This is a genomic window from Spirosoma taeanense (assembly GCF_013127955.1).
In the GTDB taxonomy this organism is placed as follows: domain Bacteria; phylum Bacteroidota; class Bacteroidia; order Cytophagales; family Spirosomataceae; genus Spirosoma; species Spirosoma taeanense.
On sequence record NZ_CP053435.1, the window covers coordinates 4894143 to 5355515 of the forward strand.

General features: G+C 51.1%; 385 protein-coding genes, 7 tRNA genes and 1 pseudogene (2 of these 393 running past the window's edge). 184 read left to right on the forward strand and 209 right to left on the reverse strand.

The window, feature by feature from the left end; translation table 11 throughout:
- The 3 genes from HNV11_RS20310 to HNV11_RS20320 all read right to left on the reverse strand — a co-directional run.
- Positions 1-707, reverse strand: partial view of a polysaccharide deacetylase family protein gene (locus HNV11_RS20310; protein WP_171741405.1) — the 5' portion only. Its footprint begins 103 nt before the window's first position; 707 of the gene's 810 nt are visible here — the first part of the coding sequence; its start codon is at positions 705-707; the stop codon falls past the left edge of the window.
- A gap of 42 nt (positions 708-749) precedes the next feature.
- Positions 750-3134, reverse strand: a complete 2385-nt coding sequence (locus tag HNV11_RS20315; RefSeq protein WP_171741406.1) for an alpha-L-rhamnosidase-related protein — start codon at positions 3132-3134, stop codon at positions 750-752.
- A gap of 89 nt (positions 3135-3223) precedes the next feature.
- Entirely contained in the window at positions 3224-4228 is a 1005-nt protein-coding gene (locus HNV11_RS20320; protein WP_171741407.1) for a YpdA family putative bacillithiol disulfide reductase, read from the reverse strand.
- A 180-nt stretch (positions 4229-4408) separates the two neighbouring features.
- On the opposite strand from HNV11_RS20320, the gene priA reads away from it, so the two are divergent.
- Positions 4409-6937 (forward strand): replication restart helicase PriA, encoded by a 2529-nt coding sequence (gene priA, locus HNV11_RS20325; RefSeq protein ID WP_171741408.1) that lies wholly within the window; start codon positions 4409-4411, stop codon positions 6935-6937.
- 4 nt (positions 6938-6941) lie between these two features.
- On the opposite strand, the gene HNV11_RS20330 is transcribed toward priA, so the two are convergent.
- Positions 6942-8249, reverse strand: a complete 1308-nt coding sequence (locus tag HNV11_RS20330) for a Gfo/Idh/MocA family protein (protein WP_171741409.1) — start codon at positions 8247-8249, stop codon at positions 6942-6944.
- Between the two features lie 105 nt (positions 8250-8354).
- Positions 8355-9554 carry a dipeptidase gene (locus HNV11_RS20335; protein WP_171741410.1) on the reverse strand — a complete coding sequence of 400 codons (1200 nt, stop codon included), beginning with the start codon at positions 9552-9554 and terminating at the stop codon, positions 8355-8357.
- Between the two features lie 197 nt (positions 9555-9751).
- On the opposite strand from HNV11_RS20335, the gene ubiE reads away from it, so the two are divergent.
- From ubiE to HNV11_RS20355, 4 genes are all read left to right on the forward strand, one after another.
- Complete coding sequence (gene ubiE, locus HNV11_RS20340) at positions 9752-10480, forward strand: bifunctional demethylmenaquinone methyltransferase/2-methoxy-6-polyprenyl-1,4-benzoquinol methylase UbiE (RefSeq protein WP_171741411.1); 729 nt, start codon at positions 9752-9754, stop codon at positions 10478-10480.
- Entirely contained in the window at positions 10423-11157 is a 735-nt protein-coding gene (gene porT, locus HNV11_RS20345; RefSeq protein ID WP_171741412.1) for a type IX secretion/gliding motility protein PorT/SprT, read from the forward strand. The genes ubiE and porT overlap by 58 nt, the downstream gene beginning before the upstream one ends.
- A 117-nt stretch (positions 11158-11274) precedes the next feature.
- Positions 11275-11352 (forward strand) — tRNA-Val (locus tag HNV11_RS20350).
- Positions 11353-11476: 124 nt separating this feature from the next.
- Positions 11477-12181: a Dph6-related ATP pyrophosphatase gene (locus HNV11_RS20355; protein WP_240163600.1), complete on the forward strand. Its 705-nt coding sequence runs from the start codon at positions 11477-11479 to the stop codon at positions 12179-12181.
- Between the two features lie 127 nt (positions 12182-12308).
- On the opposite strand, the gene HNV11_RS20360 is transcribed toward HNV11_RS20355, so the two are convergent.
- On the reverse strand, positions 12309-12803 hold the full coding sequence (locus HNV11_RS20360) for a hypothetical protein (RefSeq protein ID WP_171741413.1): 495 nt from the start codon (positions 12801-12803) through the stop codon (positions 12309-12311).
- 863 nt (positions 12804-13666) lie between these two features.
- Between HNV11_RS20360 and HNV11_RS20365 the strand changes: the two genes are divergently transcribed.
- Positions 13667-13972: a hypothetical protein gene (locus HNV11_RS20365; RefSeq protein ID WP_171741414.1), complete on the forward strand. Its 306-nt coding sequence runs from the start codon at positions 13667-13669 to the stop codon at positions 13970-13972.
- A gap of 426 nt (positions 13973-14398) precedes the next feature.
- Here the strand turns inward: HNV11_RS20365 and HNV11_RS20370 are convergent, their stop codons facing one another.
- From HNV11_RS20370 to HNV11_RS20410, 9 genes are all read right to left on the reverse strand, one after another.
- The gene (locus HNV11_RS20370; RefSeq protein WP_171741415.1) at positions 14399-15202 is read right to left on the reverse strand and encodes a glucosamine-6-phosphate deaminase; all 804 of its coding nucleotides are present in this window, start codon (positions 15200-15202) and stop codon (positions 14399-14401) included.
- A gap of 11 nt (positions 15203-15213) precedes the next feature.
- A complete protein-coding gene (gene nagA / locus HNV11_RS20375; protein WP_171741416.1) occupies positions 15214-16392 on the reverse strand; it encodes an N-acetylglucosamine-6-phosphate deacetylase in 1179 nt (392 codons plus the stop codon).
- Positions 16380-17696 carry a sugar MFS transporter gene (locus tag HNV11_RS20380; protein ID WP_171741417.1) on the reverse strand — a complete coding sequence of 439 codons (1317 nt, stop codon included), beginning with the start codon at positions 17694-17696 and terminating at the stop codon, positions 16380-16382. The genes nagA and HNV11_RS20380 overlap by 13 nt, the downstream gene beginning before the upstream one ends.
- 34 nt (positions 17697-17730) lie before the next feature.
- Positions 17731-19098, reverse strand: coding sequence for a Gfo/Idh/MocA family protein (locus tag HNV11_RS20385; protein WP_171741418.1), 1368 nt, complete (start codon positions 19096-19098; stop codon positions 17731-17733).
- Between the two features lie 58 nt (positions 19099-19156).
- Positions 19157-20473 carry an NHL repeat-containing protein gene (locus tag HNV11_RS20390; RefSeq protein ID WP_171741419.1) on the reverse strand — a complete coding sequence of 439 codons (1317 nt, stop codon included), beginning with the start codon at positions 20471-20473 and terminating at the stop codon, positions 19157-19159.
- Positions 20474-20510: 37 nt separating this feature from the next.
- Positions 20511-21890: a neutral/alkaline non-lysosomal ceramidase N-terminal domain-containing protein gene (locus HNV11_RS20395; protein WP_171741420.1), complete on the reverse strand. Its 1380-nt coding sequence runs from the start codon at positions 21888-21890 to the stop codon at positions 20511-20513.
- Positions 21887-23305 carry a DegT/DnrJ/EryC1/StrS family aminotransferase gene (locus HNV11_RS20400; RefSeq protein WP_171741421.1) on the reverse strand — a complete coding sequence of 473 codons (1419 nt, stop codon included), beginning with the start codon at positions 23303-23305 and terminating at the stop codon, positions 21887-21889. The genes HNV11_RS20395 and HNV11_RS20400 overlap by 4 nt, the downstream gene beginning before the upstream one ends.
- Positions 23306-23319: 14 nt before the next feature.
- Entirely contained in the window at positions 23320-24330 is a 1011-nt protein-coding gene (locus HNV11_RS20405; protein WP_171741422.1) for a Gfo/Idh/MocA family protein, read from the reverse strand.
- 139 nt (positions 24331-24469) lie between these two features.
- A complete protein-coding gene (locus tag HNV11_RS20410; RefSeq protein ID WP_171741423.1) occupies positions 24470-24817 on the reverse strand; it encodes a DoxX family protein in 348 nt (115 codons plus the stop codon).
- A 124-nt stretch (positions 24818-24941) separates the two neighbouring features.
- Here HNV11_RS20410 and HNV11_RS20415 point away from each other — a divergent pair, with 124 nt between their 5' ends.
- Complete coding sequence (locus tag HNV11_RS20415) at positions 24942-25244, forward strand: hypothetical protein (RefSeq protein WP_171741424.1); 303 nt, start codon at positions 24942-24944, stop codon at positions 25242-25244.
- Between the two features lie 68 nt (positions 25245-25312).
- Here the strand turns inward: HNV11_RS20415 and HNV11_RS20420 are convergent, their stop codons facing one another.
- Positions 25313-26485: a glutathionylspermidine synthase family protein gene (locus tag HNV11_RS20420; RefSeq protein WP_171741425.1), complete on the reverse strand. Its 1173-nt coding sequence runs from the start codon at positions 26483-26485 to the stop codon at positions 25313-25315.
- A gap of 108 nt (positions 26486-26593) precedes the next feature.
- Between HNV11_RS20420 and HNV11_RS20425 the strand changes: the two genes are divergently transcribed.
- A complete protein-coding gene (locus tag HNV11_RS20425; protein ID WP_171741426.1) occupies positions 26594-27589 on the forward strand; it encodes a nucleoside hydrolase in 996 nt (331 codons plus the stop codon).
- Here the strand turns inward: HNV11_RS20425 and HNV11_RS20430 are convergent, their stop codons facing one another.
- The 7 genes from HNV11_RS20430 to HNV11_RS20460 all read right to left on the reverse strand — a co-directional run bounded on the left by HNV11_RS20430 (position 27590) and on the right by HNV11_RS20460 (position 35069).
- Positions 27590-29248, reverse strand: coding sequence for a glycerol-3-phosphate dehydrogenase/oxidase (locus HNV11_RS20430; protein WP_171741427.1), 1659 nt, complete (start codon positions 29246-29248; stop codon positions 27590-27592).
- A gap of 123 nt (positions 29249-29371) precedes the next feature.
- On the reverse strand, positions 29372-29989 hold the full coding sequence (locus tag HNV11_RS20435) for a hypothetical protein (RefSeq protein WP_171741428.1): 618 nt from the start codon (positions 29987-29989) through the stop codon (positions 29372-29374).
- Between the two features lie 97 nt (positions 29990-30086).
- Entirely contained in the window at positions 30087-30845 is a 759-nt protein-coding gene (locus HNV11_RS20440) for a hypothetical protein (protein ID WP_171741429.1), read from the reverse strand.
- Positions 30846-30927: 82 nt separating this feature from the next.
- The gene (gene treF / locus HNV11_RS20445) at positions 30928-32469 is read right to left on the reverse strand and encodes an alpha,alpha-trehalase TreF (RefSeq protein ID WP_171741430.1); all 1542 of its coding nucleotides are present in this window, start codon (positions 32467-32469) and stop codon (positions 30928-30930) included.
- 68 nt (positions 32470-32537) lie between these two features.
- Positions 32538-32747 (reverse strand): hypothetical protein, encoded by a 210-nt coding sequence (locus HNV11_RS20450; RefSeq protein ID WP_171741431.1) that lies wholly within the window; start codon positions 32745-32747, stop codon positions 32538-32540.
- Positions 32748-32819: 72 nt separating this feature from the next.
- Positions 32820-33677 carry a twin-arginine translocase subunit TatC gene (gene tatC / locus HNV11_RS20455; RefSeq protein WP_171741432.1) on the reverse strand — a complete coding sequence of 286 codons (858 nt, stop codon included), beginning with the start codon at positions 33675-33677 and terminating at the stop codon, positions 32820-32822.
- 102 nt (positions 33678-33779) lie between these two features.
- A complete protein-coding gene (locus HNV11_RS20460) occupies positions 33780-35069 on the reverse strand; it encodes a serine hydroxymethyltransferase (protein WP_171741433.1) in 1290 nt (429 codons plus the stop codon).
- A 232-nt stretch (positions 35070-35301) separates the two neighbouring features.
- Here HNV11_RS20460 and HNV11_RS20465 point away from each other — a divergent pair, with 232 nt between their 5' ends.
- Complete coding sequence (locus HNV11_RS20465) at positions 35302-37410, forward strand: protein-disulfide reductase DsbD family protein (protein ID WP_171741434.1); 2109 nt, start codon at positions 35302-35304, stop codon at positions 37408-37410.
- Positions 37411-37487: 77 nt separating this feature from the next.
- Here the strand turns inward: HNV11_RS20465 and HNV11_RS20470 are convergent, their stop codons facing one another.
- Both HNV11_RS20470 and HNV11_RS20475 read right to left on the reverse strand, forming a co-directional pair.
- On the reverse strand, positions 37488-38519 hold the full coding sequence (locus HNV11_RS20470) for a fatty acid desaturase (RefSeq protein WP_171741435.1): 1032 nt from the start codon (positions 38517-38519) through the stop codon (positions 37488-37490).
- A gap of 287 nt (positions 38520-38806) precedes the next feature.
- On the reverse strand, positions 38807-39496 hold the full coding sequence (locus HNV11_RS20475) for a porin family protein (protein ID WP_171741436.1): 690 nt from the start codon (positions 39494-39496) through the stop codon (positions 38807-38809).
- Positions 39497-39631: 135 nt separating this feature from the next.
- On the opposite strand from HNV11_RS20475, the gene HNV11_RS20480 reads away from it, so the two are divergent.
- Both HNV11_RS20480 and HNV11_RS20485 read left to right on the forward strand, forming a co-directional pair.
- Positions 39632-40420, forward strand: a complete 789-nt coding sequence (locus HNV11_RS20480; protein WP_171741437.1) for a DUF3050 domain-containing protein — start codon at positions 39632-39634, stop codon at positions 40418-40420.
- Between the two features lie 146 nt (positions 40421-40566).
- Entirely contained in the window at positions 40567-41370 is an 804-nt protein-coding gene (locus HNV11_RS20485) for a lysophospholipid acyltransferase family protein (RefSeq protein WP_171741438.1), read from the forward strand.
- Positions 41371-41431: 61 nt separating this feature from the next.
- On the opposite strand, the gene HNV11_RS20490 is transcribed toward HNV11_RS20485, so the two are convergent.
- The 4 genes from HNV11_RS20490 to HNV11_RS20505 all read right to left on the reverse strand — a co-directional run bounded on the left by HNV11_RS20490 (position 41432) and on the right by HNV11_RS20505 (position 45121).
- On the reverse strand, positions 41432-42853 hold the full coding sequence (locus HNV11_RS20490) for an inorganic phosphate transporter (RefSeq protein WP_171741439.1): 1422 nt from the start codon (positions 42851-42853) through the stop codon (positions 41432-41434).
- Between the two features lie 128 nt (positions 42854-42981).
- On the reverse strand, positions 42982-44064 hold the full coding sequence (gene rlmN / locus HNV11_RS20495) for a 23S rRNA (adenine(2503)-C(2))-methyltransferase RlmN (protein ID WP_171741440.1): 1083 nt from the start codon (positions 44062-44064) through the stop codon (positions 42982-42984).
- Positions 44065-44066: 2 nt separating this feature from the next.
- Positions 44067-44573, reverse strand: coding sequence for a CvpA family protein (locus HNV11_RS20500; RefSeq protein ID WP_171742261.1), 507 nt, complete (start codon positions 44571-44573; stop codon positions 44067-44069).
- Between the two features lie 98 nt (positions 44574-44671).
- Complete coding sequence (locus HNV11_RS20505; protein ID WP_171741441.1) at positions 44672-45121, reverse strand: GatB/YqeY domain-containing protein; 450 nt, start codon at positions 45119-45121, stop codon at positions 44672-44674.
- A gap of 119 nt (positions 45122-45240) precedes the next feature.
- On the opposite strand from HNV11_RS20505, the gene HNV11_RS20510 reads away from it, so the two are divergent.
- Positions 45241-45957 (forward strand): pyridoxine 5'-phosphate synthase, encoded by a 717-nt coding sequence (locus tag HNV11_RS20510; protein ID WP_171741442.1) that lies wholly within the window; start codon positions 45241-45243, stop codon positions 45955-45957.
- Positions 45958-46052: 95 nt separating this feature from the next.
- The gene (gene mnmH, locus HNV11_RS20515) at positions 46053-47108 is read left to right on the forward strand and encodes a tRNA 2-selenouridine(34) synthase MnmH (protein WP_171741443.1); all 1056 of its coding nucleotides are present in this window, start codon (positions 46053-46055) and stop codon (positions 47106-47108) included.
- On the opposite strand, the gene HNV11_RS20520 is transcribed toward mnmH, so the two are convergent.
- Positions 47109-47699 carry a hypothetical protein gene (locus tag HNV11_RS20520; RefSeq protein WP_240163602.1) on the reverse strand — a complete coding sequence of 197 codons (591 nt, stop codon included), beginning with the start codon at positions 47697-47699 and terminating at the stop codon, positions 47109-47111. It abuts the gene before it with no gap.
- 182 nt (positions 47700-47881) lie between these two features.
- Here HNV11_RS20520 and prfA point away from each other — a divergent pair, with 182 nt between their 5' ends.
- The gene (gene prfA / locus HNV11_RS20525; RefSeq protein WP_171741444.1) at positions 47882-48955 is read left to right on the forward strand and encodes a peptide chain release factor 1; all 1074 of its coding nucleotides are present in this window, start codon (positions 47882-47884) and stop codon (positions 48953-48955) included.
- A gap of 282 nt (positions 48956-49237) precedes the next feature.
- Here the strand turns inward: prfA and HNV11_RS20530 are convergent, their stop codons facing one another.
- Both HNV11_RS20530 and HNV11_RS20535 read right to left on the reverse strand, forming a co-directional pair.
- On the reverse strand, positions 49238-50344 hold the full coding sequence (locus tag HNV11_RS20530) for a DNA adenine methylase (RefSeq protein ID WP_317168022.1): 1107 nt from the start codon (positions 50342-50344) through the stop codon (positions 49238-49240).
- Positions 50341-51663 carry a hypothetical protein gene (locus HNV11_RS20535; protein WP_171741446.1) on the reverse strand — a complete coding sequence of 441 codons (1323 nt, stop codon included), beginning with the start codon at positions 51661-51663 and terminating at the stop codon, positions 50341-50343. The genes HNV11_RS20530 and HNV11_RS20535 overlap by 4 nt, the downstream gene beginning before the upstream one ends.
- A gap of 159 nt (positions 51664-51822) precedes the next feature.
- On the opposite strand from HNV11_RS20535, the gene HNV11_RS20540 reads away from it, so the two are divergent.
- The 3 genes from HNV11_RS20540 to HNV11_RS20545 all read left to right on the forward strand — a co-directional run bounded on the left by HNV11_RS20540 (position 51823) and on the right by HNV11_RS20545 (position 53482).
- On the forward strand, positions 51823-52587 hold the full coding sequence (locus tag HNV11_RS20540) for an IS5 family transposase (protein WP_171738357.1): 765 nt from the start codon (positions 51823-51825) through the stop codon (positions 52585-52587).
- Positions 52588-52764: 177 nt separating this feature from the next.
- Complete coding sequence (locus tag HNV11_RS24250) at positions 52765-53031, forward strand: IS1-like element transposase (RefSeq protein ID WP_394353889.1); 267 nt, start codon at positions 52765-52767, stop codon at positions 53029-53031.
- Entirely contained in the window at positions 52976-53482 is a 507-nt protein-coding gene (locus HNV11_RS20545; protein WP_171737925.1) for an IS1 family transposase, read from the forward strand. The genes HNV11_RS24250 and HNV11_RS20545 overlap by 56 nt, the downstream gene beginning before the upstream one ends.
- Here the strand turns inward: HNV11_RS20545 and HNV11_RS20550 are convergent.
- From HNV11_RS20550 to HNV11_RS20560, 3 genes and pseudogenes are all read right to left on the reverse strand, one after another.
- On the reverse strand, positions 53479-54834 hold the full coding sequence (locus tag HNV11_RS20550; protein ID WP_171741447.1) for a DGQHR domain-containing protein: 1356 nt from the start codon (positions 54832-54834) through the stop codon (positions 53479-53481). The genes HNV11_RS20545 and HNV11_RS20550 overlap by 4 nt on opposite strands.
- Before the next feature lie 582 nt (positions 54835-55416).
- A pseudogene (locus HNV11_RS20555) lies at positions 55417-57075 on the reverse strand (UxaA family hydrolase).
- Positions 57072-58610 (reverse strand): tagaturonate reductase, encoded by a 1539-nt coding sequence (locus tag HNV11_RS20560; protein ID WP_171741448.1) that lies wholly within the window; start codon positions 58608-58610, stop codon positions 57072-57074. Before HNV11_RS20560 ends, HNV11_RS20555 begins: the two are co-directional and overlap by 4 nt.
- A 162-nt stretch (positions 58611-58772) precedes the next feature.
- Here HNV11_RS20560 and HNV11_RS20565 point away from each other — a divergent pair, with 162 nt between their 5' ends.
- The 9 genes from HNV11_RS20565 (at position 58773) to HNV11_RS20605 (ending at position 72432) form a co-directional block, all read left to right on the forward strand.
- Positions 58773-59795: a LacI family DNA-binding transcriptional regulator gene (locus tag HNV11_RS20565; protein WP_171741449.1), complete on the forward strand. Its 1023-nt coding sequence runs from the start codon at positions 58773-58775 to the stop codon at positions 59793-59795.
- A 372-nt stretch (positions 59796-60167) separates the two neighbouring features.
- On the forward strand, positions 60168-60746 hold the full coding sequence (locus tag HNV11_RS20570; RefSeq protein ID WP_171741450.1) for an RNA polymerase sigma-70 factor: 579 nt from the start codon (positions 60168-60170) through the stop codon (positions 60744-60746).
- Between the two features lie 168 nt (positions 60747-60914).
- Complete coding sequence (locus HNV11_RS20575) at positions 60915-61952, forward strand: FecR family protein (protein ID WP_171741451.1); 1038 nt, start codon at positions 60915-60917, stop codon at positions 61950-61952.
- A gap of 203 nt (positions 61953-62155) precedes the next feature.
- Positions 62156-65473 (forward strand): TonB-dependent receptor, encoded by a 3318-nt coding sequence (locus tag HNV11_RS20580; RefSeq protein ID WP_240163604.1) that lies wholly within the window; start codon positions 62156-62158, stop codon positions 65471-65473.
- A 20-nt stretch (positions 65474-65493) separates the two neighbouring features.
- Positions 65494-67140, forward strand: a complete 1647-nt coding sequence (locus tag HNV11_RS20585) for a RagB/SusD family nutrient uptake outer membrane protein (RefSeq protein WP_171741452.1) — start codon at positions 65494-65496, stop codon at positions 67138-67140.
- 79 nt (positions 67141-67219) lie between these two features.
- A complete protein-coding gene (locus tag HNV11_RS20590; RefSeq protein WP_171741453.1) occupies positions 67220-68875 on the forward strand; it encodes a glycoside hydrolase family 28 protein in 1656 nt (551 codons plus the stop codon).
- Positions 68876-68890: 15 nt separating this feature from the next.
- Positions 68891-69649, forward strand: coding sequence for a rhamnogalacturonan acetylesterase (locus HNV11_RS20595; protein ID WP_171741454.1), 759 nt, complete (start codon positions 68891-68893; stop codon positions 69647-69649).
- Between the two features lie 64 nt (positions 69650-69713).
- On the forward strand, positions 69714-70715 hold the full coding sequence (locus tag HNV11_RS20600) for a pectinesterase family protein (protein WP_171741455.1): 1002 nt from the start codon (positions 69714-69716) through the stop codon (positions 70713-70715).
- Between the two features lie 10 nt (positions 70716-70725).
- On the forward strand, positions 70726-72432 hold the full coding sequence (locus HNV11_RS20605) for a glycoside hydrolase family 43 protein (RefSeq protein WP_171741456.1): 1707 nt from the start codon (positions 70726-70728) through the stop codon (positions 72430-72432).
- Positions 72433-72478: 46 nt separating this feature from the next.
- On the opposite strand, the gene HNV11_RS20610 is transcribed toward HNV11_RS20605, so the two are convergent.
- Positions 72479-73477, reverse strand: a complete 999-nt coding sequence (locus HNV11_RS20610) for an alpha/beta hydrolase (RefSeq protein ID WP_171741457.1) — start codon at positions 73475-73477, stop codon at positions 72479-72481.
- Positions 73478-73916: 439 nt separating this feature from the next.
- On the opposite strand from HNV11_RS20610, the gene HNV11_RS20615 reads away from it, so the two are divergent.
- A complete protein-coding gene (locus tag HNV11_RS20615) occupies positions 73917-79328 on the forward strand; it encodes an Ig-like domain-containing protein (RefSeq protein WP_171741458.1) in 5412 nt (1803 codons plus the stop codon).
- A gap of 69 nt (positions 79329-79397) precedes the next feature.
- Here the strand turns inward: HNV11_RS20615 and HNV11_RS20620 are convergent, their stop codons facing one another.
- Genes HNV11_RS20620 through HNV11_RS20640 form a run of 5 tightly spaced genes read right to left on the reverse strand, consistent with a single transcriptional unit; the run spans position 79398 to position 83866 of the window.
- Complete coding sequence (locus HNV11_RS20620; RefSeq protein ID WP_171741459.1) at positions 79398-80300, reverse strand: protein kinase family protein; 903 nt, start codon at positions 80298-80300, stop codon at positions 79398-79400.
- Positions 80301-80314: 14 nt separating this feature from the next.
- Positions 80315-81130: a PP2C family serine/threonine-protein phosphatase gene (locus tag HNV11_RS20625; protein WP_171741460.1), complete on the reverse strand. Its 816-nt coding sequence runs from the start codon at positions 81128-81130 to the stop codon at positions 80315-80317.
- Positions 81127-82119, reverse strand: a complete 993-nt coding sequence (locus tag HNV11_RS20630) for a vWA domain-containing protein (protein WP_171741461.1) — start codon at positions 82117-82119, stop codon at positions 81127-81129. Before HNV11_RS20630 ends, HNV11_RS20625 begins: the two co-directional genes overlap by 4 nt.
- Positions 82120-82134: 15 nt before the next feature.
- Positions 82135-82884 carry a J domain-containing protein gene (locus HNV11_RS20635; RefSeq protein WP_171741462.1) on the reverse strand — a complete coding sequence of 250 codons (750 nt, stop codon included), beginning with the start codon at positions 82882-82884 and terminating at the stop codon, positions 82135-82137.
- A 58-nt stretch (positions 82885-82942) separates the two neighbouring features.
- Positions 82943-83866, reverse strand: coding sequence for a hypothetical protein (locus HNV11_RS20640; protein WP_171741463.1), 924 nt, complete (start codon positions 83864-83866; stop codon positions 82943-82945).
- A 635-nt stretch (positions 83867-84501) separates the two neighbouring features.
- Between HNV11_RS20640 and HNV11_RS20645 the strand changes: the two genes are divergently transcribed.
- Positions 84502-85887 carry a hypothetical protein gene (locus HNV11_RS20645; protein WP_171741464.1) on the forward strand — a complete coding sequence of 462 codons (1386 nt, stop codon included), beginning with the start codon at positions 84502-84504 and terminating at the stop codon, positions 85885-85887.
- 220 nt (positions 85888-86107) lie between these two features.
- Here HNV11_RS20645 and HNV11_RS20650 read toward each other — a convergent pair whose 3' ends face one another.
- The 13 genes from HNV11_RS20650 to HNV11_RS20710 all read right to left on the reverse strand — a co-directional run bounded on the left by HNV11_RS20650 (position 86108) and on the right by HNV11_RS20710 (position 98952).
- Positions 86108-87505, reverse strand: a complete 1398-nt coding sequence (locus HNV11_RS20650) for an ATP-binding protein (protein WP_171741465.1) — start codon at positions 87503-87505, stop codon at positions 86108-86110.
- 7 nt (positions 87506-87512) lie between these two features.
- Positions 87513-87677: a hypothetical protein gene (locus HNV11_RS20655; protein ID WP_171741466.1), complete on the reverse strand. Its 165-nt coding sequence runs from the start codon at positions 87675-87677 to the stop codon at positions 87513-87515.
- Positions 87674-88165 carry a hypothetical protein gene (locus HNV11_RS20660; protein WP_171741467.1) on the reverse strand — a complete coding sequence of 164 codons (492 nt, stop codon included), beginning with the start codon at positions 88163-88165 and terminating at the stop codon, positions 87674-87676. The genes HNV11_RS20655 and HNV11_RS20660 overlap by 4 nt, the downstream gene beginning before the upstream one ends.
- Positions 88128-89024 (reverse strand): OmpA family protein, encoded by an 897-nt coding sequence (locus HNV11_RS20665; protein WP_171741468.1) that lies wholly within the window; start codon positions 89022-89024, stop codon positions 88128-88130. The genes HNV11_RS20660 and HNV11_RS20665 overlap by 38 nt, the downstream gene beginning before the upstream one ends.
- A gap of 9 nt (positions 89025-89033) precedes the next feature.
- Positions 89034-89453 (reverse strand): type VI secretion system tube protein TssD, encoded by a 420-nt coding sequence (gene tssD / locus HNV11_RS20670; RefSeq protein ID WP_171741469.1) that lies wholly within the window; start codon positions 89451-89453, stop codon positions 89034-89036.
- A 27-nt stretch (positions 89454-89480) separates the two neighbouring features.
- Positions 89481-89879 carry a type VI secretion system tube protein TssD gene (gene tssD, locus HNV11_RS20675; RefSeq protein WP_171741470.1) on the reverse strand — a complete coding sequence of 133 codons (399 nt, stop codon included), beginning with the start codon at positions 89877-89879 and terminating at the stop codon, positions 89481-89483.
- 127 nt (positions 89880-90006) lie between these two features.
- Positions 90007-91380, reverse strand: coding sequence for a DUF5458 family protein (locus HNV11_RS20680; protein WP_171741471.1), 1374 nt, complete (start codon positions 91378-91380; stop codon positions 90007-90009).
- Between the two features lie 47 nt (positions 91381-91427).
- On the reverse strand, positions 91428-91886 hold the full coding sequence (locus tag HNV11_RS20685) for a hypothetical protein (RefSeq protein ID WP_171741472.1): 459 nt from the start codon (positions 91884-91886) through the stop codon (positions 91428-91430).
- Between the two features lie 173 nt (positions 91887-92059).
- Positions 92060-94540, reverse strand: coding sequence for an ATP-dependent Clp protease ATP-binding subunit (locus HNV11_RS20690; RefSeq protein ID WP_171741473.1), 2481 nt, complete (start codon positions 94538-94540; stop codon positions 92060-92062).
- A gap of 20 nt (positions 94541-94560) precedes the next feature.
- On the reverse strand, positions 94561-97035 hold the full coding sequence (gene tssR / locus HNV11_RS20695; RefSeq protein WP_171741474.1) for a type VI secretion system protein TssR: 2475 nt from the start codon (positions 97033-97035) through the stop codon (positions 94561-94563).
- Positions 97032-97916 (reverse strand): PKD domain-containing protein, encoded by an 885-nt coding sequence (locus tag HNV11_RS20700; protein WP_171741475.1) that lies wholly within the window; start codon positions 97914-97916, stop codon positions 97032-97034. The genes tssR and HNV11_RS20700 overlap by 4 nt, the downstream gene beginning before the upstream one ends.
- Before the next feature lie 5 nt (positions 97917-97921).
- The gene (tssO, locus tag HNV11_RS20705) at positions 97922-98440 is read right to left on the reverse strand and encodes a type VI secretion system TssO (RefSeq protein WP_171741476.1); all 519 of its coding nucleotides are present in this window, start codon (positions 98438-98440) and stop codon (positions 97922-97924) included.
- A gap of 26 nt (positions 98441-98466) precedes the next feature.
- Positions 98467-98952: a type VI secretion system TssO gene (locus HNV11_RS20710; protein WP_171741477.1), complete on the reverse strand. Its 486-nt coding sequence runs from the start codon at positions 98950-98952 to the stop codon at positions 98467-98469.
- A gap of 68 nt (positions 98953-99020) precedes the next feature.
- Between HNV11_RS20710 and HNV11_RS20715 the strand changes: the two genes are divergently transcribed.
- A complete protein-coding gene (locus tag HNV11_RS20715; RefSeq protein WP_171741478.1) occupies positions 99021-99953 on the forward strand; it encodes a type VI secretion system baseplate subunit TssG in 933 nt (310 codons plus the stop codon).
- A gap of 4 nt (positions 99954-99957) precedes the next feature.
- Here the strand turns inward: HNV11_RS20715 and HNV11_RS20720 are convergent, their stop codons facing one another.
- From HNV11_RS20720 to HNV11_RS20730, 3 genes are read right to left on the reverse strand one after another with little or no spacing between them, the layout of a single operon-like run.
- A complete protein-coding gene (locus HNV11_RS20720; RefSeq protein WP_171741479.1) occupies positions 99958-101592 on the reverse strand; it encodes a hypothetical protein in 1635 nt (544 codons plus the stop codon).
- Positions 101593-101602: 10 nt separating this feature from the next.
- Positions 101603-103495: a type VI secretion system baseplate subunit TssF gene (locus tag HNV11_RS20725; protein WP_171741480.1), complete on the reverse strand. Its 1893-nt coding sequence runs from the start codon at positions 103493-103495 to the stop codon at positions 101603-101605.
- Between the two features lie 36 nt (positions 103496-103531).
- Positions 103532-103966, reverse strand: a complete 435-nt coding sequence (locus HNV11_RS20730; RefSeq protein WP_171741481.1) for a GPW/gp25 family protein — start codon at positions 103964-103966, stop codon at positions 103532-103534.
- Between the two features lie 178 nt (positions 103967-104144).
- Here HNV11_RS20730 and HNV11_RS20735 point away from each other — a divergent pair, with 178 nt between their 5' ends.
- From HNV11_RS20735 to HNV11_RS20745, 3 genes are all read left to right on the forward strand, one after another.
- On the forward strand, positions 104145-105875 hold the full coding sequence (locus tag HNV11_RS20735) for a type VI secretion system Vgr family protein (protein WP_171741482.1): 1731 nt from the start codon (positions 104145-104147) through the stop codon (positions 105873-105875).
- Positions 105876-105971: 96 nt separating this feature from the next.
- Positions 105972-107258 carry a tetratricopeptide repeat protein gene (locus tag HNV11_RS20740; protein WP_171741483.1) on the forward strand — a complete coding sequence of 429 codons (1287 nt, stop codon included), beginning with the start codon at positions 105972-105974 and terminating at the stop codon, positions 107256-107258.
- 152 nt (positions 107259-107410) lie between these two features.
- The gene (locus HNV11_RS20745) at positions 107411-110230 is read left to right on the forward strand and encodes a DUF6531 domain-containing protein (protein WP_171741484.1); all 2820 of its coding nucleotides are present in this window, start codon (positions 107411-107413) and stop codon (positions 110228-110230) included.
- On the opposite strand, the gene HNV11_RS20750 is transcribed toward HNV11_RS20745, so the two are convergent.
- From HNV11_RS20750 to HNV11_RS20765, 4 genes are all read right to left on the reverse strand, one after another.
- Positions 110124-111278 (reverse strand): hypothetical protein, encoded by a 1155-nt coding sequence (locus HNV11_RS20750; RefSeq protein WP_171741485.1) that lies wholly within the window; start codon positions 111276-111278, stop codon positions 110124-110126. The two genes, HNV11_RS20745 and HNV11_RS20750, sit on opposite strands and share 107 nt — an antisense overlap.
- Positions 111279-111283: 5 nt before the next feature.
- The gene (locus HNV11_RS20755; protein ID WP_171741486.1) at positions 111284-112162 is read right to left on the reverse strand and encodes a TssN family type VI secretion system protein; all 879 of its coding nucleotides are present in this window, start codon (positions 112160-112162) and stop codon (positions 111284-111286) included.
- 52 nt (positions 112163-112214) lie between these two features.
- Entirely contained in the window at positions 112215-112508 is a 294-nt protein-coding gene (locus HNV11_RS20760) for a PAAR domain-containing protein (protein ID WP_171741487.1), read from the reverse strand.
- Positions 112509-112578: 70 nt separating this feature from the next.
- Positions 112579-112977: a LytR/AlgR family response regulator transcription factor gene (locus HNV11_RS20765; RefSeq protein WP_171741488.1), complete on the reverse strand. Its 399-nt coding sequence runs from the start codon at positions 112975-112977 to the stop codon at positions 112579-112581.
- A gap of 544 nt (positions 112978-113521) precedes the next feature.
- On the opposite strand from HNV11_RS20765, the gene HNV11_RS20770 reads away from it, so the two are divergent.
- Positions 113522-114286 (forward strand): IS5 family transposase, encoded by a 765-nt coding sequence (locus HNV11_RS20770; RefSeq protein ID WP_171738357.1) that lies wholly within the window; start codon positions 113522-113524, stop codon positions 114284-114286.
- Between the two features lie 547 nt (positions 114287-114833).
- On the opposite strand, the gene HNV11_RS20775 is transcribed toward HNV11_RS20770, so the two are convergent.
- The 4 genes from HNV11_RS20775 to HNV11_RS20790 all read right to left on the reverse strand — a co-directional run bounded on the left by HNV11_RS20775 (position 114834) and on the right by HNV11_RS20790 (position 119752).
- Positions 114834-116033 carry an MFS transporter gene (locus HNV11_RS20775; RefSeq protein WP_240163607.1) on the reverse strand — a complete coding sequence of 400 codons (1200 nt, stop codon included), beginning with the start codon at positions 116031-116033 and terminating at the stop codon, positions 114834-114836.
- A gap of 164 nt (positions 116034-116197) precedes the next feature.
- The gene (locus tag HNV11_RS20780) at positions 116198-116956 is read right to left on the reverse strand and encodes a succinate dehydrogenase/fumarate reductase iron-sulfur subunit (protein ID WP_171741489.1); all 759 of its coding nucleotides are present in this window, start codon (positions 116954-116956) and stop codon (positions 116198-116200) included.
- A 76-nt stretch (positions 116957-117032) separates the two neighbouring features.
- A complete protein-coding gene (locus HNV11_RS20785) occupies positions 117033-118970 on the reverse strand; it encodes a fumarate reductase/succinate dehydrogenase flavoprotein subunit (RefSeq protein WP_171741490.1) in 1938 nt (645 codons plus the stop codon).
- A gap of 86 nt (positions 118971-119056) precedes the next feature.
- Entirely contained in the window at positions 119057-119752 is a 696-nt protein-coding gene (locus tag HNV11_RS20790) for a succinate dehydrogenase cytochrome b subunit (protein ID WP_171741491.1), read from the reverse strand.
- Between the two features lie 417 nt (positions 119753-120169).
- On the opposite strand from HNV11_RS20790, the gene fabD reads away from it, so the two are divergent.
- The 3 genes from fabD (at position 120170) to HNV11_RS20805 (ending at position 122271) form a co-directional block, all read left to right on the forward strand.
- On the forward strand, positions 120170-121045 hold the full coding sequence (fabD, locus tag HNV11_RS20795; RefSeq protein WP_171741492.1) for an ACP S-malonyltransferase: 876 nt from the start codon (positions 120170-120172) through the stop codon (positions 121043-121045).
- A gap of 107 nt (positions 121046-121152) precedes the next feature.
- Positions 121153-121223 (forward strand) — tRNA-Gln (locus tag HNV11_RS20800).
- Positions 121224-121578: 355 nt separating this feature from the next.
- Positions 121579-122271 carry a TetR/AcrR family transcriptional regulator gene (locus tag HNV11_RS20805; RefSeq protein ID WP_171742265.1) on the forward strand — a complete coding sequence of 231 codons (693 nt, stop codon included), beginning with the start codon at positions 121579-121581 and terminating at the stop codon, positions 122269-122271.
- Between the two features lie 122 nt (positions 122272-122393).
- On the opposite strand, the gene HNV11_RS20810 is transcribed toward HNV11_RS20805, so the two are convergent.
- The 6 genes from HNV11_RS20810 to HNV11_RS20835 form a co-directional block, all read right to left on the reverse strand.
- Entirely contained in the window at positions 122394-123125 is a 732-nt protein-coding gene (locus HNV11_RS20810) for a hypothetical protein (RefSeq protein ID WP_240163609.1), read from the reverse strand.
- 171 nt (positions 123126-123296) lie between these two features.
- The gene (locus tag HNV11_RS20815) at positions 123297-124652 is read right to left on the reverse strand and encodes a vanadium-dependent haloperoxidase (RefSeq protein ID WP_171741493.1); all 1356 of its coding nucleotides are present in this window, start codon (positions 124650-124652) and stop codon (positions 123297-123299) included.
- A 114-nt stretch (positions 124653-124766) separates the two neighbouring features.
- The gene (locus HNV11_RS20820) at positions 124767-128120 is read right to left on the reverse strand and encodes a VCBS repeat-containing protein (protein ID WP_171741494.1); all 3354 of its coding nucleotides are present in this window, start codon (positions 128118-128120) and stop codon (positions 124767-124769) included.
- A gap of 38 nt (positions 128121-128158) precedes the next feature.
- Positions 128159-131644 (reverse strand): VCBS repeat-containing protein, encoded by a 3486-nt coding sequence (locus HNV11_RS20825; protein WP_171741495.1) that lies wholly within the window; start codon positions 131642-131644, stop codon positions 128159-128161.
- Between the two features lie 197 nt (positions 131645-131841).
- Complete coding sequence (locus HNV11_RS20830; RefSeq protein WP_171741496.1) at positions 131842-133320, reverse strand: RagB/SusD family nutrient uptake outer membrane protein; 1479 nt, start codon at positions 133318-133320, stop codon at positions 131842-131844.
- Between the two features lie 124 nt (positions 133321-133444).
- The gene (locus HNV11_RS20835; protein ID WP_171741497.1) at positions 133445-136576 is read right to left on the reverse strand and encodes a SusC/RagA family TonB-linked outer membrane protein; all 3132 of its coding nucleotides are present in this window, start codon (positions 136574-136576) and stop codon (positions 133445-133447) included.
- Between the two features lie 504 nt (positions 136577-137080).
- On the opposite strand from HNV11_RS20835, the gene HNV11_RS20840 reads away from it, so the two are divergent.
- The gene (locus HNV11_RS20840) at positions 137081-140026 is read left to right on the forward strand and encodes an FAD-binding and (Fe-S)-binding domain-containing protein (protein ID WP_171741498.1); all 2946 of its coding nucleotides are present in this window, start codon (positions 137081-137083) and stop codon (positions 140024-140026) included.
- A 20-nt stretch (positions 140027-140046) separates the two neighbouring features.
- Here HNV11_RS20840 and HNV11_RS20845 read toward each other — a convergent pair whose 3' ends face one another.
- The 4 genes from HNV11_RS20845 to HNV11_RS20860 form a co-directional block, all read right to left on the reverse strand.
- Positions 140047-141213, reverse strand: coding sequence for an efflux RND transporter periplasmic adaptor subunit (locus tag HNV11_RS20845; RefSeq protein WP_171741499.1), 1167 nt, complete (start codon positions 141211-141213; stop codon positions 140047-140049).
- A 15-nt stretch (positions 141214-141228) separates the two neighbouring features.
- Positions 141229-145623: a CusA/CzcA family heavy metal efflux RND transporter gene (locus HNV11_RS20850; RefSeq protein ID WP_171741500.1), complete on the reverse strand. Its 4395-nt coding sequence runs from the start codon at positions 145621-145623 to the stop codon at positions 141229-141231.
- Between the two features lie 144 nt (positions 145624-145767).
- Positions 145768-146127 carry a hypothetical protein gene (locus HNV11_RS20855; protein WP_171741501.1) on the reverse strand — a complete coding sequence of 120 codons (360 nt, stop codon included), beginning with the start codon at positions 146125-146127 and terminating at the stop codon, positions 145768-145770.
- A 135-nt stretch (positions 146128-146262) separates the two neighbouring features.
- On the reverse strand, positions 146263-147672 hold the full coding sequence (locus tag HNV11_RS20860; protein ID WP_171741502.1) for an APC family permease: 1410 nt from the start codon (positions 147670-147672) through the stop codon (positions 146263-146265).
- Positions 147673-147876: 204 nt separating this feature from the next.
- Here HNV11_RS20860 and HNV11_RS20865 point away from each other — a divergent pair, with 204 nt between their 5' ends.
- A complete protein-coding gene (locus HNV11_RS20865) occupies positions 147877-148782 on the forward strand; it encodes a hypothetical protein (RefSeq protein WP_171741503.1) in 906 nt (301 codons plus the stop codon).
- A gap of 47 nt (positions 148783-148829) precedes the next feature.
- Here HNV11_RS20865 and HNV11_RS20870 read toward each other — a convergent pair whose 3' ends face one another.
- Together HNV11_RS20870 and HNV11_RS20875 are read right to left on the reverse strand one after the other, a co-directional pair.
- A complete protein-coding gene (locus HNV11_RS20870) occupies positions 148830-150491 on the reverse strand; it encodes a gliding motility-associated C-terminal domain-containing protein (protein WP_171741504.1) in 1662 nt (553 codons plus the stop codon).
- Positions 150492-150687: 196 nt separating this feature from the next.
- Positions 150688-153699 (reverse strand): TonB-dependent receptor, encoded by a 3012-nt coding sequence (locus HNV11_RS20875; protein WP_171741505.1) that lies wholly within the window; start codon positions 153697-153699, stop codon positions 150688-150690.
- 322 nt (positions 153700-154021) lie between these two features.
- Between HNV11_RS20875 and HNV11_RS20880 the strand changes: the two genes are divergently transcribed.
- Entirely contained in the window at positions 154022-155380 is a 1359-nt protein-coding gene (locus HNV11_RS20880; protein ID WP_171741506.1) for a Gfo/Idh/MocA family oxidoreductase, read from the forward strand.
- Positions 155381-155418: 38 nt separating this feature from the next.
- On the opposite strand, the gene HNV11_RS20885 is transcribed toward HNV11_RS20880, so the two are convergent.
- Positions 155419-156324 carry an FAD:protein FMN transferase gene (locus tag HNV11_RS20885; protein ID WP_171741507.1) on the reverse strand — a complete coding sequence of 302 codons (906 nt, stop codon included), beginning with the start codon at positions 156322-156324 and terminating at the stop codon, positions 155419-155421.
- A gap of 180 nt (positions 156325-156504) precedes the next feature.
- On the opposite strand from HNV11_RS20885, the gene HNV11_RS20890 reads away from it, so the two are divergent.
- Complete coding sequence (locus HNV11_RS20890; RefSeq protein ID WP_171741508.1) at positions 156505-156708, forward strand: hypothetical protein; 204 nt, start codon at positions 156505-156507, stop codon at positions 156706-156708.
- A 3-nt stretch (positions 156709-156711) separates the two neighbouring features.
- Here HNV11_RS20890 and aroC read toward each other — a convergent pair whose 3' ends face one another.
- Together aroC and HNV11_RS20900 are read right to left on the reverse strand one after the other, a co-directional pair.
- The gene (gene aroC / locus HNV11_RS20895) at positions 156712-157791 is read right to left on the reverse strand and encodes a chorismate synthase (RefSeq protein WP_171741509.1); all 1080 of its coding nucleotides are present in this window, start codon (positions 157789-157791) and stop codon (positions 156712-156714) included.
- Between the two features lie 70 nt (positions 157792-157861).
- Positions 157862-159223, reverse strand: a complete 1362-nt coding sequence (locus HNV11_RS20900) for a BatD family protein (protein WP_240163611.1) — start codon at positions 159221-159223, stop codon at positions 157862-157864.
- A gap of 194 nt (positions 159224-159417) precedes the next feature.
- Between HNV11_RS20900 and HNV11_RS20905 the strand changes: the two genes are divergently transcribed.
- Positions 159418-159621 (forward strand): hypothetical protein, encoded by a 204-nt coding sequence (locus HNV11_RS20905; protein ID WP_171741511.1) that lies wholly within the window; start codon positions 159418-159420, stop codon positions 159619-159621.
- Positions 159622-159715: 94 nt separating this feature from the next.
- On the opposite strand, the gene HNV11_RS20910 is transcribed toward HNV11_RS20905, so the two are convergent.
- Complete coding sequence (locus HNV11_RS20910; RefSeq protein ID WP_171741512.1) at positions 159716-161110, reverse strand: MBL fold metallo-hydrolase RNA specificity domain-containing protein; 1395 nt, start codon at positions 161108-161110, stop codon at positions 159716-159718.
- Between the two features lie 145 nt (positions 161111-161255).
- On the opposite strand from HNV11_RS20910, the gene pbpC reads away from it, so the two are divergent.
- From pbpC to HNV11_RS20950, 8 genes are all read left to right on the forward strand, one after another.
- Positions 161256-163595: a penicillin-binding protein 1C gene (gene pbpC, locus HNV11_RS20915; RefSeq protein WP_171742267.1), complete on the forward strand. Its 2340-nt coding sequence runs from the start codon at positions 161256-161258 to the stop codon at positions 163593-163595.
- A 67-nt stretch (positions 163596-163662) separates the two neighbouring features.
- The gene (locus tag HNV11_RS20920; protein WP_171741513.1) at positions 163663-164103 is read left to right on the forward strand and encodes a nuclear transport factor 2 family protein; all 441 of its coding nucleotides are present in this window, start codon (positions 163663-163665) and stop codon (positions 164101-164103) included.
- Between the two features lie 106 nt (positions 164104-164209).
- Complete coding sequence (locus tag HNV11_RS20925; protein ID WP_171741514.1) at positions 164210-169747, forward strand: alpha-2-macroglobulin family protein; 5538 nt, start codon at positions 164210-164212, stop codon at positions 169745-169747.
- A gap of 129 nt (positions 169748-169876) precedes the next feature.
- A complete protein-coding gene (locus HNV11_RS20930; RefSeq protein WP_171741515.1) occupies positions 169877-171082 on the forward strand; it encodes a hypothetical protein in 1206 nt (401 codons plus the stop codon).
- 97 nt (positions 171083-171179) lie between these two features.
- Positions 171180-171692: a gamma carbonic anhydrase family protein gene (locus tag HNV11_RS20935; protein WP_171741516.1), complete on the forward strand. Its 513-nt coding sequence runs from the start codon at positions 171180-171182 to the stop codon at positions 171690-171692.
- Positions 171689-172306: a HupE/UreJ family protein gene (locus tag HNV11_RS20940; protein ID WP_171741517.1), complete on the forward strand. Its 618-nt coding sequence runs from the start codon at positions 171689-171691 to the stop codon at positions 172304-172306. Before HNV11_RS20935 ends, HNV11_RS20940 begins: the two co-directional genes overlap by 4 nt.
- Positions 172307-172362: 56 nt before the next feature.
- Positions 172363-174774: a M1 family metallopeptidase gene (locus HNV11_RS20945; RefSeq protein WP_171741518.1), complete on the forward strand. Its 2412-nt coding sequence runs from the start codon at positions 172363-172365 to the stop codon at positions 174772-174774.
- 80 nt (positions 174775-174854) lie between these two features.
- Positions 174855-174928 (forward strand) — tRNA-Pro (locus tag HNV11_RS20950).
- A 124-nt stretch (positions 174929-175052) separates the two neighbouring features.
- Here HNV11_RS20950 and HNV11_RS20955 read toward each other — a convergent pair.
- Positions 175053-175301 carry a hypothetical protein gene (locus HNV11_RS20955; RefSeq protein ID WP_171741519.1) on the reverse strand — a complete coding sequence of 83 codons (249 nt, stop codon included), beginning with the start codon at positions 175299-175301 and terminating at the stop codon, positions 175053-175055.
- 603 nt (positions 175302-175904) lie between these two features.
- On the opposite strand from HNV11_RS20955, the gene HNV11_RS20960 reads away from it, so the two are divergent.
- The 21 genes from HNV11_RS20960 to HNV11_RS21060 all read left to right on the forward strand — a co-directional run bounded on the left by HNV11_RS20960 (position 175905) and on the right by HNV11_RS21060 (position 199048).
- Complete coding sequence (locus HNV11_RS20960) at positions 175905-176741, forward strand: MotA/TolQ/ExbB proton channel family protein (protein ID WP_171741520.1); 837 nt, start codon at positions 175905-175907, stop codon at positions 176739-176741.
- Positions 176742-176813: 72 nt separating this feature from the next.
- Positions 176814-177440, forward strand: a complete 627-nt coding sequence (locus HNV11_RS20965) for an ExbD/TolR family protein (RefSeq protein ID WP_171741521.1) — start codon at positions 176814-176816, stop codon at positions 177438-177440.
- A 79-nt stretch (positions 177441-177519) separates the two neighbouring features.
- On the forward strand, positions 177520-178056 hold the full coding sequence (locus tag HNV11_RS20970) for an ExbD/TolR family protein (protein ID WP_171741522.1): 537 nt from the start codon (positions 177520-177522) through the stop codon (positions 178054-178056).
- A 4-nt stretch (positions 178057-178060) separates the two neighbouring features.
- Positions 178061-178885: an energy transducer TonB gene (locus HNV11_RS20975; protein ID WP_171741523.1), complete on the forward strand. Its 825-nt coding sequence runs from the start codon at positions 178061-178063 to the stop codon at positions 178883-178885.
- 219 nt (positions 178886-179104) lie between these two features.
- The gene (locus HNV11_RS20980; protein ID WP_171741524.1) at positions 179105-180037 is read left to right on the forward strand and encodes a PstS family phosphate ABC transporter substrate-binding protein; all 933 of its coding nucleotides are present in this window, start codon (positions 179105-179107) and stop codon (positions 180035-180037) included.
- 85 nt (positions 180038-180122) lie between these two features.
- Positions 180123-181910 carry a tetratricopeptide repeat protein gene (locus HNV11_RS20985; protein ID WP_171741525.1) on the forward strand — a complete coding sequence of 596 codons (1788 nt, stop codon included), beginning with the start codon at positions 180123-180125 and terminating at the stop codon, positions 181908-181910.
- 174 nt (positions 181911-182084) lie between these two features.
- Positions 182085-182672 carry an adenylate kinase gene (locus tag HNV11_RS20990; RefSeq protein ID WP_171741526.1) on the forward strand — a complete coding sequence of 196 codons (588 nt, stop codon included), beginning with the start codon at positions 182085-182087 and terminating at the stop codon, positions 182670-182672.
- 48 nt (positions 182673-182720) lie between these two features.
- Complete coding sequence (obgE, locus tag HNV11_RS20995) at positions 182721-183728, forward strand: GTPase ObgE (RefSeq protein WP_171741527.1); 1008 nt, start codon at positions 182721-182723, stop codon at positions 183726-183728.
- Positions 183729-183789: 61 nt separating this feature from the next.
- On the forward strand, positions 183790-186771 hold the full coding sequence (locus HNV11_RS21000; RefSeq protein WP_171741528.1) for a T9SS type A sorting domain-containing protein: 2982 nt from the start codon (positions 183790-183792) through the stop codon (positions 186769-186771).
- Positions 186772-186942: 171 nt separating this feature from the next.
- On the forward strand, positions 186943-189105 hold the full coding sequence (locus HNV11_RS21005) for a T9SS type A sorting domain-containing protein (RefSeq protein WP_171741529.1): 2163 nt from the start codon (positions 186943-186945) through the stop codon (positions 189103-189105).
- Positions 189106-189316: 211 nt separating this feature from the next.
- Positions 189317-189688, forward strand: a complete 372-nt coding sequence (locus HNV11_RS21010) for an NADH-quinone oxidoreductase subunit A (RefSeq protein ID WP_171741530.1) — start codon at positions 189317-189319, stop codon at positions 189686-189688.
- Between the two features lie 65 nt (positions 189689-189753).
- On the forward strand, positions 189754-190299 hold the full coding sequence (locus HNV11_RS21015) for an NADH-quinone oxidoreductase subunit B (RefSeq protein ID WP_171741531.1): 546 nt from the start codon (positions 189754-189756) through the stop codon (positions 190297-190299).
- Between the two features lie 72 nt (positions 190300-190371).
- Complete coding sequence (locus HNV11_RS21020; RefSeq protein WP_171741532.1) at positions 190372-190872, forward strand: NADH-quinone oxidoreductase subunit C; 501 nt, start codon at positions 190372-190374, stop codon at positions 190870-190872.
- An 82-nt stretch (positions 190873-190954) separates the two neighbouring features.
- Positions 190955-192193 (forward strand): NADH dehydrogenase (quinone) subunit D, encoded by a 1239-nt coding sequence (gene nuoD, locus HNV11_RS21025; protein ID WP_171741533.1) that lies wholly within the window; start codon positions 190955-190957, stop codon positions 192191-192193.
- Between the two features lie 15 nt (positions 192194-192208).
- Positions 192209-192709, forward strand: a complete 501-nt coding sequence (gene nuoE / locus HNV11_RS21030) for an NADH-quinone oxidoreductase subunit NuoE (protein WP_171741534.1) — start codon at positions 192209-192211, stop codon at positions 192707-192709.
- Positions 192710-192715: 6 nt separating this feature from the next.
- Positions 192716-194056, forward strand: coding sequence for an NADH-quinone oxidoreductase subunit NuoF (gene nuoF / locus HNV11_RS21035; RefSeq protein WP_171741535.1), 1341 nt, complete (start codon positions 192716-192718; stop codon positions 194054-194056).
- Positions 194057-194122: 66 nt separating this feature from the next.
- Positions 194123-195208, forward strand: a complete 1086-nt coding sequence (locus HNV11_RS21040; RefSeq protein ID WP_171741536.1) for a 2Fe-2S iron-sulfur cluster-binding protein — start codon at positions 194123-194125, stop codon at positions 195206-195208.
- 90 nt (positions 195209-195298) lie between these two features.
- A complete protein-coding gene (gene nuoH / locus HNV11_RS21045) occupies positions 195299-196459 on the forward strand; it encodes an NADH-quinone oxidoreductase subunit NuoH (RefSeq protein ID WP_171741537.1) in 1161 nt (386 codons plus the stop codon).
- Positions 196460-196508: 49 nt separating this feature from the next.
- Positions 196509-197075, forward strand: a complete 567-nt coding sequence (locus tag HNV11_RS21050) for a NuoI/complex I 23 kDa subunit family protein (protein WP_171741538.1) — start codon at positions 196509-196511, stop codon at positions 197073-197075.
- A gap of 38 nt (positions 197076-197113) precedes the next feature.
- A complete protein-coding gene (locus tag HNV11_RS21055; protein ID WP_171741539.1) occupies positions 197114-197668 on the forward strand; it encodes an NADH-quinone oxidoreductase subunit J family protein in 555 nt (184 codons plus the stop codon).
- A gap of 201 nt (positions 197669-197869) precedes the next feature.
- A complete protein-coding gene (locus tag HNV11_RS21060) occupies positions 197870-199048 on the forward strand; it encodes an acetyl-CoA C-acyltransferase (RefSeq protein ID WP_171741540.1) in 1179 nt (392 codons plus the stop codon).
- Between the two features lie 79 nt (positions 199049-199127).
- Here the strand turns inward: HNV11_RS21060 and HNV11_RS21065 are convergent, their stop codons facing one another.
- Positions 199128-201077, reverse strand: coding sequence for a LysM peptidoglycan-binding domain-containing protein (locus HNV11_RS21065; protein ID WP_240163613.1), 1950 nt, complete (start codon positions 201075-201077; stop codon positions 199128-199130).
- A 277-nt stretch (positions 201078-201354) separates the two neighbouring features.
- Here HNV11_RS21065 and HNV11_RS21070 point away from each other — a divergent pair, with 277 nt between their 5' ends.
- Entirely contained in the window at positions 201355-203169 is a 1815-nt protein-coding gene (locus tag HNV11_RS21070) for an acyl-CoA dehydrogenase family protein (RefSeq protein WP_171741541.1), read from the forward strand.
- Between the two features lie 56 nt (positions 203170-203225).
- On the opposite strand, the gene HNV11_RS21075 is transcribed toward HNV11_RS21070, so the two are convergent.
- Positions 203226-203498: an acylphosphatase gene (locus HNV11_RS21075; protein ID WP_171741542.1), complete on the reverse strand. Its 273-nt coding sequence runs from the start codon at positions 203496-203498 to the stop codon at positions 203226-203228.
- A 115-nt stretch (positions 203499-203613) separates the two neighbouring features.
- Here HNV11_RS21075 and HNV11_RS21080 point away from each other — a divergent pair, with 115 nt between their 5' ends.
- The 10 genes from HNV11_RS21080 to HNV11_RS21125 all read left to right on the forward strand — a co-directional run bounded on the left by HNV11_RS21080 (position 203614) and on the right by HNV11_RS21125 (position 212488).
- Positions 203614-204099, forward strand: coding sequence for a GyrI-like domain-containing protein (locus tag HNV11_RS21080; RefSeq protein ID WP_171741543.1), 486 nt, complete (start codon positions 203614-203616; stop codon positions 204097-204099).
- Positions 204100-204211: 112 nt separating this feature from the next.
- The gene (locus HNV11_RS21085) at positions 204212-205336 is read left to right on the forward strand and encodes a Gfo/Idh/MocA family protein (RefSeq protein WP_171741544.1); all 1125 of its coding nucleotides are present in this window, start codon (positions 204212-204214) and stop codon (positions 205334-205336) included.
- A gap of 158 nt (positions 205337-205494) precedes the next feature.
- Positions 205495-206235, forward strand: a complete 741-nt coding sequence (locus HNV11_RS21090; RefSeq protein ID WP_240163615.1) for a hypothetical protein — start codon at positions 205495-205497, stop codon at positions 206233-206235.
- On the forward strand, positions 206232-207500 hold the full coding sequence (locus HNV11_RS21095; protein ID WP_171741545.1) for a glycerophosphodiester phosphodiesterase: 1269 nt from the start codon (positions 206232-206234) through the stop codon (positions 207498-207500). Before HNV11_RS21090 ends, HNV11_RS21095 begins: the two co-directional genes overlap by 4 nt.
- Positions 207501-207504: 4 nt before the next feature.
- Positions 207505-208155, forward strand: a complete 651-nt coding sequence (locus HNV11_RS21100) for a hypothetical protein (protein ID WP_171741546.1) — start codon at positions 207505-207507, stop codon at positions 208153-208155.
- Positions 208156-208173: 18 nt separating this feature from the next.
- The gene (locus tag HNV11_RS21105) at positions 208174-209058 is read left to right on the forward strand and encodes a metallophosphoesterase family protein (RefSeq protein ID WP_171741547.1); all 885 of its coding nucleotides are present in this window, start codon (positions 208174-208176) and stop codon (positions 209056-209058) included.
- 332 nt (positions 209059-209390) lie between these two features.
- Positions 209391-209747: a winged helix-turn-helix transcriptional regulator gene (locus HNV11_RS21110; RefSeq protein ID WP_171741548.1), complete on the forward strand. Its 357-nt coding sequence runs from the start codon at positions 209391-209393 to the stop codon at positions 209745-209747.
- Positions 209748-209754: 7 nt separating this feature from the next.
- Positions 209755-210849 carry a fatty acid desaturase family protein gene (locus tag HNV11_RS21115; protein WP_171741549.1) on the forward strand — a complete coding sequence of 365 codons (1095 nt, stop codon included), beginning with the start codon at positions 209755-209757 and terminating at the stop codon, positions 210847-210849.
- Between the two features lie 27 nt (positions 210850-210876).
- The gene (locus HNV11_RS21120) at positions 210877-211779 is read left to right on the forward strand and encodes an SAM-dependent methyltransferase (protein WP_171741550.1); all 903 of its coding nucleotides are present in this window, start codon (positions 210877-210879) and stop codon (positions 211777-211779) included.
- 229 nt (positions 211780-212008) lie between these two features.
- A complete protein-coding gene (locus HNV11_RS21125; protein WP_171741552.1) occupies positions 212009-212488 on the forward strand; it encodes a hypothetical protein in 480 nt (159 codons plus the stop codon).
- Between the two features lie 20 nt (positions 212489-212508).
- Here HNV11_RS21125 and HNV11_RS21130 read toward each other — a convergent pair whose 3' ends face one another.
- Together HNV11_RS21130 and HNV11_RS21135 are read right to left on the reverse strand one after the other, a co-directional pair.
- Entirely contained in the window at positions 212509-213291 is a 783-nt protein-coding gene (locus tag HNV11_RS21130) for a hypothetical protein (RefSeq protein WP_240163617.1), read from the reverse strand.
- A gap of 17 nt (positions 213292-213308) precedes the next feature.
- Positions 213309-214262, reverse strand: coding sequence for a hypothetical protein (locus tag HNV11_RS21135; protein WP_171741553.1), 954 nt, complete (start codon positions 214260-214262; stop codon positions 213309-213311).
- 107 nt (positions 214263-214369) lie between these two features.
- Between HNV11_RS21135 and HNV11_RS21140 the strand changes: the two genes are divergently transcribed.
- The gene (locus HNV11_RS21140; protein ID WP_171741555.1) at positions 214370-215989 is read left to right on the forward strand and encodes an amidohydrolase family protein; all 1620 of its coding nucleotides are present in this window, start codon (positions 214370-214372) and stop codon (positions 215987-215989) included.
- Between the two features lie 100 nt (positions 215990-216089).
- Here the strand turns inward: HNV11_RS21140 and HNV11_RS21145 are convergent, their stop codons facing one another.
- Both HNV11_RS21145 and HNV11_RS21150 read right to left on the reverse strand, forming a co-directional pair.
- Positions 216090-217055 carry a nitrilase family protein gene (locus tag HNV11_RS21145; RefSeq protein ID WP_171741556.1) on the reverse strand — a complete coding sequence of 322 codons (966 nt, stop codon included), beginning with the start codon at positions 217053-217055 and terminating at the stop codon, positions 216090-216092.
- 56 nt (positions 217056-217111) lie between these two features.
- A complete protein-coding gene (locus tag HNV11_RS21150) occupies positions 217112-218707 on the reverse strand; it encodes a M28 family peptidase (RefSeq protein WP_171741557.1) in 1596 nt (531 codons plus the stop codon).
- 278 nt (positions 218708-218985) lie between these two features.
- Here HNV11_RS21150 and HNV11_RS21155 point away from each other — a divergent pair, with 278 nt between their 5' ends.
- A complete protein-coding gene (locus HNV11_RS21155; RefSeq protein WP_171741558.1) occupies positions 218986-219606 on the forward strand; it encodes a class I SAM-dependent methyltransferase in 621 nt (206 codons plus the stop codon).
- Here the strand turns inward: HNV11_RS21155 and HNV11_RS21160 are convergent.
- The 4 genes from HNV11_RS21160 to HNV11_RS21175 are packed head-to-tail and all read right to left on the reverse strand — an operon-like array spanning position 219603 to position 223685.
- Positions 219603-220496, reverse strand: a complete 894-nt coding sequence (locus HNV11_RS21160) for a glycosyltransferase family 2 protein (protein ID WP_171741559.1) — start codon at positions 220494-220496, stop codon at positions 219603-219605. The genes HNV11_RS21155 and HNV11_RS21160 overlap by 4 nt on opposite strands.
- Positions 220497-220508: 12 nt before the next feature.
- Entirely contained in the window at positions 220509-220844 is a 336-nt protein-coding gene (locus HNV11_RS21165; protein WP_171741560.1) for a DUF2304 domain-containing protein, read from the reverse strand.
- Positions 220845-220863: 19 nt separating this feature from the next.
- Positions 220864-221580, reverse strand: a complete 717-nt coding sequence (locus HNV11_RS21170) for a glycosyltransferase family 2 protein (protein WP_171741561.1) — start codon at positions 221578-221580, stop codon at positions 220864-220866.
- On the reverse strand, positions 221580-223685 hold the full coding sequence (locus HNV11_RS21175; protein ID WP_449451400.1) for a DUF7657 domain-containing protein: 2106 nt from the start codon (positions 223683-223685) through the stop codon (positions 221580-221582). The genes HNV11_RS21170 and HNV11_RS21175 overlap by 1 nt, the downstream gene beginning before the upstream one ends.
- Before the next feature lie 186 nt (positions 223686-223871).
- On the opposite strand from HNV11_RS21175, the gene gcvP reads away from it, so the two are divergent.
- Positions 223872-226760 (forward strand): aminomethyl-transferring glycine dehydrogenase, encoded by a 2889-nt coding sequence (gene gcvP / locus HNV11_RS21180; RefSeq protein ID WP_171741563.1) that lies wholly within the window; start codon positions 223872-223874, stop codon positions 226758-226760.
- A 78-nt stretch (positions 226761-226838) separates the two neighbouring features.
- Here gcvP and atpC read toward each other — a convergent pair whose 3' ends face one another.
- A complete protein-coding gene (atpC, locus tag HNV11_RS21185; RefSeq protein ID WP_171741565.1) occupies positions 226839-227084 on the reverse strand; it encodes an ATP synthase F1 subunit epsilon in 246 nt (81 codons plus the stop codon).
- Between the two features lie 194 nt (positions 227085-227278).
- Entirely contained in the window at positions 227279-228802 is a 1524-nt protein-coding gene (atpD, locus tag HNV11_RS21190) for a F0F1 ATP synthase subunit beta (protein WP_171741566.1), read from the reverse strand.
- A gap of 505 nt (positions 228803-229307) precedes the next feature.
- Between atpD and HNV11_RS21195 the strand changes: the two genes are divergently transcribed.
- The 4 genes from HNV11_RS21195 (at position 229308) to HNV11_RS21210 (ending at position 235038) form a co-directional block, all read left to right on the forward strand.
- Positions 229308-230582, forward strand: coding sequence for a M20/M25/M40 family metallo-hydrolase (locus HNV11_RS21195; protein WP_171741568.1), 1275 nt, complete (start codon positions 229308-229310; stop codon positions 230580-230582).
- 131 nt (positions 230583-230713) lie between these two features.
- Complete coding sequence (locus HNV11_RS21200; RefSeq protein WP_171741569.1) at positions 230714-233740, forward strand: tetratricopeptide repeat protein; 3027 nt, start codon at positions 230714-230716, stop codon at positions 233738-233740.
- Between the two features lie 33 nt (positions 233741-233773).
- On the forward strand, positions 233774-234295 hold the full coding sequence (locus tag HNV11_RS21205; RefSeq protein ID WP_171741571.1) for a hypothetical protein: 522 nt from the start codon (positions 233774-233776) through the stop codon (positions 234293-234295).
- Positions 234296-234306: 11 nt separating this feature from the next.
- Entirely contained in the window at positions 234307-235038 is a 732-nt protein-coding gene (locus tag HNV11_RS21210; RefSeq protein WP_171741572.1) for an ABC transporter ATP-binding protein, read from the forward strand.
- 19 nt (positions 235039-235057) lie between these two features.
- Here the strand turns inward: HNV11_RS21210 and HNV11_RS21215 are convergent, their stop codons facing one another.
- Complete coding sequence (locus tag HNV11_RS21215) at positions 235058-235510, reverse strand: group I intron-associated PD-(D/E)XK endonuclease (protein ID WP_171741574.1); 453 nt, start codon at positions 235508-235510, stop codon at positions 235058-235060.
- 582 nt (positions 235511-236092) lie between these two features.
- On the opposite strand from HNV11_RS21215, the gene era reads away from it, so the two are divergent.
- The 4 genes from era to HNV11_RS21235 all read left to right on the forward strand — a co-directional run bounded on the left by era (position 236093) and on the right by HNV11_RS21235 (position 239941).
- Complete coding sequence (gene era, locus HNV11_RS21220) at positions 236093-237013, forward strand: GTPase Era (RefSeq protein WP_171741576.1); 921 nt, start codon at positions 236093-236095, stop codon at positions 237011-237013.
- A gap of 89 nt (positions 237014-237102) precedes the next feature.
- Entirely contained in the window at positions 237103-238410 is a 1308-nt protein-coding gene (gene der / locus HNV11_RS21225; RefSeq protein ID WP_171741578.1) for a ribosome biogenesis GTPase Der, read from the forward strand.
- An 80-nt stretch (positions 238411-238490) separates the two neighbouring features.
- Positions 238491-239423: a DMT family transporter gene (locus tag HNV11_RS21230; RefSeq protein ID WP_171741579.1), complete on the forward strand. Its 933-nt coding sequence runs from the start codon at positions 238491-238493 to the stop codon at positions 239421-239423.
- 209 nt (positions 239424-239632) lie between these two features.
- Complete coding sequence (locus HNV11_RS21235; RefSeq protein WP_171741581.1) at positions 239633-239941, forward strand: ArsR/SmtB family transcription factor; 309 nt, start codon at positions 239633-239635, stop codon at positions 239939-239941.
- 90 nt (positions 239942-240031) lie between these two features.
- On the opposite strand, the gene ruvB is transcribed toward HNV11_RS21235, so the two are convergent.
- Positions 240032-241060: a Holliday junction branch migration DNA helicase RuvB gene (ruvB, locus tag HNV11_RS21240; RefSeq protein ID WP_171741582.1), complete on the reverse strand. Its 1029-nt coding sequence runs from the start codon at positions 241058-241060 to the stop codon at positions 240032-240034.
- Positions 241061-241160: 100 nt separating this feature from the next.
- Positions 241161-244841, reverse strand: coding sequence for a PKD domain-containing protein (locus HNV11_RS21245; protein WP_171741583.1), 3681 nt, complete (start codon positions 244839-244841; stop codon positions 241161-241163).
- A 231-nt stretch (positions 244842-245072) separates the two neighbouring features.
- Here HNV11_RS21245 and HNV11_RS21250 point away from each other — a divergent pair, with 231 nt between their 5' ends.
- Positions 245073-246104 (forward strand): PorP/SprF family type IX secretion system membrane protein, encoded by a 1032-nt coding sequence (locus HNV11_RS21250; protein ID WP_171741584.1) that lies wholly within the window; start codon positions 245073-245075, stop codon positions 246102-246104.
- Between the two features lie 41 nt (positions 246105-246145).
- Here the strand turns inward: HNV11_RS21250 and HNV11_RS21255 are convergent, their stop codons facing one another.
- The 6 genes from HNV11_RS21255 to lpdA form a co-directional block, all read right to left on the reverse strand.
- Positions 246146-247387: an aspartate kinase gene (locus tag HNV11_RS21255; RefSeq protein ID WP_171742271.1), complete on the reverse strand. Its 1242-nt coding sequence runs from the start codon at positions 247385-247387 to the stop codon at positions 246146-246148.
- Between the two features lie 73 nt (positions 247388-247460).
- Entirely contained in the window at positions 247461-249395 is a 1935-nt protein-coding gene (dxs, locus tag HNV11_RS21260; protein WP_171741585.1) for a 1-deoxy-D-xylulose-5-phosphate synthase, read from the reverse strand.
- 268 nt (positions 249396-249663) lie between these two features.
- Positions 249664-250587, reverse strand: a complete 924-nt coding sequence (locus tag HNV11_RS21265) for a rhomboid family intramembrane serine protease (RefSeq protein WP_171741586.1) — start codon at positions 250585-250587, stop codon at positions 249664-249666.
- A gap of 2 nt (positions 250588-250589) precedes the next feature.
- Complete coding sequence (locus tag HNV11_RS21270; RefSeq protein WP_171741587.1) at positions 250590-251369, reverse strand: rhomboid family intramembrane serine protease; 780 nt, start codon at positions 251367-251369, stop codon at positions 250590-250592.
- 37 nt (positions 251370-251406) lie between these two features.
- The gene (gene mutL / locus HNV11_RS21275; protein ID WP_171741588.1) at positions 251407-253389 is read right to left on the reverse strand and encodes a DNA mismatch repair endonuclease MutL; all 1983 of its coding nucleotides are present in this window, start codon (positions 253387-253389) and stop codon (positions 251407-251409) included.
- 156 nt (positions 253390-253545) lie between these two features.
- Positions 253546-254946: a dihydrolipoyl dehydrogenase gene (gene lpdA / locus HNV11_RS21280; RefSeq protein WP_171741589.1), complete on the reverse strand. Its 1401-nt coding sequence runs from the start codon at positions 254944-254946 to the stop codon at positions 253546-253548.
- A gap of 324 nt (positions 254947-255270) precedes the next feature.
- On the opposite strand from lpdA, the gene prfB reads away from it, so the two are divergent.
- Both prfB and HNV11_RS21290 read left to right on the forward strand, forming a co-directional pair.
- Positions 255271-256351 (forward strand): peptide chain release factor 2 gene (gene prfB, locus HNV11_RS21285; RefSeq protein WP_171741590.1). Its coding sequence is split into 2 segments (ribosomal slippage): positions 255271-255330 and positions 255332-256351, totalling 1080 coding nucleotides; the frame shifts between segments, so codons are not numbered across the junction.
- Between the two features lie 90 nt (positions 256352-256441).
- Entirely contained in the window at positions 256442-257146 is a 705-nt protein-coding gene (locus HNV11_RS21290) for an SGNH/GDSL hydrolase family protein (RefSeq protein ID WP_240163620.1), read from the forward strand.
- A gap of 5 nt (positions 257147-257151) precedes the next feature.
- On the opposite strand, the gene HNV11_RS21295 is transcribed toward HNV11_RS21290, so the two are convergent.
- From HNV11_RS21295 to lipB, 10 genes are all read right to left on the reverse strand, one after another.
- Positions 257152-257850 (reverse strand): DUF2306 domain-containing protein, encoded by a 699-nt coding sequence (locus tag HNV11_RS21295; protein WP_171741591.1) that lies wholly within the window; start codon positions 257848-257850, stop codon positions 257152-257154.
- A gap of 152 nt (positions 257851-258002) precedes the next feature.
- Entirely contained in the window at positions 258003-258896 is an 894-nt protein-coding gene (locus HNV11_RS21300) for a LytTR family DNA-binding domain-containing protein (RefSeq protein WP_171741592.1), read from the reverse strand.
- Positions 258897-258925: 29 nt separating this feature from the next.
- The gene (locus HNV11_RS21305; RefSeq protein WP_171741593.1) at positions 258926-259549 is read right to left on the reverse strand and encodes a rhomboid family intramembrane serine protease; all 624 of its coding nucleotides are present in this window, start codon (positions 259547-259549) and stop codon (positions 258926-258928) included.
- Positions 259550-259624: 75 nt separating this feature from the next.
- On the reverse strand, positions 259625-260596 hold the full coding sequence (locus HNV11_RS21310; RefSeq protein ID WP_171741594.1) for a polyprenyl synthetase family protein: 972 nt from the start codon (positions 260594-260596) through the stop codon (positions 259625-259627).
- 60 nt (positions 260597-260656) lie between these two features.
- A complete protein-coding gene (locus HNV11_RS21315) occupies positions 260657-261484 on the reverse strand; it encodes a hypothetical protein (protein ID WP_240163622.1) in 828 nt (275 codons plus the stop codon).
- 138 nt (positions 261485-261622) lie between these two features.
- Positions 261623-262057, reverse strand: coding sequence for a nucleoside deaminase (locus HNV11_RS21320; protein WP_171741595.1), 435 nt, complete (start codon positions 262055-262057; stop codon positions 261623-261625).
- A gap of 70 nt (positions 262058-262127) precedes the next feature.
- Entirely contained in the window at positions 262128-264599 is a 2472-nt protein-coding gene (rnr, locus tag HNV11_RS21325) for a ribonuclease R (RefSeq protein ID WP_171741596.1), read from the reverse strand.
- A 179-nt stretch (positions 264600-264778) separates the two neighbouring features.
- A complete protein-coding gene (locus HNV11_RS24045) occupies positions 264779-265045 on the reverse strand; it encodes a 3'-5' exonuclease family protein (RefSeq protein WP_240163624.1) in 267 nt (88 codons plus the stop codon).
- Between the two features lie 15 nt (positions 265046-265060).
- Positions 265061-265465, reverse strand: coding sequence for a hypothetical protein (locus HNV11_RS21335; RefSeq protein ID WP_171741597.1), 405 nt, complete (start codon positions 265463-265465; stop codon positions 265061-265063).
- Between the two features lie 32 nt (positions 265466-265497).
- The gene (gene lipB, locus HNV11_RS21340) at positions 265498-266238 is read right to left on the reverse strand and encodes a lipoyl(octanoyl) transferase LipB (protein WP_171741598.1); all 741 of its coding nucleotides are present in this window, start codon (positions 266236-266238) and stop codon (positions 265498-265500) included.
- Between the two features lie 89 nt (positions 266239-266327).
- Here lipB and HNV11_RS21345 point away from each other — a divergent pair, with 89 nt between their 5' ends.
- The 3 genes from HNV11_RS21345 (at position 266328) to HNV11_RS21355 (ending at position 269981) form a co-directional block, all read left to right on the forward strand.
- Positions 266328-266681, forward strand: a complete 354-nt coding sequence (locus tag HNV11_RS21345) for a YraN family protein (RefSeq protein WP_171741599.1) — start codon at positions 266328-266330, stop codon at positions 266679-266681.
- A 161-nt stretch (positions 266682-266842) separates the two neighbouring features.
- Positions 266843-268318: a S41 family peptidase gene (locus HNV11_RS21350; protein ID WP_171741600.1), complete on the forward strand. Its 1476-nt coding sequence runs from the start codon at positions 266843-266845 to the stop codon at positions 268316-268318.
- A 193-nt stretch (positions 268319-268511) separates the two neighbouring features.
- The gene (locus tag HNV11_RS21355) at positions 268512-269981 is read left to right on the forward strand and encodes a BCNT domain-containing protein (RefSeq protein ID WP_171741601.1); all 1470 of its coding nucleotides are present in this window, start codon (positions 268512-268514) and stop codon (positions 269979-269981) included.
- 68 nt (positions 269982-270049) lie between these two features.
- Here the strand turns inward: HNV11_RS21355 and HNV11_RS21360 are convergent, their stop codons facing one another.
- Positions 270050-270628 carry an HdeD family acid-resistance protein gene (locus HNV11_RS21360; protein WP_171741602.1) on the reverse strand — a complete coding sequence of 193 codons (579 nt, stop codon included), beginning with the start codon at positions 270626-270628 and terminating at the stop codon, positions 270050-270052.
- Between the two features lie 413 nt (positions 270629-271041).
- Here HNV11_RS21360 and HNV11_RS21365 point away from each other — a divergent pair, with 413 nt between their 5' ends.
- The 3 genes from HNV11_RS21365 to HNV11_RS21375 all read left to right on the forward strand — a co-directional run bounded on the left by HNV11_RS21365 (position 271042) and on the right by HNV11_RS21375 (position 274813).
- Positions 271042-271671: a hypothetical protein gene (locus tag HNV11_RS21365; RefSeq protein ID WP_171741603.1), complete on the forward strand. Its 630-nt coding sequence runs from the start codon at positions 271042-271044 to the stop codon at positions 271669-271671.
- Position 271672: 1 nt separating this feature from the next.
- Positions 271673-274186 carry a right-handed parallel beta-helix repeat-containing protein gene (locus HNV11_RS21370; protein WP_171741604.1) on the forward strand — a complete coding sequence of 838 codons (2514 nt, stop codon included), beginning with the start codon at positions 271673-271675 and terminating at the stop codon, positions 274184-274186.
- A 225-nt stretch (positions 274187-274411) separates the two neighbouring features.
- Entirely contained in the window at positions 274412-274813 is a 402-nt protein-coding gene (locus tag HNV11_RS21375) for a LytR/AlgR family response regulator transcription factor (RefSeq protein ID WP_171741605.1), read from the forward strand.
- A gap of 192 nt (positions 274814-275005) precedes the next feature.
- Here HNV11_RS21375 and HNV11_RS21380 read toward each other — a convergent pair whose 3' ends face one another.
- On the reverse strand, positions 275006-275239 hold the full coding sequence (locus HNV11_RS21380; protein WP_171741606.1) for a hypothetical protein: 234 nt from the start codon (positions 275237-275239) through the stop codon (positions 275006-275008).
- A gap of 236 nt (positions 275240-275475) precedes the next feature.
- Entirely contained in the window at positions 275476-275721 is a 246-nt protein-coding gene (locus tag HNV11_RS21385) for a hypothetical protein (RefSeq protein ID WP_171741607.1), read from the reverse strand.
- A gap of 190 nt (positions 275722-275911) precedes the next feature.
- Between HNV11_RS21385 and HNV11_RS21390 the strand changes: the two genes are divergently transcribed.
- Positions 275912-276217: a hypothetical protein gene (locus HNV11_RS21390; protein WP_171737708.1), complete on the forward strand. Its 306-nt coding sequence runs from the start codon at positions 275912-275914 to the stop codon at positions 276215-276217.
- A gap of 70 nt (positions 276218-276287) precedes the next feature.
- Positions 276288-276854: an N-acetylmuramidase family protein gene (locus tag HNV11_RS21395; RefSeq protein WP_171741608.1), complete on the forward strand. Its 567-nt coding sequence runs from the start codon at positions 276288-276290 to the stop codon at positions 276852-276854.
- Positions 276855-277178: 324 nt separating this feature from the next.
- On the opposite strand, the gene HNV11_RS21400 is transcribed toward HNV11_RS21395, so the two are convergent.
- Complete coding sequence (locus HNV11_RS21400) at positions 277179-279278, reverse strand: outer membrane protein assembly factor BamB family protein (RefSeq protein ID WP_171741609.1); 2100 nt, start codon at positions 279276-279278, stop codon at positions 277179-277181.
- A gap of 174 nt (positions 279279-279452) precedes the next feature.
- Here HNV11_RS21400 and HNV11_RS24255 point away from each other — a divergent pair, with 174 nt between their 5' ends.
- Positions 279453-279524, forward strand: a complete 72-nt coding sequence (locus HNV11_RS24255; RefSeq protein ID WP_394353891.1) for a DMT family transporter — start codon at positions 279453-279455, stop codon at positions 279522-279524.
- A gap of 452 nt (positions 279525-279976) precedes the next feature.
- Here the strand turns inward: HNV11_RS24255 and HNV11_RS21410 are convergent, their stop codons facing one another.
- Positions 279977-280393, reverse strand: coding sequence for a hypothetical protein (locus HNV11_RS21410; protein ID WP_171741610.1), 417 nt, complete (start codon positions 280391-280393; stop codon positions 279977-279979).
- 642 nt (positions 280394-281035) lie between these two features.
- On the opposite strand from HNV11_RS21410, the gene HNV11_RS21415 reads away from it, so the two are divergent.
- The 4 genes from HNV11_RS21415 (at position 281036) to HNV11_RS21425 (ending at position 282305) form a co-directional block, all read left to right on the forward strand.
- Positions 281036-281224, forward strand: a complete 189-nt coding sequence (locus HNV11_RS21415; protein WP_171741611.1) for a hypothetical protein — start codon at positions 281036-281038, stop codon at positions 281222-281224.
- 112 nt (positions 281225-281336) lie between these two features.
- Complete coding sequence (locus HNV11_RS21420; protein WP_171741612.1) at positions 281337-281561, forward strand: hypothetical protein; 225 nt, start codon at positions 281337-281339, stop codon at positions 281559-281561.
- 26 nt (positions 281562-281587) lie between these two features.
- Positions 281588-281854 (forward strand): IS1-like element transposase, encoded by a 267-nt coding sequence (locus tag HNV11_RS24260; protein ID WP_394353889.1) that lies wholly within the window; start codon positions 281588-281590, stop codon positions 281852-281854.
- On the forward strand, positions 281799-282305 hold the full coding sequence (locus tag HNV11_RS21425) for an IS1 family transposase (RefSeq protein WP_171737925.1): 507 nt from the start codon (positions 281799-281801) through the stop codon (positions 282303-282305). Before HNV11_RS24260 ends, HNV11_RS21425 begins: the two co-directional genes overlap by 56 nt.
- Before the next feature lie 91 nt (positions 282306-282396).
- Here the strand turns inward: HNV11_RS21425 and HNV11_RS21430 are convergent, their stop codons facing one another.
- The 4 genes from HNV11_RS21430 to HNV11_RS21445 all read right to left on the reverse strand — a co-directional run bounded on the left by HNV11_RS21430 (position 282397) and on the right by HNV11_RS21445 (position 284150).
- Positions 282397-282717 (reverse strand): hypothetical protein, encoded by a 321-nt coding sequence (locus HNV11_RS21430; protein ID WP_171741613.1) that lies wholly within the window; start codon positions 282715-282717, stop codon positions 282397-282399.
- A gap of 246 nt (positions 282718-282963) precedes the next feature.
- Positions 282964-283476 (reverse strand): hypothetical protein, encoded by a 513-nt coding sequence (locus tag HNV11_RS21435; RefSeq protein ID WP_171741614.1) that lies wholly within the window; start codon positions 283474-283476, stop codon positions 282964-282966.
- The gene (locus HNV11_RS21440) at positions 283476-283679 is read right to left on the reverse strand and encodes a hypothetical protein (protein WP_171741615.1); all 204 of its coding nucleotides are present in this window, start codon (positions 283677-283679) and stop codon (positions 283476-283478) included. The genes HNV11_RS21435 and HNV11_RS21440 overlap by 1 nt, the downstream gene beginning before the upstream one ends.
- A gap of 395 nt (positions 283680-284074) precedes the next feature.
- Positions 284075-284150 (reverse strand) — tRNA-Gly (locus tag HNV11_RS21445).
- A gap of 133 nt (positions 284151-284283) precedes the next feature.
- On the opposite strand from HNV11_RS21445, the gene HNV11_RS21450 reads away from it, so the two are divergent.
- The gene (locus tag HNV11_RS21450; RefSeq protein ID WP_171741616.1) at positions 284284-286341 is read left to right on the forward strand and encodes an OPT family oligopeptide transporter; all 2058 of its coding nucleotides are present in this window, start codon (positions 284284-284286) and stop codon (positions 286339-286341) included.
- Positions 286342-286454: 113 nt separating this feature from the next.
- On the opposite strand, the gene HNV11_RS21455 is transcribed toward HNV11_RS21450, so the two are convergent.
- Positions 286455-288761: a PAS domain-containing sensor histidine kinase gene (locus HNV11_RS21455; protein ID WP_171741617.1), complete on the reverse strand. Its 2307-nt coding sequence runs from the start codon at positions 288759-288761 to the stop codon at positions 286455-286457.
- 268 nt (positions 288762-289029) lie between these two features.
- On the opposite strand from HNV11_RS21455, the gene HNV11_RS21460 reads away from it, so the two are divergent.
- Positions 289030-289221 (forward strand): hypothetical protein, encoded by a 192-nt coding sequence (locus tag HNV11_RS21460; RefSeq protein WP_240163626.1) that lies wholly within the window; start codon positions 289030-289032, stop codon positions 289219-289221.
- A gap of 13 nt (positions 289222-289234) precedes the next feature.
- Here the strand turns inward: HNV11_RS21460 and HNV11_RS21465 are convergent, their stop codons facing one another.
- The 5 genes from HNV11_RS21465 to HNV11_RS21485 form a co-directional block, all read right to left on the reverse strand.
- Positions 289235-289963, reverse strand: a complete 729-nt coding sequence (locus tag HNV11_RS21465) for a DUF72 domain-containing protein (RefSeq protein WP_171741619.1) — start codon at positions 289961-289963, stop codon at positions 289235-289237.
- A gap of 63 nt (positions 289964-290026) precedes the next feature.
- The gene (locus tag HNV11_RS21470; protein WP_171741620.1) at positions 290027-290491 is read right to left on the reverse strand and encodes a hypothetical protein; all 465 of its coding nucleotides are present in this window, start codon (positions 290489-290491) and stop codon (positions 290027-290029) included.
- 38 nt (positions 290492-290529) lie between these two features.
- Complete coding sequence (locus tag HNV11_RS21475; protein ID WP_171741621.1) at positions 290530-290832, reverse strand: chaperone modulator CbpM; 303 nt, start codon at positions 290830-290832, stop codon at positions 290530-290532.
- Between the two features lie 12 nt (positions 290833-290844).
- Positions 290845-291750, reverse strand: a complete 906-nt coding sequence (locus HNV11_RS21480; protein ID WP_171741622.1) for a DnaJ C-terminal domain-containing protein — start codon at positions 291748-291750, stop codon at positions 290845-290847.
- Positions 291751-291874: 124 nt separating this feature from the next.
- Entirely contained in the window at positions 291875-292159 is a 285-nt protein-coding gene (locus tag HNV11_RS21485) for a hypothetical protein (RefSeq protein WP_240163627.1), read from the reverse strand.
- A gap of 86 nt (positions 292160-292245) precedes the next feature.
- Between HNV11_RS21485 and HNV11_RS21490 the strand changes: the two genes are divergently transcribed.
- The gene (locus tag HNV11_RS21490; protein ID WP_317168028.1) at positions 292246-292878 is read left to right on the forward strand and encodes a DinB family protein; all 633 of its coding nucleotides are present in this window, start codon (positions 292246-292248) and stop codon (positions 292876-292878) included.
- Positions 292879-292983: 105 nt separating this feature from the next.
- Positions 292984-293499 (forward strand): DUF6265 family protein, encoded by a 516-nt coding sequence (locus tag HNV11_RS21495; protein ID WP_171741623.1) that lies wholly within the window; start codon positions 292984-292986, stop codon positions 293497-293499.
- A 42-nt stretch (positions 293500-293541) separates the two neighbouring features.
- Here HNV11_RS21495 and HNV11_RS21500 read toward each other — a convergent pair whose 3' ends face one another.
- Complete coding sequence (locus tag HNV11_RS21500) at positions 293542-294660, reverse strand: DmpA family aminopeptidase (protein WP_171741624.1); 1119 nt, start codon at positions 294658-294660, stop codon at positions 293542-293544.
- 176 nt (positions 294661-294836) lie between these two features.
- Here HNV11_RS21500 and HNV11_RS21505 point away from each other — a divergent pair, with 176 nt between their 5' ends.
- The 3 genes from HNV11_RS21505 (at position 294837) to HNV11_RS24050 (ending at position 297005) form a co-directional block, all read left to right on the forward strand.
- The gene (locus tag HNV11_RS21505) at positions 294837-295949 is read left to right on the forward strand and encodes an AI-2E family transporter (protein ID WP_171741625.1); all 1113 of its coding nucleotides are present in this window, start codon (positions 294837-294839) and stop codon (positions 295947-295949) included.
- A gap of 19 nt (positions 295950-295968) precedes the next feature.
- Positions 295969-296451 (forward strand): VOC family protein, encoded by a 483-nt coding sequence (locus tag HNV11_RS21510; protein ID WP_171741626.1) that lies wholly within the window; start codon positions 295969-295971, stop codon positions 296449-296451.
- Between the two features lie 149 nt (positions 296452-296600).
- Positions 296601-297005: a hypothetical protein gene (locus tag HNV11_RS24050; protein ID WP_240163629.1), complete on the forward strand. Its 405-nt coding sequence runs from the start codon at positions 296601-296603 to the stop codon at positions 297003-297005.
- On the opposite strand, the gene HNV11_RS21520 is transcribed toward HNV11_RS24050, so the two are convergent.
- The 3 genes from HNV11_RS21520 to HNV11_RS21530 form a co-directional block, all read right to left on the reverse strand.
- Complete coding sequence (locus tag HNV11_RS21520; protein WP_171741627.1) at positions 296965-297561, reverse strand: 3-keto-disaccharide hydrolase; 597 nt, start codon at positions 297559-297561, stop codon at positions 296965-296967. The two genes, HNV11_RS24050 and HNV11_RS21520, sit on opposite strands and share 41 nt — an antisense overlap.
- Positions 297562-297631: 70 nt before the next feature.
- On the reverse strand, positions 297632-299602 hold the full coding sequence (locus tag HNV11_RS21525) for a glycoside hydrolase family 97 protein (RefSeq protein ID WP_171741628.1): 1971 nt from the start codon (positions 299600-299602) through the stop codon (positions 297632-297634).
- A 24-nt stretch (positions 299603-299626) separates the two neighbouring features.
- Positions 299627-300733 carry a lactonase family protein gene (locus HNV11_RS21530; RefSeq protein ID WP_240163632.1) on the reverse strand — a complete coding sequence of 369 codons (1107 nt, stop codon included), beginning with the start codon at positions 300731-300733 and terminating at the stop codon, positions 299627-299629.
- A 388-nt stretch (positions 300734-301121) separates the two neighbouring features.
- Between HNV11_RS21530 and HNV11_RS21535 the strand changes: the two genes are divergently transcribed.
- Complete coding sequence (locus HNV11_RS21535; protein ID WP_171741630.1) at positions 301122-302006, forward strand: OmpA/MotB family protein; 885 nt, start codon at positions 301122-301124, stop codon at positions 302004-302006.
- A 63-nt stretch (positions 302007-302069) separates the two neighbouring features.
- Here HNV11_RS21535 and HNV11_RS21540 read toward each other — a convergent pair whose 3' ends face one another.
- The 5 genes from HNV11_RS21540 to HNV11_RS21560 form a co-directional block, all read right to left on the reverse strand.
- Positions 302070-302939, reverse strand: coding sequence for an aldose 1-epimerase family protein (locus HNV11_RS21540; RefSeq protein ID WP_171741631.1), 870 nt, complete (start codon positions 302937-302939; stop codon positions 302070-302072).
- A gap of 83 nt (positions 302940-303022) precedes the next feature.
- Positions 303023-303490, reverse strand: a complete 468-nt coding sequence (gene rpsG, locus HNV11_RS21545; protein WP_171741632.1) for a 30S ribosomal protein S7 — start codon at positions 303488-303490, stop codon at positions 303023-303025.
- 60 nt (positions 303491-303550) lie between these two features.
- Positions 303551-303973: a 30S ribosomal protein S12 gene (gene rpsL / locus HNV11_RS21550; RefSeq protein WP_171741633.1), complete on the reverse strand. Its 423-nt coding sequence runs from the start codon at positions 303971-303973 to the stop codon at positions 303551-303553.
- Between the two features lie 127 nt (positions 303974-304100).
- Positions 304101-304421: a DUF3467 domain-containing protein gene (locus tag HNV11_RS21555; protein ID WP_171741634.1), complete on the reverse strand. Its 321-nt coding sequence runs from the start codon at positions 304419-304421 to the stop codon at positions 304101-304103.
- A gap of 68 nt (positions 304422-304489) precedes the next feature.
- Positions 304490-304870, reverse strand: coding sequence for a DUF3887 domain-containing protein (locus tag HNV11_RS21560; RefSeq protein ID WP_171741635.1), 381 nt, complete (start codon positions 304868-304870; stop codon positions 304490-304492).
- 244 nt (positions 304871-305114) lie between these two features.
- Here HNV11_RS21560 and HNV11_RS21565 point away from each other — a divergent pair, with 244 nt between their 5' ends.
- On the forward strand, positions 305115-305888 hold the full coding sequence (locus HNV11_RS21565) for a hypothetical protein (RefSeq protein WP_171741636.1): 774 nt from the start codon (positions 305115-305117) through the stop codon (positions 305886-305888).
- A 51-nt stretch (positions 305889-305939) separates the two neighbouring features.
- Here HNV11_RS21565 and HNV11_RS21570 read toward each other — a convergent pair whose 3' ends face one another.
- Both HNV11_RS21570 and HNV11_RS21575 read right to left on the reverse strand, forming a co-directional pair.
- Complete coding sequence (locus HNV11_RS21570; protein ID WP_171741637.1) at positions 305940-307550, reverse strand: OmpA family protein; 1611 nt, start codon at positions 307548-307550, stop codon at positions 305940-305942.
- A 132-nt stretch (positions 307551-307682) separates the two neighbouring features.
- Positions 307683-309977: an ATP-dependent helicase gene (locus tag HNV11_RS21575; protein WP_171741638.1), complete on the reverse strand. Its 2295-nt coding sequence runs from the start codon at positions 309975-309977 to the stop codon at positions 307683-307685.
- A gap of 234 nt (positions 309978-310211) precedes the next feature.
- Between HNV11_RS21575 and HNV11_RS21580 the strand changes: the two genes are divergently transcribed.
- The 3 genes from HNV11_RS21580 to HNV11_RS21590 are packed head-to-tail and all read left to right on the forward strand — an operon-like array spanning position 310212 to position 312429.
- Positions 310212-310775, forward strand: a complete 564-nt coding sequence (locus HNV11_RS21580) for an RNA polymerase sigma factor (protein ID WP_171742276.1) — start codon at positions 310212-310214, stop codon at positions 310773-310775.
- Positions 310776-310787: 12 nt separating this feature from the next.
- Entirely contained in the window at positions 310788-311393 is a 606-nt protein-coding gene (locus HNV11_RS21585; protein WP_171741639.1) for a hypothetical protein, read from the forward strand.
- Positions 311377-312429 (forward strand): DUF4097 family beta strand repeat-containing protein, encoded by a 1053-nt coding sequence (locus tag HNV11_RS21590; protein WP_171741640.1) that lies wholly within the window; start codon positions 311377-311379, stop codon positions 312427-312429. Before HNV11_RS21585 ends, HNV11_RS21590 begins: the two co-directional genes overlap by 17 nt.
- A gap of 65 nt (positions 312430-312494) precedes the next feature.
- Here the strand turns inward: HNV11_RS21590 and HNV11_RS21595 are convergent, their stop codons facing one another.
- Together HNV11_RS21595 and tpiA are read right to left on the reverse strand one after the other, a co-directional pair.
- Positions 312495-313013 carry a cupin domain-containing protein gene (locus HNV11_RS21595; RefSeq protein WP_171741641.1) on the reverse strand — a complete coding sequence of 173 codons (519 nt, stop codon included), beginning with the start codon at positions 313011-313013 and terminating at the stop codon, positions 312495-312497.
- A 71-nt stretch (positions 313014-313084) separates the two neighbouring features.
- Positions 313085-313849, reverse strand: coding sequence for a triose-phosphate isomerase (gene tpiA, locus HNV11_RS21600; protein ID WP_171741642.1), 765 nt, complete (start codon positions 313847-313849; stop codon positions 313085-313087).
- A 226-nt stretch (positions 313850-314075) separates the two neighbouring features.
- On the opposite strand from tpiA, the gene HNV11_RS21605 reads away from it, so the two are divergent.
- On the forward strand, positions 314076-315338 hold the full coding sequence (locus HNV11_RS21605; protein ID WP_171741643.1) for an aspartyl protease family protein: 1263 nt from the start codon (positions 314076-314078) through the stop codon (positions 315336-315338).
- 18 nt (positions 315339-315356) lie between these two features.
- Here HNV11_RS21605 and HNV11_RS21610 read toward each other — a convergent pair whose 3' ends face one another.
- Both HNV11_RS21610 and HNV11_RS21615 read right to left on the reverse strand, forming a co-directional pair.
- A complete protein-coding gene (locus HNV11_RS21610; protein WP_171741644.1) occupies positions 315357-316391 on the reverse strand; it encodes a sensor histidine kinase in 1035 nt (344 codons plus the stop codon).
- Between the two features lie 97 nt (positions 316392-316488).
- Positions 316489-317196: a response regulator transcription factor gene (locus HNV11_RS21615; RefSeq protein WP_171741645.1), complete on the reverse strand. Its 708-nt coding sequence runs from the start codon at positions 317194-317196 to the stop codon at positions 316489-316491.
- Positions 317197-317493: 297 nt separating this feature from the next.
- Between HNV11_RS21615 and HNV11_RS21620 the strand changes: the two genes are divergently transcribed.
- A complete protein-coding gene (locus HNV11_RS21620) occupies positions 317494-318642 on the forward strand; it encodes an AI-2E family transporter (protein ID WP_171741646.1) in 1149 nt (382 codons plus the stop codon).
- Positions 318643-318665: 23 nt separating this feature from the next.
- On the opposite strand, the gene HNV11_RS21625 is transcribed toward HNV11_RS21620, so the two are convergent.
- The 6 genes from HNV11_RS21625 to HNV11_RS21650 form a co-directional block, all read right to left on the reverse strand.
- Positions 318666-319295, reverse strand: a complete 630-nt coding sequence (locus HNV11_RS21625) for an LON peptidase substrate-binding domain-containing protein (RefSeq protein ID WP_171741647.1) — start codon at positions 319293-319295, stop codon at positions 318666-318668.
- A 22-nt stretch (positions 319296-319317) separates the two neighbouring features.
- Entirely contained in the window at positions 319318-320103 is a 786-nt protein-coding gene (locus HNV11_RS21630; RefSeq protein ID WP_171741648.1) for a cysteine hydrolase family protein, read from the reverse strand.
- A gap of 4 nt (positions 320104-320107) precedes the next feature.
- Positions 320108-321175 carry a phosphotransferase family protein gene (locus HNV11_RS21635; protein ID WP_171741649.1) on the reverse strand — a complete coding sequence of 356 codons (1068 nt, stop codon included), beginning with the start codon at positions 321173-321175 and terminating at the stop codon, positions 320108-320110.
- A 46-nt stretch (positions 321176-321221) separates the two neighbouring features.
- Complete coding sequence (locus HNV11_RS21640; RefSeq protein WP_171741650.1) at positions 321222-322466, reverse strand: acyl-CoA dehydrogenase family protein; 1245 nt, start codon at positions 322464-322466, stop codon at positions 321222-321224.
- Positions 322467-322531: 65 nt separating this feature from the next.
- Positions 322532-322762: a hypothetical protein gene (locus HNV11_RS21645; protein ID WP_171741651.1), complete on the reverse strand. Its 231-nt coding sequence runs from the start codon at positions 322760-322762 to the stop codon at positions 322532-322534.
- Between the two features lie 46 nt (positions 322763-322808).
- Positions 322809-323702 (reverse strand): DMT family transporter, encoded by an 894-nt coding sequence (locus HNV11_RS21650; RefSeq protein ID WP_171741652.1) that lies wholly within the window; start codon positions 323700-323702, stop codon positions 322809-322811.
- Between the two features lie 191 nt (positions 323703-323893).
- On the opposite strand from HNV11_RS21650, the gene HNV11_RS21655 reads away from it, so the two are divergent.
- The 10 genes from HNV11_RS21655 to HNV11_RS21700 all read left to right on the forward strand — a co-directional run bounded on the left by HNV11_RS21655 (position 323894) and on the right by HNV11_RS21700 (position 333754).
- Complete coding sequence (locus HNV11_RS21655) at positions 323894-324436, forward strand: YceD family protein (protein WP_171742277.1); 543 nt, start codon at positions 323894-323896, stop codon at positions 324434-324436.
- A 68-nt stretch (positions 324437-324504) separates the two neighbouring features.
- Entirely contained in the window at positions 324505-324699 is a 195-nt protein-coding gene (gene rpmF / locus HNV11_RS21660) for a 50S ribosomal protein L32 (RefSeq protein WP_077923042.1), read from the forward strand.
- 146 nt (positions 324700-324845) lie between these two features.
- Positions 324846-325787 carry a phosphate acyltransferase PlsX gene (gene plsX, locus HNV11_RS21665; protein ID WP_171741653.1) on the forward strand — a complete coding sequence of 314 codons (942 nt, stop codon included), beginning with the start codon at positions 324846-324848 and terminating at the stop codon, positions 325785-325787.
- A 56-nt stretch (positions 325788-325843) separates the two neighbouring features.
- Positions 325844-326827: a beta-ketoacyl-ACP synthase III gene (locus HNV11_RS21670; RefSeq protein WP_171741654.1), complete on the forward strand. Its 984-nt coding sequence runs from the start codon at positions 325844-325846 to the stop codon at positions 326825-326827.
- Positions 326828-326948: 121 nt separating this feature from the next.
- Complete coding sequence (gene efp / locus HNV11_RS21675; RefSeq protein WP_171741655.1) at positions 326949-327512, forward strand: elongation factor P; 564 nt, start codon at positions 326949-326951, stop codon at positions 327510-327512.
- An 85-nt stretch (positions 327513-327597) separates the two neighbouring features.
- Entirely contained in the window at positions 327598-328083 is a 486-nt protein-coding gene (accB, locus tag HNV11_RS21680; protein ID WP_171741656.1) for an acetyl-CoA carboxylase biotin carboxyl carrier protein, read from the forward strand.
- Positions 328084-328173: 90 nt separating this feature from the next.
- A complete protein-coding gene (gene accC, locus HNV11_RS21685; protein WP_171741657.1) occupies positions 328174-329517 on the forward strand; it encodes an acetyl-CoA carboxylase biotin carboxylase subunit in 1344 nt (447 codons plus the stop codon).
- Between the two features lie 129 nt (positions 329518-329646).
- The gene (locus HNV11_RS21690) at positions 329647-331284 is read left to right on the forward strand and encodes a sodium/sugar symporter (RefSeq protein ID WP_171741658.1); all 1638 of its coding nucleotides are present in this window, start codon (positions 329647-329649) and stop codon (positions 331282-331284) included.
- Positions 331285-331379: 95 nt separating this feature from the next.
- Positions 331380-332246 carry an inositol oxygenase family protein gene (locus HNV11_RS21695; protein WP_171741659.1) on the forward strand — a complete coding sequence of 289 codons (867 nt, stop codon included), beginning with the start codon at positions 331380-331382 and terminating at the stop codon, positions 332244-332246.
- A 107-nt stretch (positions 332247-332353) separates the two neighbouring features.
- Complete coding sequence (locus tag HNV11_RS21700; protein WP_171741660.1) at positions 332354-333754, forward strand: sodium:solute symporter family protein; 1401 nt, start codon at positions 332354-332356, stop codon at positions 333752-333754.
- On the opposite strand, the gene HNV11_RS21705 is transcribed toward HNV11_RS21700, so the two are convergent.
- The 5 genes from HNV11_RS21705 to cobA all read right to left on the reverse strand — a co-directional run bounded on the left by HNV11_RS21705 (position 333705) and on the right by cobA (position 338488).
- Positions 333705-334157, reverse strand: a complete 453-nt coding sequence (locus HNV11_RS21705) for an NUDIX domain-containing protein (protein WP_171741661.1) — start codon at positions 334155-334157, stop codon at positions 333705-333707. The two genes, HNV11_RS21700 and HNV11_RS21705, sit on opposite strands and share 50 nt — an antisense overlap.
- An 80-nt stretch (positions 334158-334237) precedes the next feature.
- Positions 334238-334744: a Dps family protein gene (locus HNV11_RS21710; protein ID WP_171741662.1), complete on the reverse strand. Its 507-nt coding sequence runs from the start codon at positions 334742-334744 to the stop codon at positions 334238-334240.
- A gap of 72 nt (positions 334745-334816) precedes the next feature.
- Positions 334817-336013, reverse strand: coding sequence for an L-2-hydroxyglutarate oxidase (gene lhgO, locus HNV11_RS21715; RefSeq protein WP_171741663.1), 1197 nt, complete (start codon positions 336011-336013; stop codon positions 334817-334819).
- Positions 336014-336357: 344 nt separating this feature from the next.
- Entirely contained in the window at positions 336358-337629 is a 1272-nt protein-coding gene (locus HNV11_RS21720) for an anthranilate phosphoribosyltransferase (protein WP_171741664.1), read from the reverse strand.
- Positions 337630-337672: 43 nt separating this feature from the next.
- Complete coding sequence (gene cobA, locus HNV11_RS21725; protein WP_171741665.1) at positions 337673-338488, reverse strand: uroporphyrinogen-III C-methyltransferase; 816 nt, start codon at positions 338486-338488, stop codon at positions 337673-337675.
- A gap of 205 nt (positions 338489-338693) precedes the next feature.
- Here cobA and nirB point away from each other — a divergent pair, with 205 nt between their 5' ends.
- From nirB to HNV11_RS21765, 8 genes are all read left to right on the forward strand, one after another.
- Positions 338694-341243: a nitrite reductase large subunit NirB gene (gene nirB, locus HNV11_RS21730; RefSeq protein ID WP_171741666.1), complete on the forward strand. Its 2550-nt coding sequence runs from the start codon at positions 338694-338696 to the stop codon at positions 341241-341243.
- Positions 341244-341321: 78 nt separating this feature from the next.
- The gene (gene nirD, locus HNV11_RS21735) at positions 341322-341675 is read left to right on the forward strand and encodes a nitrite reductase small subunit NirD (RefSeq protein ID WP_171741667.1); all 354 of its coding nucleotides are present in this window, start codon (positions 341322-341324) and stop codon (positions 341673-341675) included.
- 41 nt (positions 341676-341716) lie between these two features.
- Positions 341717-343222 carry an ATP-binding protein gene (locus tag HNV11_RS21740; RefSeq protein WP_171741668.1) on the forward strand — a complete coding sequence of 502 codons (1506 nt, stop codon included), beginning with the start codon at positions 341717-341719 and terminating at the stop codon, positions 343220-343222.
- A gap of 588 nt (positions 343223-343810) precedes the next feature.
- Positions 343811-345184, forward strand: a complete 1374-nt coding sequence (locus tag HNV11_RS21745; protein ID WP_171741669.1) for an alginate export family protein — start codon at positions 343811-343813, stop codon at positions 345182-345184.
- Positions 345185-345219: 35 nt separating this feature from the next.
- The gene (locus tag HNV11_RS21750; protein WP_171741670.1) at positions 345220-346512 is read left to right on the forward strand and encodes an MFS transporter; all 1293 of its coding nucleotides are present in this window, start codon (positions 345220-345222) and stop codon (positions 346510-346512) included.
- A gap of 86 nt (positions 346513-346598) precedes the next feature.
- Complete coding sequence (locus HNV11_RS21755; protein WP_171741671.1) at positions 346599-350102, forward strand: nitrate reductase; 3504 nt, start codon at positions 346599-346601, stop codon at positions 350100-350102.
- Positions 350102-351532: a rubredoxin gene (locus HNV11_RS21760; RefSeq protein WP_171741672.1), complete on the forward strand. Its 1431-nt coding sequence runs from the start codon at positions 350102-350104 to the stop codon at positions 351530-351532. The genes HNV11_RS21755 and HNV11_RS21760 overlap by 1 nt, the downstream gene beginning before the upstream one ends.
- Before the next feature lie 117 nt (positions 351533-351649).
- A complete protein-coding gene (locus tag HNV11_RS21765) occupies positions 351650-355300 on the forward strand; it encodes a DEAD/DEAH box helicase (RefSeq protein WP_171741673.1) in 3651 nt (1216 codons plus the stop codon).
- A 2-nt stretch (positions 355301-355302) separates the two neighbouring features.
- Here the strand turns inward: HNV11_RS21765 and HNV11_RS21770 are convergent, their stop codons facing one another.
- Both HNV11_RS21770 and ybeY read right to left on the reverse strand, forming a co-directional pair.
- Positions 355303-356244: a CPBP family intramembrane glutamic endopeptidase gene (locus HNV11_RS21770; protein WP_171741674.1), complete on the reverse strand. Its 942-nt coding sequence runs from the start codon at positions 356242-356244 to the stop codon at positions 355303-355305.
- A 30-nt stretch (positions 356245-356274) separates the two neighbouring features.
- Complete coding sequence (gene ybeY / locus HNV11_RS21775) at positions 356275-356688, reverse strand: rRNA maturation RNase YbeY (protein ID WP_171741675.1); 414 nt, start codon at positions 356686-356688, stop codon at positions 356275-356277.
- Positions 356689-356718: 30 nt separating this feature from the next.
- On the opposite strand from ybeY, the gene HNV11_RS21780 reads away from it, so the two are divergent.
- The 4 genes from HNV11_RS21780 (at position 356719) to bioA (ending at position 360999) form a co-directional block, all read left to right on the forward strand.
- Positions 356719-357747 (forward strand): quinone oxidoreductase family protein, encoded by a 1029-nt coding sequence (locus tag HNV11_RS21780; protein WP_171741676.1) that lies wholly within the window; start codon positions 356719-356721, stop codon positions 357745-357747.
- Between the two features lie 183 nt (positions 357748-357930).
- Positions 357931-359106: an aminotransferase class I/II-fold pyridoxal phosphate-dependent enzyme gene (locus HNV11_RS21785; RefSeq protein ID WP_171741677.1), complete on the forward strand. Its 1176-nt coding sequence runs from the start codon at positions 357931-357933 to the stop codon at positions 359104-359106.
- A gap of 11 nt (positions 359107-359117) precedes the next feature.
- On the forward strand, positions 359118-359750 hold the full coding sequence (gene bioD / locus HNV11_RS21790; protein WP_171741678.1) for a dethiobiotin synthase: 633 nt from the start codon (positions 359118-359120) through the stop codon (positions 359748-359750).
- Positions 359692-360999 (forward strand): adenosylmethionine--8-amino-7-oxononanoate transaminase, encoded by a 1308-nt coding sequence (gene bioA, locus HNV11_RS21795; RefSeq protein ID WP_171741679.1) that lies wholly within the window; start codon positions 359692-359694, stop codon positions 360997-360999. Before bioD ends, bioA begins: the two co-directional genes overlap by 59 nt.
- Here the strand turns inward: bioA and HNV11_RS21800 are convergent.
- Positions 360996-361664 carry an AlbA family DNA-binding domain-containing protein gene (locus tag HNV11_RS21800; RefSeq protein WP_171741680.1) on the reverse strand — a complete coding sequence of 223 codons (669 nt, stop codon included), beginning with the start codon at positions 361662-361664 and terminating at the stop codon, positions 360996-360998. The two genes, bioA and HNV11_RS21800, sit on opposite strands and share 4 nt — an antisense overlap.
- Before the next feature lie 173 nt (positions 361665-361837).
- On the opposite strand from HNV11_RS21800, the gene HNV11_RS21805 reads away from it, so the two are divergent.
- On the forward strand, positions 361838-362320 hold the full coding sequence (locus tag HNV11_RS21805; protein WP_171741681.1) for a sterol desaturase family protein: 483 nt from the start codon (positions 361838-361840) through the stop codon (positions 362318-362320).
- A 113-nt stretch (positions 362321-362433) separates the two neighbouring features.
- Here HNV11_RS21805 and HNV11_RS21810 read toward each other — a convergent pair whose 3' ends face one another.
- On the reverse strand, positions 362434-362655 hold the full coding sequence (locus tag HNV11_RS21810) for a DUF2795 domain-containing protein (protein WP_009284883.1): 222 nt from the start codon (positions 362653-362655) through the stop codon (positions 362434-362436).
- 250 nt (positions 362656-362905) lie between these two features.
- Here HNV11_RS21810 and HNV11_RS21815 point away from each other — a divergent pair, with 250 nt between their 5' ends.
- Complete coding sequence (locus HNV11_RS21815) at positions 362906-363661, forward strand: copper homeostasis protein CutC (RefSeq protein ID WP_171741682.1); 756 nt, start codon at positions 362906-362908, stop codon at positions 363659-363661.
- On the opposite strand, the gene HNV11_RS21820 is transcribed toward HNV11_RS21815, so the two are convergent.
- Together HNV11_RS21820 and purU are read right to left on the reverse strand one after the other, a co-directional pair.
- Positions 363641-365305 carry a sodium:solute symporter family transporter gene (locus tag HNV11_RS21820; RefSeq protein WP_171741683.1) on the reverse strand — a complete coding sequence of 555 codons (1665 nt, stop codon included), beginning with the start codon at positions 365303-365305 and terminating at the stop codon, positions 363641-363643. The two genes, HNV11_RS21815 and HNV11_RS21820, sit on opposite strands and share 21 nt — an antisense overlap.
- Before the next feature lie 114 nt (positions 365306-365419).
- Entirely contained in the window at positions 365420-366259 is an 840-nt protein-coding gene (gene purU / locus HNV11_RS21825) for a formyltetrahydrofolate deformylase (RefSeq protein WP_171741684.1), read from the reverse strand.
- Between the two features lie 79 nt (positions 366260-366338).
- Between purU and HNV11_RS21830 the strand changes: the two genes are divergently transcribed.
- From HNV11_RS21830 to mog, 3 genes are all read left to right on the forward strand, one after another.
- Complete coding sequence (locus tag HNV11_RS21830; RefSeq protein ID WP_171741685.1) at positions 366339-367304, forward strand: isoaspartyl peptidase/L-asparaginase family protein; 966 nt, start codon at positions 366339-366341, stop codon at positions 367302-367304.
- A gap of 97 nt (positions 367305-367401) precedes the next feature.
- On the forward strand, positions 367402-369222 hold the full coding sequence (locus HNV11_RS21835) for a glycosyltransferase (protein ID WP_171741686.1): 1821 nt from the start codon (positions 367402-367404) through the stop codon (positions 369220-369222).
- A 64-nt stretch (positions 369223-369286) separates the two neighbouring features.
- Complete coding sequence (gene mog, locus HNV11_RS21840; protein WP_171741687.1) at positions 369287-369811, forward strand: molybdopterin adenylyltransferase; 525 nt, start codon at positions 369287-369289, stop codon at positions 369809-369811.
- Here the strand turns inward: mog and HNV11_RS21845 are convergent.
- Complete coding sequence (locus HNV11_RS21845) at positions 369808-371004, reverse strand: anhydro-N-acetylmuramic acid kinase (RefSeq protein ID WP_171741688.1); 1197 nt, start codon at positions 371002-371004, stop codon at positions 369808-369810. The two genes, mog and HNV11_RS21845, sit on opposite strands and share 4 nt — an antisense overlap.
- Positions 371005-371090: 86 nt before the next feature.
- On the opposite strand from HNV11_RS21845, the gene HNV11_RS21850 reads away from it, so the two are divergent.
- The 3 genes from HNV11_RS21850 (at position 371091) to HNV11_RS21860 (ending at position 374384) form a co-directional block, all read left to right on the forward strand.
- Positions 371091-372002 (forward strand): fructosamine kinase family protein, encoded by a 912-nt coding sequence (locus HNV11_RS21850; RefSeq protein ID WP_171741689.1) that lies wholly within the window; start codon positions 371091-371093, stop codon positions 372000-372002.
- Between the two features lie 95 nt (positions 372003-372097).
- Positions 372098-373504 (forward strand): DEAD/DEAH box helicase, encoded by a 1407-nt coding sequence (locus tag HNV11_RS21855; RefSeq protein WP_171741690.1) that lies wholly within the window; start codon positions 372098-372100, stop codon positions 373502-373504.
- A 73-nt stretch (positions 373505-373577) separates the two neighbouring features.
- Positions 373578-374384, forward strand: a complete 807-nt coding sequence (locus HNV11_RS21860; protein WP_171741691.1) for a tetratricopeptide repeat protein — start codon at positions 373578-373580, stop codon at positions 374382-374384.
- A 46-nt stretch (positions 374385-374430) separates the two neighbouring features.
- Here HNV11_RS21860 and HNV11_RS21865 read toward each other — a convergent pair whose 3' ends face one another.
- Positions 374431-375438 (reverse strand): toxin-antitoxin system YwqK family antitoxin, encoded by a 1008-nt coding sequence (locus HNV11_RS21865; RefSeq protein ID WP_240163635.1) that lies wholly within the window; start codon positions 375436-375438, stop codon positions 374431-374433.
- Between the two features lie 114 nt (positions 375439-375552).
- On the opposite strand from HNV11_RS21865, the gene fcl reads away from it, so the two are divergent.
- Positions 375553-376494, forward strand: coding sequence for a GDP-L-fucose synthase (fcl, locus tag HNV11_RS21870; RefSeq protein WP_171741692.1), 942 nt, complete (start codon positions 375553-375555; stop codon positions 376492-376494).
- An 81-nt stretch (positions 376495-376575) separates the two neighbouring features.
- Here the strand turns inward: fcl and HNV11_RS21875 are convergent, their stop codons facing one another.
- The gene (locus tag HNV11_RS21875) at positions 376576-377208 is read right to left on the reverse strand and encodes an acetyltransferase (RefSeq protein WP_171741693.1); all 633 of its coding nucleotides are present in this window, start codon (positions 377206-377208) and stop codon (positions 376576-376578) included.
- Between the two features lie 112 nt (positions 377209-377320).
- Between HNV11_RS21875 and HNV11_RS21880 the strand changes: the two genes are divergently transcribed.
- Positions 377321-378160 (forward strand): UDP-2,3-diacylglucosamine diphosphatase, encoded by an 840-nt coding sequence (locus HNV11_RS21880; RefSeq protein WP_171741694.1) that lies wholly within the window; start codon positions 377321-377323, stop codon positions 378158-378160.
- Positions 378161-378172: 12 nt separating this feature from the next.
- On the forward strand, positions 378173-379324 hold the full coding sequence (locus HNV11_RS21885) for a glycosyltransferase family protein (protein ID WP_171741695.1): 1152 nt from the start codon (positions 378173-378175) through the stop codon (positions 379322-379324).
- Between the two features lie 7 nt (positions 379325-379331).
- Here the strand turns inward: HNV11_RS21885 and HNV11_RS21890 are convergent, their stop codons facing one another.
- The 28 genes from HNV11_RS21890 to HNV11_RS22025 form a co-directional block, all read right to left on the reverse strand.
- On the reverse strand, positions 379332-380153 hold the full coding sequence (locus HNV11_RS21890) for a Rossmann-fold NAD(P)-binding domain-containing protein (RefSeq protein WP_171741696.1): 822 nt from the start codon (positions 380151-380153) through the stop codon (positions 379332-379334).
- 2 nt (positions 380154-380155) lie between these two features.
- Entirely contained in the window at positions 380156-381184 is a 1029-nt protein-coding gene (locus HNV11_RS21895) for a hypothetical protein (protein ID WP_240163638.1), read from the reverse strand.
- The gene (locus tag HNV11_RS21900) at positions 381181-381972 is read right to left on the reverse strand and encodes a hypothetical protein (protein ID WP_171741697.1); all 792 of its coding nucleotides are present in this window, start codon (positions 381970-381972) and stop codon (positions 381181-381183) included. Before HNV11_RS21900 ends, HNV11_RS21895 begins: the two co-directional genes overlap by 4 nt.
- Positions 381973-382045: 73 nt before the next feature.
- Complete coding sequence (locus tag HNV11_RS21905) at positions 382046-382648, reverse strand: RNA polymerase sigma factor (protein ID WP_171741698.1); 603 nt, start codon at positions 382646-382648, stop codon at positions 382046-382048.
- A 123-nt stretch (positions 382649-382771) separates the two neighbouring features.
- Positions 382772-383041, reverse strand: coding sequence for a DUF983 domain-containing protein (locus HNV11_RS21910; protein WP_240163640.1), 270 nt, complete (start codon positions 383039-383041; stop codon positions 382772-382774).
- Between the two features lie 52 nt (positions 383042-383093).
- A complete protein-coding gene (locus tag HNV11_RS21915; RefSeq protein ID WP_171741700.1) occupies positions 383094-383375 on the reverse strand; it encodes a hypothetical protein in 282 nt (93 codons plus the stop codon).
- Positions 383376-383387: 12 nt separating this feature from the next.
- Positions 383388-383930, reverse strand: a complete 543-nt coding sequence (locus tag HNV11_RS21920; RefSeq protein ID WP_171741701.1) for a DUF420 domain-containing protein — start codon at positions 383928-383930, stop codon at positions 383388-383390.
- Between the two features lie 9 nt (positions 383931-383939).
- Complete coding sequence (locus HNV11_RS21925) at positions 383940-384650, reverse strand: SCO family protein (protein ID WP_171741702.1); 711 nt, start codon at positions 384648-384650, stop codon at positions 383940-383942.
- Positions 384651-384653: 3 nt separating this feature from the next.
- Entirely contained in the window at positions 384654-384992 is a 339-nt protein-coding gene (locus tag HNV11_RS21930) for a cytochrome C oxidase subunit IV family protein (protein ID WP_171741703.1), read from the reverse strand.
- A 14-nt stretch (positions 384993-385006) separates the two neighbouring features.
- Complete coding sequence (locus HNV11_RS21935; RefSeq protein WP_171741704.1) at positions 385007-385804, reverse strand: cytochrome c oxidase subunit 3; 798 nt, start codon at positions 385802-385804, stop codon at positions 385007-385009.
- A 15-nt stretch (positions 385805-385819) separates the two neighbouring features.
- Complete coding sequence (locus HNV11_RS21940; protein ID WP_171741705.1) at positions 385820-386410, reverse strand: cytochrome c oxidase subunit 3; 591 nt, start codon at positions 386408-386410, stop codon at positions 385820-385822.
- 6 nt (positions 386411-386416) lie between these two features.
- Positions 386417-387298: a heme o synthase gene (gene cyoE / locus HNV11_RS21945; protein ID WP_171741706.1), complete on the reverse strand. Its 882-nt coding sequence runs from the start codon at positions 387296-387298 to the stop codon at positions 386417-386419.
- A gap of 1 nt (position 387299) precedes the next feature.
- Complete coding sequence (locus HNV11_RS21950) at positions 387300-388319, reverse strand: COX15/CtaA family protein (RefSeq protein WP_171741707.1); 1020 nt, start codon at positions 388317-388319, stop codon at positions 387300-387302.
- Positions 388294-390177, reverse strand: a complete 1884-nt coding sequence (locus HNV11_RS21955) for a cytochrome c oxidase subunit I (RefSeq protein ID WP_171741708.1) — start codon at positions 390175-390177, stop codon at positions 388294-388296. Before HNV11_RS21955 ends, HNV11_RS21950 begins: the two co-directional genes overlap by 26 nt.
- Before the next feature lie 29 nt (positions 390178-390206).
- Positions 390207-391331 carry a cytochrome c oxidase subunit II gene (locus HNV11_RS21960; protein WP_171741709.1) on the reverse strand — a complete coding sequence of 375 codons (1125 nt, stop codon included), beginning with the start codon at positions 391329-391331 and terminating at the stop codon, positions 390207-390209.
- Between the two features lie 20 nt (positions 391332-391351).
- Positions 391352-392662, reverse strand: a complete 1311-nt coding sequence (locus tag HNV11_RS21965) for a quinol:cytochrome C oxidoreductase (protein WP_171741710.1) — start codon at positions 392660-392662, stop codon at positions 391352-391354.
- Between the two features lie 77 nt (positions 392663-392739).
- Positions 392740-393345 (reverse strand): c-type cytochrome, encoded by a 606-nt coding sequence (locus HNV11_RS21970; RefSeq protein ID WP_171741711.1) that lies wholly within the window; start codon positions 393343-393345, stop codon positions 392740-392742.
- 14 nt (positions 393346-393359) lie between these two features.
- Positions 393360-393893 carry a DUF3341 domain-containing protein gene (locus tag HNV11_RS21975; protein ID WP_171741712.1) on the reverse strand — a complete coding sequence of 178 codons (534 nt, stop codon included), beginning with the start codon at positions 393891-393893 and terminating at the stop codon, positions 393360-393362.
- A 96-nt stretch (positions 393894-393989) separates the two neighbouring features.
- Complete coding sequence (gene nrfD / locus HNV11_RS21980; protein WP_171741713.1) at positions 393990-395420, reverse strand: NrfD/PsrC family molybdoenzyme membrane anchor subunit; 1431 nt, start codon at positions 395418-395420, stop codon at positions 393990-393992.
- An 86-nt stretch (positions 395421-395506) separates the two neighbouring features.
- Positions 395507-398617: a TAT-variant-translocated molybdopterin oxidoreductase gene (locus HNV11_RS21985; RefSeq protein ID WP_171741714.1), complete on the reverse strand. Its 3111-nt coding sequence runs from the start codon at positions 398615-398617 to the stop codon at positions 395507-395509.
- 57 nt (positions 398618-398674) lie between these two features.
- Positions 398675-399982, reverse strand: a complete 1308-nt coding sequence (locus tag HNV11_RS21990) for a c-type cytochrome (RefSeq protein WP_240163642.1) — start codon at positions 399980-399982, stop codon at positions 398675-398677.
- Between the two features lie 285 nt (positions 399983-400267).
- Positions 400268-400338, reverse strand: a tRNA-Cys gene (locus tag HNV11_RS21995).
- 204 nt (positions 400339-400542) lie between these two features.
- Complete coding sequence (gene rpsA, locus HNV11_RS22000; protein WP_171741716.1) at positions 400543-402327, reverse strand: 30S ribosomal protein S1; 1785 nt, start codon at positions 402325-402327, stop codon at positions 400543-400545.
- A 246-nt stretch (positions 402328-402573) separates the two neighbouring features.
- Positions 402574-403089: an HNH endonuclease gene (locus HNV11_RS22005; RefSeq protein WP_171742280.1), complete on the reverse strand. Its 516-nt coding sequence runs from the start codon at positions 403087-403089 to the stop codon at positions 402574-402576.
- Between the two features lie 72 nt (positions 403090-403161).
- Positions 403162-403623, reverse strand: coding sequence for an SsrA-binding protein SmpB (gene smpB, locus HNV11_RS22010; RefSeq protein ID WP_171741717.1), 462 nt, complete (start codon positions 403621-403623; stop codon positions 403162-403164).
- Positions 403624-404200: 577 nt separating this feature from the next.
- Positions 404201-404797 carry an OmpH family outer membrane protein gene (locus HNV11_RS22015; protein WP_171741718.1) on the reverse strand — a complete coding sequence of 199 codons (597 nt, stop codon included), beginning with the start codon at positions 404795-404797 and terminating at the stop codon, positions 404201-404203.
- 56 nt (positions 404798-404853) lie between these two features.
- Positions 404854-405216 (reverse strand): hypothetical protein, encoded by a 363-nt coding sequence (locus tag HNV11_RS22020; protein WP_171741719.1) that lies wholly within the window; start codon positions 405214-405216, stop codon positions 404854-404856.
- A gap of 8 nt (positions 405217-405224) precedes the next feature.
- Positions 405225-407672 carry a penicillin acylase family protein gene (locus HNV11_RS22025; RefSeq protein WP_171741720.1) on the reverse strand — a complete coding sequence of 816 codons (2448 nt, stop codon included), beginning with the start codon at positions 407670-407672 and terminating at the stop codon, positions 405225-405227.
- Positions 407673-407844: 172 nt separating this feature from the next.
- On the opposite strand from HNV11_RS22025, the gene HNV11_RS22030 reads away from it, so the two are divergent.
- From HNV11_RS22030 to HNV11_RS22060, 7 genes are all read left to right on the forward strand, one after another.
- Positions 407845-408429, forward strand: a complete 585-nt coding sequence (locus HNV11_RS22030; RefSeq protein ID WP_171741721.1) for an RNA polymerase sigma factor — start codon at positions 407845-407847, stop codon at positions 408427-408429.
- Positions 408430-408508: 79 nt separating this feature from the next.
- Positions 408509-409504, forward strand: a complete 996-nt coding sequence (locus tag HNV11_RS22035; protein WP_171741722.1) for a FecR family protein — start codon at positions 408509-408511, stop codon at positions 409502-409504.
- Positions 409505-409522: 18 nt separating this feature from the next.
- Positions 409523-413032 carry a SusC/RagA family TonB-linked outer membrane protein gene (locus HNV11_RS22040; RefSeq protein WP_171741723.1) on the forward strand — a complete coding sequence of 1170 codons (3510 nt, stop codon included), beginning with the start codon at positions 409523-409525 and terminating at the stop codon, positions 413030-413032.
- Positions 413033-413116: 84 nt separating this feature from the next.
- Positions 413117-414652, forward strand: coding sequence for a RagB/SusD family nutrient uptake outer membrane protein (locus tag HNV11_RS22045; protein WP_171741724.1), 1536 nt, complete (start codon positions 413117-413119; stop codon positions 414650-414652).
- Positions 414653-414738: 86 nt separating this feature from the next.
- A complete protein-coding gene (locus tag HNV11_RS22050) occupies positions 414739-418245 on the forward strand; it encodes a VCBS repeat-containing protein (RefSeq protein WP_171741725.1) in 3507 nt (1168 codons plus the stop codon).
- A 69-nt stretch (positions 418246-418314) separates the two neighbouring features.
- Positions 418315-419178: a glycerophosphodiester phosphodiesterase family protein gene (locus HNV11_RS22055; RefSeq protein WP_171742281.1), complete on the forward strand. Its 864-nt coding sequence runs from the start codon at positions 418315-418317 to the stop codon at positions 419176-419178.
- A gap of 71 nt (positions 419179-419249) precedes the next feature.
- Positions 419250-420776, forward strand: a complete 1527-nt coding sequence (locus HNV11_RS22060; protein WP_171741726.1) for a GH3 auxin-responsive promoter family protein — start codon at positions 419250-419252, stop codon at positions 420774-420776.
- Here HNV11_RS22060 and HNV11_RS22065 read toward each other — a convergent pair.
- Positions 420773-421246 (reverse strand): flavin reductase family protein, encoded by a 474-nt coding sequence (locus HNV11_RS22065; RefSeq protein WP_171741727.1) that lies wholly within the window; start codon positions 421244-421246, stop codon positions 420773-420775. The genes HNV11_RS22060 and HNV11_RS22065 overlap by 4 nt on opposite strands.
- Before the next feature lie 94 nt (positions 421247-421340).
- Between HNV11_RS22065 and HNV11_RS22070 the strand changes: the two genes are divergently transcribed.
- Complete coding sequence (locus HNV11_RS22070) at positions 421341-422570, forward strand: 4-hydroxy-3-methylbut-2-enyl diphosphate reductase (protein WP_171741728.1); 1230 nt, start codon at positions 421341-421343, stop codon at positions 422568-422570.
- On the opposite strand, the gene HNV11_RS22075 is transcribed toward HNV11_RS22070, so the two are convergent.
- Positions 422567-424279, reverse strand: a complete 1713-nt coding sequence (locus HNV11_RS22075; RefSeq protein WP_171741729.1) for a family 10 glycosylhydrolase — start codon at positions 424277-424279, stop codon at positions 422567-422569. The genes HNV11_RS22070 and HNV11_RS22075 overlap by 4 nt on opposite strands.
- A 55-nt stretch (positions 424280-424334) precedes the next feature.
- Complete coding sequence (locus HNV11_RS22080; protein ID WP_171742282.1) at positions 424335-424493, reverse strand: DUF2256 domain-containing protein; 159 nt, start codon at positions 424491-424493, stop codon at positions 424335-424337.
- 276 nt (positions 424494-424769) lie between these two features.
- On the opposite strand from HNV11_RS22080, the gene HNV11_RS22085 reads away from it, so the two are divergent.
- Entirely contained in the window at positions 424770-425240 is a 471-nt protein-coding gene (locus tag HNV11_RS22085; protein WP_171741730.1) for an Lrp/AsnC family transcriptional regulator, read from the forward strand.
- 61 nt (positions 425241-425301) lie between these two features.
- Here HNV11_RS22085 and HNV11_RS22090 read toward each other — a convergent pair whose 3' ends face one another.
- Positions 425302-426519 (reverse strand): tetratricopeptide repeat protein, encoded by a 1218-nt coding sequence (locus tag HNV11_RS22090; protein ID WP_171741731.1) that lies wholly within the window; start codon positions 426517-426519, stop codon positions 425302-425304.
- A gap of 167 nt (positions 426520-426686) precedes the next feature.
- Between HNV11_RS22090 and hpt the strand changes: the two genes are divergently transcribed.
- Positions 426687-427214 carry a hypoxanthine phosphoribosyltransferase gene (hpt, locus tag HNV11_RS22095; protein ID WP_171741732.1) on the forward strand — a complete coding sequence of 176 codons (528 nt, stop codon included), beginning with the start codon at positions 426687-426689 and terminating at the stop codon, positions 427212-427214.
- A gap of 9 nt (positions 427215-427223) precedes the next feature.
- Here the strand turns inward: hpt and HNV11_RS22100 are convergent, their stop codons facing one another.
- Positions 427224-428444: an NADH-quinone oxidoreductase subunit D gene (locus HNV11_RS22100; RefSeq protein ID WP_171741733.1), complete on the reverse strand. Its 1221-nt coding sequence runs from the start codon at positions 428442-428444 to the stop codon at positions 427224-427226.
- Positions 428445-428689: 245 nt separating this feature from the next.
- Here HNV11_RS22100 and rpmG point away from each other — a divergent pair, with 245 nt between their 5' ends.
- The 8 genes from rpmG (at position 428690) to HNV11_RS22140 (ending at position 435612) form a co-directional block, all read left to right on the forward strand.
- A complete protein-coding gene (rpmG, locus tag HNV11_RS22105) occupies positions 428690-428875 on the forward strand; it encodes a 50S ribosomal protein L33 (RefSeq protein WP_012929817.1) in 186 nt (61 codons plus the stop codon).
- Positions 428876-428944: 69 nt separating this feature from the next.
- Positions 428945-429100 carry a DUF4295 domain-containing protein gene (locus tag HNV11_RS22110; protein ID WP_171741734.1) on the forward strand — a complete coding sequence of 52 codons (156 nt, stop codon included), beginning with the start codon at positions 428945-428947 and terminating at the stop codon, positions 429098-429100.
- A 203-nt stretch (positions 429101-429303) separates the two neighbouring features.
- Positions 429304-430260: a signal recognition particle-docking protein FtsY gene (ftsY, locus tag HNV11_RS22115; RefSeq protein WP_171741735.1), complete on the forward strand. Its 957-nt coding sequence runs from the start codon at positions 429304-429306 to the stop codon at positions 430258-430260.
- A gap of 15 nt (positions 430261-430275) precedes the next feature.
- Positions 430276-430758, forward strand: coding sequence for a hypothetical protein (locus HNV11_RS22120; protein ID WP_171741736.1), 483 nt, complete (start codon positions 430276-430278; stop codon positions 430756-430758).
- Between the two features lie 58 nt (positions 430759-430816).
- Positions 430817-432127 (forward strand): 30S ribosomal protein S12 methylthiotransferase RimO, encoded by a 1311-nt coding sequence (gene rimO, locus HNV11_RS22125; RefSeq protein ID WP_171741737.1) that lies wholly within the window; start codon positions 430817-430819, stop codon positions 432125-432127.
- 115 nt (positions 432128-432242) lie between these two features.
- Entirely contained in the window at positions 432243-433793 is a 1551-nt protein-coding gene (bshC, locus tag HNV11_RS22130) for a bacillithiol biosynthesis cysteine-adding enzyme BshC (protein WP_171741738.1), read from the forward strand.
- Positions 433790-434410 (forward strand): 5-formyltetrahydrofolate cyclo-ligase, encoded by a 621-nt coding sequence (locus HNV11_RS22135; protein ID WP_171741739.1) that lies wholly within the window; start codon positions 433790-433792, stop codon positions 434408-434410. Before bshC ends, HNV11_RS22135 begins: the two co-directional genes overlap by 4 nt.
- A 188-nt stretch (positions 434411-434598) precedes the next feature.
- Positions 434599-435612: an aspartate-semialdehyde dehydrogenase gene (locus HNV11_RS22140; protein ID WP_171741740.1), complete on the forward strand. Its 1014-nt coding sequence runs from the start codon at positions 434599-434601 to the stop codon at positions 435610-435612.
- Between the two features lie 137 nt (positions 435613-435749).
- Here HNV11_RS22140 and HNV11_RS22145 read toward each other — a convergent pair.
- Together HNV11_RS22145 and HNV11_RS22150 are read right to left on the reverse strand one after the other, a co-directional pair.
- Positions 435750-435833, reverse strand: a tRNA-Leu gene (locus HNV11_RS22145).
- Between the two features lie 81 nt (positions 435834-435914).
- Complete coding sequence (locus HNV11_RS22150) at positions 435915-437264, reverse strand: dihydroorotase (protein WP_171741741.1); 1350 nt, start codon at positions 437262-437264, stop codon at positions 435915-435917.
- A gap of 238 nt (positions 437265-437502) precedes the next feature.
- Here HNV11_RS22150 and HNV11_RS22155 point away from each other — a divergent pair, with 238 nt between their 5' ends.
- Positions 437503-438543 (forward strand): acyltransferase family protein, encoded by a 1041-nt coding sequence (locus tag HNV11_RS22155; RefSeq protein ID WP_171741742.1) that lies wholly within the window; start codon positions 437503-437505, stop codon positions 438541-438543.
- Between the two features lie 6 nt (positions 438544-438549).
- Here HNV11_RS22155 and HNV11_RS22160 read toward each other — a convergent pair whose 3' ends face one another.
- The 4 genes from HNV11_RS22160 to HNV11_RS22175 all read right to left on the reverse strand — a co-directional run bounded on the left by HNV11_RS22160 (position 438550) and on the right by HNV11_RS22175 (position 443110).
- A complete protein-coding gene (locus HNV11_RS22160) occupies positions 438550-439266 on the reverse strand; it encodes an SGNH/GDSL hydrolase family protein (RefSeq protein WP_171741743.1) in 717 nt (238 codons plus the stop codon).
- Between the two features lie 105 nt (positions 439267-439371).
- Positions 439372-440352: a porphobilinogen synthase gene (gene hemB / locus HNV11_RS22165; protein WP_171741744.1), complete on the reverse strand. Its 981-nt coding sequence runs from the start codon at positions 440350-440352 to the stop codon at positions 439372-439374.
- A 64-nt stretch (positions 440353-440416) separates the two neighbouring features.
- Complete coding sequence (locus tag HNV11_RS22170; RefSeq protein ID WP_171741745.1) at positions 440417-441127, reverse strand: response regulator transcription factor; 711 nt, start codon at positions 441125-441127, stop codon at positions 440417-440419.
- A 60-nt stretch (positions 441128-441187) separates the two neighbouring features.
- The gene (locus HNV11_RS22175) at positions 441188-443110 is read right to left on the reverse strand and encodes a sensor histidine kinase (RefSeq protein WP_171741746.1); all 1923 of its coding nucleotides are present in this window, start codon (positions 443108-443110) and stop codon (positions 441188-441190) included.
- A 176-nt stretch (positions 443111-443286) separates the two neighbouring features.
- On the opposite strand from HNV11_RS22175, the gene HNV11_RS22180 reads away from it, so the two are divergent.
- Both HNV11_RS22180 and HNV11_RS22185 read left to right on the forward strand, forming a co-directional pair.
- Entirely contained in the window at positions 443287-444099 is an 813-nt protein-coding gene (locus tag HNV11_RS22180; RefSeq protein WP_171741747.1) for a T9SS type A sorting domain-containing protein, read from the forward strand.
- 139 nt (positions 444100-444238) lie between these two features.
- A complete protein-coding gene (locus HNV11_RS22185; RefSeq protein ID WP_171741748.1) occupies positions 444239-444487 on the forward strand; it encodes a hypothetical protein in 249 nt (82 codons plus the stop codon).
- On the opposite strand, the gene HNV11_RS22190 is transcribed toward HNV11_RS22185, so the two are convergent.
- Positions 444488-444988 (reverse strand): rhodanese-like domain-containing protein, encoded by a 501-nt coding sequence (locus HNV11_RS22190; RefSeq protein ID WP_171741749.1) that lies wholly within the window; start codon positions 444986-444988, stop codon positions 444488-444490. It abuts the gene before it with no gap.
- Between the two features lie 287 nt (positions 444989-445275).
- Between HNV11_RS22190 and HNV11_RS22195 the strand changes: the two genes are divergently transcribed.
- The 7 genes from HNV11_RS22195 (at position 445276) to HNV11_RS22225 (ending at position 455632) form a co-directional block, all read left to right on the forward strand.
- Positions 445276-448344, forward strand: a complete 3069-nt coding sequence (locus tag HNV11_RS22195; RefSeq protein WP_171741750.1) for a glycoside hydrolase family 3 N-terminal domain-containing protein — start codon at positions 445276-445278, stop codon at positions 448342-448344.
- A gap of 166 nt (positions 448345-448510) precedes the next feature.
- On the forward strand, positions 448511-452440 hold the full coding sequence (locus HNV11_RS22200) for an Ig-like domain-containing protein (protein WP_171741751.1): 3930 nt from the start codon (positions 448511-448513) through the stop codon (positions 452438-452440).
- A 65-nt stretch (positions 452441-452505) separates the two neighbouring features.
- Positions 452506-452940: a nucleoside deaminase gene (locus HNV11_RS22205; protein WP_171741752.1), complete on the forward strand. Its 435-nt coding sequence runs from the start codon at positions 452506-452508 to the stop codon at positions 452938-452940.
- Between the two features lie 57 nt (positions 452941-452997).
- A complete protein-coding gene (locus HNV11_RS22210; RefSeq protein ID WP_171741753.1) occupies positions 452998-453618 on the forward strand; it encodes a superoxide dismutase in 621 nt (206 codons plus the stop codon).
- A 110-nt stretch (positions 453619-453728) separates the two neighbouring features.
- A tRNA-His gene (locus HNV11_RS22215) sits at positions 453729-453804 on the forward strand.
- An 83-nt stretch (positions 453805-453887) separates the two neighbouring features.
- Positions 453888-454547 carry a carotenoid biosynthesis protein gene (locus HNV11_RS22220; protein WP_171741754.1) on the forward strand — a complete coding sequence of 220 codons (660 nt, stop codon included), beginning with the start codon at positions 453888-453890 and terminating at the stop codon, positions 454545-454547.
- 206 nt (positions 454548-454753) lie between these two features.
- Complete coding sequence (locus HNV11_RS22225; RefSeq protein WP_171741755.1) at positions 454754-455632, forward strand: MerR family transcriptional regulator; 879 nt, start codon at positions 454754-454756, stop codon at positions 455630-455632.
- A gap of 56 nt (positions 455633-455688) precedes the next feature.
- On the opposite strand, the gene HNV11_RS22230 is transcribed toward HNV11_RS22225, so the two are convergent.
- Complete coding sequence (locus HNV11_RS22230) at positions 455689-456645, reverse strand: D-2-hydroxyacid dehydrogenase (protein WP_171741756.1); 957 nt, start codon at positions 456643-456645, stop codon at positions 455689-455691.
- 13 nt (positions 456646-456658) lie between these two features.
- On the reverse strand, positions 456659-457624 hold the full coding sequence (locus tag HNV11_RS22235) for a YheT family hydrolase (RefSeq protein WP_171741757.1): 966 nt from the start codon (positions 457622-457624) through the stop codon (positions 456659-456661).
- Positions 457625-457677: 53 nt separating this feature from the next.
- Here HNV11_RS22235 and HNV11_RS22240 point away from each other — a divergent pair, with 53 nt between their 5' ends.
- Entirely contained in the window at positions 457678-458124 is a 447-nt protein-coding gene (locus HNV11_RS22240; RefSeq protein ID WP_171741758.1) for a hypothetical protein, read from the forward strand.
- Positions 458125-458179: 55 nt separating this feature from the next.
- Here the strand turns inward: HNV11_RS22240 and HNV11_RS22245 are convergent, their stop codons facing one another.
- From HNV11_RS22245 to HNV11_RS22260, 4 genes are all read right to left on the reverse strand, one after another.
- Positions 458180-458950 (reverse strand): glycosyltransferase family 2 protein, encoded by a 771-nt coding sequence (locus HNV11_RS22245; RefSeq protein WP_171741759.1) that lies wholly within the window; start codon positions 458948-458950, stop codon positions 458180-458182.
- A 60-nt stretch (positions 458951-459010) separates the two neighbouring features.
- Positions 459011-459970: a glycosyltransferase family 2 protein gene (locus HNV11_RS22250; protein ID WP_171741760.1), complete on the reverse strand. Its 960-nt coding sequence runs from the start codon at positions 459968-459970 to the stop codon at positions 459011-459013.
- A 116-nt stretch (positions 459971-460086) separates the two neighbouring features.
- Positions 460087-460911, reverse strand: coding sequence for a hypothetical protein (locus HNV11_RS22255; RefSeq protein WP_171741761.1), 825 nt, complete (start codon positions 460909-460911; stop codon positions 460087-460089).
- Between the two features lie 71 nt (positions 460912-460982).
- Positions 460983-461373, reverse strand: the 3' portion of a protein-coding gene (locus tag HNV11_RS22260) for a glycoside hydrolase family protein (RefSeq protein ID WP_171741762.1). The gene runs 542 nt beyond the window's last position; 391 of the gene's 933 nt are visible here — the last part of the coding sequence; its start codon lies off the right edge, out of view; its stop codon occupies positions 460983-460985.

The following is a 461373-nucleotide window of genomic DNA, read 5'->3' on the forward strand; positions in this document are numbered from 1 at the left end:
CGCACGAGCTTGTTGTGTTCAGGCAGGGCCACATTCAGGTTGTGTTCGCCACCAACACCGTGAAACAGGAAAACCAGCACGGAGTTGGTTTCCATCGCCTTCTTTACCAGCGCGATCATTTCTTCGCCGGACTCGCCGTTCATACCGTACGCGCCTACATCGGCCAGGTTGATTTCGCTTGCCCTACGCATTTCGGTGGTTACGCCCCGGGCCGCTACAAAATCGTTTTTCACCTGAGCGAAATAATCTACGTCGCCAATTTTCGTATCGCCACAGGGATAGGCGAACGTCCGCTGGGTTTTGCCATCGATGGCCGCCAGCAGCGTGTTTGTCATACGAATTTCATCCACAATTCGGGGGACGGTGTACTTGCTCAGGTCGTACGTTGGATTTACCCAGCTGCGACCGGGTTTCTGGCTCGTGCACGGATGAAACAGGGTATGATTTCCTAACTCATGCCCATGGGCGGCTGCCTTCTTCCAGTCGTTCAGCCGGGCCCTGACACCAGGGAAGTTACCCGATAAATAGAAGGTGCCTTTCAGACCCAGCGAATCCAGAACCGGTATGACCTTATCCAGATGAACCTGTAAGGCATCGTCATACGTCAGCGCAACGGCACATTTTTTACCATGCCAGCCAGCCGGAACCTGAGCTATTAAGGCGTGATTGATCAGGAACAGCAGACCGGCAGTAAGAAGCTTTTTCAAGGTTAGATCGGGTTTAAGTTGTAACGAGGTCAATAAGCTAATTTACAGACTCACGGTCTGCGTTCCTCCTTTTAAAGGCAAGGTTTTTCCTTTCCAGCGGAGGGTGCCCGTCAGGTTCTGGGGTAACGTAACGCTGCCCGTCAGACCACCGGCCGGGGTTTTCTGAAACTCAACGGCGATGTCGCCCGAGGGGTGCGGCACGCGGCCGTTTACGGTGGTCAGATCGCCCATAAACGGCTCGATGCGGACGGATCGGAAACCCGGTTCCGCCGACCGGATACCGCAGGTCGTCGTCAGGAATTCATAGAGGGGCGATGCACTCCAGGCGTGGCAGTCCGAGCGGGTTGGCTCGGGGTTCTCGGCAAAGGTTGTCAGGCCCATCGCCAGCATATCGCGCCAGGGTTTTAGCTGCGGAATAAACTGATCGCCCAGCCCCGTTTTTTTCAGCGCTTCGAACAGGTAAAACTTAAAATAGAACGTAGCCTGCGTCAAGGAGTCCGCGCTGGTCATGACCTTCTGCAGCAAAGCGGCCTGCTGCGCAACCGGCACAGCATCGGTCAGCACCGCGAGGATATTAGCGTGCTGGCTGAAGGCGGTTTTAGCCGGTGTTTCGGCAATCAGTCCGCGACCTGCGTCCCAGCATTGCGTAAAGACAGCTTTATTGAGTCGGCGGGCCAGTTCGCGGTAATGTTCGGCGCGTTCGTTCTGGCCAAAATGCGCCAGCAGATCAGCCGCCCGCAGGTACGTGTAAGCCTGTTGCAGCGTCAGAATGCTCGACCCACCTTCCCGTGCCCCGGCCGGAACGCCCCCGGATGTTTCGTTCTTCGCATCCTTCCAGGCCGACCAATCCACGAAGTTCCACCACTCCAGCGGTCCGTTCAGCCCAGTTTTGCTGAGTCGCTGCTCGTGCCAGTTCAGCACACCCGTAATGCCCGGCAGCAGGGATTTTACAAACGTATCGTCGGTGCGGTGCATCCAGTAGTCATGCACCATGCACACCCAGAACAGCGAGAACGTAGGAATCACCTGAAAGTCGGCGGAGGGGTAGCGGCTCTGGGTCAGGCCGTCGCTGAACCGGCTGTGATCGTAGTCCAGAATGGCCTTGCGCATGAGCCGGTCGTCGCCCGTTACGTAGAGCGAGATAAGCGACTGCACCCGCGTATCGCCGGTGTACTGCAACTGCTCGTAGTAAGGGCAATCGTAATACGTCTCGCCCGCGCAGAGCCGCGCCGTGCGCCAACCAACATTCCAGATGTTCTTAAGCGTTGAGTCGCTGGCGGCAAACTGCGCTTTCTGCTCAAACGGATAGCCCGTAAACTCGCCGGATAAGTCTTCCAGCACAAGCGGCTCTCTGGCCGTTTCGACCGTAAGCTGCAGGTAGCGGTAGGTGCGAAACCAGAGCGGCCGGAACAGACGCCGGGCCGCGCCATCAGCCACGAACTGGTCCTCAAAGCCAAGCAGCGTCCGGCCTTCTACCTGGTTTCGGTTGCCCTTCTGCCCTTTGGCATCGACCAGCGCTTCGGCATAGCCCAGCGTCACAACGGCACCCTTGCCCCGACTAACAATCAGTTCGGGATAGGCGTTTGTCAGGTGCCCCTGATCGAGCAGGAACACCGCCTTCGTGTTGGCAGGTACCGTTACCGGCGCTCTACCCTGCAAAAACTCGTTTGACATCTGGCCGTTGGTTACCCGCCGGACGGCCGCCAGCCGAACGGTTCCCGTTTCCATCATGGGAATCGGACGCGGCACAAGCTGCCAGTTGCCATCGGTCCCGAAGCCGCGCGGTTTGGCCGTAAACCAGAGCTGCCGGGCGTTGGGCCAGTTTCGGTCATCGAAAGCGGGCTGCTCCCACCCCCACGGGTACTGAACACCATCGACCCGATCGCCATCCCCCGCCACGATATATGTGCGCAGCTTGGCAATGTCATTTTTGATAGGGGAATAAGCCGCGTTCTGAATCACCCGCCAGCTCGCATCGGTATTGACAATCTTTTCGGCGTCGCTATCGCCCTGCACAATAAAGCCCGTCTGGTAGCTCATCTGTGCGAACGGAGCGCCCTCACCCATGTTCCAGACCTGCGCGGCCAGCACGTTACGTCCCGCCTGCATAAACGGAGCCAGATCAATCGTTTCGTAATGCCAGTTCTGCAGATCGCTGCGGGCGGGCCCGAGCACAACCGAGCGGCCATTCACAAACAGCCGGTAGCGGTTATCAGCCGATATGTGTACGACAAACCGCGCGGGTTTCTGCGGCAGATCAAGAGCTTTCCGAAAATGAAAAATACCGTACTGTTTTGCCGGAGCGGTGGGGTGCATAATCCACTTAGCCGTCCAGTAGCGATTGGTCCAGTCGGTACCGGAAGCCGGGGACTGCGCCTGAACACTGAGAGTCATCAACACACCGGCGAGAAAGAGCAGAAAAGGCATAAAAAGAGCGTAAAATTATGGTGCAATATACCAACAATCTTACGCTCCAAAATCAGTTCACAGGCCGATAGCCTGCAGGGGGCCAAACTTTAGATTCGATCAATCAGCTCAGCCACTTTGTGAACTTCGCGGCCCACGATATGGTCGATGATAGCCTGGGCGTGTTCGCGGCCGTTTTCGATGAACACCTTTTCGGTATAGATACCCGCCAGCACGGTTCCGCATACATATAGCCCCGGCACGTTCGTCTCGAAGGTTTCTTTGTTGTAGACCGGTACGTTGGTCGTCGGGTCGAGGGCAATGCCGCAGCGCCGGAGCAGATCGGCATCGGGAATGTAACCCGTCAGAATGAACACGAAGTCGGCCGGAAGCTGGGTTTCTTCGCCTGTTTTCAGGTTATTGACCGTTACGGTCTTCTCGTCAATCTGCGTAACGCAGGAGTCGAATACCGTTTTGATCCTGCCTTCCTTCACCCGATTCTTTACGTCCGGCACCAGCCAGTACTTCACCGTGCTCCGAAAGTCCTCGCCCCGGTGAACGATGGTGATGTTTACGTCGTGGCGGTACAGCTCCAGAGCCGCTTCGACCGCTGAATTCGACGCGCCGACGATCACGACATTGGTAAACGAGTACTTGAACGGCTCGTCGTAGTAATGCGAAACGTGCGGCAGGTTTTCGCCGGGAACGCCCAGCCAGCGCGGACGGGTAAAATAACCCGTTGCCATAATTACCTTCCGGGCCTGATAGCGGTCGCCGGTTTTGGTCGTTACGGTAAACAGGTCGCCTTCTTTATGCACCGCCCAGACTTCCTGAAACAGTTTGAAATTCAGTTTGTAATAAGCCGCGGCTTTACGGTAATACTGCAGAGCCTCGTCGCGGCCTGCTTTTACGCTCGAAATTGAGAACGGCAATCCGCCAATTTCAATGTTCTCGGCGGTGGAAAAAAACCGCATCCGGCGCGGGTACTGCCGGATCGATTCGGTCAGGCTACCCATCTCCAGAATCAGGTGGCTCAGGCCCGCTTTGGTTGCTTCAATACCGGCTGCCAGCCCACAGGGGCCACCGCCAACTATAATGACGTCGAATGTTTGCATACGTAAAACGCGGGGTCGGTTCCTTCTTTTTGCGGGCAGAAACCCGCACTCTACGGTACTAACACCTAAAAAACCTGCAAAGGTTTGGTTACGAGCGTCTTTTTGCAAACCGGTTAAATTCCCGGGTTGCGCGCCGACCTTTATGCTTATCTTTACTTGGCATACCGCCTGAATTGACCCGTGGAGAATCAGATTTACTCGCTCTTTTCGCCCCTCGAAGCCGACGAAGTCACCTTCTTTGCCGATTTGATCCTGCCCATTCCCGTCCCGAAACTCTTTACGTATCGGGTGCCGCGGGGAATGGCCGAAGCGCTCAAAATCGGTGCGCGGGTTATCGTTCCCTTTGGCCGCAACAACGGGCGGGTACTGACGGCCGTTGTCGCCCGGCTTCACCACACGCCCCCCACGGGGTATCAGGCCCGCTACATTAGCGAAGTTCTCGACGAGTACCCGCTGGTAACCGGTTACCAGCTGGAGCTGTTCCGCTGGATGGCCGAGTATTATATGTGCTGCATTGGCGACGTAATGAACGTAGCGCTGCCTTCCGGCCTGAAAATATCGAGCCAGTCGAAGGTGCAGTTTAACCCCGATTTCGATTATCCCGAACTGCTCACCGAGTTTGAAGAAACGCTGCTGGCCGAGCTGAAAAAGCACCCGGCCCTCTCCTACGACGAACTCGGTCGGCTGGTGGGCGAAGGCGGTAACGTTCCGGCCCTGATCAAGTCGCTGGTCGGGAAAAAAGCGGTGATCGTCTTCGAGGAAGTCAAAGAAAAATACATTCCCAAGATGGTGCGGAAGATTCGGCTGCACCGCAACTACGAAGAAAAAGAGCAGTTGCTGGCTCTGCTCCAGCGGCTGGAGAAGCTGCCCAAACAGCAGGAGGTAGTGATGCGCTACCTGCGCCACGTACCCATGCAGCACAACCCTGCCCTGAACCAGAAAGGGCTGGACAAAAGCATTCTGAATCAGGACGACGCGCTGTCGCAGTCGTCGCTGACCACGCTGATTAAAAACGCAGTTTTCGAAACCTTCGAGGTCATTCAGCCCCGGTTCGCAGATAACGCCCCGGATGCGCCGGTCGAAATCCGACTTACCGAACACCAGCAGCGGGCGTCGGACCAGATCATGGCTCAGTTCGAGCGGCAGAACATTGTCCTGTTTCATGGTATTACGGGCAGCGGCAAGACCGAAGTTTATATTGACCTTATCCAGCAGGCCCTCGCCGGCGGCTCACAAGTGCTGTATCTCCTGCCCGAAATTGCCCTGACCACCCAGATCGTGGTGCGGTTACAGCGCGTATTCGGCGATAAGATGGGGATTTACCATTCCAAGTTTTCGGATAATGAGCGGGTGGAGGTCTGGAAAGGCGTCGTGTCGGGGCAGTACCAGTTCGTGGTAGGCGTTCGATCGGCGGTGTTCCTGCCGTTCGATAATCTGGGGTTGATTATCGTGGACGAAGAACACGAAACCAGCTACAAACAGCACGACCCGGCCCCGCGCTACCACGCCCGCGATGTAGCGATCATGCTGGCCCACTGGCAGCAGGCTAAAGTGCTGCTGGGTTCGGCCACGCCCTCGCTCGAAACCTATTATCAGGCGAAACAGGGTCGGTACGGTCTTGTGGAGTTATTCCACCGCTTCGGCAACGCAACCCTGCCCAACATCCTGCTAGTGGATACCAAACGTGAAAAACAGCAGAAGACGATGAAAAATGAATTCTCGTCGGCTCTGCTTGAAGCGCTGGAGCGTAATCTGGACCGAAAAGAACAAAGTATTCTGTTTCAGAACCGGCGTGGCTATTCGCCCTATATGCAGTGCGAAGACTGCGACTGGACGGCCGAGTGCGACAACTGCGCCGTTAGCCTGACCTATCACCAGCGCGACGCCGAACTGCGCTGTCACTACTGCGGCCACAAGGAACAGGTCCCCCGCATCTGCCCGACCTGCGGCTCGACCAAAGTCCGGACGATTGGGTTCGGCACCGAGAAACTGGAAGATCAGCTACAGATTTTTTTCCCTCAGTCGCGGGTGTTACGTATGGATCTGGACACTACCCGCGCTAAAAATGCGTATCAGCAGATCATCCAGGAGTTTGAAGGCGGTCAGGTGGATATGCTCGTCGGTACGCAGATGATTACCAAAGGTCTGGACTTCGACAACGTTAGTCTGGTCGGTATTTTCGACGCTGATCGGCTGATTCATTTCCCGGATTTTCGGGCAACCGAGCGTTCGTTCCAGATGCTGACGCAGGTCAGCGGACGGGCGGGCCGTCGCGCCGGTCGGCAGGGTACAGTCCTGATTCAGACCGCCAACCCACAGCAGACCATTCTGCAAAAGATCATCCAGAACGACTACAAGGGACTCTTTGACGAAGAGATTCAGGAGCGGCAGAACTTCAACTACCCGCCTTTCTCGCGGCTGATTAAACTGACCGTCCGCCATCCAGACAAGACGATCAGCCACCAGGCCGCCGAACGCCTGGCAGCCGAGCTCACCGATGCCCTTGGCAGCAGCCGCGTGCTGGGGCCCGAAGAGCCCCTCGTCGAGCGCATCCGTAACCAGTTCCTGTTCGATATCCTGATCAAGATCGAACGGGAAAAGGTGAACGTAAAGGCTGTGAAAGCCTACATCCAGGACCGCATCAACGACATCCTGACTGACAAAGGTCTCCGCCAGGTCAGCATCGTAACGGACGTTGACTGTTTGTAGAGGCTTATACCGGGTACTGCCATTCACCCCGGTAGGCCCGGCCCAGCAGTTTGTTGGCCTCAGGGTCGTTAGGAATCTGGCTGCCATCCCACTCTACACTCCGGCCTAGTTTCATAGACAGCATACCCAGCAGGGCCATGTTCGTTGAGCGGTGCCCAATCTCAATGTCGCATACCGGCGTTTTGTTGTTCTTGATGCTGTCCAGGAAGTTGGCCCAGAGCTGCGCAATGTTCTGATCGTCGGGTTTATTGAGCTGAGCGTCCTGATGAATAACTGGTTTTTTAGAATCAGCCGGATAGAACGTCCAGCCGTCGAGCCAGCCCATGTGGAAGGTGCCTTCAGCCCCATAGAAATAAACCCCTACGGCCTGCTGCGGATGCGTTTTTTCGGCGTTGTTACCCGCAAAGGTCCGCTGCTCCCAAACGGCGGTGAAGTCCTCAAATTCATAGGTAGCGACCTGATGGTCGGGCGCGTCGGTGCTGTTCTGCAGAATAGACCGTCCGCCCGTTGAATACACCTTGCGGGGGTGTTTTTCCTCTGTCCACCACAGAATCTGGTCGAGCCAGTGGATACCCCAGTCGCCCAGCACGCCATTACCGTAATCCAGAAAGTTACGCCATCCGCGGGGGTGCATGGCCGGGTTGAAGGGCCGCAACGGCGCCGGTCCGCACCACATATTCCAGTCCATTTCCTTAGGCGCTTCGGTATTGGGCGTAGGTTGCCCCGGACCGCCTGCGTAATACACAAACGCCCGCGCCATCCCAATTTTACCGGCTTTCCCCGACTTCAGGAACTCCATGCCCGATACGTTATGGGGCGATACGCGCCGGTGCGTACCCACCTGACAAACCCGGCCCGTCTGCCGGGCGGTCTTCACCATCGCTTTTCCTTCGTTGATCGTGTGGCTAATGGGCTTTTCGACATACACATGCGCGCCGGCCTGCATGGCCGCAATCGCCACGAGCGGATGCCAGTGGTCGGGCGTGGCCACAATGACGATTTCGGGTTTCTCGGCCGCCAGCATCTCCCGGTAATCCTTGTAGAGTTTCGGTTTATCGGAGGTGAATTTAGCGAATTCGTCGCTGGCCGTTTTGAGCTGCCGGCTGTCCACGTCGCAGAGGGCGACGACTTTCGATTCGCCTGCCTGGATGGCGCAGCGCATGATGTTGGTTCCCCACCAGCCTGAACCTACCAGAGCTGTCCGGTATTTCTGAGCGGGTTTGCGGGTGATAAACGCCCGAACCTGCAGCGGATCGGTGATCAGGGTGGCGCTCGCGAGCGCGGAGGTTTTCAGAAAGTCAGAGCGGTTCATACAGGAAAACGTCAGTCATTTCTAAAAGAGCGACTGACGTTTTCCTTACCGATTCAGAAGCCGTTTGACCGAAATTTAATCGTCAGGCATCCAGCCCGTTTGGTTTTACTGAACCTTCGCCTGTCCCAGCACCCGCAGCAGGTTGCCGCCCCAGATTTTGGCAATGTCGGCTTCGCTGTAGTTCCGGCGTACCAGCTCGACGGTCAGGTTTTCGATCTGGCTGACGTCTTCGAGACCGTTGACACCCCCGCCCCCATCAAAATCGCTGCCGATGCCGACATGGTCAATACCCACCAGCTTAACGATGTGGTCGATATGATCCACAATATCCGACAGACTGGCCCGTTCGGGCGCAAACACTTTCGCCAGCGAATCACTTTCAGCCGCCAGCCGGGCTTCCATCTCGGGGGTCATGACCTTACCCACCCGCGCCATACGTATCTTGGTTTTAGCCGTCCGGAACGCGTCCGATGGCTTTTTGAGGTAGTCGCTCACGAAGTTAACCTGCACCACGCCCCCTTTGGCCGCAATGGCCCGGATCATATCGTCGGTCATATTCCGGGGAAAATCGCACAGCGCCCGGCAGTTGGAGTGCGATGCAATGACGGGTGCCTTGGAAAGCGCCAGGGCATCGTAGAAGGTGCTGTCGGCCACGTGCGATACGTCGATCAGAATTCCCAGCCGGTTCATTTCGGGCACCACCTGCTTACCGAAATCGCTCAGGCCACCGTAAATTGGTCCATCCGGGTCGGTAGAAGAGTCGCCGATGAGGTTGTTAGCAAAATGCGTCAGGGTCATGTACCGGCAACCCAGGTCGTAATACGTTTTGAGCAGCGACAAATCGTTACCCACGGGATAGCCATTCTCCATGCCGATAAAAATGGCCCGTTTACCGGCTTTCTGAATGCGGTAGGCATCGGCGGGCGTCGTGGCCAATTCGGCCTGATCGGGGTGCTTTTTCAGGGCGTCATGAATCAGGGCAAACTGGTTCAGCGCGTTCCGTTTGGCTTCGGCATGACCTTCGGGCGTACGAGGCCCCTGCGAGGTATAGACCGCAAAGAACATGGCGTCCATGCCCCCCTGCTTCATACGCGGAAAATCAATCTGCGACTGGTCACGTTTGGTGTCGTGTGCTTTGCCTACGTCAAAACCGGGTTTCTGCATCATGATGGGCGCATCGGCATGCGTATCGAGCGTCAGAACGCGCTGGTGAATCCGATGGGCTTTTTTAACAATAGGGTCTTCCTGAGCTGGCGAAACCGAGAGAAGAAAAAACGGGAACAGCGAAAACAGCGTATGCGTCATTAGAACGGGGGTTGTATCCAGTAAAATTTACTTGAAAACTACGTAAAGCCGGTCGCAAACGCAACGGTTGGGCCGATTGCCGACGCTGGCGAAACTTTCCGACGGAACGGCCGGTTCTGTTAGTCAGCAGCAGGCCGTCGTTCGTCGGCCGTCCGTTTGCGCTGTAAATTGCCCGCTGAAAACAGCTTCTTTGCACAATGGCCGTCGTTCCTTACAAAGACAAAGACACCTCCAAACGCGAGCAGGTCGCCGAAATGTTCGACAATATTTCGCCGAAATACGACCTGCTAAACCACGTCCTGAGTGGCGGCATTGATATCCTCTGGCGCAAGCGAGCCATCCGCGAATTACGTCCCTACGCCCCCAAAACCATTCTGGACATTGCCACCGGCACGGGTGACTTTGCCCTGGAAAGTCTCGCCCTAAATCCGCAGCGGGTGATTGGCGTTGATATTTCGGAAGGTATGCTGGCCATTGGCCGGCAGAAGATGAAGAAGCGCGGAGTGGACCACATCATCGAGATGCGGTCGGGCGATTCGGAAGGATTACCGTTTGGTAACAATGAATTCGATGCTGTCATCGTTTCGTTTGGTGTGCGTAACTTCGAGAATCTGCTTAAGGGTCTAACCGATATGTACCGCGTAACGCGCCCCGGTGGGGTATGCGTGGTGCTGGAATTTTCGAACCCCCGCCAGTTTCCGTTTAAACAACTATACGGTTTTTACTCCCGGACCATTCTGCCGCTTATTGGGCGCTTAGTCAGCAAAGACGCATCGGCTTATACCTACCTGCCCGAATCGGTGCAGGCGTTTCCTGATGGTCCCGACTTTCTGCGCATCTATGAAGCGGCCGGATTTACCAATACCAGATGGATACCGCTTACCTTCGGCGTTGCTTCAATTTACATCGGCCAAAAGCAGTCTTAGTAGCTGTGCTGGCGCTGCTACTTAGCGTTTCGGCACAGGGACAAGGCTACAAATACGTTCGCAAACACCTCGAACGTTACGACGACAAAGAGATCCATTACGGCTTTTTCTTTGCAGCGCCCGTTACGCGTTTCAGCGTGGGCTATAGTCCGGCGTTCATCCGGGCCGACTCCGCCTATCGGATTTATTCGCCCAACAAACCCAGTTTTCGGGTGGGATTCGTTGTTAATGCGTATTTAAACGACCGCTTCGACCTGCGCCTGACGCCGGCGGTTTCGCTGTTCAGCCGCGAGGTGAAGTACGATTATCCGGGCGGCACCACAAAGACCGAAGTGCGCGAATCCACCTGGCTGGATTTCCCGCTCCTGCTGAAGTACAAGTCCGAACGACGTAACAACAGCCGGATGTATCTGCTGGCGGGTGGTGCCTTCAGCATCGAAACGAACGTACGGCGCAAGGAAATCCAGAGTGCGAGTCGGCTCAGCACCGGCACAATGGACTTTGCGGTTGAATATGGGGTCGGCTTCGAGCAGTTCTTCGAGTATTTCAAGTTTGCACCCGAGCTGCGTTTCTCGCACGGACTGGTCAACCTCTACCGCCCGACCAACAACGCGGCTGGCATTGGCATCAACAAGCTGACCACCCATACCGTAACGCTGTACCTGAATTTCGAGTAATAAATCGGGCTATTGGCTATCAGCAACTTGCAAAAATTTTACATTTTTTCGAGCCGAAACTTGCAAAATGCCTGAAAAGCCTCCTATATTTGCACTCCCAAACGACGGGAAACACAAGGGAGTTTAGCTCAGCTGGTTCAGAGCATCTGCCTTACAAGCAGAGGGTCGGCGGTTCGAACCCGTCAACTCCCACCAATCAAAGACAAGCACTTATCAGAAATGGTAAGTGCTTTTTTGTTAGCTCAGATCATTAATAAAATCTCTGCTTCTATTCGTCTGCTTTAAGCCCAAAAGGTTTATTTCGACTACCTTCCTTACCATGAACCGAACGTTGATGAACTGGAGCGGGGGCAAAGATTCGGCGTTGGCGTTGTGGCGCATCCTGCAAACGGGTCAGTATTCTATTGAAATGCTGCTTACGACGCTGAATGCCCCTAATCGACGAATATCGATGCACGGTGTGCGCGAAGAACTGCTCGATGCTCAGGCCGAACGGCTCGGCATACCCCAGACGAAATTATTTCTACCCGAAGACAGTTCGATGGCGGATTACCAGCAGCGGATGGGTCGCGCGCTGGAACCGCTCGTGCAGTCGGGAGTTACAGCTGCCATTTTCGGCGATATTTTCCTGGCTGATTTGCGGGTATGGCGCGAAACGCAGCTGGCCAGTTGGGGGCTAACCGGTGTTTTTCCACTCTGGCAACTGGACTCGCAGGCATTGCTGAATGAGTTCTGGGCGGCTGGCTTTGCTACGATTGTGGTCAGCGTAAACAGTCAACATCTCGACGCATCGTTCTGCGGGCGGGTGCTCGACCAGTCATTCGTCAACGATCTGCCGCCCGGTGTAGATCCCTGCGGAGAGAACGGCGAGTTTCACACGTTTGTCTTTCAGGCCCCCTACTTTCGGGAGCCGATTGCCATTCAGGTTGGTGAAACCGTAACGAAAGACTATGTTTTCAAAACCGACACCGGCGACGTAATCACCTTAACGTACTTCTTTACCGATTTACAGTTGGTACCGTAAAAGCAAGCGGTTGGTGACGATACCCGTAATAAAGCGGGTTTTTTACGAGCTATTACCCATAAAAAAATCCCGCTCGTAATTTCTCCAAGCAAACACCTTAGCCTTGATAAGGTATCAGGCGCGATTTTTATTTTTCCAGCATCGCCACGAACGGGGTCGCATCGGTTATGCCTTCAATCTCGCATAAGACTTCAAAAACAGCTTTCAAGCCGTTATACTGATCGGTGTCGATTTCTTCCGGGGTACAGATCGGGTACGTTTTGAAGTGTAGTTTCGTGTTCATTTCAAATGCTTCTTCCACCAGCGCCAGCTCCTGCCACGTATAGCCTGTACTATCAATCTGGATTTTGGCGGCTCCTGTATATCGGTATGGCCGTTGTATCTGGGGCCTGTTCAGATAGGTCACGAATACGTCCTGCCAGTCTGAGTTAGGTACTGAACAGTCATAGGTTTGGCCAAGCAGCAGACGTTTCTTCCGGAAAACCTTACCGCCTACACCTTCGGCCACTAGGGAACCTACTGCACAGGCTGCGCAGTGGCCCTTGGCGAGCGTACCGTTTAAATAGCCTTTAACCAGGGCACTAATGGCCCGATCGAATCGGTTTTTCTTTGTCGTTTCCATACCCAGATTTATATAATGCTTACTAATGGAATGGTACGTATTCATTTGTCTGCAACCAGATACCGCCGAAAGCCCGCAGGTCTGGCAACGATCAGGCTATCGGCTGAATTCCGCTTTAGCCGATCCGTTTTATAACCTCACTGAAATTGACGTAAAGGAGTGCTGTAATTCATAACGCTAAACGGTGAAAACCTTCCCTGCTGACAAGCTAAATAGCCAGACTATTTAGCTGCTACCGTACTAACCTCCGGCAGACGAGTTAATTTACAAACCTTTCTTAAATTTATAGCTATCTAAGATAAAACGGCCCAACCGTAGCTACAGTTGGGCCGTTTTATCTTAGAGCATACGCAACAACCTAATCGTTAAGTCGTTGTATCTGATAAGATTACTTTTATTGTTCTAGTAATCGACAGCCTATTCGTTTTACGGGTGGGCTGTCTTCTCTTTAACGAGTATATCCTTTATTTGTTGTTACCAAATCTATTTAATTGAAAAATAGTTATTTAATTTTTCTAACATATGTAAAAATAGCCGTTTCCAAGTTGCTTACCCTGAAACGAAGACAGCGGGTTGACTAAAAAGCCTGGCCGCATAGCAGCCAAGCTTTCCGCTCTATCCACACCATGCCGCTTCAGAGCGGCTGAGATCGTAAACCTAAGAAACGAATACGTAATCATATATATAAGTAAGCAAAAATATAGCAAGGGCTACGGAAGATTGACCAAGCAGAAGCAGGCAAGGTCCCGGAGGCAGCCTGTTGGGCAAACGGGAGCCTGGTCTACCTGTACTACAACACTTTAACGTTCGGTCCGACGTAGAACGTTTGGCCTGGTTCTTGCCACTCTCAAAAAACTAAACCCATGAAAGACAAGCATCTCATCTTCGCATTAACCCTGGCTGTTCTGCTATTTGGCGTACAGGAATGGGCTTCCAATAGCCAGTACGATGACCTGGCCGTTCTCCTGACCGTGCCGATTTTTATCCTTGCCTTTCTGGGGACAGTACTTATCCCGAAAACCACCAGAACGGTTGTCCGGAACCGGGCCCTACCCCGCCAGCCCCGGCCGGAGCGTACCAGCTATTTCCGGCGGCCGCGTTCTGTCTTTCAGCTAAGTAGACTCGCCTTCCTATTCTACGTCAGACGTTACTGGCATTTCATGCGATAGATGACATGGTACTTTTTTCGTCCATACCATACGCAAATCAGCTATTTGGAGAAACCTTAGGCTCTTTTTAATACTATATAAATCAGAATATAATTTTTTATTAATTCGGTAACTTATAGATGGACATAATATTGCGCTATCAACACGCGCAACGATGAAAACTAAACCGCTACCGAAGAATCCCGATTTGTTTCATGAGCTGCTAATCAGCTATATCAATCAGGTTAAGAGCCGTTACCCTTTTTCTGATTCGGAGCAAAAAAGACTGGAGTCTCTGCGCAGGCAGAAACCGAAGAAAGAAAAAGATTAAGCTGAATAGTTAAATGCAACGGTATGCAGCAACCCGGCGCCGGGTTGCTGAGCCTGCTTTATACCTTGTGGCCGAACGGTTAACCAGACCCGCCTTTGAGTAGCCGGTGAAAGAAACTAAGGTGAAGTCGTTTCTTCAAGAAATTTTCGGGCGCTGTTCTGGTCAATGAACAGCGTAGCATTGGGATGAGTCCGCAAAATAGTAGCCGGATAGGTTTCCGAAATGGCGTCGGTTAAGGTGTGGTAAATCGCTTCGGCTTTGTGAGCAGCTGGAACCATGCAGCACAGATAGGGAGCGCGTACCAATGCCGGAATGGTTAAGGTAAGCGCGTATTCCGGCACCTGCTCCAGCGTGTCGAAACACCCGTCATGCACCTGCTGCTGCCGGCTCGTCAGATCGAGCCGCACGATCTTGACCAGATGGGGGTCGTTAAAATCGGCAACGTGAGGATCGTTGAAGGCGATGTGGCAGTTTTCGCCGATACCCATGCACACAATATCCGTCGGGTACTGGTCGAGCAGGGCGCTGTAGCGTAATCCTTCCTGCCGGAGGTCGGCAGCATTCCCGTCCAGGTAGAAAACTTCCTGTATGGGTACTTTATCAAAAAGTTGCCGCTTCAGATACTGCCCGAAACTCTGCGGAGCATCGGCCGGTAAGCCCATGTACTCATCCATGTGAAAAGCCCGGATTCGATTCCACGCAAGGTCTGCTTCTTGGGCGAGCGCGTCCAGAAATTCATTCTGCGAAGGCGCCGACGCGAAAATGATATGGACAACCTCCTGCGTCTGGTGTAATTCCCGGATTTTGCCAGCTACGGCCTGCGCTGCGCTTACCCCCAGCTCCTGCCGGTTTTTGAACAGATGAACCCTAAGTTGATCGACGCGAAACGTTTGAGTGGATGAAGTAGCCGGTGTCAGCATGTATTTGATTGTTAGAGTGAGTAAATAAGTTGCCCGTTGACCAGCGTAGCCGCGATAGTCAGGCTGTCATCGAAAATAACCAGGTCGGCATCTTTGCCGGGCGCCAGTGACCCTTTACGTCCCTCCACACCCATGATGCGGGCGGGCGTGGTACTCGCCATGCGAACGGCATCCAGCAGCGATACATCGGCCAGTTGCACCATGTTGCGTACAAGCTGGTTGGTCGTTGCGACGCTTCCGGCAAATGAGCTTCGGTCGGGCAGTTTGGCAACCCCATCCTCGACGATGACCTTCAGCCCGTTTTTCAGCGATCCCAGCGTGCTTTCGCCTTCGGGCATGCCAGCGGCCCGCATGGCGTCGGTGATCAGCGCCGTCCGGTCGGCGCCTTTGATTTTATAGGCCAGTTTCAGCAGGGGCGGTGGCAGGTGAACGCCATCCGTAATGATTTCCACATCCATATCGAGTAGAAACGCGCTTTCAATCACGCCGGCATAACGGAATGCATTTCGGCGCGTTACACCCGACATGGCCGAGTACAAATGGGTCGCCAGTGAATAACCGGTTTCAAAAGCGGTCAGGACATCTTCATAAATGGCATCGGTATGGGCTACAGCCGCCAGAATTCCTTTTTCGCGTAGTCGGCGGCCAAACGGAATGGCGCCTTCCAGCTCGGGCGCGGCACTCCACCGAACAATGGACGATGAATACGCCAGGATTTCTTCGTATTCCTGCGGGTCGGGGTTACGGATATAACGCGGGTCCTGCGCCCCCCGCTGGCTCATGGCGAAGTAAGGCCCTTCCAGATGCATACCGAGAAAGGCAGCACCCTTCCGGTTGTTTCGATTCGCCTGCTCGTAGGCATCCAGCGTGTGCAGCAAATCTTCCTTTTCTGCCGTCAGCGTAGTCGGCACTAAAGCGGTAGTGCCATACCGGGCGTGGAGTTCGGCAATTTTCAAAAAGGCTTCTTCCGTCCCATCCATAAAGTCGTACCCCCCCCCGCCGTGTACGTGAATATCAATAAAGCCGGGGGCTACGTACTTACCCTTCGCATCCAGTACGGTGGCATCCGGCACCTCTACGTCACGTTCGTGAATGCCCCGAATACGTCCATCTTCGATGACGACCGTGCCGCCCCGGATATAGCGATAGGGCGTAATGAGCGTACCGTTGGTTATTTTCAGAAGCCCCATTTACGTAACTGATGGCCTTTTACGGCATAGAAAACCAGATACAGGTAACAGGGCAGCAGGACCCAGTAGGCGGTACGCAGATCAAAGCGATCGGCGAAATAGCCATAGAAAAGCGGCATAATCGCGTTGCCACACAGCCCCATAATCAGGATGGAGGCCCCCAGCTTGGTGAATCGACCGAGGCCATCCAGCGCCAGCGGCCAGATACCCGCCCAGATCAGCGAATTCGCCAGACCCAGCAACACGACAAACCAGATCGATACGTCGGTTGTGTGGCCTAGCAAGGTAATGCCTCCACGGGCAAAAATGATGAGCAACGTAAAGGTTGTGCCCAGCAGCGTGCAGATCCGCAGCGCGTTAACCTGACTGATAAATCGGGGTATGGTAATGATACCGATCACGTAACCGCAGATAGTACAGAACAATGTATATGAGGGAAATACCTTGGCTTCCAGCAGGCTAACGCCCATCGAGCCGGCATAGCCAATAATGGTATCGATGGCAATCACCTGACTGCCAACGTGCAGGAAAATAGCCACCGCGCCCAGTACCAGATGTGGAAACTGAAAAATATGGGTTTTACCGGCATTGGCCGTTGCCACCTCGGGACTTTCCCGCTCCGTATTCAGGTCGGGCAGGGGCGACCGGTAGACAAGATACCCCAGCACAAACAGGAAGCTGCCCAGCACGGCATAGGGCGTGATGACGCGCCGGACCAGTTCGTCGAGAGCCGCGCCCCGTTCGGCCGCGCTCATTGTGTCTAGTTGAGCGAACAGATCGGTATCGGTGGGTCGTAGAATGACTGCCGCAAAGACAAGGGGCGATAAAATCCCGGCGGCCTTGTTACAGATTCCCATCATGCTGATGCGCTGCGCAGCCCGTTCCTTTGGTCCCAGAATCGTTACGTAAGGATTTGAAGCCGTTTGCAGAATGGCCAGACCAATGCCGATGGTGAACAGCCCCATCAGAAAGACGCCATAGGTGCGGGTCTGGGCAGCGGGAATGAAAATAAACGCCCCCAGCGCCATCATCCAGAAGCCAATCATCATGCCTTTTTTGAAGCCAACCGCTTTGAGCAGGTAGGAAGCCGGCACCGACATAATGAAGTAAGCAATATAGAACGCAAACGCAACCAGATACGCCTGAAAGCTCGTTAGCTCGCAGGCAATCTTGAAGTAAGGAATGAGGATGGAATTGACCCAGGAGACAAATCCAAAAATAAAAAACATCAACCCAATCAGCAGCAGGGAAATCCTGGTGTCGCGTTTGGTCAGACGACGCTCATCAAGGGCCAGGGCGTTCATATGGTATCGAAGATAAGTAATTGGCAGGATCGGATTACACAGTTGGCTCCCACCCTTTCTGGTATTCCCGCTGCCAGAGCTTTTCGGCCGCTTTGTTGTTTCTGATATGTCCGTTTGCGGGGTCAACGTCCAGCATCCCACCGGAGCGCAAGGCGATATTTCCCAGTTGCGCCAGCAACGTACTCTGGTGGCCCCCGACAATGTCAGATGCCAGTGCTGCGCCTGTTTTTATGCTGTCGAAGAAGTTCTGGATGTGGATGGCATCCAGCGCCTGCGAAGGGTCCATTTTGTTCCGGGGATCAATTTTCAGGTCGTTCTTAACCTCTTTCACCAGCTTGTTGTCGAGGTCAAAAATCTTATAGGAGTTCCCCGATTCGATTAGCAGTGAGCCCATATCACCGTAAAACATGACGCCGACGCTGGTGCCCTCGACAGTCCGGCCATTACAACTACGTCCCTCCCAGGTCATGGCCGTATTGTTAGGAAACTCCAGACTGATTACCTGCGTATCGGGCGCTTCCCAGTCGTCCTTGTAGCGGTAGCGGCCACCCGACGAGGTAACTTTGGCTGGATACGTAACGCCCAGCCCCCAGCGCATCAGGTCGAGCATGTGGGTGCCGTTGTTGAGCGCTTCGCCCGTGCCCCAGTGCCACAGCCAGTGCCAGTTATAGTGAATGAGGTTGTCTTTGTAGGGCCGACGGGGCGCGGGACCCTGCCATAGATCATAATCCAGCCAGGCAGGCACGGCGACTTCTTTTCCGATACCAATCGATGCCCGATTATTGGTGTACCAGCCCTTGGCAAAGTAAGGTCGGCCGATTACGCCGTTCTGCACGGCCTGGATAGCCTGCGTTACGTTCGGCCACGACCGGCGCTGGTTACCCATCTGGATAACGTTTTTGTATTTCTTCGCGGCTGCCACCAACAGTTCGCCTTCGTGCGGATTATGACTGCAGGGCTTTTCCAGATACACGTGTTTACCAGCCTTCGAGGCCAGAATTGCAGCGGGCGCATGCCAGTGATCCGGCGCAGCTATAATCAGCGCATCTACCTCTTTATCGTCGAGTGCCCTCCGGAAATCGGGCTGGTTTTTCGGTTTCGCGTTCTGGATACCTTCAACCGTCGTCAGGCATTTATTGGCCGCCCGCGTGTCAACATCGGACACAGAGATTACCGTACAGTTTGGCTGGAGGGCGAAATTACTCGCGAGGGCCAGACCCCGGCTGTTTACGCCCATCATGCCCACACGGACTTTCTCGTTTGCGCCCAGGATGCGGGCGTAACTCGCCGGACTGAAACCGGGCAGAACCCCTCCTGCTGACAGAAGAGCGGTGCCCGTGATTGTTTTCCGGATAAAGTCCCGGCGTGACTCATCAGGGCCAATACGTTCCGTGTTTTTCATTGCGATACGGTTATACTCTTAACAAGTCTGTAAGCCTGACAGCATACTCAGCTATGGTTTAGGTAGTCCCAAATGGGTGGGTAATTTTTATTAAATCCTGGATTTCCCGTCCATCCTGCTCAAACCGGGCCAGCGTATAAACCGCCCCATCGGCGCCAACAGCAATTGAGTTGACATACGTAGGTCGGCTACCATCGGCATAAAAGATGGGCCCATGATCCTGATAGCACTGCTCTGGAATGTTGTAGGTAATGAGGTGGAGATTTTCCAACCCTCTGGCCGCACCCCTGGCAATCTGCTCTTCGCCCGTTACGCGCCTGCCCTTCTCGTAAATGGGCCCGCCGGTGAGGTAATGGATCGTTTGTCCATCGGGTCCCAGCTGAAAGCCGAGATACCCGTAGCTGAACTGATCGAACATCCCGCTCCGCTTCGATGGCTCCGACGTAATCCGTTCGACCAGTTCCAGCCTGCGCGCCCGTGGGTCAAGCCGGAATAAGTAGCCGGAATTGCCATGTACGCCATAGGCTACGCCTTCGGGGGCATACCAGAAAATTTTACGCCAGTTATAGCCCATACTGCCCGGTCGGGTGGGGTCATACCGGCCAAAGTAGTCGAGCCGCAAATCAATACCCGCTACTTTTTCGAGTACGCCGGAATCCGGCTGATAGGTCAGTACGTCGCCCTCCGCCGTGGACAGGTATAGTAAGCCGTCGCGGGCATCCACAAACATCGACCGGCAGATGACCCGGTAATCATCACCTACGGTACCGGCTTCGCCCCGGCCGCAGGTCAGCCCAGCGTTGATCAGCTTTCCTGTTTGCAGGTCGTAATGGAGCAAATAGCCCATCGGCCAGGTGAGCGCATAAATATGGCCCCGGTCGCGGTCAAGGGTCATCGTGATGAGCCCTTCCCCATCGGGCGCGGTTATTAAATCCTCGAACTGACCCGTGGCCAGATCATACGCCAGCATATGGCCACCGGGATACAGCGTATAGCCATCCGTTGAGTTCTGAGGCAGCCGCTCCATCCCGTCTATCAGTTCATAGACGCCAATGTGGGTTGCAAAGTAGAGCTTGCCGTGGCGTTCATAGAAACGAACATGGCTCTTGCCCTGCGGAATCGCCTGCAGGCCTTTTTCGCCACAAACCTCCGTCAGGTCAGCAATGAAACGGGTCTGGTCGGTTTCGGGCTCGTAGACATACATTTGTCCGCCCCGCTCGTACGATTCCGACGAGAGAACATAATAGATTTTTCCGTCGCTAGCCGCTGAAATTGCGTTGTAGGTATCGTGCGCCAGGTCAAACCCGGAATAATAGTGCTTCGCGGTCAGAAAGTGAGACGGGGAGATTTCAGAATCAGGATCGTTACGATGCATACGTCTAGTTAAGCCAGGAGCGTTGAAAAATGACGGGTTAGGGCGTGGGCAAACCGATTTCCCGGGCGAGTTTTATCACTTCCGACAGGATAGTCGCTTCAATCGTCGACGCCCAGATGCCCGGCAGCCCATACACCATCTGCGAGGATTCGCCCTCGTAACCACCCTCCCGCAACACCGTTGCCGACGGAATATAGGCCATCACATCATTCGAATAGCCAGCTACGAAGGTGTTCGGTCCAAAAATCTGTTTGAGTTTAATAGCGTACTCCACAACGACTTCGCCACCCAGGCTAATCAACGGCTGATCGCCCAGTTGCCAGATCTGTACCGGATAGGGGTAGGATTTGGGGAAGGGCTCATTCCGTTTTAGTTGCGCCAGCATACGTTCGGCCCAGCGCGTATGATACACGACATCACCTTTCGTTACGGCCAGCAAATCGGCTTCCGTTGGGGCTTTGGCAAAAGCGAGATCGACCTCGGCATAGGCTGTGGCCAGACGGGCCGATAGGGGCCGCATCTCTTCAGCCAGTACCCGCTCTACCGCAGCGGCCAGTTCGCGGCCGTATTGCTGCGCCAGCGGGATGGTGTTGCGGGGCAGGGCGTTCTGATCGGCCCCGGCGCTCTGAAAAAACAGGGCCGTTACGCCCGGATTGGCTTTCTCCAGCTCCATCTGCGCAAACCCCGCGTAATCGCCCGACCATTTATACAGGTTCAGCACCGTCGGATGGCAGGAATACCCAAAGGCCATGGCTTTTAGTTGGCCCCGGGCGTTCAGCACTTTAATCACCGGAACGGCGTAATCATTCGGCCCTTTCAGCTCCGGCAGCCGGTGCAGAAGCGCGGCATTGTTGTTGCGCCGGTTTACCTGAAAGCGGGTAACGCCATTCTGGGCATACAGTGTGACGGGTTCTTTTTTCTGTAGAGCCTCGCCCACCAGCTCAACAATCTGGCTTTCAAGCGTGGTGGAGTACCGCCGGATTTTAGCGAGCTGCTCGGCATCCAGCGGGTAGATATCAAATAACGCATCCTGCAGCACCGGACCCGAATGCGTATGCGAACTGTTCAGAATAATCTGCGCCTTCGATAAGCCATATTTAGTCTTCAGCTGATTCCGGATTCGGTCCGAAACCTGTTTGGGAAACCCCAGCAAATCGGCAGTTACGAGCACAACTTGCCCCCCGTTCTCGTCTTCCAGTGCCAGCGCCTTCGCCCACAGGTCATGCAGCGTTCCCTCGGCGGGGTGCGTCCGAACGGCAAATCCCGCCATCCACAGCAGCTCTTTAGGCGTAATGACCACCCGGGCAACGCCCGCTTTCCAGCCCGCAGCGTCACCCGGCAGGTTACGCCCCTCGGCGGTAAAGAACGTTAGCAGGAAAAGACCTTTAACCAGGAGCAGTAAACCAGGGTGCTTCATTTTTCACTCAGCTTAGTCAGCTGATCGGCGTTTTTATGGACTTTCTCGATGGCGGCCGCGATATCGGCCATATCCGATTTACTGCCGAGCAGCATATTCTGCGTAAACCAGACGGCTTCCTGATTGCATAGCTTGTCATTCTGTGGGCACTGGTTCTGCTCTACGTACCCCCTAAAATCCAGCATTTCTTTGGGGTACGCCTTCCGAAAGTTTTTCGACTGGAAGGCGTCGTTTAGGTAGGGCTGATTGTTGAGCGTAGCGTAACCGCTCGAACAGGGAATACCTTCGGCCCGGAGCGCCTTTAGGAACCCGTCCCGCGACAATCCCTTGAAGCCTTCCTGCTGATACCGGAAGGGAAACAGGTGAAACGCAGCCCGGGTCACGTCATCGTACAGCTTATAGGGCACAATTCCGGGAATAGCCTGAATCTGCGCTTTAAGGTAAGCCGCGTTTTCGTTACGGGTGGTGGTCTGGGCATCCAGCCGTTTCAGCTGAGCGAGTCCAATAGCGGCCTGGTAGTCCGTTATGCGCAGTTTCGTTCCCTGCATGACGCTGCCGACACTCACCGAGCCTACTCCCGCGTTATAGGGATTACCGAAGTTCTGGTACGAAAAACAACGGTCCATGAAGCTATCGTCGTTACTGACAATGGCTCCCCCCTCCCCGATGGACAGATTTTTCGAGTTCTGGAAGCTGAAGCAGCCCGCGTGCCCAAACGTGCCTACCTTCTGATGGTTGATTTCGGCCAGATGGGCCTGGCAGGCATCTTCAATCACAACCAGCTTATGCTTTTGGGCAATGGGCAGAATCCGGTTCATATCGGCGGGTAAGCCCAGAATATGCACCGGTAAGATCGCTTTGGTACGCGGGGTAATTTTTGCTTCAATTTTGGCCGGGTCAATCTGAAAGGTTTCCGGGTCGACATCAACAAAAATGGGCATGGCGCCGGTAGCCAGCACGGCCGCCACGGTGGCGGTAAAGGTATAGGGCGGCACAAGAACCTCATCGCCCGCCCGAACGTCGAGTTGAGTGAGCGCCGTAATCAGGGCATTGGTTCCGTTGACGACCAGCAAACTTCGTTTTGCACCCAGCGCCTGCGCCCATTTCTGTTCAAACTCCGTCGTTACGGCCGACCGGGACCAGATGCCACTCCGGACTACGTCAAGCAACTGTTTTTCGTCAGTTTCCGGGTTCCAGATGGGCCAGGTAGTCCAGCCTTTTAGGCGGATGGGCGCACCGCCCAGTAAGGCCGGTTTATCCGACGACGTAAGCAGCACCGGTCCCAATGACTCAGGTAAGGGAGCGGCCGGACTGCTGAGACTATTGGTCAGCAAAGAAGGGGTTATGACGGCGCTTAGACCCGTCAATGAATTTTGTTTGATGAATTCTCGCCTTGACACATTCTTGTTCAGCATAGCTTATGGGCATCTTACTGCTTCACCTTTTTCAGTACGCTCTCCAGACTTACCACCGCTCCACCCCGCCGTTTACTTTCGTCGGCTGCTTCCATAAACGCAAATATCTCAATCGTCTCATCGGGCGTAACGGGTACCTTACCGGTTTCGAAGTAGCTGATGATCTGCTTCAGCAACGGCTCGTAGCCATTATAAGGCCCTAGTCGCACATTGGCGGTCTGCGTATACACCGTTCCGCCATAGTCGTGCTTGCCGGTTCGGGTACCCCGGAACGTACCAATACGTCCGTCGTTCCAGGTGCCAATTACAACGTCGGTATCCGGCGTATGCACCCGAACTACCTCCCGACAGCCGGTTCCCATAACAGTGAAGAGCGTTTCGACGCCGTGGATTCCGTACCAGAACAAATCAGGATGCGTTTTTTCAAGTACCGCCGGGCTGAACGTATCCGCACCCAATACCTGGCTTTTGTTGATGGCTTCGACTCCCGTTATGTAGCGAAGTGACGACGCGGAGAACACTGGAATACCATATTGGCGGGAGGCATCGAAGATAGCCACGACATCGGCCAGCGAAGCCGCCATGGGCTTGTCGATGAACACGCGCTTGCCCGCTTTCAGCACTTGAAGTGCCTGCTCGCGATGGAGCCGACCATCATTGGTTTCCAGCAGAACGACATCTACTTTTTTGAGCAGGTCGGCAATGGAATCAACGATTTTGACATTGAGCTTTTTTACTTCGTCAACATAGCCTGGAATCCGCTTCGTGCTGCTTTCAATGTCTTTACTGCCATAGGGATAGGCTGCTACTACCTGATACCCTTTATAATCCGGATTTGCTTCCGCAGCGTTCAGGACTTTAGTAAAGGCTGTACTGTGAGACGTGTCCAGACCGATAATGCCAACCCGTTTTCCTTTCTCGACCGCTGGCCGGACCGGCCCTATCCATTCTGGCTTACTCAGCAGGACGCTGCCAAGCGCAGCATTTTTCAGGAAGATTCGGCGGGTAGGAGTCCAGTTGTTCATGGGCCAACGAATAGCGAGTGACTACGTTGAAGGATGAATGTTTATTTCCTGATAAGCATCTTTCTGCCCTAACTCTACTGTAAGCCTTTCATTGCCGTATAATCGGCGTGAAACGCATGCTCCAATGCGCCAATCTAAATTAGGTGTATTGGTAGGCCCACCAGATCAGAAGGCCCTGTACAGGCAGCCTTCCCCAGCGTATCCAGGGCGAAATTGCAGCGAACTGATCGGCCGTAGCCATATAGATATTGGCTGGAAAGACGGCAATCAGCAGGAGAATCAACCCCCAGGCCGACAGCGAACGGGTTGCCGGAAACAGCAGGCCCAAACCGAGCCCAATTTCCGCTACTCCGCTCAGAACGACCATCAGGTTATGCGCCGGAATATAAGGCGGCATAATTGCCAGGTAAAACCGGGGGCTGACAAAATGATTTATACCCGCAGCGACGTAAACAAACGCCTGAACGTAAAGACTTAAACTGTTCATATAAGTATAGTTCAGATCAGGCGTTGGAGTTGATGTCACCTGCAGTTCATAAAACTATAAACTTTCGGTCATTGATTAAACCCTCACCGGGAAATAGCGTCCAACCGACAAAACAACAAAAGCCATGAACGTAAAAACGATGGTAGTGGCCCTGATGGCGCTGTTTATGTCGGCTGGTGCCTATGCCCAGAGCCAGACACAGGTCTACAAAGTAAAACCCCGCCTGACATCCGAACAACGGGCCGCCAGGAAAGCAGAAATGAAAGCGAAACTGGCTCAAATGACGCCCGCTGAACGGAAAGCCTTCAAACAGGCGCACCGCCAGCAGATGCAGGCTCGCCTGAACGCTATGACTCCTGAACAGCGTGAGCGCGTTATGCAGCGCCGACGCGAACATAAAGCCTTGAAACAGCAGTCTGGAAGATAGTTAGTTTGTTTGCCATACATACCCCACTGTAGCTACGCTGTGGCCTGCAAGTTTGCAGGCCACTTTTTTTAGCTGACGATGTGTCCTACAAACCCGGCACTGTTATCCAGAATCAGGCCTCCGCGCCGGAAACCCAGCCCACAGGCTTCGCCCGCGTAAAAGACCCCGGCCTGAAAAATCCGCCCGGCCGAATCCTGCGGAAAATCGACGTATTCCTGGTAAATTTTGTTGTACTCGCCGTATTCGCCATCGGCGGCCTGCCGTTCGCTGCCATCGGCGTTCAGTATCCGGACATTGGCGCCCTCCCGCCCGAAGAGCACTTTTTCCACGCAGGCTTTACCCGCCAGCGGTTTCGTGTCGGTTTCAAGTAGCAACGGGTGATGGGGGTAGAGCTCCCAGAGAATTTTCAGAATGTACTTAGACTGAAACAGTAACGTATAGGCCGGGTTAAGGACAACGCCCAGCCGTTTTCGGCTGATTGCGGTCAGCAGACTGGTGAGTTCAGATTCTTCTTCGGCAATGGACTCCCATGGCACCAGCTTGAACCAGAAATCCATCTTTTCGAACTGGCCGTTTTTCGGATTCTGCCAGAAAATGCCTTCCTCATTTGAAAATTCCACGTTATCAATAAAGTCAAATTCGATATCGAAACCGGCTTCACGAGCCGCTTCGCCAATCAGCGCTACGTTGGCGTCGTCTTCGGGAAACCCTCGCATGGCCGACAGCAGTAACGTAGGCTGCAAATCCGGGTTGAGCGCGAGGAGTTCTTCAAACTGACCCGTTAAGGTTTCGAACACGGCGTTGAACTGCTGGCTTTCGTCGAGGCCGTTGGCTTTCAGATGGGCGTACTGCACAACGGCTGTTTCGGGCAGGCAGGTGGCCGTATCAGCGTTGAACTCAATCAGCTTAATCCCTTTGCCGTCGATACCACCCGCCAGATCGAAGCGCCCGTACAGATGGATGTTCCGGTCATCGTCCCACGATAGCTTAATGAGCTCAACAAGATTTGCCGGAATACCCAGTTCGGCGAAACGGTTGTTGTCAATTACATGCTGTCCGGCCGCCACCATCATCTCAAATAGTTCATTGGCGGCTTCGTAGTAAGCATCGGCTTCGGTGGGCGTTACAATAACTACTTCGTTGGTCAGATACGGCAGCGTATCCTGACCGAGCATCCAGTCCCAGCCAAGATTACGCAGTTGCGTATCGGGCGAGGTAGCGAGGGGTTTGAGAGAAATCATATCGTTTCGGGCAGATTGGCCTGTGGCTAAACTTGAGTTGTGTTCAGGGACGTAGCGTCAGACTTAACCGCTACAGGATGTATATTCCGGTCAAAATTACCGAATCCCATGACCCGAGCTCTAATTTTCCTCATCCTTGTCCTGTTTGTTTTTGAAGCAGCCGTCGCTCAGCGCCAACCTGCCCGTTCGGCGGTGCCGGTGATTTTCGATACCGATATGGGGCCGGACTATGACGACGTTGGGGCCATTACGTTGCTGCACGCCCTGGCCGACAGCGGACAGGCCCGAATCTTGGCCACCATCGCCAGCACCAAATACCCGAAAGTAACCCAGGTGCTGAATGTGCTCAACACCTACTTTGGCCGCCCTGACCTGCCCATTGGCGTGCCCAAAGGCGATGCCGTCACCGATAAGGATACGCAGCACTGGTCGGATACGATCACGGCCCGTTATCCGCATAAAGTCAAATCGAATGATGAGGTACCGGATGCCGTTACGCTCTATCGTCAGATTCTGGCCCAACAGCCTGACCGCAGCGTAACCATCATTACGGTCGGGTTTCTGACCAATCTGGCGAATTTACTTAACTCTCAGCCCGACCGGTACTCCCGGCTATCGGGCAAGGACCTGGTCGCGCAGAAAGTAAAGAATCTGGTTAGTATGGCCGGCAAGTTTCCGGGCGGCCGGGAGTACAATGTGTTCAGGGATACGCCAGCTTCGAAGATTGTTTTTGCCCAATGGCCAACGCCAATTCTGATGAGTGGCTTCGAGATTGGCGAGAAAATCCACAGCGGTAAACCGCTGACTCAGAATGCCCAGATTCGCAACAGTCCCGTTAAGGACGTTTTTACGATTAGCCTTCCAAAATCCAAAGAAGATATAGGCGGGCGGATGAGCTGGGACCAGACGGCCGTCCTGGTTGGAATTAAAGGCTACGAGCCGTACTACACGGTCAAATCCGGACGGCTGACGCTTAACGCGGACGGTTCTAACGGCTGGGACGACGCTGGTCAAGGGCATCAGCATCTGGTCGTGAAGATGCCGGTGCCGCAGGTCGAAAAACTGATCAACGACCTCATGCAACACCAGCCCATCCGTCGGTAATTAAACGCTCGCCATTTCGGAGCGTTCGGGCGTCAGACCGGCCTGCTTCACAAACGACGCCAGCAGAGACTGGTAGTTCCGCACCTGCTGGCGGCCGTGCTCCTCGCTCCAGCCCAGTTCAGCAGCCATCAGATCGCCGACCTGCGGAACGAGCTGAGCGGTCAGTTGCCAGTCGGACAGTTCGAGTCGCCAGCGCCGGGCCAGTACGTCGCGAAGGGTCATGGCCATTTCTTCGCGCACCTGATAGATGACCTCGGCCTGCAGAAACGGCTGACTGGCGGTGAGCTTCTGCGCCAGCGCTGGTTGTTCGAGTATGAGCTGAGCTACTCGTTCGGCGCGGTTACCATAGGTTCGCATCAGGTGCTGGCAACTGTCTGCTGGCAGACCGTATCGTTGCTGTAACGTCTGCCAAGCAGCAAACTGGTAGTTTTCGCCCCCAACCAGAAAGTGGGTTTCGGTAGCACTCTGCGCCGGATTGCTTAATAATTGACCGACCTGATCAATGAGGTCCTGCGCCATCAGGCGGTAGGTTGTCCATTTACCACCGAGCAGACTAAGCAGGCCCGATGCCGGATCGTGTTCGACTTCGTGGTCACGCAACAAAGCTTTTGTATCAGTGCGGCTGCTCACAATCAGGGGTCGGATACCGCCAAAGCCGGCCTGTACATCGGCACGATCGGGCGTTTTAGCCAGATAAGGCCGAAGTGTGTCAAGCAGATAATCCACTTCCTGCGGCTCCAGAACCGGCTCGTGGTTCAGATCGGAATAATCATTGTCGGTCGTACCGACAAATACCTTATCGCCAAATGGAATGGCGAACACCACCCGGCCATCCGCCGTTTTTGGAATGAGTATGGCGCAGTCGCTGCGGAGAGTTTCGCGGGGCAAAACCAGGTGAACGCCTTTACTAGGCCGAATGCGCGGGTCAAGCGCAGGATTAGCCATCCGCCGGACCGCGTCGGCATAGGGACCGGTACAATTCAGAAATAGTTTAGATCGAATAGCAACCGTCTCGCCGGTTAGCTGGTCCTGCGCAGTTGCTGTTGTCAGCTGGCCATTAACGTCATGCTTAAATCCCGTTACGGCTGCATAGTTTACCACAGCTGCTCCAGCCTCATCGGCCGAGTGGGCCAGCGCAAGGGCATAGCGGGCGTCGTTGAACTGTCCGTCATAGTAGAGTACGGCGCTATGCATCTGCGGAGTTAGGGTCGGCATGCGTTCTAGCGCCTGCGCCCGGTTAAGCCAGCGTCCTTTGGGAAAGGCATCATGACGCGCGAAGTAGCTGTAGAGCGTTAGGCCAATGGACATATACAGGCCTTCAAACGCGCTGAATACCGGCGTCATCAACGCTAGTGGATGGGCCAGATGCGGAGCGTTACGTAATACAGTCCGTCGTTCGGCCAGGCCGTGCCGCACCTGCCGAAGCTGCGCCAGATCGAGCTTTTTAACAGCCTGCTCCAGATACCGGACCCCGCCGTGAATCAGTTTGGTGGAGCGCGATGAGGTTTCGCTCGCAATATCGCCCCGATCAATCAGCGCTACCCGATAGCCACGTAAAGCTGCGTCCAAAGCCGCCCCGGCCCCGCTGGCCCCGGCCCCGATAATACACACGTCGAATGTTTCCCCGCTCAGCCGCTTCCAGTTCTGTTCCCGATTCATTTAGGCAATATACGGCATTTAGCCCAGTAAGTAGTGAAGTAAGGCCGGTAGATTTTCGACTTAACGATTTGTTAACCAGTTTACTTACCTCTACTGATTCAGTTTATTGGCAGTAGCGCTGATTTAAGCGGAGAAGCCCCGACTGCGACTTCCGCCGAAAAAGCCACTGCGGCCACCCGAGGGCCGGACCGTGCGCGTGACCCGCGACGAGCGGATGTTCTCACCCAGTTGAGTCGAACGGCGGTACAGATCCGGATTGGCATAAACCCCCGACCCATACCGGCGGACGTCGTTGCGATACTGCGGGGCCGTAGAGCGTCCGAGCATATACCCCAGACTCCCCCACAGCAGCACATTCGCCAGACCATTGTGGTGGTGAGCACCGTAGGCCGATGGATTATTCAGGTAGGTACTGGTCGACTGATCCGTTTCTACAAGTCGCCGGGCGGCTTCAACGCTCAATGTATCGCGATGGCCGTCGAAATAACTGACAATCGCACCGGCCTGACCGGGTTCAGCCTGCACCTCGTCGGTAATCTTGAAATTACCCGGTGCCGTCTCGGTGATGTAGGTTCGAACGCCCCGGCCAAAACTGGTTTCTGTTCGTTCGGCTTCATCGGAGCGGTTGTTGCCGCAGCTTTGCAGCAGAGCCGCGCCATTAAGCAGAGCCAGGCTCAGAGTAGTACTGAGCGTAATATCTTTTACGCGCCGAAGAACGGCATGCTGACGGAGCGGTGTCATAATCAAATCAGAGAATAGTCAGCTACTAAACTACGACACCGGCGATGGGGTTACAAATAGTTCCGGATAAGCTGACCCAGGGGTCGGTGAGCGGTCGTCAGAACGGACGGTAATGGTTGCCAAACAGCACCATAAGCCCTGCTGATGCGCTCACAACACTCATGACCCGCTGGCAGTTAAACCGCGATGTCTGCAGGGTACCGTAGCTGCTCAGGCTTTTTGAGGTTACGGCATCAAACGTAAACTGAGAATGCGTATAATCGCCACTCAGATGCAGTGACAGGCAGCGGCCAAGCCGGTAGCGCAGGCTTACTCCTCCCCCCAATGCAACTGCCGCGTTCGGTGAGCCTGTTGTTTTCACCAGCATATTTACATCACCAAACTTAGCCGACATAGCGGTTTCGGGAAGCCGGGTCATAGCCTGTCCTACCAGCAGCCGGGCGTCCAGCGAGAATCGCTCCATCGGAATACTTATGTAGGGGCCAGCCATCAGCGTCGTTATCGACCAGTTATCGGCTTTCGCCGTCCAGACGGTTGAATTAGCACGGGAGGCAGCATCAATCAGCTCGTGCGTCTGCAACGCATTCTGGTGTTGTTCTCCGCGCACCATTAGACCTACCGGACCAACAATCCGGTAACCAATTGCGGCATTAACAGCCAGGCCCTGTCCCGCCATACCGGCTTTTGAATCCGTAACCGAGCAACTGGCAAACCGCCCCAGAGGTAAACTGCCCCCTGCAGAAACGGCAAAAAATCCTTTTTTATCCTGATACGATAAGATAAACGACTTCTGGCTCTGACAGAAGGACAAGCTTGTTACTACACTCGCCAGGATAGTTAAGAAAACTCGCTTCATGGCCAACCGAATTCGATGTAAGTTACTTTTAACTCACAAACAAATTCAGTGCCACTATTTCGGTAACTTCAATCAGGAAATCTCAGACTCGTTCCAGTCCATTCTCACTGTCGTTAACCATCCGTAAATAAACGCCATTGGTCCAGCCAAAACCGTCCTGATTCGGGTACTTGCCACCACCCGTAGTCAGGGCTGCGTCAACAACGTTATATTTTTCCATCATCTTACCGCTTGCTTTAAAGACTTTGTCGTTGAGTGCCAGCCAACGGTCGCGGCCTTCGCGGGCGGTTTCCGTAAAGCCATAGTTCAAAAGCCCCTTATACACAATCCATTGCAACGGTGCCCAGCCGTTGGGCCAGTCCCACTGCTGACCCGTATTAACCAGCGTTGTTACCCAGCCGCCTTCCTTTAGAAAATCAGTCTTCAGCCGGTTGTGTATGTGGCTGGCCTGCTCCGGGCTGGCCAGTTTAAAGAACAGGGGAGCGACGCCCGCCAGCGTAATCGCCGGTGTTAACCGACCAGCCACGGCGTCGTAATCATGAAAGAATCGGGTATGTTCATTCCAGAAAAACGTTTGAATCTGTTCTTTGCGGGCTGCGGCTGCCTGCTCCATTTTTTCTGCGTCAATTATCAGGCTGGTCTGCCGGTAAGCATCCCGCAGGGTTATCTCCAGAAAATAAAGCGCGCAGTTCAGATCGACCGGCACTATATCGGCGGCATGAATAGAGGTCATTGTTTTTCCATCCGAAAACCAGCGACTGCTAAAATCCCAGCCCGATTCACAGGCAGCCCGAACGTGGGTGTGAAGCGCTTCGAGATCAATGCCCAGCTTCTGAGCTTCGTCGGCCAGCTCCGCTTCGACGCGATAAGCCTCGGGCCGGATCGTCGGCGTGTCGTCCCAATGGCGGTTTAAGATTCCCTGATCAGGCACCTGAACTACGCGACGTACTATGGGGCGATCGTCGGTCAGAGCGTTACGTCCCTGCATCCAGAAGTCGTACTCCCGCTGCAACTGTGGCAGGTAGTTTGACAATACATCCGGGCCGTCTGTTTCAGCCAGCAACTGAACCATCAGTGCGAAGTAAGGCGGTTGCGAGCGGCTCAGGAAATACGTTCGGTTGCCGTTTGGTACGTAACCGAACAGATCGATCAGGTAAGCGAAATTATCGAGCATGCTGCGGATCAAATCCATTCGGCCAGCTTCCTGCAGACCCAGCATGGTGTAGTAAGTATCCCAGTAAAAGATTTCGCGGAACCGCCCGCCCGGCACTATGTATGGGTGCGGTAAAGGTATGCGGGAACTACCTTCCACCTGCGGATCAGCCGAACGCGCGAGCCAGTCCCACAGACGGTTAATGTGCTCGGCCGTAGGGATGGACGTATCGCTGACGTAATCGCTGCCTGGCTTGGGTGGTAGCACAAAGTGTTCGTGCACAAACGCGCTCAGGTCAAAACCAGGCTTTTGTTTTTCAGATTCGTACAGCGCGATGAGATGGGCCGGCACCATCTTGGGAACGCAGTCCACGAATGTTTTAGAGTCCGTAAAAACCTGCCCTAGCTGGACAGCGCGATACAATTCGCCAAAAAGCTGATCAGGCGATTGGGGACGGGTAAGGTTTGCCAAGGTGAACGTGCTTTTATAACGTAACACCCAGGCTTGCCTTTTGTCATTCAGGATTTAACGAATCCTGGTTATAAACCGCCTTTCACTGACTCGTAATCGGATTTGATTCGACCCATTTCTTTGGCCAGAAACGTTTGCAGCTGCTGGTTAAACTCGGCTTTATCGGCTTCGGATAAGGAAGCGTATAAATCTTTCAGCTCCTGATTGATGGCTGCCCGTTCGGCATCGTTGGCCGCGTTGATGGAACGGATATGGTATCGTCTGAAATCGTATTCCATAGTTTATTAATAATAAACCGGACGTTAAACAGTAGCTAGTGTCTAACGTCCGGTGTTTATTCTGTTCAACAACTATGACTGCATCAGTTCCCGCTGCTCTTTCATCCTTGCCCGCTCAATCGAGCGCGACACCAGAATACTGACCTCATACAATCCCGCCAGCGGCAGGGCAACCAGCACCTGGCTATAAATATCGGGCGAAGGCGTAATGATACCAGCCAGAACCAGAATCACAATCCAGGCGTGTTTGCGATACGACCGCATGAACGTAGGCGTCAGCACGCCCACTTTCGAGAGCACAAATGCCACAATTGGCATCTGGAACATCAGGGCGCAACCCAGCGACAGCGTCACCAGAATCCCGATATACGACGTAATATCGAACTGATTTTTAATCTCAGGCGTAATCTGGTAGTTTGCCAGGAAGTTGATGGCCAGGGGCGAAACAATATAATAACCAAACAACAGGCCCATCAGAAACAGCATCGACACGTAAAACACAGCGCCACGAGCCGCCTGCTTCTCCGTCTGGCGTAATCCAGGTTTTATAAACCGCCACAGTTCCCAGAACGCATAAGGAAACGCGAAACACAGACCAATGATCAGCGACGAGGTCAGGGCCATCGTAAACTGATCCGATACACCAAGAGCCTGCAGTTCGAAATTCAGTTTCTTAACGCACAAGTCCGCGTAACCCGTCATATCCGACAGTTTACACATCATTCGATACGTCCAGAAATTCGGGCTTTTAGGCCCCATAATAACTATCCGGAAAATATCTTCAATAAAGATGAACGCGATCAGCGCAAAGACGAAGATGGACCCCACCGCACGAATGATGTGCCAGCGGAGTTCTTCCAGATGGTCCAGAAAGGACATCTCTTTGCCGTCGGATTCGATTTCCTCGTCGGTCAGTTGATCTAATGGCATTCTATTGAGCGAAAGAGTGAATGAGCGAAAGAGTGAGTTAATAGCTGCTGGCGTTTCTGATTTCGCTCATTCGCTCATCCACTCTTTCACCCTTTGGATTACTTAACTTTTATAAAGTGGAAACGCTTTCATCCACTCATTAATTTCTTCTTTAACGGTTGCCAGAGCCGTTTCATCGTCATGATGCATCAGCACGCGGTCAATATATACGACAATTTGCTCCATGTCCGATTCCTTCAGCCCGCGTGTAGTCATGGCCGCCGTTCCGACCCGCATCCCCGACGTAACCATCGGCGACTTATCGTCGAACGGCACCATGTTCTTGTTAATGGTGATATCTGCTTTAATAAGTGTGTTCTCAGCTAATTTACCCGTCAGGCCTTTCGAGCGCAGATCAATCAGCATCAGGTGGTTGTCGGTGCCACCCGAGATGATCTGGTAGCCCCGGCTCAGGAACGCGCTGGCCATTGCCTGCGCGTTGGCCTTCACCTGAACGGCATAGTCATAAAAATCGTCGGTCAGAGCCTCACCAAACGCTACGGCTTTAGCCGCGATGATGTGCTCCAGCGGGCCGCCCTGCGTACCGGGAAACACACCTGAATCGAGCAGCGACGACATCATGCGGGTTTCGCCCTTTGGCGTTTTGATGCCGAACGGATTTTGAAAATCGTCCCGCATCATAATCATGCCTCCCCGCGTGCCCCGCAGCGTTTTGTGAGTCGTTGTGGTGACGATATGCGCGTAAGCCAGCGGATCGTTCAGCAGACCTTTGGCAATCAGGCCCGCCGGGTGCGACACGTCGGCCAGCAGTAGCGCCCCTACTTCATCGGCAATGGCCCGCAGACGGACGTAATCCCAGTCGCGGCTATAGGCCGAAGCACCACAGATCAGCATTTTGGGACGTTCACGTTTAGCCGTTTCTTCCACTACGTCGTAATTAATTACGCCAGTTTCACGTTCTACGCCGTAGAACGTCGGGCGGAAATATTTACCCGAAATATTGACCGGCGAACCATGGGTCAGGTGACCGCCATGCGACAGGTCAAAACCCAGTATCGTGTCGCCGGGTTGCAGACAGGCCAGGAATACCGCCGTGTTAGCCTGCGCCCCAGAGTGCGGCTGTACGTTCACCCAGGTAGCGCCGAAGAGTTCCTTAGCCCGGTCAATGGCAATCTGTTCAATCTGGTCTACCACCTCACAGCCGCCATAGTACCGTTTGCCCGGAAGTCCCTCCGCGTATTTATTGGTTAAGACGCTCCCGGCGGCTTCCATCACCTGGGGCGACACGAAGTTTTCGGAAGCGATCAGTTCGATACCGGATTCCTGCCGGTGCTGTTCCTTGGCAATCAGGTCAAATACCTGCGTATCGCGGGTGGTCGTTGCAGTCGTCATGCGCGTAGTTCTGTTCGGTTAGTTACCCGTTCGCCTGTTTTGTTCCTTGAAGCCAATCTGGCAAACAGGCAAACAACCAATTATTTATACGACAAAGGTACGGCGGAAAAGGATAGAATAAATACGATTGTCGGGTTCATCGCTGCGTTAATGTCGGTTGGATTGAGCACCGAATGGAAATATTTTTGCTGAATTTCTGTTGCTCAATAAATCATCAATTACCCAAAGCGGTATGAAATTCATTCCTGCGCTCGTTGTCTGGCTTTTACTGCCACTCCTGACGTTCGCCCAGATTCGTAAAGACCCGACCTCCTGGTCGATTAGTGCTCCCAAACAGCCCGCCAAAGTAGGCGATGTGATCAGCGTTCGCGTTCAGGCACGCATTGCCGATGGCTGGCACATGTATTCCAACGACCTTGATCCCAACATTGGCCCCGTCCCCACAACGCTTAAGTTTACGCCTTCGGATGCGTACACGCTGGTGGGCACGGCTACCCCCGTGGGCGTTGAAGAAGTGTTTGAAGAAGTATGGGGCGCGAAAGTGCGTCAATTCAAGAATCAGGCTGTTTTTGTTCAGAAAATAAAGTTAACCAAACCGAATGCCACCTTTACCGGAACGGCCGAATACCAGGTCTGCTCGGATAAAGACGGCGTTTGTCTGCCCCCCGCCGAAGCAGAATTTTCGGTAGAAATCAACGCAGCCGCTACGGCCGCTCTGCCCACATCGGCAACCACGGCCGTAGCCTCCGCTCCTGCAGCGGCTTCTGCCACAAAACCAACCGCTGAAACCGCTGTTGCTGCTGAAACCCAGCCTTCCACGTTAACGGCTACGCAGGGGGCCGCCAACCCGACCGTAACGGAAGCAGTGAAAACACCCAGCGAAACCTTGGATGCCACTGCCCTGACAACTACCGAAACCGCTGACCAATCCATGACCGGATTTATTCTGGCGGCTTTTCTATCGGGTTTGCTGGCTCTGCTTACGCCCTGCGTTTTCCCAATTATCCCGATGACGGTTAGTTTCTTCACCAATCAGCCGGGAGGGCGCTGGAAAGCTTTGCTGTTTGGGGCGTCCATTATCGGTATTTATGTGCTGGTGGGGACCGTCGTGTCGCGCATCAATGGCCCGGCCTTTGCCAACTTTGTCAGTACCCACTGGCTGCCCAATGTCCTGTTTTTTGCTATTTTCTTTGTTTTTGGCCTGTCGTTTCTGGGTCTGTTCGAGATTGTGCTGCCTTCTTCACTGGTCAACAAAGCCGATGCACGGGCAGAACGGGGCGGTCTGGCAGGCGTGTTCTTCATGGCCTTTACGCTCGTACTGGTCTCGTTTTCCTGCACCGGACCAATCGTCGGCAGTTTGCTGGTAGCCTCGGCCGGGGGCGAAGTGGTGAAGCCGATTATTGGTATGACCGCTTTTTCATCAGCGTTTGCGGTGCCCTTTACGCTCTTCGCGGCTTTCCCGCAGTGGCTCAAGAGTATGCCTAAATCGGGGGGCTGGCTCAATTCGGTTAAGGTCGTGCTGGGCTTTCTGGAACTGGCGCTGGCGCTGAAGTTTCTGAGCATTGCCGATCAGGTCTATCACTGGGGCCTGCTCGACCGTGAAGTTTTCCTGTCAATCTGGATCGTCATTTTTGCGTTGATTGGCTTTTATTTTCTGGGCAAAATTCGCCTGCCGCACGATAGCGAAACCAAGACCGTCAGCGTACCGCGTTTACTGCTGGCTATTCTTACGTTCTCGTTTGTGGTGTACCTGATTCCGGGTTTGTGGGGCGCTCCGTTAAAAGCCCTGTCCGGCTATCTGCCCCCCGAAACGTCGCAGGATTTCAACCTGCAGAATCGAACGGCCGCCCTGAACGCAGCCGCTGCGAATCCCCTCGGTGAGACGCCCAAATACAGCAATCTGTTTGAGCTTCCGCACGGTCTGCAGGGCTTTTTCGACTATAAACAGGCTCTGATCTACTCAAAAAAGGTCAACAAGCCGGTGTTTATCGATTTTACCGGGCATGGCTGCGTTAACTGCCGCGAGATGGAAGCCCGCGTCTGGCGTGATCCAGCCGTGTTATCGCGTCTTCAGAACGATTACGTAGTTGTAGCGCTTTACGTCGATGACAAAACCGAACTGCCGGAAGCAGACTGGTACACCTCATCGTATGACAACAAGGTGAAGAAAACCATTGGCGCGCAGAACGCCGATTTACAGATTACGAAGTATAACAACAATGCCCAGCCGCATTACTGCCTGGTTGATGAGACCGGTAAACTTCTGGTAGCCCCGAAAAACTACGATCGCAGCGTCGAAAATTTCGTTGCTTTCCTGGATTCGGGTAAGGCAAAGTTTTAGACGTTTTCACGTAACGCTATAAGAAACGCCCCGCCGAATACGTTCAGCGGGGCGTTTCTTATGAAAAAGAAGAAGGACTAAACCGCAGCTTTGGCCGGAATTGCCTGCGACTGTACCAGCTCCATATCCGGCTTCGACTGGTCGGCCAGGCTTACTCGACCCCGTTCTTTCCGGACAATCCGCGAGAAAAGCGAGATTTCCTGATCGAACAGGAACCGGAAAAACAGCCGGACATACGACGTATGATATTTCAACGTATCGTAATACTCTGGCGCAGACTGCTTGATCTCTGGCAGTTTATTCCAGGGGATGGACGGAAAATCATGGTGTTCGTTGTGGAAGCCTACGTTCAGGTTCGGGCCGTTTAGCTGACCGTAATAGCTGTACGTCTCCTGCTCGGGATCAAGCGTCAGATAGTGTTCCTGAATCCAGCGCGCGCCCAGCGGATGCAGGCCAACCGAGAAAAACAGACACAGCAGCATAAAGGCCAGCGCTTTCCAGCCAAACAGCGTAACGATCAGGATGTCGAATACGAGCTGCACCACCATATTCAGCGCGACCCAGCGGTCAATCACGGCCAGTTCGCGCATCCGGATAGTGCGGATGCCCTGGAAGATCGGGAAGAATAGCAGCCAGAGGGCTTTGCCAAGCGAGTAATTATTGATGAGTTTGGCCTCGTACCAATCGGGTAAATCTGCGTCCAGTTCATGCACTCCCTGAAACGCGTGGTGCTTGATATGGAAATTTTTGAATGACAGAGCGGTCGGCAGCACGGTCGGGAGATTGGCAAAAATAGCGGCCCAGGCATTGGCGGCTGGTTTGCGAAAAATCAGATTGTGGGCGGCTTCGTGAATGCAGACAAACAGCGTGTGGGCCGGAAATGCGCCAATGAACCACGCAGCCGCTACAACCAGCCACCAGGACTGATCGCGAACAAGATAGGCAAGGCCCGTCATCAGCGAAACGCAGCCCAGAATGATCCAGAAGGTGGTCGGATTCTTCTGGCCGATCAGCTTTTTGATTTCAGGATGCGATTTCAGGATCTGCCGGGTACGAATCCGGTGCGGCTCAGAAGCGGTTGAGCGAACAAAATCAGTCAAATTTGCCATAGTTGATGTCGCCGGTAGTAAAATCGGAGAATAAACGAAAGGTAAAACTACTGAATTTTTAGGTGTAACTTCTTATCCAGAGACAACCACTCTCTAATTTTAACCGTTTTCTCATCTCAAAAGAAAAGCGGAGCCAATTGGCCCCGCTTTTGCTGATTCAGGTTGATTCAACTTCAATTCACTAAATGGTATTTTTAAACGGGGTGAGTGCAGCAGGTGAAATCAATAGTGCACGCGAATGGTGGGTCGATACGAACTACTAACTTCCCTTGCTGCACCCACTCCGTTTAATAGCCTATTGGGAATGAATACCCAAGTGAAAGGGCAACGCCCCGGTTACGCACGTTGACATTGACAACGGGAACCTGCACCTGCCGGCTGAAGCCATGCGTGTAGCGCCCTTCAACAAAAAACTTTCCGGTTCCGGCATCCATCGAGAGGCCCAGACCACCTACGGCCCCAACATCCCACCGATTCAGCATCCCGCCATAGTTGAGATCAACATCAATCGGCTGGGTAGTGATGAGCGCCGTTGCCCGGGTCCGGATGCGGCCATCCAGAGCGTAACTCACGGCTGGTCCGGCAATAAAATACGGCTGAACGGGTCCGTCGCTTAAGTTCACTTTAGCCAGTAACGGAATCTCCAGAGTCTGCGACTGATAGGCCATGCGTGCCCCGATAGGCAACTGGAACCCACCCAGATTCAGATCAAGCCCTTGTTTCACGACAAAGCCTTTCTGGACATAAGCCACTTCGGGCCGGAACGAAACGCGGTCGCTGAGAGGAATATCAAAAAATAAGGCTCCGGTTGGCCCCGGCGAGGGGTGGAACGTTGGCGTCAGGCTTCCTAAAAACTCCGGTTTAGAAGCAAAGCCCCAGTTTGCCCCGCCCCGGATACCTACCTGAACCTGAGCAAACGACGTTTGAGCAGCCATTAAACCCAAAGCGACGACACCAGCAAGCACAATTCGTTTCATAGTTGTTAACGTAAAATTCATGTTCAATTGAGTACATCGTCGGCAATAGGCAATCAGGTTTTTGCGTAACTCTTCGGTTTGACAATGCGTTAGTCAAAAAGATTAACCGACTGGCAAATTATTTTATACCCTGCTATGAATGCCCAATTAGATCAGCTTACAGCCCGTATCGAGCCATTACGTCAGCAACTGACCAACCATCCTCTTTATTCTGCCGTCCGGACGCCGGGCGATTTGGATAGTTTTATGCAGGCGCACGTCTGGGCAGTCTGGGATTTTATGTCCTTGCTGAAAGTCCTGCAACGAGAACTTACCTGCGTGACGATTCCCTGGATTCCTGTGGGCAATGCCGCTACCCGTTACCTGATTAATGAGATTGTTATTGGGGAAGAAAGCGATGTTGATCCGGATGGGAATCGAACCAGTCATTTCGAACTTTATCTGCAGGCCATGAAGCAGGCCCGTGCCGATACGCGGGCGATAACAGGCTTTGTCCGTGAACTAAGCGCTGGTACGTCGGTGCGCGACGCCCTGACGGGTTCAGACCTGCCCGAAGGTAGTCGTCGGTTCGTAAATTTTACCTTTGATCTGATTGAACAGGGGCGGCTTCACGAAATTGCCGCGGTGTTTACGTTCGGACGGGAGGATCTGATTCCAGATATGTTTATGGCGCTGGTTCAGCAGTTGCGGGATCAGGCGCCGGAGCAGCTGAGCTTGTTCTCCTATTATCTGGAGCGTCATATTGAGGTTGACGGTGATCATCACTCCCACCTCGCGAAAGCCATGACGATCGAACTTTGTGGCAACGACCCGCAACGCTGGCAGGAAGCTATAGCTGCCGTGGAAAGGGCTCTTCGCTTCAGAATTGCGCTCTGGGACAGCGTTCATGAACAGATTTCACGGAAGCAATTGTTTGCAGCTTAGATTTTTCTGATTTCTTTGTTGCTGCCGCCCGAGTGTGCCCGTCGCCTGCTCGGGCATTTTTTTGACCAGAGAGCTAGTTGTACTATTTATTGAAAACATTGCAATGGTCTTGTAACTTTACTTGTCACGTGCGATCCCAACCGCTGATGAAATACATTAAGCCCACTAAGTTTAGCTACCTGCCCAAGTTCCTGATGCCACTGGACGTACTCGGCCTTTTCGAGCGGGATCCATTTGGCAACTCGCTTGTGATCAGACGGATACTAATCGCTATTGTAGGCTGGCTGACCTATGCGCGTTACACGGTCGTGAATCGAATTCAGATTGAAGGTACCGAGCATCTGGAAAATCTGCCGATCAACAACGTTTTATTCTTATCCAACCACCAGACCTATTTTGCCGACGTCATTGCATTTTTCCACATCTTCTGCGCCGTGAAATGGGGATTCCAGAACACAATGCTGCCGCCGGTTTATCTACTTGGACCCCGCGCCCGGCAGTATTACGTAGCCGCTTCCGAAACCATGAAAAAAGGGATTGTGCCCCGGATTTTTGCCGCTGGCGGGGCATTGACCATTGAGCGGTCGTGGCGGGCAGAAGGCCGGGAAGTGCAGCGCGCAGTAGACGCGTCGGCGAACGATAAGATTGCCAAAGCACTAGCTCATGGCTGGGTTGTGAGTTTTCCGCAGGGTACTACCAGCCCTTACGCGCCCGTTCGGAAAGGAACGGGATATCTTATCAAAAATAACGATCCGATCGTAATTCCGATTGTTATCAATGGGTTTCGACGAGCTTTCGACAAAAAAGGCTTACGCTTCAAGAAGCGAAACACCCTCCTGACGGTTCGCTTTAAAGCACCGCTCCAGATCGGCCCTGACGAAAGCGTTGACGATATCGTTGCCAAAGTTCGTCACGCCATCGAACAGGACGCTCCGGAATGGGTCAAATAAAAAACCGGGGCCACAGCTTTATGCTGCAGCCCCGACCAGTATCACCGGATGGCGTTTCGTTTTAGAGAAGCCAGCGAAAAAAGATATACAGCGTAAAGGACAGCAGCATTGACACAGGCAGCGTCAGCACCCAGGCCAGCGCAATGTTGCGGACGGTACCCGCCTGCAGGTTTTTAATCCCTTTGTTGGCCACCATACTACCGGCAATACCCGACGACAGAACGTGGGTTGTACTAACGGGTAGCTTCAGCCACGAGGCCACGCCAATCATGGTAGCAGCAGTTAGCTCGGCCGAAGCGCCCTGCGCATACGTAAGGTGCTGCTTACCTATTTTCTCCCCTACCGTAACCACAATCCGACGCCAGCCGATCATGGTGCCAAGTCCCAGCGAAAGAGCGATCATCAGAATCACCCAGAAGGGGGCATAATCCGTAAATCGACGTAGCCCTGTCTCTTCGCTCAGGCTGCTTTTCAGCGTGGCCAGTTGATTGGTGCTTAGATTGGCGCCCTCATCCTGCGCAATTTTATTCATATTGCTGTTAATGAGCAGCAAATCCTTCCGAACGTCCAGCCGGTTTGTTTTCAGAACGTTATTATCGGATTGCGACGTAGTCGCCAGCGTTTTCAACTCGGCGAGTTCGGTGCGGGTACGGGCCAGTCGCGCGCGGTTGACGGGAGCCAGCTGATTGGAATCCAGAGCAGCAATTGTCTGCTCAATGGCCGTAATATTCGGCGCCATCAGCCGCGGATCCAGATCAGGCTTAATGGCAAACTGAAACGGAACGATACCGATCAGAATCAGCATAATCAGGCCCACGCCTTTCTGCCCATCGTTGCTGCCATGAAAAAAGCTTACCAACGAACAGGTGGCAATCAGAATCCCACGAATCCAGGACGGCGGGGGGGCGTTTTTCTTGGGTTCTTTGAAAAGCTGAGCTTTCGTTGTTTCAGGGACAGACCGACGAATGGTGAACATGATGACAATCACCAAACTGAAACCCAACAGGGGCGACAGCAACAGCGCATAGCCAGTTTCAATGGCTTTTTCCCAGTTGACGGCTGCTCCCTGCGTGTTTTCGGGCAATGTCGAAAAAGCCAGACCAACGCCCAGAATTGAGCCAATCAACGTATGCGAGCTTGAACTGGGTAAGCCAAAATACCATGTACCCAGGTTCCAGATGATGGCGCTCAGCAGCAGCGCCAGTACCATGGCTACGCTATGGTAAACGTTCTGGTCAACCAGCAACTCAACCGGCAACAGGTTAACAATACCCATTGCCACACCAATGCCACCAAGCAGCACGCCCGCAAAGTTGCAGATACCCGACCAGACAACAGCAACGGTCGGTTTTAATGAATTGGTATAGATAACTGTGGCAACGGCGTTGGCAGTGTCATGAAAACCGTTGACAAACTCAAAAGCGCAGGCAGCAAAGAGACTGATAAAGAGGAGGATAAAAACATCCGTTTCTAATCCAAACATGGGAAATGATCTTCGGTGAGCAGGCCAGATTTAAATGCGTGAGCCTATAATTTGTACAAAAGTACGGTAATCGTACAAGAGCGATATTACCAAATTGTTAAGCCGTTTACTACCCACCTCAGAATCACCTATTTCTTTCCGGCCAGTTGGCCGCAGGCAGCGTCAATATCTTTACCCCGGCTCCGGCGGACGTTTACCGTAACCCCTTTGCTTTCCAGAAATCCGGCGAACTTATCCAGGGTCTGAGGATCGGTATTTTTGAAATTGGCCTCGGCAATAGGATTATATTCAATAATATTGACCTTCGCCGGAACCCGCTTGGTAAACTTCCAGAGTTCCTGAGCGTCCTGTAAGGTATCGTTGAAATTATAAAACAGAATATACTCGAACGTTACGCGCGTACCGGTTTTCTTATAAAAGTACATCAGCGCATCGCCGAGGGCCTGCAGCGTATTGCTCTCGTTAATCGGCATGATCTGGTCGCGCTTCTGATCGTTGGCCGCGTGCAACGAGAGCGCCAGGTTAAACTTCACCTGATCATCGCCCAGTTGCTTAATCATCTTGGCAATGCCCGCCGTCGAAACCGTAATACGTTTGGGTGACATGCCCAGTCCATCGGGCGACGTAATGCGGTCGACCGACTCCAGCACGTTCTTGTAGTTCAGCAGCGGTTCGCCCATACCCATATAAACGATATTGGAAAGCGGTGCGTCGTAATTCTCTCTGGCCTGCCGGTCAATAGCAACCACCTGATCATAGATTTCGGCCGCATCCAGGTTCCGCTTCCGGTCCATGTAGCCCGTCGCGCAGAACTTACACGTCAGTGAGCAACCTACCTGACTAGACACGCAGGCCGTCATCCGGTCGGACGGTCCGTCGCCACGGTCATCATTGCGCAGAGCCGGAATCAGCACGCCCTCGACCAGATTGCCATCAAACAACCGGAACGACGACTTAATTGTACCGTCGTTGCTGCGCTGCTGCTGATCGACGGTGAGCGGCCGGATCTCAAAATGTGTTTTCAGCAACTCGCGCGTCGGCAGTGAGAGGTTGGTCATCTGCTCAAACGATAAAGCCGACTTTTTCCAGAGCCATTCGTGAATCTGCTTCGCCCGAAAGCCCTGTTCGCCGTGTTCGACGAGCCAGTCTTTCAACTGTGCGGCCGTCAGTTTACGTATATCCTTTTTGAGAGGTGTTGCTGTTGTAATCATGCTCAGTCAATGCTTGCCCGCCACTTTTTGCCGGCTTCGAACCCTTTCGGAACCCAGACCGCGGCTTTGTCCATTACCTTCGGCGCTACGGGCAGAATATAAGGGTACAGAAGCGCGCCCTGGGTGTGGCGATGGGGCATTTGGACGCCCATATAACTGAACAACCAAAGGATCACACTAATTCCAAACACCCACGTGAAAAGCCCAACGGCAGCCCCCGCTACGCTGTCGAACGTACCCAGGACAGTGTACTTGAGCGACCGCCGAAGCGCAAACCCTATCTGGTTGATCATGAACACCGTCGGAAAGAAAATTACGGAGAAACCCAGCCAGGGCAGAATTTTCCGGGCCAGCTCCCGACTGATGTAGGGACTGAGCAGCTCGATGCCGAACGCCAGAAACTTGAACCCAACGATCATAGCCACCACAAACGCAATGACCGCAATGATCTCCACCAGGAGCCCTTTGCGGTACCCGTTAAAGGCGCCCCACGCCAGGGGAATCAGCATCAGCAGATCGAGGGTATTCAAAGAGTGAAAGCTTGAATGAGTGAACGAGTGAATCCTTGGACGGGCAAAAGCTGGCTCACGAATTCACTCGTTCACTTTTATTGAAGAAGCGTTTTGACCATGGCCGAAATGGCTTTCCCATCGGCCTGCCCGGCAAGTTCCTTAGTGGCCACGCCCATAACCTTACCCATATCCGACGGTACCGACGCACCTACGCGGGCCATAATCTCCCTGAGCTTTTCTTTTAGCTCAGCTTCCGACAGTTGTTTAGGAAGATACTGCTCAATGACCGCAATCTCGGCTTCTTCGGTCGCCAGCAGGTCGGCCCGGTTCTGTGCCCGGTAAATTTCGGCCGAATCCCGGCGCTGCTTCACGGCTTTGGTCAGAATCCGGGTTTCGTCTTCGGGTTTCAGCTCACCCGCAGCGCCTTCTTTGGTTTCTTCGAGCAGAATCATGGATTTCACAGCCCGCAGCGCGCGGAGTTTGTCCTGATCTTTGGCCAGCATGGCCTGCTTAATATCGGCGTCAATCTGTTGTTTTAGTGCCATCGTTTCGAATGATGAATGGTGAGCGATTAAGGAGAACGTCTGTGTTCCGAACCAACCATCTGCCGACAAAGTTAAGAAGCTAACAGTCATTCATCGTTCATCATTCATCATTCTTTGCCGTGACCCGCTTAAGTGTCAACATCAATAAAATAGCTACCCTACGCAATGCACGGGGAGGCAATACCCCGAATCTTGTCAAGGTTGCACTCGACTGCGAACGCTTCGGGGCGCAGGGCATTACGGTACATCCCCGACCCGACGAGCGGCATATTCGCTACCAGGACGTTCTGGACCTGCACGAAGTCGTTACGACGGAATTTAACATAGAAGGGAATCCCGACCAGCGTTTTATCGAACTGGTCAAACGGGTCAAGCCCGCGCAGGTAACGCTGGTTCCTGATGCGCCGGAGGCTATTACGTCCAACGCGGGCTGGGACACGCTCCGTCATGCCGATCACCTGCGGAACCTGGTCGATACGTTCAGAGCCGATGATATCCGGGTATCAATTTTTGTAGATGCTGACGAACGCATGATTGAAGGCGCCAAAGCCGTTGGTACCGACCGCATTGAACTGTATACGGAACCCTATGCATCTCATTACTTTACCGATCGCGAAGCAGCCGTTGCCCCCTTCCGGCGGGCAGCTCAGCGGGCGCTCGAATTGGGCCTGGAACTGAACGCGGGCCATGATTTAAGTCTGGATAACCTTCGATTCTTTAATGAGCAGGTGCCGGGTCTGAAAGAAGTGTCCATCGGGCACGCCCTCATTAGCGACGCGCTCTATTTTGGTCTGGAGAACACTATTCAGATGTACCTGCGCTGTCTGCAGCCGTAGTCTTCCAATTGAACGGATTAACGAAAAAGACGGCTTAACTATCCGGGCGTCATTGTAGTAAAGCGACTTCCGCAACAGGCAATTTGATCAGATCAATGGTTCAGCAATTATCGGTCGAAGACTTTTTAGAAAAAGCCCAGGGGCTGCCCGTTATTGACGTGCGCTCACCGGCTGAGTACGATCATGCTCATATTCCCGGCGCGGTCAGTATTCCTCTGTTCGATAACGAGGAACGGGCGAGGGTTGGCACGAAATATAAAAATGCGGGTAAAGATTCGGCGGTGCTGCTGGGCCTTGATCTGGTTGGTCCGAAACTGGCGGGTTTCGTAAAACAGTCGAAAAAGCTCAATCCGCAGCAGAAAGAAGTGCTGGTTCATTGTTGGCGGGGCGGCATGCGCAGCGGTTCGTTTGCGTGGCTGCTGGATACCGCCGGGCTAACCGCTTCGACACTCATTGGCGGTTACAAAGCCTACCGGAATGCCGTGCTATCGGCCTTTGCCGAACCCCGTACCCTGATTATTCTGGGCGGCAAAACAGGCAGCGGCAAAACCGATATTCTTAAAGAACTGGCTCGCCAGGGCGAGCAAATCATTGACCTGGAAGGATTGGCGCACCACAAAGGCTCAACATACGGAGCCATTGGTCAACGCCCCCAACCGACCAGCGAACAGTTTGAAAATGTAATTTTTGGTGAATGGCGAAAGCTAAACACCCAAAAACGTATCTGGCTCGAAGACGAAAGCCGTAATGTAGGCTCGTGCTTTATTCCGATGCCCCTCTGGCAACAGATGCGAGCGGCACCCGTAGCCTTTATTGACGTATCGAAGACCGTTCGAATTCAGCGCTTAGTGGCTGATTATACCGGCATTGACCACGGTTTGCTGGTAGAAGCCACGCAACGGATTCAGAAACGGCTTGGCGGCAAAGTCACCAAAGACGCACTCGATGCACTCAACCGGCATGATTACGCTACCGTCGCCGATCTAACCCTCGACTATTACGATAAAGCCTATCTGCATGGTCTTTCGCAGCGGGATCCGGCCAGTGTTCACAGGCTGGAACTCGCAGACAACAATCCAGTGCAAACAGCGCAGCAGTTGATTACCTGGGCCGACACCTTTGCTCAGAAGGCTACTGAGACCCGCGTCTGATTATTTCTTCTTCGTAGCGCTCATCCGACGGATCACCTCACGTTTCACGAACGCCAGCCGCCAGACGGCCAGGGGTGTTTTCTGTCCGCCAAAGCAAATGGCACAAATCAGATTATCGACCGGGACGGCTGCATTATAGATAAACAACGTATCGCTTATTTTCTGGATATTAGAAATTTGGGGGAGTTTCTGCTCGGCGTTGTATAAATACGCATCCAGTACCTCGCGCTCTTTTGCGTTAAGCGTTTTGTTCTGCACGTCGGCCGCGCCCAGCAGACGAATGTCCACGGCGTATCGTTGTGCGATTGCCGTTGTTCGGGGCAACCCCTGCAGCTGGCAGAGTTTAGCTTGTTCAGCCGGATCGTTCGTTTTCTGGAGCTGCGTCGTTAACTCTTTCAGCACAGCCGCACTGACTTTCGCCCCCATCTTATCAATGGTTTCAACGAGATCGGCATTGGTTATCCGTTTAAGTTTCTTGTCAGCCATCTCCTGCTTCAGTTGCCCGGTGTACTGCACCCGTTCGGGGTTACAGGCACTAAGAAAAAGGCTGAGAACAAAACCAATGGCGAAGAGTTTGACGTGAGTCATCATAAAGGCTTAATGAGGGTACATTGACCGCATAACGTTTCGGATCACGTAACGGTTGCAGCTCGGATGCGAAACGGGTATCCGTCGGAATTTTGTACCTTTGTAAAGGAGTCGGTCTGTTCGTACCCGCTTAATTCAGATATCATCTTCGGTGGCAAAAGCTGCCGCGCAATACAGAACTCAATATGCTTGATCAGTTAGAAGCCATTCGCGAACGCTTCGACGAGGTAGCTCAGCAAATCGTTCAGCCCGAGGCCGTCTCGGATCAGAAACGGTTTATGAAGCTGAGTAAAGAATACAAAGATTTAGAAAAAATCGTCACTGAATACCGGGCATACACCCAGTTACTCGAAGAGATCGACAATGCCCGGCAGATCATTGCTACCGAAAAAGACGAAGATTTTCGGGAGCTGGCTAAAGCCGAACTGGATGAGCTGCTGCCGCGCCGGGAGCAGATGGAAGAAACGCTCAAAGAGATGTTGATTCCGAAAGATCCCAACGACAGCAAGAACGTTATTCTCGAAATCCGGGGCGGTACCGGTGGCGACGAGGCTGCCATTTTTGCAGGTGATCTGTTCCGGATGTACCAGCGTTTCTGCGAAAAAATGGGCTGGCGGATGTCGCTCGTTGACTATACCGAAGGCACATCGGGCGGCTATAAGGAAATCATCGTAGAGGTTGAAGGCGAAGACGTATACGGCAAGCTGAAGTTTGAATCGGGCGTTCACCGGGTGCAGCGCGTACCGGCTACCGAAACGCAGGGCCGGATTCATACGTCGGCTGCCAGCGTAGCCGTTCTGCCCGAAGCCGAAGAGGTAGACGTCGAACTGAACATGAACGACATTCGCAAAGATACGTTCTGTTCGTCGGGAGCCGGTGGACAGTCCGTTAACACGACCTATTCAGCCGTGCGTTTGACCCACATTCCTACCGGCCTGGTGGTGCAGTGTCAGGACGAGCGCTCGCAGTTGAAAAACTTTGACAAAGCCTTGACGGTGTTACGTTCCCGGCTCTACGAAATCGAACTCCAGAAACACAACGAAGCCATTGCCTCCCAACGGAAGACGATGGTCGGCAGTGGCGACCGCTCTGATAAAATCCGGACCTATAACTACCCGCAAAGCCGCGTAACCGACCATCGCATTGGTATGACAGTTCATAATCTCTCAGCGGTTATGGATGGCGACATCGGCGAGTTCATCGAACAGCTGCGCATCGCCGAAAACGCCGAGCGCCTGAAAGAAGGCGCGGCAGCGTAAAAAAACATTTCTCAGAAAGCCGAAGCGGGATTCCATTCAAATGGAATCCCGCTTCGGCTTTCTGAAACTCGTTATATAAGGAGGATTACGTTAAGGGGAAATTTCAAGATCATACCCCCAGTTGAGACAGGAAAGACAAAGCAGATGCGATAACTTTCAATCACCCTCTACAAATATCGTGATATTGAACCTTTTAAATACAACTAAACTTACAAAATTGAACCCAGATAAACAGAGAACACATAACAATACACAGAAGAAGTACATAATTACAAACTGCAATCACTCCAAAAGCAAAATAAGCTCAGTAGATAATAAACGAGCAGGTCTATTTAAATTATTCCCGCCTAAAGTGCTAAACCGTCCTTTCACTAACTCTTTCTTAACGTTAAAATACTTTCTCGCAATTTCCTTTATACCAAGACCACTTAATCCATTACTAGTACCTTCCGCAGGATATGTTATAATTGCTTTTGCTTTTCGCTCAGATATTGTCGCAAAAATATTTTCAATTGCATCACTAGATTTACTTCTTAAACTGAAATCCGATTTAGGCCTATGAGATGGAGATGGGTACCTACCTGTACCGCTAACCTCAATTGGCTCATTTCTAGCCACTGACTCCAAAACATGATAAAATCTACTATAATGAACACCAGAATAAGGTGGATCTAAAAAAACAAGATCATTCTCTTCTAAATTTTTTAACAAATGATTTGCGTCTGTTATCGAGGCTTCTCCAACCTGCTTTGCGTGAATAAGAGATAATTTATTAATAGCCCTTTCTGTATAAATTATTGGATCTCTTCTCCAAGCCTCCATTATAGCTTTTAACCCTTTATTTCTGGGTTTAAATGGTTGAGCAGTGTGACCAGGTGCGGCAACACATTGCGAAGTTGCTTCTATTATGGCAGACAACATTATTGATTTTAGATCTTCATCATCTGGTAGATTATTAAGTAACATATCAATCATGATTGCTTGGTTATAACTAAGATAATATCCTCCGTAAGCTCTAGTGATATTAAAAGGACTATTAATACTTAATTTAATATTGTAATCTACGCACTCAACGGATTGTGTTAAATGAGTTTTATTATACAAATAAAAATAATTTTTCTTCGCTTCACTTATACACAAAGTTATTTTTCTGTGCTGCACTTGGCTTAGAGGTGCTGTTCTCAACAAAACAGAATTTGCTAAGTCAACAGAATATTTTTGCAAATCGCCCGCGAATACTGTTTTAGAGGTTTTTTGAGCAATGAACCATGTAACGGCAGCGGATCCGCAGAAGGGATCAAAAACTCTGTTAGCAGTTTCAGCTTGACTTAATAATAAAGCCCCCAAGCCATTTTTTAACATAGTTGTTTTAGACCCCATGTACTTCATATACCTATCCCCCAAAAGCAAGTGCGCTGAAATTGCTTGATTGTATTTATATCATTTGAAAAATTGAAAAAATTATCTTTTATACAACTAGGGTCAATCATATTATCTTTTAAACTGTCTATAGAGTCCCTAACATCGCTAAAAAGATCCTGTGTCTCTAACCCCGAATTTGTAGAATTTGTTATACCAAAGCCAAAAGCTAAATTCTCCCACCAGAACCTTAAGTCGTCGCTAGAAACATAACATTGATCAAATGTATTATTAACGCTTCCAGATGACATCCTTAATAGTAATATAGCTCTACATATCATAGGAATTGGATCAGCGATAATAATGTCATTGTTTTTACGAGCTTTCTTCGCTTGCTTTATTATAAAATGATCTTGTGAATCCGTTTTCCTAATCATAAAATCTAGTAAACTATTATTACCAGCTTCGCCTATGTTATCTATAGTCCTTTGTACAAATTTTTTGTAGCTAGGAGAATTTGATTTTTTCCCAGTTGTCATTACAAAAAGTTTTTCAAAAGCTATTCTCACTAAATGCTTATCTAATTCTAAAAATCTAATTGAAGACGTAGGTTCAAGCCCGGACCATATTTCAAAAATGCTGTTTATGACTTCGTTGTTATTCGGTTGCTTATAGTCAAAGTGAGGCCTGTAGCTCATTTCATTACGTAATTTTTGATCTTCTTTAAGCTTAAGATCTAAGCTCCAGTTAACAAACCAATCATTAACTATTGATGATACATATGCAGAGCTTGAACTTGTCCCAGTAGAGTCTACAAGTGTTTGTAAATTTGTAGCATTTATCTTTATGTATTGAAATATTGACCTTTTTTTTGCAGCTAATTTTGCCCATTCATCAATTAATTCCTTAGCAACCATGTGAGTACTGTTATTAAGAGAGTTGGGTATTTCTCGACTATCAAAATATATATGGCTCTTGTTGAATATACCTATTCCCTCGCATGCCATTAAAGACATTACTGCTCTCAATTCAGCATAATAAACAAAATGAATACAGCTAGGTATGTCGCCGTTCAATAACGATTCTACTCCTCTGGTTAAAAAATTCCAACCATCAAAGCAGTGAGTGAATGTAGATGCAGCTATGTATTCACTTAAATGAACCTTTTCACTTAGTAAACCCTTATCTATTTTTGTTGTAGCGTCGTTTTTGTAATAATTTTTTGGCCCTAATAATCTATGTTTAGAAAACTGAAATTTTTTCAATCTCTTTAAAGCCTTTACAATAATTTTATTTGAAGAATCCTTTACAGCGTCGGATGGTCTAAAAGGTGCTCTACTTGTCGGCATATAGATAATTAGTAATCTTTTGTGCAGTTGACGATACTTCTGTGTTAGTAGAACTGTGCAAAACATTCAGGAGTTGCGTTCTAAGCTCTTTAGAAGCTGTTTGGGAATTGTTAAAGGCTGAGCGTCGAGTCATTTTTGTATCGACCAAGATGCAAAGCAATGACCAAACAGTGGAAGCCACTGACCGACGCCCAGTGGGATGCAATTTCTCCTTTTTTACCACTTGATCGTCAGCGGACTCATGATTTGCGACAGATTGTTAACAGTATTTTGTGGCTGCTACGCACAGGATGCCAATGGCGCAATCTGCCTACCGAGTGGCCTAATTGGCAAACCGTCTATTACTATTTTAGACGTTGGAAACAGGATGGTACTTTTGGTCGAATCAATCTGGCCTTAAATCAACTTGACCGTAAGCGGGTCGGTAAAGAAGCATATCCATCTGCAGTATGTATTGATTCACAAAGTGTTAAGTTGGCTCCGATGATTTGGGAGAACCGAGGTCTCGACGCGAATAAACGAGTGAATGGCCGAAAAAGGCAACTCATCGTTGACACCCAAGGGCGTCTATGGCTAGCAGATGTCCATTCTGCTAATCAAGCGGATGGCCCTTCAGCCGTATCGATGGTCAGTGACTTACTATGGCTAGTTGGAGAGCGTTTGGAGAAAGTCTACGGTGATCAATCTTATAATGGCGTCTTCGCTCAAGAGTTGGCTAGATGGAGCCTTGATTTTGAAAAAGCGTCTCGTCCTGAATCAACTCTGGGCTTTGTACCCGTAGCCAAACGGTGGGTAGTGGAACGGACCATTGCTTGGACGAATCACTTTCGAAGGATTGTCAAAGATTATGAATACACGATATCATCTTCGGTTTGCTGGCTGTACTTAGCCAACATTCAGATTATATTGCAACGGATCATTTGAATGGCAAAAGATAATTCCCAAACACATTCTTATAGCCACTACTTCCTTTAAAAATCATTTGAGACCTTCTTTGATTTTCATTCAAACCTGGAGCTGATGAAGTTCTCCAATCAAAAGTAACTAGAGTATTACAAACATCGGTCGTGGCTGAATTGCGTTGAAATGGTATCTTTGTTGATGGTCTTAGAAGCGGTTATTTGCAAACATTGCGGTCAAACTCAACAAGTCAAACGCTATGGCTCTACTCGGGCTGGCACTCAACGCTACCGATGCTACGACTGCGGTCGAACATTTGTGCAGATTTATACCCACAAAGCCCGTGATCCATTGGTTAAAGAGCAAATTACCCAAATGGTGCTGAATGGATCGGGCGTGCGCGATACGGCTCGTGTCCTGGGTGTTAACCGCAATACAGTTAGCAACCAATTTAAAAAAAAGCAGTGAGGTTGTTTATGTCAATCCTGTTTATGTCAATAAAGGCTTGAAAATCACGCTTAAAGTTGACGAAATGTGGGCTTACGTACGTAATAAGAAGCAGCCGCGCTGGCTATGGTGGGTAGAGGATGCCGTGACCGGCGAGGTGGTTGCTTTTGTTTTTGGTCGTCGTACTCACCAAACCTTCCGTCACTTACTAGCTCTATTAGAGCAAGCTAGAATTCAGGTAATTAGGTGGATAACAGACTGCTGGTGGGCATACTTTGATTGTTTGGATCAAAGACTGCGTTTGGAAAGCAAAGCTTTATTGCAGAGTCTTGAACGAAAGCATCTTACTCTTCGGACCCGGCTAAAACGCCTGGCCCGCCGAACGATCTGCTTTTCCAAGTCAGTTACTATACATGATACGATAATCGGTCTATTCATCAACCAATTTTTCTTTGCCGATAAACGCAATTAAGCCACTACCCAAACATCATATAATATGTTGTAAACTTTGTGCTTATTTAAATCCCTCAAACATTGTTGTATTTCTTTCGTTCCTATTACACCTTCTTTAATTTCATCTTCAGATGTCCATTCTACATTTCGAAGGTTTATTGATTCACTAAGTAAATAGCAAATATCATTTATTACGTGTAAAAAACCTCTTACCCCCTGATCAGTACTTATTAAACTATATTTGCTAAAGAAAGCTAGATCTGATTTATCGTCTTTATCTTTGAATATTTCTACTTGTTTCTTTTCATTTCTTAGAGCCAATGCCCAACCATGCTGGCATTCACTTACACGCTCGTACATTATCTTCCAAGAAAAAATTATAAACGCAGCTTGTTGAGTTCTATTCCAGTTTAATGGTAGATGATATTGGTCATTAAGTATTGAGCCAAATAATCCCCCTAGACCTTTAGTGACTGATGTCTTGATAAAGCTTGCTATTAAATTTCTTATGAATGCTGCTTGAGTAATATTAGCTAGGCTATTACTATCACCAAGCATATTTATTTTATTCTTCCAAGGACTCTCAGTGTTTGACCATAAAATTTCAACGATCTCTTGCGCTCGAGTTTCTTTATATATATTTGCTGTATCTGGCGAGCCCTCTAGCCATTCTTGTACTCTTAGAATTGGATATAAATCATATGCCAGACTTCTGTTGATTTTTTTAGGTTTTACGTTTATTGTATAAAAAAGATATGCTTGCCAAGTGATATCAAGGTCGATAAAAGCCACTACAGGTAGCTCATAATTTTCAGTCAATGAATCATCTTTATCAAAAGCCCAAAGCCTATGTTGCCCATCAATTATTTCAATGGGAGGTATATGAGGAATCCAAGCTTCATTACTAACATTATCTGGTAATTTTAGCCAGTTACCTGAAGCATCTTTCTCTATTGTAATTAAATCATGCTCATTAATTTCTTCTTTACCTCTACGAGTACCTTTGGTTAATATGTTTGCAACAATGACTGTTGGTAGCCATCCAGGCATCTGTAAACTTTTCAATTTATCAGGAATAGAATTGGTAGAAGCCATCTCAGATAGAGGATAACCCCTGTGTATATATTTTTTGATCTCTGTAGATCTAGCAGGATCATGTTTTCTCTGAATTCCAATCTCTATATCGCGCTGTTCATCGGCCTTCCTCGGGTACACCTTAGATAACTTTTTTAGTAATCCTGCATTGATCGAAAAAATAAAAAATTTATGCTGTGGTTGTTTTCTGCCTCTTTCAGAGTCAAAAGCAACTGTATCCCAATATTTTAACCATTGGTCTACCTCTATAATAGGTATGCGTTTAGTTGTATTCATTATGGTTTGAACTATAGTTGAACTGCACTCTATGTACAGGAAACACTAATTTTAATTACTATTTCCTTGTGATGGCAAGATACGCATTTGTTCTTAATATAAACTTCCAATGTCTCTATCGGCATAGTTTATCTTTTACTCAATAGATTAAAGAAAAAATTTCTTCACCTAAGTTGAGCAAGTCCTTCCTTACGGCTACAAATTTATGTAGTGCATAACACTTCATCTTTGTCAATGCTTTCTTTTTTCGTGTTTGTGTGTCATACACTATGTATGACAGAAAGTACTTTAAGCCCTACACCTAACGAAAAACCTATTAAAATTAAGTATACAATAGTATCAATAAAGAAATAAGCATCTTCATGGGTCTTATATCTGTTGTACAATGTGGTAAAAAATTAATCAATACGATATAAGCCTAAAGGACTTTTGATCAAAAGTCCTTTAGGCTTATATCGTATTGATTACCAGAATGGTATTACCCTTGCACGTCATCTGGCGTAAGCTTAGTGCCTAAGTACTCGTGATAGAGCCAGCGAACGACTTGGGTGCGGAGCAGAAGGTCGTCGGTTAGAAACACAATTAAAGGGATACGCCCCGTTTCCAGGGGATGAAATCGTTTTGGCCGTGGCGCACAGCCGCTACCTCGGCTTCACCACTCGCTACGGCGATAACGTAATCGAGCAGTCGGTCAGCGACCTGATCGAGCGTTTCGGTGCCGTCTATGATCGTTCCGGTGTTGATGTCGATAATATCGGGCATCCGATTGGCTAAGGCCGTATTGCTCGACAGTTTCACCACCGGTGCAATGGGATTGCCTGTCGGTGTCCCTAATCCGGTCGTGAATAGCACCACCGTGGCACCCGAGGCTACCTCGGCCGTCGTGGACTCTACGTCGTTGCCGGGCGTGCAGAGCAGGCTCAGACCGGGTCGGGTGACGGGCTCGGGATAATCGAGCACATCCACAATGGGCGACGACCCTCCTTTTTTAGCGGCTCCCGCCGATTTCATAGCATCGGTAATGAGGCCGTCCTTGATGTTGCCCGGCGAAGGGTTCATATCGAAGCCGGAACCCGCTTCACGAGCCCGTTGCGCGTAAATGTCCATTAACTGCCGGAATCGGCTGGCTGTAGCCCGGTCGACGCAGCGGTCGCTCAGTTCCTGCTCTACTCCGCAGAGTTCGGGAAATTCGGAGAGGATAACTGTACCGCCCAGGCCTACCAGCCGGTCCGATACCTGCCCCAGTACGGGGTTAGCCGAGATGCCTGAAAAACCATCGGAGCCGCCACATTCCAGACCAACAGTTAGTTTACTGAGCGGGGCTGGCTGCCGGTTGCAGGCGTTGGCCTGGATCAGCCCGGCCATCGTTTGCCGCATGGCCTGATCGAGCAGGGATTCTTCCGTACCAATTTGCTGCTGTTCCAAAATGTACAGGGGACGGGCAAAGCCGGGCGACCGCTTTTGAATCTCATCCTGCAACAGAGCGATCTGGGCATTCTGGCAACCTAAACTCAACACCGTAGCTCCGGCCACATTGGGGTGCGTAATGTAGCCCGCCAGTAAACCACACAGCGCCTGCGCGTCCTGGCGCGTACCGCCACAGCCGCCGTCATGCGTCAGGAACTTCACCCCGTCTACGTTCGGAAAGAGTCGGTTGCGAGCCGCTCCTAGTCCGGTTACAGTACTGGCAAAAGAAGCCGTCAAGAGTTCATCCGGACTGCGACCAGTTTCTACCAGCGCGGCCAATTGCCGGGCATGCTGCACGTAGGAATCGACCCGGCCGTAGCCAAGCGCATCAGTCAGGGCCGCTTCCAATACCTAAATGTTGCGGTTTTCGCAGAAAACAAGCGGAATCACTAACCAGTAATTCGCCGTACCAACGCGCCCGTCCTCGCGATGATAGCCCTGAAAGGTGCGGTGCCGCCATTGGTCCAGAGCAGGGGGTGCCCACGTATAGGTAGCATCAGACAGACGGTAGTCGCTGGTAGCGTGCTTCACGTTAAATGTCGTTAGTCGGCTACCCGCCGGGATGGGCTGTTTGGCGTGGCCTACCAGCACACCGTACATCGTAATGGGATCGCCAGGTGCCAGGTTACGTAAACTCAGTTTATGTTTGGCCGGAATAACCTCTGTGGTTAGCAGGGTTGTAGAACCTGATGCGATCAGTTCCTCAGCGGGCAAATCAGTTAAGGCTACTAATACAGAGTCATCAGGATGCAGATGCAGAACGGAGCGGGTCATAGCGAAACAGATTCGGGACGGGTAAAGAACGTAGCCACCGTAGCAGCCGGGCCGTGGGTGATAAACTGAGTCAAATAGGTCGATACCGCTTTGGCCAAACCGGGTAGTTGGGCAAGGTCATGCCCCCAGAGCGAACGGTTTTCCAGCACGATGGTCACCAGAGCCTCGGCTGACTTCGACTGCCACAGCTCGGCAAAATAGCCCGCCCGCTCATCCTGAATGGAATAGGCTTCACCCGCCCATTCGCCGTACCAGACGCCCTCGCTTTCGCGGATCGGGCGGGTGAAGAGCAGGTAGCCCGCCAGTCCCATGGCCATGTAACGGGGCACGGTGCCAAATTGAGTGTAGTAATGCAGGAGCGTTGGCACGATACGTTGCTGCATTTTAGCCGAGTACTGCATGGTGATGGCCAGCCAGCGATGTTCAATGTAGGGATTCTGAAACCGATCGAGGATATCCAGCGCAAACCGTTGAGCTGTTTTCTCGTCCATCGCATACGGAATGCCGGGCACTAATTCAGCCAGCAGTAAGCTCCGCATGTAAACAGAAAAGGTTTCATGCTGCATGGCCTCTGAAACGGTGCGGCAACCGATCAGATGAGCCAGGCCGCAACTAAGCGTATGCGCCCCATTGAGCAGGCGGAGTTTCAGTTCGCGAAACAGGGTAATGTTGGGCTGAATCCAGACGCCCCGGTCGGCCTCGTGGAACGACAGCGCGGCCCGGACCCGTTCTTCGCTGGCTCCTGGCGGCACCTCAATCGCCCAGAGCCGATAGGTTTCGGCAATGGTGAGCAGCTTGTCTTCGTAACCCAGTTGCGCTTCAAGATTCTGGTGCGTGGTTGGGTCGGGCGTACCCGGCACGATCCGATCCACCAGGGAGTTGCAAAACGTATTAGCCGATTCGAGCCAGTCGATAAACTCAGTATCCAGGCCGTTACGGTGCGCCAGTTCCAGCACGATGCGTTCCAGCTTGCTGCCGTTATCGACCACCAGTTCGGTCGGGACAATGACCAGGCCCCGCGCCGGATCGCCCTCAAAGGCCAGGTAACGGGCCAGCAAAACCGCCAGCAGCTTGCCTGGAAATGACCTGGGGGGCTCCTGCCGAACGTCATCCTGCTCCAGTTGAATGCCAACTTCGGTGGTATTTGAGATGACCACCTGCAGGTCAGGACTGGCGGCTACTTCGAGGATCTCGGCCCACTGGCTGCTGGCTGATAGGACCCGGCTAATGGCCGAACAAATGCTATTTTCTTCGCTAATCTGCCCTTGCTCAACGCCCCGGACACAGAGCGTATACAGGTTATCCTGTTCACGAAAGGCCGATAAGTCACCTCCGTTCGTTGATTTAACAGCCACGATCCGGCCATTGAACAGCCCCTGCCGGTTGGCCTTATCAATCAGGTAGTCGGGCAGGCCACGCAGCAGGGCACCCGTACCGAATTGCAATACGGTTTCGGGCAAATGCAGCCTGGAATCGGGCAAAACAGCCACGTCGAGAGTGGCCTGATTCAGCAGATAATCAGCAGAAAGTTGCATTCGAATACGAGTTATGCAGTGTAAGATTAGGGGCAGAATCAGGCAAAAAAAAGGAATCAGGCGGCTTTTTTCACGCAATCGTTGTCGGGAACGTTGCCGGTGGCTAACAAGTAAATTTTTACGAACAGGACTTATTGAAGTACGCATTAAAGCGCCATTACCGTGGAAGCAATCACCATCAAGGACATCGCGCGGGCACTTAATCTGTCCACCTCAACTGTTTCCAGGGCCTTGCGGGGCAGCTACGAAATCAGCCCGGAAACCAAACGGCTGGTTATGGAGTATGCCGAACGAATGGAGTACCGACCTAATCCAATTGCTCTAAGCCTGAAAGCGAATCGTAGTAAGGTGCTGGGGGTGATTGTGCCGCAGATTGCCAACCACTTTTTCTCGCAGGCGATCAACGGCATCGAAGCTATAGCTTACAACCGGGGCTACCACGTCATGATCATGCAGAGCCACGAAAACTACGAGCGCGAACTGATTGCCGTACAGCAGGCTCTGGTTCGGAAAGTAGACGGGCTGCTGCTGTCGCTGTCGAGCCAGACAACCGACATTGCGCATTTGCAGTCCCTGCACGACAAAAAATTCCCCCTGGTGCTGTTCGACCGCGTGGCCTCCGCGCTGGACGTTCCTAAAATTATTGCCGACAATTACGAAGGCGCCTTTGCCGCCACCGAACACCTGATTCAGGCGGGTCGCCGACGCATTGCCCATATTGGCATTGCGACCTATATGTCTATTACACAGGAGCGGCTGGCGGGCTACCGGGCTGCGCTCGAAAAACACGGCCTTCCTTTCGACGAAACGCTGATTCGGCACGTTGGCCTGGGGCAGCACGAAATTGACCCGATCGTAAGCGAACTACTGAGCCAGTCACCGGCGCCCGATGCAATTTTTACGGCCAGTGACCGGCTGGCTCTCGGTTGTATGACGGCTCTACGTCAGTTTGGTGTGCAGATACCCGAGCAGGTAGCCTTAGTGGGCTTCACCAATTTAACTGTGGCTCATCTGCTCGCTCCTCCCCTGACTACTATTGAACAACCCGCCCAGGAAATTGGGCAGATGGCGGCTGAGCGGCTAATTCTCCAGATTGAACGACCTCAGCATAAACCCATTAGCGACATTCAAAAACTGCCCACGAAGCTGGTGGTGCGTGAATCAACGGCTGGTGGGATGAAGTAGTAAGCGTTTGTGCCTGTAATTGTCACTGAAAACACAGCTTAACTCTAACTACTGAACCCAGGTAATCGAGTTGATGTAGGATGCCTATTTGCTAAGCTGACCACAGAAAAAGTACAAATTGCAGCAATAAAAGAAGTTTAGGTTACCACATCACATCTTCATCAAAAATAGGCCCTTATGAACCACTTTTTCGCTATTTGATCGAATTGATAACGTTCCCGGCAACGATTGCGCAGAAATAGTTAAACTTTTACTTGGCAGATTTAAGCAGGCTTCCCAACTTAATAACACGGATAAACAGCAGCCCACTTTCTAGAGGCAAGGCTGTTTCTCGGAAAAGTCCAATCCACAATCAGACTGGGAACCTTACCTATGAATCTTAAATCGCTACCCGACGAGATACTCCTTATCCGCCTTCGTACAGGAGACGAGGCCGCTTTTCGGGAGATTTATCAGCGGTATTGGAAAAAGCTGTATAGCGTTGCCCGACGTAAAATCGAATCGCTGGACGCGGTTGAGGAGCTAGTCCAGGACATTTTCCTCAAATTGTGGGAACGTCGTCATGAGTTACGTATTGAACGCCTGGACGCATACCTGTTTACTGCCGTTCGGTATGCGACCATCAATCACATCAAATCAAACCTGATTCACGAGAAATACGCAGAGTACGCTTATACCCACCTCCCGGAAGCCTCATCGACGACCGAAGAGCAAATGGATCTGGACGAACTAATTGAGGCCGTTGAAAGGCAGTTAAATGACCTCCCCGAGAAGACCAGCCAGATTTTTAGACTGAACCGCCTTGAGTATCAATCGGTAAAAGAGATTTCGTCCCGAATGAACGTACCCGAGCGGACAGTTGAATACCATCTCAGCCAGGCAATTAAAGCGCTGCGTATCTATTTGCGAGACTATATTCTCACCGGCTTGTTCTTCTCTTGTTTGCTATAATCAGGTATTACCTCATCCCACTTAGGGCGTTCATTCTATAGTATTATTTCAATAAAATTTACTGACAATACCCACAAATACTAGACAATTCAAATAATTGATAAAACTATTTGCGGTCTTTAGCCCGGGTGTTTGACTTAGTTAGTGTAAATCCATTGCTAACGATTCATGAGCCGCAAAAAATTTGGGCAACTCTTACAGAAATACCTCAGAGGAGAGTGTACACCGGCTGAACGGGCATTTGTTGAGCATTGGTACGGCTTGCTGGAAACCGAAACCAGTTCATCGGAAGCAGAGCTCGACATGAACGAGCTCGAGAACCGACTCTGGAATCAGATCCAACGTAAGATGGATACTGAGCCGAAGAATAGTCCGGGGCGAGTACTTCCCTTACAAACGGCGCGGTATCGCTGGATTGGGATTGCGGCTTCTCTACTGCTGGTGGGCTGGTGGTATTTCACCTATTCGACAAGTACTACGTCGACAGCGGTTGATTCGTCAATAGCCCTTAGCAAGTCGGACTGGCTGGAACGAACAAACACTTCTGGCCAGCCTCTGCTCATTCGCCTGGAAGATGGGAGCGCGGTTCAACTGGCCACACACAGCTCATTACGCTTTCCGAAGCATTTCACCGTAGAAAAGAGAGTCGTTTATCTGACCGGCGACGCCTTTTTTCAGGTGGCGAAAATGCCCTCCCGACCCTTTTATGTTCACGCGGGCAGCGTCGTAACAAAGGTTCTGGGAACAAGCTTTTTCGTCAGAAGCCCGTCGAGCGCCCAACAGGTTCGGGTTGAAGTGGTAACCGGGCGGGTTGCGGTATACAAAGACACCCCAAAGAAAGAGGTGACAACCAATGGAGTAGTATTAAGTCCCAATCAGACCGCTACGTTTTTTGAGCAAGAACAACACTTTGTAACGGGCCTTGTCGACTCGCCCCGCATCATACAAACGCCGATAGCTGAAAAGAAATCAATTGCTTTTCAGTTTGATGATACGCCCCTCGCGGACGTGTTAGCGCGGATGGAGCAGGCGTATGGAATTGATTTCGAGGCAGAAAACGAAGAAATAAACAGTTGCCCCCTAACGGCTGATCTGACGAATCAGCCGCTCCATACCCAGTTGGAAATCATCTGTGCCGCCCTGAAGGCTACTTATCAGGTGCAGGGAACTACCATCCTGATTAGTGGAAAAGGCTGCGGACGCTAGAATGTCTGTTCCAATTTTCTCTCCGGCATTCAAGCTAATAGCTAATGGCGAGACTTGTGGGCCACCCCTCTGAACTTTAGAAAACCTACTCAGGCGATTGATATGAGCCAGCACCAACTTTCTCCGGCTTCGGCCAGCCGATCAACGACGCAACCCAGAAGGAGCAACTTGTCAACGATATAGTAAATAAAACCCTTAAGCATATGAAAAAACTTGAAACTGTCAGTATAAGCAGCTTTTCAAATCGGCGGACTAAACCGTTTATGGGGCTTATACACTTTTCGGTAGTGCAGCTCATGCTGATTCTGGTCGGCGCAAGTGTTTCGCTGGCCCTGGATGGGTACGGTCAGGAATTGATGAACCGACCGGTTACCTTAAAAATAGAGGGACAGCGATTACGCGTGGTACTTGCGCAAATTGAACGCCAGACGGCCGCCCGGTTTGTGTACAGTTCGAAAGCCGTTAATGTGGATCAGCCGGTTACGATCTCGTTGACGGATAAACGCCTGAATGAAGCGCTGAACGAACTGCTCAAACCGTTAAGGCTGGCCTACCGACTCGTAGGAGGTCAGATCGTTCTCGAAGCCGATGGGCATACGAGAGTAGAACCTCAAAACGCTGAGTCGGCAGACCGGGTAGTTACGGGGAAGGTCACGGATGAGAAAAATGCCGGCCTGCCCGGGGTTAGCGTTGTGGTGAAAGGCTCCACGCGGGGCTCAACAACGGACGCTAACGGAGCCTTCAGACTAACCGTACCCGACGGCAATGGAGTCGTGCTGATGTTTTCGTTTGTCGGCTATCAGAGCCAGGACATACAGGTCGGCAATCAGGAAACGATCAATGTATCACTGGTTCCTGACGTAAGTGCGCTGGATGAAGTCGTGGTGATTGGCTACGGAGCAGTGCGGAAGAAAGACCTGACCGGCTCGGTCGTACAACTAAAGAGTGAAGAGTTAAAGGAAGTGCCAACCGCCAACGTACTGGAAGCCGCTCAGGGTAAGATTGCCGGAGCCGACATTACCCGCAGCAGCGGACAGGCAGGCGCCCGGGTAAACATCTCTATACGCGGTAACCGTTCGATTGGTGGTAATAATGCACCGCTGATTATTGTCGACGGTATCCAGTACAGTAACTTGGAAGACATCAACGCCAATGACATCGAAACGATGGACGTCCTTAAGGATGCGTCGTCCATCGCCATTTACGGATCGCGGGGTGCCAACGGGGTAATTCTGATTACGACGAAAAAGGGAAAGACGGGCAAACCCGACATTTCGTTCAATGCCTATTCGGGTATCTCGGAGGTAACGATGTACCCAAAGGCAATGGACATCAATGGCTTTCGTGATTTCAAGCGCGAAGCCTGGCGGGCGGCTGGTGTCTGGAAGAGTCCGGCCGATGATGCTGCTATTTTTACGAACGTAGCCGAATACGATGCCCTACAGAAAGGTCTCTGGACCGACTACCAGGATGCCCTGATTCATAATGGCCTGCAACAGGATTATCAGGTTGGTATCCGCGCGGGTACCGATCGGTTGAAGTCCTACGTATCCGTTGATTATTTCAACGAAAAAGGCATCCTGAAGCTCGATGAGTTAAAGCGGTATACGGGTCGCCTGAACGTTGACTACACCATTACCGACTGGATGAAGATTGGGCTCCAGAGCCAGCTTACGTATTACAACCAGAGCTTACGCCGGGACCCGCTCAATCAGGCTAATAAAATCAGTCCGCTGGGTTCGCTTTATGATGCCAACGGCAACTTCAACTACATCATGCTGGACGGCCAGACGGCCAACCCTTTATCGGATGAGCAGCCGAACGTATTCAACAACTCGGTGCTGACAACCCGCATTCTGACCAATGGTTATCTTGAGATAACCCCGTTCAAAGGCTTTACGGCCCGGAGTACGATTGGCGTCAACCTGGCCTCGATTCGGGACGGTTCCTATGCTTCGCCCAAGTCCATTGATCGCTCGCTGACGGGTAAATCCCTGTCTATGTACAACGCCAGCAACAGCCGCAGCATCAACTGGGAAAACGTCGTTACGTATCAGCGGAGCGCAGGCCAGCATGCCATGACCCTGACCGGTATTGCCAGCTATATCGGCAATATGTCCGATAATGTAGCCGCTTCGGGTGTCAATCAGCTCTTACCGTCTCAGTTGTTCTACTCGCTGGGTAGCGCAACAGAAGAGATCAAGATCAACTCGGCCTATTCACAAAACAACCTTGTGTCCTTCGCCGGTCGGTTGAATTACGCGTTCCGCGATCGGTATTTAGTAACCCTGACCGCTCGGGAAGACGGTTCCTCCAAGCTAGCAACGGGGAATAAATGGACGTTCTTCCCCTCGGCTGCTTTTGCCTGGCGGATTATCGAAGAAAAATTTATGCAGGGCGTAAAGGGACTGAGCGATTTGAAACTGCGGGCGAGTTACGGTGTAGCCGGCAACGACCCATCAGGGCCGTATGCTACGCAAACAACCCTGACCCGGCTGGCTTTCGGGTATGACGACGTCCCTGCTCCGGCCTACACCTTCTCCCGGAACGTAGGAAACGCGGAATTAGGCTGGGAGTTATCGTACACCAAAAACGTCGGTCTGGACTTTGGCCTGCTGAATGGCCGGATCAATGCGTCGGTTGACTACTACGACACCCGCACCTCCGACCTGCTGCTGGATCGCGGCCTACCGCCAACAACGGGCGTAACGACTGTGAAACAAAACATCGGCAAAACGCGCAACCGCGGGGTTGAAGTTACACTGGGCAGTACGAACATCCGCATGCCAAACCTGAGCTGGTCGAGTAACGTCACCTTTACGCGGAACAAGGAAGAAATCACGGAACTGGTCACCGGCGGTAATGACATTGGAAACGGCTGGTTTATTGGCTATCCCATCAACGTTTTCTACGACTACGAAAAACTGGGTATCTGGCAAACCCCCGAAGCCGACGCAGCCGCCAAACTATCGCCGACGCAGCTACCCGGCGAGATTAAAGTGAAAGACCAGAACGGCGACGGTAAAATCGATGCGGTTAACGACCGGATCATTCTGGGTACCCCCCGCCCGAAATGGAGTGGCGGCTTTGATAACACCGTTAAATTCAAAGGCTTCGACCTGAATGTATTCCTGTACGCTCGTGTCGGCCAGATGATTAACTCCGACCGGTCGGCCCGGTTCGACCAGCAGGGTGTTGGCAACAGCACAGCGGGTCTGGACTACTGGACACCCGAAAATCCGACGAACGCCTATCCGCGTCCGAACAAGAACGGCGGCCTGAAATATCTATCGACGCTTGGGTATGTTAACGGCACCTACGCCCGCATTCGGAACATTACGCTGGCTTATAACGTACCCGCCAGCTTTCTCCGCTCAAAGGTCATTCGGGGTGTTCGGTTGTACGTAACGGGCAAAAACCTGTTCACGTTTACGAAGCTAAACTACGACCCGGAGCGGGGTGGCTCGGAGAACTTCCCCATGACCAAGCTCTATGTGTTTGGCCTGAATGTTAATCTATAACCCCTAACCCTTTACCAGTTATGTGCTTATCCATTGTCAAAAAAACGGGGTTACTGGCGTTGTCCCTGCTTACCCTGCTTTCGTGCAAAGACACACTGGAAGAATTTAACCCGAGCGGTCTGACCGCCGAAACGGTCTATACGACCCCCGAGGGCTTCGAAACCCTGGTTAACGCAGCCTATACGTATCAGCGCTGGTGGTACGGCAAGGAAGAAGGCTACAACATAGCCGAAACCGGTACCGACATCTGGACGAGCGGCTCGGGTGAAGCCTATCGTGATCTGACCCAATACCTGAATCTTCAAAGTAGTAATGCCGCCCTGACCAACGAATGGCGGGAGTTTTACGCAGCTGTCAATCTGTGCAACGGCGGCATTAGCCGCATCGATAAAGCTGGTCTGTCGGCCACTTTACGCCCAATTCGCGAGGGGGAACTGCGGTTCCTGCGGGCTTTTTATTACTGGCACATCGTTGAAACCTGGGGTAACGTTCATTTTACGACGCAGGAAACCAACGGGATTGTGTCAACGGCCAACCGCACCCCTACCGAAACGATTTACAACCAGATCTTCGAGGATTTAAAGTTTGCCGTCGCCAATCTGCCCGTTACGCAGCCTAGATACGGCAAAGTAACGAGAGGGGCCGCTCAGGCGTTTCTGGCGCGGATGTATCTGACCCGGGGCATGAACAAAGAAGCGCTCGAAATGGCGCAGGCTGTGCTGGCGAATACCAATTATAAGCTGGAAGCTAATTATGCCGACCTGTGGAAGATGAGTAATCTGAAAACGAAGGAAGCCATCTACGTCGTCGATTATTCCACGAATCTGGCCATTAATGACCTGGCAAACTCAACGTTTAACCCCTATGGCCACAACCGGGGCAGCAACAACGGCCACCTGCTGTTTTTAATGAAGTACGACGACCGGCCGGGTATGACACGTGACATCGCCTATGGGCGTCCGTTTAACCGGTATATGCCAACCCGTTTCCTGCTCGATCTGTACAGCGATGACGATGCGCGCTACGAGGGTTCGTTTATGGAAGTCTGGCGGGCTAACTCCACCTCTCGTCCGGCGGGTATGAACCTGGGGGATACAGCGGTGTACTGCACGAGAAAAGAAATCCCGGATGCTTTTGAAGCGACCCGGAAGTACCAGATTTACGACCGCAGTAAGATCTATAACGCAAACGGAACTGTAAAAGACAACCTGCGTTACCCGACCCTGTCGAAATTTATGGACCCAACCCGGGCCAGTTTAAACGAGGCACAAAGCGCACGCGATGTGTTTGTCATCCGGCTGGCCGAGGTCTACCTGATTGCTGCTGAAGCGCAGATGAAACTGGGTAACCTGCAGGCCGCTGCCGATTACATCAACGTGTTACGTACACGGGCTGCCAAAGCCGGTAAAACCGCTGCCATGCAGATTGCGCCCGCTCAGGTGACGCTTGATTTCATCCTGGATGAACGGGCCCGGGAACTGGCCGGTGAGCAGATTCGCTGGTTCGATCTGAAACGTACCGGTAAACTGCTGGAGCGCATTCGGACTTACGCACCAGACAATGCCGTCAATCTTCAGGACTACCATGTTGTACGCCCCATTCCGCAAACCCAGTTAGATGCCGTGACGAACAAATCCGAGTTTACCCAAAATCAGGGGTATCAATAAAAAGCTAGGGAAAGCAGATCATCCGATTCAGCCTGGTTTGCTTTCCTTCTTCTTACAGGCCGGTAGATTGTAAAAAACTATGACGACAACCCATCGATTCCTAAGCCTTGTGTTTTCTGCACTGGCTCCGTTTGCGGCTACGGCCCAGACAACTTCACCCTATAGCTGGACGAACCTGCCGAAGGTTACCCAACCCGCTTTTCGGAAGGACACCATAACGATTCTGGCGCATGGTGCCAAACCAGATGGCGTTACGTTGAGCACCAAGGCGATCAATGCGGCTATTCTGGCCTGTAGCCAGAAAGGCGGTGGTGTGGTGCTGGTACCCGCCGGACTGTGGATGACCGGGCCCATTGAGCTGAAAAGCAACGTAAACCTGCACCTGAAAAAGGCGGCTACCCTGCTGTTTACGACCGACAAAAGCCAGTACGCTCTGGTTGAAGGCACATACGAAGGCAAACGGGCAGCCCGCAATCAGTCCCCCATATCGGGCGTCAACCTGGAAAACGTGGCGATTACCGGCCAGGGAATCGTGGATGGCAACGGCGACGTTTGGCGGGCCGTTCATAAAAGCCAGTTGACCGAAAGTCAGTGGAAAGAGAAGGTGGAATCGGGTGGTGTGCTCAAAGATGACGGCAAAACCTGGTATCCGAGTGAGCAGTTCAAACGGGCCAGTACCGAAAACCGAAGCATGCTGCTGACGGCCGGGAAACAACCGCAGGATTTTGCCGATATGAAAGACTTTCTGCGGCCCAACCTGCTGGTCCTGACCAGCTGCAAAAAAGTTTTGCTGGAAGGCGTTACGTTCCAGAACTCGCCGGCCTGGTGCCTGCATCCCCTGATGTGTCAGGACCTGACAATTCGAAACGTGACCACCAAGAACCCGGAGTATGCGCACAATGGCGACGGTATGGACATCGAATCCTGTAAGAACTTCCTCATCGAGGGCTGTACACTGGACGTCGGCGATGATGCCATCTGCATCAAATCGGGAAAGGACGAAGAAGGCCGTAAACGCGGCATGCCTACGGAAAATGGCGTAATCCGGAACAATACCGTCTATAACGGCCACGGCGGGTTTGTGGTCGGTAGCGAAATGAGCGGAGGAGCACGTAATATCTTCGTTTACAACTGTACGTTCATGGGTACCGACAAAGGCTTACGCTTCAAGTCAGTACGTGGTCGGGGCGGTGTAGTAGAGCATATCTACGCCAAAGACATCTATATGAAAAACATTGCGCAGGAAGCCATCTTCTTCGACATGTATTATTTTGTCAAGTTCGCTACCGACGGCGAGCGCGACGAGCGTCCGGTTGTTAATGAGGGAACGCCGGTATTCCGGAATATGCGTTTTGAGAATATTGTTTGCAGCGGAGCCACAAAAGGCGTCTTCGTCCGCGGCTTACCCGAAATGCCCATCAGCAATATTACGATGGAAAAGCTGGTGCTGCAGACCGATAAAGGCGTGGAGCTGATTGATGCAAGCGGCATTCGGTTCAAACAGGTACAGCTCATCACTAAAAGCACGAAGCCCGTCATTCTGGTTGACAACAGCAATAATCTTACCTTCGACTCGATCCAGTATGACCCTCAGGCCAGTCTGCTGTTTTCAATAAATGGCGAGCGCAGCCAGGCGATTGAGGTAAAAAACACCGACGTAGCGAAAGCACAGACCAAAGCCGAGTTTAACAAGGGGGCGCTGGAAAAGAACCTGATCCTGTCGTCAATCAAATAAAACCGAACCATGGGCATGCGTCTATTCCTGAGAATCTGGGCCGTGTTCAGCCTGCTGACACTTTCCGCTTTTACCACACCCCCCGACAAGATTACGGTTTATCTGATTGGCGATTCGACCATGTCCATCAAGCCGGTGAAAGCCTACCCGGAAACGGGCTGGGGCATGCCTTTCGCTTATTTTTTTGATCAGACCGTAACGGTCGATAATCGGGCGCAGAACGGCCGGAGTACTCGAACCTTTATCGAAGAAAACCGCTGGCAGCCGGTAGCGGATAGCCTACAGGAAGGCGACTATGTGTTCATCCAGTTTGGGCATAACGACGAGGTGAATACGAAAAAAAGTTACACGACCGAGACGGAGTTTAAAGCTAACCTGGCTCGATTTATTACCGAAAGCCGGGCCAGGAAAGCCATTCCCGTGCTCATCACCCCCGTCGCCCGCAGGAAGTTCGATGCGGCCGGAAAAATTGAAGGAACACATACGGTCTATTCTGAACTGGTACGTACAGTGGCTGCTGAGTATAAAACACCCTTAATCGACCTGGATACGCAAAGCCAGCAACTCCTGCAACAGTTTGGCGTAGAGCATTCCAAACTTTTATTCCTTCAGCTTGCTCCCGGTGAGCATCCTAACTACCCGGAAGGAAAAGACGATAACACCCATTTCAACGAACTGGGCGCCCGGCGTATCGCCGAAATCGTCCTGTCGAACATCAAGTCGCTGAAGCTCGATTTAGCCGACCGGATTGTAAAGCCGCAGAGCGTAAAGTGAATACCTGGCTGGCCGGGTAGCTGCCTACTCGATCCTGAGCTTGTTGAACGTTCTATTTCATCACATGAAACAACTGCTTCTCATCACTTGCCTGTTGATCAACGCCATTCCCGGACGGAGTCAGGCGACGCTATCGCCTACGGCCACCGTATCGTTCACAGTTGCTCAGGATGGCAGCGGTAACTACAGAACCATTCAGGAAGCCGTCAACAGCTTCCGCGATCATATGCAGGTGCGGGTAACCCTGTACGTAAAAAACGGGGTCTACACCGAGAAGCTCGTCATCCCTTCCTGGAAGCCCAATATTCATATCATCGGTGAAAGTAAAGAAGGCGTAATCATTACGGGAAATGACTATTCGGGGAAAGCGTATCCCGGTGGCAGGGACGGGACCGGCAGTGACAAATACAGTACCTATACCTCCTATACCGTTCGGGTCGATGCGCCCGATGTTATTCTGGAGAATCTGACCATTCAAAACACGGCCGGGCGCGTTGGGCAGGCGGTAGCCCTTCACGTAGAAGGGGATCGGTTTGTTTGTAAAAACTGCCGCCTGCTGGGCAACCAGGATACGCTCTATGCAGCCGCCGAAGGCAGTCGGCAGTATTATGAGAACTGTTTGATTGAGGGCACAACCGACTTCATCTTCGGCAAATCAATCTCCGTTTTCCAGTCGTGTACCATCAAAAGCCTGTCCGATTCCTTTATTACCGCAGCGGCCACCCCCGACTACCAGCCCTACGGTTTCGTTTTTTTCGACTGTAAACTGATCGCAGATCCAGCCGCTAAAAAAGTTTACCTGGGCCGTCCCTGGCGACCCTATGCCAAAACGATTTTCATCCGGACCCACATGGGCGACCATATTTTGCCCGTCGGCTGGGACAATTGGGGCAATGCCGCCAATGAAAAGACGGTTCTGTACGCTGAAGCCGGAAGCACGGGGGCGGGTGGAAATCCATCGAAGCGGGCAGGCTGGGCGAAACAGCTTTCTCCCAAAGAGACCCGCGCCTATACGCTGGCAACTATTTTTTCTGGCGAAATGGGCTGGGTACCTAACGTCCAATAACACTACTCGCATGAAGCTACTACCCGTAGTAAGTTTATTGTTCTTACTAACAACGTCGGGGCTTGCCCAAACGGCCCGGCCCAAACCCACGTCATCAGCTACCGTTACTTCATCGGTATCCAACGTATGGGTGGCTGATTTAGGCAATGGAAGCTACAAAAATCCCGTCCTGAACGCTGACTATTCTGACCCGGATGTATGCCGGGTGGGCGACGATTATTATCTGGTTGCGTCGAGCTTTGATGCCATTCCCGGTCTACCTATCCTCCATTCCAGAGACCTGGTCAACTGGACCATCATTGGCCATGCGCTGAAACGCCAGCCGCCATTCGAGCATTTTGAGAAAACCCAGCATGGCAACGGAGTGTGGGCGCCCGCCATCCGATATCACAACAAGGAATTTTATATCTATTACCCTGACCCCGATTTTGGCATTTACCTGACCAAAGCAACCAATCCCGCCGGTCCCTGGTCGGAGCCGGTACTGGTTGAGGGCGGAAAAGGTCTGATTGACCCGTGCCCGCTCTGGGACGACAACGGCCAGGTGTATCTGGTACACGGCTGGGCTGGCAGTCGGGCCGGGATCAAAAGCATTCTTACGGTCAAGAAGCTCAACGCCGAAGGCACTAAAGTCATGGATGAAGGAGCCATCGTCTACGACGGCCACGAAACCGACCCCACCATCGAAGGTCCGAAGCTGTATAAACGGAACGGCTACTACTACATTTTCGCTCCGGCCGGTGGGGTTTCCACAGGTTGGCAGCTCGTGCTACGATCAAAAAACATCTACGGTCCCTACGAACGGAAAGTAGTGATGGATCAGGGAAAAAGCCCAATCAATGGGCCTCATCAGGGAGCCTGGGTTGATACAGAGCCCGTGAATGGTAAACCCGGTGAAGACTGGTTTCTACATTTTCAGGACAAGGAAGCGTATGGCCGAGTCGTGCATCTGCAACCGATGAAGTGGGTGAATGATTGGCCCGTGATCGGTATCGATACAGACGGCGACGGGAAAGGAGAACCGGTATTGACGCATAAAAAACCGACCGTAGCGGGGCCCACTCCCGGCAAAGAATTTTCGATAGCTACTCCGGCCGAGTCGGACGAGTTCAACACAATGACGCTCGGGCGACAATGGCAGTGGCAGGCGAACCCTAAAGGCATTTGGCATACCACCAGCAACCAGAGCTTTCTGCGCTTATATTCTTACAAAACGCCGGAAGACGCCAAAAATAACTGGGACGTACCGAATCTGTTGCTGCAAAAGTTTCCGGCCGAGCGATTCATGGCGACCACAAAGTTGACCTTTAAGCCGAATCCGAAACTGGAGAATGAACGCGTTGGACTGATTGTCATGGGCCTGAGCTATGCTAACCTGGTGCTGAAAAGCAGCAAGGATGGGGTTAGTCTGGTCTATGGCGTTTGCAAAAAGGCATCGGAGAATAAAGCCGAAGCCGAACAGGTAATTGCTAAAGTAAATGCAGGCAGCCCGGTGTATCTGCGGGTTGTGGTGACTGAAGGAGCAAAATGCCAGTTTAGCTACAGCCTGGATGGACAGACATTCACGAACACCGGCGATCCATTCCAGGCCGAAGTAGGGCGCTGGATTGGCGCTAAGATGGGCATATTCTGTACCCGTACCACGCAGATAAACGATTCAGGCTATGCCGATTTTGACTGGTTTCGGGTCGAATCCGTCTCAACAACGAATCCATAATCAATAACTGCGAACGTCCGGTATCTGACTTCTGGTCTGCCTTCTCTTATTTTTCCGGCAGTACCCGGCGCAGAAAGTCAACGATGTATGTCAGCGTGGGCGTAAACCACGGATTGAAAAACATAAACGTATGGGGTGCATCCGCAAACGTGTGAACTTCTGAATAGGTGCCAAAGGCGCTAAGCTTTTTGATTAGATCGTCGCGCCCGCCATGCATACGATCTACCGAACTGTTTATGAATAGAATGGGTGGTGTATGCCTGTCAATGTGCGAAAGCGCTGAGGCTTCCTGCCATAACTCGGGTTTCTGACTTTTGGAATAGCCAAACCAGTACGTAGCGGCTGAGGTCGACTTTGAATCATCCCCTTCTCCTGATTCGGGATGAATAAAGGCCAGCACACCGTCAATATCGATAACCGCCTGTACTTCGCTCGAAAAGCGGGCATTGCCACCCGACCCCTCGAACGCTGGATTCTGGTTCGTACTGCCTATCAGGGCGGCTAACTGTCCGCCCGCCGAAAAACCCAGAACTGCAATTCGCTCCAGATCAATATGGTACCTGGCGGCATTGGCCCGCATCCAGCGAATAGCCGCTTTCAGATCATGGACCGCTGCCGGATATAACGCTTCTGTTGACAGACGATATTCCGCCGGGATGGCCACATAGCCTTTGGCAGCCAGCTGACCAGACAGTGTACTGTTGTGCGAGCGGTCACCAGAGCGCCAGCCCCCACCATGAACCATCAGAATGGCGGGAAAGAGCCTGGTGGAAGAGGCAGGAGGAGAATAAACATCTAATAGCAGGTTTCGGCCAGCTATGGGGGTAGTGTAGGTAATGTTTCTGGCTACCTGAACACCCATTGGTCGTGTTGAATCAGCCAGCGTAATGTCGGGGTGGTATTTCTTTTCCTGCAGATACGATTTACGCACGGTGAACGACGTATCTCTGCCGCCTGTTGGACCAATTTGCGCCGAGGCTATTGTAACCGTCAGCCAGACAATGCCTGCAAAAGCCAGGGTTCGTTGCCCGAAGATTTTTTTCATAGTGGCGGTATTTATTGGCGAAGTATTTTATGATCGCTTGTCAGGGTTCGAAGCTATTTAATTAGGGCGTTTTCAACTTGGTCTCTATCGAATTGGCTTGACTATAACCTGTTGGGGTTATGGGTGCAACCTTGGCGAGATCATTGAATAGTTGCGCATCACCGAGAAGAAGGTACCGTAACGATTATTTCTCAGAAATGGCCAAAGCAAGGTTACGATTTAATCCAATCCCGCTTTGTGCTTTTTTGAGGCTCCTAAGTTACTATCAGCTACCTGAAATATGCAGAATTCAAGTTTTGGAAAATTGCAATAAAAATATTCGACCATCTGTTTGAAAGTGCTTGACTATTCAAGCGAGCCGGAATAATTATGCGGTAATCCTCTTGCCAGTGTATGCGATACACAAGACCCTAACAAACTCAAAACGGCTATATTAGTTATGATCATACTTATACGTATTTCTATATGTCTGTTTATTTCATCAATATTATTTTGTGGTAAAGTATCCGCACAGCTTCGTATTCTGGCGCTTGGCCCTAATCCAGTCTGCGCTGGCCAAAATTTAACTATTAGGTATAGCGCGAATCAAGCCGGAACGCTGTCAGTACATTTACACAACGGAACTACTGATCTTAAACTGACTGAAACAAACACCTCAGCGGGAAATAATCAATCCATAACGTCTACCATTCCCAGCAGCCAGGCAGGAGGGCAATACGGTGTATTTCTGGTTAATGTTGTGGTCAGCGGGGGAACGTCTACTTCTTATACAAGTAGTATAGTACCCGTAAATGTAAATCCAATTCCACCCCTGCCAATAGTAACCTCTCCTGTCACTTACTGCCAGAAAGAAGTAGCCGTGCCATTAAGAGCCGTTGCTACAGCCAGCAACAACACATTGAGATGGTATGGCTTAAACGCTACAGGCGGCATTGGATCTCCAACTCCGCCAACGCCTTCAACAGATCAAGCTGGTACCTTTAATTATTACGTTAGCCAGGTTGATCCCAATGGCTGTGAGAGTAATCGGGCAGTTATCAGTGTTACAGTCAATCCAAAGCCAGAAAAACCAGTTACTACGCCTTTAAGTGCCTGCTACAACGCCCCCAACCCGCCTTTGATTACATCGGGAGTAACTGCTAGCGGTACACTGAAATGGTATACAGTTCAAACTGGAGGAACGGCTATCCCTCCACCGGTTCTTTCTACGAGTGTTGTTGGAACGTTTACCTATTATGTTAGCCAAACTAATCAGTTTGGCTGTGAGAGCGACCGAGCCGCCATCACGTTTACAGTTAACGCTTTACCACCCGCGCCCACTATTCCTGCTCAAACAACCCTTTACTGTCAGAATGCAGTTGCTTCTCCTTTACAGGCTGTAGCTATTCCCGGTGCAAGCTTAAACTGGTATACGGTTCAAACTGGAGGAACAGCCACCCCAACGCTAACCCCATCTACTGCCGATGCTTTGCCTAAAACTTATTATGTGAGTCAAACGGATGCAAACGGCTGCGAAACTGCTCAAGACAAGCGAGCGAGTATAACCATCACAACCGTTTCAAATCCATCACTGCCGACAGTCAGTTCACTACCGATCCTTTATTGCCAGGGCGACAATGCCGTGCAACTGTCGGCAACTCCAACCACTACCAATACGCTGAAATGGTATGGTACGGACGCCACCGGAGGAACAGCGACACAAACTGCCCCCACCCCGTTAACTGATAAACCGGGTTCTACAAATTATTATGTTAGCCAAATAGACGGTAACCAATGTGAAGGCCCCCGAGCGGCTATTACCGTGAATGTGCTCGCAAAACCAACCCCGCCTGGCACCGAGAATGTGACTGTTTGTCAAAACGCAAGTGCTAACCCAGTTTCGCTGGCAACGGGTGTTAAAGCAGTGGGCACTTTGAAATGGTATACTACCCAAACCGGTGGAACAGCTATACCTGAACCCAGACTTTCGATAGCAAACGCAGGTCCTTCAGTGGTATACTACGTTAGCCAGACTATTAACGACTGTGAGAGTGACCGGAGCCCAATTCAATTAATTGTCAAGGCGCTACCTGAGGCCCCATCTGTTAGCAGCACACCGGTTGTCTATTGTCAGGATGCTATAGCGCAACCTCTGTCGGCAACGCTAACCAATGGGGTTCTTCTGAACTGGTATACTGTTCCATCAGGGGGAACCGCTTCAACAAGTATTATCCCACAAACCTCACTGACATCATCCACCCAGTCTACGCTCTACTATTACGTTAGCCAGACGAACACGAACAATTGCGAAGGGCCCCGCAGTACCATTACCGTAATTGTTAACCCTAAGCCAGCCAGACCAACAGTAACGGCTTCGCAGACCGCATGTCAAGGTTCGGCTCCCATTACGCTCTCGGCTTCGGGGTCAAATTTAAAATGGTATAGCGACGCAAATAGCCTTACTATGATTCCGGCTCCTACGATCCCGACTACTCTCCCAGGTACCTTCACCTATTTTGTGAGCCAGACTGATGGTAATGGCTGCGAGAGCAATCGAGCCAGCGTTATGGCGACCATTGTGGCTACTCCTGCACAACCGGCCACAGCCCCGCTTAGCATCTGCCAAAATGCTCAGCCCAGCGCCCTGACAGCAACTGCATCGCCGGGGGGCGTTTTAAACTGGTATACTACCTCGACGGGAGGCACACCACTTCCGGGCATTACACCCCCTACAACAATAGTTGCTATAACCACATACTATGTAAGCCAAAGCGTCAATGGGTGCGAAGGAGCTCGCGCTAGCCTAGACGTAACTATCAGACCGTTACCTCAGCAGCCGACGGTCATTCCCAATCCAGTTCCCTTATGTCAAAACAGTGCGCCGGCTCCACTGACAGCTACGGCAAGCGGCACGCTCTCTTGGTATACAGCCTCGTCGGGAGGACCTGCTTTGCCAAGTCTTATTCCATTAACGTCAAACACGGGATTAACGGCTTATTACGTTACCCAAACTGATGTCAACAATTGTGAAAGTACTCGCACGCAGGTTCTCGTAAATGTAAAGGCACGGCCAGCCGTACCAATTGTTGGCACGAATGCTATCACGCTTTGCCAGAATACACTGCCAACGGCTTTGACGGCATTAGCTATTGGAACCCAAAATTGGTATACGGTACCAGTGGATGGAGCACCAGCACCTTCAATCATACCATCGACAGCTAATCCAGGTCAATCCGCTTACTACGTCAGCCAAACCGTTGACGGGTGTGAAAGTGCCCGTGTTCCCGTTATTGTGACCGTGCAAGCTACTCCGCTTGTACCTACTGTGAGCGCTAATCCTATTTATTGCCAAGGCAGCATTGGCTCCGTTCCGCCCCTTTCTGCAAGTGCGCCAAACGGAGGAACCTTGGTTTGGTATACGCAGGAACTTGGGGGTACTGGGACATCAACCCCTCCCGTGCCACCCATTAACAGTGCTGGTACGGTTACGTATTATGTCAGCCAGAATATAAACGGCTGCGAAAGCCAACGGGTTAAATTAACAGCGACAATTAAATCGCCCCCAGAAGTTCCTACTGTAGTTCCTCAAGTAACCGCCTGCCAGAACGGGACAGCGGTTCTAACGGCTACGCTAAAAGGAGGAGTTAATCTGAATTGGTATACTGTCCCAACAGGAGGAAGTGCTTCTGCTGTTTCGCCTGTTCCTGTTACGAGTTCACCAGGGCAATTTTATTACTATGTTAGCCAGACTGATGCCAATGGCTGCGAAAGTAGCCGGGCTTTGGTTCTCGTCAGAGTCAATGCCCAGCCTGCAGCTCCACTGGTTTCTTCGGTAAGCCTCTGTCAGGGAATAGCCGCTACGCCCTTAAACGTTATACCCAATGGAGGTACGTTAAACTGGTATATGACCGCAACGGGCGGTGTAGCGTCTCCTGCAGCGCCTACCCCGAACACAACCGCCCCAGGAGCAACTCCTTATTACGTTAGTCTGACCGACATTAACGGGTGTGAAAGTAGCCGGAGTCTCTTGTTAGTGACGATTGCTCCTACACCAGCCGCTCCAGCCGTTACGACAATAGCGCCTGTCTGCCAGAACAGTACACCTGTTGTTCTAACGGCCTCCGGGTCAAATTTGAAATGGTATTCGGACGCAACGAGTAGTACGGTCAGCCCATCTATCTTACAGACGACTCAGGCTGGAACGTTTAATTTCTTTGTTAGTCAAACCGTTAACACCTGTGAGAGCCCCCGGGCACTGGTTACCGCAGTGGTCAATGCTTTACCGTCGGTACCAGGTGTTGTTGTCAATCAAACAGGTTGTCAGGATGCGATTGTTCAACCCTTGACTGCGACGGGTACAAACCTGCAATGGTACGATCAGAATGATAACATGATTTCGCCACCAACTCCCGCTACCAAGGTGGACATTGTTCAGATCTATACTTACAAAGTGACGCAGACAAATAACGGCTGTGCCAGTCCCAAGGCTACGGTTCAGTATACGGTCAACGTAACTCCTATACCAGGCGTTGTTTCTCCTGTTTCATTATGCCAGAATTCTGTAGCGACACCTCTACAGGCAACAGGGACTAATCTAAAATGGTATGGACCAACAGGTACTGTAACAGCGAATGCTCCATTACCAGTGACTTCGACTGTATCGGCCGGCCTGAGTTATTCAGTAAGCCAGACAAGTACGCTCGGTTGTGAAAGCCGTAAGGCAGAAGTTAAGGTTACGGTTACAGCACTACCAACGGCAAAACTAGATGGTAATGCATCTATCTACCTGGGCGGACCGGCCGTGCTCACGATGACGCTAACAGGCGTAGGACCGTATAGCTATACCTTATCCGAAGGCACAACCGGTATCATTGAATCAGCAGCTAATTCATCTACTACAGTTCGGGCAATAACAGTTATACCAGGCGCTTCGACGACTTACACGATCGCTTCTATTGCGAATGCCTGCGGAAACGGTACAGCGACAGGCGCGGCTGCTGTGACAGTCAGGGTCCCCACGGTTAACACAGCCGCATTATCGACCACGTCCGTCTGTTCGGGCGCGTCCTTTACCGTTCCATTTTCTACTACGGGCGAGTTTGTACCTGGTAATTCATTTTCGGTTGAAATTGCCAGCACCGCCGGTGACTCACTAACTCGAAAATATATACCAATTTCGAACGCGGTGCTGCAGGGGCCCGTTATTACGGCCAGTATACCACCTACGGTTGCAGCCGGTCAATACTATGTCCGGGTTGTTGCAGCCAACGGGCGTTATCCGATTTCCGGAACGCGAAGTCCAATGATTTTGACGGTTAAAGCCTTGCCTACCGTCGCCTTAACTGTGAGCCGCAAAGTTATTTACAACTCAGACAATGTTGTCCTTAATTTAACCTTTACGGGCGATCCGATTTGGGCAGGCAGTTACGTAGCAGAATCATCAGCAGGATCAGTAAGCAACACATTTACGTCAAGTTCAAACTTACTTTCGATCCCCTTAACACCTAATGTTACAACTAGGTATAGACTAGTAAATGTTACCAACACCGTTTGTGGGGCGGGAACAATAGCAGGTGTTGATTCAGCAACGGTTGAAGTTAGAATTTTAACAGCTGCTGAAAATCCGCTCAGCCGTTCTTTGAGGGTATACCCAGTGCCTACGGACGGTGCGGTTACCATCGATATTGATCAGCCGATTCGGAAAGAACCCGTACAACTCCGATTAGTAGGGACTAATGGTCGTGTTATAAAAGATATTTCAACGAAACAGCAGCAGACAATTCTTTATCTGGACAAAGAACCAGCAGGGACGTATTTACTTCAAATTAGTCTTGGTGACCAATCAACCGTGCGTAGAATACTCAAACGATGATACGGAGGTCAGTAGGAGCCTAGAGGAGTTGGTTTGTCTAGAACTTTCCAAGGCTCATTAACGACGTAATTATTTTCGGCCCGATAGTATCCGCCTTAATGGGACAATTTGTCCTGCCTGCGAATGGAGGGCATATTCCAATAGGGAAGCCCGGACAGAAACCACCCTGGATTCCAGTTTGCGCAACTGCTCCCAAAAAGGAGAATGGAACGGTTTCTGAACGGTTTGGGGTAACAATAACAGGCTGTCGGCTTCCTGTTTTAATTCAGGCGCTATGCTCAGCGCGTGCAGTTCGAGCGAAAGAGCAAGCAGGCTAAAATCATCGATGTGTCGGTCATAGTGTGTTAGCGTGCGTTGCGGATGGCGGTACGGAGAGGTACCTGTCTCTATTGCGGTTAGCCCTTCCAGCAGCGGCACATAAAACCCATCGTAGTCAATCAGGGTTAGTAACCCATTTGGATCGATCAGGATGTTGTCCGGCTTCAAATCCCCGTGGGCAAACGGTTGACCAATCAGCCAGCAAGCTAGTTTATCGAACCGGCGGGCTAATTGCTGCAGTGCCTTACAATTCCTTTCCCTACATTGTTCGACGACATATTCGGCCAACGGCTGCCCCTCTGCCCAGGGCATCGATACTACGTCAAACTCAGCTGTTGCTCCGAAGCGTGTATCGACCCATAATTCAGTAGGGTGGTACGAGAAAGGCATCAGATACGGTAAGTAATGCTCAGTCAGGTAACGACCGATGAACCACAGGCGAGTCTGGCGTTGGGGCTCCGGCCGTAGAAAACAGCGTAGCGCCATTAACTCACCGGTTCGACTGTCCTGCATTCTGAACACTACAGCAAAATTCCCGCTGCTGAAATATAGTTGACCGTTCGGTTTGCGTAAAGGTATCCAATGCGCTAATGTTTTGAGCGTTTCTGTAGATAGCTCAATCGCCTGGATGTATTCACTGATGGATGGGAACATAGACCAAAACGAGGTCAATCCTCGATGAAAATAGCCGTATAATCATCCGCGCCCAGCAGCTGCCCGGCCTGGAGTTGCTCTGTGTATTGCTTAAACGCATCAGCCGACGTTAGTGCCGTTCGGAGCGGTTCCCAGACGAGTTCGTAAAACTGCGATCCTTTTTCGCACCAATGCGCCAGGTGCCCCTGCGCCAGGCTGCCCAACGCCGTTGGCTGCTGCGCCAAATCCCGCACGGAATCTCTATTCCCTTGCAAAACTGCATACGCCAGGAGTACATACTGTCCCAGTGCATCCGAGAGCAGGGCATACTGCTGTCCCGGCTTATGAGTCCACGCGTTGGCCCGAAAGCCTTTGGACTGGGGGGGTGTGAGCCAGTTCAGCAGATAGGGGGCGGATTCGAATTGTCGCGGGTCTGGATTGGACGCCTTAAGTTCGCCCGTAAGTGGCTGAAAACAAAGCGCCACGGCATCGCCGTACACCGACCAATACATCTGTTCGTCCTGCTTATGCAAGGTGACCAGGGTAGCACCTGACCCTTCATGCATAAATTTATATCCAATTAGATAGTCACCCTGGGTTCGGGGCTGGTACTGATTAAAAAACCTCTCCCAATGGTTATCCAGCCAGCGCGCCAGTTGATCCAGATCACGAAAAGGCTCCTTCGACACATTCCGGACCAGGTACTGTGCCCACTCGCCCGCGTAGATACCCGTTCCTCCGGCGCCGTCGGCCACCGCCCAGATGCCCGCCCCGTCGTCGGTTCTGCTGGCATCTTCATTGTCTGAATAAGCAGGCGCTTCTTTCCCGACCGACTGCTGACGACTTCTCATAAATCGAGCTTTAGGTTGGCAATGAAGTGCCCATTGTGCTGCGTGGGTGTACCGATGTTCATGAATTTGACCAGCGCATCCATATCCGCGTTACTACACATGCCTACATACGTTGTGCGCTGATCGAGGCCAAACAGACTCGCAATGTCAGCGTGGTACGGCGCGGGCATCTCACTTGACATATCGTAGAGAAGCCGCGCGTACTGGTCGGCTCCCAGTTCAGCCGCTTTCGATGGAAACAAAATGGTTTTGCCCTGCTCGTCCGAAACGTGAATGTTCATTAGCAGCGCGTGCCCGTCGACGGTATGCAAATTTTTTAGTCGGTCGCAGCAAGCCAGCAGTTCGTCTGCAGTAGCGTCGGTCGCTACACCATCCGTAATGTTGATAACGGTAGGTGGGTAAACGTCTTTAGCTGCCTGTGTGACTAACCATTGTTTTACCAGCGATTCGGCCATGCAGATGGCGCTTTTCATCGGCGTCCGGTAGTGGTGAACAGCCTGTAGCCAGACCGGACGTTTTTCTGTTGTGGTGATGACCCGCCCCCGTATGGTACGTTGTACAGTAACTTCCTCAATGTGAATCGCGGCTTTAACCAATTCCGCTGGGCTGAGAAACGCTTTCCCGGCCATATCACCTGACCAGAGTAGATTCGCCCGTTCGTCATTAAGTCCCCCGTAACCAATCAGCGCAATGTCGTAATAATGCCGGATCTCATCGCCTTTCTGGCAGCGAAGCATTAACTCCAGCAGCGTCTGGTTGATGATCTGCGCTACAGCCGCTGCTTTGGAAAGTGACTGCCCCCGGTACATGGTTCGTTCGTCCATCGACCCCGACTGGTCAATCAGGAAGATAAACGCCGTGGGCGTTTGCCGCATGATCTGTGCCGAATAAGGGCGGGCTTTGACTGGGCGTTGTAATACGTCCTGAACCGCTTTTTGCAGATCAGCTACCGGGAGTGCAGACGATGGTACGGGTTGAAGATCAGGCATAGAATTGGTTTCGGGTTAGACGGATTTAAGCTGATGCTTCAGAAGATTTATTTGTTGTTGCATACTCTCGCGCAAGCCCATAAAATAAGTCATCAGGTCCGTACCATCGATCATCAGTCGGTATCCGTTGTCTGCTTTCAGGTGGGCAATTTCCGTTTGCAGAATATGCTGCCTGTCAATGAGCCGCTGGTGCCACTGCTGGAGAGCGTCAAGATCGAAGGCTGTTTTGGGCTGAGCCGAAAAGAGGAATCCATCGTTAAGGTCTTGGACCAACTGGCGGACCGCTGCCAGATCCCGACGTTGATAAGCGTCGTTAAGCCGCATCATATAAGCCGTAGCTTGGGCATTGCGGTCAGAATCGCTGGCATGACGGTCGGGATGGGCTAACGTAACGGCCTGTCGATAGAGTCGGCGGAGTTCGCGTTCGGCGGCTTCGTCAGGATCCGTAGGCTGATGCGCGACGGCTTCCCGAACGGCGCGGTTCGTCTGCTCAAACTTGTCTTGGCAGGCCTGCGCTTCTTCGGCATCACTACGTCTGCCCGTCTGCCCCGCCCGACGTAGCGCCAGTTGTAGTTGAAGTTCAAGTGTCTGCGTAAGGAGGTCGCCGAGGTGAAGCTGAAACAGGCGATAATACTGATCGATCTGGTATTGGCAGGCCGCCTTTTCTTCGGTAAGCTGCGCAATCTGGGACTCTAGAGCCTGAATCTGAGCCAGCAAGTTAGTTTTGGCGGGATGAATGATAGGCGGAAAAGATCGGGCGTTCATCGGCACCAAATATAAGCAAAGCCTGAGCATCTAATCGTGCTCAGGCTTTATGAGAACATTATTTGTGACGTTTCTTAAAGTAATGGGTAAGCTTTTGCTGTTTAAATGGGAGAGCCTTGATACTTATTATGGGCGTAGCCTGGCGTATCAATGGCCTGGGTTTACCAATCGCTGGCAGCATAGTTCCTGCCTGAGCGGCTGCATTCCATTGACTTAGTGTGAGGATTGTATGGTCTTTTTGCGGAACATAGCCCGATGACATAGCAGGCCCGGAGTCGGTATCTTTTTCACCATGTACAGACTCAAGATACATATTCATTCCAGATACCCAGCCTTGACCCTTAACAATCCACTCACGCATATCAGAGTGAACTAAATCGGAATATCCACGACTCATCAACCGCTCTGCATATTGCCATTTCCGGCGTTCGCGTGCATTGTGCGTATTGAGAGCGGCACGTCTAAAGCCGTCATTTTTGGTAACCAAACCGAGCGCCGTGCTATAAATAGAACCATGAACTGGATGATAGGCAAGATGAACCTTAGATGTTGGCAAAACCGTATCCAACTGAGCAAATGGCTCGCTGAACAGTTGATTCGTCATGATACCAGCCATGATGCCTGTATCAGCTAGTCGTTCGCCTTCGGAACCCGCTCCAGATACATATTGATTCAATACCCAACTCGCACGTAAATTATTTTTGTCTCCATGACTACCCGTTAGGCCAAACCGCATGTCGCTCTGGCGTTTGCTCAGCGCGCCAGGATGACCACTGAGCGGTCGTTCGGGGTCGTCGGTTGTCCAGAGCAGATACCGTACTTCTTCGCGCTCGCGCGACAGTAAATCCACTACATACTTAATATCTTCTCGCGATCGACCAGCAGTATTCATTCGCTCAATGATACTAGCCACAGTTTCTGTACTAACCATTTCATCAAGTCCAGTACCGCCAAACCCCGTCCGGTGCTCAATCTGATGCATCCTATATTCTTTTGTATTTAGCCGTAGATTCGTATTGATCTGAGCTCGCCCCCACCGGCCGTATACCGCTGGCAAACCAATTTGAGGACGTCCTTTTTTGGTTCGGGCACTTAGTATAAGCTGTTGCTGATAGCCTTGCCCCAGTATAGGTTTGCGCTTTACGGCCGGGATCTGGGCATTCGCCCGGCTACCAGCGGATGAGATACCGCTTTTTTTTCGGGTAACCCAACTGTCAAGGTTTTTAGTTGAGTGTGGCATTTATAATAATCTATAGTCGATGGAAGAAAAGCAACCGGTAAATTATGGGCTTGGCTGGTAACATTCCAGCAGTGCTTTAAGCTGCCTAATTATACCAAATATAAGCCGATTTTGATTAAGCAAATGGGTTTAGGATAGATAAAAAATAGCCTACCAATTGTTCGAAAAATACAGTATGTTTTTGCTTTTGCTACTCGTTTTTGGTAGCTTAAACTCTATTTAATTAACGTTACCAACGTTCTTATTGATTGTATAGTATGTTTATATTTTCATTGTATTTTTAGACAATGATACTAGCAATTTAAGAGTAGGAATGTCAAGCATCTGGTAACTTCACTGCAATGTATTTACGATAACTACTTTAATCAGCATTCTATATGGAAAGTAAACAGCTAATAAACTCTATTGACAAAGGGGAAAAAAAACATAGTAAGGGAAAAATGCGGTTTTCTGGTCAGTTTGGGGTCATTAAAAAAGAGAAAGAAGAGGACGATACAGTGTTAATATCGAAATCGTCAGGCTCTGGAGAGTTACTTTCTAAAATGATAACACCACAAGTCTTTCAAGTCCCTAATATTCAACTTCAGCAGAAACTTGTTACTAAATTAGAAGAAGCTTTAGAAGAAGCTATCAAACATGAAAAAAAGTCAACTATAGTTCAGCGTCTTCAGGTAGAATCTTGTTTGGGCGGAATTGAACTGACTAGCCTAGGTGAGGAAGACAGCTTACAGGAAATAATAAAAAAGGCTAAACTTATTCCAATAAAAGGTAAAGTAGATGGGTTGATGGCTGATACAGAGGGCAGCGCTAATCTTCTCAGCACATTTGATCTGGTTACAAAGGCTGGGTTGGCAGATATGATTGTTGAAAATACACTTAGTACAATGGAAAAAGCTAATCAGCTCGAGTATTTACGGCAGAGTGGCTTGCTAAATGACAAATGCAAATTAGTTATTGAGGTTCATTATATCAGAGACAGAAACGTGTCTTATTCAACATTACATAAAGATACTCAAGGGCAAACACTGTTTGTTAATCTCAATTACCTGAATAAGAAAGGAATAGCAGGGCCTGAATTCATTGTTAGCCCTCATAGCGATGAGGAAGACCAAGAGCGCCTTAGAAGACTTATGCCAGCTAAGTTTCATGAAGATTTGCAGGTGGCCAGAAGCTTGAATACAAACCTCACCAAGGAAGGAGAGATACTAATTGAAACAAAAGACATTGACCAAGAATATGGTGTTGTCGCCTTTGTTGATGAGGGTATACACCATATGACACCCGTTATAGAACACCGCACGGTTACTTCTAAGCAAATTGCTGAAGCCTATAAAGATATCAAGAGTAAATGCGATGCGTATGAGAACAGAAGCGTTTTTTATAAGCTTTATAGTGTTCAGTCTTATTTATCAGATTTAGATAATAAATATACAGTAGACGCGGTTGGCTGGTTACAGATAATGAGTGCTTCTCTAACTACCAAGTACAATCGACATGATCTCAAAAAATTATTACCAAATCTTCCGGATTTGGAAATCAATAAACTAATCGAGACGGGGGGATATGACCAGTTCGGTCACGCGTCGATTCCAAGATTTACAACTGAAAGGAAAACGGTTAAAAAGCCGGTAAAAAAAGAAGGGGACCCCGTTGTGCAACGGCGAATGAGTATGCGCTTAACGGGTAACAATGCACCTCCCAAGCGTGCTGAGGGAGAAAAACGTGCGTTTTTCCGTACATGGGTCCGTGTTGTAAGAACTTAGCATTAAGCTCATGGGATATTCGCAGACAGTTGCTAAAAATTACCATGACGGATGCTCTATATCCGTTTGACCTTTCAGACATTTAACTCAAGGCCGGGGCAGCCGTACTGAGGTAATCCAAGCCTGCTTAAAGGGTGTCCAAGTTGCATTAACTTAAGGTCCATCGCCCTAGGCATTAATAACAGTATATTGGACAAGCTAAGATCCCTGAATGCGCTCTTCACCTGCGTAGCGTCTGTTTTTCAACGTCCTCTAACGTTTTCCCCTCTTTATGAAATTCCCGCTTCAAACTGGTTAAAATATCATCTGATGTAATGGGGCGCTGGCGATTCACGGAGATCATTACACAGGAACGTAACACGTTCATAATGATGGCACCCGTAACGGCAAATCGTTCGGCTAGTTTATCGAAATCAACTTTGGGGTCAACTTCAACCGATCCTTTAAACGCCTGTCTCCATAAGCTAGCCCGTTTCGATGCGTTCGGTGCAGGGAAGAAAACCATGGACTGGAAACGTCGGGCGAAGGCCTGATCTATATTATCTTTAAGGTTTGTCGCCAACACAATGACGCCGGGGAAGTTTTCCATCCGCTGAAGCAGGAAAGCCACCTCCTGATTTGCATGGCGGTCGTTGGATGTCGTTGTTTCGGTCCGTTTTCCAAAGAGCGCATCGGCCTCATCAAAAAACAAGATCCAGCGTCGGCGTTCGGCTAGATCAAACACCCGGCCCAGGTTTTTTTCAGTTTCACCAATGTATTTGGAAACAATCATCGAGAGGTCGATCCGGTAGACATCTAGACCTGTCGATTTGCCCAGCAAGCCTGCCGTCAGGGTTTTGCCTGTACCGGGAGGGCCATAAAATAGGGCGCGATAACCTGGTTTGAGGTACTTTTTTAGCTGGGCGTTTTTTAGAATTGCGTCCGAGTTGTCGATCCAGGTTTTAATCTCCTTCACTTCTTCCATAATCTGAAAGTCGAGTACCAGATCATCCCACTCCAGGGCAGTCGTTACCCGGCTAGCCGGAAAATCTGAGCTGAAATCAGGTCGGTTGCTTTCACCAGTGGTGAGCAACGCCCGGTACTCGTCCGATATGGTCAACGCTCCGCAGGTCACTGGTTCATTCGGACCGGAAGGACCAACCAGGATAATATTCAACTGCGTGAGCACTGACTCATGAAACAGATGCGTTTGCAGACGAATACGACGGGTTAGATCAGCCCCCGCTACCAGAAATAAAATGGTCTCAACCGTTGGTATAAATCCACCCCGGGTGTTGTCACGAACTCCACCAAATTCAGTGAACACCCGATCATACGTGCTATTGTTTGTATAGAAAAAATCGAGTACCTGAGGCCGAATATGAGGGGCAAGAGCCATGATCAGCATGAGTCGCTCGTAATTATCCAGACCATGTTCGTGAACGAGTTGCGCATATGCCGACTCATTGTTGGTTAAATCAGGCTCATCAATTTCTTCGATAGATCCATACTGACTTTCCTGCTCGAAATAAAGTTGAAAGCGAGCTGAAATGACGGACTCTAACCAAGTTAACTCCTGTTCTAATGCAGTAGCATTGACCGTAATCGTAAAGAACTCGGCAATTGTTACGTCGCTCATATCGTCATTACGTTAGCTTCTTTAATAAAGCCTGTAGCTCTCGTATAGCCTGCTGCTTGGCCTGTATCTGTCGGCGGTATTGAAACCAGGCAATAGTTCGGCCCATTAAGAAAGCCAGACTCAGCAGTAGCAGCATTTCGGTGAGCGCAACCCATGGGCTTAACGAATTCATGGCAGTAGCTGGCTGACGTCTTTTGATTCACCACGGCGCATCTGTTCCTGCCACAGGCGGAGTTCATGCCAGCGTCCTTCGGCCGCTAACATAGCCTGCCTGGGCCAGGTGACGGGGTCATAGGTGTGTAACAGGGGGCCACGCTCGGCCAGCACCCGACGAACGGTGGTTACGGGCGTATCAGCTAATTGAGCAAACCGAAACACACCAATGTCATTCAGAATAGCCTCGGCTTTGGGGTTAATACCCGCAATTTCTTTTAGGTCATCCCGGCCAGGCGTCACTATGAAGACTTCCTCAACGTCCGGCTCTATAATCTGGCAGGCTTCAAGCTCAGCTTCTAACAATTGACGTTCATCTGTCAATTGTGTCAGCTGCCGTTTATATCGTTCCCGAAAGATCAGATAAGCCAGCACTGCCGTTCCCTGAAGCATGAGAAAGTGCAGCAGGCTAGCGTCTTCGAGGTGATACGGATTTAAATCGAACATACGAGCGTCGGTCTATGACCAGCGTTACCCGTCGGTTGGCTTCGCGGCCTTCGGGCAGGGCGTTGGGCGCAATAGGGTTTTTGTCACCCATCGCTACCAGGGTAAAGCGTCGACTGGGTAAGCCTTGCGGCATCAGTTGATCCCGTACCGCCATCGCCCGTGCCCGCGACAGCCGGAGGTTGCCCGCGACCGTACCCACGCTATCTGTATGGCCTGTGATACGGAGCCGCTCTTTAGGATGAGCACGCAGAAAAACAACAGCCTCATGGGTAAACCGTTCATTATCGGGTGTGTGAATGAACTCTGTGCTTCCCGTCGGAAAATACAACTGAAGCGGGTGAAACAGGTTGATGTATTTTTGGTGCCTGGCCAGCCACTCTGCATTAATTACTATTGACTGAAAGGCAAACGACAGGGCGTTGGTTGAATCACGAATAAAGGTTAGTACTTCGGAGGGTTTACCCCAGGTTTTTACCTGATCATCAGGCACACCGGTGTTGAGCAGGTAATCCCGCACCGCGTGCGCCCGTACCAACCCAAGATTCGTTACGAGCGTCTGTTGGCTCTCGGCTGGGGTGTGGTAGCCCGTCACAACGAGCAGCCGACGAGGGTTGCGTTTCAGGTAACCGGCCAGCGTGTCGAGGGCTGACCGATTACCCAGCGGACGCAGGCTACTTTGAGATTGATGGAACAGACCGCCCGGCAGACGCAGGCGAAGCTGCTTACCGTCGATGATATTGACATGTGGTAATATGCGTTCGGCAGATAATCGAATGCGTTTGATGTAGAACAGGTGTACCAGAACAGCCCCCGTTACCCAAACGCTCAGAAACGCCCACCACATCCATAGCCTGCTCATACCATCTCCTTAACTGTTAACCGGCCAGCTCGCGTCATACTTGGCAGTCCCAATGTCAATCTTCTCGGCCGTAATCGAAATATCGGCACTGAAATTCATGGACCCAGCCGGCTGAAAGCCTTCTTTGTAACTGGTGATATAGCCGTTTTTGAAATCGACTGTTCGAAAGACACCGTCTTTGCCTGACTGCCAGAATTCTATCTTGCCATCAATAGCTTTATTCTGGGCATTGATCATTGTATCAATCAAATTTTCATTCTGCGTAATCTCAACGGTCAACGCCATGTCACCGGCCCGTACAGCCGACGAAGGACGGCCTTTCTGATCATAATCTCGCGAGAACGATGTGCCAAAGCTCAGCACATCAAATTTATTATTACCGATGGTAAGGGTGGATGTAAACCCTACATCTGCTGCTCCAGCTGGCATATTCGTATCTGATTAGTGTGTTAAGAGTTATTTTTTGACAGGCCAACGTTGATCGAGTACGGCCGTCTGAACCGTTATTTTTTCGGCCGATAGTGTAAGCGAGCAAGTGTATGCATTGCCGGCTGCAGAAAATGACTCGCTGTAGCTGACTATGTAGGCATTCTCAAACTCGATCTTGCGCGTTACACCGTCATCACCTGCATCCGTAAACTCAAGGGCTCCTTTTTCGTAAGGTTTATTCTGCGAGTTGACCATGTTTTCAATCAGTTTAGACTGATCGGTCACTTCTACAGTAAACGAAAATTGTCCACCCATTACGTGACTGGAAGGGCGCCCTTTTACATCGACACTTCGCGAGAAGCCAATGTCTCCGCCCAGAATGTCAAATTTTTCGTTACCGAGCGTAATTACACTTGAATAAGGCATCGTGTTGTTTGAATTAAGAGTTAGAAATTGGTTGTTTTAATACAGAGGCACAGAGTAAGAGAGTGTTGATGTAGAGCTAATATCGGCTTAACAACTTTCTATGCTCCGTGCCTCTGTATTTGAAAAATTAAACCTGACCGTAGTCAGAGACCCACTCGGGGTTTTCTACGTCATCGCCACGGCGGCCGTCGAGCCGGATGACAAAACTCTTGGCGGGAAAGTATGGCGTCAGCCGGATGTCGAGATAGATGCGGTCTTTCACCTTGTCGTCACGCTCCAGGCGCATGATGCGGAACTGATCAATCAGCTTGTTAGGGCCTTTGATACTGTCGAGGAAACCGGCAATCTGCCGGCGCAGGTCGGCTTCGATGAGTGAATTCCAGTTTTCGAACGCCCGGCGGTTGAGAAAGTCAAACAATACCTTCACGATGTAGTCGAATACGCGTACGACCGAGTACGTCTGCAAGCCAATGTTATCACCATTGAAGAGCGTTTTGCTTCCGAAGGCCATTACCCGGCCGTACTCGTCAATCATTGGAACCAGGTTAAGCCGCTCGACAGCCGACAGTTCACTCTTACGCAGTGGGAACCGTACGCCCGGTGCTTCGTTCATGCCACCGTGCTTTTTACCTGCCGTTACCTGTGACATCAGCGTATAATAAATTTTACCAGCTAGGGCAGCGGAGGGTGGCACGTAGAGGTGCTCAGCCTCACCCACTTCAGCTACTTTGCTACGCCCAACGAGCCAGTTGCAGGTCATTACTACGCTGGAGCGGAACAGTTCAGCTCCTGTCATGTTGGCTGTGCTAAATAAATCGATTACGTCGTCAGAGCTTTCCAGGTCAGCGAAGTCGGTGAAGAGCGTAACCTTGTTCGCGTGGGCAATTTTAGCCCATTTCTCCAGTACTGCATTAGACCCCATGAAACCCGGCACAACGAGCAGCGAGTAGTTCTGCCGAAGGTCGAGCCGATCGTAATTTTGCTTCAGTTCATTCGCAACATGGTCGATAAAGCGGGGGTTGTCGAGGTCGGTGAGCTGGTCGAAATCAGCATTCATTACTGATACGTTCGACAGCTTATCAGTTTCAGTATTTTTAAAGAACAACGATAGCGCCCGGTAACTCGTTTCGAGCTCGCGAATCGTTTCGAGGGCTCTCAACAAATTTTTCTGCAGGTTTTGCTCTACTTCGGCGGCTTTCTTGTTGGCCGTGTCGAGCATGTCATTCTGATTATTTGACGAGTTAAGTACCTCGATCCAGAGCTTGAGTTTTTCTCTCAGCACCGCCCGGTCGTTGACTTTCGTCTCGTCGCCGAGGTAGATTTTTTTGCGGGCTTTGCGGTCGGGGTTGAGGTTCTGCGAATTATCGATAAAACTTTCGATAAATGCATAGCCACCGAAGGCCGACAGGGCACCCAAACCGGGCAGGGTGGTCGTACGGCTAACGGCCGATGAGGGCCGGGCATCGGCCTTTGTCTGCGGAACGGTTGGTTCGCTTTCCATAAGAAGGTCTTAAATGAGTAAATTAAGGGTTCTGCAAGAGTTATTACTTAGGCGTCGGCCTTGTCGGTTTCCTCAAGTTCAGCTACAAGGGCTTGTAGCGTTTCGATGAGTGCGGCTTTCGTGTCGGGGTTGCTAAGGGCGGTTTGCAGAATGCGATGGCCTTGTAGTCGCCGACCGATCTGAGTGTACTCCTGATACTGGGCATCCGCCGAGCGAAGGAACGGGCTACGGGCGACCATTTCCTTTACTCGGAAATCGGCCACGCTGCGAAACTGCATAGTTTCTTTTACGGGCATACCGTCGATCGATTCCATTTCGACTTCCACCTCTGGTTTAAAGTGGTCAAATACTGCTTCGACAGTTTTCAGACCGTACACAACTTCCGGGTTGACGGGCGCTTCCTGGGTAAGTTTCTGGGCAAGCAGCGTTCGGTTGAAGGGAATATTGGCAATACCCTCCGCTGCTTCAGGCTTTATTTCATTACCACCAATTTCGAAGTCAAACATATCCTTGTCGCGTTATTTTTAAGTTTACCAAAACTATGGACAAGCCTGTAAGCGAACAAGTTATATAGTCTAGCGACTAGGGCAATTTCAAACAAATGGTACCTTTTTCTGCTCCCGTAGATTTATCACTGTAACCAGTGTTTATCCACAAATGAATAAATAAAAGTTAATTACTATTTTGATAAATTAATTTGCCAGGTTGGCTCACTTGTTTGCTCGTTCCAGCCAACGATTAAGACTAGCCCTTTTTGTAGCTGGCCTGAAATAATTAATCGAGAAATTGGCCGGCGTAATTGATTGCGTATAATACCCGCCAATGGACGAGCACCATATTGTGGGGTGTAGCCCTGCAAAGCCAGTTGTCGTCGGGCTTCATCCGTTACGATCAGTTCAATTCCCTGCTGTTGAAGACTTTTGTGCAGATGGGCTAGTTGAATATCAAATATGTGAATCACGTTTTTTTCCTGGATTGGCGAGAACGGAATAATCTCTGTGATACGAGCCAGAAATTCCGGCCTAAACTGGCTAGTCATACGTGACATTAACTGCTGTGAGGTAGGCATCCGCCCAGACTGAAACTCGTCACTAATCCACTCACTGCCAATGTTAGAGGTAAAAATGAGCAGTGCATTAGTAAAGTCGCCTTCCTTACCCAATTTATCGTGAAGCCTCCCTTCGTCCATGATTTGTAAGAACACATCAAAAACTGAGTGATGTGCTTTCTCGATTTCATCAAACAGCACAACCGAATAGGGCTGCTTGCGAATCTTGTTGACTAGTAGCCCACCCTCTTCGTATCCCACATAACCGGGAGGTGCGCCATAAAGCAGCGCTGCTGAATGCTCCTCTTTAAACTCTGACATATCGAAGCGAATCAGCGCTCGCTCGTCGTTGAACAGAAAATCAGCGAGCGACTTTGATAATTCGGTTTTTCCTGTCCCCGTTGGCCCTAGCAAAAAGAATGAGCCAATTGGCTGCCCAGCCCTCTGTAATCCGCTGCGCGATTCCAGAACAGCATCGGATAAAGCGTGCAGGGCATGGTCCTGCCCAACGACCCGGCGCTGCAGAAAACTTTCCATCGAGAGGAGACGCTCTTTTTCCTGCACCTGTACTTTACCCATTGGGATGCCGGTTTTATGAGCCACTACTGCTGCTAAGTCGTGAGTTGATACGAAGGCTTCATGCTGCCGGGCTAATTCAAGAATGCGAGTCAGCTTACGCATAATATAATCATGGTATGCGTCGGCGGTTTCAAGTTCGGCGGGATCGTTTTCATCTTCCCACTGCCCCAGCAGAACCGGGCTAACCTGGTGTTGCAACATAGTATCCAGCCAGCGGTATTCGGCCAGGGCATCTTCAGGAATCAGGTTCTGCGCTTGAAGTGCACGAACGTCAGCTTCAAGTTGCGTTAGTTCACTCACTGATGTTTCAAGGGCCATCCGCACGGCTGCCATCGTCCGATCGAGCAGATCAAGCGCAGAGTCTGGCAAACGACGTTCTTTACTATACCGTCGGGCCAAGCGTACGCTAGTTGAAATTACGTCAGGCTGAATGGAGAGCTGATGGTGGTGCTCGTAGGCCGTTACCAGTCCGCGCATCATTCGCTCAGCCATGATCTCGGTCGGTTCTCCCACCGTCAATAATTCAAACCGGCGGCTTAAAGCCTGATCGGGTTCGATGAGTTTACGATACTCTTCGGGGGTTGTCGCGCCAATTACAGTTAATTCACCACGGGCCAGTTCGGGCTTCAGCAGGTTGGCGATGCCGTTACCAGCCGATCCTTTCGGATCAAGCAGCATGTGGATTTCGTCGATGAATAAGATACACCGCTCATACTGCTTAACGTCTTTAATAACGGTCTTAAGACGATCTTCTACCTCACCTTTGTACGATGCACCAGCAATGAGCGCGCCAGGGTCAAGTTCGATCAGAACGGCGTTTTTCAAACGGGTGGGCACCAATCCGGCCACGATCTGTTGAGCCAACCCGTCGATCAGAGCGGTTTTACCCACGCCGGGATCGCCAACGACCATTACGTTGGGCTTGCTGCGTCGACCCAGAATTTCGAGCACTGTCCGCATTTCCTGTTTGCGGCCAATGACTGGATCAAGCTTACCTATGCGAGCCTGTGCCGTTTTATCAACACAATATTTAGGCGGGACCTTAGGCATCACCTGACCCGTCTGTCTATTTGCGGCCTGCCCGTTGGTAGACGGAACTGACAAATCACGCAGGAAACGGTCAAGTAAATCCCGCTCTTGTAAGGGCAGCGATCGTAGTTGGTTGGCGGTGAAACCAATGCCCGGTTTAGTGAGGGCCGCTAATACACAGATGATTTCAATATAATCAAGCCCCAGTTTGATGCGCAGAAAATCAGCTTCCGTCAGTACCCGGTCTACGGACTCATCGTGATCAGGCTCGGTTAGTAAATGTGCCGATCGAGGCAGTTCTTCCATCCACACGTCGGTCCAGTCAAATATATAAGTTACATCTTGGTGAAGAGCGGTGAGCAAAGCAGCGCCCCCCACATCGTCGTGTAGAACCGCACGCAGCAGGTGCGTAGCCGAAACCGCATCGTTATGGTATTCACGAGCCAGGGCGCGCGCGATGTGCAGGGCCTTTTCGACCGAATCGTGTAATGGTAGCTGGCGCATATCTTATAGGTTTAAGCAGGTTATCGAAAGAGGTCCTCGCTGATCCAGTAATAGGTACGCTCATTAGATGTAAACCTGCTGTTGCGGAAAGTCGGGATGCGCTGAAAATAGTCACGCCGCTCGCGCAGCAGGTAAAGTACTTGGCTGAGTAACGCGTCAGAAACTTCGGTGCGACTACTGATCTGATTAATTACGATGCGTTTTAACAGCGGGTTGGTAACAGGCAGATCGAGCAGCCGAACCAGCACCTGATCTAACGTAATTGATTCGTCGGGCGACAGGCCTACCGCTTCCATTACCCTTCGGCACTGCCGGTGCAATCGCTGCCGGTCGGCGAATGAAGTCGGGTCAATATCATCGCCACTAAGCTGTTGCAGTAGCTGGGCAACACCGTCATATTCATCGATTGGTAGCAGGGCGGTATACTTCCAGCGTGGACCATCTTTCAGGGCTAAGGGTGTATAAGCCCGCATTAGGTATGGGTATGCTGCCAGCGGCATTAGCGGAACTGCGTCGGCAGGCAGAGCAACGCCTGCCGACGCGTAGACCGGTGATAGACGCGGATTAACCCGGTCGCTCAACGGTATGAGTTGATCAAATGTGCTTTCTAAAGCCGTCAGTACTGCCTGCGATTCATGAGCCACTTGCTTGAACAGGCTGTCAGTGGCCGCGTATAGCTCCCGAAATGGCAGCACTTGGTTTTTACGGGGAAACAGTATCCAACTGGGTACCATACTACGCTCAGGGTATGCAAGCTGATAAACGTTGCGATCACCCAATTTTAGATTGAACTCGTTAGTGAGCGTTACCATATCGGGCCGTACTAGCCGATTCTTCTTTATATCACTACTGTGGCTGGCAATTTGTAGCGCTAATTCCCGTGAATGAATTACGAAATTATTTGATATATCTCCTGGTGCTGCATGAACCTGAAACGATAGTAATCGACATTCTGTCTGCTTCAGCGCATTAACGATTTGGTTGCCGCTACTGATCGATTGTAGGTCACCGTTGATACCCACCAGAACCAAAATGTTATTCTCACCAGGATGATCAGCAAACATAGCCAGTGCCTTAATAAGGCCTAGTCGGATACCTTTTGCTTCATTCATCGCGGAGGGGGTACTCGGTGGAGCATCTTTCCGTAATTCGTTCAGCAAATACGTTGAATTGGTAGTTAGTGGAATAGAGCCGACAGCTCCGCGTACGATCGTTGTTCGATTGTAGCCCCTGTCCGTATCCTGTCGCCGGAAACCATCATACACTACCGCCCCTACCCGCAGATCGATAGTTTGGGTAGTGTCTTGAGCCAGTTGAGTAACCGTAAATTGAATGGTATTGAGCAGCTCGCCCCAGTAAGGGTGCATGGCTGAGCTACCTTCAATCACGTAAATCAGATTGAACCGATTGCTACGTTCGGTAACGTCATCGAGTGTCTGCGGGTCGATGGGTTTTCCTAGTACGTTAAGAACAAGAGCGCGTCGTCGTTCAACCAGCGGAATCTGCACGTTAGTCAGAACAATACGCCCGCTATCACGCGTAATTAGCTGATTGGTGATAGGGAATTTAGCCCCCAGCCGATTCCACGACACAGCTGGAAAATACCTGTTTACTATTGTTGAATCCTTTTTCTGGCGTTGAGCCGTAGCCAGCGACCGGTACATCGGCACCGGTTCATAGGGGAAGCGGACCGTGTCAGCTTCGAGAAATAGACGCTGTCCAATGGGCTGCACCAATTCGATGGGCATCCAGCCCATGAGCACCTGTTTGATGCTGTCGGTCGGAAACCACGACGCCCGGCCAATAAGCGCCTGTCGACGTGTTTCAGACAATTTATACAGGTAGGCTAATTCGTAGAGTTTCATCCGCTCCTTCATTGAAACCTGCTGGCCGGGGCCGGCAAAGAGCCGCACGGAGTCGTTCGAGAAATAACGGTCGGGATTGGTTAGCAATTCGGGTTTAGCCAGTACCGCACTGATGATCTGCGGGCGGTTTTGCTCACCCGATCGACTGCTAAAATTGGTCAGCAAAAAATGGTCCTTGGGGGCCCAGCCATAGTAGACTACCGCCTTACGATTGGTGATAACACGCCGAGAAATTTTGTTCCCGATAGGCAGAGCAGGATCGTACTTTATCAACTTGAGATAGCCCTTGCGCTCTTTTAGCACATAGAACGCATCCATAAAGTTCGCTTTACGAAAAGGTGTCGTCGCATTGGTGCTCTGAAACGTATTGTTATTATTTCGGTCTGAGAATACGATCCAGGGCAATCCGCCGGGCGGTTGCAAACTGCTGTTAATACTTTCGTTAATAACGCCGACATTCCCTTTCGGCACACCACTTATGGCAATAGGAACCAGATTGGCGGGCTGCCGGGCAATACGGAGAAAGAATGGTAACTGCGCCCACGCCGATCCAGACGCTCCAAACCCACCAACCATAAGCAACAGCCGGAATAGAGGTAACAAACGGTGAATGATTAACATGTTCATCATTTATGCTGGGTAACGTCGAGCCGTACGACGCAGGATGTTAGCGTATCTGATGCGATAGATACGGCATCAATACGCACCCCCCGGTCGAACTGGAGACCCATACAGTATGAATAAAAATCGTTGGCTTTCGTGCCATTTGTGCGCACAAGGGTGTTATTGTGATTACAGAGGTACTTTTGGAGTAAGTAATTATAATTGTTGTTGAACGGGCGCCCGTCAGCAATGAACTGAAGCCGCTGACGGATATCACCACTAATTAAATCCAGAGAATCGATTGGAGGGTCAAATTTGTTGTAGCCTCGGTAAATCGTCACCTGCTGCTGGATCGGGTACTTAGTTACATCGGTCATCAATTCGACCGTGTAGCGCCGGGGACGCCCATAATTCTCCTCTCTGGGGTAGCTGTAAATGGCCGTTTGTTCGCGCGAATCAACCTGACCACTGGCGCCAAACCGCCACGTAAACTGTTTGGCTTGACCACCCACCGCCGTAAATACCAGTTTTTCTTCTTCGAAGCCCGATTTAGGGCCCTGAATGCGTACGATCGCATTTTCGCTATTACTGACAGGTTTGGGTTTGATAACTACTGTAAACGTTTTCGATGTACTCTCATTAACCGTCAGACGAATTAGGTAGGTGCCAGGCTTGAAATATGTAAATAGGCCTTTTTCGCGCCGTGCCTCCTGCCCATTACCAAATTCCCAGTGCCAGTCTTCAGCCTGCATAGTACTATCGACGTAGCGGATGGGTTGTCCTACTACCTGCTGAAGTGGGTAAATACTGGCTTGAATTTTGGGCTCATCTGTGTAAGCGTACAAACCCAGCAAGGCTACCGTAGCCAGTAAAAATGTCCGTGCTGACAAGGTTAATTTGCTGTTCATACTGATCAACGATGCCCGGAGTTGGAGGTAGCCGGTACGGGAGTAGCAGTTACCGAGCCAGGAAATAAACCCACGCTACAATCGTCAAGCTGCTTCTGAAATAAGCTAATATTAGACTGCTTACTCCAAGCCACTTTTTTATCATCGTACATCATTTTATAGAAGTCCGCTATCTGCGCGAACGCCCGGAAGCGAGTGCCGTCAGCCTGCGGAGCCGACAGTCGGCGGATTTCGTTTAATTGCTCCTCAATGTCAACTTCCACAAAAATGGCGTTCACCTCGGGCTTATAGGCTACAATTGCACGGTAAGCCGAATCTAGCAGAGACAGATTATTCATCTGGCTTTTTAGCATCTGCTCTTTACCTCGAATATAATTTGACAGGTAGTTAGCTTCGGTGCGAGAATAGGCCTGATGGCGAAAGACAATCAAACTTACTAATAACGTCAGCAGGCTGATAGCTGTCAATAAGTATAGGAATTGCAGCCGCCGTTCGCGCATGGCCAGTCGAAAAAAAGTATTCATAGTTTTCCTAAGTGTTAATGCTCCGGTTACCGGCGCTGCCGGTGCTGTTCTACGGCTCGGTCTAGGCAATTTCTAAGGTCTTCACGCAGATCACTTTCCTGACTTATAGCCCGATTAAGCGAGTCTTTCACGAGTAACATTTCGTTGATATGACTCAGCAGTTGGTTATAAACGCCAAAGTATTTCTGAGTTCGCTGCTCCCGGCTGACTTTTTTAATGAATTCTTCCTTCTTTTTAGTAATCAGTCGTTGCATCTGCCGATCGTTCTGAATCTGACTGGTATTCAGTATACTCATATACGCATAAAGGGAATCAACTTTATCAGCCAGGGATGCGTCAAGGATGAGATAATGATCGACAGCCTCTTTTTGCCGAATTAATTGTATGGCTTGCCGTTCACTTGTGCGCTGACAGGAATATACACAAGCACTTGTGGCTATTAGCAACCCGATAAACCATACTAAAAACCGGTTAAACGCCTGGCTGATCTCTTGATGATTTAGTGATTTCATTTGATTTGCACTATGGTACTACCATAAAACCTAAGTAACTTGTTGAAGGAACGACACCTTTTCTAACTATGAATCAGACTAATGCCACTCTATCTCCATACTTTCTTGACCTGCTTGATGTGGACTTCAGAGCTGAAATTCTAGCAGCTTCACTAGCTGACCAGCAGGTACCTCCTGAACGCATTGTCATTAACCCGACAGGTCTCTACAGCCGAGCTTACTCCAAGGATATTCAAGACGTTAGCGACTGGTTACTTGAAGGCTCAGAGTTTATTTATAATCGTATCGATACACCCCGTGAGGGACTGTTTGATATGTTGCCACATTATCTGTTCTTTAGCCCTAAAGACCCGGCTGGTTTTGAGAACACCGACAAAATCCTTAATGGCCTCCGTTATGATCGTGAGCAGGAGCGGCAAGCCCGGCTATTTTTTCTGCCTTTCGATACTGAATTTAATTATCTTCGTACTCTCTCGGTTCACTATGATAATTCTGTCGAACACTTAAGCGGGGCCGCCACTCTTATAAATCAGTTTGCTGAGTATTGGCCTATTATAAACGACATGACTCTGATACAGGCTGGTATCTTCTTGCAGATTCTTCCGTGGCTGCATCAACTGCGTAGCAACCTCGACTGGTTCAGCCGGTTTCTACAACTTTTCATCGATGCACCCGTCCGGATTACAGTTGGACAGTATCACCAACAATACACCTGCACCGAGGGCCTTCCTACCCTATCAAATAGCCGGCTGGGTATCGACGCCATACTGGGTGACCGCTTTGAAGACAGCGGAGATATTCATCTCGTTATAGGCCCCGTGCCGGATGTTCGCATCGCCAATTTCCTTCCTCATACTAAAATACGTACTCTATTGCAGAATCTAATTGGTTATTTTTTGCCGGTTTCAACGGAGGTAATGATCTCCATCGACACCTTTCCCCCCGCACCCGATACACCCCGCCCTACTATTTCATACCTAGGTTTCAACACATTTCTTTAAGACATTATCGCTCCTTGTTAGCCGGTGGCGGATTTGTTATAGGAGTAGACGGTTCACTAAGAGCTGTATGGTATTCTAAATAGTTATTCTTTGTGGCTTCATCGATGAACGTCGTACAGCCATCCGGCTCAACAATCAGGTAGTGAATCTGCTCTGACACTGTACCACCGTTTTTCCGGCTAATTACGTATTGGTAAACAGTCGGTCCTGTGGGGGTAACTAAGCTGTCGGGCCATACAAAATCAGATTGCTGCGCTACATCTTCGTGTATCAGTGTTGGTATGATACGGATACCAAGTCGCGCTGGATTAGGTACCGCTATCGGACGGCCATTTGCTGGCATAGGACTGCTTCCCTGATAGCCTTTGGGCATTGACTTAGAGAAGCTGTGCTCAGTCGACGAGTCGGCCTTCACCAAGGCAATACTTCGTAATTCGTACAGTTTACGGTTATATTCAATCACCGTTTCAAGGGGCAGGTCCGTTGATTTTTGTTCTGCCGACGGGCGTTTGTAAAAACCTTTTGTACCGACTACTGGCTCACTACGGCACGTTCGCTCAAGTTCATCGGTACGACTGGTGAATACCGAATAGAAAAAATAACTACCGCTATCTGGCTGAATAAGTTGATTAGGCCATGGCAGTTGAGTATCCTTCGTTGTTTTTTCGTAGATCAGCTTATTACCCGGTAGTGTGTAAAGCTGAAACACATACTGTTCGCCTTCTGTGTATACGGGCGATCCACTGCGCCATCGAAATGTCACCCGGTTACTAGCCCCTATTTCGTACAGGCTAGGCTGGGTCGTATCTAGTATTGGAGCATAACAGATAGGGGTCGGCACGACTGGTGGCTGCACAGTTTTTTTCCAACGGCGTACGGGCGAAAAACGGTAGGAGACAGTTGTCTGCACTCCTACCGTTTTAACGCTTGTCTGATTCTGCGTAAAAAAGCCACTCTGGGTAATCTGATTATAGCTAAGCGAACTGAGCGTTCCATTAGCCATTACACCTATACTTAATTGAGTGGTTAATTGATACTGCAATCCGGCGAAGGCAATAGCTCCCCACCGGCCACGCTGATCGTTTGGCGTTATATACGCCACTATTAGACCGCTTGGTGAGCCTTCTTGGTCTTCAGGGTATATGTAAGTCCCCAGTACTGGTGCGTCATTATAGAACACCCCGCCCCTCAATTCAACGTTTAACGAAAGCCGATCAACAATTGGGAACGATAGTGACGGGCCGACAGTCAGCATAAAACTGTGCAACGAGGTCAGCGGCAGAACACGAGGGTTATTGGTTTGCGGAATAGAAAGGTCGTCGCGATAATCTTCGCTGACGGCTAGATTCTGGTAACCCAGCAAGACACCAAACCCCAGCTTGCTACCGAAAAAATAATCGGCAGCCAGACTGGCGTGTATGCCCCGTGTGAGATACAGTTTCCGGTAGCCCTGCTGAGAGTTGACGTTATAACCAGCATAGCCAGTTAGCCGCCACCGCGCTAAGTAAGATGAACCAACCGTGCTGGGCTGCATCAGCATTAGACTATTGTTTGCTAAAGTCAGCGAATCTTGTGCATTCAGCCGCCCTGCACTCGCAAGTATACTCATTAAGAGTATAAACCCTAGACGTTTCTGCATAGTGTCCTTTCTAAACGTTAAATGAGGGAGTGTCCAGAAAAAGCCTGTAGGGCATCACTTGTCCCGACCGTTGAACCAGTTTCTGCTGCAAACCCTCCAGCACTACCTTCCATTCCTCTGGTGACAATGCACTGTCGCTGGCTGGGTGCAGCGTAATGTCTATTGTCCGAATTAGCCCTTCTTTCTGCGTTAGTCCAATGGCCACACCCTTACTGATTGTTACAGACGCCAGTAACGTACCCAACTCGTAATGAAAAAAAGAACGGACATCCTCCTGCGTCACCAGTCTCTGATGGGTCATCAGTGCATAACGGTAGGTCTGCACCTGGTGCATTGCCGACGGTCGGTTACGTCCACCTGTGGTACCGGTCAGGAATCGAATACTATCGCTATGGATACTATTCGTGTTAAAGGGCTGTAACATTGTACCTGCAGGAATACGGTTAGCCAGTTCACAGTTAGTCGTCCAAAAATTGACCTGCATAGTGTCGCCCTCCTCGTAAGGCTTGAATAATACATATTGGTTCAGCGCAATAGGGGGCGTTGGAGTTGTCTGCACTTTGCGTTGTAGCTGTTCGAGTTGTTCCTGCAATTGTGTCAGCAGTAGGCGTACTGTATCTTGTCCATAAACTGCAAATGCTACTGACTCATCGCGTAATAATTCAAGCAGAAAGGACAGATTCTCTCTGGCATTTCGAACGTCGAACCGTTCAACGCCCCCTCGTCGGATGACATAGCTGCCTTCGCTGATATGGTCTGCCTGATGAGCGGGGAAAGGCGTGAATATACGTTCCTTACTGTCTATGACCGTTTTCACCATTAATAGTGTCTCAAACGGTCCTGTTCGCAGCGGCAGGAGGTTAAAATTGACCGTTGTGCGGTAAAGTATTTTATTCTCCCTTCGGTTCAGCACTGGAAAGGCATTCAGGTCGATGATTATTTTTTCTAGTACGGTTTGGTCAAACGGAGTTGGAAACACAACTTTTAGCCACAACAACCCGTCGTTTAGAGGCTCTAGACTCTTCACCCCAAACGCGTCTACGAACTCATCTGGATAAGATTGACGGCTGGTTTCAAGCTGACTGTCGGCCGATTGAGTAATATGTATGAATCGCAATTGGTAGGTTTGCCGAATGTCAGCTTCCAACTGATAGTTAATATCGTACTCCGTCAACAATTGTGCTGGCCCATCGGCTATGCGCTGATTGAGATGTTCGTAGCCCGGTCCTGTCACGGTTCTAAGTAACGACCCATGCAAATACCAGTTGCTAAGTTTAAGCAGTGGAAACAGAGGGATTGCATCGACATCGGCGGGCCAATTGAAAAAGAAGTTGACCCGGTCAAGAGATTCAACTCCTGGGTTCAGTTCCAGTCCGATCCAAAGTGTCTGAGATGGAATAGCATTGCCCGGCAGGGTCTGCGCCACCAGCCGTTTACCCAACTGAGGGTGAATAGCATGCAGATGTGACCCGGCAGCCAAATAAACAACCCGGCCGTCGACTAATCGTAACGAATCAACAGGCGAAAAAATGAGGTCGCGTACGCTGTCAATTTCGCCCATTAATTGCGACGCATATTTCTGCTGGTAGAGAAAACTCTGGCTAAAAGTCAATTCAAAAACGGGTTCGATTGGGTGCGCCTGCATGATGGCGTGCGCTGGGCGTGGTATGGTCAGCAGGTCAGGCGTGAGCAGGTCAGCCAGCCGTTCCAGCACGCGTACTTCCGAACCTATAAACTCATTGCTTATTTTATGAACTTCATTAGCCAACGTATCGATCAGCATCCGCACAAATGAATCGAGCGCATTCAAGTCATGCACTCCCCACATCTGAATCAGATGCAACAGCAACCGCTGCTGGATAGCCTCCTTGGTGTAAAAAGACCGCTGGTCACTTAGGCCCATAATAAATAAATTGACAAATGGATATAGTTTAACGAACTAGCGCATCGACAACTGTCCCAAGTAAAGTTTAGTAGTGAAGTGAAAGGGCTCCTGTGTGGCGTTAAGCATTGCGTCAACCGTTACCACGACTGCCTGCTGGAAGTCATCGGGCAAAGGTTTGATCTGATGTTCGACGGCAAGAAACTGAACACTCACATGGGGGGCGCGCAGGCGCGGTTCATGACGTCGAATAGCGGCTTCGAACGAATCGCACAATTCGCTCGTCCATTCACTATAGCTGATATTTCGATCGAAGACGAGATCCCATATTTTACAACCAAATGTACGATCACTACGCAGTTCACCATATTGCGTATAGAGCAGTAAGTAGAGTACTTGGGCAATGGATGTTCCTGCACCGCAGGTAGGTAGCTCGCGACCCGCCATTAGCAGGCCAAGCCGAATCGGCAGTTGATAAAATGAGTGATTCACAGCAGGTTACAAAGAGAAAAGGTCCTTATATCACAAATGCTAACCAATAAACAAATTTGGTTGATAATGGACAAGTCTTTTCTTACATTCGGCATGCTTAATCCTGACGTCGGATTTTAGTCTAATTCTGGCTTTCTGAAGATCGATCTGGCAGGCTTTCGTACATCTCTTTTTCACCATGCCGGTCTACTCCATTATTACAGAAACCACATTGCTCATCGACGGTAAACGTATCTCCACGTTCCACTCGCTGACTTTGCAACAGTCGATCCATACGACACACGAATTCCGGGTCATATTTGAGCATGACGTTGTTGAGGAACTGGTGACCCTTTTTCCTGATCAACTCGATCAGTTACACCGAAAAAATCTTGACCTGACCATTAAAGGTGACCCATCGACACCACCACTGGAGTTCAAAGGCGTCATTACCCAAGCCGAATTGCGGCAACAGGACGACGGTTACTGGGGGCGCCTAATCATAAAGGGCCACGGCCATTGCGAAGCGCTGCGGACGGTACCCGGCACACAGACCTTTACCGATAAACCCATCGCAGATATTGCCACAGCAAGTCTAAGTATATATCAGCACCCTAAAAAAGTAACGGCTCCGCTTGGTCCTAATACCTTGCCCTTCTGCGTACGCTACAATGAGTCGATCTGGAACTTTCTTAAGCGACTAGCCTACGATTTTGGAGCCTGGTTTTATTACGACGGGGGCCAACTCCAGTTTACCAAAACGCCGGGTACAAATTCATCGCTGCCCCTGACTTTTGGCAGCAACTTGATCCAGTTCCGGTCGGGGGTACGTGCAGCTTCGACCTACCTCAAACACTACGATTACCTGCCGGAAGAAGATAAGCGGCTAGAAACCGAATCGGCCCAGGATGAACTACCCTATGGTAAACCAGAAAATGAGGGTACGATCAACCCACATCCGGCCAAAGTTGCAGCTGATATGACTCCCTACCGGGATAACCGCAAGACTGCACTAGCTGCGGAAGAAAAATATATGGAAGGCCAGGCTCGCGTGCCAGGTCTATTTCCCGGTTGCAAAATCATCGTCAAAGATGCGTCGACAGGCAAGGGTGGGCAATCGGCCCCCTATCTGGTCACTGATGTGGTACATTATATCACAGGCGTTGGACAGTATCATAATCAGTTCCGAGCCATTCCCGCCGATGTAGTATCGATGCCGGTACGAAAGCTAGTTCGGCCGATGGCACAAACACAGATTGGTGAAGTGGTCGATAATAAAGATCCAAAAGGGATGGGCCGGGTTAAGGTGAGATTGCTTTGGATGAAAGAAGCACAGACTACGCCCTTTATCCGCATGACGCTGCCTCACTTTGGCCTGCACAAAGACAATAAAAAAACGCGTGGTTTTCAGTTTGTACCGACTATTGGCGATCAGGTGATGGTTGGTTTTGAATATAATAACCCTGAACGGCCATTCGTTATCGGGGCGCTACCACACGGCAAAAATAGCGCTATCGACACCAGCAAACCCGAAGAGGAAAAGCACATCAGCGTTGGTAGCGGGAGTACGCTGACATTCATCGAAAAACCTTCAGTGAGAGAGATCCACTTGCAGGTAGACGACAAGAACTTCGTGAAAATTTCGGTGACAAGCGGAAACGGTACTATCACGGTTCAGTCATCCAAAGACATCCTCATTAAAGCAACCAGCAAGGTAACGGTAGAAGCCCCCCAGATTGACTTGATAGGCACAACTGTAAAAATTGAAGCCAAGCAAGCGGTGAGTATCAAAGGGGCGCAGATCAAAATCGAAGCGACTGGTGCAATGAACGTCAAAGGCAGTATGACCGACGTAGAAGGCACCGGAACAATGAACGTCAAAAGCTCGGGCATTACTACAGTTAAAGGAAGTATGGTAATGATTAACTAAACGGCTTGCCTTATAGAGTTTATGCTAACTAACCCGTTGCTCATCTTGTGTTGTTTATCTAAACTAAGACAGCAATAATTTATAAGTCATAACCATTTGTCTTTCATTGCGACGAGTCCGCTAAGCCAGCGTATTGCGGTGCTGGAGAGGCACTGGCAGGCCTTTCGCCGAAGGCCACAGACCCTGTGTCGTTGGGTGTTTGCGCCCAGTGAAGACTGGTTGCTTTTACTGTTCCTGCAGGAACAGGCGGGGATAAACGCCGTGTCCAATGATATTTTCATCACGCTTCGCACCCCACTCCAGTCCTGGCAAACGTATTTCGAACAAGTCTTTATTGAATTGACAGAACTGGTTCAGCACGATCAGACTCTGCTCAATCAGCATGGGTTATCAGTTGACGTTTCAGTTGACTCAAACTGGGTGGGGCTGGATGCTGTATCGAGGCTTGTGAAGTATCTCTATCTATTTATCCGGAAGCTATCAGCTTATACTGATGGCGCGCTGGTGCTTTGTCTGTTACCCGACTCGATTAATTCCGATACTACACTGGAACCGGTCCTGACGGCCCTACTGCAGCGCAACCTGCCACCTGACCTACGACTGTTAGTCTCAGACACAGTTGGAGTAGAACGGCTGGCAAGGGTGTGCAACCGGTTTCGAACTAATTGCTACAGTACTACCGTCGATATGCAATTGCAGAAAGTAACCCGGCAACTAGCTGCCCTAGGGCCACCAACGAGCCCCGACGTAAAGTTCCGGCAATGGCACGCCGAACTAACCAATGCTCTTTACCAGCGTAATCTCCAAGATGTGCAATATTTCGCTAATAATTGCCTATTAATTTGCAGTCAGGAAAACTGGACGACGCTTGGTGGCAGTGTTCAACTCTCAGTCGCCTATGCCTACACCGATCACCATCGATTTGAGGAAGCTTTAACTTGTTACAATCAGGTGATTGAGCAAATGGAACAACTGTACCAAGATGGTGATGTGGCGTCTGGCCAGTTGAGCATCATGGCTTGGTTGGGCGCGGGCGGGATATACAATAAATTACGGCAACGGCCGAGGGCCATTGACTATTATCAGCGGGCTAGTGACCGGGCTGAAGCCTTGCAGGACTGGCTGCTAGCAATAGAAAGTTGCCGTCGGTTGAGTATCGCTCACGCAGAGGCTGGCAATACAAAAGCGTCGGAGGCCTGCTACCAACGGCTGTTTAACTTGGCAAGCAATTTGCCACCGACACAGCGCAGTGCTGCTCGACTAACTGAGATTGGCACCCTTTACTGGCAGCAGTTGGCAACAGCTGCCAGGCGGCATAAAGCCGATGAACAACTGGTACAATTACTTGGTCCCAACTGGCGTCGAACGTCTGATAACCGATGATTCCCTCACCCGTCTTCCACACTGGCCTGCGTCGGTTACTGTACCCAGCTCACACCCGGGCTCTACCAGCCGAAAGTAACACGGCCGTCCAGTTAGAAGAATTATTAAACCAGATCGACCTAACAGTCACTGACTACCAGACGCTACCTACTATGCACCGAACACTCGATGGCCGGGCCGTTGATGTAGCGACGGGTGAAGTTGTCCTTTCTGTAACTGATGTTACCACTTCCGGACCGGTACCATTTTGTTGGGGGCGGATCTGGCGATCCAATTACTTAGCGGGCGGGTCGGTGGGTAACGGCTGGCGACATTCGTACGATTATGTGTTGCTGGAAGATCAGCGGAGTCGGCAGGTCGTCATTCGTACTCCCGATAACCGGGCTGTGGTATTTCCGCTGCTGATGGATGGTGAATCGTCACTCAATCGATATGAAAAATTCCGGCTCGATCGCGATGCGCTTGGCTACCGACTTCAACAGGCCGACGGGCTGCGCTACAGGTTCGCTGCTAGCTCCAGCGGGAGCTCGTTCCGTCTGGTAGCCATCGAGCAGGCGGGGGTAGCATACTGTATTCAGCTTTCGTACAATCAATTAGGCCACTTAATACGGGTTAGCGATAGTGGTCAGCGCATAATTGAGGTGACAACCAACGCGCATGGGTTTATCAACCAGTTAACCCTAATGGCAACCGACACCACGCAGCAACGCCTGACATTAGTTTTATATCGTTATGACGATGAACATAATTTGATTGAAGCCGCTGTAACAGACCGCCACACGATCCAGTATCACTATAGGCAGCAACGTATCGTCCGTCTGAGTGACGTCCTACGCAGAGAGATTTTCTTCAGTTATGCAAAAATTGACAACCAGTTTCGGTGTACTGAAGTCCGGCAGGAAGTAGAGCGTTACGTTAGGCAGTTTCGCTATTTTGTTGACGAAGGACGCACACTGATTACTGATGAAGCCGGAAATAATCGGCAGTATATTCATGAAGCAGGTACTGTCCAGCAATTTATGAGCGCCGAAGGTCGACAGCGTATCTGGTTTCATAATGAATACAACGAACTATTAAGCGAGCAGGGGCCCCAAGGCAATACAACTTTTTTTTCTTACGATGCTCGAGGTAACCTGACGCAAGCCTCCTGGCCCGATGGGGGGACGATAGTCATGACATACGATGACAGTAATCAGCTACGCACCCTGACTGACCGGGCCGGTGGAGTTTGGCAGTGGTCCTACGACCAGGCTGGGCGATTGCTGTCGTGCATCGATCCGGCTGGCGCCGAAACTGGTTTTTCTTATAATTCAGTAGGGCTGCTCATTAGGCGGCAAATTAATGGGCAATTAGTGGAATGGGATTACGATGCATCATCTAATCCGATCCGGCAGATTACCGCAACCAGGCAGACGACTTGGACATATGACGTGCTTGGACGACTTACGTTCGCTCGTTTGTCGACGCAGGATAAGCCTTTGTACCCAGTTGATCCAGCTTTGATAGAACCGCCTAAAACATCGTTACCTAACCCATACCAGCCAGTTTATGATGCAGATGGGCTGCTGATTCGACTACGACGTGATCGGCTTAACTGGCTGTTTATTCGCGATGTGTCTGGTGCTATTCGTGAATATGGACGTTCGGATGGGTTGTCGTCTCGTTTCCATTATGACGCGGCCGGCCGGCTGACCGAAGTGCTGTTTGACGATGGAAGTTGGTTTCACTATACCTACCGCCCTGACGGCTGGCTGATTGAAGCGACATCTCCTACGACACAGGTACGGTTCGAACGAGATACACAGGGACGAGTTTTGCTAGAAATCGCGAATCTGTATACGATCCAAACTGAGTATGGCCAGACAGGAAACCGTGTTAGTCAACAATCGTCGAGCCAGTCTCCTGTCCTGTATGAATACGATGTGCGGATGCAGTTAAGCCGGATAACGTACTCTGCCGGATCTTTTGTAATTACGTATGATCGACAAGGACGGCCTATCGAGCAACTGTGGCCGGGCGGGTTACGTAGTAGACGACAGTACGATGCCGGAACACGCCCGGTTAGTCAGTCAATTTATTGGGACAGTCAGTTGCAGGCGGGCCGGTTTCAGACGTATAGCTGGGTTAGATCTCAACCTGTTCGGGTACAGGATAATCGTTTCGGTACGGTCGAGCTGCGGTACGATAAAGCGGGAGAAGTGGTTGAAGCAGTTTGTTCTGCAGGCTGGATCGAGCGGTGGGTAGCGGATCGACACGCTTATCAGCAACGTTTACTTCGCCCCGCGCTCGATATAGCCCAACTTGGCTGGCAGCAGATTTCCGTAGGAGGGATGCGGTTTTATTACGACACAGAGGGCTACCTGCGTGAGAAACAAGTTGCCGGACGGATTTGGCATTTTCACTGGCACCAGTCAGGGTTACTGGAGCGCGTAGTGCGACCTGATAAGCAGAATATTTCGTTTAGCTATGATGCACTGGGTCGACGAATAGAGCAAATGACGGGAGACCGTACAGTTCGCTGGGCATGGGATGGTCGCCGACTGGCGCGCGAATGGCATCAGTTGGGAAACAGTGATCCCGTGCAGTTGACGTGGTACATGGCAGAAGGGCTTACACCCGTTATGCTTGAGGTCAACGAACAAGTTTACAGCGTTGTATGCAACGACATGGGCCAGCCTTTATCAATGCACAAGCCGTCAGGCGAACTCGTCTGGGAATACGGCTGGTGTCTATTTGGCAAAAAATACGGGCTGGCTGGTCCCAATCACTGGCATTCGTACATTGGTCCTGGTCAATTCAATGTACCAGAGGCCGGGCTGGTTTACGCTGATTTTCTATACTACGACGTCGACACAGGTTTGCCCCTTAGTCCAGAATATTCCAGCCCCGCCGGGTGGGCGCGAGTTGTACGGGAGCCTCCTCACGCACCAGAATCGTATCTTTCCGCTGCCCGATGTATTCGAGTGTACTAAGCTTATTCCAGAGTTTGGTGAATACGCCTAAGAATTGCTCGATAATCATCATTGATCCGCCAATCTGGTGGTGATTATAGTCGTGCTCGAGCAAGCGTAGCAATAGCTCCTCAAATTGCCCTGGCGTCACGTCTGTCCATTCGTAAAAATAGTGCAGCAATTCTTCTTTTTGGCGTGTCGGTAAACAATAAAGGGCCGTATAGATAATGCTGGTCAGGTTAGCGAAATAACCCACCAAAAACACAGGGGGATGCTGATGATCAAGGTTACGGTAGTTGAAAAAAACTGTACCAAGGTAGTCCAGAATACGTGTACATAGTATCTGTACATTACGGGCAATGTCCGACGGCAGTGACTGATCATAAACCTTACGTATGATCTTGAATGAGCTGACCTGAATCTCGTTAAGGCCCCAGCCAAAATTTTTGTAATATTGAATCAGGCGATGGTGGCTGGCAATTGATGCGCAGGGCGGAATGTACTGGCTATCGATCACATAGTGCCCTTCCTGATACACAGCTTTACCGATGATCAGGTGATGTCGCCCCAGATCGTCAGCATTAACCTGCTGCGAAATTACTACCATAAGCTGATAGGCATACTCAGTGTAGGGGTGCCGCAGTGGAGATTCATTTGGATCGGGGTTACCCACTGGTACTTTCTCAAACGGATTGACGACGAGTACAATTTCATAATCCGGTCGATACTGCTCATCGTGTTGCTGGCTGACCGAGAATGAAGCTGTTAATATTGTATATTTCAGCACATCGGGATTAATAGCAATGCGGCAGCCACCCTGCGTAATAGCGTTGCAACGGTAGAGCCGTATCTCTACATGGTTACTGTTTTTCTCAAGCAGATCAAACTCATGCGAAACCGGATTTCCCCGCACAGGAGGCAATAACCCATAATTATAACTAGTCAAGAACAGCGAGGTCGCGTCACGTACCAAATCCTGGACGTAATTATCAGTCTCAACAAAGTGCTGCTGCGACAGCTTCATGCCGTCAGCCCAATTGATAGGCAGGTAACTCTTGGGGAAAAGCATATGGATTAGCTAATTTCTTCGACACGCTTGGCAACGATTAGAGAGTTCTCCTGCAATTTGTTCTGGGCGATAGTCTGTTCAAAATCAATATACGAACGCAATCGGAATAACGACGGTTTGATGCTGTAGAATAGCCAGCCGTACTCGTGTGCTGTGTCGTCAAATATTTGAATGGGATCATTCGGGAATTTGTAATTATAGTCATCAATAAATTTTTGAAACCACAGACCAAATGGTAAGTCGCCCGTCGTACGAGCTTTTACCTTTATAGGAGGTTCTTTCTGACTTGGGTGTTTATGTACTTGTACCTCTAGCAACATAAGCCGATAATAATCAGCGTCTTCCATAACAGTCGCCCCCGAATGACGTGGGTAGTACCAAAGTTTGTAAATCTCGTTAGGTACCTCCGTCATTGCGTTAAACGTGTATGCAAATAGTATTGGCAGGCAGACTGGTAACAGACTTGTAGACGCCCACAGGTCGTATTGGGTACTACCATACTGTATGTTACTCAGATAGTTGAACAGAGGTGTAAATAACAGTACGCCAAAACCTAACACGCTGCCGGTTAGAAATAATACAAACCAGGGCTTAATTTTAAACGATGGGCCCATATCGGTCAATATCCTGTTCAAAAATACGACACCCAACAGCAAGCTAATGATTTGCACAATGATGTAATAAATCGGTATAAATTGCAGGCCGATCAACCCAAACCCACCCGGAACGGTTAGGATTAGAGCACCAATCAGTACTATCAGTAGCAATCGTTTGGTGCTCATCAGGGTATGCTTCTGGTTCAGCCATACTGTTGCAATGAGCATCCCCACTGTCAGCAACAACAGCAGCAAATAACTGACAAGAAAAGACGTAATAGGAAGCATATGATTTGTGACAATAGGTTGGGAGCATTTTCATATGGTCCTGAGGTTTGCCTTAACCACCAATCACTACAGTGGGAAAACCAACTATAATCGTCCCGCCATGCGCCGTCATATCTCCTAGACGGGCCGCTGGTGCCCCGCCAATTAGAACGGTTGCCGAACCTTTAACAATTGAATCAGGCGGACCAACGCAGACTAGTGTATCACCGACGCGAGCCGCTGGTAAATTTCCAATCATAACGGTTGGACAACCAGGACCAGCAATCGGGCCACCCACATGTGGGACTGGTCCAGGTGACATCTGCGGACATGTGTGCATGTCAGTAAGACGGGCTGCAGGTGGCATAGCTAAATTAAGAGTTAGATATAAATTAAAATGTCAAATCAATAAAGTCTGGGTACGGCATTTCAAGCGACTAAACACTTACGATAAGTTGGTGAAACTTTTTTTTTACCATTGTCCATCGACGCCGGGATACAACAATTTCGGTACCACAGGCTAATCGCAGTATTGGCCCACGGTGAGTTAACTGCATTTTTCGGACGAACTTCTGATTGATAACATAATTTTGGTGCACTCTTACAAACTCATCTTCTGGTAGCTGATCGGCATAATGTTTAATAGTGTATGCCATAATCTGTCTGCTGCCGTCGCTCCAGTATAGCCAGCTATAACCACGTACTCCTTTTATCATAATTAGTTCACTTACTGGTTTATTCTGCCAGCCAACTTTAGCATCATTAACTCGCAATAATGAAATGTTACTAGATGTGGGGAGGGTTAGATGTTCTTGGTGAATAGCTAATGTTCTCATAATAAATTTAAGTTAAAAGAGAGGAAACTAATGATAAACTATAACGTAATATTGTATGAGAGAATCGTGTAATTCTAAATTAAAGATGAATAAAACAGGCAAAGATCATTTATATACTATCGCCAAGTTATATAAGCTCTGGATTACCCTTAGTTGTTGAGCCTTAAGTCGATCAGATCCGAGCAGCCAGCGATAAATAAATAGTTCAGATTAAAAAAGGTGGGCTAAAATGTACCTCTATCTACCTTACCTCAATCGATGACAAGCGAAAAAGATTGGTAGAAAAGATTAGTACAGTAATTTGCGCTTGAGAGCCCCCTTGCGCTAACGAAAAACGGCAATGCCAGTAGTTTGTCTCATAATAATAGATGATATAGAGATAGATAACAATATGAAACTTATTACTTTAGTACCGTGTCATGAGATAATAAACTTAATCAAAAAACACAATTATTACTTAATCTACTCATACTATTAGAAGCTGTTTGGGAATTGTTAAAGGCTGAGCGTCGAGTCATTTTTGTATCGACCAAGATGCAAAGCAATGACCAAACAGTGGAAGCCACTGACCGACGCCCAGTGGGATGCAATTTCTCCTTTTTTACCACTTGATCGTCAGCGGACTCATGATTTGCGACAGATTGTTAACAGTATTTTGTGGCTGCTACGCACAGGATGCCAATGGCGCAATCTGCCTACCGAGTGGCCTAATTGGCAAACCGTCTATTACTATTTTAGACGTTGGAAACAGGATGGTACTTTTGGTCGAATCAATCTGGCCTTAAATCAACTTGACCGTAAGCGGGTCGGTAAAGAAGCATATCCATCTGCAGTATGTATTGATTCACAAAGTGTTAAGTTGGCTCCGATGATTTGGGAGAACCGAGGTCTCGACGCGAATAAACGAGTGAATGGCCGAAAAAGGCAACTCATCGTTGACACCCAAGGGCGTCTATGGCTAGCAGATGTCCATTCTGCTAATCAAGCGGATGGCCCTTCAGCCGTATCGATGGTCAGTGACTTACTATGGCTAGTTGGAGAGCGTTTGGAGAAAGTCTACGGTGATCAATCTTATAATGGCGTCTTCGCTCAAGAGTTGGCTAGATGGAGCCTTGATTTTGAAAAAGCGTCTCGTCCTGAATCAACTCTGGGCTTTGTACCCGTAGCCAAACGGTGGGTAGTGGAACGGACCATTGCTTGGACGAATCACTTTCGAAGGATTGTCAAAGATTATGAATACACGATATCATCTTCGGTTTGCTGGCTGTACTTAGCCAACATTCAGATTATATTGCAACGGATCATTTGAATGGCAAAAGATAATTCCCAAACACATTCTTAGCTAGTATAAGTGACCTGCCCCACTAAACTAATCTGAAGTAATGAATTCGTGCGATTTATGGTACTTTATCACTGATTGATCGTCTTGAGGTACACTTAAGTGCAAATGGTCTTTGCGCTACGTTGGACTAAAACCGGAACCGCGCCGGTGGACCGTAAAAGTACGGTTGTTCAGGTATTGCCGAACTGCGTCGGTTGCGCCAATTTGAGGGAGAGAAACAGCAATTGGAAACTGGTGGCAGATTTTTGATTAGATAAACAAATGCATCAGGATGTCATTAAGAAGCTTTATCAGGTTACTAACCGTCGGCAAAGGTGCCGTCACTAAAGTAGCCTAAATAAATGTTCTGCGTTTCATGACTGATAGGAATGAGTCTCTAATTGCTTTTAGGGTGGCAATTATTGAAGATACAGTCAAGCGCCCGCACTGGAAGAAAACCTTTTATTGAGCGGATCAACTCTGCTTTAGCTGTTGCCGGGGGTCTTTGTATTATTAGAAACCTCGGCGCATCAATTTAGCTGGCCTGTCCTTTTAATTGATACCCCAGCGCCACTAACAGTAATAGCAGGGCTACGAAACCCAGCGCCACAGAGAGGGAAAAATGGTAGGCTATAAACCCCAGTAAAGCCGGACCAGCAAGAAGACCGGTGTAGCCGATGGTTGTAATAGCTGGTATACTTACGGTTGGCGCAATACCAGGCAACCCAGCAGCTGCGCTGAAAAATAGGGGAACAACGTTGGCTACCCCTAAGCCCAGCAACACAAAGCCAACCAGTCCCCCCCATACCCAGGGACTCATAACAGCGATTAGTAAGCCGACTGCGCCAAGTAAACTGCCCCCCACTACGACCATTTTACCAGTCAGGCGTGCTACGAGCTTATCGCCTACCAATCGCATTATCGCCATGGCTACCGAAAAAGCTGCGTAGCCCGCTCCAGCAAGGGTTGCATCAATTCCTTTTATATCCCGCAAAAAGACGGCACTCCAGTCAAGGATAGCGCCTTCTGCTAAAAAAACGGCAAAGCACATAATCCCCAGGAACACTACACTACCATGCATCCACTTGAATCGCTGCTTACTTTCTGTTGGCTTCTCATCTCGGGTAGAAAACCTGACCATAACTTGCCGCTCGACTTCAGCAGAGAATAAATACCTGTACTGGGTCAGCGTAATGAGGATCATTAGCGCAGCAATACCCATTATAGCGTAGAGGGGGTTGAGACCCATCTTAATTAAAAAACCTAAGCCCAGTGAACCAAGTAGTCCCCCTACACTAAAGAGACCGTGCAGAGACGACATAATGGGACTTCCGTATACGTTCTGCACTTGTACGCCATGCGAGTTCATAGCTACGTCAATGGCACCGATAGCCGAACCAAATATAAAGAGGGTTATCGCCATAGTTGCTGTAGAGGAGAGCAACAGGAGCAACGGCAGGGCAAGCGCCATGATTAGCGAAGCACAGGCCATGATCAGGCGACTCCCGAAACGACTCACCAGCAAACCCGAAATAGGCATCATCAGCATAGCCCCGGCACCTAGCAATAATAGTAACAAGCCCAGACTAGCATCGTTTAGAGCTAAACGATCTTTAGCAGAGGGAACCATCGGAGCCCAGCTAGCCATGCCCAAACCGCAAACCAGAAAAATTAATTTAGTAGCTAATCGGGCCTTTAATACCTGTTCTGTTGGCATTACCAATCCTATCTTCATACTGCAGGGCCATTTTTGTTTATTCTGTGGCAATAGCCAGCTACGTTCAAGCGTACGCTATATCGGCTAAAACAAATAGCGTCGTGTTAACTGGTACTCCTTAATACAAATGCTAAAGGCCCTTTCATGAAAGGGCCTTTAGCATACCAATACCTATAACAGCTTTAGCCCTGCACGTTGTCCGACGTCAGCTTAGCACCTAAGTACTCACGGTTCATGCGGGCAATATGGTCGAGCGAAATTGACTTGGGGCACTCTACCGAACACGCACCCGTAAATGAGCAGGCACCAAATCCTTCGACGTCCATCTGAGCAACCATCCGCTCGGCCCGCTGCTGGCGCTCGGCCTGCCCCTGCGGCAGAACCGCAAAGTGCGAGACCTTAGCCGCGACGTACAGCATCGCCGATGCGTTTTTGCAGGCCGCTACGCAGGCCCCACAGGCGATACACTGAGCAGCGTCCATGGCCTCGTCGGCAACGTTACGTGGAATTGGGATTTCGTTAGCGTCAGGAGCCGAGCCGGTGTTCACCGAGATATAGCCGCCGGCCTGTGCCACCCGGTCAAAAGCTGTACGATCAACAATCAGGTCTTTAATGATCGGGAATGCGCGTGCCCGCCACGGTTCAACAACAATCGTATCCCCATCATTAAACGAACGCATATGCAACTGGCAGGTTGTGGCGCCAGTTTGCGGGCCATGCGCCCGGCCATTAATATACATACTGCAGGAGCCACAGATGCCTTCGCGGCAGTCGTGGTCAAATGCAATAATTTCCTCGCCTTTTTTGGTCAGTTCGCCGTTCAGCACGTCAAACATTTCCAGAAACGACATATCCGGCGATATCTTATCAAGTTGATATTCAACCAGCTTGCCGGGGGTATCATTATTTTTCTGTCTCCAGACTTTCAGTGTGATCTTCATCTTCTAAAGGTTGTAAGCTTGCTGCGTTACGGAGTGCTCAGTTGATTACTCAGCCACTCCCTAAACCTAACAAGGCTTATTTATAGCTCCGCTGCGTCAGCTTCACGTTTTCAAACTCCAGGTTCTCTTTATGTAAGATTTCTGCTTGGTTATCACCCGTGTACTCCCAGGCCGCTACATAGGTGTAGTTGGCATCATCGCGCAGCGCTTCGCCCTCTTCCGTCTGGTATTCCTCCCGGAAGTGACCACCGCAGGACTCATTCCGGTTCAGAGCATCATCTACCATCAGCTCGCCGAGCTCCAGAAAATCGGCCACTCGTCCGGCATGTTCGAGCGACTGGTTCATTTCTTCAGCATCGCCCATCACCCGAACGTTCGTCCAGAACTCCTTACGCAAGTCCTGAATCATGCCCTTGGCTTTCTTCAGACCCTCTGCATTACGTGACATTCCGCAGTAATCCCACATAATGTGGCCTAATGCCTTGTGAAAATCATCGACGGTTTTATCGCCCTTGATAGACAGCAGCCGGTTATTCATCTCATGAATACGCTCCTCAGCCTCCTTGAATGCCGGATGGCTTTCGGGCAGTTTATCCGCCGGACCAATCGTTGCCAGATAATCCCCAACGGTATAGGGAATCACGAAGTAGCCATCTGCCAGCCCCTGCATCAGAGCCGATGCCCCCAGGCGGTTGGCGCCGTGATCGGAGAAGTTTGCTTCGCCCATGGCATACAGCCCCGGAATGGTCGTCATCAGATTGTAATCAACCCACAGGCCACCCATTGTATAGTGAACAGCCGGGTAAATCATCATTGGCGTTTCGTATGGATTATCGCCAATGATTTTTTCATACATTTCGAACAGGTTCCCGTATTTAGCTTCAATCGTCTTGCGGCCATCGCGTTTAATGGCATCCGCAAAATCCAGATAAACGGCAAGCCCTGTCGAAGCTACACCCCGCCCTTCATCGCAGACATACTTGGCGTTCCGCGACGCAACGTCGCGCGGCACCAGGTTACCAAAAGAGGGGTACCGGCGCTCAAGGAAATAATCCCGGTCGTTTTCAGCAATGTCATTTGCCTTTTTCTTCCCCGTCCGAATTAGCTCAGCGTCTTCTTTATTCTTGGGAACCCATACGCGTCCGTCATTCCGCAGCGACTCCGACATCAGTGTCAGCTTGGACTGATAATCCCCTTTTACCGGTATACACGTCGGGTGAATCTGCGTATAACAGGGGTTACTAAACAGCGCACCTTTCTTGTGCGCCCGCCAGGCTGCCGTTGCATTGGAGTTCATCGCATTTGTCGACAGATAGAAGACGTTACCGTAGCCACCCGTACAGAGCAGCACGGCATGAGCCGAATGCGATTCTATTTTACCCGTAATCAGGTTGCGGGTTATAATGCCGCGCGCTTTGCCATCGACCACAACAAGGTCAAGCATTTCGGTCCGGGTGATGAGTTTTACCTTACCCGTAGCCACTTGTCGGCTCAAGGCATGGTAAGCGCCCAGCAGCAGCTGCTGACCGGTCTGACCCCGGGCATAGAATGTTCGCGACACCTGCGCGCCACCAAACGAACGGTTGGCCAGTAGCCCACCATATTCGCGAGCAAACGGAACGCCCTGCGCCACGCACTGGTCAATGATATTGACACTGACCTCAGCCAGGCGATAAACGTTGCCTTCGCGAGCGCGGTAATCACCCCCTTTAATTGTATCGTAAAACAACCGAAACACGCTGTCGCCGTCGTTCTGGTAGTTTTTAGCAGCATTGATACCACCCTGAGCCGCAATAGAGTGCGCCCGGCGGGGACTATCATGGAACGTAAACGCTTTCACGTTATAGCCCAGCTCAGCCAGCGACGCAGCCGCTGAAGCCCCGGCTAAGCCCGTGCCAACAACAATTATATCGTACTTACGCTTGTTCGCCGGGTTAACCAGCTTCAAGGCGAATTTATGCCGTGCCCATTTTTCGGCTAACGGACCCTCGGGAATCTTTGAATCCAGGTTCATAATCTACTTGAGAAAGAGTGAAGGAGTATATGAGCGAAGAAGTGCATACGTCTGAGCCGCTATTCACCGATCTGCTCATATACTCTTTATAGTATCCCGTGAACTTTCAAAAATATGTAAACCGGCATGGCCGCAAATGCAGCAGGAATAAGAACTGCAAAAAAATACCGGCCAATGTTCTCAATAAGAGGAGTGTATTTTGGGTGGCGAATACCCAGCGACTGAAAGCCGCTTTGGAATCCATGTGCCAGGTGATAACCCATTGCCACCATCGATATTACATAAATCAGAACGTACCACCACTGCGAGAAAGCTTCCTTCACGACCGCATACAGATCTTTGTATTGTTTGCCATCGTATTCAGCCATGGGCACTGCGCCAAAGTGCATCTCGTACCAGAACGTACGCATATGGATAACAATAAACACCAGGACAATTGTGCCCAGAATCCCCATGTTTCGCGACGACCACGGGCTGTTCGCTTCCGGGTGACTGTACGCATACTTAACCGGACGCGAAGCCTGATTGTGGCGCGTTAGAACCAAAGCCATCAGCGCGTGCACCAGAATAGAGGTGTAGAGCAGGTATGAGATGGTAATGATGAGCGGATTGTGCGTCATAAAGTACGTGTACTCGTTAAACGCCCGCCCGTTATCGCCCTTGAATAGCTGTAGGTTACCAGCCATATGAACGATCAAAAACGAACTTAAAAAAAGTCCCGTCAGCGACATGATAACCTTGCGACCGAGGGAGCTGGATAGTGTTTGTGTTACCCAAGCCATATGGTAGACGACACGAAAATTTAATGGTAAACGGTTGAAAAAAAGCCGTTTTAAACGGCGCATCAAAACTAAGCCACAAACCCGATGCAAACAAGGTTATAGTCTACTTTCACCGTGTTTCCGTCTAATTTACCAGCTGAAGAAATCCCACAAACCAACAGGTTTTCGTAACGGGCTGTTCCCAGTTTTTGTTTAGTTAAGCCCATAAGCGCTATACAGCTTTTACCTCGGTCCAATACCTAATTTTCAAACAAAGGAGGGCAATATCCCTTATATACTAAGAAACTCTATAACAGCCAGTTAACTAGCCAGAATGATTATTTCTTGAATAAGTGCAAAACGTGGCTTTATTTTGCAACAATTCTAACTCATCAACGCGCGTATTTACTTAAAACCTGTCTGTCAGCGTTTCAGCATATGAAAGCATACGTATTTCCTGGCCAAGGCTCTCAATTTCGGGGCATGGGACTTGAGCTCTATCAACATTCTGTAGCCGCCCGTCAACTGTTCGATCAGGCCAATCAGATAGTAGGCTACGACTTAACCCGCATCATGTTTGAAGGAACTGAGGAGGAGCTGAAGCAAACCATTTATACGCAGCCCGCCGTATTCCTACATGGAGTGGCCTTAGCGCTCACAACTGAGACATTTGCTCCTGATATGGTAGCGGGTCACTCCCTTGGTGAATTGTCAGCCTTGACGGCCGCTGGGGTGCTGTCGTTTGAAGATGGGCTTCGCCTGGCCTCAATCCGGGCAACCGCCATGCAGCAAGCCTGTGAACTGGCTCCTTCAGGGATGGCAGCTGTGCTGGGTTTAGCCGATGAGGTTATCGAACGCATATGCGCGAAAATTGAGGATGAGATCATTATCCCGGCCAACTACAATAGTCCCGGCCAGGTTGTTATTTCGGGAAGCCTGGAAGGAATCCGGCTGGCAAGCGAAGGCCTGAAGGAGGCTGGTGCCAAGCGCATCATACCTTTGCAGGTAAGTGGCGCGTTTCATTCGCCCTTTATGGAACCAGCCCGGACGCAGTTTGCGGAGGCCGTTGAAACAACCGGCTTTAACGCACCTCGTTGTCCAGTTTACCAGAATGTCAGCGCGCAGGCAGTTACATCTCCGGCTACCATCAAAGAAAATCTGATTGCGCAACTCACGGCTCCTGTCCGCTGGACACAGTCGGTTGAGAACATGGCTGCCGCTGGAGCCACTGAATTTATTGAGTGCGGACCCGGAAAAGTGTTGCAGGGACTGGTAAAAAAGATTATTTCAACAATTGGAGTTGCAACGGTCTAATTGCTGATTTTCAGCGAAAAACGCCGTTAAATGCTCAGCGAGTTATATTTTTTTAAGGCTTTGACTTGTTTTTGACCCATCAAGCCTGCTATATTTGCACTCGCAATTGCCCGATCGTCTAAGGGTAGGACGACAGATTTTGGTTCTGTTTGTGGAGGTTCGAATCCTTCTCGGGCAACTTAAGCCGCTCAGCTTAGCTGAGCGGCTTTTTTCATTAAAAACAAATTAAATCTTAATATTATAATAAATTTTCGATAACATTCAGTGTCGTTTCTTTGGTAACTACACAAAAATAACTTCCTTTGCTAAAAAAGTCATACAGAGTGACATAAACTTACCAGTTTGTGCATGCCAGAGACTTTTTGGATGCAACGATCGTTTATTAGTAAGACCGTTTTTTACAAAAACAATTAATTTCCAGTAGCGTTTAAGTTGATTAACTGGCAGACATGCTCTGCTTTGGAGAGTCAGATAGTGCTAATGTGACCGTCTACGCAGGTTTACGTCAGACAATTGTAATCTTTTGGATTTTAATGCATTTCAAATACATGGAGAAAGACGAAAAGGTCAGACGGAATCGCGCCAAAACCACCCAGCGCATCGTCGAAGCATTGGAAGAAGTTATTGCTGAGCGTGGACTGGAAGGTGTGGGTGTGAACCGCGTGGCTGAAAAAGCAAATGTCAGTAAGGTGCTTATTTACCGTTATTTCGGCGGTATGGAAGGCTTACTTGAATATTACGTCAAGATGGGAAAACTCTTCCCGGTGTTTAATCCCGCTGTATTGGATCAAATTCGGCCATTGCATGATTCAGACGTAGCCCGGATCTGGTATCGGCAGGTTATTCAAACGTACCGGTATTTCCGTACGTTTAAGGCAGCCCGTGAGATTCTGAAAGCAAGCGTTATTGAGAACGATTCAATTGCAGAAACAACTGCAAGAGCTCAGGACGAAGAAATGACGCGGCTGGTTGAGCAACTTTCCTTCGTGAAAGGAGCGGATACTCAAGCCATATCAGCGATCATTCTGGGTGCAATGAGCTACCTGACTATTCTGGCCCAGAACGACCGTACTATGATCAGCATTGATTTACGGAGCGAAGAAGGCTGGAAACGGATTGAGAACGCTGTTAAAGCAATTTACATTGCTCTCAATAAAATGGCTATTCAGTCGAAAGAAGTTCAGCTGGAACTGCAATCGGCTCATCTACCGATGGCTCAATGGTGAGCTTTCGCTGAAGACCGACTCTATACTAACAGGCCGTAATTTATGAGGTTAGCCTTCTATAGGCGAGATACTCATAAGTTACGGCCTGTTGCGCTTATTGTTAATCATAGTTCGCGAAATTGTTACTCGGGGTTATAAGTTAGCTGAACCACTACTGCCTGAGCGCCATCCCGATTAGAGCGCTGCCATCCAATGGCTAATGGCAAATGCTTACCCAAGTATACCTCCGCGCCTAGCACAAGTTGCCCCAAATCGTGCGTTCCCGAAATCCAGTCGCCCAGCAAATGAAACTTCTGGTAAAAAATCCCGGCATCAAACCCCGCCTGAAAACCCGTCTTGGGACCCTCACCCAGATAACGAGGATTAGCGGTATATCCGCCTAAGGACCAGTTATAGTGTTCATCATGTAATGAGCCGGCCACATGGATGTAAAGGTAGCCTACCAGCTTCGGTCGGGTCGTAGGAGTTAAATTCAGACCACCCTGTGCCCCAATGGCCACTTCTAGGTGTTCGTTCAGGTCGAAAGCTTTCTGTGTATTGAGCAGTAACAGCGGCCCGAACGCTTTCTGCTGACTTGAATCGTTACGAACAAACCGTCGTTCGTCCGGTTGGTAACTAAGGTTATACAGGTTCGCACCAACTTCCCATTCTCTACCTAACCCATAATTAATTGTAGTTGCCGAACGATACAGGTCGGCGAAATTGATCTGTTGCTGAACCGCTACTTCATGTTGCCCAACGATATCGGATGAGGGCACATTAAAGTAGGTTTGCTGAGCATAAACCAGCTCTGATAAGCCGAGAAGAAAAAGGAAGGTAATACCGAAGGCAGGTAACTGTCCAGGCTGCATCATAGCGATAGCTGTAAGAAGCTGAAGCTATTCAACCGCTAGAAAGTGAAGATGTTGCTGGACATTGGTATTTTGTGAATAATACCCCTTTTGATTTTCTTCGGCTCCAAAATACCATAAAAAGACCCAAGCACTTTATGTCTGCCTGGGTCTTTAATACAAACTAGTATAGGCTTACTGTTGCGCGACTGCCGACTTGCGGGTACGAACTTTTTGTAGTACCCACTGGCCCACTTTTTCGCCTTCCAGGGCCCCATTAACCAGTGCCGACCGATAGTGGATTCCACCGTAGAGCCGGCTGATACCAGCTTCGCGGGCAGCATCATTAAATGATTTAAACGACCGTACACCATGGCCATACCTGAATTCGGTTGAATCGGTAAAGGCAATGTTATCACCAATCAAATTGGTTAACACGGTTGCTGCTGCGGCCGAAATAACGCTGTGTCCGCTTGGGTATTCCGGAAATGGAGGGGTTTGTAAAAACGGCGTCCATTTGGGATCGAAGATTTTATTGATGACTGTTTCGGGCCGGACCATATTACTCCGGTATTTTTCATCCCAGCAGGAAATAAACCCATCGGTCAGAGCAAACGAGGTAAGGGCATATGCTTCAACAGTCTGCTGCATACTCAGCTTTTTCTGGCGAGCCACGGTCTGCGCGATAGCCAGCCAATGCCCCCCGGGGGTCATTTTCTTGGAGGCATACGATACGTGGCCGGCTACATTCATGACAAATGAGTTGTCGTCCCAGAAATAAGCGATATCCTGTCGGTTTTTGTCTAATTGCTTACCAATCTGGTATACTTCCTGAACTTCCTGCTCGTAAGGACTTCCTTTTGTGAGACTAAAAGCAAGCGGCCGGGGCGGCATGAATTGATTACAGGTGTCCATTGCCCAGCAGCGAAGTTTGTTCCATTGTGGCTCAGCAGCATCCATATAGGCCGGAGGAGTTGGCACCCATGTCCCTTCCTCATTCGTCACCGTATGTTTAAACCCCCGCGTCTGCTTGTAATTATCTTTAGCGGCATAGTCCAGAACATGCTTGGCAATTGCTTCGCCGTAGGCCATCGAGCGCTCATATACTTCGTCAGGAACTCCATCCGTTTTATACTGCTCATAAAATGGCTTTTCGAATTCATCATAAAAATCCGCTGTGAACGTCAGGGCGCGGGCCACGGTCAGAAAAGCGCGGGTGCTGGCCAGCGGAAAGCAGTACTCTTTACCCGCTTCCGGCTTCGGTCCGGCCTGAAAGCGCTTTAATTTACCCGCCAGCGATTCATATTGCGCATCAAAGGGCGCTAGGGCTTCGTAACCCGCCAGATTAGCGTAGGCGTATATCCGGCTGGCAACCGGGGGCGAAAATATATCGTGAATAACCACCTCCGTCAGCTTGTTAATGGCTGCGTTGTAGTATTCGGGATTGGCAGCTTTGGCGTTGTATTCAGCCGGTGTTGCGGACTTCCGGCAACCAGCAACGCTGACCAGGAGCAGGGCAATGAGCCAACTAAATCGAAACGAACAGTTCATAAAGCAAGAGACTGGTTAAAGCAGAAGTTGATGGTTGTTTCGCAAAATCTATTCTTACAAAATTAAATGAAATTATCGGACTTTTCGATGATAAATCCACTAAAACGTTTATCCTTATTTATTCATACGCAGCAACTGCACAGCTTCGCCGTTACGTGCAACCGCTATTAGAAGCCCCCGTGCTGTCCGGACCGGACAAATATCGCGTACCTCTCCATTCAGCAGAAACCCAGTCGTAACTGGTGATAAGGCTGTGAATTGCCCGTTGCCATCATTACGAAGCACCAGCCCGTATCCTGCATCGTAACGACCCTGATAAGTATTCGCCCCGTAAAAATTGCCTCCACCCAGTACGTCGAGGTCGCCATCGTGATCAATGTCCATCGGGTAAAGCGCGAACAGTTTGCTTACCTGCGCCAGCATGGGCAGTTCTTTCACGACAAACTTCCCGCCCTGATTTTCGAGGTAAATCGAAGCGAACTGGTTAACCGTAAACTCTTCGGAGTTTTCCAGTTCGTCCGTTTTCAGGATCTCATCCAATGGCTTGCCGGCAAAGGAGGTGTAGTCCGTAAAGCGCTTGTTAATGATGCCGGGCATTTGCTTACCCAGTTCATCTTTAAAAGCCAGCGGAAACCAGTCTTTACCCCGGTTATACGCGATGATCTGCTCAACGTTCTGGTTATTGTCGATATCCTTTACCCACATCCGAAGCTGCGAATCGGGCGATTTGCGCAGTTTTGTATTCGTACCCAGGTTGGCCGCCATCAGGTCCAGGTCGCCATCCCGGTCGAAATCGGCGGCTATAATCCGTTGGTAGAAGCCGCTGAGTGGTGTATCATCGGCGGTAATAGGTTTTACTTCCGTAAACCGACCTTTATCGTTAGCGAAAATGCGCACCGGCATCCAGTCGCCCACCAGAATCAGATCGGTATCCTTATCGCCGTCATAATCTGCCCAGATAGCATCCGTAATCATACCTGCTTTTCGAAGTCCGGTTGCCAGTTTATCCGTCTGATCGGTAAAGTGTCCTTTGCCATCGTTCATCAGCAGGTAAGAGTTAGGTGATTTACCGTACGCAAACCCAACGACGCGCCCGCCAACAAACAAATCGAGGTCGCCATCGCCGTCAATATCCTGCGGCCGAACACAGCTTTTGTTGTCGTACATCGGCGGTAAGGCGTTGAGCGAACGGGTGAAATTCCCTTTACCATCATTCAGGTACAGGCGATCAAACTGTTCCATCATTTTATCGTAAAATTCATTCCCTCCCGTTACGACATAAAGGTCCAGGTCTTTATCGCCATCGGCATCGAAGAACCGGGCGTCCACGTCTTCGTAGGTCGAATCGTTGACAAACGCAGGCTGAACGGTTGGTTTAAAACGGCCATCGGACTGCTGCGTTACCAACCTTCCCGGCTGCCATTTTGCCCCGCCCAGGTACATATCCTCCAAACCATCGCCGTTTACATCGCCCACTGCCAGAGGCGGCCCTTCAGTCGAGACCTGGAACGGCATGAGCGGCTCGCGGACAAAATCATAGAACCGTTTGTTTTCCAGATGCCGGTACGGTATCGAATCTGCCATCGTTACGTCGGTAAACAAAGGCTGTGAGGCTGGGGCGGTGTACTGGTAATTGGCTGCGCTGAGCCGGGCATCAGTTTGCCGAAGGGTAAGCAACTGGCCGGTTTTGACGTTTGTCCGCACCTCCATCTGTTGATTGGGCCAGATAACGATCAGCGAATCCACCACCGACCGTTTACCCAGTCCGAACAGCAGTTCCGGCGCTACCGACGATTCAAACCCGCGGGTCGGCATCAGTTGCTGCACCTGAAGCGAATCCTTGTACTTCAGAATCACCTTTGCCCCTACCCCAAACGTATTGGGCGCAACGCCCTTCAGCCGAATGCTTAGGTGTTTATTATCAGGGAAAAACTCATTGGCGTGATTACGATACAGACCGGCCGGATCATCGATGTTATTCGTTACCAGGTCGAGGTCACCATCGTTATCGAGGTCGGCATAGATGGCGCCATTTGAAAACGATGGCGTCTCAAAACCCCAGGCTTCGGACTTGTCTTCAAACCGCAGACTGGACGTTCCCCGGTACAGATAGTTGTGCACCTTACCCGCAGGCATCAGCTTTATGGCTCGCTCGTCGAGTGCCGCCGACGTTTCCATAGCGTAACGTAACGAATCGTCGGATGCAAACTTGACGTAATCGAGATTATTAGGCCGGTGTACTATCCCGTTGGATATGAACAGGTCTTTTACTCCATCGTTATCGTAGTCAGCCAGCAGGGGCGACCAGCTCCAGTCGGTTGCGGCAACGCCCGCCATCGCACCGACATCCATGAATTTTTTCCCGGACAGACTGAGCTGTAAACAGTTCCGGCTGTACTGATTCATGTAGCCGTAAGCCAGCTTGTACTGGTAAATGTCGAGCGGGTCCTCACCCAGCGACGATTTTTCGACAGCTTCGTCTTCCGGATACATGTCGAGCGTAACCACGTCGGCAAAACCATCGTTGTTTACGTCGGCGACATCGTTACCCATTGAAAATCGGCTGGTATGCTGGAAAGCCTTCCTGACACTCTCCGTAAAGGTGCCGTTCTGATTATTGACGTAATAGTAGTCGTCCTCGTGGAAATCGTTCGAGACATATAAATCCTCCCAGCCATCGTTGTTCAGATCGGCTACCGAAATTCCCAGCCCGTAGCCCATGGCGGCCCCGTAAATGCCCGCTTTTTCGCTTACGTTCAGGAACCGGGCAATTTTCCCGGCTGGTGCCTTGCCCGCTTTAGTAATGAGCTGGCTTTCATACAAATAATCGCCCGATTCATTGTTGCGGAGATTACGAGCCGTTACGCGGTCGTAACTGCGGGAAGTATGAACGGCATGGTTTAGCAGATAGCAGTCCAGATCACCATCGTGGTCGTAATCGAAGAAAGCGGCCTGCGTCGAAAAGCCCGTAAAGTCTAGGCCATAGTCGGCGGCTTTTTCGGTGAATGTACCGTCGCCGTTATTGATATAAAGCTCGTTCGCTCCTTCCAGCCCCCGAAAGTTACCGACTGCACACACGTAAATATCCAGGAAACCGTCGCCATTTACGTCGGCCATGGTCGAGCCGGTTTGCCAGTCCGAAAAACCTTCGACACCTGCTTTGGCGGTAATGTCCTCAAACTTAAAATTTCCCTTGTTCAGGTACAGCTTGTTTTTGCCCTGATTGGAAACAAAGTACAGATCCGTAAGTCCGTCGTTGTTGATGTCGCCCGCCGACACCCCCCCGCCATTGTAGAAATACAAATAATCAAGGATGTTTAATTTTTCACTCGGTAGGAGGTGATTGATAAAGCCTACGCCCGTTTTGGTTGAATCGAGGACTTCAAACAGTTGTTTTTCGGATTTGAACGAGTTACAACCCGCCAGCACCAGTGTACAGGCGACTGCTAAAAAAACAATGCGTTTCATGGATACGAAATGAATGACGGGGTATGAACAGGCGCTGTTCATTGTTCACTTTTCATTAAAAATACCTGCACCCGGTCGTTATTTTTGGCCAGGATAAATTGACCCTGCTTCAGACGGGCCATTCGCCGAACCTGTCCGCGCACAAAAAATCCGGACTGCGCTGGATTGATCGATGTATAGCGGATTGTACCATCACTGGCTTTTCCGGTATTGCGTAGTATGACCCCATAACTACCATCATAACGACCAATTTCGGGTAATACGTCGAAGAAATTACCCGTCAGAGCAAGGTCGGTGCGTCCGTCGCGGTCGTAATCCACGAACGCCACGCCACAAACCGGCGATAATTGAGCATCGGCTGGTAGCGGCTGAAAGGTCAGCTTACCCCGGCCATTATTAATTAGTAGCGCTGTTGCTCCTGTAAAGACTTGCCTTTTAGTAGCCAGCGCCAGTTCTTTCTCGTCGAAAATTTCATTTAGTTTCTTTCCGGCGTAGTCGCTGAATTTAACGTATTTCTTTTTGATTGAAGGCATCTGCTTCTGCAGATCAGCCTTCAGCACCATCGGGTACAACTCACCGGTTTCGTCCGCGCAGTTGATAATCTCCTCCATCGTGCCGTTCTGGTCGAAGTCACCAGTGTACAGCTCTGCGGGGGTAGTCTGCGTAGCCCGAATTCGGGAGTTCAGCCCCAGATTCCCCACAACCAGGTCCAGATCGCCATCGCCATCCGCGTCGCCCGCCCGAACGCAGTTCCACCAGCCGTTCGTTTTCAGGGCTTCGCCTTTCGCATCGGTAATAGCCAGGGCGGGGTTTTCCTCAAATCGGCCGCGTTTATTCTCAAACACCCGCACCGGCTCCCAATCGCCCACCGTAATCAGTTCGGGGTATTGGTCGCCATTGAGATCGGCCCAAGTTGCCGCCGTCACCATGCCTAATTGCTCAGCGTTGGGCAGCGACCGTTTGGTGTAGTTTTTAAAGTTGCCCGTTCCATCGTTAGTCAGCAGGTAACTGGCGGGCGATTTTCCGTACTGACCCGGCACCAGCCGGGAGCCTACAAATAAATCCAGATCGCCGTCGTGGTCGAAATCAGCAGCCACCACGCACGAGCCGCTGGCTTTCAGGTTCGGCAGACTTCCGTCGGCCGAGCGGGTAAAGTTTCCCTTACCATCGTTCAGATACAACCGGTCGAGCAAATCATCCGATTCGGCTTCGTACTCGTTGCTGCCCGTCACGACGTAAAGATCAAGATCCTTGTCATTATCTGCATCGAACAGGATGGCGTCAACGGCCTCGGCAGTCGTGTCCTGCCGCATGGCAAGGGGCGTCTTATCAGTAAATTTCCCACCCGCCTGCTGCATATACAGCCGCGCACCCTGTCCGCTGGCTCCGCCCAGATAAACATCGTCGAGACCGTCACCATTGACGTCGCCCGTAGCAAGCGCGGGTCCTTGTGTCGAGAGTTGAGATTTCAGGAGCGGATCACGGTTATAATCCACAAAGTTGCTTTCGCGGTGTACGAAAGTTAATCCAGAAGCTGCCGTATTATCCCGAAAAATCGGCTCGGTTTGTACAGACGGCTTCCAGACCTGGTTGGCGTCCCGCTGACGAAGCGTTAATAGCTGATTAGCTTTAGGCCGACGGATGGTCTGCATCCGCTCCGGTTCCGTTCCCTGGCCGGGCCAGACAACCACGACCGAATCGATCCGGGGTAAATTACCCGATATAGTCTGGCCCAGGCCAAAGACCAGATTCAGGTCTACAGACGATTGAAAACCGCGGTTCGGCATTTGTTGTAACACCTGTACCTGACCGCCCTGGTGCAAAAAAACCCGCGCACCAATCGCGTTCCGATTCAGGCCAGTGCCTTCCAGTTTTATTTTCAGATAGTTTGCGGCTCTTTTTTCCCGCGCTTGATTCTGGTAAACCGATACTGGTGAATTAACGTTGTTGACAATCAGGTCCAGATCGCCGTCATTGTCCAGATCCCCGTAGGCCGCCCCGTTCGAGAAACCTGGCTCCGATAACCCCCACTCAACAGCTTTGTTGGTGAACTGAAGATTACCCTCGTTCCGAAATGCGTAGTTCGGGACCGCTTCGGAGGGAGCCATATCCAGGAATTTCTTGAAATTGAACGCCCCCTGCCGGGCAATCTGGGCCATGTTCTCCCGGTCGGCGAGGAAGTTCACGAAATCCTGATCCGTTACGTCTTTTGCAATCCCATTCGCTACAAAAATGTCTTTGCGCCCGTCGTTATCCATGTCGAAGATCAGGGCGCCCCAACTCCAGTCGGTGGCCTCAACGCCCGCAAACCGGGCTACATCGCTGAACATAGGCAGGTTACCGTTATCCGGCTGATTGCCGCGGTTCAGGTGCAGCATATTCTGCATAAACTGGTAATGAAAATCGCGGTCAACCTTGATCTTTTCCAGATCGTGACTTTCAAACGTGGAGACCTTTTTCAGCCGCCGATCGTTGCCGGGCAGCATATCGGTAATGAAGATATCGAGCTTACCATCGTTGTTGATATCTGCTACGTCGGCACCCATTGACGACAGGCTCGTGTGGGGCATGGCGTCTTTTATCGACTCCCGAAATGTACCGTCGTGGTTATTAATGTAGAGATAATCACGCTCGTAGAAGTCGTTGGAGATGTAAACGTCCGGCCAGTTGTCGTCGTTAACGTCGCCAATGGTTATGCCCAGTCCGAAGCCAATCAAACTTCCATAAATGCCCGCCTGCTCCGAAACATCTTCAAATACTGGGGAAACCGCAACGAGTGAACCAGCTCGGGTCAGCTTACCGTTCGCCCGTTCAACCATCAGGTTTTTAAACAGTTTATGCCCGCCGAGGGAATCACGCTGATCGCGGATGTTCGCGTATTGTAGACGACCAACTGGAATGAAGCTATTGTTCAACAGATACATATCCAGATCGCCATCGCGGTCGTAATCGAAGAAAGCCGCGTGGGTCGAAAAGCCGCCGTCAACCAGGCCGTATTCTACGGCCCGCTCCGTAAACGTTGGCACGCCATTAGCGTCGTTACCGTTATTGATAAACAATTCGTTCCCCCGTTTATCCCCTGCCCGGATGCCCGCGTTGCAGACGTAAAGGTCCAGTCGGCCATCGCCGTTGACGTCGGCAAAGGTAGCGCCGGTACTCCAGGCCCGTTTACCCGCAACGCCTGCTTTGGCCGTAACGTCCTCGAATTTCAGAGCGCTTTTGTCAGCATCCGATTGACCAGACTTGGTTCGGTTCAGATACAGTTTATTCTCGCCCATGTTGGCGATCAGAAATACATCGGACAAACCATCGCCATTGACATCGCCGATGGCAACGCCCCCGCCATTATAGAAGTTACGATAATTGAAGATGTTAAAATCTTTATCGTCAATGACGGTGTTGGTAAAGCGAATATTTGTCTCGTCGGCCGATAATTTCTGAAAAAGCGGGTCTGAATCTTCTTGTTGCCCGGGGCGGCAACTGGCCAGCAGAGTGATCGCCAATAAAACTAAACCAATGCGCATCTGCACAAGTGTAAAAACAATACTATACTGTTAAGGAGTCTCAAGAGAAGGGTTTAGGAATAGCCAAGGGACTACAAAACTAACGAAATCCAGTTAACATTTAGCCGTTTTCGGGTAATTAATTGGCTTTTAATCAGCCTTCTAAACAAAACAGCAGACCCACTTGAGTCTGCTGTTTTGTTTAGAAGGTCAACGTCTTAATAACCCGGATTTTGTTTTAAGCCGGGATTCAACGAAAGCTGATCATTCGGAATCGGGTACAAGTAATAACGCTTATCCGGATCTTGAGCTTTAAACCGCTTCGGGCTACCGAAGGTATCAAATCGAATCTGATCCTGACGACGGTGCAATTCCCCGGCTAGCTCACGACCCCGCTCAGCAAGAATATTTTCAGCTGTCAGAGTCGTAAAGTTTGGCATACCAGCTCGCGCCCGGATAACGTTTATGTCAGCTAGTGCACCAGCCGTATTACCTAACCGGAACTTAGCCTCTCCACGCATTAGATAAACATCACCTAAACGGAAGACGACAAAGTCATTATCCTGCTCGGTAAAGCTGTTATTTTTCTGGATCTCATATTTCTGATAACGGGCGCCTTGTAGTCGACCTTCAGCCCCAGCAGCCAGCACAAATGATTTGATCTCCGGTGTAAACACCATTGGCAGCGCATCATCTCGTAAGGGCGTGCCATCCGCTCTATATTGCTGCCCAACAATCCACATTTTTTTGCGGATGTCATTATCATCGAAGGAATTGTAGAACTCTGTTACGGCTGCGAAACCGTTCCAGGGAGCTGTACCAATGTTGTAAGTCAGCTGGTTCAGGTAATGCAGCGTCTGCATCTGAGGGTGGAATCCACCCCGTTTCGACTTATCGAATGGAGTAGCCAGGATGATTTCCGGCGAGCCTTGATTTTGAACGCTAAAGTTGCTAAAGAAATCACTGGCTAACCTGAATTTACCCGAGTTTATAATCGTATCACAACGAGTAATCGCATTCTGCCAGCGAGGGGTTCCCGTGTAGACTTGGGCATTCAAGTACATTTTTGCCAATATCATATCGACCACGTACTTGTTCATCCGTCCGTAGTAAGCTCCACCAACTGTACTACTTAAGTTCGGGCGAACCGCTAGCAGTTCTTTCTCAATAAAATTGAACACTTCGGTTCGTGTACTTTGCTTAGGCGTTCCGCTACTAACCTGATCAGCAATGATAACATTGCCAAACATATCCATAGCTTCATAATGAAAAAATGCCCTTAGCGCCCTTAACTCAGCTTTAGTAGCCTCATCTTTAATCGTGCCAAGCTGTTGGTTAATTGACGTGATGTTATTGTAACACCAGTTCCAGGGACCATTAAACTGCCCGTTGTCTGTAACAGGGTTCCAGGTGTGCGTGTACAAACGCAACCAGTTGTCACCGTCTTTCCAGTCGCCCCCCCGAGTAGGAACAATCATCTCGTCGGTTGTAGCATTCAGGTTCACTTTGTTACCCCAATAGTCGCCCAAACCATTATAAAGGGGACCAATCAGAGCAGCGGCCTGTGAAGGAGTGCTACCAAACGTACCGCTAGTAGGAATAACGTCATAGGTTGTTTCCGTCAGATCGGTACAGGCTTGGCCTGCCAGCATCAAAGCTGAACAGCCCAGAAGCAATTTTATGTGTACTTTTTTCATAAAAGTCTTTGATAGTTAACTAGTTACAGCGTTTGAGTTAATAAAGCATGTACGCCGTGTTAATCAAAATAGTTTTCACAAACCGGATATGTTTTGTACTAATCCGGCTTGTGAATAGAACACCTTAGAACGTCAGATTTAAACCTAACTGGAACGTGCGGGTTTTTGGATAAACAACGTTTCCGTACCCACCCCCATCTAAGCCAACGGCATTAGGTGCCTGCTGAATAGTGCCATTATTCTGTAAGTCAGCCTTTACCTGTAGCTCAGGATCAATGCCTTTGTATTTGGTAATGATAAACAGGTTATTACCACCAGCATAAATCCGGGCATTAGAGATGTATTTGCTAGCTGGCAATGGGATGTTATAGCCAATCTGCCAGTTATCAAAACGTACAAATGAACCGCTTTCCAGCCAGTTTGTTGACAATACGTTTACACCGTAGTTATTAGGGTAGTCCGTTACGCCTTTCAGCATGTTGGTCTCCAGAATAGAACCCGGAATGAGCAGGTTTGACCGAATGGCATTCAGGATTGTATTACCAAACGTGCCGCGCAGCTGGAAGTATACATCAAATCCTTTGTAGCGGAATGTATTGATAAACGAAGCGTTCAGGAACGGCTGCGGGTTTCCCTGTCTGAGTGGGTTACCGGCTGCAACAGCAGCAGCAGCATCCGCTTTCGATACATCTGTTACCGGCGTGTCACCACTACCTGGCTTTAGCAGAGGTTGACCATCAGCATTGTAAGCTCCCGTAAATGTAGGAACGTTGTTAAACTCGCCCAGCGGCTGACCTGGTGTTAAATAGGAAGCAAATACGTCCGACAGACCACGACCATTAAACGCGTTAAAACGAACCTGCCCATTACTGAACTGATCATTAGACAGCGAAACAATAGTGTTTTTGTTGTAGGCACCTACAACCCGTGAATTCCAGGAGAAATCGCCTTTCTGAATTATATCACCACCAAAAGACAATTCAAATCCGCTGTTGCGCATCGAACCTACGTTAGCCAGAATCGTGTTGGTAAAGTAGGTAATACCATCGGCAGGTACCGAGTACGGATAGAGCATGTCTTTGGTTAGCTTGTTATAATATTCAAGCGTACCTGAGAAGCGGCCACTCAGCAACTGGAAATCCAGACCAACGTTCGACGTTGTTAGTACCTCCCATTTCAGGTTCGGATTCGCGTTCTGCGAAATACCATAACCTGGCAGGAAGTCTCCCAGCGTACCATCGTAGTAGGTACCTTTCTGGCCATACAACTGAATCGAGTTGTAAGCGGCAATACCTTCTGAGTTACCCGTCTGGCCCCAGCCGACACGCAGTTTCAGGAAGTTAAGTGTGTTACCCTTGGGGAAGAAGGGCTCGTTAGTAATAGTCCAGCCTGCACCCACCGATGGGAACACGCCCCATTTGTTGTTGGCACCAAACTTCGAGCTACCATCCCGGCGCACCGTAGCGGTAATGTTATACTTGTCATTCAGATTCAACGCAGCCCGCCCAAAGAAGGAGATCAGCTTCGAGTTGTTGCGGTAGGAAGTAGCGTAGTTGTTACCGGGGTTCACCAGTGTGCCTGAGCCTAGGCCAAGATTACTGTAATTGATCTCAGACGTTACAAAACCACTGTTGGCAGCACCAAACCCATCATTATCAAAATTCTGGTACGAATACCCCGCTAATAACGAGTAGTTGCTGTTCTGAGTGCCAAACCCTTTGATGTAGTTAGCCGTTAGCTCCAGCAACTTCGTATTCGATTCTCTAAAATTTCGGCTAGCACGGCCATTGTTAGCGGCAAATGCTTTGATAGCCGGATTGGTGTAAAAGTTATCAACGGTGTTATCCCGCTGTATCTGACCATTAACGCCAAGTGTCAACCCGTCCAGTATCTCATAGCGCAGATTCATACCGCCCTGCAAATACCGCTGTACGCCGTTGTTGATAACGTTTTCCTGCATGGCAACCGGATTGAATAGATCGAAGCTACCGCCTACCTCATAATACGAGCCGTCAGGATTGCGTACCGGCAATGTTGGCAGGAACGTAACGGCCCGGCCTATGATACCACTGTCATATTTTCTGTTCGTTTCCGAGTACGACAGGTTATACTGAATGTTCAGTCGGTTATCGAAGGCTTTTTGATCAAGGTTAATACGACCTGTTATCCGATCTAGTCCCGTATTTTTGATAATACCGTTCTGATTAATGTAATTAAGCGAACCACGATAGCTGAACGTTGGCGAACCACCCGCAATTGAAAGATCATGGTTGTTGACAGCTCCGTTCTGCGTAACTTCCTTAGTCCAGTCGGTATTATAATTTCCATCCGGAAAACGCTGCTTATCATTTAAGGACGCAGCTCCTTTAATTTTAGTAACAGCATCCCGATACCCTTGTGCGTCCAGCATTTCATACCTTTTTGAGATGGTAGACACCCCAACATAATTATTAAACGAGACCGTTGTTTTACCCGCCTTACCGCGCTTTGTGGTTATTAGGATAACGCCGTTAGCCGCCCGTGAACCGTAAATAGCGGCTGCTGAGGCATCTTTCAGGACATCCATCGACTCGATGTCGGAAGGAGCAATGGTATTGATGGGAACACCAATCATACCGTCAACTACATACAATGGGTCAGAACCACCAGCCAACGAGGTATAACCACGCAGACGAACCGTTGGCTGCTGGTTAGGATCACCTGAAGGAGCAGTAATGACCAGACCGGCTACTTTACCCTGAATGGCCTGCAAGGGGTTGGGGTTCACACCGGCGTTAAAATCTTTCGCCGTAACCTGCGCCACCGAACCGGTCAGGTCTTTCCGTTTTGCCGTACCGTAACCAACGACTACAACTTCTTCAAGAGCTTTTGTATCATCAGCCAGGTTAACATCAACCGTTGAGCGATTGCCAACGGCTACTTCCTGCGTGGTATAACCAATAAAGCTTAATACCAGCGTTGCGTTATCAGGTACGTTGTTGATGGTATAAGTACCATTGGCATCGGTGTTAGTGCCTCGTTGAGTACCTTTAATTTGGACGCTTACACCAGGTAAAGCCGAACCGGTTGGGTCGGTCACTTTACCCGTTACCGTGCGTCCCTGCGCCCATACTGCCTGATTACCCAGCAGTAATACCATTGCCAGCATTGTCAGAAAGCTGAACAGCGCCTTCTGTCCAAATGACCGGGGTTGACTTTGCCCAACCTGACCTACGCAACCGTCGAAACGATTAACTGTGTAGGATTTGTCCATCATAGGTTTACAGTAAAATGTTGAAAATAATAAATGAAATTTTGGTGTTGGAAATACGATTATGCGTCCTTATGCTCATTTCTGTCGCAGCTACTTCAGCACCAAATGCTCTTCAATAACCGGCTGCCTGCGTTATAGTAACCTGGCAGGAAATAATAGAATATAAGCCCGAACCGTAGAGCAAATTACAACACGTGATGTTGAAAATACAAATGCTAAATTGTTAAAATCGAATTAATAACGGTCAAAATTGTACCAGTAGCTCTACAAATGAGGCTATAAAAAATTGGATTATAAATAAATTTATTAAGCCTACATGAATGACTAAACGTGTTCCCTGGTAAGTAGTTAGCTATAGTTCATACTTTTAATTAATTATGATTTTTTCAAGAAAAACTGTTATTAGGTTTCTTGGCAGATACTTCGAAAAAATCCAGCGAATAGCCGTAATTTTGTCTGACGACAGGCTTCATTTTAGCCTTTATCGACGCGATTTCCTGCTTTTTTATGCGTACTGAACACTTTCAGCATCTGGCGGCTCAACTCAACGGCGATTTCTACGACGATCAGACCCAGCGAACGCTCTACGCTACGGATGCATCGGCTTACCGGGAAATGCCTGCGGCTGTGGCTGTTCCAAAAACGGTTGATGATCTTAAAACGCTGATTGCCTTTGCCCGGGAGCACAAAACCTCACTCATTCCCCGCACGGCCGGAACGTCGCTGGCCGGACAGGTTGTGGGCAGCGGTATCGTTGTCGATGTATCAAAATACTTTACCAAGATTCTGGAGATTAACCCGGAGGAGCGCTGGGTTCGAGTACAGCCCGGTGTCGTGCGTGACGAACTGAATCAGTTTCTAAAGCCCTACGGCCTTTATTTCGGACCGGAAACTTCGACGGCCAACCGGGCGATGATTGGCGGGATGGTCGGCAATAATTCATGCGGATCCAACTCAGTAGTTTACCGGGCTACGCGTGAGCACACGCTGTCGGTGAAAGCCTTACTGGCCGATGGGTCTGAGGTTGAATTTGGCCCGACCAGTGGCTGGGATTTCACCAAACAGGTCAGCGAAGCCAGCCGCCGAAACGGCTCTGCAACGCTGGCCGACCGGATTCTGCTCAAGACCAACGCCATTCTTGCTGATCCGGCTAATCAGGAGGAAATTCGGCGCAACTTCCCTAAACGCACCATCGAACGACGTAACACGGGGTATGCTCTGGATGCGCTGCTCGGCATGGAGCCATTTACGGCCGGTGGTGAGCCGTTCAATATGGCCAAGTTCATCGCTGGCTCGGAAGGAACCCTTTGTTTTCTGACTGAAATCAAGCTGAACCTCGTTCCTCTACCCCCCAAAGAAGGTGGCCTGGTCTGCGTTCACTGCCATTCCATTGATGAGTCGCTGCGCGCTACGCTGGTCGCGCTGAAATATAAGCCTTATGCTGTTGAACTGATTGACGATATCATTCTGGAACGAGCCGACACTAACGCCGAACAGCGTAAAAACAGCTTTTTTGTCCAGAAAACACCAACGGGTCATTTCCCCATCATTCTGGTTGTTGACCTTTCGCGCGACACCCGGGCCGAAATTGAGCAACTGGCAGCCCAGATGGAAGCCGAGATGCGGGAAGCCGAATTAGGCTACCATTATCCGCTGCTGTTTGGCGAGGATACCAAGAAAATCTGGACACTGCGAAAAGCGGGACTGGGTCTGCTTGGTAATCTGCCCGGCGATGAAAAGGCTGTGGCAGTTATTGAAGATACCGCCGTAGACGTTCAGGATTTGCCCGATTATATCCGCGAGTTCAATGAGATTCTGAGGAAGCACAACATGGCATCGGTCCATTACGCGCATGCAGGTTCGGGCGAGCTGCACCTTCGGCCAATCATTAACCTGAAAACAGAAGAAGGTCACCGACAGTATCGTCTTATTGCGGAGGAGATTGCCACGCTGGTCAAGAAATATAATGGTTCGCTCTCGGGTGAGCACGGCGACGGGCGGTTGCGGGGCGAGTTCATTCCGCAGATGGTCGGGCCGCACAACTACGAGCTGATGCGGCAGATTAAACACACCTGGGACCCGGATGGTATTTTCAACCCCGGCAAGATTGTTGAGACGCCCCCGATGGATACGTTTCTTCGGTACGAAGCGGGTCAGCAGACGCCGGAGTTCCAGACCTATTTTCGTTATAAGGACCAGAATGTGCTGCAACATGCGGAGCAGTGCAACGGCTCGGGCGATTGCCGCAAGACGCAGCTTTCGGGAGGAACCATGTGTCCCAGCTACATGGCCACTCGTAACGAAAAAGACACTACGCGCGCGCGGGCCAATATTCTGCGCGAAATGCTCACGCGCTCACCCAAAGAAAACCGCTTCGATCACGAAGAGATTAAGGAAGTGTATGATCTCTGCCTGTCCTGCAAAGGCTGCAAGAACGAATGCCCGTCGAACGTAGACGTAGCCAAACTGAAAGCCGAGTTTTTACAGCACTACTACGACACCAACGGCGTACCGATCCGGTCGCGGCTCATTGCCAACTTTGCCCGGCTGTCAGGATTGGCATCGTTCATTCCCTGGGCCTGGAACGGCGTATTGGGTACTCCGTCACTCCGGCGTATTGCCAACCGAACGGTCGGTTTTCATCCAGACCGGACAATTCCTTTGCTGGCCAGCACTACACTGCATCGATGGGCTAGAGGAAGAAGCCAGAAGAACCAAAGTGATAAGCAGCTTTTCCTGTTCTGCGATGAGTTCACGAATTATAACGACGTAGAAGTTGGCCAGAAAGCTATTCAGTTGTTCGAACGGCTGGGCTATACTGTTGTCATTCCTAAACATGGCGAAAGCGGTCGGGCTGCCCTCTCGAAAGGCATGCTGAAATACGCCAAAACGCTGGCTGAGCATAACGTACGGGCCCTGAAAGACGTTGTAACTGCCGAAATACCTCTTGTTGGGCTGGAGCCGTCTGCCATTCTTACGTTCCGGGACGAGTACCCTGATCTGGTTGATGAATCCCTAGTGGCCGATGCCAAACGCATTGCCGAAAACGCGCTGACCTTTGAGGAATTTATAGCCCGCGAGCTGGAAGCCGGACGCATCCGGCCCGAACAGTTCACCGACGAAAAACGCATGATCAAACTACACGGCCATTGCCAGCAGAAGGCTGTTTCATCACTCGTTCCGGGTAAGAAGGCCTTGTCTCTGCCTAAAAACTATAGCGTGCAGCTCATTCCATCAGGTTGTTGCGGCATGGCGGGGTCGTTTGGGTATGAGGCTGAACATTACGAGGTTTCCATGAAAATTGGCGAGCTGGTTCTGTTTCCAACCGTGCGCCAACAACCCGATGACATAATCATTGCCGCACCCGGAACCTCCTGCCGGCACCAGATTAAGGACGGCACCAATCGGAAAGCCAAACACCCGGCCGAAATTTTATTCGAGGCTCTGAAGTAAGACCGACCGTACGGCCGGCCTTACTCTTCCTCGCCCTCTCCTTTCGTCATTTCAGCTTCGAGCACATAAGCCCCCTTCACGACAACCTTCGTCAGGTCGGTTGGCTTCAGGGGTATGACTTCAACGCGCCCCTGCTCTACCTGGCCAAGTTTGACCGGCACCCGCCGATAGGTGCGCGCCTTAGCAGTTGATACGTACACAAATCCATTCTGGCCTTTACGGACAACAGCCTCTTCGGGTAAGGTAGTAGCCACCCGCGAGCCGGTCAGAATGCGGGCGTTGAGGAACATGCCGGGGATTAGTCGCGATTCCTGCCCTTCGTTTTCAATATGACCGTGAACGTTAATAGTGCGGGCCTCCCCTTCAAACGCTTTTCCAACCAGATAAACCCGTCCACGTACGGTTTCAGCGCCTAGCTTGGGATCATTGAGCAGGATTGTCTGCCCGTTTTTTATTTTGAACGCGTCGTTCTCAAACACGTTGAGCTCCAGATGCTTGTGTGCCTGGTCCATAACCTGAAACAAAACATCTGTCGTAGCCACCTGCTGACCCAGGTGAACATTCGAGGCCGTAACGTAACCCGCTACCGGCGATACGATCCGCATAACGGACGATAATTCGCCTTTTTTCAATGTCTCAACCGACGTACCCAGCGTCTGGAGTTTAAGCGCCAGTGAGCTAACTAGTGCCCGGTTGCTGGTATAATCCGCTTCGGCCTGCTGAAGTCGTTTCCGCGCGCCTACTTCTTCGGCATTGAGCGTTTTCTGGCGCTGCAGCTCTGCCTGCTGATAGGTCAACTGACTAATCGCCTGCAGGTAATCCTGCTGCATCTGAATGTAATCCAGACTTTGCAGCGTTGCCAGCGTTGCTCCCTTACCGATGCGTTGCCCCGGCAAGACGTTGACTCGTTTAATAACACCCGCAATGAGTGGGCTTACCGAAGCCATATACTGGGGCGGCACATCGACCGTACCGGTGGTTTTCACCTCATCACTAACGGTCGTCTGCGCTGCCGATCCCAGTTGCAGCCCCATTGACCTGAGTTGCTCGGGGGTAATCGTCAATTCATCGCCTGTTGCCGTGCTTTGAGCGACCGTACCAGTATCAGCAACGGCGTCGTCTTCGGCAGGCTTGCCATTGCAGGCAGCCATCAGGAGTGTAATCGATATGATAATGGCGTATTTCATGAGAATGGAGGTTCGCTATTCAATGCCCAAAAGCTCTTCGGTCTGAACAACGATGTTCGTATAATTGAGAACCGTGTTGAGGTAGTCTTCTTCAATGACAAATGCCTGCTGGCTATTCTGGAAAAACTCGATGTAGTCGATCTCTCCGGCACGATAACTCCGAAGGGCCGTCGACTGGATCAGCCGGGCCTGCGGCAAAGCAGCCTGCTCGAAATAAGCCAGCGACGCCCGCAGGGTTTCGGCGTTCCGCTGCAGAATGGCCAGTTGCCCGGTCAGCTGCGTTTGCGTATACGTAAAGTTGTTATCGACAAGCTGTTCGTTGATGCGGGCCGCGTTGATGCGGGCTTTGAACGCTTTGGAAAACAGTGGCACCGACACACCGGCCTGCACAACGTTAAAGCCAGGCTCGTGCAGAATCGACTGATTATAATATCCTATCAATAAATCGGGTTTCAGCCGCTGTCGTTCGAGGTGCGTCTGGTTCCGGCTAACAACACGCTCCTGCTGCAGCACCGCCAGAGCAGGATTTGCGGCCAGGGCGACCGTATCTGCCAGAGGAAAATCGCGCCGGAGGCTAAGCGTTGTATCGATCATCGGTAGATCGGGTACGTTAATAAGCAACTGCAACGCCCGCGTGTGGGTTTCAATATCGGCCCGCAGACTAAGCTGTCGCAGCCGAACGCTTTGCAGACGCGTATCGGCCGATACCTGCTCCAGTCGGTTGGTTTCACCGGTTCTGTAACGAACTTCGGCAGCGCGGGCCGCATTTTGATAGAGACTATCCTGCTGACGTAGGAGTCTGCTTACCTGATAATCAAACAACAGTTGATAATAGGCCTGCTTCACCCCGGTACTTAGCTGAACCCGCCGGAGGTCAAACCGACGTTCGGCCGATACAGCATTGCTCTGGTACAACAGCTTCTGAGCCCGATAAAACGACGGCAAGCCAAACAACTGGGTTGCGCCCACAATGTAGTCGGTTGGGCGAGCCTGCGTCTGACCAATCTGCACTTCCACACTGGTTTTAGCCGGATCAAAGGCCGAGTTAATCAAAGCTCGCTGACTTTCAATTTCCAGAGCGCTACCCCGTAACAACAGGCTCTGGCGATTGGCCAGATTAATAGCTTGCGGCAAGGTGAGCCGCTGAATCGTTCCTACATTCACATCAGGAGAAGGAATTGAACGGCTGCTAGCCGTTACTGAGGCCGTCTGGGCCAGCACGCCAAAAGGCAACCCGGCAATCAACAACAGGGCCAGCGCTGTTGGTACTGTTGCCGAAGGCTTGCTGGTCCCGCGTTTGGCACGACCCACAACCAGACTATACAGCACCGGCAGCACAACCAGGGTCAGGAGCGTAGCGGTTATCAAACCGCCGATAACAACCGTTGCCAATGGTTTCTGTACCTCTGCCCCGGCGGAGGTAGACAGCGCCATGGGCAGAAAGCCCAGTGAGGCTACTGAAGCTGTCATGATTACCGGCCGGAAGCGAACCCGCAAACCGTGTAGAATCCGTTCGTGCAGATCGCGTTCCCCTTCTTTTTCCAGTTCATTGAAATAACCAATCAAAACAATTCCGTTCAGGACAGCCACGCCGAACAGAGCAATGAAACCAACACCTGCCGAAATACTAAACGGCATATCCCGTATCCAGAGCGCTAGCACCCCACCCACGGCCGCAAGAGGAATCGAGCTAAAAATCAGCACGGCATATTTGAGCGAATTGAACGTAGCAAACAGCAGCAGAAAAATAAGAAACAAAGCCACCGGCACGGCAATACTTAGCCGATCTTTGGCTCGCTGCAGGTTTTCAAACGCTCCACCGTACGTAAAGTAATAGCCCGGTGGTAGTTTAATCTGCTGCTCCAACCGCTGCTGGATGTCGCCGACTACACTCTCTACGTCGCGTCCCCGGATACTGACACCAATGGTAATCCGACGTTTGGTACCGTCATGCGAAATCTGTGCCGGGGCCTGAATATAGCTGATCGTGGCAACCTCATCGAGTGGAACACTCCCCCCACCGGGTAAGGCGACGTAGAGTCCGCTCAGATCGGTCATATTCTGCCGACTGGCACTATCCAATCGAATCACCATATCGTAATGGCGTTCTCCTTCATAAACAGGCCCGGTCGTTTCGCCTGCAAAGCCCGCTTTAATGAGCCGGTTTACGTCTGCCACCGACACGCCATACTGCGCCAGCTTCGTCCGGTCATACTGCACGTTGATCTGCGGCAGACCCACCGTTTGCTCAACGCGCAGGCCCACTACGCCCGGTACTTTCTCGATGAACCGACTGCTGGCATTCGCCTTGTCGAAAAGTACCTGCAGATCATCACCAAAAATTTTAACGACGATATCCGACTTAACGCCCGTAATCATCTCATTGAACCGCATCTGAATGGGCTGCGTGAACTCAGCCGACGCGCCGGGTACCTCCTGCGCCAGCACCTCGCCCATTTTGGCGGCCATGTCCTCGCGGTCGGTGGCATTGGTCCAGTCGGCGCGGTCTTTCATGGTGATCATCAGATCAACCTGCTCAACGGGCATGGGGTCGGTAGGAATTTCTGACGCACCGATGCGCCCCACAATCTGTCGTACTTCATGGAAGTGCGTTTTCAGGGCTTTCTGCGCTTTGAGTGACGCGTCAATGGTAGCCGAGAGCGATGTGCCGGAGGGCATCCGAAAATCAATAGCCATATCGCCTTCATCCAATTGCGGAATAAACTCGCCCCCTAACCGGCCGAACAGCAGAACAATCACCGCCAGTGCGCCCAGCGCAATCAGGATGGTTGTTTTACGCCAGCGTAGGGCCAGCTTCGCCAGGGGTTCATAATGTTGGTAAAGCCAGTCCATCAGCCGGTCGGAGAAGGTTCGTTTTATTTCGACCGTTCTGGGCAGTAACAGCGCTGACATCATCGGTACATACGTGAGCGACAGAACCAGAGCAGCCAGAATGGCAAACGAAACCGTTTCGGCCATCGGCCGGAACATCTTTCCCTCGATGCCAGTAAGCGAGAGAATCGGCAGGTAAACTATCAGAATAATAATCTCGCCAAAAGCCGCCGACCGCCGGATTGCTGAAGCCGATTCAAAGACGGCCTCATCCATCTCGGTGGCCGTAAGCGTTCGGCCAATAAACCGTTTTTCCTGCCCGAAATGATGCAGCACCGCTTCAACGATAATGATCGACCCATCGACAATCAGGCCAAAGTCAATAGCACCCAAGCTCATCAGGTTGGCCGACAAGCCCAGCGTTTTCATCATACCGAGGGTAAACAGCATAGCCAGCGGAATTACCGAAGCCACAATCAGGCCCGCCCGCCAGCTGCCCATCAGAATCAACAGTACCGTTACCACAATCAGGCCTCCTTCCAGCAGGTTACGCTCAACGGTAGCAATGGTTTTACCAATTAGCTTGGTCCGATCAATGAACGGTACGATTTTTATTCCTTCGGGCAGCGAGGTCTGAATCCGTTTGATCCGCTCCTTGACGCCTTTAATTGTTGTTTCGGAATCGGCCCCTTTCAGCATTAGCACAATGCCACCCACAGCTTCGCCCTCGCCGTTTCGGGTAAGCGCACCAAAGCGTACGGCATGGCCAAACTGCACCTTCGCTACGTTACCAATTCGGATAGGCAACCCATTCCGGGTGTGGATAATTGTATTCTCGATGTCTTTCAGACTGCTGACGGCACCTTCGCCCCGAATAAAATAGGCCTGATTATTCCGTTCGATATAGCTGCCACCGGTGTTGGCATTGTTACGCGCCATGGCATCAGCCAGTTCGGTAAGCGTTACGCCCGACGCTCGCAGGCGTTCAGGGTCAACGGCGACCTCATACTGCTTCAGATATCCGCCGAAACTGCTGATCTCGATAACCCCTTTAATGCCGGCCAGCTGCCGTTTCACTATCCAGTCCTGAATGGAACGTAACTCCGACAGTGAATACTTTCCTTCATAACCGGCCTGGGGTACGAGCGTGTACTGATAGATTTCACCCAGCCCCGTCGTGATGGGGGCCAGAAACGGCTGCCCGTAATCAGCGGGAATATCTTTCAGCGCATTTTGCAGCTGTTCCGATACCAGCTGCCGGGCTCTGAGCATATCCGTCTCTTCGGTAAACACGACGGTCAGCACCGATAGGCCCAGCTTGGACACCGAGCGAATCTCCTCTACGTTCTGGAGGTTAGCCATCGCCAGCTCCAGGGGTGTTGTGATGAATCGTTCGGCCTCCTGCGCAGCCAGCGCGGGCGTCTGCGTAATGACAACGACCTGATTGTTGGTGATATCCGGCACGGCATCGACCGGCAGGTTATAGGCCGAATAGCCACCCCAGCCAATCAGAGCCAGCACAAACGCCCCAATGACTAATTTATTCCGAATACTGAATCGGATTATGGCATCAAACATGGATTTCTGAATAGAATGAACCGCTCAGGCGGATTGAGAAACAACAGGTACGAGCTATTGCACTCGCTTAGGTAACGAACACAATGGCAAACTTCGGCTATCTGACGACGGCCGAACCAGTAAGCTTATTCAGCAATGAGAAATCTACCGCCAGAACCGCGGTGGTTGCAGGAGTGAGGAGAACGCCTGTCGGGCGTTAAATAAAGGCACTTTGAAAATGGCTGCTGACGCCAGCTCTGTCACAAATGGCTCGTAAACAAACCGAAAGGCCTGCATGAAATCATAGGCTGAGGAGCCTCCATCAAACGATGGCAAACGGTTGTGGCTATGGCAGGGTGCTTTGTGATGCGGTGAATCGGGCAAGTAATGATCCAACAGAAAAGCCCAGAAACTCAAATCGTTGCCTTCCTCACGCTGGTGCTGCTGGTAGTGCGTCAACAACTCGGGCAGATGAGCTACCTGCTCCATGCTCATTCGCGGAATCAAACTTCCCACAAAAAGCATAACTGCCAGGAAAAAAGACACGAGCTGCTTCATCACCAGTTTTCTTCTCCTCAAAAATACAATACTTTGAATGAATACACATCCGGTCTGGTCGTTCAGCCTTAATTTGTAATTTATCGAACAACGTCATCGCCTTTATTTCCCGGCATAAAGACTGTCTTCTTTCTCCTGAAAGGGCCACCGCCTTCGAACGCCTGCCTGAATCAGAAACGCTACTACGCCCAGGGCGATGACCGTCAGGCCAGACAGCATGAATGTCAGGCCGGTAGATAAGAAGATGAATAACCAGACGCTGATAGCTAGCAGAACCGGTAGCGGATATAACGGCATTCGAAACGGGAAATCAACGGCTGTGCGACGACGGTGCAGCAGCAATAAACCAACGGCCTGGCCCACAAACTGCACCACGATACGCATGGCAAGAATGGCCGTAATCACATCACCAAGCCGAAACAGGAGGCTGAACACCAGCCCCAGCCCTCCCAGAAACAGCAGCGATACGTAGGGAAACTGCCGGGTAGGGTGCAGTTTGGCAAAAATCCGGAAAAACTGCCCGTCGGCCGCTGCAGCATACGGTACCCGCGAGTAGCCCAGCAAGACGGCAAACAAAGACGAAAAGGCGACCAGCAGAACCAGAATCGTTGCCAGCCGGGCCGCTTCAGGCCCGTACAGCGTCTCGACAAACGTACTAACAATAAACTCGCTGTTCTGAGCCTGTTGCCAGGGCACTACGCTCACCACACTCAGGTTCATGAGCAGATACAAGCCCGCAATGCCAACAATAGAGATAAACATGCTGGCCGGAATATTGCGCGCGGGCCGCTGAATTTCACTTCCAAGATGACAGACATTGTAGTAGCCAAGGTAGCAGTAGATCGTCTTCACCGATGCCTGGCCCAAGCCAGCCGCCACCAGTCCCCCGCTGATTGAACCAATCGAGCCAATCGTCTGGGTCAACGGAATCCGGGCATTACTGAGCCCGCCAACGATAATCCAGCCAAGAGTCAACAGCACAGCTCCCCACATGACAAGCCCAATTTTACCGATTGAATCAATCTTCCGGTAAAGCAGGATGATGATAATGAGCACAACTCCGCCCGAAACGGCTTTACGTTGCCATTCTTCCAGCGGCATCAGGTAGGATGCATACTGGGAGAAGCCAATGGCTCCGGACGCCATCACTAAAGGAGCCTGAATCAGCGTCTGCCAGACGTAGAGGAACGACAGGAGCCGACCCCAGCGCCGTTCGCCGTACGCAATTTTGAGAAAGTTATAGCTGCCCCCGGCCTGTGGGAAAGCCGCGCCCAACTCGGCCCATACAAACGCATCAATCAACGAAACAACCGCTCCTAATACCCAAGCCCACAAAAACTGCGGACCGCCCAGCGTTTTAATGACTAAGGGCAGAACCACAAACGGCCCAATACCCACCATATCAATCATATTGAGCGCCGTGCCCTGCAGTAGATTCAACCGCCGGGGTAAGGCTGGCGACGTAGCGGCTGGTGAGTCGGAAAGCGAATCAGGGGACGTAGAATCAGTCAATAGCGTAACAGATAAAGATTCCTGACAACTTATCTGACTAAGGTCATAAAGACCCTAAAAGTTCGACGTTTTGCGCTTACTCTGTGTTTTTAACCGCTCACTGGCTGTTCACCCGACAGCGTCGCTTACTTTTCCAAACAAACACGATAGACTAAGGTTGATACTTCCACTGAATCAGCAGGAATCAACTTTAACTACAGCGTTATGAAAAAAGTAATCATGTTGGCCGCCGTCCTGACTGTTGGGACAATGTTTAAATCTTTTGCACAAAACCCATCTCAGAGTACGTCTACGGGAAGCGTTTCGCAGCAGGGTAAATCGCCAAATACCAAGACTAGTTCGGTAGAGGGTATGAAACGGAAAGGCAGTGGCAAGATGGCATCCGGTGTTACCCGAAGTGGCAACAGCAACCTTTCACCTACATCGCCAACCAATACACCGGGAACTACCTCGAAGGGATCAGGTAGCGACAAAGGAACGCGCGTGAATGATATGAAGGAGAAAATTCCGGCTAAAAGCACCAAAAACGGTACGGCCACTGATGGTGGATTAACCAGCAACGGAACGCCAAACTATGGCACAAAGGTTAATGTTAAGTCGACTTCAGGGTCGAATGGCAGTTCAAATCGCTCAACCTCAACCCAGGCACGCAGCAGCGACGCCAATGGATCGAGCAATGGGGCGCAACCTGCCGGAGTTGGTAAAGCAGACAAAATGAAACGGGGCAAAGATGGCCAGTTGCCGGCCGAGGCTACCCAAAATGGCAATAGCCGTGCATCAGTCAACCAGCCCATCGTTACGCAGGGCAGCACTTCACAGGGGTCTGCCAGCGTTTCATCGGGGGGTGGTGCAAAAGGAAGTCAGGTAAAAACAGCTAGCCAGAAGGCTATGGCTAACACCGAAACCAAAGCCAGTGTAAAATCAACTTCGGGTTCAACCGGCGGCTCGATACGGCCAACCTCAACAGCCGCGACCCAGCAGGAAGCACGGACTAGCGACGCCAATGTGTCGAAAAATGGACCGCAGCCAACTGGAGTCGGTAAAGCCGGTACGCCTTCGGGCAATACGGCTGGCCGCAAAGCGAAAGGCCAAAGCTACCCGCAGCAATGAATTATTCTGGTGGACGCTAACAAACGTCCACCAGAATAATTTCTTTATCAATACAGTACGTGCAGGCTTCCTTTGTAGAGGTCAGTCCGGCCGAAGATGTGGATAACATACTGATAAACGCCCGGCGCAACTTTCTGGGCGTTATACGTACCGTCCCAGGGCGTTGCATACCCTTTCGATTGAAAAATCGGCGAACCCCAGCGATCATACACCAGCACCTCGCAGTCGGGCATATCGGCGATGTTCCGAATTTCCCAGGTATCGTTCTGGCCGTCGCCATTCGGCGTAAACGCACTGGCCGTAAAAAGCCTGATGATCCGATCAATGCGGATGCTATCGTAAGCCGGGCACTGATCATTGACTAAACTAACCTGTAGTTTATACACACCCGGTTGGTCGACTACCAAATCTGGCTGACTGGCCCCCGACAGGGATTGGCCATCAAATGACCAGCGAAACCGGTAGGTTGCCGGTTGTGGCAAGGTAGTTAAACGCAGCGTATCGGTCTTGCTGGTCAGTACCGTACGTAAAGACTGAATAGCGGCATTAGGGACATTGGGCGGCAGCACCTTCACGGCTTTTGAGGTCGTGTCTGTCCCGCATTTCTGCAGAAACTTCTTAACAACTGTGTATGTACCCGCATCCGTCACGCTGAGCGTGTAGCTGGTGGCGCCGGTAATGTCTTTTCCATCACGCTGCCACTGATAGCCATAGGTCATATCAGCCGGGATGGCCAGCGTAATCGGGGAGTTATCGCAGCGGGCAATCTCCGACGAATCGCGCCCTTTATAGGTAATACTGGGGGCAGGGGGCGTGTTGAGTTTACAGTCAACAACCGGCAACTGGTATTCGCGCCGGACCTGCCCAATCTCGACACCCCCACGAAACTCATGCACAACAACGGCAAACACAAACAAGCCAATCTGACTGGCTTTTACGCTCAGTTTACCAGTGTTTTTATCAATAGACAGGGCAGGATTACCGGGAATGGCGTTCGTTGCGCTGAAGCCGGTTGCCCACTGCGCCGGTGGATAAGACGCCCGTGAGGTTCCAAGACCGTATACGCTAACATTATTGGTGTATCCTGCCAGGGGCGTCACCAGCTCGTAGCTCAGTTGATCGCCATCCGCGTCGGTGGCGCTGAAATCCATCTCGAACGACTGGTTCCGGCAAACGTACTCAGCCGCCGGAACGATAAATCTGGGGGATGAATTTTTTGTCTGCACTCCCGGGAAGTCAAGCTGAAAAACCATTCCAGTGTTCTGTGGATTACGCAGGTTGGTCAGGCTGCTGTTGCGACAGCACCGCTCCCAGATGACGTAGTAGCCGCCGGGGCTGTTGAACTGATCGTCTGACAGCGTAACCCGATTTGTATACCGCACCATCAGCAACTGCACATCCCGGAGTTTGGCGCAGGCGGCATTGTTACCATAGAGCGCCTGCTCAGACGTCTTGTCTAAATTGAACGAGCCCATCTGGACGTTGTCCTGCCGACGAAACACATAGACATCCAGATTCGAGTTGAAGTTGGTATTATCCAGCTTGGTCTTATCGTAAAAGATGGTTAGCGAAAGCTCATAAACGCCCGCTGTGGCCGTCTTTTGCAGACTTATGTCCCCACCGTAAATGTGTTCGGCAACAGCATCGCTTGCCCCAGCCAGCCAGTTCCAGCCTACGATCAACCCAAGCAGCCAGTACAGTTTCTTCATGCGGCAAACCTTATGTTAATATTCTGTAAAAATACGTAAACAGTTTGGCTTGTCGGATGCCCTTATATGTATTCATTACCAAAAATCAGCTGATGAGTAGCGGCTTAGACGCTCGAAGCTCCTGGGGGCCCTGAAACAAAAACGTCGCTGCCGGTTGATAGCCAGCAACGACGTTTTGCTTCAATGAAACATGCAATCAGTTCAACAGCTGATCAAACGTCAGGCTAACGTAATACATCGAGCCAATGCCGGGGTTTGCCCACGACTGGGTATAAAGTTTACCTAACAGATTGGTTCCTCCCACTTTCAGTATCGACTTCAGGCTGGTGATCTTCTTGGAAACCTGCGCATCGAGCGTACTGTAAGCCGGGATGATTGTTTGCTTACGGTTGGTTGCCTCAACATTAGCGACGGTCGTTTCCCACAGGAACGAGTCCTGATAACGCCAGATGACGTTGAAGCCAAAGCCGCTGTTACGCAGATTACGGTTGCCCACCGAGAGATTGTAACGGTACTTAGGCGTGTTAAAAAACGTTACAAAGTCAGCCGGAATTTCGTCGGTGTTGACCAGGTAGTTTGACGATACGTTACCGCCGATAGTGAAGTTAGCCGGTAGTTGATAGTCTGCGCTGATGGCCCAGCCGGCATTTTTCAGCTGTACAGGCGAATTAACCGGCAGGTTATACACGTTCCGGGTCGTGCTGCTCAGCAGTGAAGCCGGAAAACCAGCCCGGCCCGGCGTATTGTCCTGCACGACCTGCTGGCCACCTTCGTAGTTCAGGAAGCGGTTATAATAATAGTAGGCATCGATAAACAGCTTCTTGCTGATCAAGGCTTTATAGCCTACCTCATAAGTCTCTACCCGCTCGGGGTCGTAACCTGGGCTGACAAACGGCTGCAAGAGCTGAGCCGCCTGCGCGGGTGCCGTTCCACCCTGTACAGCCGCTCCAAACGCCCGCACAGAAGTTAAGGTGTAAACCGGGTTCGAAGCAAAATTATATTTCTGCGCAAATACGGGCAAACCCCCGATCAGCCGCGCACCTGGCGTATTAAGATCAATGTACTGCGACTGCGTGGTTGGGATGCGGAAGCCCCGCTGGAACGACGCCCGGATGTTGTGCACCTTGGCCAGCGTCAGCACCGCCGACAACCGGGGACTGATCTGCGCCTTGAAATTCTGGTTCTTGTCGTAACGGATAGAGCCCGTCAGCTTCAGGATTTCGGCCAGGGTTTTTGAAGCCTGCGCGTAGCCACCGTATTCGTTGATGGTATACTCGCTGCCGTCTTCTTTCTTCAAAAAGATCGTCCCGCCCGAATTCAGCGCATACTGACGGAAATTACCGCCCACAATCAGCTCGACAATTTTCGGCTCAATCAGCTTGTTGAAGTTATACATAAACTCCCCATGATACAGGTTCGTTCTGTCCAGAAACTTTGCCCCTACGCCCTGTGCATTCCCTGGAATCGGGCGGCTTGCTACGGCATCAAACGCCTGCTGAAACGCCGGAGTACCGGGAATAAGCCGACCCTGGTCTGCTACACCACGCGCTACGCCAAGCCAGGTTACCTGCTGGCTGTTAACAAAATTCTGGGCACCGGCCAGTGCGGCCGTCGGCGCCTGCCCCGCGCCCAGCGCCGTCAGGAAGGCACCGGCGTATCCTTGAAAAGCCGTTTGGGCGTAGGTACCAAAGAACTGAGGAAACCAGGCGCTGGCGCTGGGCTTCCAAGCTTCGTTGATACCAATACCCAGCGTTCCGGTTGCGTAGGCATCTCCCGAACGCTCCTGGGTAGTGTAAGCCCGCACGAAGAAGTGCGAACCGCGCAGTTCGAGCTTGTACTGCCCCAGCACAAACCCTTTAATGTAGTAGCGGTCAGCCCCCGTGTATACGGTCGTTCCGGTGCCAACGTTGCCCTGACCAATCAGTTCGACCGCATCGTTGATACGATAATGCAGGGCCCCGCTCAGTTTAAGGTTATTGACGTTATAATCGACCAGTTCCGGCTCCATATACCCCGTCCGGGAAATATCCAGCCGAGGAATGATGGCATTAAAGATCTGCAAAGGTGTCTGACCCGTCAGCTGTGGCAGCGTCCGGTTGCCAGCCTGCGGAATCTGGGTTGTGGCAATCAATCCTAATATCTGCGAGGTGCCATTGGCACCGGTGCCGGGCTGGCCATTACCCAGCAGGCTGCTATAAATATTCGCCCGCACCCCCCCATCGTCACCGTATATGTTGACGCCGTCGTATCCTGGGTTGTTCTGGCGGCTGCCCGTCTGCAGGTTAAACCCGTTCGAGAAGCTCTGATCCCGATAATTGGTTGCCTGCCAGTCGTTAGCTGCTATATAGGAGGCATTTAATTTGAAGGCAAAGCGGTTATTGAACGCCTTGGCATAACGAAACGCGACATCGTAATAAGGCGTTGTTGCCGTTGCCCGGTTGTCGGCGTTCATAACGCCCACTTTAGCCTGTGCGCTTACGCCCTGATACAGAAACGGACTTTTGGAGGTCAGTAGTAGTAGTCCATTGATGGCGTTAGGTCCATAGAGCGCCGAAGCAGCCCCCGGCAGCAGTTCAACGCTTTCCAGATCAAGTTCCGAAATACCGGCGATGTTACCCACGGCAAAATTCAGACCGGGGGCCTGATTGTCCATACCATCGGCCAGCTGCACGACCCGCGTATTGCCATTGGCGCCAAAGCCGCGCACGTTCACCGACCGGAACGTCAGACTCTGGGTGCTCATATCAACGCCTTTGATATTCTGCAGTGCATCGTAAAATGTGGCGGATGGAGTAGCCTGAATAGCCCGTATATCCATTTTTTCCACCGATACCGGCGACTGCATTACGCTTTCCTCCACCCGCGATGCCGACACGACAACCTCCTGACCGAGCGTCACCTGCTCTTTCATGCTGACGTTCATATCAGTACGGTCGTTGTTGATGACAAACTCCTGCGTTTGAAAACCAACCCCCGAAACAGCAACCGTAAAAGGTGTGGGCGTGCTGGTCGTCAGCGAAAAGTTACCTTTCTGATCCGTAATGGTTCCAATAACTTTGCCTTTAACGGCAATGCTGATCCCCGCAAGCTCCTCCCGTTTAGCCTCGTCAGTCACCTTGCCGGCGATACGAGTCTGTGCCATCGCATTTAGGCTTAAAAGACCTGATAATCCGAGGGCAAGAATGAGGTAGGTAATAGTTTTAGACATGAGTGATTACAAATAAAAGTGGGATTTAGTGATGGGTTAACCGTTTAAGGCTAAACATACGGATAAGTCTGAGTTTTGTCTAAAAAAATCACCTTAACAAACTATAAACATGCAGTATAAAAACCTCAATGCGCTGTAAGTCAATAGTTTGTTAAGTAACCCTTTTTATTCAACGTAAATCAATACTACTGTCTCTCTGGCTAAAACTTAGCGGTTTCGAATCTTAGCCGCTTTTTTAGCATTTGCAGCCGAAAAAAGTATATAGGGTTGCTAGTTGTCTTTCAGGTAACAGGACTATCTCTTAATTGACCTCTATACCCGTATGACACACGAATCGAGTAACCCAAACCGGCGCAGTTTTCTCAAAGCTTCTGGTTTGTTGACTGGTGGCGCTATGCTAAGCAGCTTCGGAGCCACCGCTGGCGACCATCTGGTCCGGGGCTTTCACCTTTCGGTCAACGACACTATTAAAGTTGCTCTTATCGGTTGTGGCGGCAGAGGCAGGGGGGCTGCCCAGCAGGCTCTTAGTACGAAGCAAAACGTTAAAATCGTGGCATTGGCCGATGCTTTTCGTGATAATCTCGACCAAGCGTATAAAATTCTTTCAGAACGAGGTTTAAAAGCAGCTGATGGATCACCGAAAGTAGACGTACCCGAAGATCATAAATTTGTTGGCTTCGACGCCTATAAACAAGCTATCGCCTTGGCAGACGTCGTGATTTTGGCGACGCCACCGGGTTTCCGGCCGAGTCATTTTGAGGAGGCCGTCCGGCAGGGTAAGCACATTTTCATGGAAAAACCCGTAGCGACCGACGCACCGGGTGTTCGGCGGGTACTGGCGGCTGCCGAAGAAGCCAAAAAGAAAAAATTGAACGTAGTCGTCGGCTTACAGCGTCGCTATCAACCTAGTTATCGTGACATGATCAAGCGCATCCACGACGGAGCTCTCGGCGATATTATTGGCGGACAGGTCTATTGGATTAGCGGTGGCGTCTGGCATAAGCCTCGCCAGCCCAATCAGACGGAAATGGACTATCAGATGCGCAACTGGTATTACTTCAACTGGCTCTGTGGCGATCATATCAACGAGCAGCACGTTCATAATATTGACGTAGCAAACTGGGTGAAAAATAGTTATCCAGTTTCCTGTCAGGGAACGGGTGGCCGCCAGGTACGTAACGGCAAAGATGACGGCGAAATTTTTGATCATCACATTGTCGATTTTGTTTATGCCGACGGCACAACCATCAACAGCCAGTGTCGTCACTACGAAGGGACTTACAGCCGGGTCGATGAACTTTTCCTGGGTACGAAAGGTAAAGTTGAAGGCATGGAGAAGAGAAGTAGTGCCTTGATGAGCTACAATGGGCAACCTTTATATACCCACGACGCTAAAGCAGATGGCAATCCTTACCAGATTGAACACGATGAGTTGTTTGAAGCCATCGCTAAAGGCCAGTACACATTCGCTGATGCCGAACGAGTAGCTAAAAGTACAATGACGGCTATTATGGGCCGTATGGCTACTTATTCGGGAAAAGTGGTGAAGTGGGACGAGGCTCTGAATTCGCAGATCGATCTGTTTCCCGAAAAACTGGCCTGGGATGCCATGCCCAAGAGCTTACCTGATAAGGATGGATTTTATCCGATTGCGGTACCAGGTAAAACCATAACCGTATAGACAGACGGAGCAAAGCTGCTAAACAGCAGGTTTATAATTTACTTAAACGCGGCCGACTGCCACTGGCGAAGTCGGCCGCGTTTGTTTTCCAGCAAGAGGAGCTGCGTACCGGGAAACCGCTTTAGTAGCCGACGGCTTTTTCGCATACCCGCTACACTGAATACCTTCGTAAGCGCATCTGCCTGATACCCGTTGGGTGCCAGCACCGTCGCCTGGACAAAATGCCGCAAGCCCAGCCCCGAGCGTGGGTTCATAATGTGCGAGTAACGCCGACCCCTGTATTCCAGAAAACGGTACGTATCGCCGGACGTAGTAATGGCCGCATTTTTCAACAAAATTACAGTTGTATCCGGCTTTCCGTTCTGCCCTGAGCCGATGCTCACGCGCCAGCCCGAACCAGCCGATCCGTCAGGGGGTGGGTCGCCCGCCAGGATATCGCCACCGATATCAATCAAAGCGGAGCGAACGCCGAACCGTTGTAATACCAGCAGAGCCTCATCAATGGCAAACCCCTGCCCAATTCCGCCTACATCAAGCCGCATACCCGCCCGACGCAGCCGCACCGTTTGATTTTTAGGGTTTAGTTCCATCAGTCGATAGCCAACCGCCCGCCTTGCCCGTCGACGTTCGGTCGGGCCCGGAAACTCCCTCCGCCGAACCGCCCGACGCCAGAGTAACGACATCGGTCCAATGGTCGGATCAAAACGACCGTGCGAGAGACGGGCGATTGTCCACGCTTTTTGTAGTACCTCAAACAACTCTGCTGATACGGACACCCACCGACGGGAACCGCCTGTAGCCGAAAGTCGGTTAATTTCGGATCCGTCCAGATAGTCGCTCATGATTTGGTTGAGCGTATCCATCCGGGCCGATACAGCGGCATTGGCGCGACTGGCGGTCAGACTGTCGGCCGCATAGAAGGTGAGGCTAAACTGCGTTCCCATCAACCCACGGTGAAAGCTGAAGCGACGCAGAACCGCAGTGGTAAAACCTTCGTGACTATATGACTGAGCAGTGAGCGTATAGGGAAACAAGCACCCTATCAGCAAAGCTATCCGGAAGCGGAAAGACAAATTAGCGCCCAACGTGTTTTTACTGACGTGGCCTGACCAACATCATTAGTTATGGTAACAATCCGAAATAAATTCGTTTTACTGGCTGCCGGATTCTGGCTCGGCGGCATTATCCTTCTGCTACTTGGGGCCGCGTTCAGGCCGCAATCCTGGGCGGGCGCGCCCCTGACGATCGGGATTATCGGGCAGGCACTCGGTTTCGGATTTCTGGGCTTCGCGCTAATGCAGGCTGTTTTTAGAAAAAGGAATAGATAGTCTTTACACCTGCGCAGCCTTATTCCGCAGATACATATCGGCCAGAACCAGAGCCGCCATCGACTCAACAATGGGCACCGCACGAGGCACTACGCAGGGATCGTGTCGGCCTTTGCCCGAAACCGTAACGGTCTGGCCCTGCACATCCACACTATCCTGATCCTGCATAATGGTCGCTACGGGTTTGAACGCCGTCCGGAAATAAATATCCTCGCCGTTGCTGATGCCCCCCTGAATTCCGCCCGAGTGGTTCGTGCGGGTACGCACATGTCCGGTTTCGTCGGTATAAAAGGCGTCGTTATGCATCGAGCCATATAACTCCGCTCCGGCAAAGCCACTGCCGTATTCAAACCCTTTGACCGCATTAATGCTCAGCATTGCCTTGCCCAGCTCGGCATGGAGTTTATCGAACACCGGTTCACCCCAGCCTACGGGCACGCCGGTTATTACGCAGTCAACCACGCCCCCAATGGAGTCGCCCTGCTTTCGGGTTTCGTCGATATACTGAAACATTCGCTCGGCGGTTTCGGGGTCGGGACAACGTACTGCGTTTTCTTCGGCGAGCGCCAGGCTGAGTTCCTGATACGGCTTTTCAAGTTTCAGCTTTCCTACCTGCGAAACATAAGCGTGAATCTGCACGCCCTGCTGGGCCAGCAGGAGTTTGGCAACGGCACCCGCGGCAACACGGGCGGCTGTTTCGCGGGCCGATGAACGGCCACCACCCCGGTAGTCGCGGGAGCCGTATTTACTCTGGTAGGTGTAGTCGGCGTGCGAAGGCCGGAACTGCTCGGCGATATGACCGTAATCCTTACTGCGCTGATCCGTATTCCGGATCAAAAGGGTGATCGGCGTTCCCTGCGTCCTGCCCTCAAATACGCCCGATAAAACTTCGAATTCGTCAGCTTCACGCCGTTGGGTCGTAATGCGCGACTGACCGGGTTTACGCCGATCGAGTTCGTGCTGGATAAAATCGGTGTCGAACGTTAGTCCGGCGGGGCAACCATCAATCACAACGCCAATGCCCGGCCCGTGTGATTCACCAAAAGTAGCTATTCTGAAAATCGTTCCGTATGTATTGCCCATAGGTCGGGACGTTGGTTGTTGAACTCGGCGCTGAAGCTTTTCCTGGTTCTCTATTCGTCAACCAACGCCTTTATCGCTTAAAAAACACAAAAATAATCCCTAACAGCATCAACACAATCAGAACATTGGCAACAGCCCGAATCAATACCGAAATACTAACTGGCTGGCGATTGCTATCCAGTGCGTCAATCCCGGCATAAAGCGAGTTGCCGCTTGGAACCGTTGGGGCAAGCTCACCTTCGGGTATGGCAGCTTCCTGAGCTACCGCCGAGCCACCAACATGCAGCTGCATTTTAGGCCGTAACGTGTCGTACCGCTCCTTTTGAAGATCGAAATAAATCCATTGAAAGCGATTCGCCAACGAAATGATTCCGTTTTGACGCGGTACTACAAAGTACGTAAACGTTTTACTACCCGTGACCTGATTGCCATTCTGATTGATGACATGCTGCTCTTCGGGCGGAAAAATATCGGCATTACCAGCCTCGTCCAGCTTATCAGGCTCCGGTAAAGCTGCAATGTTTCCCTCCCCGACTATGCTGAACGAGTATCGGACGCTCTTCCCCACGCCTACTCGCTGGCGGTCGAGTTTCTCTTCCAGAACAAACGAACCAACCGGTACCCGCCCCCGCAAAGGATGCGCAGGTAAAGCCTGAACATTGACGGTAAGCGGTTTGCTGCTGAACGATACATACTCTGTTTGAGCCGTGGGTGGACCGATAACAGGCCGGGGGCGTGCCAACCGGATAGACACCGACGGTAAACGGATCGGTTGCGCGGCTAAGGGAAAAAAAATGGCCTTATAGAGTTTGTATTCCCTGAATTTTTTACCGCCTACCAGTACTTCTACCGCTTTCAGATCTGCGCTATGTACGTTTTCTTCCCAGGCATTAGCGGGCCGGATGCTCCGGGTTATCTCCTGCAACTGCTTATCGAGATTGGTAATATTCAGCTCGTAGGGATAGTTATTGGCGACGAAGAAAGCAAGAGTCAGGCTAATGGCTTCCCCGGTGTAGATCGCAGATCGGGACGTTCGTAATGCCAGAAAAGCCGCTCCATTGGGCGGCACAGCAACCGTTGTCAGCGTCGAACTAGCCGGCGCTGAAGCAGCTGCCGACGACCGTACGACCAGCACGGCTCCCTCCGACCGCACGGATACTCCATTAATGATCAGCACGAATGGTGGCAGGCGAAAACGCCCAGCAGCCATCGCCTGATAGCTCTGCGAGATAACCTGGTTAGTGATGGTTTCACCCCCAACTTCGCTGGTGGTTACGCTGGTCGACGTACCTTTTTTTGTAAAGCCCGGAATGTCGGGAAAAAGGATCGTTGGGCGGTTTTCATTATCCGGAATTGATACAGAAATAGTAAAAGGCCGCTCAATCGGAAAATTTAAGGCACTAAATTCAATAGCTGGCGTATTATCAGCCACTTGAGCAAAAGCAGCGACTGAACAACAAAAAAATAATACAAGTAATTTTGGGAATATTTCAATTAACATTGTTATTTCGTAGCAACATTTTCCGGTACAAGCCGTTCCGAGATTAAGTAGTCAATAGCAAATGGATCCGTTTCTCCTTACAGAAAACTGTGAACTTCTTTAACCAAAAATAAATCTAACCTCCCATGCTTTCCATGCTTGAATACATCAAGACCATCCTTCAGAAGGTGAGTTTTGATAAAGCACTGTTTGAAAAAGAGCTGGCTAAGGCCATCCAGATGCTCATTCCCGAAGAGGTTAAACAACTGAAACGCTGGTGTTACGCCCAGTTCGGTAAAATGTACCGGGTTGTGCTGAATCGTTGCTTCTCTCGAGCAAGGTTTGCCTGACGGCTTTCCCGAGCTTTTTGAATTCGTTACGCCCCGGCTACCTAGCCGGGGCTTTTTGCTGCGTTACGCTGTGGATTGCGCGGCACTGGATGCCCTATAAGTCGCGCTTCTCGCGCATATCCGGTATTTCGACATGCTTAAAGCCAGCGGCCTGTAGCTTTTCTTTCCAGATCAGTTGCTTATCGTATTCACCATGGACCAGAAACACCGTTTTAACCTGGTTTGGATCCTGACAGCTCAAAAACTGCAGCATTTCGCGATAATCGCCATGCGCCGAGAAGGAATCCATCACCTCAACCCGGGCCGCAACGGCGTATTTCTCGCCAAAGATCGTTACGTCGCGATCACCCCGCTTCAGCGCCCCACCCAGGCTGTTTGGCGATGCGTAGCCGACCAGCAGGATAGTCGTTCGGGGATTTTCGATATTGTTCTTGATGTGGTGCTTAATCCGTCCGGCTTCCGCCATGCCCGATGGGGCAATGATAATACACGGCTCCTGCCGGTTGTTGATCGCTTTCGACTCTTCAACGTCAGCGACGTAATGTAGATTGGGAAAGTTAAATGCATCCCCATCCTTCTTAATGTAAGCCAGAATATCGGGGTTAAAATCTTCCTCGTGATCCCGCATGATGTGAGTGGCCTTCACCGACATGGGGCTGTCAATATAAACCGGCAGCCGGGGCAGCGCTCCTTCGTTCGATAGCTGATCGAGGGCATAAATCAACTCCTGCGTCCGGTCAACGGCGAAGGCCGGAATGAGTAATTTACCACGTTCCTCAACGCAGGTTTGCCGCACAATCCGTAACAAATGGGCCTTCATGTCGGGTTCGGCTTCGTGAAGCCGGTCGCCGTAGGTCGATTCGCAAATGATATAATCAGCCTGCGGGAATGGATCGGGCTTCCGTAAAATCTTGTCGTCGGGCCGACCAATATCCCCGCTAAAGAACAGACGTTTCTCCTGCTGGCCTTCCTGAATTGCCAGGCTAATGGCCGCACTGCCCAGCAGATGAGCCGCATCGGTCAGCAGGCCCGTCACTTCATCACAGATTCGAAACGGCTGATTGTATTCAACAGAACGCATCTGGTCGAGCGCCCGACGCACATCGTCTTCGTCATACAGCGCTTCGAGTTCAGGCTGTCCCCGGCGGCTCCGTCGTTTGTTAACGCGTTCAAGGTCTCGCTCCTGAATCCGGGCGCTGTCCATCAGCATCACTTCGCAGAGATCAATGGTGGCCGATGTGGTATAAATCGGTCCTTCAAAGCCCTGCCGAACGAGTCGCGGAATTAGCCCGGTATGGTCAATGTGCGCGTGAGACAGCACCATATAGTCTATCCGGGCCGGATCGAAACCAAAGTCCTGGTTCAGCTCGTCGGTATTGATTCCCTGAAACAGGCCACAGTCCAGTAAAATCTGGGTACCGTTCGTCAGCGTGAGCAGATGTTTGCTGCCGGTTACCGTGCGGGCAGCGCCGAAAAATTGGATAATCATGGCTAGAGCAGAAAAAACGGGAGCCGGACAAAATAAATTGTTACGGCTCACCGTGAATCTCTTGTTTCTTTACGTGTCCCGGTGTCACAACCGAGTCAGAGACATGCACAAAGAAACGCAGAGATTCACGGAGTTGACTATCGGGATGCTGGAAAAAGTCGCGAGTGGTGTCAAACGCCTGTGGCGGTACCGCCTGATCAAGGCGTTTGTAGCTCTGTGGCTGATTCTCTGGGGACTTGACAGGGCGTTCCCGATTAACACCAGCGTTCCCTACTCAACGCTCGTTACGGCCCGCGACGGACAGATTCTTCATGCGTTTCTAAGCCGCGACGATAAATGGCGGCTTTATACAGAACTGCCGGAGATTACGCCTGCCTTACGGGATGCCATTCTGTTCAAGGAAGACCGATATTTTCGTTACCATCCGGGTTTCAATCCGGTAGCTATGCTGCGGGCTGCGTTCCGAAATCTGCTCAGTGGTCGGCGCACATCGGGAGCCTCGACGATTACGATGCAAACAGTCCGGCTGCTGGAGCCCCGCGAACGAACCTACAGCAGCAAACTGATTGAACTGTTCCGGGCTCTGCAGCTGGAGTGGCATTACTCGAAAGATGAAATTCTGCAACTATACCTCAACCTGATTCCCTACGGCGGCAATATTGAGGGGCTGAAATCTGCGTCACTTCTGTACTTCGGCAAGCCGCCCGCCCTGTTAAGTTTGGCCGAACTGACCACACTGACGGTCATTCCCAATCGCCCGTCGAGCCTGCGGCTGGGGCAGAACAACCTACTTGTCGCAGAGGCTCGTAACCATTGGCTTACCCGTTTTCGGAAGGCGGGACTTTTTGACGAAGCTGCCATTACAGACGCCATTCAGGAACCGCTAACGGCTTATCGACGTAACGCTCCGCAACTGGCTCCGCACGTATCGCGCCGGCTGCGGGCTGCGCAGGTTGACGTTCCGATTGTTCGCTCAACGCTCAATTCGAACGTGCAGGCTACAGCGGAGCGATTGGTTCAGAATTATGCAAACCGGCTGCGGGCGCTAAATATCCACAACGCAGCCGTCTTAATTGTGGATAACCGAACACGGGAGGTTGTGGCTTACGTTGGCTCGGCCGATTTTAGCAATACGTTCGATGGCGGGCAGGTCGATGGTGTCCGGGCTGTGCGGTCGCCGGGCAGTGCGCTCAAACCCCTGCTCTACGGACTGGCATTCGACGCGGGTGTTATTACGCCCCGCACGAAACTGGCCGACGTGCCGACTAATTTTAACGGCTACGAACCCGACAACTACGACCGGCGCTTCAACGGCTCCGTTACGGCGGAGTTCGCCTTAGCGAACTCGCTCAACATTCCGGCCGTAGCCCTGCTGAAGGAGATTGGAACACCAATGATGGCCGCGTCTCTGCGAAAAGCCGGTTTTGCCACCATCCGAAAACAGGCCAGTGACCTGGGGTTATCCATGATTCTGGGCGGCTGTGGCGTTACGCTCGAAGAAATGACACAGCTCTATACCGGACTGGCGAATCAGGGTAGTGTCTCACCGCTGCGGTTTACTTCCTCAACGGAGCCCTCAGGCAATGCCGTGCAGCTTGTTTCGCCCGAAGCGGCTTATCTCATTACCCACACGCTCACGCAGATTACCCGCCCGGACCTGCCCAATAATTTTGACAACAGCTACCACCTGCCACGTATTGCCTGGAAAACTGGCACCTCCTACGGTCGGCGCGATGCCTGGAGCATTGGCTATAATCAGCGTTATACGGTGGGCGTCTGGGTCGGTAATTTTTCGGGCGTAGGCGTAGCTGAACTCAGCGGAGCCAACACCGCTACGCCCTTGCTGTTTCAGCTCATGAACGCCCTGGACTATAACTCGCCAAACGGCTGGTTTCGGCCGCCCAAAAACCTGACCATACGGCTCGTTTGTCCCGAAACGGGCGACGTACCGGGCGAATTCTGCAAAAATCTGGTAACCGATTATAGTATTATGGGCGTTTCGCGCTATCGACGTTGCCAGCACCAAAAAGCCGTTTTTACAAACGCAGCCGGAACGCTGGCCTATTGCGCCCACTGTCGTCCAGACTCAGGTTCAGTGCGTCGTTCGTATCTGAATCTGTCGCCGGAGATGGCCGCGTTTTACCAAAGCCGACATATTCCCTATGAGCTGGTACCGATGCACAATCCTGCCTGCGAACGCGTTTTCGGAATGACCGGAACCGACAGCCAGCCCCCTCTGATTACGAGCCTGAACGATGGCAGCGACTACTTCATTAGCCCGAAGCAGCCAACCGATATGGCGTTGAGCTGCCAGACGGCCGACGATGTACAACTGATTTTCTGGTACCTGAATGACAAACTATACCGTAAGGCTCGCCCGGCCGAAACAGTCTTCTTCCGACCCCGGCCCGGTATGCTGAAAATTTCCTGCGCTGACGACCGGGGCCGGCATAGCGACCTACGCGTCATGATCCGAACCGAGTAACGATTTGTTTATTTGCCTGCTCCGCCTTTTATTGACATTTTTCCAGCCTAAAATTCCATAAAGCCTTATGAAATTTATTTTTTTCCTTCTGGTGGTAACCCTGCTGGCAGCCACGACAACCTTTGCTCAGCAAACGACTGATCCAACTCAGGACCCGACTGCGCTCGGTAATGCGTTTTTTAAAGCCATGCTCGATGAAGATAACAGCACAATGGGCAAGCTCTTAGCCAGCGACTTCAGCATCACCAGCTTTGATGGGCATTCGGTCGACGGCGATATGCTTCTTCAGGGCATTGGTGGGGGTTATGTAGTTGTCGATAATGCCACGGTTTCGGATACGCGGACCCGCCAGTATAACAATGACTCGGCCGTGATGACCGGTACCTGGAAAGCTAAAGGCAACGTGCAGGGGCAGGGATTTGACAGTAATGTCGCCTTTTCGGTGATGAGCACGCGGCAGGGCGGAACGTGGAAAATCGTTCATGTGCAATTTACACCCATGCGCTAACGAACCGATTACTAAGTCATCGGCCAGCAGAGTACTGGAAAGCCAGCCCACTCACCTATTTTGAGTGGGTTTTTTCGTTTCCATTCGACCTCTCACCGCTACTCCCATGAAACGCGTTTATCGGCTGCTGTTACTAACGCTTCCGTTTGGTTTTCTTATAGACTGCGCCCATCTACCGTTTGGTGAGGTATCGGTAATTGGTCGGAACTTCGATGAAGAAATCCAACAGACGCAGAACCTTGTTTTTACGTTCAACCGGAATGTTGGGCCCAAAAATGCCCTGAACGAATGGGATTCGGCGCAGTATGTTCGTTTTAAACCTGCCGTTCACGGCTGGTTTCGCTGGTCGGCACCGAACGAACTGATCTTTTCGCCAGCCGTTGCCTTCGATCCGGCTACCGATTACCGCGCTGAACTGACCGATAATCTACTCAAGCAATCCGGACAGAAGGACCTGAACGTATCGGGCGACGACATTACGTTCCATACGCCTTACCTCCAGCTAAACGCCACTGAAACCTGGTGGTCGCGTTCGCGGGAAACGGGTCAGCCGGTGGCCAAAAACCGACTTACGTTTAACTATCCGGTTAATCCGGCGGAGGTTTCCGGCAAACTATCCGTAACCACCGGGAGCCAGCCCATGGCAATGCAGTTTGTCCAGAGCCCGACGCCAGCTACTGTAGTGCTCACGCTGCCGAATGCGCCGGCCGAGAGGAATGAGCGACCGATAACGGTCAGGCTGGACAAAGGCCTGAAAGTTCTCAACACAGCCTACGTCAGCAAACAGATCATCGAAACGACCAGCACGCTTCCCTCCCGTTTTAACATAGAAGTAAGTGATGTACAGACAAGTTTTGAAACGGCCGAAACCCGTACCGGCGGTCCGCAGGGCGTTATTCGGGTCATCACGACGCAGGAGGTTCAACCGGGCGACTTGAGCCAGTACTACACCATTCAGCCGCAGGCTGCCACGACGGCCGAACTAACTGAGAACGGCTTTCTCATTCGGGGCGACTTCACCGAAACAGATACGTATGTCTTAACGCTGACTGACCAGATTCGGGGTGTGTTGAATACCAGACTGGCCGAACCCGTAACGCGGGATTTGTTTTTTGGCAAGATGCCCGCCAGTATTCAGTTTGCCAGCCAGAAGGCGCTGTACTTATCGTCGAAGGGCGCACGTAACATTGGCCTGAATATTATCAACGTGCCGAAGGTGCAAGTCAAGATTGCCCGGCTGTATGAAAACAACCTGCTACATTACCTTCGTTCGAACCGGTACGAGCAATACGCCGAAGCCACCGACGGTCAGTGGAAACCCACCGGCACGTTCAATTACAGCAACGACGAAGCGGGCGACCTGAGCGATGTCGTCGTTAACAAAACCATCGAAACAACCGATCTGCCGAAGGTTCGGGGCGTTTCAGCCCTGAATATCGCCGTGCCAGACCTTAGAAGGACGTTTCAGGAACAACCGTTGCGGGGTGTTTATTTAGTTTCGGTTAGTTCAAAAGACGAAGCGTACCGGCAGGCCAGTCAGTTAGTTTCGGTATCGGATATTGGCCTGATCGTCCGTCAGACGCCGGATGAGGTTTTAGTCTGGGCCAATTCTATCCAGACCGCCGAGCCGATGCAGGGAATCGAAGTAACGCTCGTTAGCCGAAATAACCAGTCCGTTTATACGCTCAAAACCGACGGTACTGGCTTTGTGAAGTTCGATAAGGTAAGCGAGAAGCTTCCCGATTCTACGTTGCCGGGTTCCCGTATCGCTTTGCTGACCGCCCGATCATCCGACGATTTCAACTTTTTGTTCCTGCCCGACACGCAGGTTGAAACCTCGCGGTTTGAGGTGGAAGGCAAACGCGACAACGCATCCGGTTTTGACGCCTTCGTTTACGGCGACCGTGACATCTACCGCCCCGGCGAAACTATTCACCTCAACACCGTCGTTCGGTCGGCCAGTTGGCAACCGGTCAGCGAAGTCCCAATGCTGCTGCGCGTGCTGGCTCCCAACGGCCGCGAGCTGCGGGCTTTCCGAAAAACCACTAATAGCCAGGGCGCTTTCGCCACGGATATACCCCTCAATCCGGCGGCCGTAACCGGGACCTATGTCATTGAGGTGCTGAATGCCAATAATGTTCTGCTCACCTCGCAGCCGATAAGCGTTGAAGAATTCGTTCCTGATCGCATTAACGTAACCGTTCTGACCGATCGAACCAGCTACCGGACGGGGCAAACCATCACCTTGTCGGCTACGGCCGTAAACCTGTTCGGGCCGCCCGCTTCCGATCGCGCTTATGAAATGGAGCTTCACCTTAAGCGAAAAGCGTTTACGCCTAAAGGCTTTGAGGATTATGCGTTCGACATAACCTCCGAACAGGCAGCCGGGCCAGTTTCATTTCAGAAAGAGCTCCGGCAGGGACGCACGAATGCAAACGGGCAGGCCACCGAGCGATTCCCAATTCCCCCCCTGTATCAGAACATTGGCCTGCTGGAAGGGAAGCTGTTTGTAACGGTTTATGACGAAAACGGTCGGCCTGTCAACCGGCTTCGTCGCTTCGATATACTGACGCAGGATACGTTTTTTGGTATCCGCCTGCCCAATCGCTACGTAACGACCAACGCGCCCGTAGCCGCCGAACTGGTTGCGCTCGATCCTGCCGGTGCCCTAAAACCATCCGCTACGGCTACCGTCGAGGTCGTTCGGTATGATTACCAGACTGTCATCGAAAAGCGCGGACCGGGTGACGGACAGATCCGGTACACGACCAAACGACGCGAAAAACCGGTTTATACCAATACTCTCACGTTCAACGAGGGCAAAGCCAGCTTCCGTTATGTACCCAGCGTATCGGGTGAGTACGCGGTTCGTGTGCGGGCGGGTAATTCAGGCGTATCGGGTGGTTACGCAGCCACTGGATTTTACGCCTATGACTATGGCAGTACGTCGGCTTCCTCGTTTGAAGTCAGCCAGGAGGGGCAGGTACTTATGACCCTCGACAAGTCGACGTATCAAACCGGCGACAAAGCTAAAGTTCTCTTCAAAGCTCCCTTCGACGGCAAACTGCTTGTTACGGTCGAGCGAAACCGCGTTCTTGACCATCACTGGTTAACGACCAGCAATAAGTCGGCGGAGTGGCAGTTCGCCATTGGCAACGACCACCTGCCGAATGTTTACGTAACGGCAACATTGATTCGGGCGCTGAACGATTCGGAAACCGGCCCTGTCAACCTTCCCCTTACGGTAGCGCACGGGTTTGCGCCAGTACCGGTTCAGGATGCGGCTACAAAACTGCCCGTTAAGATAACGACCGTTGCCCAATCCCGGTCGAAAACCCGGCAAACCATTCGCATTGCAACCGCCCGCAATGCACAGGTAACCGTAGCGGTTGTTGATGAGGGAATTCTGCAACTTAAGAATTTCAAAACGCCCGATCCGCACGGCTTCTTCTACCAGAAACGCGCCCTGGAAGTCGGTAGCCATGACCTTTACGCCCTGCTGTATCCTGAGTTGTCGCTACGTGCCCGTTCAAGTGTCGGGGGCGATGGCTATGATCTGGAACGGCGTGTCAACCCACTAAGCAATGGCCGGGTTCAGTTGGTAGCCCTCTGGAGCGGCCTGATTGATACCGGTTCCGACGGCGAAGCAGAATTTACCATCAACATTCCGCAGTTTTCGGGCGATTTGCGGGTCATGGCTGTTGCATATAAAGACAATGCCTTTGGGTCAGCCAGCAGCAACATGAAGGTAACCGATCCGATTGTCATCAGCACGGGTGTACCCCGGTTCTTATCGCCCGGCGACCAGCTTGAATTGCCAGTTACGTTGAGCAACACAACGGCAAAGCCTGCCATCGTTACGGCTAAACTGAGTTTAAGCGGACCGTTGCTATCGGATAGCCTCACAACGCAGAAGCTTACCATTCAGCCCAGCCGCGAAGCCCGAACCACCTTCCGTATCTCGGCCCGCCAAGCAATCGGTCCGGCTGCGGTAACCGTAACGGTAAACGGCCTGGGCGAAACCTTTACCGAGATAACCAACGTAACGGTTCGTCCGGCGGCTTCGCTGCAGAAGACGACTCTCTCGGGCGTAGTAGCTGGTGGAAAAACGCAGAAAATCAATCTGGAGGGTGATTTTCTACCGGGTACGGCACGAGCCAGTATAACCCTGAGCCGGTCGCCGGTTGTACAGTATGGCCGTGAGTTGTCCTATCTCCTGGGCTATCCCCACGGCTGCATTGAGCAGACTATTTCAAAAGCGTTCCCGCAGCTTTATTTCGCCGAGCTGACCAAACAAATGGGGGCAAATACCTACTTCGTTCGTCGGGGTGACAGCGATCTTAACCCAACTACCAATGTTCAGCAGGCGATTCAGATAGTTGAAGGTCTGCAGGCACCCAGCGGAGGGTTTTCTATGTGGCCTGGCGGAGTGGCGGGTTCAGGTCCTGACGTAGACCCATGGGCAACTGCCTATGCCGTTCATTTTTTAACCGAATCTAAGGAAGCAGGCTATGAAGTGCGTCCCTCTGTATTAAGCTCCGCACTTGATTATTTGACAACCCTAACCAGCAATCCGGCTTTTGAAAACATCGTCTCGTATGACGAAGCGGGTGACCGAACGACCCGTAAACTCGCCAGCCGGATTAATCTGTACGGCTTATACGTACTTGCTGTATCGGGCATGCCCAATCGCCCGGCTATGAATTATTACAAACAGAATGTAGGACTACTGACGCCTGACAGCCGGTATCTGCTGGCATCGGCCTTTTTCCGGATCGGCGACACCCGCAGCTACACTGCTTTACTTCCCAAACGGTTTTCAGACAACACAACCGAGCGGCAAACGGGCGGCAGTTATGCCTCCCCGTTAAGAAATCTCGCCTTATCACTCGACGCTCTCGTAACGACCGACCGCGATAACCTGCAAATTCCGACGCTTGCGCGGCAGTTGGCCATGGCCTTACAGCAAGCCAGTTACCTCAACACGCAGGAAGCGGCCTTTGCCTTTCTGGCGCTGGGTAAGCTGGCTCGCCAAAACGTCGGCAATACCGCGACGGCTACCCTAATGGCCAGTGATAAATCACTCGGCACAATGACTCGCGCGTTTCTGAAAGTAACTCGTCTGCCAACGAATCAGCCCCTGATGCTGACCGCTAAAGGCCCTGGAAACGTCTATTATTTTGCCCAGAGCGAAGGCATTCCGGCTAAACGGCAAATTCCGGAGGAAGATCACGGCTTACGCGTTCGTCGGGAATACCTCGATCGCGATGGGAAAGTCCTGAACGAACTTCGGCAAAATGATCTGGTAGTTGTGAAGATCACGCTGGTCAGTACCAACGGGCTAAACGTCGAGAACGTTGTCATTACCGACCTGCTTCCGGCCGGTCTGGAGGTCGAAAACCCCCGCTTGACCGAGCAGCGCGATATGCCGTGGTTAAAAAATCCGACCCAGCCCGATCATTTCGACCTGCGCGACGATCGGATAAACTTCTACACGACCGCATCTGGAGCCCTACGAACATTCTACTACCTTGCCCGCGCCACCTCAAAAGGTCGGTTCGTACAGGGTCCGGTCAGTGCCGATGCCATGTATAACGGCGAATACCGGAGTTATGCGGGTCTGAACTTTCTAACTGTGAAATAGGGAATTTACTCCACAGTTTTTGTAGGAATAGTATCCACTGCAGCTCATCAATTCAGGCCCTACAGCGCTAGAACCGGCTTGGTACGTTTTTTGGGGACACTTAGTTGTTACCACTAATCAACCAACGTTATGAAACGAAGGATATGGACAGTTGCTACGATGCTGGCTATTACGATAAGCCTGTCTTCCTGTGCTACAGTTGAGGGCTGGCTCTATGGTGATTCGACCGCCAGTCGTCAGGATATGGTACAGCGTAGCAGCAATCGTGATTCGCGGGACCGCAACGTGAATGATGACAGCCGTCGGGATCGGGATGAGCGGTTTAGCCGTAATGATCGCAGCAGCCGGTCAGAATCCCGGCAAAATTATGACGACGACCGTGAGCCTGGCTTATTCAACCGCCGGAACAGTAGTCGGGATTATCGGGACAGCCGAAGCAATAATTCGCGCAGTTCTTACGCGTATCGTAATCCCTATAACAACTCCAGCCAGTCATCCAATGACCGGTCCGGCCGGATGTCGGGTAGCGATTCAAACAATGATCGATACAGCTCTAACGACAGCGACCGGTATGACAGCCAGTATCGGTACGATAATCGGGATTCATACAACAGCCGCTCGGATTATGACAGCTATAACAACCGGTACTCCGACGATAGATATAACGACAATCGTCGAATGAACGACAGCCGCTCTAGCGATCGTCGGGATGACCGTGATAACTATCAGCGTAATGAAGATCGCGACAGCCGCTTTAGTTACAACGATCAGCGATATGATGACCGTCGGTACGATGAGCGTAATGACGATCGCGATAGCCGGAACAATAACTACAATCGGAATGACCGATATGATCGGGGTAATCGAACCGACCGGGACGATCGGGATAACCGCCGGGATCAGTCAGGACTTTTTGATGATCGAAACGACCGGCGCAATGATAACGTAGACCGGAATGAACGGCGCAATGACGACATGGAACGGAATGATAACGGCCGAAATGACCGCAGCGGCCGCCGGAATCGCGACAATGATCAATATAGCGATGAACGCCGTGACCTGACGGACCGGATTTCGGAGCAGATGGACAAAATCGACGATCAGCTTGATGAAGCCAAAGCCGACGTAAAGAATGAAAGCCGCAAGGATCGTAAAGCGCGCGAAGACCGCATCAAAGACCTGGAAGACAAACGGCGTCAACTGGCCGATACATACTACAAAGTTCAGCGGTCAACCGAAGATGACTTCCGGAAAGTAAAGCGCGAGACCAACCGCGTGGTTGATGATATTGAAGATGCAATGGATAAACTGATGGACAAAGCTGACAAAAAGTAAGCGGTCATGTCAGCGAATCGAGACGGGGACTGGTTAATCATCAGTCCCCGTTTTTTATGGGGTGGTTTCCAAACCAACTTCAGCTTACTTTTGCGATATGGCTTTAGTAAAACCCGTTCGCGGAATTCATCCCCAGTTTGGCGAAAATTGCTGGTTCGCCGATAACGCCACGATTGTTGGTGAGGTAACAATGGGACACGATTGTACCGTCTGGTTCAACGCTGTTGTCCGGGGCGACGTAAATTCGATCACTATGGGCGATCGCTGCAATGTGCAGGACGGCGCTGTCATTCATTGTACGTATCAGCGCTTCAAAACCACTATTGGCAATTACGTCTCCATCGCCCACAATGCCATTGTACACGGCTGTACGATTGAAGATAAGGTCTTAATCGGTATGGGCGCCATTGTTATGGATGGGGCCGTTATTGGATCGGGCAGTATCGTCGCGGCCGGAGCTATCGTAACGCAGCATACTATCGTGCCACCCGGTTCCATTTACGCCGGTAATCCCGCCCGGCTTCTGAAAGCCGTTTCGCCTGAGCAAGCAGAACTATTCATGCGCACGGCTAATAATTACGTGATGTATGCGGACTGGTTCAAAGCATGAGTGATTTCTTCATTTATCTGGGCTTAGGATTCGAGCACATCACCGACCCCAGCGGGTACGATCACATCCTGTTTGTGATAGCCCTTTGCGCCGTTTATACCCTGCGCCAATGGCGACAGATTCTGAGTCTGGTCACCGCGTTCACGATTGGTCACTCCGTTACGCTGGCACTGGCAACGCTGCAGCTCATCAGTTATAAAACCGAACTGACTGAACTGCTCATCCCCATTACCATTCTCATCACCGCCATCACAAACTTTTTTTATAAGGAGCCCCGGGCGCAATCGTTAGCCATTACCCGGCAGCCAACTGTGTCCTGGCGGTATGGCATAGCCTTGCTTTTTGGATTGATTCACGGCATGGGGTTTTCCAACTACCTGCGCAGTTTGCTGGGTCGTGAAGCGAACATTGTGAAACCCTTACTAGCCTTCAACATAGGTCTGGAAATGGGCCAGCTGGTTATTGTCAGTATCGTTTTAACGGTTGCCTTCCTGGCTCTGGATATCCTACGAAGCAGCCGATTACGGTGGACGCTGATTGTGTCGGGCATTGTAGCCGGCATGGCTCTTTCGCTGATCATCAACAATGAATATTTGCCTACGCTGATCGAGTAGGCATACCGCTGCTTTTTTTGTACTTTTACCCGCATTTCAACAACTTCAACCTGTTTATGAAGAAGATAATTCTGCTAACAATCGGTTTGGCAGCTTCAGTAAGGTTCGCAGGTGCTCAGGCACCAGCCGCGCCCACGCAAAACGCAAATACGCGCTTTGAGCAGCTCGGCCCCATGCTGCCAACGCCCAATACGTTCCGCACGGCCGCGGGTGCGCCCGGCCGCGACTATTTCCAGAACCGGGCTGATTATGACATCCGGGTAGAACTCGACGACGCTAATCAGAAGATTACGGGCTCTGAAACCGTAACGTACCACAACAACTCTTCGGACGAATTGCGGTATATCTGGCTTCAGCTCGATCAGAACCTGTTTGCCAAAGGCTCAACGGGTAGCATCACCCGCACGGGCGGCATTAACGAAAGTGGCATGAGCTTCAATCAGTTGCAGAACCTGACATCCGTACGTGAACGGAGCAGTCAGCAGGCAACCGATAAGTACGGCTACAAAATCACGTCCGTTAAAGATGCTAAGTCGGGCAGCCCGCTCAAGTACACGATTAACCAGACCATGATGCGGATTGACATGCCGACGCCACTGAAGCCCGGCGCGAGTTATTCCTTCAACGTGGACTGGAATTACTTTGTCACCGAATATTACGGTCGCAGTGGCTATGATTTCTTTCCTAAGGATGGCAACTATAACTACTTCATCGCACACTGGTTTCCGCGGCTCTGCGCCTACAACGACGTAAACGGCTGGCAGAACAAGCAGTTTTTAGGTCAGGGCGAGTTTACGCTCATCTTCGGTAATTATAAAGTAGCCATTACCGCACCAAGCGACCACATCGTAGGCGCAACCGGCGAATGCCAGAACTACAAACAGGTTCTGACGGCGACCCAGCAGAAGCGCATGGCGCAGGCGGCCAACTCGAAAACACCGGTTGTAATCGTCACGCAGGACGAAGCCATTGCCGCCGAAAAGGCCAAACCTGCGGATACAAAAACAAAGAAAACCTGGGTATACAAGGCTGATAACGTACGTGACTTCGCCTTTGCCAGCAGCCGTAAGTTTATCTGGGATGCCATGCAGACAGACGTATATGGCGACGGCCGCAAAATCTGGAGCATGTCTTTTTATCCGAAAGAAGGCAATCCGCTCTGGGGACAGTATTCAACCCGCGTTGTTGAACACACGCTTAAATCCTATGGCAATCGAACAATCAAATATCCTTATCCGGTAGCAATTTCGTGTCATGCCACGCCCGGCGGAGGTATGGAGTACCCCATGATCTCGTTCAACGGTGGCCGTCCTGAAGCTGACGGTACGTATTCGGAGCAAACTAAAGCCGGCATGATCGGCGTCATTATCCACGAAGTTGGCCATAACTTCTTCCCAATGATTGTTAATTCCGACGAGCGGCAATGGACCTGGATGGACGAAGGTTTGAACACCTTCTGCCAGTATCTGGCCGAAAAAGAATGGGACTATAACTTTCCAAGCCGCCGGGGTGAACCGCAATACATTACGGACTATATGAAGTCAGACAAATCGGTTCTGTCGCCGATTATGACCTCGTCTGACAACGTTATCAGCCTCGGCCCCAATGCCTACGCTAAGCCAGCCACGGCCCTGAATATTCTGCGCGAAACGGTTATGGGCCGCGAGCTATTCGATTACGCCTTTAAAGAGTATGCGCGTCGCTGGGCTTTTAAAAGTCCTGAGCCTGCCGACTTCTTCCGTACACTGGAAGATGCTTCTGGTGTTGATCTGGACTGGTTCTGGAAGGGCTGGTTCTATGGCGTTGAACCCGTGGATCAGGATCTGGTTGAGGTCGACTGGTACCAGGTGGATGCGGGCGATCCGGTGACGACCAAAGCAGCCGCTCGCGCTGAAGCGCAGCGCCGGGCCGGAACCATCAGCAAACAGCGTGATGCCGCGACAAAGGCCGCTACAGTTGTTGAGCAGGATTCAACCATGAAGGATTTCTACAATGGTTATGATCCTTACGCTGTTACCGATGCGGATAAAAAACGGTATGAGGACTATCTGGCGACGCTGAGTGACAGCGAGCGTAAGGTTCTTGAAGCGAATGCCACTACAAACTTTTATACCCTGTCGCTGAAAAACAAAGGTGGGGTACCAATGCCAGTGATTGTTCGGATGCAGTTTGAAGATGGCACCGACTCTGTAGCGCGGTACCCGGCCGAAATCTGGCGTTTCAACGACCAGGCGATTAAGAAAGTCATTGCGACTCCAAAGAAAGTTACCCAGTGGACGCTTGACCCGTACTACGAAATCGCTGATATTGATACCGAGAACAACTCATTCCCGCGGGTAGCGCAACCTACCCGTTTCCAGTTGTTCAAGCAGCGGCAGAGCCCATCTGCTACCCAGGGACAGAACCCAATGCAGCAACAACGACGGGGCAATCAACCACCGGCCACGCAGGGTAGTGGTAGAAATTAAGTTATGTGAGGGGGAGAAAAGAGAACAGACCCGCATTTCTTTTTCTTTTCTCCCTTTCCTGCTTACCTTTGCAGACCCCTCGGGATGTAGCGCAGCCTGGTAGCGTGCTTGCATGGGGTGCAAGAGGTCGTGGGTTCGAATCCCGCCATCCCGACTTAAAGCCGACCTCATAGGGTCGGCTTTTTTGTATGTTACCTTTCAGTGTGGCAAGGGCATTTCTAAAACAACGAAGCTCCGGCAGGTCTGCCGGAGCTTCGTTGTTTTAGAAAAATAAACGCCTAATTAACCAGAACCGGCTCCGGTTCATGATCGATTAAATCTTTCACGAATGGGGTTCCCCGCCATAGCGACAACAGCGCATGAGCTGTCAAAGCACCACACATGGTAGCGACGGCTAACCCAACCAATAGAAACAGGAGCTGACCCAGAAAAAACCAGCCCTGTGACAGAAGCACAAAGTGATGAAAAAAATCAAGACTCGTCAAAGCGAAGGCCGATAGTACAAGACCGTTACGGAGAATATTCATAACTACCCGATTAAATGCTGTCCTGGCAACTGCTACCAAAAGATTTGGGAACAAACTTCAGCCTGCAAGATTAATTCCTGATTTATAAGTTGTTAAAGTAACATTAAAACTAATTTTTACTCTAATTATTTCTTCACTGTTCGTCTAATTTCTGCTTATACCTAAAAAAACCTTGCCAGGCATGTGCAATCGGGCGCCTTCCCGCATCTTCAGGTTATACAGAGCCCATTACAAACTGGATTTATTCCGAAAACCTTATTAAATATTTATGAATAAAGCCCCTCCCTCTTCTGGTTACTCAACCCGTCTAAATTGGACTAATAACTGTCGGAAGCTTGAAAAACAAGGTTTTACCAATCATTGCGTCAATATGTCCTAGTACAGGTAAAGCCGGATATGTACAAGTATTTATTGACGGATTGCCATTAAAAAGGAAAAATTGACTGATGATTTTGCATTGTTTTCGTCAGAAAAACCATAGTTTTGTGGAGGTTTCAGAGGCTTTCAGTCAAATTTTTAACTGAACAAACCCAAACAGTCTAAATTTTTCGCTTTTTTTACCGGGCAAACCAACTTTCAATTTAACCCTACAGTCTAGTTCCAATGAAAACACAAAATCCCTCTCCAGCACCAGCCAAAGCAGCGGCACCAAAGAAGAAATCGTCGGGTGGCTTGAATCCAGCGTTCGTAATCCCGGTTCTGCTGTTGATCGGTATCCTGACGTATATGTTCGTCTTTGGTGACGGCAGTCACTTTCAGGATGGAGACAACACGAAAGAGCCACTCCCAGGCGATTACTTCGGTACCGTCTATAAAGGAGGATTTATCGTACCTATTCTCTTTACGTGCTTCCTGACCGTGCTGGTATTTTCCATCGAGCGGTTTATCACTATTGGCCGCGCAAACGGGTCAGGTTCGATTGATGATTTCGTTCGGAAAGTAAAGGGTCAGCTTGACCGTAATGACGTAGCCGGAGCGATTCAGGAGTGCGATCGCCAGAAAGGCTCGATTGGTAACGTTGTTAAAACGGCCCTGCTGAAATATCAGCAACTGTCAACGGACACGGAACTGACCAAAGAGCAAAAACTGGTAGCCCTGCAGAAAGAAGTAGAAGAAGCTACGACGTTGGAACTGCCGATGCTGGAAAAGAACCTGACCATCATCGCTACGCTGGCATCGGTGTCGACTCTTATCGCGCTGCTTGGTACAGTACTTGGTATGATCCGGGCCTTCGCAGCCATGGGTGCTACAGGTCAGCCTGACACGGCTGCTCTGTCAACGGGTATCTCGGAGGCTCTTGTAAACACGGCCCTTGGTATCGGTACGGCTGCTATCGCGACCATCATGTATAGCTACTTCACCAGCCGGATCGACGTACTGACGTACAACATCGACGAAATCGGTCTGAGCATCCAGCAGAACTTCGCGGCTCACTATTAAGCCGTAGTGGATCGTTGGTCTAATTAACCGCCTTAACCGGATAAAACCGGACAGGCAGAAACAGAATAACTCATGCCAGCAGTTAAAATTAAACGTGCAAGTTCTTCAGTGGACATGACGGCGATGACCGACGTGGCGTTCCTGTTGCTGACGTTCTTTATCCTGACCGCCCAATTCCGTTCTCAGGATGCCGCCAGCATCGATACCCCGTCTTCTATCTCCGGCATCAAAGTTCCGGACAAGGACATCATGACCATTGGTTTGGGTAAAGACGGTAAAGTCTATTTTGGCATCGATAACCAGAACAACCGCATTGCTATGCTGGAAAATATCGCTGCTGCAAAAGGCATTACTTTCTCAGACAAGGAAAAGAAGGAATTCGCCCTGATGTCGAACTTCGGATTGCCCATTGCTCAATTGAAGTCGTTCCTGGGCATGCCCAAAGAACAGCAGGCAAAGATTAAGCAGCCGGGTATTCCTACGGATTCAACAGGGGCGGGTGCCACGAATGAGCTTAAAGACTGGGTATTTAATTCCCGGAAGGCCAACAACGATCTACGAATTGCGTTAAAAGGCGATAACCTTGCCAAGTTTCCGGAATTTAAGAACGTGCTGGCTACGCTTCAGGCGCAGAACATTAACAAATTCAACCTGATCACCGGAACAGAGGCTCCGCCGGCAGGTTGGAAAGCAGACTAACGCGTTGTTTGTCTGTTCATCTGATTAGCTATTTTAGAGCCATTCAGGTGAACAGGCAAACAACTAAACCAAACAAGCCATGGCAGAAATTAACACTGGCGGTGGTGGTGGTAAGCATGACGGTGGTAAGGTACGGTCCAAGAAAGCGTCAACCCGTGTGGACATGACGCCGATGGTTGACCTCGGGTTCCTCCTGATTACCTTCTTCATTCTGGCTACCACCCTGAGCAAGCCATCTTCGATGACGCTCAACGTGCCGGACAAAACAAAACAGGAAGAAACGGAGCCTATTAAGGCCTCCAACGTAATGACCGTCTTTCTGGGGAAGGACAACAAGGCGCATTACATCTTTGGTAAAGCGGCCAATGAAGACCCCGAACTAAAGACAGTTGGCTACGGCTACGAATTCCGTCAGGCTATTCAGGAAAACGCCCGGAAAGTATCCGCCGATAAGTTTGTTGTGGTTATTAAGCCAACCAAAGAGTCAACGTATAGAAATATGGTTGACGTTCTGGATGAGATGGCCATTACGAAAACGAAGCGGTATGCTCTGGTGGACCAGCTGACTCCGGACGAAAAGAAGCTTCTTAAGGACAAAGTTAAAATAGACGCATAACACCATGGCAGAGACTCCTCAAAACGCAACACTTGATGACATTGTGTTTGCGAACCGGAACAAGGCGTATGGTGCCTATGATCTACGGAAAGCGTATCCTAAGACTGTAACACGTGCCCTGATTATTGGGGGTATCCTGTTTACACTCGGTGTACTTGCTCCGACCATCATCACTGCCCTGACTCCGGAGCAAGAAGAACAGGCAATGGTAGAGGTGGACCTGATGAAGCTCCCTCCTCCGCCAATTGACCCGAACGAACCGCCACCACCACCGCCACCGCCAGTCGAAGTACCCAAGGTGAACACGGTTAAATTCCTTCCACCGGAAGTAAAACCGGATGAAGAGGTACCCGAAGAAACGCCACCGCCGGCTGTTGAAGAACTGAAGGAAGCTGTTGCTGCTGAAAAAACGCAGGAAGGTGACCCGAACGCTGAAGAAGTCATTGCGGCTCCTGAAGCCAGTGCTGCTCCAACGAAGGTAGAGGTTGCTGTTGAAGCCGCTCCGAAAGAAGAAGAAATCTTTACGGTCGTTGAACAACAGCCAGAGTTTACGGGTGGTATGGCCGCTCTTGGTCAATACCTGCAGAAAAACCTTCGTTATCCGGCAGCCGCTCAGCGCGCGAACATTTCGGGACGGGTTTTCGTAAGCTTCGTTGTTAATACCGACGGTAGTATTCAGGACGTTCAGGTTCTGAAAGGACTGGGCTTCGGAACGGATGAGGAAGCAACCCGCGTGGTTAAAAGTATGCCGAAATGGCGCCCTGGTAAACAGTCAGGTCGTCCAGTACGGGTAAAATACAACCTACCGATCAACTTCACGCTGGAATAACTCCTATGCGCGGACAAAATCGAGGTCCGGCGCAGCTAACGCTGTATATTTCAGTGCTGGCTTCGCTGGCATACTTGGGAGGAGGCATCGTACTGATTGCCTCCTCTCAGTCTTTTGGCATGTTCCCTGAACCCGGAATTCTACGGTATGGGATGGCGGCTCTATTATTAGTTTACGGGAGCTATCGGGCCTATCGGTCTTATCAACGTTTTCAAGAAAATGAGTAAAAACGGATTTTGGGCAATCAGTCTGCTGCTAGGCTTTTTCGGCTGCGCCAATGATAAGCCTGCTCTGGACAATCCATCCCGGGGGAGTATTATTGTTGCAGCTGATGAATCGTTTAAACCCTTAGTCACGCAGTTGACCTCAGCCTATTCAGGTATATACCCGGATACGCATTTTGAGATTGTCTTTAAACCTGAGCAGCAAGCAATCAATCTAATGCTGCAGGACAGTGCGCGGATTGCTTTCGTAACCCGTAAATTGACCCAAAAGGAACAGGCCGTCCTAGATCAGCGTAAAATTGTAGGGGCCGCAACGAAAATTGCAACCGATGGCGTAGCGCTTATCATCAATCGATCCAACACAGATAGCCTACTGACAATGAATGAGTTGAAGAGCTTATTCAGTGGCAAGATAACGCAATGGTCACAGTTGAAAGGTGGCAACCAGACCGGTCCCATTACTTTAGTATTTGATAATAACAATTCGAGTAATCTGGAGTTTGTGTTAAATACTTTCAAAGTCAATAATGTCCGGAACTTGCGCATCTTCACAACCCGGTCCAACCGGGAAGTGATTGACTTTGTGCGGAAGAATCCGTCGGCATTGGGTTTCATCGGTGTAAATTGGATCAGCGATGGAGATGAGCCCCTTACGGCTGAACTGTCGCGGGATTTGCGGGTAGTAGGTGTTTCGGATAAGGCGAATCCAACAAAACGGGATGATTATTATCAACCGTTTCAGGAGGACTTAGGTATGATGCGTTACCCTTTACGTCGACCGGTTTATGTCTTGAGCCGGGAAGCTCATCCGGGTTTGGGAAGCGGATTAGTAAATTATGTAGCCCGTGATGCAGGCTCCTTGATTATTTACAAATTGGGACTTTGGCCTTCTGTGCCGTATAATCGGGAAGTGAACTTGAAAAACTAAGGAAGTTTTTTGGTTTAACGGCAATTTTTTAGTTTTGTCGATTGTTTACCTAACAGAACACTTATTTAATTTCCAACCTAAATACATGATGAACAACCAGAAGAAATCGCTGTTGACCATCCTGTTCGTGGGAGCATCTATGGCTGCTCCGCTGTTGGCGCAGGACTTGCCGACGGCTCTGAAAGATATTGAGGCCGAACGTTATGGTAAAGCAGGACAAGCCCTTACTCAGTTAGCGTCTAGCTCACCAACGGCTGAAAATCAATTCTACCTTGGTTACTACTATCTGAGAAGCGGGCAGTTGGATCAGGCAAAAGCTGCTTTTGAAAAGGGTGCAGCCGCTGACCAGAAGAACCAGCTGAATAACGTAGGTCTGGGTGGGGTAGCTTTAATGAAAGGCGATCGGGCCGGCGGTACCGCACAGATTAACAATGCAGTAGCTGCAACAAAGAATAAGAATCAGGACGTTCTGATTCGGGCAGCCGAGATGTTCACACTGTCGGAAAAAACCAATGATCCGGCCAGAGCGCTCGAACTGTTAGCTATTGCCGACGAAAAGGATAAGAAAAACGAGAACGCCGAGATCGAAATGCTGATGGGTGATGCGTATTTCCTGAAAAATGATGGTGGTAACGCTATCACGAAATACGAAAATGCGCTGACTATCAACCCGAACCTGGCTGAAGCCAATTATAAGATTGGACGCTTGTATCTGCGCGGTAAAAACTACCAAAAAGCTCAGGATTACTTTAAACTGGCCATTCAGGGTGACCAGGAGTTCGCTCCTACTTACCTAGCTTACGCTGATGCCCTGGCAAATTCGCGCGCTTACAAAAGTGCTGCTCAGAACTACGAACTGTATGTTCAGAAAACGGGCACAACTGATCCTGAGCGTCTGCTTGACGTAGCTCGTTATCGGTTCCTGGCACAAGATTACCAGGGTGCTACGACTTACCTCGATCAACTGAAGGGGAAAGTAAACAACCCAATCGCCGACCGGATGTATGGCTGGGCTTATTACGGTTTGAATCAGCCACAACAGGCAGTAACGGCTCTGAACCGGTTCATCTCAACAGCTCCGAACAAAGTGATCTATGACGATTACAAGTATCTAGGCCGTGCGTACGGTATGCTGAATACTCCGGAAGGCGACTCGCTGAGCGTTGCTTATCTGGAAAAGGCAGCTCCTTCGGATACAACCGAAAACCTGTATCGCGAGATTGCTGAGAAGTACTACAAGACGAAGCGATTTGACAAGGCGGCTAATTACTACACCAAGACGATTCAAAACGATAAGAAGCCACAAAACAACGACTATCTTTGGTTAGGCCTTTCGAACTATCAATATGCTCCTCGTGTAGGTCGTGACAGCTTAGCGGCTCCCGTTGATTCGGCACAAGTGCCTGCGATCAAGCAGGCCTATTATCTGAAAGCTGACTCGGCTTTTGCTCAGATGGCACAGAAGATTGAAGCTACTCCGGGTCAGACGTATCCGCTGGCTTATTACTACCGGGCTCAGGCAAATTATTACGCTAACGCTAAAAACCCGGACCAGGCCATTAGCGCTGCAACTCCGCTGTATGAGAAATTCATTGAGCAGGCACTGGCTCCTCAGCCGGACTCTACTCAGAAAACCGATTACAGTCGCTATCTGGTGACGGCTTATAAAGCACTGGCGGGCTTTAGTCTGCAGCAGAAAGATGAAGCCAAAGCCAAAGAATACTTTAACAAGGTGCTTGAAATCAATCCGAACGATGCTGATGTAAAGCGAGCATTGGAAGGACCCAAGGCAGCACCAGCAACCAAACAGCCTGCGAAGCCTGCTACCAAGACTGCGCCTAAGGCAACCGCACGAAAGTCCTCAGCGAGTTAACAACTGCTGACGTTAAATCAAACAAAAAGCACAGGCTATGCCTGTGCTTTTTGTTTGATTTCCAATTAATAAAAACCTCTAGGTCCAGGGCAGACACCACTATTATTTTTCAGGCGGAGTCGTAACTTTGCGGGCGCAAATTTTTGACCGGACGCCACTACTCTATCTAGCTGTATGCTCAATCTTGTCTTGTTTGGCCCTCCAGGGGCTGGCAAAGGAACCCAAAGCGAAAAACTTATCCGGAGATATAACTTAGTACATTTATCCACCGGTGATTTACTCCGTTCGCAGATCGCCAGTGGCACAGAGTTAGGACTACGGGCAAAACAGTTGATGGATCAGGCATTGCTTGTGCCCGATGAGGTCGTAATCGGCATGATCGAGCATAAGCTTAAAGAAAACCAGTCGGCTGCGGGCTTTATTTTCGACGGTTTTCCACGTACAGTACCGCAGGCTGAAGCACTTGATCAGCTTCTAAGCCAATACGGCACACAGATTAATGCAATGATTGCGTTGGTAGTGGACGAAGAAGAGCTCACCAAACGACTATTGTTACGTGGGCAGACATCCGGTCGGCCCGATGACCAGAATGAAGAGCTGATTCGTCGTCGCCTGCGGGAGTACAACGAAAAAACCAAACCGGTTGCCGGCTATTATAGCGAGCAGGGTAAATACGCAGCCATTAACGGGATTGGCGAGATAGATGATATATTCGCCCTAATCTGCGAAAAAATAAATCAAGCTGCTGGTGAGGTCAGATAAACTGCAGTTAGCCTGACCAGAAGGTACACGCAGCAGTAAACAACAAATATGGCTTCATCAAACTTTATTGATTACGTAAAAATAAATTGTCGCTCGGGAGCGGGGGGAGCAGGCTCAGTTCATTTTCGGCGCGAAAAGCATGTTCCTAAAGGTGGCCCTGACGGGGGTGATGGTGGCCGGGGTGGCCATATCATTTTAAAAGGCAACCCTCAGCTTTGGACATTGCTGCACCTTAAATACCGCAAGCATGTCAAAGCAGGCAACGGTGTAGCCGGAGAAGGTGGACGACGCCAGGGCGCACAAGGGGAAGATGTAATACTGGAAGTGCCTCTGGGCACCATCGCCCGGAACCCCGATACGGGTGAGCAACTGGCTGAAATCACCGAAGACGGTCAGGAAATTATTCTGTTTCCGGGTGGGCGGGGCGGTTTGGGCAATGACCATTTCAAAACGGCCACCCAACAGGCCCCCTATTACGCCCAGCCGGGCGAATCCGGCCGCGAAGAATGGGTTGTACTGGAATTGAAATTATTAGCCGATGTAGGGCTCGTTGGCTTTCCCAATGCTGGTAAATCAACTCTGCTATCGGTACTTTCTGCCGCCCGGCCAGAAATTGCTGACTACCCCTTTACAACCCTTGTACCCAATTTAGGTGTCGTAGCATACAGGGATTACAAATCGTTTGTAATGGCCGACATTCCGGGGATTATTGAGGGCGCATCGCAGGGAAAAGGTTTGGGGCTGCGGTTTCTGCGGCATATTGAGCGTAATTCGGTTCTGTTGTTCTTGGTGCCGGCCACCAGCGAAGATATTCGGCACGAATACAATACATTATTGAACGAATTACGGGAATATAACCCGGAGCTGATGGATAAGGATCGTCTACTGGCTATCTCAAAAATAGATCTGGTCAGCGATGAGGAGTTAGCCCGCATCAAAGCCGATCTGCCCCAGAAGATTCCCGTTACATTTATCTCGTCGGTTAGTCAACGCGGACTGGATGAATTGAAAGATAGTATCTGGCAACGGTTAACTCTACCTCCGTCGGCCGAATAGTCTATTTAAGTGGTATCCAAACGACTGCTGATCGCTTGATCGGGTCGTGCTTATGAACGCTATGAAACACATTTCGGTAGCCTACGCACTGGTGGTATGGTTGTTTCTGCCGCTGGTTACTATGGCTCAGATTCAGGTATCATTTCCTACTACGCGGGCCGTTTTCCAACGAAGCAAAGCCAATCTGGCAACGATTCGCATTACGGGCCTATATACATTAGCCGTTACGCGAATCGAAGCCCGCATGGTGGCCCGCAACGGACAGGGCACTTCAACCGAATGGCGACCGATTCAGACAAGCCCCGGCGGTGGTAGTTTTGCCGGCGACTTTACCGGAACAGGCGGATGGTATAACCTCGAAGTACGCGGCATGAACGGCGATCAGCAGGTCGGAACTGTTACAACGGTCGAGCGCGTTGGTATAGGCGAAGTGTTTATAATCGCCGGACAATCGAACGCGCAGGGTATTCATACCGATGCGCCCGTTTCAACCGACGACCGGGTTAACTGTGTCAACTATCGTTACCCGGACAATGGCTTTCCAAATGATCCGCCCGTTCCTCAGTTTACTCACTTAGACAACGGAGCTGATTTTTATATTGCGCCCCGGGGCCTCGGCAGCTGGTGCTGGGGGCGTCTGGGCGATTTGCTGGCCAGCCGGCTCAATGTACCGATCATGTTTTTCAACGCGGCTTTTACCGGAACGGCCGTTCGCAACTGGCGGGAAAGCGCCCCGGAAGGCGGCACTGCCAAGAGTGTGTATGACCCCAACCTGCTGTACCCGCCCCGCCAGCCTTATATTAACTTGAAGATCGCGTTGCAGTACTACGCGAACATGCTCGGTATGCGGGCGGTTTTGTGGCATCAGGGCGAAGCTGATAACCTCATCAGTACGGCCGGGGCTAGTTATACAAGCGATCTCCAGTTCGTGATCAACCAAAGCCGGCAGGATTACGGCCGGAATATGACCTGGGTGGTGGCCCGTACGACCTATGGTGACAACATTCCCACGAAAACCAGCCCCGCCATTATTGCCGCTCAGAACAATGTTATTGTAACGGTGCCTAACGTGTTTCCAGGACCGGCTACGGATGATATTCAGATACCCCGCACGCGTCCCCCCCGCAACGACCCTGAAGGTTTTCACTTCGACTATAACGGACTGCTGGAAGTAGCAAATGTCTGGAACGGAAGTCTCGATGATGCGTTTTTTCAAAATTCAACTCCGCATTCTCCCGCTCCGGCACCAACTATTTCGGTAGCCTGCGCGGGTAACAACCTAACGTTTACGATTAACGGTGAGTATACATCTTTCCAGTGGGAATCGGGTGAAACCAGCCGAACCGTAACAAAAGGGCCCGGCGGTCTTTACCGCGCTAAAGTGAAAGACGCCCGGGGTAATACTCATTTCACAAACTATGTACGCGTTTCAGATACGCCTACGGCCACCGTTGCCGACAATCGTCCACCGGCCATCTGCGCCGGCGGTACGCTTGCACTAACCTCCAATTATGATAACGTAACGTGGATCAACAGGACGACCAACGCGGATATTTCCTCGGGTCGGACACTCAATGTCAGTACGGCGGGCGTCTATCAGGTTCGCTATCGGGATGTTAGTGGCTGCGACTTTGTGTCGAATGCTATTCAGCTAACCGTCAATCCCCTACCGGCTACCCCAACTATTACCAATACGAGAGCCACCACCTTCTGTCAGGGTGATAATACCATATTGCAAACCTCGGCCGAAAACGTACGCTACAGTTGGAGCAACGGCCAGCAGAACCGCGTCATCACCGTGGGTACACCCGGCACTTATAACCTTGCGGTCATTGATCAGAACGGCTGTGCGTCAGAGCGGTCCAACTCCATTACAGTGGTTGTGAACCCTCTGCCCGTTAAACCCGTCATTACAGCAAGTGGGGCTACAACTTTCTGCGCGGATCGTAACGTCGTGTTAACCGCCCCCGAAGAAGCGGGGTACATCTGGACGAATGGACTGACAACCCGCACCCTGACCATCAACCAGTCGGGTAATTTTTCTGTTAAAACCCGCAATCAGTTTGGCTGTATCTCGGAACCGTCTGATGTGCTGACCATCAACGTGAATCCACTGCCACCAACGCCTTCCGTATCGGCGGCCGGTGCAACAACTTTTTGTGAAGGTGGCCGGGTGAACCTGAATGCAACGTCCACATTTGACGTTGTCTGGTCGAACGGACAGGCCGGAAAATTGATCACCGTAAATCGGTCGGGTAACTACGCCGTTCAGGCCCTTGATCAAAACGGCTGTCTGTCGGTTTATTCGCCTGTGATCAGCGTTCGAGTAAATCCCTTGCCTAATGCCCCTACGTTGCTGTCGAGCCGCTCGTCGGTGATATGCGAAGGCGACCGGGTCACGTTCACCGTAGAAGGGCCATACACGGTTTTCTGGTCAACTGGCGATTCGACCCGTAGCATTACCACAGGTCGGGCGGGAAATTACACAGCCCGCGTTCGCGATGTGAACGGCTGCGTATCGACGCAGTCGGCAACAACAACCGTTCAAGTGAGGGCCCTGCCGCCTGCTCCCACGGTGAACGCAATCGGTACATACACCCTAGAAGCGGTTAGTTCAACCAACAGCAACCGATTTCTGTGGCGTCGGGATAATGATTCGGTATCGGCACAGACGCCAATCATCAAAGCCGCTATAGCTGGCAATTATACGGCCCAGTCATCGATTGTTTATTCGAATACATTAACCTGTTTTTCGGTGCCTTCAACTCCTTTTTCGCTCACTATTGATGTAAGTGCACGAGGCCTTAGTGTTTACCCGAATCCCAACCCTAACAAGGTTGTTGTGCTGGAAGCCCAGGAGAACCTGACAAATGCCGTTGTATCACTATATACCTTAACCGGCCAGTTGGTATTGACCCGTTCAATTGGCACATTTGACGAGCGCAAGCAGTTAATCCTGACTGACTTGCCCTCCGGCGTTTATATCCTCCGCGTACAGGCCACCGACTTCAGCGTGTCGAAACGAATTTTACTGGGTTTGTAATATATAGACTAAATCCGCCGTTCAGTCATAGAATACTTGCCAAAAGTTGTATTTTACCGGGAATTCCCCGAAATTAGCCCTTACATAAAGAAGTAGGTCTAATAATTGTATTGCCAAATGGCAATATTGAGTTGGCGATAGTATCGTGGGCAGACCGAACGTTAGCGACACATGAAAAACCATTATAGTCTAAAACGACTATTGCTTTTTAGTCTGGTGGCTATAGCCACTTCTGCAATCGGACAAAGCACTAGTCAGGTTATAAAGATCACCTACCCAGAGAGCCGAGCCGTTTTTCAACGCGAGAATAACAACATCAGCACTATCTACCTGTCGGGCAGCTATTACCAACCTATTGACAGCGTTCAGGCCCGGGTAATAGCCGAAGTAGCCGGTCAGGGCTTTAACACTGACTGGACAACCATCCAGCGAAACGTACAGGGCGGTATTTTTCAGGGTGTTATCCGGGCGCAGGGCGGCTGGTATCGTTTAGAAGTTCAGGCTTTCGCTGCCGGAGCCGTAGTTGGGAGCGACGTAGTGCGCAAAGTAGGCGTTGGCGAAGTATTCATTATCACGGGACAATCGAACGCGCAGGGTTTTCAGAATTTCGGTGCGGTCGGTGCTGCCGATGACCGGGTTAACTGCGTTACGTACGACAATACCCAGGCTAACTCACTGGGCGATCCGCCAGCACCCACGTTTCAGCAGCTTAGCGCATCATCGCTGATTGGTCCCCGGGGCCAGAGCGCCTGGTGCTGGGGCGTTTTAGGCGACTTAATTACCAGACAGTACAACGTTCCCGTCCTGTTCATTAATACCGCCTGGCAGGCCACCGTTATCAAGAACTGGCAGGAGAGCGCGGACGGCAAAATCACGAAAAATATTTTTGCTCTCGGTACCCCTAACGAGAACTTCCCGGTGGGTATGCCCTACGCCAACCTGGTTATAGCGCTACGGTATTACTGCTCGTTGCAGGGCTTACGGGCTGTGCTGTGGCAGCAGGGCGAAAATGACAACGTTCCTCTGCATTCAACCCGTAAGGACTATGGCCTTGCCATGCAGTACCTGATCAACAGAACCCGTCAGGATACCGACCGATATCCAGCCTGGGTTCTGGCTCGTTCGTCGTATAACGACGGGCAGATCAGCCAGGATATTATCCAGGCGCAGAACGACGTAATCAATACGTACAACAACAACGTCTTTGCCGGCCCCTTCACGGATAATATTCAGATTCCGCGCTTTGAGGGCAATGTTCACTTCGGCAATAAGCCCGGAGATGAAGGTCTGAATAAGCTGGGGCAGGCCTGGTTTGAAAGCCTGAACGCCATTTTCTTCACCAGCTCGCGCCCGTTGCTGCCCCTACCCCAACCCAGCGTTACGGTTGCCTGTAATGCGGCTAACAACGGCCTGACTCTGACTTTACCAAACCTTTATAAATCGTACACCTGGAAAACCGGCCAGACAACTCAGTCACTGGCAGTTACTAAATCAGGTGTGTACCGGGCCGTACTTAAAGATGCGTATGGAAACACGTATCTGTCACCAGCCGTCGATGTTCAAAATCCAATTCAGCCGGTAGTTCCAACGATCTCGCTGGCTCGAAATCCGGGGCAGGCTGCAGCTGCTCAACAGCAGATCTGCGCGGATTCGACCTTATCGCTGGTAGCGACTGTCCCGCCGGGAACGGCCTCTATCTGGAATACAGGTTCCGTAAACAGGAATATCACTATTGCCAATGCTGGAAGCTATAGCGTGCAGGCGGTAAACGTTTATGGGTGCAAATCGGCCCAATCCTCCCCGATTACGTTAACTGTCCGGCCCAAACTTCCTGTTCCGGTTGTTGAGCAGGTGGGTACTTATTCCCTGCAGGCTACTATGCCCGGACCAACGGGCGGCCAGGGCGATCAGTATGACTGGCGCCGGGCGGGTGAGCTGATCCCGCAGAATACACCGGTTGTGAAAGTAGTGGTAACCGCTAACTACTCGGCCCGGTCCCGAACGACTTTTACGTTGGGTAGTGGCTCAACGCTAACCTGCGTATCCAACTACAGTGTGCCAAAAGCGTTCTCCTTTGACCAGACAACGGGTGGCCTTAGTGTGTACCCCAACCCTTCCAGGGACGGGGTCGTGACCATTGAGACAATTGAGAACCTGAAAGATGCAGAAATCAGTGTTCATTCCACGACAGGTCAGCCCCTGGCTACCTTCCCCGTTCCGTCCTTCAACGAACGAAAAGCGATTGATTTATCCAGGCTGGCACCGGGCACCTATATCATTCGCGTCCAGTCGGCCGGGTTTAATCTGTCCCGGCGTATCATCCTGGTTCGTTAAGTAGTATACCGTCTTCAAAGCAATAGCCATTCCATCTGGGGTGGCTATTGCTTTGAAGAGACTTATCCATCGCGCCGACCGGTGCTGTGCCTTGATTAAGCAACCAAAGCTTAGTATCTTTGAATTAGATTAGCGCAGGCAGACCGCTCGTTATAGGTCAAACGGCTATTAATTAATTGCTACCTTTGCGCTGTTCTTTTCAACTACCTGTATGAACGAATCATACCTACCGGCCGACTACCTGCCGGTGCTTATTCAACTCGGTCTGGCACTTGGTTTTATTGTTACGACCATGCTCGTAACGCACTCCATTGGCCCAAAGCGCCACAGCCAGAAAAAAGACGATCCGTTTGAGTGCGGCATTCCGGTTCAGGGCGACGCCCGGACTCCTATTTCCATCAAGTATTTTCTGATTGCCATTCTGTTCGTCCTGTTCGACGTAGAAGTGATTTTCCTGTACCCCTGGGCGGTTAATTTCAAAGGGCTGGGCATGACAGGCTTCATTGAAATGGTGCTGTTTATGGGCTTATTGCTGGCCGGCTTCTACTACATCATTCGTAAGGGAGTTCTGAAATGGGAATAGGTTGCCATAAATGAATTTTAGAGCATACTTATTCGTTGTAATTGTAAGCAACATCAACGTGTTTTATGGCAACTGACATCAAGATGGCTGAAGCCCCCGCGAGCTACGACGGACCTGGTTTTTCGGCTACTTCGTTCGATAAAATCATTGGCTTAGCCCGGGCAAATTCGCTCTGGCCATTACCTTTTGCGACCTCCTGCTGCGGCATTGAGTTTATGTCTACAATGGCATCGCATTATGATCTGGCCCGCTTTGGTTCAGAACGCCCGAGCTTCTCTCCGCGACAGGCCGATATGCTGCTGGTTGCCGGTACAATCGCCAAAAAGATGGCACCGGTTGTCAAGCAGGTGTACCTACAGATGGCCGAGCCGCGCTGGGTAGTAGCGATTGGCGCCTGCGCGACAAGCGGGGGAATTTTCGATACGTACAGTGTTCTGCAGGGTATTGACCGGATTATTCCCGTTGACGTATACGTCCCCGGCTGCCCTCCTCGTCCGGAGCAGATTCTGGATGGGGTCATGCAGATTCAGGAGCTGGCCAAGAATGAATCGCTACGTCGCCGGAATACGGAAGAATACCAGAAGCTACTGAATTCATACAACATTCAATAAAGAATCAGCGCGTGAATTAGTAAGTGATTACTAATTCACGCGCTGACGTTTCCACTCATTCACAAGTAGACAATGCTGACCAACGAGGAAGTTGCGCAGACCATTATCAATCAGTTTGGCGAGGCCGTCGGCGATTTTGACGACCCCTATGATCTTCTAACGTTTTCGACCAGCCGGGAGCAGATTATTCCGCTGATTTCTTACCTGAAAGATCATAAAACGCTGCAGTTTGGCTTCCTGACCGACATCACCGCCGTTCATTATCCCGATTCGCCCGGCCGGGAGTTCTGCGTAGTTTACCACCTGCACAGCCTGATTAATAATTTCCGGTTACGGATCAAGGTTTATTTGTCGAAGGAAGATATTCATATTCCAACTGCGGTTCCGCTATTTGCGGGCGCAAACTGGATGGAACGCGAAACGTTCGATCTGTTTGGCGTTATCTTCGATGGCCACCCGGATCTGCGCCGAATCCTGAATATGGAGGAGATGGATTACCACCCTATGCGTAGGGAGTATCCGCTTGAGGATGCTACGCGTGAGGATAAAATTGATGCACTGTTTGGACGATAATCAATAGCGAAGGAGCGACTGAGTGAACGAACCCCACCGGCTCAACACTTCTTCCCTCATTCGCTCTTTCCTGCTTTGAACCATGATTTCTGAAGAACTCGATATAGCCAATAAGAACGTCCCCGCCCGGAACGATAATGGTCCGGTGCAGTACGTCAACGAGCTGACTACGCTCAACCTCGGGCCAACGCACCCCGCCACACACGGCATCTTTCAGAACGTCCTGCAAATGGACGGCGAAAAAATCGTTTCGGGCGAGCAGACCATCGGCTACATCCACCGGGCGTTTGAGAAAATTGCCGAGCGTCGGCCGTTCTATCAGATTACTACGCTGACCGACCGGATGAACTACTGTTCATCGCCCATCAATAATATGGGCTGGCACATGACAGTCGAGAAACTGTTGGGCATCGAGGTACCCAAACGGGCGCAGTACATCCGCGTGATCATGATGGAGTTGGCCCGATTAGCCGATCACTTGGTCTGCAACGGTATTCTGGGTGTAGATACGGGCGCGTTCACGGGCTTCCTGTACATTTACCAGGAGCGCGAAAACATCTATGAAATTTACGAAGAAGTCTGCGGAGCGCGTCTAACGACCAACATGGGCCGCATTGGCGGTATGGAGCGGGATCTCTCCCCCACGGCTATCCGTAAGATTAAAGAGCTGATTCCGCGGTTCCGTAAGGTGCTGACCGAATTTGAAAACCTGTTCAACCGTAACCGGATCTTCATGGACCGCATTGTGGGTGTGGGTGGTATTTCGGCGGAACGGGCGCTGAGCTACGGCTTTACAGGCCCTAACCTCCGGGCTGCGGGTGTTGACTACGACGTGCGGGTTATGAATCCGTATTCTTCGTACGAGGACTTTGAGTTCGATATTCCAGTCGGTCAAAGTGGCGATACGTATGACCGTTTCATGGTCCGCAACGAAGAAATGTGGCAAAGTCTGCGTATTCTGGAGCAGGCCATCAACAACCTGCCCGAAGGTTCCTATTACGCCGATGCTCCGCAGTATTACCTGCCGCCCAAGCAGGAAGTGTATCGGAATATGGAAGCCCTCATCTATCATTTCAAGATCGTGATGGGCGAAATTGACGCCCCTGCTGGCGAAGTGTACCATGCCGTAGAAGGCGGCAACGGCGAGCTGGGCTTCTACCTTATCAGCGATGGTGGCCGTACGCCCTATCGACTGCATTTCCGGCGGCCGTGCTTCATTTATTACCAGGCGTATCCCGAAATGTGCAAAGGCCTGACTCTGTCCGACGCGATCGTAATCATGAGTAGCATGAACGTAATTGCCGGCGAGTTAGACGCGTAATACCTGCTGTTAACAATGACTACCGAGACGAATAATACCATACAATTCACCCCTGAGCGGCTGGCGAAAGCACAGGAAATCATCGCCAGATATCCCGAAGGTCGGCAGAAATCAGCGCTATTGCCTTTATTGCATCTGCTGCAGGAACAGGAAGGCTGGACCAGCCCAGAAGGGATGGACTACGTAGCGCGGCTTCTCGACATACAGCCCATCGAGGTATATGAAGTGGCTACGTTTTATACGATGTACCATCTTCACCCGGTTGGTAAACATGTCATTGAATATTGCCGCACAGGCCCGTGCTGCCTGATGGGTGGGGAAGAGGTATTGGCCCATCTGAAGCAGCGGCTCGGTATTGAAACCGGCCAGACAACGGTTGATGGGCAGTTTACGTTAAAAGAGGTAGAGTGTCTGGCAGCCTGCGGTATGGGACCAGTTTTTCAGATTCGGGAAAAATATTACATGAATCTGACCAACGACCGCGTGGACGAAATCCTGGACGAACTGTCGAAATAACCCGCCATGGCTACTAAAATTTTAACCGAACATATTAACGTTCCCGGCATTGAAACCTTCGATGTGTACCGGAAGCAGGGGGGCTATACGGCCGTCGAGAAAGCGTTGAAAACGATGACGCCAGAGGCCATCGTTGAAGAAGTAAAAAAGGCAGGGGTCCGGGGCCGGGGTGGCGCTGGCTTCCCGATGGGAATGAAGTGGAGCTTTCTGGCCAAGCCCGAAGGCGTTCCCCGTTACCTTGTCTGCAATGCCGACGAATCTGAACCCGGTACGTTCAAGGATCATTATCTGATGAAGAATATTCCTCATCTGCTGATTGAGGGAATGATTATTTCGTCGTTTGCGCTGGGCGCCAACAAGTCGTTCATTTACGTGCGGGGTGAACTGATGTATGTCATTCACATCCTCGAAAAAGCGATTGCCGAAGCAACGGCAAAAGGCTTTTTAGGTAAAAACATTCTTGGCAGCGGCTACGATCTCGAACTGGTCGTTCAACCCGGCGGGGGCGCTTATATCTGTGGTGAAGAAACGGCCCTGCTGGAATCGCTGGAAGGGAAACGTGGTAATCCGCGGAATAAACCGCCGTTCCCGGCCGTGAAGGGTCTGTACCAGTGCCCCACGGTTGTCAATAACGTAGAATCCATCGCGACTACTGCCTGGATTGTGAATAACGGTGGCGACGCGTATGCGGCCATTGGTATTGGCCGCAGTACGGGTACGAAGCTGATCTCGGCATCGGGACATATCAACAAGCCGGGTGTCTATGAGATAGAACTGGGCGTTCCCGTTGAAGATTTCATTTACGCTGACGAATGGTGCGGGGGTATCCGGCCGGGTCATAAGTTTAAGGCGCTCGTGGCGGGTGGATCGTCCGTACCCATTCTGCCAGCTAATCTGGCCCTAACGCTGGCGAACGGCGAGAAGCGGCTAATGAGCTATGAATCGCTGTCGGAGGGTGGTTTTCAGACCGGCACGATGCTTGGCTCGGGTGGGTTTATCGTTTTTGATGAAACCTCCTGTATTGTGCGGAACACCTGGAACTTCTCGCGTTTCTATCACCATGAATCCTGCGGCCAGTGTAGTCCCTGCCGTGAAGGAACGGGTTGGATGGAGAAAGTTCTGCATCGGATTGAGTACGGCCACGGGCATCGGCACGACATTGATCTGCTGGTTGACGTAGCCCGTAAGATTGAAGGAAATACAATTTGCCCTCTGGGTGATGCGGCTGCCTGGCCGGTTGCTAGTGCGATCCGACACTTCCGCGACGAATTTGAGTGGCATATCACCAATCCGCAGGAAGCTACCCAGCCGGGAGCCGTCTATCGGGGTGAAATGGCCTTAGTATAAACGTAACGCGGCTTTTCAACCGCGCAATTATGAACTGAGTCGTGGCTTTCTGGCCGCGTTACAGATATGGAAGACGTAAAGCCGCAATTATTAAAAGTTACGATCGACGGCATTGAAGTCGAGGTAGAGCCGGGAACAACCATCCTGCAGGCTGCCCGTAAGATTGGTCCGGAGGTAGCCCCGCCGGCCATGTGCTATTATCAACCTCTGAAGGGTAGCGGTGGTAAGTGCCGGGCCTGTCTGGTGCGGGTAGCGGCTGGGTCGGGTAAAGATCCGCGTCCGATGCCGAAGCTGGTAGCCTCCTGTATTACGCCTGTTCAGGATGGTATGATCGTTGAGAACAATACTAGTCCGCAGGTGATTGATGCCCGGAATGGCGTAGTTGAATTTTTATTGCTGAACCACCCGCTCGACTGCCCGGTTTGCGACCAGGCCGGCGAGTGTGACCTGCAGAATTTCGCCTTCGATCACGGTCGGGCCGAAACGCGTTACGAAGAAGACCGGCGTACGTTTGATAAGCATGACATCGGGCCGTACGTACAACTACATATGACACGCTGTATTCTGTGCTATCGCTGCGTGTATACCGCCGACCAGATCACGAACAAGCGGGTTCATGGCGTTCTGGGCCGGGGCGATGCTGCCGAAATCAGTACGTATATCGGCAAGGCAATTGATAATGACTTCTCGGGCAACGTCATTGACGTTTGTCCGGTTGGCGCCCTGACTGACAAGACCTACCGGTTTAAAAACCGGGTCTGGTTTACCCAGCCCGTTGATGCGCACCGCGACTGCCCAACCTGCTCAGGCAACGTAATTCTATGGTACCGGGGTGAGGAAGTTATTCGGGTAACGGCGCGCAAAAACGAGTGGAACGAGGTAACGGAGTTTATCTGCAACACCTGCCGGTTCGAAAAGAAAAAGACCAGCGACTGGACAATTGAAGGGCCAACAAAGATTTCGCGCAGTTCAGTTATCTCGGCCAATAAGTACCGGGCCGATACCATCAAACCTTCCTTTGGTCAGCGGCTCGCGGCTGCGGAATATAAGCCAATTCATGACGAGCGCGACACCTCTCAGCTGCAGATTCAGCAGTTGCCGCCGGAGCGTTTTGCCAAAGTACTTCCTTCGGCCATGGAGCCGGAGCCTTGAGCAAGGATCATCAATCAGTACCAAGCCGGATTGCTAAGGTGTAAACCCTTTTCTGGCAGCTTGACTCAGTATTAACGTTGATATAACGACATGGAATTACCCGTATTAATTGCCAAAGGACTCATTATCCTGGTCATTTTTGGGATAACTCTCCTGATAGCAACGTACTCTACCTACGCGGAGCGGAAGGTAGCTGCGTTTTTACAGGACCGTATTGGCCCCAACCGCGCCGGGCCTTGGGGACTGTTACAACCCATCGCCGACGCCGGCAAGATGTTCTTCAAGGAAGATTTTATTCCATCGCAGGCCAGCAAATGGTTGTTTATTCTCGGCCCCTGTCTGGCCATGCTTACTGCACTGATGTCGAGCGCCGTTATTCCGTTTGGCGACAGCATCCGGTTTTCGTGGGACAACGTTAATTATAATGTAAATTTGCAGCCGATCGAGATCAATATTGGTGTGCTGTACATTTTTGGCGTGGTTTCGCTGGGTGTATATGGAATCATGGTTGGTGGCTGGGCATCGAACAACAAATTCTCTCTGCTGGGTGCCATCCGGGCTGCCTCGCAGAACATCAGTTATGAAATTGCGCTGGGGCTGTCATTGATTGCGATTCTGATGATGACCGGCTCCTTATCGCTGCGGGCCATCATTGATGAACAAGCCAGTTTCTTTGAGTGGAACATCTTCACCCAACCGCTGGGCTTTGTCATTTTTCTGACCTGCGCCTTTGCTGAGTGTAACCGGACGCCCTTTGATCTGCCCGAGTGCGAAACTGAACTCGTAGGCGGCTACCATACCGAATACAGCTCGATGAAGCTGGGCTTTTATCTCTTCGCTGAATACATCAATATGTTCGTCTCGTCGGCGTTCATCTCGGCCCTATATTTTGGTGGATTCCATTACCCGTTTATGGACCTGGTCAATGGGTCGCTGGAAAACTCGCTGGGCGCCGTAGCTGGTCATAACGTAGCAACCGCTATTGGTTTCGCTGTTTTCTTCGCCAAAATCTTATTCTTTATTTTCTTTTTCATGTGGGTCCGCTGGACGCTGCCGCGTTTCCGGTACGATCAACTGATGAATCTGGGCTGGAAAACCTTTATCCCCCTGTCTATTCTGAACGTGGTGGTAACTGGTGCCGGTCTGCTTTACGATTTCAAGTACTCAACCTGGTTGATTGCCACCGTAATGATTGTGCTTGCTGTCATGTCAATGGCCCGCGCTCCAAAACGGCAGGTTGTACCCCAATGAGGTTAAGGAGTTTTTTGCCCCGCGCAACGACTTCGAACTATAAACGACTATGCAACTAACCAATCGTTCCAAACAAGTCAGCAATAAGGAAATGACGCTGGCGGAGAAAATGTACCTGCCCGCCGTTATAAGTGGGTTGGCCATTACGATCCGCCACTTCTTCCGCAAAAAACCGACAATTCAATACCCCGAGGTAAAGAAGTATCTCGGACCTGTTTACCGCGGTCACCACGTTCTGAAACGTGATGAGCAGGGACGTGAACGCTGTACGGCCTGCGGTCTGTGCGCTGTTGCCTGTCCGGCGGAAGCCATTTCTATGGTAGCCGCTGAACGCCAGAAAGGAGAAGAGCATCTGTACCGGGAAGAAAAGTATGCGGCCGTGTATGAGGTTAATATGGTCCGCTGCATTTTCTGCGGTTTGTGCGAAGAAGCCTGTCCTAAACAGGCTGTTTATCTTCGTCATGACCGGATGGTCCCTGTTTTCCAGGAGCGGGACGAGTTTGTCTACGGTAAAGATAAGCTGGTCGAAAAAATGGATGACCGGTACATTCGGCCTGCCAATTCCGAGGTGAAAGCCACGCCAACTGAGCCAAGCCTGACACGTGCCGCGACCTAGTCGATTCTCTACATCCTCGTTCCTGTTTCATCTGAGCTATGACCGAATCTTTAAATTTCTTTAAATCGCTGACGCCCACTGGGTATCTCTTTCTTATTCTGACGGTTCTGACGGTACTCAGCGCGATTGGCGTTGTGACGGCCCGTAACCCGATCTACAGCGTTTTAGGGCTGATTGCTACGTTTTTCTGCCTGTCGGGGCATTACATCCTGCTCAACGCGCAGTTTCTGGCGGCTGTCAATATCATCGTCTACGCTGGTGCTATCATGGTGTTATTCCTGTTCACGATTATGTTCCTGAACCTGCGCAAAGAGGATGAAGAGTCGAAAACTAACCTGACCAAAATGGCTTCGGTGGTTGTGGGCGGTTTACTGATGGTTATGCTCATCACCATTTTTCGGGCTAAAAGCGCACAGGTACCCACGTTTAATCCGAACTCGTTTGATGCAAGGACAGGCCTGGTCGAACACCTGGGGCAATTACTTTATAGCGACTATATACTGCCTTTCGAACTGGCATCGGTTCTCTTTCTGGTAGCCATGGTCGGCGCGGTTATGCTGGGTAAGCGTGAAGCTGGCGACCGCCATTTCTAACCGTTCAATTGCTTTAGTTTACATCTGGAAGCCGCCTTAAGCGGCTTCTTTTGTGTTAGGAAGTCAGGTTCTTTCCGTTAAATTCTATAAATCTATATCAATAGTATGCATGCATAATATATTTTGATAAGTTTGTGATTATTCCCTCGACAAATAGGTTATAATAGAGAGATTCCTGCTTAACCAGTAATCAACATTCTTATGGACGCATACATTGTTGCCGGATATCGTACGGCTGTAGGTAAAGCCCCACGGGGTGGTCTCCGCCTGACCCGCCCCGACGATATGGCGGCAGACGTTATCAAGCATTTACTGAGTCAGGTTCCTACTCTGGACCCAGCCCGCGTTGAAGACTTAATCGTTGGCAACGCCGTGCCCGAGGCCGAACAGGGGATGCAGATAGCCCGCTACATTGCGCTGTTATCGCTGCCTAATAGTGTGCCCGGCTTTACGATTAACCGCTACTGCGGCTCAGGTCTGGAAGCCATTGCCATTGCGTCGGCTAAGATTCATGCCGGATTGGCAGACTGCATTATTGCTGGCGGAACCGAATCCATGTCGATGGTACCGGTTATGGGCTGGAAAACGGCCCTGAACTACGAGATCGCAAAAAAGAACCCGGACTATTATATTGGCATGGGCTTGACCGCCGAACAGGTCGCTCAGCAGTTTAATATCAGCCGCGACGCGCAGGACGAATTCGCTTATGAATCGCACAAGAAGGCCCTGGCGGCTCAGGCAGCCGGTAAGTTCGCGGACGAAATTGTTCCCATCAACGTAAGCGAAACTTATTTCGACGCTGAAACCAACAAAAAGAAAACCCGGGAATGGACCGTTGCCCAGGATGAAGGTCCTCGTAAGGATACGAGCGCCGAAGGTCTTGCTAAACTAAAGCCGGTATTTGCCGCTGGCGGTTCGGTTACGGCTGGTAACTCGTCGCAGACATCGGACGGAGCCGCTTTTGTTATGGTCATGTCGGAGCAGTTGGTTAACGAACTTGGGTTGCAGCCTGTAGCCCGAATGGTATCGTATGCAACCGCGGGCGTAGAACCTAAAATCATGGGTATTGGCCCGGTAGCAGCCATTCCGCTGGCTCTAAAGAAAGCCGGATTGAAACAGGATGATATTGAGCAGATCGAACTGAATGAAGCCTTCGCGGCTCAATCGCTGGCTGTTATTCAGGAACTGGGACTCGACCGGAGCAAGATTAATCCAAACGGTGGTGCTATCGCATTAGGACACGCGCTCGGTTCGACCGGCGCCCGGCTGTCGGTGCAGCTCCTGAACGAAATGCGTCGCCGGGACCAAACCTATGGTATGGTCTCTGCCTGTGTTGGTGGTGGGCAGGGCGTGGCCGGTATTTTTGAGCGGCTTAATTAACGGCTATATAATCAAAAAAGACGGCTGTTAAACCTGGATTCAGGTTTAACAGCCGTCTTTTTTGATCTTAAACTAGCTTTTATTTTCGTTTGCGAATAACCAGCCGCTGGCCCACCTCAATCGTGTAGTCTTTAAGATTGTTCCAGCGCATCAGATCGTCAACACTAACTTTATTAATCAGCGCGATGCGGTAAACCGTTTGTCCAGGCTTTACAATATGAAAAATAAGCTTTTCCGAAGGGTTGATGACAAACGTATCAACCGGTTTAGCTGAAGCGGGTCTGGGTTTGCGAATAACTTTTTTTGCTTTAGTAATACTGCTGCTTGGTTTCACAATCCGGGGCAAAGAAGCTGGCTTCTCTGAGAGATCAATAATTAGCTCCTGCCCAATTTCGAGCGGAATTCGTTCCGACAGATTGTTCCATATATACAGTTGCCTGACCGTTACGCCATACAGCCGGGCAATTGCGTAGTAAGTTTGCCCCGGTTTGACAATGTGTAATCTTAAATTCTCTTTCGGCTCGTTCCAGGACGAGTCCGGCAGTTCACTAACTGGCTCGGAGGCCCGTCCGGTCAGATCCGGATCGGCTACCGTATTCGTTGCGGATTGCGGAAGGCTGGGCTCAGCCAATCTATTGTCCTGCTGACGAATCAATGAATCTGCTGGTGCGGCCGGCGGCTCGGTCCGCGCAACTGTTGTTACGGTATCTTCCTCGATTGGTTCCGCTTCTCTGACTGGCAGCTGCTGGTACTCAACTGGCCGGTTAAGCGGACGCTTCTCTCGCATCCAGATAATTCGTCCGGTTTGTACACGCTGCGTGGGAGCAATCCGGTTAAACCGCAAGAGCGACCTCAGCCGCACGCCATATATATTTGCTATTTCGCGTAAGGTCTGGTTTTTCTGGACAACGTGAAATGGCACTTTTGCTCGCCGGGCTTTGATCTCCAGGTAATAGATCTGGCCAGGCTGGATTACGTCCTGATCCGTCAGCTCGTTGTAGTTGAGAAATGCATCAATAGTTAGCTTGCCATAGTAGGCCAGCGTAATCAGGTTATCACAGGGTTGCGCCTGTACGCCCAACCGCTCATTAATGTTGTAAAACACAGCCGGGAACCGTGTCTTGACGGCTGATGACGGCAGTTTGACCAGCATAGGAAATCCAATATCCAGCCGGTGCGATGCACGTGCTTTTAAAATTCCCTCGGCCGCCTTTTTAACCACCGGGTACTCGTCGGGCGTCACTCTGACCAATACGGAGTATTCTTTATCTGTAGGTACCCGGCTTCCTTTCAGCCAGGCATTAAATGGCTGAAATCGCTCCTCATCAACCGCCAGTTGTCGGGCAATAGTTCGCAGCAATTGGCCAACCCCATTTTGATACTCATACAGTACGTAAGGAGTTGCCGAGCGGTAGGCCGGCTCTTCACGCTCAAACACGATTTTACGCGCCAGAATTTTCCAGATCAACGGCGGACTTTGAGGGTCCAGCATCAGATACATCGGATCAGCTTTGTCGGGACGAAGATTAGCGGGCGCGCTGCTCTGCAGGTATTCCAGTAAAGCCCGGACAGCGTTACCGTAACCCTCATATAACTGGCTCAGCCGGCTCGTGACAACTTCGGTTGCCAGAATGGGGTGGAGCCGCTCGTCAACGGTGCTGGTCATCCGTAAACCTAAATTCGCACCCTGCTCAGCTGTCAGGCCCCAGTACGCCGTACTGTCAGTTTCAGCAGCGGGCAGAATAGCATACCGAAAATCGGAATGCAGATGTTCACTGGTCAGCAAAGGCTCCAGCAAAGGGGTTAGTTGCCGAAGCGCATCTATCTGGCGATACAGGTCGGTCCGGTTTTCATACAGGCGGGCAACTTCCTGCTGAATCTGCCGACGTCCTGGCTCATTGACATGGACGGTAACGCCCGCAAAGTTGAGATCAAATGGAACTTCAGGAACAGACTGGGCACGTACTGCCCAGTTAGAACTCAGAAAGAAACAAACGACAAGCACCATGCAGGATGCTCTTAAAAGCATAGCGAATGAATGTCTGTAGGAACCGATCAAATCTATCAATCTTAATAAGTAACGGCTATCTGCTCAAATATAGTTGATGCTCAGGAATAATTGACCACGTTTATGAACTGAACTTAGCCTCTGCCTAACGGTTCGGAAGCACTCAGTTATTGGACTATATCAGAACCAGATTGTCAACTTCCAAGCTGAAAAATTGTTAATAGTATGCTTGCATACTATCTTCAAAATTCGTTCCTTTGTTTAGAAATAGTATGCAAGCATAACAAACCAATTAGTCATGATTGCGACAGAACCTAAAGCCTCAATTCAAGGTGGCGAATTTCTGATCAAGGAGACCCCCGCGTCTCAGGTATTCATTCCGGAAGAATTTACCGAAGAGCAGCAGATGATTGCAGCGACCTGCCGTGAGTTTCTGGAGCGTGAAATCTGGCCCCGACTGAATGAAATTGATAATGCTAAATCGCCCGGGCTGATTTCGTCCCTGATGGATAAGGCTGGTGAATTGGGCCTGCTTGGTACCGGTGTACCGGAAGAGTACGGCGGATTTGGCATGAGCTTCAATACATCCATGCTGGTAGCCGAAGTAACTGGTGCTGGCCACTCGTTTTCGGTGGCGCTGTCGGCGCACACGGGTATCGGTACGTTGCCGATCGTGTATTACGGCAACGACGATCAGAAATCGCGATACCTGCCAAAACTGGCCACGGGCGAGTGGAAAGCAGCCTATTGCCTGACGGAGCCGGATTCGGGTTCGGACGCCAACTCCGGCAAAACCAAAGCAACGCTGAGCGAAGATGGTAAGCAATACATTTTGAACGGTCAGAAGATGTGGATTACCAACGGCGGTTTTGCGGACGTATACATTGTATTCGCCAAGATAGACGATGGCAGCGGGCAGCCGGATAAAAATCTGTCAGCCTTTATCGTGGAGCGCAGCTTCGAGGGCATTACGATGAACGAACCGGAGCATAAGATGGGAATTAAAGGCTCTGATACGCGTCAGATTTTCTTCAACGACTGCAAAGTTCCGGTCGAGAATCTGCTGTCGGAGCGCGGAAACGGTTTTAAAATCGCGGTAAACATTCTAAACATTGGTCGGATTAAACTCGGTGTAGCGGCTGTTGGTGGCTCGAAAGAGGTCATTAACAACGCGATCCGGTACGCCAACGAACGTAAACAGTTTAAGACGCCGATTTCGCAGTTTGGAGCAATTAAGCATAAACTGGCCGAAATGGCCGTTAAAGTATACGCATCTGAAACGGCCAGCTACCGCGCCGGGCAGAACATTGACGACCTGATCGAAGATCTCAAGGGTCAGGGTATGGACGACGCATCGGCCAAGCTGAAGGCCTTGGAGCAGTTTGCTATCGAGTGCGCCCTGATGAAAGTACACGGCTCAGAAACACTGGATTACGTAGTGGATGAAGGCGTTCAGGTTTACGGTGGTATGGGCTACTCGGCCGATGCGCCCATGGATCGCTCCTACCGCGACGCACGCATCAACCGGATTTTTGAGGGCACTAACGAAATCAACCGAATGCTGATCGTGGATATGCTGCTCAAGCGGGCCATGAAGGGCGAACTCGACCTGATGGGTCCGGCAATGGCCGTTTCTAAAGAAATTATGTCTATCCCCGACTTCAACTCGGACGAGGAAGAAGGTCTGTTCGTTGCTGAAAAGAAAGTTCTGCGGAACCTGAAAAAAGCCGCGCTGATGGTCGCAGGTGCCGCCGTTCAGAAGTTCATGATGAGCCTGTCTGACGAGCAGGAAATCCTGATGAACATTGCGGACATGGCGATTGAGATTTACGCGGCCGAATCAGCACTGTTGCGCGTCGAAAAACTGATAACCATGCAGGGAGAAGATAGCGTTACGCTGCAAAAGCAAATGGCCCTCATCTACCTGCACGAAGCGGTCGAAAAAATCAATAGCGCCGGACGGGCCGCCATTACGTCGTTTGCCGAAGGCGACGAATTGCGTGGTATGCTGATGGGTCTGAAGCGGTTCACCAAAATTGAACCGATGAACCTGAAAGATGCCCGCCGTCAGATCGCCGACGCGATGATTGCCGAAAACAAATACATTTTTTAATTACACTTCGCTGCAAACAGCAAATAGCCAGCTCTCATTTGGGGCTGGCTTTGCTATTAGCGCATTTCCATAAACCGGTCATACTCCTGAAGCGGTCCGTCCTGCACATCTACACTCTTGACCTGCGTGCCTTCCGGACCGGTTTTACACCATTTCTGAAAAGCGTCGAGCGCTTCTTCCTCTCCTTCAACCTCAATCCGCAGTTCGCCATTGGATTGAATCCGGGCAATTCCCATCAGGCCCAGCTTTTCGGCCTGTTGGCGCGCTTCCTGCCGAAATAGAGTACCGCCCAACTGACCGGTTATGTAGATAATCTGATTCTTTTTCATTAGTCAACCATTTGTTTGAATAACTGCTGAGCGATGCCGGAGGTTTTCTCAATACCTGCTGACATACCGCTGTCACAACCCAATGCGATCTTCGTCATGATCATTTCAACAAAGTATGGCAATCCCCGAAACCCCGCCCGCAACTGATCGGCGCGTAAAAGAAACGACTCCCTTTGCTGCCCTTTGTTTCATCACCCGCGCTACGCTGCCAACTCTCTCTCAATACGCCGGTCACGTCGCCGACGATCTTTATCAGGAAGCCGAGCGGCTGAAACTTGACGTAACAGGACCCATTCAGTGGATTTATACAGGTGTAAATGGTGATGAAGCGAACGAGTTTCAACTGGAAATTGCTTTGCCCATTTGTCAGCCAGCCCACGCATCAGGCCAGTTCCGGTATCAGGTATTTCCAGCGTTTCGGTTCATTTCGTTCATTCATGCCGGCCCCTGGACTGAACTGGGGCGGGTTTACGATAGGCTGTTCAGCCAATTTTATCGGGACGGGTATCAAAACGACGGCCGGATTCGTGAGGTTTTTGCTGTCCTTGATCTGGCAAATCCGGCAAACTGCGTCACAGAAATTCAGATTGGAGTCGTTTAAACGGCAGAATGGCCAATAGATAATAAAAGATAGGTAAAAAGCATCAGCATGGCGGGTAAAGCCGTAATTGCCAGTGCTTTTTACCTATTCAAACCTTCTTTATTGCTTTCCCATGTCCAATTCGCTTATTCAGTCGCGTCGGCGCTTTCTCATGAACGTCGGCGCTTCGGCAATAACGCTGCCCGTACTGACCGACGCCTTCGGCAACTCTATTCAATCAGAACCCCGGCAAGGCCGTAAGCTCGGTATAGCGCTGGTTGGTTTAGGCAGCTACAGCAAGAACCAGCTGGCTCCGGCCCTGCAACAAACGCAGAATTGCCGACTGGCCGGAGTCGTAACCGGTACTCCGTCAAAAGCCGAAGAATGGATGCAGAAATACAATATTCCGAAGGCTAATGTCTACGACTATAAAACCTTCGACCGGATCGCCGACAACAAGGACATTGATGTCGTTTACGTCGTACTGCCCAACTCCATGCACGAAGAATTTGTAGTTCGGGCGGCTCAGGCGGGTAAACACGTCATCTGCGAAAAGCCAATGGCCATTACGCCCAAAGCCTGCCAGAACATGATCGAGGCCTGTAAAAAAGCCAATAAACAGTTGGCTATCGGATACCGCCTGCATTACGAACCATTCACTAAAGAGGTGATGCGGCTGGGTCAGGAAAAAGTTTTTGGCCCAATCAAATTCATTGAAAGCAGCGACGGCTTCCGCATCGGCGATCCAACCCAGTGGCGAATGAAAAAAGATATGGCCGGGGGCGGTCCGCTGATGGACGTAGGTATTTACGCCGTGCAGGGTAGCCGCTACGTTACGGGCGAAGAACCGATTTCCGTAACTGCGCAGTTTTCGCCGAAGACCGAACCGCAGAAATTCAAGGACGTCGAAGAGACGTTATTCTGGCAGTTTGAATTTCCCAGCGGAGCTGTCTCTAACTCGACGACCAGCTACACGGCCGGGATTGAACGGCTGTACGCAGCTTGTCAGAATGGCTGGTTCGAGCTATCGCCTGCATTTGGCTATGGCCCACTGAAAGGGCGCACCAGCAAAGGCCCGATTGAGCAGCCAGTTGTGAATCACCAGGCTATGCATATGGACGGTGTCTGTAAAGACCTGCTGGACGGGAAAAAGCTGCCTGATCACATTACCGGCGAGGAAGGCCTCCGCGACGTTCGACTGCTCCAGGCTATCTACCGTGCCGCTGAGACGGGTCGAAAAATTGATTTGAAGGCCTGAGTTAAATCGTTTCACGGATAAACAATTCGGCCCGGTAACCCCACGCAGCCCAATGTCGTCAGATGACATTGGGCTGCGTTTTTTCTGAAGCCCGCCTTTCATAACATATTTCTTTCAACGCAGTTTACTTCATCTGACTCCCATTCATTCAACGTTAGGTGAAGACGTTCTTAACTTCTGTAGGACCGGGCCTGCTCGGCAGCTTACTGGTCGTATCTGTTGCGCTCGGGCAAACTGAGCCGCGAGATTCTATACCTCGCCAGCCCGGCATCTATTTTCCGCAGGCACCCCGCCCCGGCGAATGGCGCAAGTCGCTCGGTCTGGTGTTCACAACAACGCCCCCCGAACTCACCGAAGAGGTTCGGGTGAGCGTACCAGCCATTGACGCTAATCTTCAGCATAGTCTATCAAAGCATCTATTTGTAACGGGGCGTCTGCAGACGCAGTTTGTCCAGAGTCATCTTGCTCTGGGCTTACGCTGGGCTACCCCCCTGACCGACCGTCTGTTTTTTTCCGCTGGCAACGACGTGGCGGTCTGGTTTGGCGCCTTGAAAATCAAGGATGTATTCAACAGCCAGGCATATGGCTATCAGACCTTTCCGCACGCATCACTCGGCTACCGGCTAACACGGGACCTGCGGTTAACGGTACGGTCTGAATTGATGATTGATCTGTATTATCGATCCCAGGTCGGTAGTCTGGCGGTAGAATACGACCGGCGGCAGATCAATGGCCTGGCCTTTACGGTAGTGCTCGAACAGCCTTTCTACGACAATCAGCACGTATCGCTTGGACTACGGGCCGCCTATTCCAACTTCAACTGGCAATTCTGGTCGCTCTACGATACGTTCGACCGGAACCTGTTCTATCCACAACTCTTTTTCAGCTTCATCCTGTGAAACCGTCTGTTTACTTCTTGATTGGCTGCCTGTGGCTCTTCTTTCTGGGTTGCCGGAAAGAATACGAGGCTCCAGTACCGTATAACTTTGCGAACATACCGGGCTCGGGTCAGTTCACCCCCCCCGTGCGGCAACTGATTGAAGGCGTCTACCGCGTTACAGATGGTTCTGATCGCTTTGGCGAGCAGGTTGCCCTTAAGTGGACTTATACGCTAAAGGGTACCGATACTACTCACTATCTATCCGTATTTACCGGGAAGGACGCGGCTTTCTTTAATCTGGAAGGTAGTCCGCAGTCAGATAGTTTAGTTTTGCTGGGGTACTGGCGCAAGCTGATCAATACCGAAACCGGGCGGGTGCGGCTAACCGTAAGCGCCAAACACAATGGGCAACTGCAGCGTTTTCGCAGCGGTCGGCTGACGGAAGGCGACACGCTCGTAATAAGAGGAGTGTATGGCGAACAGTCGGCAGAGCCAACCAATACGCTGACGTTTACGTACCGGCGGCCCCTCAACCGAAAACCATTCGATATTCTGGCGCACCGGAGCGGGGGTCGAACATCCGATCTGCTTTCGGTTTCAGAAAACACCATAGAAATCATCAAGCTGGCTTCCCGGCTGGGCGCAAATGGCGTAGAAATGGACGTACGATACACGAAAGACGGCGTACCGATTCTTTACCATGATAACCGATTAAACCTCCGACTCATTCAGAAGAATGGTCTGGACGGGCCGATTGAGACTTATACCTACCAACAACTTTCTACGTTCGTCAGGCTTATCAACGGTGAAAAAATTCCGACGCTGGAAGAAGCCCTGGAAACCGTGATCGCAAATACATCTCTGGATTTTGTCTGGCTCGATACGAAATACATTGGGCCTATGGACAAAGTGCAGGCCATCCAGCAGAAATTTCGGCAACGGGCGCTTCAGGCCGGGCGTAACGTCCAGATTGTGATTGGTTTACCAGGCCCTGAAGCCATTGAGTCGTATCAGTCCTTACCCAACAAAGACAATACGCCTATTCTGTGCGAACTGGATACGGCCATTACCCGTGGTTTAAACGCCCGCATCTGGGCTCCCCGCTGGACATTAGGCCCCCAAACCGAGGAAGTGCTGGCGATGAAAGCCGAAGGTCGAACCGTATTCGTCTGGACGCTCGACGAACCCCGGTTTATTGAGCAGTTCATCAGCGATGGCCGTTTCGATGGTATTTTATCCAACTATTCTTCGGTTGTGGCTTATTATCATTACGCCGGTCAATAATTCCATGAATATCTGCTCACAAATTAAAGTTGGATTCGTTATCCTGATGGTGTGTAGCCGGATAGTGGCCGCACAGTCGAATCGCTCCAACGATTCGACCGTTGCTAAACGGGACCCGTACACCATTGTCGTTACGGTTGGCGGGGGTCTCTCCTACTACTCGACCCACCTGGGTGTACCGCCCGGTCTGGAACAGGTCGATGTCAGCCGGTTTGGGGTTCCAGCTACGGTTCGGGCGATGTGGTACCCCGACCACCGCCTTCGGTTGGGGCTGGAAACGGGCTGGACGACCATGTACTCGTATAGGGCACTGGCAAATGGTCAGCGGTCGCAGGTATATGTATCGGCCATACCCATGCTGCTTGTGTTTTCGATGCCACTAGCCTGGCTGAGCGGTACCGAGCGTAGCCTGGCCAGACGCTTATCCTTAACGGGCGGCACCGGTGTTTACCGGATTCAGTCCCGGCTGAACTATGCCGGCATTGTAGATGCCAGACGGTATAGTCTGGGCTGGATGATGGCCGGCGCTTATACACAACCCATTGGCCGCCGGATTCGAGTGGCCACTGAGTTAAAATGGTATGATGCTACCGCTACGGAAGACGCCGTTTTCGGGCTGCAGCTTCAGGTAGTCTGGCGGGCATTTTCGTGGTAAAGTCAACGTTAGTGTAGTATGAGTCAGGACGACCAACACCCCAATATTCTGTTTTTAAGCGACACACAGGCCCCCATGTGGGTAGAACGGCTAGTGTTGCGCGCCCATCAGAACACAAAAGCGACCCAGGCAATCTTTGCCGAAATTATTCGGCGGCAACCATCCGTGCTTTACTGGCTGGGTGATATTGTATCGCTCGGTTTCCGCAATAATAAATGGCCTATGATTGACCGGTTTCTGGAGAATTGCCGACAGGTCGGAACCGCCGTTTACGCGATCATGGGCAACCATGACGTAATGGGCCGCCCCCGAAAAGGAGCCCGGAATTTTCAGCAGCGTTTTCCCGAACATAGCCCGACTGGGTATCTGCAAATAACCGACGGCATCGCGGTCATTATGCTGAACTCCAATTTTCAGATTATGTCGGCTGCGGATCTGGTTAAGCAGCAGACCTGGTATGAGCAAACGCTGCGGGAGATGGACGACAATCCGGCGATTCGGGTTATTATCGTTACCTGCCACCATGCTCCTTATTCAAACAGCAAACTGGTTGGCTCCTCTAAACTGGTGCAGCAACGGTTTGTACCCTGTTACATAAAATCCCAGAAGGCACGACTTTTTATTACGGGCCACTCCCACGCCTTTGAGCGGTATCAGTTTGAAGGCAAGGAGTTTCTGGTTATTGGGGGCGGGGGCGGATTACGTCAGCCGCTGAACACCTCGCCTAGCCGCCTGCCGGACATAGCTACGCAGTATAAACCCATGTTCCACTACCTCGCCGTTCGGCGGGAGGGTGATGCGCTCGAACTTATCTCCTATTGTCTGAAAAGCGATTTTTCGGGCTTCGATATCGGCTATTCCTACGAGATTAACCCAACCCCAGTTAGTGCGCCACAAGTCTGATTATTAAAAATTATTTCAGGAGTAAGCGCAGACTGTTAGCATCCGTAACAGTCTGCCAATGACCTGGATCAGATAAACAAATCGGGCCTTAGGAAGCTATATTGGCCGATAAGTTGTGTTTAACAGCAGCGTGCCATACATTTACATAAGACTGAGCATTAATTGCTGAATATAGTTGAATATTAAACTTTTTTTTATTGTTCACAGTTAGTGGTTAGTAGCTAACAGCGCAGTTAGTATCGAGCTTCTCCTTGCGCTGCTCGTTTCCTTCTCCTTTTATTCATCGCCGACCGATTCTTTACCACTGCTTCGGTTTGTTTTAACCCATTACTGTGGCAAGGAACAAACCAAACGACGAGAGCTATAGCTCTGAGCAACCGCTCATCAATAGGGCCATAGAAATACTCTACGGCAAGTGGCGCTTACCAATCATCCTTTTACTGGGTCAGAAGACGCTTCGCTACACAGAATTAAAAGACCAGCTCCCCTCCGTTAGCGATAGAGTATTGGCCAAAGACCTGAGGGCATTGACAACATTGGGCGTGGTCCAGCGTAAGGTGTACGCTGAGGTCCCACCTCGGGTAGAGTACACCCTTACCGAACGCGGGCGGCTTGCCCTACCCATTTTTATCCAACTAAAAGAAATCGGCCGGATTTTTTCGACTTCGTCCGACGATCATTTCAATTAAGCAACCGATGGTTTCAACAGTGAAGTTTACCAACACCGGGCGATCCCAGTTCTTCTCGACTGTCCGCAAACGTGTAGATACGTATTTTACGGAAAACAATGTTTCCCCGAATGCAAACGGGGCTATGTGGACGAAAGCTATTTTTTTCCTGACAGGCTATGGCCTGCTATACGGCCTGATTTTATCGAATCAGTTTGGTGGATGGGCTATGCTGGGCATGGCAATGCTGCTGGGAACATTTGCGGCCTTCATTGGCTTTAACGTTGCGCACGACGCCGTGCACGGAGCATTCTCCCGCCACGGCTGGGTTAACCGGCTGCTTGGTTACAGCTTTTACCTGCTGGGCGCCAGTCCTTACGTTTGGCGAATTATGCACAACGTGGTTCATCATACGTATACCAACATTCCTGGTCATGACGAGGATATCGACGTAGCGCCGGGGCTTATCCGGCTCGATCCGGCTGATGAGGTTCGCCCCTGGCAAAAATATCAGCATCTGTATGCGTTTCCGCTTTACGGGCTGACATCGCTGGCCTGGGTGTTCCGGAAAGATTTCCTGAAGATGTTCAAGGATAAAATCGGTCAGTACGATACAACCCATGAGACCCATGAGTACGTGACCCTGTTCGTTACAAAAGCCGTTTACTATCTGTTGTTTCTGGCGCTTCCGTTGCTCGTGCTTGACGTTGCTTGGTGGCAGGTGCTAATTGGCTTTGTGGCCATGCACATTGTTGAAGGACTAGTGTTGGGGCTGGTATTTCAGCTGGCGCACGTGGTAGAAGGAACCTCGTTCCCGCTGCCAACGCCTAATGGTAATATTGAGGAAGCCTGGGCAATCCACCAATTGCGGACTACGGCCAATTTCGCGCCCCGCAGCGCTATTGCGGCTTTCTTTTGTGGCGGGTTAAACCGGCAAATTGAACATCATCTGTTCCCCAAGATCTGCCATATTCATTACCCGGCCATTACGGCTATTGTGAAACAGACCGCGCACGAGCACAATCTGCCTTACCTGGAAAGTCCTACGTTTTCTTCGGCGCTGGTTTCGCATTACCGATTCCTAAAACAAATGGGTCAAACGCCATCCACCCGTCTGACGTAGACTGTTAATCATCAACTCCTTTCGCTCATGGCCTCTCAAAAAGATCTTGACTTTACGTATTCGACGATCGATAAAATCTTTCGGTTGAGCATGGGCGAAACCGGCGATTATAGTGGTGCTATGTATAACGGTGATTTCTCACTGACACTCGAAGAGGCTCAGCGGCAGAAACACCAATTTATAGCGGACAGCCTGTCTATTGGTCCTGGCTCAAAGGTGCTCGATATGGGCTGTGGCTGGGGACCCTTTCTGACTTACATAAAAGGTCGGGGTGCCGACGGCCGGGGCGTTACGTTATCGCAGGGGCAGGCAGCGGCCTGCCAGCGCAACGGTCTGCGTGTGGATGTAAAAGACTGCCGCACCATCCGGCCCACCGATTACGGTCGGTTTGATGCGATCACCTGCATTGGCGGCATGGAGCACTTCTGTTCGATTGAACAATGGCAGGCAGGCCAGCAGGATGCCGTTTACGCTGATTTCTTTCAGCATGTAGCGGATTTACTGCCCGTGGGCGGCCGGTTTTATATGCAGACGATGGTGTTCAGCAAGAACATGCCGCCCTTCGAGCGTATTCGGCTGGATGCTGACCCGGACTCCGACGCTTATTATATGGCCCTAATGGTAGCGGAGTTTCCGGGATCCTGGCTACCTTACGGCCCTGAGCAGGTCATTCGCAATGCCGAGCCAAAGTTTAAGCTTATTTCGAAAAGCAGCGGACGGCTCGACTACATTGAAACCATTGGGCAGTGGCGCAAGCGCTTTCGAGCGTTCAGCCTGGAAAAGTACCTGACTTATGCCTCGCTTCTGCCCCAGTTACTAATCAATCCCGCTTTTCGGGGCCTGATTGCCACTTTCCGTAAAAGTCCGAACCGTGTCTGTTTCGAGCGCGAATTAATGGATCACTACCGGCTTGTGTTCGAGAAAGTGTAAACCGGAACCGTTTTAACCGAATACCTGATGCCATGAAAACGATCATGAATTTTATTTCGAAGATTACAGTGGCATTCCGGGCCGCTAACATTGGCGCTTATTTCGCACCTATGTTTCGACCCATGATTCTCGAACAGGAACGGCTGCGGCCAATCCGGATTGGGGTAAAAAATCAAAAAATCAATCAGTTAAACACAAGGCCAAACGGGGCGGAACGTCTCACCAGATTATGACCACGCCCATCAGCAGCCAGCGCCAGAGTCAGCTCCATCAGTTAATCGGGTCGCCCATTTTTGATCGAAATCGCCCGGACGACGGTGCCTGCGAGCAGACATTCGCGGAGTTAATCCGCCTGGTCGACGATCTGCTGCATCAGTCCGAAAAAGCCGGTCATCGAGTCGATTTCACAAACGGAGTGGGGGTGCATGGTAAAATACAGGACATTACGTCGCTGGTCGAGAGCATACGCCGGAGTGTTATTCCCCAGACGGGGCTTCCTGCTCATTTCGCTCCCGGCCAGTTTAACTGCTATTACGATGCCGGCAACGGCTATTTTGCCAATGGCGTTTTCTTTAGTGCCGATTACGACGCCGACGTAGCCTTTTTTGTGGATGAGCAGCGAATTTATTTGCGTCATCACATCGAACGGGCCGTGCAGGAGGCCGAGCAGCATCTGCTCAAACCGACTACCCCAACAACTCGGTTGTAATCGTTTCATTGAGTTGGCTTCTATTGTTCTTCCACTGTTCCCGCCCCCAATTCCGTAAACAGGGTTTGCCAGTACTGCGTTACGGTGGGGTTGTTTTGCTTTACCGATGCGTTCGGTTCAAAAGGTAAAATCATCGTAATCTCCGGGCTGCCAATTGGGTAGCGTTTAAGCTGTTCGGCATCGGCTTTCGCCCATTCATCGGCCTGCGCGTTGTCTTTGGGCGGCTTTACCTGAAAATCGCGTCGATTTGCTCCCTTTACGCTTTCGATCATGTCGCTCAGGTAATATACTTTTACCGTCGCGCCCGACTCGTTGGCTTTGGCAATTACGGGCAGGCTGGCCCAGATGTCGGTTTCCCGATTCGACGAGCCCGTATTCTGCTTCACCAACTGCTGCTGCACCCGCTGCCGGATCTGGGCTTTCTCGCGGGTCAGCATCAGTCCAAACTCAGTTTCGGCCGCTTCGCGGTCGGTGGGGCTGGCCGCGCTGACATCTTCCATCTCCGTACGGGTCGTCAGGTTCAGAACGCGAGCTTTAGCCGTGTTTTCATGAATGAAATAAACCGCCAGCTGATCGCCTTTCTGCCGGATGTTCTGTTCAATAATGTCGGTCAGCGCCTGTTGATACTTCTGGGCTACGAACGCGTTATTTACGTTAACACTGCGGGTTTTGTCTAGAAAGATCAGCGTATAAATCGGTTCACTGACAGCCGTTCGGGTCTTGTCTCCATCGCTGGAACAGGCCAGCATCGTAATCAGAAAAAAGCCGAGCACAGCCCGGCTAATCGTGTGCATACAGTTCATAAACAAATCGCCGACGTTTATCGGCCCGATAGTAACGCCTTCCGTAACGTGCTGTCGGCGGGGGCGTTATGATTCCAGTAATCAGATTGTAGGGTCGTCTTTAAAACGGCGCGTGAGGTCAGAACGTTGTCTTTGCTCTTATAGGTTTCTTCCCAGCCGACGATTTTATGCGGGAACTGGCCTTCGAACACGATCATCAGCGTTCGGTCGTCGGTTGGGTACTGAATCCGGTAAGCTTTCAGGAACTTGCCCGGATACAGAACACCCTTGTACGTATCCAACTTCGTCTGAGCCAGCAGGGGTTCGAGCTGTTTATGCCGTAACCGGGCTGCCATAGTGCCGGGAATGAGTTGTATCTCACCGACGGGTAACTTGTCCGGATCAAGCCGTATACGATTCCAGAGTTCATCTTCAAGCCAGGTTTTTGCCACCGAATACGCTTCGTTAACTTCTTTTTCGAAATACGATTTACCGGCAACCTGATACCCGTTGTTTTGATAGTTGAGCTGAATATAGCTGTGTCCGCACCACTCCTGCCCCGACGTGCTGACTTTAAGCGTATTCGGAAAGGCCGGGTTATGGATGGGCGTAAAGACAGATGTAAACAAGGAATAATCGTAAATGCCCGTTGCAAACTTCCTGATCATGTTAGTCTTCAGCACAGGTATCGCCTTATCGCGGCTGTCGGCCGTTTCGGATTTTACCTGCTTATCGGTTCGAAAATCTTCGGTCACAAAAATCAGCACAGCTTCGCCCGGATTGAGTACACCATACTGTGCCTGTTCGAGCCGGTAGCTGCTGAGTTCAGCTTTCCCGGCAAACCAATAGGCCGCAAACTGGACCGGGGCTGGCTCGGCGGGGCTGGCTACGTTGGACTTCTGCTGAAATACCGTTGCCTTCATAGCAAAGGCGAACACTACAGCCAGCGCCAGAATAATGAGCAGAAAATTTTTCGTGATTATTTGCTTCATAGCTAAATCAGGGTGTAGCGCCAACAGACGTGACCCGTTCCATTTGATGCAAAAGTCTGGTAGTTTAGCTTATCTTACAACTGTTTACCCAACCAGCCTTAGCACACATGCCTTTACGCTTACATTCTGTGGGTTTCCTGCTTATCGTTTTCAGCCAGCTTACATGGGCTCAGGTTGAAAAAGCGCCGGCTCGCCACGAAGGCGACGGCCCGTTCGGGCGGCTAATCATTCGGGGCGTTACGCTTATAAACAGCACGGGTGCGCCACCAGTTGGCCCGGTTGATATTGTGGTTGAAAAGGACCGGATTGTTCAAATCAAACTGGTTGGTTATCCCGGTGTTCCAATTGACGCAAAGAGCCGCCCTCAGGCTGCACTGGGCGATAAAGAATTGAACTGCGAGGGCATGTATCTGATGCCGGGTTTCGTGGATATGCACGGCCACATTGGCGGCAAAGATCAGGGCGCCCACGCAGAGTACGTCTTCAAACTCTGGCTCGGGCACGGTATTACAACCATTCGCGATCCAAGCTGCGGTAATGGTCTCGACTGGGTACTCGAACACCGCGCTAAAAGTGAACGTAACGAGATTACGGCCCCGCGCATCAAAGCCTATACGGTTTTCGGTCAGGGAGCAAAAGACCCGATCAGTACACCCGAACAGGCCCGCGCCTGGGTGCGTGATAACGCCAGGAAAGGAGCCGACGGCATCAAGTTTTTCGGTGCTGAACCCGCCATTTTCCGGGCCGCTCTGGACGAAAACAGAAAGCTTGGACTCCGGTCGGCCTGCCACCATGCGCAGCTGGAAGTAGCCCGGATGAACGCACTGGCAACCGCCAAAGCCGGACTGACGAGCATGGAACACTGGTACGGCTTGCCAGAAGCCTTGTTTGAGGACAAAACCATTCAGAACTACCCTGCCGATTACAATTACAATAACGAGCAGAACCGGTTCGAGGAAGCCGGCAATCTGTGGCAGCAGGCCGCTAAGCCTGGTACCGAGCGCTGGAACAAGGTCATAGACGAGCTGATCGCGCTGGATTTTACGCTCGATCCGACGTTCAACATTTACGAAGCCAACCGCGATCTGATGATGGCCCGCCGGGCCGAATGGCACGACGACTATACCCTGCCCAGTTTATGGCGGTTTTACGGCCCCAGCCGGATTTCGCACGGGTCCTACTGGCATAACTGGGGTACTGAGCAGGAAGTGGCCTGGAAGCGGAATTACCAGCTCTGGATGCAGTTCATTAACGAATACAAAAACCGGGGTGGCCGGGTCACAACGGGCTCCGATTCGGGGTTTATTTACCAGCTATACGGCTTTGCCTATATCCGCGAGCTTGAACTGCTGCGCGAAGCCGGTTTTCACCCGCTCGAAGTGATCCGGACGGCAACGCTGAAAGGGGCCGAAGCCCTCGGCATGGCCGATCAGATTGGCTCCGTGGAAGTAGGTAAACTCGCTGACTTCGTCATCATTGACCAGAACCCGCTGGCAAACCTGAAAGTACTTTACGGCACGGGGGCGATCCACCTCAACGCCAAGAACGAAGTTGAACGCATTGGCGGGGTTACGTACACGGTTAAAGACGGCGTTGTGTACGATGCGAAAAAACTCTTAGCTGATGTGCGGAAGATTGTAGCAGATGCCAAGCAAAAAGAAAACTTTGAGATCACGCAGCCGGGTATTGCGCCGAAGCCAGGTAAAGTGTCCGGCGGGAATAAATAAAAACTGGCTTCATCGCGCTTCGTAACTACCAGATACAATCAAACGCCCAAAGCAGGCCATAGTAGCTTGCTTTGGGCGTTTGATTCGGCGGAATACGCAATTACTTACTGGAAGAGCTATCGCCGTTCAGCCAGACAACTTTCTGTTCGGGCGTATGTTCCTGACCGAGAATGTCCCGGTATAGATCTGGCCGTCGGGCATTTCGGTACCGATGGCCACCAGCCTGTTTGAGCTTATCGGGTGTACAAACGGCCGTAACCACGTCATTGCCTAACACGCGACACTCAGCCAGCACATCGCCAAAGGGGTCCAGAATCATCGAGCAGCCATTCTTTAACTGATCGTCGTCCATGCCGATTGGGTTGGAGAAGACAACATATACGCCGTTGTCATAGGCACGGGCGGGTAGCCATTTCATCAGCCAGGCACGGCCCTTCAGTCCGTCAAATTCCAGACGCAGTGACGTAGGGTCATTTTCCCGATTCGCCCATAAAGCCGGATCGGCAAAGCCCGCACCAGGGCGGGTAGACGGCGTCATCATCGTTACGTGCGGCATAAAAATCACGTCGGCACCCAGCAGGGCCGTTGCACGGACGTTTTCCACTACATTGTTATCGTAACAGATCAGAATCCCGCATTTCCAGCCCAGCAAATCAAAAACAACGTATTCGTTCCCCGGCAGAATATGCGGATTGATAAACGGATGCAGTTTACGATACTTGGCGACCAGCCCGTTTTTATCGACGCAGACGTAGGCCTTAAACAACTGATCGTCCCGGTCTTTCTCAAACAGCCCCGCCAGCACGGCGATATCATTATCCCGGGCAATCTGGGTTAATGCCTGAACGCTTTCACCTTCGGGGATATACTCGGCAATGGCCAGCATCTGTTCTTTCGACAGATTCCGGGCGAAGGTATAGCCCGTAATGGAGCATTCGTGAAAGGCAACCACCTGCGCGCCCTGCTGGGCGGCTTTCGCCGACAGGCTACGAATAACTCCCAGATTATAGGTTTTATCGCCACTGGCATTTTCAAACTGAGCGGTGGCAATCTTCAGATTTTGCATCAGACTAAAGCGATTAACGACTTCGGTTGCACAGGAAAGCAGCCGGTTCAGACCGATTACTGTTTGTTGCTGTCAACGGCCAGGCGCTGGTCCCGATTGGCGACTTCCCAGGCCGTAAAGAATACCAGCCGGGCCGACCGTTCAGCCAGTTTGAAATCAATTTTTTCAACGTCGTCGGTCGGGCGGTGATAATCTGCATGTAGACCGTTGAAATAGAAAACAATGGGAATCCGGTGCTTGGCGAAGTTGTAATGATCGGACCGGTAATAGATGCGCTGTGGGTCTTTGGGATCGTTGTATTTGTAATCCAGCTCCATCTTAACGGATTTCTCATTCGCGTCTTCGCTGATTTTGTGCAGCTCGGATGACAGCTTATCCGATCCGATTACGTAGATATAGTTGTCGTTTTTCCCCTGGTGCAGGTCATCGACCCGGCCGACCATATCGATGTTGAGGTCACAGACGGTGTTTTCGAGTGGCAAGACCGGATTCATGTCGGCGTAATATTCCGATCCCAGCAGTCCTTTTTCTTCACCCGTTACGGTCAGGAACAGAATTGACCGGCGCGGGCCTTTGCCGGCGGCTTTAGCTTTGGCAAACGCCTGGGCAATTTCCAGCACCGACACCGTACCCGATCCATCGTCGTTGGCCCCGTTGTTAACCTGCCCATCGGCACTAACGCCAATGTGGTCATAGTGCGCCGAGATAATCATAATCTCGTCTTTTTTGTCGGAGCCTTCGATGAACCCCAGTACGTTCGACGACTGCACCTGTTCTTCGATGCGTTCGGCCTTAATGGCCACAGTGCCCGTCAGCTTTGGTAATTGAGTACCGGTTGAGCGGGTATATAACCGACTCGCTTCGTTAAACTGGCTGGTTGTTACGTTGAGCAATGCAGCCGCCATATCCGGCGAAATCAGAAAAACGCCAACGGAGCCTACGTCCTCCGTGCCGGGTTTTAACCCTAACCGATTGAATCGGCCCATCAGGGCGCCCCGCTGGGCAAGAACCCGTTGAAAACCGGCGGCCGAGTCGGCCGAGACGATGAAAATCTGAGCGGCCCCTTTTTCCTTCGCCAGCGCAGCCTTCGCCCGCCAGCCGTTCCCTCCGCCCCACTTGCTGGAACTGCTCGTGGCGTCAACCCGCGATTTGCCGTCTTCGGTTTTGGGCTCGTCGTCCAGCAGCACAACGGCCTTGCCTTTTACGTCAAGATCGCCATATTCGTTGAGGGTATTGTCGTTGATTCCATAGCCTACGAACACGGTTTCGTACGGCGTTTCGGTCGGCACACTTAGCAGGCCATTGGTCACGAAATCTTTCAGGTAGGCGAACCGTTTACTGCCCGCGCTGACGTAAAAATCACCCCAGGTCTTCTTATAAAGCGTAAACGGTTGCTGATAGCCCAACTTACCGTCGGCCGTTTTAACGAGCGGTTTCAGGCCATTGGCCGCAAACTGCCCGGCAATGTACTCAGCGGCTTTACGCTGGCCGGGCGTACCGGTTTCCCGCCCCTGCATATCGTCGGCGGCCAGAATCCTGAGGTGTTTTTCGAGGTCAGCCGCCGTAATGGTTTCGGCAAATTTTTGTTGAGCCTGGCTCAGAAACGGCAGGCACATTAAACCGGCCGCCAGTGTTGATGTTAGGAAATTCATTCAGGAGATAATTGAAAACTTTTCGGTCAGAAGTGTTTCGGGACAATGCCCTTTGTTTAACGAACGTAACGGGAAAATCGGTTAAACGAACTCCCTATTTTGGTCTGGTAAATATACTACAGAACGAGGTTAAGCCGGTTCGGGTACGGATTTTGATGGATACAGCATAATCCAGTCCAGCTAACGCGGCTTTTAATTTGTTACGTCAGTTCACGCTGGCGTTTATCGGGCAAATTCGCGTAGTTTTAATCATCTTTTACTGCCTTTGTTTCCTGTTCATGAGTGAAAACCTGTATACCGAGGAGTACACCGCGTATCAACTGGAGCGCAGCGCTTTCCGCCAGTGGGTCCGCAACAACCTGTATATCAAAAACATGATCCGGTTCACCACCGGACCGACCATTGATTTTGGTTGTGGCGTGGGCGAAGTGCTGGAACAGTTGCCGGCCGGATCGCTTGGACTGGAAATCAATGAAACAACAGTAGCGTATTGCCAGAGCCGGGGGCTGAACGTTCGTTTGTATGACCCCGAAGCCGATGATTACCAATTCCGTGGCCTGATACCGGGACAGTTCAAATCGCTGCTGATGGCCCACGTGCTCGAGCACCTCACCAACCCACAGGAAGTAATCCGGAAACTCCTGACCACAGGCGAACGACTCGGCATCGACCGGTTTATTTTCGTGGTGCCTGGCGTTAAAGGCTTTCGGCACGATGCAACGCACCGAACCTTTCTTGACCGGGACTTTTTTGTAAAACATGGATTAACCACCTACGGCTCGTATCATCTGATTCATCAGAAGTACTTCCCGCTCAACTCAAAAGCATTTTCGCGCTACTTCACCCATAATGAACTGGTATCGGTTTATGAAAGAGCTAAGGCAAATTCAGACAGTTAAGTAGTCAGTAGCCGCAGCTTCTGAACAGCGTTCGGCAGGTGGCCTTTCAGCGAATCGGTAAGGGCGCAGTAGAGCAAATTCAGGCGGATGATCGTCTTAGCCTGAGCTACGCGCCGAGCCTGCTGCCAGCCTTTGCGGGCACATTCATCGGCCAGTTGGTTGAACAGTTGAATTTCTTCCTCAAACCGCAGCCGGTTCTGCGTGTACTCTACGGTTGCATTTGAGCCATGCCGACGATAAGCATAGGCTACTTCGTTGATGCCTATAAAAGTGTGCTCCTTTAGCAGCAGATGCGTCGTCAGGTCAAAATCCAGCACAAACCGCCAGTCGGACGAGAAACGCAGTTCGCCAAGCCTGGATTTCTGGTAGCAGATCGTGGGGCAAAAAATGAAATTTCCGCGCAGCAAACGCGTCAGCGCGGCTTCGCCAGTTAGCTGGGTATAAGGCCCTACCGGCTGCGGCTGAATGAAGCGCTTGACCCGATCGGGTAACGAAAAGCTCGGCTGCCCGTTTTCATCAACCACGCTTGCCTGACAATAATACAGCGTTGCGTCTGGATGATCGGCAACAGCCTGCATAACGACGGCTGTGTAGTTTGGCAACAGCTCATCATCGGCGTGTAATAACGTTACCAGGGGTGTATCGGCGCGGTCGAGGCAGGCGTTCCAGTTGCCGGCCATGCCCATATTGCGCTCGTTGTGCACAAGCGTCACGCGGGAGTCGGCGAAGCGGGCAACCAGCGCATCCAACGCAGGGTCGGGGCCACCATCGTTACTGATCAGCAGTTTCCAATCTGACTGAGTCTGGCTGAAAACGCTCTGAATTGCCTTCTCCAGCAGGTCCAGGCCCCGATAATAGGGTATGGCAAACGTTAGCTGCGGAGAGGCCATAATTAAACGACATTAGGCCGTAGCATCCGGCTTTTTACTCTGATCAATGGCCATTTGCCGGATGATCTCCGTCTGCGTCGCTTCAATTTTCTTCAGCTTTGAGTATAACACCAGGAGCGTGATAAAGAAAATAACGGCGCCAACGTAAAGCACCAGATCCGTGCCGCGACCCACGCCGAGGGCATTCGCAATTACGTTACTGGCATCCGGAAACAGAATCAGTCCGATACCTACCGCTGAAATCAGAATCAGCGAGATGCGGTAAACCGTCTTGTCGTGGAGCCGGGTCACAAACCGCAGAATCAGTAACAGAAGCGGTAGCGCCAGCAGGATCTTAATGGGTGTCATAAAGCTGCCAGAAAAGCGGTTAAAGAATCTTTCTGAGAATCAGATCAATTAAAATATGAAATGAGTTGAGCGAACTCTGCCCTTTAGCCCACGAATATTCGCTATACGTAATGTGAACGGGGACTTCGGTCAATCGTAGGTGCGCCTGCCGGATGAGCGACAGAATCTCCGTTGCGTGGGCCATCCGGTTCTCCGTAATGCGAATCGCCTGAGCCGCCGACCGGCTGAACGCCCGAAAGCCATTGTGTGCATCGGTCATCCACATACCCGTCAGCAGGCCATTCACCAAAACGGCCGCTTTGAGCAACACCCGTCGACTGGCCGGAACGGCCCGGATGTCTTCTTTCCGTTGAAAACGGGTGCCGGTCGTTACGTCGGCCTCGCCGGCCAGAATGGGAGCCAGCAAACTGTCGATATCCCGAAAATTATGCTGCCCATCCGCGTCGAAATGCACAATGTAATCAGCGCCCTGTTGCAGTGCGTAGGTCATGCCTGTTTGCAGGGCCGCCCCCTGCCCTAAGTTGATAGGGTGACGCAGATAATGTATTCCCAGGTCAGCCACCGCCTGCTTCGTCTGATCGGTTGAACAGTCATCCACCAGCACAACCGAATAGCCCGCCATCAGCAGGGGCATAAGCGTATTGCGCACAACCTTACCTTCGTTGTAGGAGGGAACAACGATGAAAACGGAAGCGGGGTCAACCTCCCGGCCGATGGAAGCAGGCTGCGGGTTCATCAGTTATTGATCCGATAAATTTTCAGACTTCCCAGTTCATTGAGCAGGGTCATGCAACGGGTTTCGACCGGCTGCTTTACCTCTTCAAACACTATATACTTAACGTTCAGTTTCTTTAGTTTAGGCGAACATGGGTCAATGTAAACACCATACGCATCGTAGCTGCCGCCGTTGTCGATAATTGTTGTGTCGGTGGGATTGGGATACGACCGATAGACCGAATGGGCATAGCGATTATATACCGTATCCCGTTTAGCGGTCGGGTCAATCACCCGCATAGTCGCAAAGTTCGGCGTGTATTTTACCCCGCTTACCTGCTTTACGCCGGTAGCTCCGACCAGATACGTCAGGTAATTATTTCCGAAAACCACCCAACGGGCCTCGGGGTCCTGCTGCCGAATACTCTCGACGGCCCGGTACAGAACGTTCTCGGTAACGGGCGATAATCCTTTGGCTAATGGGTTAACACTCAGGTTCGGCAACAAAGCGATCACGATGCCCACGCAAAACAGTATTTGCCGATACGAGAATGACCAGACCGGTATGAGCAGAGCGTTCAGTACGCCGAAATAAACGGCCCCCATCACCAACTGATCGGTGCGGAAGAAACCAGGCGCGTCGGTATAATTCTGATAGGCTGCAATGACAACGGTTGCCACGGCTGCAGCAACGACCAGCCCCCGAACGGCCGACGATACATTGACGGCTGTTCGGCGTGTATCGCCCAGAAACAGGATGGTCAGCAGCACGTTCCCCAGACCAAAGGGTATCTGAGCACGTCGGGTAGGACTGGTGCTCATCAGGGTTAGTTTACTCAGCCATTCGGGAAAGCCGACTTCAATCCAGAGCCAGCCGAACAAGACAAACAGGGCAACGCCCGCCAGGGTATAATCCACTTGCCGGGTCGTACCCCACTGGTAAGCCAGCCAGATCAGGATAATCGGCGCAAAGGTCAGGTAATGGGATAACTCGCAGATGTTCAGCCACGTAGCTGGGAAATGCTGATCGGAGATAAAGAAGCTGTTGAAATACTCCGAAAACCAGTTGCCTACAAACCCCGTCCCGCCGTATTCGACCCGCTTACCAGGATAGGCCGTATTCAGCATCAAATCGAGCGTGGGTTTAGCATCCCGGTAGTATAAAAAACCAACGATACCTATCAGACCCAGCGTAACCAGAACACCTGCACCCTTAACGGGCAGATTGGCAAACAGATCGGTCCGCTTGCGGTTCAGCACATACCCAACCAGCAAAAAAGCCATCAGATACGCCAGCGGCACCTGATAAGGCGGGTAAAGGTGCGACGCAAAATATAGACTTCCCCAGGCTGCCAGAATGGCCCCAATGATTACCTGACGAGTTGTTTCGCCGTAAAGCAGATAGATAACTGCCACCGGCAGCAGGCAGGCCCCGATAATCATTTCGGTAAGCCCTGTTGAAAACCACCAGAGTGTTCCGGACGATAACAAGATCCAGAATCCACCGAATAGGGATAGCCAGAAGTTATTCTTCGTCAATAGAAGACACAAAAAGAACGCCGACAGCAGAATCCCGAACACCTTGAAATTCCACCACCAGGCGAATCCCCGTTCGGTATCCAGCACGAAAAATCCCCAGAAATGCGGCCGGAAAAAGGTAATGAAGTGTTTAGCAGGTACGCCCAGTACGAGTGGCACGCTACCACCCCCGAGGGCTTCGTTCTGGAGAGCAAAATCATTCTGGGCCTGCGAGAGCATATAGGGCGTTAAGACTCCGTATTCATCCACACGAATGGCCTTGGCCCGCCCCGCCACCAGTCCCCGTTTAGGGTCGGAGCCATCCGGCACAATCTGGTTCCACATGGCCACCGACGAGCCGTGCAGTTTCAGCAGCGTCAGGATCAGGAACAGCCCAACACAAATGCCGGTAAACCACTTTACCCGTCGATCAAACTGAATCAGCAGCGAACTTGACGTCGGCGCAGGGGGGCTACTACGGATTGGGGTTCGCTCTTGGAGGCCGAACGTGGAGTAGCCGTCACGGCACTTTCCGTTTGATTTTGAATAGGTTTTGGCTTCGCGGCCGGGGTCTGAGGCTTTGCTTTCTGTTTCTTCGACATGAGGAATGGCCGACGGGCATTCGTTTTAATCTCAAAAATTAGGCCTATTTTCCTGGACGGGCAAATTAAATACGTGATAACAACTGGTTTCCGGCGGGCGCCCTTCTGTTTTGCCGTGGCGGGTCTGCCGGATATCGCACGTTTTAGCGTAAATTTGAGTTTCCATTGAAACGCAAACGTGGGCTATCCCGGCATGAAACTAAAACTTCACCAGACAGACTTGTTTGAAGACCGTCACCACGGTCAAACCAATACGGCCCAGGCCGAAATGCTTCAGACTCTTGGCGTCAATACCCTAGATGAGTTAATCGATCAGACCGTGCCGGAAGCAATCCGGCTTGAGCAGCCGCTCAACCTGCCCGCCCCCAAATCAGAAATTCAGTTTCTGACCGACCTTAAGCAGTTAGCGGCTCAGAACAAGGTTTATAAATCCTACATCGGCACCGGGTACTACGATACCATCACGCCCAACGTAATTCTCCGCAACATTCTCGAAAATCCGGCCTGGTACACAGCATACACGCCTTATCAGGCCGAAATTGCACAGGGCCGACTCGAAGCTCTGCTTAATTTCCAGACGGTTGTCTCGGACCTGACGGGTATGGATCTGGCCAACGCGTCGCTGCTCGACGAAGCAACCGCGGCAGCCGAAGCTATGACAATGCTGTACGCTACGCGCCCGCCCGCCCGCAAAACGGCAACAACGTACTTTGTGTCCGAGCGTTGCCACCCGCAAACCATTGACGTTATACGTACCCGGGCTACGCCAGTTGGTATTACGGTACTTGTCGGCGATCACCGCTCGGTCGATCTGACCAGCGGAGACATTTTCGGATTGCTGCTTCAATACCCGGCATCCGACGGCGAAGTGTTTGACTACACCGACCTGATCGCTACGGCGCATGAGTTGGGCATCACAGTCGCCGTAGCAGCCGACCTGCTGGCGCTAACATTACTGACCCCTCCAGGCGAAATGGGGGCTGATGTTGTAGTTGGCTCTTCGCAACGGTTTGGCGTTCCTATGGGCTACGGTGGTCCCCACGCAGCCTTTTTTGCCACCCGGGACGCGTTCAAGCGCCAGATTCCCGGCCGCATCATCGGCGTATCCGTCGATGCGCAGGGCAACCCGGCGTTGCGTATGGCACTGCAAACCCGGGAGCAGCACATCCGGCGCGAAAAAGCGACGTCAAACATCTGTACAGCGCAGGTTCTGCTGGCCGTCATGGCGAGCAGCTACGCCGTTTACCACGGTCCGGCGCGTCTGCGCGCGATTGGCGAGCGGGTACACGGCCTGACCAAAGTTTTCGCGACCGCCCTGCGCTGGAATGGCTACGAAGTCAGCACCGAGAATTACTTCGACACGATTACGGTCAAAGTTGACGATACGCATTCCCTGAAAAAATCGGCACGGGCGGCTCAGCTTAACCTGCGTTACCTACCCGATGGCCAGCACGTTGGCGTCTCGTTCGATGAAACGAAAACGCTCAACGACGTAACGGAGCTGCTATCGGTTTTTGGAGTCAAAGCAAATATTGACGCTATTGTTGAAGAACTGGAAATTAAGTGGCCCGAGCGCTTAATTCGCCAGTCGGATTACCTGACGCACCCGGTTTTCAATACGCACCATACCGAGCACGAGATGCTTCGGTATCTGAAGTCGCTGGAAGAGAAAGACCTGTCGCTGGTTCATTCCATGATTTCGCTCGGTAGCTGCACGATGAAATTGAACGCCACGGCCGAGATGATCCCCGTTACGTGGCCGGAATTTGGCAAGCTACATCCCTTCGCCCCGAAAGATCAGGCCGCTGGTTATCAGCAGTTGTTCAACGATTTATCTGCCTGGCTCTGCGAAATCACGGGTTTTGCGGCCATGTCGCTGCAGCCGAATTCCGGTGCACAGGGAGAATACGCGGGTCTGATGGTTATCCGGGCCTACCACGAAAGCCGGAACGAAGCGCATCGAAACATCGCTCTTATTCCGCAGTCGGCACACGGCACCAACCCCGCCAGCGCGGTTATGGCTGGCATGAAAGTCGTCATTGTGAAATGCGACGAGCGCGGCAATATTGACGTGGCCGATCTGAAAGCCAAAGCCGAACAGCACAGCAGCGACCTGTCGTGCCTGATGGTGACGTATCCGTCGACGCACGGTGTTTTTGAAGAAAGCATCAAGGAGATTTGCTCAGTCATTCACCAGAACGGTGGGCAGGTATATATGGACGGTGCAAACATGAACGCGCAGGTAGGTCTGACATCGCCCGCAAGCATCGGTGCCGACGTTTGTCACCTGAACCTGCACAAAACGTTCTGTATTCCACATGGCGGTGGCGGTCCCGGTATGGGTCCAATTGGTGTTGCTCCGCAGCTGGTGCCGTTCCTGCCCGGCCACGTTGACCTCGGCAGCGAAGGAGCCGTTTCGGCCGCTGCTTATGGCTCCGCCAGTATCCTGACGATTTCCTACGCCTACATTGCCATGATGGGCGGTGAAGGGCTGACCAACGCCACCAAACGGGCAATCCTGAACGCCAACTATATTAAAGCTCGTCTGGAAGGCCATTACGAAACGCTTTACACCGGCCTAAACGGTCGGGCTGCGCACGAAATGATTATTGACTGCCGTCCGTTCAAGCAGGCTGTAGGCATTGAAGTTGAAGATATCGCCAAGCGTCTGATGGACTATGGTTTCCATGCACCGACCGTATCGTTCCCGGTTGCCGGTACGATGATGATCGAGCCGACCGAATCCGAATCAAAGGCTGAACTTGACCGCTTCTGCGACGCTATGATCGCGATCCGGAATGAGATTCGTGAGATTGAAAACGGGACGGCCGATCGCACGGACAACGTTCTGAAATACGCACCCCATACGGCTTCGGTTGCACTGGCCGACGATTGGACCCGCTCATACAGCCGCGAAAAAGCAGTTTATCCTTTGCCGCAAGTTCGCGCCCGGAAATTCTGGCCGAGTGTGAGCCGAATTGATTCGGCCTACGGCGACCGCAATCTCGTATGCGCCTGCGTACCGACGGAGGCTTACGCAAGTGAAGTTGCCGAAGAAGTCAGTGTAGAACAACAGGCCTGACAGGGCCTAACAACTATAAAAAGGGGACGCTCGCGATGAGCGTCCCCTTTTTTGTGTTTTGAGGTTGTGCGGCTTGGCTTAGGCAACTACAGCTTCGGCCAGCACCAGCACTCGGTTCTGAAGGACTTCAACAACGCCACCATCTACCGTGAACGTCTGCTGTCCCGAAGGTGTCTGCACAACAACGGGGCCACGAGCCAGCGTACTGACCAGGGGCGCATGGTTGTTCAGGACCTGAAACTGACCTTCGCTACCCGGAAACGTTACCGAGGAGGCTTCGCCAGAAAAGACCTTACGGTCGGGAGTAATAATATCTAACGTCATAGCAATCTTGCTTACAAAGCTCCTTTTACGAAATTAAGCACGCGGCCATTCTGATTCGCCACCGATGGCCACGTGGCCTTAGCAGTAGTTTATTCCAGCCTGAGGCCTGGTAAAAACAAAGGCAGTCCGCAATGAAGCTTGTAAACGCTGTCTGTAACATCGATTTACGGCTCACAACGGACTGCCCGTATGAATTACTGTCCGGCTTCCTTCATCATCCGCTCACCCTTCGCAACGGCATCTTCAATTGTACCGACGAGGTTGAACGCGGCTTCCGGCAGGTGGTCGTACTTACCGTCGATGATCTCGTTAAAGCCTTTAATTGTATCTTCGATGGGTACCAGAACGCCCTTCAGACCCGTAAATTGCTCGGCCACGAAGAACGGCTGCGACAGGAAACGCTGTACCCGGCGGGCCCGACTTACGACGAGCTTATCTTCTTCCGAAAGTTCTTCCAGACCAAGGATAGCAATGATATCCTGCAATTCTTTATACCGCTGCAGAATCTCTTTCACGCGCTGAGCCGTGTTGTAGTGCTCATCGCCCAGGATTTCGGCAGTCAGAATCCGTGAAGTTGAATCAAGCGGGTCCACGGCCGGATAGATTCCTAACTCAGCAATCTTACGGCTCAATACGGTTGTAGCATCCAGGTGAGCAAAGGTCGTTGCCGGAGCCGGGTCGGTCAAGTCATCGGCAGGTACGTAAACGGCCTGTACTGACGTAATCGAACCGCGCTTGGTCGACGTAATCCGCTCCTGCATGACACCCATTTCGGTTGCCAGCGTCGGCTGATAACCTACGGCCGACGGCATCCGGCCCAGCAGAGCCGATACCTCCGAACCCGCCTGCGTAAAGCGGAAGATGTTATCGACGAAGAACAGAATGTCTCGACCGGCACCCTGACCATCGCCATCCCGGAAGTGCTCGGCGATGGTCAAACCTGACAGGGCTACCCGAGCGCGGGCTCCCGGTGGTTCGTTCATCTGACCGAATACAAACGTTGCCTGGCTTTGGGTCAGCTCTTCGGTATCAACTTTTGTCAGATCCCAGCCGCCTTCTTCCATCGAGTGTTTGAACTCTTCGCCGTAACGGATAATCCCTGCTTCGATCATTTCGCGCAGCAGGTCATTTCCTTCGCGGGTCCGTTCGCCCACACCGGCAAATACCGAAAGACCTGAGTAGGCTTTCGCAATATTGTTGATCAATTCCTGGATCAATACGGTCTTGCCCACACCGGCTCCACCAAAGAGACCGATTTTACCGCCTTTCGCGTAAGGCTCGAGCAAGTCAATTACTTTAATACCCGTGAAAAGTACTTCGGTTGAAGTCGCCAGGTCTTCAAACTTGGGCGCTCCCCGGTGAATTGGCAGGCCACCCGCGCTTTTGGGCTGGGGAATACCGTCAATGGCGTCGCCAACAACGTTGAACAACCGGCCCCGAACATTTTCGCCCGACGGCATGGTGATCTGGTGACCAAGGTCCGTAACGTCCATCCCGCGGAAAAGTCCATCGGTCGAGTCCATGGCAATGGTCCGAACGCGGTCTTCACCCAGGTGCTGCTGAACTTCCAGAATCACCTGCTGACCATTGGCTTTGGTTACTTTGAGGGCGTCCAGAATGGCGGGAATCCGCGAGCCTTCGCCCTCGAAACTCACGTCCACGACCGGCCCGATTATTTGCGTAATCTTACCCGTATTGACTGCCGTTTCCGTAATCATTTGTATGTGATATAGCTTATAGAAATGTTACCCATTGTTTGGGACTGCAAAAGTAGGAGAAAAACCGCGCAAAGTAAAGGGGCGGTTTCATCATTTTATAGCTCGTTCAGAACAGAACCGGTTTATTAGTGAGGATTTTAGGAAATCCGACGGCCCAAAGCTAAAAACAGCGGATTTGCACAAAACACAGTCGGGCCCAGAAGTCAAACGGTTCATTCGGATTAGATATGCGTTTGTCTTTCTAGACATTGATTGACTGCGGCCTGGCTTAGCGGTACCGATTCGTTACGGTTCAAATGCTCTTCGCTGTGTGTATCATTAGATAGATGCCTTGGCAGACGCCTGTATGAAGATCTACTCCCACTACGCCTGTGCTTCAGCTACGTCAATCAATCGCTTTACCCGGCGTTGGTAGCAAATGCAGTAAGTTTTGGATTAAATTCAGGAGATGGCTGCAGGAAAATCAGGATTGGCTACTTTAGCCTGTTCCCCAAACCAGTAATTCATGAAACGACTTCTCTTCCCCTTGCTGTTCGTCGGCCTGAGCGCATCGGCCCAGTCACTTTCCAAACCCGAAACCCGGGTAATTGCCACTATTCAGAATCAGTTACCCGAAACATTTCAGTTTCTGGAAAAGGTTGTCAATATCAACAGTGGCACTCTGAATAAGGAAGGCGTTCGGACTGTTGGCAAACTGATGGCTGATGAGTTCGAAAAACTAGGGTTCAAAACGGAATGGGTGTCACTGCCCGATTCCCTCAACCGGGCGGGTCATCTGGTCGCAACCCGGCAGGGTAAAAAAGGAAAGAAGTTGTTCTTGATCGGGCACCTGGACACCGTTTTTGAAAAAAGCCTGCCTATGGAACCCTTCACCCGGATCAACGATTCAACGGCTACGGGGCAGGGGGTGAATGACATGAAAGGGGGCGATGTGCTCGTGATTGCGGCTCTGAAAGCACTACATGCCCAGAAACTGCTCGACGATACATCGATCACGGTTTACTTTACGGGCGACGAAGAATCGTCAGGAGGAGCCGAAAGCCGGACTGATTTTATTGAGCGTGCCCGACAATGCGATCTGGCGCTGGCGTTCGAAAGTGCGCAGGGATTGCAGAAAGTGACCACTGGTCGTCGGGGTTCCAGCAGTTGGACGCTCACGGTAAAAGCCCGGACAGGTCACTCTTCCCGTATCTTCAACGAACTCGGCTACGGCGCTATCTACGAAGCAGCCCGCATCCTGACCGAATTTCGCCGGACGCTGGGGCAGGAAGAATACCTTACGTTCAACCCCGGCCTGATCGTGGGCGGCTCGGAGGTATATTACGACAACCAGACCGCTCGAGCCGAAACCGTTGGCAAAACCAATATTATAGCGGGTTCCGCCCTGGTAAAAGGCGATCTGCGTTTTCTGACGGAAGCGCAGAAAGAAAAGGCTCGCGCCAGAATGCGGGAGATTGTCGACAAAAGTCTGCCGCTTACCAAAGCCGCAATTTCATTCAACGACGGTATTCCGGGTATGGAACCTACTCCTGCTAATGATGGCCTTCGCCAGCAGGTCGACAAAATTAGCCGCGACATGGGTCTGGGGCCCGTTGTCGCCGTTGATCCAAGCCAGCGTGGAGCCGGTGATGTGTCGTTCATTGCTCAGTATATGCCCTGCCTGGATGGCCTGGGTGCATCGGGGAAAGGCGCGCACAGTATCGAAGAGAGTTTGAATACAAAGGAATACCCATTGCTGATTCAGCGGGCGGCCCTGCTCATCTACCGACTGACACGCTGATAGCGCCACCGCATAATCCGGAAATCGCTTAGCCGACTAAGCGCAATATGCAGTTAATGACTTGCGTGACGTTATGGCTGATGGGACGTATGCGTTAGGCACTAACCAGCCTTCAACTACGTTTCTCTTTCATGTCATCCTTGTTTTTCTGGAAAGAATGGAGCCGTTCGTACCGGCTTACCTATCTGCTTAGTCTTATTGTTTTCATTATCAGCCTGGTTCTATTCGTGGTGGCGTGGGCGCGGGGCCTGGCCAACGTAGTCCGCTGGGATGTCCTGAGCGAACTCAACGAATTGCCGGTTGCTTTTCACACATTCACCGACGGCCTGCTGGATTATGTCGTTAGAGGCAAAGCCTACGCGGTATCAGAGCAGTTCGTAGCCTCATCCATGCAGGTACGGCCGGGGGTTGCCACGGCTTTTCTCTCGGGAATCTGTATGGCGTTTGTACTACTGCTGAGCGCCATTACGCGCTTTGACCGAACCCGATATCTGGTCAGCATGGGCATGCTCATACTTGGGCTGGCTTTTTTCCGCTGGGAAATGCTGGAAGTGCCCGGTCTGGCCAGTAACTATTTGTTTCTGCTGCTGGCTTTTTTGTTTGGCTCCTTAAGCTATTATTTCCACGCGTTCCGACCCGACTACCCTATTCTTGTCCGACTAGGTGCGTTCAGCGTGCTCACAGGCCTGATCGCCATAACGCTGAATCTCTTATCGCCGGTGCCCTACCCGGCTATGGTGGTTATCAGTTACGGCATGCCCGTATTACTGGCATTCAGCGTTGGGTTTCTATTTTTCATCTCACCTGAAATCATTGCCGGACTGGTCTGGATTACGTCGGCCGGACGCTCGGACAGTACTGATCCGCAGACCACGACGCGCCGAGCGTTAGGCGTAAATAATTTCCTGTTTATCAGCTTTCTTTATTTAATCAACCTGGCATTAATCTGGCTCAAGAACACTAAATCCATTGACTGGGATGTGTTGGCAATCAGCCCGTTCATCTTATACATTACGTCGGTTTCGCTCGGCGTCTGGGGGTTTCGGCGGTTAACCCAGCAGCAGGACGCAGTCTCTTTTCGGGATGGTGGTGCCTACCTCTACGTCGGCCTGGCCCTGCTCACGACGTTAACGATGGCCTACGTTTTCGCTACTGCCAATGACCCGCTGGTCGAATTGTTTGAGGATGCGATTGTGTATACTCATCTGGCTATGGGGCTGATTTTTGTTGCTTACGTAGTGATTAATTTCTGGCCCATTTATCAGCAGAACCTGCCCGTTTATCGGATTTTGTACAAACCCAAACGACTGGAGTTAAGTCTGTTTCGCATCGTGGGTGTTTTTGGCGTCCTGGTCTTGCTGGCGTCGGGTGGCCTGATTACTGTCCGGCAGGGCGTTGCGGGTTATTATAATGGGCTGGGCGATTATTACCTGGCTGCCAATGAACCGAATTCGGCTCATGCCTTTTACCAGCTCGCCCTGGAGCAGGAGTTTCAGAACCACAAGTCCAACTATGCGCTGGCCTCGCTGGCGCTCGCACAGAACAACCAGACGGCCGCTTCTTTCTTCTTCCAGCAGGCAACGCTCAAACAACCGAACCCGCACGATTACGCGGGTTTAGCGCAGACGTACCTCCAGACCGATCTCTTTTTCGAGGCAGTGAAAACGTTACAGCGGGGCCTGCGGGTTTTTCCAAACAGTAGCGAACTACAGAATAACCTAGGGTATCTCTACGCCCGCACGAGTGTGGCCGATTCGGCCTATTACTATCTGAAAGCTGCTACCGAACACGCCGACCGTGATGAAGTTGCCCAGTCGAACTTACTGTCTTTTTATGCCCGCAACCCCGTTGTTCTGACGGCCGATTCGAGTTTGACGAAAAATCTGTCCGAATCAGATTATGAGTCGTATCAGGCCAACGCCCTGGCGTTACGTCTGCTAGCCGACAGCGATACCACGCAGGCTCATCGACCCGGCTGGTTAACGGGCAAGCAGGCAGACGAAGGGCTTAGCGTTGGGCGATTTGCCAGCCTGTATAATTACGCTTTGGTTAATCAACACCCCGATACAAGCCTGACGGCAACGCTTCGGCACCGTTCGGCTGACCCAGCGAATCAGGACTTTGCCGATGACCTTTTGCTTGCCCGCGCCGTAGCGGAATATACTGCGCATAATCCTGCAGAAAGTTTTGCCTTGCTTGAACAGGTAGCCCAGGGCGACACCCGGAACGGCGACGCTTACCGGCAGACAACGGGGCTGTTAATGCTCGAACAGGATTTGTATCGTCAGGCTGCCGATATATTGGGAAATAATACGGATACTACCTCAATCTATTACCGCGCCGTGGCTTTCACCAAAGCGGGGGATCTGGTAGCAGCTCAGTCACTCTGGGAAACGGCGGCCCGAAATGACCCCGCGGTGCAGGCACTCAAACAGGTGCTATATAACGAGCGGAAGCCGGAAACCGACCTTGAAAAAGCCTTTTACGTTACGTATCGATCTGACGATCTCAACCGGGGCACTTATTGGGAAACCATTCGGGATGGCAGCCTGAAAACGGTAGCGGGCGTATCGCTGGCCAACGACTACCTCGATCAGTTGCAGTGGCGGAATGCCCAGTTGGTGCTGTCTGGTCTGCCAGACCCTAAAGCGACGGAGGTAAATGCTTTCGCGACATCCTTACGTAACGTTGCGGCCCTGCGTCTGTCGGCGTTTCGGCGGAGCGTCGGCTCAGCGCAGACTATGGCAAAGGAGCCGATTCTGGTACAACATGAAGCCGAACGTAACTACTGGCTCGGCCAGACCTACGAACGAACCCGGCAGCCTGCACAGGCCCGGCAGGCGTACCAGAAAGCTCTGCAACTGGCTCCGCTTGACCCACGCATTGCAGCCTCAGCAGCTCAGCTTGAACGTCAGCAGAAGCGCGTAAAACAGGCATATGAGATTGTACTCAAAGCGTTGCCCTTCAACGAAAACAACGTCGAGTTGCTGAAAACCTATATTACGCTTTGTCTCGACTTAAGTCTGTTTGATTACGCAGCGGATGCGCTGGCTAAGTTACAGGCTGCAGCCAATCCCTCCGACTATCAGGCGTTTCTGACGACTTATCAGGAAAATCTGGCGTCAATCGAAAAGGCGCGCCAAAAGTTTATGGAATAGTGTAGCTTTGACTTACCCTAAACTATGGACAATATGAACAAAAAACTGAGCTGGACAAAAGAAGCGTTCAGCCGCGATATAGTCATAACCGAAAACAACCAGGTGGTTGGGGGGATGTCCCGCAATGTCTTAAGTCACGACGTTAACGCGTATCTATATGACGTACAGATTCGTTTCGACGTAACGGGTTTTTTGTTTCACAAAGTCAATATCCACGACCTTAAAGCCGATAACCGAATCATTGGCCACATTGCTCTGCATTTTGGGAAACGGGCTGAACTGCAGCTGGAGACAGGTGAGTTGTACACCTGGAAACGGCATAACATGCTGATGCGCGAGTGGGACATGATCCGGGAGGGCGCTACTGATGCCGAAGATCAGGAAATTGTTAATTATACACTGGTTCGTCAGTTCCTGGCCGATCATGGCGACATTAATGTAGACGATACGAGTCCAGGTACGGCTATCGTGGTGTTAGCCGGCCTGTTTATCCGTAATTATTTCCAACGCCGTCGGCGCGCAGCCGCTGGTATCATCGCTGTCAGTGGGTCGTAACGACAATTTGCATGAATATTATCGAAACCCGCGACATCGCTAAACGCTACGTAATGGGCACCGAAGTGGTCGAAGCCCTTAAATCCATTACGATCAGTATTCAAAAAGGAGAGTATGTCGCGTTTATGGGTCCATCGGGATCTGGGAAATCCACGCTGATGAACATTGTCGGCTGTTTAGACTCGCCTACCTCCGGGCAATATATTCTCAATAATCAGGACGTCAGCCGTATGGGTGAGAACGAACTGGCCGAAGTGCGAAATAAAGAGATTGGCTTCGTTTTCCAGACGTTCAACCTGCTGCCTCGCCAGACCTCGCTCGAAAATGTAGCGCTGCCGCTTATCTATGCGGGCTATAGCAAAGCCGACCGCACGGAAAAAGCGATGCTGGCCCTCAAAAATGTGGGTTTGGAAAATCGCGCCGGTCACCGTCCCAATGAACTGTCGGGTGGTCAGCGGCAACGGGTGGCGGTTGCCCGGGCCTTAGTTAACGACCCCAGTATTCTGCTCGCCGACGAGCCAACGGGTAACCTCGACACCAAAACCTCCTACGAAATCATGGATCTTTTCGACCAGATTCACAGCAAGGGCAACACAGTCATTATGGTGACCCACGAAGAAGACATTGCTGAATACGCCCACCGGATTGTCCGGCTCCGCGACGGCCTGGTTGAAACCGACCGCGCGAATACCAACATCCGCAAAGCCAATGTCCTGATGCAGTCCATAGCATCGGCGGAGTAAGGAATTACCAAACCGAACACTAAGTAAGGGTCAATTGCTGGTGATTAAGTGGATGTTTTAGTAGCTCCCATGCTTCTTTAAACACGGCCGACTTTGGCTTACGCTGCCTTTTTTCCACTTCAACTAAGTGGATTTCAGACCCATATGCCACAAAGTCAGCTACGGGCAGAATGTAGAACGTGTGCAGTGCATCAATGTAAATAACTGCAAAATCAAAATCTGTAGTCTGATAAACATCACGAACCATCTCGCGTCGGTTTGTTTTTGTGCGTCGTGTGTCTACCACATAATTCCCACGTTTTTCATCAAACCAGGCGCTTTTCACTTGAATTTTAAGTAATCGGCCAGCAATATCGAATACCAGGTCATAAGGCAACCGGTCACCTACTGGTTTGCAGACTCCCCAGCCCCAACGCAATGCCTGTAGGATAACAGCCTGTTCGGCTATATCCCCTTTTTGTTTTGTCAACATACTTTCTCAAATAATATTTTGACAAAATAGGTATAAAAAGAAAAAGCCACTGAAATTCAGTGGCTTTTTAGTAGCGGGAGCTGGACTCGAACCAGCGACCTTTGGGTTATGCTTACTACTACAACTTTCGTTGCCCTCAGCAGCCTGAGGTTTGTAGTCTGGACTGTCTCTTCGCCCTCACCATTACATGTTAGGGTGCCTACCATTCAGTCTCTACACCTTCCCGAAGTCTCCTTCAGGCTTGGCTCGGGATTACCGCACTACCGGCTTCCCCGAATTTGGCAGGTTAACATACCGGCGTTTCCCCCGGTACCGCCCATCAATCGTCATACGCCTGAGCTTTTAGCTCGCTAATCAGCAATGTGCTTCCTGATTAGACTAACGCTGACGTTGCAATTAACTTGAGCCCAACGAGCTACCAACTGCTCCATCCCGCGATGTTTGGACTGCAAAAGTACGACGACTTTCTAGATATACAACACCTATCAGCAAAAAAAGTTTTACGTCGATCCGGAAACGTTTTTTGCAGGGGCAGGGTTGTTCACAAAGCCACTGGTAATCAACCCGTGGGATCACCTATGTATGAATACAGAAGTAATAGAAAGTTTTCCGGCCGATCATAAGGCTGGATTTGTGAGTATCGTCGGTAAGCCGAACGTCGGTAAATCGACCTTGATGAACCAACTCGTCGGCGAACGGTTGTCTATCATCACCTCCAAGGCGCAGACTACCCGCCACCGCATTATGGGTATCCTGAACGGTACCCACAATGGCCAGGAATTTCAACTCGTCTACTCCGATACCCCTGGCATCATCAAACCGCTTTACAAGCTTCATGAGTCCATGATGAGTTTCGTGCGCGGTTCGCTGGAAGACGCCGATGTGGTTCTGTTCGTAACGGATATTTTCGAGCAGCACGATGAAAACGACGTAATCGAACGGCTGCAGAAATCGGAAGTGCCTATTCTGCTGCTCATCAATAAGATTGACCAGGCGACGCAGGAACAGGTTGAGGAGAAAATTGCCTATTGGCAGGAGCATTTCAAGGCGCAGGAAATCATCCCGATTTCGGCCCTGAACGGGTTCAATATCGACCGGGTGTTTGAAGGCATCATCAGCCGTCTACCCCTGCATCCGCCTTATTTCCCGAAAGATGAACTGACCGATAAGCCGGAGCGTTTTTTTGCGTCGGAGATTATCCGTGAGAAGATATTTCTGAACTATAAGAAAGAGGTTCCGTATAGCAGCGAAGTTGTTATTATCGGTTTTAAGGAGAAAGAGGACATCATTGTCATCCAGGCCGAGATCCTGGTCGAACGCGCTACCCAGCGGGCGATTCTGCTCGGTGAAGGAGGCAAGATGATTAAAAAGACGGGTATTATGGCCCGCGAAGAGCTGGAACGCTTCTTCGGCAAAAAAGTATTTCTGGAACAGTTCGTCAAAGTAGAGCCCGACTGGCGGCAGAAAGAGCGTACGCTCAAGCGGTTAGGGTACGACGAATAGTGGCTGGTAATTCCTCGCTGGTGAAACTCGTTCATTGGCTGCCAACCGCAGTAGCGGTCTGGCCTCATCAGTAACCACTAAAAATAAGCATGGCAAACATTGTTGCAATCGTTGGCCGCCCAAACGTGGGCAAATCCACGCTGTTTAACCGGTTGACGGAACAGCGGCAGGCCATCATGGATAACCAGAGTGGCGTTACGCGCGACCGGCATTACGGTACGGCCGAGTGGAACGACCGGTATTTTACCGTCATCGATACTGGCGGCTACGTTGTCGGATCAGAAGACGTATTTGAAGAATCAATTCGTGAGCAGGTCGAAATTGCTATTCAGGAATCGACTGTGCTCTTGTTTGTGGTTGATACCCAGACCGGAATTACGGGGCTGGACGAAGATTTCGCGGACGTATTACGTCGGGCCAAAAAGCCCGTTTACGTCGTTGCGAACAAGGCTGAAACGGGCGAACGGGCGCATAGCGCGGCTGAGTTCTATGCTCTGGGTCTGGGCGAACCCTATGCTATTTCTTCGATGACCGGCACGGGCACGGGCGACCTGCTCGATGAAGTCATCAAACACTTTCCATCGCCCGGTATTGAGAATCCGAATGAGGGCGTTCCCCGCATTGCTATCCTGGGCCGACCCAACGTCGGTAAGTCATCGTTTCTGAACGTTTTGACCGGGCAGGAACGCAGTATCGTAACCGATATTGCCGGTACAACCCGCGATGCGATCGACACTCGTTATAAAGCATACGGTAAAGATTTTATTCTGACCGACACCGCCGGTATTCGGCGCAAAGCCCGGATTCAGGATAACATCGAGTTTTACTCGACGCTGCGGTCCATCAAGGCTATGGAAGAGTCGGACGTATGTATTGTCATACTCGACGCTACGCGGGGTATGGAAGCGCAGGACATGAACATCATCGGTCAGGCCGTGAAGGCCAAGAAAGGTGTTGTAATTATGGTCAATAAATGGGATGCCGTTGAAAAAGACCATCGCACTGCTGATGTACTCCGGAAAGAGATGATCCAGCGGCTCATGCCCATTGACTACGTCCCCATCATCTTTGCCTCTGTCCACGAGAAGCAACGTATTTTTCAGGTGATGGAAAAAGCAATGGTGGTGTACGAAAACAAGAACAAGAAAATTACAACCTCGAAGCTCAACGAGGCAATGCAGCCCGAGATCGAAAATTACCCGCCACCGGCTATAAAGGGTAAGCACATCAAGATCAAATACATGCTGCAGGTGCCAACGCCTTCACCGACATTTGTGTTCTTCTGCAACCTGCCGCAATATGTTCAGGAAGCATATCAGCGGTTTCTGGAGAATAAGCTTCGGGCGCACTTTGGGTTTGAGGGCGTTCCGATCACGGTGTTCTTCCGGCAGAAGTAGTCTAACTGTTGTTTATGAGTTGTTGCTGGTTGTTCTCCGGTCGGGCAGAGAATGACCAGCAATATTTTTTTAGTCAACTTATGACCCAGCCACCGTCTTTGAGCCGCTACTGGATCGGCGCTTTTCTGGTTTTTCTGTCTGCGTTTTGTTTTGCGTCGAAAGGAATTCTAATCAAGCTGGCCTATCAGTATCCCATTGATTCAATTTCGCTGCTGACCCTTCGCATGTTATTTGCGCTGCCGTTTTACGTCGTGATTTTGCTCAGACTGGAGCGTACGGCTCCACCCGTGCGGTTAACAACGAAGCAATGGGTTGCTCTGGCCCTGATGGGTATTACGGGTTACTACTTCGCCAGCTTCTTTAATTTTCTGGGCCTGGTGTATATCACGGCCAGCCTCGAACGGATTCTGCTCTTTACGTACCCAACGTTTGTCCTGCTCCTGAACGCGATCGGTTTTGGCCGGCGCGTAACGAAGCTCCAGGCAATGGCACTCGCCCTGACCTACGCGGGCATCCTGCTGGCTTTTGTAGGGAACGTTGAAACATCAAACCAGAAAGATGTCGTGTTGGGCGCCTTCTGGGTAGTACTGAGCGGGCTTGTTTACGCTATTTATCTGGTGGGCAGCGACCGGCTCATTGCGCGTACGGGTTCGCAACGCTTTACGTGCTACGCTATGATTGCAGCAACTGTGCCAACGGTTATCCATTGCGCACTGCAAAACGGGTTGCAGTTGGCTAATTACCCGATACCCGTATATGCCCTGGGTCTGGGCATGGGAATTTTTGTAACCGTTATTCCAACGTTTATGATTGCTGAGGGCATCAAACGTGTCGGCTCAACTAACGCGTCGATTATTGCCAGCGTTGGACCAATTTTCACAATAGTTTTATCGACAGCGGTGCTTCACGAAGTAATCAGCCAGGAACAGATCCTAGGTACATTTCTGGTGCTGGCTGGCGTATTTCTAATTGGCTGGAAAGGAAACCATCGAAGCAAATCGGTAACTGATTAATTAGCCTTTGTTATATATTGAATATATAGGTTATATGATGCATAAAATTGTGCATCATACCGTTTATTCATAAACACGTTTTCATGCAATAATAGGATAAGAGAATTTACCTTTAGATAAATATACCTAACATTCAGCCATTTACCTATGTATAAAAGACCAATTTAAACTTAACTTTCATGAAACGCACACCTAACTAACTTACTGATATGGCTACTGACAAAGTTATCGAAGACGACAAACGTATTGACAAAGCGGCCTACGTGCTCAAAGCCGTAGCTCATCCGCTACGTATCAAAATTATCCAGATGTTAAATGAAAGTAAGGAGCTAAACGTATCAACGATCTACAAAAACCTAAACGCTGAGCAGTCACTCATCTCGCATCATTTAATAAACATGCGGGATAAGGGGATTTTAGATATACGGCGCAGTGGAAAAAATATCTATTACTTTTTAGTTGATACGGCTGTAGCCGAAATTATTGACTGTATTTATAAGAGCAAGATTTTAAATTAACCCAATGTTCGTAGTTCGAAGTTTGATTTCTTTGGCGTAGGTGTGCCCAATCCAGCAAACTTCGGACTACGAACCTGATTCTGTTTCCTGTTACCCAAACAACTCACCTGTTTTGTAATGGGGCACGATGCCCAGGTGCATATAAGCTTTTTCGGTGGCTTCGCGCCCGCGCGACGTCCGTTTCAGAAACCCTTCCTGAATCAGGAATGGCTCATACACTTCTTCGATCGTTTCGGATTCTTCGCCACAGGCGGTAGCAATTGTCGTTAACCCAACCGGACCTCCTTTAAACTTCTCGATAATGGTCGACAGGATTCGGTTATCCATGTCGTCCAGACCGTTCTGGTCAACATCCAGAGCGCTAAGGGCAATTTCGGCGATATCGACATCAATAATGCCATTTCCTTTTACCTGAGCAAAATCGCGGGTCCGGCGCAACAGATTATTGGCAATACGCGGAGTGCCCCGGCTTCGGCGCGCAATCTCATAAGCGCCAGACTCATTAATGGGCGTTCCCAGAATCTGGGATGACCGCTGAACAATACTGGTTAACAACTGCGCATCATAGTACTCCAGCCGGCAGCTAATGCCGAACCGCGCCCGCAGGGGCGACGTCAGCATACCAGCGCGGGTTGTAGCGCCAATCAGCGTAAACGGGTTCAGCTTAATCTGTACCGTCCGGGCGTTGGGACCCGAATCGAGCATGATGTCGATTTTGTAATCTTCCATCGCCGAGTAGAGGTACTCTTCTACAATCGGGTTGAGCCGGTGAATCTCGTCGATGAATAAGACATCATTAGGCTGTAGGTTCGTCAGTAGTCCTGCCAGATCACTGGGCTTATCGAGAACAGGGCCAGAGGTCATTTTGATGTTGGCGCCCAGTTCGTTGGCAATGATGTGTGACAGTGTTGTTTTACCCAGCCCCGGAGGCCCGTGGAGCAGCACATGGTCGAGGGCTTCGCCCCGCTGTTGAGCCGCCCGGACGAACACTTCGAGGTTGTCGAGGACTTTTGCCTGCCCCGTAAAGTCAGCAAACGAAAGCGGCCGAAGCGCCCGTTCAATCTCTTTATCGGTGGCGGTCATGGCCTCGTTTGTTCCTTTCAGAAAGTCGTTTCGCATGGTTATTTGTTGGTGCAGCTCTGGTCAGATTGCCTTGTGCATCAGGGCGATCTGACCAGAGCGTCTACCTCAAATTTACAAAAAAAACCGCAGAAAACCGCTACCTGATCAGCAAAACAGACCCTCGTTTTACGATCTTTCCCCGGTCCGGAAATGACTCGCTTTTATACGTAATTATGTACGGATAAAGCATGGATGGATACAGATTTCCCCGGTAGGTTCCGTCCCATTTTTGCTCGGGGCTGTTACTCTGGAAAATCACTTCGCCCCACCGGTTATAAACCTTTAGTTCGTAGTCGGTTACGTAAGCCGCGAAGACCTGCAACTGATCGTTGACACCATCATTATTAGGCGAGAACGCATCGGGTACATTGACCCGAGGTTCGCAGCGGTTCACTACGCTGGCCGTAGCGGTAGCCGTACAGCCAACGGGATCGGTGACCAATACGGCATACTGCCCTATTCGATCGACCGTAATGGTCCTGGTCGTATCAGGCCGGTTGAGCCACTTGTAAGTTAGCCCAGCTGCCCCATTGGCGATAAGCTGCACCCGGCCCCGATCGCCCTCGCACAGAACCGCTTCTTTCGTGAGCGAGAACGAGGGGGCAGGCCGATCGGTGACCTGAACGCTGCTGCGCCCCACGCAGCCCGTCTGCGTATTGCGCACAACCAGACTGTATGAACCCGGCTGATCAACAGTGAGTGTAGACGTAGTGGCTCCGGTACTCCATTGATACACATTCCCCGCAATATCCCCATTCTCCGGCGTTAACGTAACCCGTTCGCCTACGCATTTCGGCGGACTTGGGCCAATCCTGGCAAAGCCGGTGCTGTCCAGACCAACCCGAATACTGTCTCTGCTGGCTTTACAGCCGTTGCCATCGGTCACCTGTACGTTGTACCGTCCGGGCGCTGCGCTGCCAAAGATGGCGGTGCTGGCAATCAGATTATTATTCTGATCAAGCCAGGCGTAGGATACGGCTGTTCCGCCGGAGACGGTCAGGCTTATTGTACCGCTGTTTGGTCTGCTACAGAGCGCGTTTTTCACGACGGGCGAAAGAGATAGCTGGTTAGCGGTTGATTTGAGCGTAAAGGCTGTGTCGGCCTTACAGGCGTGAATCACTTCCGTTATGCTGATCTTATACGTTCCCTCCGTCAAACCGGTTTGCTGATTCAACGTATCGTTCAACACCGCGCCGTCTCCCCGGGTCCAGTCGTATCGGTACGTGCCGGCTGGCGTAGGCGTAAGCACAATCGACCCATCTGCTGAGGTGCAGGCTTTGGGGCCCGTCAGAGCCGCACGAAGATTAAGTTTTGGTAATTCCCTCACCCGAATTGTATCCGAGTTTTCGCAGACGGTCCCGTTCACGGTTGACTTGGCCGTAACGGTATACGTGCCCGCCTGAGAAACGGTAACCGTGCGCGTAGTGCCGCCGTTGCTCCACTGGAACTCGGTCCAGGTTCGCTGCGGCACAGTCAGGTTTACGGTCGATCGATAACAGAACACCGTGTCGGGGCCAAGATCAAGCGAGGGGGGACGTTTAACCGTTACTTCAATGGTGTCGCTTTTGAAGCACTCGCCGTTGGCGGCAAAACCGATGATATAATAACGACCTGGTCGGTCGATCTTAATTTTCTTTTGCCTGCTGGCCACCGCTCCGTTCACCACCCATACATACACTTTAGCCGCTACATTGATTTCTAACTCGACCCCATCTTTTTTACAACTCGTCTGATCCGGCCCAAGGGAAACGGATTGGGGTGTTTCGAGAATCGTAATCGTATCGTTGATGGTGGTGTCTTTACAGATACCTCCGCTACTTGTGCGGGTTACGATATGAAAGCTTACCGCATAGTCGCCTGGTCGCTGGTAGGTATGAATCTGCGGTTGCAGAGCCGTTGTCGAAACGGGTGCACTCCCGTCGCCAAACGTCCAGGTATAGGTTTCCTTAAGTTTCGGACAGTTGGGACTACCCTGGAACACGGTTGGTTGCCGGGCGCAGGTATCGGAATACGTAAAGCCCGGCCCGCTGGAATTGTCATTGAAGTTATCGACCAGGTTCGGCAAGCCCAGTTGACTAGTTTTCCCGCCCAGCGACTGACCTGCCGGGTTATAGATTAAACTATCCAACAGCCCCCCATTGGGATTTTCGATTGTACCTAATGAACTACTGCCTTTTATCGCTACGTAAATTCGCCCATCGGGCCCGATCTGAATAGAGCCGTATTGCCGGGTTGTGCTACTGTCAACCACGGTTCGGGAGCCCGTCAAGAGCGTATCTTTCTGGCCCAGATCATACCTTAGAATATAGGATAGCCCTTTCTGACTGCCATCAGTGTTGGTATCAGCCAGCATGGTTACGTATAGACTCTTACCATCGGGCGAGAACTCGACTCCGTACGCCTTGGGGGGCGCAGGCCCTAAGTCAAGCGTTCGATTGAAAGTCATTTTTCCGGTCGAATCGTTGAAGGTGTATAAATCAACCGAGTTTTTGGGCGGCCCCGGAATAACGACCGCCATGGGACGGTTCCCTTCGTTACCGCCGGTCGTGTCGGCTGGACCAATTTTAATGTATCCTTCCGCTTTTGAGAGCGAGTCGATTTTTTGCCCGCCCTCGAAGTAGGACACATTAGGCGTTTCACTACGCGTCAGGTGCCGAATTTCAAACCGGTTGGTACCAAACACGCGCGTAATAACCCAGTAGGTTGAATCCCGATCGTTACGTACCGACACCGACTGCTCGGTACCCTGCGTTGATACGGGAATATTTTTCTCGATTACAGCGCCTTTACCACCATTCTGACGCATGTCGACAATGCTGTAGTTCAGCACTTTCTGACCACGGATTTCGGAGGTTGTATAGACGTAGTACAGGTATTCGCAGCCCCGACAGGTTGGCTTCGGCACAATCAGCGCCGATTGCGTCGAACGTTGGTTACCGCCGAGCGGGATAGGGGTAGCCGTGGCCGAGGAATCGCGCGGATCAAGCGATTTTAAGGGCTTGCCATCTTTGTCGTAGATTGTGATCCCGTCGGTATAGAACAGCAGAACGCCTTTGGTATTGGCAATAGATGAGGAACCTTCGATGGTGCTGAGTTTACCATCGTCGACTGGTTTGGGCGAACCGCCCCCGCTGAAGTCGAGTCCGGCGTTCTGCCCAAAATACCATTTTACGCCCTGCGATTGTTTCTGCTCTCCGCATACGTCCACATTAATGCGATCCTGGTACGAACAACCGTTGGGCGAGATTGCTTCCACCGAGTAGCATCCCGAGCTGTCGACCTGAATGCTTTGAGTCGTATCCCCTTTGGGGTACCAAAGGAACCGATAGCCCGAGGGGGCCGGACCATTTGCATAGGGGTCCAGCGTAATTCGTTCACCAATACAAATAGTAGTGTCGGTGCGCCAGTTCGCAAACGGCTGCGGGCGGTTATAAATCGTAATGCTCCGGTCAACGGTTTGCGTAGCACCATTGACCGTTCGGGTTAAAGTAATCGTGTATGTTCCAGGCTGCTGATAGACGTGCCGTGCCGTAGAATCGTTCCGAGTCGTTAATGTGCCCCCATCACCGAAGCTCCAGACGCGGTTCGTTACGCCGGTCCGGACACTGTCGGTAAAAACCATTGAATCGGCCTTGCATTCCTGATCAGGAACGCAGGCTTTACCGCTGATCCGGAAGCCGGTAGGCTGGGTTTGTGCCTGTGCCCAGACCGAGACTACCAGCGACAGCAAGAGCGCCAGTAGTCCGGATACCCGCGTATAATTGATAGAAGTTAACATGAAAAACGCTGAATGAGCCCACCTGCACAAAATCAACCCTTAGCATAACAGACATCGGGGGCATTACGTTAGTATAAACGACGCCACCTCGTTAAAATTTTATCGCCTGAGGGCCGGAAAAGCCACATAAAACCACTTAATTTTATAGGCTATTTGTGCTGCCTAATACTTCGTTTCCCGGAATAACGTTGCATTTACGAAGTTGGCCCATTCTTTGCCCCGTTCGTCACTATGAGTAAGAAATACGTGTTGGTGGTTCTGGTGTTGACGCTCAGCCGGCTGGCTTTTGCGCAGGATCCGCAATTCACCCAATTTTACGCAGCACCGCTTTACCTGAACCCGGCATTTGCCGGGTCGGCGCTGGCTCCGCGCATTACAGCCAACTACCGCAACCAATGGCCCGCTCTCACCAATTACGTAACAACGATGGTAGGACTCGACCATTATGTTGAACGCTTCAACAGCGGGGTTGGCTTACTGATTCAGAACGATAACCAGGGCCAGGGCCGTATTCAATCTACCGATATTGGCCTGCAATATTCCTACCAGTTTCAGGTTGGTGAAGAGTCATTCGTCCGGCTGGGCCTGCAGGGGTCGTATGTTAACCGTAATGTTAACTACTTTGGATTAACAACCGGCGATCAGTTTACGGATCAGGGCTTCATCACCGGCAGCGTTTCGGCTGATCCTACGCTGCTGGGTGGTTCGCCCCGCAAGAAATACCTTGATTTCTCTACGGGTGGCCTGTTTTATTCCGACTGGTTCTGGATTGGTGCAGCCGCGCATCACATTAACCGCCCCGACCAGGGCCTGTTTGTGAGCGGTCGTGAACGGTTACCCGTAAAAGGCAGCATCCACGCAGGTCTGCGTATTCCGCTAATGGGCTTTACTGGTCTGGCCGATGAACAGGACCGCGAAATCAGCTTCTCGCCGGTTATTCTGTATAAATTTCAGGGCAAGTACGATCAGCTGGACCTCGGTGCTTACCTGACGTACTCGCCCATTACGGTGGGTGCCTATTACCGGGGGATTCCCTTCAAGCGGTATAATCAGACGATCAACAATCACGATGCCATCGCCCTGCTGGCGGGTTACCGGATGGACAAATTTTCGATTGGCTATAGCTACGATGCCACCATTTCGACACTCGGTGCCAGTGGTGGTTCTCATGAACTGTCGATCTCGTACGTTTTTGAGAAGCCTGAAGGTCGTCGGTCGGGGGTTAGACGACGCGACAAAAAACTCCCCTGCCCGAAGTTTTAACGTAGATTTACCAGCGCGGATAACGGATCCGCGCTTTCTTTTTATCCCAGATCGCGGACCACTAATTGCACGGTGTACCGGCTTTTCTGCTCCAGCAGCAGGTTTTTATTCACTAACACCCGATCAATCGTGCTCTGGTTATAATAACGGATCGTGATTAGCTCCAGCCCGGCGTTATAGCTGACCCGAAAATCCTTCTTCAACTGCTCCAGCAGAGTCGGCACCCGATCTGGATTGTCGTCAACCACGACCGAAAAGCTGATAGCCGTATTCTGCATGAGGTTGATCTTTACACCTGCCTGCGCGAACCGCCCAAAAATCCGGCTTAGATTATCCTCGGCAATAAACGAAAAGTCATACGGATGCAGCGAAATCAGCATCTGGTTCACTTTGAAAATAAAGGAAGGCGTCGTCAGATGCTGCTCATAGTTGCCAATGGCGGTTCCCTGTGCTTCGGGCTGAATAAACGAGCGGACGTAAAGCGGAATACCTTTATTTTGAAGCGGCTTGATCGTTTTCGGGTGGATAACCGTCGCGCCATAATAAGCCAGCTCAATCGCATCCTGATAAGTCAGTTTTTGCAGCAGCACTGTTTCGTCGAACCACTTCGGATCGGCATTCAGCACACCCGGAACGTCTTTCCAGATTGTGACACTCTCGGCATCTGAACAATGCGCGAAGATAGCCGCCGTGTAATCTGACCCCTCCCGACCCAGGGTTGTCGTCCGGCCATCGGCGGTCTGCCCAATAAACCCCTGCGTAATTGTAACGGCATCCGGCGTTACGGCTTTCGCGATTCGCTGGCTGGTTTCCGACCAGTCCACCTGGCCCTCCCGAAAAGTGCTGTCGGTTCGGATAAGTTGACGGGCATCCACCCAGCGGGTTGGAACGCCAGTTTGAGTTAAATAAGCCGCTACAATCTGCGTTGAGAGAATTTCACCCAAGGAAACTATCTGATCGTAAACTTCGTCGAAAGGAGCGCTGGGTGGCTGTTTCAGATAGTTGTCAAGATGGTCGAATGTTTGCTCAACAAGCGTAAAATCGCCTGTAAGCTCCTCCATGATTGTCTGGTGGTACGTCCGAACAGCCTGCACCCGACTTTGCAGATCAGCCGTTTGCTGGTTGACGTACGCCCGAACGACGTCTTCCAGTGCATTTGTTGTTTTGCCCATTGCCGACACAACCACCACGGCATTCTGGCCCTGCGCTCTGACAATCTCGGCCAGATTGCGCACACCAGCCGCATCTTTCACCGAAGCGCCACCAAACTTAAAAACTTTCATACGGGTCATAAAAAGACGGGATTACAGACTTAACTGAATGCTGTTAAGTCTGTAATCCCGTAAAGTTTTAGTTCTATACCGTTACAGCCCGGCCCGTATAGAGCAGTTCACGAACGGCGTCCGCAATTCCCTGCGGATCAAAACCGCACTCGCGATGCAATTCGATCTGCTCACCGTGTTCGATTACGGCGTCGGGAATGCCAAGCCGTTTAACGCGGGCCATATAGCCGTGGTTAGCCATAAACTCCAGTACCGCGCTGCCGAATCCACCCATAATACAGCCATCCTCGACAGTTAATACCCGATCAAAACGGCTGAAAATCTGGTGCAACAGTTCTTCATCCAGCGGTTTTACGTACCGCATATCAAAGTGAGCCGGCCGGATGCCTTCTTTAGCCAGCATCTTCGTAGCTTCAACGGCGTAATTACCAATATGGCCAATGGTCAGGATAGCGACTTCTTCACCGTCGGCAATCATACGGCCTTTGCCAATGATCTGCTTTTCGAGCGGTGTGCGCCAGTTCGGCATGACGCCCTCACCCCGTGGGTAACGGATGGTAAACGCATTTTTGCCCTGCTGAACCTCATCCGACTGGGCCGTAAACATCATGTTCCGAAGCTCCTGCTCGTTCATGGGTGCCGCCACAATCATATTAGGAATACACCGCATATACGCCAGGTCATAAGCCCCGTGGTGCGTCGGGCCGTCGGCACCGGCAAAACCAGCCCGGTCGAGACAGAAGACAACCGGCAGCTCCTGGATGCAAACGTCATGAATGACCTGATCGTAGGCCCGTTGCATGAACGTAGAATAGATATTGCAGAACACTACTTCGCCCTGCGTCGCCATCCCGGCCGAGAACGTTACGGCGTGCTGCTCAGCAATACCAACGTCGAAGGCCCGGCTGGGCATGGCTTTCATCATGATATTCATGGATGAGCCGGAGGGCATAGCGGGCGTTACGCCCACAACCCGGGGATTTTTCTCAGCCAGTTCCACCAGCGTATGCCCGAATACATCCTGGTACTTTGGGGGCTGGGGGGTGTCGTAAACTTTCTTGGTAATCACACCCGTCACCTTATCGAACAGACCGGGTGCGTGCCACTTGGTCTGATCTTTTTCGGCCGGGGCATAGCCTTTCCCTTTTACGGTCAGTACGTGCAGGAGTTTAGGGCCGGGAATATTTTTTAGATCATCAAGAACACTAACCAGATGATCGATGTCATGCCCGTCAATCGGCCCAAAGTAGCGCAGGTGAAGCGACTCAAACAGATTGCTTTGCTCCAGAAGCGAGCTTTTGATTCCCGACTGCACCTGCGAAACCAGTTCCTGCGCCGTCTTGCCGAGCTTATCCATCTTACCGAGCAGATTCCAGATCTCGTCTTTAACCTTGTTATAAGTCTGCGAGGTGGTGATGTCGGTCAGATACTCGCGCAAAGCACCCACGTTCGGGTCAATGCTCATGCAGTTATCGTTCAGGACAATCAGCAGGTTACTATCTGTTGCACCGGCGTGATTCATGCCCTCGAAGGCTTCACCGGCGGTCAGGGCGCCATCACCAATGACCGCGATATGGTTACGAGTCGTATTACCCTGTAGCTGCGATGCAACCGCCATACCCAGCGCAGCCGAAATAGATGTTGACGAGTGCCCAACACCAAACGCATCGTATGGACTTTCCTTCCGTTTCGGAAAACCCGAAATACCTTTATAAAACCGGTTTGTGTGGAACCGATCACGCCGTCCGGTCAGAATCTTGTGGCCGTAAGCCTGGTGGCCTACATCCCATACCAATTGATCGTCGGGCGTGTTGAATACGTAGTGCAGGGCAACGGTCAATTCAACTACACCGAGACTGGCACCGAAGTGACCACCATAAACGGAAACATCGTCAATAATGAACTGACGTAATTCGTCGGCAAGCTGGGGTAGGCGGGATTTATCGAGTTTACGAAGATCGTCAGGCGTGTTGATCGTGGCCAGAAGACTGCCGGGGGTAATCAGCATGATGATGAGCAGTAAAGCGTCTGTTTTACAACAACAAACAGACAGATTACAATGTTTCTATCGGCGGTTCGTCTATTGCGTTGGGACAGCGAAGCTACTACTTTTTTTACCAATTATAAAAAATCTAAGCCCTCAGCCGCCTATAGACATACGCAGACGTTGAGAGCTTAGATTAAAAAAAGAATAAGTATAAACCTATCGGGCTGTTTCAAACTGCAGGTTATTCTTCATAAACGCTCTCCAGAACTGACATTGTTCCAGAGCTTTCTTAGTTCCGCTGGCTGGCCCGAAACAGTTTCTGTTTCTCTTCACGGGTCAGACTTTCGTAACCAGAGCGTGAAATCTTATCCAGAATCATATCGACCTCATCCTGATCGGGCGTCGAAATCGAAGCCGACGAACTTCCAGCCGATGCATAGGTGCTGGCCTGCGTACTGGCGTTGCTACGCTGCCGATACGAGACCTTTACGGCTGGTTTCGGCTTAAATAGATTGCTCCAGCCTTCCATCATCCAGTAAATTGGCCGTCCCAGATCGGTGCCGCTCTGCAACAGCTTTACGTAGCAGAACCCCATGATAGCGCCACCTAAATGGGCCAGGTTCCCACCTGCATTCGGCCCGGCCGACTGCGCAATGGACAGCACAATGAAGAAAAAAACGATATACTTAATCCGGACCGGACCAAAGAACAGCAAATGAAAGGTATAGTTTGGCAGTAACGTTGCCGCGCCAACCGCCACCGAAAACGCAGCTCCCGAAGCACCCAGCATCCGTGCGTCCTGAACCTGATTCTGGAAGTAGGGTACCAGATTATACATGGCCAGATACAGCAGGCCACCCGCCAGACCGCCCATAATATACAGCCCAACCAACCGCCGATTACCCAGATACTCGTCAATCAAACGCCCGAACCAGTACAGGAACAGCATATTGTAGAGAATATGGAAAATGTCCTCATGCGTGAAGAAATACGTTATGAGGGTCCAGGGTTTATACAGTACTGCACCTAAGTTAGCGGGTATGGTCAGTTGGTTGAGTATAAGGGCATACGTTCCCGGGGCCTGCGCCATAGCAAAACCAACTTTTGCCAGCAACAGCACAAGAAACACAACCGTGTTTATCAATATCAATTGCACCAACGTGTTGTTGGGCTTGTTGAATTCGCTTCGAAAGTCATCAAACAACCCGCTCATCACTAATAGAAATTTTTTCGTTGTGAACCCCAGTATTTTACTAAAATAAACGCAAACAACATGCCGCCAATGTGCGCAAAATGGGCTACGTTGTCGGCCTGAGCCCGGTAGATCCCTGTGTAAAGTTCATAAGCCCCGTAAAAGATAACGAGGTATTTCGCTTTGACTGGTATAGGTGGAAACAATAAAAATAACTGAGTGTTCGGAAACAATAACCCAAACCCCATAATCACGCCAAAAATCGCACCAGAAGCGCCAACCATCGGTTCATTGACCTGACCGGCATATAACCGGTTCACTATCTGCAGACTTCCATCAATAAACTGCTGGTTGTCCGGCTGCTGCTCAAATCGCTCAGCAAACGAAGCTACCTGATCATACAGCGATTGGGCATACATGTCAATAAAACTCATGAACCCATCTGGTGTTGGAGCTAACCGGTAATCCTGAACAGCTTCATATACGTCGCGTATCTCAAAATAGTTTATGCCCGAAAATAACAGAGCCGCCCCCAATCCCGTAAAAAAGTAAAAGAACGTAAATCGTTTTGGCCCCCAGAATCGCTCCAGCATTGGACCAAAGACGATCAGGCCAATCATATTGCTGAAAATGTGCCCAAATCCGCCGTGCAGAAACATATGCGTCAGCAACTGAATCGGGCTAAACATGTCTGACAGAAACGAGTGCAGACCAAACTGCTGGATTATGCTTTCATTGGTGACAAAAAAAACCAGAACGTTTATAATCAGAATAGTACGTACAACTGGGGTAAGGGCAAACATCGTTTCTTTTTTCTAATTTACCCTTTTAACTCATTTGTTATCGAAAAAGTCCCGCAATCTTATCTAAAGTAAGCACTGTCGTAACCGGTTCGCCGGTGGGCGTATAGCTCGGGTTCGAAGAGGCAAACAACTGATTGACCAACGCTTTGCGCTCCGTCAGGCTCAACCGGGCGGTATGCCGTGCCGCCGACCGTCTGGCCAGCGACCGCGCCAGCGCTTCAACCCGGTCTAGCTTTAATCGGCCGGTATCGGCCCGCAGCTGAGCCAGCAGGTTTGCAAAAAGCTCTTCCTCGTTTTCGCCCGTTGTCAGCGTCGGTACGCCCCGAATGATGAACGTGCTCTGCCCCAGTTCATCGAACTGAAAGCCGAGGTTCGTCAGATCATCCTGCAAATCTAAGGCAAGTTGAAAATCAACCGGCGTCAGCGTTACAGTTTTTGGAAAAAGTAGTTGCTGCGAAACCCCGTTCCGCTTGGTAAGGGCCGAGTGAAACTGATCATACAGGATTCGCTCGTAGGCCCGACGCTGATCTATGAGCATCACGCCCGACTTGATAGTTGCCAGCAGGTAGCGATTCTGTACCTGCACGATATTTTCGTCTTCTACCACCACGGGCGCGTCGTCCTGAATCTGATTGGCGCGACTGCCCAGCGTAACCGGTTCCGCTTCCACGGGTTCGCTGCTAACCGGCGCGGGTTTTGCCGGTCCTAACCAATCGCCGGGTACCTGTTCGGCGGGTGCCGACTCCGGTTTTTCAGCAACCGATTCAAAAAGAGCCTGCCAATTATTAACCGACGGCTTTTTCGGAACGTCAAAACTCTTTCCGGCGGCCTTATCCAACGATTCACTGCGCAATGCAGTCCGTTCTGTTTTAGGCTGTGTGGTCGGCGCGGTCGAACCACCGGTTGCCCAGGAGGGCGTAATGGGCCGGGGAAGGTCAGCTTTTGATTCTACGGATGAAGCTTTATCAAAGCCAGCCCGTCCACCGGACAGAAAATTAACGTCGGAATCAAAATCAAGCGACGGAGCCAGGTTATATACCCCGACGGCTTTCCGCACAGCGGCCATCATAATGGCATAGACGGACCGTTCATCATCGAACTTGATCTCGGTTTTGGTCGGGTGAATGTTGATGTCGATATGCGACGGATCAATATCAATAAACAGCACATAGAACGGATGGCTACCCTCTGGCAGAGTTCCTTCGTAGGCGCCCACTACTGCGTGGTGCAGGTAGTTATGTTTGATGTACCGGTTATTAACGAAGAAAAATTGTTCGTTACGGGCTTTTTTGGCCGACTCAGGCTTGCCAATGTAGCCCCGTACTGTTACGTAGGGCGTCTGTTCGTCGCAGTAGTTTAACTGCTCGCGGTAGCTCTTGCCAAACATATCAATGATTCGGCGGCTTAGCTTTCCGGCGGGTAGGTTATAAATTTCCTGATCGTTGTGGAAGAGTGAAAACGCTACTTCCGGATTTGCCAGAGCCACCCGCTGAAACTCGTCCAGAATATGACGCATCTCAACCGAGTTGGATTTCAGAAAGTTACGTCGGGCCGGAACGTTGAAAAACAGATTTTTAATGAGCAGGTTTGTACCCGGCAAACAGGACACCGCTTCCTGCGCCCTGATATCCGAGCCTTCAATCCGGATCAGCGTGCCGAGTTCGTCATCGGCCCGGCGCGTGCGCATTTCTATCTGCGATACGGCGGCTATTGACGCCAGGGCTTCGCCCCGGAAACCCATGGTTCTGATCCGGAACAGGTCGTCCGACGAGCGAATTTTAGACGTCGCATGCCGCTCAAAACTCATACGGGCATCCGTCTCGGTCATCCCGACGCCATCGTCCACGATCTGAATCAGATTCCGGCCAGCCTCGCGAATGATTACCTGTACCGACTTCGCCTTTGCATCGACCGAATTCTCCAGCAACTCTTTAACTACCGACGCCGGCCGCTGCACTACTTCCCCAGCCGCAATCTGGTTGGCAATCGAATCGGGCAGCAGTTGTATGACATTTACCATAACTAATCAATCCTTCCGAACGATGAATGTCGTTCTTTACAAGATACAACAAAATTAGCCTAAAAAAAAGCCCCTATCCAACGGTTTTCGCGCAGGACAGGGGCTGATTTGGTTTTCTGTTTCGGCAATAGACCCGAAACTGCGTACGCCACTCAACTACAGGTGAATGGCCTCACCGTAAGCCGCTTCGGTAGCGTCTTTGATCGCTTCCGACATGGTCGGGTGTGGGTGAACGGATTTCAGAATTTCTTCGCCGGTCGTTTCGAGCTTCCGGGCGGCTACTACTTCGGCAATCATTTCGGTTACGTTATTGCCAATGAAGTGTGCGCCCAGGAATTCGCCGTATTTAGCGTCGAAAATCACCTTTACAAAGCCTTCCGGTGTACCAGAAGCTTTGGCCTTACCTGATGCCGTGAAGGGAAATTTACCTACTTTCAGCTCATAACCGGCTTCACGAGCGGCCTTCTCCGTGTAGCCAACCGACGCGATTTCAGGTGTGCAATACGTACAGCCGGGAATATTGTTGTAGTTCAGAGGCTCAACGTGCGGCAGACCGGCGATCTTCTCGACGCAGATAATTCCCTCGGCGGAAGCTACGTGGGCGAGCGCCTGTCCTTTCGTTACGTCGCCGATAGCATAATACCCTTCTACATTGGTGCGGTAATAATCGTCCGTAACGATTTTACCCCGATCGACACTGATACCTGTTTCTTCCAGCCCGATGTTTTCAATATTGGCCACCACACCCGCTGCCGACAGAACGATGTCGGTTTCGAAGGTCTTCTCGCCGTCCGGCGTTTTGACGAACACTTTGCAGCCCTGGCCGCTGGTGTCCACCTTCATTACTTCCGACTTTGTATAAATCTCAATACCCAGCTTTTTGTACTGCTTGGCGAGTTCTTTGGAGATATCTTCGTCTTCAACGGGCACCACGTTCGGCATAAACTCGATAATCGTCACTTTCGTACCCATACTGGCGTAGACGTAAGCAAACTCAACGCCGATAGCGCCCGAGCCAATGATCAGCATAGAATCAGGCCGCTTTTCGAGCGACATGGCCTTGCGGTATTCAATTACCTTCTGACCGTCGAACGGAACGCTTGGCAGTTGACGGGCACGTCCGCCGGTAGCGATGATGATATGTTTGGCTTCGTAATCCGTTGCTTTGCCATCGGCACCGGTCACTTCGACCTTTTTACCGGGCTTCACCTTACCGACCCCGTTAATGATGTCGATTTTATTTTTCTTCATCAAGAACTGAACGCCCTTGCTCATGCTGTCGGCTACGCCCCGGCTCCGCTTAATAACGGCTCCGAAATCGGCTTGCGACTCGCCCTGCACCGTAATGCCGTAGTCGGCCGAGTGCTTAATGTATTCAAAAACCTGTGCCGATTTGAGTAGGGCTTTGGTCGGGATACAACCCCAGTTCAGACAGATACCGCCGAGGCTTTCGCGCTCAATGACGGCCGTTTTCATACCCAACTGCGACGCCCGGATAGCGGCTACATAGCCGCCCGGCCCGCTACCCACAACGATTACATCGTATTGTGAAGCCATTATCTAAGAATGAATATTACAGATTGAAAAAGGAATACTGTCCTCAAAAAGAGAACGCAAAGGTAGGTTGAAAAGTTGATTTGCGCCGAAACCCGCTGCTGAGATTACCCTAAATCGGCGGGCTCGACAACCAGCCGGATGCCTTTGCCCCGGCAGACGGGCAATTGCAGGGCATCCAACTGGTGTCTGGTATAGCAACAATACGACGCTGTACCCTAATAACTCAATCGTTTTCTGACAATATACCCTTTCGCCGGAAACAACCGGCCCCGCTGGTTTTGTTTATCTTTGCGGAATACCTAACAACACGCATACGACAAGTTCATGACAACTGACCAGTTGACCGACTTGAGGGCCAGAGTAGAGGCCCTGAGGGGGTACCTTTGACTACGATACGAAGAAAGAACAGCTAGCCGAACTCGAACAGCAAACCTTTCAGCCCGAGTTCTGGAACGATGCCGCCCGGGCCGAAGGCGTTATGAAGCAGGTCCGCGCCCTAAAAGGCTGGACCACCGGCTATGAGAAACTCAACAGCCAGTTCGGCGACCTCGAAACGCTGTTCGAATTCTATGAAGCAGGCGAAGTTACGGAAGAGGAGGTTGATGAAGAAGGCCGGAAAGTCTCGGCAACGCTCGAAGATCTGGAACTCAAAAAGATGCTCGGCAATGAAGAAGATCAGCTCAGCGCGGTTCTGGAAATCAACGCCGGGGCGGGTGGCACCGAAAGTCAGGACTGGGCCGACATGCTCTACCGGATGTATATGCGCTGGGCCGAAAAACACGGTTACGGGCTGAAGCAGGTTGACTACCAGGAAGGCGACACAGCCGGAATTAAGTCGGCCACCATTGAAGTAGATGGCGCGCTTGCGTATGGGTTTTTGAAATCCGAAAACGGCGTTCACCGGCTGGTTCGCGTCTCGCCGTTCGATTCCAACGCGCGTCGGCACACGTCCTTTGCATCAGTATTCGCCTATCCGCTGGTAGACGACACCATTCAGATTGAAGTAAATCCAGCTGATATTGAATGGGACACATTCCGGTCGGGTGGGGCCGGTGGGCAGAACGTAAACAAAGTTGAAACGGCGGTTCGGTTGCGGCACCGGCCTTCGGGTCTGATCATCGAATGCCAGCAAGAACGCAGTCAGTTACAGAACAAAGAAGTTGCTATGCGCCTGCTCAAATCCAAGCTCTACGAGATCGAGGTGCAGAAGCGTAACGCAGCCCGCGCCGAAGTTGAAGCCGGTAAACAGAAGATTGAGTGGGGTTCGCAGATCCGGTCTTACGTCCTGGACGACCGGCGCGTGAAAGACCACCGTACGGGCTATCAAACCTCCAATACAGATGCTGTGCTGGACGGTGACATTGATCCGTTCATCAAGGCCTTTCTGCTGGAGCAGGATGTGTAAATCCGGATTCTAAGTGACACGAATTGTCATGATTTATGACCGGGCTATTGGACCAAAAATCCGGGAATTGGTTAGCTTCGTAGGTAAATCATGGCAATTCGTTTACTAGTATTGATTCTTGTGCAGACGGCTTTACTGCTGGCCTGCACCCAACCATCCGTCATGGTTAGCACTCCAAACGCGGCCAAATCAAAGCTACAGTTTTTATCCCTCGGCGATTCATACACCATTGGCGAGAGCGTATCGGAGTACGAGCGCTGGAGCGTTCAACTGGCGGAGATGCTGCGCAACGACAGCGTCAACATTGCCGACCCGGACATTATCGCCCGAACCGGCTGGACAACGGCCGAACTACAGGATGCCATCAAAGCCAGTGGCAACCAGAAGACCTATGGCCTGGTCTCTCTGCTCATTGGTGTAAACAACCAGTATCGGGGTCAGTCCCCGGACCGCTACCAAGCCGAATTTCGGGCGTTGCTGCAAACGGCTACCCAGTTTGCTGGAGGTAAAGCAGGTCGGGTGTTTGTCCTCTCGATACCTGACTGGGGCACATCACCATTTGCCCGAAACCAGGATAAAGGCCGTATTACCGCCGAGATTAATCAGTTCAATGCCATCGCGCAGGACGAGTGCCAGAAAGCAGGCATTACGTTCGTTGACATTACCCCCCTAACCCGCCAGGCCGCCGGCGACAACACGCAGTTTGCCAGCGATGGCCTGCACTACTCCGGCCGGCAGATGCGGCTCTGGGCCGAAAAAGCCCTGCCCATCGCCAAAGAGCGGCTCAAACAATAGCTCACTCAGGAAACCAGTGCCGCCTTCGGTTTGCTGAATTTCAGCTTGTAATGCCGTACGGTTCGGCCAATCAGCATGCCGCCTACTACCGACGGCGCAATCCAGGCGGCCGTTGCGATCCATTCCGGTGCTCCGGCCGGCGTAACCCGTGCCATATTTGTTACGATGGCGGCTGTGAACGTAGCGATATAAGAACCGCCCATGCGCGTAAAGTGCTGGAAAAACCAGTGCATTTTTTCAGTAGGCCGCCCAAACTGACGGGCATCCTGCAGAGCGAAAACGCCCGTCAGGATGCCAAAGAAGGAGAAAACAATGGCGAAAAACGAGACGCCATGGCCGATCAGCAGATTCAGCCCAAAGCCAATCATACCTAAGCTAACTACTAATGTTACATAAGTCAGGCCGCGATCGAACGCCGTCGGGCCGTTTTTTTTCTGTTTCGTTGCCCGCCAGCCCGTCATGCTTAAATAAAAGCTAAGCACGGCGATACCGGTCAGAAACAGCCGCATCATCCTTATTGGTTGCAGAACACACAGCAGCAGGGCGGTGATGGCGACCGTAATCATGCAGTATACGAAGACCAGGCCACTGCGGTTGTGCAATCGGCTTCCTTTAGCCGAAAACATAGGAATCAAACCAACCAGCAGCGCGATAGTGCCCGCAGTAATGTGGATAATCAGAGAAGATAAAATGAGCGTTTTCATGAGCCGTATCAGGTTTGCTAGTGACTGACGCGCCGAAGCGACAGGACAAACCTACAGCGGTCTTTGCAGCGGCTGCAACTTTAAGGGCTAAACGACAGAGTTTGGGGTGAATAGCAACCAAAAACCGGTTTTGGGACGAATGGAGGGACGTTTTACTCAGATTTAAGCCGGGCAACTATCGTATCGTTGTACTGCCGGGCAACGGGAATCTGCCACTGCCCCCCCAGGAAATGCAGCCTGTAACCCTGCGCGTTGCCTGTTACCCGCTCCACCCGATCGAGGTTGACTACGTAGGAACGATGGCACCGAAGAATTTGGGGCGTATTAATTTGGGCTGTTAACCGGCTCAGGCTGCTACGGAGCAGAGATTTGACACCCAGACCGTCCTTCAGATAGACAACCGTGCAGTAATTATCGCTCGACTCAATGAATAGCAGATCAGCCGCCGGAAAGGTCAGCGTGTCTTTCTCATTTTCAGCAACGAGCGTCAGCGGGGCAGTTGATAGGGCATCCGACGAAGAAAAGGGCGTTTGTCCAACGGAAGAAGACACGGTACCTGCAGTGTGCGTGGGCAGTTCGGCAGCTTGCCGGACGTACCGGCGCAGATGAATAATATAACTAGCCATGACCGTGCCCGCCGTTGGAAAAATGCCGATCAGAAACGTAATCAAAATCATTCCGGCAATGTCGGGCAGCCCAACGACTTCGTCCGTAATCAAGGCCATATACCCTTGATTCCCCAGGGCAATCAGCAGGATATTGGCCATGATAAACAGAATCGCCTTACCCACCGTCCAGCTTTCTTCCTTAAACGTACGGGGAAACAGCCGGGGCCATACCAGGAAGTTAAAGGCGGTTATGACAAAGCTGACCAAGCCAAAGCCAAGCAATTTCCAGACCTTATAGGGCGTCTGCCAATGCTCCGTACCGAACGGCTGAAACGTAAGCAGGAACAGACCCACAAAAGCGCCAATCAGAGCGGCCCGTATCCAAGCCCGACTGGCAGGCTCGTCAAACGGATAGGGTTGCTTGAGAATACGAAACATGCGTTTCCGACTACGACAACATTAAGCTGTTAAAATGGGCGCCAGCCAGCGATCTGCTCGATAAACTGCGGCAGAACCAGCGGATACACTACAATCATAAACACAATGCCGAACAGGGCTCCGTAGAAATGCGCATCGTGGTTTACGTTACCGCGTCCTCGTTGCGCTTCGTAATAGGAATAGGCCAGATACAGCGCTCCGAAAATGAAGCCGGGAATCCCGATTGGAATAAAGTACAAATAGATAGGCGTAAGCGGGCGGAATAGAATAGCGGCAAAAATAACGGCCGATACGCCCCCCGAAGCGCCCAGCGAGTTATATCCCGGATCGTTACGGTGCTTCAGAAAACTCGGAATATCCGAAACCAGAATCCCAACCAGATAAAAACCAATTAGATAAAGTGCGCCACTACCCTCAAATAACAACCCGAAGACCTGCTCGATAAAGCCACCGAAGAAATAAAGACTCAGCATATTGAAGATCAGGTGCCCCCAATCGGCATGCAGGAAACCGGAGGTCAGCAGGCGGTAATATTCGCCCCGGCTGGCGACCCGATACGGGTTCATGATCCAGCGATCCATGATGGTTGGATTATTCCAGGCCCAGACGCTGATACCTGCCGTGACGAGAATGATTAATACGGTTACGCTCATTAGAAATGTCGTTAGCTATTTGGCCTCTTTGCGGCTGCTCTTTTAAGGTTGCCTACTCAAATTATTAACAGTTTATCAGCTCTCACGTTCAACTAACTGCCGGGCAAACTGGATTAGCAGGTTTTTTCGGTCAGGGTCGGCCCTGATCTGATCGAAGTTAGTAAACCCATGGTCAAAGTAATTATTAATGCGCTCTTCGGTACTCTGCCGGATACCCAACCGGTCGTAAATCGCCGTTACGGCCTGTACTTTTTCGGCTTTATCAAATTCAGCCTGGTTCAGCCAGTCGTTCAACTCCTCCCGGAGCGCCCCGTCGGCTTTTTCGAGCGCTTCAATAAGCAGAAATGTTTTTTTGTTGGCAATAATGTCCCCCCCGACCTGCTTGCCGAACTTAACCGGATCGCCATATACATCCAGCAGATCATCTTTCAACTGAAATCCGATACCGATGTTCATCCCCCCTTCATACAGATGGCGAGTCGTTTCATCATCAACACCGGCAATCAGGCCGCCCAGTTCCAGGGCATAGCCCAATAGAACGGACGTTTTCAACCGGATCATCTCGATGTATTCGGCCTCCGTTACGTCCCAGCGCGTTTCGAAATTCATATCCAACTGCTGACCTTCGCAGACCTCAGCAGCCGTCCGTGTAAACCGATTCATTACCCGCTTCAGCTTATCGGCTTCTACGTCTAAGAGCAACTGATAGGCGTTCACCAGCATGACATCTCCCGATAAGATAGCGATGTTGTGGTTCCACTTTTCGTGCACGGTCGGCTGACCCCGGCGCAACGGTGCCTGGTCCATGATGTCGTCGTGCATGAGCGTAAAGTTATGAAAGACCTCCACCGCCAGCGCGGGCCGAATGGCCTTTTGCCAATCATCCGTGAACAGATAAGCCGACATCAGCGTCATCAGCGGACGCATCCGCTTTCCGCCGAGGTTCATGATGTACCGAATGGGTTCGTAAAGTTCGAGAGGGTTCTGCCCGTACTGAATATGTTGAAGTTCGTTTTGTAATGCGTCAACAAAAACGGCTGGATTCATTCGACTAAGCGGAGGTCCGCGGGGTTTTACGCCAAAAATAAGGCAAATGCCCCCAAAACCCTAACCGCCAAAGGATCGACGGTAGTTTCGCTGCGCCTTTGTACTCAAGACAAAAATCAATCGTCCGGACACGGTCAGATAACCATCCCGCTTCTGGCTGTTACCGCGCTGAGCCCCTGCTGAATTTGGGGAACCTCCCTTTTCCGGCCGCCGATCCGAGAGGGCCGCGGCCAGTTCGCTCATTCCTTTCCGGCTTGGATAAACCGTGCTGACATCATCCAGGTAGTCGCTCATAACATGGGTATAAGCTCCTTCCAGATGAAGTTTAAACCCATCACCAGCCAGAACCGGCAGCCCTAACCCATAGCGCACAATGACGGGCAGACGGTTGTAGGCTACGCCTTCGGTACGCAGGCTGGCCAGGTTGTATGACCTGCCTTTATAGATGGCTCGGGGCGTCATGTACGTAAATCCAGCCCCTGCAAACGCGTAGGGGATGCTGAAGCGATACCGATCATCGACGCGCCGAAAATCTATCTGAAGGCCCGCCCAGAGGTCGGGGTTCAGGCTGCGAAAAGATAGATTATTGTAGTCAATGCGCGTATAGCGCTGGCTGCCGTAGATGTAATACAGCTGCGCTTCGGCACGAAACGAAACTCGGTACGTAAAGCGATAGGCAGCCGCTGCGTTCAGCGCCGTTCCTAATCGCAGATGAGCCAAGTCGCCCCATTCGTTCATGTCGCCAGCATAGCGGGTCAACCCCACGCCGGTATTTAGTAACCAGGAACCCGGCTTCTCCTGCCAGATGAGCGATCGCTGCGCGGAGGCAACGGAGATTTGGGCGAACCCCACGGCTCCCCAAAGGACACATTTCCAGTAAAGTTTCACAATGTCAGTTTGTTACGGTAGAGATACTCCCGACAAAGTAAACGCTTTACGGACCTGATCAAAGCCTATTGGTTACAAGGGCCAGCAAGCACGCCTTTTTATTTCGCAAACGGTCAATTATCCTGTAAATCAATAGATTTACAACTCACCAATGTCTTCATGCCACAGGGTGGGCTTATCGGCAATGAATTGGTTCATCATCTCTACGCACTCCGGCAGGTCAAGGTCAATCACTTCGACGCCATGCTGTTCCATGAATTCCCGCGCACCGGGAAACGTCCGGGACTCGCCCACGATCACCTTCGGAATTTTGAACTGCACAATCGTACCCGCACACATATAGCAGGGCATCAGCGTTGAGTAAATGACCGTATCGCGGAATGAGCCGACGCGCCCTGCGTTATTCAGACAATCCATTTCGCCGTGCAGAATCGGGTTATCTTCCTGCACCCGTTTGTTATGGCCCGATGCCACCAGTTTACCGTTTTTCACTAACGCCGACCCAATCGGAATCCCCCCTTCGCTCAGACTTTTGCGGGCCTGCCGGATGGCCTCCTGCATAAATTCATCCATAGTTCTTAAAAGCTGATTTTAAACGAAAACGCCCGGCAAGCGAACCAACCGGGCGTTTGATTTAATCCTTCTATCGCCGTCCGCGACCTCCGCGCCGGTTCTCGCCCTTGGCCGCCGTCCCTTCTGTACGGCCAGCACTGCTGCCACGCCGGGATGATGACGCACGCGGACCAGCCGACCGCGAACTCCGGTCTTCGTCGCGCCGACCCGACCGCCGACCTGCACTCGAATCAGTAGCCCGACCAGCTTTGTCGCTCACCAGCGCGAAGTCCATGCTACGGCGCGCCAGGTTTGTTTCTTTCACGCGCACTTCCACCTGATCGCCGAAGGTAAACATCTTCTTGTGCCGCTGGCCGATGATGCGGTAGTTCTCTTTGTCGAACTCGTAATAATCATCGCTCAGGTCCTGCATCCGCACGAGACCTTCGCAACTGTTTTCCGTGATTTCCACAAAGATTCCGAACTCGGTCACGCCTGAAATGACGCCCTCAAATGTCCGATTGGGGTCCATCCGGCTCATGAACTCGACCTGCTTGTACTTAATGCTGGCCCGCTCGGCATCAGAAGCCATTTTTTCCCGATTCGACGAGTGTTTGCATTTTTCCTCGTATTCCTCGCGATCACCGGGTTTGCCTTTGTTCAGGTAATGCTGCAGCAGACGGTGGGCCATCATATCCGGATAGCGCCGGATGGGCGACGTAAAGTGCGAATACCGCCGGAACGCCAGACCAAAGTGGCCGATGTCTTCGGTACTGTAGCGCGCCTTGGACATGGTCCGAACGGCCAGTTGCTGAAGCATATTGGCTTCGGGACGCCCTTCGATACTCGCCATAAACTGGTTCATCGAGTTCGATAGATGCTCCTCGTCCACTTTTAGCCGGAAGCCCAGCCGACCGGCGAAGTCGGCAAACTGCCGCAGCTTATCTTCGTCGGGGCCTTCGTGAACGCGGTACACCATCGTATTTTCTTCCCCGTTCTTATTCTGCTTCGACAGCGTGTGGACGAACTCAGCTACACGCTTATTCGCCAGCAGCATAAACTCTTCGATGAGTTTATTGGTATCCTGCCGAATCTTTGGGTAAACCGACAGCGGCACGCCGTTTTCGTCCAGTTTGAACCGTACTTCAACCGTCTCGAAGTTGATTGCCCCGTGTTTGAAACGTTCATCGCGAAGTTTGTAGGCAAGCTCGTTCAGCAGCCGAAGTTCTTCGAGGTAATCGCCGTTGCTGTTATTCAGAATATCCTGCGCTTCTTCGTACGAAAACCGCCGGTCGGAGTGAGTTGCCGTACGACCAAACCATTCGTTCACAATGCGGGCGTCGGGCGTTAGCTCAAACACCGCCGAGAAGGTCAGCTTATCTTCGTTGGGCCGGAGCGAACACAGGCCGTTCGAGAGCTTCTCGGGCAGCATTGGCACGACGCGGTCAACCAGATACACGGATGTAGCTCGTTTAAAGGCTTCTTCCTCAAGTTTTGAGCCGGGCCGGACGTAATGCGTTACGTCGGCGATGTGAACACCAATTTCATAATTGCCATTGTCGAGCATCTGCACCGATAAGGCGTCGTCAAAATCCTTCGCATCGACCGGGTCAATCGTAAAGGTTGTGACTTCGCGCATATCGCGCCGGTTCGCCAGATCCTGCTCCGTAATTGTGGTGGGAATGGCCTCGGCCTCCTGTTCTACGTCCTCCGGGAAATGAATCGGCAGTCCGAATTCCGCCAGGATCGCGTGCATTTCGGTATTGTTATCCCCGGCTGCGCCCAAAATAGTGACAACTTCGCCCTCAAAGCGCTGTTTGCTGGTATTCGGATCAGGAAACTTGGTTAGTCGAACAATGACTTTATCGTCGTTAGTAGCACCACCCAGCTTTTCTTTCGGGATATAGATATCGTCGTAAATCTTCTTACTGTCGGCAATGACGTAGCCATAAGTCGGCCATACTTCAATACGCCCTACCAGTTCGGTGCGGCCCCGTTCAATGACACTGGCAACCTTCCCTTCAATGCGCCGACCCCGATTCCGTGAATCCGTAAAGCGAACTACCCGCACCCGGTCGCCATCAACGGCTCCGTTGAGGTCTTCGGTCGATACCCAGATGTCATCGTTACGATCACCGCGAATGCCATTGGCCGTATTAGGAATTACAAACGCAAACCGCGAATTGACGTGGTCGACCACGCCCTCGATCAGGTTAGCGTCAGCATCGGCGCGGTAGCTGCCATCGGGCTGACGTACCAGTGTACCTTCTTCGGTCAGTTCGCCGATCAGGCCGTGCATGATTAGCTTCATTCGCCGGTCGCTGGTTTCAAAATGGTCCAGAACCTGCTCCTGCGTAAACGACTGCTCATCGTTGATCTGAAAAAACGCTATTAAGTCGTTTTTCAGTTCGTCGAGGAAAGAATCAGCCTGTTGAATAGGTCGCCCCATTCCAGCATGTCCTTTACCCGGTTTTTCCAGCCCCTTTTCGCGGGGACGCGCCGTACTGGACGGTCCGCTGCCGGGCCGGTTGTATTTATTTTGCTTTGGTTTTCCGTTTCTCATATAGTTTGCCCGTATTATAACGGGCTTAATCACTTAAAATAATAGGCTCGTCAGCCACGAGCGGGGCGCCTACCAGGCGCAGATAAACCTGCACAAGTACTACTACTGAATCCCAGGCATACTGTTTGATTCGGCCAATCATGTTCGCGGTACTAGACTTCGCTGGTCCGATTACTAAGTCATTCAAGCGGGCAGGTAGGCACATTCAGCGTGGCGGCCAGCAGATCGAGCGACACAAAATGCCGTTTGTCGCTAAACTGCCCGTGTTCCAGCGTATCCTGATGGGTAACCTCCCAGGGCTTTTTACCTGAAATCTGCAAAGCCGGCGGTAACGGCAGGCCATTGACCATCAGGCGCCGGCACAAGTACAGGTAGCCAAATTCCTTCTTTACGTCAATAAACAAGAAGTTCTTGAGTCGGCGTTTCCAGGAGACGGATGGGGGCATAGGCGCATTTTGTCGTTATTCGTGTAAAATCCCTTCCAGTCCGAGCGCGGGAACCGTAACGAGATTTTCTTCGACTATGCTGTCAGGCACAAAAATAAACTTTTTGTCAAATACCTGATTATCAATATAGTAGCTTACCCAGTATTCGTTGTTAAGGTGAAATACATCGGGCATGATTGTCTCAACAACCTCGTGTGCGCCCGGCTGCACCTCCGCAAAGAAATGCCGCAGGGTTGACGTTTTCTGTTCCTCCTCGTCTTTTTTGCCGTAGCCTTTCGACGTAACGAATACGGTTTTAATAGGTACAGTATTCTGATTAATCAAATAAACCTGCCAATCGTATTCACCGGTAAGATTCTCCTTACGGGCGATAACCACCTGAACGCCCTCCACAGGCAAAAAATTAATGTCTTTCTTCATTGTCCATTCACAGAACGCAGCGATGTACTCACTTAAACCTGCGTTTCAATATTAAGAACCAACTCCATTTCGAACAACTGCGCCAGATGCCGCCGAACATAGCCAGCCACTTCTTCCAGCGATACGTCGCGGCTCAGTTCGGCTGCCAGCGACGTAACAGCCTTGTCGGCGATGCCGCAGGGGACAATATGGCTAAAATATGATAAATCTGTGTTGACGTTCAAAGCAAAACCATGCATCGTTACCCAACGGCTCGCCTTAACGCCCATGGCGCAGATTTTACGGGGGCAAGGGCCTCCATTATGGTCCAGCCATACGCCCGTCAGCCCGTCAATCCGGCCAGCGCTCAGACCGTAGTCGGCCAGCGTCAGGATAATGCTTTCTTCCAGCAACCGCATGTAGCGGTGAATATCCGTAAAGAAGTTATCCAGGTCCAGAATCGGGTAGCCAACCAACTGGCCGGGGCCATGGTACGTAATGTCGCCACCCCGCCGGATTTTATAGAACGTTGCACCCAGCTCGTTCGTCAGCCGGTTTTCGTCAACCAGCAGATTGTTTTCGTGGCCGCTCGTGCCGAGTGTATAGACGTGCGGATGCTGACAAAACAAGAGGTAATTCGGCGTTGGCTGCTGCTCGTCGGCCGCCCGTGACCGATTCTGCAATTTCTGGCTAACGATCTCCGCAAACAGACGCTCCTGTTCATCCCAGGCGCTCTGATAGTCAACCATGCCTAACTCCCGAACCTCAACTTGTTTATTCGCCCGACTATTCATTGCTTTACAAAAATGCGGTCTTCCGCTCCCCTGACAACAACGGGGCGTTCGGCTTCGTTCGATTCCTTATTTTACTCCAGACCCCACCCATGGCCCAGCACAACGAAACCGGCAAACAGGGCGAAGCCGAGGCCGTTCGCTATCTGCAGGATAAAGGCTACGAAATTCTGACCCGAAATTACCGCTATCAACACGCCGAAATCGACCTGATTGCTCAGAAAGGAAAGCTGCTTGTTTTTGCCGAGGTCAAAACCCGCACTAACATTAGCTACGGCAACCCCGAGGAATTTGTCAACTACACCAAAGCCCGACTTGTTATGAAGGCTGCCGAACAGTACATCTTCGCCCAAAACTGGCAATTCGATGTTCGGTTTGATATTGTGGCCGTAACCAAGACAGGCATCGAACTCCGCATCCGCCATATTGAAGATGCGTTTTGTTAAAATCCGGGACATTGGGATCTGAATAGAAGGGGGTTAGCCTACCCACTTAAGATAGCTATCAGCTAACGCCCGGCTCTTTTTATTTAATCCGGTTTTAAGAATTTTATTGAGGTCTTCTGCGTTTTATAAGAGCACTTACCTGCGAACTTCAACAGATATCTATGAGAACATTTCGCGTTTTGCGCCCTGCACTGTTACTGGCAGTTTCCGGCGCGTTTTTGATGACTTCGTGTAAGAAGGAGAACGACGTTACGCCTGCTCAGTCATCAAACCCTTCATCAACGACCTCGGCAGTAGCCACGACTTCCGAAGTGAACAACTGGATACTGGAAAACATGAAGGTGTATTATTACTGGAACGATAAAATTCCTGCCAACCCAGACAAGGCACAGACGCCTGGTACTTTCTTTGAGTCTTTGCTGTATAAATACAACGTGACATCAAACCCAACCGGCGACCGGTTCTCCTGGATTCAGGAAAGTGCCGATGAGCTGAAGGCCGGTCTGAGCGGAGAATCGAAAACCACGGGTATGGAGTTCAAGCTTTACCTGCGCACGTCGGGCTCGCAGGATGTGATTGGTCAGGTATTATACGTTCTGCCGGGGTCGCCTGCTGCTCAGGCAGGTATGAAACGCGGTAATATTTTTTATAAGGTGAATAACACTGCGCTAACGACTACCAATTATAGCGACTTGCTATATGGCGCAGGTGATACCAAAACCTATACACTCGCTAAAATCGACAATACAGGGCTGGTGAATACGGATGAGACAAAATCCATTACCTCCGTCGTCTTCCAGGAAAATCCGGTGTATATGGATTCGGTGTATACTATTGGCGCTAAAAAGATTGGCTATCTGGTTTACAACCAGTTTGTGCCGGGCCCGAATGGCAGCAGCGTCGCCACCTACGACCAGCAGCTTGATGCCATTTTTGGGAAGTTTAAGTCGAAGGGCGTTAACGAGTTGGTACTTGATTTCCGGTATAATCCCGGTGGCTATGTATCGTCGGCTACCCTGATTGGCAGCCTGATTGCCAAGAACGTGGCAACCAAGTCGGTCTTTGTTCGTAAAGAGTGGAACGCGCTCATTACGCCGGAGTTGCAGAAACAGTACGGTGCCGACTTCTTTTACGATTACCTGCAGCAAAAAGCCAATAACATTGGCGCTAATTTGAATCAGGTATATGTGCTCACAACGGGTAGCACAGCCTCGGCCAGCGAGCTGGTTATCAACGGCCTGAAGCCTTACATGAATCAGCAGGTGTATACAATTGGCCAGACGACCTATGGGAAGAACGTCGGTTCAATTACTATATCGGATAACACCAAACGGATTAAATGGGGCATGCAGCCTATTGTCAGCAAGTCGTTCAATAAAGATAATCAGTCTGATTACTCGACAGGCTTCAAACCAAAGGTTGAGTTTAGTGAGGGCCTTAGCCTGAAACCGCTGGGCGATATTACAGAGAAGTATCTGGCCGAGGCTATTTACCAGATCACCGGCACCCGAACGGCCCGCCGGGCGGCTACGGAAGATAAGGTTCTTCCGTCGGTTGGTTCCTCAGTGGAACGTAAAGCCGGAGGAAGCAACATGTTCTATTCGTTGCCCAGGCCCCTGCCAATGCCTGCTAACTAAGTAAATGCAGTGAATGGTATAACAAAAGGCAGTCTTCGGGCTGCCTTTTGCTTGTTTTACTAAATATTTGTGCGCCAGAAGCCATTCCGGCGGCAAACAAGACATCCTGCACCAACGTTGACCATACAATGAGGCATGGGTTTTGTCTGTGTCAGTCCGTAACTTTAACATCTATCAGCAAGCTGCCAACACGATGTACGAAAAAAATATAGGTACCAAGCAGAAAGCGCTACGCATCAACCTCGACCGACGCATATACGGTTCGTTTGCTGAGATTGGGGCCGGGCAGGAAACGGCCGCTATGTTTTTTAAGGCAGGTGGCTCCTCGGGCACCATTGCTAAAACGATGTCGGCATACGACATGACCTTCAGCGATTCGATTTACGGCGTTGAAGAAAGTGGCCGTTACGTTGTTGAATCGCGGCTGGTCAAGATGCTCAATAAAGAGTATAGTCTGCTGGAAAAGCGGTTAGCCGAAAAACGTGGCCCCGATACCACCTTCTTTGCTTTTGCCAATACGGTTGTGGCCCTGAATTATCAGAAGACCAACGATGCCCATGGCTGGATTGGCTGCCGGTTTCAGCTAACCCCCCAGGCGGGGTATAATGACGTCATTATTCACGTCCGGATGCTTGATAATGAGAACGTATTGCAGCAGCAAGCCCTCGGCGTTATTGGCGTCAACCTGATTTACGGGTGTTACTACTACGCCAAATCACCCGAAACGCTGGTCCTGTCGCTCATGGACGACCTCGCGCCGGAGCGTATTCAGATTGATATGATCCGGTTTAGCGGTCCCGACTTTGCCGACGTAGATAACCGGCTGATGAGCCTGCATCTGGTTAAAAACGGTTTTACCGACGCGGCTCTGTTTGGTCCGGACGGACAGGTACTCCAGCCCTCCGAAGCTCTGTACAAGAAGCATATTCTGGTTATGCGCGGGCGGCTGCGCCCCGTCACGAACGTTCAGATGGATATGATTCAGAACGCACAGAAGCAGTTTAAAGCTGAAGACGACGTTGACGAAACCCGCGTGGTATCGATGGCCGAGCTGACCCTGCATAATCTGAAAGCTAATGACCAGGGAATCGACGAGAAAGACTTTCTGGACCGGGTTGATATTCTTTGCTCGATGGGCCAGACCGTAATGATTTCCAACTACTTGGAATATTATAAACTGGTTGCTTACCTGGCCCGGCTGACCCGGCTGAAGATTGGTCTGGTATTGGGTATCCCAAACCTGGAATACATTTTTGAAGAAGGGCATTATGAGTTTTTGCCGGGCGGCATTCTGGAGTCGTTCGCGACGCTGTTCAGCCGGAAAGTAAAGCTGTTTGTTTACCCAACCCTAAGACAGGGACAGATTTATACGTGCAATGAGTTTCAGCTTCCGCCCACGCTGGAACCGCTGTATCAGTACCTGATTCGTAACGATAAGATTGAGGATATTCGGGATTACAACGAACAGAATCTGCATATCTCGACCGACCATGTGCTCGAAATGATTCAGCAGGGCGAAGATGGCTGGGAGCAGATGGTGCCCGAACGCGTCGCTGAGCAAATTAAAACTAATTGCCTCTTTGGATACCCCTGCGAAGTGGAGTATGTGCCAATTGGTCAGCAGGTCCGGCAGAAGCAGGAAGAGCAAGTATCGGGCACTTAATTGTTACCACAGTCTAAAGAGGGCGGTATAAAGTGGGTTATTCGCTTTATACCGCCCTCTTTAGATTATTACTGGTGATGGTAGGTTCGGGATGCCTGAGCCCGCATCTGATTTGTCAGAATAAAAATCAAAACGCCCAAAACAATTGGAAAAACACCTACGTAACTCAGTGTCTCATCGAAGCCGGCTGGCCGAAGCAGAAGCATAAAGGTCAGCGCACCCGACGTTACAACGTTGGCAAAATGCACGAATACACTGGACAGGTTGACCCCTGTCCCACCGCGGGCGGCCAGGAAAGCATACATGGCCTGAACAGATTGCAGAAATGCGTACATCATGGCCCAAAAGCCCAGCACATCTACAAACCCCTTGATGGTGCCCTGCGAGAAAGCAAAAATGGCGATACCAAACGCCAGATCAGTCAGTCCGTGCAGAATTCCCCATAGATTGTTGCTTTCCGTACCTCGGTTCGCAAACGAGAACACGAGTTGCCCTACTCCGGCCAGGATTGCCAGTATGCCAATAATGTAACCAGACTGTGCCGTGTAGGAAGCGGCAAATACAAACATCAATATTCCTATCAGAACGTAAATAGCGCTCCGGGCCAGTAGAAGCCACCAGCGTGGAGCTGGGTGAGTATGTTCCATATCGTAGAGTAAAACAGGTTTTATAGACTATTTATAGAACGTAAACGATAGGCTAAAGAGGTTTGTTTGCGAAGTTATTCAAAGAGTAAGCCGCGCATTATTCACTATAATCAGACGTAAACAGATACTACAAACTGCTGAGAAAAAGGTAGTTGAAGCCAGGTTGTAGCTTTCGAAAAACGCACTAGGTGCCGGATCAGGCGATAATGCCTGGTCCGGCATTTCTGTTTTTTATTGTGCTGCTAGCGCCAGTCAGTTCAACTTACAAACAACCTGCCTGCATTTGTATTAACATATTTATGATGTTACTATTTATAATATTTATTAACTTATTTGTTACCAATGTTAGTTATTGTTAATTATATTTACATAGATTTGCTAACAGTAACATAGCACTCAATTAGTGATCACCCATGAAAACGCTTCTCAAGGCTTTAGGGCTTACTCTGATCAGCGTATCGGGATTTGCCCAGTCTACACCGGCTAAAAGCGATACTACGTTAGCCAGCCCGACTGTAAGTACAGTAATTGGGTATAACTCAGCCGGTCGGTTAGGGCATAAACTATCAGACGGTAATTTCAGTCCGTTTGCTCTACAATCGGAGGTGGTTAATGCAACGGCCAGCGCCGTAACCAGCGTCAACGGTAAAGGAGGTCCCAAAGTGACTCTGGTCACTACCGACGTTCCGGAAGGCACCAATCAATATTTCACGACGGCGCGGTCCAATGCAGCCGGCGACAGCCGGTATGCGCAGCTTAGCGGCTCTTACGCTAATCCGGCCTGGTTAACCTCTCTGGCATTTTCAAAAGTTACCAACAAGCCCACTACTCTTGCCGGCTACGGCATTACAGATGCCGATTCTTACCAGACGGTTGATACGTATGCAGCCATGAACGCCCTGACGTTTTCGGCTAACGTGTCCCGGCGTGTGCTGGTAACCTCGGATGAGCGATACGGTAAGTCGAACCAATGGTATATGGTCTGGGCGGATAGCGCAGGGGTCATGCATGCTGATAAGATTGTCACTATATCGGAGAAATAAAATGAGATACACAACCCTTCTCCTACCGATATTTCTGCTGATTGCGCAGATTTCCTACGCCCAGGTTGCCAGTAGTACTCAATATGGTGTTGTCAAAATAGGATCTGGCTTAGTAGCAACGGAAGGCGTAATCAGCGTTACTGCCACCGGTGGTGGTGCAACAAACGATGCCAGCCAATTAACGACCGGTACGCTCAATGACGCTCGTCTGAGTACAAATGTAGTCAGCCTGACGGCTACTCAGTCATTAATCAATAAGACGCTTACTGCGCCAAGGTTTATTAATGGCGGGTATCTGTCCGACAACAACGGAAACGAAATTCTGAAATTCGAGGTCCCCGCCAGCAATACCGTCAACGAGTTTACGATTCGCAGTGAAACCGCCGGGTCGGGCCCTGCCCTGAAGGCAACGGGCGCGGATGCCAATATTGATCTGTTTCTTACGCCCAAAGGCACCGGGCGAATTCGCTCGCCCAAAGGCAGCCTACCGATGTCGTCGATTGTGGTAAACGCTACCGAAGAAACAGCCAGTAATTTGCGCGCAGCCGGTAACGGCACGACCGATGACGCAGCCGCTCTGCAGGATGCTATCTACCAGGGCGTAAACAACCCCAAGCGGGTTGTGTATCTACCCGCCGGTACGTTTAAACTGAATTCCGGACTGAATCTGCACAATGAAGGGCTGACCATTCGGGGGGCCGGTATGCATCGCACCACCATTATCGTGGATGCCAGTTTCTCAGGAAACGGAGCTGTTTTTACGGCAGATGGCCGGGGTGACCTGGCATTCGAGGATCTGACAATAACCGGACCGTCAACGGGCAAAGCGCTAAAGGCAGCTATCCGGCTCAATTCGGCGCCCAACAACGCCCGGCGGATTCGTTTCGAGCGGATTCGTATTAATGATTTCTGGGGACACGGCATTCTGCTCGGCGAAACCGGAGCTACCGAAACACACTCGCTTGATGACGTTGTCATTAAAGACTGTCAGTTCTATAACATCGGTGATCCATCGGCTCTGCAAATAACCGAACTGTCGCCTGCCATCACCTACAACGCGATTCACCTGGGCCAGACAACGCGCAAAGCTATCATTACGGGCAATACGATCTATAAAGTTGGGGGTGATGGCATCTTTGGCTGGGGCTGGTGTCAGGGTGGTTCAACCAATGAAGATTTTGGAAACTGGCTTATTACCAACAACCACATTAATTACTGCTGGATGGCGATTGAAATCAACGGAAACAGCCTTGGCCGCAATCTGGTGATCGACAACAACGTCATTAAATATTCGACCCGCAATCAGGGGTATCTGCTGTCGCTCGACAGCCGCAACCTGCGCGTAACGAATAATACGCTGATCAATACCGACCGGGGCGTTATTGAAGCGACCTCCATTGGTGGTTTGTTTGCCAATAACGTTATCCAGATGTCGGTCTTTAAGAATGGATCGGGCGGTATTGCTGCCACGGCTACACAGGCGCGGGTAGCCGCCATGGAATTATACGGGTTTAACAATACCATTTCGGGCGGAAGCATTACGCTCGACGCCCGCAAAGACGACAACTCCTTCGGCTCTACGGAATATAACGGGATTAAGCTGATCTCCCGCACGACCGACCCGGCCAGCCAACCGACTTCCTTTGATGGCATTACGGACCTGTCGGGTTATTGGGACATCCGGGACGTAACAATTCACGGCTTTACCCATAAAGCCATTGACGCCACCAACGAGAAAATTCGCAAGGTAAACATTACCAATAATACGTTTCGGAGCCGAAACGCCCTGGAAAGTCCCGTCCAGATCTTCGGCTACGACTGGCTGGTCAAAAACAATACGTTTGATTTAACCGGGTCAACGCCCAAAGGTGAAAGTGGCGCGGTGCAGGTCTTTTACCTGCAGGTGCAGGCTGCAGAAAATACCAGCTCGGTCGTTACTGGCAACACAATCATCAACGATGCCTGGAAGCTGATTCATACCGGCCAGTATCGGTCGTTTCAGAATACGTTCGTGAAAGCTGGTGGCCTGACCTACGCGGTCAATCCAAACCCGTCTGTTACGCAGGCTGAACGAACTGCCATGACAGGCGTTGACGAAGGAACGACCGTTCAGCAAACCGACGCCGGGAAAGGAACATACACCTTCCGGAGCGGGAGCTGGACCCGTACAGACAATGACGGAGCAGATGGAAGCGCGAATTTCGCTTATCAGAAGATTACGACTTCCTCAACCGTTACGCCCAGTGCCGGCCATACCGTTATCTCAGTCGATAATGGCGCCACGGCTGTTTCGGTCACTCTCAACCCGGGTAATCAAACGCCAGGTCAACTTGTAGTGATTCGCCGGTATGACGCTAACTCTACCGCCGACATCCAGATCAGCGGCCAGAGCGGTACGTTGATGCAGAACCCCGGCGGCAGTTTTCAAAACGGAATCATTCTGCCAACGGCTTCAGGCAGCCGCCACTGGACGTTCGTTTATAACGGCAAGAACTACGAACTTATCAGTCAATAACCCGTCTTACCCGATTACTAAACCGTAGCTTGTAACAGCCCGACACAATCAGTGCCGGGCTTTTTTATCCCTGAAAACGCCATCTGACAGCAAAAAAACGTCTATGTATACACGATGTGACAAATATTATAGGCGCTGTTACAAACCTTATAGTTGCCTTTAGCTAGTACCTCTACTTTTGACCATCAACATACTCAACAAACGTAATTCATAAAATCCAACTGTATGCACCGCGTATCCCTTATCTCCACTCCCACCACATTGCCTCATCAGTGGCCCCCGCTTAAATTATATATCAAGGAGACCGGGCGCAGGTCTTTTCCGGTGATGAACCTGGTTTACCTTCAGGCCGAAGCTAACTACAGTTGGCTGAACTGGGCCGATGGCCAGCGGATGCTAATGCCTCGAACACTCAAGTATTATACACCCAAACTACCCGGGGAGTGGTTCATTCGTTTGCACCGGAACTGCATCATTAACCGGTATTATGTTGATCGGTTGGAGCGAGCCGATTCGGGTGGGCTGGTTTATCTGACCACGGGCGAAGTCTTGCCTATCTCTCGTCGTCGGTGGGCAACTGTTCGTCGGCAGCTGGCGAACTCCACGATTAAAGCCCTTACTGCTTAGGTAGCTAACAGGCCAGCTTCGGGACGATTCCTGACTGGCAATCCAAGCTATACTTCATTTCCGTATATAGAGCTGATAATCTTTTCTTTTCGATAATTTTAAAGCCGAACGGTCCTGAGCATACCGTTCGGCTTTTTTATGGTCAAATTGCTGTTTGTAGGGGTATGCTTTTAGTGAACTTCTGGTGCATTTCTAATTGCTGTTAACTTCATGCATCATCTGTCTGGAAGGATCGCCGGGTCGCTGCATTCCATAGTTGAGCTGAATGTACTGCTTCGTTTTAAATCGGTCTTTCACTTTCCGGACGGCCTTTAATACCTGTTGGTTATAGCGTCGTAATGCCTGTCTGTGCCTGATATTACTAACAGCCATTCCAATAAGCATTACGCACAGAGTAAAGACCAGATAGAATAATAGAATGCTCATAGATTTCTTGGTAAGTTCCCAATCTTAGAACAAAGTAAACTCGTTTTAGTATATAAGACAATTTTATGATAAAATTGTTTTTATCTCCGATCAATAAAAAAGCGTACAACCCAATGAGGCTATACGCTTTTCACTAAATTAAATCATTGAAATACAATAGCTTATAAACTATTTATCGATCAGGCCTGATGTATTTACCTATCGAAATTTATCACTGTCTGGCTTAGAAACAGGGCTTATTCATCTCCCTGCTCTTCAAAAATGGCCATCGCCTGATCAACAGTCTCGTCGTCGATGCCATCAACTAACAGTTCGTTATCGTTTTCCACATTGCTGATAACGGTTACCTTCTCCATATCGAGTGTTGGATTAACCAGCAGCAGAGCCGCCCGAAAGCGTTCTTCAATTCTGCGGTTCAGGGCGTCATTCACGCTGTGGGTTAACTCATGGGCCAGTTTAGTTTCCTGATCGTTAGCATCCATAGTTTTGTCTGTAAGTCTGAGTAAAAAGATAACCAAGATACTAGCTTATCAGCTACTGGCGAAGGATATCTGAAAAAAATGATTTTAACAGAATAATTTTTTACACCATTCTCCGGGCTAAAGAGTTAACCCCGCAAACAAGTTCAGTATATACGTCATATGTCTAAGTTACACCAAGCCAGTTCAAGCTATGAAAAAGCCACGTAAAGATCGCTCCGACATAACTATAGGATCGTTCGAGAAGAAGCATAATCTGAAAGAAGGCACTATTCGAAATCCGGATGGTTCGGATTCCCGCTCGGATAAGGAGCTGGGCAACCTGGAAAAGGAGTTTGGTGAAAAGGCGGTGAACAACATGATCGAACTGTCGCCCGAACACGCAGAACTCTTAAATGACATACTTGGCGTGTCGCTTTCGGAAGGCGGTATTATTGACAATGAGGGTCGATACAATTCTGAACAAATCCGACAGGAAGGCAGTGGCGAAGCGAATTAACCGCTTGATAAAATGATTGAAAGCTATTGATTACCGGGCACTTACTTTATTTGACTAAACAAATAAAGCCATGCCTAACACATTGACCGAACAGGATTACAGACAGGCTGCCCAAAGTCTGAATACAGAAGTCGCCGTTATTAAGGCAGTTACCGAAGTTGAATCTAATGGCCGGGGGTTCTTACCCGACGGGCGCATTGTGATTCGTTTTGAACCGCACCTGTTTCACCGGTACACGCAGGGCCAGTTTGATGCGACGCACCCGGATATCAGCTTTCCGCATTTACGGAAGGGCTACCCAACCAGCACCTCACACAGCTGGCAACTGTATGACCGGGCGAAGGTACTCAACCTGAAAGCGGCTCGCATGGCAACCAGTTTTGGGTTGTTTCAGGTGCTTGGATCCAATTGGCCGGATACGGGCAGTAAATCCCTGGCCGAGTTTATTACCCGAATGTCTAAGTCGGAAAATGAACAACTCAACCTGTTCTGCCATTTGATTACAGCCTGGGGACTAGACGATGAGTTGCGCAACCACAAATGGGCTTTCTTCGCGAAGGTGTATAATGGGCCGGGCTTCAAACTGATGAAATACGACGATAAACTGGCAGACGCTTACAAGAAGCACAGCAACTGAACTATGCGAACTGCCTGTTTCTATTATATTTTCTGTGCAACCCTTCTGCATTAACCGCGTCTTTGGTTCAACCCAATAGGGCTTTTCTCATAGGAGTTGAAAAACGCCCGGTTTACTAAGCCGGGCGTTTTTATATATAGGCTATTCATACAACAGGGATTTGACATCAGCACCTATTATCAGATTGCGAATAGACTTGTCCCCGTTACGTTCCCGATTGATCGCAGTTCGGGCAAATCGCTCATCACAATCTACGTGCTTTGCCAAACATCGTAGTCTTTTTAGTCTCTATTTAAAACAACCTCTGACCCATCAAGAGGCAGTTTACGGCAAAGCAAACGCCACGTACCGATCCCCCGACTTCGTTTTGAGTTTGCCCCCTCCGCAGGCAATTACTACGTATTGCTTGCCATTAACGGCATAGGTACTCGGCGAAGCATACCCGGCGGCAGGCAGTTTGGCGCGCCAGAGTTCACGACCCGTCTTACGGTCGAAAGCCCGAATCAGTTCGTCGCGGGAGGAGGCAATAAAGAGCAACCCGCCCGCCGTGACGGCCGGGGCACCATAGTTGTCGGTGCCCGTCGGAGGCAGGCCCTTGGCCACCAGTTCAGGGTACTCGCCCAGCGGGACCTGCCAACGGTGTTCGCCCGTATTCATGTCAATCGCCGTCAGCGTGCCCCAGGGTGGGCGGCTGACGGGATAGCCGGCCCGGTCATACCAACGGGTAAACCCGGTGTGGTGGTAAGGCGCAGTGTTAAGGTTCGCTTTGCTGGCAACGGACGTTGTTTTGCCGAACAGAAAATCCACGATGGCCTTTCGTTCGGCTTCCTTTAGAGAGGTAAAGGCAGGCATCATACCCTGGCCTTTGGCCAGAACCTGAGCCACCGATGCCTCGTTACGTTTTTGGGAAATACTGATCAGGGCAGGATAGCTACCGTCGTGACTTCCTTCGCGGTTCTGGCCGTGGCAGGCGGCACAGTGGGTTTGGTAGAGCTGGCTACCGGTGTGCTCAACGGCCCTGGCTGAACCGGCAGGAGTCGGAACAAGCCCCATAGTGACCGGAATCTGCTTGGCGGGAACGTACATAATGCCGGCTTCGTCCACTGCGGCCCCACCCCACTGCGCGCCACCGTCGGTGCCGGGGAAAAACACGGTCCGGTTAGGGCTTAGGGGAAGAGGAATGAACTCCTTACCCGATTGCCAGCGCCGGAGCTGGGCGAGCACCGTGTCGCGGTCGGTGACAAAGTCGTTAATATCGCTTTCCGAAAACGATTGTCGGGTAAACGGCGCGGGTTTCAACGGAATCGGCTGGGTGGGCCAGGCTTTTTCTCCCGGAACAGTGGAAGCGGGCATGGGTCGTTCCTCAATCGGAAACAGGGGCTTACCCGTGACCCGGTCGAAGACAAACAGGAACCCTTGTTTGGATAAAACCGACACGGCATCTACCTGTTTGCCGTCATGAACGACGGTGAATAAGTTAGGCGGAGCTGGAATATCGCGATCCCAGATGTCGTGGTGGATCGTCTGAAAATGCCAGAGCCGCTTGCCCGTGGCTGCGTCGAGGGCGATAAGGCTATTGCCGAACAGGTTCTGGCCGGGCCGGGTACTGCCGTATAAATCGAAAGCCGCAGTCCCCGTGGGCACGTACACGATGCCGCGCTGCCGGTCGATGGCCATTCCCATCCAATTGTTGGCACCCCCGAAGTTGCGGTAGCCGTCTTTGGGCCAGGTGTCGGCCCCGTACTCGCCGGGGTGTGGAATGGTGTGAAACGTCCAGACGAGCCGCCCCGTGTGCAGGTCGTAGGCACGCACGTCGCCGGGTAGGGCCGGTGCAAGCTCAGACACCCGGTGGCCCATAATGAGCAGGTTTTTATAGACCACGCCTGGCGTGTTGCTCACTACGTACTCGTCGGCTCCGGGACGGGCAAGGCCCTCTTTTAAGTTGATTTTGCCACCATTCCCAAAACCAGTCACCGGTTTGCCCGTTCTGGCATCGAGAGCGTAAAGCAGCGAGCCGTAGGCGAAGAAAATTCGAGCCTCCTTCCCATCGGTCCAGTAGGTAACGCCCCGGCTATTCATGGCGAAGGTATCGTCGGTGAAAGCTGTTTTCCAAAGCTCCTTGCCCGTGGCTGCGTCGAGCGCAAAAGCCTGCGACCCTGCCGAAACGCCGTACAGCACGCCATCGATGATAAGCGGGTTGCATTGAATCTGGGTATTGTTCTTGAGCGTATCGACGCCACCCGACGCATATTCCCAGGCAACCTGTAAGCCCGCTACGTTGCCCGGATTTAGCTGCGTGAGCGGTGAAAAATGGTTGCGATCTGGCCCGCCGTTGTATTCGGGCCAGTCGGTGGTGGCGGGTTTTTCGGTTAGGCTGAGCAGGCCAACCATCAGCAGTAAGGCGGGGTAGGTGAACCGTTTCATAAAAAGGTTAGGAGGAATAGATAAATGTACACAAAGTAGCCGAAAGTTGCGATGACCGCCCGGCTTATGTGGCTCAGGGACAGCAACAATCCTGTTGGTGTTACCTTCTAATGACCCGTACTACCGTCTGAGAGCTTCACCCGACTGGCCCCCTCCTTAATTACGCTGATCGCCATGATCGGGAGCTTCTGTTTGCTTTCTCTGTCGATGCGGACTTTGCCGCTCGGTACTTCCTATACCATGTGAACAAGCATTGGTACGGCGGGGCTTTCATTGTGGGTATTCTCTGGGTAGGGGAAGCGTTTAGCTTTACCTGTCTACTGACCGCGCTCCTGATCGTGATCGGGCTAATTTTGATGAAGCTAACCTCCTCTAACTGATAGCGGGCAGTTATTTATGTAGCTGAATTAATAGCAGAATAGGCGTGCTTATAGCCATCCCGGAGCGTTAGACGCGTCAAATTAACAAAGCAACATACAGGCTTTTGTTTAGTTTGCAGACGCTACCCGTAGGCCTTAGCTCCCATGAGTTGTTAGTCAATTTATTCAATATCAGCCGAATGCTCAAGCATTTTTAAACAGGTTTAAAGGGTTATACCCTACTATAGTATGTTAATAAAAGAAGACAACCTAATAACATACAAAAAGCCCCATATTGCTGTATGGAGCTTTTTGTATGTTATGTTTTATAAAATGGCTTTATCGGTTCGTTGGCTGATTTACATTCTGGACAACGAACTGTCTACTTAGCAGGCCAACTACTGCCTGGTTTTTGTTTAAAATGTTGGCATTTCGTAAAAGATCATTCAGAACATTTGTGATGGTAATATCTCGAATTAAATTATTAAGTGCCGTAATCTCGTTCTTGTTGAGCACATTATTAACGTTTACTACATCCTTAACGTCAACCTTTCCGATATTTACCAAATCCTGAATAGTCAGATTTGATAAGTTAACATTTGCATTAACAAGCCCCTGCTGGAGATTAGTTAAACCCGCGGCTAATTGTTCCGCTGTCGTTGTGCTTTTTAGTTGTGCCTGTGCGCTATTGAAGCTCGCTACAGCCAGTAGCAAAGTAAGTACGACAGCGCTGATTAATTTCCCTGAATGTTTCATAATTGTTGATGTTTAAAATTGACGATATCCCCTATAGAGTATTCTATAGAAGTAAGACTATCAACAGAATATCAGTTAGAATGTTTAAAAATTGGCTATTTGTAAAGAGCTGTAAATTCTTGACATTGAACGCTTATTTAATGTATTACCCATTGTTATTAAAAATTTTTCTTATTCAAAAGCATATAAAACTAATAATTTCATAGTACATTAAATAATGTATATAACAGAGCTTAATTGAGCGCTTTTGCTTGCTATTTTGCGTATTCAGCAATCTCTACGCTTTGTTCCGATAATCGTTTGTTTAATTTTTAATTTACTTCGCTTTCCTTTCCCTACTTTACGGACGCTAATCTGGCCGATGCAGTTACAACTAAAGCGTAAAAAACCAAGTAAAACTAGTGTCGTCAGCTATTTAAATAATATACTCATTCTGTAAATCTGGTTTTTTCTATCATAAACTTTATGTGATAACTAATAACCCTAGGTGTACACTCCTGTCCTACCCAAACCAGCTGAATATCAGTTTTTTGTCAATGGATCTTCAGACAACTGCCCGGAACTGCTTAAACCTATTCTTGAGATGAAAGCCCAGATTGAAGTCATTTGGGACAAAAAACGGTATCTGGAGCGTAACCGGTTTTGCCCGAAACGTCGACCGTTGATGCTGAGGAGCCAGCCACCTTCGCCACCGCTGTCTTGGAGTATGCGGGGCGTTATGAGCTGGCTTACCACAACTGGCGGTTGATTGATATGCGCTCGAAGCTAAACGCAAACTGGGCGGTCACAAGGCCAAGTCCGGCAAGCGAAATGAATGGGAGCTGGAGCTGACCAAAGCTGAACTGGCGATTCAGGAAATTGACGTAAGGTTGAGTTAGAAGCGCGCAAATCGCTAAAAATCAGCATATTGACGATGATCCAAAAAGATTAAATGCCTTAGGTTATGCCAAGACTACTTAACGCACAGACCTTACAGGATTTGGGGTTTAACTGGGAAGACAGCATGGATGGGGCAGTGTCAATCTGGACACGGGACGGCTGGGTGGTTGAGCAACGCACCAGAGCGAAAGATGGTGGGCCGGATGAATTTTATTTTTTGCCCGAAGGGGGAATCAAGTTTCAGGTCGTTACGGTCAAATACCTCAACTACATGCTGGGTCGTGGCTGAATTGCGTTGAAATGGTATCTTTGTTGATGGTCTTAGAAGCGGTTATTTGCAAACATTGCGGTCAAACTCAACAAGTCAAACGCTATGGCTCTACTCGGGCTGGCACTCAACGCTACCGATGCTACGACTGCGGTCGAACATTTGTGCAGATTTATACCCACAAAGCCCGTGATCCATTGGTTAAAGAGCAAATTACCCAAATGGTGCTGAATGGATCGGGCGTGCGCGATACGGCTCGTGTCCTGGGTGTTAACCGCAATACAGTTAGCAACCAATTTAAAAAAAAGCAGTGAGGTTGTTTATGTCAATCCTGTTTATGTCAATAAAGGCTTGAAAATCACGCTTAAAGTTGACGAAATGTGGGCTTACGTACGTAATAAGAAGCAGCCGCGCTGGCTATGGTGGGTAGAGGATGCCGTGACCGGCGAGGTGGTTGCTTTTGTTTTTGGTCGTCGTACTCACCAAACCTTCCGTCACTTACTAGCTCTATTAGAGCAAGCTAGAATTCAGGTAATTAGGTGGATAACAGACTGCTGGTGGGCATACTTTGATTGTTTGGATCAAAGACTGCGTTTGGAAAGCAAAGCTTTATTGCAGAGTCTTGAACGAAAGCATCTTACTCTTCGGACCCGGCTAAAACGCCTGGCCCGCCGAACGATCTGCTTTTCCAAGTCAGTTACTATACATGATACGATAATCGGTCTATTCATCAACCAATTTTTCTTTGCCGATAAACGCAATTAAGCCACTACCGAACTAAACAAAAATTCCCTGGGCTAAATAGTCCAGGGAATTTTCAATAAAAGCCCAAACTGTGTGTAATTAGGTGTGTTAGTTAATCGATGCCTTCGGCCTTTTTCTTCTTATCTTTAGCGACGGCTTTTAATTCTTTAGCGTCCCTTTTCATAACTTTCTTTTCAGCCTTTTCCATTTTCCGGTCTGCTTTAGCCATCCTGGTTTTTGGGTCTGAAATACCGTTTATTTCAAGCCCTTTGTGCGTTCTGGCTTCCATGCGATGTTCCTTAGCCTTGGCTATTTTCTTTTCGGCCTTCATCTCTTTTTTGGCGGCCTTTGCCTCCTGAACGGCCTGAGCGAATCCCGATTGCGCCACCGATAACAGCGCAAAAACGGAAGCGAGCATGAGTACTTTTTTCATAACGTTTTAGTGAGTTTGTGTGCTTTTAAGGTAGTGTAGTGAAGTTAATAATGGACAAGCGTAATGCAGAATTGAACTTGAGTGGTCAAAATTTGTTCAGAAAGTTTCACCTAAATTTTACCCTATAAAATCTGTAGGTAAATAGCAATTTATTCAAATGCTGGGGCGCATAAATTCCCAAAACAAGCTGTGTTTCAGGTGTAAACTTTGGTTCAGAAGATGAAACACTTAGACTAAAAACGTCTTTTATCGTTTTGACGACAACGGGTGGTTTTGTAGCTTATAACTCATGACCCCATGCAAAACAGGCTGCAGTTTTCTGGCCAAGTTATCCATAAATAAAAACCCTTCGTTTTGTGGGGCAGTACTCCCCTTCCGGTATTCGACGGGAGTCCCATTAGGCTCAGCCAATGAACTGGTTTGAACAATGTATGAGCTATTTCGCAGCCAACCGGTGAGCATGGCCAGCCCGGAATTAATATAGAGCTTACCTTCAAACACAGCACCTTTATTGCTGCCAGCAAAGACGTTTTCGGGTGCGCGGATGATTAAGAAATCATTGTCGCCTGTATAGGCAACGCCCTGTTCGGTTAAGACTTCAGCAACGGCAAGGTAGGCTTCTTTATCGGCCAGATCGGTAGTAATCAGAATGGTATTAGCTCCTTTAAAAGGAAGCTGCTGGCTACGAGAACTGGTCGCAACCAGACAAAACAAGCAGGCTAGCCAGCAGCAGAACGGTTTAAGCCGGGAAGATTTCATCAGGCTACTTTACGTTTAAAGAACTCGATTCCGGCATAGGTATAAACCAGAAGAGTCATTGTTTCGACGACGGCCTCGGTGGTGTTTTCGGTATAAACACCGCTGTAGAAGTCCTGCACCCAATTGATAAGGGCCAGGCAGTATAAAGCCATAGCCATCAGGCTAGTGACAACAATTACCAGAATTAGCACAGCCTGTCGCATATCGTGTAAAAAGTGAATGATGGTGCTTAAAATCGTACAAGTATATTGCCAGATAAGACAATATTTGGTTACTGAGAACGGGCTTTCATTTACTTACATATGAAAAAATTCCTAAAAATTTACTAGGAGGTCTTATTCCGATACCTCTATACGTTGATGAGTGCCATAGACTAGTTAACCGCCGGTTTTTATAGCAAAAAAGCAGTGAGGAAAGTTTTCCACGAGGCTGTGGAGGCCGTGAGGCAGGTAAGACAGGAATGCCCCACTCTTAAGTTAATCTACAGATTTTTAGGGATTTATGGTAACAAATTTGGCTATCAATGAGGCTCTGCATCTATAAACAGAAAAGCACTTACGAGGTCAATCGTAAGTGCCTGACGGTGAACACGGAATCCTGGAGCGGAAAACGGGTCTCGAACCCGCGACCTGCAGCTTGGGAAGCTGCCGCTCTACCAACTGAGCTACTTCCGCTTTATGCCCTTTAGGCAAAGTTGAAGGAATCCGCCGAAAATGTCAAGGGTTTGATTGACATAGTTTGCAGTTTTTGAAATGTGGTTCGTAGTTTACGCTCGCAACAAACCCTCACTCTCCAGTCTACTGTCCAATGACTACGCCCGACCACAAGCCTTTCATCCCGGCAACTGAATCACCCGCTGAGTTTACGCTGAAAGCCATCATCACCGGGGCGGTGTTCGGTGTGCTGTTTGGTGCCGCTACGGTTTATCTGTCGCTGAAAGCGGGCTTGTCGGTGTCGGCGTCAATTCCGATTGCCGTACTGGCTATTTCGCTGGGCAGGCGGTTTCTCAACACAACCATCCTGGAAAACAACATTATCCAGACCACCGGATCGGCGGGCGAAAGTATCGCATCGGGCGTGGTCTTTACCATGCCGGGATTTTTGTTTCTGACCAACGGCTCGGGGGCCGAATTCTTTAACTACTGGACGATTCTCACCTTGGCCATTCTGGGCGGACTGGTCGGTACGCTCATGATGATTCCCCTGCGCCGGTCGCTCATTGTGCAGGAACACGGGACACTCCCCTATCCGGAAGGCACGGCCTGCGCATCGGTACTGATTGCCGGCGAAAAAGGGGGTGACTTCGCCAAAACGGCTTATCAGGGCTTAGGCGTAGCGTTGCTTTACGCCCTGCTGCAAAAGGTTCTGCACGTTATTGCCGAGGTACCCGTCTGGGCTACGCGACAGGCCAACCGTTATTTTCCGTCGGCGCAGGTGGCCGGTGAGATTACGCCGGAGTATCTGGGTGTCGGCTACATCATTGGGTTTCGGATTTCGGCGGTATTGGTCGGTGGGGGCATTCTGGCGTGGCTGGGTCTGATTCCTCTGCTGGCGTCGGTGGTGCCGGGCGATACCATTGCGTTGCAGCTTCAGAAACTGGGTTATCTTGACAACCTGCAAACGGCGGGCGGACCGGGCGGCTGGAATCCGCAGACGCACACGTTTGCCGATACGGCCGCGGCCATTTATCGGGCTTATATCCGGCAGATTGGCGCGGGTGCCGTTACGGCCGGGGGATTTATGACGCTCATCAAAACCATCCCAACCATTGTTTCGTCGTTCCGGCAAAGCTTTAGCCGCTCATCGATCAATGCCATTGAAACCGAAGATCAACTAAGTGGCACCAGCCAGACGCTTCGGACGGAACAGGATCTGAGCGTAAAAATTGTCATTCTCGGCAGCATTGTTCTGGTGGGCTTAATGGTGCTGCTACCGCAGATTCCCGGCGACTCACTGTTAACCAAGCTGCTTATTGCAGTACTGGTCATTGTGTTTGGCTTCTTCTTCGTTACGGTAGCCAGCCGGATCGTAGGGCTCATCGGTTCCAGTTCGTCGCCGGTATCGGGTATGACCATCGCCACGATCATGGGAACAGCCCTGGTGTTTATTGGCTTCGGCCTGACAGGCAGAACGTATGAGCCGGCTGTACTGGTTGTGGGCAGCATGATCTGCGTGGCGGCTGCCAACGCGGGCGCTACCTCACAGGATCTTAAGACCGGCTACCTCGTCGGCGCGACGCCCCGCTACCAGCAGATGGCCCTGTTCATTGGCGTTATTGTTTCATCGCTGGTGATTGGTGCTACCGTAAAGATTCTGGATACGCCCACGCCCGATCTGCTCGCCCAGGGAATTACGCACGCCATCGGCTCCGACAAGTTTCCGGCTCCGCAGGGGACGCTCATGGCTACGTTAATTAAAGGTTTACTGTCGTTCAACCTCGACTGGCAGTTTGTTCTGGTCGGTGCCTTTATAGCCTTCGTGTTCGAGCTGGTGGGCGTTAGTGCGCTTGCGTTTGCCGTCGGGTTGTATCTGCCCCTTTCGACAACCCTGCCCATATTCGCTGGTGGGTTAGTGAAAGCCCTTGTAGACTGGCGAGGCAAACGGAAAGGTATTGTTGAAGAAGACGCTGATCTTGGTAAAGGCAATCTGTTTGCAACGGGTCTCGTGGCGGGTGGTGCACTGGCGGGTGTAGCAGTGGCCCTGCTTTCGGTGAATGAGTCGATCTATAACGGCCTGACGGCACTGACACTAGAACCGACGCTGGCTGAAGCGCTGGGCGAGGGCGGCTATATGCTGCTTGGGGCACTGGCGTTTGCCGGACTGGCTGGTCTGTTGTGGCGCGTAGCAACCTCACGATCATTCTAAAGCTCAGGTAATCGTAAGCAGGTTAGCCAATAATTGGGCGACCCAATTCAACGTATGCCTCTACCTGGACTTTGAGTCATGGTCTGTTGAACCATGTGCAGAAGCAACACCTTTCAGGCAGGTAAGTAAACCAAGAACGTAGCGCCTTCGCCAGGACGCCCTTCACCCGTAATGTACCCCCCATGGTTTTCAACCATCCGCCTGCAGATGGCGAGACCAACGCCCGTTCCTTCATACTGGCTACGGTTATGCAGCCGCTGGAAAACGCCAAAAATGCGCTCTTTATACTGAGGGTCAAAGCCAATACCGTTATCGCTGACCCGAATTTCGTAATACATTCGTTTCGAAGTAGTCAGCACCGGGGGCAGTTCGGCACCACTCACCTGCCGGCTCGAAATCGTCACGACTGGCGGTGTATCGGTCTTTCGGAACTTCAGGGCATTGGCCAGCAGGTTTTGAAACAGTTGCCGAAGCTGTGACTGGTCGCCGGTGAGTTTGGGTAGCGGACCAACGTCTACTCTGGCCCCGGTTTGCTCCAGGGTTAACTCCAGATCATCCAGCACATCATTTACGAGATCAGCCAATGAAACGGGGCCGAACGGCTCCTGCATTATTGACAGGCGGGAATAAGTCAGCAGATCCCGGATCAGCACCGACATCCGGCCGGCTGCGTTCTGCATCCGGCTGATGAGATTACGCCCGTTCTCGTCCAGACTTGGTCCGTACTGACTTACGACAAGATCGCCGAATGCCTGAATTTTACGTAATGGCTCCTGGAGGTCATGGCTGGCGACGTAAGCAAACTGTTGCAGATTATCGTTCGACCGACGCAACTCGGCGTTTAGTCCTTCGAGTTGTTCCTGATACAGGTGACTCTGGCTGATGTCGACGAAGGCGCTGACAAAGCCATCGTCAAACTTAACCAAAGACACCTGGAACCAGCGGTTTCTCAGAAACCGCTCAAACTGCATCGGCTGGCCCGTCTGCACTACCGTTACGTAGTGATTAAATACTTCGCTATTCGGCAAATCGGGGTTGATTTCGGTGGCTGTCCGGGCGAGTACTTCGTCGACCGATAGACTCACGATGTCGGCAGCGGCCTGATTAGCCAGCCGGAATCGGAAATCAACGATAAGGCCAGCGTCATTGCGGATAGCCTCATAATGAGCAAAAGCTACCGGCGAAACGGCCAAAAGGCTGGTCAGCAGATCGGCATGGCGCTGTTTGTCCAGTTCAGCCTGCTTGATAGACGTAATGTCAATGTAGGACTGGATAAACCCATCGTGCCACTTCACCGCCTGCGTATCAAACCAGAAGTCAAAGCCATCTTCGGCGAAATAGTCCTGGAAGCGAACAGAGCCACCGGTTTCCATAAGTTTCACCCACCGGTCAAACACACCGCTTGTCTGAACGCCCGGAAACAGCTCCAGCATTCGATGACCAATGATCTCTTCGGCCTTTCGGCCCGTCATCAACTCAGAAGTTTGATTAAATGATTTATAGACAAAATCAACAATCTGCCCTTTCTCGTCGCGAATGGCCTCGAACAGCGAAATGGCCGTCAGGGCGTTGTCCAGAATCTGACGAAATTCGTCGGCCTGCTGTTGCTGCTCAGCCTGCGCTGTTTTAAGCTCGGTTATATCCAGAAAGGACAACACGATATAGTCATCCCGGCGCACGCCCTGCACTTCGTACCACAGATCATAGCCGTCGTACGTATAATGATTCTGGTAGCGCAGCGGAACGCCCGACTCGGCCAGTTCCTGATACCGCATCCAGACTCCACTGGCCTGAATACCCGGAAATACATCCAGCATTGTTCGCCCAACCAGATCGGTGGCTTTCCGGCCGGTCATCCGTTCCGCCATCTGATTCAGCAATTCATAGCGCAGATCAACAACCCGCCCCGTAAGCGGGTCCCGAAGAATTGAATACAGACTGATGGCTGTCAGGGCGCTGTTCATAACAAACTGCAGCTGATCGGCCTGTTTCTGCTGCTGGGCTTCGTTTTGTTTGCGGCTGGTGATGTCAACAAAGGAAAGGACAACTCCTTCGCCCAGTGGTTTGCTGGTGTATAGATACCAGTTCTGGTAGCCATCCGCCTGATAATGAAACTCAAATTCCTGCGGCTGGCCAGTTTCAACTACCTGAGCGTACTGGTCAAATAAACCAATTTCCTTAACCGACGGAAACAACTCGGTCATAATGTGTCCCAGAACCTGATCAGCGGAGCGCCTGACCAGGTCATACATAGCCTGATTTGCCAATCGGCACACGAAATCCGTTACCCGGCCGTTATCCCGGACTGTTTCCCAGTAAGCGATAACACTGTTGGAAACATCGATCATGCTTTGCAGCATGTGGGCAGTGGCGTCTGGGCGGGTTGTGTTCGGGCTAACGGCTATGTTCTGTTCAGACATTGATTAATAGATTGGTACTGACTATAACACAAAAATATCACCAATCTAACGGATTAATCCCGTCCGCCTTTACGTCCGCCGGTTTCAGATTACTAAAAATGGAAACTAGCAACTGTGGTATAGAACATATAAGTTGCCAGTCTTCTGCCTTACTTATCAAACCCATGGTTGCTTTCTGCGCTTATATAGTATAACCCTCAGATAAAACGCTATGAAAATCGGTGATAAACTATTGAAAGTTCTGAATAAGACCTACGAACCTTCCACAATGGTAACGCGTAAGTTTGGTCGCTACGATCTGGCGATGAAAACGGATGAAGCCGGCAACCCGATTCTGTTATTTATTGGTCAGGCGGATGAACAGGGTATGATTAAAGGCGATCAGTTCACGCGTCGGCTCATCAAAGACGAGAACGGCGTTACGCTAAAAGACCATTGGGATTATAAGGGAAAGGTCTAGGATAGGCCGTAGGCTATGCACCCGTAAGTGCCCGCAGCGCAAGGGCGTTCCGGACGGCATGACCGCCAATATCATTGTTGAAATAGACATACACATCTTTTCCGCTGGCTGCCCAGGCGCGTAGGTGTCCTGCCCACTCGTTCAGTTCACCTTCAGAATAAGCGCCGTGATATAAAGGCTGGTGTTCGGGACCGTGGAGCCGTACATAGACCAAAGAAGCCGAGGTTCGCAGAATACAGGGCAGACCTGCTCCGCTCATGATGCAGTATGCCGCATTCTGTTCTTCGAGCAGATTGAAAATAGCTTCTGTGTGCCATGTCGCGTGCCGAAACTCGACCGCAACCCGAATCCAGCGGGGAAGCCGGTCCAGAAAATAAGCCAACCGATTGTAGTTGCAGGCGAACCGGGGCGACAACTGCACCAGTAGAATAGCCTGTTTATCGGCTAAAGCGCTCCAGCCTTCCTCAATCCGCTCGATCCAGGGCTCTGGCTCTTTCAGGTTTTTGACGTAGGTGAGCCAGCGGGGCGCTTTAGCACTCAGCAGGAACCCTTCGGGCAGTTTGGCCTGCCAACCCGCAAACGTTTCGGGCTTGGGCCAGCGGTAGAAGCTGCTGTTCAGTTCAACCGTCTGAAACTGCTGCAGGTAGTAGCCGAGCCGTTTACCCGTTGCTGTTTTAGGCGGGTACAACACGCCCTGCCAGTGGTCATAACTCCAGCCTGATGTCCCGATGTGAATACCCATTTTACGTAATTGCCGTCTGTGGAATTCGAACCAATCGGGTGGCTTTTTCCCGATTGCTGACGTTTACTTACAATTGACCTTTGTCAGCGTGTACTGATACCCTTCGTCAGGATTCTTCAGGACCCATTTGCCCTCCTGTTCAACCCGTTCCCCTTCGTGCCAGCTAATAGTATCTCCCCGGAGCGTAAAGACAAGCTCATAAGGCTGCGTAACGCCCTCCCCCGACCGTTTCCAGTCGGCCTGAATCTGATTATTGCTTAGCGTACCACGGATGGGACCGCCTGCCCGGTCTTTTTCGTACGGCCGAACGGCCAGCTCACCCGTTACGTTCGAGCCGTTAATGACCAGCCGGAGGAAAGTTGTATCGCGCCCTACAACCTGCCGAAAACAATATTTTCCAGATGGCGCTACGCTCGGGCGAGTTCCTGCCGTATCCGTTGTGGTGGCTGGAGCTTCCGGCCGGGTAGATCGACTACCGCAATTACTAAATAAACCTGTCAGAACCAGAAAGGTCAGAATGCACCGCATACGTAAAGGGTTATAGCCGCGGGAGTTCGCTTAACTGGTTATCGGCCCGATGGCTCGTAGAACGATAGCCGGTTCTGGAGCCGGATAACCTGCTGCTGTAAATCTTCCAGGCGTTCCAGCAGATCATTTACAACATCCAGATCGTCGGCATGAATGGCCAGGTCCTGATGCAGCCGAACCAGTTTTTCCAGCCGGGCTACCTGCTCCGGATGAACATAAGCCGACTGCTCAACGGTAATGGTTTCGACCAGGCCCCGCTGCTCCAGCGTTTGAATAAACGCGATTTCGATATGATTATAGACGCAGAATTCGCGAACGGAGATGAGGTGTTCGGGTTGCATACGTTTGGGCGGTTAGAGAGTAGCCAATTTCCGGAACAGTTCTTTTTGCTCGTCGGTCAGGTTGGTCGGTAACTTCACCTGCCACTCGACGTAAAGGTCGCCAAACGAGCCTTCTTCTTTGTAAACGGGAAAGCCCTTGCCTTTCAGCCTGATTTTAGCCCCATTCTGGGTTCCGGGGGAGACAGTTACCTTTACTTTTCCGTCTAGCGTTTCAATAACTTTTTCTCCACCCAGCACGGCCGTATACAGATCGATCTCTTCGGTGACGTATAAATCGTTGCCTTTACGGTTGTAGCGGCTGTCGTCGGCAATAACGAAGGTAATGTAAAGGTCGCCGTTGGGGCCGCCGTTAACGCCCGGCGCGCCATAGCCGTTCAGCTTGATTTTCTGTCCGTTTTCAACGCCCGCCCGAATAGTGATGCTGATGGTTTTGCCGTCTATTGTCAGCGTCTGTTTGTGGGTTCGATAGGCATCCCGCAGACTCAGCTGCAGTTCGGCCTGGTAGTCCTGCCCCCGAAATTTTGTTTCCCGCCGACCCCGGCCCGCCCCGGCCTCCTGCCCAAACATCGACGAGAAAAAATCCGAGAAATTAGCCCCGCCGAAACCTTCCGAAAAGTCAAAGTCCTCTGTGTTGGTTTGGCTATACGTCCGGCGTTGCTGTTGTTGCTGCCTGGTCTGTTCGAACTGATCGGCGTATTGCCAGTCTTTACCGTATTGGTCGTATTTTTTCCGTTTTTCCGGATCGCTCAGCACTTCGTTGGCTTCGTTAATCTGCTGAAATCGTTTGTGCGCTTCCGCATCGTTCGGATTCAGGTCTGGGTGATGCTTTCGGGCCAGCTTGCGATACGCCTTTTTAATATCTTCCTCTGACGCATCTTTCGGTAAGCCCAGAACGCTGTAGTAGTCAATGAAGTCCATACCAGTCAAAGCGTTTTCTACCCGAGTTACAACTAAGCTTTTCCAATACTATATGAGCTAAAGTTCAACAGCCGACCACCGGAAAAGTAGTCGGCTGTGGGGGCAACCTGATTATCAAAATGCCTTACTCCTCTTTTTTCGGCGTTGCCTCGCGGTTCGGCTCAGGGGTGCCGTACTCGCCATGGTACGGCGTGCCGGTTGTGACCTGACCGCCACTGGTCCATAAGCCCCCGCCCTGCTCGCCGTTATTTTTGGTGTTTTCTCCGCTGGGTCCGTCTTCCGGTACGTTACGGTCTGCGGTCTGTTCTGGCTTGTAGTTATCAGCATGGCTTTCGTCGGCGGGCTGATCGGACCCACTCGCGGACGTATCCGCCTGGTCTGGAGCGTATTGTCTGACTGGCTTGTTCATGATTGCTGTGTTTAGGGGAAACTCCGGAGCAGGCCCTACCGAACTGCTCCTTTGTATGGCCAACCGGCTCTCTGCTATATTGTTTTATGAAATTATCCGAAGGTCAGGCTGGCTTTGCACCTGATACCGCGAATCATCGGTTTGTGGCAACCTTTTCGTACTTTGGCCCCGTATCAAGCCATAACCCCATGAAACGTTTCTCACTACCATTCCTGCTGTTTGCTGCGCTCACGGTCCTCAGCAGCTATCGTCCGGCTACAACTATTAATCAGATGGTTGCCGACTGGCAGCGCGCCAGGGAGTTCACTAAAGAGTACCTGGATGCCATGCCCGAAGATGGCGTCAATTACAAACCTAATCCCGAGATCCGCAGCTTTGCCGAGCAGATGCTACACCTGGCCAGTGCGAACTTTTTCTTTGTCTCGACAGCCACGGGAAAAGCCAATCCCTACGCCGGGAAGAGCCTGGAAAAAATGGACGACATGAAAACCAAAGCCAGCCTGACTAAAGCCGTAATGGAAAGCTATGACTTTGCCATTGACGGTCTGAAAGGAATGAATGACGCCCAGATGGGCGAGAAAGTGAAATTCGGCAACAACGAGCTTTCCCGCGAGCTGGCTTTTGCCAAGGCTTTTGAACACCAGACTCACCACCGCGGACAAACTACGCTGTATCTGCGGATGAAGGGCATTAAACCCCCGAATGAAAAACTGTTTTGAGGTGTAATCAACTAGCGAGCCGGTATATTATCGGCTCGTTTTACTTATTTATCTGCCCCGGCGCTTACCCGTAGTTTCGACTAAAGCCTGCTAACTCCTCGCTCGATGAAAACCATCTGTTTCCATTATTCCATTGCCCTGCTTGTCGTTCTTTTCCTGTCAGCTAGCTGCATCAGCTATGCCCAGACCAGCCCCAAAACCGGCACCCTCGCCGACATGAGTTTTCTGGAAGGTCACTGGAAAGGAACCTTTAACGGCGGGCCTATTGAAGCAATGTGGATGGCCCCTGCCGGAGACAATTTTGCCGGGTTCATCCGGATGATGAAAGACAACCGGATCACGATGTATGAAATCCTGGTGTATGAGCAGACCGAGCGGGGCCCTGTATCGCTCGTAAAGCACTTTAAACCGGGGCTGATCGGTCAGGAAGAGAAAGAGAAGTCGGACCGTTACCAGTTTCTGGAAGGTAGCAAAGACCGCGCGCTGCTGGAGAAAGAAGACGGCTCCATCCGCATCATCTACGAAAAGCGCGGCCCCGATCAACTGGTTATTCAGCGCGGGCAGTCTAAAGATGGCAAGTGGGTATTCAACGACCTGTTTGTGTTTAACCGCGTCCGGTAAATCATCCAGGATGTATAGCGGTCGGGTAGTTTCCTGCACGGGCTACCGGATTTGCCCGGCCTTTTGCATGAGTTCGATTACCCGTTCGACCGGCAGGGCTTTAACTTCGTGCCCCTCATCGCCCGTAACCGTCCGGGCAGCAAACAGCGAATTGATAATTGCCTCTTCGGTGGCTTCAATGGCGGCCATAAACAGGGGCGAAACGGCGTCATTTCGCAGTAGTTTCATGTCGTCGAACGCGCTGGCCGTTTCGTGCGGAATCCGATACCCCGTCGATACGGCAATAACGTAATCACCGCTGCCGTTGGAAGCAATGCCACCCGTGCGGGCCAGGCCCATGAACGCCCGTTTTGCCAGCCGTTTCAGGTTACGGGCATCCAGGGGCGCATCGGTCAGCACAACCATCATGCACGAGCCATCCAGCTTTTCTTTGAACGAATACATGCCGAGTTCTACGCCAATCGGCACACCCGCGATCTGCAATACACCCCCGAAGTTGGTCTGAACCAGTACGCCAACTGTGTAGCCGCCCAGCGAAGTAGGCAGCTTACGCGACGACGTTCCGATACCGCCCTTGTAGCCAAAACAAACAGTGCCCGTACCCGCACCGACATTTCCTTCCTCAACCGGACCGGTTTTTGCCTTCCGGATTGCCTCCAGTACATGCTGGCGGGTCAGGTGCCGCCCGCGAATATCATTCAGAAACCCATCGTTGGTTTCGCCCACAATCGGGTTCAGGGACCGCACCTGTTCGTTACCGGGTTGTGCGAGCGTGTAGTCAATCACTGCATCAGCCGCGGTTGGAACGCTCAGGGTATTCGTCAGCACGATAGGGGCTTCGATTGTGCCGAGTTCTTCGACCTGACTATACCCGGTCAGTTTGCCGAAACCGTTGCCAATGTAAATAGCGGCCGGAACCTTCTGCTGGAACAGATTCCCTTCACGCGGCAGGATGGCCGTAACGCCCGTGCGGATGCGCTGGCCCTGCTGAAGCGTAACCTGTCCCACCCGAACACCCGGCACATCGGTGATAGCGTTTAGTGAGCCGGTCGGCATTACACCGAACCGAATACCATATTCACGGGGCCGTTTGATGGGTTGAGCAAACAATGCGGGCATTAACAGAATAAGGAGTACGTACAGCAGAAAAGCAGTTTTCATGCCTAAAAATAAGCGCTGTGGGCGTAGAAACAAGTGGCTTAAGTGTTGCGGTAGGGTTATCTCCTCTGCCTTCAATAACTGATCCTATAGTGAGCTTTTGTGCCAGCCGATTTAGAAAAACTTGGAGGTTGTTCTAAAACATTTACTTTGCGCCCCACTACCAGAACACTACACATATGCCATCAGATCTTCAACGGCCTTTTTATCACCGGCTCTCCCATACGTTATTATCGCTGGGCATTCTGGCCGTCGCCATATATTTAGGTCAGGATATCCTGGTACCACTCGCAATGGCCGGTCTGCTGGCAGTACTGCTGCGGCCGGTTGAGAACAAGCTGGTCAGCTGGGGCGTGCACAAGATCATGGCTATTAGTCTGGCTATATTGCTGGCTATCATTGTCCTGTCGGGCGTCGCCATATTCCTGTCAACGCAATTGTCTGAATTTACCGACGACATCCCCAAGCTGAAACGAAATATCCACGATGCCTACAATGATGTACGCCGTTGGGTCAAGCAGCAGTACAATGTCAGCTACCGTCAGCAGGAACAGTACGTTAAGAAAGCTCAGGCCGAAACCCTGGACAGCCTGCAGGGAACCGAAACGCTGGGCATGATTACCGGGCCGCTAACTACGTTGTTCCTGCTGCCGATCTATACCTTTCTATTATTGTATTACCGTACCATGCTCTTACACTTCGTTATCGTACTCTTCGCCGAAGAGCATGGCAAACGGGTATGGGAAGTGTTAAGTGAGATTAAAGGCGTTATTCAAAGTTACGTCGTTGGCCTGCTGACCGAAACGGCCTGCGTAGCTGCACTTAACGCCATAGGTTTGCTGGCACTGGGCATTGAATACGCTGTGCTGCTGAGTGTTATTGCCGCTATCCTGAATCTGATACCTTACATCGGCGGTTTGGTTGCAACAGCCCTGACTGTTATCATTGCCACAGTTAACAACCCGGAGGCTTCCTCGATAATAGGTGTATTCGTTGTCTTTATCATCGTTCAGTTTATTGATAATAACGTTCTGGTTCCGCTCATTGTGGCCTCTAAAGTGCGTATCAACGCGCTGGTATCCATTGTAGGCGTACTGGTTGGGGGAGCGCTGGCGGGTGTGTCGGGCATGTTTCTCTCCATTCCGGCCATCGCAATGATGAAAGTTATCTTCGATCGGGTTGAAGGAATGCAGGCCTGGGGTGTTTTCCTGGGCGATCAAACCCCCGAACAACCCGGCAATCGGCTATTCAGACTGTCCCGGCGATTGAGGACCCGGGGTCAGCAAACGTAATTCTGCCTCGTGTTTGCTTATGAACTATACAATCCCGGCCCAGACCCGTATTGGCCATGTCCACCTCAAAGTAGCCGATCTTGACCGCGCCCTGGCCTTTTATTGCGATCTGCTCGGCTTTTCGCTTATCACGACCTATGGCAAAGAAGCCGCTTTTATTTCGGCGGGTGGATATCATCACCATATCGGTCTCAACACCTGGTACAGTAAAGATGCCTCCCCGGCGCCGGTGCGTTCAGTGGGTCTGTTTCATACAGCCATCCTGTATCCTACGCGCCGGGATTTAGCCATAGCTTTTCAGCGGCTGATCGACGCGAAGTACCCGATTACGGGCGCGTCGGATCATGGGGTATCGGAAGCCTTGTATTTAAACGACCCCGACCGTAACGGCGTCGAACTGTACTGGGATCGCCCGAAAGAGCAGTGGCCGCACAAAGCCGATGGCTCCCTGGAGATGTACACGCATCCACTCGATCTGCAGAGCCTGCTGGGCGAATTATGAGTGGTCGATCAGCGTAAGACTAGCAAGCAACAGACTTCATCGGCTTTGCTTTTCACCAAACTAAGCGGTACCAAAAAGATTTTAGCCACCATAACATTTTATCGAACAGGCTGTTACGACGAGACAATCCGGTTTCTCAACGTTTAATCATGAATCGATTCATTCTGCCCGTCTGCCTCGGGCTGAGCCTGGCTATAGGCTGCCAGACAAAAGACACGAACAATATGACCGATACCGGTAATCTCGACAGCGCCCAGCAGACGGTTGAAACCGTGGGCGATCCGAAGTTGCTGTATACCCTTCCCGATAAATACAATACCCCCGATGGTATGGCCCTGGCACCAGATGGAACCGTGTATTTATCCGTACCTAATCTGGCCGACAATTCTTACCCCGGCATTCTGGTGAAATGTCCTACGTTGATCTGCCCCAGTAAACGCCTGAACAGCAAAACGTCAGCGGGTGCCGGAGTCATATTCCGGCACCCGCTGACGTTACAAACAATAAGCTGGATTATAAGGGCTTCAGCTCCAGTTTGCGCCAGCGCACTTTAATGCCGCCACCATCGTGGATCTGCAACGCAACGGAACCATTCGCCTGACCAATTTTTTCATCGTGCATGTCCACCATCGGTTTGCCGTTGAGAAACGTCTGGACATGATCACCCATTACGCGGATCCGGAGCGTGTTCCACTCGCCGGGCTTGAGGATAGTTTCTTTTTCGTCCGGAATCTGCACTAACCAGCCCCGACCGTAGGACTCGTAGATACCGCCCGTATCGTGGTTTGGCGGAGCAACTTCAACCTGCCAGCCGCTTATTTTGGTGCCTTCGATGGATGACCGGAAAAATACGCCACTGTTGCCATTGGCCTCCTGCTTGAACTGCAGCGACAGGTCGAAGTTTTTATACTGTTCTTCGGTAGCCAGGTAACCATACTGTTTGTCGGGGCCGCTCTCGCAAACGAGTTCGCCGTTATCAACATACCATTTTTCAGTACCATAAACTTTCCAGCCGGTCAGATCTTTGCCATTGAACAGACGGATTGTTTTAGTCGGGGCCGTGAAGGCCAGGGCGGCCAGCAACAGCACAACGGCGAAGCTATACTTCATGGGTTAACAATTAAGGTTATAAACAATTAAACACTCGGACAATATCAGATCAAATATCAGCATTCCCGCTTCATTTTCGCCGTATTCGGACTAAAAATCCGCCACCAGGAGCCAGATGCAGACGTAATGAATCCGTTCGGGCAATGGTTTGCTGCATAAACTGATAGTCTACCGGATTCCGGTCGGCGTTCGGGCCATCCAGACAGCCAATCACTTCATACGGGCCATTAGCCAGAAAACCGAGCGGCAAGACCAGATCGCGGGCCGACCAGTTCGTCAGGCCGCCAAGCGTCCAGCCGTTACCGGTTTGGCGAGCCGTGACGATATACTCCCCAAGCTGCGCATCCAGAATCCGGGTTTCGTCATAGGTTGTCGGCAGACTGCCTAGAAAATCCATGAAACGCGGTTCGAGCATGGCCTGCGACGGATTCCCCGAAAAAATTGGAATGGGGCTATCATACACCACAAACATTGCCAGCTGGTGGCAGCGCGTTCCCTGCGACATCACCTGCCCGGCAATGGGGCGAAACTGTTCTTTGGTTGCGTTGTTGAGCAAACCAGGTTCGTAATCCATCGGGCCGGATACCATCCGGATAAACGGCAACAGCACATCATGATCCGGCGTGGCCTTCCGGCTCCAGATGTTATACTCCGATCCCAGAACGCCTTCACGCGTAATGGCATGGGGGTAGGTACGCTCAAAACCCGCCGGCTTGTAAGCCCCGTGAAACATAATCATGATTTTTGCCTTTGCGCAGGCGTCGGCCACGCGGGTATAAAAATTGACCATCTTCTGATCATCGCGATCCATGAAATCGGTCATGATGAAGTCAACACCCCATGCCTGAAACTGATTCAGGGCTGGTTCGAGTTGCCGATCGAGCGTTGCTGCCAACGTCCACATGCTTAACCGCACCCCCTGCGAGCGGGCGTAAGCCACTAGTTCGGGCATATCCAGCCCCGGCGTAATCTTAAACAGGTCCTGATAATCAGACCAGCCAGCATCCAGCAGAATCCGGTCGAAGCCGAACCGTTTTGCGAAGTCCACGTAATATTTATACGTTGCCGTGTTGATACCCGCCCGAAACGGCACGTTGAACAGATTGATGTTGGTGATCCACTCGTCGGTACATTTCCCCGGCCGAATCCACGACACATCGGTCAGGCGGCTAGGCGTAGCCAGGCGATACACCAGGTCGGACGCGGGCAAGTCCCGATCCTGGCCAATTACCAGCACTCGCCATGGAAACGTCCGACGTCCGGTTGTTCGGGCAATAAAATCGGCCCGACGCGTTACCACCGCCTGTGGAAATTCGCCCCCGGTGGTCATTCGTTCGGCGAGTGGATAGGGCGCGAACACGCCTTTGAGCGATATGCCAGCCCGCGCCAGAAACATACCGGGATAATCCAGCAGATCGGACTCGGTCAGCACTACTCTTGGTCCCGACGCAGACGTAACCAGTACCGGTGAGAAGCACAGCGTCGTATCAGAAATCTCATTCAACGGCCGTATCTGATACGGCTCCTCAAACGACGTATGGAACCGATCGGCATCCGTTCGGGGCTGAACGGCGGGATAATAAACCGTTGGGTTATTGGCAAACACAAACCGGGCCGTTTCGTCGCGCACCGTGATCGAATCGGGCAGCGTGGTTCGAAAGCGATAAGCAACGCCGTCGTTATAGGCTCGAAACTCCAGCGTGTAGTTTCCGTTAAACTCCAGGCTTAACTCCACGTAATGGTCGTGAACAACCCGGCGCTTGGTCGCTACGGGTGCCAGAATTGAATCCCGTACCGTCCGGACGTGGCTGCGCTGCACCTTTGCAGTCAGGCCCAGTACCTGCCCGTTTCCTAGCGTCATGGCCATAGGGGATGGCTGCATCAGCGGCTGCCCGGCATACCTCACCGCCAGCCGGATACTATCGGCTACCGACACCAGCAGCGTAATCCGGCCATCCGGCGACTGAACTTCACGTTCGAACAGACGCGTTTGCCCAAAGGCCGCTTCCGCGAGCAGCAAAACAACGAACACAGCGCGCATCGCGAAACGAATTGGTAGCAGAGTTTATCGATTCCCCATAATAACACAGACCGGTGCGGGGACTTTTATGGACTGGCCGGTATACGTCAGCTTGCCTGACTTCTGATCGCGTTTGAAGATAGTAATGTTATCCGAGTCCTGATTGGCCACAAAGACGAACTCGCCTTTTGGATCGATCAAAAAATTACGGGGCGTTTTACCCTCCGTTGGCTGGTCGCCAATTTTCGTCAGCCGGCCGTCGTTACCAATGGCAAAAATCGCCAGCGCATTGTAACCCCGATTGGACTGATACAGAAACTTACCGCTTGGATCAACGTGAATGTCGGCGCTGGTATTCTGGCCCGTAAAATCATCGGGCAGGGTTTTCACGCCGTCCTGAATCAAGGTTAATGCGCCGGTTTTGGGATCACGACTGAAAACCGCAACCGACGAAGCCATTTCTTCAACCAGGTAGGCATACTTGCCGTTCGGATGAAACGTAGAATGACGCGGCCCCGAACCCGGCTTAACCGTTACGTAAGGCGTTGAGGCTGGCTTAACCGTGCTGGCTTTTGCGTCTATTTCAAGAATGTGCAGCTTATCGGTTCCCAGATCGGACACGTACACGAAACGGTTATCGGGAGCCAGCGTAGCGCAATGAACGTGGGCTTTCTCCTGCCGTTTCTGGTTTGGGCCGCTACCTACGTTCTGAACGCTATCCGTAGCCGCGCCCAGTTGCCCATCTAGGCCAATAGGCAGAACGGCCAGACTCCCTCCGCTATAGTTCGACACAAAGGCCGTTTTGCCGGTCTGGTCAATACTGATATGACAGGGAGCTCCGCCCAGGGATGACTGGCTGTTCAGAAAGGTAAGTTTTCCGGTTGCCCGATCAATCGCATACGCACTTACGCCCCCGAGCGACGCTGTCGGGTCGGCAGCCTCATTGACTGCATACAAAAACTTGCCCGACGGATGCACTGCCAGAAACGACGGGCTTTTCGCATTTGCCACCGTCTGTATCTGGTGCATTGTGCCAGCTTTCCGATCAAACTCAAATACGTAGATACCTTCGCTTCCCCGGACGGAGTACGTACCAACGTACATAATATCATTGCCCGATTGAGCAGCGGCAGCAGCTCCGATTAAAATCATGGCTAGGCAGACGAGTATTTTGTTCATGCGAGTAAACTATATTCTGATTAATAAGGCTAAACTTAACGGAAACTACCGCTTGTTTTTACTGGCTCACTGAGGAAAAGGCCTTCCGGTATAACTAAAAAAGCGTATTTCTTCTTAGTCAAGTATCAGGGTTCATAGCACATTCACACACTGGAAACGGTCTATTAATTCCTCTTATTTAGTAAAGTTTTGCCCGGGCGATAAGGAAAAATTGCAATGAGATTTGCTTTACCTGGAATAGTCTGTTAAAACAGTTAGCCAGAATCAATTAACTTTGTGAAACGATTGGCTACGTTAACGGCTCCATATCGTTGAATCTTACTTTTCGTTACCCGTTAACAATTTCCTTATCTGTATCTGTATGAAACGAGTATTGATTGCTTTTGCAGCTGTAGCGATGCTGTCCTCTTGTGGTAGTAAGAAGCGTCTGGCCGAAATCAAATCCCTTCAGGAAGCGCGCGACAAAGCCGTGGCTTCTCTGAATGATTGCGACCAGCGTACGGCCGACCTGCGTTCGCAGTTGTCAGCAAAAGACAACGATCTGCAAGGTAAAGACAAACAAGTAGGCGATCTGCAGGCGCAAGTTGATTATCTGAAGAAAACGAACACGAACCTGCTCGACCGGATGTCCGACCTGTCGATCGTGAGCAAATCGGGCGCAGAGAGCATCAAGAAATCGCTCGAGACGCTGAACGAGCAAACCAAATACACGAATAATCTGAATGCGTCGATCCAGCGTAAAGATTCGCTGAACCTGGCTCTGGTCATGAGCCTGAAGCGCTCGCTCGACGACATTAACGATCAGGATGTGCAGGTCGAAGTGAAGAAAGGCGTTGTTTACGTCTCTATTTCTGACAAACTGCTGTTCAAATCGGGTAGCTACGACATTACGCCCCGCGCCGAAACCGTACTGGGTAAAGTGGCCAAGGTTGTCAACGACCACAAAGAGCTGGATATTCTCGTCGAAGGGCATACCGACATTGTCCCCATTTCAACACCGGCGATTAAGGACAACTGGGACCTGAGCGCCCTGCGTGCTACATCGGTTGTTCGGACGCTGCAAACCAAATTTGGTGTTCAGCCCGAGCGCATGACCGCTGGTGGCCGGTCGGAGTTTATCCCGAAGGATGACAACACAACCGCTTCCGGTCGTCAGCAAAACCGCCGGACGGAAATCATCATTACGCCGAAACTCGATCAGTTCTTTAACCTGCTGTCGAGCGGACAAGCCGGTGGTAGCCGCTAATACACGCTTAATCAACAAAAAGCTCCAGAACCTGAATTCTGGAGCTTTTTTAGTTTTAGAGCCTTAACGAATACGAATGTCGAAGCTGGCTTCAAAAACGGTTCCCGGTTCCAGTTGCTGAATGGCTTCTTTTTCCTGAATGGGTCGTGGCTGCCCTTCGCTATCAGCACAACCTAACCACGGCTCAATGCAGACAAACGGCGCACCGGGTTTAGCCCAAATGCCCAGATACGGAAACGCCGGATACTCGACCGTTACGGCATGATCGTGTTTATCGCTGCGAATAGCTACGCGCCGGGATTCTAGGTTTTTGAATACCAGCGCGTCCTGATCGAACAGATGTTTGGTTAACGGAAGCCGGTCACCCTGAGTCGCTACCGGCCGGGTTTCTCCGGTGAAGTAACCCGCTGCGGACAGCATGTGCGTTTCCAGCGGCTCTTCTTTTTCGAATTCGATAACGTAATCTTCATACGCATCGGTTTCTCGAAACGGTACGGCAAATGCCGGGTGAGCCCCAACGGAAAAGAAAATGGTTTGCTTATCTTCGTTGACCACCCGATACCGAACGGTCAGCGTTGATTCGTTGAGTTCATAGATGATCTGAAACGTAAAATCATACGGGTAAGCCGGGCGGGTCGCTTCCGTCGCAATTAGTGAAAACACCGCATGGCTGGCCGTCGATTCGGTTAGGTCAAACGTTGAATGGCGAGCGAAGCCGTGACGCTCCATCGGATACGTTTTGCCGTTGATCAGCAGCTGGTTATTCAGGCAGCCGCCCACCACAGGGAACAGATTCGGCGCATGCCAGGGCCATACGGCTGGGTCGGCCTGCCAAAGATGTTCGATACCACTGGGCTTATGAAACAGGGAGGTCAGCTCAGCGCCTTTCGGGCGAATGGAAACGCGCAGATACTCGTTTTCTAAAGTTGTCATGCGCTAAAAATAACAAAAGCCACCCAATGTTGAGTGGCTTTTGCAAGTTTGCCGACCAACGGGAACGTGGCCGATAAGGTTGGTTAGAACCGGAAGTGCGAGAACGCCTTGTTGGCTTCGGCCATGCGGTGCGTATCGTCCTTCTTTTTCACAGCCGCGCCTTCCCCTTTCGAGGCTGCGACGATTTCGGCTGCGAGCCGGTCTACCATTGTTTTCTCACCCCGCGAACGAGCGTACCGGATAAGCCATTTCATGCCTACCGCGACCTTCCGGTCAGCCCGTACTTCAGTTGGCACCTGGAAGGTAGCTCCACCGACGCGACGGCTTTTTACTTCAACCGACGGCATGACGTTGTTCAACGCCTTTTTCCACGTATCCAGACCGCTTTCGTTAGTGCGTTTTGCAACCACGTCGAGCGCGTCGTAGAAGATGGAGTACGCCAGGCTTTTCTTGCCTTCGTACATCAGGTTGTTTACAAATTTGGTTACGAGGACCTCCTTATATTTCGGGTCGGGCAACACGTAACGCTTGGGCGGTTTCGCCTTTCTCATGATTGCTTCAGATTTTTGGTCTTACTCTGAGCGTAGTTTTTCAACGCCCAGTCTGATTAATTACTTCTTTTTACCTTTTGCAGGTGCACCTTTGCCAGCCGGAGCCTGACCTGGTTTCGGACGTTTTGCACCGTATTTCGAACGGCTTTGCAGACGACCATTTACACCAGCGGTATCCAGCGCACCACGTACGATGTGGTAACGTACACCTGGCAGGTCTTTCACCCGGCCACCCCGAATCAGGACGATTGAGTGTTCCTGCAGGTTGTGACCTTCGCCTGGGATATAGGCGTTAACTTCCCGACCATTCGTCAGACGAACACGGGCAACTTTACGAAGAGCCGAGTTAGGCTTCTTCGGCGTCGTGGTGTACACCCGCGTGCACACGCCCCGACGTTGTGGGCAGGCGTCAAGAGCCGGCGATTTCGACTTGAATTCAAGCTTCTCGCGGCCTTTACGCACTAATTGTTGTATAGTAGGCATTAATTAATGTGTTTACAGAAAACAGTCTTCCCGATTTTTGAGGTGCAAAGATAAGGAAAAGGGCTTGAATGCCAATCAATAAACCGAAAGTTTTTGCTTATATACACGCGTTCCCGGCTTGATCAGGTCAGGCCTGTCCTACCGGTCCGCCGAAGCCGCCGGCCGGAAAGCGAAACGAGTCATTCGGCTCATTAATACCCCCATGCGCTTCTTCAAACCGGCTGATGTTCTCACGTAAAGCTTCCAGCAGCCGTTTGGCATGTTCAGGAGTCAGAATGATGCGGGCTTTTACCTTGGCTTTTGGAACACCTGGCATTAGCCGGATGAAATCCAGGATAAATTCGCTGTTCGAATGGGCAATCATGGCTAAGTTTGCGTAGACGCCCTCCGCGATTTCTTCGCTCAGTTCGACGTCAATAGAGCCATCGGGGTTTTGTTGAGGATTCATAGCAGGTCTATTTTTGCCAAAAATAAGGATAAAATAGCGGCCCGCCTGTTCGTTGTCTACGTAGGTTACTATTCCAGGGGCTTAAACAGGAAGGTTTCAATCTTGCCCTGTTTGTCCTGACTGATATAAAAATCGAGCGGAGCCAGAGCAAACGTAGCTTTATAGCGTGCAATGCCATCTTTTACGCTCCTGGATTCCATCGAAACCCATTTGCCTAACTGCCCCGCAATCTGGCTCATGACCTCCCTTAATTTCTCGGGCGAAATCTGTTGTTTAAAAGCTGGTCCCATCAGCGCATAGAGTGAATCGGGCTGGTTGTTGTTCAGAAACTGCTGCGATAGTCTGGCCAGCGAGTCCAGTTTGGTTGCTTCGGGCGAAGCTGCAGGGGTCTGCGCCGAAACGGCAAACGACACAAGACCGAAGCAAATGAGGAAGGCAAGACGTTTCATGGAAAGGGAAGTAGTTTTAGTCTGCACAAAGGTAGGCAGGACGTAGGTGTTTCTCGTTGAATTGGTAGGGGCTGACGCTGCTTACGTTCAGTGGCGGTAAGACCGGATGAACGGCAGAACTGAAAGTTCTGGGCATAAGGCTCTTTATCATCTATTCGTATCACAGTATCAAAATCATCTACTATTATATTTTGAAATTATGTATATTTACAGAAGATTATCTCAACTCCTACCGTGTTTTTGAATGAATGTACAACCTGATCTGATTGCAGGTATTTACAATTACTGCGATACCTGGTGTGAACGCTGTTTATTTACTGCCCGTTGCCGTAGTTTCCAGATTCAATCGGAGACTGGCCTCGCCAAAACGATGGATGCGGGAGGAAATCTGGTGCAACAACTGACCGATGCTCTGACCCTGACTAAGCAGTACATTGATAATCTGACCCGCGCCCAGGGTAACGATGTTCTGAATGCCCCTACCGAAGAGCAAACCCAGACGCTGGAGCAGAAAGCCGTTCAGCGTGAAGACACCGCAGCGCGGCCTATTCGGCAACACTCTGCCACTATGCTGGCCAATGACTACCTGCGGCAGACGGGTATCTGGATGAAGGAAGAAAAGGATTTTCTGGAACAGGCCGGTCAGCAGCAACTGCACGAAGTGGAACTGGGATTACGGACTCAGGAAGAAGCAATGCCGACGCTGCACGCACTGAAAGACGCCTGGGAGATGATCCGGTGGTATCGCACGCTGATTCCGGTCAAAACGCAATCGGCGCTCCGTGCTCTGGCCGAACCCACCGAAAATATGCGTCTGGTCAATTACCATCTTGGCAAAGCCAAATTGGTGCTGGTAAGCATTGATCGGTCGCTGTTAGCCTGGCAAACGGTGATGCAGCACTATCCTGAAAAAACCGACGCCCTATTGGATCTACTATCTCTATTGAGCCGACTACGCCGGGAGTTGGAAACGGTGTTTCCCGATGCCCGTGCCTTCCAGCGACCGGGACTGGACTAAGCAAACGTAATCGGGGCAATTCACTAATCGCGGTGAATTTCCCCGATTACATTATTTTTTAACGATCACAAACTCTACCCGCCGGTTTTGCTGACGGCCTTCATCCGTGTCGTTAGTAGAGACCGGCTTGGTCTCGCCAAAGCCTTTGCTGGCAATACGGTCGGGCTCAATTCCTTTACTGATAAAGTATTCACGAACGGCATCGGCACGGTCCTGCGAGAGCTTGGCATTGATTTCGTTGGAACCCGTGTTGTCTGTGTGGCCGCGCACTTCAATTACCATCTTAGGCGCTTCGTTCAGCGTCGTTACCAGACGGTCGAGTTCAGGGCCGGACTCCGGACGAAGTTCTGATTTACCCGTATCGAAGAAGATATTGTTCAACCGGATTGACCGCCCAACTTCAATCGGCACCAGCTTCAACTCCTTGCCTTTAATTTCCTGATACCCTTTGGTCTGAGTTAAATCTACATTATCACCTTCCGCAATGAAGTCTTTCGCGATAGCGCGCATGGAATACTTCTGACCGTAGGGCAACACAATCTTATACTCACCCGTAATAGGGTCGGACGTGGCCTCACCCGCTTCAGTGCCGTCGGGCAGGGTCTGGTAAATAATGCGGGCTTCGACCGGCTTGCCCGTCGTCTGGTCAATGACCTTTCCGCTGATGAGCGCTACCGGGTCGGGCCGAAGGCTGGGCGTGCTGGCTACGTCCTCGCTCCCACCCACTTTGCCCGGCTGGTCGGCTGGCCGATCATCAGTGAGTTTAACCCGGACAATGTCGCCCTTGCCAAGCGTATTCTTGAACGTAGTCAGGTAAGCATACTCGCCCGAAGCCGAGAGCGAGTAGTAAGCGTCATAGCCATCGGTGTTTACGTTCGGGCCAAGGTTGACGGGCTTCGACCAGTGCTTCCAGGTTTTATCAACGCGCTTGCAGACATAAATATCGTTGCTGCCCAGGCCGCCCTCGCGATTGCTCGAAAAGTAAAGCGTTGCCCCATCGGGTGCCAGAAACGGCGTTGTTTCGGTGAACTTGGTATTTACCTCCGGGCCCAAGTCCATGGGCTTTGACCAGGAACCGTCTTTCTGCCGAAAACTAACGTAAATGTCGTCTTCCTTGCTGTTTTTCTTCTCGCTGAACGCCATCAGCAGCACCTTTCCATCGGCCGATAGAAACCCACAGTCAAACTGGCCTTTGCTCATGTTGACGTAGCCCGGAATGTTCAGTTTCTGCGGGGGCGACCATCCACTGGCCGTCCGCTTGCTGAGCGAAAACCCCCGGGTTTCATAATTACCGTTGGTGTAAGCGCCTTTTATAAGCATCGTTTGCCCATCCGGCGTAATGCTATAAGCGCAGTTATACTCATCCTTGTTCAACGGGAAGCCCATCCGGCGGGCTGGCCCCCACTGTTTGTTGCTCTCATCAAACTCAGAGTACCAGATATCCTGACTGCCTTTGGTGCCGTGGGTATTATTCGGGTGACTGATCCGGGCAAAATAAAGCGTCCGGCCATCAGGCGCAATCATCGGATTAATCTCATTATACTCCGAGTTGACCTGATTGCCGAGATTTTCGACACGGCTTGAATCACGGGAAGACTGGGCGTTCGTAGCCAGCGTAACAAACAGCATCAGGCTGGCAGCAACGACACCGGGGGCGTTCATGGGGTTGTGCAAAAGAAAAGTGGGAGACTTTTAGAAAAGAACGACAGCGAGTAGAGGTTTTGTATGCCAGGCAGACAGGCCCGAATAGCCAACAAGGACATGAGCTGCTCATGTCCTTGTTGGCTATTTAACTCAGGCAACCACTCGCAGTTTGGCAAAGCTCAGCAGCAACACTTTCTCACCGGCTTTCTCAAACTGAATAGTGGCTTTACGCTCTGTACCGTTTACGTCCACGCTCTTGACCGTTCCAAAGCCAAACTTGGCATGCTCAACGCGCTGTCCAGCCGCCAGTTCAGCCGTGCTGGTGGGCGTAAAATCGGCGGAAGGCGTGTGCGTAACTGTTGGCTGAGGGGCCTGGCGCTGGGCCGTTTTCTGCGCCAGCGACCGCACGAACGACATGGATCCGGCTGATGTGGTTTCGCTGCGATCGCGCTCGGGCCGGTCAAAGTCCAGCCGGCTGGGTACCGAACGCAGCTTCGACATTTTCAGGTATTTCTGGTCGATTTCCATCAGAAACCGGCTTGGCTCGCACATCTTCAACCGACCGTAATGATAACGCGTTTCGGCGTAGGACATGCTCAGGCGTTTCTCGGCACGAGTAATTGCTACGTAAAACAAACGCCGTTCCTCTTCCAGATCGCTGCGGCTTTCGAGCATCATTTGGCTGGGGAACAGGTCTTCTTCCAGCCCAACGATATGAACGTTCTTAAACTCCAGACCCTTGGCCGCGTGAATAGTCATCAGCGTGACTTTATCATTGTCACCGTCATCTTCTTTCTCGTCGGCGGTGGTCAGCAGCGAGACGGATTGCAGAAACGCGCCGAGACTCTTGTCGTCGTTATCGGGATTATCGACAAACTCTTTGATGGCGTTCAGCAATTCCTGTACGTTCTCGTAGCGGGCCAGCCCTTCGACGGTTTTATCGTCGTACAATTCTTTGAGCAGACCCGACGCTTTGGCAATGTGTGAGGCTACTTCAAAGGCATCTTTCTGATCGAGCAAGAGTTTGAAACTCTTGATCAGATCGGCGAAACCCTCAATGGCAATCGCCGACCGGCCCGTAACGTGCTTGTTAATATCGGCAACAATTTCCCAGACCGAATCTTCTTTCTCGGCCGCAATGACGCTGATTTTAGCAACGGTCGTGTCGCCGATACCACGTTTGGGCAGGTTAATGATCCGCTTGAACGCTTCTTCGTCCTGCTGGTTCACCGTGAAGCGCAGGTAAGCAATCAGGTCCTTAATTTCTTTACGCTGATAGAACGACAAACCCCCGATGATGCGGTACTTGATGCTCATCTTGCGCAGGGCTTCTTCAAACGCCCGCGACTGCGCGTTGGTGCGGTAGAGAATGGCGAAGTCGTTATTAGTCAGCCCTTCGTTCATCTTCGTTTCAAAGATTGCCGAGGCAACCAGCCGCCCTTCTTCGTTATCCGACGACGCTTTGATTACGTCGATCAACGGACCGGCTTCGTTGTCGGTGAAGACGTGCTTTTCGAGCTGGTTTTTGTTACGGGCAATAATCGAGTTAGCCGCCTGTACGATGGTGTTGGTGGAACGGTAATTCTGCTCCAGCTTTACAATCTTGACGGCGTCCTTGCCGTAGTCGCGCTGAAAATTGAGGATGTTCTCAATGTTTGCGCCCCGGAACGCATAGATACTCTGCGCATCGTCGCCCACAACGCAGATATTCTGGTGCACGGCCGCCAGTTTGCGCGTAATAAGGTACTGCGACACGTTGGTATCCTGAAACTCATCGACCATCACGTGCTGAAACTTGTGCTGGTACTTGTGCAGAATGTCCAGGTGGTCGCGGAACAGTACGTTCGTGTTAAACAGCAGGTCGTCGAAGTCCATCGCGTTGGCCGCAAAGCAGCGCATAGCATACTGCTTATAAATGCGCCCGATATGAGGCATGCGGGCCGATTCGTCATCCGCCTGGATCACTGAGTTGTTCAGGTAATCGTCCGGTCCGATGAGCCGGTTCTTGGCCCCTGAAATCCGCCCGAAAACGTTGTTGACCCGATACACTTTATCGTCCAGCCCCATCTCCTTAACGATGCTCCGCAGCAACGACTTCGAATCGTCGGTATCGTAGATCGAGAAGTTGGAGGTGTAGCCGATGGCCTTCGCTTCAATGCGCAGAATCTTGGCAAACACCGAGTGGAACGTACCCATCCAGATATTCCGGGCCTCGGAACCGACCACCTTTTCAATCCGGTGGCGCATTTCGCCGGCGGCTTTATTGGTAAATGTCAGGGCCAGAATCCGGAACGGATCAACACCGTTTTCAATCAGGTGCGCAATGCGGTAAGTCAGCACGCGCGTCTTGCCCGAACCGGCACCCGCTATAATCATCAGCGGGCCGTCGCCGTGCATAACGGCTTCCCGCTGGGGGTCATTCAATCCAGAAATATAATCAACCATTAGGCTCGCTTCTATCCCTTTATAACAAGTAAAAGTACGAAAAAATTTGGTTGGGATAGGGCAGATTACCCCTAACCCCGGCAAGAGGCCCGCTAACGATTAACCAGAAATTTTTAGTGTAATTGTGGGGGATATATTTATTGATTTGCCCAATTTTTAAAACTGCGTGCAACATCCCTTATTTTTCTGCGTCTTTCTTTCGACTAACACCTAAACCATCCCGATAAGCTGAACCTGTTAGATTCCAAACCGTACCCGGACCGCCATGCTGATCTGGTCAAACGCTGCCAACAGGGCGAGCGACGGGCGCAGTATGAGCTGTATCAGCAGTACGTTAAAGCGATGTATAACGTCTGCCTGCGGATTGTCAACCACGAGGCCGAAGCGGAAGACGTATTGCAGGAAGCCTTTATTGACGCCTTTAACCACATCGGTACGTTTCGGGGCCAGAGTACGTTTGGAGCCTGGCTCAAGCAGATCGTGGTGAACCGGGCCATCAATCACCTGCGCAGCCGACGGCTCGAACTGGTGAACATCGAAGCGCACCATTTTGGTGAAGACGATGGCCCCGATTTCGCCGATTCCGAGCCTTACGACGAAGACGGGGTTCAGTTGGAGGTGGAACGGGTTCGGCGGGCTATGCAGCAACTGCCCGAAGGCTACCGCGTTGTGTTGTCGTTGTATCTGTTTGAGGGCTACGATCACGAAGAAATCGGCAACGTGCTCAACATCAGCGAAACAACCTCACGAACGCAGTATTTACGAGGAAAAAAACGGTTGCTGGAGTTATTAACATAAACAACAAAACCAATGAAAAAAGATAATCTGGAACGCTTCATCCGCGACAACCGCGAAGCCTTCGACGACCGGGAGCCACCCGGAAGCCTATGGCAGAAAATAGAAGCTGGCCTGGAGCAGCAAAAACCAGCCGACCAGCGAACGAATACGTCGCCGTTCAGGCAGATTCATAAAACCAACTCCCGCCTGGGTGGCCTGCAGATTGGCTGGCCAAGCCTGGACTGGCGCGTTGCGGCTTCCGTTGCGGTTCTGCTGCTGGCGGGTAGTTTCCTGTACATGAATTATCAGTATGGCGTAACGCGCCAGCCGGAGGTTCTGGCGGCCAGCCCGGCCTATGCAAAGGAGGTTGTGCAATATACCCGACTAATTGATGACAAACGCGCCGAATTGAAACAGATGACGGAAGATAATCCGGCTCTGTATCAGCAGTTCGCGACGGATTTAGACCGGCTCGAACGCTCCTATCAATCCCTGAAAGCCGATCTGCCAAAGAATCCGAATCAGGAAGTGCTGATTCAGGCCATGATTCAGAACCTGCAGATTCAGATAAACCTGCTTAACGAACAGTTACGCGTCATTCAGCGCATTAAACAACAAACCAATGAAATTCCTGTGTAGTCTATTGCTGTGCCTGCTGCCCCTGCTGACGTGGGCCGAGCAACCGACTGAGGTCGGCATGGTTGAAAAGAAAAAGACCATTATCAAAATGTTCGATGTGGACAATAATGATAACCTGGTCGTTGACAATCAGTTCGGGCAGGTAACGGTGGGGCTGTGGGATAAGAGTGAGATTCGGATTCAGATCACAATTGTGGCCAACTCAGATTCCGACGAACGGGTACAACGGTTCATGGATGCGGTTTCCATCGAAGAAAAACGAACGGGCAACCAGATTCTGGTCCGCACGAATTTTAGCCAGAATACTGTATCAAACTGGAGTATGGGCAAATGGAAGAACGACGGTGAGCGAAACTTCGTCAAGATCAACTACGATGTGATGATGCCCAAACAGAACGCCTTAACCGTCCGCAACAAGTTTGGCAACACCAACATTCCAGCGTTTCACGCTCCGCTGACCATCTATAGCCGATACGGTAATTTTAGCGCCGAAGACCTCACCAATCGCCAGAATGATATTGACGTAGCGTATGGAAAAGCCGATATCCGGGCGCTTGAGTCGGCCAAGGTAGACGTGGCCTACGGTCACCTTAATCTCGACAGAGCCAATGTGCTGACGCTGGTTAACAAATTCGGTAAAATGCGGATTGGCGAGGTGGGTAAACTCAACGCCAACATTAACTACTCCGGCGCTCAAATTGGTAAACTGCGCGAATCCGGAGATATAAAACTGAATTTTTCGGGCGGCTTCCGGATCGATCAGCTTCCCAAAACTGCTGATAATATAGATATCCTGGCCAACTATTCGTCAGTAGCGCTACCCATCGACAGCGATAAGGACTGCGATTTTGACGTAACAGTCAGCTATGGCGACTTCAACTATCCGTCGGGACCAATGATGCACTTTACAACCCAGCCCATCGATGACAACAGCCGGGGCCCGCGTCTGACCAAGCAGTATGTTGGTAAAGTGGGGCGCGGTGCCGGCACCAAGGTGAAGGTCGTATCGAAGTTTGGAAACGTAAAATTCCAGTAGCACGAACAGCGCGGGCAACCCCAAATTCTATGTGGCCTTGATTGATCGCCGGTAACCCATCAAGGTCACATAGAGCCCGGCGCAGTCAGCATCTCGATTACCGGTCGATGCTGAGGGAATTCCGTCAGCAAAGCCGTTCGATCAGCCATTTCAAAATCAGCGAAATCGAAACCGGGTGCTACTGTGCAGCCCACCAGCGAAAACCCAGGGCTTTCAGACTCAGTAGCGGGTTTCGAGCCAAACCAGCACCCCGCCGGAACAACTGCCTGAAAGACCTCCTCGTTGCCCGGATTGGAGCCTAAACGGATTACAGTCAGTGTAGCATCTGGGTTGATTACAAACACATTCAGTGGCCCACCGGCGTAAAAATGCCAGATCTCGTCGGCCTGAATCCGGTGCAGCGCTGATATATGGTGACGTTCGAGCAGGAAGTAAATCGCCGTTCCGAACGTCCGGGCTCCGCTAAACCGATCGGGCAGAGCCTCTTGCGGAATTGTCCCGGCAGAACGATACGTTTCGGCAAAATATCCCCCCTCGGGATGGGGCTGAAGATGGAGGGATTGAATAAAATCCTGAGCCGTCATGGAGTACAGAATTGCAACCGGCTATGCCAACCAATATTCTGATTGACACAGCCGATTGGGCAACGTTCTCGTTATTGTCTTGCTTTGATTACGTTGGTGAACTCGCGCGACTTGAGTGAAGCTCCGCCGATCAACCCGCCGTCTACGTCGGGTTGAGCAAACAGCTCAGCTGCGTTTTTCTCGTTTGCACTCCCACCGTATAAAATCGTGGTATCCTGCGCAACGGCATCGCCGTACTGACCGGCAATATGCCGGCGCAACTCGAAATGCATGTCCTGCGCCTGCGCCGATGATGCCGTCAGGCCAGTCCCGATTGCCCAGATGGGTTCGTAGGCAATGACAACATTGGCAAACTGATCAGCCGACAGGTGAAACAGGCTTTCGGTGATCTGATTTTTTACATAACCCATGTAATCGCCATTCTCGCGGAGGTCGCGCGATTCGCCACAGCAGAAAATCGGCTTTAAACCATGTTCGAGCACGATGTTTACCTTCTCAGCCAGCTGAGCGTTGGTTTCTTCAAAATACTGACGGCGTTCGCTATGCCCCAGAATTACGTACTCGACACCGATCGATTGAAGCATGGGTGCTGATACTTCGCCTGTGTAAGCGCCGGACGCTTTCTCGTGGCAGTTCTGGGCACCAAGCGAAACTCGTCCGCCCGGCGTAATGTACTGGCGCGATGTCGTCAGATAAACCATCGGTGGGCAAAGCACCACCTCGACGTCACCTGTGACTTCGTCTTTAACCATATTGACGACTTCCGAAAGCAAGGCCTTGGCTTCCTCGAAAGTCTTATTCATTTTCCAGTTGCCAGCAACGATTTTTTTACGCATAACAGATTAATAATGTGGTCTAAACCCAGGTAATCGAATCAAACAAACACCCTGATTGTTTGTCAATTGCGGGCGAAATTAGGGCTTTTCAGCCGAACACCCGGCTCGGTTTGCCGCTAAATTTTGGTAAATGTTCAATCCGATTTGTTTAGTCAATAAACTCACCCTTTATTTTTTGTGTTATTCTGGTAAAAAATACGTAATTTCAATGTAGCAAATACTCGGCATGAAAACGCTGGTTCTGATAATCGGGCTATTAAGCATGGTTCTGGCCACGCGGGGAGATGACAAAAAACCTACGCCTGACCGGGAACGGTATGGTTTTTTTCTGGCGGGCAACCGTACCTGGACACGCATCCCATTTCAGCTCCATTCCAACCTGATTATCGTGCCGGTGCAGATCAATGACTCCGATACGTTACAGTTCATTCTGGACACGGGCGTCAGCAATACGATCATTACCGATCCGAAAGTCCTTCAGAAGCATCCCCTTACGCTCACCCGTAAGGTAAAAATAAACGGCGCTGGCGAAGGCAATAATCTGACAGCTTCCGTTTCGGTTAATAACCAGCTAAGTATGGGCGGCCTGCGGGCTGCGCATCACAACATTGTTATTCTCGACGAGGATATTCTGAAACTGTCGGAATACGTTGGCACACCTATTCATGGCATTTTTGGCTATGAAATCTTCGCCAACTTCGTTGTGAACGTCGATTTTCAGCGTCGGGAAATCACGCTCATGAAAGCGGAGCGGTACCGGTACAAAAAAAATAAAGGCGACCGATACCCAATTACCATTCAGGACACCAAGGCTTATACCGATGCCCTGGCGGTCTTTGAGGGGGGAAAATCGCTTCCTCTGCGGGTGGTGCTGGATACTGGCGCGGGCCACGCCCTGCTGCTTGACCGGTCGCGGAGCACAGCATTAATGCCCTTACCCGAGAAGGTGGTTCGGGCGCAGCTGGGACGTGGCCTGAATGGCATTATTAACGGCAGCATGGGCCGCATTCAGAAGGTACGCTTTGGTCGTTACGAGCTGGACAATATTCTGGCGTCGTTCCCCGACAGCGTAGCTTTTGGTATGAAGTTGGTTGATATGCCCGAACGCCAGGGTAACGTCGGCTGCGAGTTGCTCCGGCGATTTAACGTTACGTTCAACTACCCCGACCGGTATGTGGTCATGAAGCCCATTAAGCGGCTCATGCGGGAAAGCTTCGAGCACGATATGAGCGGCATGGAGCTGCGGGCGCAGGGAGAACGGTTCAGTAATTATTACGTTGACAAAATCATTCCCGGCTCTCCGGCCGATCTGGCGGGGCTGCAGGAAGGCGACGAGTTGCTGTTTATTAACAACAACTCCACTAAAGACCTAACAATCAGCGATATTTATAAGGCTCTTCAGAAAGGTGAGGGGAAAGAAGTGTCGTTGTTGATTCGGCGTAATGGCCAGATGATCATCGCCAGCTTTGCCCTGAAACGCATGATCTGATAAAAGCTTTGCCCCGGATCAGTCCATCTTATCAAGTTTGAACCGGAAGGTTGTTCCTTTTTCCAGCTTGCTCATTACGGTAATCTTAGCCTTGTGCGCGTTAAGAATATGTTTAACGATAGCTAGTCCAAGCCCGGTGCCGCCCCGATCTTTGGAGCGGCTTTTTTCTACCCGGTAAAATCGCTCGAAAATCCGGCTCAGGTGTTCGGGCGGGATGCCGGGACCGTCGTCGCGGACGGATACGAGAATATGTTTTTTTTCTTCTTCCAGACTTACCAGAACCCGCCCGTTTTCGTTACCGTACTTCACGGCATTCTCGATCAGATTGGTCATCACCTGTTTGATCCGCTGCGCGTCGGCTTTAACCCAAACGGGCCCTGGGTTAGTCGTTCTGAGCCGAAGCGATGTGTGCTTGGCGGACGTAACCTTTTCCAGCTGCTCAAAAATCTCCTCGGTAATATGGGCCAGATCAACCCGCTCGAAGTTCATTTTTACCTCGCCGGTTTCCAGCTGCGAAAGCGCCACCAGGTCCTTTACCAGAGCATCGAGCCCGTCGAGGCTTTTAGCGGCTTTGGAAAGAAACTTGTCGCGAACGTGTTCATCATCAACGGCCCCATCGATCAGCGTATGAATAAAGCCCTGAGCGGCAAAAATGGGCGTTTTCAGCTCGTGCGATACGTCGGCCAGAAACTCCCGCCTAAACTGTTCCAGCCGCTTTAATTCGTCAATTTCCTTCTGCTTTTTAGCGACGTAAACGAATATCTCGTCGTTCAGCTTTTTGAACGGATTGGTGTTCTTGATAATCGTTTTGCGGGAGATGGCAAAGTCACGGATTTTCAGCTTATGAATGGTTTTATACATTTTGTTGACCTCCCGAAACACAAGCAGTTCAATGGCGTACAGAACCAGAAAAAACGAAACAACGAACGACGAGATACCCACCACAAACAGCATGCTGTTTGTAACGCCATCCACAAACGCAAGAAACGCAACGGTTAGGGCCGAAATCAGACACGCCAGCAAAAGCGCAATGATGCGGGGACTTAAAGACATTTAGTGAATGAGCGAATGTGTGAAAGAGCGACTAGGGCGCTCATATACAAAACGTACCATAAAATTAATTCGCTCGTTCACGCTCTCTCTCTTTCGCTTATTCAGGCTGGTCGGTGAACATATAGCCCACACCTTTCAGAGTGCGGATATGCGCATCGCCAATTTTCTCGCGGAGTTTGCGAATATGAACGTCGACCGTACGCTCGAGGACGTAAATGTCGGCTCCCCAAATTTTCTGAAGCAGTTCTTCGCGGCTGAACACTTTATTCGGATGCTGCGCCAGAAAAAACAGCAGTTCGAATTCTTTTTTGGGCAGAATCACCGATTTATCCCCCTGTGTGACAGAGTAGTTTTTACGATTGATAATCAGATCGGCAGCCGTGATCTGTTCGCCAGGATCGGCTTTCTGAGCTTCCCGGCGGAACAGCGCGTTAATCCGGCTCATCAGCGCGCGGGGTTTAATGGGCTTCGTGATATAATCGTCGGCGCCGACATCAAAAGCCGCCACTTCGGAGTATTCTTCCGAACGGGCCGTCAGGTAAAGAATGTACGTCTGACGTAATTCCGGAATATCGCGCAGTTGCCGACCAGCTTCAATGCCGTCCAGGTGCGGCATCATAATATCGAGCACAACTAATTCGGGCAGGTAAGCCCGGGCCACTTCAAGGGCTTTGCGGCCGTCTGTGGCCGTACGAACGTCGTAGCCTTCTTTGGTGAGGTTATATTCAAGCATCTCGACAATGTCGGCGTCGTCATCAACGACTAAGATGCGATGTTGAGGTTGAGCAGCTTTTGCAGCACTCATACGAAACAGGATTGGTGATAACCGTCCGCTGTTGCGGCTCTAGTTGCCCGAAGTTACGCGGCTTATCCGCAACGTTACGTCAGAAGCATTAATACTTAACAAAAATTTAACAGCTTAAGAGCGCAGTTTACCATCGGTTTCAGGCTGATACTGACAGATTTAAGAAATATGTCTTTTTTTCTCACCTGTCAAAATAGCCCGGCAATGATGGCATACATAACCGACATTTGCCAAACTTAATTGCATACGCTGCCGATTCGATAACGAATCAGCCCGCAATGGTGTTTATCGGTTATTATGGACACTCGCTCGCCGGAGGTAGAACTCCCCGCCTACGCTAAACTCGTCTGCGTACTGCTTTCCCTGGTTATTATTGTTTATGGCTTACATGCCCTGCAGGGTCTGCTGATCCCGTTGGTTTTTGCGATTTTGTTTGCTGTGCTGCTGTATCCGCTGGCGCAACGACTCGAAAACTGGCGCGTACCGCGGATGCTGGCCATTGTGCTATGCCTGATTCTGACGCTGGCGGTTATCGTCGGAATTCTGTATGCCGTGTCGATGCAGATCAGCAGCTTCGCCGAAGTGGTGCCCCAATTGATTCAGCGGGGTAATGACTACCTGACCCAGCTTCAGGATTATGCAAACGAGCATTTTAACATCGACCGGAAACGCCAGGCTCAGGTGAACAAATACCTGAATCAGGCGCTGGCCGAAGGAGGCACGCTTCTGACGTCTACCCTGCTGGCAACAACCAGCACGCTGACGGACGTTTTTCTGGTGCTGCTGTTCATTTTTTTCTTCCTGCTCTACCGCGACTTTTTTCGGTCCTTCTTTTACAAAGCGTTTAAGGATACGCGCCGATCCAAAATTGACGGTGTATTGCAGGGCATTTATAACGTCGTGAAGGACTATTTGGCGGGACTGGTGCTGGTTATCCTGATTATTGGCACCCTGATGACCGTTGGCCTGCTCATTTTAGGCGTCGATTACGCGGTTTTCTTTGGCTTCTTTGGTGCCTGTCTGGTGCTGATTCCTTACTTCGGCATCTCACTGGGATCGCTTCTGCCAGCCGCCTATGCGCTCGTTACCGAAGACAATCCGTTCATCGCGTTGGGAGTAATCGGAGTATTTCTGTTTGTGCAGATGCTCGAAGGCAATTTCATTACGCCTTACATCGTCGGCTCAAAAGTCAGTATTAACCCACTAGCCGCTATCATTGTCCTGATTTTATGGGAGAACGTATGGGGTTTGCCCGGTCTGGTTCTGGCCTTACCAATGACGGCCATTTTGAAGGTGATCTTCGACTCAGTTGATTCGCTGAAGCCTTACGGATTTCTGATTGGTGAGGCCGAAAAGCCGCGGCCACCCATCAAGAACCTGCACCAATTAGCCGAGCAGCTCCCTAAACGGGCCAAAAAAATTGGGGAGGTAGACGAGAAAGATTGACTTGGTGAAAGCCGGCTGGAGAATCAGAAATTCAGCGGATCGAGATTTTTGAAATGACCGTTCATCCGAATACGTTGTTTGGTACGCTCCATACCGGCAACAACGGGGAGGACATTGTTAAGGTGCTGAATCAGAAACAACTGGCGTTCGGCTTCGGTCTCAAGGGTTAATAGTTCATACTCCTGCTCAACGGATAAGCCCACTTTGTGCGCCACACGATACGAAAAATTCTCGCTGTTGGAATTATAATCGGTTTCAATCTGCAACAGGTCGTAGAGCTGCTCCAGGCGCTGCGTGAGGGCATCAACATGGGCGCTGTACGTCTCGCCGGGCTCCACTAGTTCAACCTCGCCCCCCGCGTAAAGCTTACCCGCTACCGGGTTTTCAAAATTCACCAGCCGAAACACCGTCAGCCCCTTCGACTTAATATCCATCCGACCATCGTCGTAGCGCTTGTGCAGGGTCGTGACGTGCATTTCCGTGCCGTAGCCGGGCAGCTTGTTATTGATGAATGCCGGAATGCCGAATGTTTTCTGCTCTTCCAGACATTCGTTGATAAGCTGGCGGTAGCGTGGTTCAAAGATATGCAGGTTCAGGTCCTCGCCGGGATAAACGATCAGGTTGAGTGGGAACAGTGGCAGCGTCTTTTCCATAACGTCGAAAAGGTACGGCTTTTCAGCTAAATACCATTTCGGATTCCTGAAAACGCACCATTCGGGAGCGCGCTTCGGCATAAATCGGATCGGCAAGATGGCCAAGATCTGTTACGTCAGACATGCAGTCAGTCACAATGACGAGTTTTGGCAACAGGTCGGGCGCATAGTCCAGAATCTGTTTCAGGCTGTTGGCCACGCAGTGGGATTTGGCTTCACCCATCAGATATACATTCTCAAATCGCTTCAGATCGGCGATGAGAGCGGTATTCAGCTGGGTTTCGGGCACGGCCGGGTCGGGGATCTGCGCCCGGAAGACGCCAAAGTGTTCTGAGAGTGGATGTAGCCCTTTGGGAACCGCTACGTAATCCAGCTCACGCTGCCGCGACCAGTCTTTGAGCGCATCGAGCAGCGTATCGTGCAGGCTGGCTCCGCGCGAACCAATCAGGCAGTGTTCGGGCCAGATAAAGTGCTCGAACTGACTGTTGGCTTCCAGATCATGAACATACTGTCGGGCTTTTTCGGCCGAAAAACGCGGTATCCACTTTCCTTCATCTACCTCTACTGCCGTGATGCGCGTAAACGGCGCGGGATGCTTTCCGTTGGCATCCTGCCAGAACAGAGGATGCGCAATGTCCAGCAGCCGGTGTGTATCGAGCGTAACGACAATGTGGTCGATTCGGTCAGCGTGCCGGCGAATCAGACCCGCCATTCGTTCAACGTCCTGCTCCGCCCCCGGCACGAACAACGCACCCCCGGGGTGGCAGAAGTCATACTGGGTATCAATAATCAGAAAAGCATTTTCCATCTGGCTAAATATGATTGGCCTCAACCGCTTTTACGCCGGCTGCCGACAGCACTTGAACGCCCGTGAGCAACCCTGCAAAACGAGGGTCCTGGGTTAACCCCTTTTTATATCGGCCGTAAATCTGCTGGATGACAACAGCATTTTTGAACAGGCCAAAGACGTAATAATACAGCAAATTGGAAACATCGCGGCCGCTGGCTTCGGCGTAGCGATGGGCAAACTCCTGCCGGGTCAGGTTGCCGGGCAGATGAGTCAGGTTAAACGAATGGCGGAATGCATTATCCCCTGCTTCGGCCCAGTACGAAAGCGACGTACCCACGTCCATCAACGGATCGCCGACGGTACACATTTCCCAGTCCAGCACGGCCCGAATCTCGGTCAGGTTATCCGGGTTCAATACTACGTTGTCATACTTAAAATCGTTGTGCAGCAATGTTGGCGGATTTTCGGGCGGCATGGCATCCATCAGGTAACGAGCCAGTTCGGTCATGGCGAGCACATCGTTGGTCTGGGCGGTCAGGTAACGCTTGTGCCACCCCTCGACCTGTCGGCGAATATACCCTTCGGGTTTTCCCAGTTGAATCAGGCCGGTTTGTTGAATATCCAGAGCATGCAGCCGCACTAGATTATCGACCAGCGCTTCAGATAACCGACGCATTACGTCGACGGGAATATTCAGTTCAGGAGCCGTCTGCGCCCGCAGAATGACGCCCGGCACCCGCGCCATGACGTAAAACGGGCAACCCATCACCGATTCGTCGTCGCAGAAGATGACCGGCTCCGGAACTTGTCGATAGCCTGCGTTCTGTAGCATAGTCAGCACCCGAAATTCCCGCCCCATGTCGTGCCCACCTTTTATGTCTTTCGCCCCGAACGGCGGCCGACGCAACACGTATTCGCGGTTTTCAGTATTTAGCAGATACGTCAGATTGGAATAGCCGCCCGGAAACTGCGCGATATTCGTAATGGAGCCAAAATTTGGAACGTGATCGTTTAAATAGGCTTGTAACGAAGCCTTGTTAAGTTCTTCGCCGGGACGGACAACAGTGGGGCTGTCTTGTTGACTATTCATGTCAGATGAAGCAAACAGGCTCAATACCCGTCGCTGCGCTTATGGATTAAGCCTGCGCAATCGGCTTATTTACCGACTTGTTCTTATTTACGTCCAGCCCGTAACCTTTCAGAATATTCCGCGCCAGCGCCGTTTTGTGTACCTCATCAGCGCCGTCGTAGATACGGGCTCCGCGTTCATGCCGGTAATACCACGCCAGCAGCAGATCATCCGTAATACCCATCGCCCCATACGTCTGGATCGCCCAGTCTACAACCTTCAGCATGATGTCGGCCACGAAGAATTTGATTGCCGAGATCTGATTCCGCACGGCAGCAGCCCCGAACTGATCAATATTCTGAGCTGTACGTAATACCATAAGCCGGGCAGCATCAATCTGCGCCCGGCTTTCGGCAATCCATCCCTGCACGAACTGCTTCTCGCCGAGCATTACGCCATCTTCCATCTCGCGGGTGGCCGCCCGATAGCACATCAGGTCGAAGCAGCGTTCGCTGATGCCAATCCAGCGCATGCAGTGGTGAATTCGACCCGGCCCCAGCCGTTCCTGCGCCAGAACAAAACCCAGCCCTTCCTCACCGATCAGGTTAGAAACCGGCACCCGCACGTTTGTATAACGAACTTCGGCATGGCTGCCCCAGTGGTCGCTACCGTCGCCCATGATGCTGATATTCCGTACGCGCTGGAACCCCGGCGTGTCGGTCGGCACCAGAATCATACTGGCCCGGCGGTGCGGGGCTGCGTCGGGATTCGTAACGGCCATAACCACTGCAAAGGCAGCCCCATCGGCTGAACTGGTAAACCATTTGTGGCCATTGATTACCCACTCATCGCCTTCCCGAACAGCCGTTGTGCCTATCCGCGTGGGATTGGAGCCCGCAAATTCCGGTTCCGTCATTGAGAAGCACGACCGGATGTGCCCCGCCTTTAACGGTTCCAGGTATTGCTGATTAAGCGACCCGGATGCGTGCTTATGCAGCAGTTCCATGTTGCCAATATCGGGGGCCTGGCAGTTGAAAGCGTAGTGGCCAAACGGCGACCAGGCCAGCACCTCGCTAATCTGCCCGAACTCCGCCAGCGTCAGTCCCAGTCCGTCTTCGTTTTTACTGTGCTGCAAACCCCATAGACCGGCCCGTCTGACAAGCTCACGCTTCTGATCCAGGATGGCAGCTACTTTCGAGAAGTTGCCGGTCAGGTATTCTGGGGTTTCGAGCGGCACAAGCTCATCCAGAACAAACTCACGGATACGCGGGATTAACTCCTTAGTCCGGGCAGTGGTAAAGAGAGGTTCCATAAGCAACTGATAAAGGGCATAGAATAGCCAGCAAATACAAGTAGCAGGTTAGGCTACTCACTAACTTACTGCACGTCATACATCAGATTATCCCGGTCTTTCCGGTGCGGGATAACCGTCCAGTGCTTTGCCTCGGGCAGATGATCCGTAATGATATTGGCCGCTACGTCCTCCAGGTTTTCTTCGTTAGTTGTAAAAAACAGACTCTTGGGCTGGTCGGTCTGCGTCGTCCGCACTTCATAATACTCATTGTGGTGTTCAATGGTGTGCTTTTCGACAAGTTGGTACTGAGCCATAACTGAAAAGTTAACGATTAAAAATAGTGTTGTTTTAACAGAGCATTTACCCTAGCACCGTAATCAGAACCGCTCCGGCAACCATAATACTGGCCCCGATCAGCTTACGGACAATGCCCCGTTCCTTAAAGAACTGATAACCGAACAAAACGCTTACCAGCGCCGACGTTTGAAACAATGCCAACGCATAACCAACGGGCATCCCTGCCAGGGCAACATTGCTCGCTATCTGCGTAACTCCTACAGCCACAAACAGTCCTAAGTAGATGATTTTATGGGATAAAAGTAGCTTCGTTTGCGCCCGCCACTGGCTGCGCATCGTTAGCAGAATCCAGACTAACGTAAAGCCGAACCCAAACAGACACCAGTAAAAGAAAGCGATTGTTGGTGTTGACAGCACAATCGCTTTCTTCAGAAACGTCCCGTCAATGGCAGAAAACACCAGAGCCGCCAGCCGCAGTTTGACCTCTGGTCGTTGAAACACCGTCCAGGAGAACGGTTTATGCTGTTGGGCATTACTCAGGACGACATAGCTACCTACTACTATCAAGATTACGCCTGTCAGGCCCCACCAGCCCGGCACCTCATTGAGCAAAAAAATGCCAAAAATGAGCCCTACCACTGATTTGTAGGCGTTGATTGGTCCGAGTACCGACAGGTCGCCAATCTGCAGCGCCTTAACCAGAAATACATTCCCGAACATGGCCAGCGCCCCGACGACCAGCATACTCTGCCAGAAGGCGACGGGTAGGCCCGTAAGCCGTAGCTGCGGCCAGAACGCCAGACACGCGACGGTCAGGAACCCATACGTTGCCGAAATAACGAACAACGGATCAGCGGCCCGCTGCGTCAGCTGCTTCTGGAATACATTTGAAAGCGGATTCGCCAGAATACGGATGAGCACCGCGAAACTGGTAAAGGTAAGAATAGCTAACAGCATGGGTATGGAGCAAATAACGACTGTCTTCTAAAATCAGCCCCGCTTTGTCTGGGCAAGGTGCCTGGGCAGGCAGGTTTTTACACCGACCTGTTGGCCCAACTTACAAACTTTATTCATTATTTCACCCACCACTTTCCTGATTGACAAACGTTTCGTACCTTTGCGGTCTTATTTTGGAGAGAAAACAAGAGGTGAACGCATTACGGGCATACGACATCAACATTGCCGGGCTGGAAAACAAACGCTACGAATACGACTTTACGTCGGACGACACGTTTTTTGCCGCGCTGGAGCAGGACTTGATTGGCAAGGGTAATGTGCAGACGCACCTGACTCTGGACAAGTCCGAAACGATGATCCGGCTGGATTTTCACATCACCGGAACGGTAGAGCAGGTTTGCGACCGTAGCCTCGATGAATACGACGAAGTCGTTGATACGCGGCAGATGATGCTGCTTAAATTCGGCGATCATAACGAAGAACTGAGCGACGAGATCGAACTCATTGAACGGAACACCGCTACGATTAACGTAGCCCGCTACATCTTCGAGTTCATCAGTTTATCTCTCCCCATGAAGCGGCTTCACCCCCGCTTTCGGGACGAAGATGATGCAGACGACGAGACAAACGGCAAACTGATTTATCGGTCGGACCCGGAAACGGAAGACTCTACCGAAGATCAGCCAGCTATTGATCCGCGCTGGGCAGCCCTGCGCAAACTGAGTGATAATTAAACAGCTATAGAGTCATTAACAGGCTCCGTAACGGCACAAACAGACAACATACAATCTAAGACTGAATCATGGCACATCCCAAACGACGCCACTCCAGCACCCGGCGTGATAAGCGCAGAACTCACTATAAGGCTACGGCCGTAACCCTCTCGACCGACGCCCAGACCGGCGAAGTTCACGAGCGGCACCACGCCCACGTTTTCGAGGGCAACCTGTTTTACAAGGGGCAAATGATTATCGAGAATTACGCCAAAACGGCCTAATTGTCACCGAGTTAGCTAAAGTATTTCGCCGACGTCTTCCTGAAGATGAACGCGAAATACTTTTTTATTGCGGGTGACCTCCCTATTTTTACGCGTATTTTTTTACAAGCCAGTATACCCTGGGAGGTATTGAACAAACGGAGTCAATGAAAATTGCAGTGGACGCAATGGGTGGCGATTTCGCTCCCGAAGCGATTGTTGAAGGGGTTGCGATGGCCGCTGCTGAATTGCCGGAGAATGTAACTATCGTGCTAATTGGCAAGCAGTCTGTCGTGAAGGAATTGTTACGAAAGTACGATTCTCAGACAGTCGCTTCCATTGAGCTGGTCAACGCCGACGATGTTATCGAGATGAGCGAGCACCCCACAAAGGCGCTCTCGCAGAAACCCAATTCCAGCATCGGGATTGGGTTTAAACTTTTGAAGGACGGGCAGGTCAACGCTTTCTGCAGCGCTGGTAATACGGGCGCTATGCACGTCGGAGCGCTGTTCAGCATCAAAGCAATCGAGGGTATTCTTCGGCCGTGCATTGCCGGTTTTGTGCCGCAGATTACGGGCGGTCATGCCGTCATGCTCGATATAGGTGCCAATGCCGATTGCAAACCCGAAATGCTGGCGCAGTTTGGCGAAATCGGGTCAATTTACGCGCAGTATACCTTTGGCATTGATCGGCCGCGCGTCGCCCTCATGAACATCGGTACCGAAGAACAAAAAGGATCTTTAGTCGCTCAGGCGGCTCACCAGCTTCTGAAAGACAGCCGGCGGATTCAGTTTATCGGCAACATTGAAGGCGGTGATTTCTTCGCTGGCAAAGCCGACGTTATTGTAACCGACGGTTTTACGGGTAATACGATGTTTAAACTGGGGGAGTCGTTTTATACTATGGCCGCCAAGCGCAAAATCAGCGACGAATTCATCGATAAAACCAACTACGAATCCGTTGGTGGCAGCCCAATTCTGGGCGTCAACGGGAACGTAATCATTGCCCATGGCATTTCTTCGCCCCTGGCAATTAAAAATATGATTCGTCTGGCTATCCGACAGGTTGAGTCCGACGCTTACACAAAAATTGCACAGAGCCTGGCCTAAGACGGGCACCTGTGATCAAACTGATTGTGCCGAACAGGCATGTACACCACCGACTCATGAGTAAAGCTGCCATTACTGGAATTCACGGTTACGTACCCGACTACGTGTTGACCAACGCGGAGCTGGAACGTATGGTCGATACAAACGACGAATGGATTACAACCCGTACGGGCATTAAAGAACGGCACATCCTCAAAGGCGAAGGAATGGGTTCTTCGCATATGGGGGCAAAGGCGGTAGAAGGTTTACTGGCGAAAACGAACACGAAGCCCGAAGAAGTTGACTTACTCATCTGCGCGACTACTACGCCTGACTACGTATTTCCCTGTACGGCGAATCTGATCTGCGACATGGTTGGTATCCGGAACGTTGGTAGTTTTGATATACAGGCTGCCTGCTCGGGCTTTCTGTATGCGCTGACGGTTGGCACACAGTTTATTGAAGCCGGAAAATACCAGAAGGTGATCGTCGTTGGCGCAGATAAGATGTCGGCCATTGTAGATTATACGGATCGGACTACGTGCGTACTGTTTGGTGACGGAGCAGGAGCGGTTCTGCTCGAACCGAATACCGAAGGGTATGGCGTGCTCGACTCCATAATTCGGTCAGACGGCGTTGGCCAGAACCATTTGTTTCAGAAAGCGGGCGGCAGTCGTTACCCACCCACCCACGAAACCGTTGAGAAGCGCTGGCATTACGTTTATCAGGACGGCCCGTCTGTCTTTAAATTCGCGGTCAAGAACATGGCCGACGTATCGGCTGAAATCATGGAGCGCAACCAGCTCACGGGCAGCGATGTGGCGTGGCTGGTGCCGCATCAGGCAAATAAGCGTATTATTGACGCCACGGCGAACCGAATGGGGCTTGAGCCCGATAAGGTCATGATGAATATTCATAAGTATGGGAATACCACCGCGGCTACCATACCGCTTTGTTTATACGATTACGAATCCCAGCTGAAGAAAGGCGACAATCTGGTGCTTGCCGCCTTTGGCGGAGGCTTTACGTGGGGGGCGGCCTATGTAAAGTGGGCGTATTGATCTAACCCAGACGCTGGTTTTCGGCAACAGGCTCTTCTTAATCCGAAACCTGGCACTGGGTACAGAAAGTTAGTTAATTCATGTAAACTCTGTTAAATCCTGTACGTACAGGTTCAGACCAATGGCAACGACCGCAGACATCCGGAACGGATTAGTCATCAACTACAACAACGATCTTTTTCAGATTACCGAGTTTCAGCACGTTAAACCAGGTAAAGGCGCGGCTTTCGTGCGGACCAAGTTGAAAAGTCTGACCACAGGCCGGGTAATTGACAATACTTTCAACTCAGGCGTAACGATTTACCCTGTACGGGTAGAACGCCGGAAATTCCAATACCTTTACAAGGACGAAGCGGGCTATAACTTCATGGACCAGGAATCGTTCGATCAGATCAACCTCGACGAAAAACTCGTTGAAGGCGCCGATCTGATGAAAGAAGGCCAGGAAGTTGAAATCGTTATCAATGCCGACACAGAAACGCCACTTTCCTGCGAATTGCCGCCGTTTGTTGAACTGGAGGTGACCTACGCCGAGCCGGGTATCAAAGGCGACACCGCCAACAGCCCTAAAAAGCGGGTAGAAGTTGAATCTGGTGCAAAAATCATGGTACCACTCTTTATCGAGTCGGGCCAGAAGATTCGGGTTGATACCCGCACCCGTGATTACGTTGAACGGGTTAAGTAAACCGGTGGTGTTAGTGAATGGGTAAGTAAACCTGTTTGCAGACTTCTTTAGTTACCTATTAACCGACAGCCTTACCAGCTGATTTATGAACACGAAAGATATACAGCAACTCATCGACTTCATCTCGCAATCGGGCCTGGATGAGGTAAACATCGAAACGACTGACTTAAAAATCAGCGTTAAACGCTATGGATCGGGTTCTCCGGTGGCGGCCGTTTCGGCCGCTCCGACTCCGGCAACTCCGGCTCCTCAGCCACAGGCCCAGGCTCCTCAGGCGGCAGCCTCGGCGGCTCAGCCAGCACCAACTGCGCCCAAAGCCGAAACGTCAAACTACATTACAATCAAGTCGCCGATGATCGGTACGTTTTACCGCTCGTCGAGCCCCGACACGCCTTCGTTCGTTGAAATTGGCGACAGTGTAAGCACCGGTAAGGTTGTCTGCATCATCGAAGCCATGAAGCTGTTCAACGAAATCGAGTCGGAGGTTTCGGGCCGCATCGTGAAGGTGCTGGTAGAAAACGCCACGCCCGTCGAGTACGATCAGCCGTTGTTTTTGGTAGAACCCATTTAATTTAAAGAGTGAACGAGTGGAGGAGTGAAAGAGCGAAACAGCATTCGTCCCTTTCATTCTTCCACTCGTTCACTCTTTTCTCTTTAGATTATGTTTAAGAAAATCTTAATCGCTAACCGGGGAGAGATCGCGCTGCGAATTATCCGGACGTGCCGTGAAATGGGGATCAAAACGGTAGCCGTTTACTCGACGGCCGACCGTGATAGCCTGCATGTGCGCTTTGCCGACGAGGCCGTTTGCATTGGCCCTCCGGTTAGTAAACAATCGTATCTGAGTATTCCCAGCATCATCTCGGCCGCCGAAGTGACCGGAGCCGACGCCATTCACCCCGGCTACGGGTTTTTGTCCGAAAACGCTGAATTTTCTCAGATTTGCGCTGATTACGGGATTAAGTTTATTGGTGCTACGGCCGAGCAGATCAACGGCATGGGCGATAAGGCTACGGCCAAGGCAACCATGCGGGCGGCTGGCGTGCCGGTCATTCCGGGTTCCGACGGTTTGCTCGAATCAATTGAGCAGGGCAAGAGGTTGTCCGCCGAGATGGGCTATCCTGTCATTGTGAAGGCCACAGCCGGGGGCGGTGGTCGCGGTATGCGGATTATTCGTTCGGAAGATGAGTTCGAGAAAGCCTGGAACGACGCTCGCACCGAGGCCGGTGCCGCCTTTGGCAATGATGGTCTGTATCTGGAAAAATTCGTGGAAGAGCCGCGCCACATCGAGATCCAGATTGTAGGCGATCAGTACGGTAAAGTCTGCCACTTATCCGAACGCGACTGTTCCATTCAGCGCCGGCACCAGAAACTGGTCGAAGAAACGCCGTCGCCAATCATCTCTCCTGAAATCCGGGAACAGATGGGCGAAGCGGCCATCAAAGGGGCGCAGGCCATTGGCTATGAAGGCGCGGGAACAATTGAGTTTCTGGTCGACAAACACGGGAAGTTCTATTTCATGGAGATGAACACCCGGATTCAGGTAGAGCACCCCATCACGGAAGAAGTTACAGACTTTGACCTGATTAAAGAGCAGATTAAAGTAGCGGCCGGAGCCGAGATTTCGGGCCGGAACTATACGCCCAAGCTCTACGCTATGGAGTGCCGCATCAACGCTGAAGACCCCGCTAACGGCTTCCGGCCATCGCCGGGCAAGATTACGGTCCTGCACATGCCGGGTGGGCACGGTGTTCGGGTGGATAGTCACGTCTACGCTGGGTACACCATTCCGCCTAATTACGACTCGATGATTGCCAAACTGATTGTGTCGGGGCAGTCGCGGGAAGAAGTGATTACGCGAATGAAACGGGCGCTTCAGGAATTTGTCATTGAAGGAATCAAAACAACCATCCCGTTCCATATTAAGCTCATGGACGATCCGGGGTTCAAGTCGGGCCAGTTTACAACGGCCTTCCTGGATAGTTTTGATTTCTCAACGCTTTAAAACAAAGCCGGGCTATTAGCCCGGCTTTGTTTTAAAGAAGAACCGGGACCTTGTGCGCGGTCAGTCTGGTATAAAAAGCAGGCGTTTTGCTTTTTGATAAAACGCCTGCTCTTTCGCCCTGCCTTTCACATGAACCACCTTGCCCTGGCCGACTACGTCGTCTTCTTTATCTACTTTATTGTTGTTGTGGGTTATGGCTACTGGATTTACCAGCGTCGACGCTCTACTGAAACTAATACAACGGATTTTTTCCTGGCCGAAGGTTCATTGACCTGGTGGGCTATTGGAGCTTCAATGATTGCTTCCAATATTTCGGCCGAGCATTTTATCGGCATGGCCGGTTCCGGCTTTGCCATGGGTCTTGCCATTTCATCCTACGAATGGATAGCGGCCGCAACCCTGATTGTGGTCGCTATCTTTTTTATTCCCATCTACCTTCGCAACCACATCTACACCATGCCGCAGTTTCTGGCGCAACGGTACAGCCCTACCGTCAGCACCATTCTGGCGGTGTTCTGGCTGGTGGTTTATGTGCTCGTCAACCTCACGTCTATTCTGTATCTGGGGGCCATCGCCATTGAGTCGCTGGCGGGTTTATCCTTTACGACCTGCACAATTGGCTTAGCAGTATTCTCAATCTTCATTACGCTTGGCGGCATGAAAGTGATTGGCTACACAGATGTTATCCAGGTGACGGTGCTGGTGATCGGGGGCCTGGTCGTAACGTATCTGGCCCTCCAACTTGTAGCCGACCAAACGGGGGCGTCGGGGATATGGGATGGGCTGGTTGCTTTACGAAAACAGGCCGACAGCCATTTTCATCTCTACTTCCGTGAGGGGCATCCGCATTACGACGCCTTACCGGGAATGTCGCTGGTACTGGGCGGCATGTGGCTCAATAACCTTTACTACTGGGGCTGTAACCAATACATTGTGCAGCGAACGTTAGGGGCAGATTTGAAGACGGCCCGCGCCGGAATTTTGTTTGCAGCCTTCTTAAAGCTGGTAATCCCGCTGATTGTGGTCATTCCCGGCATTGCTGCGTATGTACTTTACCAGGAAGGTACGTTCCGGGCAGCCATGACCGACGCTTCGGGCGTGGTCAAACCCGATCATGCGTACCCGGTGCTGATGAATCTTTTGCCCATTGGCATGAAGGGCCTGGCCTTTGCCGCTCTGACAGCCGCTGTTGTGGCATCGCTGGCGGGCAAATGCAACTCGATCGCAACGATTTTTACGCTGGACATCTACAAGAAGTTTTTTGATAAGGACGCGTCGGAGCGAAAGCTCGTTAACGTAGGGCGCTGGGCCGTGCTGGTCTCATTCGCCATAGCGATTGTTCTGGCTCCCATGCTGCGCTCATTCGACCAGGTCTATCAGTATATTCAGGAATATACCAATTTCATTACGCCGGGCGTCTTCGCAATTTTCCTGCTGGGTTTCTTCTGGAAACGGGCCACTAACCGGGCTGCCCTGACGGTAGCGATCCTGACGATCCCGTTTTCTACGTTGCTTAAGTTCTGGCCCGAGATGATGAGCGTTATAGACATTGAGGCCGATCCAATTCCTTTTCTACACCGGACAACCTGGGTATTTTGTCTGGACGTGGCCCTAATGGTTATTATAACCCTGACCGACCCGGCCGGGGTGCCGCTTAACAAAGGACTGATCGTTGAACGGCGCATGTTCCGCGTATCACCCTCCTTTGTCGTGGGAGCGGTAGCCATTTTTGGGGTATTAGCCGTTCTGTATTCGGTATTCTGGTAATCTGATGTCTGAACTTTACGCGAACAAAAGGCATTTTAATCCGTTGGTTATTAAATTTTTAGCTAGGTTTACTTTCCGAAACTGAATTACTTATCATGACTGCTTTCAATAATTCTGAACTCAGCCCTCTCAGCAGCCTGGAACAATGGGAAGATGATCTGCTGATCCGATACCCTGAACCTGAACATAAGGCAAAAGAAGCGTATCGTAACTACGATAGCCCCGAACGCGACACCGTGCGGGAATTCTACCGGCTCAATCATACCTACCAGACCTACGACTTTGTTCGGGCCAAAGAGCGTGAGTTTTTGTCGTTCGACAAGAAAGAGCTGCCGGTATGGGGCGCAATGGAATTTTTGAATACACTCGTAGACGATTCAGACCCGGATACCGACCTCGATCAGCTTCAGCATCTGCTGCAGACCGCCGAAGCCATCCGCGCCGACGGCCATCCGGACTGGTTTGTGCTGACCGGCTTTCTGCACGACATGGGTAAAGTGCTGTGTTTGTTCGGCGAGCCGCAGTGGGCCGTTGTTGGCGATACGTTCCCGGTGGGGTGCAAGCATTCGGATAAGATTGTTTATCCGGAGTTTTTCGTCAACAACCCCGACAGCCACGACGAGCGGTACAACACTAAATACGGCGTTTACGACCCGAACTGTGGGCTGCGTAATGTCCATATGTCGTGGGGCCATGATGAGTACCTCTACAACATTACGAAAGACTACCTGCCCGAGCCGGCACTGTACATGATTCGGTACCACTCCTTCTACGCGCAGCACCGCGAGGAAGCCTACGACCACCTGATGGACGACCACGACCGGGCGATGTTCAACTGGGTACGGAAGTTTAACCCATATGATCTGTACTCGAAAAGCCCAAAGCCGCCCGTAGTGAGCGAGCTTAAGCCGTATTACGAAGACCTGATTGCAAAGTACCTACCAGCAACAATCAGGCTCTAAACTGCCCATAAACCGTCTTATATGTTCCGTCTACAACCGAATTAATTCGGTTGTAGACGGAATTTTCTTTATCTGTCTGTGTAGTTTTGACGCAAGCGTTTTTACGTATGCTTCTGCTGTTCATTACTCTTTATCTCCTGTCGAACGTAGCTGTTGGTGCGTGGGCGGCCCGGCGCGTTACAACATCGCAGGATTTTGTGCTCGCCGGACGACGATTGCCCCTGGTTCTGGCGGCATCCGTAACGTTTGCCACCTGGTTCGGCTCCGAAACGATCATGGGCGCACCCGCCATGTTTGTGGAAGGCGGAGTGCCAGCCATTATTGAAGAGCCTTTTGGATCGGCTTTGTGTTTATTTCTGGTGGGCGCTTTCTTTGCCCGCCCCCTCTACCGACTCAACATCACCACCTTCTGCGATTATTTCCGTATCCGCTTCGGGCGGGCGGCAGAGCTGCTGTCGGCGATCATGATTATTCCATCGTATTTCAGCTGGATTGCCGCTCAGCTCATTGCCATCGGTATAGTGCTGAGCGTTGTAACGGATATTCCGCGGGAATACTGCATCCTGTTCAGCGCGAGTGTGGTCATGCTCTACACCCTGCTCGGCGGTATGTGGTCCATTTCGATCACCGACTTTTTCCATAACCTGATTATCGTGGTGGCGCTGGCGGTACTGGCCGTCATGCTCTGGCAGCAGGTTGGCGGTTGGGAAATTATCCAGCAGCGAACGCCCGCTAACTTTTTTCGTTTTTTGCCCGAGGCTACGTTGAAAGGGTGGATTGAGTACCTGGCGGCCTGGTTCACAATTGGCCTGGGGTCCATTCCGCAGCAGGATATCTTTCAGCGCGTCATGGCGGCTAAAACCGAAGACACATCCGTACGGGCGTCGTATCTGGCCTCGGGCATGTATCTGACCATTGCCATGCTGCCCTTATTCATCGCCCTCAGCGCCCGGTTGCTGCACCCCGATTTGCCAGCCGACAATCAGCTTATTATACCGAACATGGTGATGCAGCACGGGAACTTACCGTTGCAGGTACTGTTCTTTGGGGCCGTTACGTCGGCGATTCTCAGCGTATCGAGCGGGGCGATTCTGGCTCCGGCCACGGTCTTCGGCGAGAATATCATGAAGTTCTTCCGACCCGAGCTGAGCGATCAGGCGCTTCTGAAAACCATCCGCTGGGCCGTCGTGGTCATTACGGTCATCTGCGTCTGGATGAGTACGGCCCGCGATACCAATATCTTCGACCTGGTTGGCGAATCGTCGGCCTTTAGTCTGGTCTCGCTGTTTGTACCGTTAACGGCCGGTATTTACTGGAAACGGGCCAACCTAACCGGCTGCCTATGGTCGATGGCTGTCGGCCTAGGGGTCTGGCTGCTGTGCCTCTGGCTCGCCACCGACTATTCACCTATGATGTGGGGGCTACTGGCCAGCACACTCGGTATGGTTGGCGGGAGCTTTATTCGAAATACTGCTGCTCGATCCGCCCAACGTAGCCTAAATATGTAGCGCTCGTGAACCAGGGCTGAATGCGGCTACCAATGTTCGGGTAAAGATTAAGCTGGTTCAGCTCTGCAACGGGCTTCCAGACAATCGCCAGAGCAGTTGTTTCGGCTGGGTTCAATGCCGGGTCGCCCTGTAAGTTGCGGGCGGCAAACACGACATGCAGCACATCATCGTTCCGCTGAGAAAGCAGCATTTCCCCGGCCAGGATCATTTCCCCGATATCAACCGAAACGCCCAGTTCCTCACGAATTTCACGGACAACGGTTTCGGGCAGTATTTCGCCCCGATTTGGATTACCACCGGGCAGGGCGAACACGTCCTGATTGCCGTAATTATAGTGCATCAGCAGGACTTCAGTCTGGTTGGCGTTCTGACGCCAGATGAGTGCGGAAGGGCGTACTTTCATACAAGCAATCTAGTCAAAAAAGCCTTCCGGTACGTTGTGAATCAAGCGTACCGGAAGGCTAATCCAGAATTCAGGAGGGGTCAGTTCAGCTCACGTGTGGTTTCAAACAGGAACCAGGTGCGCCGTTCTGTCTCGTCAATATATACTTCCAGCAGACTGGCCGTTGCTACGTCTTCTGCTTCGTCGGCAATCTGGTGAGCATCGCGCATGTTCTTGGCCATCTTTTTGTTTTCAGCGATCAGGTCGGTCAGCATGTCTTTCGGTGCCACAAAATCCTCGTCGTTGTCTTTCACCCGCTGCAACTGAGCGATGTGCGCCACCGACCGGATTGTGTTACCGCCGATTTTCCGGACCCGTTCGGCCAGAGGGTCGATAGTGGCAAAAATCTGTTCGGCCTGTTCATCCAGCAACAGGTGATAGTCGCGGAAATGCCGACCCGACATATGCCAATGGTAATTTTTCGTTTTGATGTACAGCGCAAAGGCATCAGCAACCAGTCGGTTCAGCGACTCGGCAACTTTCTCCCGCCCTTTTTCTTCCAGATCGGACGGTGTATCTAATACTTCAACTGGATTAATAGCTTTCATGAGCAGATCTGATTTAAACGCAAAATCTGTTAGTGAAACCTGACCTGACCGCTATTGTTTGTTAAGACTTGGTTAAAACCGAGCCAGCACTTTTTCGGACACGGTTTGCCCAATCGCCAGCGACGAGGTCGCTGCCGGCGAGGGCGCATTAATAACGTTAATGGCTTTGTTTGTTTCCAGGATGGCAAAATCGTCCAGCAAGCCGCCCGTTCGATCGCATGCCTGCGCCCGAACGCCTGCGCCACCGTCTTCGAGATCAGCCTCCTGCACTTCCGGAATAAGCTCCTGCAAGGCTTTGGTGAACGCCGATTTTGAGAACGAACGATACATTTCGCCCAGACCCGTCTGCCAGTATTTGGCAGCTACTTTCTGGAAGCCGGGCCACGACAGCGTTTCATACAACTCTTTCAGGTTTACGTCAGACTTTGCGTAGCCTTCGCGCTGAAAGGCCAGCACGGCATTTGGCCCCGCTTCTACCCCGCCGTGAATCATGCGGGTAAAGTGAACCCCCAGAAACGGGAAGTTCGGATCAGGAACGGGATAAATCAGGTTCTTGACCAGGTATTCCTTCTCCGGCCGGATCTTGTAGTATTCGCCCCGGAACGGCACGATACGTACATGAATAGCTTCGCGCTGGGTTAGCTGGGCAATTTTATCGGAGTACAGTCCGGCGCAATTGACCACAAGCCTGGTTTCGTAGCGATCTTTGCTGGTTACGACAATGCTCAGACTTGTTCCGGGAGTTACCTGCTCAACACGTTCGGCCAGCCGGATTTCGCCCCCTAACGCCTGAAATTTTTCGGCGTACTTATCGGCCACCTGCTTGTAGTCGATAATGCCCGTCTGCGGCACAAACATCCCCGCTACTCCGCTGACGTGCGGCTCAATCTCGCGCATTTCGGCCAGCGATAGTTTACGTAAACCACCCAGGCCGTTGAGCTGGCCGCGCTCGTACAGCGTATCCAGTTGCGGCAGTTCTTCGAGTTTGGTCGCTACGACAATCTTACCACAAAGGTCATAGGCAATGCCTTCGGCATCGCAGAAGTCCAGCAGCATCCGGTAGCCCCGAATACAGTTCGTAGCCTTGAGCGAGCCAGGCTTATAATATAGTCCTGAATGGATTACGCCTGAATTGTGGCCAGTCTGGTGGCGGGCAACGGCGGGTTCTTTCTCAATCAGGAGTACCCGCAGGGAGGGCTGTTGCTGCTTAGTTTGCAGGGCGGTCGCCAGGCCAACAATACCGCCCCCAATGATGATTACGTCTGTCATAGGTATCTCGCAGCCCGCAGCTGCCGATGGAAAAACTGAACCGGCAGCAACAGCTCCGCAATGGCGGTTAGCTATGGGTTACGTCTGTCGGACCCAGGATTGACAAAGGTACAGCACAGCCGCAAAAAACGGGCGCAGCATAGATCATGCTGCGCCCTCTTCCTTCGCTATCTGATAAAAACCCGTTCTTCAATTGAGCATAACCCTGCGCGCCACGCCAGCCGATTGCACGGTTATCAAGCAAAACAAAAACCGCCCTGACTCTACCGATTTTCCAAAAGATGAAAGCGATCAGCCTAAAAACAGCGAATCGGGATAAAAGGCTGATTTGATATACGAATGGTTCACTGCAATTGACCCTCAATCCAGGACAATCCGCGGCCGTAGAGCGCATGTGCAAAGCGAACCCGGTTGTCAAAGTCTGCGTCATCCGTGTGGCCATCCGTCATAAACTGCTTTATCAGCCGGGCATTATCAGCAGCCAGTGGCAGGTCATACTGGGTTTCACGTTCGGTACGGAAAGAAGCAAACGTAGACGAATCGCCTTCAAAGTGCTGATAAAACAAATGCCCACGGGGCGTCCGAACGGCGCACAAAATACCGGTTGCCCGGCTCGTGGATGGCGCCAGAGAGCCTTCCAGGCCGCGTTTGAGTACAATAACCGCGTCGAAGCCCGCCATCATGGCCAACTCGGCCATTTTCATCTGGTAGGTAATGTGAAATACGGATGTGACCAATATCTGAGCGTGACAGGGATTCAGGACCTTTTCGAGCGTTGCCAGGAAAGGCCGTTTAATTAAAATCCGGCGTCGGTCTACCCAATGATTAATAGCTGGCGAGAGCGCCTTCTGGTCGAGTACCCAGCCGTAATTAGCCAAAGGCGTATCCAGCTCATGGTTGCTTTGCAGGAACTGGCAGCCAAGATGCATATATACATCGAGTGCATTCAGCGTGAACTTCGGCCCACCTGACCGCCCAACGACGGATACGACTCCGTAGTTATGCTTATGAAAAAACTGAGCCAGCAGGGGCGTAATCATGTAGCTGTTCTCCACCCCATCGAACGGTTCAGCGAGTTGAATCAACGGGCGGTTGGCGCAGCTTATTTTTCCAAAACCGGGCGAGTACGTATCCTCGGCTGCCCGCATCAGGCCGTGATACTCCTCGTTGGTTTCGTGCCGGACACGCATGATACTGGCTGCCAGACCCCGAAAGGTTTCGCATTCACCATCACCAAATAAATAATCACCCAATTGATGAGCTTCGCTTACCTGCAGATTGTGCCCCCGAACGAGTTTGGTAGCAATGGGGTGCATTCCCTCCGGTAAATCGGGACAGACTTTACTAATAAAGAATGTAGGGTGCGAAAAGGCGCGTTTACCAATCACTTCCTCCAGCGTCATTTCTTCGGGCGTTGGGCCTTTGGCCAGCAAGGCCCCCAGAAACGCTCCCCGCTGTAGCGGATGCGCCAGGGGGTCCATCAGAGCTTCACGGCATTCGGCCAGCAGGTCAGGCGGCAAAGGCTTGCTGCCATACTTACCAATTCCAATATGTTTGATACCCCGACCAAGTGCCGTGTCGGTAGGTGCATCCAGTAGAAGACTGACAGTTGACATGGAGGACGATTGACATATTCAGGTAAAAGCAAGCCTAAACCAACTACCTACTTATTAGGGCCAGAGCTTCAACCGCAGCATCAGATACGGTTATACCAGCCAGGGGCCATTCTGAATGTAATCTGACAACTTCGCCAATAACAATAATGGCCGGATTGGTTAGTTTATGGCCCTCAACAGCGCCAAGAATCGCGCTGGCGGGGGCCATTGCCATGCGTTCATCCGCCCGGCTTCCGTTCTGAATAATTGCCATCGGTACCTTCTCGCGTCCGGCGTCGGACAGCAGGGCCACAATCTCGGGCAGGTGTTTCATGCCCATCAGAATTACTAGCGTAGCCGTCGACTGAACAGCCGCGCGAATGTCGGCAGACAGCCGATGGTCTTTCGTTGTACCGGTTAAGACCCAGAACGACTCGCTAACACCCCGGCAGGTAAGCGGAATGCCAGCCAATGCCGGAACGGAGTAACTGCTCGACAGGCCGGGTACGACGGCTGTTTCTACACCACAATCTTCGGCAAACACCAACTCTTCAAACCCGCGGCCAAACACAAAGGGATCACCCCCTTTCAGCCGGACAACGTGCCCGTGGCTATGTGCATACTGCACAATCAGGTGATTGATGTCAGTCTGCGCGAATTCGCAGCGATTCGCCGGACCCGTCGGCTGCCAGGGGCGCTTGCCAACAAACACCCGTTCGGCTGACTCGGGTGCATGCTGCAACAGATCAGGATGCACGAGCGCATCGTATAAAACTACGTCGGCCGTTTGCAGGGCCCGAACGCCTTTGAGTGTAATCAGATCCGGATCGCCTGGTCCTGCACCGACAAGGGTTAGCTTAGGCTGTTTGAGCTTATTCATCGTCCGCCAACGATTTAGTTAAGTAGAAATACTCAACAATTTTACGTATATATTTTTAGATATTCAAAATAATACTATAGCTTTATATCAAATTTAACAAATTTACTTCTGCCTAATCACAAAGTAACAGAATTTAATAAAATTTAGCTGAATAATACAATTTTTAGTAATGTTCCTTGGGTTCCACTTATAATTCTTTTCAACCATGACGAACATTGTGGTAGTTGGCAATGGAATGGTAGGCTACAAGTTCTGCGAAAAGTTGCTGACCCGGCCAGGATTGGCCAAGAACAATGCGAGTGAAACCGATGGCGGTCGGTTTATACTCACCGTTTTCGGCGAAGAGCCGCGTCCCGCCTACGACCGGGTACATCTGAGTGCCTACTTTTCGGGTACATCAGCCGATGACCTGGCGATGGCGCCTGCCGAGTGGTATGCAGATAACGGTATCAACCTGCGTACGAGCGAGTGCATTACGCATATCGACCGCGATGCCCGTATAATTACCACCCACACGGGCGAAACCGTCAGCTACGATATTCTGGTGCTGGCAACTGGCTCCGCGCCTTTCGTTCCGCCGGTTCCGGGGGTGCAGAAAGATGGCATTTTCGTTTACCGGACCATTGAGGATCTCGAAGCAATCACCGCCTGGGGTGATCAGGCAACGAAAGCCGTTGTCATTGGTGGCGGGCTACTTGGTCTGGAAGCGGCTAAAGCAGCTATGGATATGGGCCTGGAAACGCATGTCGTGGAGTTTGCCCCCCGGCTCATGCCCCGCCAGCTCGATACGGCTGGTGCCGATATGCTCCGGCAAAAGATGGAAGCCCTTGGCATACGGATTCATCTTAGCAAGAGCACGGTCGAGTTTGAGGGTTACAATCGCGTAACGGGTCTTCGCTTCGCCGACGATACGCTGCTGGAAGCCGACATGGTCATTATTTCGGCTGGTATCAAACCCCGCGACGAACTGGCTCGTCAGGCGGGTCTGGAGGTTGGCCCACGCGGAGGCATCGTTGTGAACGATCTCCTGCAAACATCAGACCCCAGTATATTTGCTATCGGTGAGTGTGCCCTGCATGGCAGTATGATCTATGGTCTGGTGGCACCGGGCTATGAAATGGCGGATATTGTTGCAACTGAGGTTGCCAGCGTAATTACGGCCAATGACGCTACGGGCGGAAAAACCTTTACGGGTTTTGACATGTCAACTAAGCTGAAGCTGATTGGCGTGGACGTAGCTAGCTTCGGTGAGCCGTTCTGCGAACAGATACCACACCGGACGCTGGTCTATGAAGATAAACTGGCTGGAGTCTATAAACGGCTTAATATCACCGAAGATGGCAAGCATTTGCTGGGCGGCATTCTGGTAGGCGAAGCTGAGTCGTATAATATCCTTCTGCAAACGAGCAAAAATCGGATTGTTTTACCACCCACTCCCGAAGATCTGCTGCTACCACCCCGTAAAGGTGACGCTGCGTCGACCTCTTCGGGCGTAATGAGTCTGCCCAATGAAGCCTTAATCTGCTCCTGCGAAGGTATATCGAAAGGAGACATCTGCTCGGCCGTAACTGATAAGGAGTTAAGTGACGTAGCTGCCATCAAGAAATGCACGAAGGCCGGAACGGGCTGTGGAGGCTGCGTGCCGATGCTCAATGATCTGCTGACCGAAACCCTGAAGGCGCAGGGTAAGATTGTCCGTAAAGTTCTCTGCGAACATTTTGACCATACGCGCCAGGAGTTGTACGACCTGATCCGCATTAATGGCGAAACGACTTACAGCGACGTTATCCGCCGGTACGGCAAAGGTCACGGCTGCGAGGTCTGCAAACCGGCGGTAGCGTCTATTCTGGCCAGTGTTCACAACCAGCTGATTGCTCAACAAGCCGTTATTCAGGATACCAACGACCGGTATCTGGCAAATATCCAGCGGGGCGGAACCTACTCCGTTGTCCCTCGGGTTGCGGGTGGCGAAATCACGGCAGAAAAGCTGATTGCTCTGGGCGTTGTAGCGAAGAAGTACGACTTATACTGCAAAATTACCGGCGGACAGCGTATTGACCTTTTCGGCGCGCGGGTCGATCAACTGCCCTATATCTGGGAGGAGCTGATCGAAGCCGGGTTTGAGAGTGGCCACGCGTACGGAAAGGCGCTGCGGACTGTAAAGAGCTGCGTGGGTTTTACCTGGTGCCGGTTTGGCGTTCAGGATTCCGTCGGCTTTGCAGTTGAAGTAGAGGAACGGTATAAAGGCTTACGGGCTCCGCATAAGCTTAAAGGGGGCGTTTCGGGCTGCGTTCGGGAATGTGCCGAAGCACAGGGTAAGGATTTTGGTATTATCGCGACCGAAAAAGGCTGGAACCTGTATGTGTGTGGGAATGGCGGGGCTAAACCGCAACATGCCCAACTTCTGGCTTCGGATATCGACCGCGAAACCTGCGTTCGTTACCTCGACCGATTCCTGATGTTCTACGTCAAAACTGCCGAGCCGCTCACCCGTACGGCCACCTGGCTCAACAAACTGGAAGGCGGCATGGATTACCTGAAAAGTGTGGTTATCGACGATGTGCTGGGTTTGAATGCACAGTTCGAGGCCGAAATGGAACACATTGTTCAGACCTACCAGTGCGAATGGAAATCGGTCGTAGAAAATGAGGATTTGCGGAACCAGTATCGTCACTTCGTTAACGTCGACGAAGTTGATTCTACATTGGCTTTTGTTCCGGACGGACGTGGTCAGAAACGGCCCGTGGACTGGTAAACGTGAGTGATTGCTCAGGTAGCACCAATGCAGCCTGAGCAATCGTTTGTTTATTCACTCTTTCACTTCTTTAAGACCATGACATCCGAACTTATCAATCCAGATACAATCCAATGGTACGAAGCCGCATCGGTGAATGCGTTTCCGGCTGATGGTGGCGCCTGCGTTAAAATTGGCGAACGCCAGATTGCCGTATTTCACTTTGCTCAAACTGGTGAGTGGTATGCCTGCCAGAACCAATGCCCGCACAAAATGCAGATGATTCTGGCGCGGGGCCTGATTGGCGACCAGAATGGTGAACCTAAAGTAGCCTGTCCGTATCATAAGAAGACGTTTTCGCTCTGCACGGGTGAAAACCTCAACGGCGACGACTACCGCATCGAGACGTATCCGGTGCGGATTGACAACGAAAAAGTTTACATCGGTCTATAAACTCGTTACGTTAGTTTAATCAGCTTACTCAACAAGTGCCTATGATCACCCGTCGATACACCCAGCGATACATATTCGCCCTATCCTTAGTGGCTGGCCTGACCATTGTCGGGCAGGTGCTGGTGCAGCAGCAGTTGCGTAACCAGACTAGCGATTCGTATCTGGTTAACTATGCCGGGCGGCAACGGTACCAAAGCCAGCAAATTGCCAAGGACGTTTTACTGCTGACAAACGGCGCTTCGTTCAAAAGCAATTCAGCGGTGCAGGCTGAGTTAACGACGGTGCTTTCTCGCTGGGAGCGGTATCATCGGGAATTGAAAAGCGGTCATCTTACCGACTTAAACGTTCAGCTGTACAACAGCAAAAACATTCGAAAGTTATTCGGTCAGCTTGATCCGCACTTCCAGGTCATCAGCGAGCATGCTCATCGGCTACTGACACTTACCCGGCAGCCAGATCCATCAACGGAAGCACTGCAGAGTAGTGTGCGCGAGATACTGGCGCATGAGCAGGACTTTCTGCAAATAATGGATGCGATTGTACGCCAGTACGCCCACGAAGCCGAGGTTAAAATTGAGCAGTTACGGGGCATTGAGCATGTTCTTCTGGCCATTACGCTCTTTGTGCTATTGCTCGAAGCTTTGCTGATTTTTTATCCGGCCGTGCAGATTCTCCGGCAGACAATTGGCCAGCTTACGCATTCTGAACAGGAAACCCGGCAGGTCAATGAGCAGTTGCGGCAGGCGAACGAGTCATTACAGGTAACCCAGAAACAACTGGTTCAGGAAATAACCCTGCGCCACGAACAGCGCCTGAATGAACAGCGGATTCGGCTTTCATCGGTAGTACAGGGTCAGGAAGAAGAACGCAAACGCCTATCGCGTGAACTTCACGATGGTATTGGCCAGATGCTGACTGGCCTGAAACTTCTGTCCGAGAATATCCGTTCGGCTAACCAGCTTACCGAAAAAGACCAGAGTACGTTTGCCAACCTGAAAACCCTGCTCGTTCGCACCATTCAGGAAACGCGGCACGTGTCCAACAACCTCATGCCGCCCGCTCTGAGCGACTTTGGCTTAGTGTCGGCGTTACGTCAACTCATCGAGCAGCAGGATCGGCAGAGTACCGCTTCTGTTTCGTTGCAGACGTCACTCACGAATGAACGCTTTGGCCAGCCGGTCGAGATTGGGTTATATCGAATCGTGCAGGAAGCCGTCAACAACGCAGTCAAACATGCCAGCGCGGCCCACATTGACGTGAGTCTGGAGCTACGGCAGGATCGATTGTTTCTTAGAATTACCGACGATGGCTGCGGGTTACCGGCTGTTCCAAAATCACGAACAACCCACGGGTTACATAACATGCGCGGACGAGCCCGGTTACTGGACGGCACTTTCCGCATTATGGCCCGGGCGGGCACTACCCGTCCCGGACTGGCGAAGCTAAATGGTGTTTACTCGGGCACCCGTGTTCTGGTTAGTATCCCGGTGACGGCTCATCCCAGTCATAATGTAGCGACGCAGCCTGTGGCATCAACAGAAGCGTAGCCGCCCATAGCCTTATAACAGTCATGCAAAAAGCCTGACCTCTTTTCTTACGGGATAGAGTTCAGGCTTTTCTTATACCTGGCATACAAATCACTTACGTAGCGATAGGGTGTTACTTATAGAGTATTTTTTAGAGTAAAACCTAAAATCAGACAAAAACTAATTTTTATTGAACAATAGCTATAAAAACAAGCCTGTTTTCCTTAAAAAGCCAAATATTTTTTCGAAATACCTGAAAAAAGCAACTGTTTTTTTGGTAAATAAGAATTTATACCTAATTTTATCTCATCAATTATTAAGTATTAATACTTAGCAGAAGTACTACTTGCTAATAGCTTGATTCTATACTTTCATCTGAGGCAGAACCTTTGGCCAATGTAAGTGTAACGAGTTATTGAATGTCGAAATTAGTAGACTGTTAATACTTGCAGACTGGCTCATTGGCGGATGACCTCACCTGCAGGGACGTAAGCTGCCCGCTCAATGGCGGTTGAACTGGCAGAAAAATAAAAGCCCCGACGGGATGGCGGTCCCAACGGGGCAACTGGTTCAAGTTCCTTGTGTTCCACCTTAAACCATATCAAATGTATGAACTTTTTCATACACCACAAAACTTTTCTAAGTTGTTGTGTGGTTTCGGCTTTGGCCGTCTCTTCTGCTTACGCTCAATTTACGTTTAGTGGCCAGCTCCGCACCCGTTCGGAATACCGCAATGGGCAGGGAACGCTACTAAAAGAAAGTGACCGGGCAGCATTTTTCACCTCCCAGCGGACCCGCGTCAGCGCAGCTTATTCAGGCTACCGGATCAAAGCCTTTGCAACTCTCCAGGACGTACGCGTCTGGGGCCAGGATGCTTCCACTATCAACCGAACAACCAACGCCGACCTGAACGGTCTGCTGCTTCACGAAGCCTGGGGCGAGTTTAGTCTGCTCGACACAGCTCAGACTAAGCTTGGGAAGGAATTGTCTCTGAAGATTGGGCGGCAGGAACTGGTTTATGACGATGTCCGGCTGCTGGGAAACCTCGACTGGCTGCAGCAGGGACGACGACATGACATGGCCTTGCTGAAATATGGCAACAAAGGCTGGATGCTCCATGCCGGTGTTGCGTATAACCAGAACCGTGAACTGAAGTCCGGAACTATTTATAACGGTACTCCCACCGGGTACACAGCCGGAACAAACGGTATTGGCACCGCCTACAAATCTCTCCAGTTCGCTTATCTGGGCAAGAAATTTTCGGCGGGGAGCGCATCCTTCCTGATTATTAAGGATGACTTCAACCAATACGTTACGACACCATCCAGCGGTACGGTAGCAGCGACCAGAACTTATAGTGACGGAACCTGGAGCCGCGTAACGCTGGGCAGTTACGTAAATGCAACGGTGAAAAAGCTGGGCGTAAAAGCCGAAGCCTATTACCAGACCGGACGCGATAAAGATGGCCGGACTATATCGGCGTACCTGCTATCAGGCTCGCTCACCTACGCCACCAGCCAGCGTACCGCCATTACGGTTGGTGAAGATTATACTAGCGGCAACGAGCCGGGCAACGCGACGACGAGCACGAACCGGCGCTTCGATCCGCTCTATGGAACGCCCCATAAACACTGGGGATATATGGATTACTTCTACGTAGCCGATGGCTTTGGCGTAGGTGGACTGTCGGATTTCTATCTCAAAGTCCGCTATAAACCACTCGACCGGCTCACAATGTCGCTCGACTTCCACCAGTTTGCCAGCACAAACACCATCGTTGGTACGGACAAGATTCCGCTGAGTAAACCCTCTTTCGGACAGGAGTATGATTTCATTGCGCAGTATGCAGTAACCAAGCAGATTGGGCTGGAAGGTGGCTACTCTGTTTTTAGCGCTACCGACGCCCTGGCTGCAGCCAAAGCCGTATCAAACGCCGACAAATCGGCAACCTGGGGTTATCTGATGGTGAATCTGAAATTCTAAAAACTTTTTTGCAAACCGTTTTAAGGACTACAACCATGACAACGCGAAAACTCTCCAAGCTGAATATATTTTCCTTCTCTGGTATCCAGATGCGGACGTTCCACATTACGTGGCTCACCTTTTTCGTCTGCTTTTTTGGCTGGTTCGGCATTGCCCCGCTGATGCCTATCATCCGGGAAGATCTGCATCTGACCAAGCCACAGATCGGGAACGCCATCATCGCGGCCGTATCAATGACCGTCTTTGCCCGTCTATTAATCGGCCGTCTGTGCGACACCATCGGCCCCCGCCTGACCTATACGGGTCTGCTCCTGATTGGTGCTATTCCGGTTATGGGTATCGGCCTGTCGCACAGCTATGAATCTTTTCTGTGGTTTCGGCTGGCGATTGGCGTGATTGGCGCATCGTTCGTTATTACCCAATTTCATACCTCGGCCATGTTTGCCGACAATATTAAAGGAACGGCGAATGCCGTAGCCGGTGGCTGGGGTAACCTGGGCGGTGGCGTAACGAACATGGTAATGCCCTTAATTCTGGCCGGTTTTGTTGGTCTGGGCTATACCAACCCCGAGGCTTGGCGGCTGGCGATGGTGGTGCCGGGCGTAATGCTGCTCATCATGGCGTTCGTTTATTATCGCTATACGAAAGACACGCCGGAAGGTAATTACTCGGAAATTGAGCGCACGAAATCAGCCGACTCCAACCCGGTAAGTTTTGCACAGGCAGCGGCCGACTGGCGTGTATGGGCACTATTCCTGGCTTATGGTGCCTGTTTTGGTATTGAAATTACGTTCGACGGGGTGGCCGCGCTTTATTTCACCGATACGTTCAAGCTGGATCTGGCGACGGCGGGTCTGCTGGCGGGCGTCTTTGGCTTCATGAATTTGTTTGCCCGGGCAGTTGGCGGCATTGTTGCGGATAAAGTTGGCGCGAAATACGGCATGCGGGGTAAGGGCCTGCTCCTGGCGGGCGTATTGCTGCTCGAAGGATTGGGCATTATGCTCTTCTCCCAAACGGGGAGTCTGGCCATTGCGGTGGTAGCCATGCTGGGGTTTGCCATGTTCCTGAAAATGGCCAATGGCGCTACTTACGCAATCGTTCCATTTGTCAACAAGCGCGCGGTCGGCGTTGTGAGCGGTATCGTCGGCGCGGGTGGTAACGTCGGTGGCGTACTGGCGGGGTTCCTATTCAAGTCAGAAAGCATCAGCTATGAGCAGGCTTTCCTGTATATCGGCATGGCCGTTGCCGTGGTGGCTATTGTTGTCGTCGGCACGCGATTCGACAAGAAAGTAGCCATCGAGCCGATTGCCGTACCCGAAGTTGCCTAGCCTATCTGTCATTCCTTGTACCTGGCGCCAGCAGTCGGTTAGAAATCCTACGATTGCTGGCGCTAAAACAGCTAAATGACCAATCCATGACTCAACTAAAATCCACCTGTTCCTATTGTGGCGTTGGCTGCGGAGTGCTGGTTAATAAGGACCGGACGGGTCATCTGACGGTACAGGGCGACCCGAACCATCCGGGCAGCAAAGGCATGTTATGCTCCAAAGGCATGAACCTGCACTACACGGTCATGGACCAGTCGGACCGGCTGTTGTATCCGCAGATGCGTTACAACCGGTCGATGCCGCTGGAACGCGTATCGTGGGACGATGCACTGGATCGGGCCGCTGCGGTATTCCGGTCGTTGATTGCCAGATACGGGCCGGATTCGGTGGGTTTTTATGCGTCGGGCCAGTGCCTGACCGAAGAGTATTACTTGATTAACAAATTAACCAAGGGGTTTTTAGGGACGAACAACCTGGATACCAACTCCCGGCTGTGCATGTCATCGGCCGTGGTGGGCTACAAAATGGCTCTGGGCGAAGATTCGGTGCCTTGTTCATACGAAGACATTGATCAGGCCGATACGCTGCTAGTAGCCGGTGCTAATCCGGCCTGGTGCCATCCAATCATTTTCCGGCGCGTAGAAGCCCGCAAAGCTGCGTTTCCGGATTTCAAGCTGATCGTTATCGACCCCCGTCGAACGCAGACGGCCAGCATGGCCGATCTGCATCTGCAAATCAGACCGGGCACTGACATTACGTTGTACCACGCCATTGCGCGAGGGCTGATTGACCGGGGCCTGATTGACCAGGATTTTATTGATAACCACACGGAAGGCTTTGCGGCCTTCAACGAGAAGGTTCACGAGCGGACGCTGAAAGAAGCCGCTTCGATCTGCGGTATCTCGGTTGAAGACCTGAAATGGGCCATTGAATACATTGGTCGGGCGAAAGGGTTCATGACCATGTGGGCCATGGGTCTGAACCAGAGTGTAGTCGGCGTAAACAAGAACGTATCGCTGCTGAATCTTTCGCTCATTACGGGGCAAATTGGTAAGCCCGGCGCAGGACCGCTCTCGCTGACGGGTCAGCCGAATGCCATGGGCGGCCGCGAAACAGGGGGTATGTCGAACCTGCTGCCTGCTCACCGCGACATGGCTAATCCGCAGCATCGGCAGGAAGTGGCCGACTTCTGGGGCGTTCCCAGCGTTCCGGCCAAACCCGGTTATACGGCCACCGAGATGTTTGAAGCTTTACGTGACGGCCGAATGAAGGCGGTCTGGATTGTTACGACTAACCCAATGGTCAGCCTGCCGGATTCAAAGCTGGTTGAAGAGGCCCTGCAAAACGCCCGTTTTGTAGTTGTGCAGGACATTTCAAACCGCTCTGACACCCTCGCTTACGCCGATCTGGTGTTACCCGCAGCAGGCTGGGGGGAAAAAGCCGGCACCATGACCAACTCCGAGCGCCGAATCTCATATCTGAACAAGTTCACCGATGCCCCCGGCGAAGCCCGGCCCGACGCTGAGATTATCTGGACATTTGCCCGGAAAATGGGTTTTGGCGCAGCATTCAACTATGCCAGCGTGGCCGAGGTATACGACGAACACGTTCGCTTAACCAGGGGAACCCGAATCGACATCAGCGGCCTGAGCCATGAACGGTTAAAGACGACCGGAACTATCCAATGGCCCGTACCCACGCGGGAATCGACCGGCACGGCGCGGCTGTTTGAAGACCGGCAGTTCTACACGCCAAGCCGCAAGGCACAGATTAAGACGGTATCTGACGAAAACCAGTCCGAAGCGACCTCATCCGATTTTCCGCTTATTCTTACCACGGGCCGCATCCGCGACCAATGGCATACCATGACCCGCACAGGTAAGGTCGCCAAACTCAATACGCATATTCCAAAACCCTTCCTCGAAATTCACCCCAAAGATGCCGAAGAGCGCAGTCTGAGGGAAGGCGATCCCGTGGTTATTACCAGCGCCCGGGGTGAGGTACGGGTCAACGCCAAACTTACGAAAGACATTCGGCGGGGCGTTGTGTTTCTGCCCATGCACTGGGGGAAACTTCTCAACGACGGCTTTGCCCGGGCTAACAACCTGACGCAGCCGCTAATCGACCCCATCTCGAAAGAACCGGATTTCAAGTTCTCTGCCGTGCAGGTAGCGCGGTACGTAAAGCCTCAGCAAAAGATCATTATTGTTGGAGCCGGGGCGGCTGCCACCCGGTTTGTCAATACGTATCGTGAACTAAATACGTCCGACGAACTGCACGTATTTAGTAAGGAGATCAACCCGTTTTACAATCGCGTCATGCTCCCGGATTACGTCAGCGGGGTGAAAGCCTGGGATAATTTGATCAAACTAACACCGGAAGCGGCCGTTGAACTGGGCGTTCATCTCCACATTGGCGTAACGGTTGAAACCATTGACCGAACCGCCAAAACCATCACCGACAGCCGGGGCGAAACCCATAGCTACGATATTTTACTACTAACGCCAGGTAGCCGGGCGTTTATGCCGCGTGAGTACGTAACAGACCTCAAAGGCGTTCTGACGATGCGCACCCGGCACGATGCCGATGCTCTGCTGGAACGTTTGGGGCCGGGCGATCCCTGCGTTATTGTTGGGGGTGGCCTGCTGGGACTGGAATTGGCCGCTTCGCTCCGCGAGATTGGGGTGGGCGTCACCGTCATTCAGCGCGAAAACCGGCTCATGACCCGCCAACTGGACGCGGTTGCCAGTGAACTCCTCCATCAGGAGCTGACCGACCGGGGCGTGGAGATTCTCTACAACGAAAGCATCCGGTATTACGTCGGCGAAAAGGCGGTGGAAGGCGTTCATCTGGCGAACGGGCAAACCATTCCCGCGAGGGCCGTGGTGTTTGCAATTGGTACGCAACCGAACACCGAACTGGCCCGCGCCTGCGGTCTGCCGGTCAACCGGGGGGTTGTCGTAAACGAGTACCTGCAAACGGCTGACCCGTCCATTTATTCGGCGGGTGAAGTGGCCGAACTGAACGGCCAGCTCTGGGGCATTACGGCTGCGGCCGAAGAGCAGGCCGACGTAATTGCCCGTCACCTCAACGGCGATCTGGTAAATTACTATACCGGCTCCCTTTCCATGAATATCCTGAAAATGGACGGGCTTCAGCTTTGTTCGCTGGGCATTCCCGAAGCGCCAACCGGCGTAGAAAACTACGAAGAGGTGGTATTCATTGACCGGGCGAAACGATATTACAAGAAGTGCATTATTCATCAGGACAGGCTGGTTGGCGCTATTCTAATTGGCGACAAAACCGAGTTTCTGGAATACAAAGACCTTATTCATAATCGCACCGAGCTTTCCGACAAACGCCTGTCGCTGCTCCGGTCGGGGCAGGCGCCCAAGCCGGTATTGGGCAAGCTGGTCTGCTCGTGCAACAGCGTTGGCGAGGGTAACCTGACAGAGGCCGTCAAAGCCGGAGCAACCGAATTTGGCAAGCTTTGCCAGACGACGGGAGCCGGAACGGGCTGCGGCTCGTGCAAACCGGAAGTAAAAGCAATTCTGGAACGGATCGGTAAGAAAGTGGCAAGCGTAGCGTAATGATGAATTCTCTCCGTATTCTCACCCAGGGCGGCAGCATCGCCCCGAATGACCTCCGGCAACTGGCCGGCTGGGCGCAGGATTATGGCCTGACGACACTGGAAATTAGTAATCGGCAGGAGATTTTATTGAATCCGCCGAGCAAGACCGTGCGTGAAGATCTTGTCCGGCGCCTTACAGCACTGGGTCTACAAACGGCCGAAGCCAACACGCAGGTCCAGACTATTGTCTCATCCTTACCCGCAACGGACGTTTTTGCCGATACGCCCTGGCTAACGGCGGGTGTTTATCTGGACATTCTGGCGCAGTTCAGCACGGCACAGCCCCGCTTAAAAATCAACCTCATCGACCCGGCTCAGCCGCTGGTAGCGCCTTTTACGGGTAATATCAATTTCGTAGCGGCTCCGGAGCCAAACTACTGGTACGTATTCCTTCGCCCTTCGGGGAGCGTTCGCCGATATGCCTGGCCCATTCTGATCGAAAGCGAATCCATCGGCGTTTTTGCGCAGGTCGTTGAGCACCATTATTTCCAGAATGCGGCCGACACAGGCGATCGGGCCACGTTTGATACCTTCTACCGGGCGGTCATGGCTGATTTTAAGGGCCGGACCCGGAAAGTAGAGAAGGAGTTAACGTTGCCACCGGCCTCCACACCAGCCTATGAAGGGTTTCACCAAACCAGTTCCGGCAATTACTGGCTCGGCCTGTTTCGTAAACCGTATGACTTCGGCTTACCGTTCATCGAAGCCTTGTGCGACCTGTGCCGCGAAACCCGAATTGGTAAACTGTATCTGACGCCCTACAAAACAATACTCATCAAAGATATACGCGAAGCAGACCGCCCGGCCTGGGACCGGCTGCTGGGTCGTTTTGGCGTCCGGACAAACCTGCCTGCCTGGTATCTGAACTGGCACCTGCCCAACGCCGACAGCCACGCCGTTGCACTCAAAAACCATATTCTGCACCAACTGGAAGACGCTGACGTTCGAACCGATGAATTAAGTTTCGCCGTAAAGGTCCCGTTTTCCGAAGCGGCTGCCTCCGTCGTTATTCAGCAGAATGGCGGTCCGGAGTCATTTGACATCTATCAGCGCACAGGTCATTCCACGACTAATGCGCAATACGTACTTTTTGCCAAAAGTCAGCCCCTGGCTCAGGTTGGCGAATCAATCCGTCAGTTGTCGCTGGCGTATTACGAACGCCTGTCAGTTTCTTTATCGGAGCCATCTTTTGAGGTAGAACCATCCGTCATTACGCCCAAACGGCTTGTGCACGAATGCCCCCACTGTCAAAGCCGCTACGATGCCCGCTTTGGGGAACCGAACCGGGGCATTGCAGCCGGAACCGCATTCACCGAACTAGCCGACGATTACGTTTGCGGTTTGTGTGAAGCCGCAAAAGCGGAATTTGAGGAGAAGTGGCTTGTTTAACCTGTATTTTTACGGTTAAATCAGTTGTTATTGCTTGTTGGTACAACTCGGAGGCAGTCGTTCGTTGTTAACGGATGAATAACGGTACCAACAACAATCAATGACTCCTATTTGACGATGGCGGAACGAATCACCTACGGCAAAACCTGGTGGGGACAACAATGGCTCAACGCCCTGACACAAATTGATGAAGCGAATCGCCTGCCGCGCGGCAAGACCTATGCTAATAAAGGAGCGGTACAGGGGCTAAAGATTGACAGTAACCAGATTAGCGCGTCGGTGAAGGGGTCGAGGCCCCGCCCGTATAAAGTAAAACTGACCGTACCGCTGTTTTCAAAACAGGAACGCGACTGGCTGGTAACCGAAATCCTGGAGAATCCGGCCACGCTGGCCCAACTCTTAAACCGACAGCTTCCTCAGGAATTGATCAATTTCGCGGATCAACGAGGCATCCGGCTGTTTCCACGCTCGTTTGACGATCTGGGAATGGGTTGCTCCTGTCCTGATTTCGCTATTCCCTGCAAACACCTGGCGGCCGTCGTTTATGTAATCGCCAATGAAATTGATCGCAATCCATTCTTGGTTTTTCAACTCAAGGGCCTGGATATCCTCGATGAGCTTAAGAACCAGCAGGCCGATGTTATCAGCGGCAGCGTGGAAACGGTGCTGTCGCTACGGGATCTGGGCACCGACGATTTGCCCGACGATGAAGACTGGACACCCGATGAAACCGCCCGCGCTCAACTCGACTTTGCTACCATTCCGTCCCTCGCCGATCAACTGCTGGATTTGCTTCAGCCGGAGGTAACGTTTACGAAGAGTGATTTTCTGAAATCGCTGAGTAAAGCGTACAAACTGTTCAGTAAACCCCTGGGCGAGCCGTCTACAACGCCCAAATCGCCTATTCAGAAGCGTAACGTCCGGGCGAAGCAAAAAGCTACCGAGCAACCTGATCCCAGCGACAGCATTGAATTGCAGTTGGATGAGTTCATGGAGGTCAAAAAAATTGGCGTCTTTACTGAACACGGCGAGCAGCGGTCGTTCGCTGATTTTGACCTGGGGGACCTCACCGACTGGCTGCAAACGCTGCCCGAAGCCGATTTTGCCGAAATGAGCGATTCGGTACGGTCGTTATACTTGACCAACCAGTTCTCGCTTGCGCTGCTGCGTCGGGGCGCGGTAGTCCCCCAGTTACTACGCGTGGGACCAACTGAAGAACAGTATCGCGTGCGCTGGCTGCCCGCCACACTCAACGAAGCCGTTCGGCACCAGACCGAACTAATGGCCGCGCAACTTCCTCCCCTGCTGCTAACCATGCGCTGGCAAAAGGAATGGCTGGCCCTGCCTGGTCTGGAACAGGTACTGACGCTTTGCTCGCTGCTGATGCGGCCGCTCATTAACCAGACAACCATCGAACTCTGGGAGCGCTGGCCCCTCGAGGATGCCGACCGACTGTTTTTTGGGGTTGAGACAATCCGGTTTGAGGGTTTTGGAAAGCGCGAGATGCCGCTGGCTATGCAGCTCTGGCTGAATGACTTTTTCCTGACTCACAAACGCTTCGTGCCCATTCTGGCTGTGGAAGACAGCGAACTGGGCGAAGAATTTCGCGTCAGCCTGCTTATTGGAGATAACGAAGCCACTCAGATTAAGCCACCTGCCGAAACAACGAAGCCGGCTGCGGCCAACAGTAAGAAACCGGTTTCGACAACAGCAGTCGCACCGCCGATTGCGCTACGCGAAATCCTGAGCGAACGTAAACACGCCGGTATCCGCATGGCGGTACTGCAGGACCTGCTGGTTCTGTCGCGGCACTTTCCCGACCTGGCGCAGCTGACCAAAACGGATGGCCCTGAGCACCTGTTCTATAAATCGGCGGATTTCGTTAAGGTGCTGCTCGATACGCTGCCGCGTATGCAGTTGCTGGGCATTTCGTTGCTGCTGCCTAAATCCCTGCGGCACTGGGTGCGGCCGGCCGTGGGTGGGCGGCTCCGTGCCAAGGCCAACGTCTCACCGAGCAACTCGTTTATGCGGCTGGATGATATGCTCACGTTCGACTGGCAGGTGGCCCTCGGCGATGAAATGGTCAGCGTTAAGGAATTCCAGAAGCTGGTTAGTAATTCAACCGGGCTCGTTAAAATCAAAGATCAGTACGTGCTGGTTGATCCGAACGACCTGAACAAGCTGTATAAGCAGCTCGAAAACCCACCAGAACTCACCGGGACCGACCTGCTCCGGGCGGCTCTGTCGGAAGAATACAAAGGCGGTCGGCTGGGGTTGTCGGCAGATGTGCGTGAGCTGGTCAAACAATTCACCGAGAGTGAAGCCCAGCCATTGCCCGACGCTCTCAACGCTCAGTTACGTCCTTACCAGCATCGGGGCTACGACTGGCTCGTGAAGAACACCGCCCTGGGTATGGGCAGCCTGCTGGCCGATGATATGGGCCTGGGTAAAACCCTGCAAGTCATTGCGCTGCTGCTCAAATTCAAGCAGGAAGGGCGTTTCCAGAAGCAGAAAGGTTTGGTTGTACTCCCAACGACCCTGCTCACCAACTGGCAGAAAGAGATTGCCCGCTTTGCGCCCGACCTGCACCCTCATGTCTATCATGGCTCGGGCCGTAAGATGCCTGCCAGCACTACCTACGACCTGCTGCTGACAACCTATGGCGTGGTTCGCTCCGATCTGGAAACGGTAAAGAAGATCACCTGGGCGGTAGTCATTATCGACGAAGCGCAGAACATAAAAAACGCCGATACGGAGCAGACAAAGGCCGTTAAAGCCTTAAAAGCCCCCATCCGGATTGCCCTCAGCGGGACGCCCGTCGAAAACCGGCTATCGGAATTCTGGAGCATCATGGACTTTGTTAACAGAGGGTATCTGGGCGGACTAAGCAAGTTTAACGAAGAGTTTGGCAAGCCAATTCAGCAGGAGCGCGACCATCAGAAACTCGAACAGTTTCGGCGCGTAACGAGTCCTTTCCTGCTCCGGCGCGTCAAGACCGATAAAACCATTATCAGCGACCTACCCGACAAGATTGAGAATAACCAGTTCTGTTCGCTGACACCGGAGCAAACCGCTCTCTACGAAAGTGTGGTCCAGGAAAGTATCCGAGCCATTGAAGATAAGGAAGGCATTGCCCGGCGCGGGCTAGTGCTCAAACTGATGACGGCCCTGAAACAGATTGGCAATCATCCCTACCAGTACCTGAAAGAAGGCAACCGCACCGGCGGACCGGCTAACCCGGCGCTGTCGGGCAAAGCAACGCTGCTGCTGAATCTGCTCGAAACCATCTACGCCAACCACGAAAAGGTGTTGATTTTTACGCAGTACCGCGAGATGGGTGAATTACTACAGCAGTTCATTCAGCAGGCATTTGGCCAGGAGCCGCTCTTTCTGCACGGTGGCACGTCACGCTCCGACCGCGACCAGATGGTTGAGCAATTCCAGAAAAACCGCTCCGACCATACGTTCATTCTGTCGCTGAAAGCAGGTGGAACGGGCCTCAACCTGACCCAGGCGAACCACGTCATTCACTATGATCTGTGGTGGAACCCGGCCGTGGAAGCGCAGGCAACGGACCGGGCTTTTCGGATTGGTCAGACCAAAAACGTGCTGGTGTACCGCCTGATGAACCAGGGCACGCTGGAGGAAAAGATTGACGCTATGATCCGCAGCAAGAAAGAACTGGCTGACCTCAGCGTTAAAACCGGCGAAACCTGGCTGGGCGATCTGAGCGACGATGAACTAAAGGAACTGGTGTCGCTGGGTTAGGCTCAGGGACGCCAGCCCTGCAAAAAAGCGGCTAGTTCCATGCCCCAGGCAATGCCAATATGAATGAGCAGGCCACCCCAGATGCTACGGGTACTTAGGGCCAGCACGCCCAGTAAGTAGCCGCCGAAGATGGACGAAACCGCTTCGCCCACGGGTCGGCCAAAGTGAATGGCTGAATACCAGACCACCATCGGCAAGACGGCACCACGACCCAGTACCTGACTCATGCCAATGACCAGAAAGCCCCGGAAAAGAAGCTCCGTCGGGACAAAGTCCCAGCCGTAGCAGAGTTCATAAATCAGGACTGTTATCCATTCGGGTACACCTAAGAACTCGTTGGCATTCGTATCGCGGTACGTCGGGTACGACGCCAGGAAGTCGGGCTGGAACGACGCCAGCGTAATCAGTGGAATCATTAAAGCCAGCAACAGCGCATACAAGGCCAACCCTTTTTGTTTGGGTGCCATACCGTAAAAACTGCTGGCGTGTCGTCGCTGGTCTACCAACCGGTAGAATACGTATAATGGCAGCACAATGGTTAGAACTGACTGCAGATTATGCAGACAGTAGTACAGAAAAACAAAAATCTGCCCATCGAAGAGTTCACGGCTCCAGGTGGCATGCGCGTAAAATCCGGCGTAAATCGAGTAGAAAACGAGCGCATACCCACTCCGTAGCCAGAACTGACGAGAGCGCCAAACATCGGGTCGATCATTAAACCGCGTCCAGAGCCAGACGCTGACGTAATAGGCCGTGGCATACAGGCCAAAATACAGAACCGGCCAGAGGGGTTTACCCTGAAACGAATCGATATACGAATCTTCGAAATCGAGGTAGTAGTTAACGCTGAGAAGGAACGCAACCCATAGCGCCACAGCCAGATACAAATCCGGTCGAAAATCGGCACGAAGGTGGGTAAGCAGGTCTTTCCAGAGGGCTTTCATTCCGGGCGCATCAAGGTTGTGGGCGATAGACTACCGAGCCGCCAGCCATTCCTCCTCCTTGGCCCGCATCTGCTTTTCTTCCTCACCGGTTTTGTCGCCGTAGCCGCAGAGGTGCAGCAGACCATGGGCCAGCACCCGGCGCATTTCCTGTTCGGCCGGAACCCCCAACTGGCTGGCATTATCGGCTACCCGGTCGACACTAATGAAAATATCGCCCTCGATTTTAGCTTCATCTTCACGCTGATCGAACGTAATGATGTCAGTATAATAATCGTGATGAAGATAGTCGCGGTTGACCTGCAGCACGTATTCGTCGGAGCAAAAAATATAGTTTAAATCGCCTACGGCGTAACCTTCCCGTTCGGCCTGCTGTTTAAGCCATTGGCGCGTTGCCTGTTTCTGGGGAAGCTTATAATCAACATCCTCGTTAAAAAACCGAATCATTTGCCTGTTTTTTAGCCACAAATATACCGTATGAAAGCCATCCAACTGCCCGCAGTTCACCAACCCCTTGAACTCATTGACGCACCTACCCCGGCCGCCGGGCCGGGCGAGGTTTTAGTCCAGCTCCGGGCCGCAGCGCTGAACCACCGGGACGTATTCATCCAGCAGGGTTTGTATCCGGGCATAAAGCTGCCCGTCATTCTGGGTTCGGACGGCGCAGGCGTCGTGACCGAAATCGGCGTGGGGGTTGACCCTGTCTGGCGCGGGCAGGCGGTCGTGATCAATTGTTCGCTAAACTGGGGACCGAACCCCAGATTTTATGGGTCCGACTTTCGGATCCTGGGTATGCCCGACAATGGAACCTTCGCCGAGTATATCGCAATCAGTACCAGATATATCCATCATAAACCGGCTCATCTGTCCTTTGAGCAGGCGGCTGCCTTACCGCTGACGGGGCTAACGGCCTGGCGGGCGCTCATGACCCGGGCCGGTCTACGAACATCCGGCAGCGGCCCGGAAAAGGTTTTGATTACGGGTATTGGCGGGGGCGCAGCGTTGATTGCTCTGCAGTTTGCCGTTAGTGCCGGTGCCGAGGTTTGGGTAACGTCCGGCTCGGAAGATAAGCTCGCAAAAGCCAAAGCCCTCGGCGCTAGAGGTGGGGTTAACTACCGCGAACCCGATTGGCATAAAACGCTCATGGCCCAGACGGGGGGCGGGCGAAACGGCTACTTCGATGTAATCATCGACAGCGCGGGCGGACCGGGTTTTGCGAGATTAATTGATGTAGCCGCACCGGGTGGCCGCATTGCCATTTTTGGCGGAACCACCGGTAATCTGACCGACCTCATGCCTCCAAAGATTTTTTTTAAACAGCTCAATATCTTTGGTACTACTATGGGAACCGAACACGAATTTGCGGATATGATCGCGTTTGTAGCCGACAAAAAAATTGTTCCGGTGCTTGACGAGGTGCTGCCTCTGAGTGATGCTAAGCACGCTTTTGAGAAAATGAATGCTGGTCAGCAATTTGGGAAAATCATTCTAAAAATTACGGATTAACAAACTAATCGCCCTAATGTTTTCATATTTCTCTACTCATTAAATCATTTTTTATTGAAAAAATCACACTGAAATTCAGTTATCCACATTTTGATTGTTGATAACTATTACTTTATTCACATCTGGCAAATCTGTTGCTGTTCGGCGTCCATCCTTCGGTCGGGTCGTTTTACCTTTGTGGTCATGGCCGAACCAACTCCTTCATACCTGCGCATACTGTCTGATCGGTTAGCCGTTCGTCAAAAAAACGGCCTGTTACGTCAGCTTCGCACCAGTGACGGTCTGGTTGACTTCTGCTCCAACGATTATCTGGGTTTTGCCCGGTCGGCGGAGTTAGCAGCCGCCATACGTCAGGCTGATGCAGTCCGGACAAACAGCCGTTCCGGTGCAACAGGCTCTCGCCTGCTGGCGGGTCAGACTGAACTGGCCAATCAGGTTGAGCAGGCGCTGGCCCGCTTCTACCAAACCGAAACAGCACTGATCTTCAACTCCGGCTACGATGCGAATCTTGGCCTAATGGCTTGTCTGCCCCAGGCAGGCGACCTGTTGCTGACCGACGAGCTGATTCATGCCAGCATGATTGACGGAGCGAGGCTCAGCTACGCTACCCGAAAACGCTTCCGGCATAACGACCTGACCGATCTGGAGCAACTGCTTCAGCAATGGACTGCTTCGTCCCAGAGCAGTCAGGTGTTTATTGCCGTCGAGTCGGTCTATTCGATGGATGGGGACGTAGCGCCCTTACGTCAGTTGGTTGAACTATCTGAACGCTATCAGGCGGCTCTGCTCGTTGACGAAGCCCACGCAACGGGCGTTTTCGGCCCCAACGGCGAAGGGTTAGTGCTCGAATTAGGTTTGCAGGAGCGGGTTATGGCGCGGGTGCACACGTTTGGCAAAGCCCTGGGCGTTCACGGAGCGGCCGTTGCAGGATCGGCCGCGCTGCGTGACTACCTGATCAACTTTGCCCGACCGTTTATTTATACAACCGCGCTTCCACCCCATAGCCTGATCGCCATGGATTGCGCGCATCGGCATTTGCAGAATACTTCAGAGGCTCGTGCACAATTGCATCAGCGGGTAGACTATTTCCGCCAGTGCGTTGCTAAGGCATTGCCCGGTACGATCTGGACAGATAGCCTGTCGCCCATACAATGCCTGATTGTTCCGGGCAACGATCACGCCCGCCATGTTGCAGCCGAAGCGCAGCACGCTGGCCTGGACGCTCGGGCTATTTTAAGCCCAACGGTTCCGGTTGGGCAGGAGCGTCTGCGTATCTGCATGCATGCCTTTAATACAACGGATGAAATTGACCGGCTCATTAGCCTGTTACAATCCGCGTTGATTACTGAAGCTGTTTAATAAAGTTAATAATGCCTACGCAACTAATTGTCGCTGGAATTGGTACCGAAATTGGGAAGACCCTTGTGTCGTCGGTGCTGGTCGAAGCGCTGCAGGCCGATTACTGGAAGCCGGTTCAATCCGGCGCTCTGGACGATTCCGACACCGAAACGGTGCGCCGGTTAATCAGCAACCCAACATCCCGGTTTCACCCGGAAGCGTATAGGCTTAGTCAGCCTCTGTCGCCCCATGCAGCTGCTGAAGCCGATGGCGTTACCCTCAACATGGCGCAGATCAAGCTCCCCCAGACCCGGAACAACCTGATTGTAGAGCTGGCCGGGGGCCTGATGGTACCCCTCAACAATACCAAGCTGAATATTGATCTAGTGCAGCAGCTGGCTCTGCCAGTGGTACTGGTATCCCGGAATTACCTGGGCAGCATCAACCATACCCTGCTTTCAGTCGAAGCCTGTAAAAACCGGAGTATTCCCCTGTTGGGGCTCATTTTTAACGGCCCGACCGTCGAGACGTCGGAACGGTGTATTCTGAATTATACGCAACTTCCCTGTCTGGGCCGAATCGGGCAGGAAACTTCCATTGACCAACATGTTATCCGTCAATACGCCAACCAGTTCACCCGACTTGCAGAATCTATCGGCGCGTGATAAAGCGGTTATCTGGCATCCCTTTACGCAGATGCAGACCGCTCCGTTGCCCATCCCGATTGTGCGGGGCGAAGGCTCCGTGCTTTACGACGCCGACAATCGCGCCTACCTCGACATGATTTCGTCCTGGTGGGTTACAATTCACGGCCATGCGCATCCCTACATTGCCCAGCGTATATCGGAACAGTTAAAAACGCTCGAACACGTTATTTTTGCGGGCTTTACACACCAGCCTGCCGTTGAGTTGGCCGAACGGCTACTGACTATTCTGCCCGAAAACCAAGCAAAAATATTCTACTCCGACAATGGATCGACGGCCGTTGAGGTAGCGTTGAAGATGGCATTCCAATACTGGCACAACCTCGGCCGGCCTCGTAAGAAAGTGGTTGCGCTCGACGGCGCTTATCACGGCGATACATTCGGGGCTATGGCCGTGGGCGGACGGAGTGCCTTCACAGCCCCGTTTACGCCGTTTCTGTTCGACGTTACGTATCTACCGGCTCCCGTAGCAGGTCAGGAGGATGCTACCCTTAAACTAGCCAGGGAGCTATTTACGGACGACGTCGCAGCCTTCATTGTCGAACCGCTGGTTCAGGGTTCAGGCGGCATGGTTATGTACGAGCCGACGGTGCTGGATGAGTTGTTTCGGCTGGCGCGGGCTAATGATTCACTGATTATTGCCGATGAAGTTATGACCGGCTTCGGCCGCACGGGCAAATTATTTGCTTCGTACTACCTCAGCGAACAACCCGATTTAATTTGCCTGTCGAAAGGACTAACCGGCGGGACAATGGCCCTGGGCGTTACAGCCTGCACCCAGGCTATCTACGATGCTTTTTTATCGGACGACAAACTAAAGACTCTCTTTCATGGGCATTCGTTCACGGCTAATCCGCTGGCCTGCACGGCTGCTCTGGCTAGTATGGACCTCTTGCTTTCCGAAGAAACGCAGGCCAGTATACAGCGTATCAGCGAGCGCCATGCCAGATTTGCCAATCGAATTCAGGGAAGACCTACCGTTAATAATGTGCGGCAGCGGGGTACGTTGCTGGCGTTTGATCTGAACGCGGGCGAGCAGACGTCGTACTTCAACAGCATCCGCGACAGGGCCTATAATTTTCTTCTGGAACGGGGGGTTCTGATGCGGCCTCTGGGCAACGTGCTGTACCTGATGCCGCCTTACTGCACTACGGATGAACAGCTGCAATACGCCTACGATCAGGTGGAACAGCTTCTGGACTCGCTTTAACTAACAGCCCGATACGTGTACTGGTCCATGACGTCGCTGGGGTGGATCTCCAGCACGTTAGCCAGAACTAACAGAACAAGGGTGCGAGAGGCAATTTTTCGGGAAATGCCGGCGATGGATGCGAACAGATCGACCGTAATGCTGTTGTGTTCACCGAGGTGCTGCATCAGCTTACGTTCCTTTTCGCCGTAGCTGAAGCGAATATCGCGGGCGGCCTGTTCGCCCTTCAGAATCTCGCGTACTTCGCGGCTGGCCTGCACCGATTTGTCAGCCACGCGTACGTAGGCTTTCTTGTTATCGGGCTCGGCCGGGTCCGGAATGATATAATGCGGACGCGTTGGGCTGGGCGGCACCCGAATAACGAGCACCTCGCGTTCGCCATAAAGCTGAACGCGCTCAATCGAATAGGAAATACGTGGGAAACAGTATTTATTGATGGCCCGGACGAGCAGGTATTCGTCCTCATCAGCGTATTTCAACCCCGAAATAGTTTTGTCGTCGCCGACGCCGATGAGCATAATGCCGCCGTTTGTGTTAGCGAAGGCAACCACGCCCCGGATAATCTTTTCGGGATGATTTGTTTTCAGCTTGAACTCTAAATTGCTCCCCTCTCCCCGTTTGACCAGGTTTTTGAGCGCTTGATAGTCCATAACAGATGGGGTCATCTGGTTGAGCACTGAATTGTGATAAAGATACGGCTTTTCCACAAACTTGCAAGTGTTGGTTGGCTATCTCTTTTTTACGCTGAAAACTCGCTTTGAGCGAACCAACTTTTCAGCGTAGCAAACCGTTACTAAAACTAGAACGTACTACATTATATCGTTTAAATAACACAAAAATGCTGGTAAACGTTGCCTTGGTTATCGGGACCTTTCTGTTCATGGAAGGCGTAGCGTGGTTCACCCATAAGTACGTCATGCACGGATTTTTGTGGAGCTGGCACCGTGATCACCACAATCACCACAAAGGTTTTTTTGAGATGAATGATCTCTTTGCCGTCGTCTTCAGTCTGACAGCTATCAGTTTAATTATTACCGGTGTAGAAATTCCGGAGCTGCGTTTTCTGGCCTGGATTGGCGCGGGCGTTACGCTCTATGGTTTCTTCTACTTTTTGTTTCATGATATTATTGTTCACCGGCGAGTAAAGGTAAAGCTCGACACCAGCGGCCGCTATATGCAGCGCATCATGCGGGCGCACTATATTCATCACAAAGTACATACCAAAGAGGGTGCGGAAGCTTTCGGATTTCTTTACGCGCCAAAAAAATATGATCGTTCCGTTAAGCAGTCCGTAGCTGACTCGAAGTCATCGGCGGTGTAGCTTTGGGCACACACCAGTAAAACGGGCACCCTCAGGCTGTGATGAAGCAAGTGTTCAGCCTTGTCATCACGGACCGAGGGTGCCCGTTTTTGTTTAGTAATGAACCGAACGGCTCAGTACTCGTCTTCGTTGAAAAAGAAGTCGTCCTTTGTCGGATAGTCCGGCCAGATTTCTTCAATGCTCTCGTAAGGCTGGCCGTCGTCCTCTAGCTCTTGCAGGTTTTCAACGACCTCCAGCGGTGCACCGGAGCGGATAGAGTAATCAATCAGTTCATCTTTGGTAGCAGGCCAGGGGGCGTCTTCGAGGTAGGACGCGAGTTCAAGTGTCCAGTACATAGTGTGTTCAAGATTTAATGACTACGTTTCAATGAGGGTGCAAAAGTAAAAAAAGCGTTAATATGCAAGCCTCTTTCGCCAAAAATGTTGGTAGCGTGCTTTTGCGGGGATTTAGGCCAATAACTCACTCACCTGTTGTTTGTTTAAATCTAGCAATAAACGGTCTTGAATAGCCCCGATTACGACAAAAATCGTCTTTTGTAGGCCAGAATAGGCTTATGGTGCTTCATTTTTCATAAATCCGTTTCCCATGCTCGTTGAAGTTTGTGCCTATTCGCTCGATTCCTGTTTAACCGCGCAGGAAGCTGGTGCTGGTCGTATTGAATTATGCGGAGGTTTAAGCGAAGGCGGTATTACACCCAGCGCCGGCCTGATCCGGATAGCCCGGCAACACCTGACGATTCCTCTTTACGTAATGATCAGGCCACGAGGGGGCGACTTTGTTTACACGCCATCTGAACTAGCCGTTATGCGGGCCGACATCGAAAGCGCAAAAAGCCTGGGGGCTGATGGTTTGGTATTTGGCATTTTACGTCCCGATGGAACGGTAGATGAAGCTCAGACGCGGCAGTTAATCGAGCTGGCTTACCCATTGCCCGTTACGTTTCACCGGGCATTTGACATGACCCGCGATCCACTGGAAGCACTTGAAGCGGTTATCCGTACGGGTGCGGCCCGAATCCTTACGTCGGGGCAGCAACCAACGGCCGAAGCGGGCCTGCCGGTCCTTCAGCAGCTTGTTCAGCAAGCTGCCGGACGAATTGAAATTATGGCGGGAGCTGGCGTCAACGCGGGCAATGCCAGACAAATACGTAAGACCCGCGTTGACGCACTCCATCTGAGCGGGCGTCAGAGCCTGCCCAGCCCAATGATTTACCGAAATCCAGGCCTGTCGATGGCCTCGGTCGTTCCAGATGAATATGAACGTATCGAAGCCGGGACTGACGCCATTCGGCAGGTTATTAAAAGCCTGTCTGCTGATCAGTTACCAGAAAACAGCATATAGAATTACTAACAGCAGGATAATAATCGTTGCTCCTGTTGCAAAGCCGGGCGCTACTTTAAACATGCTGGCGTCAATCTCCAGCCCTTTAGTGCTTGGTTTCTGCATGCCCAGCACGAACATGACAGCTATGCAAATCAGGAAGACAAAGCCCATGGTATCAAGAAACGGAATGGTGTAAACCCCATCGGCTCCCTGAACGGCGAAGCCCAGTGGTGCCAGGAATTCAAGATCTACCAGACCGGGCAAGAGGTATTTAAAGAAGAGGGACAGTAAAAAGCCGCCAACAATAGCAAACAACGCCCCCGATGAGTTTGTCCGTTTCCAGAAAAAGCCCATGATAAAGGCGGCAAACACACCCGGCGAGACCAGACCGGTCATCTCCTGAATAAACTGGAATCCACCTTTCCGGTCAATGCCCATGAACGGCGAAATCAGAATAGCCATGACCATTGCTACCCAGATCGTTACCCGGCCCACACGAACTAATTGCTGTTCGCTAGCCTTTGGAGAGATATACTTCCGATAGATGTCGAGGGTAAAAATCGTTGAAATAGAGTTGGCTTTCCCGGCCAGCGACGCCACAACGGCCGCCGTCAGAGCCGCGAACGAAAGGCCTTTCAGACCCGCCGGTAAAAGGTTCAGCAGCACAGGATACGCGTGATCTTTGTTTACCTCGCCCGAAGCGTCAAGCATCTCCTGCTGAAATAAACCTTTCTGATAAAGCGTATAGGCTGCAATCCCCGGCAGAATTACAATAATGGGCATCAGTAACTTCAGGAAGGCGGCAAACAGAATACCAGATCGGGCCGTTTTCAGATCGGCACCCAGGGCCCGTTGCGTAATGTACTGGTTACAGCCCCAGTAGTTCAGGTTCACAATCCACATACCCCCAATCAGTACCGTCAGGCCCGGCAGAGAGGCATAAAACGGATGTCCTTTAGGAAAGATCATGTGGAAGTGATCCGACGACTGCGTAAACATCAGATTGACGCCATTAAATACACCATCCGTGCCGTTTTGGCTTGAAACAAGGTTAATAGCCAGATACGTAGTGGCCAGACCACCCAGAATCAGGAAGAATACCTGGATAACGTCGGTATACCCGATCACTTTCATGCCCCCCAGGGTGATGATGACGGCAAACACGGCCAGCCCGATCATGCAGGCCGTAAAATTTAGCCCCGAGATAGTTGAGACGGCCAGTGCCCCCAGAAACAGGATGGATGTGAGATTGACAAGAACGTAAAGAAACAGCCAGAAAACAGCCATAATCATGGCTACCGTATTGTTATACCGTTGGGTTAGGAACTGCGGCATCGTGAAGATGCGGTTCTTGAGGTAGATCGGCATAAAAAACACGGCCACCACAATCAGCGTAGCAGCGGCCATCCACTCATAGGTGGCAATAGCCAGACCCATCGCAAAGCCGTCGCCGGAGGCACCAATGAACTGCTCAGCCGAAATATTCGAGGCAATCAGTGAGGAGCCGATAGCCCACCAGGTCAATGAGCCTTCGGCCAGGAAAAAATCGTTGGAGGAGGTTTCTTTTGCTTTTTTTCGCTGGTAGATCCAGTAGCCATAGGCGGCTACAATCACAAAATAGATTAGGAATACGACGTAATCGAGAGTTTGCAGTCGTTGCATGACGGTTCAGTAAGCAAGTAGGGAATAGGATTAATTGATACTAAATATTCCAGTCCGAAAGATAACAATTTAGTTAACCAAATTACGCAGCTTCCGCAATGCTACCGGGATTGGCTATAACACGATGGCCCGATTGCCCGAAATAAACACCCGGTCACTGAACACTAACTTCAACGCCTGCGACAGCACGATTTTCTCAACGTCCTTTCCTTCCGTAGCCATATCGGCGGCAGTATGCCGGTGATCCACTTCTTTGACATTCTGGGCAATAATTGGTCCTTCGTCCAGATCATTGTTGACAAAATGAGCCGTAGCGCCAATGATTTTTACACCCCGCTCGTAGGCCTGCCGGTAGGGATTAGCCCCGACGAATGCGGGTAAAAAGGAGTGGTGAATATTGACGATCCGGTTGGGAAACTGGCTGACGAAACTGGCCGTCAGCACCCGCATATATTTGGCCAGTACGAGGTATTCCGGTTCATAAATAGTTAGGGTCCGTAGGATAGCCTCCTCGTGCTCCTCACGGGTTTTGCCTTCGTGCGAGATGTAGTGAAACGGAATACCGAACTTACTGACCAGCGGTTGCAGGATGTTGTAGTTACTCACCACGGCCAGTATATCGGCGTCCAGTTCATCGAATGCGTAGCGCAGTAAAAGTTCGCCTAAACAATGATGCTCTTTGGTTACCAGCACCACAATGTTCTTCTTGCGTTTAGGGTTCAGCCGAAGTGTAATCCCCTCTGGCAGGGTTGACCGCAGCTCATTGAGTAAGGATACGGCATCAAACGTCCCTTCAAATTCGGTACGCATAAAGAACTGACCGGAAGGGCTTACGTATTCATCATTGTGAATGACGTTCAGGTCATGGTGATACAAAACGGCCGTTACGTGGTAGATAAGTCCCTTGGTATCGGGCCCATCCATAAGCAAAATATGCTTGTCGGAAACAGTCATATGCCATTTGCAATAAATCGGTTAAAAGTAGTAAATGCCAACCGTTTATTCCTTTAATTTGAGCCGTAAGGACTTTTTTATGCTAAACCGACGCCGTTTTTTGTCGATCAGTTCGCTGGCCGGCCTGTTTCCAACCTTATCCTCCTGGGCAGTTACATCGGCTCCTGATCCGGCTCCACCCGGAGGTCCTCTGGTCATTTCGACCTGGCGGCAGCCCAAAGCCAACGCAGCCGCGCAGGCCGTACTGGACCGGGACGGACGGGCGCTGGAAGCTGTTGAAGCGGGTGTTCGTGTACCCGAAGCTGACCCCAGCGATACGAGTGTTGGCTATGGGGGCCTGCCTGACCGCGACGGCCGCGTAACGCTCGATGCCTGTATCATGGATGAAAAGGGCAATGCCGGGTCTGTTACGTTTCTGGAGCATATTATGCACCCGATTTCGGTAGCCAGGGCCGTCATGGAAAAGACGCCCCACGTTATGCTTAGTGGCGAGGGCGCTCTGTCTTTTGCGCTGGCGCAGGGGTTTAAAAAAGAAAATCTGCTGACAAAAAGTTCGGAAGCGGCCTGGCGAGAGTGGCTAAAAACTGCCCAGTATAAACCTAAAGTGAATATTGAACGGCACGATACCATTGGCATGCTGGCTATCGACAGCCAGGGTAACCTGTCGGGGGCCTGCACAACAAGCGGCTTGGCCTACAAGATGCACGGTCGCGTGGGCGATTCGCCTATTCTCGGAGCAGGTCTGTTTGTCGACAACGAAATTGGTGGCGCCTGCGCCACGGGTCTGGGGGAACTGGTTATGCGGACCTGCGGCTCCTTTCTCGTTGTTGAGTTGATGCGTCAGGGACGTACGCCCCAGCAAGCCTGCGAAGAAGCGGCTCTACGTATTGTTAAAAAGCAGGATTATAAAGATGTTCAGGTTGGTTTTGTGGCTGTCAATAAGCAGGGCGAATATGGGGCATTCAGCATCCAGACCGGCTTCAATTTCACTTTATCTCAACAGAAAGAGACACGAGTTATAGAAGCCCGGTCATATTTGAAATAAACAACTTTCTCTTTTATTGTTTATACTGCAAACGTAACGGCTTAAACGCCCGGTTACAGAGTATAATCCTGAACAATGAGCCAAACCACTAACTATTTTGGAATCGGTATTTTCAACGTCTAAGCGGAAACTACTGCTTGAGGTCGCCTGGGAGGTGTGCAATCAGGTAGGTGGAATTTATACGGTCATCCGGTCGAAAGTTCCGGCTATGGTCGAGAAATGGGATGATAACTACGTGGCCCTTGGCCCCTACTTTCCCCAACGGGCTGCTGCCGAGTTTGAGCCCATTCCTGACTCTGACGAAACCGAAATCGGGCAGACAGTCCGTAAAATGCGGCAGATGGGCTATGGCGTCGAGTATGGTTACTGGCTCGTAACGGGTCGGCCAAGAGTCGTGCTGTTTGATATTAATAGTATCAGCACCGATCAACTGAACGTCATAAAAACCCAGCTCTGGGTGAACCATCAATTATCAACGCTCCACGTTGAAGACCTGGTTAACCAGACGATTGCCTTCGGAGAGATGGTGCGTCAGTTTATTACGCTGCTGGCGGCTGACCATTCCAAGCGGGTTGATTTTGTAGCCCATTTTCACGAATGGATGGCAAGTACGGGTCTGCCCGATCTGCGTCGGGAGAACGTAAAGGTGGCAACCGTCTTCACCACCCACGCGACGATGCTTGGCCGGTACCTGGCTCAGAATGAACCCGGCTTCTACGGCAAACTTCCGTTCTTCGACTGGAAACGGGAAGCGCAGCATTACGGCATTGATACGCAGGCCACCATTGAACGACTGGCCGCAATGCAATCGCACGTATTTACGACTGTCAGCGACGTGACGGCCCGCGAGTGCGAAGTTTTCCTGGGTCGAAACCCCGACCTAATCCTGCCCAACGGTCTGAACATCACCCGATTCGCGGCTGTTCACGAGTTCCAGAACCTGCATGTTCGGTATAAGCAGAAGATTCATGAATTTGTCATGGGGCATTTTTTCCAGAGTTATTCATTCGATCTGGAGAAGACACTTTATTTCTTTACGTCGGGCCGGTTCGAGTTTTCGAATAAAGGGTACGATCTGACGCTCGAAGCCCTGGCCCGGCTGAACTTTAAAATGCGGGAGGCCGGTATGGACATGACGGTCGTTATGTTCATGGTTACTAAACAGCCTTATACGTCCATCAACCCCGATGTAATGCACTCGCGGGCCCTGCTCGACGAGATCCAGGAAACCTGCGAAAGCATCGAAAAACAGGTGGGTGAGCGCTTGTTTCAGGCGGCCGCTTCCGATCCGCAGGGCACTACCCTACCCGACCTGAACAAGTTTGTGGATGAATACTGGCGGCTTCGGCTTCGGCGTACGGTGCAGAGCTGGAAAACAAAGCACCTGCCGCCTTTTGTGACCCATAACCTGGTGCAGGAAGATGACATGACCCGCTTTATCCGGCAGGCTAACCTGGTCAATAATGAATATGACCGCGTCAAAATCGTGTATCACCCCGATTTCATAGCCTCAACTAATCCCCTCTTTGGCCTTGATTACAGCCAGTTTGTGCGGGGTTGCCATCTGGGCGTATTCCCAAGCTATTACGAGCCCTGGGGCTACACGCCCCTGGAGTGCGTGGTTCGGGGCATTCCCACCGTTACCAGCGACCAGTCGGGCTTCGGGGATTTCATTATGCAGATCATGCGTGATTACGAAAACCGGGGCATTTATGTCATCAACCGCCGGACGCAGAACTTCAACGAAGCGGCTGACCAACTGGCCAATATTCTGTTCCGGTTCGTCCGCGCATCGCAGCGCGACCGTATCGCCCAGCGTAACCGCGTTGAGAGCATTGCTGAGGTCTTTGACTGGATCAACCTACGTTCTTATTACGACACAGCCCACGACCTGGCCCTGAAGCGGAAGAAACCATAGTTCCTGGCAGCTGTTTGTCTTTTGAGTGGGGCACCTCATTCCAAAAGACAAACAGCAATTCACTATGATAAAAATTGGTATTATCAATGTCTCCGACCGGGCCAGTGCTGGTGTCTATGAAGATATACCCGGCAAAGCCGTTGTCGCGCTGCTGACAGACTGGCTTAGTTGTCCGTGGGAGCCGGTCTACCGCGTTATACCCGATGAGCAGGACGAGATTGAAGCCACCCTCATTAAATTGGCCGATCTGGAGGGCTGCTGCCTGGTTGTCACTACCGGCGGAACGGGCCCTTCTCCCCGCGACGTAACGCCTGAAGCAACCGAGGCCGTCTGTCAGAAGATGATGCCCGGCTTTGGCGAGTTGATGCGGCAGGAGAGCCTCAAGTATGTTCCGACGGCCATTCTGTCGCGCCAAACCGCCGGTATACGTAACCAAACGCTCATAGTAAATTTACCCGGTAAACCCAAAGCTATCGAGCAGTGCCTTTCTATTGTCTTTCCGGCAATTCCCTACTGCATCGACCTGATTGGCGGCCCGTTTTTGACGACGCACGAGGATAAAATGACGGTTTTCAGGCCAAAAAGTTAGCGGGGAAAACTTACCTTGCCCATGGTAACGGAGGGAACGCCCTGCCGGTTACCAAACGACGTATTTCCTCCGGCCAGGCTTTCATTCGCTAGAACGGCAAACAGAACAGCCTCTTTAGCATCGCCGTTGATGCCCAGTTCGTTGGTTTGGCTAAACGTGCAGAACGGCAATTGGCCCTGAATAGCAGTCGTCAGAGCAGGGTTGTGCATACCTCCTCCGCTCATATAAACCGCGTAGGTTTCTCCTGATTGCATAATGCCCCGGATGGCATCAACGATTGTATCGGCGCTGAACTGCACAAGGGTTGCCATCAGATCGGCGGGCGACAAATCCACTGTCTGACTGTCGGCCTGGGCCGCCTGGACATAAGAGACGTTAAAAACTTCCGGCCCGGTGGTTTTTGGAAACGGCGCGTTGAAAAAAAGGTTGGCTTTCAGGGCATCCAGCAATTGGCTGTTAACGTGTCCGCTGGCTGCCAGTTGCCCGTTTTCATCATAGGGTTTGTTCAGCAGTCGCCGGGCAAACGCGTCCAGGAGCGTGTTGCCCGGCCCGGTATCGGTCGTAAATACGGCACTGGCATCCTGGCTCGCCGGCAGGTACGTAAAATTGGCAATCCCGCCCATGTTCAGCAGGATGCGGTTTTGACCAGATTTTGAAAACATAAAATAGTCGCCGTAAACCGCCAGCGGTGCACCTTCTCCCCCGTGTGCAACGTGTTTTTGCCGAAAATCGCTGAAGGTGGTGATTCCCGTTATGGCCGCAATATGGTCACCATCGCCGATCTGTAAAGTAGCATTGGGGAACTTATCATGCCGGTGCTGACTTTTTGGGGCGTGATAAACCGTTTGGCCATGGCTGGCTACAATGTCAATATCAGCCGGTTCCAGCCCCCATTCCTGCAAACAGTTTAGAATCATCTGAGCGTGCAGCTGCCCGATGTACGGATTCAGTAAACAAAGCTGCTCAAACTCTATTTCTGGCCTGGCAAAGATGGTCCGAATATCAACTTTCAGATTATCGGTATAAGGAATGGTAGCAAATCGCTCAAGCGTGACGCTGGTAGCCGGTCCACTGCCCGAAATCTGACACAGCGCAACATCGAGGCCATCGAGCGATGTACCCGACATCAACCCAATGATTCGGCGTTCAGGTTTGCTGGCAATGGTATAGAGCTGTTGAATCTGCTGGTTCATGGTTTACGGGCTGGGGGAGGAGTAATAATTCGGCAAACTACCGAAAAAGCGAACGATAAACCGAGTTACCATAAATAGCATTTTGGATGAATTTCTGGGGCGACGAGCAATTTTCATTTTTCGAAAGCATTTTGTTTCAAACGCTGGGTAAAACGGTTGAGGTTATCGAGATGCAGTTTCTGGCCGGTGGCGACATTAGTACAGCCGCACAGGTGTTTTCGTCGGAAGGTGTTTTCTTCGTTAAGTGGAGTCAGGTCTTGCCCAATCCAGAATTGGAGTCAGATGCCGGTCAACTAAACCCGTTTGAGGCAGAAGCCCGTGGTCTCGACCTGCTTCGGCAGACCGACGCACTAACGATTCCCTGGGTTATCGGCCACGGTCATCAGGCGAGTATGGCCTATCTGATTTTAGAATTTATTGATTCCGGAACTCCCGCCAAAACCTACTGGGAAACCCTGGGCCAGGCGCTGGCAGTTGTTCATTCGCACACCCAATTAAAATTCGGGCTGGATTTCGCCAATTATATCGGCTCTTTACCGCAGAGCAATACGCCCATGCCCAATGGAGCGGAATTCTTTTTTGAGCAGCGTCTGCTGCCCCAGGCAGGTATGGCCTTTTACAAGGGTTTGCTGTCACGAACCTGTTATGACGCGCTTTTCAGGCTTCGCGACCGCCTGCCCGCGCTATTACCCAACGAGCGTCCGGCCCTGTTGCACGGTGATTTGTGGTCGGGTAATGTGATGGTAACCAAAGTTGGCCAGCCGGCCCTGATTGACCCGGCCGTATATTACGGCCTCCGCGAAGCTGAACTGGCCTTTACAAAGCTATTTGGCGGCTTTCACCAGCGTTTTTACGATGCCTATGACGAAGCGTTTCCGTTAGAGGAGAGCTTCAGCGAACGTATCGCAATCTACAATCTTTACCCGTTGCTCGTCCATGTGAATCTGTTTGGGTCTGGCTACGTTAGTGGTGTGGAGCGGGTACTAAAGCAGTTCTGACATCTCGGGCATTTACAATCGATTCAAACGTAATTCAGGATTGTAAGCCTTTATGCAATTCCGGCCGCAGCCTGCGCCGGGCACAGATTATAGTTATGGAAATTACCTCTTTCGAGCAGTTCGATCTTAATCGGCAGTTACTCAATGCCATCGCTGACCTAGGCTACACCGAGCCTACGCCCATACAGCAGAAAACTATTCCGCTGAGTCTGGATAACCACGACGTATTGGGTATCGCCCAGACGGGTACCGGCAAAACTGCGGCCTATCTGCTGCCCCTGCTCATGAAGATAAAATACGCGCAGGGTGATGCTCCGCGTGCATTAATTCTGGCTCCGACGCGTGAGCTGGTCATGCAGATCAATCAGGCGATAAGCGAGCTGGGCAAATACACCGACCTGCGGCACCTGGCGCTTTATGGCGGCCTGGGGCCCAAAACCCAGATTGAAACGCTCCGCCAGGGCGTTGATATCCTTGTGACGACACCAGGACGTTTTATAGACCTGTATCGCCTGGGCGAGATCGTTACCAAAGAAATTCGGACGATGGTGCTGGACGAAGCCGACAAAATGATGGATATGGGCTTCATGCCCCAGATCCGTTCTATTCTGGAAGTTATTCCAACCAAGCGACAAAATCTGCTTTTTTCGGCAACTTTCGGCGGTCGGGTCGAGCGGTTGTCGGAAGAATTCCTGGAAGCGCCTATCCGGATTGAGGTAACTCCTCAGGCATCTACTGCCGAGATGGTCAGCCAGGTTATCTATTCTGTACCCAACTTCCGGACTAAAATCAATCTGCTGGATCACCTCATTAACAAAGACACCTTTCAGCGGGTTATCATCTTCGCCCGTACCAAAGGGACAGCCGAAAACATTTATAAGTTTCTGGCCCGGAAAGTCGTCGAGCCCGATAAGATTCGGGTTATTCATGCTAATAAAGGCCAGAATACGCGTATCAATGCGATGGACGCTTTCAAGGAAGGGAATGTTCAGGTTCTGGTCGCTACGGACGTTGCCGCGCGGGGGATTGACGTAGCCGAAGTGAGTCACGTGATCAACTTCGACGTACCGCTTATTTACGAAGACTACGTACACCGTATCGGCCGAACGGGCCGCGCCAATCGCACCGGTGAGGCCATTACGTTTGTGACTATGGCCGAGGAATACCACGTGCTGAAGATAGAAAAAATTATTCGCATGACGGTTCCGCGGCAGCCCCTGCCAGCTGAGGTAAAAGTCACTGAAACGCCGTTCGACGAGCAGCAGGCCATGCTGCGGGAGTTAGATGAGCAGCGCCGAAAAGAAGATCCGACGTTTTTAGGCGCCTTTCATGAAAAAAAAGAGAAAAACTCCCCGGCTGGCAAAGGTCGGCAAAAAGGTCCCTCTAAGCCTACAGGCACGAAAAGACCGGCCACCCGTGCCACAAGTCCGCGATCAGGCAGTTCAACAGCGAGCAAAACGGGAAATACAAAACGCTCAGGACCAAGGGGAGGCCGACGGTAATATGCCAGTAATGTACTAACTTGGTTTCCCCATTCGTTTTACCGAAACAAATGCGAGTAGCATAATCCTCAGTATGAACGTTCGGATGAATCTGGTGCGGTTGAGTTTGGTAGCGTTGCCGTTTGTATCGGCGGCCCAGCCCAGACAGCTTATAACCTCGGCGCGGCCCGCGGCTGCTCAGGTCATGAGTCATACTGCGACCACTACGAGCGAACAGAACCATCCGGCCGCCGAGTTATCTGAAAACACCGGAAACGAAGAAGCCACCGGTTCTCTTAAAATACAGCCCCTGTTTGGCGAACGCCCCAAAACGGCCGCCCAGATCGACGAAGAAATTCATTTTCTGAACGATTGCGATCAAAATTTCGCCAGCCGCTACGAAGCCAGTGACTTTTTCGCGGCCCGGGGCTGGGATTACGTCGCTGACAGGCAACTGGATACAGCGGCTTACCGCTTCAATCTGGCCTGGCTTCTGAACGACCGGAATGCGGATGCCTACTGGGGCCTGGGCGTAGTTAGTTATCAGAAAGACCGGCTACCGGAGGCTATCCGTATGCTGAAAAAAGGCCTGAGCATAGCCGATACCAATGCTGTCCTGATGGCGGATTTAGCAACGCTTCTGATTAAGCAGTATCAGCTTAAGCCAGATTCAACCGATCTGACCGAAGCAGAAACGATTCTGATAAAAGCGGTATCCCTTAGCCCTACCATGGCAAGTGCTTATCAGAAGCTGGCAATGATCAACCTGCTTCAAACCGAATACGACAAAGCCTGGGAGTATTTTCACCGCGCTCGCAGCCTCGATCTGTCGGTTCTGGACCTGACTTTACTGAACGATCTGCTGGCCAAACGACCCGACCCGCAGGGAGTATTCAAATAACGTTAAAAATAAAAAAAGGAGCTGGCTGGCTCCTTTTTGTTTATTCTTAGTTGTCGGTTTCTTCTTCCTGAATAACTTTTTCCTTGGCTCGTTCGTAGATTAGCTTTCCTTTTTCGTCCCACTCGCTGATGACGTAAGGCTCAAACTCCGTATCCCACCGATCGCTGGCGTACTGCGTTAGCTTACGTCGCATGCGACGGCCACTGGGGTTGATAGGGTAAAATTCCGTCCATCGGCCCACTTTTACGCCGTTGTCATACTTACCCTCTTCGGCAAGCAGGCCATTCTCGTGAAAAGCCATATAGGTGCCTTTAACCGTACCATACTCGATGGGAATGATTTCCTTGATTTTTCGATGCGCAGAGTCATAGTACGTAAGCCGGGATTCGGCCGGGACGCCCCGTAGCCAGCGGGTTTTATCAATCAGCATGAAATTAGGGTCGTATTTTTCCCAACGGCCATCTTTCATGCCCGCATAATAGTAGCCTTCCTCCACCAGATTGCCGTTCTGGTAGCGTCTATAGGGGCCATGCATCAGTAATCCAGTTCCTTCGTCCTTTATAATTGAACTCGTCACCCGGCCGCTCCGCTGATAATACCGATACACATCCCGGACGTAAGGCAACGGTTTAGCCCCATCATTATCTTTCAGAATATAAAACTCCTCAACAATTGTGCGGTCGCCACTGCCCATTTTTGTATAAGCTTTGAGCATAGGTAAACCTTCGTATTCGGTCTTAGCGTTTTTGTTTTTTGTCTTACGAGCCGCTTTCTGCTTTTTCAGCTGCTTTAGTTTAAGCCCTAAATCCGGCATTATTTCGGCCAGGTAAGCATCTTTCTGCTCTTTCAGCGACGACATCGAGGGCAATCCAAGCGTAGTCAGCGACGCAGGGCCGGACGAGAATGGCGAGACCGGCGCCCCAGAAGGAGCTAAAACTGGCTTCGACGCCGTTGTTAGCGAGGCTGGCGTAGTTGTTTGTGCCACCGCCCACAAAACACCAAAAACCAGCAATAAGGCAATAGCAATACAACGCTTAAGCAATAATGTGGGCATGACGAAATAGATATTTGGTGTCTTAGATTTGTTACTTTTGCAACGCTGGATTTATTGGTATTATTTCCTTTTTTCGTAGGCCGGTAGCCCGGCACAGTATCTAAAACAATAGTCGTGGAAAAACAGGCTCGCATTTACGTTGCCGGACACCGGGGGATGGTGGGCTCAGCCCTTGTTCGTAAGCTCCAGGCCGAAGGTTATACCAACATCATTACGCGCACTTCTTCAGAACTGGACCTGCGCAACCAGGCCGCCGTTGCCGACTTTTTCGCTGACGAACGCCCGCAGTATGTGTTTCTGGCAGCCGCCAAAGTAGGTGGCATCCTGGCGAATAACACCTATCGCGCCGAGTTTCTGTACGACAACCTGATGATTGAATCAAACATCATTCATAGTGCCTATCAGACCGGTGTTCAAAAATTGCTGTTCCTGGGCTCGTCCTGCATTTACCCCAAGCTGGCTCCGCAGCCACTCAAGGAAGAGTATCTGCTGAGCGGGTACCTGGAGCAGACGAACGAGCCGTACGCCATTGCCAAAATTACGGGAATTAAGCTTTGCGAAGCTTATCGGAGTCAGTATGGCTGTAACTTTATTTCGGCCATGCCAACAAACCTTTACGGCCCGAACGACAACTACAACCTTCAGGGTTCACACGTTTTGCCGGCCCTGATCCGCAAATTTCACGAAGCAAAAAGTAATAATCAGCCATCGGTTGAAGTTTGGGGAACGGGTACACCCCGGCGTGAATTCCTGCATGCCGATGATCTGGCCGACGCCTGCTTGTTCCTGATGGAAAATTATGATGGTGAACAGTTTGTCAACATCGGCACGGGTGAAGACGTAACCATCCGGCAGCTAACCGAACTGGTCAAAGCCGTAATTGGGTACGACGGCGAAATTCGCTGGAATACGGACAAACCCGACGGCACTCCCCGCAAACTGATGGACGTATCGCGGCTCCACGCAATGGGCTGGAAGCACACAACCGAGCTTCAGCAGGGTATCGAACAGACATACCAGGACTTTCTGACCAACGAGGTTATATATGTGGAATAAATAAACACCCTCAAATCAGCGGGCAGGTACCCAGGAAGAGATTATCTTCCTGGGTACCTGCCCGCTGATTTATATACCACTCTACAGTTTCTTCGCCGGATTACCGAACACAGTCACGCCTGCTTCGACATTCTCCACAACGACCGATCCGGCACCAATACGCGCGTTTTTTCCAATGCTTATTCCGGCCACTATCGTTACGCCTGCCCCAACAAAAGCGCCTTCATCAACAACAACTCCGCTGCCGATCAGGCTTCCGGTTCCAATCTGAATGTAATCGCCGAGTTTAGCCTGACTTTCGATAACGGCACCAGACTGAATGATACAGTGCTGACCAATTTCAGCAAACGGATTTACGACCGCACGAGCCGCAATCAGGTTCCCGTGACCAAGTGTTGCAGATGCCGACACGACAGCTGTATCGTGGATCGCATTGACGGGCTGTACCTTGCGCCGATCGTTCAGCATTTTTACCAGACGTTTCCTGACGCGGCTATCGCCAATAGCCACAAAGGCTTCGCATTTCTGGCCGATAAGCTTCAAAAAGCCGTCATCATCGGTTTCGCCCAGCACCGACACATCACCAAATTCTTTGCCATGTAGGTCTTTATTATCATCCAGCAGGCCATACACAACTACGTTATTGCGATGAAACAAGTCCAGGGCCGTAACGCCAAGACTCCCCGCCCCGAAAATTAGCACCGGATTCTCCATGTATCGTATTAGATTAAGTCAATGTGAACATTAGCGGTTTCAAAGCTAATATGTTGTCGATTTAGTAATATTCACGTAAATCCTACTTCATGAATGGGGTGTAGCTTCGTTCATGAAATCCAGTACGCAATTTCGCACGATTGTACTCTCTGATATTCACCTCGGCACGGCCGGGTCGAAAGCAAAAGAGGCCACCGAGTTCCTGCGTAATTATTCCTGCCAGAAATTGATTCTGAATGGCGACATTATCGATGGCTGGCAATTAAAGCAGTACGGCACCTGGAAAAAAAAGCACACTGCTTTTTTTAAAACGGTTTTAAAGCAAATCGTTCACTACGATACCAAAGTTGTTTATCTGCGCGGGAATCATGATGACTTTCTGGATCAGGTGATGCCGCTTAAAGTGGGAAAAAACTTTTCGATCCGCAAAGATTACGTGCTTACCTCGGGTAGCCGTAAGTTTTACGTGACCCACGGCGATGTGTTCGATTCCATTACGTCTCAGATGAAGTGGCTTGCTTATCTGGGCGATGTAGGCTACACGTTTCTGCTCTGGGTTAATAAATTTTATAATAACTACCGTGCCTGGCGGGGATTGCCCTACTACTCACTATCGCAACAGGTTAAGCATCGGATCAAACAGGCCGTCAATTATATCTCAGATTATGAGCAGAAGCTGACCGAGCTGGCTCGGGCACGGGGTTGCGACGGCATTATCTGCGGTCATATTCACCAGCCCGCAATCCATGATTTCGATGGCATTCATTACATGAACTCCGGGGATTGGGTCGAGTCGCTAAGCGCTCTTGTCGAAGATCATGACGGCAACTGGAGCCTGCTTTACTATACCTCCGATCTGGCCGAAGACGACGAGCAGGAAATCATGGTCCGAAAGGCAGCAAAGAAAGCGAAGCGACTTGCTCAGACAGAACTGGCGATCCGGTCTGAATAACTTCCTACAACTATGCGCGTTCTATTTCTAGTGCAGGGCGAAGGCCGCGGGCATCTGACTCAGGCTTTATCGTTAGCCCAGATTTTACAAACGGCCGGACATGAGGTTATAGGAGCCCTGGTCGGCGTAACGGCCGAACGAGGTATTCCGGCGTTTTTCAGCGAAAAATTTACGGCGCCGATTACGCCTGTCTTTAGTCCTGGACTGGTGTATAACGTTGGCACAAACGAACTCGAACCGGTTAAAACCACCCTTCAGGCCATTCAGTACATCCGTCCCTTCTGGCGCAGTCTGCGGTATGTGCGGGACACCATTAACGCACAGCGCCCGGACGTTGTCGTTAACTTTTACGAAATGCTCGGCGGACTAACTTATGCGCTATTACGTCCAGCCGCGCCGATGGTCTGCATTGCTCACCAGTATTTTGCCTTCCATCCCAATTTTCAGCGGCCGAAAGGGCAGTGGTTTTATCGGCAGGCTTTCAGACTAAATACCCGCCTGACCTGTTTTGGCGCCCGGGAGCTGCTGGCTCTTTCGTTTGACAAACAACCCGATGAACCGCGTCAGCGAATACGGGTAGTGCCCCCCCTGTTACGTCAGGAAATTACCGAGTTGAAGCCTACCCCAGGTGATTTTCTGCTGGCTTATGTTACCCAGCCGGGCCTGCGGGTGGAGCTATTGAAAGCGCACCGGCAACGCCCGGACATTCGCATAGACGGCTTCCATGCAGAAGCCACCGGCCCCGATCAGGTTGTGGACGAAACCCTGACTTATCACGCCATTGATGGCAGGCGGTTTCTGGACTTCATGGTCCGCTGTAAAGCGATCGTTACAACTGCTGGTTTTGAGTCGGTGTGTGAGGCTGCTTATCTGGGAAAACCCGCCCTGATGATCCCGCAGCCAAACCATTTTGAGCAGGCCTGCAACGCCATTGATGGGCAGCGGGCCGGTGTTGGTATAGCCTCTGACCGATTCGATCTGGAGCAATTGTTAGCCTACTTACCCAAGTATGATGTTGATCTGAGTGAGCGTTTCAGAGCATGGCACGCACAAGGCTATTTTTTATTCCTGGCCGCCCTAAATCGGGCAGCTTCCTCCCGCACGCGCTCAAACTCATCGGGCGGCTTTTTCTGGACACGCGTCCGGCAACTGCTGCGCTCCTGAACAGAAGCTAACTATATAGAAAATCTAACGGATTCGGGTAACGAAAGGCGTATTCAGTTTGCTGGATCAGCTTGGCGGAACTGATGCTTTTGAAGGGTTTGGGTTCAGCGGGCTGAATGAAGACTGGCAAGGCACAATCAAAATCTGCGCAGCTTTTACGGTAAATGGCCTCACGAGTGGGGTGCTCCGGCGCTACTGCGTTAAACGTACCCGACGTTTTCTGCCGAATTAGGTTGGTTAGAATTTCGACTGCATCATCCCGGTGCAGGTAGTTGACCGGTACGGCTCCGCTATCGACGGTACGGCCCGCTACATACTTGCCCGGAATGCGATTGTAACCCATTAAACCACCGCAACGCAATACAGTTACGATTCGCTCTGGTGCAAGCTTAGTGAACAGTTGTTCGGCCTGAACCAGCGCCGGTGCGGCCGAATGGCTGGGCTCCGTAACATCTTCCTCAACCAGAGTCCGGCTCAGTTCGGGGTATACTGATGTTGAGCTGACGTAAATCACGTGCGTCACAGGCGAGCTTTGCACAGCGTTCACCAGGTGCTGCATCTGCTGCGGATGAAAGTCGTCTCCCAGTTTGCCAGCCTTCGGCGGAACATCAATCAGGAGCGTATCGGTCCGTAGCAAATCATGTAAGTTTCCTACAGGATGAGGGGCAAGCTGGAGTTGGTAGGCTTCGATTCCCTTCTCAGCCAGCATAGGTATTTTATCGGACGACGTTGTACTCCCTTTGACGGCGTATTCATCGGCTCTGAGCCGCTCAGCTAATGGCAGGCCTAACCAGCCGCAGCCAATAATTGAAATAACCAGCCCAGCCATATTTAGAAACCAATTCCGAAACTGACCGTCCGTACGTCAGGGCCTTTGCCCGGCTCGAACAAAGGACTAAGATCGTACTTCACAAAAAAGTTGGCACTTTTAATTCCAAGATGAGCCATTAATCCGTACCGGTAATCATTCAGATCGAAATTAAAATGGCGTCGGTCCCGGTTACCATCGGCTTCCTTGATTTTCCGATAGCTGTCAAGCCGATAGTTTACATAGCCTCCTACGCCCAGATGACAGATCTTCCGTCCATCGCTGTTGTAAAAAGTGATCCGGGGCACCACCGGGATCCCAATCGTGCAGATGGTTAGCTTACTCTTCTGCAGATCACGACCAGCATCAGGGAAGGCGATTCCGGCAGGTGTCTGCTCGGCTATATTATTACCATCGAACATAAAATTGTTCCAGGCCACCTCAGCGCCGTAATACAACTTTAACGAAGCGTATCTTCCCCGAATGATTGTTGGCATGGCCCCAATAGCCAGGGCTACGTAGCGGGAGCCTATGGGTCTCAGATCGTAACTATCTTCCGGATAGGCGGGTAACTGACCACGCTGAATAAAGTTGTTTAATCCAATACTTATGCTGTAGTCGATATTGTGTCCGTTATCCTTTTTCTGGCGTTTGGCTCGCTGGTAGTCCCGGTCATTATTGGAGTCTGAACTCTGTTTTTTAGTCGAATCTACCTTGGTTTTATCGGCTCCGTTAATTACAATGGTTATTCCATCTTTCTTTTTGGTGACGACCAGCACTGTATCTTTCAGATAGCGACCGCCGTCCCGGGAAATCGCGTGCTGACCACCCGGTACCGAATCAAGCTGCATGCTCATTTCCCGCACAATCTTATTCAGATCGTAATTTGACAACGCTTGAATACCTGCTTTGTCAGGCGCATAAATAACCAGCCGGGTGCGGTTAGCAAACCGGATAACCAGTGAATCGGTGGAATGCACGGGGGCAGCCTGCACCTCGTAGGCTGCTATTAAACTAATGACCATAAAGGCCATACGGACTATACCATTCATTGCTTAGTGGGTTTATCTTTATCCAAACTGTGCTTTAACCCATTATAGGCTCGGCCAAGTAGCCCCCGGTCGTCGTCGTTATCATGTCGAGCGAGAATTTCACCTTGTTTAATACGTTTAACCTGCTGCCAGATAGTACCAGCCCGGCTTTCTTTTTCGGGTTTATTATCAACGGCCGCAACCATTTTTTCCTCAACCGCCATTTTAGCTGCCTGCCGAGCCGCTACCAGCGCTTCGGGCTCAGCAATTGTTACAATTAGTACCCGCTCCGAAGATGGGCCAGGCTTAGAAGCCAGTTGTTCCTGCGCAGGTGTTGCTGTTGGTTTACCCAAATCGGCAGGTATTCCCGCCGGATTCGCCCTGGTTTCTACGACTTTTGTCTGTGCCAAAGCGGCTTCATCCAGTGCAAACACAGGTTTAGCAGATGGTTGCCGCCACGAACGAGCCGATTTGGTCATGGCTGGCTTTTCAGCTCTGGCCAACTGCCCGCCCTCCGTTCCCTGATCAACGGGCAGCGACCTTGCCTGTTCTCCAGCAGAAATACGAGTTTCCTTCGCACTGGCTACTACTTCCTGCTTCGATGACCTCCCGTCATCCTTGTTTGATAAGCCAGCGGGACCCTTCGCCCCAGCAACCTGCGAATTACCAGGCAAAGCAGTATTCGTAGAAGGCCAATAAAGCCAGCCAAACAGGCAAACAACAACCAGGCAGGCGGCAATCGCCATGTAGCGATGTATGGCAAGATTGCGCCAGAACACGACTCGTGTTTCCTGTTTGTTTTGCTCCATACGCGCCCGTAACCGCTCAAAGCCGCCCGAACTGGGTGGCAGTGATAAGTTGCTTAGCTTACGGGCGAACAAATCATCTATTGGTTGTTTTTCTATATGCTTTTTCATGGAGTTCAGTCAGCGCTTCCAGTTCCAGTTTCTTTAATTTCATTTGCAGCAGGGTCCGGGCCCGACTTAGCTGCGACTTCGACGTTCCTTCCGAAATACCGAGCATCTCCGCAATTTCAGCGTGAGAGTAACCTTCAATTGCGTATAAGTTAAACACCGTCCGGTAGCCATCGGGCAGTTGGTTTACCATACCTAACAGATCACTTTCGTTTACGGCGGTATCAGCCCATTCGTAATCCGGCTCCACCGTAACGTCTTCAATAGGTATCTCCTGGCGCCACTGCCTGCTTTTTCGCAGGAACATCAGTGATTCGGTCACCATGACCCGGCGCATCCACCCTTCAAAGCTCCCATCTTCGCGAAATTGCTCAATCTTTTCAAACACGCGCATAAAGCCATCCAGCATGACTTCTTCAGCATCATCCCGGTTGGTACAATATCGGGTACAGACCGCCAGCATTTTACCCGCAAACCGTTCATACACAACTTTATGCGCGCGGTTATCGCCCCGCTTCAAGGCAGCCACCAATTGCGCTTCAGTCGTGAAAAACGGTATAATTCGGAGCATAATCGTTTAGGTTCGACAACAAGATGCAAATTAGCCCGGAGCAGGTTGCATGAGGTACGAAAAATTTTAGAACCTATGACTCATTCATGATCACAAGCCTACGGGCAAACAAAAAGGGGCTTCTCAGAGCCCCTTGATATATTTGATTCCGGCTACGTAATGCAACCAGATTACGCGTGATATTCGAAAATTAATCGGTGCAATCAGCAGCATGGCAATAGCCACAACGGTTGCGTAAACCCAACCCGACGGGTCGTTGGCCAGATAAAAGAGCAGGAAGCCGAGCGCCAGTGCAACTCCGCCCGAAATAGCGTAGCTCACATACATAGCCCCGATAAAATAACCGGGCTCAACTTCATACCGCAGGCCACAATGCGGACAGAATTCATACATGTCGTCGAAGCCCCTGGGTGAATAGAACGGCTTGCAGAAAATTTTGCCTTTCCTACACCTGGGACAAAGCCCGTTTAACGCGGCTTCTAATTTCGACACGTTTTCCATACTCACGTTTGCTGTTGCGGTACCAGAGATACCCAATCGAAGCTACGATCAGATAGGGCGCAGCCAATAAATACATAATTCCAATGTTCAGATCCGACGCTATTACGCTCCGGCCATTGCTGACCGTGCTTTCGACCGTCCCCCGGCACATAGCACACTGCGCCATCAGGTCAGGAGTAAGCGCTATGAAGACAACAACTAATAGCCAACACTTCCAGTTTTTCATTCTTATTCTGAGTTAATGGACGTAATAAGGCTTAATCATTAAATACACTACCACACCCGTTATGCTTACGTAAAGCCAGATTGGGAAAGCCCATTTTACAGTTTGCTTATGTCTGGCAATCTGGCCACTCAAGGCGAAATAAACAGCCCGTAAGACAAACCAAACGACTACGATTGACAGCAGAATATGCGACACCAGAAGAAAATAATAAACCGGCCGCACCCAGCCCTGACCACCATAAGCGGTAGATTCATTCGTGAGGTGATACAAAACGTAGCTAACCAAAAAGAATGAACCGAGCGTAAAGGCTGTCAGCATTGTTCGCTTATGGGCTACAACGTTTTTCTGCCGAATGAAATACAAACCTAACAATAACAGGACTGACGTCAGCGAGTTAATAATGCCATTAATATGCGGCAGATACGTTGTCCAGCTTCCCAGATCAACTTTCTGCCGGATACCCAGCAAGATCGCAACGGCAATAGGGATTGCCAGCGATAAAACATTAATAACCCGATTAGCTTTCTGTTCCTGAACGGGCAAGAGCGTTTCCATAAGAGATGATTATTCTTTGCTGTAGATGTCCAGCAAGATACGGATTTCAAGTACTAAACGGTCTACGTCTTCCTTGTCGGTCCCGTCGTAGAAACCCCTGACAATGCCTTCTTTATCTACTAATACCAACTTTTCGCTATGGATAAAAGTTTCGTCGGGCTTGCCTTCCTTCACCCCCGCGTCAACAGCAGGAAGATAATATCCATGCATCGCCAGATCATAGATAGCGTCTTTGCTGCCCGTCAGAAAATACCACCTGCCGGGAATGGCTTCGTATTTATTCGCGTAGGCTTTTAACTGCTCTGGCCGGTCATGTTCAGGATCGACGGAAAACGACAGGAATTTTACGTCCGGACTATTTCGAAAGATATCCTGTACCCGCGTGAGCTGTGAAGCTATTTTCGGACAGATCGTACTGCAACGCGTGAAGAAGAAATCCGCAACGTGTATTTTTCCTTTAACTATTGATTGATCAACCTGATCCCCATTCTGGTCAATCAAATTAAAGGGCGGAATATGGTTGTAGATAGTATCCGTCACCTCCCGACCGTCCGCCAGTTTTACTTTACCCATTAACGGCTCACTTCTGGCAGAATCAATTTTGGGCAGATAACGCGGCAGAACGTAGTGGTTTTGAGTACCAAACCGCAGAAATACATACAGCAAAGCCGGGACCAGCAGCGTAGCGAGCAGGATCCCGGCTTTTCGAGTGTTCGTCATGATTTACCTTAATTGGAAAATCGAGCTACCTTCCGTAAGTAATGCAATTAGCAGCCAGACTACAAATAGTACGGGAATCGTGATCGCCCAGATCAGGCTTTTCACCTCATGCTTTAAGTGCATAAACTCACCAACAATATAGAATGCTTTAACAAGGGTCATCCCTACGAAAATTGACGTCCGCAGCGTCCCTGCATGCATCAAATAAGCCAGCGTAAATTCTATTGCTGTAATCACCGACAGAATAATGAAGGTACGCCAGATAGCGCCTGTTTGTGCCGGAGCTACTTCCGTACCGGCATGTCCGTCGTGATGGTGTTGTACGTGTGCGTGGTCAGCCATATAACAAGTAGTTCTTAAACCAGATAGAAGAAGGTGAAGACGAAGACCCAGACTAGATCGACAAAGTGCCAGTAAAGACCAACCTTCTCAACCATTTCATAATGGCCACGGCGATCATACAGGCCTGTTGCCGCCCGGTAAAAAATTAATATGTTCAGAACAACGCCACTGAGTACGTGCGTACCATGGAAACCTGTGATAAAGAAAAACAGGTCTGCAAACGCCGGAGGCCCATATTGATTCTCGACCAGATTAGCCCCGAAAATAGTGCGCTGGAGAGTCTGCCCGTTTAATATCTCTGTAATAACCGTTCCCTGTTCGGTTCCGTGAATGAAGTGTGACCATTCCCACGCCTGGCTTCCCAAAAAGGTAATTCCCCCCAGAATTGTCCAGAGCATATACTTTTCGACAGCTTTACGATCCATCCGGTGTCCAGCTTCAACAGCCAGTACCATAGTGACGCTACTGAAAATAAGGATAAACGTCATAATACCGACGAATACCAGCGGAGCGTGTACGCCGTGCAGAAACGGGACAGAAGCATAAACCTGCTCAGGCGTTGGCCAGTACAGATTCGAGAATTTAAACACTTCCCCATAAATGGCGGGGTCCCATGCCGGGTAGCTAAACCGAATCAGACCATACGTAACCAGCAAAGCCGAAAACGTAAAGGTGTCTGAAATGAGGAAAAACCACATCATTAGCTTGCCGTAGCTCGCATTCATCGGTTCGACACCGCCCATCCAGGTTTTTTTGTCGAACGTTTGTCCCGAGTCGGTCGTTACGGTCTCGGTCGTCACTGTAGCCGCCATGCGTCTAAGAGATTATCAATGAAAATAGACTAAAAAGAAAAACAAATACAGCCACAATATGTCTAGAAAATGCCAGTATGTGGCGGCAATTTCTATCTGATTTAAGCTTTTGGCATGAATTTTCACCCGGAAAGCCGCGACCAGCGCAAACAACAAAACAATTAAACCGGAAATCAGGTGGAACCCATGTAGTCCGGTGAATATATACATGAATGAACCGGCGGGATTACCGACAAAGAAAACCTTTTCATTTACCAGTTGAATCCAGCCCTGGAACTGCATATACAAAAACGCTATTCCGAGTGCAAAAGTAATAGTTATCGCTGTCTTCAGACTTCCGAAGTTGTCTTTTTTTGCAGATAGATGCGCCCAGTGCATTGTTATGCTACTAAGCACCAACACAACCGAACTATAGGTAAAGATGGGAGGGATAGTATACTCTAACCAATTACCTTCAGCCCGACGAACCAGGTACGCGCTGGTCATTGCTGCGAACAGCATTATTATACTAACTATAAACAACCACAAGATAAACTTGCGGGGGTTCATTGAGAGAGTCTCTTCCGGCTCCTCGACTATTGAAATATCATTTACTAACTCGCTCATGCTTGGTTACACTTTATCGATCAGGTAAACAATCTGCACGATAGGTAGATACAGCAATGATCCAAACATCATTTGTAATGCCGCTTTATCCGTGCAGGTCCTCATTAAGTGAAACGTCTGGGCCAGGAACAAGATTCCGCCAACCATAGCAACCAGAGCTGAATTTATGCCTGTTACGCCTAGCATATAAGGTAGCCAGCCTACCGGAATCAGAAAGAGAGTATAAATCATTATTCGGAAGGCCGTTTCGGCATTTTTTCCACTACCGGGCATCATTTGGATACCAGCTTTCTTGTATTCATCGAATGCCAGCCAGCCAATAGCCCAGAAGTGAGGAAATTGCCAGAAGAATTGAATGGCAAACAGAATACCAGGTGCCCAGCCAAAATGATTAGTAGCTGCTACCCAGCCGATCATGGGTGGAAACGCGCCTGGTAAAGCTCCAATGTAAACGGCAATCTGACCTTTACGCTTTAAGGGTGTATAAACAAATCCATACAGCAATAAAGAAAGCACAGCCAGCGCAGCCGCACGAATGTTGAAAACTTCAACAAATAGATAACAGCCAATACCAAATAAAATGAAAGTAAAAATAGCCGCTTCATTAACTGTCAACCGACCGGTTGGCAATGGCCGAACAGCAGTCCGTTTCATCACCTTATCGGAATCTTTCTCAATAATCTGATTTATGGTGTTAGCTGCTCCCGTGATTGCAATAGAAGCAATTATCAGTACGCCTATTTTCCACCAAATTACCTGATCTGCGGCCAGGCAGTACCCAAATACGCCAGAGAAAACAACTGCCAGCGTCAACTTCAATTTGATTAACTCAATGTATGCCTTCGCTTTTGCGTTAACAACGAGGCTAAGACCCAGTAATTTTTCCATTCTAAACTTTCTGTAAACGCGACTGTATAATAGCCGGGTTTAATAAAATCAACTTGGGGTTCACGAGCAGCAAAATAACAAATTGTACTCCGATCATTAACACTGCCAGTAACAGATGGATAGGCTGAGCTGCTGCGGGTACTGCGAAATAGCCCATAATTGCTCCTGTTGCTATTTCAGCGCCTACTAAAGCAATTAGCCCCTTTGTCAGCTGTTTTATAAGCCCCTGTTTAGCGGTTCTGTTCGACTGATAAATCAAGATTATATGAAAAAATAATATAACCAATGAAAATGAACGATGAACATAGAAGCGCCAATCAAGACTTCCGATCCAGCTGTTGCGTTGTTGATAACCCAGCTGTTTAACAGCTTCGTCGAGTGCATCCCGGACTTGTGTGCCCAATAATATCTGTCCCAGAGACAGGATTATTGTTACGAACAAAATTCTTTTTAATGCTGAACTGTTTTCACCTATCAGGCTAGACTGAAGCCTGTCTGCATTCGAGCGAATCAGCACAAAAAGTAAGGCGAAAACAACAAGGATCGCTAGCAGCAAATGCAGTGTGATCATATACTGGGCCAACTCCGTTGCAACAACCTTTGAGCCCAGCCAGCCATTTGCCCCTATTAATAGAAAAGCAGCAGCACTTGCCCAGAAAATAGCCCTGTCTCTATGTAAATAAGTTAGCGATGCCAGCAAGGTGGCAAAAACAAAGAAACCCGACAATACACCCAATAAGCGGTTGGTGTATTCTATCCAGGTTTTGACCGCGTTGAACTCAACCTCACCTTTCAGTTTGGCTCCGTAAATCTGCTGATAGTTCGGTGGTAGTTGAGACGCTTCTGTTGGAGGAATCCAGCGGCCAAAGCATTTTGGCCAGTCTGGACAGCCCATTCCGGAGCCCGTACCTCTGACAATACCTCCTGCAAGAATCAACAGGTAGATAATAGATACGGTCAGAAGCGCCAGGCTCCGGAAGCGCTGTTCACGTTTATCAATGAGGTTGTTTGAACTGATCATTCAGATTTTGTGCCTCAATCTCTTTCTCCAAAGAAATCAACTCATTCTCATGCGGAAGGTTGGATTCAGGAGTTTGCGAGTATGGCACATTCTGAGGAATAAAATCATCTTTCGCGCCAGGCTTGCTATAATCATATGGCCAACGGTAAACCGCCGGAATTTCTCCTGGCCAGTTACCATGCCCTGGATTAATTGGAGTCGTCCATTCAAGCGTGTTAGACTTCCATGGATTCTGTGGAGCCTTTTTACCTTTGAACAAACTATAGACAAAGTTCCAGATGAAAATCCATTGTGCTGCAAAGGTGAAAATGGCAGCAATACTGATAAAGCTATTCATATCCGCGAAGATATTCTTCGTGAAGTCATAACTGGTAAAAGCATAATACCGGCGCGGGAATCCAGCAATACCAATATAGTGCATGGGGAAGAATACCAGGTAAATTCCAATGAATGTTAGCCAGAAGTGGATGTATCCTAGTTTTTCATTCATCATCCGTCCAAACATCTTGGGGAACCAGTGATACACACCTGCTAACAGACCGAAAGCTGATGCCGCACCCATTACCAAGTGGAAATGAGCTACCACAAAGTAAGTATCGTGCAGTTGGATGTCTAGTGCTGAGTTACCCAGAATAAGTCCGGTAAGCCCACCCGAAATAAAGAAGGATACCAGACCAATTGAGAACAGCATAGCTGGCGTAAAGCGAATATTACCCCGCCATAACGTCGTGATATAGTTAAACGCTTTAACCGCCGATGGGACTGCAATGATCAGCGTCAGGAACATGAAGATAGACCCCAGGAATGGGTTCATGCCGGTCACGAACATATGGTGAGCCCATACAATGAACGCCAGGAAGGCAATACCCATCATAGAGGCAATCATGGCCCGATAACCGAAGATTGGCTTACGAGCGTTTGTAGCAATAATCTCCGAAGTCATCCCAAGGGCGGGCAACAAAACGATATACACCTCAGGGTGCCCCAGGAACCAGAACAAGTGCTGGAACAGAATTGGGCTACCGCCTACGTTCGGCAAAGCTTCACCGTTTACGTAAATCTCTGACAAATAGAAACTGGTGCCCAGGCTGCGGTCAAAAATCAGCAGTAAAGCTGCCGAGAGAAGTACTGGGAAAGAAATAAGCCCCAAAACGGCTGTCAGGAAGAATGCCCAGATAGTCAGCGGCAACTTACTGAACGACATGCCCCGGGTACGTAGATTAATAACTGTTGTGATATAATTGATACCACCCAATAGCTGCGACACAATAAAGAGCGCCATACTTACTAACCACAGGGTCATACCCAATTGGGATCCGGGGTTTGCCTGTGGCAAAGCACTCAAAGGTGGATAAACCACCCAACCTCCGCCAGCGGGTCCAGTTTCGATGAATAAGGACGACAGCATGACGACACTAGCTACAAAAAAGAACCAGTATGACAGCATGTTCAGGAAACCAGACGCCATATCACGGGCACCAACCTGAAGCGGAATAAGGAAATTTGAGAACGTTCCGCTCAATCCGGCTGTCAGGACAAAGAACACCATAATGGTGCCATGCATTGTTACAAGCGCCAGATAAAAGTTAGGATCGAGTTTATTAGACTCATTAATCCAATTTCCCAGAATTGGGCGTAAAAAACCCAGGTTCATGTCAGGGAAACCTAACTGAAGCCGGAACATTACCGATAGGCTAATACCAATAACTGACCAGATGATACCTGAAATCAGATACTGTTTAGCAATCGTTTTATGGTCTTCGGAAAAGATATACTTGCGCCAAAAACTTTGCGGCTCGTGATGATCATGCTCAGCGGCATGAGCTACAGTCGCCGGATTAGCTGCTACAGTCGCCATAGTATTTGGTTTGTTGGGTAAGATTAAGATTAACGAATTGCAGCACTCACTATTGAAACACCACCGCCCTGCTGCATAGAAGCTGTCGAGCTATCAGCCGGAGCAGCTGTTGTACCGTCTGCCGGTAAATACTTTGCTGCCTTAGCTTTTAAATTGGCTGGTATCCGAGCTGCCAGCTCAGGTGTTGAGCTTAATAAAGGCTTCTGTTCTTTGCACCATGCCTGCCAGGATGCTTCATCTTCTACAATTAAGCGAATCCTCATAGAGAAATGACCCCGCCCACAGACTTCTGTACAAGCAATCTCATAGCCGAAGTTCTGATCTCCGGTTTGATTTCGCATTTCATCTGTTGTCTTGTCAGCAACAAACCAGAAACGGGTCGGCATTCCCGGTACAGCATCCATTTTCACCCGCATATGCGGAATAAATACGCTATGCAATACGTCCCGTGCACGAATTTTGAGGAGAACAGGCTTATTTACCGGGATATGCAACTCCGTAGTTGAAGTGAAATCATCAAACGAGGCTTCATCAGTATAGTCGATTCCAGCATCATTGCTGTTGTCAATCAACTTATAGTTGTAGGCACCAAGCTTGTTGTTATCAACACCCGGATAGCGAACAATCCAGTTGAACTGCTTACCAACAATTTCGAAGACCTGCGCATCTTTTGGCGCTTCAGACATAATGTCCCGCCACGCCCGCCAGCCTGTGAAAACCAGCAAAGCCATCACAACAGCAGGAATCACTGTCCAGATTAACTCCAGTTTGTGGTTTTCAGGATAATAGGCTGCTTTTCGGCCGGCCCGGTATTGATAACGCCAGGCAAAAATGAACAACAGTGCATTCGTTACGAAAAATGCTGCTGTAATGATAGCCATCGACAACCAGAAAAGGGAATCTGTCCGGCGGCCGTGTGGTGCTGACGCTTCGGGTAAGAAATAATTGGATGAATGCTCGAATGACCAGATTACGCCGATGAGTCCAAGTACCAAAAATACCATGAACAAAGCCGCATTAATTCGATTACTCATCCCAATGTGATTTTCCTCAACCGGTCCGGCTGCGTTCTTAACGACGGAGGCCATCCGAGAAACGACCAGAATGGCCAGTCCAAGGAAGATTACCGATAGCAGAGCAATTATATAAACCATTAGTATTGACGGGTTAATAATTAAATGTCGTGGTGCAATGTTTCCTCCAGCATCGGATGATTCTTAGGAATCAGATTTGCTTTCGTCAACTGTGCCGAAACTGACCACATAAAACCGCAAGCGAAAATCAGAATCATACCAAACTCAATTGGTCCAAAACCAGCATGCTCTCCCACCGTTCCTGGCATGATGTTAACGTAAAAATCAAAGTAGTGGCCGATGATAATACCCCAGGCTGCTATCTTTAAAAAGATATATGTCCGCTTAGCATCCCTTGTCATCAGAACAAGGAATGGAAAGACAAAGTTTAGGAAGATGTTAACAAAAAACGGCGCTTTGTAGATACCACCGTAACCGGAAAAACGCTCCCGATAATAGATCGTTTCTTCGGGCAGGTTCGCGTAATAAATCAGCATAAACTGAGCAAACCATACGTACGTCCAGAAGATACTGAAGGCAAACATAAACTTGCCAAGATCATGCAGATGGCTCTCATTCACGATTTGTAAGTACCCGCGCTCTTTCAGCGTAACAACAGTCAGCGTAATAATAGCCAGGCCCGTAACATGCCAGCTCGCTAGAGTGTACCAGCCAAACATCGTACTGAACCAGTGCGTATCAATTGACATCACAAAGTCCCAGGCGGATGTAGAGGAAGTTACACCAAAAATTACCAGGAAAGCAGTTCCGAACTTGATGCTTTTATCGTAGTACTCCGTCCCACCGTACAAATCTTCCTGTAAGGAGAAATTACGTAGCATACGCCACAGAACATACCATAGGGTGAAATAGAGGACAATCCGTATCAGATAAAACGGTGTATTTAGAAAGCCCTGTTTACCAGCAATAATTGGAACATAGTCGGCACTGGCCTTATCATATAAGCCAGGATTCGTCCAATGGAATAAATCATGTCCAGCTAGGAAAAAGACAGCCAGCACAACAACACCCATATAAGGCAGATAAGCCGGTAAGGCTTCTGGCACCCGTTTAAAAGCTGATGACCAGCCTGCCTGTGCCAAATAGTTATAGGAAATGAAAAACATCCCGATAACGGATGCGCCTGTGAAATAGATGGCATTCAGCCATACGTTTGCCCACAACCGGTTCGTCCATTTGTAAGCATGATGTCCGCCATCGTGGCCTTCGCTGGCGCCGACGCCGTGAACAACTTCATGAGTATCGTGACCGCCGACACCTGACGCCAATAGAAACGCGCCGATAGCTACCAGCGCGACTCCGGCTCCGATGCCAATGATGAGTCGGCGTTTGGATTCCGCAGTGAATTCAAATTGTTCGTCTAATGACGGTATTGCGTGAGCCGATGCCATTCTTGTTTGTTAATCGATTAATAGAAAAATGACGTTAAGCGCAGATGACAATCAGACAATTGTCATCCAGCACCTTATTATCCCTGTTGCAGTTTATGAACGTACTGCACAATCTTCCACCGTTCTTCGGGCGTAATCTGCGATCCGTGAGGCCACATCCGACCCTTTCCATTCGTAATGACGTGGAAAATATGCCCGTCATTCATGGTTCTATAAGCATCAGATGAATAGCTCGGAACCCCTTTGTATTCTTTTCCTACCAATCCATCTCCTTTACCGCCTTCACCATGGCAGTGAATGCAATAACGGCCATACAGAAGTTTACCTTCTTCTAAAGACTTTTCTGTTTCTGGTATTGGGTTAGTCAATACCCGCTCAGCCAGTCCGATGCTGTCTTTAGGAATATTGTAAATCATCAGGTCCGTTGAAGTACTGTCCCCACTGCCAAACGTCGTATGATAGTTTGGACGAGCAACCGTACCACGAGCTGGATCACGCATGTTTAATCCATACGGATTAACGGTATTGGGCCGAATCTGGCGATAAGGTTCATAGCTAACCGCATCATACATCTGCGGAGCAAATTCTGTTCCTGTATCATTGTGGTCATCCCCACAGGATGTTAATCCTACGAGCAGTGCCACGAGTGCTAAAGCGGTTACGCCTGTATACTTGGTTATCATCCTCATCTCGAACATTAGAACTGCTTTACATTTACCTCAGCAGCACCTGAGTTCTTTAAAATTCGCTCAATGTCGCCTTCAGCAAGGTTGTTTTTGCTCATGTCAATAGCCATAGCGAACTTGTTGTCCGTCGTACGTAAATCATACATCAGGGGTTTCACTGTTGGGCCCAGACCATTTGATACTAAGAATGTCCCGACCATTCCTAAAGCACAAATAAGAACGGTTAACTCAAAAAAGATTGGGACATAAATAATGGGAGAATAGGAGTCTTTACCTCCTACTATCATTGGCCAGTCAAAGCTTTCTGTATAGGCCGTTAGCAACAAGGCAAGAGTAGTCCCGGTCAGGCCAAATAAGAAGGCGGCAATACCCAGGCGTGTCCGCGGATGACCGAGCGCTACGTCCAGTCCGTGAATAGGAAATGGACTATACACTTCATGAATGCGAACACCAGCTTTTTTTACATCTCTAACGGCTTTCAGTACAACGTCATCATCATCATAGATGCCGACTAGGAATTTACCGTTACCATTTATCTCTGACATAATTGGTCTTGTTAGTTTGTCATTCGTAGTTCGCAGTTTCTAGCTGAATGCGCTTTTGCAGACATTCAAAACCTAAACTACGAACTCCAAACTGCTTTATTCTACGTCTTTGTTAAACGTCGGATTTGCAACTCGCTCACCTTTTGCGACGCCAGATACCGAAACCGGCAGCTTCTCCGACGACGATTTAATGATCGTTTTAACTTCAGCCATGTTCACTACCGGCAGGAACTTCGCGAACAGTAGGAATAAAGTGAAGAATAAACCGAACGAGAAAATGTAATCACTGATATCAAACAGCGTTGGATGGAACATTGCCCAGCTCGATGGCAGATAATCGCGGTGCAGCGAAGTAACAATAATTACAAATCGCTCAAACCACATACCAATGTTCACGACAACCGATAACGTAAACGTCCAGACAACGCTCCGGCGGATAGCCCGTGACCAGAACAGCTGCGGAGATATTACGTTACAGGTCATCATTGCCCAGTAAGCCCACCAGTATGGACCCGTTGCCCGGTTGATGAACGCGTAAGTTTCAAATTCCACTCCAGAGTACCAGGCAATAAAGAACTCCGTCAGATAAGCAATACCTACAATAGAGCCAGTCAGGGTAATGACTTTGTTCATCGACTCGATGTGCTCCACTGTAATATAATCTTCCAGCTTAAACACGACCCGGATAATCAGCATCAGGTTCTGTACCATGGCAAAGCCTGAGAAGATAGCACCAGCAACGAAGTAGGGCGGGAAGATAGTTGTATGCCAGCCAGGAATAACTGACGTAGCAAAGTCCATACTTACAATCGTATGTACTGATAATACCAGCGGGGTAGAAAGACCCGCCAGAATCAAACTCATATATTCATAACGCGCCCAGGTCTTGGCAGAGCCATTCCAGCCCAGGGAAAACGCACCATAAATATACCGTGATACTTTACTCCGCGCCCGGTCACGGATGGTGGCCAGATCAGGCAGAAGACCCATATACCAGAATACCAGCGAAACAGTGAAATAGGTACTGATGGCAAATACATCCCAGACAAGTGGCGATTTGAAGTTCACCCAAAGCGAGCCAAACGTATTGGGTAAAGGCAATGCCCAATAAGCTAGCCAGGGACGGCCCATGTGCATGAGAATGAAGCTGGCCGCACAGATAACGGCGAAAATAGTCATGGCTTCTGCTGCCCGGTTTACCGCCGTCCGCCATTTCTGCCGAAACAAAAGCAGGATAGCCGAAATAAGCGTACCGGCATGACCGATACCGACCCACCAAACGAAGTTCGTGATGTCCCAGGCCCAGCCGACGGTTTTATTCAACCCCCATACACCTAAGCCCTCCCACCAGGTCCAGAACACGCAGGCGGTTCCGTAAATTAGTACAATCACCGAGATGGTAAAGGCGATAGTCCACTCGCGGGTGGGTCGACCCTCAACCTGTCTGCTGATATCCTCTGTCACGTCGGCATAAGTTTTGCCACCGGTGATAAGGGGAGTTCTTACGGCTGATGTTACATGCGACATATCCTTACTTTATTTATTTCTGATTTTTAGTAGTGACGGACGATCTGCTGACAACTTTTATGGTTAAACCGCCTGTCATTAATGTACTACACCTGCGACTCCTGACGTGTTTTCTGTTGCGGCTCCTCGTCCTTGTTCCGAATCTTGGTCAGATATGAGATTTGCGGTCTCACATTGATTTCTTCCAGTACGTGGAAGGCACGCCCTTCCATTTCTTCCCGGGTAATTTTAGAAACGGTACTTTCTGGATTGTTCAGGTCGCCAAAAAGGATTGCATTGGTTGGACAAGCCTGAGCGCAAGCGGTCTGAATTTCATCCGGCATCGGCCGACGACGTTCTTTCTTGGCCGTTAGTTTACCTTCCTGAATCCGCTGTACGCAGAAGGAACACTTCTCAATTACACCCCGCGACCGAACAGTAACGTCTGGGTTGATTACCATTTTACCAAGGTCATTGTTAAAGTGGTAATCAAAATTGTCGTTATCGAAATACTTGAACCAGTTGAACCGGCGCACTTTATAAGGACAGTTGTTTGCGCAGTAACGTGTTCCGATGCAGCGGTTGTACGTCATCTGGTTCAACCCTTCTGTGCTGTGAGTTGTGGCCAGTACGGGACATACCGTTTCGCAGGGAGCATTGCTGCAGTGCTGGCACAGCATCGGCTGGAACGTAACCTCCGGGTTAGACGATGCCACTTCCAGTTCTTTGAAATCTTCAGGCTCGGCGTCGCTGCTGTAGTACCGGTCAATGCGAATCCAGTGCATTTCCCGACGCATGATTACTTCTTCACGACCAACAACCTGAATGTTGTTTTCTGACTGGCAACCAATTACGCAGGCATTACAACCAATGCAGGAATTCAGATCGATAACCATACCCCAGGAATGGTTCGGCTTACCGTACCCATGCCAGAGTGTAATATTCGTCGGTTCCGTTGGTCCTTCGGATGTTTCAACCTTCGGTGTATAACGGCCCGACATCGGGTTCTTCTGGTAATCGGCCAGTTTGGTCTCCTGAATAACAGCGCGACGCCCCATGACCGTATCGTGCGTTTGCGTTTGGGCAATCTCACGCGATCCACCAGCCTTATCGACCTTAGCATTAACAGCTGAGTAGGTAATATACCCATTAGTCAGCGTCGCAAGCGGGAAAGCATTTTTACCAACACCATTGGCTGCTTTGCCGGCTTTCTCACGGCCATACCCCACGGCGACCGAAACCGTATTGTCTGCCTGACCGGGCTGAACCAATACGGGCAGCTCGATTGACTTACCATTGACCGATACAGTTACCAGATCATTCTGAGCAAGGCCCATATCATTAGCGGTCTTCTGCGATATGGCAGCATAGTTGTCCCAGCAGGCTTTTGAAACCGGATCTGGCATCTCCTGCAACCAGGGGTTATTCGCCATAGAACCCGTTCCAACGCTTACTTTTTCATAGAGCGCCAGTTCCATACTAGTTGTTGGCCTGTACCGCTGGGCAATACCAGCAGCCGCTTGGGCCACATTACCCGTAAACGCAGCTCCACCCACGGCTACAGCCTGACTTTTATTCGGTTCAAAGACGCCATCGTGCAGACACTTGATCCAGAAAGCATCAAAAGAATCAAAGCCGCTTGCCTGCGGAAAATAGGTCGTACGCCAGAAGTTTTTCAGATAAGCCTGATAATCATTCGGACGTCCTGCCCAGGTGAGCAGGCTTGACTGAAACTGCCGCGTTTTGAAAATATAGGTGATTGCCGGCTGTATCAGGCTGTAGTGCCCGGCTTTTGGCTCAGCATCGCCCCAGCACTCCAGGAAATGCGGAGCTGGCGTAATGTATTTTGAAAGAGAAGCTGTCTCATCAGCACGATCAGCGAATGAAACCGACAATGTTACTCTGGGTAACGCTTCAGCCAGTTCAGCTCCTCGTGGGTGATCATACACGGGATTAGCCCCGAAGAACAGAGCCGCCCCAACACGTCCACCTTTAACTTCATCGATGAACGCATTCATTTGCTGGTCGTTACCTTGGCGGTAATTAACCGGCGTATTCAGGTCGATTGTTGCACCATAACTGCCGAGCAAGTTGTTAAGCGCATTGACAACAATCTGAACATTAGGATCATTTGAACCTGACACAACCAGTGCCCGGCCACGAGAACGAGCCAGATCCGCAGCGGCTTTATCCAGATATTGAACATTAACGGAAGCGGAACCGATGGAAGCGCTTCCCAACTTCTGAGCCACCTGATTATACAGGGCTACAGCAACTAAACCTTCCTGAGAAGGCTTGTAGGTACCCCGATAATCGGCGTTGGCACCTGTCATCGACAATCCTGTCTCAAACTGGTAGTGCCGGGACATAGTCTTTTTGCCACCGCCTACAGCACCAACCTTACGTGTTTGTGCATAAGGACGGGCGAATTCAAGCGGAGCAATCCAGGTACCGAGGAAATCGGCGCCAAGACTAACGATCGTCTGTGCTTTGCTGAAATCGTAAGAAGGAATAACCGCCCGACCGAAAGACGCCTGATTAGCCTGAACAATGCCAAATGCAGAGTTGGCATCATACATAATGTGGCGGGTAGTAGGATATTTAGCAACGAAATCGGCAATTACCGCCTTTGTCGTGGGGCTAAGAATCGTAGAAGTAACGATCCGAATAGCACCACCCCGCGAGGCAACCGAGTTTAACTGATTAACGATTTCGCGATCGGCAGTTGCCCAGTCGATCACCGTTTCACCGCGCCGGGGGCCGTTCAGCTTATCGATATCGTAAAGTGACAGAACTGACGCCTGAACCCGGGCAGTTGTCCCTCCTTTAGATATGCTGGACAGAGGATTTCCTTCAATTTTGATCGGCCGGCCTTCCCGTGTTTCCACGAGAATAGAAGCATAATCGCCACCATCAATATACGTTGACGCGTAGTAGTCGGATATAGAAGGGAAGGTGAATTCCGGCTTATTGATATACGGAATGGCTTTGTGGACAGGTGTTTCGCAGGCAGCCAACGATACGGCTGCCATTCCAAATCCCATTACCTTTAAGAAATCACGGCGTTGGGTGTTCGAGCCACCGAGTAGACCACCGAGGTCATCCGACGATTCGCTTAGGTCGGGATTGGCAAATTCGCTGTTCGCATTCTTGACGAACGTTGCATCATTGCGCAATTCCTCAACCCCTTTCCAATACCGTTTAGTTGTATTTTCCATGCGTGTTGTTGCGGTAAGATACCTTGTTGGTTGAGCCAGCCTCTACGGCCTGGTGGATTAATAGTGGCATTTTGAACATTCAAGACCGCCGATATTCGCTACTTTAAGCGGCTCTTTGCTTTCTTTCCGGTGCAGAGCTACAAGCTTATCGTAATAGGCATTGTCTTTGGTGTTCACTTCGGTTTTCCGGTGGCAGTCAATACACCACCCCATCGTTAACGATGAACGCTGTTCCACTACTTCCATCTTTTCAATTTCGCCGTGGCAGGTCTGGCACTGTACGTTACCAACGTTTACGTGCTGCGCGTGGTTGAAGTAAGCCAGATCAGGCAAGTTGTGCACCCGTATCCATTCAATTGGGCGATTTTGCTCAATAGCTGCGTAAATCTTCTGAATCTCCGGCGACTCTTTCTTAATGACGCCGTGGCAGTTCATACAAATATTGGCCGATGGAATCGTTGCAGATTTACCTTTATTAACGCCTACGTGGCAGTAGTTACAATCAATTTTATACTGACCGGCGTGTAACTTGTGAGAGTAAGCAATAGGCTGTTTAGGCGCGTAACCCTGCTGAATACCGATGCTGTAAAGACCGTCAAACGATTCTTTGGTTGCAATCAGAATGAACAGCCAGATCACTATCGAACGAAGGGTTGAGTTGTTAAACGCGCTTGACAGCCCTTCCTTGAGACGCTGAGCCAACGGTGCCGTCGTCTGTACACCTTCTGTTGTAACGGGAGTAACAGCCCGCGACAGAATCGTCACAATAACCAGGAGCACACCAAGCACCAGAAGCATAACAATTAGCAGCGCAACCAGAACAAAGGTGAACAGCTCCGATGGACCCGAAATTGAACCATCACCATTTTCAGCCGAGGCACCACCACCCCCGCGAGCCTGCGCTTCACCTGCTCCGCCTACCGTAGCTTGTGCAGGTGCACTAGCCTGATCGATATACGCCAGGATCCCATCGATGTCAGCATCCGTCAGGTTCGGGAAGCTCGACATTTGGATCTTCTGGAATTTGTTGAAAACCTGGTTCGCATAAGGATCGCCACTGGCAATAACTGCTGACGAGTTACGAATCCATTTGTGCAGCCATTCTCTACCGGGTGTCCGCTGCATAATCCCTTTTAAACCGGGGCCAACAACAACTTCTTCCGTTACGGCATGGCACTGTGCACAGTTGTTAGTAAACAGGGCTTTTCCCTTTTCGGCATCACCTCCGCCTGACGGAGCGGGAGTGGCAGCGGCCGGTCCACCGCCGGCAGCTGCGACCGAGTCCTGCGCTTTTACCTGAGCACCGTTAAATAACAGTGTCAGTGACAGAGCAACAGCCCCGCAAAGCCTGGATAAGTGACTCATTTTATGAACTATATTTATTGAGTTGATCAACATATTCACCAACGCCTTTTCATCGGCCCACAAAAGTACTACACGATTGCTGTATAGGCAAAAAATGAGGTTTAGTTATTTTTAATCCTCATTTTTATTTGTATTGGTTCTAAGTAAGGCGATAATTTCGCGCTCCTTTTGCCTGATAACGTTTTGTTTCGAGGGATGTTTAGCAAAAAAAAAACCATTCGGTCCCTCTATATCAAGGGTTAACCGAATGGTTTACAATGAGGAAGATTACTCATCCTCAGAAAGAGGTTCCGAGCGGATTCGAACCGCTGTACGAGGTTTTGCAGACCTCTGCCTAGCCACTCGGCCACGGAACCATTTAGTCCGAATACATGACAGGTCATCTATTCGGGACTGCAAATATAGACCTTTTATCAATCGATAAATCAATCGGACGCAAAAAATCCAGATATGTGCGTAACCTTGTAATCGTCACGTGGTAATCACACAGGTTGCCGCAAAACTTCATAGAAATGCCCCGCATTTTGCAACACGGGGCATTTCTATAGCAACAACTAATTTTAATTGCGGCCTTCCATTTGCTCTTTCAAGGCAGCCAGAGCGTCGAGGTCACCAAGCGTAGCACCCCGGTCGGCCTGGTTGGAGGTCGAGACAGGTTTCGCTGAAGCAGCTTTTGGCTTCTGTTCTTTCGCGGGCTCGTTTTTCTCCTGCCACGTTTTTGTGTGCGACAGCATGATCCGCTTCTCCTCTTTCGAGAACTCCGTTACTTTGAAATCCAAGTTTTCGCCAACTTCGGCAAATGAACCATCTTCTTTCGTAAGGTTCTTGAGCGACGAGAAACCTTCGATGCCGTAGGGCAGTTCGAGCGTGGCCATCTTGTCGTTCTTGCTCAGAATCGTGCACCGGTGAATCGTACCAACAGCGAAGAAGTCTTCGAACGTGTCCCACGGGTTCTCTTCGAGTTGCTTATGACCCAGCGCCAGACGACGGTTTTCCACGTCCAGTTCCAGAACAACCACTTCGAGTTCTTCACCAACTTTGATGAAATCCGATGGGTGCTTCACTTTCTTCGTCCATGACAGATCTGATACGTGTACCAGGCCATCAATGCCTTCTTCTAGTTCGAGGAACAGGCCGAAGTTGGTCAGGTTACGTACTAGCCCTTTATGCTTTGTACCAATAGCGTACTTGGTCCGCAGTTCTGGACGGGTCCAGGGATCTTCGGTCAGTTGCTTGATGCCCAGCGACATTTTCCGGTCGTTGCGGTCAAGAGTAAGCACAACGGCTTCCACTTCATCGCCAACTTTGAGGAACTCCTGCGGGTTGCGTAGGTGCTGCGACCACGACATTTCTGAAACGTGGATCAGCCCTTCAACACCCGGCATGATTTCGAGGAACGCGCCGTAATCAGCTACGTTTACAATCTTACCTTTTACCTTTGAACCAACCTGGATGTCTTCAGCCAGTGCATCCCATGGGTGCGCCTGAAGCTGCTTCATGCCCAGCGAGATACGCTTTTTGTCTTCGTCGAAGTCGAGTACCACCACGTTGACTTTCTGGTCGAGGTGCAGAACTTCCGACGGATGGCTGATGCGGCCCCACGAAATATCCGTGATGTGCAGCAGACCATCTACTCCACCAAGATCGATGAACACACCGAAGTTAGTCATGTTCTTGATCACGCCTTCCAGTACCTGACCTTTTTCCAGATTGTTCAGAATCTGAGCGCGTTGCGCTTCAAGGTCTTTCTCGATCAGGACTTTATGCGAAACAACGACATTGTCATTTGCATAATTGATCTTAACGACCTTCACTTCCATTTTCTTGCCAACAAAAATGTCGAAATCGCGGATTGGCTTCACATCAATCTGCGAGCCAGGCAAGAATGCTTCAATACCAAAAATATCAACGATCAGACCACCTTTCGTCCGGCGTTTCACGAAACCGTCGATGACGAGGTCTTCGTCCAGCGCACGCTGAATTTTCTGCCAGGCTGTAATTACTTTCGCTTTCTTACGCGACAGTACAAGCTGGCCGTTCGGGTCTTCCTGATTCTCTACGTAAACTTCAATCTCATCACCCATCTTCAGGTCCGGCATATCCCGGAATTCGGAAGCTGGAACCAATCCGTCCGACTTGAAGCCAATGTTGAGCAGTACCTCACGGTCTGTAATCCCAACGACGGTTCCCATTACTACTTCTTTCTCTTTAACTTCCGACAGGGTGTTGTCGTACAGTTCCAACATCCGGTTGCGTTCTGCATCCGAATAGCCACTTCCGAATCCTTTGTTGTCTGCCCGGTCCCAATCAAATGCCGGCAGGTCGCGTTGCTGCGTTTTGCTCATAAAAAATGGTTTCCTGACCCACTCGGTACATCAGCCCGTGGGTCAATGGCGGGCTGACTTTTGGTTTGTAAAATTTTTCCTCAAAAAAGGACTGCAAAGATAGCAATTGCTTTTCGAAAAAAGTTTCTCGGTCGGCAAAAGTCTTTGAATTTGAGCGGGAAAAGAGAAGAGGGAGACAAAAGAGGAAGGAAAATGCAAAAAGCAAATCCTTTTCTTCTTTTGTCTCCCTCTTTTGTTCTGGTATTGTTACTGGAACGCTTTTTCTTTTTTGGCTAAGAAGGGCATCCAGCTTTGTTCAACTGATCCTGAAAATTCACGCAGAAAAACCAGAAACGTAGGTTTAAAAGGTTTTTGGCGCAATTTCAGATTTGCCTCATCGGGCGTGTAATCTCCTTTTCGTGAATTGCACCGTTTGCAGGCGGTAGCCAGGTTATCCCAGCTGGTTTTGCCTCCCCGCGACTTTGGCAGGACATGATCGAGGGTGAGGTCATCAGCGGTGCCGCAGTACTGGCAGCGGTGACCGTCGCGCTTAAAAATATTCTGCCGAGTGAGCATGACGCCTTTGTAGGGCAGACTTACGTATCGATGAAGCCGAATAACCGACGGCATCGGGAACTCTGCAGAAACAGTTCGGAGCGTGAATTGCTCGGATTCGGCGACGAGTTCGGCTTTTTCTAAAAAAACCAGCAAAAATGCTTTGGGAACGGAGCAGATGCTGAGTGCACTGTAATCTTGATTTAAGACTAATACTTTCCTGCCCATATCGCGTTTAGATGCCTCTGTACGGTAGCAAGTTACAGAGTTATCCACATAACGGCAAGAAATGTGGAAAATTTAGTACCGCTCGCGTTGCAGGTCACGTTCTACGTCGCGCTCTTTAATACTATCGCGTTTATCATATAATTTTTTACCCTTTGCCAGGGCAATTTCTACTTTTGCAAAGCCTCGTTCATTGGTAAACATCCGAATGGGCACAATCGTTAGCCCCTGGTCTTTCAACTTTTCCGTCAGACGCTTGATTTCACGCTTGGTGAGCAAAAGTTTACGGTCGCGCAAGGGCTCGTGATTGTAATGGGTCCCCTCGGTGTAGAGCGAGATATTCATCTGACGAATAAACAGCTCATCATTATGAATCAGGCAGTAAGCATCCTGCAAATTTACCTTACCCTGCCGGGCTGACTTTATCTCGGTGCCGGTCAGGACGATACCAGCAGTATATTTCTCAAGAAATGAATATTCGAATGAAGCCCTCCGATTACGAATATCGACTTGTTTAACAATAGAAGCAGAGGCCATAAGTAACTAGCTAATGTAGGATGCCGAGAGTGTAAATGGGCATGAATGTTTGAATTACCCCCTCCTTTTCCAGCGTCTAACGTAAAATTTAAGACAACAAAGGTAGGCGGGTAAGACCAAGAACACAGGAAATTGAAGAGAGGTTTGTGAGGCCCTGATAAAGCGTCATTTTTATGCAGGCCTGAAGTCGCCTGGCGGGCCGGTGCTTACACTCCGAGAGTGGTACCAAAGTCACAGCCTCAAGACTTGGTACGGCACCGGCCCAAACCAAAGCGGTGTTGGACACTTCAGGCGGAATTCATCATTGAATCCAAGCCAGAGTTGATTATACTTTTACAAAAACAATGCCCATTACCAACTTTAACCGCTAAAAGATCCCATGAATTCTGATAGATAACCCATTATAATTATACTATAAACCAATAGTAACCGAAAATAATATTTAGTAAATATTACCAACAACTATGCCAATGTTGCAGCTTTAAAACAGTTTATAGAATTTTCATGGCTGATTAAAACAACAAGGGCGGCTGAGCGATTGTAATCGCTCAGCCGCCCTTGTTGTTTTATCTTCCGACTATTTCTTTGGCTGTTTATTCTTGTATTCTTTATTCAGGCCGTCCAGAACTATTTTGGTCCGGTCGGCTGCCGGGTCGGCAAAGAGTATGCCGCCACCTTTGGTATACCCGAGTACAAACTCATACTTATTCTGCGCATTTACTTTTTTCAGATAATCGTAAATCTGGTCGTATAGCTGCTTGTTTTTCGACTGTTCTTCGTTCGCCAGATTCTGAGCAGCCCGATCGCGGTAAGCCAGGATATCCTGTTGTTCTTTTTGCAGCGAAGCTTCGGTTGCGCGTCCCTGTTCCTGGGTCATGGTTGGAGCCTTTTGCTGAAAGAAGGCTACTTTATTCTGCAGATTACGTCCTTTCGCAGCAAGATCATTTTCTAATTGAAACCGCTTGCTTTCGAGTACTTTCTGAGTGTCTTTAAAATAATCGTATTTCGTAAGCAGCGTATCAACATTCACATAAACGATCGCTCTGCCTTTAGCCTCAGCGGGAGCGGATGAAACGGGAGCTGCTTCGGGCTGGCCGTCTTTGAAATGCAGGTAGTATAGAACAGCTACGGCAATCGTCAGGATGACGTTTAAAAACAACGAGGCATTCTTCACGGGAAATGAATCAGTTAGTGACAAATTTATCCTACAAAGGTAGGTGGAATTACGGTTTACGAAGTACGATTCACCAGTTGATTTGTAGTAGCCTGACGAACGAAAAAGCCTGAAAGCCCTGCCAAACCGCCAACCAATCCGCTGAGAATAACTATGATTATCAAGGCGATGGCAGCATGATCGGTTTTAAACAGTAACAGGCTCATCCGGCCGGTAAAAATACCATCTGTCTGAAAATGAATAAGCAGTGCATAGACCAGCCAGACCAACGAAACACCCACGAAGCCGTACCCAAAGGCACGCACCACAGACGCACTACGCCAAAAACAAACCAGAAAGGCAACCAGCGCTATACTCCACCAGGGTAACAGCAGTTGAGCCAGCAAACTAAGCAGAGCGATGATAATAATCTGAATCATAGATGGAATCACTTGATAGTCAGCTTTCGTTTAATGCGCGTGTGATTGCGTTGATCTGACTGCAGGTACAGCAGTTCATTAAGTTGGCCCGTTCGCCACGTTTCAATCATGTTCTGGTAATACGGACTACCGGGATTGCCCGACTGGCCACCGGGATATATACCATAAGCTTTCGGTTGAGGGCCCAGAGCAACGACCATGCGCCACGACGGCCCGGCTCGTTCAGACGTAGCATTCACAATGTTGCTGCCTCCGCCGATGTTTAAATCCAGTACACTAAAGGCATCTACACCCGGCAGCAGATGCCGAATATCCGTTCCTTTAGTAGGTCCCCACGCCCATGCTTCACCTAACGCACCCTTCTGTTTAACCAATGTATCGCAGGCGGCCCGGAAGCTTTGCGTTACCAGGTCTGGCAGACGTTCGCGAACAGGCGTTTTGACATTATCGAACCAGCGGGACGAAGGATCGCGCTGCATAAGTGTCAGGGTACGGTCCGGAGATGGGTAACGCATAGGCAACGTATCGCCCTGATCAAATTCATCGGCCCAGATAGCCTCATTCAACTGAGTTAGCCACCGCGAAAAAATGGTCGGGCCAATCTCGCCAGCGTCATTGTTAAAGCGCCAGTCTTTCAATATAGCGAGCGCATTTTGCTGGCTTTGGTTGAGGGACTGCGGGTTCAAGTGAGGCAAAATGACCGGCAGTACATCGGCGGCTCGCAGATTGAAGTTGTCGTTCTGTAAGGCACGCAGACTATCGGCCGTAGCGCGCTGCATAGCCGCTAGACGCTGGTTGATGCGTCGCCCACGCTCAGATGGCGCAAATTCCCAGTTGATGTAATACGGGTACGTCTGGTCTGTAGAGGACTGATTGGCTGAACTAACGAACCCACGGGGCGGGTTTTTGACCAGCGGATTCTGATTGGCAGGAACAAATCCGTACCAGTCATCGGCGGGGTTAGTCCCATCGAGCAGAAATTTACCTTGTTCTTTATATTTCAGCGGGTAGCGTCCGTTGGGCGAAATAGCAATGTCGTTCTGACTGCTGGCGAAAATAAAATTCTGCGCGGGGGCAACGTAATAGGTTAATGCTTTTCGATAATCGGCAAAGGATTTTGCGCGATTAAGGTAATAAAAGCAGCGCATTTCGTTCGATGGTTCGTGCGCAATCCAGCGAGCCGCGTGCCCAACCGGGATGTTTCGACGGAATGGCTTAGCATCGGCGGAATACACTACGGGCCCGTGATGGGTATATATAACCGTATCTAGTACGTCTGCCTTTCCTTTTACCTTGATGGTTTCAAGACGCGTCCGGACCGGTTTCCACTGCTTGTCGTGCCAGTATTCCCGGCGGCTATCATCTTTGAACCGGATCGTATAGAAATCAAGGACGTCAGCACCAACGTTGGTAACCCCCCAGGCTACGTCTTTATTAAAACCAATGATTACATTGGGCGCGCCCGGCAGCGATGCGCCATATACGTTTACCGTTGGCGATACGAGCTGGATTTGATACCAGATTGAAGGTAAACTCAGTGTCAGGTGCGGATCATTAGCCAGAATTGGAAAGCCCGTTGCTGACTTCTGTGCCCCTACAGCCCAGTTATTGGAGCCAATTTCCGGCTGCGGCCGACGCATACCGGCATCGAAACGCGGAGCCGACAAGGCCAGCAAACTATGCAGGCTGCTGTCTTTTGGCGTGGGCGGAACAGGCAGGGGTGCAAAATCCCACCCGGTGCCGGGAGGAATAATAGGGTCTTCGCGAGTGGGATAGTTCGGAAACAGATCGGCGGTAACGGCGGCCCCATATTTCCGGAGAATATTGGTCATCAGCAGATCATCGGCTCCGCTGGCCAGCGTACTGGTCATCTGTTTCAAAAGCAGAGCGCATTTAAGCGGTGTCCAGGGCTCGGGCGCGTATCCCAATAATTTGTACTCAATCGGGTATTTGGCGGGCGTGAGTTGATTGATCCAGGCATTGACGCCGGCGGTATACGCATCGAGCGCATCCCGAGTTGCCGGGTCATTCTGCATACCTTTCAGTGTCTGCTCCGCTCCGTAACCCATGCCTAAGTGGCGGTTGTAGCGGTCAAGTTCTAATGCTCTGTCGCCGACAATCTCCGAAACCCGTCCGGCAGCGGCATGCGTCTGAAATTCCATTTGCCAGAGCCGGTCGCGGGCAGTCAGATAGCCCTGAGCAAAGTAAAGGTCATGGTCGTTCTGGGCAAACACATGCGGAACAGCCACGTCATCGAACAGAACCGTAACGGGCGCTTTGGTCCCTTCTAACGTAACCTCTTCATCCTGGTAATTGATTGATTCGGCATTTTGCCAGAAACCAACAAACGGACTAAGCAGGGGCCCGAACGCGGGAATCCCTCCCCAGGGGCGATTAAGTGCCCAGACGAGCGTAATTGTGAATAATGAAATTAAGGCCGCTTTAAGATAGCGCATAAAACAGGACTGGAATCAGATGAAGGTTCTGGTGCAAGTTCACAATTGCACCCAGCAAATAAAAACTATTCTTTTCCTAACGAGGCAATTCTTTTTTTACATTTGCTTTTGTTGGAACCGCTAATGTAATCCATAGAGAAACAATCATTTGCGGAATTCTTCTCTAATGTACATGGTACTGACCGACGCAGACCTGACGCTTCGCCTGAAGCAGGATGACGAGACAGCATTTGAGACGCTGTTTCGTCGGCATTACCGTTTTTTGTACACGATAGCAATCCAGTACGTCAAAGATCCCGCGATAGCAGAAGATGCCCTGCAGGAAGTTTATCTGAAGCTGTGGACGCATCGGAGTCACCTAGACCCTTCGCAGCCCGTAAAAAGTTATCTGGCTACAGCTATGCGTAACCAGGTTCTGAACCGATTGCGCGACGAAAAACGGACGATTTTACGGCACATTGAGCTTCAGACAGGGCTTTCCATACTCGATACAACAACCGAGGATCAGATTACACTTGATGAATACAGTCTGATTGTGCAGGCTGGTTTGCGCCACTTACCCCAGCAACGGCGACTGGTATTTACGCTTCGCTCCGAGAATGGCCTTTCGAACGAAGAGATTGCTGCGCAGCTCCATATATCTGCAAATACCGTAAAAGTGCAATATTATCAGGCCTGTCGGTTTCTTCGCAACTACCTGCGTCAGCATGCTGGGATTGAAACCCTGGCTCTTTTTCTGGCTACGTATTGCAACTAAGCAATAAATATTTTTTCGTTTCCAATAATACTTTCTGGTTTTGGTGGTGTATAGAAAGCATACTGGCTTTCCTATGCCCATGACTGAACAGCTGCTTCAACGGTATTTTGCCAATCAGGTTACGCCAACCGAAGCCAAGCAGGTGCTGGATTGGTTCGCTACCAATGTAGGGCAAACTTACCTGACCCACCGGCTTGACGCCCAGTTAGGTGATGCTGATTGGCACGCGCCCCCGAATACCCTAACTCCGGATGCCGACCGGATGCTAACCGCAATTCGGCTGCAACTGGCAACGTCCTCATTGACAACCAACCCGGCTCCCGTCAAATCTTTTAACTGGTTTAATCAGTCCATGCGCTGGGCAGCCGTTTTTATCGGCGCAGTGCTCCTAGCAGCCGGCGCTTATTGGGGGTATCAGTATTTATATCCTGCCGATCTGGTCCAGCAGACTGCCTTTGGAGAAACACACCGGCTGACGTTACCCGATGGCTCAACGGTTACGCTAAACGGAAATAGTCGTTTACGCTACGCCCCTCAGTGGTCCAGCGGTCAAACCCGCGATGTGTGGCTCACTGGTGAAGGTTTTTTTCGGGTCACCCATCAGCGCAATCACGAACGCTTTATCGTGCATCTGCCGAACAGACTGACCATTGAGGTACTGGGCACGCAGTTTAACGTGCTGGCGCGCGAAAGCCGGGCTAAAGTAGTACTCAACAACGGAAAGATTCGGCTGAACGTAGGCGAACAGGCGCAGCGGAAGCTGATCATGCAGCCCGGCGACCTGGTCTATGCCGATGTGAAAGCCCGAATCTATTACCGAAAACGGGTAGATGCGGCTGCGCAGTCAGCCTGGCAGACGGGCAAACTGAAATTTGACGAGACAAGCCTGCAGGAAGTAGCTCAGATGCTGGAAGACACCTACGGCGTTACGGTCGTTATCGCCGATCCTGAATTACGTCGGCAGACGCTTTCGGGCACAATTCCTAATCGCGACATCGAAACCATTCTGAAAGGTCTTTCCACGCTCTTCGATCTGCACATTACCCAGCAAACTAACCGGATTACGATTCAATAACTCAATCTGCCCTTAATCATGAAGAAACTTCTCTCTCTCGTATGGCTTCTGCTTCTGGCCAGTCTGCTGCCGGTCAAGGCGCAACTTCTGGCTTCCTCGAACCGCTATAGAACCCAGCCAAACCGGGATGCCGATACGCGCCTAGTCTCTTTACGCAGCGCGCTGACCGAGTTGGAGCAGCGATATCGGGTATCGTTCATTTATCCGTCCAATCTGGTAGACACCAAAGTAGTCGTCGTTAGAGCTTCAAATCATAACCTCGAAACAGAGCTGACCAGTCTACTGACCGACAAGCATCTAACGTATCGCAGGATTCAGCCCAATTTCTACGCCATTGTTTCGACCCGGGAGAAAACCAGCCGACTGTTTCGAAAAATCAGCCAGATCCAGACACCAGGTGCGGACACGCCTTTGAATGAGCCCGCCCAGCTGCCGGACCAAACCCTCAACCGGCTCGAACGTATGGGCTGGACCTTAACCGCAACGACTCAGCCTATGGCCGACATCAGTGGGAAGGTAACCGACAAAAACGGTCAGGCTATTCCTGGCGTCAGCGTTATTGTAAAGGGGACCAGCCGGGGGACAACCACCGACGTAGCAGGGAACTATACGATCAATGCCGGCAACAATGCTACCCTGGTTTTTAGCTTCGTGGGTTACGCTACGCAGGAAATAGCCGTAGCGAGTCGAACCCGGATTAACGTATCGCTAACCGACGACGTAAAGGCGCTTTCCGAAGTCGTGGTCGTTGGTTACGGTACGCAGAAACGGGCCTCCGTAACGGGCGCTATATCGTCGGTATCGTCGCAGGAGGTGACGCAACTGCCTGTACCAAGCGTTGAGCAGGCGATTCAGGGCCGGGTGCCGGGCGTCAGTGTGGTAGCCAACGGTTCGCCGGGCGAAACGCCGATCGTCCGGATTCGGGGTATTGGTTCCATTAACTACGCATCGAATCCGCTGTATGTCATTGACGGCTACCCAACCAGCGATTTGAATAATTTTGATACCCGCGACATTGAAAGCGTAGATGTATTGAAAGACGCATCCTCAGCAGCAATCTATGGATCGCGGGCGGCCAATGGGGTAATTATTATTACCACCAAGCGTGGACAGCGCGACGGGCGACTACACGTCAACTACGACGGATATATGGGCGTACAGAGTGCCTGGCGTCAGCTCGATCTGCTGAACACGAAGGAGTATATCCAGTACGGTACGGCGCTGTTGCAAAATGCCGAAAATGATAAGGCGGCTGCCGAAAATCGGCAGCCAGTTGATGCCCGGCCAGCGCGTTTTCTGGAGGCCAATTTCAATAAGCCAGTCTATCAGGGCGCTACCCAGACGTACGTCCAGACCGATACTGACTGGCAGAAAGCCGTGTTCCGCAACGCAGCTATTACCCAGCATAGCGTACAGCTGTCAGGCGGTGGCGAAAAATCGCGATTCTATTCATCGCTGGGTTATTTCAGCCAGGACGGCATCATGATCGGCACGAATTACCGCCGGGGTAACTTCCGAATAAATTCAGACCATACCATTAGTAAACGCTTCACCTTTGGCCAGACGCTGACCGTTTCGTACGACGACCGTAACGGCGAAGCCAACGCCGGGGGCCGAACGCAGGTCATGAACATGATCCGGATGACGCCGTATATGCCCATTACAGATCCGGTCCTCGTTGGCGGTTATCGAGGACCGGATGGTTCGGATGCGACCGATCCACAGAACCCAGTGCGGGCTGCGCTTCAGGACCGCACCAATACCCAGCGGCTGAAACTACTGGGCAGCGCTTACCTCGATGTCCGGCTGTTTGAAGGACTGACGTACCGGATTCGGGGCGGCATTGACTACGTAACGGCTCGGGACTATACCTTCCAGCCCATTTATAACGAAAGCTTTAATGCCCGGGCACTGGCTCAGCTGACCGATAACCGGTACACCTATACCTCGCCCCTGATCTCCAATCAGTTAACATTTGAGCGGACATTTGGCAAACACACCATTAATGCGGTGGCGGTAGCCGAACGGCAGGCGGGTATTTACTCGAGTCTGAACGGAGCGGGTCAGGCCGGATCGAACGACATCCGGCAGGTGAGTGGTCTGACACCAACCAGCGTTGGCTTAACCGGCAGCCGCACACAGAACGTCCTGATTTCCTATCTCGGCCGGATTAACTATGAATTCGCCGGCAAGTACCTGTTGGGCGCGTCATTCCGGCGCGACGGGTCCAGTAAGTTTGCTCCCGGCAATAAATGGGGTAACTTCCCTTCCGTATCGGCGGGGTGGCGTATCAGTGAAGAAGCTTTCCTGAAGAGTGTACCGACTATTTCGGAGCTGAAACTACGGGCTTCCTATGGTTCCATGGGCTTCAATGGCATCGGTGACTACGATTGGCAGGTAGCCGTTTCGCAGAACACCAACGCCCTGCTGGGTGGAAGCCGCACGCAGGGAACTTATTTCGACCGGCTGGGCAATACGTCGCTGCGCTGGGAAGTGACCGACATGACCAACGTTGGTCTAGACCTGGGTATCCTTAGCAACCGCGTTACGCTGACGGCTGAGTATTTCAACCGCAACACCGATGGGCTGATTCTGGGTCAGCCCATTGCTCCATCCATTGGCTACACACAGTCGCCGGTTGTCAATGTTGGCAACATGCGAAACCGGGGCGTTGAGCTGCAGCTGGGTTATAACAAACGGCAGGGCGATTTCCGGTACGACCTGTCGGGAAACATCAGCATCATCCGCAATAAGGTTTTGACCTTAGGGCCAAACATTTCCCCGCTGTTTAATGGAGCCAATGCCGATTACGGCGGCTTTGACATCACACGGACGGTTGCGGGCGAGCCTATTCAATCGTTCTATGGCTGGCGCGTAGCCGGAATTTTTCAGAACGCCGATGAAATCAAGGCTGCGCCTAAACAGGCTAATGCCAAGCCCGGCGACATCCGGTTCGTGGATAGTAACGGAGACGGCCAGATCGATGCGCAGGACCGGGTCAATCTGGGTAGTTTCTTGCCAAAATTCACCTACGGCTTTAACGTAAACACCAACTACCGCAATTTTGATCTGACCTTGTTCATACAGGGCGTTCAGGGCAACAAGGTCTACAACGGCGTGAAAGTGATTGAGCAGGGAATGCTTCGACTGTTCAATGCTGGTGCAGATGTGCTGCGGGCCTGGACCCCAACCAACACCAACACCGACGTTCCACGCGCGGTTAGCGGTGACCCGAATGGCAACACCCGCACCTCCGACCGCTTCCTGGAGGATGGCTCGTACCTGCGTCTGAAGAACGTTAGCCTTGGGTATAATCTGCCGGCAGCCAGCCTGCAATCCTGGTCGCGGGGCACCCTTACGCGGGCCCGCCTGTACGTAGCCGCCACTAACCTGCTGACCTTCACAAAGTACACTGGTTACGATCCCGAAATTGGTTCGCGCTACAATGGCACTCTCACCAACGGGGTTGATTATGGACAGTTTCCGCAGGCCAGAACGTTTATGGCAGGTTTGCAGATAGGCTTTTAACTGGTAGTTCACTCAATCAGCGTACTTTATGCCTGACTGGTTTTCAATTGATTGTTTCCTAAACATACGATAATCAACGACATCATGAAACGCCATTATTTAACCAATATAGTCATTACCCTGGGACTGCTGGCCGGCTGTAACACCACTAGTCTGGATCAGGTCAATCCAAATCAGGTAACGACCGAAACCTATTATAAAAACGCCAGTGAACTCATCAAAGGGGTCAATGCGGTGTATGCCATATGGCAAAGCGCCAGCCTGACGGGCCGCGAGTGGTTCTTTCTGCACGACCTGCGCAGCGATGACGTAACGTCGGGCGGTGGTCAACTCGAAGCGCCCCGCAACCAGATTCTGATTGGCGCTCAGATTCCAGGCAACCCGGTTTCTTTTTCGGTCTGGAACGGACTGTACCGAACCATCCATCGCGCCAACGTGGTGATTGACAAAGGAGCCAATATAAAAGACGACCCAACGCTGGCTAAGCGGGCTGTTGCCGAAGCAAAGTTCCTGCGCGCCCTTTCTTATTTCGATCTGGTGACTCTCTACGGCGGTGTGCCGCTCTACACCAGTTACGTAACGACCATCGACGGTACTAAACCCCGCGCGTCAGCAGCCGAAGTCTATCAGCTCATCACGACCGACTTGCAGGCTATTCAGGCCGATTTGCCGGCCAGCTATAGCGGCAGCGACCTGGGACGAGCCACCAAGGGCGCAGCAGCCGGCATTCTGGGCCGGGTATATATGCAGCTTGGGGATTACGCGAAAGCAAAAACCGAATTTCAGAAAGTAATCAGCTCGGGACTTTACAGACTGACGGACGAATACAATGACAACTTCCAGGAGGAAAACGAGAACAACTCCGAATCGATCTTTGAAATTGGCTTTTCAAAAATCGGCGATTTCAACTGGGACAGCGATGGGAACGACGGGGGCGCTAATGAGACAATGACCCGTAGTCAGGAGTACAATCCTATCGGCTGGCGTAACCTCATCCCCTCAGCCAGCCTCCTGGCGGAGTATGAAAACACCGCAAAAGGTGATGCGAAAACCGATCCCCGCCTGAAATACAACTTCTACTTCATTGGGGACAAGTACAACAACGATACCAAAACCTTGGCCGAGGGCGATGTGCAGGGGAATGCACAGCCGTTCAACGGTACGGCACAGAAGATTAGCTGGCGTAAATACACCGCGCTGTATAAAAATGCCGAAACCTATTACACGTCGGGCATCAACATGCGAATCATGCGCTACGCAGATGTTCTGCTGGGTATGGCTGAAGCCGAAAACGAGACCGGCAATTCAGCCAACGCCATTGCGTTGCTCAACCAGGTTCGGGCCCGCAAGAGCGTTGCCATGCCGCCTTACCCAACCAAAGCGTATCCAGTCAGTAATAAAGACGAGATTTTCCAGGCCATTGTCCACGAACGCCGGGTCGAACTGGCGGGCGAACAGATTCGCAATCGTGATATTCTCCGCTGGCGGGCGCAGGGTAAGCTCAAGGCCGAACCAATCTCCTATTTTGCGAAGGGGAAACAGGAGTTGCTGCCTATTCCCCAGCAGGAACTGGACAACAATGGCAAACTGAGCCAGAAAGATCAGAACCCAGGTTATTAAGAACGCAGTTTCTTGTAAAGAAGTAAAGTTAGATCCCCGGTTTGGCCAGCGTCGCCGATCCGGGGATTTGTCTGTATATTTCGTCTATGCGTTACCGATTGAGGCTAGCCCTGTTCTTCCTGATAACCCTCGTTGGCTGTACTCACTCTGCCCGGTTCGAGCGATTGAGCGCCCGCCAGACCGGTCTTGATTTTGAGAACACCATCAATGAAAGCGATTCGCTCAACGTGCTGGAGTTCGAGTACATCTATAATGGTGGGGGCGTCGGGGTTGGGGACTTCAACGGCGATGGCCGGCAGGATATCTTCTTCGCGGGCAATCAGGTATCCAGTCGAATGTACCTGAATCTGGGGGATTTCAACTTTGAGGATGTAACGGCTTCGGCTGGCGTCGGCACCAAACTGTGGTGTACGGGCGTAGCCGTGGCCGACGTTAATCAGGACGGCAGGCAGGATATTTACGTCTCGACAATCCACCCCGACCGCAGCCAGGCCGTTCCTAACCTGCTGTTCATCAACCAAGGCAACGACGCCAACGGCTCGCCACGCTTTCGGGAGATGGCGCAGGTGGTTGGTCTGGCCGATTCGAGTTATTCTACCCAGGCTGCGTTTCTGGATTACGACCGCGACGGCGATCTGGACGTTTTTCTGCTCACCAATGCGCTGGAAGCCTATAACCGAAACACCGTTACCGGCCCCCGTAATGATGGTTCGGCCAGAAGCCGGGATAAACTGTTTCGCAACGATGGCCCAGGGACGAATGGTATGCCTCACTTTACCGATGTTTCGAAGCAAGCGGGCCTTGTTCATGAGGGCTGGGGCCTGGGGGTTGTTGTTAACGACATCAACCAGGATAACTGGCCCGACATTTACGTAGCTAACGATTTTCAGTCTAATGATGTATGGCTGATTAATAACCAACGGGGTGGATTCGTCAACCGGGTTGCCGAAGCGCTCCGGCACCAGAGCCACAATAGTATGGGCGTCGATTTGGCCGATATCAACAACGACGGATTAAATGATCTGGCTGTCGTAGATATGCTGCCAGATGACAACCTGCGGCAGAAAACCATGTTTGCCAGCGTACCCTATGACCGCTTTCAGATGGCGCGCCGGCTTGGTTACCAGCCGCAATATATCCGTAACGTACTTCAGTTGAACCGTGGAAAGCCCGCCCAGGAGGGTGATTCGGCTAATGCCATGCCGCTTTTCAGCGACATCAGTTATCTGGCCGGCACAGCCGCTACGGACTGGAGCTGGAGCGCGCTTTTTGCTGATCTGGATAACGACGGCCTGCGCGATTTACTGATCACCAATGGCTATCGTAAAGACATCACCGATCTGGATTTTACCAGCTATAACTGGGATGCCGGTACGTTCGGCTCGGACGCCGACCGACGCGCCGGTCTGTTAAGGCGTATTGCCGATCTGGAACCGGTTTATAAACCCAACTTCCTGTTTCACAATCAGAAGAATCTAACGTTCACTAACGTCGCCGGCGACTGGGGGCTGACAGAGCCGTCGTTCACAAATGGAACTGCTTACGCCGATTTCGACAACGATGGTGATCTGGATCTCGTTATGAACAACATCAACGATCCGGCTTTTATTTATCGTAACCAGACTATTGAAAAGGCCGAACAGCCCGGCAGCAACCATTTTCTGCGTCTGAACCTGCTTGGCAAACCCGGCAATCGGGAAGGCCTGGGCGCTAAAGTCGTCGTTTGGGCGGGTGGTCAGCGGTATTATGCCGAATACACGCGTCAGCGCGGCTACCAGTCTACCATGGAATCAGGTATCCACCTGGGTCTGGGCAAAGCCGAGCGGATCGATTCGCTGAAAATTCTCTGGCCGACGGGCAGCGGCCAGCGGCTCCGAAATCTAAACGTTAACCAGACGCTCCTGCTCGAAGAACGCCATGCAACGCCCGAACCGGTCAGTTTTCTCAAGGTACAAGCCCCCATCAAACCCTTGCTGACTGAAGTATCTGCTTCACTCGGCCTTACGTTTCAGCACAGCGAAGACGATTTTGTCGATTATAAAGCGCAACAGACTTTACTGACGCATAAGCATTCCCAGATTGGGCCGGGCATAGCCGTGGGCGATGTGGATGGCAATGGTTTTGATGACATTTACGTCGCAGGGGCAGCACAGCGGGGCGGTACATTTTTTCTGCAACAAACCAATGAGCGTTTCCAGCGACGCGACCGTCCGGCCAAAACTCCGGAAGAAACCGGCGTGCTGCTGTTCGATGCCGACGGCGACAAGGACCTAGATCTGTACGCTGTTCACGGCAGCACCGAGTTTGGCCGCAACGAAGCCCGCTACCAGGATAGTTTGTACCTCAACGATGGGCGGGGAAATTTTCAATCGGCTCCGCAGGCGCTGCCCCGAATAACGGCCAGCGGCTCATGCGTCGTAGCTGCTGATTATGATCAGGATGGCGATTTGGACTTGTTTGTCGGTGGCCGGGTTGTGCCACAACGGTTTCCCGAACCAGCCCAGAGTTACCTGCTGCGAAACGACAGTCGGGCGGGCCAAGCTCATTTCACTGACGTAACGAAGCAAGTAGCCCCCGACCTGGCACAGGTCGGTTTAGTCTGCGCGGCACTCTGGACCAATATTGATAACGACAACTGGCCCGATCTGATGCTGACGGGCGAATTCATGCCTGTTACAGTTCTTAGAAATCAGAATGGTCAGCGACTCGCTTCTTTACCCACGCCATCGCTCGACAAAGCCACAGGCTTCTGGAATAGCCTGACAGCGGGCGACTTTGATAATGACGGTGATCTGGATTACATAGCGGGCAATCTGGGCCGGAACAGCCGGTTTCAGGCTTCGGCTGATCGGCCCGTTTCGGTGTACGCGGCTGATTATGATAAAAATGGAACGCTCGACCCAATTCTCAGTGTGTTTAATGGACAAACAGAGGTTCCGTTCCATCCCCGCGATGTGCTGACCGATCAGATCCCGCTTTTTAAAAAGCGGATGACTTCATTTGCCGCTTATGGAAAAATGAAGCTAAGCGATCTTTTGTCAGCCGATGAGCAAAAGCAGGCCATTATCAGGCGGGTAACTTATCTTTCCTCAGCTTATATCGAAAATCGAGGGGGTACATTGATCGTACACGAGCTTCCGGTTGAAGCCCAGTTCTCGCCCGTCTTCGGTACTGTCGCTACTGACCTTAATCATGACGGCAATCTGGACGTTCTGCTAGCTGGCAATGATTATGCTGCTGAAGTGCTGTCGGGCTGGCTGGATGCGGGCCTGGGATTATGCCTCCTGGGCGACGGTCACGGTCACTTCAAACCACTCAGTCTGCGACAATCGGGCTTTTTAGTAGACGGCGATGCCAAAGCACTGGCAACAATTCTGATGGCCAACGGACGATTAGGTTACGTTTCCACGCAAAATAACGGTCCGTTACGCGTATTTACACTTGCTGATAGTTCGACTATATTTCAGCGGTTACAGTTATCCGACGCACCCAACCGCCGAACGTCAAATTCTGGCTTAAGCTGGGGAGGAGGTTATTTGTCCCAGTCATCACAGATCGTCCCAGCACGTGCCGTTACTATAAAGCCAAACTAAAAAGAAACGGTAATTTTGGGGATGGTTTCTCTTTCTGAACGTATGCACCTGACTCTGTTGCTGTTCTGGATGACTGTAACTACTTTCGCCCAGCCTTCCCGGCCCGCCTTTGATTTGCAGGGCCACCGCGGCTGCCGGGGCCTGATGCCCGAAAATACAATCCCAGCTTTTCTGAAGGCGCTTGATCTGGGGGTTTCAACTCTGGAACTGGACGTTGTCATTAGCAAGGATGGACAGGTAGTTGTTTCGCATGAACCTTATTTCAACGCCGACTTCAGCATCAGGCCAGATGGTAGGCCAGTTGATAAGAAAGAGCAGAAAAATCTGGTGTTATACCAGATGACCTACGCCGACATCAAACGCTATGATGTCGGCTCCAACGGCAATCCCAAATATCCCAAGCAGCAGAGGGTTAAAACCTATAAGCCTCTGTTGAGCGAGGTTATTGAGCAGGTTGAAATGTACCGAAACGCAAAAAATTTACCGATTGTTTCGTACAACATCGAAATTAAAAGTGATGCTTCGGAATACAACAAAAGTCAGCCAGAGCCAGCCGTTTTCTGCGATCTGGTGCAGGCGGTCCTAAAACAACACCTGCCCACTGAACGGGTTGTCATTCAAAGTTTTGACTTTGCCCCTTTAAAGCACTGGAAACTGCAGGCCAACGCGGGCAAGTATCCTAGTGTCAGACTGGCTGCTCTGGTTGAAAACCTGCGTAGTCCGGAGAAGAATCTGGACGAACTCGGTTTCAAGCCCGACATTTACAGTCCTTATTATCGTCTGTTGAGTCAGAATAAAGTAAAGCGACTTCAGGAGCAGAGCATCAAGGTAATTCCCTGGACGGTAAATCAGCGTAATGATATGAGCCGATTGAAAAAATGGGGTGTTGATGGAATCATTACCGACTACCCTGACCGGGCAAGCGGTTTATAAACCAACCACCCTGTTTGCAAGTTTCTAATGCTAATCAATTTAATCAAATTGGTTTTGTTTACTTTAGCCCCATGACCTTCCTAAACACCACGCTTAAATGGCTCCTGCAACGGCGACTACCCCGTATTGAGACCATGATGAAACAACCCGGCGCGGTGCAGCAGAACGTTTTCAATCAACTTATCCGAGCCGGCCGCCGAACGGAATGGGGCAAAAAATACGGCTATAAAGACATCCGCACCGTTCAGGATTTTCAGCAGCGGGTACCGATATCGAGCTACGAGGATCTGTTTCCGTACATAGAGCGGGTCATGAAAGGCGAAAACAAAGTCCTTTGGCCCTCGCCCGTTCGGTGGTTCTCTAAATCGTCGGGCACGACCAACGCCCGGAGCAAATACATTCCCGTTACGACCGAGTCGCTCGATGAAAGTCATTTCAAGGGTGGCAAGGACATGATGGCGCTCTATATTGCCAACAACCCCGACAGCCGGACCTTCGAGGGCAAAGGGCTATCGATTGGTGGCAGCCTGCATTCAAACCCTTATGGTACTAACAGCGCCACTGGCGATGTCTCGGCGGTTGTTATGAAAAACCTGCCCAGCTGGGCGCAGTTTATTCGCACCCCATCCATTGAGGTAGCCCTCATGGACGAATGGGAATCGAAACTGGAACGTATGGCCGAGATAACCTCGCAGGAGAACGTTACGAGTTTATTGGGTACACCTACCTGGGGGCTGGTTCTGATTGACAAGATTCTGGCCCGAACGGGTAAAACGAATATTCTGGAGGTCTGGCCGAATTTTGAGCTGATGGTTCATGGCGCAGTTAATTTTCAGCCGTATCGTGAGCTGTTTCAGCAGCAGGTTTTTCCGTCAAAAACCATCCGGTATCAGGAAGTTTACAATGCTTCAGAAGGTTTCTTTGCCATTCAGGATGACCTCGGCCGCGTCGGTGAGATGCTGCTGATGCTCGACTACGGCATTTTTTATGAGTTTGTTCCAATCAACGAAGCCGAAAAGCCGTTTGCCAAAGCGCTGACCATCGAGGAAGTCGAAGTCGATAAAAACTATGCTCTTATCGTTTCAACCAACGGTGGTCTCTGGCGATACCGGGTTGGCGATACCGTTCGGTTTACGTCGCTCTACCCGCATCGGTTAAAAGTAAGCGGCCGTACTAAGCATTATATCAACGCGTTTGGTGAAGAGGTCATCGTTGAAAATGCCGAAGCTGCCATTACAAAAGCCTGCGAAGCAACCGGCGCTGTTCTGGCAGACTATACGGCGGGCCCGGTTTACATGGGCAACGGTACCAGCGGCTGTCACGAATGGGTAATCGAGTTTACGCAGGAACCCGGTAGTCAGCAGCGATTCAATCAACTTCTGGACGAAGCGCTCCGGCAGGTCAACTCTGACTATGACGCCAAGCGCTATAACGATATCGTGCTGAAACGTCCTCGGATCCATGTTGTGCCCCGGGGTACGTTCTATGCCTGGATGAAGCAGCGGGGTAAGCTGGGAGGGCAGCATAAAGTGCCGCGACTGGCCAATTCACGCGAGTATCTGGATGATATTCTGGGCAGTTCGCTCCTGATCGGTTAGCCCCGGATCAGCTTCTTTTCTTTCAGGAACCGATACGTCATTACCTTTTTATCAGGGTGCAGAACCACCTGTTTCTCTACCGCGCAGATAAACAGTTCATGATCGCCTGCATCGGTGCTGTGCAGCACCCGGCACTGGGCGTAACCGATAGCTTCCGTCAGGTAGGGGCAGCCCCGCGTATCGAGCGCGTGTGGTAAGTTTCGAAATTTGTCCTTCTGCCGACCGGATTGCTGACCAAGTTTACGGATCAAATGGGTCTGATCCACTCCCAGCAGATTCACGTTCAGCATACCGCTCTCACGCACCAGTTCAATGGTGTAATCAACTTTAAAGAGAGCCACAGCCAGCACTTTTCCGCCCATTGCCGTTTGCGTAAGCCACGTAACGATATTCGCATTCCGGCGCTCATCGGCAACGGTCGTTATGCTATGCACATCGTAGTTTTTGTATTTCAGCAGCCGTTTAGGCATCAATTCTAACGTACTTTTGTAAAGAACGAAGATTAACCCGACAACGTTAAACTGATATAGCCCTCAGGACCGTATCGGTTTGGTTACCAACTGTATGAAATCTTTCGACATACCCGAGCATTACCGCAGCAGCATCATTACCCCTCTGAAGGAATTCCGCCGGAAGCGCGATAAACTGAAGCGTGACTTTACGCCTACGCTGCTCGATTTTGGCCCGGTCCGGTTTCTGATTGCGCGGCATTTCGGGTTTTGTTACGGCGTCGAAAATGCGGTCGAGATTGCTTATAAAGCGATTGCAGAAAACCCCGGCAAGCGGATTTTTCTGCTCAGCGAGATGATTCACAACCCCGATGTCAACGGTGATCTGCAGGAGCGGGGCGTACAGTTTCTGATGGATACGCGTGGACGGCAGCTAATTCCCTGGTCTGAGCTAACGCCGGACGACGTCGTGATAATTCCGGCTTTCGGTACAACGCTTGAAACGCAGCGGCAACTGTCAGCCATTGGTCTGGATGTTGAGAAATATGATACGACCTGTCCGTTTGTCGAAAAAGTCTGGAACAAAGCGGGTCAGATTGGGCAGAAATCCTATACGGTCGTTGTTCATGGTAAGCCCAGCCACGAAGAAACCCGCGCTACGTTCTCGCACAGCAAAGAAGCCGCCCCAACGGTAGTTGTCAAAGACATGGCGCAGGCACAGCGTCTGGCCCAATATATTACCGGTGACTTGCCCGATGAAACGTTTTACTCGGAGTTCGCGGGTCAATTTTCCGAGGGATTCGACCCTGCCCGCGATTTGCAGCGTATTGGTGTCGTCAACCAGACGACCATGCTGGCCTCCGACACGCAGGGCATCGCCGATTATCTAAAGCAGGTGATGATCCAGAAATATGACCTGCAGCCCGAACAGGTTGATTCACACTTTGCCAATACCCGCGATACGCTCTGCTACGCCACCAACGACAATCAGGACGCGACCTACGCTCTTCTAACCTACCCGGCTGATTTTGCCGTCGTAGCCGGGGGCTATAATTCGTCCAATACCTCGCATATTGTCGAATTATGTGAAGAGAAGCTACCGACGTATTTCATTGAGTCGGAACAGAAAATCCTCTCAGATAAATTGATACGGCATTTTGACGGTCATACGAAGCAGGAAATTGTAACTGAACAGTTCATTCCCAACAACCGCCCCGTTACGGTACTGCTGACCTGTGGAGCTTCCTGCCCCGATGCGGTTGTTGAAGGTATCCTGCTCAGACTCGTCAGTTTTTTTCCCGACGCCCGTTCGCTGGAGGACGTTATGAACGAAGTCACTGCTTAACGAACCTGAATAGCGACTTCCCGGCTTTCGTTGTTCAGTCGGTCAACGGCCGTTACCACATACGTATATTTCTTTGTAGGGGCGGCCGTTTTGTCCACAAAACGTGTGGCCGATTCGCCAAAGCACCGACCAACAATGCAGCGGGGATCATCCAGCCGGAACCGGGTCCGTTTTCCTTCAAAGCGGTAAACTAAGTAACAGTTCGCCCCGTCGCCATCCATCGCTTCGCTGGGTTGCTGCCAGAAGAGTTCAATACCTTCGGCGGTATCGGCGGCTTTCAGATCGCGCGGGGGAAGGGGTGGAATACTGTCCAGCCACGGCATAGTGGGCAGCAAAGCCGGATACCGGTAAAAATTCAGCTGCAGCGAATCGCGGATCGCCAGCGGATTAGTCTGTAACGATTTGGCGCTGAAAAACACACTTCCCTGCACGGCCCGCTGCTGCCGATTAAAGCGCATCTGATTCGGAAATTCCGTAGCGCGCCACCAGCCCGGATCCCGTTCAGAGCCGCGCCCAACTCGATACGCCCCGTGACCAATATACAAATGGCACTTTCCGGAGTTGCGTGACCACCACTCAACCAGCGCCTTATAGGGAACCCGGCCAAATTCGGAACTCCAGTAAATCTGCGGTACAATATAATCAATCAGCCCATCGCGCACCCATTTACGCGTATCGGCATACACATCGTAATAGGACTGACCGCCGTTGGTTGCTGACCCTTCGGGATCGTTACTCTGATTCTTCCAGACCCCAAAAGGACTGATGCCAAACTTAACCCAGGGTTTATTCGCCCGGATGGAATCGCGCAATTCAACGATCAGCTTATTGACATTCTCGCGTCGCCAGTCGGCTTTTTTCATGCCATTAGCATAAGCCAGATACGTACTATCGTCGCGTAGAACCTGACCGGGTTCGGCATAGGGATAGAAATAATCGTCGAAGTGAATGCCATCTACATCATACTCCCGCACAACATTTGCGACAATACTAGCGATATAGGACCGAACCTCCGGAAGGCCCAGGTTAAACAGTTTTTTACCGCCGTAATCCAGCATCCAACCCGGCTTTCGGTAAACGATATTGGTCGGTGCTACGCTGGCCGTCCGGCTATAGGTGGCCCGATCAAGGTTAAACCAGGCATGAAATTCCAGCCCGCGCTGGTGCGCCTGTTCAATCATAAACTCCAGCGGATCGTAGAATGGCTCGGGCGCCAGACCTTGCTGCCCGGTCAGCCACTCCGACCAGGGTTCCGAACTTTTGGCATAAAAGGCATCGGCCGCTGAGCGCACTTGTACAACCACAGCGTTGAGCCCCATCTGCTGATGCTGATCAAACATGGCAACAATCTCGCGCTGCTGGTCAGTAATGGGCAGCCCTTTCCGGCTTGGCCAGTCGATGTTATCCACAGTCGCAATCCAAACTGCCCGAAATTCCCGCTTAGGCGGTACAGTCCCTGGCTCGACGAGCATTTGGTCAACCAGTTCGTCGGCGCTACCGGTATCAGTAGGGGCAACAACCACCGTTGGCCCCGATGCGACAGGCTTAGGCGGAGCAGGCTTGGCAGCAACCGGCTTTGGAGCGGGTCGGGTAGCGGCCGGGCGTGCCGGGGAAATCGGAGGTCTTTTAACCGCCACGGGTTTTGCCCGGCGGCAGCCATCAACAATCAACAGGCTTAACAACAGGAAAAGAAAAGAAATTGAGCGCATCGGCGGGAACGGGTTAATTGCCAAAAATAACGACAGTCGACCAGACCTATGTTGTTTATGATATCGTTTTTTGTCGTTTGCTCATCGTTCGGCAGCCATCACTGCAAAAGACCACATTTGCCCAATCGCGTTCCCATTTCTTGCGCCACGTAAATGGCCGGTTACAGACCGGACATGTTTTTGTTGGTAAATCTGCCTTCTTGCGCATCCTCATTATTTTATCCTTTTCAGAAAATCGGTACGCTAAACGACGTGATTCGGGGTTTAGCGTACGCAGGTCATCAGTTATGGCTATATAAAAGAAATGCAATCTCAAAAACCTTAATTTGGCGTACGGTGTATTTCCTTTAATTTTGTGCCGCTGAAAGCCAGAATGAGCGACAATTGTTTCGCATATTGCAAAAAACCAATATCTTTTAAGATATTTTTAATTTTAAAGGTCGTAGTTTTGCATCATTCTGCAACCACGTTTCAATAGACCGCTTCGTTTATGTCGAGCCAAAAATTAGATCAGATAGATCGCAACGTACTAGAAATTTTACAAGCCAACGCTAAAATCACCAACGCTCAGCTTTCCAAAGAAATTGGCCTCTCACCCGCCCCGACTCTGGAGCGCGTTAAAAAGCTTGAAACTTCGGGAATCATTCAGAGCTACCATGCTCAGCTAAATCGCGAGAAAGTTGGTCTGGGTGTTACAACCTTTGTTATGGTTACGCTGGTTGGGCACAAAAAAGAAACCACTATGTCGTTTGTGGACAAGGCCAATAAAATCCCCGAAATCATCGAATGTCATCACATCACGGGCTCGGGCGATTTTCTGCTGAAAGTGATTTCGAAAGACATCTCTACGTATCAGGCGCTGATGCTTGATGTGATCAACGAGATCAACGAAGTTGCCAGCACTCAGACCATGGTTATTATGTCGACATTTAAGGAAAGCAAAGTGCTGCCTATCCCTTAATAATCGGTTTTCAAGTCATAAAATAAGGCGGGAACTTGACCTGAGTTCCCGCCTTATTTTTTTAATCTCTACGTTTCCGGCGTTCGTTTCTTCTCGCCTTCTTAATCTCATCCAGCACCTTTTTTGCTTCTTTATATTGGCTGGATTTATGCTCGGCCTTGTCAATTACTTCATTCAAATACGCCTGGGCCTGATCATAGTTTTTTTCATCTGTTGCAATCTTACCTAGCCCCAGAACCGATGCCCAGTAATAGCCTGCATTCGTAGAATTGGTTTGTTTAGCAAACTCAACCGACTGCTGGTAATACTTTTTGGCTTCCGGCAGGTTTTTATAAAACAGGTGGTTAACATACGCCAGAATGTAGGCCGCTGTTCGCCCGCTTACGGCCTCATAGCCTGACTGACTCCGCGCAATCTTCGCCAGAATATCTTTGGAGATTCGTTCGGCCTCCACAAGCCGCCCCTGCACAAACGCTGACCGGGCATAATACCGCTCAAAGAACGGATTATCCGGATACTGCTCGGTCATGTATTTAGCCATCTCGTACGCTTTATCGTACTGGTTTTCCATGCTATAAATCTGAAGCAGGAAGTATCGGGCCTCCACACGCGTATAGAAAGCCGTATTTGCTGTTTTCTCCAGTTGTTTAATACCGCTTTGTTTATTCCCCTTCGGAAAGAACATCAGAATCGGCTTCAGCAGCGGATAATTTTCCGGGATCCATTGGGCATAATAATTATACATTCCATCGCCAAACAACAGCTCCGGGCTGAAGTCAGCATTTCCCTTGCACTTATCAAAATATTTCAGAGCGCTCTTTCCCGCCAGGGTTGCTTTTGCCCACTTTTTTCGCTCGGAATAAAGACGACCTTTAAACGCATAGGCAGCCGCCAGGAAAAATGCTGGTTCGAGTTTATTCTCGCTCTCATCGTAAAGCTTTTCGGCCAATGCAATGGTCGAATCCATATACATCAGGCACTTGTCGTCGTAATCCGTTACGTCAGTGTTGGGCACAATCTTCCACCACTCGGCCAGCCCCATCATGAAATACGGCATGGGATGCTTTGGGTAGCGCAAGCGTAGCCACCGGAATTCCTTATCTGCCTCGTAGAACTTGTAATTGTACATCTGATTGATAGCCTCTGCCGACTCAATCTGCACGCCGGGGTGCTTAAGCAGACCATCATACTTTTTGTCAAAGGCCGACGGGTCATAGAGTTGGGCCTGAGCCAATACTGCCAGACCAATCAGCCATACCGTCAACACTAATTTCTTCATTCGCTATATGCTGGTTTTTAGTGAGTAACGCGACCAGATAGAACCAATCAGGCACGTTGTATAACAAACGCAAATGAGCTAAAGTCCGTTTGCGTCTGCTTATTTTTCGGCAAAATTTTGTCCGCTACCCTACCCTGATTGTACCTTTGACCTTCGCCGACGCGCATATGCTAACGATTAAAGATAAAACGTTTGTTTCGTTTATAACTGCCGATGCCATTCAGGCGCGGATTCAGTCACTGGCCGAACAGATAAACCAGGATTATGCCAACAAACAGCCGTTGATCGTGGTGGTACTGAACGGAGCGTTCATGTTCGCGGCCGATCTGATGAAGCACCTGACGATTCCATGCGAGATTACGTTCATCCGGGTTGCCTCCTATACCGCCACCGAATCGACCGGCCAGTTAAAGCAGATTCTGGGGCTGCATCAATCGATAGAAGGTCGAGATCTGATCGTTGTTGAGGACATTGTTGACACAGGTCTGACGATTGGAGAAGTCTGTAACCAACTCCAGATTAGTAGCCCAGCATCAATCGCGGTGGCAACTCTGCTCTTTAAACCAGCCGCCCTAAAAAAACCGATTGACCTACAGTACGTAGGCTTTAAGATTGAAAACCGGTTTGTGCTAGGTTATGGTCTCGATTATGACGGTTTTGGCCGGAATACTAAAGACATTCTGGTGCTGCAATAAGCCGGTCGCTTACCGGTCTACTTCCCCCATCACTACATCGACCGAGCCCATAATCGCGATCAAATCGGCCAGCATGGCCCCCCGGCTAATCTCGCCGATAACCGACAGGTTATGAAAACAGCACGATCGGGCTTTGCAGCGCACAGGCACATCCGATCGGCCATCGGTGCGGAAAAAGAAACCTAACTCGCCCTTGGCACTCTCGGCACGGGCGTAAAAATCCATCGCTTTTGGCCGGATCTTCTTTGGCACAACTGCCTGGGGGTCATAATCCCGCGTGCGTATGTAGTCACCCGTCAATCGGTCCAGGCATTGTTCAACGATGCGGATTGATTCCCAGCATTCCAGCACCCGGACATTATTACGGTCCCAACAGTCGCCAACCGTACCCATCTGTCCTTCACCAATTGGAATATCAAAATCCAGTTCCGGGTAAACGGAATAGCTATCGACCCGCCGGAGATCGTAGCGCAGTCCAGAACCACGTAGCATGGGGCCTGTACAACCGTAACTGATGGCTACCGGCAGGGGCAAAACACCTACGTTTGCCGTACGCTTTACAAATATTTCGTTTTCAATGACCAACTGCTGCAACTCTACTAATTTAGGTTTCAGGTACTGCACAAATTCACGGCAGCGCTCTTCGAAGCCCACCGGTAAATCGTAGAACAACCCGCCAATCCAGATATAATTGTATAGCATACGAGCACCGCTCACCCATTCGAGCAGACGCTGGATATGCTCCCGATCGCGCATAAGCCACAGAAACGGCGTATAGGCACCGATGTCCAGGGCGTAGGTGCCTATCCCGACAAAGTGAGCCGCAATCCGGTTCAGCTCGGCAACCAGCACCCGGATATACTCCGTTCGTTTAGGAATATCGTCCTGAATTCCCAACATCCGTTCGACGCCCATCACAAAGGCATGTTCGGAGTTCATAGCAGCGAGGTAATCCAGCCGATCCACGAACGGAATTGTCTGGTTGAACGGCAGCGACTGCGCATGTTTTTCAAAGCAGCGGTGCAGGTAACCCAGATGCGGCACTACGTCCACAATGATCTCGCCGTCCGTCACAACTTCGAGCCGCAGAACGCCGTGGGTAGACGGGTGCTGCGGACCCATATTCAGAATCATTTCGCCCTCGTTGAGCATGTCCGGACGATAAAACGTCGGTTCCGATGCCTGAAAATGGCCGGGGGCATATTCGTATTGAATAGTTTGCGTAGTCATAAGCGTCTACCAGACAGTAGTATGCTAGTGAACTGGGCTGAACCTCTGCACCAGCCTAATACATTTAAAGGGACTACTGATCTGGTTTCTTCGCCAAAGGTCGGTACGTAGCGCCCGAAAGTCAAAACACCGACATACTTTACGCTTAACCAGCTACAAATCATTAGTTTTTCAGAGAAAGGTGTTGGCATGATAAAACATTTTTTGTACCTTTGCGCTCCTTATCGAGAAAACGATCATTAGCAATGGCAAAGAAAGGCGCCAATAGAATCCAGGTTATTCTGGAATGCACCGAGCAGAAAGACAGCGGTGTACCCGGCATGTCCCGGTACATTACTACGAAGAACCGGAAGAACACGCCGGCCCGTATCGAGCGGAAGAAATACAATCCGTTCCTCAAAAAAGTAACGCTGCACAAAGAAATTAAGTAAGGAACATGTGGCTCACGAGGGTTGTTCTTTTAATGAACATAATCTGAGACCACTTACCACTTTAACGACATGGCAAAAAAGGTAGTTGCAACCCTGAAAACGAAGGATAACGGCAAAGCTTTCGCTAAAATCATCAAAGCCGTGAAATCGCCCAAAACCGGCGCGTACACCTTCAAAGAAGAGATGGTTCCGGTTGACGAAGTACAGGCTGCGCTGAAAGGCTAAGCCCGTTTGTTGTCAACTTCCAGTACAACGACATAAGGAAGTCCCACAGCCTGAACGGCCCAGTGGGACTTTTTTTGTTAAAAAACGGTTTGTCAGTAGATGAGCCGCTTAGCTTGCGAATCACTATTATCGAAACCCAGTATCTGAAGGGTCTAACAGCTAATCGGCGAACCGACTCACTGACCAACTCATAGATCACTACAATGGCTTTATTCGGTTTATTTTCGAAGGAAAAGAAGGAAACGCTCGATAAAGGACTGGAGAAAACAAAGGATAGTTTTTTCTCTAAGCTTGGTCGGGCGGTCGTTGGCAAATCGACCGTTGACGAAGAAGTGCTGGATGAATTAGAAAACGTCCTGATTTCGTCGGATGTAGGTGTTGAGACAACCGTAAAGATTATCCGGCGGATTGAGGAGCGCGTGGCCCGCGACAAGTATATGGGCACTGACGAACTGGATCGTATCCTCCGCGAAGAGATTGCGGCTTTGCTTTCGGATAATAATACTACGGATGTAAGCGACGACTTCGCGCTTCCTGCTGACAAGAAACCATATGTAATCATGGTCGTGGGCGTGAATGGCGTTGGCAAAACGACAACCATCGGTAAACTGGCCGCGCAGTTCCATAAGCGGGGTAAACAGGTTGTTCTGGGCGCGGGCGATACGTTTCGGGCAGCGGCCGTTGACCAGCTTAAGCTCTGGGGCGATCGGGTGGGCGTACCCGTCATTTCACACGGTATGAATACCGACCCCTCGGCCGTTGCTTTCGATGCCGTCAAGAAAGCGACCGATATGAACGCCGATGTTGTGATTATCGACACCGCTGGCCGTCTGCATACGAAGGTGAACCTGATGAATGAGCTCACTAAGATCAAACGCGTGATGCAGAAAGTTACGCCCGATGCGCCCCATGAGGTGCTGCTGGTTCTCGATGGCTCAACCGGTCAAAACGCCTTTATTCAGGCAACCGAATTTACAAAAGCAACGGAAGTATCCGCCCTGGCGATTACTAAATTAGACGGTACCGCCAAAGGAGGTGTAGTTATCGGTATTTCGGATCAGTTCCGGATTCCGGTTAAGTACATTGGCGTCGGCGAAAAGATAGACGACCTCCAGACGTTCAACAAGATGGAGTTTGTGGATTCGTTCTTTAAAAAGTAATCTCTATTCTCTGCTATGCGTAACGCTCATATATTACTGGCCGTATTGCTGCTCGCACTTGGCACTGCCTGCGCTCAGAAATCGCAGCGACGAAAGGCAAATCAGCCCTCCGTTAAACAGGGTATCTGCGGCACGGTTATCGTAAAGCGTGGTAACCAGATGCCTGGCCCCGGAGCGCCACGGCCCGGCTCTGGTGGTTCGCCCGCCGAGCGCGAAGTCCTGATTTTTCCGCTCCTCAACGCGAGTCAGGTCGATATGGGCGACAACGGATTCATCAAATCCGTACATGAGGCCAAACCAGTTAAAACCGTTCGGTCAGGTAAGGATGGTAAATTCTGTGTAGACCTTCCGGCCGGTCAATACTCGGTCGTGGTGCGTGAGCCGAAAGGACTTTACGCCAATCTAACGGATGGCCAGAACAATATTTTCCCCGTCAGTGTAACGAACGGTAAAGCGGAAACGGTCATCGTAGAGATTACCCATCAAGCCGTTTTTTAAGCAGAGCGGACAAGTTGTCCGCTATTCAGAAATACAGGTGGGCATAAGCCCTATATAAATGAAAACCAAAGGAATACGTCTAAATAAAATTAACATCGTTACGCTCGGTTGCTCAAAGAACCTGGTGGATTCGGAGATGCTGTATACGCAACTCAGGGGCAACGGCATGGACGTAACGCACGAATCGAAGAAAGACGACGCCAACATTGTCGTCATCAATACGTGCGGCTTCATTGACAATGCGAAAGAAGAGTCAATCAACACCATTCTGCGTTACGTTGACGCTAAAGATGCGGGCGTAGTTGATAAAGTGTATGTAACAGGCTGCCTGTCGCACCGTTACAAAGACGAGCTGGAAGTCGAAATGCCAACCGTAGACGCGTGGTTTGGGACCAACGAACTCCCGCGCCTGTTAAAAACGCTCCGGGCCGATTATAAGCACGAACTGGTAGGCGAACGTTTGCTGACGACCCCGGCTCACTACGCTTACTTAAAAATTGCGGAAGGCTGCGACCGTCCCTGCTCCTTCTGTGCTATTCCACTCATGCGCGGAAGCCACATTTCCCGGCCTATAGATGAATTGCTGACCGAAGCCCGGTCGCTGGCACGACGTGGCACAAAAGAACTGATTCTTATTGCGCAGGACCTGACCTACTACGGACTGGACCTGTATAAAAAGCGGAACCTCGCAGACCTGATTAATCAACTGACCGATGTTAGTGGCATTGACTGGATCCGATTGCAATACGCCTATCCATCGGGCTTTCCGCTGGAAGTCCTGGACGTTATGCGCAACCGGCCGAACGTCTGTAATTATCTGGACATGCCGCTGCAGACCGGATCAACGGAACTGCTCAAGCTGATGCGCCGGGGTATTACGCGCGAAAAGACGGAGGGCCTGATTCAGACCATCCGCGAGCGGGTACCCAACATTACCCTGCGGACGACCCTGATTGTTGGACACCCTGGCGAAACGAATGCGATGTTTGAGGAAACCTATGATTTCGTTGAACGGATGCGTTTCGACCGGCTGGGCGTGTTTACGTATTCGCACGAAGAAAATACGCACTCTTTCTCCATGCCTGACGATATTTCCGACGACGTAAAGCAGGAACGAGCCGACGCTCTGATGGAACTTCAGCAGGGAATATCGCACGAACTAAACCAGCAGAAAGTGGGCCGGACCTATAAAGTGCTTTTCGACCGGAAAGAAGGCGGTTACTTTATCGGACGCACCGAAGCCGATTCGCCCGAAGTGGATAACGAAGTTCTGGTTCCAGCCAGCCAGTACGTACGACTTGGCGACTTCGCCAACGTCCGGATTCACCGCGCTGAAGAGTTTGATTTATATGGCGAGGTTGTGGTTTAAGAATATAGGCAGCCGCCAATCCCGATCAGAGTTTAAAACTCTGATCGGGATTGGCGGCTTTCCTGTCGAACCTTGCAAGTTTTTCTGTTGTTGCCCCGAATAAATCCCAACCTGCATGGACTGTCAGTACCTGCCGCTCGCATCCACCGGCCAGTTTTCTCAACTTTTCCTTGATTACCTCAGCCAAAAAGACAGTCTTCGCCCCTTTTACAGCCGCTTTCCGGATTTAGCCGCTTTTCGGGAGCAGATACAGGAAAAACAACTGGATCAGGCTACCCGACAGATTCTGGTCCGTTCGCTCGAACGGCAATACCAGCATATTCACAACAAACCCAACGTTTCGGCACTGCTTCAGCCGAACACCTTTACCGTAACGACAGGGCACCAGTTGAATATTTTTACGGGTCCGCTCTACATTGTTTACAAGCTGATCACGACGATTACGCTGGCCCGGCAGTTGAAAGAAGCGTATCCGGAATTTAATTTTGTGCCGGTTTACTGGATGGCTACTGAGGATCACGACTTTGCCGAGATCAATCATTTCTCCCTGTTTGGTAAACATTACGTCTGGCAGACGGAACAGCGCGGGGCCGTTGGCCGCATGAATCCGCAGGAGTTGAAAACTCTTTTTGGCCAGATACCCGAAAAACTCACCCTATTTGAGACGGCTTACCTGAACCATACAACCTTGGCCGACGCCGTTCGCTATTACATTAATGAGTTATTTGGCGCCGAAGGCCTGATCTGTCTGGATGCCGACGACCGTGATCTGAAACGCATTTTCTCGCCTGTTATGCGCGATGAGCTTTTAAAGCAGACATCGGGCGGGTTAGTGCAGGAACGGACAGAGCAATTGGAACAGTTGGGCTATAAGACCGTCATCGCTCCGCGCGACATTAATCTATTTTATCTGGAGGATCAGCTTCGGGAACGGATTGAACGCCGGGAGGACGGTACGTATCGAGTGTTGCATACAAAGCTTAGTTTTTCAGAAAATGAATTACTGGCCCTGCTGGATGAGTCCCCGGAGTGCTTTAGCCCAAACGTAGTGTTGCGGCCTTTGTACCAGGAAACCATCCTGCCTAATCTGGCTTACATTGGCGGTCCATCCGAGGTGCCCTACTGGCTACAGCTCAAGAGTGTTTTCGAGTATTTTAAAGCCCCTTTTCCTCTGCTCATGCCGCGTAATTTTGCCATGTATGTTCCGGCAGTCGCGGCTAAACGTATTCATAAACTGGGTCTGACGCCCGAAGCGCTGTTTCAGGATACGATTACCCTTAAGCGTGCGTTTGTCGAGCACCACACCCGGCATACGTTGAAGTTCGATAAAGAGAATAAAACGGTTAATCAGGCGCTCGATGCTATTCTGCACAAAGCACAGATGGTTGACCCTACGCTCGAAAAGGCCGTTCTGGCCGAAACAAAACGGTTCGCGAACGCCGTTGTCCGGCTTGAGCAGAAGATGCGTCGCGCTGAGGAACGTAATCAGGAAACGGGTGTCCGGCAACTGCTGGCGGTAAAAAATGAACTGTTTCCGAACGGTGGTCTGCAGGAGCGCAGCGAAAATTTCCTGACGTTTTATCTCAACGATCGGCAGTTTCTACGTAAAATGTTAGCAGCCTTCGACCCGTTCAACTACCAGATGCAGCTTTGTCTGGAATCATGACCCGGCCTGAAGAGACGTTGAGGGGCGGAACAAAAGCCGAACTGCGAAGGCATTTTCTCGCGGCCCGACGAGGTTTATCGGCACAGGAAGTAGCGCAGCAAAGCGTTCGGATTACAGACCTGCTTTTCGGGCTTTCTGCCGTACAGACGCGTTTAGCAACTGCCCCGCTTATTCACATGTTTCTGCCTATCCAGCGGCAGAATGAGGTCGATACCTGGCTCCTGATTAATCGTCTCCGGCTCGATTCTCCACAAAGCCAGGTTGCCGTTTCTATAACCGACACGACAAAAAATCAGCTTACGCATCACCTTCTTGAGCCTGATACGCTGTTAGCAGAAAACCGCTGGGGAGTTCCGGAGCCTGACCCAGTCGCTACTGAGATAAAGCCTGGGGCCATTGAGATGGTCTTTGTTCCTCTGTTAGCGTTCGATAAACGGGGTCACCGCGTTGGCTATGGACGAGGGTATTACGACCGGTTTCTGGCCGAATGCTCTCCAACCTGTTTGAAAGTGGGCTTATCTCTGGTTGAAGCCGTAAAATTGATTGATGACGTCGAACCAACCGATGTTCGGCTGGATATGTGCGTTACGCCAAACCAGGTGCATGTGTTTTCTTAAACAGGCTTCATCCGGTATAAATGGTACTACTGACGTATGCCGAAATTATGAGTTATGTAGCGTCTTACCGCTTTAGCTAATCCGTTAGAATTCACAGGATGATTCAATTTTTTCGGAGCGTACTTACTGTCCGTCAAACTTTTAGCGTACCTTTGCGGTCAATTTCTTAATAATCCGTACAATTAATTATGAAAATCGCAGTCGTAGGGGCTACCGGCCTAGTCGGTGGCGAAATCCTGAAGGTGTTGGAAGAACGCAACTTCCCCGTGTCTGAACTGATTCCCGTTGCTTCCAAGCGCTCAGTGGGTAAACAGGTTACGTTCAAGGGTAAACCGTTCACAGTAGTTAGCTTCGAGGATGCCATTGCGGCTAAACCCGCCGTTGCGATTTTCTCGGCTGGCGGCAGCACATCGCTGGGTCTGGCCCCTAAGTTTGCTGAAGCCGGCATTACCGTCGTTGATAACTCGTCGGCCTGGCGGATGGACCCAACCAAGAAACTGGTTGTTCCCGAAATCAACGCCAATACGTTGACCCCGGCCGATAAAATCATCGCGAATCCTAACTGCTCAACCATCCAGATGGTGGTAGCGCTGAAACCGCTCCATGACCGTTACAAAGTGAAGCGCGTGGTAGTTTCAACTTATCAGTCGGTTACGGGTACGGGTAAAGCAGCCGTTGACCAGCTTTTTGCTGAACGCGAAGGTCGGTCGGACGTGCAAAAGATTTATCCTCACCCGATTGATCTGAACGTGCTCCCTCACATTGACGTTTTCCTCGACAATGGCTACACCAAAGAGGAAATGAAGATGGTCAATGAGACCAAGAAAATCATGGGCGATGATTCCATTCAGGTAACCGCTACGACAGTACGCATTCCTACCATTGGTGGCCACTCGGAAGCGGTTAACGTTGAGTTCGAAAATGAATTTGAGCTGAGCGAAGTTGTGGAGTTATTACGTAATGCGGAAGGCGTTATCGTGCAGGACGATCCGAAAAACTTTGAATACCCAATGCCGCTAACAGCGCATGGTAAAGACGATGTGTTTGTAGGCCGTATCCGCCGTGACGAAACCCAGCCTAAAACGCTGAATATGTGGATTGTAGCCGATAACCTCCGCAAAGGGGCGGCTACGAACGCCGTTCAAATCGCTGAATATCTGCTGAAGCATAGTCTCGTTGAAGCCGAAGAAACCGTAGCATAATCAGCTATTCTGAATACCATAAAAAATTCGCCTGGTTTATTGCCAGGCGAATTTTTTATGGTACTCAATCCATTGCCACCACTTTGATGATAAGTATAAGAAAGCAAAAGCCTGCCAGCGATTGCTGACAGGCTTTGTGCCGAAGGCGAGACTCGAACTCGCATGTCCGTAAAGACACACGCCCCTGAAACGTGCGTGTCTACCAATTTCACCACTTCGGCGTGACACTTCCCCGTGATTGGGAATGCAAAGATACGGTCTGGAAATGCAACTACGCAAGAGTTTTTGAAAAATTTTCGCGCTTACCGCTCAAAGGAGAGCCGTTGACCCGCACGGGCTTTTAAAAATTCGCCGTCCGCGTAAACTAGTTCTCCTGATACAACTGTATGCGTTACGCTGGCGCCAAACGTGAAACCTTCCAGTGGCGACCAGCCACAATGATAGTAGAGATTCTCTTTGGTTACGGTAGTTGACTGGTTCATATCAACCAGGACTAGGTCGGCCCAGTAGCCCTCACGAATATAGCCACGGCGGTCAATCTGAAAACACTCGGCTGGCGCATGGCACATTTTTCGGACGAGGGTTTCCATCGACAGCTTGCCCTGTTTGACAAATTCCAGCATCATCAGCAGCGGGTGCTGCACCAGCGGCAGGCCCGACGGTGCCTGCCAGTAGGGTTGCTGCTTTTCTTCCCAGGTATGGGGAGCATGGTCTGTAGCAATAATATCCAGCCGGTCGTCCAGAAGCGCAGCCAGCAAGGCTTCTTTATGATGAGAAGCTTTTATAGCCGGATTACACTTGATTTGATTCCCTAAGCGCTCATAATCACGACTATCATACCATAGGTGATGTACGCACACTTCAGCCGTAATTCGCTTGTCGCGCAACGGTACAGGACCCAATGACGTATGGTCAAATAAAGGCAGTTCGTCAGCGGTCGAAATATGCAGAATATGCAGGCGGGTGTTGTGTCGGCGAGCCAGTTCAACAGCCATTGACGATGAAATGAGGCAGGCCGCTTCGTTACGTACCAGAGGATGAATGCGGGCAGGTGCATCAGGGCCGTATTCAGCCCGATATTGTTCGGTATTAGCCCGGATGGTCGCTTCATCTTCGCAGTGGGTGGCAATCAGCATGGGGCTCTGGGCAAAAAGCTCGTCCAGCACCCGCTCATTATCCACCAGCATATTACCCGTAGATGAGCCCATAAACACTTTAATTCCACAAACGGCGCGCGGATCGGTTCGCAATACTTCGTCGAGATTGCTGTTCGATGCACCCATAAAGAATGAATAATTCGCCAGAGACGATTGAGAGGCTATGGCATACTTATCGGCCAGCAATTGCTGCGTCAGCGCATTGGGTACTGTATTGGGCATTTCCATAAAACTGGTAACGCCCCCGGCTACGGCCGCTCGTGACTCCGAACGTATTGTCGCTTTATGCGTCAGACCCGGCTCCCGAAAATGAACTTGATCATCAATAACGCCCGGTAATAGGTATTTACCCTGAGCATCAATGACACGGTTAACCAGAGCGTCTGACAAATTCAAACCAATTTTTCGAATTAGACCATCACCGATTAGAATATCCGTTTCAGTGATTTGATTTTCATTTATAACCGTAGCATTTCTAATCAGAATCTGGTCCATAGGTCAATTCTCCACTTATTCAAAATCTTAAATTTAAAGATACTATACCTTAGAAACGACCGTTGCAGGCTTAGAAACTTTGTCACCACAACCGATTTAATCCACACAAAAGTAGTTCTCTTTCCTTTTTAATCGCTTTCGAACAGTGCAGACAGATAATCTTTTAACCTTCCCTGAAAGACCAACTAGCGTTAGCGTACCGAACTTTACGTTTGTTAACTGGATCCGCTTGGTGGCTATGGTCTCAATTGTGTATGAGCATAGTCTGGCGATGCCCTCCGTGATTAATGACTCAGTGCCCGAGAACCCGTTTGACATCTTTACGCCCGGTCAGGCACAGGCGATGTTATTACTGGTTCAACCCTTAAAGTTTGGTACGATCTGTTTTTTTACTATTTCGGGGTTTTTGTTGGGTAAGAATCTCAAGGCTGGCCAGTCGCCCTGGCGGTACTACAAGCGACGATTAATCGTGGTAGGTATTCCGTTTCTGGTCGCCTTTGGTTTGTTTTATGCCAAATCCGTAGGGTTTGGATTTTTCAAAGGCACGTTTACGATAGGCTCTGAGATGGTGGCAGCACTGGCAACGAAACTATGGATGGTGCTGTTTTTTACAACCTATTGGTTCATTGCTAACTTTCTGGCTGCGTTAGGTATCCTGCTCCTGTTCTGGCGATATACCCGCTCTGCCTGGTTTGGCTGGGTCACGGGCGCAGTGTCGCTGGTGTATGCAATCAACATTCACTTTGTCTGGTTTGAACCTCGCCATACGTTCGCTGTGCCAGCGTTCGTTTTTTATCTATGGCTGGGTGTATACATAGCCCGAACGCCCAACTTAATCGAACGTCTGCAACGATTGCCAAGTTTGTGGACTACAGCGGCCCTGTTAATCACTTTACTGATGGCGCTGGCGGAGTCCCATTATCTTCACAAATCAGGCTCAATCGAACCCACGAATTCGCTCCGACTCACCAACCAGCTTTTTTCTCTGGCGATATTTGTCTGGCTCCTGGGCCACAATTTTCTGAAATATCTGCCTTTTTTAGACCCAAGGAACGAATCTTTCGGTGTTTATTTATATCACCTTTTCGTGGTATCAGCTCTCAACAAGGCTTCGCTGGCATTGCCCTCCATGAAGGTTTTGAATTTTCAGCCCGTTTTTTCGGGGCTTGAGCTGGTGGGCGTCAGTCTGCTGCGGTTTCTGATAATTTACTCAATTACGCTGCTATTCGTAAAAATCGTGAACCGCACCCGCTTCAAGTGGCTATTCGGGAATCGTTAAAGGCGTCTATAGTTTCAGTGCCTTCCTGATTTGTTCGAACAGAATTTCGTGACCTTTATCGTTGGGATGGAGATTATCGCCGGAAAGCAGCTCTGCTTTAAAGCACTTTTCAGAGTCGGCAACCGGATCGAAGAAATTCACGGCTGATTCTCCATAGGTCTGCATGATCCGATCGCGCTGCTGAATGTATTTTGCCGTAGCTGATGCATTAATCTTGCGGGGATGCGAGGTAGTTATGATAACCTGCCTGACCCCGGCGGCAATTGCTTTTGCCCGGATCAGGTTTAAGTTAGACATAATCTCGTCTATACTCACCCCACTGGCTACGTCGTTAGTCGTCATGCTGATAATCAGCGTGGTTGGCTTCCGGGCCAGAGCAGCCGTAATGTTTCGCAATGTATCTGAGCTGGGCCGACCGCCCGGATGGCTGGCGTTATTCGGCAGAATATGGTAAGTAGTATAGCCGCCCTTCGCTAGATTAACGACCTGCCCTTTGAAAAAATTACCGCGCAGCAGACCTGCCCATGAGTATTTATACTGCGATGCACCAACGCCCGAAGCCGTCGATGACCCCAGAATAACAATAGTTTCAAATTTTATAGGCTTATCGTTAAAGGCCTTCAGTCTGCCAGAGTTATACGCTATCGCATTGGGGCTGACCGCATCAGGCTTACAATTAAACAATAAAGCAATTAAAGTGATGAAGAGTAAATGTTTTCTCATAGGTTACCCCTGCACAAAAAAGAAACAGTTCCGTTTCTATTGAACAAAAATAAGAAAACACACGACGCTTAGTCAAAATTACCTAAGCATTTCGCTCAACTTTAATTATTTATTAATCAGCTGATGCGCTGCCTCTTTGGCGAAGTAAGTCAAAATGATGGTTGCGCCCGCACGTTTAATGGCTGTCAGGGATTCCATCATGGCTCGTTCGCCGTCAATCCAGCCGTTGCGGGCAGCCGCTTTAATCATGGCGTACTCACCGCTGACGTTATAGGCAGCAATGGGCAGATGGAAATTATCGTTTAGCAGCTTGATAATATCCAGATAGACCATAGCCGGCTTAACCATCAGATAATCAGCCCCTTCGGCGTAATCAAGTTGGGCCTCGATCAGGGCTTCCCGACTGTTAGCAGGATTCATCTGATACGTTTTTTTGTCGCCAAATTTAGGCGCTGAATCCAGAGCATCACGGAAAGGGCCGTAAAAGGCACTGGCATACTTGGCCGAGTACGCCATGATAGCTACATCCTGAAAATTCTTCTGATCCAGCACCTGCCGGATGTAGCCCACCCGGCCATCCATCATGTCCGAAGGCCCGACGATGTCAGCTCCGGCCTGCGCCTGGGCAAGGGCCATTTTCCCCAGGACTTCGAGCGTAGGATCATTCAGGATTTTACCGTTCTCAACAATGCCGTCGTGTCCATCCGAACTGTAGGGGTCCATGGCGATGTCGGTCATGACAACGGCCTCCGGAAAACGATCTTTAATGGCCCGTACGGTTTGCAGGTATAAACCATCTGGGTTGTAGCTTTCCGTTGCGTATTTATCTTTTTTAGACTCAGGCAGGTTTGGAAACAGCGCAAAGGTCTTAACACCCAGATCCAGGCACTCCTGCACTTCGTCGAGTAATAAATCCGTCGAAAAGCGATGGATACCGGGCATAGACACAACCTCGCTTCGCACGTTTTGCCCTTCCATAACAAAGAGTGGCAGAATGAAGTCGGAAACTGACAGACGAGTTTCCTGGACCATGTCACGAATAGCGGCCGACTGACGGCTCCGACGCGGACGTCTGATTAAGTTCATTGACTTTTTAGAATTGCAGTGAGGTTAGTCAGGACGACATTATATCCCAGGACCTTTTACCTGATTAAACAATCAATTTGAAACCCTCTCCGTGCACGTTCACCAACTGCACAGCTGAATCTTCCTTAAGGTACTTCCGGAGCTTCGTTACGTACACATCCATGCTCCGGGCATTAAAATACGAATCGTCGCCCCAGACCATTTTCAGCGCAAAGCTACGGCTAACGGGTTGGTTCAGGTTTTGGGCCAGCAATTTTAATAACTCTGATTCCTTACTGGTTAGTTTCTGCGGCTGCAGGTCGGTGCCGTCTACAGTACCGTTGCCGCCGGTACGGGTGAGCAGCTGATGCGGGTAATCAAATGAGAATGAGCCAATCTGGTAAACGCTGGGCTCCATTGAATCGGCCGAGCGCTGATAACGACGCAGAATAGCCTGAATCCGGAGCAGCAGCTCCTCCATACTGAATGGCTTGGTGACGTAATCGTCCGCACCAACCTTAAAGCCCTGGATGGCGTCTTCCTGCATGGCTTTGGCCGTCAGAAAAATGATCGGTACGTCGCGATTGCCCATGCGCACCTCTTTTGCGAGCGTAAAGCCGTCTTTCTTCGGCATCATTACGTCGAAGATGCACAGGTCATAGTTACCAGCCATAAACTGCTGCAGGCCCTGGTTACCATCGGTGGCGCGATCGGTTGGATAACCTTTCATGGTCAGGTACTCCTGCACAAGCTGGCCTAAATTGGGATCGTCTTCGACGAGTAAAATGGTTGGCATACGTAAACTAGTGACTAGTGAATGAGCGAAACGTGGACCCTAACCGGCGTTCATCCTCGCTCATTCACTGATTTTATAGGGTAAAATCACCTCGAATGAACTTCCTTTCCCCGGCTGACTTTCAACGAGAATCTGTCCGTGGTGTTCATCAATCATTTTCTTGACGTAACTCAGCCCCAGCCCGAATCCTTTCACGTCATGGCGGTTACCGGTCGGCACGCGGTAAAACTTTTCAAAAATCCGATTAGTCTGCTCTTTGGTCATACCTATCCCCAGATCAGCAACGGTCAGGCTAACCCCATCGGGTAAGCTACGTGTCCTGATGGTAATATGTGGACTATCAGGCGAATATTTCAGGGCATTATCGAGCAGGTTGTATAAAATGTTGGTCAGATGCACCTCATCCGCTTCCACAACTTCACGGTCGGCGTCGAAGTGAAGGTCTACGTCGCCCCCTCGCTGCTCAATCTGCAACCCAATTGTGTTCAGGACTTTCTCAATGACATCGTGTACGTTGACCGACGAAAGTTTCAGTTTGATTTCTCCCCGGTCTAGCAAAGCCATCTGCAGCACTTTCTCTACGTGTGAACCAAGTCGGCGGGTTTCATCACGGATAATGCCCATATAACGCGTCAGCCGCTCCTTTCCCGATGGATCATTGTCCGGCCGGAAACCATTGGCAGACGAGTTGCCCACCTGTTCCTGCGCCATCTCCACGGCCAGCGAAATTGTTGAAATCGGCGTTTTAAACTCGTGGGTCATATTATTGATGAAGTCGTTCTTGATATCAGCCAGTTTTTTCTGACGGACAATCGTGTTGATAGCAATATAGAAGCACGCCAGAATGACCAGAATCAACACCGCCGAAGCGCCGAACGTGAAGCCTAGCCGGTTCAAAATAAACTGTTTTTGCGTCGGGAAATAGATATGCAGGTAATTGCCCGTTTCAAGCATATTGTTCGGAAACAGCGCTGCTTTATAGCCATTTTCCTGGAATTGATGGGGGTCTGTACCGAGCGATGTAAACAGAAAAGCGGGCTGAGACTTTGTACGAACGCCAAAGGCAAACGGAATGTTGATACCCCGCTCCTGCAACGCCTGTCGCAATAACGTATCCAGCGCCAGACGGTTGATCCGCTCCTCAATAGGCCGATCGGATAGCAGGAGTCCCTTCAGTACGTCTTTGATCACCTTAGTCTGTTCGCCCGCTTTATGCGAGCTCAGGCTGGCCGGTGTACCAACGATGGTAGCTGGCTGATCTGGCGTCAATGTTACCTGAGCGGGTTGCCGCTTTTGGGGTTGCTGGGCTGCCCGCCGAACGCGGTTCTTAACCGTCTTTGCCAGCGAATCCTGCCGACGAGCCGACTGAGCCACCTGGCCGTTCAACTGAATAAGTTCTTTTGCCACTACCTGATCGACCCACTCGCTGAAGCGCTGCTGCTGGATTAGCTGCGTCTGCCAGTCCCCTACCGCCATTAGTTCATCCTGCTGCCGATAGAACTCTTCGACCACCGCCATTTGCTCCGCCGAAAGCGGATGCGCAACGGGATGCAGCGCATCGGACTGCACGACGATTGTACCAAACGGGGCCATATCATACGGTACACGCTGCGGCACGGGCTGTTGAGTAGAACCTGCTTTTGAGCGCTTTGGCCGTTTACTTACCGAGGCCAGTTTCTCACGGCCTCCGGGGAGTTTGGGCGCAGCGGTGGAATCGGACGCAAGCGGACTAGTGCCTTTTTTAGCAATGGCCATCAGCCGTTCCTGTTGTTCACGAGCCTGAACGCGCTGCCGGGTCAGGTAAAGGATTTCCTGCCGTTCGAGTGTCCGGACAACCTCCTGTAAGGCATCGGTCACTTTATAATCAAACTGTTCTTTCTGCAACTGCAGCGCGCTCCCGATCCAGTATGACTGCAGTCCGATAAGACCCAGTAAACCGACCGCCATCAGCACTACAATCCAGCGTATGCGTTGTCTTGACATTTTTTTCAACCTCCATGCAACCTTCAGCCGTTATTTTCATCTATAGAAAAACGACTGGGGTTATTGGTAAAAGTACGAATGACGGCACGGCGCATTAAGTCTTTAACAAACTTTAACAACCCGTCCATTAGCGGCTTTTGACTTACCCGGTTATCCCATTGATAACGCTTAACACCATGAAAAAAACACGTATTCTTTTGTACCGGTTCGCGCCGGCTCTGCTCTTTATTGGTTGCCTTAGCAGCGTGGCCGTGGCTCAGAAACCGGGGAAGGCTCCTTCAAAGCCCGATGAAGTAAACGTCCGAATCATTGAGCGTGATGGCGGTAAGGTACGCGAAATTGAACGCACCTATCGTATTGACGGCATGACTGATCCTGAGCGGGATAAACTGGTTATGAAACTGGTCGATTCGCTCAAAGCCGCCCGGAAAGTCGCGGGGGGTAAACGGCAGATGACAATCATTGTTGAGGATAACGACGGCGACCGAACCATTACCCGCGAGCGCGTTACGCCCCGCAATCGGCGTGCACCGGGCGATGTATACGTTCAGCGGGGCAGATTACCTCGTTCGGAACCGAATGATCAAACCTGGGAGTATGAATTCCGGCGCGGGGCCGATTCGCTGGCCGATCGGATGAGCCGATTCCGGTTTCAATTCCCTAAAGACTGGGATCAGCAGTTGGTACGGCCGTTTGAGGAGTGGTCACGTAATTTCAACGGTAAACCCTCAACCATCCGTGGCCTGGATGCTTACCCCAACAATCCGGATACGGACCGGCTCAACATTCGGTTTACGGCCCCCGCTAAAGGGGACGTGAGCATTGTTGTGACCAATCCGAAAGGTAAGGAGGTTGCCCGCCGGGAAATCAAAGATTTTTCGGGTGAGTTTGTTGGTCAGATTGATCTGGGCAAGAAACCACAGGGTGCTTATTTTGTGACGGTCACCCAAAACGAGGATGGTGCCGTAAGACGAATCGTTATTGATTAATGACATTGAAAGGCCGGACATTGCCTTGCTCATGTTGATGTCCGGCCTTTTTCAATAAAAATTTAAAAAAATTAGTACTATGTATTGCAAGATACCCAACAAAGCATGTATCTTTGCACTATACTTAAGAAAGAAGGCAATGAAAACCTTACTCGTTGTTGGAACACTATTGATGGGCGTAAGCGGACAGGCACTAAGTATGGGCCATCCGCACAACTTGTTTGCCGCTCGGAAACAGATGAAAGCAAAAGCTTCGGTGGTAGCGCACCGGCCTAAAGTAACGTCAGTTGTTTCGTGCTGGCAGCCGGTCGTAAAGATTGACAAATCTGCCTGGAGCAAACGCCTGCTGGCAGCCTTGTCGGCAATTCGTCCTGCTCAGGCAGACTAATTACTCATACACTTTTTCTCCGCGTTTCAGCCAGACACCCCAAAGTCGCGAGTAGGCATGAACGCGCTGGGTTGGCTTCCCCTGATTATCTACTACCGGGTTCCCCTCATTGACCCATTCAAACAGGCTGCCGTATAAATTATAGACGTGCTGATAACCAGCAGCCAGCAATTTCTCGCCAACCTTTTCGCTTCGGTAGCCTACAGAACAGTATAGGACTATGTTTGCCGTTCGCGGAATTGACGGTACTCGCTTCAGATCGAAATCATCGTAGCCGACCCAATGGGCATTCGGCAGGTGGCTTACGTCATACTCGGCTTTAGACCGCGTGTCCAGCAACACCACATTTGGCATTTTCTTCAGTTCTGTCACGCTTATCAGCGGCACCGACTTTTTGTACAGCGTTTCGAGCATTGCTTTATACGCTTTGCTGGTAGTCTGCCCGAAGGCATTTGGCATAGCCATCAGAAACAGACCAATAAATGTCCATATACGATTCATAATCAGCTAGACATATTCCTCACCAGCAGGTGTTCACTTTCTGCGTTAAGTGTTTCAAATATCTGTACAATAATATTCCTAAACATAATCTACCGTATACAGTATAAATAGCCCTTTGCCCAGGAAATAATCTTATTTTGGGTTATAAACATTTGCCCTACATTTTTTCGTTAAAAACTTAGACAATTCAAATACCCACTATGGTTTGCGGTGCTGTTTGGCTAATTTTATGGTTTGGCGTTCAGCCACCGCTAGCTGACTGTACTTTCTTTACCCGTCGAGTGCCCATGCGTAACAACCTTGTACGGCCGATTTTACTCATCGGCTTGCTGTCTGCCAGTTTGTTGACTGCGTTTGGTTTAACCAAACCGGGCCGTTCAGTTTGGTTCCGGATTTCCCATGCCACTACATCCCGTAAGGCTGTTGTCAAGCGTCCGGTAGCCGTATCTATGCCTGAACGGACGTACGCACCGGCGAAGCCAATCGAAGTATTTACGCTCTCCGACAGCGGACAGCATTGGGTAGATAGTGTATTTAACACGCTCACGCCCGAACAGAAAATCGGTCAGTTCTTCATGGTGGCGACTTTCTCAAACCGCCACGAAAACCACTACCAGTACATTGATCACCTCATTCAGAACAATTATATCGGCGGGCTGATTTTCTTCCAGGGTGGTCCTTACCGGCAAGCCGTATTAACAAATCGATATCAGGCGCTGTCGAAAGTTCCTCTGCTGATCGGCATTGACGGTGAATGGGGTCTGGGAATGCGTTTGGACAGCGCAATGGATTTTCCAAAGCAAATGGCTCTTGGTGCCATTCGTGATAATGAACTGATTTACCGTATGGGTGCCGAGATCGGTCGGCAATGCCAGCGGCTGGGGATTCATATCAACTTCGCGCCGGTATCGGATATAAACAGTAATCCGGCGAATCCGGTCATTGGTGTCCGGTCGTTTGGCGAATCCAAAGAGAACGTAGCGCTGAAAGCGTCGGCTTACATGCGTGGTCTGCAACAGACGCACGTTATTGCAACGGCCAAGCATTTTCCCGGACACGGCGATACCAACGCCGATTCCCACCACACGCTGCCAACCATCAGCCGGTCGTCGGAGCAGATGCGGGAAATTGATCTGTACCCCTTCCGCAAGCTCATTGCCGATAGTCTGATGGGCGTCGTAACCGGGCATCTGCACGTTCCGGTTATGGATAACACACCGGCGCTGGCCGCAACACTGTCGGAAAAGATCGTAACGGAGGTTTTGAAAAAAGAACTGGGCTTTCGGGGATTGGTCTTTACGGACGCCCTGAATATGGGCGGCATCAGCCGGTCGAAAGCCATCGACGTTAATCTGCGGGCGCTGATGGCCGGAAACGACATTCTGCTGTATCCCGAAAACGTTCGTGAGGCTACACTGAACATTCTGAATGCCGTTCAGCAGGGGGTTATTTCGCAGGAGTTTATTGACGAAAAAGCCAGGAAGATTCTGCGGGCTAAATACTGGGCGGGCCTTAACAACTACAAGCCGATTAACCTCGCGAATCTGTCGGCCGATCTTAACTCGCCCGAAGCGCAGCTGCTCAAGCAGGAGTTATGCGAACAATCCGTTACGGTCGTTCAAAACCAGAACAATCTGCTGCCCATTGGTAAACTGGATACGCTTCGGTTTGGATCGGTAGCGATCGGCGCCGAACCGGGAAATGTGTTTCAGAAGGCGCTAAACCAATACGCTCCCTTCCGGACGCTCGCTTATCCGGACAAAATCGCTTCAGAGTCGGAACTGAGCGATGCGCTGGCTCAGTTAGGCGACGCTAATACGGTTGTCGTCAGCTTCCACAAAATGAGCGAATCGGCTTATCGGCGGTTTGGTATCACCAAGGCATCCCTGGATCTGATCAGCCGTTTGAAGCAGCGCGGCACCAAGGTTATCGTAACGGCTTTTGGGTCGCCTTATAGTCTGACGCAGTTTGCCGGTGCCGACGCCCTGGTCTGTGCCTACCAGGAATTCGACGAAATGCAGAGTATAGTTCCTCAGGTCCTGTTTGGCGGTCTGGGCTCGCGTGGTATGCTGCCTGTTTCAACGGGTAGTCTGAAAGTCGGTTTAGGCGAGGTATTAAGTCCCGAGGGTCGCCTGTCGGCGGGTTCGCCAGAGAGCGTAGGGATGAAATCAACGACACTTGCCCGGATTGACGCGATTGCGCAGGCTGCTGTTCGCGACCGGGTTGTGCCGGGCTGCGAAATTCTGGTTGCTCGTAAAGGCAAGATTGTGTACAGCAAAAACTTCGGTGCGTTGACGTACTCACCCGGAGCGGAAAAGGTATCCGACGAAACTCTTTATGATCTGGCATCACTAACGAAAGTTCTCGCTACGCTGCAGGCCGTCATGGTGCTTTACGACCGGAAACAGATCGATCTGAATCAGAAAGCCTCTGCCTACCTGCCCGAACTGCGGGGCACGAACAAGCAGAACATTACACTGCAGGATTTGCTCTGGCATCAGTCAGGGATGGTATCGTATTACCCAACGACCTGGGATCGTACCCGAACGCCCGGCGGTGGGCTGAAAGCAGAGTATTACAATCCCACTCCCGATAGTCTGCACACCCTGCAGGTAGCTCCTACCCTCTGGGCAACCCCTGCCCTCAAAGACTCTGTCTGGAAGTGGGTCGTTCAATCGCCCATGTCGCGTAAGGTTGGCGAATCCGGGAAGCCTGCCTACGTTTACAGCGATCTGAACTTTCTGACGCTGCAGAAAATCGTGGAGCGCGTCACGAAACAGCCGTTGGACAAGTTTGTTACGGAGACAATCTATAATCCGCTGGGGCTGCATCAACTGGGCTTTACGCCGTTGCAACGGTTGAAAAATCCACATTGTGCCCCTACCGAACAGGACACTTACTACCGAAATCAACTCCTGGTTGGTACGGTTCATGATCAGATGGCGGCCGTGCAGGGTGGCGTATCAGGCCATGCCGGGCTATTTGGCAACGCGCATGACATTGCGACGTTGCTTCAGATGAATTTGCAGAAAGGCGAATACGGCGGGGCGCGTATTTTCAACCCCATGACGGTACCCTTTTTTACCCAAACGCTTAGTAGCCGCAGCCATCGGGCATTAGGCTGGGATAAGCCGAATCCCGAAAGCACCAGCAGCGTATACATGACCGAGCAAGTGTCTCCCCGCTCGTTTGGACATACTGGTTTTACGGGTAACGTTGTCTGGGTTGATCCCGATCAGGAATTGATTTTTGTATTCTTGTCGAACCGAATCTATCCAACGGCCGGCAACAATTCCATCAATACAACCAAGCTCCGTCGGCGGATTCACGAGGTTATCTATAATGCCATACAGTGAAATAAAAGGCATTTCGCGGTGTGTAACCAGCAAAATGAAAAGGCTACCGCTCTTGGTAGCCTTTTTTTACGTCCATCTTCAAAGATATTCGCGGATAGCATCCTTCCCGATTATTTTATAAATACTCTAACTTTAGGCGATTAACAGCCTCTTTTTTCATTTGTATATGCAGGGACGTATTCTTTACTCCTGGTTCTTTTACTGCTTATGTCTCATCGGGCTGACGGTGCCCGGTTTTGCCCAAATAATTGTAGTAAACAAGGTAACGCCCGAGGCTGTTTGTCCCGGTGGAAGCCTATCGGTTCCTTTCTCAACGACCGGCGCTTTTGGAAGTACTAACGTATTTCGAGCGCAGTTATCCGACGCTAATGGCGCATTTCCAGCTACGCCAACGGTTATAGGAACGCTTCTTCTTAGCCCTATTCTCCCAACAAACGCGACTATTTCAGCAACAATCCCTAAGTCGGCAGTGGCCGGTTCGGCCTATAAAGTCCGAATCGTCTCTACGACCCCATCCAGAGTCAGCTCGAACACACAACCCCTCACCATAAACGCGGCTCCGGGTCCGCCCAGCACGTCAACTCCCCCTCAGTATTGCGAGGGCGAAAAAGCAGAACCCCTGGAAGCTACAGCATCCTCAGGAGGTACGCTGGAATGGTATGGCACTGACCCCACTAGCACGCCAACCAGTAAAGCAACTGTTCCAAACACGAATCTGGTTGGATTGACACCGTATTACGTTGGTCAGAATGTAGATGGCTGTTCAAGTGCGCCAACAAGTATTGCCGTTACGGTGAACGACCGACCCAATGCGCCGGGCACCAGTCCTAAGGCTTACTGCATTGGCGATGTGGCCAGCCCTTTATCGGCTTCACCCGTTGCAGGGGCTACCCTAAACTGGTACACCACCGCAACCGGCGGTACGCCTTCATCGGTTGCGCCAACACCCAACACAACCAAGGCAGGTTCGACTACCTATTATGTCAGCCAGACCCTGAAGAATTGTGAGGGTCCCCGCGCAACGCTTGTGGTGACGGTCAACACGCTCCCAGACGCTCCAAAGGCAACCACCCCTGAGCCAACCTGTCAGGACGCGCCCACCAAGCCACTATCCGCGGTAGCCGATGCGGGCGCTACCTTACGTTGGTGGGGCACTAGTGCAACCGGCGGCACATTCACAACCACGCCGACCGTTCCCAGTAACCAGGCCAGCGATACTTATTACGTCAGTCAGGAAAAAAGTGGCTGTGATGGACCGAGAACAGCCATTGTGGTTACTATAAAACCTCTGCCAGCGCCCCCAACGACCAGTCCGGCACCTTCTTATTGCCAAAGTGCTACCGCAACGGCTTTAGCAGCCTCGCCCAGCGCCGGTGGGACGTTGAACTGGTACGGGGCCAATGCAACCGGGGGCACCTCAACCACTATAGCCACCACCCCGAGTACAGCCTCTGTCGGCCCAACAAACTATTACGTCAGCCAGACGGTCGGCGGCTGCGAAAGCCCCCGGGCGGCCATTCTGGTCATTGTAAAACCTCTGCCAGCCGCCCCCGTAACAATCAGCCCAACGAACCTCTGCCAGAATAAGCCGGCGGCTCCGCTGACGGCCAGTCCTGGTTCGGGCGGCACACTGAACTGGTACGGCACGAACGCTACCGGGGGCACCCCCTCCGAAACGGCACCAACGCCCCCGACCAGCGCAACCGGCTCAACAACTTTTTACGTTAGCCAGTCAGTTAATGGCTGCGAAGGGCCACGCGCCAGCTTGCGTACCGTCGTCTATGCCGTTCCTGCCCAACCAACGACTGTTGCACCTAGTCCCTACTGCGAAGGCACTCAGGCCACTTCGCTTTCGGCAGTCGGTCAGAATTTGCGGTGGTACGGCACGAACCCGACAGGAGGAATGCCATCCAGTACACCAACCGTTCCGAATACAAACCTGGTTGGAAAGACAAACTACTACGTAACACAAACCACAAACGGTTGCGAGAGCGACCGGGCAGCCATTCCGGTTCAGGTTAAAGATACGCCCGACGCACCGGGGGTAACGGGCGTCGATTTCTGCCAGAACTACCCGGCTCCAGCTTTATCGGCCAATTTCGCAGCGAATACTACCCCCAGCTGGTACGGCACGAATTCGACAGGTGGGACAGCCTCGCCCAATGCACCAGTTCCAGCGAATACAAACGCGGGCCGTACAACGTATTATGTCAGCCAAACGCTTGATGGCTGTGAAAGCGTCCGCGCTGGATTAACGGTAAACGTAAAGGCAACCCCAGCCGCTCCGGGCGTAAGTCCGATTGGTTTCTGTAACAATGGCCCATCGCAGCAGCTCGTGGCTACGGGTAACAATGGTAGCACTATTAAATGGTATGATGCTGCCGACAAGCTGCTCGACGGGGCGCCTATACCGGCCACCAACACTGTCGGCGATCAGTTATACAAAGCCACCCAGGTATCCAGCGAGGGATGCGAAAGCCGGGAAAAAGCAAATCTGGTCGTAACCATCAAACCGCTGCCAGGACCACCGAGCGTTGCGAACGTAGCGTATTGCCAGAGCCAGCCGGATCAGCCGGAACAAAACGTAGCACCTCTTATGGCCAACGGGCAGAATCTGCGCTGGTACAATACCGATGGAAATCCGTTTCCCACGGCACCAACGCCCCCCATATCCCAAACGGGCGTTCTGAATTATCAGGTCAGCCAGACCGTCAACAGTTGTGAGGGCGGCAAGGCAACCTTACAGGTTAGAATTAACACCACAGCCGCTCCCACTGTTGCCCGTTCGCTCGTTAGCTACTGCATCAACGACAAGGCAGCTCCTCTGCAGGCAACGGCTGAAACAAACGGTAGCCTGCGCTGGATTGACCCGTATGGCCGCGTTACGCCCGACGCTCCGGTTCCGGCTACCACCAATGCCAACGTTACGCCGGGTGGCGACCCGTTTTACGTCTATCAGATTGGGGCAAATGGCTGCTATAGCCCGCGATCAACCATCCGGGTCATTGTCAATACCACACCTACGCTGGCCCTGACGGGTAGTGCCTCGGTAAACCTTGGGCAGTGGACCCCATTAGCGTTGAAGTTCACGGGGGCACCACCGTTTAGCTATACGCTCACGGGCGGGTATTCCGGTATAGCCAACTCAACAGACACAACCATTCAGGTTCTGCCGCGTAATACCACTACCTATCAGGTTGCGGCCGTCGCAAACAGTTGCGGAAATGGCCTCCCTGGAAACCCGGCAACGGCAGTCGTTACAGTTCAGGTACCCACAATTACGACCGCTGCACTCAGCAGTGCTACACTCTGCACGGGCAATCCGCTGGCCATACCGTTCACAACAACGGGCACGTTCACCAGTGGTAATGTCTTCCGGGCTGAGCTGGTCAGTGTTGCCGATACGACCAAAACGTTCGAGGTGTCGACGGGCGCTGCCGGTAGCCCCATAGTGGCTAACCTGCCCGTCACGCTGGCTAGTGGCGATTATTACGTCCGGGTTAAAGCCTCAAATCCGGAAATCGGTATTGTCGGCACAAACAGCCAAACCGTTCTGACGGTACGCGCCCGACCAACGGCTTTGCTGGCGGGTACACAGAGCATCTACGAAGGTACACCTGCGAATCTGACGGTTACGTTTGGTGGCGACGGGCCCTGGAATCTGACCTACGCGGATAGCCTGCGGACCTATTCGCTGGTAACGAGCGTGAATCCGCTTATCGTTGAGGTGCGGCCAGCCCGTACAACAACTTACCGGATTGTGTCCCTGACAAATAACTGCGGAACCGGACAAGTGTCCGGCACAGCTACGGTGTCAGTTCTCACGGTGCTGGGGGTGGAAGACTTAAACCTCGGTCCGCTGGTGAACGTCTATCCCGTGCCAACTGCGGCTTTGCTGACGGTTGATATTGACGCTTCCCGCGCCCGCGATCCGGCCGTACTTTCGCTGACAGATTCCCGGGGCCGGGCCGTAATGCAGCAAACAAGTCGCCTACAACGCACAGAACTTGACCTGAGTAATCAGCCCGCTGGTCTATACCTCCTGCGCGTGCAGGTTGGTGATCGGCAAACAGTCCGAAAAGTTCTGAAACAGTAAACCGTCAACGTCGCTCTTTGATAAGCACCGTATAGGGTTTACCAACGGGCCTGATTTTCCAACTCATGACGGACGAATACTTTATGGAAATTGCTCTGAGTCTGGCCGAGGAAGCTGCTGATGACGGCGAAATTCCCGTTGGCGCACTGGTGGTTTGCCGAAACCGAATCATCGGTAAAGCCCGCAATCAGACCGAACAGCTCGGCGATGTAACGGCTCATGCCGAAATGATGGCTATTACGGCCGCTACGCAATACCTGGGTGGCAAGTATCTTGCGGATTGTACGCTTTACGTTACTCTGGAGCCGTGCGCGATGTGTGCCGGTGCGTTATTCTGGTCGCAGATTGGGCGGCTCGTTATCGGAGCGGCTGATCCTAAACGGGGTTATAGCCGCCACGAGCCCTCGCTGCTGCACCCAAAAACGCGGCTTGAAACAGGTATCTTAGCCGATGAATGTCAGGCCTTACTAACGAAGTTTTTTCGAGGCTTAAGAACATAAACCGAGAGAGGGTTGTTAAACCAACCGAATAATCTTCCAATTTAACATAACAATCCAATGGCTTTTGTACTAGATCCGCTACCCTACCCAAGCGATTCGCTCGAACCAAATATTGACAAGCAGACCATGGAAATCCACCATGACAAGCATCATAATGCGTACGTGACGAATCTGAATAACGCCATCGCCGGTACCGAAATGGAAAATAAATCCATCGAAGACTTGCTGAAAACGGTTAGTCAGGCGCCGGTAGCTGTGCGCAATAATGGTGGGGGACACTACAACCATACGCTGTTCTGGAACACGCTGTCAGGTAATGGAGGTAGTCAGCCAACGGGTGAACTCGCCGAGGCAATCAGCCAGAAGTTTGGCTCATTCGACGCCTTCAAAGACGAGTTTACCAAAGCGGCCACAACCCGATTTGGTTCTGGCTGGGCCTGGCTCATTGTAAATCAACAGGGCGAATTAGCCGTCACCTCAACGCCTAATCAGGATAACCCGCTGATGGATGTTGCCGACGTAAAGGGATTCCCAATTATTGGCCTTGACGTTTGGGAACACGCTTACTATCTAAAGTATCAGAACCGTCGGCCAGATTATATCGCAGCTTATTTTAATGTTGTAGACTGGAACGCTGCCGAAAAACGGTATCAATTAGGCAAGCAACAAAACGCCTGATCCTGTTGTGTGGTTTGATCTGGTCTGGTTTCGTTTGTTAGTATGAAAATTTTTAACAACGAACTAGGACCATCAAACCACAAACTTTTTTATATTTGCAATCCCAAAACGGTGATCGTAGCTCAGTCGGTTAGAGCGTCGGATTGTGGTTCCGAAGGTCGCGGGTTCGAGCCCCGTCTTTCACCCTGGTAAGTTAAGCCCCGACCTTGTCGGGGCTTTTTTCATTACCGACAGGCTAACTTTCGGGCTTGACAGAGCGTTTCTTCTTCATGCCTGTAAGTGTTCCCATACCGCCCCGTTACCACCCTACCATCCGAACTGTTCTGGTACTGGCGTATCTGGCTGGGGTGATTGGGCTGCAGTTGCCCGGCCTGGCTGATTATTTCAGGCCCCTTAGCCCACTAACGCTCATTAGTTCGCTGGTGATCCTTCTTCTTTACCATACCGACTGGCGACCTTCCTTTTATCTGTACGCAGTATTAGCGGCTCTTACGGGCTATTTCATCGAAGTTCTGGGAGTTCATACGGGCGCTGTCTTCGGACATTACGCGTATGGCTGGGGACTAGGAGTTAAACTATGGGCTGTCCCGCCTGTCATTGGCATTAACTGGCTAACTCTTTCCTACTGCTGCGGCTCCGTATGCGATCGGCTTCGTCTGCCGACTGCTAGTAAAATTGTTACGGCAGCTTCGTTAATGGTCCTGCTGGATTTCTTTATTGAACCTGTCGCTGTCCGGCTGGATTTCTGGACCTGGTTTGATCAGCCCGTCCCCTGGCAGAACTATTTTGGCTGGTGGCTGGTATCGCTCCTGCTGTTCAGTCTCTGGTATCTGCTGCCCTTTCGCAAAGAAAACCGTCTGGCCAAGTGGATACTGGCTCTTCAGTTTTTTTTCTTCATTACCCATAATTTGTTTATCTTTTTTACCTGATCCCTTAAACAAAATAGTTATTTTTCGGTTTAATTTTCGAAACCGATCAATCAGAAATCTCGGCTCTGGAACTCATTTGTGTTTACGGGATTGCTGGAATCTATCGGTAGCGAGACTTTGTCGCCTTATTAATTAGAAACTGCAGCCTTTAGCTGCCCGCCGATTACAGATTCGTTTATGCCACCTGTATGTAACAGCATTGTTCCATGAGTAATTACTCCATCAAAGATTTAGAACAGCTATCGGGAATTAAGGCCCATACGCTGCGGATCTGGGAACAACGATACAATATCATCACGCCCAAACGTACGGATACGAACATCCGTACCTACGACGATCGGGACCTAAAGCTGGTCCTGAATATCTCATTGCTGAAAGATCATGGCTACAAAATTTCCGAAATCTCGAAGCTGTCGATAGAGGAGATGTACCGTGAGGTCATCAAAATTTCGGACCGCCAGTTAAACTATCCGGATCAGATTCATGCACTGACTATCTCCATGATTGATCTCGACGAGGAACGATTCGAGAAAATCATCAGCACCAATATTCTGCAGTTTGGCTTTGAGAACACGATGATTCACATCATCTATCCGTTTCTGAGCCGTATTGGTACGCTTTGGGTAACCGGCTCAATTGGCCCGGCACAGGAGCATTTTATCAGCAACCTGATCCGCCAGAAAATCATCGTTGCGGTGGATGGTCAGGTCAACAAACAGCGACCTAATGGCAAAAAGTATATGCTGTTTCTGCCCGAGGGCGAGTTGCACGAAATTAGTTTGCTCTTTGCCAACTACATTGTCCGGGCCCGGTACAATAAAGTCATTTATTTAGGCCAGAGCCTGCCATTCAATGAGCTGGAATTCGCCTTTAACATACACAAGCCTGATTACATCTTTACGGTTATTACGTCGGTGCCCTCCAATCACGAGGTACAGCCATACGTGGATCGTCTGGCTAAAACATTTCCGGATACTCATTTGCTCTTGACGGGTTATCAGATAGTTGGTCAGGATATCAACATTCCTGAAAAAGCGACCATCATTAATCAGATTGAGGATCTGATTCGCATTGCTAGTACATGAATAAAACGATTGAAGTTGGTAAGACAAAAAACGCCCGAATTCGGGCGTTTTTTGTCTTACTCGTTCACTATATTCTTCGGTTTCCCTTCTATAAACGCCCGCACGTTATCGGCTACTTCGTTCATTAGCCGCTGGCGAGCTTCATGGCTGGCCCAGGCTATATGAGGTGTAATCAAACAGTTCTTGGCGGTTAGCAAGGGGTTGTCGGCTTTGGGCGGCTCAATGGATAGAACATCAATCCCGGCACCGGCCAGATGACCGTTGTTCAGCGCATCAGCTACGTCGGCTTCGTTCAACAAACTGCCCCGACTAGTATTGATCAGGTAAGCCGTTGGTTTCATGCGGATCAATAGATCGCGGTTCACAAACCCGATAGTGTCGGGTGTAGCGGGGGTGTGCAGCGACACCACATCGCTCTGGGCAAACAAAGTCGGCTGGTCGACCAAGGTTACGCCTAAATCTGACATCTGGGCCGGATGACGCCGATTGACCAGAACCCGCATGCCAAACGCTTTACCAATATCGGCAACCTTTCGTCCAATGTCGCCGTAGCCAACAAGCCCCAGCGTTTTTCCGGCTAACTCAACCAGCGGACTTTTAGCGTAACTGAAATCAGGCGATGCCACCCACTCGCCTGCGTGGACACTGGCAGCGTGCCGCCCAACGTGATAGGTAAGTTCCAGCAGCAGTGCAAAGGTTAACTGCGCTACCGAATCAGAACTGTAGCCGCGGACGTTGGTCACCAGGATGCCTCGTTCGCGGGCGGCTGCCACATCCACAATGTCGTAGCCCGTTGCGACCACACCAATATAGCGCAGCCTGGACAGCTGGCTTATGGTCTCGCGGTTTAGCTTAACCTTGTTAACCAGTACTATCTCCGCGTCCTGAAGACGTTCTACAAGTTGTTTAGGGCTGGTACGATCGTAAAACGTTACGTCGCCGAGCGACCTGATCGGCTCCCAGTCCAGATCACCGGGATTAAGGGTAAAGGCGTCAGCAAAAACAATCTTCATGGGAATGATTGGGTTAAACGAGTCCCTGTGCAAACGCCAGGGCCCGCCGTTCGGCATAGGTGTGGGGATCGCGGTTAACGACAAACCCAACGTGTCCGCCCGTGCGGGGCGTTTCGAGATAAATATGCGGATGTGCTTCGGCCAGCCAACTTGGCGAACACTCGGGCGACAGAAGCGGATCATTCAGGGCATTCAGCAGCAGCGTCGGCACGGCTATATCGGGCATGAAGTTAATGGCCGAAGCCTGGGTGTAAAAATCGTCGGCATCGCGATAACTATTGACAGGAGCCGAAAAAAACTCATCAAAATCGCGCCAGCGTTTCACTTGCCGCAGTTTGGTCATATCTAATCGCCCCGGAAATCGGTCGGCTTTCTGACTGATTTTAACGACCAGCTTTTTCATAAATCGATTCCGGTAAAATCGATTCGACGGATGATCCAGCAGCCGGGCACTCGCGCCTAAATCAGTCGGAGACGAGATCGCTATTCCACATTTAATTAAGTCGGGGAGGTTTTTACCATGAACGCCCAGGTACTTCAACGTAATGTTGCCGCCCATACTATAGCCAACAAGGGCCACTTCACGGTACTGTCTCGTTCGGCACGCGTGCCGGATAACCTCATCAATATCGCCAATCTCACCGTGGTTGTAGAGCCGGAAAGCGCGGTTCATCTCGCCACTGCACGACCGGCAGTTCCAGGCTAAAACATCATACCCATTCTGGGCAAAAAGTCGGGCCGTACCCCGCATATACTGCCGCTGGCTGTCGCCTTCGAGCCCATGCGTCAGAACGACCAGTCGGGACTGGCCTGCATTGACCCAGTCCAGATCCACAAAATCACCGTCGGAGAGGGTCAACCGTTCGCGTTCGTAGACAACTCCCGTTACCTGCCGGGTTAAACTCGGTATAATTGTTTGTAAGTGCCCGTTGTACTGGTACGCTGGCGGGCCGGGATAAGTAGAAATAAGGAGCGGCATAATTTTACGGAACAACGACAGGTAGCTGGTCGTTGTTTGAGCAAACTTGTAATATGCACTTTGGTAAATACGCTTCGGTCATCTTCGCCAGCACAATCAAATTTGTGGGTGGCCCACTGACGGGTGCTACGTTAGGCCTAACCTGGCTTGAAACGGCACTTTGTACAACGCTGGGAATGATGCTGAGCGTCGTGGTAGTTACGTATGCAGGTGTGGCGCTACAGTCCCTGCTCAACCGATACCGTTCCCAGCGTCCAAAACGGTTTACGCGTCGCACCCGCATGGCCGTTCGCATCTGGAAACGTTCGGGCATGATTGGTATCGCCTTGTTAACCCCATTGCTGCTGACCCCGATCGGCGGTACGGCCATTGCGGTTTCGTTTCGGGTTAATCGGGGGCAGTTGCTGCTCTACATGCTCATCAGCGGGGTATTCTGGGCGGTCCTGCAAACCCTGCTGATCTATCAGATTCCGGGTATTAAAGGGTTCTTTGCCCACTAACCAACCGTATTTTATCAATACCAGCGTAATACGGTGACTGGCAGGGCAACAACAATCAACGACTAACGGTCTGGGCTACGGGTACTGCCGACTTCTTGCGGAAATCTCCCCGCGAAAAGTATTTCTCAATCAGGCAGTAGAGCAGAATGAAAAAATACCGGCTACCCATTTCTTTGATTTTTAGCTTCGATTCGCCGTACTTCCGGTTTGTCCAGCTATTTGGCACAACAGCGTAACTATACCCCCGTACAATGGCCTTCAGCGGTAATTCGACTGTTAAGTTGAAATGAGGAGAGAGAAACGGCTTCACGCCCTCAATCGTCTCGCGTTTGTATAGCTTGAAGGCATTCGTCGTATCATTGTACTTAATGCCCATAACCATCTTGACGATGAAGTTAGCGATGCGGTTGATGAATTTCTTGAGGGGCGGATAATCAATGACCTTCCCGCCTTTACCCCAACGCGACCCGAACACGGCATCGACGTTTGTTTCGAGCATCTTGTTATAGTATTTCACTAAGTCCTCCGGATCGTCGGACATATCGGCCATGAACACCGCCACGCAATCGCCGGTGAAGCGTTCCAGTCCGTAACGAACGGCATAGCCGAAGCCGTTGGGACCTGGGTTAGTAAAATGCACCAGGGTCGGGATTTCGGTTGCCGCCAGCTCCTGCAAAACTCGCAGCGTACCGTCCTTGGAATTATCGTTCGTAACGCAAATCTCGTGCGGAATGCCGTGCTTCGCCAGAGTCTGGTACAGCACCCGCAGGGTGGGCGGCAACGATTCTTCTTCGTTATAGGCTGGTATGACGACGCTTAGCTTCATGTCGATTCAGTTCACCGTTGGTATTTGTTGTCTTTTGTATCGCGGTTCCAGGCTTTCGGATTAATTACGATGCGGCAGCAACCGGATCGTGCTGTAAAGTTTACTGACGGGCCTGGGCAGTATATAATCGCGTAGCACAAGCTTTGTTTTTTCCCAGTCCGGCCGACCTAAATGCAGGTATTTCAGCGCATAGAACGCCCGGCGGAAATAACTCTGTTTATATTGTTTGGCATCCAGCAGCATTCGATAATAACGGGCGATGTTCCGGCGTAGTGTTCGATCGTATTTATAATCGAGCTCGCGGTTAATATCGCGGTACATCTGAATCCGGTTGCGCAGAAACGTTTCGTCATAGTAATTATCCGCGTAACTGGCTCCTCCGCGGTTCTTCCGGTACACAGACATTACATCCGGAATGTAGCCGATTTTCCCAAGTTTGGCTTTGAGAATCAACCGGGGGATATCGCCACTCGACGACTCCCGGAACCAGGTCGGATACTCTTTTATATTATTGCGGTACAACGTACTCGACGTTGCCATAAACCAGATTTCATCCTCCCCGATCAGGTCATCCACCGTATAAAATGGCTTCATATCGGGTCCATTGAGCAGGTGCGAAGGCGTACCATCTTCATACGTAATGAGCGCGTTATGAAAGACAGTCGAATAGTCGGGGTGATCGTCCAGCAGATCGGCCTGTTTCTGCAGCTTCAGCGAATCTGTCCAGTAGTCATCACCATCCATCAGCGCATAATACTCACCTTTGGCCAGCTTCAGCGTTTCCAGAAAGTTGATTCCGCCGTTTTTACCCATGTTACGTGGATGAAGAACGCCGATAACCAGACCGGGGTGATTACGTTCATACTCCTGGATAATTTCCCGGGTACCATCCGTCGAAAAATCATCGCCAACCAGAATCTCGATAGGAAATGTCGTTTGCTGGGCAAGAGCGCTATCAATAGCCTTGCGGATGAACTTCTGCTGGTTGTAGGTGATAATCAGAACGCTGACTTTGACCATAAAGAGAACAAAAACCCGGCTTCGCGCAACCTGTAGCGCGAACCGGGTTTCCGGTTGGTTGCAAAGATACGAACGAACGGGACGTTAATTGCCGGGCCCGATGCCGTATTTCCTGATTAAACGGTTGCCTCCGATGCCGTATTCTTCGCCGTTTGAATATGCGCTTTCCAGCCCTGCGGCTCGTCCTTCTCAGCGGGGGTTCCCCAGGGATTATAGAATGGCAGAATGGATACCCAACGCCCGGCGGGATCTTCCCAGCTGAACCGGTCGGCAAAACTCGACGGACTCACCCAGTGCGGCAGGTCATAGCGGAACAGAATCATGTCGCCCATGTCCTGATAGCCTTCTGTCTCGACGATATGGTCGTTGATAACGTAACCCGTTCCGCCCGACGTATAATCCTGCCCATATTGGTTAAGGGCCAGAATCATGCCTACCTTCTGCGGGTTAAGCGGGTGCCAGTGCCGTCCGAAGAAACTGCCCCCCAGTGGGTAGTGCGTTACCTGCGGGTGAAAATACGGTTCGCCCTTCCGGATTCCGAATGATTCATTATTCCCGGTCAGGTTGTTCCAGAAGCCCCGCATTGGATCGAAAACGCTCAGCAATGTCTGCTGGAATTCCGTCTCCAGGTCCAGAATAGCATCGAAGGTATGGTCGTGAAAAAGCTGTGGCGCCTGCTGAATCTTGGCGATGTGCAGCCGTTGCTTATGCTGATTGTTATCGAATGTATCGGGACCTTCGGCCAACGGTGTTTTATCGGCCCACTGACGCGTATCAGCAATCACCTTAGCCAGTTTTTCGTTAGGAATACCCGTCTTAATGATAACGATGTTCGGCTCGTTAACCAACCGCATCACCTCTTCGTACGGAATCTCGGTAACAATCTGACCGTCTTTGAATTCGGCGTCAACTTTTATGAGATACTTTGCTACTTCTTTCATACTGTCTTGATTACGGATTTATCACAAAATAGGCCGCTACCTATGTAAAATACAAATTTGCAGAAACCGACTTAGTTTGTGGCCGGCTGCGTAGCGTATCCAAACCCCGACGCGCCAAATCCATTCCCGTTATAAAACATAACCCACTGATCGCGATGAGGAAAAATATGGCAATAATCCATCATCAGCGAATCCCAGCCTTCTGTCGACCGTCCGATACCGGCCTGATCGTCCTTCCGATTCCAGGTTATACCATCTGTCGACTCGGCATAACCGATGCGGTAACTACGCTGTACGTCCGTCCGGTAGTTAGTGGCGTTTCGGTACGAAAAATACATTTTGTACAAATCTCCGTCCTTATATACCGTCGGGCGGCCAATAGCGTCCGTAAACTCATCATAACCTACGCAAACCTGACCGGTACGTTCCCACCGGATACCATCAGACGACTCGGCGTATTTG

Bases quoted from the DNA above. Each gene is read 5' to 3' on its own strand.
- HNV11_RS20315 (WP_171741406.1), bottom strand. From the start codon at position 3,134: ATGCCTTTTCTGCTCTTTCTCGCCGGTGTGTTGATGACTCTCAGTGTT.
- HNV11_RS20320 (WP_171741407.1), bottom strand. From the start codon at position 4,228: ATGCAAACATTCGACGTCATTATAGTTGGCGGTGGCCCCTGTGGGCTG.
- HNV11_RS20330 (WP_171741409.1), bottom strand. From the start codon at position 8,249: ATGAACCGCTCTGACTTTCTGAAAACCTCCGCGCTCGCGAGCGCCACC.
- HNV11_RS20335 (WP_171741410.1), bottom strand. From the start codon at position 9,554: ATGACGCATACGCTGTTTTCGCTGTTCCCGTTTTTTCTTCTCTCGGTT.
- ubiE (WP_171741411.1), top strand. From the start codon at position 9,752: ATGGCCGTCGTTCCTTACAAAGACAAAGACACCTCCAAACGCGAGCAG.
- porT (WP_171741412.1), top strand. From the start codon at position 10,423: ATGGATACCGCTTACCTTCGGCGTTGCTTCAATTTACATCGGCCAAAA.
- HNV11_RS20355 (WP_240163600.1), top strand. From the start codon at position 11,477: ATGAACCGAACGTTGATGAACTGGAGCGGGGGCAAAGATTCGGCGTTG.
- HNV11_RS20360 (WP_171741413.1), bottom strand. From the start codon at position 12,803: ATGGAAACGACAAAGAAAAACCGATTCGATCGGGCCATTAGTGCCCTG.
- HNV11_RS20365 (WP_171741414.1), top strand. From the start codon at position 13,667: ATGAAAGACAAGCATCTCATCTTCGCATTAACCCTGGCTGTTCTGCTA.
- HNV11_RS20370 (WP_171741415.1), bottom strand. From the start codon at position 15,202: ATGCTGACACCGGCTACTTCATCCACTCAAACGTTTCGCGTCGATCAA.
- nagA (WP_171741416.1), bottom strand. From the start codon at position 16,392: ATGGGGCTTCTGAAAATAACCAACGGTACGCTCATTACGCCCTATCGC.
- HNV11_RS20380 (WP_171741417.1), bottom strand. From the start codon at position 17,696: ATGAACGCCCTGGCCCTTGATGAGCGTCGTCTGACCAAACGCGACACC.
- HNV11_RS20385 (WP_171741418.1), bottom strand. From the start codon at position 19,098: ATGAAAAACACGGAACGTATTGGCCCTGATGAGTCACGCCGGGACTTT.
- HNV11_RS20390 (WP_171741419.1), bottom strand. From the start codon at position 20,473: ATGCATCGTAACGATCCTGATTCTGAAATCTCCCCGTCTCACTTTCTG.
- HNV11_RS20395 (WP_171741420.1), bottom strand. From the start codon at position 21,890: ATGAAGCACCCTGGTTTACTGCTCCTGGTTAAAGGTCTTTTCCTGCTA.
- HNV11_RS20400 (WP_171741421.1), bottom strand. From the start codon at position 23,305: ATGCTGAACAAGAATGTGTCAAGGCGAGAATTCATCAAACAAAATTCA.
- HNV11_RS20405 (WP_171741422.1), bottom strand. From the start codon at position 24,330: ATGAACAACTGGACTCCTACCCGCCGAATCTTCCTGAAAAATGCTGCG.
- HNV11_RS20410 (WP_171741423.1), bottom strand. From the start codon at position 24,817: ATGAACAGTTTAAGTCTTTACGTTCAGGCGTTTGTTTACGTCGCTGCG.
- HNV11_RS20415 (WP_171741424.1), top strand. From the start codon at position 24,942: ATGAACGTAAAAACGATGGTAGTGGCCCTGATGGCGCTGTTTATGTCG.
- HNV11_RS20420 (WP_171741425.1), bottom strand. From the start codon at position 26,485: ATGATTTCTCTCAAACCCCTCGCTACCTCGCCCGATACGCAACTGCGT.
- HNV11_RS20425 (WP_171741426.1), top strand. From the start codon at position 26,594: ATGACCCGAGCTCTAATTTTCCTCATCCTTGTCCTGTTTGTTTTTGAA.
- HNV11_RS20430 (WP_171741427.1), bottom strand. From the start codon at position 29,248: ATGAATCGGGAACAGAACTGGAAGCGGCTGAGCGGGGAAACATTCGAC.
- HNV11_RS20435 (WP_171741428.1), bottom strand. From the start codon at position 29,989: ATGACACCGCTCCGTCAGCATGCCGTTCTTCGGCGCGTAAAAGATATT.
- HNV11_RS20440 (WP_171741429.1), bottom strand. From the start codon at position 30,845: ATGAAGCGAGTTTTCTTAACTATCCTGGCGAGTGTAGTAACAAGCTTG.
- HNV11_RS20450 (WP_171741431.1), bottom strand. From the start codon at position 32,747: ATGGAATACGATTTCAGACGATACCATATCCGTTCCATCAACGCGGCC.
- tatC (WP_171741432.1), bottom strand. From the start codon at position 33,677: ATGCCATTAGATCAACTGACCGACGAGGAAATCGAATCCGACGGCAAA.
- HNV11_RS20460 (WP_171741433.1), bottom strand. From the start codon at position 35,069: ATGACGACTGCAACGACCACCCGCGATACGCAGGTATTTGACCTGATT.
- HNV11_RS20465 (WP_171741434.1), top strand. From the start codon at position 35,302: ATGAAATTCATTCCTGCGCTCGTTGTCTGGCTTTTACTGCCACTCCTG.
- HNV11_RS20470 (WP_171741435.1), bottom strand. From the start codon at position 38,519: ATGGCAAATTTGACTGATTTTGTTCGCTCAACCGCTTCTGAGCCGCAC.
- HNV11_RS20475 (WP_171741436.1), bottom strand. From the start codon at position 39,496: ATGAAACGAATTGTGCTTGCTGGTGTCGTCGCTTTGGGTTTAATGGCT.
- HNV11_RS20480 (WP_171741437.1), top strand. From the start codon at position 39,632: ATGAATGCCCAATTAGATCAGCTTACAGCCCGTATCGAGCCATTACGT.
- HNV11_RS20485 (WP_171741438.1), top strand. From the start codon at position 40,567: ATGAAATACATTAAGCCCACTAAGTTTAGCTACCTGCCCAAGTTCCTG.
- HNV11_RS20490 (WP_171741439.1), bottom strand. From the start codon at position 42,853: ATGTTTGGATTAGAAACGGATGTTTTTATCCTCCTCTTTATCAGTCTC.
- rlmN (WP_171741440.1), bottom strand. From the start codon at position 44,064: ATGATTACAACAGCAACACCTCTCAAAAAGGATATACGTAAACTGACG.
- HNV11_RS20500 (WP_171742261.1), bottom strand. From the start codon at position 44,573: ATGCTGATTCCCCTGGCGTGGGGCGCCTTTAACGGGTACCGCAAAGGG.
- HNV11_RS20505 (WP_171741441.1), bottom strand. From the start codon at position 45,121: ATGGCACTAAAACAACAGATTGACGCCGATATTAAGCAGGCCATGCTG.
- mnmH (WP_171741443.1), top strand. From the start codon at position 46,053: ATGGTTCAGCAATTATCGGTCGAAGACTTTTTAGAAAAAGCCCAGGGG.
- HNV11_RS20520 (WP_240163602.1), bottom strand. From the start codon at position 47,699: ATGATGACTCACGTCAAACTCTTCGCCATTGGTTTTGTTCTCAGCCTT.
- prfA (WP_171741444.1), top strand. From the start codon at position 47,882: ATGCTTGATCAGTTAGAAGCCATTCGCGAACGCTTCGACGAGGTAGCT.
- HNV11_RS20530 (WP_317168022.1), bottom strand. From the start codon at position 50,344: ATGAAGTACATGGGGTCTAAAACAACTATGTTAAAAAATGGCTTGGGG.
- HNV11_RS20535 (WP_171741446.1), bottom strand. From the start codon at position 51,663: ATGCCGACAAGTAGAGCACCTTTTAGACCATCCGACGCTGTAAAGGAT.
- HNV11_RS20540 (WP_171738357.1), top strand. From the start codon at position 51,823: ATGACCAAACAGTGGAAGCCACTGACCGACGCCCAGTGGGATGCAATT.
- HNV11_RS24250 (WP_394353889.1), top strand. From the start codon at position 52,765: ATGGTCTTAGAAGCGGTTATTTGCAAACATTGCGGTCAAACTCAACAA.
- HNV11_RS20550 (WP_171741447.1), bottom strand. From the start codon at position 54,834: ATGAATACAACTAAACGCATACCTATTATAGAGGTAGACCAATGGTTA.
- HNV11_RS20560 (WP_171741448.1), bottom strand. From the start codon at position 58,610: ATGCAACTTTCTGCTGATTATCTGCTGAATCAGGCCACTCTCGACGTG.
- HNV11_RS20570 (WP_171741450.1), top strand. From the start codon at position 60,168: ATGAATCTTAAATCGCTACCCGACGAGATACTCCTTATCCGCCTTCGT.
- HNV11_RS20575 (WP_171741451.1), top strand. From the start codon at position 60,915: ATGAGCCGCAAAAAATTTGGGCAACTCTTACAGAAATACCTCAGAGGA.
- HNV11_RS20580 (WP_240163604.1), top strand. From the start codon at position 62,156: ATGAAAAAACTTGAAACTGTCAGTATAAGCAGCTTTTCAAATCGGCGG.
- HNV11_RS20585 (WP_171741452.1), top strand. From the start codon at position 65,494: ATGTGCTTATCCATTGTCAAAAAAACGGGGTTACTGGCGTTGTCCCTG.
- HNV11_RS20590 (WP_171741453.1), top strand. From the start codon at position 67,220: ATGACGACAACCCATCGATTCCTAAGCCTTGTGTTTTCTGCACTGGCT.
- HNV11_RS20595 (WP_171741454.1), top strand. From the start codon at position 68,891: ATGCGTCTATTCCTGAGAATCTGGGCCGTGTTCAGCCTGCTGACACTT.
- HNV11_RS20600 (WP_171741455.1), top strand. From the start codon at position 69,714: ATGAAACAACTGCTTCTCATCACTTGCCTGTTGATCAACGCCATTCCC.
- HNV11_RS20605 (WP_171741456.1), top strand. From the start codon at position 70,726: ATGAAGCTACTACCCGTAGTAAGTTTATTGTTCTTACTAACAACGTCG.
- HNV11_RS20610 (WP_171741457.1), bottom strand. From the start codon at position 73,477: ATGAAAAAAATCTTCGGGCAACGAACCCTGGCTTTTGCAGGCATTGTC.
- HNV11_RS20615 (WP_171741458.1), top strand. From the start codon at position 73,917: ATGATCATACTTATACGTATTTCTATATGTCTGTTTATTTCATCAATA.
- HNV11_RS20620 (WP_171741459.1), bottom strand. From the start codon at position 80,300: ATGTTCCCATCCATCAGTGAATACATCCAGGCGATTGAGCTATCTACA.
- HNV11_RS20625 (WP_171741460.1), bottom strand. From the start codon at position 81,130: ATGAGAAGTCGTCAGCAGTCGGTCGGGAAAGAAGCGCCTGCTTATTCA.
- HNV11_RS20630 (WP_171741461.1), bottom strand. From the start codon at position 82,119: ATGCCTGATCTTCAACCCGTACCATCGTCTGCACTCCCGGTAGCTGAT.
- HNV11_RS20635 (WP_171741462.1), bottom strand. From the start codon at position 82,884: ATGAACGCCCGATCTTTTCCGCCTATCATTCATCCCGCCAAAACTAAC.
- HNV11_RS20640 (WP_171741463.1), bottom strand. From the start codon at position 83,866: ATGCATCAGATTGAGCACCGGACGGGGTTTGGCGGTACTGGACTTGAT.
- HNV11_RS20645 (WP_171741464.1), top strand. From the start codon at position 84,502: ATGGAAAGTAAACAGCTAATAAACTCTATTGACAAAGGGGAAAAAAAA.
- HNV11_RS20650 (WP_171741465.1), bottom strand. From the start codon at position 87,505: ATGAGCGACGTAACAATTGCCGAGTTCTTTACGATTACGGTCAATGCT.
- HNV11_RS20655 (WP_171741466.1), bottom strand. From the start codon at position 87,677: ATGAATTCGTTAAGCCCATGGGTTGCGCTCACCGAAATGCTGCTACTG.
- HNV11_RS20660 (WP_171741467.1), bottom strand. From the start codon at position 88,165: ATGTTCGATTTAAATCCGTATCACCTCGAAGACGCTAGCCTGCTGCAC.
- HNV11_RS20665 (WP_171741468.1), bottom strand. From the start codon at position 89,024: ATGAGCAGGCTATGGATGTGGTGGGCGTTTCTGAGCGTTTGGGTAACG.
- tssD (WP_171741469.1), bottom strand. From the start codon at position 89,453: ATGCCAGCTGGAGCAGCAGATGTAGGGTTTACATCCACCCTTACCATC.
- tssD (WP_171741470.1), bottom strand. From the start codon at position 89,879: ATGCCTTATTCAAGTGTAATTACGCTCGGTAACGAAAAATTTGACATT.
- HNV11_RS20680 (WP_171741471.1), bottom strand. From the start codon at position 91,380: ATGGAAAGCGAACCAACCGTTCCGCAGACAAAGGCCGATGCCCGGCCC.
- HNV11_RS20685 (WP_171741472.1), bottom strand. From the start codon at position 91,886: ATGTTTGACTTCGAAATTGGTGGTAATGAAATAAAGCCTGAAGCAGCG.
- HNV11_RS20690 (WP_171741473.1), bottom strand. From the start codon at position 94,540: ATGCGCCAGCTACCATTACACGATTCGGTCGAAAAGGCCCTGCACATC.
- tssR (WP_171741474.1), bottom strand. From the start codon at position 97,035: ATGATGAACATGTTAATCATTCACCGTTTGTTACCTCTATTCCGGCTG.
- HNV11_RS20700 (WP_171741475.1), bottom strand. From the start codon at position 97,916: ATGAACAGCAAATTAACCTTGTCAGCACGGACATTTTTACTGGCTACG.
- tssO (WP_171741476.1), bottom strand. From the start codon at position 98,440: ATGAATACTTTTTTTCGACTGGCCATGCGCGAACGGCGGCTGCAATTC.
- HNV11_RS20710 (WP_171741477.1), bottom strand. From the start codon at position 98,952: ATGAAATCACTAAATCATCAAGAGATCAGCCAGGCGTTTAACCGGTTT.
- HNV11_RS20715 (WP_171741478.1), top strand. From the start codon at position 99,021: ATGAATCAGACTAATGCCACTCTATCTCCATACTTTCTTGACCTGCTT.
- HNV11_RS20720 (WP_171741479.1), bottom strand. From the start codon at position 101,592: ATGCAGAAACGTCTAGGGTTTATACTCTTAATGAGTATACTTGCGAGT.
- HNV11_RS20725 (WP_171741480.1), bottom strand. From the start codon at position 103,495: ATGGGCCTAAGTGACCAGCGGTCTTTTTACACCAAGGAGGCTATCCAG.
- HNV11_RS20735 (WP_171741482.1), top strand. From the start codon at position 104,145: ATGCCGGTCTACTCCATTATTACAGAAACCACATTGCTCATCGACGGT.
- HNV11_RS20745 (WP_171741484.1), top strand. From the start codon at position 107,411: ATGCACCGAACACTCGATGGCCGGGCCGTTGATGTAGCGACGGGTGAA.
- HNV11_RS20750 (WP_171741485.1), bottom strand. From the start codon at position 111,278: ATGCTTTTCCCCAAGAGTTACCTGCCTATCAATTGGGCTGACGGCATG.
- HNV11_RS20755 (WP_171741486.1), bottom strand. From the start codon at position 112,162: ATGCTTCCTATTACGTCTTTTCTTGTCAGTTATTTGCTGCTGTTGTTG.
- HNV11_RS20760 (WP_171741487.1), bottom strand. From the start codon at position 112,508: ATGCCACCTGCAGCCCGTCTTACTGACATGCACACATGTCCGCAGATG.
- HNV11_RS20765 (WP_171741488.1), bottom strand. From the start codon at position 112,977: ATGAGAACATTAGCTATTCACCAAGAACATCTAACCCTCCCCACATCT.
- HNV11_RS20770 (WP_171738357.1), top strand. From the start codon at position 113,522: ATGACCAAACAGTGGAAGCCACTGACCGACGCCCAGTGGGATGCAATT.
- HNV11_RS20775 (WP_240163607.1), bottom strand. From the start codon at position 116,033: ATGAAGATAGGATTGGTAATGCCAACAGAACAGGTATTAAAGGCCCGA.
- HNV11_RS20780 (WP_171741489.1), bottom strand. From the start codon at position 116,956: ATGAAGATCACACTGAAAGTCTGGAGACAGAAAAATAATGATACCCCC.
- HNV11_RS20785 (WP_171741490.1), bottom strand. From the start codon at position 118,970: ATGAACCTGGATTCAAAGATTCCCGAGGGTCCGTTAGCCGAAAAATGG.
- HNV11_RS20790 (WP_171741491.1), bottom strand. From the start codon at position 119,752: ATGGCTTGGGTAACACAAACACTATCCAGCTCCCTCGGTCGCAAGGTT.
- fabD (WP_171741492.1), top strand. From the start codon at position 120,170: ATGAAAGCATACGTATTTCCTGGCCAAGGCTCTCAATTTCGGGGCATG.
- HNV11_RS20805 (WP_171742265.1), top strand. From the start codon at position 121,579: ATGCATTTCAAATACATGGAGAAAGACGAAAAGGTCAGACGGAATCGC.
- HNV11_RS20810 (WP_240163609.1), bottom strand. From the start codon at position 123,125: ATGATGCAGCCTGGACAGTTACCTGCCTTCGGTATTACCTTCCTTTTT.
- HNV11_RS20815 (WP_171741493.1), bottom strand. From the start codon at position 124,652: ATGAACTGTTCGTTTCGATTTAGTTGGCTCATTGCCCTGCTCCTGGTC.
- HNV11_RS20820 (WP_171741494.1), bottom strand. From the start codon at position 128,120: ATGAAACGCATTGTTTTTTTAGCAGTCGCCTGTACACTGGTGCTGGCG.
- HNV11_RS20825 (WP_171741495.1), bottom strand. From the start codon at position 131,644: ATGCGCATTGGTTTAGTTTTATTGGCGATCACTCTGCTGGCCAGTTGC.
- HNV11_RS20830 (WP_171741496.1), bottom strand. From the start codon at position 133,320: ATGAAAAAAGTACACATAAAATTGCTTCTGGGCTGTTCAGCTTTGATG.
- HNV11_RS20835 (WP_171741497.1), bottom strand. From the start codon at position 136,576: ATGATGGACAAATCCTACACAGTTAATCGTTTCGACGGTTGCGTAGGT.
- HNV11_RS20840 (WP_171741498.1), top strand. From the start codon at position 137,081: ATGCGTACTGAACACTTTCAGCATCTGGCGGCTCAACTCAACGGCGAT.
- HNV11_RS20845 (WP_171741499.1), bottom strand. From the start codon at position 141,213: ATGAAATACGCCATTATCATATCGATTACACTCCTGATGGCTGCCTGC.
- HNV11_RS20850 (WP_171741500.1), bottom strand. From the start codon at position 145,623: ATGTTTGATGCCATAATCCGATTCAGTATTCGGAATAAATTAGTCATT.
- HNV11_RS20855 (WP_171741501.1), bottom strand. From the start codon at position 146,127: ATGCTTTTTGTGGGAAGTTTGATTCCGCGAATGAGCATGGAGCAGGTA.
- HNV11_RS20865 (WP_171741503.1), top strand. From the start codon at position 147,877: ATGAAAAAAGTAATCATGTTGGCCGCCGTCCTGACTGTTGGGACAATG.
- HNV11_RS20870 (WP_171741504.1), bottom strand. From the start codon at position 150,491: ATGAAGAAACTGTACTGGCTGCTTGGGTTGATCGTAGGCTGGAACTGG.
- HNV11_RS20875 (WP_171741505.1), bottom strand. From the start codon at position 153,699: ATGTCTAAAACTATTACCTACCTCATTCTTGCCCTCGGATTATCAGGT.
- HNV11_RS20880 (WP_171741506.1), top strand. From the start codon at position 154,022: ATGACACACGAATCGAGTAACCCAAACCGGCGCAGTTTTCTCAAAGCT.
- HNV11_RS20885 (WP_171741507.1), bottom strand. From the start codon at position 156,324: ATGGGAACGCAGTTTAGCCTCACCTTCTATGCGGCCGACAGTCTGACC.
- HNV11_RS20890 (WP_171741508.1), top strand. From the start codon at position 156,505: ATGGTAACAATCCGAAATAAATTCGTTTTACTGGCTGCCGGATTCTGG.
- aroC (WP_171741509.1), bottom strand. From the start codon at position 157,791: ATGGGCAATACATACGGAACGATTTTCAGAATAGCTACTTTTGGTGAA.
- HNV11_RS20905 (WP_171741511.1), top strand. From the start codon at position 159,418: ATGCTTTCCATGCTTGAATACATCAAGACCATCCTTCAGAAGGTGAGT.
- HNV11_RS20910 (WP_171741512.1), bottom strand. From the start codon at position 161,110: ATGATTATCCAATTTTTCGGCGCTGCCCGCACGGTAACCGGCAGCAAA.
- pbpC (WP_171742267.1), top strand. From the start codon at position 161,256: ATGCTGGAAAAAGTCGCGAGTGGTGTCAAACGCCTGTGGCGGTACCGC.
- HNV11_RS20920 (WP_171741513.1), top strand. From the start codon at position 163,663: ATGAAATTTATTTTTTTCCTTCTGGTGGTAACCCTGCTGGCAGCCACG.
- HNV11_RS20925 (WP_171741514.1), top strand. From the start codon at position 164,210: ATGAAACGCGTTTATCGGCTGCTGTTACTAACGCTTCCGTTTGGTTTT.
- HNV11_RS20930 (WP_171741515.1), top strand. From the start codon at position 169,877: ATGAAACGAAGGATATGGACAGTTGCTACGATGCTGGCTATTACGATA.
- HNV11_RS20935 (WP_171741516.1), top strand. From the start codon at position 171,180: ATGGCTTTAGTAAAACCCGTTCGCGGAATTCATCCCCAGTTTGGCGAA.
- HNV11_RS20940 (WP_171741517.1), top strand. From the start codon at position 171,689: ATGAGTGATTTCTTCATTTATCTGGGCTTAGGATTCGAGCACATCACC.
- HNV11_RS20945 (WP_171741518.1), top strand. From the start codon at position 172,363: ATGAAGAAGATAATTCTGCTAACAATCGGTTTGGCAGCTTCAGTAAGG.
- HNV11_RS20955 (WP_171741519.1), bottom strand. From the start codon at position 175,301: ATGAATATTCTCCGTAACGGTCTTGTACTATCGGCCTTCGCTTTGACG.
- HNV11_RS20960 (WP_171741520.1), top strand. From the start codon at position 175,905: ATGAAAACACAAAATCCCTCTCCAGCACCAGCCAAAGCAGCGGCACCA.
- HNV11_RS20965 (WP_171741521.1), top strand. From the start codon at position 176,814: ATGCCAGCAGTTAAAATTAAACGTGCAAGTTCTTCAGTGGACATGACG.
- HNV11_RS20970 (WP_171741522.1), top strand. From the start codon at position 177,520: ATGGCAGAAATTAACACTGGCGGTGGTGGTGGTAAGCATGACGGTGGT.
- HNV11_RS20975 (WP_171741523.1), top strand. From the start codon at position 178,061: ATGGCAGAGACTCCTCAAAACGCAACACTTGATGACATTGTGTTTGCG.
- HNV11_RS20980 (WP_171741524.1), top strand. From the start codon at position 179,105: ATGAGTAAAAACGGATTTTGGGCAATCAGTCTGCTGCTAGGCTTTTTC.
- HNV11_RS20985 (WP_171741525.1), top strand. From the start codon at position 180,123: ATGATGAACAACCAGAAGAAATCGCTGTTGACCATCCTGTTCGTGGGA.
- HNV11_RS20990 (WP_171741526.1), top strand. From the start codon at position 182,085: ATGCTCAATCTTGTCTTGTTTGGCCCTCCAGGGGCTGGCAAAGGAACC.
- obgE (WP_171741527.1), top strand. From the start codon at position 182,721: ATGGCTTCATCAAACTTTATTGATTACGTAAAAATAAATTGTCGCTCG.
- HNV11_RS21000 (WP_171741528.1), top strand. From the start codon at position 183,790: ATGAAACACATTTCGGTAGCCTACGCACTGGTGGTATGGTTGTTTCTG.
- HNV11_RS21005 (WP_171741529.1), top strand. From the start codon at position 186,943: ATGAAAAACCATTATAGTCTAAAACGACTATTGCTTTTTAGTCTGGTG.
- HNV11_RS21010 (WP_171741530.1), top strand. From the start codon at position 189,317: ATGAACGAATCATACCTACCGGCCGACTACCTGCCGGTGCTTATTCAA.
- HNV11_RS21015 (WP_171741531.1), top strand. From the start codon at position 189,754: ATGGCAACTGACATCAAGATGGCTGAAGCCCCCGCGAGCTACGACGGA.
- HNV11_RS21020 (WP_171741532.1), top strand. From the start codon at position 190,372: ATGCTGACCAACGAGGAAGTTGCGCAGACCATTATCAATCAGTTTGGC.
- nuoD (WP_171741533.1), top strand. From the start codon at position 190,955: ATGATTTCTGAAGAACTCGATATAGCCAATAAGAACGTCCCCGCCCGG.
- nuoE (WP_171741534.1), top strand. From the start codon at position 192,209: ATGACTACCGAGACGAATAATACCATACAATTCACCCCTGAGCGGCTG.
- nuoF (WP_171741535.1), top strand. From the start codon at position 192,716: ATGGCTACTAAAATTTTAACCGAACATATTAACGTTCCCGGCATTGAA.
- HNV11_RS21040 (WP_171741536.1), top strand. From the start codon at position 194,123: ATGGAAGACGTAAAGCCGCAATTATTAAAAGTTACGATCGACGGCATT.
- nuoH (WP_171741537.1), top strand. From the start codon at position 195,299: ATGGAATTACCCGTATTAATTGCCAAAGGACTCATTATCCTGGTCATT.
- HNV11_RS21050 (WP_171741538.1), top strand. From the start codon at position 196,509: ATGCAACTAACCAATCGTTCCAAACAAGTCAGCAATAAGGAAATGACG.
- HNV11_RS21055 (WP_171741539.1), top strand. From the start codon at position 197,114: ATGACCGAATCTTTAAATTTCTTTAAATCGCTGACGCCCACTGGGTAT.
- HNV11_RS21060 (WP_171741540.1), top strand. From the start codon at position 197,870: ATGGACGCATACATTGTTGCCGGATATCGTACGGCTGTAGGTAAAGCC.
- HNV11_RS21065 (WP_240163613.1), bottom strand. From the start codon at position 201,077: ATGCTTTTAAGAGCATCCTGCATGGTGCTTGTCGTTTGTTTCTTTCTG.
- HNV11_RS21070 (WP_171741541.1), top strand. From the start codon at position 201,355: ATGATTGCGACAGAACCTAAAGCCTCAATTCAAGGTGGCGAATTTCTG.
- HNV11_RS21075 (WP_171741542.1), bottom strand. From the start codon at position 203,498: ATGAAAAAGAATCAGATTATCTACATAACCGGTCAGTTGGGCGGTACT.
- HNV11_RS21080 (WP_171741543.1), top strand. From the start codon at position 203,614: ATGGCAATCCCCGAAACCCCGCCCGCAACTGATCGGCGCGTAAAAGAA.
- HNV11_RS21085 (WP_171741544.1), top strand. From the start codon at position 204,212: ATGTCCAATTCGCTTATTCAGTCGCGTCGGCGCTTTCTCATGAACGTC.
- HNV11_RS21100 (WP_171741546.1), top strand. From the start codon at position 207,505: ATGAATATCTGCTCACAAATTAAAGTTGGATTCGTTATCCTGATGGTG.
- HNV11_RS21105 (WP_171741547.1), top strand. From the start codon at position 208,174: ATGAGTCAGGACGACCAACACCCCAATATTCTGTTTTTAAGCGACACA.
- HNV11_RS21115 (WP_171741549.1), top strand. From the start codon at position 209,755: ATGGTTTCAACAGTGAAGTTTACCAACACCGGGCGATCCCAGTTCTTC.
- HNV11_RS21120 (WP_171741550.1), top strand. From the start codon at position 210,877: ATGGCCTCTCAAAAAGATCTTGACTTTACGTATTCGACGATCGATAAA.
- HNV11_RS21125 (WP_171741552.1), top strand. From the start codon at position 212,009: ATGACCACGCCCATCAGCAGCCAGCGCCAGAGTCAGCTCCATCAGTTA.
- HNV11_RS21130 (WP_240163617.1), bottom strand. From the start codon at position 213,291: ATGAACTGTATGCACACGATTAGCCGGGCTGTGCTCGGCTTTTTTCTG.
- HNV11_RS21135 (WP_171741553.1), bottom strand. From the start codon at position 214,262: ATGAAGCAAATAATCACGAAAAATTTTCTGCTCATTATTCTGGCGCTG.
- HNV11_RS21140 (WP_171741555.1), top strand. From the start codon at position 214,370: ATGCCTTTACGCTTACATTCTGTGGGTTTCCTGCTTATCGTTTTCAGC.
- HNV11_RS21145 (WP_171741556.1), bottom strand. From the start codon at position 217,055: ATGCAAAATCTGAAGATTGCCACCGCTCAGTTTGAAAATGCCAGTGGC.
- HNV11_RS21150 (WP_171741557.1), bottom strand. From the start codon at position 218,707: ATGAATTTCCTAACATCAACACTGGCGGCCGGTTTAATGTGCCTGCCG.
- HNV11_RS21155 (WP_171741558.1), top strand. From the start codon at position 218,986: ATGAGTGAAAACCTGTATACCGAGGAGTACACCGCGTATCAACTGGAG.
- HNV11_RS21160 (WP_171741559.1), bottom strand. From the start codon at position 220,496: ATGGCCTCTCCGCAGCTAACGTTTGCCATACCCTATTATCGGGGCCTG.
- HNV11_RS21165 (WP_171741560.1), bottom strand. From the start codon at position 220,844: ATGACACCCATTAAGATCCTGCTGGCGCTACCGCTTCTGTTACTGATT.
- HNV11_RS21170 (WP_171741561.1), bottom strand. From the start codon at position 221,580: ATGAACCCGCAGCCTGCTTCCATCGGCCGGGAGGTTGACCCCGCTTCC.
- gcvP (WP_171741563.1), top strand. From the start codon at position 223,872: ATGAAACTAAAACTTCACCAGACAGACTTGTTTGAAGACCGTCACCAC.
- atpC (WP_171741565.1), bottom strand. From the start codon at position 227,084: ATGACGTTAGATATTATTACTCCCGACCGTAAGGTCTTTTCTGGCGAA.
- atpD (WP_171741566.1), bottom strand. From the start codon at position 228,802: ATGATTACGGAAACGGCAGTCAATACGGGTAAGATTACGCAAATAATC.
- HNV11_RS21195 (WP_171741568.1), top strand. From the start codon at position 229,308: ATGAAACGACTTCTCTTCCCCTTGCTGTTCGTCGGCCTGAGCGCATCG.
- HNV11_RS21200 (WP_171741569.1), top strand. From the start codon at position 230,714: ATGTCATCCTTGTTTTTCTGGAAAGAATGGAGCCGTTCGTACCGGCTT.
- HNV11_RS21205 (WP_171741571.1), top strand. From the start codon at position 233,774: ATGAACAAAAAACTGAGCTGGACAAAAGAAGCGTTCAGCCGCGATATA.
- HNV11_RS21210 (WP_171741572.1), top strand. From the start codon at position 234,307: ATGAATATTATCGAAACCCGCGACATCGCTAAACGCTACGTAATGGGC.
- HNV11_RS21215 (WP_171741574.1), bottom strand. From the start codon at position 235,510: ATGTTGACAAAACAAAAAGGGGATATAGCCGAACAGGCTGTTATCCTA.
- era (WP_171741576.1), top strand. From the start codon at position 236,093: ATGAATACAGAAGTAATAGAAAGTTTTCCGGCCGATCATAAGGCTGGA.
- der (WP_171741578.1), top strand. From the start codon at position 237,103: ATGGCAAACATTGTTGCAATCGTTGGCCGCCCAAACGTGGGCAAATCC.
- HNV11_RS21230 (WP_171741579.1), top strand. From the start codon at position 238,491: ATGACCCAGCCACCGTCTTTGAGCCGCTACTGGATCGGCGCTTTTCTG.
- HNV11_RS21235 (WP_171741581.1), top strand. From the start codon at position 239,633: ATGGCTACTGACAAAGTTATCGAAGACGACAAACGTATTGACAAAGCG.
- ruvB (WP_171741582.1), bottom strand. From the start codon at position 241,060: ATGCGAAACGACTTTCTGAAAGGAACAAACGAGGCCATGACCGCCACC.
- HNV11_RS21245 (WP_171741583.1), bottom strand. From the start codon at position 244,841: ATGTTAACTTCTATCAATTATACGCGGGTATCCGGACTACTGGCGCTC.
- HNV11_RS21250 (WP_171741584.1), top strand. From the start codon at position 245,073: ATGAGTAAGAAATACGTGTTGGTGGTTCTGGTGTTGACGCTCAGCCGG.
- HNV11_RS21255 (WP_171742271.1), bottom strand. From the start codon at position 247,387: ATGAAAGTTTTTAAGTTTGGTGGCGCTTCGGTGAAAGATGCGGCTGGT.
- dxs (WP_171741585.1), bottom strand. From the start codon at position 249,395: ATGCTGATTACCCCCGGCAGTCTTCTGGCCACGATCAACACGCCTGAC.
- HNV11_RS21265 (WP_171741586.1), bottom strand. From the start codon at position 250,587: ATGAGCGGGTTGTTTGATGACTTTCGAAGCGAATTCAACAAGCCCAAC.
- HNV11_RS21270 (WP_171741587.1), bottom strand. From the start codon at position 251,369: ATGTTTGCCCTTACCCCAGTTGTACGTACTATTCTGATTATAAACGTT.
- mutL (WP_171741588.1), bottom strand. From the start codon at position 253,389: ATGGTAAATGTCATACAACTGCTGCCCGATTCGATTGCCAACCAGATT.
- lpdA (WP_171741589.1), bottom strand. From the start codon at position 254,946: ATGGCTTCACAATACGATGTAATCGTTGTGGGTAGCGGGCCGGGCGGC.
- HNV11_RS21290 (WP_240163620.1), top strand. From the start codon at position 256,442: ATGGCAATTCGTTTACTAGTATTGATTCTTGTGCAGACGGCTTTACTG.
- HNV11_RS21295 (WP_171741591.1), bottom strand. From the start codon at position 257,850: ATGAAAACGCTCATTTTATCTTCTCTGATTATCCACATTACTGCGGGC.
- HNV11_RS21300 (WP_171741592.1), bottom strand. From the start codon at position 258,896: ATGTTTCGTATTCTCAAGCAACCCTATCCGTTTGACGAGCCTGCCAGT.
- HNV11_RS21305 (WP_171741593.1), bottom strand. From the start codon at position 259,549: ATGAGCGTAACCGTATTAATCATTCTCGTCACGGCAGGTATCAGCGTC.
- HNV11_RS21310 (WP_171741594.1), bottom strand. From the start codon at position 260,596: ATGAATCCAGCCGTTTTTGTTGACGCATTACAAAACGAACTTCAACAT.
- HNV11_RS21320 (WP_171741595.1), bottom strand. From the start codon at position 262,057: ATGGATGAATTTATGCAGGAGGCCATCCGGCAGGCCCGCAAAAGTCTG.
- rnr (WP_171741596.1), bottom strand. From the start codon at position 264,599: ATGAGAAACGGAAAACCAAAGCAAAATAAATACAACCGGCCCGGCAGC.
- HNV11_RS24045 (WP_240163624.1), bottom strand. From the start codon at position 265,045: ATGCCCCCATCCGTCTCCTGGAAACGCCGACTCAAGAACTTCTTGTTT.
- HNV11_RS21335 (WP_171741597.1), bottom strand. From the start codon at position 265,465: ATGAAGAAAGACATTAATTTTTTGCCTGTGGAGGGCGTTCAGGTGGTT.
- lipB (WP_171741598.1), bottom strand. From the start codon at position 266,238: ATGAATAGTCGGGCGAATAAACAAGTTGAGGTTCGGGAGTTAGGCATG.
- HNV11_RS21345 (WP_171741599.1), top strand. From the start codon at position 266,328: ATGGCCCAGCACAACGAAACCGGCAAACAGGGCGAAGCCGAGGCCGTT.
- HNV11_RS21350 (WP_171741600.1), top strand. From the start codon at position 266,843: ATGAGAACATTTCGCGTTTTGCGCCCTGCACTGTTACTGGCAGTTTCC.
- HNV11_RS21355 (WP_171741601.1), top strand. From the start codon at position 268,512: ATGTACGAAAAAAATATAGGTACCAAGCAGAAAGCGCTACGCATCAAC.
- HNV11_RS21360 (WP_171741602.1), bottom strand. From the start codon at position 270,628: ATGGAACATACTCACCCAGCTCCACGCTGGTGGCTTCTACTGGCCCGG.
- HNV11_RS21365 (WP_171741603.1), top strand. From the start codon at position 271,042: ATGAAAACGCTTCTCAAGGCTTTAGGGCTTACTCTGATCAGCGTATCG.
- HNV11_RS21370 (WP_171741604.1), top strand. From the start codon at position 271,673: ATGAGATACACAACCCTTCTCCTACCGATATTTCTGCTGATTGCGCAG.
- HNV11_RS21375 (WP_171741605.1), top strand. From the start codon at position 274,412: ATGCACCGCGTATCCCTTATCTCCACTCCCACCACATTGCCTCATCAG.
- HNV11_RS21380 (WP_171741606.1), bottom strand. From the start codon at position 275,239: ATGAGCATTCTATTATTCTATCTGGTCTTTACTCTGTGCGTAATGCTT.
- HNV11_RS21385 (WP_171741607.1), bottom strand. From the start codon at position 275,721: ATGGATGCTAACGATCAGGAAACTAAACTGGCCCATGAGTTAACCCAC.
- HNV11_RS21390 (WP_171737708.1), top strand. From the start codon at position 275,912: ATGAAAAAGCCACGTAAAGATCGCTCCGACATAACTATAGGATCGTTC.
- HNV11_RS21395 (WP_171741608.1), top strand. From the start codon at position 276,288: ATGCCTAACACATTGACCGAACAGGATTACAGACAGGCTGCCCAAAGT.
- HNV11_RS21400 (WP_171741609.1), bottom strand. From the start codon at position 279,278: ATGAAACGGTTCACCTACCCCGCCTTACTGCTGATGGTTGGCCTGCTC.
- HNV11_RS21410 (WP_171741610.1), bottom strand. From the start codon at position 280,393: ATGAAACATTCAGGGAAATTAATCAGCGCTGTCGTACTTACTTTGCTA.
- HNV11_RS21420 (WP_171741612.1), top strand. From the start codon at position 281,337: ATGCCAAGACTACTTAACGCACAGACCTTACAGGATTTGGGGTTTAAC.
- HNV11_RS24260 (WP_394353889.1), top strand. From the start codon at position 281,588: ATGGTCTTAGAAGCGGTTATTTGCAAACATTGCGGTCAAACTCAACAA.
- HNV11_RS21430 (WP_171741613.1), bottom strand. From the start codon at position 282,717: ATGAAAAAAGTACTCATGCTCGCTTCCGTTTTTGCGCTGTTATCGGTG.
- HNV11_RS21435 (WP_171741614.1), bottom strand. From the start codon at position 283,476: ATGAAATCTTCCCGGCTTAAACCGTTCTGCTGCTGGCTAGCCTGCTTG.
- HNV11_RS21440 (WP_171741615.1), bottom strand. From the start codon at position 283,679: ATGCGACAGGCTGTGCTAATTCTGGTAATTGTTGTCACTAGCCTGATG.
- HNV11_RS21450 (WP_171741616.1), top strand. From the start codon at position 284,284: ATGACTACGCCCGACCACAAGCCTTTCATCCCGGCAACTGAATCACCC.
- HNV11_RS21455 (WP_171741617.1), bottom strand. From the start codon at position 288,761: ATGTCTGAACAGAACATAGCCGTTAGCCCGAACACAACCCGCCCAGAC.
- HNV11_RS21460 (WP_240163626.1), top strand. From the start codon at position 289,030: ATGGTAACGCGTAAGTTTGGTCGCTACGATCTGGCGATGAAAACGGAT.
- HNV11_RS21465 (WP_171741619.1), bottom strand. From the start codon at position 289,963: ATGGGTATTCACATCGGGACATCAGGCTGGAGTTATGACCACTGGCAG.
- HNV11_RS21470 (WP_171741620.1), bottom strand. From the start codon at position 290,491: ATGCGGTGCATTCTGACCTTTCTGGTTCTGACAGGTTTATTTAGTAAT.
- HNV11_RS21475 (WP_171741621.1), bottom strand. From the start codon at position 290,832: ATGCAACCCGAACACCTCATCTCCGTTCGCGAATTCTGCGTCTATAAT.
- HNV11_RS21480 (WP_171741622.1), bottom strand. From the start codon at position 291,750: ATGGACTTCATTGACTACTACAGCGTTCTGGGCTTACCGAAAGATGCG.
- HNV11_RS21485 (WP_240163627.1), bottom strand. From the start codon at position 292,159: ATGAACAAGCCAGTCAGACAATACGCTCCAGACCAGGCGGATACGTCC.
- HNV11_RS21490 (WP_317168028.1), top strand. From the start codon at position 292,246: ATGAAATTATCCGAAGGTCAGGCTGGCTTTGCACCTGATACCGCGAAT.
- HNV11_RS21495 (WP_171741623.1), top strand. From the start codon at position 292,984: ATGAAAACCATCTGTTTCCATTATTCCATTGCCCTGCTTGTCGTTCTT.
- HNV11_RS21500 (WP_171741624.1), bottom strand. From the start codon at position 294,660: ATGAAAACTGCTTTTCTGCTGTACGTACTCCTTATTCTGTTAATGCCC.
- HNV11_RS21505 (WP_171741625.1), top strand. From the start codon at position 294,837: ATGCCATCAGATCTTCAACGGCCTTTTTATCACCGGCTCTCCCATACG.
- HNV11_RS21510 (WP_171741626.1), top strand. From the start codon at position 295,969: ATGAACTATACAATCCCGGCCCAGACCCGTATTGGCCATGTCCACCTC.
- HNV11_RS24050 (WP_240163629.1), top strand. From the start codon at position 296,601: ATGAATCGATTCATTCTGCCCGTCTGCCTCGGGCTGAGCCTGGCTATA.
- HNV11_RS21520 (WP_171741627.1), bottom strand. From the start codon at position 297,561: ATGAAGTATAGCTTCGCCGTTGTGCTGTTGCTGGCCGCCCTGGCCTTC.
- HNV11_RS21525 (WP_171741628.1), bottom strand. From the start codon at position 299,602: ATGCGCGCTGTGTTCGTTGTTTTGCTGCTCGCGGAAGCGGCCTTTGGG.
- HNV11_RS21530 (WP_240163632.1), bottom strand. From the start codon at position 300,733: ATGATTTTAATCGGAGCTGCTGCCGCTGCTCAATCGGGCAATGATATT.
- HNV11_RS21535 (WP_171741630.1), top strand. From the start codon at position 301,122: ATGAAACGAGTATTGATTGCTTTTGCAGCTGTAGCGATGCTGTCCTCT.
- HNV11_RS21540 (WP_171741631.1), bottom strand. From the start codon at position 302,939: ATGACAACTTTAGAAAACGAGTATCTGCGCGTTTCCATTCGCCCGAAA.
- rpsG (WP_171741632.1), bottom strand. From the start codon at position 303,490: ATGAGAAAGGCGAAACCGCCCAAGCGTTACGTGTTGCCCGACCCGAAA.
- rpsL (WP_171741633.1), bottom strand. From the start codon at position 303,973: ATGCCTACTATACAACAATTAGTGCGTAAAGGCCGCGAGAAGCTTGAA.
- HNV11_RS21555 (WP_171741634.1), bottom strand. From the start codon at position 304,421: ATGAATCCTCAACAAAACCCCGATGGCTCTATTGACGTCGAACTGAGC.
- HNV11_RS21560 (WP_171741635.1), bottom strand. From the start codon at position 304,870: ATGAAACGTCTTGCCTTCCTCATTTGCTTCGGTCTTGTGTCGTTTGCC.
- HNV11_RS21565 (WP_171741636.1), top strand. From the start codon at position 305,115: ATGAATGTACAACCTGATCTGATTGCAGGTATTTACAATTACTGCGAT.
- HNV11_RS21570 (WP_171741637.1), bottom strand. From the start codon at position 307,550: ATGAACGCCCCCGGTGTCGTTGCTGCCAGCCTGATGCTGTTTGTTACG.
- HNV11_RS21575 (WP_171741638.1), bottom strand. From the start codon at position 309,977: ATGGTTGATTATATTTCTGGATTGAATGACCCCCAGCGGGAAGCCGTT.
- HNV11_RS21585 (WP_171741639.1), top strand. From the start codon at position 310,788: ATGAAAAAAGATAATCTGGAACGCTTCATCCGCGACAACCGCGAAGCC.
- HNV11_RS21590 (WP_171741640.1), top strand. From the start codon at position 311,377: ATGAAATTCCTGTGTAGTCTATTGCTGTGCCTGCTGCCCCTGCTGACG.
- HNV11_RS21595 (WP_171741641.1), bottom strand. From the start codon at position 313,013: ATGACGGCTCAGGATTTTATTCAATCCCTCCATCTTCAGCCCCATCCC.
- tpiA (WP_171741642.1), bottom strand. From the start codon at position 313,849: ATGCGTAAAAAAATCGTTGCTGGCAACTGGAAAATGAATAAGACTTTC.
- HNV11_RS21605 (WP_171741643.1), top strand. From the start codon at position 314,076: ATGAAAACGCTGGTTCTGATAATCGGGCTATTAAGCATGGTTCTGGCC.
- HNV11_RS21610 (WP_171741644.1), bottom strand. From the start codon at position 316,391: ATGTCTTTAAGTCCCCGCATCATTGCGCTTTTGCTGGCGTGTCTGATT.
- HNV11_RS21615 (WP_171741645.1), bottom strand. From the start codon at position 317,196: ATGAGTGCTGCAAAAGCTGCTCAACCTCAACATCGCATCTTAGTCGTT.
- HNV11_RS21620 (WP_171741646.1), top strand. From the start codon at position 317,494: ATGGACACTCGCTCGCCGGAGGTAGAACTCCCCGCCTACGCTAAACTC.
- HNV11_RS21625 (WP_171741647.1), bottom strand. From the start codon at position 319,295: ATGGAAAAGACGCTGCCACTGTTCCCACTCAACCTGATCGTTTATCCC.
- HNV11_RS21630 (WP_171741648.1), bottom strand. From the start codon at position 320,103: ATGGAAAATGCTTTTCTGATTATTGATACCCAGTATGACTTCTGCCAC.
- HNV11_RS21635 (WP_171741649.1), bottom strand. From the start codon at position 321,175: ATGAATAGTCAACAAGACAGCCCCACTGTTGTCCGTCCCGGCGAAGAA.
- HNV11_RS21640 (WP_171741650.1), bottom strand. From the start codon at position 322,466: ATGGAACCTCTCTTTACCACTGCCCGGACTAAGGAGTTAATCCCGCGT.
- HNV11_RS21645 (WP_171741651.1), bottom strand. From the start codon at position 322,762: ATGGCTCAGTACCAACTTGTCGAAAAGCACACCATTGAACACCACAAT.
- HNV11_RS21650 (WP_171741652.1), bottom strand. From the start codon at position 323,702: ATGCTGTTAGCTATTCTTACCTTTACCAGTTTCGCGGTGCTCATCCGT.
- rpmF (WP_077923042.1), top strand. From the start codon at position 324,505: ATGGCACATCCCAAACGACGCCACTCCAGCACCCGGCGTGATAAGCGC.
- plsX (WP_171741653.1), top strand. From the start codon at position 324,846: ATGAAAATTGCAGTGGACGCAATGGGTGGCGATTTCGCTCCCGAAGCG.
- HNV11_RS21670 (WP_171741654.1), top strand. From the start codon at position 325,844: ATGAGTAAAGCTGCCATTACTGGAATTCACGGTTACGTACCCGACTAC.
- efp (WP_171741655.1), top strand. From the start codon at position 326,949: ATGGCAACGACCGCAGACATCCGGAACGGATTAGTCATCAACTACAAC.
- accB (WP_171741656.1), top strand. From the start codon at position 327,598: ATGAACACGAAAGATATACAGCAACTCATCGACTTCATCTCGCAATCG.
- accC (WP_171741657.1), top strand. From the start codon at position 328,174: ATGTTTAAGAAAATCTTAATCGCTAACCGGGGAGAGATCGCGCTGCGA.
- HNV11_RS21690 (WP_171741658.1), top strand. From the start codon at position 329,647: ATGAACCACCTTGCCCTGGCCGACTACGTCGTCTTCTTTATCTACTTT.
- HNV11_RS21695 (WP_171741659.1), top strand. From the start codon at position 331,380: ATGACTGCTTTCAATAATTCTGAACTCAGCCCTCTCAGCAGCCTGGAA.
- HNV11_RS21700 (WP_171741660.1), top strand. From the start codon at position 332,354: ATGCTTCTGCTGTTCATTACTCTTTATCTCCTGTCGAACGTAGCTGTT.
- HNV11_RS21705 (WP_171741661.1), bottom strand. From the start codon at position 334,157: ATGAAAGTACGCCCTTCCGCACTCATCTGGCGTCAGAACGCCAACCAG.
- HNV11_RS21710 (WP_171741662.1), bottom strand. From the start codon at position 334,744: ATGAAAGCTATTAATCCAGTTGAAGTATTAGATACACCGTCCGATCTG.
- lhgO (WP_171741663.1), bottom strand. From the start codon at position 336,013: ATGACAGACGTAATCATCATTGGGGGCGGTATTGTTGGCCTGGCGACC.
- HNV11_RS21720 (WP_171741664.1), bottom strand. From the start codon at position 337,629: ATGTCAACTGTCAGTCTTCTACTGGATGCACCTACCGACACGGCACTT.
- cobA (WP_171741665.1), bottom strand. From the start codon at position 338,488: ATGAATAAGCTCAAACAGCCTAAGCTAACCCTTGTCGGTGCAGGACCA.
- nirB (WP_171741666.1), top strand. From the start codon at position 338,694: ATGACGAACATTGTGGTAGTTGGCAATGGAATGGTAGGCTACAAGTTC.
- nirD (WP_171741667.1), top strand. From the start codon at position 341,322: ATGACATCCGAACTTATCAATCCAGATACAATCCAATGGTACGAAGCC.
- HNV11_RS21740 (WP_171741668.1), top strand. From the start codon at position 341,717: ATGATCACCCGTCGATACACCCAGCGATACATATTCGCCCTATCCTTA.
- HNV11_RS21745 (WP_171741669.1), top strand. From the start codon at position 343,811: ATGAACTTTTTCATACACCACAAAACTTTTCTAAGTTGTTGTGTGGTT.
- HNV11_RS21750 (WP_171741670.1), top strand. From the start codon at position 345,220: ATGACAACGCGAAAACTCTCCAAGCTGAATATATTTTCCTTCTCTGGT.
- HNV11_RS21755 (WP_171741671.1), top strand. From the start codon at position 346,599: ATGACTCAACTAAAATCCACCTGTTCCTATTGTGGCGTTGGCTGCGGA.
- HNV11_RS21760 (WP_171741672.1), top strand. From the start codon at position 350,102: ATGATGAATTCTCTCCGTATTCTCACCCAGGGCGGCAGCATCGCCCCG.
- HNV11_RS21765 (WP_171741673.1), top strand. From the start codon at position 351,650: ATGGCGGAACGAATCACCTACGGCAAAACCTGGTGGGGACAACAATGG.
- HNV11_RS21770 (WP_171741674.1), bottom strand. From the start codon at position 356,244: ATGAAAGCCCTCTGGAAAGACCTGCTTACCCACCTTCGTGCCGATTTT.
- ybeY (WP_171741675.1), bottom strand. From the start codon at position 356,688: ATGATTCGGTTTTTTAACGAGGATGTTGATTATAAGCTTCCCCAGAAA.
- HNV11_RS21780 (WP_171741676.1), top strand. From the start codon at position 356,719: ATGAAAGCCATCCAACTGCCCGCAGTTCACCAACCCCTTGAACTCATT.
- HNV11_RS21785 (WP_171741677.1), top strand. From the start codon at position 357,931: ATGGCCGAACCAACTCCTTCATACCTGCGCATACTGTCTGATCGGTTA.
- bioD (WP_171741678.1), top strand. From the start codon at position 359,118: ATGCCTACGCAACTAATTGTCGCTGGAATTGGTACCGAAATTGGGAAG.
- bioA (WP_171741679.1), top strand. From the start codon at position 359,692: ATGTTATCCGTCAATACGCCAACCAGTTCACCCGACTTGCAGAATCTA.
- HNV11_RS21800 (WP_171741680.1), bottom strand. From the start codon at position 361,664: ATGACCCCATCTGTTATGGACTATCAAGCGCTCAAAAACCTGGTCAAA.
- HNV11_RS21805 (WP_171741681.1), top strand. From the start codon at position 361,838: ATGCTGGTAAACGTTGCCTTGGTTATCGGGACCTTTCTGTTCATGGAA.
- HNV11_RS21810 (WP_009284883.1), bottom strand. From the start codon at position 362,655: ATGTACTGGACACTTGAACTCGCGTCCTACCTCGAAGACGCCCCCTGG.
- HNV11_RS21815 (WP_171741682.1), top strand. From the start codon at position 362,906: ATGCTCGTTGAAGTTTGTGCCTATTCGCTCGATTCCTGTTTAACCGCG.
- HNV11_RS21820 (WP_171741683.1), bottom strand. From the start codon at position 365,305: ATGCAACGACTGCAAACTCTCGATTACGTCGTATTCCTAATCTATTTT.
- purU (WP_171741684.1), bottom strand. From the start codon at position 366,259: ATGACTGTTTCCGACAAGCATATTTTGCTTATGGATGGGCCCGATACC.
- HNV11_RS21830 (WP_171741685.1), top strand. From the start codon at position 366,339: ATGCTAAACCGACGCCGTTTTTTGTCGATCAGTTCGCTGGCCGGCCTG.
- mog (WP_171741687.1), top strand. From the start codon at position 369,287: ATGATAAAAATTGGTATTATCAATGTCTCCGACCGGGCCAGTGCTGGT.
- HNV11_RS21845 (WP_171741688.1), bottom strand. From the start codon at position 371,004: ATGAACCAGCAGATTCAACAGCTCTATACCATTGCCAGCAAACCTGAA.
- HNV11_RS21850 (WP_171741689.1), top strand. From the start codon at position 371,091: ATGAATTTCTGGGGCGACGAGCAATTTTCATTTTTCGAAAGCATTTTG.
- HNV11_RS21855 (WP_171741690.1), top strand. From the start codon at position 372,098: ATGGAAATTACCTCTTTCGAGCAGTTCGATCTTAATCGGCAGTTACTC.
- HNV11_RS21860 (WP_171741691.1), top strand. From the start codon at position 373,578: ATGAACGTTCGGATGAATCTGGTGCGGTTGAGTTTGGTAGCGTTGCCG.
- HNV11_RS21865 (WP_240163635.1), bottom strand. From the start codon at position 375,438: ATGCCCACATTATTGCTTAAGCGTTGTATTGCTATTGCCTTATTGCTG.
- HNV11_RS21875 (WP_171741693.1), bottom strand. From the start codon at position 377,208: ATGGAGAATCCGGTGCTAATTTTCGGGGCGGGGAGTCTTGGCGTTACG.
- HNV11_RS21880 (WP_171741694.1), top strand. From the start codon at position 377,321: ATGAAATCCAGTACGCAATTTCGCACGATTGTACTCTCTGATATTCAC.
- HNV11_RS21885 (WP_171741695.1), top strand. From the start codon at position 378,173: ATGCGCGTTCTATTTCTAGTGCAGGGCGAAGGCCGCGGGCATCTGACT.
- HNV11_RS21890 (WP_171741696.1), bottom strand. From the start codon at position 380,153: ATGGCTGGGCTGGTTATTTCAATTATTGGCTGCGGCTGGTTAGGCCTG.
- HNV11_RS21895 (WP_240163638.1), bottom strand. From the start codon at position 381,184: ATGAATGGTATAGTCCGTATGGCCTTTATGGTCATTAGTTTAATAGCA.
- HNV11_RS21900 (WP_171741697.1), bottom strand. From the start codon at position 381,972: ATGGAGCAAAACAAACAGGAAACACGAGTCGTGTTCTGGCGCAATCTT.
- HNV11_RS21905 (WP_171741698.1), bottom strand. From the start codon at position 382,648: ATGCTCCGAATTATACCGTTTTTCACGACTGAAGCGCAATTGGTGGCT.
- HNV11_RS21910 (WP_240163640.1), bottom strand. From the start codon at position 383,041: ATGTATGAATTCTGTCCGCATTGTGGCCTGCGGTATGAAGTTGAGCCC.
- HNV11_RS21915 (WP_171741700.1), bottom strand. From the start codon at position 383,375: ATGAAAAACTGGAAGTGTTGGCTATTAGTTGTTGTCTTCATAGCGCTT.
- HNV11_RS21920 (WP_171741701.1), bottom strand. From the start codon at position 383,930: ATGGAAACGCTCTTGCCCGTTCAGGAACAGAAAGCTAATCGGGTTATT.
- HNV11_RS21925 (WP_171741702.1), bottom strand. From the start codon at position 384,650: ATGACGAACACTCGAAAAGCCGGGATCCTGCTCGCTACGCTGCTGGTC.
- HNV11_RS21930 (WP_171741703.1), bottom strand. From the start codon at position 384,992: ATGGCTGACCACGCACACGTACAACACCATCACGACGGACATGCCGGT.
- HNV11_RS21935 (WP_171741704.1), bottom strand. From the start codon at position 385,804: ATGGCGGCTACAGTGACGACCGAGACCGTAACGACCGACTCGGGACAA.
- HNV11_RS21940 (WP_171741705.1), bottom strand. From the start codon at position 386,410: ATGAGCGAGTTAGTAAATGATATTTCAATAGTCGAGGAGCCGGAAGAG.
- cyoE (WP_171741706.1), bottom strand. From the start codon at position 387,298: ATGGAAAAATTACTGGGTCTTAGCCTCGTTGTTAACGCAAAAGCGAAG.
- HNV11_RS21950 (WP_171741707.1), bottom strand. From the start codon at position 388,319: ATGATCAGTTCAAACAACCTCATTGATAAACGTGAACAGCGCTTCCGG.
- HNV11_RS21955 (WP_171741708.1), bottom strand. From the start codon at position 390,177: ATGGCGACTGTAGCAGCTAATCCGGCGACTGTAGCTCATGCCGCTGAG.
- HNV11_RS21960 (WP_171741709.1), bottom strand. From the start codon at position 391,331: ATGGTTTATATAATTGCTCTGCTATCGGTAATCTTCCTTGGACTGGCC.
- HNV11_RS21965 (WP_171741710.1), bottom strand. From the start codon at position 392,662: ATGGCATCGGCTCACGCAATACCGTCATTAGACGAACAATTTGAATTC.
- HNV11_RS21970 (WP_171741711.1), bottom strand. From the start codon at position 393,345: ATGATAACCAAGTATACAGGCGTAACCGCTTTAGCACTCGTGGCACTG.
- HNV11_RS21975 (WP_171741712.1), bottom strand. From the start codon at position 393,893: ATGTCAGAGATAAATGGTAACGGTAAATTCCTAGTCGGCATCTATGAT.
- nrfD (WP_171741713.1), bottom strand. From the start codon at position 395,420: ATGTCGCATGTAACATCAGCCGTAAGAACTCCCCTTATCACCGGTGGC.
- HNV11_RS21985 (WP_171741714.1), bottom strand. From the start codon at position 398,617: ATGGAAAATACAACTAAACGGTATTGGAAAGGGGTTGAGGAATTGCGC.
- HNV11_RS21990 (WP_240163642.1), bottom strand. From the start codon at position 399,982: ATGAGTCACTTATCCAGGCTTTGCGGGGCTGTTGCTCTGTCACTGACA.
- rpsA (WP_171741716.1), bottom strand. From the start codon at position 402,327: ATGAGCAAAACGCAGCAACGCGACCTGCCGGCATTTGATTGGGACCGG.
- HNV11_RS22005 (WP_171742280.1), bottom strand. From the start codon at position 403,089: ATGGGCAGGAAAGTATTAGTCTTAAATCAAGATTACAGTGCACTCAGC.
- smpB (WP_171741717.1), bottom strand. From the start codon at position 403,623: ATGGCCTCTGCTTCTATTGTTAAACAAGTCGATATTCGTAATCGGAGG.
- HNV11_RS22020 (WP_171741719.1), bottom strand. From the start codon at position 405,216: ATGATTCAGATTATTATCATCGCTCTGCTTAGTTTGCTGGCTCAACTG.
- HNV11_RS22025 (WP_171741720.1), bottom strand. From the start codon at position 407,672: ATGCGCTATCTTAAAGCGGCCTTAATTTCATTATTCACAATTACGCTC.
- HNV11_RS22030 (WP_171741721.1), top strand. From the start codon at position 407,845: ATGGTACTGACCGACGCAGACCTGACGCTTCGCCTGAAGCAGGATGAC.
- HNV11_RS22035 (WP_171741722.1), top strand. From the start codon at position 408,509: ATGACTGAACAGCTGCTTCAACGGTATTTTGCCAATCAGGTTACGCCA.
- HNV11_RS22040 (WP_171741723.1), top strand. From the start codon at position 409,523: ATGAAGAAACTTCTCTCTCTCGTATGGCTTCTGCTTCTGGCCAGTCTG.
- HNV11_RS22045 (WP_171741724.1), top strand. From the start codon at position 413,117: ATGAAACGCCATTATTTAACCAATATAGTCATTACCCTGGGACTGCTG.
- HNV11_RS22050 (WP_171741725.1), top strand. From the start codon at position 414,739: ATGCGTTACCGATTGAGGCTAGCCCTGTTCTTCCTGATAACCCTCGTT.
- HNV11_RS22055 (WP_171742281.1), top strand. From the start codon at position 418,315: ATGACTGTAACTACTTTCGCCCAGCCTTCCCGGCCCGCCTTTGATTTG.
- HNV11_RS22060 (WP_171741726.1), top strand. From the start codon at position 419,250: ATGACCTTCCTAAACACCACGCTTAAATGGCTCCTGCAACGGCGACTA.
- HNV11_RS22065 (WP_171741727.1), bottom strand. From the start codon at position 421,246: ATGCCTAAACGGCTGCTGAAATACAAAAACTACGATGTGCATAGCATA.
- HNV11_RS22070 (WP_171741728.1), top strand. From the start codon at position 421,341: ATGAAATCTTTCGACATACCCGAGCATTACCGCAGCAGCATCATTACC.
- HNV11_RS22075 (WP_171741729.1), bottom strand. From the start codon at position 424,279: ATGCGCTCAATTTCTTTTCTTTTCCTGTTGTTAAGCCTGTTGATTGTT.
- HNV11_RS22080 (WP_171742282.1), bottom strand. From the start codon at position 424,493: ATGAGGATGCGCAAGAAGGCAGATTTACCAACAAAAACATGTCCGGTC.
- HNV11_RS22085 (WP_171741730.1), top strand. From the start codon at position 424,770: ATGTCGAGCCAAAAATTAGATCAGATAGATCGCAACGTACTAGAAATT.
- HNV11_RS22090 (WP_171741731.1), bottom strand. From the start codon at position 426,519: ATGAAGAAATTAGTGTTGACGGTATGGCTGATTGGTCTGGCAGTATTG.
- hpt (WP_171741732.1), top strand. From the start codon at position 426,687: ATGCTAACGATTAAAGATAAAACGTTTGTTTCGTTTATAACTGCCGAT.
- HNV11_RS22100 (WP_171741733.1), bottom strand. From the start codon at position 428,444: ATGACTACGCAAACTATTCAATACGAATATGCCCCCGGCCATTTTCAG.
- rpmG (WP_012929817.1), top strand. From the start codon at position 428,690: ATGGCAAAGAAAGGCGCCAATAGAATCCAGGTTATTCTGGAATGCACC.
- HNV11_RS22110 (WP_171741734.1), top strand. From the start codon at position 428,945: ATGGCAAAAAAGGTAGTTGCAACCCTGAAAACGAAGGATAACGGCAAA.
- ftsY (WP_171741735.1), top strand. From the start codon at position 429,304: ATGGCTTTATTCGGTTTATTTTCGAAGGAAAAGAAGGAAACGCTCGAT.
- HNV11_RS22120 (WP_171741736.1), top strand. From the start codon at position 430,276: ATGCGTAACGCTCATATATTACTGGCCGTATTGCTGCTCGCACTTGGC.
- rimO (WP_171741737.1), top strand. From the start codon at position 430,817: ATGAAAACCAAAGGAATACGTCTAAATAAAATTAACATCGTTACGCTC.
- bshC (WP_171741738.1), top strand. From the start codon at position 432,243: ATGGACTGTCAGTACCTGCCGCTCGCATCCACCGGCCAGTTTTCTCAA.
- HNV11_RS22135 (WP_171741739.1), top strand. From the start codon at position 433,790: ATGACCCGGCCTGAAGAGACGTTGAGGGGCGGAACAAAAGCCGAACTG.
- HNV11_RS22140 (WP_171741740.1), top strand. From the start codon at position 434,599: ATGAAAATCGCAGTCGTAGGGGCTACCGGCCTAGTCGGTGGCGAAATC.
- HNV11_RS22150 (WP_171741741.1), bottom strand. From the start codon at position 437,264: ATGGACCAGATTCTGATTAGAAATGCTACGGTTATAAATGAAAATCAA.
- HNV11_RS22155 (WP_171741742.1), top strand. From the start codon at position 437,503: ATGGTCTCAATTGTGTATGAGCATAGTCTGGCGATGCCCTCCGTGATT.
- HNV11_RS22160 (WP_171741743.1), bottom strand. From the start codon at position 439,266: ATGAGAAAACATTTACTCTTCATCACTTTAATTGCTTTATTGTTTAAT.
- hemB (WP_171741744.1), bottom strand. From the start codon at position 440,352: ATGAACTTAATCAGACGTCCGCGTCGGAGCCGTCAGTCGGCCGCTATT.
- HNV11_RS22170 (WP_171741745.1), bottom strand. From the start codon at position 441,127: ATGCCAACCATTTTACTCGTCGAAGACGATCCCAATTTAGGCCAGCTT.
- HNV11_RS22175 (WP_171741746.1), bottom strand. From the start codon at position 443,110: ATGTCAAGACAACGCATACGCTGGATTGTAGTGCTGATGGCGGTCGGT.
- HNV11_RS22180 (WP_171741747.1), top strand. From the start codon at position 443,287: ATGAAAAAAACACGTATTCTTTTGTACCGGTTCGCGCCGGCTCTGCTC.
- HNV11_RS22185 (WP_171741748.1), top strand. From the start codon at position 444,239: ATGAAAACCTTACTCGTTGTTGGAACACTATTGATGGGCGTAAGCGGA.
- HNV11_RS22190 (WP_171741749.1), bottom strand. From the start codon at position 444,988: ATGAATCGTATATGGACATTTATTGGTCTGTTTCTGATGGCTATGCCA.
- HNV11_RS22195 (WP_171741750.1), top strand. From the start codon at position 445,276: ATGCGTAACAACCTTGTACGGCCGATTTTACTCATCGGCTTGCTGTCT.
- HNV11_RS22200 (WP_171741751.1), top strand. From the start codon at position 448,511: ATGCAGGGACGTATTCTTTACTCCTGGTTCTTTTACTGCTTATGTCTC.
- HNV11_RS22205 (WP_171741752.1), top strand. From the start codon at position 452,506: ATGACGGACGAATACTTTATGGAAATTGCTCTGAGTCTGGCCGAGGAA.
- HNV11_RS22210 (WP_171741753.1), top strand. From the start codon at position 452,998: ATGGCTTTTGTACTAGATCCGCTACCCTACCCAAGCGATTCGCTCGAA.
- HNV11_RS22220 (WP_171741754.1), top strand. From the start codon at position 453,888: ATGCCTGTAAGTGTTCCCATACCGCCCCGTTACCACCCTACCATCCGA.
- HNV11_RS22225 (WP_171741755.1), top strand. From the start codon at position 454,754: ATGAGTAATTACTCCATCAAAGATTTAGAACAGCTATCGGGAATTAAG.
- HNV11_RS22230 (WP_171741756.1), bottom strand. From the start codon at position 456,645: ATGAAGATTGTTTTTGCTGACGCCTTTACCCTTAATCCCGGTGATCTG.
- HNV11_RS22235 (WP_171741757.1), bottom strand. From the start codon at position 457,624: ATGCCGCTCCTTATTTCTACTTATCCCGGCCCGCCAGCGTACCAGTAC.
- HNV11_RS22240 (WP_171741758.1), top strand. From the start codon at position 457,678: ATGCACTTTGGTAAATACGCTTCGGTCATCTTCGCCAGCACAATCAAA.
- HNV11_RS22245 (WP_171741759.1), bottom strand. From the start codon at position 458,950: ATGAAGCTAAGCGTCGTCATACCAGCCTATAACGAAGAAGAATCGTTG.
- HNV11_RS22250 (WP_171741760.1), bottom strand. From the start codon at position 459,970: ATGGTCAAAGTCAGCGTTCTGATTATCACCTACAACCAGCAGAAGTTC.
- HNV11_RS22255 (WP_171741761.1), bottom strand. From the start codon at position 460,911: ATGAAAGAAGTAGCAAAGTATCTCATAAAAGTTGACGCCGAATTCAAA.